The following is a 452,577-nucleotide window of genomic DNA, read 5'->3' on the forward strand; positions in this document are numbered from 1 at the left end:
GCGCGCAGCGTGGCGTTGAACTCGGCGGGCTTCTGTTTCATCATCCAGTGCCCCGCGTCCAGCCCCTTCACCTCGCAGCCCGGTGTGGTCGCCAGCTGCGCCAGCCAGCGCGCGGAATGGAACATGAAGGGCTTGCGCTTGCCGAAGAAGAACAGCGTGGGCAGCTTCGGGCCGAGCAGCTTGTCGACCCGCGCCACGCCGCGCAGTCCGCCGAACGAGCCGAACCACTGCATCGCATACGGGTAGTTCATCTGCCAGCCGATGTGTTCGGGCGGCGTGCGGCAGCCGATCTGGCGAGCCATCCAGCGGGTCATGCGATTTGCCAGACCGGGCGCCAGCAGGCCGAGCTTCCAGGCCACGGCCAGCCAGAGCTGGTAGCCCGCGATCATCAGCTTCTCTTTGGCCGTGAGTGACTTGAGGTAGGCCCCGGTGTTGGTGTCGCCGATGTCGGCGCCGACCACACGCGCGACCCGGTGCAGGTGGCGCGCCGCGTACTCGTAGCCGAAGAAACAACCCCAGTCGTGCAGCAGCAGCGTCACCGGCTCGTCCGGGCTCACCGCGTCCACCACCGAAGCGATCAACGTGCACATCTCATTCACCGACACCGGGCGCGCCGGCTTTGACAGGTCATACCCCGGCAGCGCAAAACGCACGCAGCGGTGGCTGTCGCGCAAGGCCGCCACCGTGTCGTCCCACAGCGCGGGTGAATCGGGCCAGCCGTGCAGCATCACCACGGTCGGGCCGCTGCCTTCAACGACAACCTCAAGGCCCTGCACGTTCAGCGGTGTTGGCATCAATCCGTCTCCTGTTTTTTGAGGTGTGCACGATGGTAGCCTGAGGGCCGCGCCGGGCGGTCGCGCCCGCGTCATCGGCGATACTGCCGGCCCATGCACCGCACCATCTTCACCACCCCGGTCGTCAACACTGTGCTGCGCGGACTGTCGGTGGCCTTTCTGCGGCTCACGGGCTGGACCATCGAAGGCGCGCTGCCGAAGGGCGCAGACAAAAGTGTGTTCATCGCTGCGCCACACACCAGCAACTGGGACCTGCCCTACACGCTGATGGTCGCTTTCGCGCTGCGCCTCAATCCGTACTGGATGGGCAAACAGAGCATTTTCAAGCCGCCGTTTCGCGGCCTCATGATGTGGCTGGGCGGCATCCCGGTGAACCGCGAACAGTCCACCAACCTCGTCGCCGCCTCCAGCCAGGCCCTCATCGACGCCGACGGCCCGCTGCAACTCATCGTGCCGCCCGAAGGCACGCGCAGCAAGGCCCGTTACTGGAAAACCGGTTTCTACTACATCGCCCTCGGCGCCCGGGTACCGATCGTCATGGCCTACATGGACTACGCGACCAAACGCAGCGGCCTGGGACCGGTGTTTCAACCCACCGGCGACATCGACGCCGACATGGCCGTCGTCAAGGCGTTTTACAAACCATTCAAGGGCCGCAACCCAGATCAGTTCGAACAGGCAGACTGAACAGACCGTACTGCGTGTAACATGCCCAGCATCTCGTTGCACGCGCCGGGCGCGTGCGGGACCCAAACTGCCTACGCTTTCAGCGTGCCCAAACGATCGCCCTCCGCCAGCGACACCCTGTACGCCCTGTCCAGCAGCCTGATGGACAGCCTGCGTGGCAGCGTGCATGCCGTGCTGGGCGTGGAGAAGGTGGTGCACGACCATGCGGCTGTCGCCCGCATCCGCGAGGCCATGATGGCCATCCACGGGGAGGCCGGCCTCGAACACAACCCCCACCTGCACCGGCAGATCGCGTCCACGCAGGACGCCGAAGGCCTCTGGTACGCGCGCGCCGAGCTCTATGCCGACCTCTGCCAGCTGCATGACGAGACCCATGCCGTGCGCTGCCTGGAATCGCTGCTGCCGCTGTTTCAGGGCAGCCTGCCCAGCAGCCTGCTCAAGACCCGGACACCCGGCGCGGGGGCGCGCGGGCCGTCACTCGCCGGGCAGTGGCTTCCACGCCGCAGGAAGCCCTGAGCCCCGGAGGCTCCATCCCGGCACAATGGTTCGCCGTGGCCCTGCGGGTGCTCCTGGAACCTGGATTCAGGACGTGGCGCCAAAGGCCTCGTGGAAGCTCACCGTGCCCTGCGGCAAGGCGCCGGTGAACGGCAGCACCATGAAGTATTCCGGTGGGATGCCGGGGTACACCAGCTGCGGCTCCTGGCGAAAACCGAAACGCCGGTAGTAGCCCGGGTCGCCCACCAGCATGATGCCCGCCGCGCCCTGATCGCGCAGCGCCTGCAACGCGGCCTGCATCAGCGCCGAACCGATGCCTTTTCCCTGGTGTTCAGGCGAGACCGAAATCGGCCCCAGCCCATGCCAGCCCGGCGTGCCGTCGGCCACCACCACCGGCGAGGTGGCCACATGCCCCACCAGCGCACCACCCTGCGCCACCACCAGCGACACACTCATCGCCCCGGCGCGGCGCAGCGCGTTGACGATGAAAGCCTCGGTGTGGCTGGTGTGGGGCGCGTTCAGGAAAGCGGCGGTGGTGAGGGTTGCGATGGCGTCTGCATCGGCGGGGGCTTCGGGACGGATCATGGTGTAGAGCCGGTCACGGTGCTGGGGTTGTGGGCATGGAAGAAGTTGGAGTCAACAGATCAAACCGCTGCGCCCAACCGCCCCACCCCCTCTTCAATCTTTTCCACCCCCACCGTCGCAAACGAGAGGCGCAGGGTCGCGTGGTCGGGGTTCGTGGCGTAGAACGGTGCGCCGGGCACGAAGGCCACGCCCTTTTCGATCGCGCGTTTGGCCAGCTCACCGCCGTCGGCCACCTTGCCGCCCGCGCCCGTGAGGCGGGCCCAGACGAACAGGCCGCCTTGCGGCTGCACGAACTCGATGGCGTCGCCCAGCTCGCGGCGCAGCGCGTTGCCCATGGTCATCGCACGTTCAGCGTACACGGCGCGCACCTTGGCGAGCGTGGCGGGCATGCGGCCGGCTTTGAGGTATTGCGCGGCGGTGGCCTGGGCGAAGGTGCTGGTGTGGGCGTCGCTGAACTGTTTGCACATGGTCGCCTTGGCCAGCAGCTCGGCCGGGCCGACCATCCAGCCCACGCGCAGGCCTGGGCTCAGCACCTTGCTGAGCGAACCGCAGTGCACCAGCAGCTCACGGCTGCCGGGCACGCTGGCGCTCAGCGCGAGCAGGCTGGGTGGCGGAGCATCGCCGAAGTAGAGGTCACCGTAGGGGTCGTCCTCCACGATCAGCGTGTTGTGTTTCACCGCCATCTCCAGCACCTTCTTGCGGCGCTCCAGGCTGAGCATGGCGCCGCTGGGGTTGCCGAAGGTGGGGATGAGGTAGACGAACTTGGGCTTGTGTTCTTCGATCAGCTTTTCCAGCTCATCGGTCTTCACACCGTTGCCGTCCACCGGCGCGCTGATCAGCTCGGCGCCGTAGAGGCGGAAGCACTGGATGGTGGCGAGGAAGGTCGGGCCTTCGACGATGACCTTGTCGCCGGGCGACACGAGCGTCTTGCCCAGCAGGTCCAGCGCCTGCTGGCTGCCGGTGGTGACGATGAGGTCGTTGGCGCTCACGCCCTGGTTGCCCTTGCTGGTCATGAACGCGGCGAGCTGTTCGCGCAGCGGGTTGTAGCCCTCTGTGGCGCCGTATTGCAGGGCGCCGCCGGGTTCTTCGGTCAGCGCGGCGTTCACGGCCTCGCGAATGCCGTCCACGTCGAACATGGCGCTGTCGGGGAAACCACCGGCAAAACTGATGATGCCGGGCTTGCCGAGCAGCTTGAAGAGTTCGCGGATGGCAGAGGTTTCAACGTTGTTGAGGCGGTCGGCAAATGGCAGGGTCATGAACAGATCTCCAGGGTCACACAGTGCGTGTGATCTTAGGCGATGCAGACCCATCGCCCTGCCAAAGGACTCGGGCGCACATGGCATGCCGGGCCAAGGGTTCTCCCTGATGTTGGCGGCTGTGCCCGATGCCAGCTCGGGTACCGATCTCCATAGAATGCATAAACTTGTTAACAGGAATATTTGAATGCGCAAATATCTGAAACCACTGGTTCTTTGCATTTCATTGCTGACGGGCGTTGAAACAGCGTGGTCGCGGGACCTCGTCCTGGCCATCAGCGAAGGTTCCTCAGGCGGCACGGATCACGCGCGCGTGATCGCCAAATACCAGGGGCTGGCCGATGCGATTGGCCAGAGCATCGACCAGAAGGTGAACGTGGTCTTCATCCGGGAGTTCCCGGCGCTCGAGGAGGGGCTCCAGAACAACCGCTTCGACCTGGCGATCGCGCGCCCGAGCGACTACCCGGCGCGTGGCATGCGCGACCACGGCTACCAGTACGTGGCGTCGGCCCGCCCCGACGGGCAGTGCCTGCTCATCGTGCCGAAGGACTCGCCCTACCAGACGCTGGCCGACATCAAGGGCAAGCGCATCGTGCTGCCCGGAGCGGCGTCCTACATGGCGAAGTTCTGCAGCGCCGAGCTGCGTGACCGGGGCATCGACCTGACCAAAGAGCGCGTCGAAAGGGTGCGCGAACAAGGGGCGGTGCCGTTCTACCTGAAAAACAAGTTCGGGGATGTGGGGGGTGTGGCCTCGTACTCGGGCGTGGCCAACTCCCTGGACAAGACCGGACATCGCGTCTTGCACACCAGTGTGTCGCAGCCCTACTTTCCCCTGATTGCGCACAAGGCATTCAGCGCCGCGCAGATCGCGGCCATGCAGTCGGCGCTGCGCGCGCTGCCCGACACCGAACCCGGCCGCGACGTGCTCAAGAGCGTCGGCATCCAGGGCTTTGACACCAGCACCGAGAAGCGCCTGCGCAACCTGCTGACCTGGCTCGAGCGCTGACGGCACCCATCGCCCGCGAGGAGCCACCTGATCACGCCGCCAGGTCCGTGCAGGCAAGTGGTCCATGGCATGCCGAAGGACCTGACAAAGACGCGCGACTGAGGCCAGGCCCAAGGCCTCGTCCGCGGACCGCCCCGCTACACTGCGCGGCATGAAGCCCGCCGCCATCGAAGCCTTCTTCGCCACCCTCCACGCCGCCAACCCGCACCCGGTCACCGAGCTGGAGTACACCAGCGTGTTCGAGCTGCTGACGGCCGTGCTGCTCTCGGCACAGGCCACCGACGTGGGCGTGAACAAGGCGACGCGCAAGCTGTTCCCGGTGGCGAACACGCCGCAGAAAATCCTGGCGCTGGGGCTCGAAGGGCTGGAGGGTTACATCAAGACCATCGGCCTGTACCACAGCAAGGCCAAGCACCTGATGCAGACCTGCCAGATGCTGGTGGAGCGCCACGGTGGCGAGGTGCCGCGCACGCGAGAGGCCCTGGAAGCCCTGCCCGGCGTGGGCCGCAAGACGGCCAACGTGGTGCTCAACGTGGCCTTCGGCCAACCCACCATGGCGGTGGACACCCACATCTTCCGCGTCAGCAACCGCACCGGGCTGGCCCCGGGCAAGACGCCGCTGGCGGTGGAGCAGCAGCTGCTGAAACGCGTGCCACCCGCCTACGCGGTGGACTCGCACCACTGGCTGATCTTGCTGGGGCGCTACGTGTGCATGGCGCGCAAGCCGATGTGCCACCAGTGCGCGGTGTCGGCGTATTGCGATTTCAAGCCGAAGACGACAGGCTAAGGCTGCATCCAGGACCGTACCAGCGGCAGGCCCATGGCGATCACGGTGGCGGCGTGCAGCAGCAGCCCCACCAGCGCCCCCACCAGCGTGCCGTTGATGCGGATGAACTGCAGGTCGCGGCCGATGTGCTCTTCCAGCACGCGGCTCATGTCGTGCGCGTCCCAGGCTTCCACCCGCTGTGCCACGAAGCCGACGATATTGTCGCGGCTGCCTTCCAGCGCGCGCAGCAGCACCTGTTGCGCCTGGGTGTTGAGCCAGCCGCGCAGCGTGGCGTCGGCCAGCAGCTGGCGGCCGGCGGTCTGCACCACGCTGGCGTAGCGCTCGGCCAAAGCGTTGTCGGGTTGCTGCGCCTCGTTGCCCAGGCGCTGCATCACCTCGTGCCACCAGGCTTCGATGGGCTGGTTCCATTGCGGCTGGTCCAGCCAGGCGTCGCGCCAGGTGGCCACGCGGGCCTGCCAGTCCGGGTCGCTCTGCAGGCGCTGGATGGACTGCGCCATCCAGCCGTCAAAACGGTGGCGCAGCTCGTGCTGCGGGTTGGCCGCCACGTCGGCCAGGGTGTGGGTGAGCGCTGCCACCAGCTTGCGCGTGGCCAGGCGCGCGGCCATCTGGTCGAGGCCCACGTACTTGAGTTGTTTGAGTTCACCCGCGATGCGCTCGGTGAGCTGCTCTTGCACGCCCTCTTGCTCGGCCCAGTGCGCCATCTGCTGCAACAGGCCGTTGAGCCACTGCTGGTGGTGGCCGTGCGCCGTGAGCGCGGCCAGCGCCTGCCCACCGAGCGTGGCCACGTCCACCTGACGCAGCAGGCGCTGCGCGAGTTGCGCCACCCACTGGCGCACGAGGGTCTGGTCCAGCGCGTTCAGCAAGGCCGGCGTGGCCTGCTGCAACCACCGGCCCGCGCGGGCGGCCGACTCGGGCTGCGCCAGCCAGCGACCCAGTTCCTGCCCCAGATCCCAGCGCGCGAGCATGGGGCGCACGTGTTCGGCGGTGAGGAAGTGCGTGCCCAGAAAACGCGCGAGCTGCGCGCCCAGCCGGTCCTTGTTGGCCACGATGATGGCGGTGTGAGGGATCGGCAGGCCCAGCGGGTGGCGGAACAGCGCCACCACGGCAAACCAGTCGGCCAGCGCGCCGACCACCGCCGCGCCGGCCGCCGCCGCCACATAGCCCCAGGCGGGGTGCTGAGGAGTGAGCAGCGTGGCCACGATGTACACCGCCGCCGCAAGCAGCAGCAAGCCGAGCGCCAGCGCCTTCATGCGGGCCAGGCTGGCGCGGGGGTTTGACAAAGGAGCGTCCATGGGCACAGTGTGCCCTGATCAGAGGTCCATGCAGCAGCGGCCGCCCGGCTCGGGCGCTTCGCGCGGCCACTGCGCCACGTTGGTGATCGGTCCGCGCCCGTGCTCAGCCACGAACTGCATCGCGCGGATCACCCCCGCGTGGGTGACCCACACCGCTTCGCTGGCCCCGCTCTCGCGAAGGCCTTGCAGCGCGTCGGCCACGCGCTCAATCACCTGCTGCGTGCTCTCGGCGCCGCCGAAGCGGTGGTGGGCGAAGTCGGCCATCCAGGTGTCGAAGGCGGCGCGGGGCACGGCGTCCCAGCGCTGCAGCTCCCAGTGGCCGAAGTCCATTTCGTTCAGGCGGATGTCGGTGAGCGGCCCACGCAGATCGGGGCGCAGCGCCCGCAGTGCGTGGGCCAGCTGCTGCGCGCGGCCCAGGCCCGACACCCAGACGGGCAGCCCCTGCGGCAGCAGCGCAGCGGCGGCTTCGGCAGCGGCCTGCGTGAGCGCAGCGTCCGCCGGCACGTCGCTGGCGCCGTAACAGAGCCCGGCGTCGAGCGTGACGCGGGCGTGGCGCAGCAGCCAGAGTTTCACGGCGCGACCGCGGGCAATGAAAAGGCGAGCGCCAGGTAGAACAGCAGCTCACACACCTGCTGCGTGGCGCCCAGGCCATCGCCGGTGAAGCCCTGCAGGCGGCGGCGCAGCAGGCGCCACATCCAGGCCAGGCCGATCAGCGCGCCCAGCACGGCCTGTGCCCAGCGCACGGTGGGCAGCAGGTACAGGACCAGCGCCATCGCCAGCCCCCACCAGACCAGCCCCACCACGAGGCCGCCGATACCGATGCTCTCGGCCAAGGGCTTCGATTTGGACAAAGGCGTGTCGCCCACGTGGGGCAGCGTGTGGATGATGAACAGCGGCATGAGCCGCGAGGTCACATGACCGGCCAGCAGCGCCAGCGCCGCCACCGCCGCGCCACCGCTCTGCGCGATCAGCGCCAGCAGCGCGACCTTGCCCAGCAGCGCCAGCACCAGCGCGACCGCGCCGTAGGAGCCGATGCGCGAGTCTTTCATGATCTCCAGCGCGCGCTCCCGGCTCACCGCGCCGCCCAGGCCGTCGGCCGTGTCGGCCAGGCCGTCTTCGTGGAACGCCCCGGTCAGCATCACGCTGAACACGGTGCTGAGCAGCGCCGCAACCCAGGGCGCTGCCGGCTGCGCAGGCAGAAACCACCACACGGCCGCGAACACCGCCGCCGTGAGACCGCCGACAACCCAGCCGACGCCGGGAAAGTGCGCGGCGCTGGCGCGCAGCATGGCCGGGCTGAAGCCGACCCAGGCCGCCAGCCGGCCGGTGACCGGGATGCGGGTGAAGAACTGGAGGGCGATGAAAAAGTGCCGAAGGGGCATGAACACCCCCCTGCGCCGCTGCGCGTCTTCCCCCCCGGGGGACGCAGCCTGTGGCCCGGCGGAGCCGGTTCCCCGGCTGCCTGGCTCGAAGTCACCGCTGTCCACGGCCTTGACCTCAGACCGGGGCAGCGCCGACAACCGGCGCCTCATCCTGCCGCGACACCCCCGCCGCCTCAAAACTCGCCATCTCGCGCAGGATCGCGCAGGCGCTCACCAGCAGCGGCCAGGCCATCGCCGCGCCCGAGCCCTCGCCCAGGCGCAGGCCCAGGTCGAGCAGCGGCTCGGCGCGCAGGTGCGCGAGCATGAGCGCGTGGCCGCGTTCGCCCGAGCGGTGCGCGAACACGCAGCGCTGCAACACAGCGGGCTGCAAGGCTGCAGCCACCAGCACGGCCGAGCTGGCGATGAAACCGTCCACCACGATCACGCGGCGCTCGCTCGCGGCCTGCAGCACCGCGCCCACCATGGTGGCGATCTCGAAACCGCCGAACGCCGCCAGCGCAGCCAGGGGGTCACGCGCCTCGGCGTGGCGATCCAGCACCTCGCGCAGGATGCCGATCTTGCGTTGCACGGCACCGGCATCGAGCCCGGTGCCGGCGCCGGTGCAGTCGGCCACGGCCAGGCCGGCCAGACGCGACAACAGCATGGACGCGGCCGAGGTGTTGCCGATGCCCATCTCGCCGAGCAAGAGCGCATTGCCCGGCAGCGCCTTCACCAGCGCGGCGCCGTGGGCCAGCGCGGTGTCGCGCTGCGCGGTGCTCATGGCCGGGCCTTCGAGCGCGTCCGCCGTGCCGGGCGCGACCTTGTGGATGACCAGCCCTTTGCGCGGCGCAAAGTCATGGCGCACGCCACAGTCCACCACCGTGAGGCCGATGCCGTGCTGGCGCGCGAGCACGCTCACCGCCGCGCCGCCGGCGAGGAAGTTCTCGACCATCTGCCAGGTCACGTCGCTCGGGTAGGCCGAGACGCCGCGCACGGCCAGGCCGTGGTCGCCGGCAAACACGACCAGCTGCGGCTCGTTCAGCTCGGGCGCTTCGCTGCCGAGGATCAGGCCGATGCGCTGCGCCAGTGCCTCGATGCGACCCAGCGAGCCCTGCGGCTTGGTCTTGTTGTCCAGCAGGTGTTGCAGGCGCGCGGCCAGCGCGGGCTGGGCGATGTCCTGGAGGGTGGGGATGGCAAAGCTCATGGGTCACTCCGGTTGGATGAGGGATGGCAGCACGCCGGGTTCGACGTGCTGTTCGATGAAATCGGCGAGGCCGTCGAACACGCTGTCGAGCGTGGGCGCACTGGCGCCGAACAGCGCGTGCAGCACGCGCGGGTCTTCAAACAGGCCGTGCAGGTAAACGCCGAGCACGTTGCCGGCGGCGTTCTGCCAGCCCAGGCCGTCGGGCAGCACGGCGCGCGCCACGTCGCCTTTGGCGGCCATGGCGGGGTGCTGGGCGGTTTGCCCATGGTGGATCTCGTAGCCGGCGGCTTTCACTGAAGAGAGCGCCGCCCAGAGGCCTGCCAGCGCGGTGAAACGCGTCTGCGTGTGACGCACGGTTTTCTGTGGGTCGAACGCGGTCACCAGCGGCAGCAGGCCCAGGCCGGGCGCGTTGCCATCAATCCCATGCGTGTCGATCAGCGCCTCGCCCAACATCTGCAGTCCGCCGCAGATGCCCAGCACCGCCCCGCCCGACGCCGCGTGTTCGGCCACGGCCCGGTCCAACCCCTGCGTGCGCAGCCAGGCGAGGTCGGCCACGGTCGCCTTGGAGCCGGGCAGCACGATCCAGTCGGCGCCCGCGCAGTCGGCGGGGCTGCGCGCCCAGACCAGGCGCACACCGGGCACGTTCTTCAAGGGCTGGAACTCGTCGAGGTTGCTGATGCGCGGGTAGGCGATGACGGCGATCGTTGTCTGCACCGCGCCGGAAGCGAGCGTGCGGTCATCGAAAACCCCATCCTCCTCGGGCAGGCCGTGCTGCCACCACATCGGCAGCGTCGCCACGGTGGGCACGCCGGTCAGCTCCTGCAGCATCTGCGGGCCGGGCGCGAGCAGCGTGGCGTCGCCCCGGAACTTGTTGAGCACGAAGCCGCGAATCAGCGCCTGCTCGTCGGCCGGCAGCAGCGCCCAGGTGCCGTAGAGGTGGGCGAAGGCGCCGCCGCGGTCGATGTCGGTCACCAGCAGGCAACGCGCCTGCGCATGGCGCGCGATGCGCATGTTGACGATGTCGCTGGCGTGCAGGTTGATCTCGGCCGGCGAGCCCGCGCCCTCGATCACAACCACGTCGTTCTCGGCGCGCAGCGCGTCCAGCGCTGCCGTGATCGCCGGCCAGACCTTCTCGCTGCGGCCGCGCCAGGGCATGGTGGAAAGTTCTTCACTCACCTGCCCCATCAGCACCACCTGGCTGCGCGTATCGGCCTCGGGTTTGAGCAGCAACGGGTTCATGCGCACGTCGGGTTGTGCGTTGGCGGCGAGCGCCTGGAAATACTGCGCACTGCCGATCTCGCCACCGGGCAAGCGATCTTCCGCAGGGCCGCCCCAAGGAAGATCAGCCCCCTCGGGGGGCAGCGACCCGCGTGAGCGGCGGAGCGTGGGGGCAACCACCCGGGCGTTGTTGCTCATGTTCTGCGCCTTGAACGGCACGACCTTGAGGCCCTGGCGCGCGTAGTGGCGGCACAGCGCCGTGGTCAGCCAGCTCTTGCCGGCGCCGCTGGTGGTGCCGAGCACCATCACACACACCGCAGTCATGGGGAGGTCTCCTTCGTGGTTTCCAGCAGCGCGGTGTGCAGCGCCTGCCGGGCCGCTGGTGGCAACACGCCCAGGCGCCAGTGGCCGGGCAGACCGAGCGAGGTGGTGTCGCGCAGCTTGATGCCTCGTGCGCGCAGGGCCTCGACGTTCAGCGGCTGCGGCGCGCGGGCGCAAAGGTAGTTGGCTTCGCTGGGCAGGCACTGCCAGCCCGAATCTTGCAGCATCGCCCGTTGAGCGGTCTTCCACTCGGCCAGTTGCACGCGGCTTTGCGCCAGCCAGCGCTGCGCATCGGCCTGCACCCAGGCCGTGAGCATCGCGACCGCGTGGGCGCCCAGCGGCCACGAGGGTGCCATCTGCGCCAGTGTCTGCGCCATGGCAAGACCCCGCAGCGGCGCGATGGCGTAGGCGCCGCGCACCCCCGTCAACCCCAGCGCCTTGTTGGGCGACCAGAGTTGCCACACGCGGTCCAGCGCCTCGGCGCCCAGGCTGCCGTGCCCGCTCAGGCGCAGCGGCTCATAGGCCCGGTCGAGCACCACCACAGCGCCCTGCTCCGCCACGGCGTTCGCCATGGGCTCGGCGGTGCCCAGCGGGCTGGCGGGCTCGCACAGCCAGAGCAGGTCGGCTTGGGCGGGATCGTTCACCCGCTGCAGGCCCCATGCCTTCGCAGCGTGTGCGTAGTCGCCGTAGGACAGCGCGGGCAGCCACACCCGCCGCCCGCCCGAGCGCGCCACGGCGGCCGTGATGCGCGCGATGAACTCGCTGGCGCTGCCCGCGACCACGATGCGCTCGACCGCCACACCGTGGAACGCGGCGAGCGCGGCGCGCAGGGCGGTGTAACCGGGGTCGGGGTAGTGCTGCGCGTCGGCCCCCGCCACGGCGGCCAGCGCCATGGGGCACGGCCCGCAGGCGTTGGCGTTGGTGGAGAAGTCCCAGCGAGGCACGCCCAGGGCATCGGGGCCGCCGTGAATGCCGCTCATGCGAACGCCCTCCCTGCGGCGAAAAGGGTCACCACACCGGCCAGCAGCGCGAGCACGCCCACCACCCGGCCCGCCAGTCGCAGGGCGCGCGCGGTGTCGGCCGCCTGCGGGCTGCGGCCGGCCGGGTGCAGGGTGTACACGCCGGGTTTGGCCAGGCTCACGTCGAGCGCCAGCGCCATGGCCGCCATGGGCCAGCCGCTGTTGGGCGAGGGGGTGAGGCCGGCCTGCGAAGGCAGTTGCTTCAAGTTGCTGGCGGCGCCCAGCCCGCCGAGCAGCGCGGCCGTGAGGCGCGCCGGCAACCACGACAGCACGTCGTCGGCCCGCGCGGCCCACTTGCCGGCCCAGGTCCAGTCGCGGCCCTGGCGCTCGCCCCGGTAGCCCCACATGGCGTCGGCCGTGTTGGCGAAGCGGTAGAGCGCGGCGCCCGGCAGGCCGGCCACGGCGAACCAGAACAGCGGCGCGACCACCGAGTCGTTGAGGTTTTCCGCCAGGGTCTCGATGGCGCTCTCGCGCACCTGCGCCGCATCGAGCGCGTTCACGTCGCGGCTCACCAGCCAGGCCAGGCGTTCGCGTCCGGCCGGCAACGAATCAGCCAATGCAGCCTCCACGGCTCGCACCTCATCGCGCAACATGCGCCAGGCCAGCAGCGGCTTGAGCAACACGCCCAGCACCAGCGCCTGCAGCCACCCCGGCGTTGCGCCCAGCGCGCGGGCCAGCGCCCAGCCGGCCAGCGCCACCAGCGCGGCCCCCAGCAGCCAGGCCAGCGCGCCGCGCGCGAACACGCGCCAGCGATCCGCCGTCGGCGTGGGCACCGGTGTGGCGATGCGCTCACCGGCCCAGCCGAGGTAACGTCCCATCCCCACCACCGGGTGCCAGCGCGCCGCCGGCTCGCCCCACAGGCGGTCCACGCCCAGCGCCACCAGCACCGCGAGGGCGCCGATGGCCTCCGGCGACAGCGCCTGCGGGTCGGTCATGGCGCGGCGCCCTGCAGCGCGGCGGCGTCGGCCCGGGCCAGCCGCCCGGCCGCGGCCGAGCGCAGCGCCGCCAGGAGCTGGTCCACGTCGTCGGCCTGGTGCGCGGCCGACAAGGCGATGCGCAAACGGGCCGTGCCCTCGGGCACGGTGGGCGGGCGGATGGCGGGCACCCACAGGCCCTGTTCGCGCAGACGCTTCATCACGTCCAGCGCGGCGGCGTTGTCGCCGATCACCAGCGGCTGGATCGCGGTGTCCGAGGGCATCAGTGCCCAGCCGGCGGCGTCCACCGCCGCGTCGGCGCCGGGCGCGAGACCCGCGCGAAGCTGCGCGATCAGCGCGCTCAGGTGCTGGCGCCGGCGCTCGCCCTCGGCGCCCAGCACACAGCGCAGCCCGGCGCGCACGGCCTCGGCCAGCAGGGCCGGCGCGGCGGTGGCGTAGGTGTAGCTGCGCGTCTTCTGCAGCAGCCACTCCACCAGCCGCTCGGGCCCGGCCACGAAGGCGCCCGCCACGCCCAGGGCCTTGCCCAGCGTGGCCATGTAGAGCACGCGCGGCGAAGCGCCTGCGCCGGTGAGGCCGGCGGCGGCCAGCGCGCCCCGGCCCTGCGGCCCCAGCACGCCGAAGCCGTGCGCGTCGTCGAGCAGCAGCAAGGCATCGTGCCGCTCGCAGAGTGCGTGCAGGCCGGTGATGTCGGCCACGTCGCCGTCCATGCTGAACACCGCGTCGCTGATCACCAGCTTGCGGCGCGCCGGGCTGGCGGCCAGCAGCGCGTCGAGCCGGGCCAGGTCGCCGTGGGGGAAGCGGTGCACCGTGGCCTTGGACAGGCGCGCGCCGTCGATCAGGCAGGCGTGGTTCAGCGCGTCGGAGAACAGCGCGTCGCCCTCGCCCACCAGCGCCGGCACGATGCTCGCGTTGGTGGCGTAGCCGGCGTAGAAATACAGCGCGCGCGGCAGGCCCACGGCCTCGGCCAGCTCGCGCTCCAGCGCCGCGTTGGCCACGCTGTGGCCGCTGACCATGGGAGAGGCCCCTGACCCCACGCCGTAGCGGTCCACCGCGGCGTGCACCGCCTGGCGCAGCAGCGGGTCTTGCGCCAGACCCAGGTAGTCGTTGCTGCAGAAGGCCAGCAGCGACACGCCGTCCACGCTCAGGCGGGCGCCAGGCTCGGGCGTCACCGCGCGGCGCACGCGGCGCAGCGACTGCGCGTCCAGCGCAGCCAGGCGGTCGTCAAATTCATTCAGCCAGCTCATGGCCATCCTTTCAACGCCATGTTTCAGGCAGTTCCAGTTGCACAGCGCGCGCGTCCGGCACCGGCTGCCAAGGCACCACGCCCAGCAGCGGCGCACCCAGGCGCTGGCGCAGCGTGTGAATGTTTTCGTCCCGGCAGGCCATGGCCGGGTCGACGGTGTTGGCCACCCAGCCGGCCAGCTGCAGGCCGTCGGCGCGGATGGCTTCGGCGGTCAGCAGCGCGTGGTTCAGGCAGCCCAGGCGCAGGCCCACCACCATCACCACCGGCAGGGCCAGCGCCACCGCCAGGTCGGCCAGGGTCTCGTCTTCGTTGAGCGGCACGCGCCAGCCGCCCGAGCCCTCGACCAGCACCACGTCGGCCAGGCCGCGCAACCCGCGGTGCGCCGCCACCAGCTCGGCCACGCCCACGCGCCGGCCCGCGCGCGCGGCGGCCAGGTGGGGCGACAGCGGCTCGGGCAGCGCCACCGGGTTGTCCAGCGCGGGCGGCACGGCCACGGTGGACGCGGCGCGCAGCGCCAGCACGTCTTCCGCCACCCACGCGCCGCCCTGTTGCACCAGGCCGGCCGCCACCGGCTTCATGCCGACCACGCGGGCGTGGTGGCGTGCCAGCGTGTGCAGCAGCGCGGCACTCACCAGGGTCTTGCCCACGCCGGTGTCGGTGCCGGTGACGAAGCAGCCGTCAAACGCCATCGGGCACCCCACTCACCGGCACCGGGCCGGTTTCTTCGGCCAGCGTGGCTTCGAGCGCGGCCAGTGCGCCCCGGGCCAGCAACTCGCCCTCGGCCTCGTCGATCACATAGGGCGGCATGGCGTAGAGCGTGTGGCCGATGGGGCGCAGCAGCAGCCCCTGCTCCAGCGCGTGGCGGGCGTAGCGGCGGCCGAAGTCGGGCAGGCTGCTGGTCACGTCCCACGCGAAGACCATGCCCTGGCGTCGCGCGTGGCGCACACGCGTGTGGTTGGAGATCGGCGCGAACTGCGCGGCCAGCCGCTCGCTGGTGCCCAGGTTCTGGCGCAGCGCGTCGGTCTGCTCAAACAGGTCCAGCGTGGCCAGCGCGGCGCGGCAGGCCAGCGGGTTGCCGGTGTAGCTGTGCGAGTGCAGGAAGCCGCGCGCCACCTGATCGTCGTAGAACGCGGCGTACACCGCGTCGGTGGTGAGCACCACCGACAGCGGCAGCGTGCCACCGGTCAGGCCTTTGGAGAGGCAGAGAAAGTCGGGTCGGATGCCCGCCTGCTGATGCGCGAACAGCGTGCCGGTGCGGCCGAAGCCGACAGCGATCTCGTCGAGCACCAGGTGCACCTGGTGCAGGTCGCAAAGCTCGCGCGCGCGCTGCAGGTACACGGGGTCGTGCATGGCCATGCCGGCGGCGCACTGGATCAGCGGCTCGATGATCACCGCGGCGGTTTCGTGAGCGTGCGCGGCCAGCCAGTCGCCCAGGGCGGCGGCGGCCCGCTCGGCCACGTCGGCCGGGGTTTCGCCGGGCGCGGCCTGCCGCGCGTCAGGGCTGGGCACGGTGGCGGCCAGGCGCACCAGCGGCGCGTAGGCTTCGCGGAACAGCGCGATGTCGGTCACGGCCAGCGCGCCCACGGTCTCGCCGTGGTAGCCCCCGGCCACGCCGACGAACCGGCATTTTTCCGCCTTGCCCGCGTTGCGCCAGTGGTGGGCACTCATCTTCAGCGCGATCTCGGTGGCGCTGGCGCCGTCGCTGCCATAGAAAGCATGGCCCAGGCCGGTGAGCGCGGCCAGGCGCTCGGACAGCTCGACCACCGGCCCGTGGGTGAAGCCGGCCAGCATCACGTGGTCCAGCGTGTGCAGCTGGTGAATGAGCGCGGCGCGGATCGCCGGGTGGTTGTGGCCGAACAGGTTGACCCACCAGGAGCTGATCGCGTCGAGGTAGCGCCGGCCTTCGTGGTCGTGCAGCCACACGCCCTCGGCCCGCGCCACGGGAATCAGCGGCAGAGCCACACCCTCGGGCGCGTGCAGCTTCATCTGGGTGCAGGGGTGCCACACGGCGGCCAGGCTGCGCTGGCGCCAGGCGGCGTTGGCCGACACGGGCTGCGTCAAAGCTCGGCGCCCAGGGGCAGGATGACCGGGTCGCCGGCCTGCGGACCGGCGGGCTCACTGCGAGTCTCGACGATGCGGTTGGCGGCGTCGGGAAACACCAGCTTGGGGATCACCTCGTCGAGCTTGTCTTCGTGCACCATGCCGAAGGCCGCGATGATCACCAGGTCGCCCACGCTGGCGCGCCGGGCGGCCGAGCCATTGAGCGAGATGATGCCGCTGCCGCGTGGCGACTTGATGGCGTAGGTGATGAACCGTTCGCCGTTGTTGACGTTCCAGATGTGCACCTGTTCGTTGGGGCGGATGTTGCTCGCCTCCAGCAGGTCTTCGTCGATGCCGCAGGAGCCTTCGTAGTGCAGCTCGCAGTGGGTGACGGTGGCGCGGTGGATTTTGGATTTCAGCAGGGTGCGGAACATGAGGAATCTCCTTGAACTGAGGGGGTCTCGGCCATCGACCAGGGATGTCAGGCGTGCGCGCGCGTGGTGTGCATGCCCACGCGGGTCAGCAGGTCCTGGTCGGCCTCCACGTCGGGGTTGCCGGTCACCAGCAGCTTGTCGCCGTAGAAGATGGAGTTGGCCCCGGCCAGGAAGCACAGCACCTGGGTCGATTCGCCCATCTGCCGGCGCCCCGCCGACAGGCGCACCTTGGCTTTGGGCATGGTGATGCGGGCCACGGCGACCGTGCGCACGAACTCCAGCGGGTCGAGGTCGGGCTCGTCGGCCAGCGGCGTGCCCGGCACCTTGACCAGGTGGTTGATCGGCACCGACTCGGGGTACGGCGCCAGGTTGGCCAGCTGCGCGATCAGGCCGGCGCGCCCGGTGCGGGACTCGCCCATGCCCACGATGCCGCCGCTGCAGACATGGATGCCGGCCCCGCGCACGTGGCCCAGGGTGTCCAGGCGGTCCTGGTAGTCGCGCGTGGTGATGATGTCGCCGTACAGCTCGGGCGCGGTGTCCAGGTTGTGGTTGTAGTAGTCCAGGCCCGCGCCCTTGAGGCGTTGCGCCTGGTCACCCGTGAGCATGCCCAGGGTGCAGCAGGCCTCCAGGCCCTCGTCCTTGATCACGCGCACCAGCTCTTCCACCTTCTCCAGGTCGCGGTCGTTGGGCGCCCGCCAGGCCGCGCCCATGCAGAAGCGCGAGGCGCCGGCCGCCTTGGCGCCGAGCACGGCTTCGCGCACGGCCTCGGGCGTCATCATCTTGGTGGCTTCCACGCCGGTCTCGTGGTGCACCGACTGTGGGCAGTAACCGCAGTCTTCCGGGCAGCCACCGGTCTTGATCGACAGCAGCGTGGCCAGCTCCATCTCGGTGGGGTCGTGGTGCTCGCGGTGCACGGTCTGGGCGCGGTGCATCAGCTCGGGCAACGGCAGGCCCAGCAGGGCCTGCACCTCGGCCACCGACCAGGCCTGCTGGTGGGCCTCAACCGACGGCGCCGCGGCTTTGCGCGGGGCGTGGAAATGCAGGGTCTGCTCGGTGGAAGGCAGCAGGGTGGTGTCGGTCGTCATCGTGGTCTCCTCAAAGTTCAAGCAGCGGTGGGGTCACCCCGTCACCGATTCGCGGGTGCCCAGGGGCTGGCCCCAGGCGTTTTCAAACAGGATATTGTCCAATGCGCAGCGCTGGGCCCAGCGCTGCCGCTGGAGCAGGGGTTCTTCGTCGAACCGGTGCACCGGCCCGATGCACAACACGGCCACGGGCTCGGCCCCGTCGGGCATGCCCAGCAGCGCCGCCACGGCCACCGGGTCGAACAGCGAGACCCAGCCCATGCCCAGCCCTTCGGCGCGCGCGGCCAGCCAGAGGTTCTGGATGGCGCAGGCGGTCGAGGCAAGGTCCATCTGCGGCAGGGTCCGGCGGCCAAACACATGGCGCTCGCGCCCCTCGGCCAGCGCCACCACCCAGACCTCGGCCGCGTCCATCAGGCCCTCGACCTTCAGGCGCATGAATTCGCCACCCCGCTCGCCCAGCGCCTGCGCGGTCAACACGCGCTCCTGCTCCACCAGCGCCTGCAGCCCGCTGCGCAGCGCGGGCGAGGCCACGCGCAGGAAGCGCCAGGGCTGCATGAAGCCCACGCTGGGCGCGTGGTGCGCGGCGGTGAGCAGGCGGCGCATCCGCTCGGGCGCGACCGTTCCGCCGGCGAAGTGGCGCATGTCGCGGCGCTCGAAGATGGCGCGGTACACGGCATCGCGCTCGGCCGGGGAGAAAGCCTGGTCGGGGGTGGTCGCCTGGGTCACGTCATGCCACCTGGATCGTCATGGGGCTTCTCCAACGGTAACCACGGTGGGCGGCAGGCGGCACAGGATGCCGTTGCGCAACAGCGGTGGGCGCGCATCGCGGGCGAGGTTGCCATCGGGCGCCCGGTGGTGCATCACGGCGCAGTCGAGCAGCTGCCGGGCAACGCCCTCGGCGGGTGCGAGGTCGCCGAACTGGTAGCTGTGTTTGCCCGGTGCCTGGAAGGCCACGGTGCAGGCGCGCGAGCAGCCGGCGGTGCAGGCCACGCCACGCACGCGCACGGCCGCCCATTCGGGCTGCTCGCCGAAGGCCTGTTCGGCCTGCACCGCTTCGAACAGGAGGTCGCCAGGGGCACGCTGGTCGCGCGGGACCCCGGCGGGGCGGCAGGTGGTGCAGATGATGAGTTCGGTCATGGGTTCAGGTGGTGTGGGCATCGGGTGTCAGGGGGTTCCTGGCTGGCGCAGCTCCGCGCCCCAGGCCGTGGCCCAGGCCGGGCAGCGCCCCAGGGGGCGAACAGGGTCGTCGAAGTTGACGATCACGATGTGGTCGGCCGCCGAGGGAGCGTCCGGCTGCTCCAGGCTGCGTCCGTCGGTGAGCAGCCACAGCAGGCGGCGCCCGCCACCGTGACGCCGCCGGTGGGCCAGGAGTTCGGTCTGCACCTGGCGCAGCCCGGCCCGCAGCGGCGTGCCACCGCCTCCGCCCAGCGGCTGGATGCGCCCCAGCGCCGAGCGCCGCGCCGGTGTGGGCGACAGCAGGCTTTGCACCCCTTGCCCACCGAACAGCACCAGACCCACCTGGTCGCCGGCGCGTGCCGCGTCGTCGATGAGGTGCGCCGCAAACCCCTTGGCGCGCGCCAGCCGGCCGCCGTGCCGCATCGAGCCGGAATTGTCCAGCGCGATCAGGTGCAGGGTCGGCACCTCGGCGGGCCGCCGCACCCACCGCAGGTGGTCTCGGTGCAACGCGGCGGGGCCTTTGTGGACCAGGGTGCGGCACCAGTCGATGCGGCCCGCCGCCGCGGTGCTGGCCAGCGCACCGGTCTGCGCCAGTTGCGGCTTGGCACCGGGGTTCGTGGATGACCACCGCCGCAGGCCAGGCACCGTGGGTGCGCGGCCTGCGGGGTGGTTCAGGCTTTTTTTTCGACAGGCCCTCCGGTCCCGCGAACACGCTCCAGGCCTTCGGGCTGCGGGGGCAAGGCCCCCCAGTCGCCTTCGGCGCCCGACGGTGAATGGTCCGGCGCCGACCCGGCGCCGGGGGCGGATGCGGGGTCGGCCGCCGTGCGCGGGGGCGTGGGGCGCTGCGGGGCCGACGCCGAACGCCGGTGGCCCAGGGCCAGCTCGGCCAGGGCGTCGACGTCCGCGAGCGTCACCTGGCGCCGTCCCGCCAGCACGGCGCGGGCACGCGCGGCCTTGAGCAGCACCAGGTCCCCTCGCACACCGTCCACCCCGGCGCGCAGGGCCAGCGCGGTGGCGTGCGCCAGCACCGCGTCGCTCCAGTCCACCGCGGGCAGGGCCTCGCGCGCAGCGACCACCTGCGCCACCAGCGCGGCCTGTTCGGTGGCCGCGCGCCGCAGCAGGGCTTGTGGATCCAGGTCAAAGTCCAGGCGCGCACGGACGATGGACTGGCGCAGCCCGTGATCGGCGGGGTTCTCCAGCACCACCGACAGCCCGAACCGGTCGAGCAGCTGGGGGCGCAGCTCGCCCTCTTCCGGGTTCATGGTGCCGATCAACACGAAACGCGCCGGATGCTGGCGCGAGACACCGTCGCGCTCGACGGTGTTGACGCCGCTGGCCGCCGCGTCGAGCAGGGCATCGACCAGCGCGTCGGGCAGCAGGTTGACTTCGTCCACGTACAGCACACCGCCGTGGGCACGGGCCAGCAGCCCCGGGGCCAGCCGCACGCGGCCGTCGCGCAGCACGTCCTCCAGGTTGAGCGTGCCCACGAGCTGCTCCACGCTGGCGGCCAGCGGCAGGCTGACAAACGGTGCACCGGGCAGCAGGGCCGCCAGGGCGCGGGCCGCGGTCGATTTGGCCGTGCCCCGCGGACCACTGATGAGCACTCCGCCCATGCCAGGGTCCACCGCCGCCAGCAGCAGCGCCTGGCGCAGCTCGGCGTGGCCGATCAGGGCCGCAAAGGGATAGACCGCAGGGCTGGCGGTCTGCAGCTCGGGGAGTGTGGTGTCGGTGGTGTTCATGTCGTGGGTCCTTCGCCCTGGGTTTCCAGGCGGTGCTCCAGCGCCAGCAGGGTCTGCTCGATGCGCTCCCGGTGCTCGCGCGGGTCTTGCCACAGGCCACGCTGCATGGCTTCGAGCAGGCGCTCACCGATGCTGCGCAGGGCCTGCGGGTTGTGTTGTTCCAGAAAGGCGCGGTTGGCGCTGTCGTGCACATACGCGTCGGCGACCAGCGCGTACTGGTGGTCGCCCACCAGGCCGGTGGTGGCGTCAAAGCCGAACAGGAAGTCCACCGTCGCCGCCATCTCGAAGGCGCCCTTGTAGCCGTGGCGCTGCACGCCCGCGATCCACTTGGGGTTGACCACGCGGGCGCGCACCACACGCGCCAGCTCTTCGCCCAGGCTGCGGATGTGGGGCACGCCAGGGGTGCTGAAGTCGCCGTGGTAGAGCGCGGCAGCCTGACCGCTGAGGTGCTGCACCGCGGCGGCCATGCCGCCCTGGAACTGGTAGTAGTCGCCCGAGTCGAGGATGTCGTGTTCGCGGTTGTCCTGGTTCTGCAGCACCACATCGAGGTCGCCCACGCAGCGCTCGAAACTCGCGCGCGCGGCCGCCCCGTGTTCGTCCTGGCCATAGGCGAAGGCGCCCGCGCGCAGGTAGGCCTGGGCGATGTCGTCCGCGCCTTCCCAGCGCCCGCTGTTGATCACGTCCATCACGCCGGCGCCGTAACCGCCCGGGCGCGGCCCGAACACGCGCCAGCTGGCCTGCCGCAGCGAGGCCGCTTCGGACAGCCCCTGGGCGCGCGCCTCGGCCGCCTCGCGCCCCACGCGACCCCGCACCGGGTTGACGTCGTCGGGCTCGTCCTCCGGGGCGATGGCCGCCACCGCCTTGACCGCCGTGTCGAACAGGTCGATCAGGTTCGGGAAGGCGTCGCGGAAGAAGCCCGAGATGCGCAGGGTCACGTCCACCCGTGGGCGGTGGCGCATCGCCATGGGCAGCACCTCGATGTCCACCACGCGCCCGCTGCCCGGCGCCCACTTGGGCCGCACGCCCAGCAGGGCCATGGCCTGCGCAACGTCCTCACCGCCGGTGCGCATGGTGCTGGTGCCCCAGACCGACAAGCCGATGGAGGCGGGGAAGGTGCCGTGGTCCTGCAGGTGGCGCTCGATCAAACGCTCGGCCGCCAGCGCGCCCATGGCGTACGCGGTGGGCGTGGGCACGGCGCGCGTGTCCACCGCGTAAAAATTGCGCCCGGTCGGCAGCACGTCGGGCCGCCCGCGCGAAGGCGCGCCGCTCGGTCCGGGTGGCACGAACCGGCCTCGCAGGCCGCGCAGCAGCTGGGTCATTTCCTGCTCGCCGCAGGCGTCGAGCCGGGGCGCGAGCCGCTCGTGCACCTCGTCCAGCACCGGCGCGGTGAGCGGCCACCGGGCGCGGTCCAGGCGCTCGCCGCCGTCCAACAGGCGGGTGGCCAGCCGCTCCAGCCGGTCGCGGGTGTGGCCTGCGTGGCGCCAGGCCTCATCACCCAGCACCGCCAATGCCGCGGGACGCGGACCGGTCCAGGGCTGGTTCCAGTCGGGGTCGAGCGGGTCGAAACCGTCCAGCCCCAAGTCGTGGGCCATGGCCTGCAGCAGGCTGGCCTGCCCCTGCCCTTTGCCGCGCGGGAACCGGGCCAGCGCCAGCAGGGTGTCGCTACGTTGGCGACCTTCGGGCGAGCGGCCGAACACGTGCAGGCCGTCGCGGATCTGCGATTCCTTGATCTCGCACAGGTAGGCGTCCAGCCGCGCCAGCAGGCGCTGGCGCGCGGCCTCATCGGCCGGCGCCTCGAAGCCCAGGTCGGCGTGCAGGCCATTGGCAATCACATGGTCCAGGATGGATTGGCGCAGTTTCGTGGCGCGGCGCGGATCCAGCGAAATGGCCTCGCAGTACTCGTCCATCTGCCGCTCCAGCACCTGCAGCGGCCCATAGGTTTCGGCCCGCGTCAGCGGCGGCATCAGGTGGTCGATGATCACCGCCTGCGTGCGCCGCTTGGCCTGGCTGCCCTCGCCGGGATCGTTGACGATGAAGGGGTACAGGTGGGGCAGCGGCCCGAGGATCGCGTCGGGCCAGCACCCGGCGCCCAGCGCCACGCTCTTGCCCGGCAGCCACTCCAGGTTGCCGTGTTTGCCCACGTGCACCAGGGCGTCGGCGCGCCAGACGCGGCGCAGCCAGAAGTAGAAGGCCAGGTAATTGTGCGGCGGCACCAGGTCGGCGTCGTGGTAGGTGGCCACCAGGTCCAGGTCGCGCCCGCGCGCCGGCTGCAGGCCCACGAACACCCGGCCCACGCGCAGCCCGGGCACCATGAAGCGGCCGCTGCGCAGCATCGGGTCCTGATCAGGCGTCCCCCACAGGGCATTCACCTCGGCCTGCCGCTCCGGCGCGAGCGCGCCAAAGTCGACCAGATAGTCGGCCATGGACAGGCTCTGGCCCACCGGTCGGTGGTCGTTGGCGTCCAGCTTGTGGGTCACGCCCTCGATCAGGCGCGCCATCAGCGCGTCGCCGTGCGCCGGCAGTTCGCCCGTGGCGCAACCCTCGGCCTGCAGCGCCCGCAGGATGCCCACCACCGAGGCCGGCGTGTCCAGACCCACGCCGTTGCCCAGGCGGGCGTCGTCGTTGGGGTAGTTGGCCAGCACCAGCGCCAGCCGCAGATCGGCCGGCGGGGTGCGGCGCAAGGCGCACCAGCGCCGGGCCAGCTCGGCGACGAAAGCGACGCGGTCCGCTTCCGGCTGGTAGCGCACCACATCCACCTGCGAGCGCTCGCAGCGCCAGGCCACACCCTTGAAGCTGATGGCCCGGGTGCCGATGCGGCCGTCCACCTCGGGCAGCACCACCTGCATGGCCAGGTCGCGCGGCTGCAGGCCATGCGGGTCGGCCTGCCACTGCTCGCGCGCGCAGCCGGCGGTGATCAGCTGCAGCACCGGCGCATCGCCCGCCAGCAGCGGCGCGTCCACCCCGTCGGCACCGTCATCGCCCATGGCACCCACGGCAAAGCTGGTGGCGTTGAGCACCACGTCGACCGCGTGCTCGGCGGCCAGGGCCTGCACGGTGGCCAGTGAAGCGGGCGACTTGAGCGAATCCAGCGCCAGGGCCAGCGGGTTCACGCCTGCCGCGTGCAGCGCCGCCATCTGCGCATCGAACCCCGCCGTGTTGCCCGACTGCGCGTGGGCCCGGTAAAACAGCAGCAGCGCCACCGGGGCCTGCGCCAGCCAGGGCAGTGGCCGGGCCGGCCGGTAGCGAACCACCGGGGGCATGGGCTGCGGTGGCGCCGGCAGGGCTCCCAGCCCCAGGGCCCGGTGCGCGATCAGGTCAAAGAAGGTCCGCGCGTTGTCGCGACCGCCTTCGCGCAGGCATTGCCAGAGACAACGGCTGTCCGCCACCGCCGCCGTGCCGCGCAACAGCAGCTGCGGGTCTTCCTGCTGCTCGCCAGAAAACAGGGCCAGCCACTGACCCTGCCGGCGCGCCAGCGAGGTCGCCTGCTCCACCACATACGCCCAGTCGGCCGGCGACCCGAGGTGGTCGATCACGACCACCCGCGCGTGGCGCAACACGTCGTCCACGTACATGTCCATCGACGCCGGCTGGCGCAGCCACATCAGGTTGGCCAGGCGCACGGTCGGGAAGTCGGGCGGCAGCGCCGCCACCGCGTCGGCCAGCAGCGACAGCGTGGTGTCGGCCACGGTGAGCACCACGATGTCGCCCGGCGTCTGCGACACGCGCACCACGCCCTGGCCACCGTCTTCCACATGGCCGCCGGGTCGGGTCGAGAGCAGGTGCATGCATGGCTCCGTGAACGGGTGATCAGGCCAGCGCGGCCTGGAGCTCGGCCCGCAGGCCGGCGGCGTCGAGGTGGTCGCCGATCAGCACCAGGCGGGTCGCGCGCGGCTCGTCGGCGCGCCAGGCGCGGTCGAAGTGGCTGTCAAAGCGCTGGCCCACGCCCTGCACCACCAGGCGCATGGCGGCACCGGGCAGCGCCACAAAGCCCTTGACGCGGTAGATTTGATGGCGCTGCACCAGCGCCTTCAGCGCCGCGATCAGCCTGGCGCGGTCGGTCACGTCCAGCCCCATCGACACCGAGTCGAAGGCGTCGTGGTCATGGTCTTCTTCCTCGTCGTGGTGGGTCTTGCGATCGTCGATCACGTCTTCCACCGCGCGCTGCAGGCCCAGCAGCACGTCCAGCGGCACGTCGCCGTGCGACGCGCGCACCAGCTTCACACCCGCAGGTGCCTCGGCGCGCACGGTGGCTTCCACGGCATCGAGCGCCGCCGGGTCCATGCCATCGACCTTGTGCACGATGACCAGATCGGCCGTGGCCAGCTGGTCCTCGAACAACTCGTGCAATGGGGACTCGTGGTCGAGGTTGTCGTCGGCGCGGCGCTGGGCGTCCACCGCCACCGGGTCGTCCGCAAAATCACCGGCCGCCACCGCGGGCGCGTCCACCACGGTGACCACCGCGTCCACGGTGAAGGCGTTGCGCAGCGCGGGCCACTGAAACGCCTGCACCAGCGGCTTTGGGAGCGCCAGGCCCGAGGTCTCGATGACGAGGTGGTCGATCTGGTCGCGGCGGGCGGCGAGCTGTTCCATCACGGGCGCAAACTCTTCCTGCACGGTGCAGCACAGGCAGCCGTTGGCCAGCTCGAACAGCTGGCCGTTGTCGTCGCCGTTCTCATCGCAGCCGATGCCGCACCCGCGCAGCAGCTCGCCGTCAATGCCCAGCTCGCCAAATTCATTGACGATGACCGCGATGCGACGACCCTGGGCGTTGGTGAGCAGCTTGCGCAGCAGCGTGGTTTTGCCACTGCCGAGAAAGCCGGTGACGATGGTGGCGGGAATTTTCTGGAGATTCATGATCGGTCGGTTAAAGGATTGGGGCCACGGTGGGCGAAGGGCGTGGCGACGGGCTCAGTCCTCGATCCCGCGCTGCGCCGGCACACCGGCGTTGAAGTGGTGTTTGATCAGCGTCATCTCGGTCACCGTGTCGGCCAGTTCGACCAGCTCGGCCGGCGCGTTGCGGCCGGTCAGCACCACGGTCACCGATGCGGGGCGCTCGCGCAGGCAGGTCAGCACCGTGTCCAGCGAGATCCAGCCGTAGCGCAGCGGATACATGATTTCGTCGAGCACCACCATGAAGTGCTCGCCGGCGCGGATGGTGGCGTCGGCCTTGGCCCAGCCGGCCTGCGCCAGTTCGGCCGAATGGTCGAGGTCGCGGCTTTTCCAGCTGAAGCCGTCGCCCAGCCCCTCGATGGGAATGCCCAGCTGCTCAAACAGCCGGTGCTCGCCGAACCGGGCCGTCGGCACCTTCATGAACTGGTAGACCTTGACCTTCTTGCCCCGCCCGTGGGCGCGCAGCGCCAGGCCGAAGGCGGCCGTGCTCTTGCCCTTGCCGTGGCCGGTGTGGACCATCACCAGCCCACGGCGCTCGCCCTGGGGTTTGGGGGTGTCGCGGAGGACCGGGGGTGTTTCAATGTGCATGGTGTGATCCGTTGACGTTCGCTCGCTTGAGCAGGTAGGTGTCCATGATCCAGCCGTGTCGGGCCCGCGCCTGTTCCCGCTCGCGCAGGATCTGCGGCCCCACATCGGCCAGGCGGCCGCTGATGCACAGCTGGTCCGGCATGCCCAGGAAGGCGCCCCACCAGATGTGCAGGCCCTGAGGGTCCAGGGTCTGGAAGGCGCATTGCCCGTCCAGCATCACCGCCACGGTGTCGGCGCTGTCGGGCCAGCCGCGCTCGCGCAGCTGCCGCCCGGTGGTGATGAGCACCGGCGCGTTGATGTCGTTGAGCGGGATGGCGTGTGCCGCCGTGAGGGCCTGCAGCGCGGTGATGCCCGGCACCACGGTCGTGGTCAGTTCGGTGTGGGTGGCCAGCCGCCGGGCGATGCGCAAGGTGCTGTCGTACAGCGACGGGTCGCCCCAGACCAGCAGGGCCACGCGGCCGCCCTCGGGCAGGTGCTGCTCGATGGTGGCCAGCCAGATGGCCGCCGTCGCGTCGTGCCAGCGGTCGACCGCACCCCGGTAGTCGGCCTCGGCGCCCTCGCGCACCGGCATGTCGAAGGTGGCGACCAGCGCTTCGCCGTGGGTGATCAGCTCGCGGCACAGCTGCAGGCGCAGGTCGGCCAAATCGGCCTTGTCTTCACCTTTGAGCGGGACCAGGACCAGCTGCGCCCGGTTGAGCACCGCGACTCCCTGGCGGGTGATGTGGTCGGGGTGGCCGGTGCCGATGCCGATCAGGCTCAGTTCAATCTTCATTCGGCACCTGCGGGAAAGCGGGGCTCGGCGCCGAGCGGGCGGTAGCGGCGGTCGTGGTCGGCCGCGTAGAGGCGGCTGTGGCCGAAGTCCTGCGCGCCGAGGTTGCGCCCGACAAGGATGAGCGCGGTGCGGTCGATGCCTTCGCCGATGGCCGCCTCGATGGCCGACAGACTGGCCCGCACCACGCGTTCATCGGGCCAGCTGGCGCGCCAGACCACGGCCACCGGGCAGTCGGCCCCGTAATGGGGCAACAGGTCTTGCACCACCTGGGGCAGCACATGGACAGACAGATGGATCGCCAGCGTGGCGCCGGTGCGCGCGAACTGCGCCAGGGCCTCGCCTTCGGGCACGGGCGATGCGCGCCCGCTGGTGCGCGTGAGCACCACCGACTGGCTCATGCCGGGCAGCGTCAGCTCGCAGCCCAGTGTGGCGGCCGCCGCCGCGAACGACGGCACCCCCGGCGTGACCGTGAAGGGGATGCCCGCTTCGCGCAAGGCGCGCAGCTGTTCGCCCATGGCCGACCACACCGACAGGTCGCCGGAATGCAGGCGCGCCACGTCCTGTCCCTGGTCGTGTGCGGAGCGCAGCGCCTGCACGATCTGCTCCAGCGACAAGGGCGCGGTGTTGACGATGCGCGCGCCCGGCGGACAGTGCGCCAGCACGCCCTCGGGCACCAGCGAACCGGCGTACAGACACACCGGGCTGGCGGCGATCAGGTCGCGTCCGCGCAAGGTGAGCAGGTCGGGGGCACCGGGGCCGGCGCCGATGAAATGGACGGTCATGTGACAGGAGGTTCAGAAAGGTTCAGGGCGATGGCGGCGGTGGCGCTGCCGTCGGCGCTGATGTGGCGGGATGCGGCGAGCACGGCGCCCTGCCCCGCGGCCGCCAGGGCGGCGGCTTCGGCCAGGCTGTGTGATCCATAGCGCGCGGGCACGCGGTCGCGGGGCGGCAGGTCTTGCGCCGCCAGCAGCGCCAGCGGCACGGCGTGCACCGGCAAGCCCTGTTCGGCCGCCAGTTGCACGAAGGCGGGGTGGTGGCACTTGTCTTCGGCGGTGGCCAGGGCCCGGAGCACCACGGGCGCCCGCTGCCCGCGTTCGGCCGCGCGCACCGCCTGCGCCAGCACCTGCTGCAGCGCCTGGCACGTGGTCTGCCCGCGAAAGCCCAGTCCGGCAACCATGGTCGTCACAGCACCACGCTCCACTGCACCACCGGGCGCGCCGGCTGCCAACCCCGCATGCGGCCCAGCGGCTGCGCCTGTGCAAGGGCCACCTGCAGGAGTTCGCCGCCGTGGCGGGCATGCAGTTGCAGCAGCAAGGCCTCGGTGTCCAGCGTCACGCTGTTGACCACCAGGCGCACACCCGGCCCCACCGCGGCGGTGATGGCGTCAAAGAGACCGCCGTCAAACCCGCCCCCGACGAACACCGCGTCGGGCGCGGGCAGCGCGGCCAGGCAGTCCCGGGAAGCCCCGGTGCGCACGCTCAGCCGGTGCGACACACCAAACCGTTCGGCGTTCTGCCGGATGTGGTCCGCGCGGCCGGTCCGCTGCTCCACGGCATGCGCGCAGCCCCCCGCCAGACACCATTCCACCGCAATGGAGCCGGAACCCGCGCCCAGATCCCACAGGCATTCACCCGGGCGCGGTGCCAGGGCGCGCAGGGTCAGCGCCCGGATCGGCGACTTGGTGATCTGCCCGTCGTGGACAAACAGCTCGTCGGGCAGCCCGCTGGTGGCGGGCAGGCCCGGCGGTCCGCTGTGCAGATCCAGGGCCAGCGCCAGCGGGGCCTGCAGATCGGGCAGGTCCGGCGTCGCCAGCCGGAACGGACGCACGCGCTCACGCGGGCCGCCCAGCCGCTCCAGCGCCCAGCCGCTCGCGGCCCCGAAACCGTGACCGCTGACCAAGGCCGCCAGCGCCTGCAGGGCCTCGCCGTCGCGCACCAGACAGATCAGCCGCTGACCGCGCCGCAGCCAGGGGCGGACGGCCCCCAGCGGTGTGGCGTGCAGCCCCAGACACTGAACACCCTCCAGCCGCCAGCCCAGGGTGGCGGCGGCACGGGAGAAGGTCGAGGGCGCGGGGTCCGCCGTCCATTCCCCGGGTTGCAGGTGCTGGCAGAGGCGGCCGCCGGCGCCGAACCAGAAAGGGTCTCCCGACGCAAGCACCACCACCGGCTGACCGCGCAGCGCCAGCACCGGCTGAAGGTCGAACGGCACGTCCCAGGCCGTGCCGCGCTCGGCCACCTGCGCCAGCGCCAGGTGGCGCGGTGCGCCGAAGATGTGGCGGGCGCTGGCCAGCACGGCGCGGCTAACATCGTTCAGTCCTGCCAACCCGTCCTCTCCCACGCCAATGATCGACAACCAGGGCTCAGCCATGATGCGTGTCCTCCTGCTGGGTGGCACCACCGAGGCCAGCCGGCTGGCGCAGGCCCTGGCCGGTGCCGGCGTGCAAGCCGTGTTTTCCTACGCCGGCCGCACCGATGCCCCGCTCGCGCAACCCCTGCCCACTCGGGTGGGCGGCTTTGGCGGTGTCGAAGGCCTGCGCGACCACCTGCGGGCCGAGGCCATCACCCATGTGATCGACGCCACCCACCCCTTTGCCGCCCAGATGAGCCGGCATGCGGTGCAGGCCTGTGGCGAGCTGGCGCTGCCCCTGCTGGCGCTGGAGCGCCCGGCCTGGCAGGCCCAGACCGGTGACCGCTGGCAGCACGTCCCCGATCTGGCGGCCGCCGTGGCGGCACTGCCGGCCAGCCCGGCGCGGGTGTTCCTGGCGATTGGCCGGCAGCATGTGCAGCCTTTCCTTGAAGACACCCAACACTGGTACCTGCTGCGCCTGGTGGACCCTGGCTTCGAGCTGCCCGAGGAACGGGGCGCCGTGGTGATCGACCGCGGCCCGTTCACGCTGGACAACGACCTGGCCCTGATGCAGCGGCACCGCATCACCCACGTGGTGGCCAAGAACGCGGGCGGGCTTGGCGCGGCAGCCAAACTGGCGGCGGCCCGCGCACTGGGCTGCCCGGTCATCCTGATCGACCGGCCGAGCCTGCCCCACCGTCCCACCGTGGGCACGGTGCAGCAGGCCTTGGCATGGCTGGGCGTGGCGGCCGTTCATGAGGCTGAGCGCGGGGTGTAGACGAAACGCCCCACGCAGCGCGTGGTGGAACTGCCCACGATGACCAGGGTGCGCATGTCGGCCATCTCGGGCCGCGCATCGCACAGGGGCACGCACAGCAACTGCTCCTGCGGCGTGCTCACGGACCGGGCGAAGATCACCCAGCGCGTGGGTTCGCAGGTCTCGCGCAGCACCGCCAGCACCTGCTCGAAGGTGTGGGGCCGGCTGGCGGAGCGGGGGTTGTAGAAGGCCATGGCCATGTCGGCGCCCGCCGCCGCCCGCACGCGCCGGTCGATCAGCGACCAGGGCTTGAGGTTGTCGCTGAGGTTGATGACGCAGAAGTCGTGCCCCAGGGGCGCACCGGCCCGCGCGGCCGCGGCCAGCATGGCGGTGATGCCGGGCAGCACCCGCACGTCCAGCGCCTGCCAGTCGTCCCGCCCCTCCATGGCCTCGAACACGGCGGCGGCCATGGCGAACACCCCCGGGTCGCCCGAGGACACCACCACCACGCGCTCGCCTTGGGCGGCCAGCGCCAGCGCGGCGCGGGCCCGGTCCAGCTCTTCGCGGTTGTCGGACGGGTGCAAGCGCAGCCCGGGTCGGGCCACCACGCGGGCCACGTACGGGAGGTAGCCCAGCACATCGGTCGCCTCGGCCAGCGCCTGGCTGACGGCGGGCGTGACCATGGCGTCGTCGCCCGGCCCCAGGCCGGCAATGCAGAGCCAGCCGCTCACGGGACGATCCTCCGTGCTGCGCACTGCGGGGCTGAGCGCCTTCGGAGCGGCCGGGCGGCGCTCACGGGCGTACCTTCGCCCTGCGGGCTGCGGTGCGAGCTGGCTTGGGAATGGCTCGGCGCTGCGCTCATTCGGCCACCTCCGGCCGCCGGCCCTGACCGTGCACCAGCACGATGGCGAAATACGGGCACACCTCGTCGGGCGTGTCGGCCAAGCGGCCGATCTGCTGCTGAGGCATGGTGCCGTGCTGCACCAGCCAGGCCTGGTCCAGCCGGCCCGCCCGCGCCAGCGCGCGCCGCACCCGCGGCAGGTTGCGGCCGGTCTTCATGACGGCGATGGCGTCGGCCGTCTGCATGCGCTCGACCAAGGTGTCTTCGGGCAGCGTGCCCATGAGCACCGTCATCACGTCATCGCCCCAGGTCATGGGTTGGCCGGTGGCCGACCAGCAACCCACCATGCCGGGGATGCCCGGCACCACCTCCACCTCGGCCCGCCCTTGCAGCCGGGTGTAGAGGTGCATGAAGGAGCCATAGAAAAACGGGTCGCCCTCGCACAGCACCACGATGTCCTGCTGACAGGCCAGGCCGGCCAGTCGCGCCGCCCAATCGTCGTAGAAGCGGGCCAGGCAGTGAATGTAGGCCGGGCTGTCGAACGGCAGCTCGGTGGTGACCGGGTACTCCATGGCGTGCTCCGTCACACCGGGCGCCAGCAGCGTTTCCACCATCTTTCGGGCCTGGCCGGGTCGGCCCTTCTTGCGGAAGAAGGCCACGTGCTGCGCGGAGCGCACCAGCCGATCCGCGCGCACGCTCATCAGGTCGGGATCGCCGGGCCCGAGGCCGGCACAGATGATGCGGCCCATCAGATCTCCCGCTCGCTGGCCAGCGCATTGATGGCGGCCACCGTGATGGCCGAGCCGCCCAGGCGGCCGTGCACCACCAGCGCGGGGGCCGCGTTCGAGGCCATCAGGGCCGTCTTCGACTCGGCCGCCCCCACGAAGCCCACCGGGCAGCCGATGATCGCGGCCGGTCGCGGGCAGTCCGGGTCCTGCAGCATGTTGAGCAGGTGGAACAGCGCCGTCGGGGCATTGCCGATGGCCACCACCGCACCGGCCAGGTGCGGGCGCCAGAGTTCCAGCGCGGCGGCGCTGCGGGTGGTTTCCAGCTGCTGCGCCAGCGCGGGGACCCGCGGGTCTTGAAGCGTGCACACCACCGGGTTGTCCGATGGCAGGCGTTGGCGGGTGATGCCCTCGCTGACCATGCGGGCGTCGCACAGGATGGGTGCGCCGTCCCGCAAGGCCTGGCGCGTGGCTTGCGCCATCCCCGGCGTGAACGCCACGTGCTGCTCCAGGCCCACCAGGCCGGCGGCATGGATCATGCGGACCACGGCCAGCTCTTCGACCGCCGAGAAACGGCTGAGGGTGGCCTCGCGCCGGATGATCGCGAAAGATTGGCGGTAGATGGCGTCGCCATCCCGTTCATACACGTGCAGCATGGGCCGTTTCTTGTTGCAGGAGTTGTTCGAGCGCTGGCAGGTCCAGCCCGTGGTGGTCCGGCGCGCCGGCTGCGGTGCCGAACCGGATGAAGTCGAAGCCACGCCGGGTGGCCACGATGGTGGTGGCCGCTGTCGGGTGGGCGCAGCCTTTGGAACAGCCCGAGACATGCAGCAGCTGCCCGGGGCCCACCGCTGATGCCAGCGCCAGCGCCAGATCCCTGGTGGGCGCCCACGCCTGCTCACAGCCCGGTGCGCCCGTGCAGGCAGCCACCCGCAGGCGGGCATCGAGGGGATCGGTGATGAGCTCGGCGCCCTCGGGCAAACGCGCCGCCCCCTCGACCAGCAGGCTGCGCCAGGGGGTCAGCCGCAAGGCACCGCACGCGCCCAGCGCCGCCAGGGTGCTGGCCCGCACAAGACCAAAGGCGAGGCTCACGATCGGACCTGGCGCCTGGGGTCCGGGTCCCGGCGCGGGCACGGCGTGAGCGGGCACCGGCGTCTGCCGCCACTCGGCCGGCAGCGCGCAACGGCCCAGCAGGGCGGCCATGCGACCACGGCCCTCGGGCGCTCCGCCAGCGCCCAGAAACCACCGTGCGAGGTCCAGGGCGCGCCGGGGCGCCGCCTGCGGCGCGACGACCACGCCCGAGTCGGCCCCGTCGGCATAGACCAGCACGCCATCGGCGTGGCGTTCCAGCCGGATGTCGGCGTGAGCCTCGCGCAGGCACGGCGCAGCGCCGGTGTCCACCGCAAAGCCGAACTTGGTCGGCAGAACGGGTGCGTCCCGGCCTGCCAGCCACTCACCCAGCCGCAAAGCCAGACCGTGTGTCACGTCGCCCTCTGTCCACAAGGGCTGGACCTGCACATTGCGCCGCGCCTCACTCGCAGCGTCTTCGTCGAGCAGGCCCAGACCACGCAAGCCGTCGAGCAGGGGCGCATGGCACGCCGCACCGACACCACGCAACTGCAGGTTGGCCCGGTTGGTCAGTTCCAGCCACGGGCTGGCATGGCGCTGGGCCAGCGCCGCGATGCCCTGCGCCTGCGCCATGCTCAGCCGCCCGGCGGGCGGGCGGATGCGCACCACCAGGCCATCGCTGGCCGCCATGGGCCGCAGGGCGCCCGGGCACCAGCCCTTGACCTGGGCAAGGGGTTCCCCAACGCGTGGTGTGGATTCGGTCATGGGTCTGGCCGTCCGGCTTCACGCCGGCTGAAAGTGCGGGCTCAGCCGCACCGTCTCACCGATGATGAGCAAGCCCGGCTGGGGGCCGTAGGCCGGGGCCGATGCCACCAGCCGGCGAAGGCTGCAAGCCAGCACCGTCTGCGAAGGACGGGTGCCGTCGCGCACGATGGCCGCCGGGGTGTCGGGCGACAGGCCATGCGCGATCAGCTGCTGGGCAATGTGCGGCAGGCGCTGGATGCCCATGTAGAACACCCGCGTCTGCCCCGGGCGGGCCAGCGCACGCCAGTCGTGTGAGGCCTCGTCGTCGGCGAGGTGCCCCGGCAGGAACACGCAGCTGCCCGCCAGATCCCGGTGGGTCAGCGGTATGCCGGCGGCCGCCGAACACCCGCTGGCGGCGGTGACGCCAGGCACCACCTCGAACGCGATGCCGGCGGCCTGCAGGGCTTGAACCTCTTCCCCGCCCCTTCCGAAGACGTAGGGGTCTCCGCCCTTGAGCCGCACGACACGCCGCCCTGCCCTGGCGTGCTGCACCAACAGGTCGTGAATGCCTTCCTGCGGCACGGCGTGTTCGCCCAGCGCCTTGCCCACATACACGCGCAGGGCCGCCGCCGGGATCCGCTCCAGCACCTCGGCAGAAATCAGCCGGTCGTGCACCACCACCTCGGCCGCCTGCAGCCGATCCAGCGCGCGCAGGGTCATCAGATCCACCGGCCCGGGGCCGGCGCCCACGATCGACACCCGGCCGGTGTTTTGCGGTTCAACCAAGCTCCACCCCTTCGCAGACCGCCCCGCTCCATCCGCACGCCATCGCCGCCATGAACGCCCCCATCAGGCCGCGGTGTAGAGACGGGGCTGGACCACCGGCGAACCCTTGAGACGCTGCAGTTGTTTGGCCAAGGCCAGCACGGCCAGGTCCACCAGCGGCTCCAGCAACACGACGGTCATGTAGGCCGCGCCAAACGTGCCGATGCTCGACAGGTTCTCGGCACCCATGCCCTGGCCGTAGATGGCCCAGAAACCGACCCAGACCACGATGCCGCCCTGGTAGGCCACCGACAGCTTCAGTGCCTGCGCGTAGCGGATGTCGACATAGGCCGTGTCGGGCGCGATCACGCGACGGGCCAGCGCCTGGATGGCGAACAGGGGCAGCAGCAGCGTGGTGACGTTCATGCCGTATTGCGGCAGGTCGTCGGGCGCGAAAAACAGGCTCTGGATGGCCAGACCCACCACCAGACCGATGGCCGTCGGCGCGGCGCCGAACACCAGCAGCAAGGTGCTGCCCAGGATCAGATGCACCTCGGACACGCCCACCGGGTGCGTGGGCAGCAACTCAAAGAACGCGAACACCAGCGCAGCGGCCATCACCGAGCGCGCCAGGAGGGCTGTCACACCTTCCGTGCGAACCATGTCCCAGGCCAGTTTGGCCGAACAGCCGAGGGCGGCGGTCGCCGTGGCATAGCTCAGGAAAATCTTGGTGCTGTCCACCAGTCCGGGTTCGATGTGCATGTTGCGGCTCCTTGGGTTGTGGGCGTTGTTCCCAACGCGGTTGAAAAAATCAGTCGGTCGCTCGGGCGCGGGGCAAAGCCACCCACTGCCCTTGCAGGGCGTGGACTTCGATGCGGTGGTCGAACACGGCTTCGAGCGCCCGATGGGTCGCGGGCTCGGCGCAGCGGCCCTGGTGGGTGATGCGGCCCTGGGCCATCACGACCAGTTCGTCGGCGTGCAGGGCCATGGCCACTTCGTGCAACACGCTCACCACCGTCTTGCCCTGCGCCACCAGCGCCTGCACCAGGTCCAGCCAGTCGGCTTGGTGCGGTGGGTCGAGGTTGGCCAGGGGCTCGTCCATCAGCAGCACCTCGGCCTCCACGGCGAGGGCGCGCGCGAGCAGCACGCGCTGGCGCTCGCCGCCCGAGAGCTGGCCGAGCGAGCGGGCGCGCCAGTCCCAGGCCTGCGTGGCCTGGAGCGCACGCTCCACCGCCGCGTGGTCGGCGGCACTGGGCGCACTCAGCCAGGCCTGGTGCGGCAGGCGGCCGAGCATGGCCACGTCCCACACCGTGAGGTCGTCGCCGCTGGACTCGTTCTGGCCCAGCCAGGCCATCTGCTGCGCCCGCTGGCGGCTGGGCCAGTCGGCCAGCGGCCGCCCCAGCAACGCCACCTCGCCGCTGTGCGGCAGCAGACCGGCCAGCGCCTTGAGCAAGGTGGATTTGCCCGCGCCGTTGGGGCCGACGATGCTGGTCCAGCACGCACCGGGCAGCGCCAGGGTGATGTTGTGCAGGATCTGTGTGTCGCCCAGTCGCGCGCTCAGGTCGCGCGCTTCGATGGCGATGGCGTTCACGGGTGCCTTCACAGCCCGGCCCCCCGCGACACGCGCGTGTTGCGCTGCATCAGCCACAGCAGGTAGCCGCCGCCGAGCACCGCGGTGAGCACGCCCACCGGCAGCTCCTGCGGCGCGATCAGCCAGCGCGCCAGCGTGTCGGCCGCCATCAGCAGCACACCGCCCATGCAGCTGGCCAGCAGCATCAGGCGGCCGCTGGTGGTCTTGACCAGCGAGCGCACCAGGTGCGGCGCGGCCAAGCCCACGAAGGCGATCAGGCCCGTCTGCGCCACGGCGGTGCCGGTGGCCAGCGCGAGCACGGCCACCAGCGCCGCGCGCATGGGGCCCAGCGGCAGGCCGAGGCTGCGCGCGGTGGCGTCGCCGAGGCTCAGGCCGTCGAGCACGCGCGCCAGCAGCCAGGCCGCCAGCGCGCACAGCGCCCACACGGTCATCATCAACACGCAGGCGGTCCAGCCCACGAAGCTGGTCGAGCCGAGCATGAAGGCCTGCATGGCCTGCAGCGATTCGGGCGAAAACAGCAGCACCAGGTGCGTCATCGCCCCCAGCACCACACCCACCACCACACCGGCCAGCAGCAGGCGCAGCGTGTGTTGCACGCCACGCGAGAGCAGCAGCGTGAGCAGCACCGCCAGCACCGCACCGCCAAAGGCTGCGCCGGTCAGGCCCAGGCGCACCCAGGCGCTGCTGGAAAACACGCTCACGGCCACGCCGCCGTTCATCATGGACGCGCCCAACATGCCCGCACCGCCCCCCATGGCCGCGAGCGCCAGGGCCACACCGAGCGAGGCACCCGAGGCACTGCCGAGCAGGAACGGGTCGGCCAGCGGGTTGCGAAACAGGCCCTGCGCCACCGCGCCGGCCAGGCCCAGCAGCGCGCCAGCTCCCCAGGCGCCCAGCGTGCGCGGCAGGCGGATCTCCCACACGATCTGCTGCGCCATCGCGGTGGCCGACGGGTCGGCTTGCGGGTTCAGCAGCGGGCCGATCAGGTTCTCGAAACCCGCGCTGCCCACGCACACGCCGAGCGCGGTCAGGCCCAGCGCGGCAAGCAACATGCCCCCCACCAGCCAGGACGCGCGGCGGGTCGAAGGACCACCATGCTCCGCCGCCGCGCGGGTCGCTGCCCCCCGAGGGGGCTGATCCGGCTTGGGGCGGCCCTGCACCGGATCGTTCAAGGACGCGCCCCCGGCTTCTTCGCGCCAGGCGCCTTCTCGGCCAGGCAACCCGCCATCAGGCGCGCGCCCTCGGCCATGCGCGGACCGGGCCGCACCAGCGCGTCGGAAGCGTCGACGGGAAACACACACAGGTGCTGCCCGCGCATGGCGCGCATGGACATCCAGCCCGGGCGCTGCGCCATGCCGTCCAGGCTGCGCTGGCCGACCATGATCAGGTCGGGGTTGGCGCGCACGATGTACTCGGGGTTGAGCTTGGGGAACGGCCCGAGCGAGGCGGGCACGATGTTCTTCGCGCCCAGGCGCGTCAGCGTCTCGCCGATGAAGGAACTTTCACCCGCAGCGTAGGGGCCGGGGTTGACCTCGAAATACACCCGTGTACCGCGCACACCGGCGGGCAGCGACTGCGCGGCGGCCATCACGGCGGCGTCGATGGCGCGCCAGATCTTCTGCGCGTCGGGCACCTCCAGCAGCTGGCCGATCTTGAGCAGCACGCGCTGCACGTCGGCGTGCGTCTTGGGCTCCAGCGCCACCACCTTGATGCCCAGTGCGCGCAGGCGCTCGCCCGCGCGGGACGACGTCGCCATGAGCACCACGTCGGGTCGCAGCGCGACGATGGCCTCGATGTTCGGGTCCAGCCCGCCGCCCACCTGCGGCAAGGCCTTCACACTCGCGGGCCAGTTGGTGTAGCGGTCCACGCCCACCAGGCGCTGGCACTGCCCCAGCTCGCACACCGTTTCGGCCAGCGAGGGCAGCAGGCTCACGATGCGCTGCGGCGAGCGCTCGAAGTTGACCACCACGCCGTGGTCGTCGGTGATCTGCAGCGCGGCGCGGGCCGGCAGGGCCAGCAGCGTCAGTGCCACCAGCGTCACCGCGGTCAGGATGTTGCGCATCGGATTCATGTCGGGTCTTTCAAGGTCAGCGGCAGGCCCGCGGTCATGAGGGTGACGCGCTCGCACGCGGCGGCCACGTTTTGGTTCAGGCGGCCCAGCGCGTCCACGAACTGGCGCACCTCGTGCCCCAGGGGGATCACGCCCAGGCCGATCTCGTTGCCCACCAGCACCACCGGACCGGGCGCGGCGGCGATGGCCTCACACAGCGCGTGGCCCGCAGCGACCACGGCGGGTTCGTCGAGGGCCTCGCCGGGCAGCGCGGGCATCAGCAGGTTGGTGAGCCAGAGGGTGAGGCAGTCCACCACGATCAGGGTGCCGTTGTCGCTGTGCTGGCGCAGGGTCTGGGCCAGCGCCACCGGCTCTTCCACCGTGACCATGCCCGGCACCCGCTCGGCGCGGTCCCGCTGGTGGCGCGCGATGCGTTCGCGCATCTCGCCGTCCCAGGCCTGGCCCGTGGCGATCAGCACGGCGCGGTGATCGGGCGAACGCTCCAGCCACTGGCGCGCCAGCACCTCGGCGCGGCGCGACTTGCCACTGCGCTGACCACCGAGGATGAATTCGCTGCGGGCCCGATCAGCCATGCCGGTTCATCCACGTGGTGACGATGCTGTGCATCTGCGCCACGCCGTCGGTCAGCGCAGCCGGGCCGGGCTGGAGGATGTCGGCCGACTTGATCTCGAACAGCTGGCCGTTCTTCACCGCAGGCACGTCCTGCCATCCCGCGCGCGCCGCCACCTTCTCGGGACGGAACTTCTTGCCACACCAGGAGCCGATCACGATGTCGGGGTTGCGGCGCACGATCTCGGCGGGGTCGGCAATGATGCGGTCCTTGCCCAGCGACTGCACCGCCAGCTCGGGGAACACGTCGTCGCCGCCCGCGATGCCCAGCAGCTCCGACACCCAGCGGATGCCGCTGATGTGCGGCTCGTCCCACTCTTCAAAAAACACGCGCGGGCGGCGCTTGCCCGCCGCCACCAGCGCGCTCACCTCGGCTCGGATGGCCGCCAACCGCAGGCGCATGACGTCGATGCGCGCCAGGCCCTCTTCAGCACAACCCACCATCGCCGCCACCTGGAACAGCATTGAAAAAATCTGATCCACGCTGCGCTGGTTGAACACCGTCACCTGCACACCGGCGCGGATCAGCTGCGCTGCGATGTCGGCCTGCAGGTCGGAAAACCCAAACACGCAGTCGGGCTGCAGCGCGAGGATCTTGTCGATCTTGGCGTTGAGGAACGCGCTCACCTTGGGCTTCTCGTCGCGCGCGCGGCGCGGGCGCACGGTGTAGCCGCTGATGCCGACGATGCGGTGCGCCTGCCCCAGCAGGTAGAGCCATTCGGTGGTCTCCTCGGTCAGGCAGACGATGCGCTGCGGTCCCAGGTGCGGTGTGCTCACAAAATCTCCTCAAGGAACAGCGAGGCGGCCGCCTCGGGGTTGGAAGCAAACCAGGCGTGGAAATAGCTGGCGCGCACCGACCCCTGCACGTAGATGGCCTCGCCTCGCCCGCCCGCGCGCTGCGCCTCGGTCCGGAACCGCGGTGGCAGCGGCGACTCGGTGGTCGAGTAGTGAAAGGTGTGCCCGCGCAGCTCCCCCTGCGCCGTGTCCCAGCGTTGCGGCCCGAGCGCGGCCAGGCGCTTCTGCATGGCCACGCGGCCGGGCAGCAGGCCCCACATCGGATGCTCGTCGCCGTCGGCGGTGGTCAGGGTGTCGAACAGCGGCATCATGCCGCCGCACTCGGCCCAGACGGGCCGGCCGTCTGCGATGTGTTCGGCCAGGGATTCGCGGCAGCGCGCGCCCTTCGCCAGCGTGGCCGCGTGCAACTCCGGGTAGCCGCCCGGCAGCCACACGGCGTCGCACGTGGGCACCGGCTCGTCGGCCAGTGGCGAGAAAAACACCAGCTCGGCGCCGAGCGCGCGCAGGCTGTCGAGGTTGGCCGGGTAGGTGAAGCAGAAGGCCGCATCGCGCGCCACCGCCACCGTGCGCCCCGCCAGCCGGGGGGCGGGCAGCGCGGGCGACACCGCGTCGAACCGCACCGCCCAGCGCTGCCAGCCCGCGTCGTCGAGCTGCCCCAGCGGCGTCTGCGCCAGCGCGTCGGCCACGGCGTCGAGCCGCTCCATGGCGTCGAGCAGTTCGGACGCCACCGTCAAGCCGAGGTGCCGCTCGGGCAGCGTGAAGCCCGCGTCGCGCTTCAAGGCGCCGAGCCAGCCGGCGTCGATGCCCATCGCATCGCCGTCGGCCATCGCCGGGCGCAGCGAGCGCTGCAGCATCTGCGCGTGCCCCTCGCTGGCGACCCGGTTGGCCAGCACGCCCGCCCACGGCAGGCCGTCCTGGTAGTGGCGCAGCCCGTGCGCCAGCGCGCCGAAGGTGCCCGCCATCGCCGAGGCGTCGATCACGGCGAGCACGGGCAGCCCGAAGCGCCGCGCGAGGTCGGCCGCGCTGGGCTCGCCATCGAACAGGCCCATGACCCCTTCGATCAGGATCAGGTCGCTCGACGACGCGGCCTCAAACAGGCGCGCGCGGATGTCGGTCTCGCCGTTGAGCCAGAGGTCGAGGTTGTGCACGGGGTGGCCGCTGGCGAGCGTGTGCCAGTGCGGGTCCAGAAAATCCGGACCGCACTTGAACACCCGCACCCGGCGGCCTTGTCGCGTGTGCAGCCGTGCGAGCGCCGCCGTCACGGTGGTCTTGCCCTGGCCCGAGGCCGGGGCGGCGATCAGCAGCGCCGGACAGGTGCGTGCCGTGTCCATGGTGATCGGCATGCGCTGTGGCTCAGCGTGGTGACCAGTTGAGTCCGACGTACAAGGTGCGGCCAGCGGTGGCGTAACCCAGCACCGACTCGTAGGCCTTGTCGGTCAGGTTGTCGATGCGGGCCTGCAGTGTCCAGCTGGGCGTGAGCGCGGTGCTGGCCGTCAGGTTCAGCAGGCTGTGGGCCGGCAGGCGCATCGTGTTGGCCGCATCGTCGAAGCGCGAGCCCAGGTGCTGCAGCTCGCCACCCAAGGTCCAGCCGGCCAGCTGGGTGTCGGCGGTCAGGGTGGCCTGGGTTTGCGCACGGCGCGCGAGGCGCAGACCGGTCTCCTGGTCCTTGGGGCGCATCAGGTCGAGTGAAGCCCCGAGGTTGACCGCACCCGCTCGCGTGCCGCCGCTGAGCGTGACACCGCTGTAGCGCGCCCGGCCCGTGTTGCCGTAACAACCCGCGTATTCGCCCACGCCATTGGCGCAGCTGCCGGGCCCGCTCACGTAGTCGATCAGGTTCTTCACATCGTTGCGGTACAGCGTGAACCCAGCGCGGTCGTGACCCGCCTGGTAGCGCAGGCCAGCCTCAAAGTTGCGGGCCGTCTCGGCCTTCAGATCGGGTGTGCCGTAGAAGCTGAAGCGCTGGAACAGGGTGGGCACGCGGAACGCGGTGCCGGCCGACAGGGTGGCTCGCCACGCGGGCGAGAACGCCAGCGCGTAGGCGACGCCCCCGGTGGACTCGCCCCCGAACTCGCTGTCGTCGTCGTGTCGGGCGTTGAGCTGCAGCGTGTGCGCACCATGTCGCAGCGTGTAGCCCAGCGCGAGCGCGTTCTGGTCGCGGGCGGTTTGTTCGGGGATGGTGCTGCCGTTCGTGAGGTGGTCTTCACGGCGTTCCAGATCGGCGCTCAGGGTGGCCGTGCCCATGCGCCACTCGTTGCGCAACAGGTAGGTGTCGATGCGCGTGTTGGTGAGGTAAGGCGACGGCGTGGTTTGATAACGGTCGATGCCGCGTGTCACACCCACCCGGGTCTTCCAGGTGTCGCTCCAGGCGGCCGACCAGTTGAGCCCCAGGGTGCGGAGGTCTTGCTGGTTCTGGTCGTCCTGGCCGGGCAGGTAGCCGTCGTAACCCGCCTTCTGCTCGCTGTCGAGCAGCGTCGCGTCCAGCTCGTGGCCGGGCGCGAGCTTCCAGCCCAGCCGGCCAGAGACCGCCTGTCCGCGGTAGCCGTCGCGGTCCGGGTTGCCCGTGGGCTGTGAGTTGAAACCATCGCTGCGTTCACCCGACAGGCCCAGCGCATAACTCACCGCGCCCTGCCCGCCGCGCAGCGACACGCTCATGTCGCGCGTGTTGTGCGTGCCCACGCCCACGTGGACCGAGGGGAAAAAACCCGCCTCACCCTGGCGGGTGAAGATCTGGACCACCCCGGCCAGAGCGTCCGATCCGTAGATCGCCGCCGCCGGGCCGCGCAACACCTCGATGCGCTCGACCTGTGCCAGCGGGATCGCGTTCCAGCTGGCACCTCCGGTGGACTGAGAATCCACGCGGACCCCATCGACGAACACGGCGGTGAAGCGCGTCTCGGCACCGCGCAGGTACACGCTGGTGGTCGAAGCAGGACCCCCATTGCGGGTCACGGTGATGCCCGGCACGCGCGACAGCACATCGGCCAGTCCATTGGCACCGCTGCGCTCGATCTGCTCGCGGTCCACGATGGACACATCGGCCACCACATCGGTCACGGGAACCTGTGAACGGGTCGCCGTGACCACGGTTTCGGGCAGGGTGGCTGGCGCCTGGGCGAAGGCGGGGAATGCAGCGGCGCAGGCCAACGGGAGCACGGCCAGGCGCACGGAAATAGCACGGGTTTTCATGAAAGATCACAAGCTGATGTGCCCTCGCCGTCTTCCCCGACAGCGCATGGGCGTCACGACGGCGGGTCCCGCGAAGGACGCACCATCACCTTGTTGGCCGGTATCCGGGCTGACAGAACAACCTTCATCGCCTTCCCAGTGAACCGGTCTGAACCGATTCACCAGTGGCTGCGGGATGAAAGCGGAGACGACTGAAAGGCTTCAGAGGTCCCGTCTGCTTACCGTTGCGGGGGCAGCGCAGGTTAGGTCGGTTCGTGTGAACGTTCCCTCCTGCTTCCCGTTGAACTGCGGCATGTGAACCACACCGCGAGCACCAACGGGGTGGATTGTAAGCCCGGGCTTCTTGCGGGAACCCTACAATGAGAAATCTACACTTTGTCACCATGGCCGATCCCAAGCACCTTGATCTGATCGCCGAGCGCGTCGAGCGCCTGCTGCTGCGCCATGAAGAACTGCAGCGCACCAACGCCCTGTTGCTAGACCAGGTGGCCAGCCTCAAGAACGAGCGCGACTCGCTCAGATCACGACTCAACGCGGCACGCGCACGCATCGACGCCCTGCTCGATCGCCTTCCCGCCGACGCCGACTTCATGCCCAAGGACACCGAATGAACAAGCCCGCGTCCAAGCAGATCGAAGTCCAGATCATGGGTCAGAGTTACCTGTTGGCCTGCCCCCCGGGCGGCGAGTCGTCCCTGCTGGATGCCGTGGAGCGGGTCGACACGGCGATGTGCCGCATCCGCGACGCAGGCAAAGTCAAGGCCAGGGACCGCATCGCCGTGCTGGCCTCGCTGAACCTCGCGTTCGAACTCTCACAGAAGGAAGCCCAGAGCTTCTCGGCATCGTCCTTCGCACAGTCGGAACCGGCCCCCTTGCACGAGCAAGGTTTGCCCTCCAGCAGCGAGCCGGTCGATCCCGCATCGCAGGCCCGCATGGACGACCTGATCCGACGACTCGATCAGTCGCTGGGCCACGACGGCCAGTTGCTCTGAACAGACCGAGGTTTCACGCGCATTTTTTGCGCTGACTTCCGGCACAACGCGCTGGCAGCGCCTACAATTTGAACCGTCTGCAGTGCGCGCCGGGCTTTATATTTCCTTGAACCAATGCTCCATGAGCACGGGCTAGGTACATTGCCTGATGGGTGTGAGCATCTCGCGTCAGATGAACCCGAAGTCACGCTGCCCTGGCCCACCTGAACCCCGGTTCAGGATGACGGTCCGGTGGCACTGCAGACACCTTATTCCGATCTCCCCCCTGCGCCGCTTCGCGTCTTCCCCCCTCTCCTGCGGGAAGGGGGACGCAGCCTGTGGCCCGGCCAAGCCGGTTCCACGGCTGCCCTTGCAGGGAGACACCTTCTCCGGACAAGCCCTTGGTATGACCCTCGAACCCCTGCTGATCATCGAGCTGGCCATGTTGGGTCTTGCCACCGGCTTCCTCGCCGGCCTGCTGGGCATCGGTGGCGGCATGATCATGGTGCCTTTCATCAGCGCCATCCTCGGCCAGCGTGGCGTGGAGCCTGGCCTGGCGGTCAAGATGGCGATCGCCACCTCGATGGCCACCATCATCTTCACTTCCATCTCCAGCGTGCGCGCCCACCACAAGCGTGGCGCCGTGCGATGGGACATCGTCAAGCGCCTGGCGCCGGGCATCGTGCTGGGCGCGGGCATCGCCAGCCTGGGGGTGTTTGCGGTGTTGAAAGGAGGCTCGCTGGCGCTGCTGTTCGCGGCGTTCGTGAGCTTCTCCGCCACGCAAATGCTGCTCGACAAAAAGCCCCAGGCCTCACGCACCTTGCCAGGCTCCGCTGGCCAGCTCGGCGCCGGCACCGCCATCGGGTTTCTGTCCGGACTGGTCGGCGCGGGCGGTGGGTTCGTGAGCGTGCCCTTCATGACCTGGTGCAACGTCGCCATCCACAACGCCGTGGCCACCAGCGCAGCGCTGGGCTTTCCCATCGCGCTGGCCAACGCGATCGGCTACGTGATCTCGGGCCAGAGCGTGGCCGACCTACCCGCCGGTTCCCTGGGCTACGTGTTCCTGCCGGCCCTTCTGGTGATCGCCATCGCCAGCGTGCTCATGGCGCCTCTGGGCGTGAAAGCGGCCCACGCACTGCCGGTCAAATCGCTCAAACGCGTGTTCGCCGGCATCCTGTACGTGTTGGCGGCCTACATGCTCTACAAGGGCCTGTCCGCCTGATCAAGCCGCCACGTGCAACGGCCGGTCTGCGATCACGGTGCCGTCTTCATCGGCATAGAGCCAATCGCCCGGGCGCACCCAGACGCCCTGTATGCGCACCACCAGTTCGCGCAACCCTTGCTGGCGCCGCTCGGTCGGCAGTGGCATGAGCCCCAGCGCGCGGATGCCGGTCTGGCACACCGCCAGTTCGGCCGCGTCGCGAACACAGCCATCGATCAGCACGCCGGCCCAACCGTTGTGGGCCGCAGCGGCCCCGAGGGTGCCGCCGAGAAGTGCTCGACGCAATGAAGCGCCACCGTCGACCACCAGCACCCGCCCTTCACCAGGCCCCTCCACCGCGGCCTTGACCAGGCTGTTGTCGTCCAGGCATTGCACCGTGACCACCGGCCCTGCAAACCGCTTCAAACCACCGAAGTCGCGAAACAATGGCGGCAGCACGCGGAACGCGCCGGTGGCATCGCTTTTGTGGACATCGCACAGGTCACAGGTTGAAAAATCAGGCATCGGATTCATGGTGAAAAGCAGGTCTGCGAAGGGTTGATTCAAGAGACAAATTGGAGCATGGGCACCCGCTCTGACAACAGGCTTGCAGCGCGCAGGCGACCGACTGTTGTTTTCGGGGCCAAAAACCGCGCTTTCCCCTATGAAAACCAGCAAAAAAACCTACAACCCACCTTGGAATGGTGATGCAAGTCCATTAGCATCCGTGACACCAGTGAGAAAGCGCGTTTTCCGCTGGTGAATATTCCACTTCTAGAAGGAAACACCATCATGGCAACTGCAAAAAAAGCTCCCGCTAAAAAAGCGGCTCCGGCCAAGAAGGCCGCCGCAGCACCGGCCAAAAAAGCCGCCGCTCCCGTGAAGAAGGCCGCTCCGGCCAAGAAGGCAGCCGCTCCGGCCAAAAAGGCAGCACCGGCCAAGAAAGCCGCCGCTCCCGCCAAGAAGGCAGCCCCAGCCAAGAAAGCCGCTCCTGCCAAGAAGCGCACCCCCAACGCCGCTTTCATGAAAGCCATGACGCCCAGCGCCGCGCTGGCCGCCATCGTCGGTGCTTCGCCGCTGCCGCGCACCGAAGTGACCAAGAAGGTCTGGGAATACATCAAGAAGAACAAGCTGCAAGACGCCGTCAACCGTCGCATGATCAACGCCGATGCCAAGCTGAAGGAAATCTTCAAGAAGGCCCAGGCTTCGATGTTCGAAATGACCAAGATGATCAACGAACACCTGAAGTGATCTCTTGATCCGAACGGGCGCCTGCGGCGCTCTTTCAGCGAAGAGCCGGCAATCCCGGCTCTTTTTTTTGGCCATCTCCCGCTGCACCAGGCAACAGCAATTGTGAGAAACTGAATCAGCACTTCCCCCATCCGAGGTATGACAAGCCAGCCGCCCCCCAGCACCATGCTCTCCCACGGCAATACGGCACCGTCCCCAGAGGTACCGCCGCTGCCGCTGATGCAGAACAAGGTGGTGCTGGTGATGGACCTGGTGGAATCCGTGAGGCTGATGGCATCGAACGAGGCGTCCGTGGTGTTCCACTGGCACAGCTTCCTTCAGCACGCCCGCGACGAGGTGCTGCCCCGCCACGGCGGACGCCTGGTCAAGAGCCTGGGCGACGGCATCCTGGTCGAATTCGACGAGGTCGCCCCGGCGGCCAAAGCCACCCTCAGGCTCCATCGGTTCTTCGACGAATACAACCGCAGGCGAGACGACGACAGCAAGCTGTGGCTGCGGGCCGGTCTGAACGCCACACACCTCTATGTCGACGACCACGACGTGTTTGGCCATGGGGTCAACCTGGCGGCCCGCGTGGCCGGTCTTGCGGGCCCGGGCGAAACGGTCATTACCGCGAACGTGCACGACGCACTGGTCGATGGCGTCGATGGCGACATGGAGGACATGGGCGAGTGTTATCTCAAGCACTGGCCAGAACCGGTGCGAACCTGGACACTCTCGCCGCCCTCCGGAACCGGCGTGTTCCTCAAACCCGCAGCCCCGGCCAGGCCCGACGACTTCAGGGCCACCATCGCTGTCCTGCCTTTCGTCTCGCGGGGCAATGTCGCCGAACACTTCGTCATTGGCGAGTTGCTGGCCGATGGTGTCATCGTGCAGCTTTCGCGCAGCCAGCACCTGCGCGTGATTTCACGGCTGTCGACTTCGGTGCTCAGAGGACGGGAAGACGCGAACCAGACCGCCAGCCGGCAACTCGACGCCCACTTCGTGCTGTCGGGCAGCTACGTCGCGATGGGGGACCGCGTGCTGGTGACCGCAGAGTTGAGCGACACGCGAAGCAACGAGGTGGTCTGGGCCGACCGGCTCACCGGCGACGTGATGGACGTGGTTCAGCAGGAGAGCGAGCTGATCAACGCCTTGGCGTCCACCTGCGCCGACCAGCTGTTGCACTCGGAGGTGCAGCGCACCCTGACCCAGGCCCTTCCCCGGCTGGACAGCAGCGCCCTGATGCTGGGCGCCATCAATCTCATGCACCGCTCCACCCGCCGGGATCTGGAGCGCAGTCAGCAACTGCTGGAGACTCTGGTGGACCGCCACAAGCGCTCCGTTGCTCCATGGACGTGGCTGGCCAAGTGGCACATCATGCAGGTGGTACAGGGCATGGCACTGGACCCTCAGGACTCGTTCCAGCGCGCGATCGATATTGCTGATCGAGCGCTGGACATGGTGCCTGACAGTGCTATGGCGCTCGCGGTCAAGGGGCACGCCATGTGCCATCTTGGCAAGGACGTCGATGGATCGAACCATCTTTTGCTGGAGGCCACGCACGCGAATCCCAACGACCCGATGGCCTGGCTCTACCGGAGCGTCTGGTCCACCATGTGGGGCACCCCCCAGGAATCGGTCACACAGGCTGAAAACGCGCTGCGACTGTCGCCGCTTGATCCGCAGAAGTATTACTTTGAAATGATGCTGGCCAGCTGCCACCTCTCCACCAGCGACTTGAACCAGGCCATCCACTACAGCCGGTCCTCGCTCAACAAGAACCGGTATCACCTGCCCAATCTGAGGATCCTGCTGACCGCCCAGTTCGAGTCCGGACAGACTGCGGAAGCGAAAGAAACGTTTGCTCTGCTTCGATCACAGCAACCGGACCTGACGTTGTCACAGTACCTGTCTTCAGGAAGCCTCAGTCCGCTGCGGCAGCGCACTGCACGTGTTCTTGAGTCGCTGGGACTTCCCAGAACCTGAATCCAACCAACGAGGAGATGCCATGAGTGCAGGAGTCAGCGCCGGTGTGAGTGCGGGAGTGAGTGCAGGAGTCAGCGCAGGTGTGAGTGCCGGCGTGAGCGCAGGTGTCAGTGCCGGAGTCTCCGGGGCCAGCTTGTTCTCTGCCGATGCCCTGACCATCAGTCGATCTGCGATCGCAGGTCCGTTCGGCGGTGCCGTGCTGCACCCATCCACCCCCGGCTTCAACCAGGATCAGAACCTGCGCCTCTGGGCCGACGGTCCGCGGATAACCACCTGCTTCGAGGAACTGGTCGAGGGACTTTCCGTCTCCGCATCGGCGAGCACCAAACAGGCGGATCTGAAGTTCGCCAACCTCGGCGCGACCACGATCAAGAACCGGACACTGGTGCAACTGCAAGGCCCGTCAAAGAACCTTCTCAAGCAGCAGCTGGATCTGGTCGCGGCCTACGCGGATCTGCGCGGAGACCGGGCCGCCGAGGTGCTGGACCAGCTGACCGCCCCGGTCGGCTACTGGTCGGCGGTGCTGGGGCTGACGGCCCACCGCCACAAGAAAACGCTCCAGCTGATCGAGATCGCGCTGGGCCTGTGCGTGCATGTCGAGATGCGGCTCAAGCACATCTTTGCGACCCTGCGGCCGGTCGAGCTGTCCCCGCAGATCCAGCCCATGATCCCCACGCCGGGACACGGCAGCTGGCCCAGCGGCCATTCCACCGAAGCGTTTGCGGTGGCCACCCTGCTGGAAGCTATCATGGACCAGGCCCGCCCTGGCAAGAACGACGGTCAGAACAGCCGCACGCAGCTGCAGCGCCTGGCGGCGCGCATCGCGGTCAACCGCACGGTGGCCGGATTGCACTACCCGGTGGACAGCGCGGTCGGTCGCCTGCTGGGCACCAGCCTCGGCGAGTTCTTTGTGGCCCGCGCCACCAGCGGCAGCGTCCGGCTGCGTGGCTTCGACAGCGACAAGTTTGTCGAGGCGGATGGCGCCCCCAAGGACTTCAAGCTCAGCGACCCCTTGGATGCGGGCGCCTACAGCGTGGGCGGCCCCGCGATGCCCCTGCCCCAGGCCGACACCTTGGGCTGGCTGTGGCAGGAGGCCCTGAAGGAGTGGTCATGAGCGGCGTTGCCCAGCCCTGGCTGCCGCTGCCCAAAGGCGAGGTCACCGGCACGGACTGGTCCTTGACGGGCAGCATCGAGGGCGCCGACCCCTACCTCGCCTGGGCGGAAGCCGATCGGTTTGAAGGCTATCGGCTGGGCGAAGGCCCGGCGGCCCAGCCGAAGTGGCTGCCGATCGTCATCGAACTCCACCCCGGTTTCGGCATTCAGGACCTGCTGCAAGCTTCTCATGTGAAGTGGTTGCAGGTGCCCAAGGCCTACCTGCTGCTGCCCGGTCTCCGCTTCTGCACGGCACGCGCGCGAAAGGGCTTTTTCAAGGAGATGCGCAAGCGCTCGGACCTGGCTGGCATCGTCCGGCGCTATGAGCTCGGCCTGCCCGTGGAGGAGCACACGGGACCACTGACAGACCCAGCTTTGCCCGGTGACGCCGCGCCCCCATGTCCGGAGCCCGTCGGAGGCAAGGTGATCGGCATCATCGACGGCGGCCTGGCCATGGCCAACACCGCCTTTCTGAAACCCGACGGACAGCCGCGGGTGCGCCACTTCTGGCGCCAGGACGAATTCGACGGTCCGCACGGACCGGGCCTCGGCCGCCGCCTGCGCAGCCGCCTGGACCCGCGACGCGCCGGCCCGACGCCGCCGGTGATGGGCTACGGCCATGAACTGACGGCCGCCGACATCCGCGCCGCCATGGACCGGTTCACGCTGAACGGCTCGGTCGACGAGGACGACCTGTACGAATACCTGCAGTGCTGGGACCTGAAGCACCCGGTCAACCACGGGACGGTGGTGGCGAGTCTGGCCGCCGGCCCATGGCTGGCCACCGCCCGCATGAGCAGTGCGGCGCACACCCCGGACATGACACCGGCCGACGACGAGGCCAGCCGCGCACCCTTGATCGCGGTGCAGCTGGACTGGTCCAACGTCATCGACACCTCGGGTGGAGCGATGAACGTCAGTGTGCTGGACGCCCTGATGTACATCCTGAACCGGGTGACCGACGACGCGAGACTCTTCGTCAACATCAGCTGGGGCACGCTGGCCGGCCCCCACGACGGCACCTCGGTGCTGGAAGCGGCCATCGATCATCTGATCGCCCTGTGCACGCCTGAGCGGCTACAGGTCTTCATCCCGGCTGGTAACGGCTACCAGGACCGCACCCATGTGAATCAGACGCTGCTGCCGGGGGGTGAGCCCGCCGAACTGCATTGGCACATCCAGCCCGACGACCGGACCCAGAGTTTTCTCGAGTTGTGGCTCGGCGACCCCGACCTGCCCGAAGAAGCGCTGCAGGACATCAGCATCGAGGTCACTCTTCCAGGCGGGCTGGTGCTCGGGCCGATGGCGGTCGGCCATGCAGGTTGCTGGCCTTCGTCCGCGGCTCCGCAGCTGGCGCTGGTGTTTCCGAGAAAGACCGCGCTGGGGCGGCACGGCACCTGCGCCCTGCTCGCTCTGTGCCCGACGGCCTCGCACCACCCCGAAGACCGACTGGCTCCGGCTGGCGTCTGGCGGGTGAAGGTCCGCAACGGCGGGTTCAACCCTGTCGTGCTGGATGCCTACGTGGAACGGGACGATGTGGCACAGGGCACCTACACAGGCGCCCGCCAGTCCTCCATGCTGGACCTGTGCTACGACACCAGCGGGAACATCGACAGCTTCATCGACCACCCGGACAACCCGACGCCGATCCGGCGCAGCGGCGTGTTCAACAGCATCGGGACCGGACAAAGCACGGACTCGGTCGGCGGCGTCCGCTTCGCCTCCAGTGCGTTCGACCCGGCAGCACGCTACAGCCCCAGGCTGCCCGATCCGGACTCGACCCGTTTGCCCCAGCGGTATGGCGTCAAGAAGGTCCCTGATCAGCTGGCCGTCAGCGACGAGAGCACGGCACTGTGGGGGGTGCTGGGTGCCGGCAGCCGGAGCGGTGGCGCCGTTCGGATGTATGGCACCAGTTGCGCCTCTCCCCAGATCGCCAGGAAGCGCTTCTGACGCTCACCAGCGCGCCGGCAAGGCCTTGAGCAGCCAGATCCAGCGCTCTCGCACGGCAATGTAGCCGCCCGTTTCCAGGTCTTTGAGCAGGCGTGAGACCATTTCGCGCGAACACGCCAGGTGCTGCGCCAGTTCCTGGTGGGTCATCCGTTCACCGAGTCGGCGCTCGCCAGACGCTTCGGGTTCCTGGGCCAGCTGGTTGAGCAGGCGCGCCAGGCGCCCATAGACATCGATGAGGGCCACGTTGCCGGCGCTCTGGGTCGCCAGCCGCGCCCTGCGGATCAACCGGGCCATGAGCTCCAGCGCGAACTCGGGATGCTGTGCGATGTAGTTCAGCAGCACGGCGCGGGAGATCACGGAACAAGTCGTTGCGTCGACCGCCTCGACGTTGGCCGATCGCGGGCCGCCATCGAGTGACATCTCACCCACATATTCCAACGGACCGTAGAAGCCCAGGGTCAGCTCCTTGCCATTTCCATCCCCGAGAAAAGCGCGCAGACGGCCTTGCAGGACGATGTAGATCGTGTCGCCGGATTCGCCTTCCTGGATCAGCAGGGCTCCGCTGCGGTAGCGCCGCTGCACGCCCAGTGCTGCCAGTGCCTTGATGTGAGGTGATGGCGCGTCATTGGCAGGAAGGAACGGGGAGGCGGGCATCCAGGCTCATGGTTGTGCAAAATCCATGGCATTGTGAAGCATCGGTGAGATCACGCGCAAGGCGGGCACCACGGGCGGCAGGCTGTGCACGCGCTGCATCATGTTGCGAATGCTGCTGCAGCCTGTCTTTTCGCGCAGCGCCTTGATCTGGCTGCGCACGGTCGATTCGGCCACGCCGTGTTCGCGCGCGATGTCGGGTATGGACAGGCCGCGGCACAGGGCGATGAGCACCGACTCTTCGCTGGGGCTCAGGTTCTGGGCACGCGCGTACATGCGCAGCGCGAGGTTCTCGCACGCGTTCTGGCGCGAGAGCAACACCAGCACCGACGGTGCATCGAACTCCAGCGGGTGGCTCAAGGGAACAAAGGCCATGGACAGCTCCTGTTCGCCTTGCTTGAGCAGCACCAGCCGCCGCTGACCCCGCAGGGCCTGCTCCAGGGCCACCTGGATCTTGGCCGTCAGATCGGTGCTGCGCCCCAGCAAGGCGCGGGCATGGGTCATGATGAGCCGGCCCGTGGCCATCTCGTGCCGGGCGAGGTGGTTCGCGTGGCGGATGCGGCCCTGGGCGTCGATCACGAGCAAGCCGTAATCCACTTCGTCGAGCACGCGCAACAACAAGGCCTGTCCCAAGCCTTCGTTGCGTGTCGGTGGTTCCGTGTGAAAAAAGAGGTCACTGGCGCTGCGTTGGGTGGTGGCTTGCATGGTGCTTTCCTCTGTGTTTGGGATGAGGAAAGCTTAGGGACAGGGGCCTGTTACAACCCGTGTGCCATTGCCCGATGGCCTGTGATGTATTCACACATCACGTTGCCAAAAACCAACAGATCAAACCCTGTCAGCGGGATTTGTTCCGGATCGCAGACAGCGTGCCACGCGTCGTGATGACCTCGGGATCGAGCGTCACCTCGATCACCGTGCCGGTGGGCGCCGCCAGCGCACGCAACAAGGCGGGTTCAAACTCGGCGGTGAGGGTGATGCGCTCGGCCGCGTAGCCGTAGGCCCGGGCCAGCGCGCAGAAGTCGGGGTTGCACAGGTCCGACCCGCTCACGTGGGCCGGGTACTCGCGCTCCTGGTGCATGCGGATGGTGCCGTAGGTGCCGTTGTTGAGCAGCAGCACGATGCTCTTGGCGCCATGTTGCGTGGCGGTGGCCAGCTCCTGACCGTTCATGAGGAAGTCGCCGTCGCCCGCGATGGTGAAGGCGGTGCGCCCGGTGAGGATGGCCGCGCCAATGCCGGCCGGAACACCGTAACCCATGGCGCCATTGGTGGGTGCGAGCTGGGTCTTGTGGCCTTTGAGCAGACCGGTGTAGCGGTAGAAGCGGTGCAGCCAGCTGGCGAAATTGCCCGCGCCGTTGGTGAGCACGGCATCGGCCGGCAGGTGGCGCTGCAGCGTGTGGATGATGGCCGGCATGTCGATGCTGCCGGGCAGCACGATGCCACCGTTGGCCACGTCCACGTTGGCCTCGTAATCGGCGTGGCAGGCCTGTGTCCACTGGCCCCAGACCACGCCCGGTGGCGCGGTCAACACCTCCAGGCTGCGCGCTGCCGCGTTCATGGTGGCGTTGATCGCCAGCGTGGCCTGGTAGACACGGTTCAGCTCTTCGGCGCTGGCGTGGATGTGCACCAGCTTCTGTATTGGCACAGGCGCTTCGATCAGCGTGTAGCCACCGGTGGTGGCCTCGCCCAGGCGTGGACCGATGGCGATCAGCAGATCGCTCTCGCGCACCCGCGCGGCCAGCGCCGGGTTGATGCCGAGCCCGATGTCGCCCGCGTAGTTCGGGTGGTGGTTGTCGAAACAGTCCTGGAAGCGGAAGGCGTTGGCCACGGGCAGCTGCCAGTTTTCAGCGAAGCGCTGCAAGGCGGCGGCCGACTGTGGCGTCCAGCCACCACCGCCAGCGATCACCAGCGGGCGCTGGGCCTGCAGCAACAGTTCACGCAGCGTGCGCAACGCACCCGGGTCGCTCCAGGCCTGAACCGGCTCCACGCGCGGTAGCGGCTCGATGTCCACCGTCTGCGTGAGCATGTCTTCGGGCAGCACCAGCACCACCGGGCCCGGTCGGCCGTTCATGGCGGTGGCGAACGCGCGGGCCACGTATTCGGGAATGCGTCGCGCATCGTCAATGCGCTCCACGCGCTTGGCCAGGCCCTTGGTCGTGGGGCCAAAGAAGCTCAGGTAGTCCACCTCCTGGAAGGCTTCGCGGTCGCGCGCGTCGCTGGCCACATCGCCCACGAACAGCACCATGGGCGTCGAGTCCTGGAAGGCAGTGTGCAGGCCGATGGAGGCGTTGGTCGCGCCTGGCCCCCGGGTCACGAAACAGATGCCGGGGCGGCCGGTCAGCTTGCCCTGCGCTTCGGCCATGAAGGCCGCTCCACCCTCCTGCCGGTTGGTCACGAAACGGATGCGGTCGGCGTGGGCATGAAAGCCGTCGAGCACGGCAAGGTAACTTTCACCCGGCACTCCGAAGGCGTGGGTGACGCCTTGGGCGATCAGGCATTCAACGAGCAGGTGGCCGGCGAGTTTTTGTGTCATGCCGGCATTGTGCCGCGCGAGCGAAATCAAGCCGTCCTGCGGCCGACACCGATGGCCGCATACACCGAGATGAACAGCGTCACCGCGGCGCCGGTCAGCGTGAGTGCATACCAGCCACGGTCCATGAAGCCGCCGAAGATCATGGGCGACACGGCGAAGCCCACGTCCAGACCCGAGTACACCGTGCCATACACACGGCCGGTGGCGCCCTTGGGCGTGGCTTTCTTGATCATCATGTCGCGGCTGGGGCCGCCCACGCCCACGGCGAAACCGGTGGCGGCGAGTGCCACCATCGTGCCGGTGGCGCCCAGCCAGCCGGTCGCGCAAACCAGCAGCAGCGCCGCGCCGACCGACATGGAGCCAGCCACCACGCGGTCGCTTTGCTTGGTGTACGCCGCCACAAAGCCGCCCACCAGCATGCCGAAGGCGCCACACAGCATGTAGGCGCTGATGGTGAAAGTGGCTGCTTCAACGCTGACACCATGCACCGCCTTCAGGATCGACGGCGCAAAGCTCTGCACCACGGCCAGCGTCATGGTGGAGAGCAAAAAGAACGAGAAGCACCACCACACCACGGGCAACTTCATGAACGCGAGATCCGAGCCCCGGGGCGCATCCGCATGGCGCACATGCACCTCGGTGCGCAGTTTGTCGCGCTGCCAGAACAGCAGCGCCAGCACGCCCACATACAGCAGCGCGGCGGCGTGGTAGGCGGTGCGCCAGTCGGTCAGCGCGGTGATGCCGACCAGAAACGCCGGTGCCAGCGCCCATCCGAGGTTGCCGGTGAGTCCGTGCGCGCTGAAGGCGTGGCCCAGGCGCGGCGCCGACACGCGCTGGTTCAGGATGGTGAAGTCGGCCGGGTGGAACGGCGCGTTGCCCAGACCGGCCAGCGCCGCCACCAGCACCAGGCCCATGTATCCGGTGACCATGGAAGCGACCAGCGACGCAAGCAGGAAACAGGTGATGGCGGCAAACAGCACCGGGCGCGCGCCAATGCGGTCCACCACGAAACCCGCCATGGCCTGGCCCGAGCCCGAGATCACGAAGAAGATCGTCATCAGCAGACCGACATCGGAATAGCTCAATCCGAAGTCGCGCATGAAGATCGGGAACAAGGGCGCGAGCAGCAGGTGCGAGAAATGCGAGGTGCCGTGCGCCAGACCCACCAGGCCGATGACGGCGGCGTCCTGCTGGAGCGGAACGGGGTTGACGGGAACGGCGGTGCTGAGGGTGGCGGTGTTCATGAGACTCATGTTAGGGTGGGCGGGAGAAGGCTGTTTGCGATAAAAAGACAAGTCCTGTCGAATTTCCGCCAAACCACTCTGCCCCACCCATGAAAGCACGCCGCCCGATACAGGCCGTCCCGGTCGGGGACACCGACCCCTTCGAGCCCACCCCCGCCCGGCCGGTGCGTTGCCGGGCGCGCGCCATGGGGCACGACACCCAGTTCGAGCCCCACCATCACCCCTGGGGGCAACTCGCCTGTTGCGCCAGTGGCCTGCTGCAGGTCACGGTGTCCACGCCAGGGAACCCGACCGCCAACACGCCCGCTTTTGAGACCACCACCATCGTGCCGCCGTCGCGTGCGGTCTGGATTCCGCCGGGGGCGCGGCACGCGGTCACCATGCTCGAAGCCTCGCAGCTGCACACCCTCTACATCGACGCGTCAGTGGTGCGGGTGGATTGGCGCGCTTCACGGGTGCTGGTGGTCTCGCCGCTGCTGCGCGAACTGGTGCGCGGCATGGACCAGCCGCACCACGCCCAGCAAATCGCCCAGCAGCAGGCGCTGGCCACGCTGGTGCTGGCCGAAATGGCGCACGCGCCCACGCAGCCGCTGGGAGTGCCCATGCCCGACCCGCAACACGGAGACCGCCGGCTGCGCGCGCTGTGCGAGGCCGTGATGAACGCGCCCGCCCAACATGCCACGCTGGCCGCCTGGGCGGCGCACAGTGGTGCGAGCGAGCGCACCCTGGCCCGGCTGTTCCGCGACGAACTGGGCATGGGCTTCCAGCGCTGGCGTCAGCAGGTGGTGCTGGCCCACGCCTTGCCGATGCTGGCGCGTGGCACGCCTGTCAGCCAGGTGGCCGCGGCCAGCGGCTACGCGAGCGACAGCGCCTTCACCGCGATGTTCAGGGCCGCGCTGGGCCAGCCGCCGACGCGCTTCGGTCCGGGGCGCACACCGTCGGCTGGATCCGACGGGCCACAAGGCGGATAGCAAGCTCCAGACCCGCGGTATCGGTTGACAGGCTCGCGAATCAGGTCCCGCACGTGCGTGAGGTGCGGCAAGACGGGTTGCGCAAATGGGTGCTGTCGAGCTGGGCGGGCTTCATGTCGGTGCCTGGGTGGGCGCGAGCGTGAGCAAGTGCCTGTTCGCGGCGCACAGTGCCCACCCATCGGGTGCAGAAGGACCGTCACAGCCCCGTCACAACCGGCCCGTATCTTGCTAACCAGTTGTCACACGCTCAGGGGTATTCACATGGTCAGCATCGAACGGTTCGCCAAAACACCCAAAGCCTGGGATGCGCTCGCGCGTCCTGGCCAGATCGGGCGGCAGGCCCACAGCCTGCTGTTGATGGCCAACGGACGGCGCAGCGAAAGGGAGCTCTCCATGTTGCTGGGGGGCGATGTGTCCGAGCTGGCCCACGGACTGCAGCAGCAGGGCTACCTGCAACCGATTCCGCTCGTGATGTACAGCGACGTGGACCCGACCCTCAACAGCTGACGCAGCGGCCACTCAAAGCCAGCGCTTGAGCAACCCCATCACCTGGTCGAAGCGCTGGCCGTAAGGCGGGTAGAACAGGCTGCCCATCGCGAAGCGCGACTGCACCAGCACCGGCTTCTGCTGCGTGAAGCGCAGGAAACCGGTTTCACCGTGGTACGCGCCCCAGCCGCTTTCGCCCACGCCGCCAAATGGCAGGTTCTCGTGGGCAATGTGCAGCAGCGTGTCGTTCACCGTGACGCCGCCGCTCACCGTGTGCTGCAACACGCGGTCGCGCGCGGCGGTGTCGCTGCCAAACCAGTACAGCGCCAGCGGGCGGGGCCCCGCGTTGATCGAGGCAATGGCGTCGTCCAGGCGGTCGTAGGGCAGCACGGGCAGGATGGGGCCGAATATCTCTTCGGTCATCAGGCGCTGCCCGGGCTGGGCGTTGAACACCAGGGCCGGGTTCATCTGGCGGCTGCTGGCCGCTGACGGGGAGGCGCCCGTCTGGATGTCCACCACGCGGGCACCCTGCGCCTGCGCTTCAGCCAGCAACGATTGAAGGCGTGCGTGGTGCCGGTCGCTGACGATGCTGGCGTAGTCGGGGTTGCCGGCCAGGGTGGGAAACAGCCGCGCCACGGCCGTGGCAAAGGCCTGTTCGAACTCGGCCTCGCGACCGCGCGGCAGCAGCACGTAGTCGGGCGCGATGCAGGTCTGACCGGCGTTGAGCAGTTTGCCGTGCGCGATCTTGAGGGCGGCGCTGGTGATGTCGCACGAGGCGTCGATGATGCAGGGCGACTTGCCACCCAGTTCCAGCGTGGTCGGCGTGAGGTTGGCGGCGGCGGCGGCGGCCACCTTGCGGCCCACGCCGGTCGAGCCGGTGAAGAACAGGTGGTCGAACGGCAGGCTCGCGAACTCATGCGCCACGTCCGCCCCACCCTGCACCACACACAGCTCGTCGGCCGCATAGGCCTCGTGCAGCACCGTGGCCAGCAAGGCCGAGGTGTGGGGGGTGAGCTCGCTGGGTTTGATCATCACGCGGTTGCCCGCCGCCAACGCGGTGGCGGCTGGGCCCAGCGTGAGCTGCAGCGGATAGTTCCATGGACCGATGACGCCGACCACCCCCAGCGGCTGGCGCTGGATGTGGCCGCTGGCCGGCTGCAGATAGACAGGGGTGCGCACGCGCCGGGTTTTCATCCACGACGCGAGGTGTTTCTCCAGGTCGCCGAGCAGGGCGCGCAGCACGAAGAAGTCGGCCACTTCGGTGAGCCGCGTGGAGCGGACACCAAAGTCGGCCTGTACGGCATCGGCCAGCGCCAGGCCGTGCGTGTCGATCAAGGCCCGCATGCGGTGGAGGCGGTCGCGGCGCAGGCCGATGGGCACCTCGATCTGGGCGCGGCTGGCCTGAAACTGCGCGTCAAAGAGGGCCCGCAAGGGAATGTCTGGAGGAGACAAGGTCATCGTTCCATCATATGCCGCGCCAGATCAAAACACCGCTCCTCTGATCAGTTCAGCACCGCTTCCGCGTGACGCCCCCCATGGTTCGCCTTCGGGGCCTGTTTCAGGAGGGCATTCATGGCCCCATCCACCACCGCACGCGTTTCGACCAGGCGCATCCAGCGCTTGTCCACCAGCTTTTCGCAACTGCGCAAGGTCATGGAATGAGCCCGTCCACCGTGGCTCGTGAACATGAACAAGGTGGCGCGGCGGCTGACCCAGATCAGTTCGGCCCGGATCCACTCTCCGCGCGAGTACAGGTCCACCAGGCTGCCGACGCTCAACTGAGCGATCAGCCCGGCCGCGGGCACCCCGGCGCCCTCGAGAGACGCTTCTCCTGTGGCCCCTTCGACCATGGCGTCGGCAAGGGGTGCCGCTGGCTCCTCCAGCGAGCGTTCATCTTGGGCGTCTTGCAGGGTGTCTTCAAAGCCCGCACGGGCCAACTCCTGCGGCGCGAGCCAGGGCTGCTGTGCAGCTTCCGGGCGCATGCCTTTGCCCACGACGCGCTTCACCGGCGTGGCGTCCTCTTCCAGGGCGTCGAGCGGCGTCAGCCCGGATTGCACGGTGTCGCTTCGGGCGCGCGCGCGCCGCAGGTTGAGCAGCGGTTTGTGCAGCCGGATGAGGGCATCGAAGAAACTCTGCGTTTCTTCGGCCGGTTTGCCCAGCATGTCCAGCCCTGAGTGCAGCGTGCGCAGCAACCCCGGCAGGGCATCAAACACCTCTTTGGGCTGCCGCAGGATTTCAGGCCGGACGCTCCACAACAAGGTGCCCACTGCCGCGCGGTAGCCTTTCGGGTCGGGCCCGGCCTCGGGTTCGCGCAGCTCAGCGGAGGCGATCACCAGGGGCCAGGTGACGTACAGAAAGTCCAGCACGGCCTCGGGCACGTTGAACACATCGGGGCGCAGGCTGATTTCCCATGCCACCTGGTCGGCCAGCTCCTGGCGGGCCTGGGCAAACTGCAGGGCTTGCAGCTGGGCATCACGAGCGGCTTGGGCCGACGCGTCGCCCTCGTGCCAGCGTTCACGCAGACGCTCCAGCGCATCGGCGAACGGCTGCTCATCGTCGGTCTGCAGCTCGTTGAGCTGATTGAAGGCCTCTCGCACCGGCTCCGCGAACGCCGCAAAGTCGTCAGCGAACTCGTCGTTGAAGCGGAAACTGCGCTGCGCCACCTGCTCCACCAGGCTCCGCGCCGGGTGGTCAGGCTCGCCAAAATACCGCGGCTGCGCCAGCGCCAGGCGCAACAATGCCGGCTCCAGCCCCACCACCGCCTCACGCACCGGGGCCAGCAACAGGGGGTCGTGTGCCACCTGATTGACCAGTTTGCGAACCAGGTCCAGCCCGAGGGCCTGGGACACATTCTTGGCCCGCTGCTTGAGCTCGAGGAACACACGCTTGCGCACATGCGCCTGGCCGTACTCGCCCCACCGGTCAGCGCGCAGCGGGGACTCGACGGACACATCGCGAGCCGGTCGGTCCACCGCAGGCAGGTTGCGGTACCGCGCCTGTTCGCGCTGGATGACCGTGTCGTCCGGCACGGAGCTCCCCGCAGAGGCACTGACCTGGCGCAGCTCCTGGTCGACCTGGTCGTAAAAACCTTGATCCAGCGGGCCCCCAAACGAGGCCTTGGGATCGCTCAGAAAGGCCTGAAAGACTGAGCTTCCGATGCGTGACTGCGATCGGCCGAGGGCTTTCATGCCGCCCTCCGCGTCCAGGCCGTGCCCGCCGGTACCTTCCGCACCATCAGCGTTTCGGCCTCCACCGGCGTGAGGCGCTTCGACAGGCGCGAAGCCGGAAGACGATGCCTGCCGACCGGCTTCGGGATCGTCCACGAGCCGGATGCGGTAGCTGGCTTCCTGCACGTTGGCCCGCTGCAGCATCAGGGCGACCTGCTCGTACAGCTGCCCGAGTTCACGGCCAAGCGGGTGGGCGATGTGACTCAGCCACAGCGATCGCACCGCCACGTCGGATTCGATCTCGGCCATGAGCTCACGCAGCTCGCGAACGAACACCGAGGGCCTGAGCGGGTTTTTCTCCACCCGCACCGAATCCAGCCCGATCAGCGAACTCATGCGCGCATCCAGCACCGGCAGGGACTGCTCCACCAGGGGCAGCAGGTTCTGCAGGAGGCGGACCGCTTCCAGAGACTCGGTCACGGCCTGATCGTCGACGAGCCTCAACATGGACGAGTCGGACAACCCGGCCAGCTGCGTGATGCCGCCTTCGCCGTCGCCCGCCTTGAAGGCCTCACGCAATCGGCGAGGGTAGGTACGGATCAGCACCGCCCGGCTCTGAGCCAGGCTCCAGGCCGCCTGGGTCAACAGCTGTCGCTGCTGACCACTTTCGCTCGCATTTTCAGAGCTTTGCAGAGACGCCGTGGCGGCGTCAATGCAGCGCTTCAGGATCTCAGGTGCGCAACGCTCTGCCTCCAGGGTGCATTTGTCGAGCAGGGTGACATGTTGCGGCTTCATCGGAGCGTCTGTTCGAGCGGAGATTCAGACAAATTGGCAGCTTACTTCCCGCCAGCGTCCAGTGCAAATCGAACCGCAGCAAGCCCTTGAACGTGGCTGACCTGCACCGGATCGAAGAGTGAAATACCGCACACTCTACCAAAGCCGCTCGCTGACGCCGCAGGGGCTCTGGTCCGGACCACGGCGTGCCCGGACCAGAGGCCTCAGTCGGCGGCCAGCGCCGGCTTGAACTCGAACACCCCGGGGTTGCGAACCGGGTCCACATCCACCGGGATCACCGACTTCGGCGGGTACTTGCCTTCCAGCAGCAGCTTCGAGAGCGGGTTCTCGATGCGCTGCTGGATCGCGCGCTTCAGGGGTCGGGCACCGAACACCGGGTCGAAGCCGACCTTGGCCAGCTCCTCCAGGGCCGCCGGCGCCACTTCCAGACGCAGGTCCATCTTCTGCAGTCGCGCCTGCAGCGCTTTCAGCTGGATCGCCGCGATGGACGCGATGTGCTGTGCGTCGAGCGCGTGGAACACCACGGTCTCGTCGATGCGGTTCAGGAACTCGGGCCGAAAGTGGTCCTTGAGCTCGCCCCACACGGCTTCCTTGATGTCGTCGTAGGGCTGCCCCACCATGGCCTGGATCAGGTGCGAGCCGATGTTGCTCGTCATCACGATCACGGTGTTCTTGAAGTCCACGGTGCGGCCCTGGCCGTCGGTCAGGCGGCCGTCGTCCAGCACCTGCAGCAGCACGTTGAACACGTCCGGGTGGGCCTTCTCCACCTCATCGAGCAGCAGCACGCTGTAGGGCTTGCGTCGCACGGCTTCTGTCAGGTAGCCGCCCTCCTCGTATCCCACGTAACCGGGGGGTGCACCGATCAGGCGGGCCACGGAGTGTTTCTCCATGAACTCGCTCATGTCGATGCGGATCAGGTGCTCCTCGCTGTCGAACAGGAAGCCCGCGAGGGCTTTGCACAGCTCGGTCTTGCCCACGCCGGTGGGGCCGAGGAACAGGAAGGAACCGGTCGGGCGGTTCGGGTCCGACAGGCCCGAACGCGAGCGGCGGATGGCGTTGGCCACCGCACTGATCGCCTCGTCCTGCCCCACCACGCGGGTGTGCAGCTTGTCTTCCATCACCAGCAGCTTGTCGCGCTCGCCCTGCATCAGCTTGGCCACCGGGATGCCGGTGGCGCGTGCCACCACTTCGGCAATCTCTTCGGCGCCGACCTGGGTGCGCAGCAGCTGCGGGCCCACACCCGCACCGCCCTTGGCCTTGCCGGACTCTTTTTCCTGGGCTTCCTTGAGCTGCTTTTCCAGATCGGGCAGCTTGCCGTACTGCAGCTCGGCCACCTTGGCGAGATCGCCCTTGCGGGTCAGGCTTTCGATCTGCTGGCGCAGCTTGTCGATCTCTTCACGCACCTGGGCGCTGCCCTGGGCTGTGGCCTTTTCGGACTTCCAGATCTCGTCGAGATCGGCGATCTCTTTCTGCAGCCGCGTGATCTCGTCTTCGATCAGGGTCAGCCGCTTCTGCGAGGCTTCGTCTTTTTCTTTCTTGACGGCTTCGCGCTCGATCTGCAGCTGGATCAGCCGGCGGTCGAGCTTGTCCATCACCTCGGGCTTGGAGTCGAGTTCGATCTTGATCTTGGCCGCGGCCTCGTCGATCAGGTCGATCGCCTTGTCGGGCAGGAAGCGGTCGGTGATGTAGCGGTGGCTCAGCTCGGCTGCGGCCACGATGGCCGGGTCGGTGATGTCCACGCCGTGGTGCACCTGGTAGCGCTCCTTCAGGCCGCGCAGGATGGCGATGGTCGCCTCCACCGTCGGCTCGCCGACCAGGATTTTCTGGAAGCGGCGCTCCAGCGCGGCGTCTTTCTCGATGTACTTGCGGTACTCGTCCAGCGTGGTCGCGCCCACGCAGTGCAGCTCGCCGCGCGCGAGCGCCGGCTTGAGCATGTTGCCCGCGTCCATCGCGCCTTCGGCCTTGCCCGCGCCCACCATGGTGTGCAACTCGTCGATGAAGACGATGGTCTGGCCTTCGTCCTTGGCCAGTTCGTTCAGCACGGTTTTCAGGCGCTCTTCAAATTCGCCTCGGAACTTGGCGCCCGCCAGCAGCGCGGCCATGTCCAGGCTCAGCACCCGCTTGCCCTTGAGCGAATCCGGCACCTCGCCGGCCACGATGCGCTGCGCCAGGCCTTCAACAATGGCGGTTTTGCCCACGCCGGGTTCGCCGATCAGCACCGGGTTGTTCTTGGTGCGGCGCTGCAGCACCTGGATGGCACGTCTGATTTCATCGTCGCGACCGATCACCGGGTCCAGCTTGCCCAGGCGGGCGCGCTCGGTCAGGTCCATGGTGTATTTCTTCAGCGCCTCGCGCTGTCCCTCGGCCTCGGGGCTGTCCATCTTCTGGCCCCCGCGCACGGCCGTGATCGCGGTTTCCAGGCTCTTGCGGGTCAGGCCGTTTTCGTTGGCCATGCGGCCGAGTTCACCCTTCTGGTCGGCCACCGCCAGCAGGAACAGCTCGCTGGCGATGAACTCGTCACCGCGCTTGATAGCTTCCTTTTCGGTCGCCTGCAGCATCTTGGCCAGATCGGGACCGACCTGCACCTGATCCTGCCCCTGCACCTCGGGCAGGCGCTTGACAGCCGCCTCGGCCGCCTTGGCCAGGCCTTGCACGTTCACGCCGGCGCGCTGCAGCAGCGACTGCGGCCCGTCGGTCTGGCGCAGCATGGCCAGCAACACGTGGGCCGGGTCGATGTAGGCGTGGTCGGCGCCCAGCGCGAGCGTCTGGGCTTCGCCCAAGGCTTCTTGAAATTTGGTGGTGAGTTTGTCGAGTCGCATGAAAAGGCACTCCGCAAAAAGTTGATTGGAGTGCATCTGGCGCTGAACGCGCGGTTTTCAAGGCGCTTTGACGTGGCGTTTGACCTGCGTCAACCGCAGGTGCGGACTCCGCCCTGCGCCTGCCACCGCGCAAGACCCCTTTTACGTGGGCGCCCGCCAGTAGGCGTAGGTCCAGGCGGTGAGCATGCCGGCCCGCCGGTACAGGGCGAGTGCCGGCGCGTTGGCGCCATCGACCTGCAGGAAGGCTCGGGCAATGCCCCGGCGCTGTGCGTCCAGCGCCATCGCGCGGATCAACCGACCCGCCAGCCCACGCCCGCGCTGGCTGGAGGCGGTGCGCAGCCCATGCATGCTCAGCCAGCCGTCGGCGAAACAGGCGGCGCCGCAGGCCAGGGTCTGCCCGCCTTCACGCAGGCTGGCGTACAGCGTGCCCTCGGCACGCGACAGGGCGCGCGAGCGGCTGGCACCGTCCACAGGGTCCAGCCCTTCCCCCAGAAACATCGCCATCCAGGCCGCGTCGGGGCGCTGGTCCAGCGACACGCCCTCGGTGTCACCGGCCAGGTTCAGCAGACCGTCCACCGTGCCGGTCTGGGTCAGCGTCGGCTGCTTGCGCTGGAAATCCCGCGCCGCCAGCGCCGGCCACCAGGGATCGAACGAGGGCAGGTCCGGCAGGCGAAACACCGGTCGCAGACCAGCGCTCCGGTAGCGCTGCGCAATTTCGTCGATCAAGGCGGGATCGTGGAACCCATGGTGCAACGGCACCGCGCTGTGGGCACGGCCGACCGTGCCGTGGTCCATGGGCAGCAGCCAACCGTCGATGGCTTCGATCCGCTCAGGCGCCACCGCCGTCAGCGTGGCGCGCTCGATGGAGGCGATGTCGGCGGGGCTCAAGGTCTTGACCGTCATCGGCAAAGCCTCAGACGTTCTGGCTTTGGATGCCCCATTTGGCGAGCGCCGCATCGTCACTGACGCGTGCGTCCACCCAGCGAGCGCCGTCCTGCGTCTGCTCCTTCTTCCAGAATGGCGCCTGGGTCTTGAGGTAGTCCATCAGGAACTCGCAGGCCTGGAAACTTTCGCCCCGGTGCGCCGAGGTCACGGCGACCAGCACGATCTGGTCCAGCGGCTGCAACAAGCCCACGCGGTGGATCACCCGCGCGCCGAAGATGTCGAAGCGTTTGAAGGCCTCGTCGATCATGGCTTCGATGCTCTTCTCCGTCATGCCCGGGTAGTGCTCCAGCTCCATGGTGCTGACGCTCTGTCCGTCGTTGCGGTCTCGCACGGTGCCCACGAAGGAGCAGATGGCGCCAACCCCCTTCTCGTCCGCGCGCAGCCTGGCGACTTCTGCGGACAGGTCGAAGTCTTCGGTCTGGATGCTGACGCGGGCGTTCATGTTCAGCCTCCGGTCACGGGGGGGAAAAAGGCCACCTCGGCGCCCTCGACCAGCGCCGCCGATTCGTCGGCCATGGTCTGGTTCAGCGACACGCGCACCGCACGCCCGCGCGCCAGGGCGTCGGCGTGGGCGCCACCCCGGGCGATGAGCTCGTCGCGCAGCGCGGTCAGCGTCGTGGCCCCCGTGTCCAGTGATTCACTGCCGGTCCCGATGGCCTCGCGGATGGAGGCGAAATAACGCAGGTTGACTTTCATGCGAGCAGGTCCGCGAAAGAGAGGAAGGCCACGGGGTCACCGTGGGCAATGGTGCTGCCGGCCGGGTTGTCCACCAAACCGTCGCCCCAGACCGCCGAGGTCAGCACGCCCGAGCTCTGGTTGGGAAACAGGTCCAGGCCACCGGCGGCGTTGCGGCGCACGCGCAGGAATTCACGGCGCTTATCGGCGCGCGGCAGGTCGAAGTGGGCGGGCAGCGTCACCGGCTGCAGAACCGGCACTTCGGCCCCCTGCAGCCGCAGCAAGAAGGGACGCACCAGCAACAGGAAGGTGACGAAACTGGACACCGGGTTGCCCGGTAGACCGATGAAATGGCAGGGCTGCGCCGCATCAGCACCAGCCCCCGCATCGCGCCGCACCGTGCCATACGCAAACGGCTTGCCCGGCTTCATGGCGATCTGCCACAGGTCCAGGCTGCCGAGCTGCTGCACGGCGGGTTTGATGTGGTCCTCTTCACCCACCGACACGCCACCGCTGGTGAGGATCAGGTCGTGGTGGTCGGCAGCGGTCTTGAGGGCGGCGAGCGTCAGATCGCGCTGGTCCGGAACGATGCCCAGGTCGCTCACCTCACAGCCCAGCCGCTGCAGCAGCGCGCGCAGAAAGAACCGGTTCGAGTTGTAGATGGCACCGGGTTTCATCGCCTCCGGCGCCACCTCACCCGGCATCACAAGTTCGTCACCGGTGGAAAACAAGGCAACACGCGGCCGCGCCATCACGTTCAGGTGCGCCATGCCGATGCCCGCGGCCAGGCCCAGGCTGGCGGGAGACAGCCGGGTGCCACGGGGCAGCACCACAGCGCCACGCGTCACGTCTTCACCCGCGCGACGCACCCACTGACCGGGCGCAGGCACGACGTCGATGTGCACCGCGTGCAAGTCGCCACCCACCTCGCGCGTGTCCTCCTGCATCACCACTGCGTCGGCACCTGCCGGCAAGGGCGCGCCGGTGAAGATGCGCGCGCAGGTGCCCGGCTGCAGCGGCTGGGCCGCATGACCGGCGGCGATGCGCTGGCTGACATTCAGCACCACCCCTTTTTCGGTCACGTCGGCCACACGCACGGCGTAACCGTCCATCGACGAGTTGTCCTGCGGCGGCACGTGCATCGCAGACACCAGGTCGCTGGCGAGCACGCGTCGGTCGGCCTCGAAGGTGGCCACGGACTCCGTGCGCGACAGCGGCGTCACGCGGTCGAGCACACCGTTCAGCGCGTCGTCCAGCGACATCAAAGGAGCACGTTGGGGATGGGGTGCAGCGGTCATGGACAGTGGTGAGAGGTGCTGCGCAACAGCGTGGTCAGAGATAGGCGTCGGGGTTGTAGTCGAAACGATCTCCATTGTCGACCAGCCAGGTGGCCAGGGCGTCGGCATCGTTCAAATCCAGCACCGGCCGCTGGGTCGCTTCGGGCAGCTGTCCCGGGCTGTCGGTGGCGATGGCCACGACAAACGGGTCGTCAGGGTAGCGGGCGGGCTTGGCACTGGCCGCGCGCCAGACCTCGATTTTCTGCAGGTCGCTGTCCTTGAAACCTTCCACCAGCACCCAGTCCACGCCGGCGTACAGCTCGGCCAGCAGGTGGTGCACGCTCAGCTCGCGATCGCGCTCGAACTCGCGCATCAGCACCAGCCGTTTCGCCGAAGCGACCACCACCTCGAAGGCGCCGGCCTCCCGGTGGCGCCAGGTGTCTTTCCCCGGATGGTCGATATCGAACTGGTGGTGAGCGTGTTTGACCACCGACACACGAAGGCCGCGCAACTTGAACGCCGGGATCAGCTGCTCGACCAGCGTGGTCTTGCCGGAGCCCGAAAAACCGGCGAAGCCGACGACCTTCATCTGCGAACGTTGCCGGTGCTCACACCGGGCAATGGTCAACGATGTAGCGCTTGACCGCGACCGTGTCGGCCTGCATCACCCGCACCCGCTTGGGCAGGGCTTCGATGCCATCGAACTGGGCGGGCCGGTACGGGTCGCGCCCCAGCGCTTCGCGGATGGTGTCGGCGAACTTGATGGGCAGCGCCGTTTCCAGCACGACCATCGTCTCGCCCGGGCGGCGCAGCTCGCGCGCCACCTTCACCCCGTCGGCGGTGTGGGTGTCGATCATCACGCCGAAACGTTCGAAGGTGTCCTTGATCGTCGCGAGGCGGTGGGCGTGCATGCTCTTGCCGCTGGCAAAACCGAAATGCGTGGCGGCGTGCGCAAACAGCGGGTCTGTACCGAGGTCGAAGCGGCCGTGCAGGCGCAACTCGTCGTCGAACAGACTCTTCGTGCGCGCACCGTCGCGACCCAGCAGGTCGAACACAAACCGCTCGAAGTTGCTGGCCTTGGAGATGTCCATCGACGGGCTGGAGGTCTCGTAGGTGTCCGAACTGCCACGCACCCGGTAGGTACCGGTGCGAAAGAATTCGTCGAGCACGTCGTTTTCGTTGGTGGCCGCCACCAGGCGCTCGATCGGCAGGCCCATCTGACGGGCCACGTGACCTGCGCAGATGTTGCCGAAGTTGCCGCTGGGCACGGTGAAGCTCACCTTCTGCTCGTCGTCCGTGGTCGCCTGGAAATAGCCGGCGAAGTAATAGACCACCTGCGCCAGCAGGCGCGCCCAGTTGATCGAGTTGACGGTACCGATCTTGTACTTGCGCTTGAAGTCCAGATCGTTGCTGACGTTCTTGACGATGTCCTGGCAGTCGTCAAACACGCCTTCGATCGCGATGTTGTGGATGTTCTGATCCATCAGGCTGAACATCTGCGCCTGCTGAAACGGACTCATCCGGCCGTGCGGGCTCAGCATGAAGACACGCACCCCCTTCTTGCCACGCATGGCGTACTCGGCCGCGCTGCCGGTGTCGCCCGACGTCGCACCCAGGATGTTGAGCGCTTCACCGCGACGCGCCAGTTCGTACTCGAACAGGTGGCCCAGCAACTGCATGGCCATGTCCTTGAAGGCCAGAGTCGGGCCGTTGGACAGGGCTTCGAGGTAGAAGCCATCTTCGAGCTGCTTCAGCGGCACGATGGCCGCTGTGCCATACACCGCTTCGGTGTAAGCCTTCTCACACAGCGCCTTCAGATCGGCGGCGGGAATGTCATCGATGTAGAGCGACAGCACCTCAAACGCCAGCGCGGCATAACCGCCGGGTGCGCCGCCGTTGAACACCGCGCGCCAGCGCGCCAGCGTGGCCGCATCCACCTGCGGATAGCGCTCGGGCAGGTACAACCCGCCGTCGGGCGCCAGGCCTTCGAGCAGGATTTCGCAGAAGTGCTTGCGGTCCGGATGGCCACGGGTGGAGAGGTACAGCATCTCAGTTCAGTTCTTCTTTTCGAATCCGCGTGATGGGCGCGAGCACGCTGGGCAACGCCTGCATCTGCGCCAGCACATCGTTCATGGTGCCCTCGCGGGTGTCGTGCGTAAGGATGATCAGGTCGGTGGACGTCGCGCCCTCGCCGCCCACTTCGTCGGCCTCGCGCTGCAGCACCGCGTCGATGCTGATCCCGGCGTTCGCCAGCAGACCCGTCACCTGGGCCAGCACGCCGGCCTCGTCGGCCACGCGCAGGCGCAGGTAGTAGCTGGTCACCACCTCGCTCATGGGCAGCACGCTCAGGTCGCTCATGGCATCGGGCTGGAAGGCCAGGTGCGGCACGCGGTGCAGCGGATCGGCGGTGTGCAGGCGGGTGATGTCCACCAGATCGGCGATCACGGCCGAGGCGGTGGGCTCGCTGCCCGCGCCCTTGCCGTAGTACAGCGTGGTGCCCACGGCGTCGCCCTGCACCACCACGGCGTTCATCGCGCCTTCGACGTTGGCGATCAGGCGCTTGGATGGCACCAGGCTCGGGTGCACACGCAGTTCAATGCCCTGGGCTGTGCGCTTGGTGATGCCCAGCAGCTTGATGCGGTAACCCAGCTGTTCAGCGTATTTGATGTCGGCCGCACCCAGCTTGGTGATGCCCTCGACGTAGGCCTTGTCGAACTGCACCGGGATACCGAAGGCGATGGCGCTCATCAGCGTCGCCTTGTGGGCCGCATCCACACCTTCGATGTCGAAGGTCGGGTCGGCTTCGGCGTAGCCCAAGCGCTGCGCTTCTTTCAGCACAACATCGAAATCCAGTCCCTTGTCGCGCATCTCGGACAGGATGAAGTTGGTGGTGCCGTTGATGATGCCGGCGATCCACTGGATGCTGTTGGCCGTCAGGCCTTCGCGCAGGGCCTTGATGATGGGAATGCCACCGGCCACGGCCGCTTCGAACGCCACCATCACACCCTTGGCCGAAGCCGCCGCAAAGATCTCGGTCCCGTGCACGGCCAGCAAGGCTTTGTTGGCGGTGACCACGTGCTTACCGGCCGCGATGGCTTCCAGCACCAGTGCCTTGGCGATGCCGTAGCCGCCGATCAGCTCGATCACGATGTCGATCTCGGGGTTGGCGATCACGGCGCGCGCGTCGTTCACCACCTTCACGTCCGGACCGACGACGCTCTGGGCACGCGCCACGTCAAGGTCGGCCACCATCGTGATTTCAATGCCACGGCCTGCGCGGCGCTTGATCTCCTCCTGGTTGCGCTGCAACACGTTGAACGTGCCGCTGCCCACGGTGCCTATGCCCAGAAGGCCTACTTGGATCGGTTTCATGCTTTGTCTCATTCGCTCAAAAACAGAGGGGATACACACCCACCCCGGGGAAATACGATGCTATCGGCCTGTCGCCACGCCATTGATGACGTTGGCGCCGGCCTTTGATGACGGCGTCAGGTGCCGTGCCGTTTGCGCCAGCCGTCCAGGAACTTCGCCAGACGCCCGATCGCCTCGCGCAAATCGTCCTCGTGCGGCAAGAACACGATACGGAAATGTTGTTGGTCGGGGTAGTTGAACCCCGTCCCCTGCACCAGCATCACGCGTGTGGCGCGCAACACTTCCATGAAGAACTGCCGGTCGTCCGGAATCGGGTACATCACCGGGTCCAGACGGGGAAACATGTACAGCGCCGCCTTCGGCTTGACGCAGCTGACCCCGGGAATGGCCGTGATCAGTTCGTAGGCCAGATCGCGCTGACGGCGCAAACGCCCGCCTTCTTTGACCAGATCGTGGATGCTCTGGTAGCCACCCAGGGCCGTCTGAATGGCCCACTGCCCCGGCACATTGGAGCCGAGCTTGATGTTGGCCAGCATGTTCAGGCCTTCGATGTAATCCTTGGCACAGGTCTTGTCGCCCGAAATCACCATCCAGCCGGCGCGGTATCCGCAGGCCCGATAGGCCTTGGACAGCGAATTGAAGGTCAGGGTCACCACGTCGGTGGACAGGCTCGCCAGCGCGGTGTGCTTCACATCGTCGTACAGAACCTTGTCGTACACCTCGTCGGCAAGCAGCAGCAACCCGTGTTCCCGCGCGATCTGCACCAGGGCGAGCAGCAACTCATCGCTGTACAAGGCGCCTGTGGGGTTGTTGGGGTTGATCACCACCAGGCCTTTGGTGCGTGGCGTGATCTTGCGGCGGATATCGTCCAGGTTCGGCATCCAGCCGTTGGCTTCATCGCAGAGGTAGTGGACCGGCTTGCCGCCGGACAGGCTCGCAGAAGCGGTCCACAGCGGGTAGTCGGGCGCGGGCACCAGCAGCTCGTCGCCATCGTCCAGCAGGGCGTTGGTTGCCATGCTGATCAGGTCGCTGGCACCGTTGCCGAGGTAGATGTCGTCCAGTGTCACACCCACCACGCCCTGCTGCTGGCTGTAGTGCATCACCGCCTTGCGCGCTGCAAAAATGCCCTTGCTGTCAGAGTAGCCAGAGGACTCCGGCAGGTTGCGGATCATGTCCTGCTGGATCTCTTCCGGTGCGTCAAAACCAAAGGGCGCCAGATTGCCGATGTTCAGCTTGATGATCTTCTGGCCTTCGTCTTCCATCTGCTTGGCCGCCTCCACGATCGGGCCTCGCACGTCATAGAGCACATTGGCGAGCTTGGCGGATTTCTGGATGGTTTTCAAATTCCCTCCGTGGGAGTCAGGCGGACACATGGGGATCAGGGACATCACCTTCGGGCGCTATATTACGTAGGCCCGCAAGGGAAAACCTGCAATTTGACCACAGTTCGACAGCGCTTCCGTCGCCAGCGTGGCCCTTGCACCGCACACCGCCACCCCATGAAACTGCACGCCGACAAACCCGATGCCCTCTCGGTCACCGCCTATGGTGATGGATGGATTGCCGTGAACGGGCAGCGCCACACAGGCAGCCTGATCCTGAACGCATCCGGCACACTGAGCGCCTGGGGCGTGAACCGTTTCGAGACGCTGTCGGCCGTGGACTTCGACAACTTGGTCGCCGATGGCGCCCCGCCACCAGAACTGGTGCTGTTTGGAAGCGGACGGAGACTGCGTTTTGTCCACCCCGCGTTGGTCCAGGGCCTGATGGACCGCCGCATCGGTGTCGAGACCATGGACACTGCCGCCGCATGCCGGACCTACAACATCCTGGCGGGCGAAGGCCGGCGGGTGATTGCGGCGCTTTTGATCGAGGCCGGAGAGCTCACCTGAATCCTGCGGCTCTGACGGCATCAGAAAAAGGCTTTCCAGGAACGCCGGACCAAGACTGCCGTTCAGGGTAAAATACCCGATTGTTTTCCTCCCAGCCGCCCGAGAGCAGCCGTTGTCCAGGGAGTCGTGGACAGCAGGAAAACCAACGCATCTCCACCAACCTACGTCAGGGGTCCACGCAGCATGGCAGTCGTTGTCAACAAACCCATTCCCGAATTTGAGTCCCTGGCCACCGGCGGCATCAAGGTCAGCAACCAGACCCACCTGGGTCAGACGGTGGTGCTGTACTTTTACCCGAAGGACAACACGCCCGGCTGCACCACCGAAGCCATGCAGTTCCGTGACAAGTACAAGGACTTCGTCAAGGCGGGCGCCCATGTGTTTGGTGTGTCCAGAGACAACATGAAGTCGCATGACGACTTCAAGACCAAACTCGAGCTTCCTTTTGAGCTCATCGCTGACACCGAAGAGAAGATGTGCCACATGTTTGGCGTGGTCAAGAACAAGATCATGTACGGCAAAAAGGTCAAGGGCATCGAGCGAAGCACCTTCCTGATCGGCGCTGATGGCGTGCTCAAGCAGGAGTGGCGCGGCCTGAAGGTCCCCGGCCATGTGGAAGAGGTCCTCAAAGCGGTCAAGGCCCTCAAAAAGGCCGCCTGACACAGCCATCGACCCGAAGACGCCGGGAACGGTCGGGTTCAGTCAGTCGTGCATAATGAATTCATGACCCAGGGAAGCGTCTCTGCTCCAATCCCCTCCCCCATCCCCTGCAGCCCGCAAAGCCGCCCGGTTCCCCCGGCGGCTTTTTCTTTTTCTGCCTTGCGCTGACCCAACAAGCCCCCATGCCATTGCCACCCGCCCCCTCCAAACGTGCAGCCCTTCTGGCGCCCGATGCCTACAGCCTGAAATCCAGCGAGGACCCCCACGAAGGGGCCTCCAGCATACTGCCAGCCCCACCCCAGGCCCTGCAGGTCGCAGCATCAGCGCCGGCGGCCTCGGTGCACCCGATCATCATGCCCAACAAACCGCCTTCTCGCTCTCGCAAGACGGAAACAATCCCACAGGTCAAACGCGCCGCGGTGGCAGCCCCTCAGCCTGAGACCGCCCGCGTCGAACGTGCTGTGCAGCAACCTCCCCTGCCAGCACCCGTGGCAGCTGCGTTGACGCCCCATGGGAGCGCACGTCGCCGCGGTGGCAAGGCTCCCCACCATGGTGCAACGCGCCTGTTCGTGCTCGACACCAACGTGCTGCTGCACGACCCCATGAGCTTGTTCCGCTTTGAGGAACACGACATCTACCTTCCGATGATCGTGCTCGAAGAGCTCGATGGGCACAAGAAAGGCATGACCGAAGTCGCTCGCAATGGACGCCAAACCAGTCGGACACTGGACGCGCTCGCCGCGCAGCAAGGCAGCGACATGGCCAAAGGGCTCAAGCTTTCTGCCACGGGGCACCAGACCGCGCGGGGTTTGCTCTTTTTCCAGACCGAGCCGCTGAACGCCGAACTGCCCAGCAGCCTGCCACAGGGTAAGGCGGACAACCAGATTCTTGGCGTGGTGCATGCACTGCGCGACAAACATCCACAGCGCGAAGTCATTCTGGTGTCCAAGGACATCAATATGCGGGTCAAGGCCCGGGCCCTGGGGTTGGCCGCCGAGGACTACCAGAACGACAAGACACTCGAAGACGGCGAGCTGCTGTATGCCGGTGCACTGGCGCTGCCGCAAGATTTCTGGACCCGCCAGAGCAAGACCATCGAGAGCTGGCAAAGCGGCAGCCACACGTTTTACCGCGTCAGTGGGCCGGCGGTGGGGCACTTCTACATCAACCAGTTTGTCTATTTTGAAGCACCTGGCGAACCATCGCTGTACGCCCGCGTGACGGAAATCCGCGACAAGACCGCCGTGCTCAAAACCCTCAAGGACTTCACGCACCTGAAAAACGCCGTGTGGGGTGTGACCAGCCGCAACCGCGAACAGAACTTCGCGCTCAACCTGCTGATGGACCCCGAGGTCGACTTCGTGACACTGGCTGGCACGGCCGGCACCGGCAAGACACTCATGGCCCTGGCCAGTGGCCTGACCCAAGTGCTCGACGACCGGCGCTACACCGAAATCATCATGACCCGTGCCACCGTCAGCGTGGGCGAAGACATCGGCTTCCTGCCTGGCACCGAAGAAGAAAAGATGGGCCCCTGGATGGGCGCGCTCGACGACAACCTGGAGTTCCTGGCCAAGGGCGATGGCGGGAACGCGGGTGATTGGGGTCGTGCAGCCACCAATGAGTTGATCCGCAGCCGCATCAAGGTCAAGAGCATGAACTTCATGCGCGGGCGCACCTTCATGAACAAGTACGTCATCATTGACGAAGCACAGAACCTGACGCCCAAGCAGATGAAGACGCTGATCACCCGGGCAGGCCCGGGCACCAAGATCATCTGCATGGGCAACCTGGCGCAAATCGATACGCCGTACCTGACCGAAGGCTCTTCTGGCCTGACCTACGCGGTGGACCGCTTCAAGGGCTGGCCGCACGGTGGCCACATCACACTCGCGCGCGGCGAGCGTTCGAGGCTGGCCGACTATGCCAGTGAAGTCCTCTGATCCAGCGTCACCCAACCACAAAGAAAAACCCGGCATGGCCGGGTTTTTCTTTGTGTGGTCGATGACTCAAAAGTCACCACCACCCGCGAGGCTTTCAAAACGGGTGAGCGTGTTCAGGAAGGTCAGCTTGACCACGCCCGTCGGGCCGTTTCGCTGCTTGCCAATGATGATCTCCGCCACGCCGGGCTCCTTGGTCGTTTCGCGGTTGTAGTACTCATCCCGGTAGATGAACATGATGATGTCCGCGTCCTGTTCGATGGCGCCGGACTCGCGCAGGTCACTCATCATGGGGCGCTTGTCGGTGCGCTGTTCCACCGAGCGGTTGAGCTGCGAGAGAGCAATCACCGGGCATTGCAGTTCCTTGGCCAGCATCTTCAGGCCCCGGGAGATTTCTCCCAGCTCGGTGGCGCGGTTGTCGCCCCCAGCCGCCCCAGAGCCGCTCATGAGCTGCAGGTAGTCCACCACGATCAGGCCCAGCTTGCCGCACTGCCGCGCGAGACGCCGTGCGTTGGCACGCAGTTCGCTTGGGGTCAGACCCGGGGTTTCGTCGATATGCAACGACACATTGCGCAGCTTCTCGATGGCTTCGGTCAGGCGCGGCCACTCGTCGTCGGTGAGCTTGCCGGTGCGCAGGTGGCCCTGGTTGATGCGCCCGATGGAGCCAACGATACGCACCGCGAGCTGCGAAGCCCCCATTTCCATGGAGAACACCGCCACCGGCAGTCCCTCGTTGAGCGCCACATGCTCCGCGATGTTGATCGCAAACGCCGTCTTGCCCATCGAAGGGCGCGCCGCCAGCACCACCAGGTCGCCAGCTTGCAGGCCGGAGGTCATTCGGTCGAGGTCGATGAAGCCGGTGGGCACACCCGTCACATCCATCGGGTTGTCGGCCATCTCCTGCACACGGTCCAGCAGATCGACCACCAGGGTGTCCATCCCCTGGAAGCCCTCCTTCATGCGCGAGCCCTCTTCGCCAATCTTGAAGATCTTCTGCTCCGCCTCGTCGAGGATCTTGGCCACCTGCCTGCCTTGCGGGTTGAAGGCCGCTGTGGCGATCTCGTCGCTGGCCGCCACCAGCTTGCGCAGAATGGCGCGCTCGCGAACGATCTCGGCATAACGGCGGATGTTGGCAGCGCTGGGCACGTACTGCGCCAGCGAGTTCAGGTAGGCCAGGCCCCCGGCCTCTTCGGCCTTGCCCAGGTTCTGCAGGTGCTCAAACACCGTCACGACGTCGGCCGGCTTGCTGGCGTTGACCAATGCAGCGATGGCCGAATAGGTCAGGCGGTGTTCGTAGCGGTAGAAGTCGGAATCGTTGACCAGATCGGCCACCCGGTCCCAAGCCTGGTTGTCGAGCAGCAGGCCACCCAGCACACTCGACTCGGCCTCGATGGAGTGCGGCGGCACCCTCAACTGGGCGACCTGCTGGTCGGCCCCGAAACCGCCATCGTCCAGGGCGGTGTCGAAAGAAGAGAGAGCGTTGGAAAAAACGGCTGACATGGCGTTCCTGTTGAATCGACGATGGTACGCCGCACCCTCGCGGATGTCATGGGACAAGCCTGTGGACAACCCGTGCACAGGCTGGGGAACGAAGAGGATAACTGCGCCCCGGAAAACAAAAGGCCGCTGACCCGAGGGCAGCGGCCTTGTGGCCAACCGGCGGAAGAACCGCCGATCCGGCGGGACTCAGGCGGTTTCGCCGAGCACCGAAACACTCACGTCGATGGTGACGTCGGTGTGCAGGTTCACGCTCACGGTGTAATCGCCCACGTTCTTCAACGGGCCGTTGGGCATGCGAACTTGCGACTTGGCCACAGCAAAGCCTTGCTTGTTCAGCTCTTCGGACACATCGTGGTTGGTCACGGAGCCAAACAGGCGGCCGTCCACACCGGCTTTTTGTGACAGCTTGAGGGCCACCGCAGCCAGCTTTTCACCCAGGGCTTGAGCCTCGGCGAGTTTGGCTGCAGCGACTTTTTCCAGTTCCGCACGGCGCGCTTCAAATTCAGCGATGGCCGTTTGCGTCGCACGACGGGCGCGGCCAGCGGGGATCAGGAAGTTGCGTGCGTAGCCGTCTTTGACCTTGACCACGTCGCCCAGAGCGCCGAGGTTGACAACTTTGTCGAGAAGAATGATTTGCATGTCAGTTTCCCTTTCAGACGCGGTGCTGGTCGCTGTACGGCAGCATGGCCAGGAAACGCGACCGCTTGATGGCGGTGTTGACCTGGCGCTGGTAGAACGCGCGGGTGCCCGTCAGGCGAGCGGGAATGATCTTGCCGTTTTCGGCGATGAAGTCACGCAGGACGTCCACGTCCTTGTAGTCGACTTCTTCGACATTGGCCACGGTGAAGCGGCAGAAGCGCTTGCGCTTGAACAGCAGCGATTGGGTGTTGCGCTTGGGGCGCTTGTCTTTGTTGAAACGTTTCGGTGCAGCCATGATGGGCCTTTCCTATGTTTTGCTGAAATCTTGAATATGGAACACGACACCTTTGCCGTTGCGTGCATTCGCCAGGAAACCGTGAAAGCTGGAAACTGATTCGAGCCCTTGTCGGGACAACGTTTCAGCCATGGCACCAAAGGCCACGGCCCTCAGTTGCAGCTTCACCGTTCGCGGGGTGTCCATTTCAGTGACCGTGGACTCGTGCTCCAGCACAAGGTTCACAGCGGGTATGCCTGCCGGGGTGTAGCGCAGGCTTTGAACCTGAACCACCGCGGCCAACAATTGAAATTGGTTACCTGCTGGCGATGTCACACCCCGGGTCAGGCTTCTGCGCGCTGCTCGCGGGGTTCCCGCGGTTCACGGTGCTCGCGCTGCTCCGGCTGGGCCAGTTTGCGGGCCTCTTCGCGCTCGACCGACTTCATCATGCTTGAAGGACCGGTTTCGGCTTTCTTCTTCAGCACGGTCAGGTGGCGCAGCACGGCGTCGTTGAACTTGAAGGCGTGCTCCAGCTCAGCCATCACAGCCTGATCGGCTTCGATGTTGACACACAGGTAGTGGGCTTTGGACAGCTTGTTGATCTGGTAGGCCAGTTGACGGCGACCCCAGTCTTCAACGCGGTGGATCTTGCCGTTGCCGGTGGTGATCATGCCTTTGTAACGCTCCAGCATGGCTGGAACCTGTTCGCTTTGATCCGGGTGGATCAGCAAAACGATCTCGTAATGACGCATGGACTCTCCTTGTGGATTGAAAAGCTGCCCCCAGCGTCAACAGGGGTGCAGCAAGGCGAAGCCCATGATTCTAGCAAAAAAATGCCGGTCCGTCGATTGACAGACCGGCACGCTGCTGACTGGCTGGGGTGCGGGGCATCAGCCCCGCACCCCTACTGTCTCAGGACATCTTCAGGCTGGGATAGCGCACATGCTCCACCAGCTCCTGGACCTTGCGACTGGGCGCTGGTGTCACCATGCTGACCAGGATGATCACCAGGAAGCCCAGCGGCACGCCAAACACACCCGCAGAAATCGGCAGGATGCCGAACCACAGCTCAATCGGTGAGGTGACACCGAAGATCCCGCGCAGCCAAGGCTGGGTGGTCACCATGTAATAGAAGGTGATGCCCAGGCCTGCGACCATGCCCAGCGACGCGGCAATGCCTGTCGCCCGCTTCCAGAAGATGCCAAGCACCAGCGCCGGGAAGAAGGCTGCGGCGGCGAACGAGAACGCCGCCGACACCAGGAACAGGATGTCCGCCGGTTTCTGCGCCGCCACATAGGCAGCCATCAATGCCACGACCAGCAGCAGCATTTTGGAGATGGTCACTCGGCGCGCCGTGGAGGCGTTGGGGTCGATCATCTTGTAGTACAGGTCGTGAGACAGCGCGTTGGCGATCGTCAGCAGCAGCCCGTCGGCGGTGGACAGCGCAGCGGCCAGACCGCCAGCGGCCACCAGACCCGAGATCACGTACGGCAGGCCACCGATTTCGGCCGTGGCCAGCACGATGATGTCGCCACCAATGGACATTTCGTTCAACTGGAGGATGTTGTCCTTGTTGACGTCCACCACCGACAGCAGGCTCGGATCGACCTTGTTCCACGCGGCCACCCACTGTGGCAACTGGTCGAATGGCGTGCCGATCAACACATGGAACACCTCGTATTTCACCAGCACCGCCAGAGCGGGTGCCGTGAAGTACAGCAGGAAGATGAAGAACAGCGACCAGGTCACCGACTGGCGAGCCTCTTTCACGCTGGGCACCGTGTAGTAGCGCATCAGGATGTGCGGCAGCGCGGCCGTGCCGATCATCAGGCAGAAGATCAGCGCCAGGAAGTTCAGACGCGACTCGTTATAGGTCTTCTGCGCCTTTTCGTCACCGTTCGGATCGCCTGTGAACTGATCCGCGTGAGCCGGCATGCCGTTGAGCGGCTTGGCCTTGGTCTCAGCTGCGGTCTTGGCGGCCGACCAGGCTTTCTTGGCGGCGGCCTCGTCCTTGGGAACGGCTGCCAGCGCTTTCTCTGCCGCGGCCACGTCGGCCGATGGTGCATTGGCCGCACGCAATTCGGCCAGCTTGGCTTCGGCCGCGGCCTTGTCGGCGGCCAGCGCCACGGTCGGGTCCTTCAGCTTCGCATCCAGATCGGCGGCGCGCTTCTTGTAGATTTCGCGCACCTCCAGCTCTTTGGGATCGTTGGCCAGCAGCTTCTCCTTGGCCGTGACCTTCTCCAGCTGGTAGCCGTAGATTGCCTGCGGCACGGGCACGCTGGTCTGTTTCACCGACAGCCAGACCACCGGAATCATGTAGGCCACGATCAGGATGATGTATTGCGCCACCTGCGTCCAGGTCACCGCCCGCATGCCGCCCAGAAAGGAGCACACCAGAATGCCACCCAGCCCCAGAAAAATGCCCAACTCGAACGCCACACCGGTCAAGCGCGAAGTGATCAGGCCCACGCCATAGATCTGCGCGACCACGTAGGTGAACGAGCACAGGATGGCCGCGACGATGCCGATGAAGCGCGGCAGGTTGCCTCCATAGCGTTCACCCAGGAAGTCGGGGATGGTGAACTGGCCGAACTTGCGCAGGTAGGGCGCCAGGAACAGCGCCACCAGGCAGTAGCCACCGGTCCAGCCCATGATGAAGGCCAGGCCGCTGTAGCCCGTCAGGTAGAGGGTACCGGCCATGCCGATGAAGGACGCCGCCGACATCCAGTCCGCCCCCGTGGCCATACCGTTGTACATGGCGGGCACTCGGCGCCCTGCCACGTAGTACTCCGCCGCGTCGGTGGTCCGGCTCATGATGCCGATGCCGGCATACAGGCCGATGGTGGCCAGGAGGAAGATGAAGCCGATCCACTCGCGTGAGAGGCCGAGTTGCTCCAGGATGGCCAGGGTCACCACGAAGACGAAAAAGCCCCCCGTGTACCACTTGTAGACCTTGTTGAGCTGCTGCTTGAAGGCCTTGTTGGACCCGCCGCCAGCGCCCGCTGTTTCGAACATGCCTGCCATGGTGTTACTCCTCGGTCTCTTCGACACCGTGTTCGATGTCGAGTTTGTTCATGTACCAAGCGTAGTACCCGATGATCAGGCAATACACCACCAGCGACCCTTGGGCCCCCATCCAGAAGCTGAAAGGCCAACCGAAAAAGTTGAAACTGAGGTCTCTCGCGAAAAAGCTCACAACAAAGGTCACCACGAACCAGATTGCAAGCAATACGGCGGTGATGTTGAGGTTTTTCCGCCAATACCGGCGGTGGTTATCTGTCAATTCCATCTGATCGACTCCATCAATGACGCCCTTTCGGGCAGATCGCGAACACCACCCGTCTCCTCAGGTGGTCTGCAGACGGTCCGCGTTGTTCGGCGACCAGCCTGTGACTGGCCACCACTTCTGGGGCGCCACAGCGCGAATGCGAGGTACTCCATCCGGCCAGAGCCGGGTGGAGCGGTCAGGTCAGGGCGGCGCCCAGTCCTGTCTCGCGCTCAAGTTGTGCCGCCACCTTCGGCTCGAACTTTCGGAGGTGGCGAATGATCTTCGCCGCCTCGTCGGGCTCTTGCCGATCCACATGAACCCGGGCCAGCTGGTACCAGCCGTAGGGACTCATGGGTTGCAGTTCGGTGTTCTTGCGCAGCGCCACGATGGCTTCGTCGAAGTGACGCTGACGGATCAGACTGAGGCCCAACCCATACCAGGCGCGGTCCAGATCGGGTTCGATCTCGGTGGCGCGGCGAAACGCGGCCTCGGCCTGTTCGAGGCGGCCTTCTTCTTCGCACAGATAACCCAGGTTGTACCAACCCGAAGCCTGGGCCGGCTGGGCCTTCACCAGCTGCTCCAGGGTCAGGATGGCCGCTGGCTTGTCGCCCAGGTTGGTCAGCAACTGGGCCCTGGTCGCGAGGGCATAGGGCTCCAGCGGTTGATCGGCCAGCAACTGATCGACACGGGCCAGGGCCTGGCGCTGCTGCCCGGCCAACAGCAGCAAGCGCACCTGCCAGCGCACGAACCAGGCGTCGATGGACGTGATCATTGACACAGTTGCACCCCGATCTTCAGGCAATGGGATATCTTGGCTGCGGTCGCCAGGATCCAGACGAAACCCAGAATCAAAAACGCCACCAGAGGATGGTGGCGTTCGAGCACAAAGCGCGGCGAGACCCAACGGGCCAGCACGACGAAGGGCCTGCCGATCTGCTGCAGGAGTTGATAGAACAGGTTTTTGTCCTTCTTCTGTCCCGCCAGCAAGCCCAGCACCCACTGTCCAAACAGCGCCAGCAGGGCGATTTCGGCAATCAATTTGACGGAGGCAATGAGTGTCAACATGTAAGGTTTGGGTAAACGTGCGCCCATTCTTGGCCCTCGACTTACCGAACACTTACAGATCAACCCAATGCCCGCCACCCCTAGGTCAAACACCGAGAGGGTTTACCCGCAAAGGCTGCCGCCCCCGGGGTGTAGCATCAAAAACACCTCACTCCAACTGGCCCGGTTCATCCATGAACGAAGACGCAGGCAATGCCCGCTCATTGCACGAAGCCCTCTCCCGTCACCGCATCCTCGGGCTGCTGCCGGCCGGTATCCAGGACGCCCTGGCGCGTGCACTGCCCGAGTTGAGCGCGGCCGCAGGTGAGCTCATCGCCGACGGCGACCGGCTCAAGACCCATCTTTACTGGTTGATCGAAGGCACCGTTCAGCTGCAAAACCCCGATGGCGAGGCCGTGCTGAGTCTTCGGCCGGGAGAACTGTTTGGCCTGGCACAGGGCGAGTCCCTCTTGGTCAGCGCCGCCCAGGCGGAAACGGCCTGCCGCTACACCCGGCTCGACGCCCTGACCGCTGAAGCCCTGCGCAAGGAAGTGCCGGCGCTGGCCTACTTTCTGGCCAGCCCCGATCTGAGCGCTCACACGTCCAGCCTGCCAGCGACCCGCCGTGATGCGAACGGCGACCCGGCGCTCAACCTCATGACCACGCCCGTGAGCGCGCTGATCAAACGACCGCCTGTCACACTCTCCCCACACACCAGCATCCGCGACGCCGCGCAGGTGATGAGCGAGCAGCGCGTGTCTTCGGTGCTGATCGTGGAGCAAGACCTGCTGTTTGGCCTGATCACCGACCGCGACCTGCGCAACCGGGTGATTGCCATGGGGATGGACACCGCGCGACCGATTGCGGACATCGCCACGCTGGCGCCGATGAGCGTCGATGTGAAGAACCCGGCCTTCGACGCGCTGCTGCTCATGGCACGCCACAACATCCACCACGTGCCGGTGCTGAACGGCCAGCGCATCGCCGGCATGATCACCGCCACCGACCTGACCGAACAACACAGCACTTCGGCGGTCTATCTGGCAGGTGATGTCTACAAACAGACCACGGTCGAAGGCCTGCAGACCGTCGCGGCCAAGGTCAAGCGCCTGCAACAAGGCCTCGCCGCCGCCGAAGCCTCGGCCTACAACACCGGCCACATCGTCACCGCCATCACCGACGCCATCACCACGCGCTTGCTGCAACTGGGCGAGGCACAACTGGGCCCGGCACCGGTGGACTACGTCTGGGTGGCCGCCGGCTCCCAGGCGCGCAACGAGCAAACCGCCAGGTCCGACCAGGACAACTGCCTGGTGCTGGACGACGCCTACGACGAGGCGCAGCACGGCGCGTACTTCAAGGCCCTGGCGCGCTTCGTGTGCGACGGCCTGGACGCCTGCGGCTACGTGTACTGCCCTGGCGAGATGATGGCCCTGACCGACCAGTGGCGCCAACCGCGCCGGCGCTGGCTGACCTCCTTCACCGAATGGACCAGCCAGCCCGACCCGACCGCGCTTATGCTGACCTGCGTGTTCTTCGACATGCGTGCGGTCCACGGCAACGTCGGGCTGCTGGATGGTCTGCGGCGCAGCGTGTTACAGCAAACCCGGGGCAACACGATTTTCCTGGCGCACATGGTCGGCAACGCCCTGCTCCGCCAACCGCCGCTGGGCATGTTCAAAGGCATCTCCACCATCCGAAGCGGCGAGCACAAAGGCACCATCGATCTCAAGCACCACGGCGTGGTGCCCATCGTGGACCTGGCCCGGGTATACGCACTGGCCCTGGGCGACAACGAGATCAACACCCACGACCGGCTGACCGCTGCGGCCGCCAGCGGCGGGCTCAACGAGAAGAACGCCCGGGACCTGCAGGACGCGCTGGAGTTTCTGGCCTTCCTGCGTATCCAGCACCAGGCGCGCCAGATGGCGGCCGGTCAACCACCCGACAACCACATCAACCCGGACGACCTGTCCAACTTCGAGCGCCACCAGCTCAAAGACGCGTTCGTGGTGGTGCAGACGATGCAAAGCGTGATGGGCCAGCGGTATCGGATGTGAGGAGGTAAACCACCCCCGCCGCGCTTCGCGCGACCCCCTTGTATGTTTCGTTCTGTGTTTATTGAAGAGTGAACCTTGGCGGTTGGTGCGCCAAACCTGCAACCCCCTGGAGCCCCGAGTTCGTCCTTGAGCACCTGGTCAACGCACCAATCTCTTTTCATCCAACCATGTAACCCGAACAGTTGCCAATCATGACGATGCATCCGCAAGGTGGGGTAGTGAACCGCGAGCAAAAGCCCAATGTTGGTATTGACGTGTCCAAGCAGCATCTCGATGTCTGCCTGGGCTCTGAACACCAACGAGTGGCCAATGACGCAGGTGGATGGGAAGTGTTGACGCGCCAGTTCAAAGAAGCCGGCGTGGACCTGATCGTGATCGAGGCCACCGCAGGGTACGAGCGCGATCTGGTGTGGACGCTACAAAACGCTGGCCTGTCGGTGGCGCGCGTGAACCCACGCCAGAGCCACGACTTTGCCAAGTCAATGGGCGAGCTGTCCAAGACCGACAAGGTCGATGCGCGCATGCTGCGCGACTTTGCCGACGTGCTCGCACGCCACAAAGACCGCGCCAAGTACATCACCCCACTGATGGACGCACAGCGCCTGGAGCTGGCGCAGCTGATGACGCGCAGGCGCCAACTCATGGACATGAGCGTGGCTGAAGGTCATCGGCTGGAGCATGCCAAAGGGCGCGCGGTGCGCAGCATCAAGACGGTGCTGAAGACGCTGGACAAACAGCTTGAGGTGATCGATGCGGACATTGATTCGCACCTGGATCAACACTTCAAGAGTCAGCGAAGCTTGCTCGACAGCGTCAAGGGTGTGGGGCCGGTAACGATCCTGACCTTGACGGCGGCGTTGCCCGAGTTGGGGCAGTTGGGGCGGCGCCAGATCGCCAAGCTGGTGGGGGTGGCCCCGCTGGCCAACGACTCAGGGCAGCGCGCCGGCAAGCGCCGGATCTGGGGCGGGCGCAGTGAAGTGCGGGCCGTGGTCTACATGGCGACCATGAGCGCTGTGCGCTTTAACCCACCGATCAAGGCCTTCTACGACCGTTTGCTGGAAGCAGGCAAACCCAAGAAGGTGACCATTGTTGCTTGCATGCGCAAGCTCCTGACCATCCTCAACGCCATGCTCAGAGATCAATCTTCATGGAGCTCGCTCAAGCATGAACTTTCCCTTCAACAATCCACTTGACTTTGAACACAGTTGCTCAAGGGGGCGATGCGAGTGGCCCGGCAAAGCCGGTTCCACCGCATCCTGGCTGGGGCCGCGCGCCGGAGATGTCGTAGGTTGAGCGAGGGGGCGCCCATCCCAGGGCACCGCGGAACCGGCTTTGCCGGGCCGCCAGTACCGCCCCCTGGGGGGTGACGCGAAGCGGCGCGGGGGGTCAATACTTTATTCTGGCGTAGTACGTTTTCTGCGCCGCTTCGCGCGCCTGTCCCAGCGTGTGGATGCCTTTTTCGGCCAGCAGCGGGATCAGTTTCAGGAACACCTCGGCCGTGACCATGGCGTCGCCCAAGGCCGTGTGGCGGCCGACGATGGTCACGTTGAAGCGCTCGGCGATGGCCTCCAGCCGGTGCGAGTCCTGGTTCGGGTGGATCACGGCCGACAGCAGCAAGGTGTCCAGCACCGGGTGGTCAAAAACCACCCCCGCCTGCGACTCCTTGAGTTGCAGGAAGCGCATGTCGAACGCCGCGTTGTGGGCCACCAGCACCGTGTCCTGCGCGAATGCATGAAAGGCCGGCAGCACCTGGTCGATGGTGGGTTGGCCCATCACCATGTCGGGCCGTATGCCGTGGATCGGTATCGACGCGGCGGGAATCAGGCGCTGCGGATTCACCAACTGCTCGAAACACTCCTGGCGCAGCAGCTTGTGGTTGACGATGCGCGCCGCGCCGATCTGGATGATCTCGTCGCCCTGCCCCGGGTTCAGCCCGGTCGTTTCGGTGTCGAACACGGTGTAGACCAGATCGGTGAGCGGGCGGTCGTCCAGCGTGCGCGTTTGTTCGGTGGTCTTGAAAAGGTCGAAATCGTAGTACTCGGGCCGGCTGTCGTTCTTCGACAGCGGCGTGGCATCCACCGGCTCCTGCGGATTGGCCAGCGGCAGCAGGAAGCGGAAAAAGGCCTGGTGGCGCTGGCGCTCGCGCTCGAACCAGAAGGCCCCGTTGTGGCGCTCGACCACGTCGCGCACCGTCAGGCGCACCGTCTCGCTGCCGACCTTCATCGGGTCCATTTCCCAGCTCATCACGGTCTCCGTGCTCATCGCCTGGCCGCTCCAGATCAGGTCCAGCCAGGCCTTGCCCGGGCTGCCCACGGCCGGCTGCAAACGCAACTGGACAAAGCGCACCTCGAACTCGTCGGCCAGGCGACCCGTGAGAGACACCAGGGCCTGCAGCAGCGAGAAGCTCTCGACCTTGAGCCACAGCGCCCCGTCCAGCTCCGCGGCAGAGGCAGGCAGTGTGGTGACGGTTTCGATCCGCTTCTGCGCCGCGGTCACGAGGTCGGTGCCCAGCATGTCTTCCAGCGGCCAGCGCGTTTTCAGGCTGTCGGTCGAACCCGCTTCGAGCGCGCCGATGCGACGGCTCAGGGCCGTGGTCTCGTCCCGGATCACGCCCAGGAAGCGCTCGCGCATGGGGGCGTCGAGATCGGGGTAGTCGAGCATGTCCAGCGCCGCCTGCATGCTGGCCAGCGCCGCGCGGCTGCGCTCGGTGAGCGTGTGCAGCACCTGGTCTTTGGCGGACTCGGCCTCGAAGTCGCGCGTGATGTTGTCGAGCATGAGCACAAAGCCGGTCAGGTCGAGCGAAGGCTCGTCAGAACCGGCCACCGGCGGAGGGCGCACCGGCGCCATCTGCACCCGCAGCAGCTGCCCCGCCGGTGTGGTGGTGACGAACTGCGCCGACGGCTGGCCGGCTCCGCGCAGCATGCGTTGCTGGATGTTCTCCAGCGCATGCGTCACCAGCTTGCGGTCGAACACGCTGTAGATCGAGCGTCCCAGCCCCATCAGTTCGGCCCCACCGGCCACGCCCGGTGCCTGCGACAAAGCGCGGAACTGCAAGCGGGCGCGCTGGTTGTAGAGAATGATGCGTCCGTCCAGGTTGCACACCACCACGCTCTGCGTGAGCTCGGCCATGAGCGCAGCGAGCCGGCTTCGTTCCTGCTCGATGTCCCGTGCCGCGATCTGCACCTTGGCGTCCATCTCGGTTCGCAACTCTTCGCGCTGGGCCACCAACTGGTTGAACAGCCCCGCAAGCACCTTGGTTTCCAGGTTGCCTTTGGGCGGCAGCTCGCGCACCACGTCGGTCCGCAGCAACACCTGTGCCTCTTCAGCCAACTGCACCGAAGGCGTGATCCAGTGATCGAACCAGCGCTTGAGACCATAGGCAATGGCCGCCATGCCGGCGGCCCAGGTGAGAACGACCAGCATCAGTCGGTCGCCCAGCAGCCCCCACACGGTCTGGCGTGCATCGTCCTCCAGGGTCAAGCCCAGCAAGCCGATCGTGAGCATCAGCCAGACCATGGACATCAGGGCCGCCGCCCCCAGCAGCCACCAGAGGCGGCGATCGGTGGTCTTCTGTCCTGCCATGATCAGGCTTCCAGCAGTTCGCGCACCTTCTGCACCAGCTCTTTGGTGGAGAAGGGTTTGGTCATGTAGGCGTTGGCGCCCAGCGCCAGGCCCTTGGCCACGTCGGTGTCGCGTCCCTTGGCGGTGAGCATGACGATCAGGGTATCGCGCACCAGGTCGTTCGAACGCACCTCATAACAGACGTCAAAACCGGTCTTGATCGGCATCATCACATCCAGCAGCACCAGCGAAGGGCGCTCGCGCACGATGGCGTCCACGGCCTCCTGTCCGTCACGCGCCAGCACCACCTCGTAGCCCTCACGCTTCATCAGAAACTCCAGCGAGATCAGGATGTTGGGCTCGTCGTCTGCGATCAGGATTTTGGTGCTCATGTCTCTGTGCTCCTCTGGTTGTCTTGTTCGGGCAGCGCGTCCAGCGCGCGGTGCGGCAGCGAAAAACCGAAGCAGGCCCCCTGCCCCGGCTCGGACCGCAGCCACATGCGACCGCCGAAATGCGCCACGATCTGGCGGCTGATCGGCAGACCCAGGCCGGTGCCGCCCGGCCGGTAGTGCGCATCACCCGCCACCTGCTGGAACTTCTCGAACACCATGGCCTGCTGGTCCTCTGGAATGCCCGGCCCGTTGTCCTGGACCTCCACCTCCACCGAAGGGCCCGCATCGCGCAGGCGCACCAGCACCTGCCCGCCTTCGCGCGGCGCGTACTTCAGGGCGTTGGACAGCAGGTTGAGCACCACCTGGGTGATGCGGTCCGCGTCGGCACCCACCAGCCCCACGCTCGGCGGCAGGTCCAGCACCAAGGCCACCCCGTGCTCCCGGTACATCTCGCCCATGCTGCCCGCCGCCTGCTCCAGCACCTCGCGCAGGTCCACCGCTTCTTCGTTCCACTCGGCGTGCCCGGCCTCGATCTTGGCCATGTCCAGCACCTGGTTCACCAGGCGGCTCAGTCGCTCGGCCTCGGCAACGATGATGCCGAGAAACTGCTGCCGCTGCGGCAAGTCCATGTTGTCATCGTCACGCATCAACTCCGACAGCGCCCTGATCGAAGTCAAGGGCGTGCGCAGTTCGTGGGTCACCGAGGACATGAAGTCGTCCTTGAGCCGGTCCAGGCTCTGCAGTTGCTGGTTGGCCTCGCGCAGCTCGGCCGTGGCGCGCTCCAGCGAACGTGACTTGTCCTCCAGCGCGTGCGAGTAAGCGCGCAACTGAGAGGCTTCGTCCAGGATGCGCATCACGTCGTCCAGATCAAGTTTCTCTTCTTCGGCCACCGAGGCCACCATCACGCGCGCCGAGGCGCTGCCGATGGCGCCCGCGAGCTGGGTCTCGACGAACTGCACCAGGCGCGCGTCGGCCGGTATGTGCGCGATGCCCGCCACCCCCAGCGTCTGGGCGTACCCCGCAAACAGCTGCTGCGCGCGCCCCACGCCCAGAAAGCGTCCCACCAGCGACTGCAGTTCGGGCACCTTGGCCCGCCCCTGCCAGAACACCGGGCGGGAGCCCTCGGTGCGATGAAAGACGTCCACGAACAGCAGCGCCTGGCTGGTCTCGGCCGCCGACGGCACGCGCCAGAGCGAAACGCCGACATAGGCGCCGATGTTGACCAGCAGGCTCCAGAACAGCGAGTGCGTCAGGTTGTCCAGGCCCGACAGGCCCAGGAAGGACTCGGGCTTGAGCCAGACCCAGCCGAAGAGACCGTGCTGGAGAAAGCCGTCGGCCAGCCATCCCGACTTGGCGAGCGACGGCAGCATCAGCGTGTAGGCCCAGAACCCGAATCCCAGCAACAGCCCGGCCAGCGCGCCGCGCCGCGTGCCGCCTTTCCAGTACATGCCGCCCAACATGGCCGGCGCGAACTGGGCCACGGCGGCAAAACTGATGAGGCCGATGCTCACCAGCGCGTAGGCCTCACCTGCGAGGTGGAAATAGAGGTAGCCCAGCAGCAGGATGAGCAGGATCGCCAGCCGGCGGATGAACAGCAGCACACCGGTGAGGTCACCGCTGGCGCGCGCGCCCAGGCGGTGGCTGCGCAGCAAAAGCGGCATGACCAGGTCATTGCAGACCATGGTGGAGACCGCGATCGCTTCGACGATCACCATGCCCGTCGCGGCCGACAGCCCGCCCACAAAGCCCAGCAACGCCAGACCCTGTTGTCCCTGGGACAGCGGCAACGACAGCACAAAAGTTTCGGGGTCCATGCGCCCCACGCCGAAATGCAGCAGCCCCCCGACAGCGATGGGCAGCACGAAGAGGTTGATCAGCAGCAGGTACAGCGGAAAGACCCACACGGCTCGCTTCAGGTGCCGCTCATCCACGTTCTCCACCACCATCACCTGGAACTGCCGGGGCAGAAAAATGACCGACAACATGGCCAGCAAGGTCAGGCCCGCCCATTGCGCGTAAGCGAAGGGCTGCCCCTGACCGAACCGCAACAGGCGGTTCACGGCTTCGACGGCCTGTGCCTGGTCGAACAGGTCACCCGGACCGTCAAACAAGCCAAAGACGACAAACACACCCACGGCCAGAAAGGCCAGCAACTTGACGATGGATTCGAAGGCGATGGCGGCGACCATGCCCTCGTGGCGCTCGGTGCTGTCCAGGTGCCGCGCGCCAAAGACCATGGTGAAACCCGCCAGCGCCAGCGCCACGTACAGCGTGCTGTCGCTCCACCATTGGGTGGGCTGCGCCGCAGTCTGGCCCAGCGGCGAGGTCAGCACCGCGTAACCGCTGGCGATGGCCTTGAGCTGCAACGCGATGTAGGGAACGATGCCCACCACGGTGATCAGCGTCACCAGGCCCGCGAGGGTCGGGCTCTTGCCGTAGCGGCTGGCGATGAAGTCGGCGATCGAAGTGATGCGGTAGGTCTTGGCGATGCGGATCATCTTGCGAACCACCATCCAGGCCAGCACCATGGCCAGCATCGGCCCGAGGTAGATCGGCAAGAACCACACCCCCGTGTTCGCGGCGCGCCCCACGCTGCCGAAATAGGTCCAAGCGGTGCAATACACCGCCATCGACAGCGCGTACACCCAGGCATTGCCAATGACCGAGCGCCCCTGCGCGGCCCGCCGGTCGCCCCAGTAGGCCACCGCAAACAGCAGCAGCAGGTAGGCAAACGAAGCGCCGATGACCAGCGGGGCCGACAACATGGCAGGGTGTCAGTCCGCGCCGTCGGGCGCGGACGTTTCAGGCGAGCGCTCAACGACCCAGGCCAGCGCCGCGATCAGCAGCGCCCAGATCAGGAACAAGGCGGCGGGAAACAGCGGCACGCCGAGCACGCGGGCGTCGTGGTCCCAGAGCGCCAGCAGCGGAAAGTTGAACAACAACAGGCCGGCCACAAACAGGGCCACCAGGCGTTGGGCGTCCAGACCTTGGAACATGGGTGTCTCCTCTTTCGGGAGCGCCATCGTGGTGGCGCCTTTGAGACCGATTGTGCGCCAGGCACTGACCACGGCCTTACGCCGTCGCGCACAAAAAAGGCGACAGGGCTGTCGCCCGGCCGCCTTAATGAGAAGGGTCCTGCGCGCTTACTTCGCGGTGGAAGCCAGCAACTGCCAGGTGTCTGCCACCGAGTCCGGGTTCAGTGAGATCGAGCTGATGCCCTCGTCGCGCAGCCACTGTGCAAAGTCCGGGTGGTCGCTGGGGCCCTGGCCGCAGATACCGACGTACTTGCCCTGGGCCTTGCAGGCGCCGATGGCCATTTTCAGCAGTGCCTTCACGGCCGGGTCGCGCTCGTCAAAGTCCTTGGCCAGCAGCTCCAGGCCGGAATCGCGGTCCAGGCCCAGGGTGAGCTGGGTCAGGTCGTTGGAGCCGATGGAGAAGCCGTCAAAGAACTCAAGGAACTCGTTCGCCAGCACCGCGTTGCTCGGGATCTCGCACATCATGATGACCTTGAGCTCGTTCTCGCCGCGCTTCAGGCCCTTCTCGGCCAGCAGCTCGGTCACGCGCTGCGCCTGGCCCAGCGTGCGCACGAAGGGCACCATCACCTGCACGTTGGTCAGACCCATGTCTTCGCGCACGCGCTTCAAGGCCTCGCACTCCATGGCAAAAGCTTCGCGGAAGTCTTCGCTGATGTAGCGCGCCGCACCGCGGAAGCCCAACATAGGGTTCTCTTCATCGGGTTCGTAGCGGCTGCCACCGACCAGCTTGCGGTACTCGTTGGACTTGAAGTCCGACAGGCGAACGATCACCGGCTTGGGCCAGAAGGCCGCAGCGATGGTCGCCACACCTTCGGCCACCTTGTCCACATAGAAAGCGCGCGGCGAGGCGTGGCCACGGGCCACCGACTCCACAGCCTTCTTCAGATCGGCGTCGATCGCGGGGTAGTCCAGGATCGCCTTGGGGTGCACGCCGATGTTGTTGTTGATGATGAATTCCAGGCGCGCCAGGCCGACGCCGCCGTTGGGAATCTGCGCGAAGTCGAACGCCAGCTGGGGGTTGCCCACGTTCATCATGATCTTCACGTCCACCTCGGGCATGGCGCCGCGCTTCACTTCGGTGATCTCGGTTTCGAGCAGGCCGTCGTAGATGTGGCCGGTGTCACCCTCGGCGCAGCTGACCGTGACCAGCGTGCCGTCCTTCAGGTGGTCGGTAGCGTTGCCGCAGCCCACCACGGCAGGAATGCCCAGCTCGCGCGCGATGATGGCGGCGTGGCAGGTGCGGCCACCGCGGTTGGTGACGATGGCGCTGGCGCGCTTCATCACCGGTTCCCAGTTCGGGTCGGTCATGTCGGTCACCAGCACGTCGCCGGGCTGCACCTTGTCCATCTCGCTGATGTTGTGCACCAGGCGCACCGGGCCGGTGCCGACCTTCTGGCCGATGGCGCGGCCCGAGGCCAGCACGGCGCCCTTGCCCTTGAGCTTGTAGCGCACCTCGGTCTTGCCGGCGGCCTGGCTCTTCACCGTTTCAGGCCGGGCCTGCAGGATGTAGAGCTGGCCGTCGGTGCCGTCCTTGCCCCACTCGATGTCCATCGGGCGGCCGTAGTGCTGCTCGATCACCAGCGCGTAGTGCGCCAGTTGCTCGACGTCGGCATCGGTCAGGCTGTAGCGGTTGCGCTGCTCGACCGGCACGTCCACCGTCTTCACCAGCTTGCCCTTGAGCGCGCTGTCACCGGCCTTTTCTTCGGCCGTGGTGAACGTCATCTGGATCAGCTTGGAGCCCAGGTTCCGGCGAATCAGCGCGCGCTTGCCGGCCTTGAGCATGGGCTTGTGCACGTAGAACTCGTCGGGGTTCACGGCGCCCTGCACCACCGTCTCGCCCAGGCCGTAGCTGGAGGTGATGAAGACCACGTCTTCAAAGCCGGACTCGGTGTCGATGGTGAACATCACGCCGGCCGCGCCGGTGTCGGAGCGCACCATGCGCTGCACGCCGGCCGACAGGGCCACGTCGGCGTGGGCGAAGCCCTTGTGCACGCGGTAGCTGATGGCGCGGTCGTTGTACAGCGAGGCAAACACCTCTTTCATCTTGTGCAGCACTTCGTCGATGCCGTGCACGTTGAGGAAGGTCTCCTGCTGGCCGGCGAACGAAGCGTCCGGCAGGTCTTCGGCGGTGGCCGAGGACCGCACGGCAAAGGTGGCTTTGTCGTTGTCACCCACCAGCGTGACGAACGCCTCGCGGATGGCTTTTTCGAGGTCGGCCGGGAACGGCTGGTTTTCCACCATGGCCCGGATCGCGGCACCGGCCTCGGCCAGGGCGCGCACGTCTTCGGTGTCCAGCGCGTCCAGGCGGGCATTGATGCGCTCGGTCAGGCCGTCGTACTGGAGAAACTCGCGGAAGGCGTGCGCCGTGGTGGCGAAGCCGGTGGGCACCTTCACGCCGCTGGGCAATTGCGAAATCATCTCGCCGAGGCTGGCGTTCTTGCCGCCGACGGCTTCGACGTCGCTCATTCGCAGTTTTTCGAAGGGGACGACCAGATCGGTCGCGCCAAACAGGTTGGACATGGGAAGACTCCTAAGGTTAAAAAACCGGGAATGCCATGCGCCAGCGGGTGACCTGTGGTTCTGTTGTGGGTCGTGCACCGGGCAAGGGGCAACAATCTGGGCGACGGGGAACCAGGATAATGGTTACCAACCGAGTACATGATTGTAGGGGGCCGACCCGCGCCAGGCACGCCGGCAGAAGCCCGAAGCCTGAATTCAGCTGACGGCTTCCCTGAAATTTTTTCCAAACCTCCGCGCCCGTCCACCATGCCCAACCGCACCGTTTTCTTCATCTCCGACGGCACCGGCATCACCGCCGAGACCTTTGGCAACGCCATCCTGGCGCAGTTCGAGACCGAGGTGCGGCGGGTGCGCCTGCCGTTTCTGGACAGTGTGGACAAGGCCCACCAGGCGGTTCGCCAGATCAACCACACGGCCGAGGTCGAGGGCCGACGCCCGCTGGTCTTCGCCACCGTGGTCAACATGGAGGTGCTGGCGGTGGTGAAGGCGCACTGCACCGGCATGATGCTCGACATGTTCGGCACCTTCGTGGAGCCGCTGGAAGACGAGCTGGGCATCAAGTCCAACCACCGCGTCGGGCGCTTCTCGGACGCGTCCAAGAGCAAGGAATACAACGACCGCATCGAGGCGATCAACTTTTCGCTCATGCACGACGACGGACAGAGCCACAGCGATCTGGCGGGCTCGGACGTGATCCTGGTCGGTGTGAGCCGCAGCGGCAAGACCCCCACCTCGCTCTACCTAGCCATGCAGCACGGCCTGAAGGCGTCGAACTACCCGCTGATCCCGGAAGACTTTGACCGCCGCAAGCTGCCCCCGGCCCTGGTGCCGCACCGCAAGAAGATCTTCGGCCTCACGATCGCACCGGAACGCCTGAGCGAGATCCGCAACGAACGCCGCCCCAACTCGCGCTACGCGAGCCTGGAGAATTGCCGCGCGGAGGTGAACGAGGCCGAAGCCATGATGCGTCGCGAGGGCATCCGCTGGCTGTCCACCACCACCAAGTCGATCGAAGAAATCGCCACCACCATCCTGCAGGAAATCCGGCCGGAGCGGCTGGCGTACTGAGCGCTCATTCGGGGCGGGTCTGATGCATTCAGACATTACGCACGTCTGACAAAACGCACGATCACACCCTAGGGAAAGTCCCCCCTCCGCAAGGAAGCGCGTGCACGTTTGGGTAAGTGCACCGTAAGTGGTGAGTCCTACTCTGCCTTCTGTTCAAACCCACAGAAGGAGACGGTATGGAAAATGATCTGGTTCAACGGATTGCAAGCAATCCGAAATACCAGGAGCTCAAGGCCAAGCGATCCAGCTTTGGCTGGTGGCTGACGCTGGCGATGATGGTCGTGTATTACGGCTTTATCCTGCTCGTGGCCTTCAACAAAGAGTTCCTCTCTCAGAAAATCGGCACCGGCGTAATGACCATGGGCATTCCCATCGGCTTCGGCGTCATCGTGTTCACCATCGTGATCACGGCCATCTACGTCAAGCGCGCCAACACCGAGTTTGACGAGCTGTCCAATGCAGTGACCAAGGCGGTGATGAAATGAACCTCTTCAACAACCACACACGCCGCGTCCTGACGCTGCTCGCGCTGTTTGGCGTCTCATTTGCGGCCTGGTCGGCCGGCGCCGACCTCGGGCAGGCTGAAAAGCAGGCCACCAACTGGACGGCCATCACGATGTTTGCCCTGTTTGTGGTGGGCACGCTGTTCATCACCAAGTGGGCCGCGGCCAAGACGAAGAGCGCCTCCGACTTCTACACCGCGGGCGGTGGCATCACCGGCTTCCAGAACGGCCTGGCGATTGCGGGTGACTACATGTCGGCCGCCTCGTTCCTCGGTATTTCCGCGGCCGTGATGGCCAGCGGTTTTGACGGCCTGATCTACTCCATCGGCTTCCTGGTCGGCTGGCCGGTGATCACCTTCCTGATGGCCGAGCGCCTGCGCAACCTGGGCAAGTTCACCTTCGCCGACGTGGCCGCGTTCCGCTTCAACCAGACACCGGTTCGCATCTTTGCGGCCTCCGGCACGCTGGTCGTGGTGGCCTTCTACCTGATCGCCCAGATGGTCGGTGCCGGTCAGCTGATCAAGCTGCTCTTCGGTCTCGAGTACTACATCGCCGTGATCATCGTGGGCGCGCTGATGATGGTCTATGTGCTGTTCGGTGGCATGACGGCCACCACCTGGGTGCAGATCATCAAGGCCTGCCTGTTGCTGGGTGGCGCTTCCTTCATGGCCTTCATGGTGCTGTGGCACTTCGGCTTCAGCCCCGAAGCGATGTTCGCCAAGGCCGTGGAAATCAAGGCCGCCCTCGCCGGCCCCGCCAAGACCGCGGCACTGGCCGCGGCTGAAGCGGCGAGCGCCACGGCAACGACGCCGGAAGCTGCCGCCAAAGCCGCCACGGATCTGGCCACGGCCACCGCCATGGACCCCGAAAAGATCGGTTTCTCGATCATGGGCCCGGGCAACTTCGTGAAAGACCCCATCTCTGCCATCAGCTTCGGCATGGCACTGATGTTCGGCACCGCCGGCCTGCCCCACATCCTGATGCGCTTCTTCACCGTGCCCAGCGCCAAGGAAGCACGCAAGTCGGTGATGTGGGCCACAGGCTGGATCGGCTACTTCTACCTGCTGACGTTCATCATCGGCTTCGGTGCCATCACCTTCGTGCTGACCAACCCGCAGTTCCTGGACGCCAAGGGCGCCCTGCTGGGAGGCAACAACATGGCGGCGGTGCACCTGGCCAACGCCGTCGGCGGCAACGTGTTCCTGGGCTTCATCTCGGCCGTGGCATTCGCGACCATCCTCGCGGTGGTGGCGGGCCTGACGCTGTCCGGTGCCTCGGCCGTGTCGCACGACATCTACGCCACGGTGATCAAGAAGGGCAAGGCCGACAGCGCATCCGAACTGCGTGTGTCGAAGATCACCACGATCTGCCTCGGCATCGTGGCCGTGGTGCTGGGCATTGCCTTCGAGAAGCAGAACATCGCCTTCATGGTGTCGCTGGCCTTCGCGATCGCCGCCTCGGCGAACTTCCCGGTGCTGTTCATGAGCGTGCTGTGGAAAGACTGCACGACCAAGGGCGCCGTGATCGGTGGCTTCCTGGGCCTGATCTCGTCGGTGGCGCTGACCATCGTGTCGCCCTCGGTGTGGGAAGCCACGCTGGGCAACCCCAAAGGCTCGGCCTGGTTCCCCTACACCTCGCCGGCCCTGTTCTCCATGACCATCGGCTTCGTGGGCATCTGGCTGTTCTCCATGCTGGACCGCAGCGAGCGGGCCAAGATCGATCGCGCCGGCTTCCTGGCCCAGCAGGTTCGCTCGGAGACCGGCATCGGCGCTTCCGGTGCCTCGGGTCACTGACCTCCTGAGCAGCGGACCTGGTCCGCCAGAAAGCACAAAGCCGCTGGGTCGCCCCAGCGGCTTTTTTCATGCCTTCGGCCGAACGATCAGGCGGCCACGGCTTCGGCCGGCACCGGCTGGCGGATCAGGTGGTCGAAGGCGCTGAGCGCGGCCTTGGCGCCCTCGCCGGCAGCGATCACGATCTGTTTGTACGGCACGGTGGTGCAGTCACCCGCAGCGAACACGCCCGCCACATTGGTGTGGCCCTTGGCGTCCACCACGATCTCGCCGAAGCGGCTGAGCTCCACCGTACCCTTGAGGAACTCGGTGTTGGGCACCAGGCCGATCTGCACGAACACGCCTTCCAGCGGCACCAGGTGCTCTTCGTTGGTCGCGCGGTCCTTGTATTTCAGGCCGTTGACCTTGCCGTCGGCGCCGGTGATCTCGGTGGTCTGCGCGTTCACGTGGATCGTCACGTTGGGCAGGCTTTTCAGCTTGCTCACCAGCACGGCGTCGGCTTTGAGCTGGTCGGCGAACTCGACCAGGGTCACATGCTGCACGATGCCGGCCAGGTCGATGGCAGCTTCCACACCCGAGTTGCCACCGCCGATGACCGCCGTGCGCTTACCCTTGAACAGCGGGCCATCGCAATGCGGGCAATAGGCCACGCCCTTGTTCTTGTATTCCTGCTCGCCGGGCACGTTGACGTTGCGCCAGCGAGCGCCGGTGGAGAGGATCACGCTGCGTGCCTGCAGCACGCCGCCATTGGCCATCTGCACAGCCACCAGGCCGCCCGGCTCTTCAGCGGGGATGATCCTGTCGGCGCGCTGCAGGTTCATGATGTCCACCTCGTAGTGGCGCACCTGGGCTTCGAGCGCGGCGGCGAACTTGGGGCCGTCGGTCTCCAGCACCGAGATGTAGTTTTCGATCGCCATGGTGTCGTTGACCTGGCCACCGAAACGCTCGGCCGCCACACCCACGCGGATGCCCTTGCGGGCCGCATACACGGCGGCCGCAGCACCGGCCGGGCCACCGCCGACGATCAACACATCAAACGGATCCTTGGCATTGAGTTTGGCGGCTTCGCGGTCGCCCGAATGGGTGTCCAGCTTGGCGACGATTTCCTCAACCGTCATGCGGCCAGAGCCGAACACCTTGCCGTTCAGGAACACCATGGGCACGGCCATGATGCCGCGCTCGGTCACTTCCTGCTGGAAAGCGCCGCCCTCGATCACCACGGTCTTGACCTTGGGATTGAAGATCGCCATCAAGGAGAGCGCCTGCACCACGTCCGGACAGTTGTGGCAGGTCAGGGACATGTAGACCTCGAAGCTGAAGTCACCCTGAGCACCTGGATCAAGCGCCTTGATCGACTCGATCACGTCGGCCTCGACCTTGGGCGGGTGGCCGCCGGTCCACAACAGCGCGAGCACCAGCGAAGTGAACTCGTGGCCCAGCGGCAGACCAGCAAAGCGCACGCCCTGGGTTTCACCGTCACGGGCCACCACGAACGAAGGCTTGCGCGCATCGTCGCCCGACGTGTCCAGCGTGACCTTATCCGACAACGAAACGATGTCGTCCAGCAGACCACGCATCTCGGTGCCGGTGTCGCTGTCGTCCAGCGAAGCGATCAACCGGATCGGTTGGCGCAGCATGCCCAAATACTGCTGGAGCTGGGATTTCAAAGTGGCGTCAAGCATGGCGGACTCCTGAAGAAAAGAAAAAAGCTGGATGTGCGGAACCAATGCCGCTGGTGCATGAGCCACCGCTCGTGACGGAAGCCCATGAGGCAGCGGTACTGCCAGAAGAGAAAGGGAGACAACCGCAACCTCGGAGGATCGCGCTGCAGTTCACCCAGAACGCGGCGGAACTGGCTTTGCCAGGCCGCTCGCGTTGTCCCCCTGGGGGGAAGACGCGCCGCAAGGCGCGGCGCAGGGGGGTTTAGATCTTCCCGACGAGTTCCAGCGAAGGAGCGATCGTCTTCGCGCCTTCGTTCCACTTGGCCGGGCACACCTGGCCGGGGTTGGCGGCGGTGTACTGGGCGGCCTTCAGCTTGCGCAGGGTTTCCTTGACGTCGCGGGCGATTTCGTTGGAGTGGATCTCGGCGGTCTTGATGATGCCGTCGGGATTGATCACGAACGTGCCGCGCAAGGCCAGGCCTTCTTCGGGGATGTGCACGCCAAACGCGTTGGTCAGGGTGTGGGTCGGGTCGCCGACCAGGGGGAACTTGGCCTTGCCCACGGCAGGGCTGGTTTCGTGCCACACCTTGTGCGAGAAGTGCGTGTCGGTCGTGACGATGTAGACCTCGGCGCCGGCCTTCTGGAACTCGGCGTAGTTGTCGGCAGCGTCTTCCACTTCGGTCGGACAGTTGAAGGTGAAGGCGGCCGGCATGAAGATCAGGACCGACCACTTGCCCTTCAGGCTTTCGTCGGAGACTTCGATGAACTTGCCGTTGTGGAAGGCCTGGGTCTTGAAGGGCTGGACTGCAGTGTTGATCAGGGACATGGTGTTTCCTTGGTTGAGGTGGGGGAGACGGTCATCGGAAGCTGAAAAACTACTCGATGGGGCGAATCATAGATCACAGCTATCAATTGCTCGAATTGATAGTCCTTATGAAGCCGATAGCTTTTGTTGCTCTGCAGCATGGCGACGGCAGTTGCACCCACCCGACGTGACCAGGGGCACCGGGGCACACCCTGTTGGTCGGCTGCTACAAAAAAGCAGGAATGAGGTTTCTCTGGCGTTAATTTATTGCGAATCGTTCGTGTTTGCAATAGCATGAATATTCCAGCCAGCCACAGCGCCGCGCGTTGAAGCCAGCCGACAACCCGATCACCCGATGCTTCAATGTCCCAACGCCCCAAAACCCCGCGCAACGGCAGCACCCTCCCCTCCTCCACCGCACCGAGCGTGATGCTCCCCCTGGGTGCCATGCTGCTCGCCGGCTCCTTCAACGCCCTCGCCCAGACCGCGCCGAGCAGCCCCGAGACCACCCTGCCCACCGTCGTGGTGCGTGAACAGGCCATGGCCCCCGAAGGCAAAGACGCCCTTCAGGCCACCGAGACCACCATCGGCAAGGGCAAGCAGCAGCTGCGCGACATCCCGCAATCGGTGACCGTGGTGACCGAAAAGCTGATCGACGACCGCAACCTCGACACCCTGAAGGAAGCCCTCAAGAACACCGCCGGCATCACCTTCCTCGCGGCCGAAGGCGGCGAGGAAGACATCCGCCTGCGCGGCTTCGCGCTGCAGGCCACCGGCGACCTGTTCATCGACGGCATGCGCGACCCCGCGATCTACGACCGCGACACCTTCAACCTCGACCGCATGGAAGTGCTGCGCGGCTCGGCCTCGATGCTGTTCGGCCGTGGCTCCACCGGCGGCGCCGTCAATCAGGTCAGCAAGCTGCCGCGCCTGATCGACGAACACCAGGTCGATCTGACCCTGGGCAACCACAAGTACGTGCGCGCCACCGGTGACTTCAACATCAAGACCGGCGAGAGCGCCGCGCTGCGCCTGAACGCCATGGCCACCAAAGCCGACAACAACGGCAGCGGCTCCAGCCTGGACAAGAAGGGCATGGCGGTGGCCTACCGCCACGGCATCGGCGAACAGGACGAAGTCCTCGCCAGCCTCTACCACCTCGACAACAACAACGGCATCAACTACGGCATGCCGTTCATCGCACCCACCCGTGGCGCGACCAACCGCGTGCTGCTGCCGCTGGAACCCGACGCCTACTACGGCGCCGCCAGCGACCACAACAAAAGCAGCGGCACCATCGCCACGCTGGGTCACACCCACCGCTTCAGCCGCGACAGCGAGCTCAAGACGCAGGTGCGTGTGGGCCAGTTCGAGCGCGACCAGCGCTCGGGCGCCATCCGCCTGTGCACGCAGAACACCAACGCCGAAACCGGCGTGGTCACCAACCCGCAGTGCCCCACCGCCGTCAACCTGGGCAATTTCGGCGCCAACACGGTGCTGACCCGCGGCAACCACCTGAAGATTCAGGACATGGACAACGTCCATGCCCAGACCGACTTCAACACCAAGTTCGAAGGCCTGGGCTTCAAGCACGAGCTGATCGCAGGTGCCGACGTGTCGCGCGAGAAGCGCACCGTGTACGCGGCGCGCTCCGCCGCGCAAGGCGGTGTGACCATCACCAAGCCGACCACCACGGTGGGCACACCCGACGACGGCGCCTGGGTGGATGAATCCACCCGCGTGCTGCGCGTCAACAACCAGTACGTGGCACAAGGTGTTGGCGCCTATGTGCAAGACACGGTGCAGGTGGCGCCCCAGTGGAAGCTGGTGGGCGGCCTGCGCTACGACCACCTGACCGGTGACTACGACAGCTTCGGCCTGCCCAACAACGCCCCCGGCCCGGTGACCGCCGAGAGCTACCGCATGAAGGTCTCTGAAATGAGTCAGCGAGTGGGCGTGCTGTTCCAGCCCACGGCGCTGCACTCTTTCCACGCCTCGGCCGGCACCTCGTTCAACACCTCGGGTGACGCCTACTCGCTGGGCGCGTCCAACGTGGACACGCCGCCCGAGAAGAGCATCAACATGGAAATCGGTGCCAAGCTCGACTCGGCCGACAAGCGCTTCACCACGCGCCTGGCCGTGTTCCGCTCCACCAAGCTCAACGAACGCAACACCGACCCCGACCTGCCCGTCGTCACGCTCAGCGGCCGCCGCCACGTGGCCGGCTTCGAGACCGACATCTCCGGCCGCCTCACGCCCCAGTGGGAAGTGTTTGGCTCCTACATGTGGATCCCGGTGGCCCGCGTGGACAACGCGGCGCCCTGCCCCACCACGGGTGCCTGCACCCAGAGCACGCCGGGTGAACGTGTGGGCGACCGCCCTTCGCTCACGCCCGAGCACAGCGGCACGGTGTGGACCACCTACCAGCTCACGCCGAAGCTGCGCGTGGGCGCGGGCCTGAACTTCCGCAGCCAGCAGAAACCCACGCGTGTCGAGTGGAACGTGCCGTCCTACGTCACGGGTGACCTGATGGCCGAATACAAGTTCGACTTCGACCGCCTGACGCTCAAGGCCAACCTGAGCAACGTCACCAACAAGCTCTACGCCGACCAGCTCTACCCCGCGCACTACATCCCCGGTGCCGGCCGCATGCTGCAGGTGACCGCCAGCCTGAAGTTCTGACCCCGCCTCTCCGAGCGTCTCCAAACGCCGCCCCGAGCCCCCGGCCCGGGGCGGCTTTCTGACTGAAAGGGGTGCCCAACACACCCCGTCCACCCACGATGCTGATCACCCTGCCCGACATCCTCTCGCCAGACGACCTGGTCCGCGCCCGCCAGCTCTTGCTGGAGGCACCCTGGACCGACGGCCGTGACAGTGCCGGCCCGCAGGCCCGGACCGTCAAGAACAACCAGCAACTGCCGCACGACAGCCCGGCCGCACAGACCATCCGCGCGTTGGTGCTGAACGGCCTGAACCGCTCGCCGATGTTCCTCAGCGCCGCCCTGCCGCTGCGCATCTTCACGCCGCGCGTCAACCGCTACGGTGGCGAGGCCAACACCTACGGTTACCACATCGACAACGCCATCCGGCTCAAAGCCACCGGCGCCGGCGCCACCGAGCACGTGCGCACCGACGTGTCGTGCACCGTGTTCCTGAACGATCCCGACGAGTACGAAGGCGGCGAGCTGACCGTCAGCGACACCTACGGCACGCGCGGCGTCAAGCTGCCCGCCGGCCACGCCGTGCTCTACCCCGGCACCAGCCTGCACCAGGTGACGCCGGTCACGCGCGGGCACCGCGTCGCCTGCTTTTTGTGGGTGCAGAGCATGGTGCGCAGCGACGAACAGCGCCGGCTGCTCCACGAACTCGACATGAACATCCTGGCCCTGCGCCAGCAACACGGCGAAACCGACGAGACCACAGGACTCACCGGGACGTACCACAACCTGCTGCGCATGTGGGCCGAGGTGTGAAGGACCCCCACGCTCCACCGCTGCTCGGGTCGCTGCCCCCCGAGGGGGCTGGGCCCACCTTGGGGCGGCCCGGCGGCTGGCCCGATGTCCCCCACGCTCCGCCGCTGCGCGGGTCGTTGCCCCCCGAGGGGGCTGATCCGGCTGGGGGCGGCCCGGCGCCGGCTCGGCTGAACGGCAAACCCCCCTCGCCCCGCACCACCCTGCCCGAAGGCCTGGTCAGTCTGGCCGACCATGCAACGCTGGCGCACACGGCGTTGAGCCCCGAAGCCGACGCCTATTTCAACGGCGGCGCGGCCGACGAGACCACGCTGCGCGAGAACGTCGCGGCCTGGCAGCGCCTGCGCTTGCACCCGCGCGTGCTGCGCCCGCTGGCGGGCGGCCACACGCGGGTGCAACTGCTGGGGCGCACACTGGCCCACCCGGTCCTGATCGCCCCCATGGCCTACCAGCGCCTGGCGCACCCCCACGGCGAAATGGCCACGGCCTTGGCTGCGGCCGTGCTCGGCGCCGGGTTCGTGCTCAGCACCCAGGCCAGCGTGCCGCTGGAAGACGTGGCCCACACTGTGCTGGGCGAAGCGGAGCGGGGCCCGCTGTGGTTCCAGCTCTACCTTCAACCCGACCGCGCCTTCACACGGGACCTGGTGCACCGCGCCGAAGCCGCCGGCTACGAGGCACTGGTGCTCACCGTGGACGCCCCGGTGAACGGCGCGCGGGACCGCGAACGCCGTGCAGGTTTTGCGCTGCCGTCCGGGATCACCGCGATCAACCTGCAGGGCCTGCGCCCGCCCAAACCCCAGACCCTGCGGCCCGGTCAAAGCCCCTTGTTCGAAGACCTGCTCACCCACGCGCCCACCTGGGACGACGTGGCCTGGCTGCGCTCCGTCACGCGCCTGCCGCTGCTGCTCAAGGGCGTCACCCACCCGGCCGACGCGCGCCTCGCCGTGCAGACCGGGGCGCACGGTCTGATCGTCTCCAACCACGGCGGGCGCACGCTCGACACCATGCCCGCGACCGCCGAGCTGCTGCCGGCGGTGATGCAAGCGGTCGGTGGCGAGGTGCCGGTGCTGGTGGATGGCGGCATCCGGCGCGGCACCGACGTGCTCAAGGCCATGGCGCTTGGCGCAGCGGCCGTGCTGGTGGGCCGCCCCGTCATTCACGGGCTGGCCAACGCCGGCGCCACGGGGGTGGCCCACGTCATCCGCCTGCTGCGCGACGAGCTGGAGATCGCGATGGCACTCTGCGGTTGCCAGACCCTGGCCGAGGCGGCCATGTCCCTCGGGCGGCCAGCCGACAGGCACTGACACCACCAGATCTCGATGATTTTTCGGTCTTTTGAATTGAATGAGATCAATTCTCATTTATACTTTCGACATGCTTTCATTCACCGATCCCAAGGACGCCTCCATGACCAGCAGCGTGTTCATCCTCGGCGGAAGCCTGATCCTGATCCTCGCCGCCGTGTGGTGGGTCCTCCGAGCCTGAGTGCTGCGGCTCCCCATCGACCTACACTATGAACCCCGCCAGCGCCAGCCTTGCGCTCCCCCTCACCGGAGCCTCAGAAGCTTCATCCCCGACACCCCGCATGGACCGCCGCCTGTTCATCGTGATCGCCGTGGTCGGCTTTCACGTCCTGGGCCTGTGGGCCCTGCAAACCGGCCTGCTGCGCCGGGCGGTCGAGCTCGTGGTGCCGGTGGAGGTGCTGGCCGAACTGATCGAGTTGCCCCAGCCCCAGGTGACGCCGGCCCCGCCACCACCGCAGCCTCAGCGAAAACCCGTCCAGAAGCCGGTCTTGCCCCCCCAGCCGGTGCCCAAGCAGGCCCCGCAGCCGATCGCCATTGCCGACCCGGCGCCCTCCGCCTTGGCCCCCACCGGCACCACCGAACCCCAGCCACCGGCACCGCCCATGCTCGCGCCGGTCGTGGTGGCGGAACCTGCTCCACCGGCACCGCCCAAGATCGAGTTGCCATCGAGCAGCGCCGACTACCTCAACAACGCGCCACCGCCCTACCCGCCGCTGTCCAAACGACTGGGTGAACAAGGCAAGGTGATCGTGCGGGCCTTCATCGAAGTGAACGGCACCGCCAGCAAGGCAGAGATCCGCACCTCCAGCGGCTTCGAGCGGCTGGACGCCACGGCGTTGCAGACCGTTTTGAAATGGCGCTACCTGCCCGGCAAACGCGCAGGAACCCCTGAAGCGATGTGGTTCAACATTCCGATCAATTTCGTTCTTGAATAACGCGCCCTGCGCACCGTCCCCAACACCGATTTCACTGGAGTTTTCACCGTCATGGAACCGCAAAACGTCTCATCTGGCCTGGCCCACGTCTGGACCCAGGGCGACGCCGTCACCCGCACCGTCGCCATCGTCCTGCTCGCCATGTCGCTCGCCACCTGGATCATCATTCTCTGGAAAGCGCTCGACCAGCGCGCCCAGCGGCAGCAGGCCAAGGCGTGCGAAGGCTTCTGGCACAGCGCCGACTTCGCCGAAGGCATCGACAAGCTGGGCAAGGACGATGGCAATCCCTTCCGCGCCTTGGCGCTCGAAGGCCGCGAAGCCACCCGCCACATCCTGCACAAGGACGGTCAGGCCCGCCCGCAGCTGCACGACAGCTTGGACATGAGCGACTGGGTCGAGCGCTCGCTGCGCAACAGCCTGGACGACTTCACGGCCCGCGCCCAGAGCGGCCTCACGGTGCTGGCCTCCATCGCCTCGACCGCGCCGTTCGTGGGCCTGTTCGGCACCGTATGGGGCATTTACCACGCGCTGCTGGGCATCGGCGCCGCCGGCCAGGTGAGCATCGACCAGGTGGCCGGTCCGATCGGCGAGGCTTTGATCATGACGGCGCTCGGCCTGCTGGTCGCCATCCCCGCCGTGCTGGGCTACAACGCCCTGGTGCGCGGCAACAAAGGCATCACCCACCGCCTCAACCGTTTCGGCAACGACCTGCACGCCTACTTCGTGACCGGCGCCCGCGTCACCGTGGGTGGTGACGCGAAGGTGCTGCCGATGAAGAAGGCCTGACCCTTTCAGGACATCACCATGGCCATCGGAACCCAGGACGACAGCGACCAGATGCTCAGCGAGATCAACATGATCCCGTTCATCGACGTCATGCTGGTGCTGCTCATCATCTTCATCATCACCGTGCCGGTCATCAAGCACGCCGTCAACATCGACCTGCCCCGCGCCAGCAACGAGAAGGTGCTGGACAAGCCGGAAAACGTGCGCTTGTCGGTGGATGCCGACGGCGTCTACTACTGGAACGAAGCGCGGGTGGAAGACGCTGATTTCGAGCAACGCCTCGCCAGCGCCGCGGCACAGAATCCGCAGCCGGAACTGCACATTCGCGGCGACAAGGCCGTGCGCTACGAGCGCGTGGCGCTGGCCATGGCCGCCGCGCAGCGCGCCGGCGTGCGCAAGATCGGCTTCATCACCGAACCGGTGGCGCCTTGAATCCCGCTGTGTGGAACCGGCCCAGGAGGATCGACAGATGATCAACGCCACACCCAAGGAACCTGTGCCCGATACGGGCCAGGCCCAAGCCGCAGAGGGGCCCGCCGAATGCGAAAACCCGTCGCCTATTCTGCTCACCAGCCACGAGGTGCTGCGTGGCCAGAAGGCGGTGGCCATCACCCACAACGGCGCGCTCTACCGGCTGCAGACCACGCGCCAGGGCAAACTCATCCTCACCAAATAAGGCTCCCCGCGCACGCCGGTGGCCATCGACAGGAACCAACTTCTTTCATCGTGGGGCGACCCGGGGAAAGCCATCTCCCCGAGCGTCGTTTTTTGGCCAGCCAAGGGACCGCAGGTCCTGGTAGCCAGTCATTTTTTACAACCCGATGGCCGCGATGCCTGCTTTGGCGATCTGTGCGTCTTCGCTGGACTTCACACCGCTCACGCCCACCGCACCGATGCACTGACCGTCCTTGATGATGGGCACGCCACCTTCGAGCATGCCCTGGATCGCAGGGGCGCTCAGGAACGACATGCGCCCCTGGTTGATCACATCTTCATAGACTTTGCTCTCACGGCGGCCCAGGGCGGCCGTGTGGGCCTTCGCGGGCGCGATGTGCGACGAGATGCCCGCCGCACCGTCCAGGCGTTGCAGCCACAACAGGTGACCGCCATCGTCAACGATGGCGATGGTCACCGCCCAGCTGTTTTTCAGCGCTTCGGCTTCGGCCGCGGCGGCGATGAGTTTGACGTCGGCGATCTCGAGAACGGCTTTGGTTTTCATGTGCGTGTCCAGAATAAGTGGGGAATCGGCCCCGGTGAAAGCGCGGGCGCACCGGCGCCGCAACAGGAGCGCAACCATAACCGATGCATTGCTCCCACCCGGGTCACAACAGCCCTTACCCCGACCCGGCCTTCCCGCAGCAAGCCAATTCCAAGCCGCCTACAATGCCCCACGGATCACACCGATCGCAAGGAGAAAATTCAATGAACGACCAACTGCAACCTTCTGGCCGCTTCGGCAGCGCCACCGGCAATGCGGCCCTGCAACGCAACAAGGTGCTGCGCAACACCTATGGTTTGCTGGCGCTGTCCATGCTGCCCACCGTGCTGGGCGCCTGGGTCGGCGTGGCCACGGGCATCACCGCCGGTTTGACGGGCTTCCTCGGGCTGATCGTGTTCCTGGGCGGCGCCTTCGGCTTCATGTTCGCCATCGAGAAAACCAAGCACTCGGCGGCCGGTGTGCCCGTGCTGCTGGCCTTCACCTTCTTCATGGGCCTGATGCTCTCGCGCATGCTGGCCTCGGTGCTGGGCTTCAGCAACGGATCGAGCCTGATCATGACCGCCTTCGGCGGCACGGCGGGCGTGTTCTTCGTCATGGCCAACCTCTCGACCGTGATCAAGCGCGACCTCTCGGGCATGAGCAAATGGCTGTTCGTCGGCGCCATGGCCATCATGATCGGTGCCATCATCAACGTCTTCGTGGGCAGCACGATCGGCATGGCCGTGATCGCCACCATGGCCATCCTCGTGTTCAGTGCCTACCTGCTGTACGACCTGAAGAACATCATCGACGGCGGCGAAACCAACTACATCTCCGCCACGCTGGCCGTGTACCTGGACCTGTTCAACATCTTCCAGAGCCTGCTGGCCCTGCTGGGCATCTTCGGCGGCGAGCGGGATTGATCCGGATCTGAGCCGGCTCACCTCCACAAAGGGACCTTCGGGTCCCTTTTTTCATGCCCGCACCGGTGGTGCACGGCCTTCCCGCGAATCAGCCATCAAGTTCCAGGATGTGGCGCCGAAAAGAAGGGCAACCCCGTTCAAACACCATGCGACACCCAGCCTTCACCCTCAGCTTCTGCGCTGCCGCCAGCCTGCTGGCTGGCTGCGACATTCTGGGCATCGAGACTGCCCCCCAGATTGCTGCCCGGAAAGAAGCCGAAGGCATGGCCATCGGCAGCGCCTGCCGCCATGCGATCCGCAGCGTCGAGGACTGCTTCCGCAGCAACCCCAAGGCCGGCAAGGCATCGGTGTTCGCCGGCTGGAAAGACATGGACCAGTACATGCGCGACAACCAGATCGTCGGCATGCCCTCCGACATCCCGCCCGAAGAAGCCGAGTCAGTCCCTGAAGTCGACGCGTCGGAAGGCCAGGGAACCGGACAGCCCGCCAAGGCCCGCAAATCCTGAGCGCCGAGGCGTTCTCAGCGACCCGTTTTTTCGAGCTCGAACACCGCCATGCTTTCCACGTGCGCGGTGTGCGGGAACATGTTCACCACCCCCGCCGTCGTGCACCGGTAACCCGCCTGGTGCACCAGCAAGCCCGCATCGCGTGCGAGCGTGGCCGGGTTGCAGCTCACGTAGACGATGCGCTTCGGCGGCGTCCAGCTGCCACGCAACTCGGGCTGCAGGTGCAGGTCGGCCAGGGTCTTGGCCAGTGCAAACGCCCCTTCACGCGGTGGGTCCACCAACCATTTGTCGGCCACCCCATCGGCCACCAGCAACTCGGGGGTCATCTCGAACAGGTTGCGGGCGGCAAACTGCGTGGGCGCCAGGGGCTGCGCCCTGCCCTGCTGGTTGAGCCCCAGGTTCTCGCGCGAGCGCGCCACCAGTGTCTCGCTGCCCTCGATGCCCAGCACCTCGCGCGCCATCGTGGCGATGGGCAGGGTGAAGTTGCCCAGACCACAGAACCAGTCGATCACGCGCTCGTGCTGTTGCGCGTCCAGCAGGCGCAGTGCGCGCGAGACCAGCACCCGGTTGATGTGCGGATTGACCTGGGTGAAGTCGGTCGGTTTGAACGGCATGGTGATGCCGAACTCGGGCAGGCTATAGGACAGCTGCGGCACGTCGGCATCGAGCAGCTTCACCGTGTCCGGTCCCTTGGCCTGGAGCCACCACTGCACGCCGTGTTCGGCGGCAAAGGCCCGCAGACGGGCCTGGTCACCGTCTGACAGCGGTTCCAGGTGGCGCAGCACCAGCGCGGTCACCTCGTCGCCGCAGGCGAGTTCAATCTGCGGACAGGTCTCGCGCGCGTCCATGCCGAAGATCAGGTCGCGCAGCGGCATCATCATCGCGTTCACGTGCGGTGGCAGCACGTGACAGACCTTCATGTCGGCCACATAGCGGCTCTTGCGCTCGTGAAAGCCGATCAGCACCACGCCCTTCTTGTGCACATGGCGCACCGACAGGCGCGCCCGGTAACGGTAGCCCCAGGCCGGTCCTTCGATCGGGCGCAGCAGCATCTCGGCCTTGACCTTGCCCAGGTGCCAGAGGTTGTCCTCCAGCACGCGCTGTTTGACCGCCACCTGCGCCGCCTCATGCAGGTGCTGCATCTTGCAGCCACCGCACGAGCCTTCGTGCAGCCCGAAGTTCGGGCAACCGGGTCGCACCCGCTGCGACGATTCACGGTGGATCGCCGTGACCACGCCGGCCTCCCAGTTGTTTTTCTTGCGGTGCACATTGACGCTGACCACCTCAAAAGGCAGTGCCCCGTCGATGAACACCACCTTGCCGTCGGGTCGGCGGGCAATGCCCTGGGCATCGATGTCAAGGGATTCCACCGCCAGCCAGCCGTCGGGCAAGGCGGCATGGGGAGCGTGGGGCGCGTCGTCACGCGCGTTGGTCAGAAGGCTGTTGTCGTGGGCTTGGGGCGATGTCATGCCCCGATTGTCTCAGGACACAAGCGTGGGCCTGACCCGGGTTGCCAAAGAGGCAGACACCGGCCACTTGCGCTGAGCGAAGCGCCTGCGCCCAAAACGCGGCGGAACCGGCTTTGCCGGGCCGCATCGCGTTGCCCTCTTGGGGGTGACGCCAAAGGCGGCGCGGGGGTGGGATCGAATCAGCCCCAGGCCTTCAGGTACTCGTCCCAGTGGCTCTCGGTCGGCGCCAGGTTGCCCAGCGTCTCTTTCACGTAAGCGATTTCCTGTTCGTACTCGGCCTCTGTGAGACCACCACGCATCTTCTGGAAACGGCAATACACGAGGTAGGTGTTCATCACGTCGGTTTCGCAGTAACGGCGGATGTCGTCGGTCTGACCGGCCAGGTACTGCGCGTACACCTGCGAGCCGTCCATGCCCAGCTTGCCCGGGAAGCCGCAGAGCTTGGCCATGGCGTCCAGCGGCGCGTTGTTCTTGGGGCTGTACATCGCCAGCAGGTCCATCAGGTCGAGATGGCGCATGTGGTACCGGCTGATGTAGTTGTTCCACTTGTATTCGCGGTCGTCCTCACCCATGTCCCAGTACTTGCTGGCCTCCACGCCGTGGCGCAAGCCCCGGTAGTGCAACACCGGCAGGTCGAACCCGCTGCCGTTCCAGCTCACCAGCTGCGGCTGGTGTTTTTCGATGCTGTTGAAAAAGGTCTGAACCACCTTGCCTTCGCTGGCGCCGTCCCGGTCCACGAAGGAGTGGATCCGCAGGCCCTCGGCGTTGCGGAACACCACGCTGATGACCAGGATGCGCTGCAGGTGCAGTGGCATGAAATCGCTCTGGCCTTTGTCCTTGCGCTCGGACAGCCAGGCCTCATGGACCTGCTCATCGGTGCTGCCGTCGGGTGCCCCACGGAGGGCCCGCAAGCCTTCCACGTCGGGGATCGACTCGATGTCGAAGACGAGGACCGGCCAGGCCATGCGCTGGCCCGGATCAGCGCTTGGGCAGGTGGGCCAGCGGATCGACCGGCTTGCCCTGGCGCCGCACCTCGAAGTGCAGCTTCACGCGGTCCGAGTCGCTGCTGCCCATTTCGGCGATGCGCTGGCCTTGCTTGACCGTCTGGTCTTCGCGCACCAGCAGCGCCTGATTGTGGGCGTAGGCGGTGAGGTAGGTGTTGTTGTGCTTGAGGATGATCAGGTTGCCGTAGCCGCGCAGGCCGGCACCGGCATACACCACGCGGCCGTCTGCGGCGGCCAGCACCGGGTCGCCGACCTTGCCCGCGATCGAGACGCCTTTGTTTTTGCTCTCGTCGAAGTTGGACACGACGGTGCCTTGCGCTGGCCACACGAAGCTGACCTCGTCCGCACCCGCCACAGGTTCAGGTGCCGTGGCGGGCGCGACGAGGGTCGGGGCCCCTGCCACGGGAGCACCCGGTGTCGCCGGGACGGGGGGCGTGGCACCCGCCACCGGCGGCGTCAGCGGACGGGCAACCACACCTGGCGCGGTCACGGGGGCCGAGGTCACCGCAGCAGAATTGGGTGCCGCCGGGTTGGCGGCCGGCGGCGCCACCCGCAGCACCTGCCCGACTTCGATCAGGTTGGGGTTTGTAAGGTTGTTCCAAGCCTGCACATCGCGCGGTGCCTGACCCGCTTCCAGCGCGATCCGGTACAGGGTGTCACCCGGCCGCACGGTGTAGTAGCCGGGTTTACCGGCGTTCTCGGCGCCTGGCAAGGGCTTGATTTCGGCGCCGGCGCGGGTTCGGTCTTCGACCGGCGCGGGCTGGTTCAGCTTTCTCGTGGAGCACCCCGCCGTCAACAGAAGCCCGCCCATCACCGCCCAGAGGGCCACACCGCGCCAACGCGCTCGTCCGGCACCGTCGGGCGCCATCATCAAATTCCGCTTGTTCATCACTGGTTCCCACCTGATTGTCAGACCCGGTCTGATCCCGGGTGCTGGCTGTCCAAAGCCCGCTGCCGCACAGGGCAGAAGGAGCTTCACGCAATGCCCGATTTTAGAGGCACGAACAGCACCGGCTCCAGCACCGAGCGAACACATCCCTGAGCGGTCTTGTCGATCACGACGAGATGCTGCTGGCCATCTGCCGTCACGGCCGGCGCCACCAGCCGGCCACCCACCGCCAGCTGGTCGATCCAGGCTTGTGGCACATCGTTCCCTCCCGCCGCAGCCACGATGCCGGCGTACGGCGCGCCCTGGGGATAGCCCAGCATGCCATCGCCAAACAGCAGGTGCAGGTTCGCCACGCGGAAAGCCCGCAGGTTGTCCCGGGCCTTGTCGTGCAGGCCCCGAAGCCGCTCCATGCTGTACACCTCCCTGGCCAAGTGGCTCAACACCGCCGCCTGGTAGCCGCAACCGGTGCCGATGTCGAGCACACGGCCCAGCTTCTCTTCGCGCCCCTGGCACAGCAACTCCAGCATGCGCGCCACCACGCTCGGCTTGGAAATGGTCTGCCCCAGACCAATGGGCAGGCTCGTGTCTTCATAGGCCTGGTTGGCCAGCGCGGTGTCCACGAAACGGTGCCGCTCCACGGCCTGCATCGCCGCCAGCACCCCCGCGTGCACGATGCCCTGCCCCTGCAGCTTGCGCACCATCGCGGTCCGCACGGCGACCGAATCCATGCCCACGCCCACTGGAGCGGTGTGGCCGGCGGCCCGGGTACCCGGAGCAGGCGCCGCCGTCACGGGGCGCAACGCCGCCAAGGCACCCGGCTTGTGGACCGGCGGTGCAGGGGCTGTGTCCAGGCGCGCCGGAAACGCGGGGCGCGGCCGGGGCGTGGCCGCAGCGGTGGACAGCTTGCCGATGGGCGGCAGAGTGCGTTTCAACGTGCGCCCCCACCCATGGCGGCGGCCGTGGGCGCCCAGTACGGCAGCGTATCGTGGTCCGTCAGGTCGACCTTCAGCGGCGTGATGCTGGCAAACCCCTGGGCGGTGGCATGGAAATCGGTGCCCTCAGCGTCGTCCTTGGCCGGGCCGGCGCTGCCGATCCAGTACATGGTGTCGCCGCGCGGGCTGGTCTGGGTGATCACCTGCTCGGCCGCGTGCCGGCGCCCCAGGCGCGCCACTTTGAAGCCCTTGAGCTCGCTGGCCGGCCGGCAAGGAATGTTCACATTCAGCAGCCAGGGTGCGCTGCGGTGTGCCGCGTCGGGCAGCGAGGGCATAAGCTGCTGCACCAGCTCCGCCGCCTTTTGTGCGGCCACGTCCAGGTGCGCCCAGCCGCGCTCGGTCTGAGAAAACGCGATGGCCGGGATGCCGAAGAGGTAGCCCTCCATGGCCGCGCCCACGGTGCCGGAGTAAATGGTGTCGTCCCCCATGTTGGCGCCGTTGTTGATGCCCGAGACCACCAGGTCGGGCCGGTAGCCCAGCAAACCGGTGAGCGCGATGTGCACACAGTCGGCGGGCGTGCCGTTCACATAGCGAAACCCGTTGGCGGCCGTGTGCACGTACAGCGGCGAATGCAGGGTCAATGCGTTGGACTTGGCGCTGTTGTTGTGCTCGGGGGCCACCACCTCCACCTCGGCCAGACCCTTCAGGGCTTCGTACAGGGCCACGATGCCCGGCGCCTGGAAGCCATCGTCGTTGGAGATGAGGATTTTCATGAGCAGGATTCTAGGCGCCCTGCCGCGCTTTCACCGCCGCGCGCCCCGGGTCGCGCGAGGGACAAAACCACGCCCGGCCGCCCACCCGGCAGGCCCGTGCGTGCCTATCATGGCCCCTCTGAAAACACCAACCGGAGACCACCCGATGCATGCCTGGCTTTGTGAAAACCCCGTGGGCGTGGATGCCCTGAGCTGGAAAGAGCTGCCCACGCCCACCCCCGGACCGGGGCAGGTGCTGCTTCAAATCCAGGCGGCCAGCCTCAACTTTCCCGACCTGCTCATCGTGCAGAACAAGTACCAGATGAAGCCGCCACTGCCGTTCGTGCCGGGTTCGGAATACGCGGGCGTGGTGAGCGCCGTGGGCGACGGCGTGAAGCACCTGCAGGTGGGTCAGAGCGTGGCGTGCCTGAGCGGCACCGGTGGTTTCGGCACCCACACGCTGGCCCCGGCTGCGCTGTGCATGCCGCTCCCGCCGGGGTTTCCGCCGGTCGACGCGGCCGCCTTCATCATGATCTACGCCACCTCGTGGCACGCCCTGATGGACCGCGCCGCGCTCAAGGCCGGCGAAACCGTGCTGGTCCTGGGCGCGGCCGGTGGCGTGGGCACGGCCGCCATCCAGCTCGCCAAGGCGGCGGGTGCGCGCGTGATCGCCGCCGCCTCCAGCGAGGACAAGTGCGCCCTGTGCCGGCAGCTGGGCGCGGACGAGGTCATCAACTACAGCGTGCACAAGCCACAGACCACGCTGCGCGACGAGATCAAGCGGCTGACCGACGGCAAGGGCCCCGATGTGATCTACGACCCGGTGGGCGGCGACTTCGCCGAACCGGCCTTCCGTTCCATCGCCTGGCGCGGGCGCTACCTGGTCGTGGGCTTTGCCAGCGGCCCCATCCCCAGCCTGCCACTGAACCTGGCGCTGCTCAAAGGCGCGAGCATCGTGGGGGTGTTCTGGGGCGATTTCGCCAAACGCGAGCCGCAGGCGAATGCGCAGATGATGCAGACCCTTGCCGCCATGTACATGAAGGGCCAGATCAAGCCGGTGATCGACCAGACCCTGCCCATGAGCGAGCTGCCCAGGGCCTACGCCATCATGGGTTCGCGCTCGGTCAAGGGCAAATTGGTGATGGTGAACTGAAATCGCGACCAGAAACGACAAAGCCCGGTGAAAACCGGGCTTTGTGTGTGATTCATTTGGGGTGGCTGATGGGGGACCATCGGCCATCTACGAACCCCAGTGTTTTCGCGGCTTTCCGGCCGGTGCGACACGGGTCTGGGATACAGATTGTGTGACAAGCGCGCACGCAATACAGCATCAATCTCAGTGCGCCTGTTGTGTTTTCACAACGCTCGACAGGCCGCTACGCATCATGTGCGTCCCAGGCGCGCCTATCAGTCGCAGCCGTTCGCGCGTTGAAGTTGAACTCTGTCCGCGCCATCGTGAGCGCGTCGGTGGTCAAAGAGGCAACCGGAACGCGCCAAAGCGCTGGAGGCCGAGGTGGCTTCAAATGAAGCAAGTGGGAGGGAGCTCCACGCCTCGCAACAACAGGGGCACCAAAAGCCAAGCCCAAAATACCTTAAACCGGCCTGAAGAGAGTCTTGACCGAAATCTTGGCCTGCAGTGAGGCCAAGAGTTGCGCGAGTTCAATGCGCGCCTCAGCCTGTAGACCAAGGGATGCGGCAATACCGTCAGCATCGGTGCTGACTCGCGCACTCATCGCAAGGCGCAGCTCCCCCAATTCGCCGTTCGGTCTAAAACTATACGCGTGCAAGTGCATCGAGTCCCCCAGCATCGCTGGGTTCTTAAGGTGGTCGAACCTAAACTCCCGCGACATGTACGCGAGAAGCTTGTCCTGAACTATCAGTACGAGCTTCTTGTTAATGTGCTCGAACGTCTGAACCTTGTGGTGCATCTGGACCAAGATGGTTTTCGCGGTCATCTTCCAGTTCATGCCGAAGGGCTTAGTGGAGTTCTCGGCTTCGTCTGCACGCGGTAGTCCCAACTCTCGCAGTAGGCGCTGTCGCTCGGGCCATACAGTGCCCGTTGTGTCGAGCGTCTGGAGCTCAATCCCGACGAAGTCCTTCACTACACCGTCCCGAGCCGACACCAGAAAATAATCCACGCTGCCACCGGGCACCGACACCTCGGACACCACGTGCAGCTCGTTCCCGGGCTCGTGATTCGTCAGCAAGTGAAGGCAGTCCGTAAAAATCTGGCCCCGGTCAATGAGTCGTGTGGGGCAGATGAGTACCGCTTCAGGAGGTGCTGCGCCGTAGAGGACTGTGCATGAACCAATTGACACGCCAGGGTCCGACTTTCGCACCTTGTAGCAGCGCTTCTTCAGGAACGGGCACTGTTGTTCCGCAACGACTTGCTGCCAGTCAACCACCTTGCTGGTCGCGGCGTGGCCAAAGAGTTCTACGACCTTGCTCATAGAAGCGCGTCGCAGCGGTTGCGCGCGAGTTCAAGGTAGCTCGTCGAAATGTCGATGCCGACTGATTTCCGTCCCAAGCTCCGCGCGGCGTACAGGGTGGTACCTGTTCCACAGAACGGGTCCAGCGCAATGCCGCCAACAGGGCAAGTCGCAAGGAGTGGGCGCCGACAAAGGTCTACGGGGTACGGCGCGAAGTGAGTTGAGCGTCCCTGCGTATCCTCAGGAATGATGTCCCACACGTCGCCGGGCTTACTGCCGTTCGGGTGGTACTTCAAAAAGTAGAACCCTTTGTCTCGCAATTCCTTCGCGCGACCGGAAAGCTTCTCGCTGTCGGAGTGCGTGGTCCTCTGTTGACCACGAATAACCATTCTGAAGTCGGAAAGCTTGCCGGCTGCCACGTCCCCGAGAATTTTTTCTAAGCCGTCGAGGGCATTGCGCTTCTCGTCGAGCGAGAGGCCCGTAGAGAGTTCGAGTTGCCGCTTGTACCTGACTCCAGATACACCGGTCGCAGACACGACCGCGCCATTCACAATCTGAGCTTCGCGGGGCTTGGAGCGAATGGCATCCGCATCGTAAAAATAACCTTTGGGCTGCTTGACGAAGTGGAACAGAGGTTCATGGACGTTCGCCAGCCTGTCCTTACTGTTGTCCATGCCGCCCTTAAGCTTGTTCCAGATGACGCTGTTTCGCAGCGTCCACCCTTGAGAGTCGGTCAGTGCGAAAGCTACCCGCCAAGGAACACCGACAAGACCTTTGCCAGCATAACTATCGCCCAAGTTCAACCAGAAAGACCCCGTCGGCTTCAAAACACGCTTCACCTCCGCGCAAATGGCAACGAGGTTCTGCACATACTCCCGGTAGTCCAACTCCAAACCAATCCCGCCGTTCTCATATTCCCGCTTGCCCCAATACGGAGGGGAGGTCATGACGAAGTCGACTGAGTCGGCAGGAAGGTCCTTAAGCACCTGGAGTGCATCCCCGGCGAGAAGTAGGGGTTGCGTCGAGTCCGCTGCGGAATATGCCGAAAACGCCTTGCCGAACCCGCCAGAGGCAATGCCGGTTGGTTTGGGCTTCGTCTCGAACTTGACGGGAGATTTCAGTGGCTGCATGAGTTGATGATACCGGCAGGTCTCATTTAGACCGGCTTGGCTTGCACTGGCAGCTGACCAAGCTGGACTTTTTGGGGCTACTCATCGGCGTTTATGCCTGCGCAAGGTGGCTTGAACAAGAAGCCCCCGAGGTTGACTAGGGTCCTCTTCAGGTCCAGGTTCATCCAGCGGTTCGCATTCTTGGTCTTTTCGGAAGCGGCCCTCCCCGGGCAGCCATTCCCCACAAACTTACCGTGCAACAGGTGTGTTTCACGGTCCACCGTGGCCGAGTGCGATGGCCGCGCGACGCAAACAGCGCGTGCCTATACGGCTTATCCATCAACCTTTTGGAGAAGCCCAAATGAAGCCTTCCATCCTGCCCAGGCAGGCCCTGAGTACGACACACACCCCTGCAATCTGCGATAGCGGGTCTCAAACGTCGAAAACCCGCGCCAATACTGGCTTTGCGCGGTCCACAACCCCAAATGAAGCGGTCCACATTTGTGGCCTCCTAGCCAGCTCACCCAGTGTTGGCGCGGCGTTGGGCATGGGGAGCCAGCTGTGAGCGAGCGCAGCCGATTCATCAAAGTGCGCGTGAGCGAAAACGAGCACAAAACGCTGCGCCAGCGGGCCGATGCCCAGGGCGTGACCATCTCCGAGCATGTACGCGCCACCGTGACGGCGGTGCACCAATCGCTGGACGTGGCCGCCGAGTTGGCGGCGCTACGCAGCCAGGTTGGACAGACGCCAGCGCCAGCGCCGATGCAGGGCGACGGCGCTGGCGCCGACCAACGAGAGATGCTGCTGTTACTGCGCGAACTGGCAGCGGCACGGGACGCGCAAATTCTGGCGCGCGTGCGGGCGCAGCTTGCGCCGCGCGTCGGCAACCCTCAGCAGCGCGGAGGTGTGGCATGAAGACGCACGACGCATTCCTGCGCCACCTGCTCGGCGCGGTTGACCGCGCGGTGGTCTGGACGGTGCTCGCTGTGGTGTTGTCCGCCGTGATGTGGACCGCCGCTTGGGAGCGCGGCCTGGGCCTGCCTGCCCTGGACGGCTGGCGTGTGCTCGGCCTTGCCCTACTCGGGCGGGAGACCGACCGCACGGCGATGACCCTGCTTGTGCTGTGCGCTCTCGTCGGCGCCATGAGCGCCACCTTGGTGGGCGGCTGGTTGTTCCGCCGCTGGCAGCGCCGGGCAGAACTCGACGTGATGCGGCTGCGGGGTTCCCGTTGGGAAGGCGACCGATGATGCAAGCGGCCTGGGAGCGCTGCTGCTCATGGCGAGCAAAAGCGAGCAACTCTGCGCCCATGTCCGGTGCCGGACATCGGCTCCTGACGCTCGGTGGCCAGCCCTGGCCCACCGAGCAGGAAACCCTGCACCTGCTTGCGGCCGGCACCACCGGCGCTGGCAAAAGCACGCTCATCGAGGAACTGCTCGATGGCATCCGGGCACGCGGTGACCGCGCCATCGTCTGCGACCCGAATGGCGGCTACCTGCGCCACTTCGCACAGGACGGCGACCGGCTTCTGAACCCGTTCGACGCCCGCAGCGAGGGCTGGACCGTGTTCAGCGAGCTGCGCGCCGACTTCGACGCCGACCGCCTGGCTGCCAGCGTTGTCCCGGCCGGGCATGGCGAGTCCGCTCCTTGGCACCACTACGCGCAAGTCCTGCTCGCGGAAGTGCTGCGAGCGCTGGTGCGCAGCGGTGAGACGAGCACCGACCGTCTGCTGCACTGGTGCACCAGCGCACCGGCGCGCGAGCTGGGCGCACTGCTGGCGGGCACCCCGGCGGCAGGGCTCTTTGATGAAGGGGCAGATAAGGCGCTGGCCAGCACGCGCTTTGTGCTGACCGCGCATCTGTCGCCGCACCGCTTCGTCAAACCGGGCAGCTTCAGCCTGCGGAACTGGCTGGAGCAAGAAGGCGGAAGCCTTTTCATGACCTGGCGCGCGGACATGCAAGCGGCATTGGCGCCGCTGCTGGCGAGCTGGGTCGACATCGTGACCAATGCCGTGCTAACGCTGCCGCCCGACCCCAGGCGGCGCGTGTGGCTGGTCCTCGACGAGCTGGCCGCGCTGGGCAAGTTGAACGGACTGGAGGCCGGGCTGACGCTGGGCCGCAAGCATGGCCTGGCAGTGGTCGCTGGATTGCAGAGCACGGCGCAGCTCGACCGGCTCTATGGAAGGGAGTCGGCGACGGTGTTGCGGGCCTGCTTTCGCAACCTCGTCGTGCTGGCCATCGCCAAAAGCGACCCAGCCACCGCCGATGAACTGTCACGCGCCCTCGGCGAGCGCGAGGTGTTGCGGCACGAGCTGAGCCGCAGCAACGGGGCGAGCGGGCTCGGCGAGTCGCAAAGCCTGCGGCATGCCCAGGAGCGGCTGGTGATGGCCAGCGAAATCGCCGGCCTGCCGAACCTCGCTGGATATCTGGCGCTTGCCGGGGATGAGCCTGTGCGCCGGCTGCGCCTGACGCCGCAATCTCGCGAGGACGTGACCGAGGCTTTCGTAGCGGAGGACACATGCTGACGCTCGCCAAAGTCGTTTCCGCCGAGTCCGCCGCCAGCTACTACGAGGGCAGCGACGACTACTACAGCGAGGACGGGCGCGCGCCCTCGGCCTGGTGGGGCGCGGGTGCCGAAGCCTTGGGACTGCGCGGGGAGGTGGACAGCGATGACTTCCGCACACTGCTCGATGGCCGACTGCCGGACGGCCAGCAGATGCATCGCGGCGGCGAAGGGCGCACCGCTGGCCTGGACCTGACCTTCAGCGCCCCCAAATCCTTGAGCATGCAGGCCCGAATCGGCGGTTCCACGGAACTGCTCGAAGCGCATCGGCAGGCCGTCACCCACGCGCTGCAGTACGTGCAAGCCGAACTTGCCGCGTATCGCAGCACGCAGGATGGAGAGACGGTCTCGTTGCCTAGCCGGAATGTGGTCGCCGCCCGGTTCGACCACGACCTGAGCCGCGAGCTCGACCCACAGGTTCATACGCATTGCGTGTTGCTGAATCTGACGCAGCGGCCGGACGGCCAATGGCGAGCACTCGACGCACACGCCCTGTATGAGCAGCAGAAGCTGCTCGGAGTCCTGTATCGCGCCGAGTTGGCCATGCAGGTGCAGGAACTGGGTTATCGCATTCACCGCACGCATCAGGACGGCCGATTCGAGTTGGCGCACATCACGCGCGAACAGGTCGAGGCCTTCAGCACGCGCAGCCGTGCCATCGACGCCGCGCTGGCAGCGAAGGGCGAGAGCCGCGCAACCGCCTCAGCTGAGATGCGCGAAATCGCCGGCCTGAGCACGCGGCGGGCCAAGGACGCCAGCATTCGGCGCGACTGCCTGAGCGAGGCGTGGAGCGAAAAGGCGGCCGCCCTCGGCGTGAACTGGAAGCCGGACTTGCAGCTCGCAGGGGCGCGCGAAGGAGCAGAGGCCGGAGTGCGCACCCGCGAGTCAGTGGACTTTGCCGTGGCGCACCTGACCGAGCGCAGCGCCATCGTCAGCCGCTTGGCCATCGTGCAGGAAGCGCTGGCGCACGGCACCGGCAGCCTTGGATTGGACGACGTGCAAGCCGACATCGAGTGCCGGCTCGGGGGCGGGGAGCTACTGGCGTCGGCCGACGGGCAACGACTCACGACCCCGGGCGCGCAGGCGATGGAGCAGGAGCTGCTGGGCATCGAGCGGCGCGGCAGGGAGGTGCTGGCGACGGCCATCTGGGAGCCGCAACAGGGACGGCTCTTCGACGCGCCCGGCGCGGGCGAGACCTCGGCACCGTCGCTCGGCGCGCACCTGACGGACGGCCAGCGGCGGGGGGCAGAATTGGTGTTGGCTACCCGCAATCGCATCGTGGGCGTGCAAGGCCTCGCAGGCACCGGCAAGACCGCGATGCTGCGCACGGTCTCCGAGAACCTGGGGGAGAACTTCAAGGCCATCGGCCTGGCACCCTCTGCGGCGGCCGCGCGAGAGCTATCAGCCGCCGGCTTCGAGGCCATGACCATCGCGGGCTTTATTGCCAGCGGACGACGCCTGGATGACCGGACGGTGGTCGTCGTGGACGAAGCCGGCATGGTGAGCCTGCGGGACATGCATGTGCTGCTGTCCGCTGTCGACGAAGCCGGTGCCCGCGCGGTGCTGGTCGGTGACACTGGCCAGCTCAAGGCGGTCGAAGCCGGCGCGCCATTCCGCCAGCTCCAGGAGCAAGGGATGGCCACGGCGTGTATGACCGACATCCTCCGTCAGCAAAACGAGAAGCTGCGGGGCGCCGTGGTGGACGCGGCGGAGGGCAAGGTTGAGGAATCGCTGAAGAAGCTATCCGCGACTGTTGCCGAAGTGCCGCACGCAACAGAGCGCTACGAGCGCATCGCCAGGGATTACGCATCGCGCCTGCCCGAGGAACGTTTGCAGACCCTGGCCGTTGCCGGCACGAACCGCGCGCGGCAGGCCATCAACGAGCGCGTGCGCCAGCGACTCGGGCTTGCCGGCACCGGCGTCGCCTTGACTGTGCTGGAGGGCCGCGACTTGACGCGAGCGCAGGTGCAAAGCTCGTTGAGCTATTCGCCCGGCGACATCGTCGAGGCACTTCGGCACTACGACAGCATCGGGCTGCGGCGAGGCGACATGGCGGAGGTCGTAGAGACGGCGCCGGGCTGCATCACGCTGCGCCGCGAAGACGGCCAGACGGTGCAGTGGCGCCCGACCGCGATGCCTCATGTGACCGTGCATCGTGCGGAGCAGCGCGAGGTCGCAGTCGGCGACCGCATCCGCTTCACGGCGAACGACTACGGGCTGGGCGTCGTGAATGGCCAAATCAGCACCATCGAGGCCATCGACCTTGCGGCGGGCGAACTGAAGGTCAATGTGGGTCCAGAGCGCTCGCTGACCCTGGACATGAACCGGCCACTGCAGGTGGACCATGCCTACTGCACGACGGTGCATGCCGCCCAAGGCCAGACCTGCGACCGGGTGTTAGTGGACGCCGACGTGCGCGGGGCCATGGCAAATCAAAGCCTGTATTACGTCGCTATTAGCCGTGCCCGCCACAGCGTGACGCTTTACACCGACGACAAGGAGCTTTTGCCTCGGGCGATGTCGCGGCTGGACATCAAGCAGGCGGCGCTCGACCTGCATCGGCCATCGAGCCGAGGGATGTCGATATGAAACGGGGCGCCATTGCGCGCCCCGTTCTTCTCCCTGTCAGTCCTCCTCGACCTTCAAACTCACCGAGCCCCGCCCCGGCTCCCAGGGCTGCGCCGGAATGGACGTGAACTTAACGCGTGAGAAGTGATTGGCCAGGCGATTGAACGGCAGGTCGGAACCGTAGCCATCCGTCACCCTTCCGTCGCCCGTGGTGTGCCCCAGCACGCGCTGCAGGTACTTGGAGGGGACGCCCGCCGCTTCCAACATGTCCTTCATGCAGTGGCGGAACGAATACAGCACCTTGCGCTTGTCGGTGATGCCGAGCGCTCGTTTGTATCGACCGAAGAACTTCGAAAACGACCCCGACAGCTTGCCGTGGAAGTCCTTCTTCAGCGTTGGAAAAAGCACTGTCGCCTTGCGAGCGCGCAGCCATTCGACGTAGCGCAGCAGTCCGAGGTCGATGAGTTGCTGGACCATCGGCACGCGCCGGATGGAAACCGCGTTTTTGAGGGTGCGGCGGTGGGATTCAGGCACCTCGTCGTCATCGAACAGGTCGAGGTCGTCGTCGCAGGGGCGGTCGACGATGTTCAAGAACCAACCCAGCTTCGGGTCGTTCACGAGGTCGCTCAGCGCCAGACCCGCCAGTTCCTCGGGCCGGGCGCCGGTGTAGTACATCAGTACCGGAATCCAGTAGCTGGCCTCGCCGGCCTGCCCCCTGGAGCGCTTGTGTTGGGTGAAGACCTCGGAGCCGAAAAGGGTCTGCAGGTCGATTGCATCAAACGGCAGCCGGCGCTTCTTGCGCTTCTTGGCGCCACTCTCCTTGACGCCGAGCGTGCCTGCCGCCGGGTTAACGCGCAGAACATGCTTTCCGACCGCAATCTTGTAGATGCCCCGGATTTTGGTCAGACGCTCGTTGAGGGTAAGCACTTCGAGGCGAGGCCGCATGTCTTCCACGAAGGCGGTCATCAACTCGGGCGTTACGTCGCCCGGCATCTGCACGCCTTGGGTCGCGGTAAAGCGACGCAGGTCGCGCCACGCGGTTTGTGAAGCGAGTGTCGTGGGCGTCGGGCGGTTGTCGACGTAGTCGCGCCAGGTCGCAAAAACCTTGTCCCATGTCGGCAGGTCTGGGTCCACCGCAACGCGCTCTGGCGCGATGACGTGAAGCGGATGCGCGGCCGTTGGCGCGACCTTGTCCGTGTCGACGATGTCTCCACGCTGCCGGGTGAGTTGATGGTCGAGCGTTTCGACGACGGTGCGCAAGAAGGCGTAGCTAATGCGCTTGGTCTCTTTCTCGTCGGGATTGAAGTCGAGCCCGCAGAGGAAGAGGAAGCCGTGCAGCGCTGGGAAGATATTCAGGCTCTTGCCCTGCGCCAGCATGCGCCCGAGTTCGGCACGCTGCGTGGTGAGCTGTTCGCCAAGCTCGTCGAACTCGACGTCGTCGAGCCCGGCCTGGCGACGACTGTCGTCGTTCTGCAGCACTTGGCGCACCCAGAACTTGGCGACCGCCTGCAGCTCCTCGTCATCGAACTTGGAAATGCGCTTGGCAGCCAGGGAGGCCCTGCTCAACTCCAGTTCCTGGCGCTTATGCCGGAATTCGATGTCGATGCGCGTGTTCTCGGCTCGTGCCAGTTCCTTGGCTGCGCCACGGTCTGACGTGCCGAGGCTGCGGACAACGTGCTCTTGATGGGAGGGGTACGCCGCACGGATGGCGGCGGGGATGCGGCGACGCACATACAGGTTGCCGTACTTGCCGCGCGCATAAACGTTTTCGGAAACTACTCTCAAGGTCTGCTCCACAAAGGGTTGTGTGACAGACCGTGTAGCAACCGGCCGTTTAGCCTAAAGCAACAAGGCCTTGATTCCTATAGAAATCAAGGCCTTGCGCAAACTACTGGAATTCTTTGGGGTGGCTGATGGGGCTCGAACCCACGACAACAGGAATCACAAGCTTGGGCCACATTCAAGCATCGATGCGACCCGCAGCATGAATTGCGGGAATTTTCGCGGTATCGAGACTCAAGCGCGAATGCGCCCTCTAGCGAGGCCCTTCCCACAGAAAAGTGAGCATTCGTCACTTCTGACCGATGTCGTCCTTTTCGAAAAGATCTCTATACACTGTACTTTGAGTACATCCAAGGGATCGAGGCTGGGCGTGCCTACAACTCAAGCGTGTATTGTGAGCCCCCGCTTGATTACCGCTGGTTTGTCGCCAAGGCGCTTCTTGTTTCCCTGGGAAATTTCTCTACTTCCGGGTGTCTCAGGGTTTCAAGGAGACTTCAGAGGGAGCAGGTGTACGAGGCGGCAAGGTTGACATCACCCGACCCTTTGTACCTAGGAAAGGCCGGATACAAGCAGAGAGGCCTCGTGCGACCTGGAACGCCCGCAACGTCGGTAACCGTCTGCACACCTGGATCGGTGCCGCGCTCGACCCAATTCTCGAGTGCTGTCAGCTGATCCCAAGACACCTGGAACGAGGTGCCTGTCCCGTGGCCGAAGCCCGGAGCCTCGTAGTAGCGAATGAAAGCGTCCACCGCAGCAGCGCCAAGTCGCGCTTGCTGGCCCTGGTAATAAAGCTGCGTCACCCGCGGACTTATGAGCAGGTCTTCGGTGCCGTGCATCAGAAGCACTTTGCCGCCACGCGCTGCGAACCCCGATAGGTCTCGGTCCCCAATATCGAGCGCCGACTGGGCGCTGAATCTGGCGGCGTATGCGCCGGGATCAGTAGCGTTGATCGTCAAGTAGTTGTAGTTCGCGTCGCCCGTCACTGCGTGGCGAACGAAGCCATCCGCGAAGCCAGCGCCGCGGGACATCGCCGACGTAGCAGGATAGCCAGGAGCGGCGTTACCGATGGCGCGCGCAGCGATGCCCGAGTTGAACAGCGACGCCTCGTTTGCTCCACTGTCAGAGAAGAACGCGTTCCAGCCGGGAAAGCTGGTTTCGCCACTTGCGAGAGGGAAGGCGAAGTCCAACCGAGAGTTCATCGTGACGAAGGCGCCAATTTGCACATCCGAGAGACAGGTATCCCCGGTGTCAGTTCCGCCGGAACAGCGCACGGCCACCCCTGCCAACGACGCCGTCATGGGGTCGAACCGTGCATTGCACAGCTGCACGTAGCTGATCACCCCATCCGCCACACCGTCGAGACCATCACACGCCTCAAGCGCGGCACGTCGAAGCACGCCTCGCTTGGCGTAGTTTGGAAATGCGCCCGGGGCCGCGAACGCTTGCGATGCCCGGATGAACGCGAGGATGTGTGAAACCACCGGTCTCGCGGGGTACAGCGAGACAACGCCGTCCCAATCGGTTGGCCAGCGTCCCGCAACGGTCAGGGCCTCTTTCCCGCCCGTCGAGCTGCCGAGAAAGTACGCCCGAGACGCCTTGGCGCCGTAGGTCGCCTCGATCAGCACAGCGGCTGCGTCTCGCGTCTTCTTAAGCGCGTCGCCCTGCCAATTCCGATAGGCCTCCTGATTCACGGCGAAGGCGCCTTGATCCGGCAGCGTCTCGTTTTGGTGTCCCGAATCGCTTCCAAAGACGGCATAGCCGCGGGACAGAGGCGTCGAGATCGCTCTACTGGTCGCCCCAAGATTGCCAGTGACCGACGGAATCGTTCCGTTGTAGCCACCGCCACCGAGCGTCACTGTTTTCGAGTTCCATGTCGTCGGCAGCGCCATCTGGAAACGGATGTCCCACGCCGTTGGGTCAACCGGTTTGATAGCCGCTGTGACAAGGCAATGCTCGACCACGGCGCTGGATCCTGCTCCACTGGCGGCTACGAGTGTCGCTGCTGTGACCGTCGCTCCTTGAGTCGGGAGCCCGATTGCAGAGGCGGGAACCCTCACCGTTGTGAGCTGCGCGCAGGCCGATCTGGCTGGTGCAACGGGCGTGTTGCTGGCACAGGCAGCGAGGACCAATGAAATGGCAAACACGAAGGGAATTCGAAACTCCAAAGTCATCGACATAGCAAGTCTCCTATAGGTCAACGTGCGCCGCTACCCGACGCGTTCTTTCGTTCGTTTAACGGTCGGCTGACCCAAACCAATTCAGTTCGTCGGTGCAGCCTCCTTTTCGTATTTAAGGAAGGACGATAGGCAGAGATCAGGGCTTGATAGCGCCAGACCAAGGTATGGCTTCGACCTAGGGAGCTCCCAAAATTCTCATTCCCGTATCAAGCGGTCCTTGTACCCTTCAGCGCAGCACTCACTCGCCAGCTAGCACTCCCTCCCCCTTCTACTCCGATCAGGGTTTCGTGCGGCCGTCGACACGATGAAGGCGCTCGTGCCCCACTTACCAGCGCACATGTCGGTGACTTCTATGACGATAGCCACCAAGCTATTTTTGCTGCAGGCGACGAACTGCTTGACGACATCGATCTGCCAAGCAGCGGTATCCTTGCGGGGCAGGGCCCTCAGGCAGGAGACACCGCAGCCGGCCCGCGGCTCGGCCAGACAGAAGGTACCGTACATGCGCCCTTCAAACCATCACGCCGCCGAATCTTGCTCTCCTGGAGACGTCCATGTAAGACCTTCCATAGCAGCATGGAATGTTCTTCAGAAACGGCACCGACTACTTCGCACGAACGCGCATCTTGTGAGTGGCAAGGGATTCCCGCAGCTTGTTCTTCAGCATCTTTCCAGTCGCACCCAGTGGAATCTGATCGACAAAAACCACCTCGTCCGGAATTGACCACTTCGCGATCTTCCCCTCAAAAAACTGCAGGAGCTCGTCCTCCCGCAGATCCATTTGCGGCTTCCTGATCACAACCAGCAAAGGCCGCTCAGCCCACTTGAGATCTGGCATGGCAATGCAAGCCGCCATGGCAACGCCAGGATGCCCGACGGCAATGTTTTCCACCTCGATCGAGCTGATCCACTCACCGCCGCTCTTGATCAGGTCTTTGGTCCGGTCAGTGATCTGCATGTAGCCATCGGCATCGATCGTCGCCACGTCTCCGGTCGGAAACCAGCCATCGACCAGCGTCGCCGTCTCGTCGGAGAGGAAGTAGCTGCTGACGACCCAGTTACCCCGGACCATCAATTCACCGGGCGTCTTACCGTCCCAAGCAATTTCATTGCCATCATCGCCCAGTACCTTGATATCGACGCCGAACATGGCGCGTCCCTGCTTGGCCTGCAGCGCCAGTGTTTTTTCCGGATCCTGACCCGTATGTTTGTCCTTGAGAACGCCCATCGTCACAAGCGGGCTTGTCTCGGTCATGCCCCAGCCGTGCATCACCTGCACGCCGTATTCCTGCTGGAAAGTTCGGATCATCGAGGGTGGGCAAGCCGAGCCGCCAATCCCAGTGCGGCGCAAGGTGGTAAATCGTTTGCCGTTCTCGCGCATGTAGGTCAGCAAGCCTTGCCAGATCGTCGGCACGCCGGCAGCGAGTGTCACGCCTTCCGCCTCGAAGAGCGTGTACAGGCTTTGACCATCCAGGTTGGGGCCGGGCAACACGAGTTTGGCCCCGACCATGCAAGCCACGTAGGGCAGGCCCCAGGCGTTCACGTGGAACATGGGCACGACCGGCAGGATGGTGTCCGTGGCCGAGCAGTTCATCCCATCCGGCAGCGCGACCGCGAAACTGTGCAGGATGGTCGAACGATGGCTGTAGAGGACGCCTTTCGGGTTGCCGGTCGTTCCCGAGGTGTAGCAAAGGCCGGAAGCCGAGTTCTCGTCGAGGCCCGGCCACGCATACACACTGCTGGCGTTCTCCAGCAAGTCCTCGTAGCACAGCAGGTTGGATATCTTGCTGTCCTGCGGCATATGCTGCCGCTCCGTCATGAGCACGAACGCCTTGACAGTCTTCAGGCGGTCCGCGATGGCTTCCACCAACGGCAGGAAGGTCGTGTCGAAGAACAGCACTTCGTCCTGCGCATGGTCGGCAATCCAGACGACCTGGTCCGGATGCAGGCGCGGGTTGAGCGTATGCACGACGGCGCCGTGGCCGCTGACCGCGTAGTACAACTCCATGTGGCGATAGCCGTTCCAAGCCAGCGTACCGACCCGGCTGCCTTGCTGGATGCCCAGGCCTTGAAGCACGTTTGCCAACCGCCTGCAGCGCGCGGCCAGGTCGGCGTAGGTATACCGGAAGACACCACCCTCCGTTCTTCTCGAGACGATCTCGGCATCGCGGTGATGCCGCTCCGCATGCTGGAGCAAGGAGGAGATAAGCAGCGGTTGCTGCATCATGTTGCCGTACACGGGACTTCCTTTCGAACGTCGATCACACTCGCTCATACAAGGTGACCACGCAGGCGCCACCTATGCCCAGGTTGTGCTGCAGGGCCAGGCGGGCATCAGGCACCTGCCTGGCGGCCGCCGTGCCGCGCAGTTGCTGGACCAGCTCCGTGCACTGGGCCAGCCCGGTGGCGCCCAGCGGATGCCCCTTGGAGAGCAGGCCGCCCGATGGGTTGGTCACGACCTTACCGCCATAGGTGTTGTCGCCATCGCAGACAAACTGCTCGGCCCCGCCCTGGGCGCACAGGCCCAGTGCCTCGTAGCTGATCAGCTCGTTGTGCGCGAAGCAGTCGTGCAGCTCGACCACATCCAGGTCTTGCGGACCCACGCCAGCCTGCTGGTAGACCTTCTGCGCCGCAGCCTTGGCCATGCTGAAGCCCACCACCTCGCGCATGTCGCCGGCGCCGAAAGTCTGCGGGCCGTCGGTGGTCATGGCCTGCGCACGAATGCGGACCGCCCGGTTCAGGCCGTGCTTCTGCGCGAAGGCTTCGCTGCACAGCACCACCGCCGCTGCGCCACAAGTGGGCGGGCAGGCCATTAGCCGAGTCATCACGCCCGGCCACATCACCGGAGCGGCGAGGACCTCTTCCTCACTCACAACGGTGCGAAAAAGTGCTAGCGGGTTGTTGGCCGCATGCCGACTGGCCTTCGCCCGGATCTTCGCGAAAGTCGAGAGCTGCGTTCCGTACTGCCGCATGTGCGCCAGCCCGGCGCCGCCGAAATAGCGCAGAGCCAAAGGAATTTCACCCTCGCCCACCAGGACGTCAGTGGCTTCGTCGAAGCGGTCAAACGGGCTGGGCCGGTCCGTGAACACGGAACCCAGCGCACCGGAGCTCATGTGCTCGAACCCAAGCGCGAGCACACAGTCCGCGGCGCCGGTCGCCACCGCCTGCCGGGCGAGAAAGAGCGCGGTCGAGCCGGTGGCGCAGTTGTTGTTCACATTGATGATGGGGATGCCAGTCATGCCGACTTCGTAGAGACAGCACTGACCAGCGGCGGAGTCGCCGTAGACGTAGCCGACGTAGGCTTGTTCTATCAGCTCATAGCCAATGCCTGCATCAGCGAGGGCCAGCGACACCGCCTGTTGCGCCATCTTGGGATAGGGTTCGTGCTTGCCGGGTTTGACGAACGGCACCATGCCGACGCCCGTGACAAAGACCTGATTGACCATTGGGGTCTTCCTGTAAATGGGGAGGAGTGGGAATGACGGGTCTGCGCTCAGGCCTTGAGCAACTCGCGTGCGATCACGTTGCGCTGGATCTCGCTGGTGCCTTCGTAGATCTGCAGCACCTTGGCGTCCCGGAACAGTTTCTCGACGGGGTACTCGGTGGAATAGCCCATGCCGCCAAAGATCTGCACGGCCTCGCTGGCCGCCCACATGGCCGAATCCGCCGCACTTGCCTTGGCCATCGACGCTTCAATCGTGTTCTTGCGGCCCTTGTCGACGAGCCATGCAGACTGGTAGGTAAGCAATCGGGCGGACTCAAGCCTCATCCGCATTTCGGCGAGCTTGTGGGCGACGGCCTGATGGTCGATGAGCCGTTTGCCCATGCTCTTGCGCTCCGTCGCATAGCGCTGCGCCTCTTCAAGGCAGCGCTCGATGAGCCCAACCCCGAATGCGGCCACCATGGGACGCGAACGGTCAAACACGGCCATGGCCAGCGCGAAGCCCGCGCCCTCTTCGCCCAGGCGATGATCGTCCGGCACAAACACCTGGTCGAAGAAGACCTCGCAGGTCGGCGCAGCGCGCTGACCCAGCTTTCCCAGCGGCGCACCGACCGACAGGCCCTTGCTGTCGCGCGGAACGATAAAGGCCGTCATGCCGCGGTGCCCTGCTTCCAGGTCGGTCTTTGCGAACACAGTGAAATATTCAGCCAGGTTCGCGTTGGATATCCAGATCTTGCTTCCGTGCAGTACGTAGCCGCCGGGCTTGCGGTCTGCGCGCATGCGGATACCCGATACGTCTGACCCGGCCGCCGGCTCGGTCAGCGCAAAGCTCGCCAGTGCGCCCTTTGCGACTCTCGCAAGATATTCGCGGCGCTGGGCATCCGTCCCTGCAATTGCGATCGGCTCCGTCGCGAGCGCGTTGATGCACAGGGTGCTCCCGATGCCCAGGCACCCCCTGCAGAAGGCCTCCGTCACAAGCACCAGTTCAACCGTACCCAGTCCCGGGCCTCCTGCGTACTCAGGCAAGTTGACGCCCAGCAGCCCAAGTGCCAGGGCTCTTTCATGGACCTCCATCGGAAATGACTTGTCCTGGTCGGCTTGGGCCGCACGAGGTGCAATCTCGCGGTCAGAGAACTGGCCAGCGAGTTCCCTGATCTGGCGCTGATCGGGCGTCAGGTCGAAGTCCATGCTTTACCTTTGCGCGGCGAGCGCGCGGCCGGCATCCTCGACGGTGGATTTGATGTTATCCAGCACGCTGGCACCGTCGCAGGCAATGGTGGCGCCTGAGATATAGCCCGCGTAGGGCGATGCGAGGAACAAGGCGAGGTTGGCGATGTCGTCTGGCTCGCCCAAGCGCTGGAGCGGCACGGTCGCAATGATGCCCCGTTCGATCTCCTCGCCTGTCCCCATCATCTTGCGCACGCCTTCAGTGCCAGCAATGGGACCCGGCGAGATACCATTTACACGCACACCCGCCGCACCCCATTCGAGCGCAAGGACGCGTGTGAGCTGGTCCACACCGGCCTTTGCCGCGCACACATGGGCCTGCCAGCGCATGGGCAGCACCGACTGCGGCGCACTGATGTTGATGACGCTCGCACCTGGCTTGCGCAGGTAGGCGCTGGCCTGGCGCAGGACATGGAAGGTACCCACCAGGTCGATGTCGACGACCACCTTGAAGCCGTTCGAGGACATCTCGTTGACCTCGCAAAGAAAATTGCCAGCGGCGCCGGAGACCAGCACATCAACCGGACCGTACTGCTCTACTGCTGATGCGAATACTCGCCCGACGGCGTCGAAGTCGCGCACGTCGGCCACATGCCCGTTCACCTGCCCGCCGTGCTTCCCGAGCTGCTCGACGGCAGCAGAGACGTTTTCCGGTTTGCGGCTCACCACCGTGACAGTGGCGCCGCGCGAGGCGAAAGCATCGGCGATGCCGAAGTTGATTCCCGTGGTGCCGCCGAATATCACCGCGTGGCGGTCTTTGAAGTCCAGATTGATTCGCATAATTAGGTTCGTTTTCAGTAAGGTTGAAGATAGGCGCTCGGGGAAAAATCGGGGCCTGACTAAAGTCTGGGCTTTACTTATGGAAGACCCTGACGGCTCGCCTCAAGTCCACGCAATGCCATGGCCATGCCGAGAGCGCCCACATCGGCGGCATCGCCCGCAACAGCATTGCCATGCTGCGCACGGGCGGCAATCCCTTCGAAAAGGACGGCCCACCGCATCAATGCAAAGGCCCAATGAAACGGCGTGGCTTCAGCGGTGCGACCAGCAGCCCGGTAGTAGTGCGAGAGGTACTCCTGCTCCGATGGAATGCCCAGGCCGGCCAGGTCGAGCCCACGGATACCTCCATACTCAAAAGGCAGAGTGCGCCACGCGACGGTGTTGAACGCAATGTCGGCCAGCGGATGTCCGAGGGTCGAGAGCTCCCAGTCGAGCACGGCAACCACCCGCGGCTCGCTAGGGTGGAACATCAGGTTCCCAAGCCTGAAATCACCATGCACCAGGGCCGTTTCGTCATCTGTTGGCAGGTTCGATTGCAACCAGGCCAGCAGCTCGTCTATGGCCGGGTTGTCGCGCGTCCTGGAAAGCGCCCATTGCTGGTTCCAGCGGCGCAGCTGGCGCTCGAAGAAGGTGCCTTCCTTTCCGTAGCCAGCGAGCCCGAGCTCGTCCCAATTGAGGCCATGGAGTACGGCCAGCTTCTCCGCCATCTCGAGATAGATCGCCCGGCGTTGCGTGGCCGACATGCCGGGCAGGGAGTTGTCCGCAAAGATGCGCCCCTCCATCCGCTCCATCACGTAGAAGGGTGTGCCGATCACTTCGCTTGCCGGCTCGAAAAGCAGGGTAACCGGCACCGGCAACCGACTGCAGGCGAGCGCCTTCATCACGCGGTACTCACGGTCGACCGCGTGCGCGGAAGGCAGGACATTGCCTGCCGGCTTCTTGCGCAGGACCATGCGCCGGTTGTCGTAGCTGAGGAAGAAGGTAGGATTGGACTGCCCCCCTCCAATGCGTTCCAGTTCCATCGTGCCTGTCAGGCCGGGTATCGCCCGGCGCATGAATGCGTCGAGCCGGGAGGGATCAAACTCCATCCTTGCCCTCCTTGTACTGCGGCGTATTAACGGAATCCGCTACCGAAAACCGGTGCCCGCTTCTGAGCGAATGAGGTGACGCCCTCTCTCGCGTCAGCACTGCGGCTGGCCTCGCCCATGTAGCGGTGCTCCAGCTCAAGATGCTCCTGCAGCGTGCGATGCGACGCGCCGTCGACCAGCACCTTGATCCGGGCGAACGACCCGGTGGCTCCCTTGGCAAGTGCGGTGACCAATGCCCTGGCGCCTGCATCGAGTTCTGCGTCGGGCAACACCTGCGACACAATTCCGAACTGAAGGCAATGGCGCGCCGACAGCGGTTCGTTCGTGAAGAAGATCTCCTTGGCCCTCGCCTCACCGGCCCGTCTCGCAAGCAGCCAGGACGATCCTGCATCCGGAGTGAGGCCGATGGCCGAATAGCCGCCTCGCAGCTTCATCGACTCGGCCGCCAGTACCAGGTCGGCACACAAAGCCAGTCCGATTCCTGCCCCGGCCACCGGTCCGTTGAGGGCGCTGACCACGGGCACTGGCAAGGTGGCCAGCCGGTGAATCATGCGATGCACGGCAGGGATGCTCCCGTCTATCCGGCTGCCGAGGTCATCGATGGATTCAACAAACTCGCGGATGTCGCCCCCAGCGCAGAAGTGGCGGCCCCTTGCCTGTAGCAGCACCGCGCGAAGGCCCACGTCCCCGGTCAGCGAGTCGACAGCCGCGTCCAGCGCCAAAGCCATCTCGCCGTCGAGCGCATTGGCCCGGTCTGGGCGGTTGAGCGTTAGGACGGCGATGCCATTGCGACGGTCAAGCAGCACTGCGGGACACATTGGAATGGAAACGTCCCGATCAGTCATGACCGTTCAGCCGCTTCTGAATCTTGCGCAGCAAGCCAACCACGCCGCCTGGCATCGCAAACATGATGACGATCAGCAGAACACCATAGATTGCCCACGGCGCTGACTTCGAGACCTTCTCCGCAAACGCCGGCACGAACATGATGAACACCGCGCCGAAGAGTGCGCCCCAGAGTGTTCCAATGCCGCCGATCACGATGCCCACGAGCAGCGAGATCGACAGGAAGAGCGTGAACGAGTCGGGTGACACGAACTGCACCGCAATGGCCGACAGTGCTCCGCCAACGCCGGTGTAGGCGGCCGAAACCCCGAAAGTCATCGACTTGTAATGCCTGTTGTCCACCCCCATCGCCTCTGCGGCCAGAGCATGGTCGCGGATGGCCCGAATCGCGCGTCCGGTCCCGCTTTGCAGCAGGTTGTGTGCGATGACGAACATGAAAACAGTGACGGACAGCGCAAAGATATACAGCCATTGGTCGGGAGTGAGCGGCAATCCGAAAGGTGCGTCTGGCTTCGTGAGGACGATGCCCTGCACGCCGCCGGTCCAGGGCTCCAGGTACTTGTATTTGAGCAATTGCGGCATGGCGACGCCGAGCGCGAAGGTCGCCAGGGCCAGGTACAGGCCTTCGAGCTTGAGCGCCGGGCGCCCGAACAAGTAGCCAATGGCCAAGCAAACGGCCGCGGCCGCCGGCACGGTGGTCCAGTAGGGCGCGCCCCCGTGATCCATCAGGATCGCGGTGGTGTAGGCGCCAATGGCGAAAAAAGCGCCGTGGCCCAGCGAGATCTGGCCGTTGTAGCCAGTCAGCACGTTCAGCCCAACCAGCGCAATCGCATAAGACAGCACCATCGTGGCCTGGAACAGCTGGAAGCCCTTGGCCACAAAGGTGAGGCCGATGGCAAGCAGGGCGAGAACGGTTAGCGTCCCGATCCAGGCCGGAGAAAAGGAGCTTTTGTTCATACGCGTGTCACGACAGTGCGGCCCAACAGTCCGGCTGGACGCACGATCAGAACGCCAACGATGATGACAAGCGCGACCGAGAGCTTGAGCTCGGTCCCAACGACATAAGTGCCAATGAGGTTTTCAAGCACGCCGACGACGAAGCCACCGATCACGGCACCAAGGGGGCTGTCGATACCACCGATAAGCGCACCTGCGAACGCGTAGATCAGCACGCCGGTCATCATGTGCGGGTCCAGGAAGATGACCGGCGCCACCATCATCCCGGCAACGGCGCCGATCGCTCCGGCCAGTCCCCAGCCCAGCATCAGCATGCGGCCGACGTTGACACCCACCAGCCGGGAAGACGCGGCGTTCTGCGCCGCTGCCCTCATCATCAGCCCGAGCGGCGTGAAACGAAAGAACGAAAACAGCAACGCCACGACAACCAGGGTGACTGCAATGGCCCCGACTTTGTGGGCGGACATCATGGGGCTTCCATACCAGGCATCAGAAGGGAATGGACTCGGGAACTCCTTGATGGTGTATCCGAAAAGCCAGCCCGCCAGACTGTGGAAGATCACCAGCAAGCCGATGAATATCACCACCACCGAGAGCGCCGGCTTGTCATGCATGGGTCGGATGACCGCGATCTCCACGACAGCTGCCAGCACAAACGACAGAACAACGGTGGCGACGAATGCAGCCCAGTAGGGCAAGCCGGCCTGGATCAGCGTCCAGGCGATGAAGGTCGAGAACATCGCCATCTCGCCTTGTGCGAAATTGATGTGATGCGTGGCCTGGTAGATCATGACCAGCGCCAACGCCATGCTGGCGTAGATTCCGCCGGTGGCCAGGCCAGCCAGCAGCTGCTGCAGAAACGTGCTCATGTATGGGTTCTTTCCCGGCTCATTCGCCGAGGTACGCGCGGCGCACCGCGTCGTCGCGCCGGATTTCATGGGATGGTCCGGACATCACGATGCGGCCGGTCTCCATCAGGTAGGCGCTGTCGGCCAGGTCGAGGGCGAGCTTGGCGTTTTGCTCGACCAGCAGGATGGAGACGTGCTGCTCTTGGTTAATGCGCCGCATGATCGCGAAGATGTCCTTGACGATCAGTGGCGCCAGCCCAAAGGAGGGTTCGTCGAGCAGCAGAAGTCTGGGCCTGCCCATGAGCGCGCGGCCGATGGCAAGCATCTGCTGTTCCCCTCCCGACAGCGTGCCTGCCTGTTGGCCACGACGCTCCCTCAAACGCGGGAAGTAACCGTAGATTCGCTCCATGTCGTCCAGGGCACCCTCGCGGCCGATGCGGGCACACGCGCCCAGTCGCAGGTTCTCCTCTGCGCTCAGTCCCAGGAAGGTGCCGCGCCCGTCGGGAACATGGCCTACACCGAGCCGGGCGATCTGTTCGGTCGGACGGCCGTCGATGCGCTGGCCCGCCAGCGTGATCGTGCCTTCGGTGGCAACCATCATCTGGCACAGGGAGCGCAAGGTAGTGGTCTTGCCCGCGCCGTTGGCACCCAGCAGCGCAACGACCTTGCCGTCGTCGATGTCCAGGTCGATGCCCTGCAAAACGCGCGTGGGCCCATACGCCGCGCGCAGCCCGCGTACTTCAAGAATATGGCTCACGCCTGCTCCTCCCCGTCAGCGCCGAGGTATGCGCGGATGACTTCAGGATGCGAACGCACCTGCGCCGGGGCGCCCTCGGCGATCTTCTTGCCGAAATTCAGTGCCACGACCTTGTCGGAGACGCCCATCACCAGGCCCATGTGGTGCTCCACCAGCAGCACGGTGACACGGAGCCTGTCGCGGATGTCCCGAATCAGCAGGCCCAGGCTCTCAAGCTCTTCGTGATTGAGTCCGGCCGCCGGCTCATCCAGCAGCAGGAGCTTGGGCTCAGCCGCCAGTGCGCGCGCGAGTTCAACGCGTTTCTGCGTTCCGAAAGGCAGATCTGCCACTGCCCGGTCTGCGACGCCACGAAGATCCAGGAAATCGATCAGGGCGTCCGCCCGCGCATGCGCCTCCTTCTCGACGCGTGCCGCACCCGGAAGGCGGAATGCGTTCCACAGGAAGCCTGCGTGATGCCGGCTGTGGCAGCCCACCAGTGCGTTTTCCCGCACCGTCATCGTGCGAAACAGCGCCAGGTTCTGGAAGGTACGGCCAATACCAATGCCCGCCATCCGGTAGCGCGGCATGACAGACAGCGGGTGTCCGTCAAAATCGATCCGGCCCGTGTGGCAGTCGTATAGGCGTGAGAGACAATTGAACAGCGTGCTCTTGCCGGCGCCATTCGGGCCGATCAGCCCGCATATCTGCCCGCTCTGCACATCGAATGACACCCCATCCAATGCCACGATGCCGCCGAAACGTACAGAGATCCCATCGATTCTCAGCAGAGGGGTATCTGCGGGCCCGTTGTCATGCCTCATGCTTGTTCTTTTGTACTTCGTTTGAAAGGCCTTTTTCGGCGAAATGCTCCTGGATCACGGCCATGGCAAGGTTGTTGTCGTCCTTGCAGCCAAACTCGCCCGGCAGCGCAAATCGCAGGTGATCGGCCGTGTCGGACATGCGACAAACCTGGCCCTGCAGGTCTTCACATTCATGACGTGGCAGGCCGCCCCGCTCATAGTCGGTGCTCGCCCACTCACGGCGATGATCGAAGAAGCGCTCGTTGTCTTCGCGCGCCTGTAGCGGCTTGATGTCCGATTCGATGAACCGGTCAAGCTCGCACAGGTGCGCGGCCAGTTCCGGAGGCAGATTGAAATCCATCGCACTTCGCTGTTGTCAGATTGAAAAACTGTCCGCCTCAGCAAAATTTACTTTGCAGTCCTGACCGCTTCGTACTTCGTTCCGTTGAACTGGATCAGGTGCAGGTCCTTGATGGGGTATCCGTCCGTCGGGCTTGTCTGGACCTTGGTACCGGGGTACAACATGGGCATGGTCATGTTCAGGTTCAGCGCCTGCTTCATCAGGTTTTCCCGGGTGAGCTGGTCCCCCGCCTGCTTGAGCGTCTGAACAAGCGCCTGGGCGTAGCAGTAGCCGATCACGTTGAGTGAATCGGTCGGGTCACCCTCAGGGTAGTACCTCTTCAGGAGGGCGGCGTACTCCTGGTATTCCTTCGTGGCTTGCGTGGTGACGTCTGCCGGCTCGCGAATCCAGGTGATGCTATAGGCTCCCTTGGATGCGTCCACGCCGGCAGGCTTGAGAACGGAGCTGATGGATGCCGAAACACTCGCGACATAACGGTTCGGGTTCCAGCCAATCTCCGCGGCTTTCTTGATGGCCATGGCGGCGAACTTCGGCGTGGCAAAGATCATCAGCGAATCTGCACCGGATGCCTTCATCGCAATCAACTGACTATCGATGGTGGGATCCGTCGTTTCGTAAGTCTGCTGCGAGACGATTGCCGACTTCGCCTTGTCCCCCAACGCCGTCATCAATCCCTTGAGGTAGTCCTTGCCGAGGTCATCGTTCTGCATCAAGACCGCGATCTTGGGACTTGCCTTGGCTTGGAGGGCATGCGCCGCGAAGGTCTGAGACTCGGCCTGGTAGGTGGGCTGCAGGCCGATGGTCCAGGGAAATTCCTTGATATCGCCCCAGCGGGTCGCGCCAGACCCCACAAACAGCTGCGGGACTTTCTTGCCGTTGAGGTACTTCTGGATGGCCGAATTGGTCGGTGTCCCCAGCGGAAGGAAGATGGCAAGCACCTCTTCCTGCTCGACCAGCCTGCGGACCTGCTCAAGCGATTTTGCAGGGTTGTAGGCATCGTCGGCCGAGGAGAACTTGATCTTGCGACCGTTCACCCCGCCCTCCGCGTTGATCTTGTCGAAATAGGCCGCTGCCGCTTTCCCGACCGTCGCATAGGCCGAAGCCGGACCCGAGTACGGCATGATGTTGCCGATCTTGATCTCGGTGTCCGAGGCGCCGGGGTCGTATTTTTTCTGGGCCCACGCAGCGCTGGGAAGGGTAGCAACGGCGGCGAGGGCGAACACCATGGTTCTGCGTTGGAAGCGGTGTGTCATGATCAATGTGCTATGGATGGTGGTGAGGATTGGTCTGTACGGCGTGAGCTTTGGGCGTTCAAGCGACTTGGCGCTCCATGCCGGTCCAGTAAGGTGCACGAAGCGCCTTCTTGTCGACTTTTCCAAGCGCGGTTAGGGGAAGTGCTTCTCTCACCTCGATGCGCTTGGGCGCGTGTTGCGCTCCTTTCCTGTCGCGGACCATGCGCGTCAGGCGCTCGACGTCAATCGTGGCTCCGGCGCGGGCGACCACGATCGCCATCACCGCTTCACCCCATTTTTCATCGGGCACACCAATGACAGCGGCTTGAGCGACAGAAGGGTCGGTCGTGAGCACATCCTCGACTTCACGCGGGTACACGTTGAATCCGCCGCTGATGACCATGTCTTTTTTCCGGTCTACGATGAACAGGTAGCCATTGGCATCGGCCCGTGCGATGTCGGTGGTATGAAGCCAGCCGTCCACGATGGCATCGCGGGTCAGATCCTCACGCTGCCAGTAGGACTCCATCGCCTGAGGCGCGCGGACGCAGATCTCGCCGGGCTCTCCCGGCAGCACAGGCTGACCTTTGTCGTCGAGCAGGCAGACCTCGGTGGCCGTGATCGGGACGCCACAGGAAGCGAACAGCTCCGGCCGCTTCGGGTCGTGATCTGCCTTTCGCAGCACGCTGACCGGGTAGCACTCGGTCTGGCCGTACAGCTGCGAGAACACGGGGCCGATGCGCTGCAGCGCTTCCGTCAACCGGGTGGGGGACATGGGCGCCGCACCGTAGATCAGCAGTTCCAGCGAACTCAAGTCCGTGCGATCCAATTCGGGGCGATCGAGCAGCGCATACACCATGGTGGGCACCAGCAAGCTCATGTTGATCTTCTCGCGCTGCACCGTGACCAGGAACTCACCCGGATCGAACCGCGGCATCAGCTGGACCGTCCCCCCGCGCAGCAGGACAGGGGCCACCTTGGTGCCGCCCACGTGACTGATCGGGGCAGCAGCAAGGTAACGGGGAACGGCGGGCAACTCGAAGTCGCCCAGGATGGCCCGCCACATGGCGGCGTGTGCATGCTGGCGGCGCATCGCCCCCTTGGATTTGCCCGTCGTTCCGCCCGTGTAGTTGAGCGTGGCAATGCTGTCTGGGCGCGAGAAGTCCCGCGCTGTCACGGCACCTGCATTGGCCGCCAGAAAAAGCAGGTCGCGGCCGAAGCTACCCGGGCCCAGGGACCAGACCGTCGTGTTCGGGCCGCACCCGGCGGCAAGCTCGCCGCCGCGCTCAGCGAATCCTTCTGCGTCGACCACAAGGTGCTGCGCGCCGGCATCAGCCAGTTGGTCCAGTTGCTCCTGCAGTCCGGACAAGGGGTGGAGCCAAGTGACCGCGCTGCCCATCGCCTGGACGGCCGCTTCCACGCACCACGCCTGCGCCCGGTTCCCACTGAGGATGGCGACCCGCGACGGAAGATCGGGTTCCAGCGCAAAGGAAACCTGCAGCCGGCCGATCAGGTCCAAGGCGCCCGCATAGGTGAGCGACCCGCCGCGCCACGAGAACGCCGTTCGTTCAGGGTAGCGGCGCAGGGCGCGGAAAACGAGGGCTGAAGCGGTCGGTCCACTCCAAGTAAACGCGGTCATGTCTGTCTCCTTCTTTAGGGGTAATGTAGGAGCCGTGGCCAGACAGCGAGCCCACCTAAAGTCGGGTCTGGCGTCATGGAGAACCCGAAGTTCCTGCTCCCATACGCAGAGCCCTGTCTAGGGCAAACACGCATCGGATGCCATACTTTGGTTGGGGCACTGCGCCGTGCGTGTCAGCACAATTTACTGTCTTAACCCTCCTCAGGCTTGACACTTTGCAACTGCCGACCGCACCGTTCCCTCCCAACGATGACGAGCCACCACGCGACGTGGCCGTGTCACGCGGCAAGCTGGCTCCGCCCCAACTGGCGTTTGAAGCAGTCTTGCCCAGCGCAGCGGAGATCCTGTTGCGCAACGTGATGCTGACCCGGCTGGTCACGGTCTGCGCTCCGCCCGGCTACGGCAAGACGGTGATACTGCGGCGCCTACATCAGACCATGCAGGATCGAGGCCAGCGCTGCCTGTGGATCACCCTGGATGACCGTGACGTCTCGGTCAGCGCCATCCTCGACCTCACCCAGGCCGCCATGGTCGCAGCGGGTAGCGCTGCTTTTACGTCAGATTTGCCGGTCGACGAACCGCAGCGGGCCATCGAGCGCCTGCTCTACCTGCTGGAGCGGCTTGCGGGGCCGACAACATTGTTTGTGGACAACCTCAGCTTCTGCACCGATCCGTTGTTGGAGTCGCTGCTGGAGCGGCTCGTCTTCGCCGGCCCGCCGCAATTGCGGCTGGTCCTGTCCGGAATTGACCACCTGGCCATCGATGCGACGCGTGCACGTATGGAACTGGGTGCGGTCGAACTCCATGCCGCTCACATGGCCTTCGACCGAGAGAACGTCCAGCAGGTGTTGCGAATGGCCGGCGTGGCGCACGACGTGGCCACCGTCGCCCGCGTGCAGGAGCTGACGGAAGGCTGGCCGGCTGCTGTCCGGCTTCTGCAGATTCTGATGGCCGAATCAGGCGATGCAGCTTCAGTGCTCGCGCGCTTTGGCGGCACTGACCGTGAGATGGCGGACGTCCTCACGCGCCGCGTGCTGGCCGGCTTTGATGTGGAGCGTGCCACTTTCATGGTGGAGATCGCGCCGCTGCGGGAGTTCAGTGCCGAACTGGCAGCGCATGTGACGGGCCGGCCCGAAGCGGCAGCATGGATCCGCGACCTGGTGGACCGCAACCTGCTCGTCTTTCCACTCGACCGGAGCCACAACTGGCTTCGCATGCATACACTGCTGCGCCAGTACCTGATGGACGAGGGCCGCCGTCGCCTGCCGCGCGAACGCCGCCACGAGATACTGGAACGCGCGGCCCACTGGTACGAGGAACAGGGCGACGACGTGGCTGCACTCGAGGCAGCGCTTGAAGCGCCGTCACCGATTCTTGCCGCGCGAATGCTGGACCGGGTGGCACGGCCAGTGGCCGGCCGGCAAGGTCGCCTCACGCTCTACATCCGCTGGGTAGAACAACTGCTCGCGTGCGGCGTGACCTTGTCGCTTGAAGCGCATACTTGGTATGTTTGGTCGCTCTGCTTTACCCTGCAGTACGAACGCGCGCATCGCGCCATGGATGCGCTTGGTCATCGGCTTGCCGAGCTCGATCCACTGGGGCAATTGAAGAGCATTCACGCACGCCTTGGTCTGCTTCGTACCGTGGTAGCAATCTACCTGGACATGATGGACACGGTGCGCAAGGAAGCGCAACGCTGGTTGCAGGACAGCGCGCACCGCGATCCCATGGGCATCGTCACCGTGGCCTCGGCGGCTTCGACAGCCGAACTCTCCCTGGAGGACATCCCTGCGGCGCGCCGCTACATGCAGCAGTGCCGCACAGCCTTGGCACGAAGTTCCGTCAAACCGGGAAACTATGGTCACGCGTGGGCGCTGACCGTGGGCGCGTGCATCGAGTTGGTTGACGGCGAACCGGTGGAAGCCGACAAAATCCTCACGCAACTGCGCGCCGCTGTCGCGGCCGCGCTCGGCGAGGATACCGGCATCGTAGCCACCATTGATTTCGTGCACGCTCGTGCACTGCTGGATCGCGGGCAAACGGAAATCGCGCACATCAAGGCCATGGCCGGGCTGGCGCGAGCCTCGGAGCACGGGCTCACGGAAACCTTAGTTCAGGGACTATCTGCCTGCGTGGCACTGTGGGACGGTAGCGACGATCACGTGTTCGGTCCCCACGCTCTTGAAGCGGTGGCACGCAGTTACCCGCCACGTGCACAGCGGGCACTGTCGATACTGCAAATTCAGAGGTTGCTCGACCTGGGTCGCGTCGGCGACGCGCAAACGCTTGCCCGCCGACAACTGCTGGATTTGAAGGTGCGGCCCGGTTCCGTGTCGTCAGCGCAGGAACGCCTGCTGACGCTGCGAATGCTGGCCTCCACTGGAGGCAACCGCCAGACACTCCTACAAGAGATCAATCGATTACTGCGATCAGAAACCACTTCGGCCAGGGAGGCGGTCGAACTGCACCTGCTTGCGGCGGAACTGCACGTACAGGCAGACCAGCAGCGGCTTGCACTTCGAGCGCTGAATCTTGCCATCGCCAGGGCAGCCCGTCGCCGCTTGCTGCACCCGTTTCTGGAGCGCCACGCCACAGTGGCACGGATCCTGGCCGGCCTGTCGGACAAGGCACTGAGCCTCACCCAGCCCGACGAGATCGCCCTGCTCGCCCAATGGAGGGAGCGAACCGCGCCGGATTCAACGCAGGATCGGCCAGTGGCGACCATTGTGGCAGGGCCACCGGTGGAAGCGCCGACGACACGGGAGCTCCAGATGCTCGAACTGCTGGCCCAGGGGTTGAGCAACCAGCAAATTGCGGACCGCATGACGCTGTCACTGCCCACCGTCAAATGGCACCTCACCAATCTGTACGGCAAGCTGCGGGTTAAAAGCCGAGCGACCGCACTGGTGCGGGCGCGGGCCTTGCAGTTGCTTGCGCCTTGACTATTTGAGGAACCTTCCGCTCGCCCAGACTTGCCTTGCCCCGACGTCTCGTCTGCAACGCTTCCTTGCGATCCGTCACCTTGGCTGGGGTTACCTCAATGGCATGGGGCAGTCCCTGGGTGTCCACGGCAATGCGGCCCTTGATACCCGAGACTTTCTTTCCCGCGTCATAGCCCTTGCTGCCGGCCGCATCTGTGTTCTTCACGCTCCGCGCGTCCACGATCAATAGCGTCGGCTGTGCGTTGCACCCCAGTTTCTCGCGGACCGCGCCAACCTGTTTTTTAAGCCCTCTCCAGCACGCTGATGCCTTGCAGGTCGGGCTCACTCTATTTGGCAAAGTACGAATGCACCGTGCGCCATTTGGGAAAATCGCTTGGCAGCATCCTCCACTGGCAGCCACTTCGCGATAGATACAGCACCGAGCAGAACACCTCGTACACATCCACCTTCGTGGGCTTTGTGCGTCGGCGAACGCTCTGCCGCAAAGGCAGAACTTCCTCAAACTTCTCTCGGCTGATGTCGCTGGCATATTTCCTTTCTCACACAGGTATTTTCAGGCTACGCCGAGAGATCGTGAACAGGCTCTAAGCAAGGAGTGGACATCACCGACTCCGTTCAACGCCTGAGAGCAATTGCTGCCACTTGGCATCGGCCGCCGCCATCGCCTTCGCCTTCACATGTCCGTAACCACGGATGTCTTCGGGCACGCGAGCCACAGCCAGCACCGTTTCCGGGTCCATGCCGCCCAACCGCTCCAGCAGCTTCTCGACAATGCTTCGGTACCGCACGATGAGCGCGCGCTCTCCGCGTCTTTCTGCGCTGTGTCCAAATGGATCCAGGCGCGATCCGCGCAACCACTTGAGGGAGGCCAGTGCACGCAAGGCAGGTCGCATCCAGGAACCGTAGGCCTGTTTGACCGGCAGACCGTGCGCATCGCGCCGGCCCAGCACGGGGGGTGCCATGTGAAACGTGATGCGTCCCTGCCCCTCGAACTGCTCGGCCAGGCGCTTTTCAAAGGCCCCATCGGTGAACAGTCGGGCCACTTCGTACTCGTCCTTGTACGCCATCAGCTTGAACAGGTTGACCGCCACGGCGCGCGCCAGTTGGTCACCCCCCACGGTGCTGGACTCAAGCTCGCGCACACGCTCCACGAAGCGGGTGTATTCAAGGGCGTAGCGCGGGTTCTGGTAAGCGGTCAGGAACTCGGCACGGTGCGCCACCAGCGCTTTCAGCGTGTCTGGCCGCTGCAGCACGATGGCCTGCTCGGGGGCGGCCATGCGCTGGACGACGGCGAGATCGACAGCGGCCCGGCGACCCCACATGAACGCTTCCTGGTTTGCCTTCACCGCCACGCCGTTGATCTCGATGGCCCGGAGCAGCGACGCCGACGACAGCGGCACCAGCCCTTTCTGGAAAGCAAACCCCAGCATGAAGAGGTTGGTGGCGATCGCGTCACCCAGCAGCGCCGTGGCGAGCTGGGTGGCGCCGAGAAACACCGCCCCATCGCCCGTGCTGTCCTTGATCAGGGTTTTTAAAGCATCCGCAGGGTACTGCCAGTCGCGTTGTTGGGCGAAGTGGCCCGTGGGTTGTTCGTGGGTGTTGATCACGGCAACGGTCCTGCCAGGTTGCATACGGCCGATGGCGTCTGGCGCTGCGGCGGTCAACATGTCGCAGCCCAGGATCAGGTCGGCCTCGCCAGTGGGGATGCGTTGAGCCAGCAGCAACGACGGCGCCATCGCCAGCCGCACGTGTGAGGTCACTGAGCCGTTTTTCTGGGACATGCCGGTCATGTCCAGCACCGACACGCCCTTGCCCTCCAGGTGGGCGGCCATGCCGATCAGCGCGCCCACGGTCATCACCCCTGTGCCACCGATGCCCGTGATCAGGATGTTGTGCAGGCCCTCAAGCCGCTTCTGCACTGGTTCCGCGGGCAAGGGCAGCCCGGCTGTGGCAACGCCCTGCTCCACCACCTTGGGCCTGCGCGGTTGAACGCCCTCCACCGTGACGAAACTCGGGCAAAAACCCTTGATGCAAGACAGGTCGGCATTGCAGGACGACTGATCGACCGTGCGCTTCAAGCCCAGCTGCGTGGACAGCGGCTGCAGCGACGTGCAGTTGGACGCCACCCCACAGTCCCCGCAGCCTTCGCACACCAGCTCGTTGATCACCACCCGGCTGGCGGCCTGGGGAAACTCGCCTTTCTTGCGCCGACGGCGTTTTTCGGCAGCGCAGACCTGGTCGTAGACCAGCACCGACACACCTTCAAACTCACGCAACTCCTGTTGTACCGCGTCCATGTCGTCGCGGTGGCTGACCGTGAACCGCAGCAGTGCGTGGTCGGCCGGAAACAGGGCGCGGTCCGCCCAGCGCGAGGGTTCCTCGGCCACCAGCGCGATGCGCCTCACCCCCTCTGCGGCCAGTTGCTGGACGATGCGCGGTACCGTCAGCGGCCCGTCCACCGGCTGGCCACCGGTCATGGCGACGGCGTCGTTGTAGAGGATCTTGTAGGTGATGTTCACGCCCGCAGCCACCGCAGCACGCACCGCCAGCGAGCCCGAGTGGAAGTAGGTGCCGTCGCCGAGGTTGGCAAACACGTGCGACCGTCTGGAGAACCAGGCCTGGCCGAGCCAGGGCGCACCCTCGCCCCCCATCTGGGTGGTGGTCTTGTTGTGTTCGGGGAAGATGGCCGTGGCCATCACGTGGCAGCCGATGCCAGCCAGCGCGAGACTGCCCTCCGGCACGCGGGTGGAGGTGTTGTGTGGGCAGCCCGAGCAGTACCACGCGGGTCGGGTGGGTGTGGCCACGGCCTGTCGCAGGATGGTGTCTTTGGCGTCCAGCAGGGCCAGGCGGTCGCGGATCGCTTCGCTCTGGTGAAAGCGGCCGATACGCTGCGCAATCACCCGGGCAATCTGCGCCACCGAGAGGTCGGTCGTGGCGGGCAGCAGCCAGCGCCCGCGCGGATGCACCCACTCCCCCTGCTCGTCGAACTTGCCGATGACGCGCGGTCGCACATCGTCGCGCCAGTTGTACAGGTGCTCCTTGAGCTGGTACTCGACGATCTGGCGCTTTTCTTCCACGACCAGGATTTCCTCCAGCCCGTCGGCGAACTCGCGGATCGAATCGGGCTCCAGCGGCCAGGGCATGGCCACCTTGAACAGGCGCAGCCCGAGCTGGGCGCCGCGTGCTTCGTCAATGCCCAACTCCTCCAGCGCTTCGAGCACATCGCGGTAGGACTTGCCCGAGGCCACAATGCCCAGCCGCGCGTTCGGCGCGTCTCGCGTGACGTGGTTGAGCCGGTTGGCGCGGGCGTAGGCGATGGCGGCGTAGATCTTGTAGTCCTGCATGAGCGCTTCCTGCTTGCGCGCCTGGACGCCCAGCGTGTCGGTGGACAGCCGGGCGTGCAGTCCGCCGTCGGGCGCCACAAAATCTTCGGGAAACACACAGGGCTGCAGGTGATCGCCGACCTCAATGGAGCCGGACGACTCCACCGTGTCGGCCAAGGCCTTGAAACCCACCGGAAGACCGGAAAAGCGCGACATCGCAAAGCCGTGCAACCCCAGCTCCAGGTAGTCCTCCACACCCTGCGGGTAGAGCATGGGAATCATGGAGGCGGCAAACAGGTGATCGCTCTGGTTGGGCAGTGTGGAAGAGTAAGCGCCGTGGTCGTCGCCCGCCACCAGCAGCACGCCACCGTGGCGCGAGGTGCCCGCGTGGGCCATGTGCTTGAACACATCGCCGCAGCGGTCCACACCGGGCGCCTTCCCGTACCACATGGCAAACACGCCGTCACGCTCGCTCCCTCCTGTCAGGTCCAACTGCTGGGTGCCCCAGACGGCCGTGGCAGCCAGCTCTTCGTTGAGCCCTGGCAAGAACTTGACGCCGTGTTGCTTCAGGTGCTTTTCGGCCGACCAGAGCGCCTCGTCCAGGCCGCCCAGCGGTGACCCTCGGTAGCCCGACACAAAGCCCGCGGTGTTCAGGCCTTGTGCAGCATCACGCTGCCGCTGCACGAGCATGAGGCGCACCAGGGCCTGCACACCGCTCAGATAGATGCGACCTGTGGTCGCGGTGTATTTGTCATCGAGTGACACGTTTTTCATGAAGCGGCTCCGGTAGGACGCGTGAAGGCTGGAGCGGTCGGGGGTGGTGATCGCTCAGCCCGGGGGCGCTGCGCGGCGGATGGCCGTGCTGCGCGAACAGGAACTTGGTGGACGAAGAACGCGGTGTCAGCGGGTGGTTGCGGCCTCCTGCGGGTACCAGCGCTGGTCACTCAGCATCAATTCTTGGTGGCCCCGGCCGGCAGGGATCATGGGGTAGCAGTTTTCCTGCTGCACGACACGCACGTCGAGAAAAAACGGACCTGAAAAGGCCAGGCATTCGGCCAGCGCGTCCGCGAGCTCATTCGGCGCATCCACACGCCGCGCGCCCCAGCCGAAGGCCCTGGCCAGCGCCACAAAATCCGGCAGTGCCGCGTTCCAGCTGTGGCTGAGCCGGTTGCCGTGGATCAACTGCTGCCACTGGCGCACCATGCCCATGTGGGTGTTGTTGCAGAGCACCACCTTGACCGGTGTAGCGTGCTGCACCGCCGTGGACAGCTCCTGGATGTTCATGAGAATCGATGCGTCGCCGCTCACGCACACCACGGTTTTTTCGGGGTGCGCGATCTGCGCACCGATGGCCGCCGGCAGGCCGTAGCCCATGGTGCCCGCGCCGCCCGAGGTCAACCATCGCCTCGGCTTCTCGAAGCGCAGGTGTTGCGCGGCCCACATCTGGTGCTGGCCCACGTCGGTGGAGACGATGGCGTCGCGGTCGGCCAGTTGCCGTTGCAACGCCTGCATCAGGTGCTGCGGCAGGATGGCGTCGCTGCGCGGCGTGAAGCCCAGGCTGTCGAAACCGCGCCATCCGGCGATGCGCTGCCACCAGGCGTCCAGCCGCTGCGCAGCAGGCGCTTTCGTGGGCAGCGCGGCCAGCAAGGCCCCGAGCACGGCGCCGCAGTCACCGTGCAGCGCCACCTCGACATTCACCACCTTGTTGATGTTTTTGGCATCGATGTCGATGTGGATCTTCCTGGCATGGGGCGCAAAGTCAGCGAGCTTGCTTGTCACGCGGTCGTCGAATCGGGCACCGACACAGATGATCAGGTCGGCGTGGTGCATGGCCTGGTTGGCCTCCAGCGTGCCGTGCATGCCGAGCATACCCAGGAAGCGCGGGTCCGACGCCGGGAAGGCGCCCAGGCCCATCAGGGTCAGTGTGGTGGGCAGGTGCCATTGGCGGGCCAGCTGTGTGAACGCTTCGCAGGCCGCCGTCCCCGCGTTGATCAGACCCCCGCCGCCGTACAGCACCGGCTGGCGCGCGGCACCGATCAGCTCGACCGCGCGCCGGAGCGACGCCCCGGAAGGCAGCGGAAGCGCCGCTGCCGGTCCGTCTTCACCCACCGTGTTCGCGGCATCGACGCGCTGAAGTTGCACGTCCTTGGGCACGTCCAGCAACACCGGTCCCGGCTTGCCAGACGCGGCGATGTACAGGGCCTTGCGGACCACGGCCACCGCCTCGCGCGCATCGCGCAGCTGGTGGTTCCACTTGGTCACCGGACGCGACATGCCGATGGCATCGCTCTCCTGGAAGGCCTGCGTCCCAATCACCCCCGTGGCCACCTGACCGCTGATGCACAACACCGGGATGGCGTCGCTGTGCGCATCCAGCAGGCCGGTGATGGTGTTGCTGACACCGGGCCCCGAGGTGACCAGCACCACCCCCACCCGGCCGGTGCAACGCGCATAGCCCTCGGCCGCGTGCACGGCGGCCTGCTCGTGCCGCACCAGCACATGGCGCAGGGCGGGCCGCTGGTACAGCGCGTCGTACAGCGGCAGCGCCGCACCGCCGGGGTAGCCGAAGACGGTGTCGATGCCACACGCCAGCAGGGTGTCGAGCAGCAGCTCGGCACCGTTGCGAGCCGGTTCGACCTCGGTCGGGGGGTCTTCGGAAAGGTGTTCAGTGGCGCGTGTTTTCATGCGTATATTTTTCTGCGAAACTGCCAGAATGTTTTCCATTTATGGGGCGTGTTTCGGTGGCAAAGGCAAAAATCAATCTTCTAAATCCTGATTCAGACGAAGAATCACCGGTCAGCTTTGATCGCTTCGACATGGCCATCCTGCGGGAACTGCTGGCCGACTCGCGCAAGACGCTGCAGGACATCGGCGCTGCGGTGCACCTCTCGCCCACCACTTGCTGGAGCCGCATCAAGCGACTCGAAGCCGAAGGCGTGATCAAGCGCTACACCGCCGACCTCAACCGCGCCAAGCTCGGCTGGCAAGACACGGTCATCGTGCAACTCACTCTGGACAGCCATACCGACGAAGCGCTCTACGCGTTCGGCAAGACGCTGGCCACCATCCCCGAGGTGATGGAGGCCTACCTGATCTCGGGCGACTACGACTACTACATCCGCATCGCGGTGAAAAACACGCGGGACTACGAGCGGCTGTTGCGCGAAAAGCTCTACAAGATCCCCGGGATCCGCCACAGCAAGTCGAGCTTCGTGCTGCGCGTGCTCAAGGACGAGCGCATGCCGCTGTGAAGCCGGCCGAGCGGTCAAGCCCGCGCAGCAGCGGCAGCAGCAGGTCGAGCACCGGGCAGGCGGTGCCCGCCGCCCTCGCAAACGCCTGCACCTGACCCAGAATCGGTTCGATCTCCATGCCGCGCCCGAGCACGGTGTCTTGCAGCATGGATGGGCGGATGACCGGTGCGGCCCGGCCATCCACTGCTGCGCCCAGCCGGGGCGCCGACTTAGCCACCGCGATGCGGTCAGACAGATCGGCGCCGTGGGCCGCCGCCACCGCAGCCACTTCATCGATCACGGCTTCGTACATGCCCAACAGCGCAGGCTCGAACGCGAGCTGGTTCACGGGCAGCCGCGTCAGCGCGCACAGGGCATTCATGGGTGCGTTGCGCAACAGCTTGGCCCACACCTCGGTGCGGATGTCGGGCCCCGCCTCGGCGTTCAGCCCTGCCCCACACAGCAGGCCGGTGATGACGCGCAAGCGCTGCGACAGCCCACCGCCGGGTTCACCGAGCACCCAGCGGTTGTTGGCGGTATGCTGCACCACGCCGGGTCGCAGCACCTCGTTGGCCGAATAAACCACACCGCCCAGCGCGCGCTGGGGTCTGACAGCGTTCCACAGCGCGCCGGTCGGGTCCAGCAAGGGCAAAGGCTCTCCGGGTACCGCTGGCCCCCGGTGGTGCCACCACCACGGGATCCCGTTGTTGAGAAACACGGCGGTGCCCGCAGGCCCAAGCAGCGCGGCCATGTCCTGCGCGGCAGCGGGCTGCGAATGCGCCTTCAAGGTGACGAACACCACGTCTTGTGGAGGCAGGGCCTGGGCGCGGTCGGTGACAAGCGCGGGCCGCACCACCAGGGTTTCCTCCGGCGTGACCAAGGTGATGCCGCCGGCGGCGATGGCCCGGAGCTGCTCGCCCCGTGCCACCACAGACACCTCGTGCTGCCCCGATGCCAGCAGACGGGCAGCGAGGTAACCGCCGACCGCGCCGGCGCCGAAAACGCAGAGCCTCATGGCCTCAGTCGTCGAAAGCCGCGTCGATCTCCTGCACCTGCATGCCTGCGTAAATCGCGGCAGCACCACTCAGCTCCCACACCGCAGCGCCCGCGCGAACCTTCTCTGCCGCCTCGTCCTCCTTGCGCATCTTGGCCAGGGCCGCGGTGACCACCTGGTCCGCGTCGTCGCGGGGGATGCAGATCACGGCATCGCCATCGGCCACGATGAGATCACCGGGCCTCACCTCGACACCCTCACAGACCACCGGCGCGTTGACGAAACCGTGCCCGCACTTGTCGGGGTGGATGGGCCAGATGTGGGTGGACCACACCGGGAAGCCGAGCGCGCGGACCTGGTCCACGTCGCGCACGCAGCCCTGCACCACCACACCGGCCAGGCCCTTTTGCAAAGCGTAGCGGGTGGCAAGATCGCCCCACTGCGCACCAGACAGCTCGGCCTGGCAAACCACCACCAGCACATCGCCGGGCTGGGCCAGGTACAGCGCGCGATGCATCATGAGGTTGTCACCGGGCCAGCAGAACGCAGTGACCGCCGGGCCGGCGATCTTGGGCTGCCCCTCCCGGATCGGACGCAGGCGCGCGCCGAGCAAGGCGCTCCGACCCCGCGTGCCCATGGACTCGTGGATGTCGGCGACGGTCACGTCACGCGCCTTTGCCACAACTTCAGCCGTAACCCGACGTACCTTGAGATACACCTGTGAAGTGCTCATGTTTGCGTTCTCCTGCTTCAAGCGTGGGGGACGCAGTAATCGGTGGCCGCCAGGCGGAAGGTGGTGCGCTTCATCAGGCGCGGCTGGTCCAGCTTCATCGGGTCTCGCCGGTGCATCGTGCAGCCGTTGTCCCACATCATCAGATCGCCGTTGTGCACCTTGTGCCGGTACGCCAGCGACGGGTGCCCCCCCGCCTCGAACAGGATCGGCAGCACCCGCGCGCTCTCTTCTTCCGACAGCCCCTCGATCCCGATCAGCGTGGTCGGGTCCGCGTACAGCGCCTTGCGCCCGGTGTGCGGGTGCCTCAGCACCAGCGGGTGCGTCGCATCCGGCAGGCTCAGCATCGCGTTGGCCTTGGCCTTGTCCTGCAGCTCCAGCGTGTTGAGCAGCGCGTAGCGCTTGGCGTAGCGGCAGGTGCCGTTGCGCCCTTCGATCAGTTGCTGGATGTCTTGAGGCAGCCGTTCCCAGGCACCGTACTGGTCGGCCCAGTAGATGTCCCCGCCGTCGCGCGGCACCTCCGTGCCGTACAGGATGGCGCCGGTGGCCGGGCGCACCTGGAAGGTCTGGTCGGAGTGCCAGTCCACGTCCTCTCCACCCGCGAAGCCACCCACGAAGCGCCCGTCCGAGTACTTCAATGTGCTGAAGTAGATGATCTGCTCGTGGTACGGCGACTGGATGTCTTTGCGCCCGGAGGTCTCGCACTTGCCGAAGTGCTCGGTGAAGCGCACCAGCTCGGCCTCGTCCAGCGCCTGGCGCCGGAAGATCATCACCGGTGACTTCTGCCAGATCGCCTTGAGTTCGGCGATGGCCGCCGGATCGTCCACGATGTCCTGGATGGCCACGTGCACCTGCACGGCAAAGTCGGAATGCAGCGGGCTGGTCTGAATGGATTTCATCTTCGTTGTCTCCTGTGTCGTTGGGTCTTGATGTCCACCCGCGAGTCAGTCGGGCTTCATGTGGGCAGCCTGGATCACCTGGGCGTAGTTGCGCCGCTCTTCTCGCAACCAGGCAACTTGTAGAGGTTGGACGCTGAATCGTCGTTCAGGGTGTCAGCGCGCGATTGGACCTCGGGCCAGAGGTAACTCGCATCCAGATCATTGAAGTTGCGGCAACCGATCTGCGCCATCACCATGTCCACCTCGTTGCGCACGATCTGAAGCACGCGGGCCACGCCAGCCTGCGCGCCGGCGGCCACGCCGTACAGCGTCGGTCGACCGAAGATCACGGAGTGCGCACCCAGGCAACGCGCCATCACCACGTCCGAGCCTCGGCGCACGCCGCTGTCGAGGATGAGGGTCACCCGCTCCCCCACCGCGTGCCGGATCAGAGGCAGCACCTCCAGCGGCGAAGGTGCGGCGTCAAGCTGGCGCCCGCCGTGGTTGGACACCACCAGGCCGTTGACGCCCAGGCCAACCGCCTCGCGTGCGTCGTCTGGGTGCATCAGGCCCTTGATCACCAGCGGCCCCTTCCACACATCGCGGATGCGGCGGATGTGTTCCCAGTTCACCATTGGCGCCGGCGTCAAGGTGCCGTACATGTCGGCCACCTGGCTCGCGCTGGCACTGTCCGGGGCATAGGGCATCCAGTTGCGCATCATCGGAATACCGCCAGTGCGCAGGTAACGCAGCACCCAGGCCGGGTGGCCCATGGCATTGAGCACCACCGCGGGCGTCATGCGCAGGGGCCTCGAAAAACCGTTGCGTCGGTTGCGCTCCCGATTGGAGTTCACCGGCACGTCCACCGAGATCACCAACACACCCACCTGCGACCGGATGGCCCGCTGCACCAGGTCTTCGTTGATCTGCTCGTTGCTCGTGCAGTACATCTGAAACCAGACGTGCTCGGGCGCCACCCGCATGCCGTCTTCGAGCGAAGCGTTGGCGGCGCTGGACAACAGGAAGGGCACGTTGGCATCGCGCGCGGCGGCGGCCAGCATCAGATCGGCGTCGGGCCGCCACAGACCGGCCAGGCCCGTGGGCGAGATGCCCATGGGGCTGTTGTAGCGGCGACCGAACAGCTCGACCGACTGGTCGCGCTGGCTCACGTCGCGCAAATAGCGCGGCAACAGCCGGTATTGCCCGAAAGCCTCGCGGTTGCGCTGCAGGCAGCGCTCGTCGTCGGCGCCGCCATCTATGAAGTCGAAGGCGATGCGCGGCAACTTGCGCCGGGCCAGCAGGCGCATGTCTTCGAGGTTGACAGCAGATTGGATGTTCATGGCGCGGCGTTTTGTCTCTCTGCCGCCACCATAAGCGCGCACCTCGCTGGCGCGAAGTGCCTGCGCGTCGGTCGTTTCACATATTGAACTTGTGCACGGCCCACTGTCGAACGTACGGCCTGGACACTGGGCGCACGCGCGCCACCGCTTCAGAGGTTGAAGGTCGCGGCCTCGGTCGATAGCTTGCCCGCAACGGCCTGCAATTCGTCGCGCAACAAGGCCAGGCGATCTTCGCCATACAGCTCGGCCGTACCCATCAGGCACAGCGCGGCGAAGGCTTCACCGCGACCGTCGCGCACCGGCACCGAAAACGCGTGCAGGCCCGGCACCACGTCGCCGAGATTGACACCAAATCCGTGACGGTCCGATCGCTCGCGCATTTTCTGCAGCGCTTCCAGCCGCCCGGCACCACGGCGCGCGACCTCCTGGGCAACGTTGTCCAACAGCACCTCACGCACCTCACGCTCGGGCAATGTCTGCAGGATCGCGACACCGCCCACCGACGTGAACAGGGGCCGGCGGGTGCCCGGGTGCACCATCAGGCCCGAAAGCGGCAAGCTGCCCGCACGCACGCTGCAGACGTATTCGTTCCCACTGCGCAGCAACAACAAGGAAATGCCCGCCATGCGTCGGGCAAACGCCTGCACCGCCACCTCGGCCTTGAGATGAAACTGGGTGCGCTCGGGCAGCGCCAGACCCAGTTCGTACATCAAGGGGCCCGGCAGGTAGTGCCGATCGCTAGCGCGCTGCTCGACCAGGCGCTCGTCCACCATGCAGGCCAGCATGCGGTGCACCGTGGCCTTGTCCTGGTGGCATGCGGCGGCAAGGTCGGAGAGGCGCCAGCCGAACTCCGGCCGCGCGGCGATCATGCGCATGAGCTTGATGCCCCGTCCCAGGCTCTGTGTACCGGCGCGATCGGAGCCGGAGGCCGGTTGCTCCAGCGCAAGAAGTGCAAGGTTCATGGTGCTGGCATTGTCTTACCGGCACCTACCGAGCGCCATACAGGTTTGCACCAAGGCCGCGCGGTGTTCGCTGCGTCAGCGCACCACGTGCGAGTGCATCGGCCGTCCGGCCACCGGCACGCGTGTGGCGAACACGCAGCCGCTACGCGACTCCAGCATGTACAGCGTGCGGCCGTCGCTGCCGCCATAGGCGCAATTGGTGGTGTAGATCCCCTCGGGCGAGTCGATGCGGTACAGCGGCTCGCCACGCGGGCTGAACAGCCACACCGCACCGAACCCGACGTGGCACACGGCAAGGCCGCCTTGTTCGTCCAGCGCGATGCCGTCCGGCCCACCGCCGCCAGACATCTGGATGTACACACCGACCTTGGTGGCGGTGCCGTCGGCCATCAGCGGCACGCGCCAGATGGCGTTGTCGCGCGTGGCTGCCAGGTAAATCGCGGTCTCGTCCAGGTTCATCACCAGCCCGTTGGGACTGGGAATGCCCTGCAGCACCACGTCGAGTTGCCCCGACGGGCGCAGGCGGAACAGTCGGCCGCTTGGGTCGTGCAGGCCAGTCTGGCCCTGGTCGGTGAAGTAGAGGTCGCCGTTGGAGGCAAAGAACAGGTCGTTGCAGCCCTTGAACCGTTCCAGCCGGGCTCGCTCAAGGTGGGGTTCGATACGGCCGGTGCGGGGGTCAAGCACCATGATGCCGTGGCGGTAGTCGGCAATGAAAGCGCTGCCGTCGGGGTGAAACTTCAGCCCATTGGGTTCGCCGTCGTACTCCGCCGCCAGTTCGACGCCGCCTTGTGGATCGATGCGGAAGATGCGCCCCCAGGGGATGTCCACGACCCACAAGTTGCCGTCTCGGTCGAATGAGGGCCCCTCCAGAAACACCGGCGCCGCGGCGCCGTGCAGCTGGGTGCGGGCCCATTCGCTTTCACGGGTGTGGGAGCGGAAGCGCTCGGGGATGCGGGTGAACACCTCGGCCTTCAGTCTTTCGGGGGGAGCAAACATGGGACGCCTTCCGGGTGAGTAGTCAGCCGCCAGACACCTGGCTGGGCAGCCAGAGCGCCAGCTCAGGCCAGACCACCAGCATCAGCAACAAGAGGAACATCAGCAGGTGAAACGGTACCGTGCCCATCACCACGTCGGACAGATTCCCGCGTGAGATGCTCTGGATCACAAACAGGTTGATGCCAATCGGCGGTGTGATCTGGCCCATCTCGATGAACAGCACCACGATGATGCCGAACCAGACCGGATCAATTCCATAGTTGTGCAGCAGCGGGTAGAGCAGCGGAACGGTGATGACAATCATGCCCAGGCTCTCGACCAGCGCCCCCAGAACCGTGAACAGGATCAACAGCGCCACGAAGAACTCAAACTTGTTAAGTTTCATTCCGATGATGAAACTGGTGACCTCTTCACCCACGCCCGCATAGCTCATGGCGTAAGAAAAGATGAAAGCTGCATAGGTGATGAACAGGATGTTGCTCACCGCCAGGGTCGAGCGCTTCAGGCACGCCTTGAACTCGTGCCATGGCAGTTCGCCAAACAGCTTCGCAATCAGCAAGGCAAAGATGCAACCCGCCGCAGCGGCCTCGGTCGGGGTGGCAATGCCGGTGTAGATGGCACCCATGATGCCGACGATCAGCAACATGAAAGGCACAACATCGATCAGCGCACGCAGCACGACCTGCCGAGACAGCGCACCCTCCTCACGCGGGGCGATACCAGGGCGCAGCACTGCTGCCACGGCGATGTACGCCATGAACAACAAGGTCAGCACGATGCCCGGCACGATGCCTGCCATGAACAGCTTGGCGACCGAGGTTTCGGTGAAGGTGGCGTACACGATCATCGCGATCGATGGCGGGATCAGGATGCCCAGCGTGCCACCGGCCGCGAGAGAACCAGTCGACAGACGGGCGTCGTAGCCACGCGCATGTAACTGCGGCAACGCCACTTTTCCGATGGCCGCCGCCGTGGCGATGCTCGATCCGCTGACCGCTGCAAAAACAGCACACCCCGCCACATTGGTCTGCAACAGACCGCCCGGCACCTTGCGCACCAATTGCGACAGTCCGCCGTACACCCGCAGGCCCAGGCCACTGCCTTGCAGAATTTCTGCCATCAGCACAAACAGCGGAATCGAGGTCAGTGTGTAGGCGTCCATGCTGCCCCAGCTGGTCAGGCCCAGGCCATGCAAGGCGCCGATGCCGCCCTGCAGGTAGAGATAAACCAGGCCTGGCAGCAAGATGGCGAACGGCACCGCCATGCCCACCCCCAGCAGGCCGATGAACAACACGAAGATGAAAACAATCTGGTATTCGCCAAACATCACACGTCCTTGTTGCCGGAGACCGCGCGCAGGCGCCTCCAGTCTGCTGCCACGGTGCGCAGCAGCGCCCAGGTGAGCACCAGCGCACCGACCGGCATCGCCAGGCGCGGCACCCACAGCGGCGTCATCAGACTGGTGGCCGCCACGTCTTCCGATTTCCAGGTGATCCATTCGAAACGCGCGAACTCGCCGAACAGCACCAGGGCAACCCCCAGGGCCGCCAGATCGAAACCCAGCCGCAGCCGGGCGCGCCCGGCCGGCGACAGCCGGTTCTCGACAAAGTGCACCCGGTGGTAGGCGTGCATCAACTGCCCCGATCCCAGCGAGAGAAAGGCGATGGCCACCAGGGCGTAGCCACCGACTTCGTTGCTGAACTGGATCGACCAGCCGAACGCGCTACGAACCAGCATCTCGGCACCCATCATCACCACCAGACCGACCACGATCCACTGGCTGATCCAGCGGCACACGGTGGCCGCAAGGCCTTCATCCGGGCTGAAGGCGTCTGCGTCGGCGCTGTCAAAGTCCAGGTTTTCGAAGGCCTCGACACGGGAGGGGGCCCCCATTTCAGCGCCCCACGGCGGTGCGCACCTTCTGCAAGGCCTCGGCGGCGGCCGGGCGCTTCTCGCCCCACTCCTTCCAGTACGGTGCGATGCGGCGCTCGGCATCGGCCAGTTCGGCCTTGCTGGGTTCGGTGATGACCATGCCTCCCTCAGCCAACTTCTTGGTGAGCTCCTGGTCCTCTGCGGCCATGGCCGCAGAGATCTTGGCCGTGTGTTCGGTCACCAGGGCTTGCACTTTGGTGCGTGTATCGGGCGAGAGTTTGTCCCAGGCATCCTTGTTCACCAGGATCAGCGAATCCACGAAGCTCACGTTGAGGCGGTAGCTGTACTTCAGCAGGTCGCGCCAGACGTAGCCGTAGCCCGAGCTGGCGGTCAACGCGCCATCAATGACGCCGCGGTCAATGCCTGCAGCCACCTCAGAGGTGCCCAGAGTCACGGGAATGCCCCCCAACACCTTGATGAACTCGGCCTGCTCGGGCGAGATCACGCGGATCTTCTGCCCGGCAATGTCGGCCAGCGAGGTGAGCTTCCTCTTCGACCACATCACGTTCTCAGGAAAGATGTAGCGTCCGAGCAGCACGATGTTGCGTTTGTTGAACTCCGCCCGCAGGTAGGTGGACTCGATGTCCCAGGCCTTTTCGAATTCACTGCGCGCCGGCAGAAACATGGGCAGCCGCACGATGCCACCCACGGGCACACTGCCGACAAAAAATGCGTCATCGCCCATCTGCACCACATTGTCGCCCACAGCCTGCGTGATGTTGGTCGCGGCGATGGGCAAGGTGCCCCCCAGGTTCAGGCGGACGGCGAGCTGGCCCTGCGTTTCCTTCTGGACCGCCTCCAGCATGGCATTGAGCCCCTTCACCGAGGTGACCGTGGCCACGGCGTTGTAGGTGTAGGCGCGCCAGTTGTCAGCGGCGGCGGCTGGTCCTGCTGCCATCAGCGCCGTCGCCAGCAAGCAGGCGGCGCTGACGCGCCGGGTGATTCGTGTGCTCAATGCCATGTCTGTCTCCTGGTTGGTAAATCCCTCCCCGGTGCAAGCCGAGGACAGGTGGCGCTACGTTAGCCCCCCGTCACCCGCACAGGGATGCCCATGCCCATTTCAGTTTCACATATTGAACTTTTCAGAAGCTGTGCCTGCATTGTTTCAACCGTTGAAAACTTCGGTCTGCGCCAGCGCCTGGGCGGCACGCGCTGGGACAAACTGGCACCCGTTCCGACAGCTTACCAACGACCATGAAACGAGACGCCGTCCGATCCCTCAAACGCGATCTGCGCAAGGGCTTGCACTCGGGTGCGAGCGATGCTGCTCGCACCCGCACCCAGGAGTCCGCACTGATGCTGCTGACCCGCAGCATCGCCTTCGGCCATGGCCGGCTGGCCTTGCTGCGGCTGGATCTGGCGGTGGCGGCGGGCGCGCTGGTGGCACACGAACAATGGGCGTATTGCTCGCGCGTCGCATTGGCCAGCCAGGACATCAAGCTTCAGGATCTGTACCGGTTGGCGGCCGTGAGGGCCTCGCAACAACGACACCTGCCCACGGCATGAGGGCGTTTCGCCAGACTTGCCGTCCTACCCTGACGGCGGTCGTCATTGGGGCGAGATCACCTTGCCCGGATTCATCAGGCCCAGCGGATCGAGCGCCTGCTTGACCGCCTGCATTAGCGCGAGTTCAAGCTCACTTTTGTAGCGGGCATTTTCGTCGCGGCGCAGTTGCCCCAGGCCGTGTTCTGCGCTGATCGAACCTTGAAAGGCGACGACCTGGTCGTGGACCAGCCGGTTGATTTCGGGCTGCCGCTCGGCAAACGCCGCCGCATCACTGCCCGGCGGCGCGAGCACGTTGAAGTGCAGGTTGCCGTCCCCCAGGTGCCCGAACCAGGCGACCCGGGCGCCCGGCGCGGCGCGGGCCACCAAGGCCTCGGCGTCGCCCACGAACGTGGCTACGTGAGACGCCGGCAGTGAAATGTCGTGTTTGATGTGCGGCCCATCCAGCCCCTGTGCCTCCGAGATGTGTTCACGCAGCGCCCACAACTGCCGGGACTGAGACAGCGACTCGGCCACCACCCCGTCCACCACCGTGCCCACGTCCATGGCAAGACCCAGCACCCGCTCCAGGGCATCCCGGGCACCGGCTTCGCCATGGTGATCCGACACCTCCAGCAGCACAGCAAGAGGATGATTCGTGGCGAACGGCCAGCGCAGAGCGGGAAAGTGCCTCGCCAGCAAGGGCACGCAGGCGTTCGATATGACCTCGAACGCCGTGAGTGCCGGGCCCAGCGCCAGGCGCGCCTGGGTCAGCAGCGTCACCGCGTCGGTCAGCGACGGCAGCGCCATCATCGCGGTCAGCGTGGCCCTGGGCGGCGCGAACAGCTTGAGTGCCGCCGCCGTGATCACGCCCAGCGAGCCTTCCGAACCAATGTAGAGCTGCTTCAGGTCGTAGCCAGTGTTGTCCTTGCGCAAGGCGCGCAAGCCATTCCAGACCTGTCCATCCGGCGTCACCACTTCGAGGCCCAGGGTCAGCTCGCGCATGTTGCCGTAGCGCAGCACCGCCGTTCCACCCGCGTTGGTGGCCAGGTTGCCACCCACCGTGCAGCTGCCCTGCGCGGCCAGCGACAGCGGAAACAGGCGCCCTGCCCCGCGCGCGGCATCCTGCAGCGCCTGCAGCGTCACCCCGGCCTCCACCACCACGGTGTCGTTGGCTGCGTCGATGTGGCGGATGCGGTTCAGGCGGCACAGGTTCAGCACGAGCTGCTGCCCGTAGGCGTCGGGCGTGGCACCACCCGACAGACCGGTGTTGCCACCCTGCGGCACCACGGCGACACCCCGGTCATGGGCGAGCGCCATCACGGCCGCCACCTCGGCGGTGCTACCGGGCCGCACCACCGCCCTGGCCCGTCCAAGGTACTTGCGGCGCCAGTCCGTGTTGTAGGCCGCCATATCGTCGGGCAGCGTCAGCACATGGGCGTCGCCCACCAGCGCACGCAGCGCCGCTACCAGATCCGTCATACTGTGTGTCCAGGCGAAGAGAGTGTCACTTGACCAGTGCCAGAGCGAAGGTCGGCACATAGGTGACGACCGCCAGCACCACCAGCATCATCAGCACAAAGGGCGTGATGGCCCGCGCCACAGGCCAGAGCTTGACCCCGCTGATGGCCATGCCCACAAAAAGGCAATACCCTATGGGTGGCGCCGCCATGCCGATGGCCACGTTGGTGACCATCATGGCGCCGAAGTGGATCGGATCAACGCCGAACTGGTTGGCGATGCTGATCAGCATCGGCCCCAGGATGACCATGATCGCGATCTCGTCCATCACGGCGGCGAGAAGGAAGAAGCCGATGTTCAGCGCCAGCAGCATCATCCATTTCTCATGGACATGCTGCGCCAGCCAGCTGGCCAGCTGGTTGGCCAGCTGCTCCTGCGCGACCAGAAAGCCAAAGCCGCTGGAGACCACGATGATGGCCATCACGATGGCACTGATGGCCATGGCACGAGACACCACCTGTGGCAGCTGGCTCCAACTCAACCGGCGCTCGATCACAACACCGACAAACAGCGCGTAAAGGCAGGCGACGACCGCAGCTTCCGTCGGCGTGAAGGCCCCGCCGTAGATCCCCCCCAGCACCACCACCGGCGCGAGCAACGCCCACATACCCTCGCGCAAGGCCGCCACCGCCTCCGGCCAGGTCGCCCGTGGCTCCCTGGGTTGCGGACTGCGCAGCGCATGGGCCACGACAATGACCGCCATGCCCAGCGCCATCAGCAGGCCGGGCAGCACACCCGAGAGAAACAGCTTCGCGATCGACTGTTCCGCGATCACCCCCCAGATCACGAATGCGATGGAAGGCGGGATCAGCGGCGCCAGCACACCCGCGCTCACCACGAGCGCGGTGGCGTAGGCCCGGCTGTACCCGCGCTCGGTCATGGCCGGGATCATCACGGCACCGATGGCCGCCGTGGTGGCCGGCGCCGAACCGCTGACGGCCGCAAAGATGAGCGCGGCCACGATCACCACCAGACCCAGGCCCCCGGGCAGGTGGCGCACGAAGACCTCGGCCACCCGCACCAGGCGTTGCGACAAACCGCCCGCGCTCATGAGCTCACCCGCCAGCATGAAGAAGGGAATGGCCAACAGCGTGAAGCTCTGCGTGCCCGCCACGATGGTCTGGGGCAGCAGCATGGGCTCGATGCCCACGGTGAGCAGGACCGCGATCACGCTGAGGGCGATCGCAAACGCGAAGGGCACCCCGAGCAGCACCAGGCCGGTGAAGCCCGCTGTGAGAATCCAGGCGGTGATGGACATGGTTCAGTTGGTGGGAGTTGTTGAAGCGTCCGGCCTGGCGCCAGGCCCCAGCAGGGCATGTTCGAGGGCAAACACCGCGACGAGCACGCCGCACACCGGTGCAGCGGCGTAGAGACCGGTCAGGGGGTAACCGATGGCGGCCGAGGTGAACCCCGTTGAATCCGCCACGTAGCGCACCCCCGACCAGGCGGTGAACACCCCGGTGAACGCGATGGCCAGCGAGACCAGCCGTTCCATGCCCGTTCGCAGCGGTTCGGGCAGGCGGTCCACCAGCAGATCCATGCGAACATGGATGGCGTCGCGCACGCCGGCCGCAATCGCCAGCAGCGTGCCCCAGGTGAAGCAGGCCAGCGCCAGCTCTTCGGTCCAGCTGGCGGCATGCCCGAACACGTAGCGCATCACCACCTGCAGCGACAGCGACACGAGCATGACCCCTGTGAGACCCAGCACGGCCCAGCGAACCAGGCGCAACAGATGATCACAGGTGCCGTGCACAAAGGGCGCCAGTGCAGTGCCCTGCTTCATGAACAGCGCCATTCACTTCACCTGTTCAAGGGCCATGGTCATCAGGTCGGCGCCGATGCCTGGCTTGAATTTTTCGTACATCGGTGCCACCGCCTTGCGGAAGGCAGCCGGGTCGGAAACCGTGTTGACCTTCATGCCCTTGCTCTGCAACACACCAACCATCTGGAGACCATGCTCAAAGTTGGCCTTGCGCTGCTCGGCCACGGCCACCCTGGCGGCATCGGTCACGGCCTTGCGCTGCTCCGCCGACAGCTTGCCCAGGGTGCGGTTGCCAATCAGCAGTTCCAGGGCCGTGTAGGTGTGGTTGGTCTGTGAGAGGTACTTGGTCACCTCGTAGACCTTCAGCGAGTCGATGAAGGCCAGCGGCAGCTCAAGACCATCCACCATGCCCTGCTGTACGGCGGTGTAGGTCTCGCCCCAGGCCATGGGCACGGCAGAGCCACCGAGCGAGGTGAACATGTCGATGAACACCGGGTTCTGCATGACGCGGTACTTGACCCCGATCACGTCGGCCGGCGTCTGAACGGGCTTCTTGTTGTTGATCATGTGGCGAAAGCCGGCTTCCATGTAGCCGAGCACGGTGATGCCCTTGGCCTCCAGGCGCTTGGACAGCTCTTTGCCCACGTTGCCGTCCAGCACGGTGCGGGCCTGGACCTCACTGGCGTACAGGAAAGGCAGATCGTTGAGCTGGAACCCGGGTTCCATCTGCGCCACCACCGCGTTGGTGATGATGGCGGCGTCCACGGTGCCGAAGCGCATGCCCTCCATCATGGGCTTCTCGTCCCCGAGTTGCCGGTTGGGAAACAGCTGCACCTCGATCGTGCCTTTGCTCGATGCTTCAAGCGCCGTCTTGAAGGCGCGCGCACCGATGGCCGACGGGTCCTGCGGTCCATCCGCCGTGGCCCAGCCCAGCTTGATGACGGTTTTGGCCGGTTGAGCAAGGGCCGTGGGCACAGCAAGAACCATGGCCAAAGTGGCCAGACAAACGGACATGAAAGTTTTGCGGAAGGTCACCATTGTCTCCTTGTGTTGAAGGGAAAAAGCTCATCACCCTTGTGAGGGTTCTTGCCAGTACAGGTGCGTGGGGTTGTGCACCAGCACCGTTTCGCGCACACGGTCGTCCGGCAGCCAGTCGGGCACCAGCGACACCAGTTGCTCATCGTCCGGCACCGCATGCGGGCTGGAAGGGTGGGGCCAGTCCGTTCCCCACAGCAGGCGCTGTGGGTTGGTCCTGACGTACCGTTCGGCGAGACGCCGCACGTCGGCATCGGCATGGCATTGCGGCGACACACGGTAGGGGGCCGACAGTTTGACCCATGCCGTCCCCTCGGCCAGCTGTGCGAGCAGGTTGGCAAAGCCCGCGCTCTGGCCAATGGCTGCTGCCGCGTGGTGCCCCATGTGGTCCACAACCACAGTCACGCCCATGGCCTGCACCTGCGCGACCAGGTCGGGCTGCTGCACCACATCGACCAGCAGCTGGACATGCCAGCCGAACGGCCTGACCTTGGCCACGATCCCCTCCACCGTCTGCATGTCTGGTGGGGCGGAGAACATGGTGGTGATGCGGGTGCCACGCGCGCCCAGGCGGTGCCAGCGCTCGATGTCGGCCTCGGGCGTGGTGGGCGCCACGACCGCAATACCCCGCATGTGCCCCTCGTGTTGCCGCAGGATGTCTTCGAAGCTCTGGTGATCGGCGCCGAACACGGTCGGGTGGATCAGAACGCTGCGCTCAATGCCGAAGCGCTCACACAAGGTCAGGTAGCTCGACAAGGTCGCGTCGGGCGGCGTGTAATGCCGCTGCGGCGCATAGGGGTAGCGCGCAGCATCGAAAACATGAAAATGGCAGTCGCACGCACCCGCAGGCAGTCGAAACGCCGCTGGGCGCGCTGTCGGCGCGGAAGCCAGGTGCGCGGCGCTCATGCCACGATCGCCTTCAACAGCTCCGGGCTGGGCGTCAGTTCGCCGCGCTCGATTCGCTGAATGGTTTCGTTCACGCGCTGGTGCAGCGTGACGTCGATGCCGACCTCGCCACCACGTCGTGCCACCAGGCCATTGATGTCATTGGTCTCGGTGCGGCGGCCCTTGCCGATGTCCTGCCCCATCGAGGGGCGTTGCGCATCGCTGCGCGAGTTGGCCACGGCCATGATCATCTCGGTGATGGCGTCGAACGCGGTCGGGTCGTCGTCGGAGCGCGCCAGCAGGTCGAGGTCCAGCCCGCCCACGGGCTCCAGCGCCAGACCGAGCGCCCGCCCGACGCGGATGCAGGAGCTGCCCAGCCGGATGCTGAGGTTCCTCGCCACGTCGTTGTTGTCGCGTTGTTTGCCGGTGAGACCGGTCAGTGCGCACACACCGTTGCGCATGGCGTTGATGGTGAGCTTGGACCAGCGCTCGCCCCAGAGGTTGTGGGTCACCTTGCAGGTGTCGCCGTGCGCGAGCAAGCCACCGATCAACTCGGCCCTCGGCGTCACCCGTCCATGCACTTCGCCGATGCGCATGCCCGGCTTCTTCTCGTCGCCCAGCGGTGAATTGCGCACGATGTGGCCCGGTGCCACCAGCTCGGCGGCCAGCGCGCTGACGGAGCAGCCCAGGGTGCGGCCCCAACCCGCCACGCTGGCGATGGCGTCTTCGTTGATGCCGTTCTGCAGCGAGACCAGGCAGCCGTTGGACGCCAGGTAAGGCAATACGAGCTGCGTCGCCCACAGCGTGTCGTACGACTTCACTGCGATGAAGGCCACGTCGATGGGCCGCTCCCGCACCAGCTGGTGCATGTCGCCGATGTGCAGCGCACGCACCGGTGTGTCCACCGAGCCCGCGCCGTTCATGCCGCTCACTGAAATGCCCTGACGGCGCAGGGTCTCCACATGCTCGGGCCATGCGTCCACCAGGACCGTGTCCACGCCCGCCTTGGAAAGATGCGCCCCCACATAGCCGCCCACCGCGCCGGCTCCCACAATGCATACCCGTGTCATGTCCTGGCTCCTGTGTGGTCAATGCCCTGCCTCAAGCGTGAGGAGTGCAGTAATCGGTGGCCGCCAGGCGGAAGGTGGTGCGCTTCATCAGGCGCGGCTGGTCCAGCTTCATCGGGTCTCGCCGGTGCATCGTGCAGCCGTTGTCCCACATCATCAGATCGCCGTTGTGCACCTTGTGCCGGTACGCCAGCGATGGGTGCCCCCCCGCCGCGAACAGGATCGGCAGCACCCGCGCGCTCTCTTCTTCCGACAGCCCCTCGATCCCGATCAGCGTGGTCGGGTCCGCGTACAGCGCCTTGCGCCCGGTGTGCGGGTGCCTCAGCACCAGCGGGTGCGTCGCATCCGGCAGGCTCAGCATCGCGTTGGCCCTGGCCTTGTCCTGCAGCTCCAGCGTGTTGAGCAGCGCGTAGCGCTTGGCGTAGCGGCAGGTGCCGTTGCGCCCTTCGATCAGTTGCTGGATGTCTTGAGGCAGCCGTTCCCAGGCACCGTACTGGTCGGCCCAGTAGATGTCCCCGCCGTCGCGCGGCACCTCCGTGCCGTACAGGATGGCGCCGGTGGCCGGGCGCACCTGGAAGGTCTGGTCGGAGTGCCAGTCCACGTCCTCTCCACCCGCGAAGCCACCCACGAAGCGCCCGTCCGAATATTTCAATGTGCTGAAGTAGATGATCTGGTCGTGGTACGGCGACTGGATGTCTTTGCGCCCGGAGGTCTCGCACTTGCCGAAGTGCTCGGTGAAGCGCACCAGCTCGGCCTCGTCCAGCGCCTGGCGCCGGAAGATCATCACCGGTGACTTCTGCCAGATGGCCTTGAGTTCGGCGATGGCTGCCGGATCGTCCACGATGTCCTGGATGGCCACGTGCACCTGCACGGCAAAGTCGGAATGCAGCGGGCTGGTCTGGATCTGGGTCTGTATCATGTTCGTTGTCTCCTGTGTGCGGTGTGGTCTGTGCTGTGTGGGGCGCCACTCAATCGGGTTTCATGTGCGCGCTCTGGATCACCTGGGCGTAGTTGCGCCGCTCTTCGCGCAGCCAGGCGGTGAGTTCGGTGGGGTTGAGCGCCGGGGCGCGTTCGAAGCCCAGGTCTCCCAGGGCTTTCTGGGTCTCGGGCAGGTCCAGGATCTTGCGCATCTCTGTGGCCAGCTTGAGCTGGATCTCGGCGGGCACGCCCTTGGGCACCATGAGCGCGTTCCACGCGGCGATGGTGAAGTTGGGCAGGCCTTGTTCGCTGGCGGTCTTCACCCCGGGCATCGAGGCCATGGGTGTGGTCGTGGTCACCGCGAGCACCTTGACCTTGCCCAGTTGGGTGCGGGTGGCCGCCACGGTGTCGATGAGCACCGGCACGTGGCCACCCAGTGTGGCGGTCATGGCATCGGCCGAGCCTTTGAAGCGGATGCCAAAGAGCGGCACGTCGCGCTGCTTGAGCATCTCCAGCACCAGTTGCCCGGTGACGCTGGGGATGGCCGCGTCCACCGTGCCGGGCTTGCTCCTGGCCAGTGCGATGAGTTCGGTGAGGGAGTTGACGGGCGCACCGGCGCTGGCCGAGATGGCGAAGGGGATCAGGGCGGTGAGCGCGATGGCGTCGAAGTCTTTGTCGGCGTCAAACCCGGGGTTGGGGAACAGCGCGGGGTTCATGGCGTGGGTGCCGGAGGCGCCCATGACCAGGGTGTAGCCGTCGGGGGTGGCTCGCGCGGCGGCTGCGGTGCCGATGTTGCCGGAGGCGCCTGGGCGGTTGTCCACGACGAAGCCCTGGCCGAGCGCGCGTGAGAGCTTCTCGGCGAAGTAGCGTGTGGCAATGTCCGTGCTCTGTCCCGCTGGGTACGCCACGATGATCTTCACCGCCCGGTTCGGCCAGTCAGCGTGGCTTTGCGCCTGCGCAAAGCCCAGCGTTGGGAACAGCGCCACCACCGCAAGGCCACGTGTCCAAGTTTTCCATTGATTCATCATGTTGTTGTCTCCTGGTTCAAATTAAAGTGACTGAAAACTGGCGAAAGCCGCCAGCACCGCGTCCACCTGCTGCGCCATCGGGGCACGCAGCAACTGGGCATCCAGTTCGTTGACCGCTTCGCTCAGGCGGCGCTCGATGAGTCGGCGCAAGCGGTAACGGCTGCGGCTGTCCAGCAGCGAGGTGTGACGGTCCGCCTGGACCAGCCACTGCTGGTGCCGGTCGATGGTGTCGGACAGCGCCGCCACCGAATCGGGCTGGCGGGCCGAAGCCAGCAGCACCGGCGGGCGCCAGCGGTCTGCGGCGACCCGTGACACCGCCGCGATGCGCTGGATGTCGGCCGCCATGCGCTGTGCGCCAGACAGGTCGGATTTGTTGACCACAAAGATGTCGGCCATCTCCATGATTCCGGCCTTCATTGCCTGCACCACGTCGCCGCTGTCGGGCAGCAGCACCAGCACCAGGGTGTCCACCTGCACGCGCGCCGCGTACTCGGCCTGGCCCACGCCCACGGTTTCGAGCAGCACCTCGTCGAAGCCGTGTTGATCCATCAGGTCCAGCATCTCGGGCAGGTTGTCCGACAGGCCGTCGGACGTGGATCGCGAACCGATGGACCGGATGTAGAGATCGCCGCTGCCTTGCAGCTCGTCCATGCGGATGCGGTCACCGAGGATCGCGCCGCCCGAGCGGGGACTGCTGGGGTCAATGGCCAGCACGCCGATGCGGCGCTCGCTGTCCAGATGCGTTGCCCGGTGCATCGCCAGGAGGCCCGCCAGCGTGCTCTTGCCGGCACCGGGCGCACCGGTCAGCCCGATGCGACGCGCAAGCTGGGCCGGCGCCTGCGACGGGCTGCGGTGCAGCAGGTCGGTGGCGCAGGCATTGGCCAACGTGGTCAGTGCCCGGCCGAGTGTGTGGCGGTCCAGCGGTGGGCGTGTCACGCGCGGACTCCACCCAACACGTCGGCGTGGTGCTGGTCCAGCAACGGCGGCAGGCCGTAGCTGGGCACATGGCCGTTGAATTTCAGCGGGCTGGCCACGGCACGTAGAGGATGGCTGCCATCACCGAGCGCCACCACCATCTGGCGCGAGCGCGCCAGATCGCTGTCCAGCGCCTGCACCAGCGTGCCGATTTCCGACGCCACCACGCCGAGCGGCACCAGGCGGCGCACCCACTCGGCGGCCGGTGCCTGCATCAGGACCTCGCCGATCGCCGCCAGCACGCGGCTGCGGTTCTCGCGCCGGCTGGCCATGGTGGCGAACACCGGGTCGGTGATCCAGCCAGTCTGGCCGACCTCGTTGCAGAAAGTCCGCCAGAACTTGTCGTGCGTGATGAACAGCGTGAGCCAGCCGTCGGCGGTGGGGAATATCTGGGCCGGCACCATGTAGGGGTGCGACGAATTGGCCAGGCGCTCCACCACCTCGCCCGTGTTGAGCGCAGCGCCGGCCAGGTAGTTCAGCTGCGACAGCATCACGTCGTACATGGCCACATCGACCTGCCCACCCTTGCCCTCCACCAGCTTGGCCAGCAGCCCCATGGCAGCCACGATGCCGGCGGAATTGTCCACCGCCGAATAGCCCGCCTTGGTGGGTGGCGACGTGGGCTCGCCGGTGAGCGACATCACGCCGGTGATCGCCTGGATCACGTAGTCGTAGGCAGGGCTCTCGGCATAGGGGCCTTCCAGGCCGTAGCCGGTGAGCGCAACGCAAACAAGGGACGGGTTGCAGGTGCGCAGCGCGTCGTAGGTCAGCCCCAGTTTCTTGATGGCCGAGGGCCGCAGGTTGGTCACCAGCGCATGGGCACTCGCGGCAATGCTTTCCAGCTCGGCGCGGCCGGCCGGTGAGGCCAGGTCCAGCACCACGCTTTTCTTGTTGCGGTTGAGGCTGGTGAAGTAAGCGTTGTGGGGACCGATGAAATGCGGGCTCACCTTGCGCGCGATGTCGCCCTCGGGGGGTTCGATTTTGATCACCTCGGCACCCATGTCGGCCAGCAGCAGGCCGCAATAGGGGCCGGCCAGCATGTGGCCGACCTCGATGATGCGCACACCGGCGAGCGGGCCGCTCATGAGAAGCTCGCCGCCAGTTTCGCCACCACGGTGCCCAGTGGCATATCGGCGGTGAAAACGGCCGCCACGCCCAGTTCGTGCAGGAAGGCCTGGTCTTCGGCCGGGATGGTGCCGCCGACAAACACCTTCACGTCATGGGCCTTGGCGTCGCGCAAGGCGGCGATCACGTCACCCACCAGCTCCTTGTGGCTGCCCGACAGGATGCTCAGGCCCACGGCGTCGACGCCCTCGTCCACCGCCACCTGGGCAATCTGGGCGGGGCTGCGGCGCAGACCGGTGTAGATCACCTCGGCGCCGGCGTCGCGCAGCGTGAGCGCCACGATCTTGGCGCCGATGTCGTGGCCGTCGAGGCCGGGCTTGCCAATCAGGATGCGGCGGCCCGCGAGCGGACGCGCTTCTTTGATTTGTGTCATAGGTTCACCGGCTCCTTGAATTCGCCCCATTCCTTTTTCAGACAGGCCACCATCTCGCCCACGGTGGCGTAGGCGTGGCAACAGTCCACGAGGTAGGGCATGACGTTTTCGCTGTCATTGGCCGCAGCCTGGGACAGGCGGGTCAGCGCGGCATCGACGGCGCTTTGGCTGCGGGTGTCGAGCACGCGCTGAAACTTGTCGAGCGCGCGCTGTGCGATGGTGGAATCGAGCTTGAAGACCTCGCCCACCTTGATTTCTTCGTCGGTCTTGCGAAAGTGGTTCTGCCCGACGATGACGTGGTGCCCGCTGTCGGTGTCGAGCTTGCGCTCCAGCCCGCGCTCGGCCAGACGCATCTGGATCCAGCCGTCTTCGATGGCCTTCTCGACACCTCCGTAGGTATCGATTTCACCCATCACCTTGAGGATCATCTCTTCCATGCGGTCGGTGTGCTGCTCCAGAAAGTAGCTGCCGCCCAGCGGGTCCACGGTGCGGGCAATGCCGCTCTCGAAGGCGATCATCTGCTGGGTGCGAACCGCCAGCTCGGCCGAAAACTCGGTCGGAATCTGGAAGGCTTCGTCAAACGCGCAGGTAAAGATCGACTGGGCGCCGCCGAACACCGCCGCCATGGTTTCCACCGCCACCCGCACCACGTTGTTGTAGGGCTGAGGCGCGACCAGCGATGAGCCGCCGCACACCACACCGAAGCGCAGGTGCTGGGCCTTGGGGTCCTTCACGCCATAGCGCTCCTTCATGAAGCGGGCCCACAGCCGCCGCCCGGCCCGGAACTTCGCGATCTCCTCGAAGAAGTCCATGTGCACATAGAAGAAAAATGACAGGCGTTTGGCAAACTTCTCCACGTCACCTCCGCGCGCCTGGAGCTCGTCCACATAGGCCAACCCGTTGGCCAGCGTGTAGGCCATCTCCTCGGCGGCGGTGGCACCAGCGTCGCGCACGTGCGCCCCGGCGATGCTGATGGGGTTGAAGCGCGGCGTGACCTCGTTCGAGTAAAGGATGGAGTCGGCGATCAGCCGCATGGAGGGCCGCACAGGAAAGATCCAGGTGCCCCGCGCCACGTACTCCTTGAGGATGTCGTTCTGGATCGTGCCGGTGAGTTTGCTGCGCGGCACACCCTGCTTGTCGGCCACCGCCAGGTACATGGCGTAGATGATGGCGGCGGTGCCGTTGATGGTGAACGAGGTCGAGATCTTCGACAGGTCGAGGTCCTTGAACAGGATCTCGGCTTCGCTCAGGTTGGACAGCGAAACTCCGACCTTGCCGATCTCAGGGCGGGCCATGGGGTGGGTCGGGTCATAGCCGCACTGGGTGGGCAAATCGAGCGCGACCGACAGGCCGGTCTGGCCCTGGTCCAGCAAAAACTTGTAGCGCTCGTTGGATTCTTCGGCGGTGCCAAAGCCCGAGTACTGGCGAATCGTCCACAGGCGGCCCTGGTAGCCATCGGGGAAGATGCCCCGGGTGAACGGGTACTCGCCGGGGTTGCCGATGCGCTCGGCTTGCACGGCGCTGGCGTCCACGCTGGGCGGCACCGGAATGCCGCTGCGGTTGACCGGGCTGAGCACCGGCTCGGCCAGGGGAACAGCGAGTTTCTGGTCTCTCATGTTCATCACGCGCCTTTGGAAAGAAGCTTTTCGGAAGCCGACCAGTGGTCGTCGTGCAACCAGGTCTGGGTCAGGTGCTGCTGTTCGACACGGCGGTGCTGCTGCCAGCCCTGGCCCTGCCTGGAGGCGATGGCTTGCGCCTTGATGCCGCGCAGCACCTGCGCCGGGCAGGCGTCGAGGGGTTTCGTGAAGGCCGCGATGTCGGCGCCGCTGGGCCCGTCGGCGATGACCGCATCGGCAAGGCCCCAGGCCAGCGCCTGCTCGGCGCCCACCAGTTCGCAGCGACTCATCATTCGCATGGCGCGCGCCGGGCCGACCAACCGGAACAGGTCGGGGCCGCCGCCCCAAGCCGAGGTGATGGCCAGCTTGGCCTGGATGTAGCCGATGCGCGCATGGCCGGCCTGCAGGCGCATGTCGCAGGCCAGCGCAAGTTCCGCGCCGCCGCCGATGGCGTCACCGTTCAGGTAGGCCAGCACCGGCACCGGGCAATGGCGGACGGCATCCAGGGCGGCGCAGGCGTCGTCCATCATGGCCACCACGGCGGGTTCGTCGCGCACGTTGGCCAAGTCCCGCAGATCGCCACCGGCGGCGAAGTAGCGGTCGCCGGCGCCGGTCACGACGATGTAGCGGACGTCGGCACGCTGACCGGCCTCCCGGACGGCGGTGGCCAGGTCGGCCAGCACCGGGCGGGCCAGTGCGTTGTGTTTGTGGGCGCGGTCCACGGTCACCCAGACCGCGCCATAAGGATGCTCGATGACGCGCACCTGAGTGTCGGTTGTTTCTGTGGTTTGGGTTGGCATGGGGCGCATGTTAGGTTTGCAACTGTTCTTGTGGAAGAATATAAATTCGACATTTCGAACAAACTTCCACCTCAAAGGAGAAAACCTTGGATTTCGAACAACTTGTTCAACCAGCTGAACACACCAAGGCTGATGGATCTGCTGTACCTGGCCCTTCCGGTGGCGTGGCGGTCACTGCTGTGGGTCGGGTGCTGGACATCTTTGAGGCCTTCCAGAAGGTGCAGAAACCCATGTCACTGACCGATCTGGCCGACATCACCGGCATTCCCAAGAGCAGCTGCCATGCGATCGTTGCCACGCTCACGGCGCGCGGCCACCTGTACTCGCTCAGCCGCCCCCGAGCGCTCTACCCCACCCGGCGCTTCTTCGACATCGCCAGCGAAATCCACCACCACGACCCGTTTGTCGAGCACGTGATGCCCTTGCTGGAGCGGCTGCGCGACACCTCGCGGGAGACCGTGATCCTGGGCAAACGCCAGGGCGACGCGGTGATCTACCTGCAGGTGGTCGAGAGCCCGCATTCGATCCGCTACTCGTCCAAACCAGGCGAGTTCAAACCACTGCATTCCAGCTCCATTGGCAAGGCTTTGCTGGGCAGCCTCAAGGAATCCGAGCTGCGAACACAGATGGCCGAGCGCCCACTGCCCGCCGTGACGGCCGCGACCATCACCGACAACGACCTGCTCATCAACGACATCCTGGAGAGCCGGCGGCGCGGCTACTTCGTCACCCGGGGCGAAAACGTGCCGGATGTGTGGGCCGTGTCGGCCTTCCTCAACGTGCATTCCGAGACACTGGCCGTGGCGATCGCCGGGCCAAGGCACCGCATGGAAAACAACGTGGTGGAATGCGCGCAACTGTTGCTGGCGACCTGCAGCTTCATTTCCCGGCAATGGGCCCGGGCATGAGTGCCGCTCCGGAATGGGCAACAGGCGCTCTGCCCGCCGCTGCGCAGGAACTGCTGGCACGGTCGCGCACCACAACGACACCTTGCGGCGACGGTGTCATGGTGTGGCGCTGCTGGGGCGAGGGCCAACCGGTGGTGCTGCTGCACGGCGGCAGCGGCAGCTGGACGCACTGGGTCCGAAACATCCCGGCGCTGCTGTTGGCCGGCCGCCAGGTCTGGGCGCCCGACCTGCCCGGGTTCGGAGACTCAGCGTCCCCTCACGGTGGGTTCGATGCAGACGCGGTGTTGCCCCCGCTGGCGCTCGGACTGGGCGAGGTGCTGGGGCCAGGACCCCACGAGATCGTGGCGTTTTCCTTCGGGTCACTCGTGGCCACGCTGCTCGCAGCAGAACAACCCGGTCTGGTTTCCCGCCTGCTGCTCGTGGGATTGCCGGTGCTACCGCTGGCCCACGGGCGTGGCATTCCACTGCCCTCGATGCGCACAACCTTCTCTCCCGAAGTACGCGCCGCAGCACACCGCGCCAACCTCGCGGCGATCATGATCCATGAACCAGCGCAGATCAACGACGACACCATCGCCCTTCAAATGACCAATGCCGCGCGCGACCGCATGCGCTCCCGCAGGCTCGTGACCACCGACGCATGCGCCACCACCGTGCGCGCACTTCAGTGTGATTTCGAGTGCATCTGGGGCGAGCAGGATGTGCTGTGCCGAGATCGATGGGCCGAGGTCCGTGCGGCTTGCAACGACAACACCTTGTGCGCGCGCCAGACATTGATCCCGGACTGCGGGCACTGGGTGCAGTATGAGAATGCCGATGCCTTCAACCACTTGCTGACCACCTGGGCCGGTCGCTGAATCACGCGCCAGTCAAGAGCCACACTGGACGATCCCAGGCAGGATTCGCCAGCAGTTGTCATTGAAGCCATTGAACCCGTCAAAGCTACGGGCCAAGGTGGGCGAGTGCTCATGACCATTTCTGCCTCGACTGCGCGTTTTCAAGTCGATGGAGATGTGACGGCCTCTTTGTTTCCAGCCTGTCCGCGGAGCCTGAACTTCCGAATCTTTCCGCTCGCGGTCTTCAGCACCTCGACGAAAACTACCCTGCACGGACATGTGTAGTGGACCAGGCGCTCGCGGCAGAAGGACTCCATCCCACCTCGCGGCGCCGCCCGACATAGGGAGTCACCCATTCTTTCGAGTAGTACTGATACAGCTGACCTGTTGACCTGAAGAACGCCTCAACCAGCCAGCGATTCAGCAGCATTCTCATGCTGCATGACGTCCACCCAACGTGCGTTGACCAGTTGGGCCATCCGCTCAGGCACTACCCTGACACCTGCATTGCTTGCGCCAGCGGCGGGAAGCACTTCGCTGAAGCGCCGCAGCGAGACATCGCAATACACATCCAGTTGACTTGCAAGCCCGAAGGGCCCGATGCCTCCTATGGGGTGGCCCGTTACCTTTTCCACCTCGCTCGCCGCCAGGAAGCGGGCCTTTGCCCCAAACTGATCTTTGTACTTTCTGTTATCGAGTCGAGCATCGCCTCGGGCGACGAGCAAGATCACTTGCTCGCCTACGCACAGAGACAACGTCTTGGCAATCTGTCCTGGAGCGACACCGAACGCCGTGGCCGCCATCGCGACGGTAGCGCCACTTGTTTCCACTTCAATGATTGAAAGATCCGGGGCGTGCTCGGCAATAAACTGTTTGACGGAGTCGAGGCTCATGATGAAAGTTGAAAATGAAGACCATGAATGGTCGTTGGACAGACACTTTGGCGAGTGCGGCACCCACGCTCCATGTGGGGCACTTTGCGCTCTCAGTGTTGCGCCTCGCAGCCCCGGCGTACATTGGCTGAAACGCCATATTGTTGGCCGTTTCCGACATTCGATGTACCACGCCGCTGATTTCGGGCAAACAGAAGAGGACACCGGTCTGATTGCTGGGATAGATATGCCTGGGAACTGCTATTGAGCAGACGGGTACCCAGGCCCTACCAAGCGTGCTGTTCGTCGTTTTGGAACGAACCGTCCTTAACTGACGCGACGTAGGCTACAAAGGCGACATCGACGGCCGACGCATCGCTTATGAGGTTTTCGCCACGAACTTCGCCTCCGGCTGTTCCTCGACGCTTCAGCGAGACAGGCTCACTCCTCGATCGCACCACCAATCGAGCGCAGATGTTGCCGGAACGTCACGCCCGCGTCTGCCTTTCGAGCAGCCAGAAACTCATCGAAGCGGGCCTGCTGTCTGAAGGTAGTACCAAGATGCATACGCGCTGCTTGACTGCGCTCAGTGTCCCGAATCGTGGTTGCCAGTTCGGCCACCTCTTGGGCGTGGCTCAGGGGGACAAAGATCACGCCATCATCATCACCAAGCACGAAGTCGTCGGTGGTGATTGAATGCTGACCGCAGCTGGCAGCTGAGAGTGCGGCCGCCTCCTGTGGTTCCAGACGCTGTGGCCCAGCGGGCAAAGTACCCAGACTGAAGATCGGCAGCCGAATGGTTCGCAGTTCAGCCGAGTCGCGATGCAAACCCCAGATGACAATGCCGCGCAAGCCCGCACGCGCCGTTTCCAGCGTCACCAGGTCGCCAACACAGGCTTCATCCAAGCGCCCCTCGTTGTCGACCACCAACACGTCTCCAGGCGCAGATCGATCGATGGCTTCGAGAAAGACGTCGACACTGCCATAGTGCCGCGAAGGGCGTGCACGGCCAACAACATGCGTACCGCTCCAGAGTGGTCGCATTCCCGCCGGAGCACAGCGAACCGCGATTCCCAGGCGCATGCAGGCATCCGCGACGTGGGGCGTTGTGAGGTCCAGGTAGGTGCGTTGAAGCTTTACGGTGTCCATGTCATTTCTCCTCGGATGAATCAAGTTCTGTGGGGCTGCGAAGGTCCCGCAGCAGATGATTGTTTCGGTTTGTCATGGCGATCGAATATCGCCATCCGCGACCGACCCGGGTGGGACGCAAGGCAGCCAGCGGCTCCGTCGGAGAGTCAAAGACCGTTAGTTCCGCCTCCCCTGTCCAGACGGGGCTTGCCTGCACGTTCTCGGCTTGCAGGCGGACCAGTTCGTACACCGCTGGCTGATCGTGCTGCCCCTCGAACAGCGAGGGGAAGTGTCGAAGGGCCACGATAGGCCGGCTTCCGAATGTGACCGCCGAGTTGTCTGCAAGGCCGGAGAGCTTCACGTGACCTTCCGCGAGACGCCGGTCTTTGAGTGCCACCGTCCCTGCAAAGATCGCACCGGGCTCCAACTTGGGAGACGCGATCGAGGGTACGCCCATCGATCGCGTGATCCACACCGAGCCGATCTTCTTCGGGTAGCCTAGAGCCCAGCCACGAGCCAGCGAGGTATCTTGATCGACCACGATATAGGGGCAGTACTGCATCAACTTCCCCTCGTACTGAACGCTCGCCAGCACGATGCACTCGCGGTACTGCGCCCGGATGGGATCAAGCAGCTCACCGCCCGTGTCCGTGCAGGCTTGCCAGTCGACGAAAGAGACCGTCATCAGGCCGCGTTCGTCAGGGTGGAGACTCAGACCAGGCGGCAGCAGCGCCTCAATGGCTGAGGGCTCCGCCCAGCACTCGACCGTGACGAAGTCGGCCGCGTAATGCCACGGTGGATTAGGGGCGATGCTGGCTCTTCCGTCATGGGAAAAAGGCCCCATGAAGCCCTGAGCGGCAGCGAAATGTGTCATATAGAACTCAGTTAAAAAAAATGAGCGAACATCCCGGCGCTTGCGTAGCGTCCGGGTATGGGCAGAATTGGTTGAATGTTGGGTGCATGCCGTCAGTTCCCCATGACCACGCCCTCGCGGCGCGGATCGGCACCACCGAAATAGCCGCCCGGCACACGTTGGATGGCCTGCAGACCACTGGTCATGTTCATCTCCCGGACCTCGTGGCCCCGAACCTTGAGTGACTCGACGGTGGCTGCCGGGAAGCGTTTTTCTTCGAGCAGCGTGGGACCGTTGGCCGATCCGAAGTTGGGCAGGTTGATGGCTTGCTGCGCGTTCAGGCCCCAGTGCAGAGTGCCCCACAAGGTCTTTGCCGTGTAGTGAATGATCAACGCGCCGCCGGGGCTGCCGCCGCTCATGACCAATTGGCCGGTGGTTTTGTCGAATACCAGTGTGGGTGACATGGACGAGCGCGGGCGCTTGCCCGGTTGCACGCGGTTGGCGATAGCGTTGCCCTGGGTGTCACGCGGTGCGAAGCTGAAGTCGGTCAATTCGTTGTTGAGCAGGAAGCCCTTGACCATCTGCCGCGCGCCGAAGACGTCCTCGATGGTGGTGGTCATGGCCACGGCACGTCCCTGGGCATCGACGATGCTGATGTGGCTGGTGCCGTACTCTGGCTGATCGGGCATGGGGGCGAAGCTGGTCCGCGTGCCTCCCGGGTGGCCGGGCTGGGCAACCTTCATGGACTGGTTGCCAATAAGCCGCGCGCGATGGGCCAGGTAGTCTGGCGACAGCAGGCTCATCCACGAGCCAGCAGGCGGGGCCACGAAATCGGGATCGGCCACGTACTGTGCGCGGTCGGCGAACGCCAGCCTGGCGGCTTCGGTGTAGAAGTGAAGCCAATCGGCGGTGGGCAGGCCGTCTTGCCCCAGGGGAAGCGCGGCACCCGCTGTGTTCTGCAGGACGCCCAGCATCTGGCCGATGGCGATGGCGCCCGAACTGGGCGGTGGGAATCCGCACAGCCGGTACACCTTCTGCGGCGGCACGGCGTGGTCGTGGCACAGCGGTTCGCGCTTGCGCGACTGGTAGCCGGACAGGTCGGCCAGGGTCATCCGGCCGGGGTTGGACGGATGGGAGCGTACCTTGTCCACGATAGCCTGGGCCACAGGGCCTTCGAGCAGCGCCTTGGAACCCCCTGCCGCGATGTCCCGAAGCACCTGGGCCAACTCTGGGTTCTTCAGGACATGCCCCACGGGCCAGGGCTGGCCGCTGGCGTCGTAGAAGTAGGCGGCTGCAACTGGGTCTTTCTTGAGGTGCTGTTCAGCCGCGAGCAGCGTGTTCAGCCGGGCGCTGACCTTGAAGCCTTGTTCGGCCAAGGTGATGGCGGGCTGGAAAAGCCTGGCCCAGGGCAGCTTGCCGTGCTGCTGGTGGGCCAGTTCCAACATGCGCACGGTGCCAGGCACACCCACCGAGCGCCCCCCCACGACGCCTTCAATGAAAGCCATGGGCTTTCCGTCTGGTTTGAGGAATAGGTTCTCATCGGCAGCAGCAGGGGCGGTCTCGCGGCCGTCGTAGGCCTCGACCAACTTGCCATCGAAATGCATGAGAAACGCACCACCGCCAATGCCGCTGGACTGTGGTTCCACCAGCGTGAGAACCATTTGCACGGCGATGGCCGCGTCCACGGCACTGCCACCGACCTTGAGGACCTGGAAACCAGCGTCGGTGGCCAGTGGATTGGCCGCCGCGACGGCAAACTTAGCTGTTTGCCAGCCGGGTTTCTCGGTGTAGCCGGACGAGCCTTCAGGCTGCGTGGGCACGGTGTAGTTGAGCGCAGGCGCTGTGGTGCCGCAGCCAGCCAGCACGACGGCCGCGAGCAAAGCGCTCAGTTTTACCTTGGAAATTCGCATAGTGGTCCGTTCTTGTTTATGCCAGCCGATCCAGCCAGCCATGGGTGTCAGGGGCACGCCCCAATTGAATGTCTGTCAGCGCGGATTTCAGTCGCTCGGTGATGGGACCGGGGCCACCGTCACCGATGATGAAGCGATGTTTGCGTCCCTTGACTTCTCCAATTGGCGCGACCACTGCTGCCGTGCCGCAAGCGAAAGACTCCAGCAGTCGGCCGCTCTTGGCATCGTCTTGCCACTGGTCAATGGCGTAAGGCTCTTCACGAACAACCAGTCCCATGTCGCGGGCCAATGTGATCAGCGATTCGCGGGTGATGCCTGCCAGGATCGTGCCGCTCAACGGAGGCGTCTGGATCGATCCATCAGCGAACACGAAGAAGACATTCATCCCGCCGAGTTCTTCGATCCAGCGGCGCTCCACAGCGTCAAGGAAAATCACCTGGTCACATTGCTCGCGGATTGCTTCGGCCTGCGCCGCTAGACTGGCCGCATAGTTGCCGCCGCATTTGGCGTCACCCGTTCCACCGAGCGCGGCGCGCGTGAAGTTGTCCGACACCCAAAGCGTCACTGCGGCAGCTCCACGTCTGAAATATGGCCCAACCGGCGATGCCACGACGCAGTAGAGATAGTCGGCCGACGCTCTGACCCCGAGAACGGATTCGGTTGCGATCATGAACGGCCGCAGGTACAGCGCGAAGCCTTGAGTAGAAGGAATCCAAGCGTTGTCCACACGCACCAGTGCACGCACCGATTCAATGAACATCTCCTCGGGCAACGGCGGCATGGCGAGACGGGCGGCTGAACGGCGAAAACGGCGCGCATTCGCCTCGGGACGGAACAGCCCCGTTCCACCTCCATCCAGGCGATAGGCTTTCATGCCTTCGTAGATCTCTTGCGCGTAATGGAACACCAGTGCTGCCGGGTCGAGGCTCAATGCCTGGCGAGGGCCGATCTTTGCGTCATACCAGCCTTGATTCTTAGAGTATTTGATGGTGGCCATGTGATCGGTGAAAACCTGGCCAAAACCTGGTGCTTGAAGCAGCGCCTCCCTCTGATCCTTACCCACCGGACATAGATGGCTCTCCACAGGAAAGCGCAGCGATGAACTTGACGTCACTCCTCAACTCCTTGATTCAGGGCGCACCACAATGGCAAGCACAAAAGCAATATTAGACCAATCTTCATAGAATATTGTTGCGTTTGTGCCTTTTGTACATAATATTTAGGCATAATGTGCTTCATTAATTTATTTTTATGAAAGTTAATGCCATGCAAAACGACACCATCAAAAATCTAGACGCAATTGACCGTCGAATACTTCAGGCTCTTCAAGAAGACGGGCGGATCCAGAACGTGGACCTAGCGGAGAAGGTGGGGCTATCGCCGTCTCCGTGCTTACGTCGCGTCAAGATCCTTGAGGAATGCGGCGCCATCGAGCGGTACGTCGCACTGTTGAACCCGTCAAAACTCGGCATCGGATTGACTGTCTTTGTCCGCATCTGGCTAACAAGCCAGGATGCGCGAACCATCGATGGATTTACGACTGAGGTTCAGCGGTTCCCCGAGATCGTTGAATGCCATCTCATGGCGGGCGACTGTGACTTCTTGCTTCGCGTTGTTGCGGCTGACCTCGATGCCTACAGACGCTTCCAGGGTGAGCACCTGACGCGCATAAAAGGAGTTCAAAGTGTCAAGACCGAGATCCCCATGCAAAAGATCAAGCTGACGTCTCAACTCCCACTCTGAACAGAATTTCGCCGCCATGAACAGCGCGCCGATTGCCGAGCCGGCCGCCCCCGTTTCAGCAGTGCTTCAGCAATCCCGCTCAGAAAAAGGACACTGCCCGCATCTCAAGCCTCTCCCGCAAGGGCGCAAGCTTGTGGTGATGCAGGTACGAGAACCGCGACACGAGGTCAAAGAACCACAGAGTCTGTTCCATGTCGAGCCCCATTGAAAGCAGTTGAGAAACCTATGTCATCGCCGATTTTTGGGGTGAATCGTGCGCGGGCGTGGATCGACTGGACTGCCGCTGGATGGATTGCGACGCGTACCAAGCTGCCCGCCGCTGTTCAGCGTCACGGACGCAGAACAGCAAACCTTGCCGCAGCCTCCTGCAACTGCTCCATCGAGTTTGCCGTCGAGAATCGAACGAACCTCGCCGACTCGGCCGTGCCGAAATCTCGTCCGGGTGAGATCGCGACGTGGGCTCTCTTCATGGCCTCGAACGCGAAATCCCAGCTGTTCGAAACATTCCAGGCATCGAACCACGACGAGCAATCCGCCCATGCGTAGAACGCGCCATCGGGCACCACCGGAACCTTGAACCCGATCTTCTCCAGCGCCGGGATGAACCAGTCGCGGCGCGCCCTGAACTGCGCGCGGCGGCGCTCGTACTCAGCGATGCTGTCAGGCTCGAAGCAAGCCAGCGCGGCGTGCTGGGCGACGGTACTGGGGCAAAGGAAGAAGTTCTGCGCGAGACGCTCGATCACCGGGATCAGAGGTTCTGGAGCCACCACCCAGCCCAGGCGCCACCCGGTCATGCAGAAGTACTTTGAGAAGCTGTTGATGCTGATCACGTTCTCGTCAATGGCCAGGCCGGTTTGACCGAAAGCGTCGTCGTGGCTCAGCCCGAGGTAGATCTCATCGAGCAACGTGACGCCTCCCTTGGCCTGGACACAGGCGTGGATGCGGCGCAGTTCGTCCGGATGGATGGACGTTCCCGTGGGGTTGGACGGCGAAGCGAGAAGCACTCCACGCGTCTTGTCACCCCAGTGCGCTTCTACCTTCTCCGCACTCAGTTGGTATCGCTCGGCTGCCGTGGTGGGCACCATGACAGGCTGGCCTTCGGCGGCGATCACGAAATGCCGATTGCACGGATAGCTCGGGTCGGGCATCAGGACTTCATCGCCGGCCTCGATCAAGGCTTGGCAAACGAGTTGCAGCGCGGCCGAAGCGCCCGCGGTCACCGCGATCCGGCGTGCCGGGACATTCACGCCGAAGCACTGCCTGTACCAGTCGCTGATGCGCTCGCGCAAAGACTCTAGTCCGATAGCCGGTGTGTACTGCGTCGTGCCATTCCGCACAGCGCGCACGGCAGCCTCCTGAACCAGAGGCGGCGCAGTGAAGTCCGGCTCGCCAATCGTCAGGTAGACCATGGGCTTGTCGCCATGAGCGACCTCACGCGCCAACTGCGAGGCTGCCTTGGCCACCTCCATCACGTAAAAAGGCTCGATGCGCTCAGCGCGCTTGGAAATTCTCATGATTCGACCCCGATCAAAAAGCTCTGGAAGAGGATTGAGGCTCTGTGCAGCGCCTCCAACCCTCGAATTTTTCAACGCCCGCCGTAGGAGTAGAAGCCCTGGCCAGTCTTGCGTCCCAGGCGGCCGGCATCCACCATTTCCTTGAGCAGGGGCGCCGGCCGGTACTTCGGATCGCCGAATCCTTCATGGAACACCTGCATCACAGCCAGCATCGTGTCCAGGCCGATCAGGTCACTCAACGCCAAAGGCCCGATCGGATGATTGCAGCCGAGCTTCATGCCGACGTCGATCTCCTCGGCACTGGCGAGCCCTTCCTGCAAGACGTAGATGGCCTCGTTGATCATCGGGCAGAGAATGCGGTTCACCACAAACCCGGGACTGTTTTTGACCGTGATCGGACTTTTCCCGATTGTCCGGGCGAAAGCAGAGGCCTGTTCATGCGCTTGGTCGGAGGTTTGCAACCCGCGGATCAACTCCAGCAGTTCCATCATGGGAACCGGGTTAAAGAAGTGCATGCCGATGCAACGGCTCGGTCGATCCAGGACAGCGGCCAACTGCGTGATGGAGATGGATGAGGTGTTGGTCGCAATCACCGCATCGTCACTGACCACAGCTTCGATGTCGCGCAGGATGCGCAGCTTGATGTCGAGCTTCTCTGTGGCCGCCTCTATCACCAGGCTGGCACCGCGCAGATCCGGGTAGGAGACCGTCGGACGGATCCTGGCAAGCACAAGATCCTTGTCCTCGGCACGCAGCTTTTCCTTCTTTACCAACCGCTCCAGACTGGCAGTGATTGCTGAAATACCTCGCCCGAGCGCCTCTTGGGAGACGTCGAGCATCGTGACATCGAGTCCGGCAAGTGCGCACACCTGTGCAATGCCGTGGCCCATGGTTCCGGCGCCGATCACGCCAACGTGCTGTCTGCTCATGATGAATTCCGAGGAATAAGAACCATCAGTGTCCGGTGGCTTGCTCTTGAAAGCCATTGGCAAATATGACACATTCAATGCCGTATTCGCCACACACACTGTGACTCCAGAAATTCGCGACTCGGTGATGGAGCTCGATCCGTTTCAACTTCAACACCATAGATTGCGCGCGCACTTGCAGCCGTATGTAGGGCGCCTGCCGCATGCGCCATGTGCACCGGCGTATGCACATCCCATGCGCCCTGCAGCAGTTGCGTGGGACGCGGATCATCGGCCCGCGGATTGGGGGCCGAGGCCACGGTGGCGATTGCCATCCAGTTGTGCGTCCATTTGCCGAACAGGCGTTGCCGGTTTTCGGTGGGCACGCTGCTTGTCTCTCGGGAACGGACACGTCACGCCAGGTCGGCCAGCGGGTGCGGTGAGGGGATGAAGGACTGCATGTAGATCGGCGTGACCTCGGCGAGCGTGGCAGGCTTCCAGCGCGGGTTGCGATCCTTGTCGATTATCAAGGCGCGTATGCCCTCGGCGAAGTCGCCGAAGCGCGCGCATGCCACAGACACGTGGTACTCCAGACGCAAGACGTCGGCCAGCGACAGGTGCAACACACGCTGCCACAGCGCGAACGACAGTGCCGCCGAGGTCGGTGAGCCGCGCATGAAGGTTTCGGCGCCCTTGGCCAGCCAGGGGTCCTCGTGTCCCGCCAGCCTCTGCAGTCGCCCGGCGATGTCGGCCAGACTGTCATGGCCAATGGTCTGGTCGATCAAGTCGTAGTGCTGGCGCAGCTTCGACTGCGCCTCGCCCTCGCACAATGCATGCTCGCGCAGCAAGTGGCTGAGCCGGGCAGCATTCTGCTCGCCCTCATCGAGCCAGTGGCCGGCGGCAATGGCAGCCAGCACCGCGCCGTGCTGCTCATGCGGCAGCACGAAATCTGCCAGGCCCACGAACCGCGCATCGGTACCGTTGAACGAGGCCCCGGTGAGCGCCAGGAACAGGCCAATCTTGCCAGGCGCGCGCCGCAGGAACCAGCTGCCGCCAACGTCCGGGTACAGCCCGATGGAAATCTCTGGCATGGCCAGCCGCGTGCTCGGCGTGACCACGCGGTGCGAGGCGCCAGCCAGCAGCCCGATGCCACCGCCCATCACGATGCCGTTCCCCCAGCACAGGATCGGCTTTGGGTAGGTGTGGATCTGGTAGTCGAGCCGGTACTCGCGCTCGAAGAAGGAAGCGGCTTGGCTCGGCACCTCATCCGTCGGCGTACTGCGCATTGAGGCGTAGAGCTGCTGCAGGTCGCCGCCTGCGCAGAAAGCACGATCGCCCTCGGCGTCTAACACTACCAAGGCGATACGCGGATCGTTCCCCCACTGCGTCAGCTGCGGCACCAACCGATCGATCATGTCGAGCGACAGCGCGTTCAAGGTGCCTGGCGAACTCAGCGTGGCACGGCCAAAACGCCGCCCGCACCCAGTGGGGATTTCCTCGAAGCGGACGCTCATGCATTGCTCCATTGCGGTGCGCGCTTGGCAAGGAAGGCACTGACACCTTCTCGCTGGTCTTGAGTGTCGAAGAGATCCACGAATGCCTCGCGCTCCGCCACCAGAGTGGCAGTCGGCGACTGCGTGCGTGCACCATGGATCAGTTGCTTGCAAGCCGCGACACTGGTTGGGCTTTGTCGTTCCACTGACTTGGCCAACGCCAGTGCGCGCTCAAGCACTTGGCCACGCGGTACCACCTCCTGCACCAATCCAATGCGCAGCGCAGTGTCGGCATTGACACGCTCACCACACAAGATCAGGCGCTTGGCCCAAGCCTCGCCAATCTGCCAAGAAAGCCACTGCGATCCGCCTGCGCAGGGCAGCAGGCCGACTGCCGCCTCGGGGAGTGCCATCTGAGCATGCTCCTCGGCAATGCGCAGGTCGCAGGCCAGCGCACATTCCAGTCCGCCCCCCATCGCGAAACCATTGATGGCAGCCACGCTCAGCCCCCGAAACCCCGCAAGCGCCTCAAAGGCCTCGCCGAAGCGGCGTGCCATCGCACGCGCTATCGCCTTGTCCCCGTCGGCGAAAACCTTGAGGTCTGCACCAGCCGAAAAGAACTTCTCTCCCGCGCCGGTGAGCACGAGGCTGTAGATCTCGCGGTCGGCATTCAAGTCAGCCACGAGCCGGGTCAGTGCTGCGAGGCTTTCCAGCGTCCAGGTATGGGCGGGAGGGTTATCGAGAGTGACCAGTGCGATGTGATCGCGCTTTTCGAGCTTGAGTCCAGGGTAGTCAGCCATTTCCATGTCCTTTCCTTACGATTTCTGTTGCAGCGCCGTGCGTCAGCGTTGCGTTTGCAGCATCTTGATCACGCTGGAGAAGTCTTCCCCTCCATGCCCCGCGATGCTGTGCGCCGCATAGATCGCGCGCGCCAAGCCGCCCAGCGGGGTGCTGGCCTTGGTGGCCATGGCGTTTTCCTGCGCCAGGCCCAGGTCCTTGAGCATGAGGTCGGTGCCGAAGCCACCTGCGTAGCCCTTGCTGGCCGGGGCGTTCTCGTGCACACCGGGGAAGGGGTTGTACTTTTCGAGCGCCCAGTTGCCGCCTGAGCTGCGGCGCATGATTTCGCTCAGCACCTTGGGGTCCAGGCCGTTGGCCACGCCAAGAGCGATGGCCTCGCTGGTGCCCGCCATGAGGATGCCCAGCAGCATGTTGTTGCAGATCTTGGCAGTCTGGCCTGCGCCCACGCTGCCGGCGTGGAAGATGTTGGCGCCCATCTTTTCGAGCAGGGGACGGGAGCGCTCTAGGTTGACATCACTGCTCCCCACCATGAAGGTAAGGGTGCCCGCGATGGCGCCGCCGGTGCCACCCGAGACGGGCGCGTCGATGAAAGCTATGCCCGCGGCCTCGGCGGCCTTGGCCACCCTCTGGCTGGTGGCGGCGGCGATCGTGGAGCTGTCGATCACCAGCGCACCCTTGGCGATGGAGGCCAGCAGTCCGGGGCCATTGCCGCTGCCCAGGAACAAGCCCTCCACATGCTGGCTGGCGGGCAACATGGTCACGATGGCTTCGGCCTCCTGCACGGCGTCCTGCGCGCTGGTAGCCACGGCCACGCCTTCGGCCTGCACCTTGGCGCAGGCTTCCATATTCAAATCGAACGCAGTGACGGCGTGGCCGGCCTTGTGCAGGTTCACGGCCATGGGGCCACCCATGTTGCCTAGGCCGATGAAGGCGACTTTCATGTGTATCTCCTGGGAATGCTGGAATGGGGTCAATGCGGGGAATTCAAGATCTAGCGAATCACGTCCGGCGCGTCGCCTTCGAGCATGCGCCTGCCGATGATCACTCGCATGATCTCGTTCGTGCCTTCAAGGATCTGGTGCACGCGCGCGTCGCGCATCAGGCGCTCCAGCGGGTATTCGCGGATGTAGCCGTAGCCGCCGTGCAGCTGCAGCGCCTCGTTCACCACGGTGAAGCCCGCGTCTGTGGCGAAGCGCTTGGCCATGGCGCAGTAGATGCTGGCGTTCGGGTCGCCCGCGTCGAGCTTGCTCGCGGCCAGGCGCACCATCTGCCGCGCGGCGACGAGTTCGGTCACCATGTCGGCTAGCTTGAACTGCAGTGCCTGAAAGCTCGCGATGGGCTTGCCGAACTGCTTGCGGTCCTGCATGTACTGCTGCGCCTGCGCGAGCCCGCCCTGGGCCGCGCCCACCGAGCAGGTGGCGATGTTGATGCGCCCGCCGTCCAGGCCCTTCATGGCGATCTTGAAGCCATCGCCCTCGCGGCCCAGCAGGTGGTCGGCCGGGATGCGCACGTTATCGAAGCTGATGGTGCGCGTGGGCTGGCTGTTCCAGCCCATCTTCTCTTCCTTCTTGCCATAGCTGACGCCCTCCGCATCGGCCGGCACTGCAAAGGCGCTGATTCCGCTCGCGCCTGAGTTGGCATCACCCGTGCGGGCCATGAGCACCAGCACGTCGGTGCTGCCCGCGCCGCTGATGAAGGCCTTGGTGCCATTGATCACGTATTCGTTGCCGGACAGTTCGGCCCGGGTTTTGAGCGAGGCGGCGTCAGAGCCCGCGCCGGGCTCGGTCAGGCAGTAGCTGGCGAGCTTTTGTCCACTGGTCAGGGCTTCGCCCCACTCGGCACGCACCCCGTCAGCACCCCAAGTGCCCAGCATCCAGGTGGCCATGTTGTGGATGGTGATGAAGGCCGTGGTGCTGGGATCAACCGCAGCCATTTCCTCGAAGACCATCGTGGCGTCGAGCCTGGGCAGTTGAAGGCCACCGATGCTCTCGGGCGCATAAAGGCCACAGAAACCCAGTCCGCCGGCTTTGGCGATCGCCTCGCGGGGAAATTGGTGCTTGCTATCCCACTCTGCTGCATAAGGTTCCAACTCGGCTTGAGCAAATGCGCGCGCCGTGTCGGCGAAGGCGCTTTGCTCCTCGGTCAGTTCAAAGTCCATGTACGACGGTCTCCTCGCGTTTGCCTCTTCTCAGATAGCTGCCAACCCTCACTGACAAGGTGCTGGCGGCCACGCATTACTTCAGGCTGATGGTGGTGTTGACGCCGTGGCTCGTGGTGCTGTCGTCGAACCATCGCTCCGTCACCGTCTTGGTCTGGGTGTAGAACAGCACGACTTGCTTACCGTAGGGCCCGAGGTCTCCGAGCTTGGAGGCGCGCGAACCGGTGAACGAGAACAGCGGGACAGGCACAGGGATCGGCACGTTGATGCCGACCTGGCCCACATCGATCTCTTCCTGGAACTTGCGCGCCGCGGCGCCCGACTGCGTGAACAGGGCCGTGCCGTTACCGTTGGGGTTGCTGTTGATGAATTCGATAGCTTCGTCGATGTCAGCGGCGGGCACCAGAGCCAGTACCGGGCCAAAGATTTCCTGGTCGTAGATGGCCATGCCGGGCTTCACGTTCGAGAAAATCGTCGGGCCCACGAAGTTGCCCTTTTCATAGCCGGGCACCACAGGCTTGCGGCCGTCCAGCTCCAGCGTGGCGCCATCCGCAATGCCGCGTTCGATCAGGCCTTCCACACGCGAGAGCGCCGCGCAAGACACCAGCGGGCCCACGTCCGTGCCCTTTTCGGTACCGCCGTTCACCTTGAGCGTCTTGGCCTTGGCCACCAGCTCGGGAATCCACTTTTGCGCCTCGCCCACCAGCACCACCACGGGCAGGGCCATGCAGCGCTGGCCGGCCGCGCCAAATGCGGCACCGGCAATGGCGTTGAGCGACTGTTCCTTGTTCGCGTCGGGCAGGATGATGGCGTGGTTCTTGGCACCCATCATGCATTGCGCACGCTTGCCGGCCAGGGTGGCACGGTTGTACACATGGGTGCCCACCTTGGTGGAACCCACGAAGGAGACTGCCTTGATGTCCTTGTGGTCGCAGATCGCGTTGACGGCCATTTCGCCGCCGTGGATCACGTTGAGCACACCGGGTGGAATGCCGGCTTCGAGCGCCAGTTCGACCAGGCGCATGGTCACCATGGGGTCCTGCTCGGAGGGCTTGAGCACGAAGGTGTTGCCCGTGGCAATCGCCATGGGGAACATCCACAGCGGGATCATGGCCGGGAAGTTGAAGGGGGTGATGCCTGCGCACACACCCAGCGGCTGCAGCAGGGTGTAGGTATCGACGCCGCCGGCCACGTTGTTGGCCAGCTCACCCAGCTGCAGATTGCCGATGCTGGCGGCGTGTTCCACCACTTCCAGGCCACGGAACACGTCGCCTTCGGCATCCGGCAGGGTCTTGCCTTGTTCTGCCGTGAGGATGGCGGCCAGCTCGGCCATGTTTTCGCGGATGAGCTGCTGGTACTTGAGGAAGATGCGGGCGCGCGTGCCGATGGGCGTCTTCTTCCAGGTCTTGAACGCTTCCTTGGCCGAGGCCACGGCGGCGTCGATTTCTTCAGCGGTGGCAAACGGCACGCGGGCCAATACCTCTTGGGTGGCCGGGTTGACCACGTCGCGCCACTCGGTGGTCTTGGATTCGACGAACTGGCCGCCGATCAGCAGCTTGACGGTGGGGATTGGATTAGGCACAAGGGTTCCTTTACATGATTCGACATCGAACTCGATGCCTGGATTTCAGAGAGTTCCCGCTGCGGCACGACGCCGCATGCGAGAAGTGACACAAGGTCAAACACGTTCGAAGATGGCGGCGATGCCCTGCCCTCCACCGATGCACAGCGTCACCAGCGCATAACGTCCACCAGTGCGGTGCAATTCAGCGATCGCCTTCGTCGTGATGATTGCGCCCGTCGCGCCGACGGGGTGACCCAGAGAGATGCCGGAGCCGTTCGGATTCACCTTGTCCGGATCAAAGCCAAGCTCCTGAATCACCGCGCAGGCCTGTGCCGCGAACGCCTCGTTCGACTCGATCACATCCAGGTCCTGGACTTTCAGGCCCGTGCGCGCCAGCACTTTGCGCGTAGCCGGGATGGGGCCGATACCCATATAGGCAGGCTCCACACCCGCGTGCGCATAGCCCACCAAGCGGGCCAGCGGCTTGAGGCCCAGCGCGTTCACACGTCCGCCCTCCGCCAGCACCACGGCACCCGCGCCATCGTTGATACCCGACGCATTGCCAGCAGTGACCAGACCATTCTTCTTGAAGGCGGGCTTCATCGCGGAAAGGGATTCGAGCGTCGTGTCACCCCGCACGTGCTCGTCGGTATCGAACAGCACCACGCCCTTGCGGGTCTTCACCTCCACCGGAACGATCTGTTCCTTAAAGCGGCCAGTCGCGATGGCCGCGGCCGCGCGTTGCTGGCTGAGAACCGCCAGTTCATCCTGCTGCTTGCGCGAGATCTTGAAGCGCTCCGCCACGTTCTCCGCGGTAATGCCCATGTGGATCTTGTCCCAGGGGTCATGCAGGATGCCGAGCATGTAGTCAACCAGCGTCGCATCACCCATGCGGGCCCCATAGCGCGCCGAAGTGTCGATGTATGGTCCGCGGCTCATCGACTCCGAGCCCCCTCCGATGGCGATCTCGCAGTCGCCCTGCGCAATGGCCTGCGCCGCCGAGACAATGGCCTGAAGCCCAGAGCCGCACAGGCGATTGACGTTGAATGCCGGGGTCTCTACCGGTATTCCCGCATCGATGGCGGCGATGCGGCTGAGGTACGCATCCTTCGGATCGGTGGGGATCACATTCCCGATGACGACATGCCCGATGGCGTCGGGCGCAACGCCGCTGCGTTCCAACGCGGCCTTGACCGCAGTGGTTGCCAACTGAGTGTTTGGCACATCCTTCAGCGCACCGCCAAAGGTGCCGATGGCTGTACGAGCGGTGGCGACAACAAAGATTTCGCGAGCATTCATGAAGGGCCTGTGAGAAGCTGAAGAAATGGTCGGATTGCGTCGATGCATGAAGACGGAATGGCACCCGATGGCAAGTACTTTAGAAACTTCAGCCTCTGTCGGATAGTGGCTAAATTGACTGTTTCTATGCGTATTCCGTCAATCCGGAATCGCAAGGATGCGCGCCAGCATCCGCTTCTGGAGTCCAGAAAGAGCAAGAGCGCCTTGCACCCCTCCCAGGCGCTCAGGTCGAGAGATATCTCAGGCGCGACTCACGCAGACGCCGCGTCATTGAGACGTAGTTCTTCTTTCATCATCTCCCGCATCACGAACTTCTGGATCTTTCCGGTGACCGTCATCGGAAAGCTCTCAACGAATCGGATGTATCGAGGGATCTTGTAGTGGGCAATCTGCCCTTTGCAAAACGCCCGCAACTCATCTTCACTGAGAGTGGCACCGTCGCGAAGGACAACCCATGCGCACAGTTCCTCGCCGTATTTCTGGTCCGGCACGCCAATCACCTGCACGTCCTGGATGGCGGAATGGCGATAGAGAAACTCTTCGACCTCCCGCGGGTAGACGTTCTCGCCGCCTCGAATCACCAGATCCTTGATGCGGCCCGCGATGTTGACGTAGCCGTCCTCATCAATCGTGGCGAGATCCCCTGAGTGCATCCAGCCTTCTGCATCGATGGCCTCGGCGGTCTTCGCTGCGTCCTCCCAATATCCGCGCATCACGGAATAACCGCGAGTGCAAAGCTCGCCCACGGCCCCCACAGGAAGAATCTCCCCGGACTCCGGAGATATGACTTTCAACTCCAGGTGAGGCAGCACGTTCCCGATGGTGGAAACACGTTTCTCCAAGGGGGTGTCCGTGGTGCTTTGGCAGCTTGCCGGACTGGTTTCGGTCATGCCGTAAGCGATCGTCACCTCGCCCATGTGCATCTCGCTCACGACACGCTTCATCACTTCAATGGGACATGGCGAGCCGGCCATCACCCCTGTGCGTAGCGTCGAGAGGTCAAACTCCTTGAAGCGCGGGTGGTCGAGTTCGGCAATGAACATGGTTGGCACACCATGAAGCGCCGTGCACCGCTCGTCTTGCACCGCCCGCAGCACCGACACGGGCTCGAACGCTTCGTTCGGGTACACGATGGTCGCGCCATGCGTCAGAGCGGCAAGGTTGCCGACCACCATTCCGAAGCAGTGGTACAGCGGCACCGGGATGCAAAGACGGTCGTCTGGGGACAGCCGCATGGCTTCGCCAATGAAGAACCCGTTATTCAGCACGTTGCGATGGGTCAGGGTCGCGCCCTTGGGAGAACCCGTGGTACCGCTCGTGAACTGAATGTTGATGGCATCGGTGTTCCGCAATCGCGCCCCGAGGGAGTGGACGGCCTGATCGGCCGGGTCGCCCATCGCAAGCAGATCCCAGAAGCGCATGAAACCGGGAACCGTATCGCTTCCAATCTGGACGACGGTTTTTAGCGACGGCAGTCTGGCGGACTCAAGGCGTCCAGGAACCGCATGGCTCACTTCATGTGCGATGCACCGGATCATCTCCAGATAGTCGGTCGTCTTGAAGGTTGGCATCATGATCAACGCCTTGCATTCGACCTTGTTCAGCGCGTACTCCAGCTCAGCCACCCGATACGCCGGATTGATGTTGACGAGGATGACCCCGGCTTTGGCTGTTGCGAACTGGGAGACGAGCCATTCGACGTTGTTGTGCGACCAGATCCCGATCCTGTCACCGGGCTCCAGTCCCATTCGAAGCAAAGCGCTCGCCATCCGGTTGACTTCGCGCTGCAACTCGAGATAGGTGTACCGGATGCCTTGGTGACACGAGACCACCGCTTCCTTGTCGGGGAACCTTCCGACTATCTCGTCGAAGAAGGCGCCGATCGTCTGCTCGATCAGTGGCTTGTCCGTCGCTCCACGCGAATAGCTCGTCTCTAACTTGGTCATCGATTCAGTCTCCAATAGTTCATTCACCCAAGCCCCGCGCGCCTGGAAGCTGTGCGTAGCGCCAACGTCACTCGCCTCAACGAATGGATGCCTTCGTGTGACAGCGCCTGGCCGCCTTTCTCAAGAGAACGGCAATGCTCTGGTGAACCACGTTTCACCCGCTCGATATCAATAGCTCACCAACGGTTCATGAAGCACGTGCAGAGGCTGCAACGCCCCCCTTCGCATCCGCCCCGTGGACAGACGCGGCGCGGTGGTGGTCGATCAAAGCCACCGCGACGACGCCGACGGCTCCCGCCAAGGCAATCGCGATGAAGTTCTGCTCCAGGGGCAATTGCATGGACATCAGCATGCCGATACCGATCGGTGCCGCAATCCCGCCAGCACGCCCCACGCCCGAAGCAAATCCCACTCCAGTGGAGCGGACAGCAGCCGGATAGAACTGAGCGGCGTAGGCATAGACCAGAATCCCGGTGCCCAGCGTGGAAGCGCCGACAACAGCGATAACCAGGGCCAACGGCTGCACGCCATAACCCAGCAGCGTCAACGAAACCACGGATGCGGCGAAGAAGGTGCACAGGACCCACTTGATGTTCAGCTTGTCGCCAAGCCAGCCACCGAGCACAGCCCCAACGATGGCACCGCCGTTGTAGATCAGCAGGAAGTTCAGCGCGGAGCCAACGCTGTGGCCTGCCATGGCCATCAGTTTGACGAGCCACGTACTCAGCGCATACATCATGAACAACGCAGTGAAGAAGGCTGCCGAGAACATGACCGTACTGAAGCCGCGCCCGTTCTGAAACAACTTGCCAACGGGCGCGCCATCAGCTTTGCCATCCACTGGCATCTGAAAACGCGCATCGGCAGGAAGAAAGTGGCCCGGCGCGATGCGGGCCACGATCTGTCGAAGGCTTGCATTGTCATTGCGCTTCATCAAGAAGGACATCGACTCAGGCATGTACTTCAGAATGAATGGAATCAGAATGACCGGTGCACCTGCCGCGAAGAACACCGACTGCCACCCGTAGATCTCCAGGAACTGCTTGCCAATCAGCGTGGCAAGCACACTCCCCACCGCATAGCCGCACAGCATCGCAGTCGCCAGCACCCCTCGCAGCTTCTTGGGTGCGTACTCGGTCATATGCGCAGTCGTGCAAGGCAATGCGCCACCAATGCCGAGCCCCGCAATGAAGCGCAAGACGCTGAAAGTGACGGGATCGCTCGCCAGGGCGGCAGCCGCAGTGAAGGCGCTGAAAAGAAATACCGAGATCGAAAGCGCCCAGCGACGGCCAATCTTGTCGGCAAGCATGCCCAGGCCCATTGCGCCAAACATCATGCCGAACAGCGCCGAACTCGTCATGAACCCGGCCGTTGTCGGGTCAACGTTCATGTCTTTCATGATGGCCGGGAGCGCGATTCCCGCAACGGCCAGGTCGTAGCCGTCGGCGACGATGATCACGCCACACAAGAAGAGAACAACAAAGTGGAAGCCGTTGAATCTGGCTTCGTCTACAAGCTTTTGAATGTCTATGTGATGCATACGGTCCACTCCATCGCAAGTTGAAACGCTGTCAATGGTCTTGACACAGAGATCTGTTCTGAAAACCATGGCAAAGTGACCTCCTCCCTCAGTGAAGGGGCGGAGGTAAAACGGTCTGCCAGATGAGATGCGCGTTGAAGGTACGACGCGCATTGCGCGTCGCTCTATTTGCGCTTGTGCATGATCTCGAGCCGACGGCGATCCTGGGCCTGCCGGTTGCCGGGGTCGCTCATGCCATTCGGCAGCAAGGCATCGAGAGCAACGGTGCGCTCGTCGATCTGCTTGTTCGTCGCATCCTGAAGCGCCTTCTTGGACATCGAATAGGCGACGTTGCAGTCGGGAGTGATGCAGCGCGCATAGCGAATGGCCGTGGACAACAGCTGGTCCGGCTCCACCACTTCATGAAAGAACCCCAGTCGCTCGGCCTCTTCCAGACCATACAGTTCGCCCCGCAAGGTGGTCAGCGCACCCACCTTGTCGCCCAAGGCGTACTTGATGATCTCCACGTAGGCGGCAGGCATGGGAATGCCGATGGGGACTTCGTTGAGCCCGAACTTCGCGCTCTTGCGGGCCGCGACGCGGAAATCACAATCCAGGGCAGTGATCAGGCCACCCGCAATGGCATGGCCGTTGATGGCCGCCACCGTGGGCCGGGGGTACCGGAAGATGCGCAGATTGGTTTCGCGGTAGGCCTTGTACCAGTCGCGGATCTTGTCGAGGCTGCCGCTTCCGAAGATCTCGAAGCTGTACTGGAAATCGATACCCGCCGAGAACGCATCGCCCTGTCCCGTCAGGACGACGGGCAGCTCGCTGAACTCGTGTTCGAGGCGATCGAATGCTGCGTGCAGGTCAGCGAAGAACTGGTCGTTCTGGACGTTGACCTTGTTGGTGTTCATGCGCACGACGGCGCATTCATCAATGACTTCGATATCCCATGCCATGTGGCGTCTCCTTTTGTTGAAAAATCGAAATAGCGGTCGGTAGATTCACTTTTCCAGCTTGAACGCGTGACGCGCATTACCCGCGAGGAACCGTTGGAGCACATCATCTCCGAGCTCCAGCGCCTGGATATCCTTCAGGCATTCGGCGGGGGTCAGCATGGGGTAGTTGGTGCCGAACACCACCTTGTGCTTTCCGGGACCGCGCATGTAGGCCACCAGCTCCGGGGGAAAACGGGAAGCCTTGTAGGCCGAGGTGTCGACGTAGACATTCGGGTGTTTCATCATGAGCGAGATCATCTCGTTCACCCAGGGGAAGCCGATGTGCCCGCCGACGATGCGCAGTTCTGGAAACTCGTGCGCGACGTTGTCCAGGTAGGGGATTGGCCGCCCAGGCTCCGAAGGCCGCATCGGGCCGGCATGGCCCACCTGCAGGCAGAACGTGATGTCGAGCTCGACGCATTCGGCATAGAGGGGGTAGTACCTGCGGTCGTCGGGAGGGAGCCCCCACAGCCAGGGCAGGACCCGCAGGCCCTTGAAGCCGAACTCCTTCACACATCGGCGCAGTTCCCTCACCGCGTCCATTGGCCTGTTGATGTCGACGGACGCAACGCCGACCACATATCCGCCGTGCGCCTTGACCGCGGCGGCCACTTCGTCGTTCGTGATCATCGGCCCCGCGGGCCCCCACCACGCGCTCGCGATCGTCCGCGAGACACCTTGCTCGCGGAATGTCTTGAGCGCCTCGTCGTGCGAGATGTCCGGGTTGTCCTGCGCCAACGTCCGCCAAGCCGTCGGCCATCGACGCAAAGAATCGAACATAGGGTCCAGCAAGTACGCCTTGTTCGGAAGCTGCATCCATACATCGATGATTTCGGTCATCTCACTGCTCTTGAGTCAGGTTGATGAAGTCTGCGCCGCCTTGGGCCGGAACTGGTCGTCGAAATCATCCAGGCTGGGCATGGGCAGTACCGGCCGGCTGTCGATGTTCTCCACGGCGTGGAAAAGCTTCATGAGCATGCCGGTACGCTCCGTGTTGTCCACGTAGGGGACGTGGTACGCAAAGAACGGCTCATGGACGGAATAGCCTACATACCCCAACGTGCCTTGCAGGAGGTGCTTGAGCATGTCCTTCAGTTCACCATGGATCGAGTCGGGGCCAAACATGTAGTCCCGCCCACCCAGAGACGCTACGACCATCGCGCGTTTGCCGCGCATGCCGCCTTGGTCGTAAACCCGCGTTCCACCGTAAAAGACACCGGACAGGAACACCCGGTCGATCCAACCCTTGAGTTGAGCCGGTACCGAGTACCAGAAGATGGGGAATACCAGCACGAGCAGATCAGCATTGCGCACGGCCTCGACCTCGGTGGCAATCTGCGGGTCGATGGTCTGGTTTTGCCAGGCATGACGCTGCTCCAGTGGATAGACCAGATAGTCCTCGCGTGACCTGTCACCAAAATCATCTGCACCGGCCACAGCATTGAAGTTGATAGCCTGCAGATCGGTCACGCTCGTCTGCCAGCCATCTTTCTCCAAGGCCTCCTTGGTCATGTCGCGCATGGCTGCGACGAACGAGTTCGGTTCGGGGTGCGCGTAAACGATGTGTGCGCGTTTCATTGCGTGCTCTCCATTGTCTTTCGACGGCGGCCGACGGCCGCGTTGATTTCGATCACCTCTTCGTCAATGCGTTGGTGATACTCGCTGCTGGGATGCAGCCAGTCCTTGATGCGACGAAGAATCGTGGGATCCTTCGAAGCGAGAAGCTTTGCACGCTCCCAGCCTCGTGCATGAATCTCCGCCGCGGGCGAGACCTCTGCGACAAGTCCCCACTCGCATGCCTCGGCGCCCGTGAACTTCTCGCCGCCAAGGAGCAGGCGCTTGGCCCGCGGCAGGCCAACGGCCCGCTGCAACAGCAGCGTGCTGGCCGCCTCAGGACAAATGCCCAGGTCGATGAAGGGAAGCCGCAAGGCCGCGTCGGCACTCGTCACCACCCAGTCGGCATGCAGCAGCCAAGTCACGCCGATCCCGGTGGCGGAGCCATGCACCGCGATCACGACAGGTTTCCTCACGTCGGCGATGGCGTGCAGGAAGGTCGGCACGGCATCCTGCGGCTGCTGAGGCCATTCGTCGAAAGCCTTCAAGTCATGCCCGGCGCAGAACACATCGCCCGCACCCGTCACCAGAATGCAGCGCACGTCGTCTCTTTCGTCGGCGGCGTTCAGGGCCTCGGCGATCGCCGCGAACATGGGCATGGTGAGCGCGTTGCGTTTTTCAGGCCGGGCTATGCAGAGATGCCATACCCCGTCCTGCACACTGCACTGGATGGATTCGGTACTTTCCGTACTCACGACGAGGCTCCTTGCAAACGGTGTCCGTGGGTCATCGGCGGAATGTCCTTGCCGGTAATCTCGCCCAGCAAGGCACGCTGGCGTTCACGCGCCTCCTCGATGGCTTTCAATTTCACGTGCCCGAACCCACGGATCTGCTCAGGAATGCGTGCCAGCTCCAGACACTGCTTCGGCTGGGCTGCGATGAAAGGCAGCGTCGCCTGGATACCCTGCATGTATTCCTCGATCAACGCGCGCTCCGTCCTGCGCTCATGCGTGTATCCGAACGGATCGAACAGCGTGCCCCGCAGGAACTTCAGCTTCGCAAGGACTGTGAACGCCGACGCCATCCAGCCGCCGTACAGCCGCTTGCGCGGCAAGCCGTCCGAGCCGCGCCGGGCGAAGAGTGGCGGCGCCAGGGAGAACCCCACTTTGTATTCGCCATCGAACTGGCTTTCGATCAGCTTGCGCAGTTCCGCAGACGAATGCAGGCGCGCCACCTCGTACTCGTCCTTGTAGGCCATCAGCTTGAAGAGATTCCTGGCGACAGCCTGTTCGTAGCCGCCGGGCTTAGCGGCACCGGACGAGCGTACCGTCCGCAGAAAGTCTTCGTACTGTTGCGCATAGCTGCTGCCCTGATAGGCCACCAGCCGGTCGAGGCGTTCTTGCACCAGTTGCGGCACGTCTTCCTTGCCGGCCCTGGGAATCCACTGCACCACCGCAGCGGGCTTCGCCACCAGCCGCTCTGGCGACGCCACGTACTGCCGGCCGATCTTGAACGCGCGCAAGTTGGCATCCACCGCCTGCCCGTTCAGCTCGATCGCGCGGCGCAGCGCATCGTGCGACAGCGGCACCTGCCCAGCCTGCCAGGCCGCACCCAGCAAGATCATGTTGGCATAGACGCTATCTCCGCAGTAGCGCACCGCGATGTCATGGGCCGGGATCTTGGCCAGGCTTTTCTCTGCGCACGCCTGCTCGATGGTGGTCCACAGCGCATCGTTCGGCATGCTGAAGTCGCGGTTGCGCTGGAAGTCGGAGGTAGGCGATACATTGGTGTTCACCATGGCGCGGCAGTTGGACTTCAGCCGGCTGATGGAATCCGGATGCGCGCTCACCACCAGATCGCCCCCGATGAGCGCATCGGCAGCGGCGTCCGGTATGCGTGGCGCATGGACGTCGTCGGCCGTTGCCGCGATTCGCACATGGCTCCACACCGCGCCGCCCTTCTGGGCCAGGCCGGCCATGTCCATCACGGAGCAATGCAGGCCCTGCAGGTGCGCCGCCATGCCCAGGATGTTGCCAATCGTCAGCACGCCCGTGCCGCCGATGCCGTTGACCAGCACGGCGTAGCTGGTGTCCAGCACGGGCAGTTGGGGATGGGCCGGCTCGGGCCAGGCTGCCGGATCGCCTTCGGAGCCGGCACCGGAGCCGACCGGCTTCTTGCGCAAGGCCCCGCCCTCCACAGCCACGAAGCTGGGGCAAAAGCCGTCGGCGCAGGAGTAGTCCTTGTTGCAGGAGGACTGGTTGATCTGGCGCTTGCGGCCCAGCGGCGTCTCGAGCGGCTCGATGGAGACGCAGTTGCTCTTGACGGTGCAGTCGCCGCAGCCTTCGCACACTTCCGGATTGATGACGTAGCGGACCGGAGGATCCGAGTATTTGTTGCGCTTGCGCCTGCGGCGCCTTTCGGCGGCGCAGGTCTGGTCGTAGACCAAGGCGGTCACGAAGGGCAATTCGCGCAGTTCGCGCTGGACGGCGTCCAGGTCGCGCCGGTGATGGAAGGTCGTGCCAGGCGCAAACGCTGTTTCGTGCCCCTTGTATTTCTCGATGTCGTCACTGACGACCACGACGCGTGCCACGCCTTCGGCATGCAGCAGTTGCGTCAGCATCGGTGCGGTGAGCGGTCCGTCGTGCGGCTGCCCGCCCGTCAGCGCCGTAGCATCGTTGAACAGGACCTTGAACGTCATCGGCGTCTTGGCCGCCACGGCCTGACGGATGGAGAGCGAGCCCGAATGGAAGAACGTGCCATCGCCCATGTTGGCGAACATGTGCGGCCGCTTGGAGAAGCGGCTTTGCCCCACCCACGGAGCACCCTCGCCACCCATGTGCGTGTAGCTCTCGGTACGGCGATCCATCCAGTTGGCCATGTAGTGGCAGCCGATCCCGGCCGTGGCGCGCGACCCCACCGGCACCTTGGTAGAGCTGTTGTGCGGGCAGCCGGAACAGAAGTACGGCGTGCGCATGAGGGGTGCCAGGAGCTTTCCCTTTTCTGGCGTGGAGGGGAGCGCCTGGCATGCGTCCATGCCTGCGGCATGCAGCCGCGCCTGCAACGCCGCCGCGATGTCCACGGGCCCGAGTTCGGCATCTCCGCGCAAGAGGCGCTGTCCATGCGGAATCTCGAATTCCGCGCATTGGAGGCCGCCACTGGACTTGCCCACGACCTGGGGCGCTTTCTCGCCGCTGGCGGCAAGCGGGTAGAGGATGTCCTTGACCTGCTGCTCGATCAGCGCCCTCTTCTCTTCGACCACGAAGATCTCGTCGAGGCCCTGCGCAAACTCGCGGATGATCTGCGGCTCCAGGGGCCAGACCATGCCGAGCTTCAAAAGGGCAATGCCCCTCGCGGCCAGATCCTGCTCGCCGATGCCGAGCAGCCTGAGTGCTTCGCGCACGTCGTTGTAGGGCTTGCCGCCCGCAATGATGCCGATGCGGGAACCTTCGCTCTTGGCCACGATGCGGTTCAACCCGTTGGCACGGCAGTAGGACAGCGCCAGGGGCAGCTTGGTGCGCACGATCCGCGGCTCCTGCGTCGCCCACACGTCGGGCCAGCGGATGTGGACGTCTTCCGTCGCCTTGAAATCCTCGGGCGGCCGGCATTCGACCCGGAACGGATCAACGTCCGCGATCGATGTGGTCTCGACGATATCCCCCACGCACTTGAGCCCCACCCACAGGCCCGACGCGCGGCTCATTGCCCAGCCATGAATCCCGTAGTCGAGGTATTCCTGCACGGTGCTCGGGTACAGAATGGGGATGAACGACGCAACCAGCAACTGTTCGCTCTGGTGCGCGAACGAGGATGACTTGGCCGTGTGGTCGTCGGCGGCCAGCACGAGCGCGCCGCCATGCGGTGAAGTTCCAGCCGCATTGGCATGCTTGAGGGCGTCCGCGCTTCTGTCGACGCCAGGCCCCTTGCCGTACCACATGGCGAACACACCATCGACTGTGGCCTCCTCCGGGTGCTGCATCAACTGCTGGGTTCCCCAGCAGGCGGTCGCTGCCAAGTCTTCGTTGAGGCCCGGGATGAACTCGATCTGCTTTTCCTTGAGGAGCTTCTGGATGCCCCAGAGCACCTGGTCCAGACCCGACAGCGGCGACCCGCGGTAGCCACTGACGAATCCGGCGGTATTCAACCCTGCCGCGCGGTCTCGCGCACTCTGGTTGAGCAGCAGCCTGACCAGCGCCTGCGAACCGCTGATGTAGGCAGGACCACGGTCCAGCTGGTAGCGGTCCTCGAGTTTCGCAGGACGCAGCAATGCTCCCGGCAGCGGCGTGACCTCAGACATGCCGCACCCCCGCATGTTGGACACAGGCGGCAAAAACATCACTGAAATATGTCTCGCGCGAGGCAGCTGCACGCGGTGAAAGACTCATGGGGAACTCCTTGTATTTGTTGCTCGGTCGGGATGCCACCCCTCTATTAGCCGACACGCAGCCCTGTTCGTACATTGGCGAAATTGACTTTGTTTATGCCAAATTCGCCATCACACATCAAGATGCAAACAGTGGAGGCACTCAGAACGAAAGTCCAAAAACGAAATATGCGATGCTGGCCACGACTGCCATCGCGATGGCGGGAACGGCCACCAACGCATACCCACGATAAAAATCCAGCGCTTGGCTGGCGGGGACGACAGCGAATCCGTGGCAACTTCCCACTATGGCGATTCGGTCGCAGCAGTCACAAGCGGGATAGGGTTCTCCGTCGACGACCTGGCGAGAGTTCGCCTTCATCTGGGGCTGCAAGGCTTGATCGCAGCTGGGAACGTCGCTGCACAATGACTCAAGGGGTATGTCGCTCATCTCCGTGCTCCTTTTTTTGTAGTCACTGGTCTAGTGACCAGCAGGGCTCATTAGGCGGATTTCCACGCCTTGGTGTAAATTGTCATAATTGACATGTTCTATGCCGTTTACGACCAATGCCACGTGCCGCCATCCTCACCTTCGACGGCTGCTACGCCTCCAGCGTGGCAGGATTTGCCGACATCCTTCAGATCGCGAATTCGCATCTAAGGCTCGAACAAGCGCCGGCGTCGGCTCTATTCGAGTGGCGTTTCGTGTCGCCGTCGGGCGAAGCGGCGATTGCCAGCAATGGCCTGCCTCTGCAAACCCACAAGTTGGGGCCGCGAGAACGGTATGACTTGGTGTTTGTTCCCAGCTTTCACTATGGTGGGCACCGACAGTTCGACCAGTTCCTCGACCGGCAGACCGATGCCTGTGCTTGGCTGACGGCGCAATGGCGCGCAGGATCGTGGGTCGCCGCAAACTGCACGGGTACCTTCATCCTGGCCCAGACAGGCTTACTCGATGAGCGCGTTGCAACGACCACATGGTGGCTTGAACGGCAGTTCAGGGAGAAGTTTCCACGTGTCGACCTGCAACTGCGTCCTGTGATCACCGAGATTGACCGCCTGATGTGCGCGGGCGCGTCAGCGTCGTATCTGATTCAGACCATTCGTGTCATTGAGCGCTTCTCGGGGCCGGTCATTGCGTCGCAGTGCGCGAAGGCCATGCTGATTGACGTGAGTCAAACCAGCCAGATTCCCTATCTTCCATTGCTCGCCCAAAAGAACCACTCCGACGCGCTGGTGCATCGAGCCCAGCGCTGGCTCCAGGGCAACATGACCAAGGATCTGAGGATCACCGAGCTCGCCGATACGCTCGCGGTCAGCGACAGAACCCTCATCCGGCGCTTCCGCAGCGTGCTGGATCAAACGCCGCTGGCCTATCTCCAAGATCTTCGACTAGAAGCTGCGCGCGCGTTGCTCGAGACCAGTTCGCACAGCGTCGAAGAAGTGGCGAGCCAGGTCGGATACAGCGACACCAGTTCCTTTTCCAGACTCTTCCGTCAACGCATCGGGATGAGTCCGGGGGCCTACCGCGGCCGCTTCCAGATGGACTCCACGCTCTAAGGAAGGTCTTATATGGGTGTCTCCAGAAGAGCAAGATTCGGCGGCGTGAAGGTCTGAAGGGTTTGCAGTCTTAGTTCGGCCTGTCGGTGCAGGGTGTTCGTCATGCTGGCCCTGATGGCATTCGCGGGTGAGGCTCCTGTCTGCACATCGGGCTGGATGCCCTGCTTCCTTATCGGATTGCCCCCACCCCGGTTCGACCTGTTGACCCATCACATCGCTTCCTGCGTGCTCTCCTTCAAAACGGTTTCTTGGCGTTTGGTATGTTCAGTTCATCGTGGTGGTCTCAGGCTGCGGCGAGGTCAACTGGATTCCATCTGACCTGGTCAAAGGCTTTGCCTTTGACCAGGACTGCCCAGGCTGTTCGGGCCAGCTTGTTGGCCAGCGCCGCGACCACCACGCTGTATGGGCGGCGCAGTAACAGCCTCTCGATCCAGCCGCTGCGCTGGCTCCTGGCAATGACTGCGCGGGCGCCGTGCATCAACATGGTCATCACATAAGGGTCGCCGCGTTTGGAGATCCCTAACTGCCGAGTCTTCCCGCCGGTGCCAGTCTGTCGGGGCGTCAGTCCCAACCAGGCGGCAAACTGCCTGCCTGACTCAAAGCTGGACAGGTCTGTCGCGGTAGACACCAAGGCTGTCGCCGTCAACGGGCCGATACCCGGTATGGCTTGCAGTGCCTGCATGTGCTGGTTCTGCTTGACCATCGAGGCCAGCCGTTTGTCCAGTTGGTCGATATCGACCTGCAGGCTGTCGATGCGACGAAGTTGATCCTGAACGCTGGCGACCACCACCTCAGGCAGTCGAGCTCGCTCCTGCGCCTTGGCCAGTTCATCCTGAATGCGCTTGAGCAACACACGATGTCCTTCCGGCAGCACGATGCCGAACTCGTAGAGCAAGCCACGCAATGCGTTGGTTTGCATGATCCGCACCTTCATGAGCTGAGCGCGCAAGCGGTGTAGGGTCAGACAGGCTTGCTGCTGCTCGTTCTTGACTGGCACGGCCTTGATGTGAGGTTGCTGGGCCGCTACCCAGATGGCCTGTGCATCACGTGCATCGGTCTTGTCGCGCAGGACAAAGGGACGGACATGCTTGGCGGGCAGCAGCTTCACTTCATGCCCCAACGCCTGCATCGTTCTGGCCCAGTGGTGCGCGCCGCCACAGGCTTCCAACGCGACGAGCGAGCTCTGACGATTGGCAAAGAAGGTAGTCACCCGGTCACGCCTGAGTTTGTGCCGCGTGACTTCACCGGTCTCGGCATCCACGACGTGGAGCTGGAACACGTTCTTGGCAATATCCATTCCGATGACTGGCAGCGTTGCGGTAGATTGCATGGTGGGGCCTCCGGTTCTCAGTGGTTGCGACGAACTTCCACTTAGGCACCTTGACGCCGTTACCGCGAGGCCCCACCCTGTATCGGGCTATGGGCCTACGCCATCACGGCGGTGCAGGTGGAGACGTCCATGCCATCTGCACACTTGTCGGCTGAGCACGCAAGCCGAATACACGTGTGCAGACCGTTGATCGTCAAAAAAACTTGCAAAAGGCGTCGGGGCCATACATCGATAAAGTGAATACGCTGCATGGTCTCGACAGCAAACCGCGGGCGCCCACCCCTGGCGCCGGGCGCCGGGACACGCAGTGCGATTAGCTAACCCGGCTCGGCCCAAGGCAACACCAGGCTCATCTCGTCCAGGAACTCGTGCTTGCGCGTTCTCTTGGACTTGCGCTCGAATCCGCTCTCGCTCAGGCTCATTTACTTCATGCCTTCACGGTCTCATATCGCGCGATCAGCGCCGGCTTGTGCAGACCTTACCTAGAGGACTTTGCGCAGAGGCGGCCGCGTCAACCGAGAAAGCGCCGCGCGCAGCCGTTCGTTGGCGGGTGTGGCGTCGGGTGCTGACGAGCCCAGTGCGGCTTCGACGCTGCCGATGTGCTCAAGCATGCGCTGGCGAGCCAGTTCTAGCTGGCCTTTCTCGAGTGCGGCCACGATGCCCGCATGTTCGGCGCAGGACTGTCCAGCATCATGTTTGGATTGGTACAACGACGCGGCCAAGGTGGTGCGCGCGGTCAGGTCACGCAGGACATCGCACAGAAGTCGGTGGCCCAGGCATTCGGCCAAGCAGACATGGAAATCGGCCAGCAGGAAGGCCCGGGTTGCGGCATCGGCCTCTTCGATGGCCTGTTCTTCCTGGGCGATATGCTGGCGCAACCGGCGCAGCACAGACTGCAGCGGCCGTCCGGCCTCGCGCAGGATGCCGGTCTCGATGATGCGCCGGGCCGAAAAGGCATCGCGCGCCTCCTCGATGGAAGGCTCCACGACATACCAGCCTTTGCGGGTACGCACCTCCACAAAGCCCCGTGCCTGCAACTGCATCAGCGCTTCGCGGACCAGAGTGCGGCTGACACCGAACAGTTCAGCCAATTCCTGCTCGCCCAAGCGCTCTCCGGGAGCGAGTTTTTGCGCGAGGATGGACTCGACGACCTGTTGGGCGATCTGGACTTGGTTGGAGCTCATGTACGCTGACGAGTGTAGCCACCTGCCCGCTCAGGACCCGGCACGTTTAAAGAAGCTCGAAGGCAGCGTCGTCTTGAACCAGACCATGGCGCTGATAGTCTGCGCCTGTGACTCACCAGCCTACTGCAGGAGACGGTCCGCGCTCTGCACCGGAACCAGTTCAAGCTTGACCTTCATGCCGATGGCGGGCATGTGCGCAATGGTGATGTCGTATCCCTCGGTGTTGCCGTTCTTGATGAAAGCACAAGGCGGAAACTCCTTGGGCTCCACCACTCGAAGCAGGCGCTGGGTCATGATCTGATCCAGCGCGTCGCCCGCTCTAGAGGGCACAGGCTGCGCCAACAGGGTCTTTGTATACAGCAAGCCGAGGCCCACCACCGTGCCTGAGATGAGCCGGCGGTGGCAAGGACTTGGGATGGTCATGATGGACTTTCGGCCGGGATACGTCAGGCCTTGGCAGGCACGGGGCTCACGTCGATATCCATGTCGTCGTCAATCGGGGGCACAAAGCGGTCATCGAGCACCGCATGGGCTCGCTCGCGGTCAATGTCGCCTTCCCAGGCTGCAACTGCCACCGTTGCAACACAGTTGCCGATCAGGTTGCCCACGGCGCGGGCGATGCCCATGAACCAATCCACCGACAGCACCAGCACCAGACCGATGGCCGGGATCGCGGGAATCGCCTGCAGCGTAGCGGCCAGAACCACGATGGCCGAACCCGGCACGCCATGCGCGCCTTTGGAGGTGACCAGCGAGATGGCCAGGATGGTCAGCAGGTCGGTCATCGAAATGGGTGTGTTGGTAGCCTGGGCAATGAAGACGGCCGCCAGCGTGATGTAGATCGAAAACGCATCGAGGTTGAAGGAGTAGCCGGTGGGAATGACCAAGCCGACAGTGGAGTCGCGAATACCCATGCGCTTGAGCTTGGCCATGACTTGCGGCAGCACGCTGTCCGACGAGGTGGTTGCGAACACCACCATGAGTTCTTCACGCAGGTACTTCAACAGTTTGAAGAGACTGAAACCGGAAAACCGCATGATGCTGCCCAGCACCACGGAGACAAAGATGATCACCGCGGCATAGAACAGCACGACCAGCATGCCCAGTTGCTTGAGTGACCCGATACCGTACTTGCCGACGGTGAAGGCTATGGCGCCCAACACGCCCAGCGGTGCCAGCTTGATGATGATGCCCATGGTCTTGAAGAGCACGTGCGCCAGCTCGTCAATCAGACCGACCACCTTCTGGCCCTTGTTGCCCAGCATGGCCAGCGCGCAGCCGAACAGCACCGAGAACAGCAGCACTTGCAGCACGTCGCCATTGACGAAAGCACTTACCGCAGTGTTGGGGATCAGCTTCATCAAAAACTCCACCGTGCCGCCGCCGGTGAGCTTGCCGGCGTTTTCGGCGTAGGCGCTCATGGCCTTGGCGTCCAGCAGTTTGGGATCCACATTCATGCCAACACCGGGCTGGAACACGAAAGCCAGTACCAGTCCAATCACCAGCGCGATAGTGGTGACCACCTCAAAGTAGATCAGCGCCTTGACCCCGACGCGGCCAACCCGCTTGAGATCGCCGGCGCCTGCGATGCCGTGAACGACCACGCAAAAGACGATCAGGGGAATCAGCATCTTGATTAGCTTGATGAAGCCGTCGCCCAAGGGCTTGAGCTTGACGGCAGACTCCGGCCACAGGAAGCCGACGATCACGCCGATGACAAGGGCCAGTACAACCTGGCCAAACAGGGAGCGGAAAAACTTGGGCATGGAAGTCTCCGGTAGTAGCAATAATTGTTGGCAGCGAGTTTGCTTGCACGCAAATCTTGCATACAAGAAATGTAGACAAACTTGAAAACTGCTGTCACAGGGTTATCCCGATGTGCCACCCAAGACTGTTTTCAAGGTGGCGCGCGTGATCGCTGTGCGCACCCGGTGGATCGGCCCGGAAGCGCACGCCGACAACCTGATCCAGTCGCGGCTGGATTTCCTGGAGGCAAAAGACCGGCGATTGCAGCGCACCGTTTCCACGCCGACAGTAAGCAATTGGATGGACGCCCCACCCGCGCCGGCACCAACGTGAATACCAAGGGACGTCCCACTTTCGGGTAACGGCATCGAGTGCCAAGATTGACGTTGCTTGGAAGTGAATCTGCACCTTTGAACGGAGCAGTCCCTTGAGCAAGATTGCACGTGTCGTCGTTGATTTGGCCAAGAATCATATTCAGAGGCATACCGTGGATGAGACCGGCAAGGTGGTAAGCACCCGGGCGCTCAAACGCGAAAGGTTCATAGCTTGGTGCGTCATGTTTGAAGTCCCCTTTAAAACATGAACCACCCGGAAGTAGAGAATTCCCCCAGGGCGTCTATGTGCGGATGTCTGAAGCGACCAACTGATCAAGAGTGGAGTTGTCGTCGCAATGACAACATGCTTCTTTTGCCATCCCTAGACTGCAGTGAAGTCAATCAAGACGAGCAGCTTTCAAGGAGAAACGACATGGCATGGGACATCGAAGTCATTCAAGAGTGCGCCGTGGTGCACATGAACACCAACAAGGTGAACGTTCAGAACGACCAGTTCTTCAGCGATCTGCACGGTGCTTTTGATCGACTGGAGAAGGAGTTCAGTGAACTGCCGGTGGTGCTGACGGGTCAAGGCAATGCGTTCTCCGCGGGGATCGACTTCCAGTACAGCTTCGAAATCTTCGGCAGCGGCGACCCGGACAAGATTCGAGATTGGTACCGGACCTACCGCGAGACCAACCTGCGCATCTTCACCTACCCCCGCCCCACCGTCGCAGCGGTGAACGGCCATGCCATCGCCGGTGGACTCATCACGGCGCTGGACTGCGACTTCCGGGTGGCGGCCCGAAAGACAGCCAAGTTCGGCCTCAACGAAGTGCCCATTGGCATCCCGATGCCGGCTGCCTACGTGGAGATCATCAAGTACGCCCTGGGGGATCAGGTCGGCGCATTGACCACGCTGCGCGGCAAGCTCTACGACTTCGATGAGGCCGAAAAATTGGGCTTCTTCCACCAGGTCGTGACAGAGGATCAGCTCATCGACACCGCCATCGGCTACGCACGCTGCATCACACCCGATTGCAACACCGCCTACGCAATGTCCAAGAAGGCATTGAAGGACGGGGTCATGCGTCAGATTCAGGAACGAACTGTGGCGCTGGATGCCCAGTTGCCCGCAGGCATGAGCGACGAAGGCAATCGCCATGCACAGGACCGTCGCCGCCAAGAAATCATGCACAAACGCTGATCACAACCATGATTGACCTCTACAGCTGGTCTGCGCCCAATGGCCACAAGGTACACATCCTGATTGAAGAGCTGGGTATTCCTTACCGGATCGTCCCGATCAACATCACGACCGGTGCGCAGCACGAGGACACCTACCGGGCCATCAACCCGAACGGAAAAATTCCGGCCATCGTCGATCACGCCCCGCTGGGTGGTGGACCGTGCCACACGGTGTTTGAGACCGGCGCGATCCTGTTGTATCTCGCGGAGAAAGAAAAGCGGTTCTTGCCAGAAGACATGCGAGAGCGCAGCGACGTGATGCAGTGGCTGTTCTGGCAAGTCGGCGGCCTGGGCCCCATGATGGGACAGGCTCAACACTTCTTCCGGTATGCCTCCGAACAGGTGCCCTACGGCATCGCCCGGTACCAGAAGGAAACCCGGCGCCTGCTCAAGGTCATGGATGACAGGCTGCAGCACCACGAATACCTGGGCGGTGCGTACTCCATTGCCGACATGGCCTGCTTTCCCTGGATCAGGATCCACAAGTTGACCGGTATCGATCTGGACGAATTTCCCAACATCCAGGCCTGGTACAGCCGGATTCGCGCCCGGCCTGCGCTGGACCGTGCCCTCAACCTTCTGCGTGAGCAATGGGTGGACGTTTCGAAATCCGATGAGGCCAAGCGCAACCTGTTTCAGAAGGGGTAACCGGAGATGCCCGAGCCAAGCGACCGCACCGTTGATGTCTTCATCGACCTGCGCAGCCCCTACTCCTACCTGGCCATCCAGCCAGCCCGCGATCTGGAAAAATCAAGCGGTATTCAGCTCGATTGGTGGCCATTCATCACCGACTTTCAGTCGGCCTATGGCGGGGAGATCGAAGAACGCAGCCCCAGGGATGTGGCGAAGCTGAAGTACCTCTACATGGACTGTCGGCGCCTGGCCAAGGCACAAGGCCTCACCATTCGAGCCACCACCAAGCTGTGGGACGCAACCCTGGCGAGCCAAGCCATGCTGTTTGCCAAAACACAGCATCGACTGTGGGAGTTTTGCGACCCGTTGCTGGCCGCTTTCTGGCGCAGGGAGTTTGATCTTGAGTCACCCGAGCAGCTGACAACGGCGCTGGTGACAGCGGGATTGCGTGCGGACGACTGGGCGGCATACCAAGAGAGCCGTGCCGCCAGCGACCTGGAAACGGCATTGACTCGCGCAGAGCAGCTGGGTGTGTTTGGTGCCCCTACCTTCGTGTGGCAAGGCGAACTGTTCTGGGGTGGTGACCGGCTGCCATTGCTCAAAGCCGCACTGGCGTCGAGTGTTCAGCTGGACTCGAACCCCGCCTGACCCTCGGTCAGGACATACACGCGCAACCTTTGTACGTCGACAAACAGCATGCCTTTGTTGGCCTCGATGCTGACGAGTCCCCGGCGTTTGAACTCCCCCAGCGCCACGTTGACCCGCTGCCGTGACAGCCCACAGATCAATGACAGTTCGTGCTGTGAAACTGCCAATGCCTGAAAACCCTCGTGCCGGTCCTTGGCCACCATCAGCAACCCGCGCGCCACACGCACTTCGGGCTTGAGCAACCTGGACGCCACCAGCATGGTCACGAAGGCCCCCATTCGGGCATTCATGATCTCCGTCAGGTAGTGGTTGAACGGAATCGACGCGTGGCGCAGTGTGTCGAACGTCTGCACCGGAATGCAGCAGATGTGTGCAGTGGTGAGCGCGCGCAAGTCGTAGCGCCGCATTTCCTTTTTGAGCAGGGATCCGTCGCCGCCCCATTCGCCTTCCCGCAGGCAATAGAGAGTGGTCTCCGAACCGTCAGAGCCCACCACGTACATCTGCAGATACCCCTGAAGCAACCCGTACCAGTAAGTGCTGGGCATGCCCTCACGGGCGATGTAGTCACCGGGCTCTGCGTGCTGCTCTGTTGCGGTTTCCAGGGTCAGCGATTGAAGATCTGCAGGCAAGGCACGGAACCACGCCCACCCATCCAGAAACTGGACGATGCTGTCGCTCACTTTTGCACTCATGCTGTTCACTCAAGGCCCATCTCGAATCAATGTTAGTGAACATCTTCACCGGCGGATAGGGGCGCGTCGCCACGAGGAGACGCTTACACAACCAATGAACCGGAGGTGTGGTCTCCAAGGCCGAAGTGTTCCGGCACCGTCCAACCGATCGCCCGCCATGACTTGACCACCCGCTGCCGGCGCGCCTCCCGCCCGAGTGAGAGCAGCGGCAGGTCCCGGTGCCACCGCGCCAACTTGTTCGGGGAACTGCGTCCCCACAAAAATTCGGACTCGTGAATGACTTCGCCCGCTCCTGAAAGAACGCCAGCCGTCAGAACATGCGTCTCAGCGAGGTGCGGGTCCAGCGTTGAGCATCCGTGAAGGCCTGCGATGGCTGCGACGCACTGTTGCGCCCAGGTGGTGGGCCATGATGCCAACCGTCCTTCGCCCAACAGGTAGGCCAGGGTGCAGCCCGTCACGAAGATATCTTCTCTGAGTCTGAAGGGCTTGGCATAGTCTGAATAGCCGTCGCCGGGAAGAACGTGAGAAGACGGAATCCCGACATCGCCAAACGTGACTTCAACGTGGGTCAGCTCCGGAACCGGTCCTTGATGTTGTCGACGCGCCAAGGCAATGCCAGGGGTGTGAAGCGGGACTCGAACGCAGGCCAGGCTGCCGGGGCCTTTGGCCAATCCAGCCGCGCTACGCGCCAGGACGAACAGTTGCAGTTCTTCAGGTCCGTCAAGGGTCCACCCTTTTTTTCCATGAAGCGACAGAGCGCCGTTGGCGTTGGAGACTACCGTTTCGATGTCCGTGATCTTCCGACCTGACTCGTTGACGCAAAAGGCGCTCACCACGCCATGGCGGGCCTGGGCCGGAAACGTGGTCTGAATGGCGCCCTGGTAGCCACTGAAAAAAGCCCAAGCGAGGCGGTCAGCTCGAACCGCCGCAGCGGCGGCTGCCACGAAGGGGCCGTGTACAGCCAGCGCGATCTGCTTTTCGCGCCATGACGGCAGCCACGTCGCGAGGTCCTCACATTCGAACGGCTGCTGATCTGCGGTCAAAAGGTGTTCAAGAAGAACGTTCAACGACATCGGCGGTCCTTGGCTGAAGGTTTTTGGCTGGCCTGGCAATCTGCTGGGGTGCCCCGGAAAAGCGTGCCTCTTGATTGTTTCCGCCACGGCCGCACTGGCTTGTCATTGCGACGACAAGGCGATGGGAGTCGACCGGCGCACGCCGATCAAATGGGCAGCGCCGATGTCGACTTAATTTTTTGCATCGGGATCTCGGTCTTGACACTCTGGGCACCCGCGATCCTCGTCAGGTGCTCGCCTTGAAACCTTCTGTAGGCATCGAGGTCGGCCGCAACAACACGCAGCAGGAAATCGCAGTCACCAGCCATGAGATGGCACTCAACGACTTCAGCGAACCGTTGAACCTCGGCCGTGAACCCGTCAATGGTTTTGGCGTCCTGACTCTTGAGCCATATCCGCACGAAGACGGTGAGCCCGATGCCCAACTTCGCCGGACTCAGCTGCGCTGCATAACGCTCGATCACACCCGACTCTTCGAGAAGTTTGACCCGCCGCAAGCACGGTGAGGGCGAAAGGCCCACCCGCTCAGCCAAGTCCACGTTCTGAATGCGCCCCTCCTCCTGGAGGACCCGAAGAATTTTTCGGTCAATGGCATCGAGAGGTTTTGGAGCGTCTGTATTCATGCTGCGAAAGATGGATTTTCAAATTGGCACAGCGATTCAAGCATGGAAATTTTGCGAGCACATGATGCTAACCATGGATACATATGAGGCTAAAAACGCAACCAAATTTCCGCTGATTAGCGATAAATTTCATCACAGAAGCAACCGCAAGTGGTGTGAAGGCTGACCACTTGTCCAGGCGCTCGCTCAATCAGCCGCCGGCTTTCACCACAGCAGGCCAGCGCCAGTCGCAGCAGGGGCCATGAGCTGCAGTGTTGATGGATCACACGGTCTTCAGACAAAGAACAGGAACCAGAGATGACACGATTCGCCACCGCCCAGGGCTTCATGGGCCCCTTCTCGCGAGACGGTGCTGCCAGCATTGCCCCAACACCCCCTTGGCACTACTCGGCAGACTTCTCCACCATCGAATGCTGGGTGGATCCCGCCGCCGTCGAGGCGTTGCTCCCGCCAGGGCTCAGCCTTCACCCCGATGAGCCCGGACTCACCACGGTTTCTTTTGTCGACTGGCAGGCGTGCACGGATACGGGCGGCGAGCTGCTCGATCCCATCCGTGCTCAGTATCGGGAATGCATCGTGCTGGTCAGCGTGCAGTACGAAGGCCAACTGATGCAGTACTGCCCCTACATCGTGGTTGACCAGGACACCTCGCTGGCACGTGGATGGGCGCTGGGCTACCCAAAGAAGATGGGCTCGGTGTGGGTGACCCGATCCATGGGGGTGAAGTCCATCGCTTCACCGGGCATCGAAGCCGGTGCATCGTTCGCCGGCACGGTGACCGTCAAGGACCGACGGATTGCCGAGGGCCACGTGACGCTGACTCGGCCTGCAGACGGTCCTGCAGCGACCTTTGGCCGCCGTCCCATCGTGGCGCTGCGCCACTTTCCGTCGATGTTCGAGGGTCAACTCGATCAACCGGCGGTGTACGAGCTCGTCCGGTTGCAGGCCGAGAATGTACAGGCGGGCCCTGTGTGGGAGGGAACGGCATCGCTCAACATTTTCGACAACCCCATTGAACCTCTCAGTACGCTGCGTCCGACCCGCATCGGCCGCGGCTGGCGTTACTCCCTCGCCATGACCAACCGATCAAACCACTTGCTTCGTGACTTGCGCGAAGCCACCCAAAACTGAATCCATCAAGGAGACACCACCATGGACGCCGTTCGCCTTCAAAGAACCTATCTCGATCTCACAACCCCGCACGTGGCGGACGCCTGTCTGCGGCTGGGCATACCGGTCAGGTGCGCGCCCATGGAAATGCGGCCCGTCTGGAGAGGCAGTCATATGGTGGGCCGGGTGTGCCCTGCACGGCACTACGGCAGCGTGGACGTCTTCCTGGAGGCGATCAAACGCTCATCCCCTGGGGATGTCATGGTCGTTGACAACGGCGGGCGAACGGACGAAGCGTGCGTCGGTGACCTTGTGACGCTGGAGACGGCCCAAGCTGGCCTGCGTGGCATCGTGATCTGGGGCCTGCACCGCGACACCAAGGAGCTTGAAACCATTCGTCTGCCCGTGTTCAGCCTGGGCACCCTGCCGACCGGCCCCCAGCGACTGGACACACAAGAAGCACAGGCGCTCACGTCCGCCATCTGCGGCACCCATACCGTCAATGCTGATGACTTCGTGCTGGGCGACGACGACGGTCTCATCTTCATTCCGCTGGATCGGGCAACCGATGTTGCGGAACTCGCTGCCAGCATCCGCGACACCGAACGCTACCAAGCCGCCCGCATGCAACAAGGCACGACCTTCAGGGCACAAGCCCGATTCGATGAGTTTCTTGCTGGCCGGGAGGCCGATCCTGAACTGACGTTCCGCCAGCATCTGCGCTCGATCGGTGGGGCGATTGAAGAGTGATGAGCTCCGACCTCGACAACATGCCTGCGGTCAGCCGGGTGCACGCCGGAGCGCCTTAAACCTGTGAAGCAGCCCCTTGGTCGAGCACAGGCAGGACGCCGGACAGACGCTCCATCCAGCCAAGTCCCGCTTCAGTGCCTTGTGCGGGCAGGTATTCACAACCGAACCAGCCGTCATAGTCCACTGAACGCAGGGCTTGAAACGTGGCCGCAAAGTCGATGATTCCCGTGTAGGGCTCGTGGCGACCGGGGTGATCTCCCAGCTGCACATGGGCAATGTGCTTACCCAGTACGTGAACCACAGATACCGGGTCTCCGGTCAACTGGGCCGCATGAAATGTGTCAAACACCAAGCCCAGCCCAGGCAACTCCTTGATCAGTTTGTCGACATACTGGTAGTCCGAGAGTACATATCCAGGAATCGACACCTCGCTGATGACCTCAATGGCCACACCCAAGCCATGGCGCCGAGCCACGTGCTGGCTCAACCATAGGTTCTCCAGATAGGTGGCCATCACGCGCGGGTCGTCCAAGTCCACACCCACACCCGCCATGGGGTTGATCAAGTGGCTTCCCAGTCGCTGGGCGTGTGCCACGGCCTGGTCCAGCCCATCGCGGAACTCCGACTGGCGCCCGGGCAAAGCGGCCAGCCCCCGTTCTTGTTTGTGCGCCTGCCCCTGAGGCAACACCACGATGGGCCAATGCAGGTTCAGCTCGACGCCCAGTTGGCTGAGTTCATCCAGGTCTTCCTGGTAGAGGCTGGGCCACTCAATGCCCGAGAAGCCAGCCGCTGCCGCCCGGCGAATGCGCTCAAGGGGCTGGTGCTCGGTGAACAGGAATCCAATGTGTGCGCTGAGTTTCATGGGATGGCAGACAGAGCCCTGGCCAGTCTGTGCAGCTGCACGGTTGTCAGAACCCAAAGACCTGCGAGGGAGTGGTGACCATGAGGCGATGCCAGTCCTGCGCAGACCCTATACGGGCCTGGGTCAGAGCCAGCGTGTGAGCATCGTCTTCGTAGCGGAAGGGTTCAATGTCTTCCGGCTTGTGGCCCACATCCCGTGCATGACCACTCGTGTGTGGCCAGTTGCTGCCCCACAGCAGTTGCTTTGGGCCCGCCGCAACCAGGGTGCGCACCACCGGGGCCAGGTCACTGTAGTCGGGAGTCTGCGCCGACACCTGGTAAGGAGCGGACAGCTTCAAATACACGTTGGGCGTGAAGTCGAGCAGCCTGGCCAACGACAGGATGTCAACCGGATTGTCGTTGGGTTTGAGCAGCGCAAAGTGGTCCAAGACGATCTTGCGCTTCAGCCGTGCAAGTTCGGGCGCGATGTCCAGGATGTCCTTTAGATGGGCAAAAAGCTCGATGCTCCAGTCCAGCGACCCGAGTTGCTCGTTCAGTGTTTGCAGCTGTAGAACGAGTGCATCGGGATCGTTGGATCGACCGGACTCTTGCACCACCCAGTTGATTCTCACAGCCCGCACGCCGGCATCGTGCATGGCCTCCAACTGGCCGAGTGTGACGGATCGATCGAGCACCACCGACCCCCGAGCTTGCGCCCCAGCCTGGTTCAGCATGGTCAGCGCATCCAGCAAGCAAGCGTTGTTGGTGCCGTAGACGCTGGGTTGCACACACACCACGCGACCACAACCAATGCGTTCGAGGTGTCGCAACAGGTCGGCGCCGGTCGCGGCCCCCGGCGTGTAGGCGCGGTGCGACACGTAAGGAAACCGCCAGGGGTCGAACACATGAACGTGCGTATCGGTTTGCTCGGACATGTGCTGTTGGTCTCTCAACGTGCAAGATGGTGTGCGCTTCTCAAACGGGTCACTCGGCCTGAATGTTGGCCTTCTTGATGACCTCGGTCCAGGTCTTGACCTCCTGCGCCAGGAAGCTGTTGAACGCATCGCGCGATGCCAGGATCGGCGTGGCGCCCAGCTGATCAAATCGCGCGCGCAATTCGGGTGTGCCCATGGCCTTGATGGTTTCCTTGTGTAGGCGGTCCAAGATGTCCTTGGGTGTCTGCGCCGGCGCTGCCAGACCCACCCAGTGGGTCATCTCGTATTTTGGGAAACCCGCTTCGGCAAAGGTCGGCACGTTAGGGAGCTTGGGCGATCGTTTCTCGCCCGTTACCGCCAATGCGGTCACCCGGCCACCGGTCACCTGCGGACCGGCCGTGGTCACGCTGTCCAGCAGCATGTTGATCTCCCCGCCCGCCAGCGCCTGCATGGCAGGACCGCCGCCCCGATAGGGCACGTGCTGGAACTGGGCACCGGTGCTCACTTCCAGCAGTGACGTCGCCAGGTGCGGCGTGCTGGCGACCCCGCCGCTGCCGTAGTTCAATGCATTGGGCTTGCTCTTGCCGGCATTCACCAGTTCCTGTAGCGACTTGTAGGGAGAACCGGGTGGCACCATCATCACCAGAGGGGATTCCGCCACTTTCGCAATGCCGGTGATGTCCTTGAGCGTGTCGTATTTGAGGCGGGCGCCATAGAGCGCGGGCGCGGTCACGAACGGGGCACTGGGGAACAGCAGCGTGTAGCCGTCCGCCGGCGACCTGGCAACCAGTTCGGAACCGATGGTGCCACCCGCACCGGGCTTGTTGTCCACGATGACGGGCTGTCCCAGCTGAGCTTGGAGGCGCTCGGCCAGGATGCGGGCCATCACGTCGTTGGGGCCGCCAGCGGCGAAGGCCACCACGATTTTGATCGGGCGACTCGGGTAGCCCGACTGGGCATAAGCGCTACCGGAGATGACCGCAGCGACGGCCAGTCCGATAACGGCCGCACGGCGCGCTGGTGTGAAGGGGGTGTTTGAACGCTGCATGTCTTGTCTCCTAGCAAGTGAACACGGTTGAAAGTACCCGTGGGACGACGTCCCCACGGATTGATTTTATTGTATTCATGTATTATTTGATGCAATCATAGTGTTTGCTCCATCAGTAAAAACCACATCACACTGAGCGATTTAGGCAAAACCTAGAGTGGATAGACTGAAGGTTCAGAGCATTTTCAGAAGTTTTGGCATGAACCCATATTGCATTATATTTGCTTCAAATGCAAAATCATGTCATGAACAAGACAATCCCTGCCGACATGTCCAGCACCACCATGACGGTGCATGGCGTTTCCTACCGCCACGTGAACCTGTCAGCCCTGCTGGGCCCCCCCCTGACACGACTGCCCCATGTGCTGCGCGTGCTGCTTGAAAACGTGGTGCGCACCACCCAGGGCGCCGAGCGACAAGTTCACGTGTCCGACCTGCTCCAGTGGCTGGATCACGCCAGCAGCGAAGCCGAGATCCCGTTCCAGCCAGGCCGTGTGCTGATGCACGACACCACCAGCACCCCTGCGCTGGTGGACATCGCCGGCATGCGGGATGCATTGGCCGAAGCCGGCGTGGACCCGGCGGTGCTGAGTCCCACCCTGCCGGTGGATGTTTCGGTCGACCATTCGCTGGCGGTCGAGGTCTATGGCCGACCCGATGCGATCACGCTGAACATGCAGCACGAAATCCGCCGCAACCGTGAGCGCTACCGCTTCCTGCGCTGGGCCTCGAAGGCACTGGACGGCGTACGCATCAACCCGCCCGGCACGGGCATCATGCACACCATCAACCTGGAACAGTTGGCCACCGTCAGCTGCGTCGAACAACGCGACGGCCAGGCCTGGCTGATCCCCGACGTGATGCTGGGCACCGACAGCCACACCCCGATGGTCAACGGCTTGGGGGTGCTGGGCTGGGGCGTCGGCGGACTGGAAGCGCAGACCGTCATGTTCGGCATGCCCACCATGTTGCGCATCCCGGACGTGGTGGGCGTGCGATTGGTGGGCCGGTTGGCAGCACCTGCACAGGCCACCGACCTGGCCCTGACCGTGACCCAGCGCTTGCGTGCGCTGGATGTGACCGGCGAGTTTGTCGAGTTCTACGGGCCTGGTGTGTCTACCCTCTCGGCCAACGAGCGGGCGGTGGTGGCCAACATGGCTCCGGAATATGGCGCCACCACCGGCTACTTTCCGGTGGACGAAGCCACCCTGAGCTATCTGGCGGCCACTGGCCGGAGCCCGGCACACATCGAGCTGGTGCGCGCCCACCAGCAAGCGTCCGGACTGTGGTTCGACCCACTCGCCACCCCCGTCTATTCCAAAACCATCGAAATCGACCTGGGCCAGATTGGTGTGCACATCGCGGGTCCGACCCGGCCGCAGGACCTGCTGTCGTTGCAGGACGCGGGCCGGGCGCTGGACGCGGTCGGCTTTCAACCCAAAGCAACGTGCGAGGACATGCCACTGCATCCCGTGGGCATTGCCGCCATCTCCAGTTGCACCAACACCAGCGATCCAAGGCTGTTGATTGCCGCCGGTCTGTTGGCCCGCAAGGCCAGGGCCAAGGGTCTGACGGTGCCGTACTGGGTCAAGACCTCGCTGGCACCCGGATCGCCCGCGGCGGCCAGCTACCTGCAGCGTGCCGGCCTGACCGACGACCTTGCAGCACTGGGCTTCAACATCGTGGGTTATGGATGCAGCACCTGCATCGGCAACCCCGGACCGCTGACCGAGCCGATCCGCCTGGCGCAGGAGCGGGGCGAGGTGAAGGCGCTGGCCATTGTCTCGGGCAACCGCAATTTCCCGGGCCGCGTTCACCCCGATATCGAACTGAGCTTCATCATGTCGCCGCTGCTGGTGGTGGCGTTCGCCATCGCCGGCGACGCCCGCCGCAATCTGCGCGATGAGCCGCTGCAGACCGGAGCGGACGGTCACCCAGTCCACCTGGCCGACATCTGGCCCACGGCTGATGAGATCGACGAAACCTTGCGCCTGTCTCAAGCCCCGGCAGACTACGCGGCCGACTTTGCCAGGGCCAGCGCCAACCCGCTCTGGCACGCCATCGAGGCGCCGGACGCGCCACGATATCCCTGGGACGAGGCGTCCACCGCGTTGCGACGCCCCCCTTTCGCGTCGCTCCAGGAAGGCTCGCAACTGGGCACCTACCGCGCCTTCCCTCTGCTGGTGCTGGGTGATGACATCACCACCGACCACATCTCTCCCGCCAGCGCGATACCGCCCGACAGCCTGGTCGCCGACTTTCTGGTCGAGCGTGGCGACGACCGGCGCGACCTCAACGTGTTCGCGTCCAGGCGGGGCAACTGGGAAGTGATGCTGCGCGCAGCCTTTCACAACAAGAACCTGCGCAACCTGCTGGCGCCCGGCGCTCCGGTGGCGCACACGCTGCACATTCCCACGGGCGAGACACTGCCCCTGTGGGAGGCGTCGGCAAGGTACAAGGCCGCAGGGCAATCTGTCGTCATCGTCGCGGGTGAACGCTACGGCATGGGGTCTTCGCGCGACTGGGCTGCCAAGGGTCAGCGGCTGCTGGGCGTGCGCGCCGTGCTGGCGGTCGGCTTCGAGCGCATCCACCGCTCCAACCTCATCGGCATGGGCATCCTGCCGGTGCGCATGACCCACGGCGTATCGCCGAGCAGCCTGAACATCCAGCCCGGCGACGAGATCGAGGTGGTCGCAGATGCCGCAGCACTTAGCCCACGCTGCGACATCGAAGTGCGCCTGCGCCGTCGAGACGGCAACTCGACATCCATTCCGGCCAAGGCCGCCGTTGAAACGCAGCTCGAAGTCGAGCTGCTGCAAAAGGGTGGCGTGATTCCCGCCATCCTCGAAAAGACCATCGCACAGCACCTTCACAGAGATCTCCCATGAGCACCGTATCGGACGCCCTGAAGAAAACCCTTGCACCCACCGGTCGCCTGCGCGCGTCCATCAACCTGGGCAACCCGGTGCTGGTGCACCGCAACCCCACCACGGGCGAACCCGAAGGTGTCTCTGTCTCGCTAGCGCAAGCTTTCGCTCAGCATCTGGACCTGCCCCTGGACATGGTGGTTTTCGACACGGCCGGCAAGTCTGTCGATGCGGTCACCCGGGAAGAGGCTGACTTCGGCTTCTTCGCCATCGATCCGATCCGCGGTCAGGGCATCCACTTCACTGCGCCCTACGTCCTCATCGAGGGTGCGTACCTGGTGCGCGAAGGCTCGACCTTCACCTGCAACGACGATGTGGATCAGGAAGGCGTGCTCGTCACGGTGGGCAAGGGCAGCGCTTACGACCTGTTCCTGACGCGCGAACTGCACCGGGCACACATCGTGCGCGCGCCTTCGTCGCCCACGGTGGTGGACGTGTTCATGGAACAGGCGCTGGATGTGGCCGCCGGCGTGCGCCAGCAACTTGAAGCCGACCTGCAGCGTTTTGAAGGTCTGCGTATCCTGCCCGGCCGCTTCATGGTGATCGAACAGGCCATGGGGCTGCCCCGTGGGCGTGGAGAAGACGCCGCCCGCTGCCTGTTTGATTTCCTGGAAAGCGCCAAGGCTTCAGGTCTCGTGGCCAGGGAACTGGCCCGCTTTGGTATCCAGGGTGCGTCAGTGGCTCCCGCTGCGAAGGCCTGAACCATGTGGGCTTACATCGGCTCCAGAACCACCCGCGAGCGCAACGCTCGCGGCGAAGGCATCAGCATCTTCCACGTCAACGAATCCACCGGAGATCTGACCCCCACGGACGTCGTAGGCGGCCTGCTGAACCCATCTTTCCAAGCCTACAGCGACCGCCATCAGGTGTTGTACTCCATCCATGGCGACAGTCAGGAAGTCAGCGCTTTCCGAGTTCACACAGAAACGGGTGCGCTCACCTTTCTCAATCAGGTGTCCTGCGAAGGACGCAACCCGGTGCATCTGGCGCTGGATCCCAGCCATCAGCGGCTGGTGGTCTCCAACCACCTGACCAGTGCCATGGCCGTATTGAGCATCATGGACGACGGTCGGCTGGGTCAGGTGACACAGCTCGTTCCGCTGGTAGGCGAACCCGGCCCGCACCGGAAGGAACAGCCCTTCTCCAAGCCGCATTTCAACCCGTTCGATCTTTCGGGACGCTTTGTGGTCGTGCCGGACAAGGGGCTGGACAAGGTCTTCGTGTTCCAATTTGAGAACGGCCAGCTGGTGCCCGCGCACAACCCGTTTGTTTCCAGTCGCGAGATGGCCGGTCCGCGCCATGTGGTGTTCCATCCGAACGGGTCATGGCTGTACTGCGTCAACGAACTGGACTCCACTGTGACTGCCTACCGCTTCGACACTGGCAGCGGTGAGCTGACACCGTTTCAGGTGTTGTCGTCGCTCAACGAGCGTTTCACAGGCAACAGCCGAGCCTCTGAAATCGAGGCCCACCCCAGCGGGCGCTGGCTGTATGCCTCCAACCGCGGCGAAGACAGTTTGGCCGTATTTGAGATCGATCAGGCCAGCGGCGACCTGCGCCTGGTGCAAACCGTACCGACCCTGGGTCGCACGCCCCGCTTTTTTGCCTTGCACCCGTCCGGCCGCTGGCTCTACGTGCTCAACGAAGACTCGGACACCATCGTGCGCTTCCGGGTAGATGAGCGCTCAGGCTTGCTGGCACCCGTGGGCGAACCTCTTCATTGCGCCAGCCCCGTGTGCATGAGCTTCGTGGGTTTGAGTCACTAAACGGAATGCGACTGCACGACCATCCGCGGGTCAAACCTGCCCGGTCTCGCTGGGGAGGTTCATCGCCAATGAGTCCAGCAGCATGTCAGCGGTGGACAGGTTGGTGGCGCAGGGTACGTTGTGCACGTCGCAAGCCCTCACCAGGGCATTGATGTCCGGTTCGTGCGGTTGAGGCGTCATCGGATCCCGCAGGAACACCAGGGCCTGGACGTGCCCCGCCACCAGCTTTGCGCCGATCTGCTGGTCCCCGCCCAGCGGTCCGCTGAGCACACACTCCACCTCCAGGTCGAGCTCTCGGGACCGCGGGTCAAACCTGCCCGGTCTCGCTGGGGAGGTTCATCGCCAATGAGTCCAGCAGCATGTCAGCGGTGGACAGGTTGGTGGCGCAGGGTACGTTGTGCACGTCGCAAGCCCTCACCAGGGCATTGATGTCCGGTTCGTGCGGTTGAGGCGTCATCGGATCCCGCAGGAACACCAGGGCCTGGACGTGCCCCGCCACCAGCTTTGCGCCGATCTGCTGGTCCCCGCCCAGCGGTCCGCTGAGCACACACTCCACCTCCAGGTCGAGCTCTCGGGACGTCGGCCTCCGGTGGTCCCGGTGGCCACCAACGCACATTGACGCAACAGAGACAGGTGCTTGCCCGCCAGGGCCAGCATGTCGTCCTTCTTCCGGTCGTGGGCGATCAGGGCAAGTCTCATCTGTACAAAAGATTTATTGAGCTTATATTGTACGAAAATTGTCTTTGATACACAAATGCAGCAATTCACCCCGTCCATCCGCCAATGCCACGCATGCCTGCGTGCCATGATTACGGTGGGTTTGTCCATAATCGTTTGTCAGTCCCAACAAGCACACCCAACGCCATGAACACGCCCAGAGTCGCCAAAATAACCAGCGCGATGCCGCACCCTCCCAGCGGCATCGCCAACTCGGTGGCGGCCGGCATCCTGGAATACATCCGCAAGCTGGACCTGCCTGCCGGTCAGCGCCTGAGAGAACAGGCGCTTGCCGACGAACTGGGCGTGTCGCGCTCACCCATCCGCAAGGCCCTGCAGTACCTGGAGTCGGCCGGGGTGGTCGCCTCCAGTCCCAACCGGGGTTTCTTCCTCAAGCAGAGGGCTGCCGATTTGATGCGCCTGGACATGCCGGCGGACGATGAGTCGGACGAGGCTTTGTACATGCGCGTGGCCGAAGAGCGCCTGAGCGGCGTACTCCCCGAAGAGGTCACCGAGGTCGATCTCATGGAGCGCTACGAATTGTCCCGACTGCAGGTGCAGCGCGTCCTCAACCGCATGGGACGCGAAGGACTTGCCGAACGCAAGCCGGGTCGTGGTTGGGTGTTCCTCCCCTTCCTCAGCACCGATACCGCCTACCGCGAGGGCTACCGCTTCCGCATGATCATCGAGCCGGCAGCATTGCTGGAGCCCAGCTTCCGGATCGACAAGGCCGCGTTCGACCGGATACGCCGTGACCAGCGGGCCATGCTCGACGGCGGCATTGAGAAATGGCCTCGCGGTGAGTTGTTCCGCGCAGGTGCCCAGTTCCACGAAACCCTGGTCGCTGCGTCGAACAACAGCTTCCTTCTTGAGTCCATCCGCAACGTCAACCAATTGCGGCGCCTGGTCGAGTACCGGGTGAACGTGGACCGGAGCCGCCTGTACCGACAGTGTGAAGAACATCTGATGCTGCTGGACCTGATCGAAGGAGGTGATCGGGTCGAGGCCTCCTACAAGCTGCGCCAGCACCTGGACGTCGCGCGCAGTATCAAACTGCATGACGCGGACGAGGCCGCCGATGGCAAGCCATCATCTGCGCCGGTGGAAGTCAACGTCTAGCCAAATGGATCTACGAGTTTGTACTAATAGTTGACAAAGTACAAAATCACTTTATACTCCTGGGTCAACTGGTGGCGCGGTGCCGCCTTTTCTCATGGAGACATAGATGAAGATTCTTGTGCTGCCCGGTGATGGCATTGGTCCTGAAATCGTTGCTGCTTCCCTCAAGGTCTTGACGGCCGCGAGCCAGAAGTTCGACCTCGATCTGAGCTTTGATCACGACGACGTGGGCTTCACCAGCCTGGAAAAACACGGCACGACGCTGCGCGACGAAACGCTGGCCAAGGCCCGTACCTACGACGGCATCATCCTGGGCACGCAGTCGCACGCCGACTACCCGGCCCCCGAGAAGGGTGGTCGCAACGTCTCGGCTGGCTTCCGCATTGGCCTGGACCTGTATGCCAACGTGCGCCCTGCCCGCACCCGCCCCTTCCTGGAGTCGAACATGCGTCCGGGCAAGACCATGGATCTGGTCATCATGCGTGAGGCCACCGAGGGCTTCTACCCGGACCGCAACATGACCCGCGGCTGGGCCGAGCTGATGCCCAGTCCCGACATGGCCCTTTCCTTCCGCAAGATCACCCGCCACTGCAGCGAGCGCATCGCGCGCCGTGCCTTTGAACTGGCGATGAAGCGCAACAAGAAGGTCACCGCCATCCACAAGGCCAACAGCTTCCACATGACCGACGGTCTGTTCATGGAATGCGTGCGCGACGTGGCCAAGGAATTCCCCGAAGTCACCCTCAACGACCTGCTGGTGGATGCCTCCACCGCCCACCTGGTGCGCAACCCGGAGCGCTTTGACGTGCTGGTGGCGACCAACTTCTACGGTGACATCATTTCCGATCTGGCCAGCGAACTCTCCGGCAGTCTGGGCCTGGCTGGCTCCATGATGGCCAGCGACACCCACTGCTGCGCGCAGGCTCAGCACGGCTCGGCACCCGACATCCAAGGCCAGGACAAGGCCAACCCGGTGTCGATGATTCTGTCCTGCGCGATGCTGCTGCAGTGGCTTGGCGAGAAGCGCGGCGTGCCCGCACTGGAAGCCGCCGCCATGGCGATGGACGTGGCCGTGGACAAGGTGCTGGAAAACCCCGCATCGCGCACGCCAGACCTGGGCGGTTCGACCGGTTGCCAGGCTTTTGCCGACAAGGTGGCCCAGGCCCTCCTGAACGCTTAAGCCGACGAGGTCCATCATGTACCTCGGATGCATCGCAGACGATTTCACCGGGGCGACCGACCTGGCCAACAACCTGGTCCGGTCGGGCATGCGGGTGGTCCAGACCATCGGCATCCCGACTGAGCCACCGCCCGCCGATGCGGACGCGGTGGTGATCGCCCTCAAGACCCGGACCATCGTGCCTGACGCGGCGGTCGCGGAATCGCTCCAGGCCGGACGCTGGCTGCGTGCCAACGGTGCGCGTCAGGTCTACTTCAAGGTGTGCTCGACCTTCGATTCCACCGACGAGGGCAACATCGGACCGGTGACCGAAGCGCTGATGGACGAACTGGGTGCGAACTTCGTGCCCGTCTGCCCGGCTTTCCCCGAGAACCAGCGCACCATCTTCAATGGCTACCTGTTCGTGGGCAACGGCCTGCTGAGCGAGAGCAGCATGCGCAACCACCCGCTGACGCCCATGCACGACCCGAATCTGGTGCGAGTCATGCAGCGTCAATGCAAGCGACAGGTTGGCCTCATCGACCACCGCACGGTCCACGCAGGCTCGGGCGCGGTCAAAGAGCGTATCGACCTGCTCAGGCAATCGGGCACCGAACTGGCCATCGTGGATGCCACGTCAGACGAGGACCTGCTCATCATGGGCCGCGCCTTCGCAGGCGTGCAGCTACTGGTTGCGGGCTCTGGTGTGGCACTTGGCCTACCGCAGAACTTCGGCATCGCACCCAGTTCGCAGTCGTCTCAGCTGCCAGCTGCGCGCGGCCACAAAGCGATCGTGTCAGGCAGCTGCTCGGTGGCGAGCAACGAGCAAGTGGCGACTTTCAAAGCCAGGGGCTACGCCTCATTCGCCATTCACCCGCTGCGCGCGGCCAAAGGCGAAGACCTCGTGGGTGCGTGCCTCGAATGGGCCAAGTCCCGACTTGGGAACGAACCCATCTTGATCTACGCGACAGCGGAACCTCAGGCCGTAAAAGAAACGCAGGCCATTCTGGGGGTGCAGGCCGCAGGAGAACTCACGGAGCACATCCTCTCCTCTATCGCAGCAGGGCTGGTGGCGCAAGGGGTGGGCCAACTCGTGGTGGCCGGAGGAGAAACCTCGGGCGCCTGCGTCAAGGCCCTGGGCGTTACCAGCATGCGCATCGGCCCGCAGATCGACCCAGGAGTGCCCTGGTGCCATACCGGAGAAAACACGGCCGCACCGCAAGGGCTGCACATCGCGCTGAAGTCCGGCAACTTTGGCACGTCGGATTTCTTCACCAAGGCGTTCGGGGTGCTGGCATGAGTGCAGGCCAGGAGGTGTTGCTGTGAACGAAGCCGAACTTCGCTCCGAGATCTGCCGTATCGGCAAAAGCCTGTTCGACAGGGGTTACGTACACGCAACGGCGGGCAACATCAGCGCCCGCCTGGCGGACGGCTTTCTCATCACACCCACCGACGCCTGCCTCGGATTCCTGGAACCGGAAGCACTGGCCAAAGTGGCACTCGATGGAACACAGCTCAGTGGCCAGAGGGCCAGCAAGACGCTGGTGCTTCATCGGAGCATTTACGCGGCCGATGCCGAGGCGATGTCGGTCATCCACACACACTCGACCCACCTGGTGGGCACCAGCCTGACAAGTGCATGGACCTCCGACGAGCTGCTTCCCCCCATCACGCCGTACTTCGTGATGAAGGTCGGCCATGTGCCACTGATCCCGTACCACCGCCCGGGCGACCCTGCGGTGGGCGAACTGGTGGTTCAGGCCATTGCCAGGCATGGGGCGGCCGGGCGTCGGATTCGGGCCGTGATGCTGGATCGGCTCGGCCCGAATGTTTGGCACAGCTCGCCAGCCGCTGCCATGGCCACGCTGGAAGAGCTGGAAGAAACCGCCCGGCTCTGGTTGCAGGCCAGCCCCAAGCCAGCCCCCCTGAGCGAAGACGCTATTGACGAACTCAGGGAACATTTCGGGGCCAGCTGGTAAGGCCGCAGACGGATCACACCGCAAACAAGTCAAGACAGGCCAAGGGCGCCTGATTCCCTGATCGCTTCAAGCGCAGGCCACGCAGAGGGCCGCATTCACCCCGACGGATCCACCGAAGAGGAGACAAACATGATGAACTCAGCGCGCGCGCGCAGTTTTTTGGCCGGCCTGCTGTGGACCCTATCGGGCGCCGCATTCGCAGCCGACGCATTCCCGACCAGAGCACTCACGCTCGTCGTCCCCTACTCGGAAGGTGGCAGCTCGGACACCCGTGCCAGGCAGGTCGCCCGACACATGTCGACCCACCTGGGACAGCCCGTGCAGGTTGTGAACCATGCCGGTGATGGCGGGAATAAGGGTACCGATCTCATTGCGAAAGCTCGGCCCGATGGATACACCTTCGGGCTCGGCAACTTGGCCCCGATGACCGTGAACCGGCATCTCAATCCTGCCCTTCCCTTCAATCCCAAAACGGACCTGCGGGCCATCGGCATGATCGAGCGTGGCCCCTTGGTGTTGATGGTCAGCGCCGACGCCGACTTCGCCACCGCCCAGGCAATGTTGGACAAGGCGAAGAACGGCACCGGCCGACTGCGTTATGCCTCGGCAGGCGTCGGAGGCTCCTTTCACCTGGCGGTCGAGCTGCTGGAGCAGCAAGTGGGGTTTACTGCACAACATGTGCCTTTTGACGGTGGCGGCAAGGCGACTGAGGCCCTGTTTCAAAAGAAGGTGGATTTCAAGTTCGACGGCGTGCCGTCCGCCGTTGCCTTGCTGTCAGAGACTCCCCCCAAGGTCAGGGCACTGGCAGTGGCCAGCCGTCGCCGGTCACCGGTATTGCCTGGCGTACCGACGTTTCGAGAACTGGGCATCGATGGCATGGAAGTATCGAACTGGCTCGGATTGGTGGCGCCTTCAGGCACCCCCGATGTCGTCATCGAACGGCTGAACCAAGCACTGCTTTTCTCTCTTTCCCAGTCCGATGTAGGTTCGACCATCACCCGCAATGGGAACGAATTGGGCGCCGGACCGCCGATGTACTTCGACGCCTTCATGTCGGCAGAGTCGTACCGATGGGGCCGACTGATCCGCGAAAAGAAGATCTCTCCGTAACCCCCGCCCCCCTTCAGTTGCCCATGCATGACCGCAGACGACGACAGGACCTCAACTCCACCGAATAAGACAAGCCTATTTATGTTTTAAGAAAGTACTAGGAACAATTTTCTCGGTGTTTTCCATGAGATAACATCCTTGCAATGTGTTTTATCATTGCTTGAGACTATTCGAACAGATGACTTCGCACATGCGCAACGCGTCCAGCAGGCTCTGCACGACTGTCCAAGACCGGTCCACACCGGAGACCCCCATCCATCCAACGTTCAGAGGTATATGAAATGAAAATTTGGACCAGGCGCTACCTGATTTCTGCCATTCCGGCACTGCTTGTTTCGACGGGCGCTCTTGCCCAAGACTGGGCTCCAAACAAGCAAGTCACCATCGTCGCGCCGGCCGGCGCAGGTGGGGGCCTGGACATGGTGGCGCGCACCATGGCGAAGGTGTTTGACGCCAAGAAGATCGTGACCCAACCCATCACGGTAGAAAACAAACCCGGTGGCGGACAGGTCACGGGCACGGTGGAGTTCGCCACCAAGGAAGCGCGCAACGATCACAAGCTGATGATCGCGTCCACCCCGTTCATCCTCAACCACATCAAGCGCGACGGCAACAGCCCCATTGGCCCGGACCAGATCCATCCCCTGGCCATGCTTCAGGTCGACTACGGAGTGATCGCTGTGCGCGCTGACTCCAAGTTCAAGAACCTCAAGGAACTGGTGGATGCGGTCAAGGCAAACCCGGCCAACGTGCAGTTTTTGGGCGGCGGGGCACCCGGCACCTGGGACCACTTGAACACCATCCTGGTGGTGCGCAAGGCCGGTGTCGACACCAAGGCCTTCAAGTACAACTCGTACAACAACGGTGGTGAGGCTCTGACGGCGCTGCTCGGAGGTCACGGTGAAGCCATGACCTCCGATGTGTCCTCCATCAAACAGTACGTGCAAGCCGGCAAAGTCCGTGTGCTGGGCGTTTCCTCTGCCGCACGACTGACCGAAGACGACGTGATGAAGAGCGTGCCCACCTACAAGGAACAAGGCTTCGACGTCACCACCGCCAACTGGCGTGGTGTGTTCGTCGGCAAGGACGTCTCGCCCGCAGCGAAGGCTTACTGGGGCAAGAAGGTGGCCGAACTGGTGGCCACGCCGGAATGGAAAGAGGAGCTCAAAAAGCAAGGCGTCCTCAATGAGTACAAGGACGCCAAAGGGTTCTATGCCCACCTGAAGGAGGAGCTGGGCGACTACACCGACAGCTACAAAGAACTCGGTATGGCCAAGTAAGGCGGCCTGAACTTCTAAAAATCTGTGTTTGACAAGCCCCAGCGCTGGACGGCGCCGGGGCTGTCATGTGTTTCTGGCGCCGATGGCGCATGAAGTTTGAGGATCCAGTCCATGTTCGATCGAATATTCAACCTGATTCTTGTGGCCCTGGGTGTCGCGCTTTACTGGCATTCAGGCACCATGACCACCGACTTGACCAGTGGAAACATCGGTCCGGAAATCCTTCCCAGGGTGCTTGCCATCGCATTGATCATCACGGCCAGTCTGAACCTGGCCACGATCATGCGCAAACAACCGGCTGGCCGCATAAACGGGGGAAATGAAGATAGTGACGACCGCAGTGCGTACACCAAGTTTCTGATCCTCGTTGGCCTGCTGGTGGCCTATTCCCTGCTGCTGGAGCAGTTGGGCTACGTCATTTCCACCTTCCTGTTCCTGCTGGCCGCTATCCAGACGATGGAGCGCGGCCGCCTGCTCAAGTCTGCGGTCATCTCAGCTGCGTTTGCTGGCGGCGTCTACCTGCTGTACGTCAAGGTAGCTCTGGGCTCTCTGCCCCCCCTGCCGTTTCTTGAATAACCCCTCATAAGGCTCGTTGTGGAAGCTCTTCAATACCTGTCGCAAGGTCTGGGGGTTGCATTGCAACCCATCAACCTGCTGTTTGCATTCATCGGTTGCCTGCTGGGCACCTTGGTCGGCGTCTTGCCTGGCATCGGCCCCATCAGTGGTGTGGCGCTGCTCATTCCGGTTACCGCCTCCATCACCAGCGGCATGCCGGCAGCCGATGCCGCCACCAGCTCCATCATCCTGCTCGCTGGCGTGTACTACGGCGCCATGTATGGCGGCTCGACCACGGCCATCCTGATCAACACCCCGGGCGAGAACTCCTCAGTGTGCACCACCCTGGACGGTTACCAGATGGCCAAGCAGGGGCGCGCCGGGGTTGCCTTGGCCATCTGCGCCATTGCATCGTTTGTGGCCGGCCTGATCGCCTGTATCGGGCTGATTTTCCTGGCCCTACCCCTGGCCGAGTTGTCGCTGAAATTCGGCCCAGCCGCCCAGTTCTCGCTGATGATTCTGGGTCTCTGTGCGCTGAGCAGTCTGGCTGCCAAGTCACAGCTCAAAGCCTTTGTCATGACACTGTGCGGGCTGATCCTGTCCACCGTGGGCGTGGACCCGATTTCGGGTGTCGCCCGCATGACTTTCGGATACACCGAGTTGTACAGTGGCATCGAGTTCCTGACGCTGGCGGTAGGCATGTTTGCTCTGGGTGAGGTCTTCAAAACCATCATCACGCGTGACTACGCATCTGGCGAACCGATCCAGGTGGGCAGCCTCCTGCCCAGCGTGCAGGACTTGAAGGACAGCACCCCCTCCATCCTGCGCGGTTCGCTGCTTGGCTTCTTCCAAGGTCTCATCCCCGGCAGTGGCGCCACGCTGTGCTCGTTCATGGCCTACACAGTGGAAAAGAAACTGAGCAAGAACGGCAAGAACTTCGGCAAAGGCGCCATCGAAGGGGTGGCCGCCCCCGAGGCCGCCAACAACGCGGCAGCAGGCGGCGCCATGATCCCGTTGCTGACCCTGGGCATTCCCGGCACCGGCACCACCGCCGTGCTGATGGGGGCGCTGATCATGTTCAACATCACCCCCGGACCTCTGCTGTTCCAGGAACATCCGCAAGTGGCCTGGGGCCTGATCGCCAGCATGCTGGTGGGCAACGTGATGCTGCTGGTGCTCAACCTGCCCCTGGTCAAGGTGTTTGCCAAGGTCATCGAGACACCTCCCACCTACCTGATCCCAGGCATCCTGGCCATCTCGGTCTTTGGTGTGTACGCGGTGCAGGTCAGCATTTTCAACTTGTTGCTGATGATCGCCAGCGGCGTCGCGGCCTACTTCCTGGCCAAGAACGACTACCCGATCGCTCCGCTGGTGCTGGCGCTGATTCTGGGCCCCCTGATCGAGAACAACCTGCGTCGGGGCATGAACCTGTACAACGGCGACTGGTTCCAGTTCCTCTCGGATCCTGCGTCGATTGTGTTCCTCACGATCGCTGTGCTCTGGGTGGGCATTCCGCAGGTCATGAAGCTTCGCGGCAAGACCGTTCTGGTTGAGGACGCATGAGCGACAAGGAAACGGCGCCTCGCGTGGTTCTCGTCCACGCGGTCCCGGTGGCCATGGCACCAGTGGAAGCGGCGTTCAAGCGCCTGTGGCCGCAGGTCCGTCGCAGCAATCTGCTCGACGATGGCCTGCCGGCCGATCTGGAGCGCGCGGGGCGGCTGACTCCCGAGCTGCATGAGCGCATTGCGCGCTTGGTGGATCATGCCGTGGGCATTGGAGCCCAGGGCGTGTTGTTTACCTGCTCGGCGTTTGGTGATGCCATTGCGGCCGCTGCGGCACGAGCACCCATCCCGGTGCTCAAGCCGGACCAGGCCATGTTCGACGAGGCCCTGCAAGCAGGACGCCGCATAGGCATGCTTGCCACGTTTGCGCCAGCCGTGCCCAACATGGAGAGGGACTTTCGCGCAGCGGCAAAGCTCCGCGGCATCGACGTGGACATCGAGTCGGTTTGCGTGCCGGAGGCCATGAATGCCGCGCGGGCGGGCGATACCGTTCGGCACAACCAGCTGCTTGTCGAAGCGACCTCTCGACTGGCTCATTGCGACGCGGTGATGCTGGCACAATTTTCCACGTCTGTAGCACTCGATGACGTGCAGTCGGTGCTGGCCTGCCCAGTGCTCAGCTCTCCCGATGCGGCTGTGGCCCTTCTGAAAAAGCAACTCGGCTGACGCACCAGCAACAAGACCATCCGGGCGGAAATAGATGGAAACTGGAATGCAATTGACAGAAAAACGCCCCGCATCGCGTTCGCAGATGTTTCTGGCCTTCAGCATTTTGTCCATGCAGGGCTTTGGCGGGGTCATGGCCATCGCCCGCCGTGAACTGGTGGAGAAGCGAGGCTGGTTGACGCCGGAACGCTTCCTGGCCGACTGGGCGGTGGCGCACGTGCTGCCCGGCCCCAATGTGGTCAACCTGTCTGTGATGGTGGGCGACCGGTTCTTTGGCTGGACCGGTGCCGTCGTGGCGGTGGCCGGCCTGTTCACTTTTCCTCTGCTTCTGGTCCTGCTGCTGGCCGTGGGCTTTGAGTCCTACGGCTCAATAACCGCTGTCCAGGGTGCCCTCAAAGGCATCGCCGCCGTGGTCACTGCGTTGATCGCCAGCACAGCGGCCAAGATGCTGCCCTCCATGCGTGCGCATCCAGGCGGGCGGCTTTTCTGCCTGTTCTGCGGCATCGTCACGCTGGCACTGGTGCTGGTGCTGCGATGGCCCCTGCCCTGGATCCTGGGCTCCGTGGGTCTGACCGCCTGGGCCTGGACCTATTACCGGCTTGGGGCCCACCCGAAGCCAGGCGCACGATGACCAACGTCCCAGCTTTCGCCTGGAGCGACCTGCCCAGCCTGTGCCTGAACTTCGCCACGCTGTCCCTCATCTCCGTCGGCGGTGGCATGGCCGTGGTGCCTGACATGCACCGATTCCTGGTGCTTGAAAGCCGCTGGCTCACAGCGTCGCAGTTCAGCGACTCCGTGGCCCTGGCGCAGGTTGCGCCGGGCCCCAACATCCTGTTCGTGGCCCTGATGGGCTGGTACGCGTCGTCGCTTTCGCTGGGTGTCTGGGCCGCGCCGCTGGTGGCAACGCTGTGCCTGCTGTGCATGGTGGGCCCCAGCTCTGTACTGGCCTTGTACGCCTCGCGCTGGATGGAGCGGCACCATGAGGTGCGCAGCGTCAAAGCCTTCCACAACGGCCTTGCGCCGGTGGTGGTGGCCCTGCTGTTTTCGTCGGCGGTGTACGTCTACCCCTCCAAGACCATGACCTTGCACGATCTGGCGCTGGCGGTGTTGTGCCTGACGGCGTTCGTGCTGCTGCTCAAAACCCGCATGAACCTGATGCTGCTGTTGGTCGCCGGTGCCACCGCTGGTGCGCTGGGGCTGGTTTAAGCGCCCCGTAGCGGCGCGCTCCGCCGCGGGATCGACCTTTCGGCCTGCCGTGGCTGGGGCGTCACCTCCGGCCCAAGCAAGGCGCGGATTTTTTCCAGATTTCTGATGGTGGCGTTCAGGTGCTCGCTCATCGCGGCCGATGCGTCCATTAGCCGCTCTGCTTCAATCAGATCCAGGATATCCAGGTGCTGCTGGCAGTGCGCCGCGTACCGCACACGGTCCTTCATCGACCGGTACGACAACAGGCGCCGCAGGCGGTGGACCCGACGTACAGCGTCGATGAAAAACGCGTTTCCTGAAGCCTGCACCAAGGCCTCGTGAAACAGCACGCCCCGGTCGTGCAACTCCTCGGGCGTGGCGGTTTCGATGCCACCGTTCAGCAGTCGCCGCTCGGTGGCACGCAGGCGTGCGATCACCTGGGGATCCAGGTGGTAGCCAGGCTCCAGCAAGGCGGCAGGCTCCAGCGCCAGACGCAGCCGGTAGGACTTCAGCAGACTGCCGGGGGTGGTCAGGATGGCACTGAAGTCCCAGCCGTAGCCAGGGCGTTTCTGCATCCACCCTTCATCGGCAATCCGGTGCAGCAGGGTGTGCAGCTGACCGCCTGAGAGGCTGTACCTCGACCTCAGGTCAGCTTCGGTCACCTCGTCGGGCAAGACCCCATTGAGGCGGTCTTCCGCCAGCTGAAAGTACGCCGCGCTCAAGGAGTCGGTCTGCGAGACCTGGAACTCCGTCGCCAGCAACCTGGCGACCCGATCCAACGACGCGGCGAGAAAGAAGCCGCGGTTCGGCTCATGAACCACCACACCCTTTTCTTGCAGCCTGACCAACGCCTGGCTGACCGGGGTGCGCGACACCTTCAGGCGTCCGGCCAATGCGGCCGCCGTCAGGTGAGCCCCCTCGGCCAGCCCCTGATCAAGAACAGCTTCCAGTATCTGGCGCGCGAGCATGTTCATCCTTCATTCGATTGGGAACCGCGGCAGTCGAAGACCAGGCATTGCACCAGAGTAATTCCCGCAACAAAACACGCAAAACCAAGGACATGGGATGAGTGATGGAACGCAAAAAAATTCATAGCTGATACAGACCAAGCATAGGCAGGACCACGGGTTTTCCACATCAGCATTTTGTATTTAATGACTCTAAAATGCAACTTTCAACCCAACAGAAGCACCTACGATGAAGCTCCTATCGCATCCGCTCGCTCGCGCCCTCGGACTCGCACTGGGCATCGCCGCCCTCAGCCCTGCACAAGCGCAGGACTACCCATCCCGCAACGTGACCATCGTCGTGCCCTTCGGCGCAGGTGGCGGCGTGGACATCACCGCCCGCCTGCTGGCCGAGAAGCTGCGCACCACGCTGGGTGGCACGGTCATTGTGGAAAACAAGGCCGGCGGCAGCGGCATGATCGGCGCGCAGGCCGTGACCAAAGCCGCGCCGGACGGCCACACGCTGCTGCTGGGATCGGCCGGTGAAACCGCCATCAACCCCTTCGTCTACAAGGGCCGCATGCAGTACGACCCGACCAAGGATCTGGTGCCAGTCACGCTGGTGGTGCGCGTGCCCAACGTGCTGGTGGTGGCCAACAAGCTGCCGGTGAAGAACACCGAAGAACTGATCGCGCACGCCAAGAAGAACCCGGGCAAGCTGTCCTACTCCACCAGCGGCGTGGGCAACCCGCAACACCTCAACGGCGAACTGCTCGAAGAGCTGGGTGGTGTCTTCATGGTTCACATTCCCTACCGTGGCGCCGCAGCCCAGCTGGTGGACGTGACCTCCGGTCTGGTGGACATGACCTTCGTGAGCTACACGGCGGCCAAGTCCTTCATCCAGGCTGGCAAGGTAAAGCCGATCGCGGTGACCTCACCCACCCGTGCGTCGTTCGCACCCGAGCTGCCCGCCCTGGCCGAGCACAAGCCACTGGCCAAGTACGCCCTGGAAAATTGGTTCGGCCTCTTCGCCCCCGCCGGCACGCCGGACGCCGTGGTTCAGAAGCTCAACGCCGCTGTGACCGCCGCGCTGAAGGACCCCGAGCTGGCCAAGAAGCTGCGTGAACAGGGTGGCGAACCTGCCCCCATGAGCCCGCAGCAATTCAAGGACTTCATCAAGAAGGAGTCCGTTCAGTTCGAACGCATCGTCACCTCCGCCAAGATCACGGCGGAGTGACAAGCCCGGGACCGGGGTGGCTTGGTCGAGCACCTCGGTCGGTTGGAGAACTTCGTTCCCTGAAGCCGAGAAGTGGAAGCCCCGATCAATGCTTCTCGACCGGGATGGGAAAAGCCGCCAGGCCCGCGTACCGGGCCTGAGTGCCCAACTCGTTTTCGATCTGCAGCAGACGGTTGTATTTCGCGACCCGCTCCGAACGGCAAAGCGATCCCGTCTTGATCTGCGTGGCCGCGGTCGCCACAGCCAGGTCGGCGATGGTGACGTCCTCCGTCTCCCCCGAACGGTGGGACACCACCGAAGAGAAGCCGGCAGCGCTGGCCATGTCGATGGCGGCCAGCGTTTCGGTCAGGGTACCGATCTGGTTGGGCTTGATGAGGATCGAGTTGGCCACGCCTTGCTGGATGCCCCGCTCCAAGATGGCGGTGTTGGTCACGAACAGGTCGTCGCCCACCAGTTGCACCTTCTTCCCCAGTCGAGCCGTCAGCAGGGCCCAGCCCGTCCAGTCATCCTCGGCCAGGCCGTCCTCGATCGACACAATCGGGTACTGCCGCACCCAGCTCTCCAGAAAATCGACAAACTGCTCCGAGGTGTACGACTTCTGCTCCGCGGCGAGCGCGTAAACCCCTTTGCTGTAGAACTCCGAACTGGCGACATCCAGACCCAGGAAAACATCCAGCCCAACGCGAAGACCGGTGGTCTCGATGGCGCTCAGGATGGCCTCGATGGCCGCCACGTTGGAGGGCAGGTCAGGCGCAAAGCCGCCTTCATCGCCCACCGCGGTAGAGAGGCCCTTCTTTTTCAGAATGGCTTTGAGCGCATGAAAAATCTCGACGCCCTGGCGCAGCGCTTCCTTGAAAGACGGGGCAGTGGCTGGCAGCACCATGAACTCTTGAACGTCCACGTTGTTGTCGGCGTGGGCACCGCCGTTCAGGATGTTCATCATCGGCACGGGCAGCACGAAGTCCTGTGCAGTCGGGGCCAATGAACGGTACAGCGGCAATTTTTGATCGGCAGCTCTCGCTTTGGCCACCGCCAGAGAAACCGCCAGGATGGCGTTGGCACCCAGCCGGGACTTGTTCGGCGTGCCATCCAGCTCGATCATGGCTTGGTCAATGCCCGCTTGGTCGGTGGCGTCCTTGCCCACGATGGCTTTTGCGATTTCGCCGTTGACGTTGTGCACAGCACCCAGAACGCCTTTGCCCAGGTAGCGAGAAGCGTCCTTGTCCCTGAGCTCAACCGCCTCCCTCGACCCGGTGGAAGCGCCTGAGGGGGACGCCGCAAACCCCGTGACGCCACTGCTGAGTTCGACCTGCGCACCCACGGTGGGGTTGCCACGGGAGTCGATTTGTTCAATGGCGGTGACGCGTTTGATGATGGACATGGTTCAAGCCTTTGCGATGTGAAGATAGTTGGTGGATCCCACCGTTCCAAAAGAAGTACCGGCGGCGACCGCCACCAGATCACCCACGGCAGCCAGCCCCACCTGCCTGGCGAGTTGGCACGCGTTGTCGACGATGTCGGGCACCTGCTCAAGGGACTTCGCAGAGTGCACGGAGCGAACGCCCCATGCGAGGCACAGCCGACGGGCCACACCCAGGTCCGGCGTCACGCTGAGGATGGGCGCGTTCGGCCGTTCACGCGATGCCCTGACACTGGAGGCACCCGAGCGGGTGTAGGTGACGACGCTGGCCAGTGGCAATTCGTCGGCAGCGACCCGAAGGGCGCGACACACCACGTCCGAGACGCTTCTGCCGCTTTCATGTCCCGCCAGCACACGGCCAGACTTGGCAGCGGGGTCCAACTCCACCTCGTTGATGATGCTGTTCATCATCGACACCGCCTCCACGGGATAGGCACCCGATGCAGACTCGGCAGACAGCATCACGGCGTCAGCCCCGTCGTACACGGCAGTGGCCACATCAGACGCCTCAGCCCTGGTGGGGACGGGCGCCTCGATCATCGATTCCAGCATCTGGGTGGCCACGATGACGGGGCGTCCCTGTTCTCGGCAGACCCGGATGATTTCTTTCTGTATGCGGGGCACCCGCTGGGCTGGCAGCTCGACACCCAGGTCGCCGCGCGCCACCATGATGGCGTCTGACAAGGCAACGATCTGGTCGAGCGATTCCAGCGCGGAAGGCTTCTCGATCTTTGCCAGCACCCCCGCGCGTCCCTGAACCAGCGAGCGCAGTTCGGCCATGTCTTCAGGGCGTTGCACAAAGGACAGTGCCACCCAGTCGACCCCCATATCCAGCCCCACCTGCAGGTCCAGCCGATCCTTCTCGGTCAGCGCAGACAGTGGCAGCACCACCTGTGGGACGTTCACCCCTTTGCGATCGGACACCACGCCCCCCGCCACCACCGTGGTCTGGGCATGCTCGTCACTGCAATCCACAACCCGGAGCCGGACCTTGCCGTCGTTGATCAGCAGATCCGTCCCGGGAACCAGGGCCTTGAAGATCTCCGGGTGGGGCATCTGGACCCCGTTCTGGTCACCGATCACCGGCGCCAGGGAGAGGCGAAAACCGTCCCCGGCTTTCAGCGTGACAGGACCCGCTTGAAACACCCCGATCCGAAGTTTGGGACCTTGCAGATCCTGGAGCACGCCGATGGGCCGACCGACCCGGCGCTCGACAGCTCGAATGCGAGCCATGCGAAGCGCGTGCTGTTCATGGGTGCCATGGCTGAAGTTCAGGCGGAAGACATCGGCGCCAGCGTTCAGCAATGCCTCGATGGAGGCCTCGCTGTCGCTGGAAGGCCCCAGGGTGGCCACGATCTTGGCGCGTCTCATGTTGGGCAAAAGCCTCTCCTTAAAAGATGTAGTCGGTGCTGATAAAGGTCGAAGTGCGCTCTCGCAGGATGGTGTCGAGCAGACCCTTGTTCTGGGGGGTGGACTTGGTTGCCACCATGGACCGGATGGAGAAGGCTCGCAAGGCATCGGTGACGGACAGCGTGCCTTCGGCAGAGTCTTTGCGTCCGCCGAACGGGAAGACATCGGGACCGCGTTGGCACTGCGTGTTCAGATTCACCCGGCACACCTGATTGACCAACGGGTCCACCAGCTTGCCGACCTGCACCGGGTCTTGCCCAAAGATGCTGACCTGCTGCCCGTGGTCGGACGTGATGACGTACTCGATGGCTTCGTCCAGATGATCGAACGGCGTGACGGGCACCAATGGCCCGAACTGCTCCTCCCGGTACAGCTTCATGTCTTGCGTGACCGGATAGACCACGGCGGGGAGGAACAAAGTCCCCGCGTACTGGCCGCCGTTCTCGTTGAGCACCTTCGCCCCGAGTCGCTTGGCTTCCTCGAGCGCCTCGGTCATGTACGCGGTTCTGTGGGGACCGGGCAGTGGCGTGATCTGCACACCCGGCTCCCACGGCATCCCCACCTTCAGCGCCGCAACGGCCTGGCTCAGTCGGGTGGTGAATGCATCCGCCACGTTACGGTGTACCAACAGCATCTTCAGTGCCGTGCAGCGCTGGCCGTTGAACGACAAGGCACCCTGTACACACTCGCGGACCGCGACGTCCAGATCGGCATCGGGCAAGACGATCGCTGCGTTCTTGGCGTCCAGCCCCAGAACGGCACGCAAGCGGTGGGACTTCGGATGTTGCTTCTTGAGGTGATCGGCCACTTTGCTCGAACCGATCAATGCCAGCACACTGATCTTTCCCGTCGACAGCATGTGCGGCACCACCAACTGCCCTGGTGCGTAGATGGTGTTCACGACACCGGGCGGAAACGCCGTCCTGAATGCTTCAAGAAGCGGCTGAAAGAGCAACGTTCCGTACTGCGGCGGCTTCAACACCACCGTGTTGCCCATCAACAGCGCAGGAATGAGCGTGCAGAAGGTTTCGTTCAGCGGGTAGTTGTACGGTCCCATGCACAACACCACACCCAGAGGCGTGCGCCGGATCTGGCCGATCGTTCCCTCGACATGGGTGAACCTGGAGTTGGCGTTGTCTTGGTCCTTCAAGGCGGATAGCGTGGCCTCGATGTACTCCACCGTCCGATCAAACTCCTTGTAAGAGTCCTGAAGGCTCTTACCGATCTCCCACATCAGCAACTGCACGATCTCTTCGCGCTTGGCGAGCATCTGGTTGACGAAGTCCTGCATGCAGGCGATTCGCCGGGCGACCGACATCGTGGGCCACAACCCGAGACCTCGATCAAATGCGTTGGAAGCAGCCTCCAGGACCGCATCTGCCTGCTCAATCCCCATCTCCGGGTAGCTACCCAGCTCAACCTGACGCAGCGTGCCATCGGCTTCCCGCACACAGACGGGCGACAACACCTTCCTGGAGGCACCAGTCCATTCGGCCAAGGCTCCGTTCACCAGGTAGCTGGTCTGGTGGATGGTCTCAGGGGCACGGACGCTGGCGGGCATGTCCCCGGCCGCGGGGAACCGGCTCACGATCTCATTTGCGCTCATTGCTTCGACTCCAGTAGAACCCGGTGAACAAGTGAGCCAACGGATCTTTCAGCCAGCACCAGGGTGCTGGCCAGCAAAATCTGGCCGCCTCACTTTGTATTAGTTACTTCCATGGTACATTTTTATTCAGGGTTGAACGGTTCCAAAGTTACAAGCTGGTTTCCAAAGATGGGACGACCTGCACCAGGTGCTCTGCCTTGCGCTGTTGAATGGCCTGCCCGGTGAGCAGCGAGGCCGTGTGATAGCTCGCAAGGAATTCGCGCGACACGGGCGCTGGTAGCAGCTGTTTTGGTTTTTTCGGGGTTGGCCGCATCTGTGACTCGTCAGAGCGATCCTGGAGCCCGCTCTAGGCCGTAATTGGGGCCTTCTGCGACCGCCAAAGGGCCTATGCGCCCAACAACTGCATCGCTTTCTTGGCCCGCTCGAAGCCCAGGATGCTCAGAACGCGTTTGTAGTTGTATGCCAAGACGCTCAAGCTCATCTCGATTGCCACGTTCTGGATGCCTCGGTGTTGACGCCGACCGAAAACTGACCATCTGAAGGCGGGAGTGCCGCTTCAAAATTGACCAGGGTGTATCACGCGACTGCTGAATTTTTTGGCAGGAGCAAACGAGGTGATCACCATGGACATGATTGGCAAGGTCAGGCGCATGAAGATGCGCGATGGGGTCTCGATCAGCGAGATCTCGAGGAAGACGGGTTTGGCCAGGAACACCGTCAAGAAGTGGCTGAAGGCGCCGGCGGCGATGGAGCCGCGGTATGAGCGGGCACAGAAGGTGGGCAAGCTCTCGGCGTTCGAGGCGACGCTGGTGGCGGCGCTCAAGACGGATGCCCACCGAGCTCGGGATCAGCGGCGCACGGCGCGTGCGCTGTTTGTGCAGATCCAGGCCCAAGGCTACCGGGGCGGCTACAGCGCGGTGACGGACTTCATCCGGGCGTGGCGACAGGACTCGGGCAAGGACACCACGAAGGCGTTTGTGCCGCTGAGCTTCGAGCTGGGCGAGGCGTTCCAGTTTGACTGGAGCGAAGAAGGCATCGTGGTGGGCGGGGTGTACCACCAGGCGCAGGTGGCGCACCTGAAGCTGTGCGCCTCGCGCGCGTTCTGGCTGGTGGCGTACCCCAGCCAGGGGCACGAGATGCTGTTTGACGCGCACACGAGGTCGTTTGCGGCGCTCGGCGGCGTGGCTCGCCGGGGCATCTACGACAACATGAAGACGGCGGTGGACAAGGTCAAGAAGGGCAAGGGCCGGGTGGTCAATGCCCGGTTTGCGGCCATGTGCAGCCACTACCTGTTCGATGCGGACTTCTGCAACGTGGCCTCGGGCTGGGAGAAAGGGGTGGTGGAGAAGAACGTGCAGGACAGCCGGCGACGGGTGTGGCTGGAAGCGCGAGAGCGCAAGTTCACCAGCTTTGCCGAACTCAACGCGTGGCTGGCCGAACGCTGCAAGGCGGTGTGGGCGGACACGCCGCACCCGCAGCACCGGGAGCTGAGCATCGCCGAGGTGCTGCAGCTCGAGCGCGAGCACCTCATGGGCATGCCAGCGCCGTTTGACGGCTACGTGGAGCGCCCTGCGCGGGTCAGCAGCACCTGCCTGGTAACGGTGGCGCGCAACCGCTACTCGGTGCCCTGCGAGTGGGCCGGGCACATGGTGAGCACGCGGCTGTATCCCGGCCGCGTGGACGTGGTCGCTGGGGACGCGCTGGTGGCCAGCCACGAGCGGGTGCTCAACCGGGGGCAGACGGTGTTCGACTGGCAGCACTACATCGAGCTGGTGCAGCGCAAGCCCGGGGCACTGAGGAACGGCGCACCGTTTGCCGATATGCCCCGGCCGCTGGCGCAACTGCGTCATGCCCTGATGCGCCACACCGGTGGTGACCGGGTGCTCTCGGAGGTGCTGGCCCTGGTGCCTACGGCAGGGCTGGACACGCTGCTGGTGGCGGTGGAACTGGTGCTCGAACACGCCACGCCCAGCGGACACATCAGCGTGGAGCACGTGCGCAACGTGCTGGCGCGCCTGAGTGATCCGCAGCGTCCGCCACCGGCGGACACGGCCCTGGCGCTGCGCGAGGCGCCACGTGCCGACACCCACCGCTACGACCGGCTGCGCGCCGCCGACGCCCAGGAGGCTGGCCATGCGAACTGAGATTGCCAGCGAACTCAAGAGCTTGCGGCTGTACGGCATGGCCAGCGCCTGGGATGATCTGCTGGGGCAAGGGGAGACGGCGGCGCTGCAGAGTGCACGCTGGCTGCTGGAGCACCTGCTGCAGGCCGAAGGGGTGGACCGGGCGATGCGTTCGGTGTCCTACCAGATGAAGGCGGCACGATTCCCCATGCACCGGGATCTGGCCGGCTTCGACTTCGAGGCCTCGGCGGTGGAGCGGGTGCTGGTCAGTCAGCTGGCCAGCCTCGCGTTCACCGACCAAGCCCACAACGTGGTGCTGATCGGTGGCCCTGGCACGGGCAAGACGCACCTGGCCAGCGCGCTGGGCATTGCGGCCATCACCCAGCACGGCAAACGGGTGCGCTTCTACTCCACGGTCGATCTGGTCAATGCGCTGGAGCAGGAGAAAGCCCAGGGGCGTGCGGGGCGCATCGCTGCCAGCCTGCTGCATGTGGACCTGCTCATCCTCGATGAGTTGGGCTATCTGCCGTTCAGCCAGGCCGGCGGGGCGCTGCTGTTCCACCTGCTCAGCCGGCTGTACGAGCACACCAGCGTGATGATCACGACCAACCTGGCGTTTGCCGAGTGGTCCAGCGTGTTCGGCGACGCGAAGATGACCACGGCCCTGCTTGACAGGCTGACACACCACTGCCACATCGTAGAGACGGGCAACGAGTCCTACCGGTTCCGCCACAGCTCAGCGCAGGTCAAGGCCAAGGGCAAAGCACGTGAGCAGGCACGAGACAAAGGCAAGTCGGCTCTCCAGGCCACTACGCCCGAGCCATTCTGAATTACCTGGCCGCCAGCAGGCTGCTGCGGGCTACGCCCTTCGCAGCTGGCTTGCGGCCATGCACAACGCAGCAAGAAGGAGATTCAAGAAGCAGCGATGACCGTATAGTTATCCACAACCGGGCATCAAAAAACCCGGTGCAGGCCCCTGGTCAAAATTCAATCGGCACGCCTGGTCAGATTTGAATCGGCGCCAACATGCCTCGGGTCAGGAAGTGCGTCCATCCCATCCAGTGCTTGAGGTTGTCGAAGACATGTTCGACGGTGCTCTTGCGCACCGTCATGGCGTTGGGCATCCGGTCCAGCCGTTGCTGGACCTTGTCCATGACTTCCTCATGCTCCCATCGCCTGATGCGTCGGTACTCGCTCGTTGTGCATTGAGCCTTCATCGGACAGACAGGGCAGGCACTGGACCAATAGATGCTGATCTGAAGCCCACTCTCTTCTCGACCAAAGCGGTGGATCGCCCGCTGCCCCGCCGGGCATTGGTATTCGTCGGCGCCAGCGATGTAGATGAAGTGGGAAGACGTAGTTCGATGACCGCTTACGCTCAGATAACGTAGGCACGCAAGTTTCCGATGCGCTTGGTCGTTCACTGACGCACAGGCAGCTCAGAAGACCCAACGCAACCGCCCCATCACCACTCAGGGCACGACCGTCCTGGCCAACGCCCCCTGGGGCCTGTGAAGATCAGATACTGATCCTCTGCGCTTCAGCTCCAATCTGGTCTAAAGCACCTTGCAGACGACCCGGGACAAGACCACAATGTGTTTTCACTGGATACCTTGAGAGGAATCTTTCATGAGGACTGCCGATTTTCGCAGGATATGGAACGACAGCATTCGCATGTTTTTTGCGCCGCTCGTCGGTGCGGTGTCAGGCGCGGTGAGGGAGTTCCAGCGAGTGCACCGCGAGGTCGATCTCAATCGCCATTGATCGATTGATCAGAAAACGGACTGACGCCACCCACGCCATTCCACAGCGCAACCCACGCCGCAAAGAGTCCCCAAGGGCTCCGCGCCAGACCGAGCACGGTCAGGTCGAGTGCGAGTACGACGTTCGTGCCTATGAGGACCGGCCGGCCTCCTCAGCAACGACTAGCCTTGTCAGCGTACCGGTCGCTGAGCGCCCAGGACATAGGGAATGCCATAGAGGATGGCCTTGAATGGCACGAGCGACGAGCGGCAGGGGCGAACGGCTTCAGGAGGCGTTCCACGACCTCCCCAGCCAACGGCAACCGTCGAACGGTGGCGCTTGCCAGCCGGTCAGATCCAGGAGCTTTGCCACCGAAGGGTCCCCGTGGTGTTGCCAAGGCGGGAACAGCCGCACATGGCCGTAGTCGACGACGTTGGTGCCGACGGTTGAGGCCGCTTCGAGGACCAAGAACGGGATACCGCGCTCGATGAGCCTGGCAGCAGCGGCCAGACCGACAGGGCAGCGAGCTGTCGAAGTGGACGAAGTGAGCGCGGTCGGATTCACGGTGTCAGGACACGATCAACGCAGCTGGGTCCCCGATCCGCCAATTTGACATTGACCGCCTGTGTTCTATGTTGTTTGCATGAACTCAAGCTTCAAAACACTGCTGATCACCGTCACCTGGACGGGCTTCACGCTACTGTGGATCAACCACAGTCGCAATCCTCTCGACCGCATCCTGAACGGCTCAGGCACCAAGGACCGGATCCTGCAGATGTGCTCCTCCAGCAAGGACTGCTCGTCCGTGAGGTTCGACCGCCTCTCCAGCTTTTTCTACCCACTGCAGCCTGTGCATTGCACGATTCATGTTCGAGGCACCGGCACAGCGGTCGCTGATGTTGAGCGCATCCTTGACCGGTCGATCAATGGCTACGAGCGCAAATTTTTCACCGTCACCGCTGATCGTGGCGCTTCGAAACCCAAGGGGGGTGCGGCATGACGCTGAGCGATCTTCAACAACGGCACGCCCAGCAGATGGGTCTCCGAATCGCGCGACTGGCGCTGCTCTTGGGTGCTGTCTACGTCGGCCTCCAGTTTTCGGGCTGGGTGGATTCACTGGGGTACGTGGCCTACACCGTGTTCCTGGGCATCCTGCCCACCATGATGCTGCTGATGACCGCCCGGTACTGGGCAGGCTTTTTCGTCGCCATGGTGGCCCGCACCGATGCGGCCTACTGGAAGGTGGTTCGCGCCATGGAACACCTGATGACGGTCGGCGTGGTCGTGATGGGGTTCTTCCTGGGCTATGCCTACCGGGTCACCACGTTCCAGAAGTCCTCATTGCTCTGGATGCTGATGCCAGTTCTCACGCTGCTATTTTTCCTGTCGATCGCCCGAGCGGTGCAGGAGTCGGCCATATACGGGCCGCGCGGCGTGGTCCTTGGCCGAGGCCTTTTGGCCTCTCCTCGTACCCAGCAGGGAGACACAGCAGGGCTGGAAGATGCTGCCCCCGTATTCCCCTCTTCCTACCCAATGATCGGTCTGGACGGGCTCGCAGGGATGGCGGAGCTCAAAGCGCAGCTTCGCACCACCATCACGCCCTTTTCGGCCTACCGCACGAAGGCCGGCCCCATCGCTGACCGCAACGGTATCCTGCTGTACGGCCCCCCAGGCAACGGCAAGACGGTGTTCGCACAGGCCATCGCCGGCGAGCTGGGTTTGCGCTTCATGAAGCTGGCTGTCTCCGACCTCGTGACCAAGTGGGTCAACGGCACCCCGGAGATCCTCAAAGAGCTTTTCGCACAGGCCCAGAAGGAACCGACTCTCCTCTTCTTCGACGAGTTCGACGCCATCGCGACCAGCCGCGGCGGCGACCGCAACGTGCACCACGAGGACAAGAAGGCCGTCAACGCGCTGCTGGCCCTGATCGACGAAGCCCGCAAGCACCGGACCGTTCTCATTGCGGCCACGAACTACCCGGACAACCTGGATGCTGCCATCGTGCGCGACGGTCGTTTCGACTTCCGGATCGAGATCCCCTACCCCGATGCAGCCGCGCGAACCGCCATCATCCGTGGGCTGTGCGCCAAGCACCAGATCACGGCCGAGCAGGAGGTCATCGAGAAGGTGGCAGCACTCTGGGAGCGCCGCTCGGTCGCATTCATCGAAAGCACGATCAAGCGTCTGCGCGATAACGGGCACGGTGTTCGCGGGACGAGCACCTCGCTGGTCGACTTCAAGCTGGCCGCGCGTGAGGCCAGCCGGCGCACCAGCGCAATCCCCAGGGAGGGGGCCAAGGTCAGCGAGCTGGTGCTCCCCTCTTCGGTTCAGGTCGAGGTGGCATCCCTCCTCCATCGTCTGCGCAACTGGGAGACCATCGCTGAGCGGGGTGGAGAGACGCCATCCGGAGTACTGCTGTACGGCCCCCCTGGGACCGGCAAGACCCAACTCGTGCGAGCGCTGGCCCGCGAGCTGGGTGACTGGCACGTCTTTGAGGTCAACACCAACGACGTGCTGCGCGACCCACGCAAGTTCAGAACCCTGGTCGATCAGGCTGCGGACCATCGCCCTGCGTTCGTGTTCTTGGACGAGGCAGATGAACTGCTGCGCGACCGGTCCATGTCGCACACGCCCGGCGCGACCAACGAGATCCTCAAATCCATGGACGGCCTCATGGGAAGGGTACCGGAGCTGGTGTTCGTGGCCGCCACCAACAGCCCCGAGGCCCTCGACGCGGCAGCCGTCCGTGGTGGACGCTTCGCAGAGAAGATCCTGCTCCCCCTGCTCAGCGGCGACGACCTGACGGTATTTCTGGTGGCTGAGTTCGACAGGCGCAAGAACGTTCGTTTTTCCGACACTGTGACACCCAACTCGCTGGCGGAGTTGTTCGTCTCGATCGCGCCAGCGGACGCCCTGTCCATACTGCGGAAGGCGGTCAACTACACCCTATCGTCTGACCAAGGGCGCCCCGTGGATATCAGCGACGTGGAGCGGGCATGGAAGTCCGTCTGTCCTCAAGATGAACGCCCCTGCGTCGAACAATCACCGGACAAATTTGTCCGCAAAGTTGCGGTGGACCCCAAGTGGCACGACCCGGACCTCGACTACTCACAAAAATCTGACGAAAAACACCGGCACTGTACTTAAACAAATTCGTTTTAACCACGAGGCTGTACCTTCACCTCGTAGCCCCCTGTCCTCACGGTTCCAGGGTTGGACTGGCGTGCCGAAGCACTCTCCAATTCCAGCAGGACATATCGCTGCCCGCGCGCATGCGTACCCCTCCGTGAGGAGGGTTGGGAGACGCATGGCTCCCTCATTGTTTGCCAGGTGGCGTTACCCACCCGATCAACACGTTCTCAGACGTGTCTACCCATTCTCACGACCGATATCCCTCTATCAAGAAGGCTGTCTCGGGCGCCCAGTGCAACCTGGCAGGGCTCCTGATGCTCGTTGTTGTTACTGGCGACAACCACAGTCAAAACACCGACTTTCCCACTGTCAGTATTCCATTCTGTAGGCTCTCAGCCACTTAGTTTTTCTCGCAAGTCGTTGATTTCAAATACGTTTCCACAGCGTTTTTGACACTCTGTATGGATCTATTCTTGAAATCTGTGTGGCTGAGGTAGTCCTGCGAAGCCGCGATGGCTCCAAAAAAAGGCCGGCGTGGGAGCCGGACGCGAGAACTCAGCCTGTTGACCATGGTGGTCATTCAGATCCTCCCGCAGAAAGCGGCGTTGGTGATCTGTGCCCTCGAGGGCGTGCGCGAAGTCTAGCAAGGTTTTGGCGTCCACGGATTGCCCGAATGCTCTGGTTTCGCAGCGAGCATTCGTTTCAAAAACGCTATGTGGCTTTGGGAGACTCGTTTTCGGAATCAGCGCCGAAACCCTGCACTCCAGCACGAAAGTCGGCAACCCAAAACGAAACCAAGCACACCAATGCCGCTTCAAGGCTATCAACTCCGAAACCCTGCACTGGCTAACGAAAGTCAGCACTCCAGCACGAAAGTCTGCATTTTTTGGACAGCCAAGTGAAACTTCGAATCACCTTTGTCAAAGATGAAATTGGGCTCCAACCTGTCTTTTTGAGATTGGCATGCCTTCCAGATGAGGGCGATCGCGCCCGGGCCGTCCGCGCTGCGCTGCGCTATCGATGCTCCATGAGACGGCGAGCATGCCTAGGTGGTTTCTCTCCCTTCCTGAAACCACAGGCGCGCTCCCCAGATCGTTCACCGTGCGAGTTGTACTGCTCGGCTCGGACCCATCACTGCGTCCCGTGATTGAGCAGCTGGCGCGCATGCCAGATGTCGAGCGGGCCAGCTGGATCAAAACCTGATGGCCCGAAGTCTTGGTCGCGGGCCCAGCGGTTTAGACCCTCATCCCGCCGCTATCCCAATCGAGTCCGTGAACAGGCTTTCTTCCTACGCCCCATCTCCTACGGTGGAGTCTCAGAGTGGGGACACCGCCCCTTCGGACATTCCAGCCACCAGCGACGCGGCCAGGACAAAGCTCTTCAAGAACGCACTGAAGGCCTTCGACCTCGATCTTCTACAGAACTCTCCTACCTAACTCCAAAAGGACACAATTTTCATGAAAGCGCGTACCGTCATTGCCATCGATATTGGCTACGGCAACACCAAGGTCGTCTGGAGCCACAGCCTGGACAAGCAGGGGCGCTCCCGTTGGGGCGAGATCTGCTTTCGGTCGATCACGCCCAACGTGGTGGTCAACGAAGAGTCGGCAGGCCTCGCCAGTCAACCGGATCGCATCCTGATCGAGCACAACGGTCAGGCCTACTACGCCGGCCCAGCGGCCACCATGGGCGTCGAGGCCCGCTTCCTCGATCCGAACTACATCGAGACCGACCAGCACGAGGTTCTCCTGCGAACGAGCATCCACCTGGCGATGCGCGAGCTCGGGCACTTCACCAACACCATCGACCTGATGGTTGTTGGCCTGCCCGTGAGCGGCTTCACCAACCGCGGTCGCAGGCTGCACGAGATCGCCATGCAGGCGCGACCCATCCCCGTACCCAAACACCTGGTGCACACCACTTCTGGTGCATCAAGCATCGAGGTCAAGGCGTTGCAATGCCTTGTGCTGCCCCAGCCCTTCGGTGGACTGAGGGCCGCTGGTCAGAATGCATCTCCAGATGACCCCATCTACCAACCCGGGAAGCTCACCATGCTGATCGATCCGGGGTATCGAACGCTGGACTGGTTCGTCAGCAACGGTATGTCCCCTGAACTGAAGCTGAGCGGGTCTTTCGACGGCGGGGTCTCCAACATCCTTCGTACCGTCAGCCAACAGGTCGGGTTCGACCACGGGACCGGCAGCCTTGAATTCGATCAGGTTGAAGAAGGTCTGAGCACCGGAAAGATCAACCTCGGATTCAAGGTGATCGACATGGCGCCCTATCAGAAGCTGGCCGTCGACGCGGCCAAGCGCGAGATTGCAGCGTTCCTGGGTCGTATCGACATGAACAAGGCACGGCTCAGTCGAGTGTTGCTGGCGGGTGGTGGTGCGAAGCTCTATGAGAAAGCTCTGCAGGATCGCTTGCCCGGCTACACGATTGAATGCATGTCCGACAGCGTGATGTCCAATGCGCGCGGTTACTGGCTTGCGGGTTGCGATCAGCTGGCCTCAACTTGACTCCGTGGCTTTTTGCATCAAGATGGATTCGACTCTTCCATGAACACACTTCAATCTCAAAGGGAAACCGAACATGACCATGCAACATCACAAGACCGAAACGGAACGCCTGATCGAGGACCCCCAGATGGCGAGTCTGGTCAAGCAACCTCTGACGGTACGGAGCATCCTTCTCACCTCTCTGATCCAGGCAGTGATCGGGGCGGTACTGGTCAACACGGTGGACTTCAGCGGGGACTTCCGCTGGCTGGCTCGCCTTGGCCTCATGCTGATGTTCTTTGGAGTGGCCGGGACCCTGATGTACAGCGCGGATCTGATGAAGATGGAACGCCGAAATCGGGACCTGAGCGAGGCGCGGCAGCAAGACAAGCGTTGACTTTATGAATCAGTGGCTATTGTGGGTGAGCTCAGAAACGGATCATTTGCGAAAAGGGGTCTGCGATACGCTCCATTCGCACGTCCACGAACGTATCACCCCGGCAAACTGGTCTCTCATGACCACCCGCCCCGACCTCAGTGACGAGGAAGTCGATGCCATCTGCAGCGGCCTCACCCAGAACTTAGCCAAGTGCCGCTATTTGCGCAGCCTGGGGTTACGCGTCGAGCGGCGACCGAACGGGCGTCCATTGGTTGCACGAACAGAATGGGAACGTCGCCTCGTCAGCTATTACACCGAGCCACTCGCTGGCCGCAACACTCCGAAATGGAAAGTGGCGGCATGAGTTCAGTTGAATAGGAGCAACCCAGCATGCCACGCCCCAGAGATCGACGCAGCACAGAGGGCCTGCTGCCGCGCATGGAGGCGCGGCCATGGAACGACGGAAAGACCGTCACCTATCGCTTCCACCCGGTCGCCGGAAAGCCGATGAATCTTGGCACCGACAAAATCGCTGCGATCCGCAAGGTCCTTGACCTGAACGGCCAAGGCGACAGCTACGGAACCCTGCGATGGGTGTGGGAGCAATACCAGAAGGCGCCTCGGTGGCTTAAGCTGGCCGATGCCTCCCGCACTGACTACGCCTCGGCCTGGAAGCAGATCGATGCGGTGCTGGGTCATCTGCAGATCTCTGCAATCGACTCGACCACCGTCGCTAGGTACGTGCACGTTGAGCGGGTCAAATCGCCCCGGCGGGCCGACATCGAAAAGTCTCTGATGTCCCGTTTGTTCGGCCACGGGATCAAGCTGGGTGTGTGCACCGTCAACGCCACAATCGGCGTGGAACCACATGGGAGCGAGCCACGCGACAAGGCTCCCGACACAAAGGTGCTGGCCAAGTTCTTGGAATGGCTGCAGCGCCAGACACCACAACGCCAGATCATTGGGATGATGGCTGAATACGCCAGCCTGGCCGGCAACCGCCGCGTGGAGTTCCTGGACCTGTCATGGCCCCAGATCGACGAAGCAGCCAAGGTGGTGCGGACGAAGCGTGCCAAACAGCGCGGTAAGAAGCGCGGCGAGGTGATCGAACTGGTGGCAATCACGCCGACACTCCAGGCGCTGATTGACCGCCTGAAGGTGGTTCGGGCCGCTCGCGGGGTTGACTGCCTCTATGTGTTCCCGTCGCGAGGAAACAACGCATACACCGACCGAGGGTTCAAAACACTGTGGCAGCGGTGCGTTCTCAAGGCCATCGAGGACAAGGTGATGACGGCAGAGGACCGATTCACCTTCCACGACCTGCGCGCCCACTACACCACGGAACACAAGGCTGAGCATGGCCTGCTTCCAGATCTGCACGCCAACCCCGCTACAACGGCGCGGGTGTATGACCGCACGAAGGTGGTCAGGCGGCAGGCACTGTGACCGTACCCTTTGTCAGACCAACTGTTTCTCTTGTCATGCTCTCATTCTTGTCCTGAATACGCCCCGGACCGCAGAAGGAAACCTTCAGCACCCTATTGGGCCAGTCCTTCCAAGCATGCCTGGTGGCGTGAAGGTACTTCGCAAGATAGGTGTGCTTGTATGTGGAAACCCAAGAACAAACTCCTTGGCTCTCGGGCCCTCTTTCGAGGCCAAGCTCGTCGGGGCACTGATCAATCCAAACTGAATCAACCAACTTAGCGTTTTTCAGTTGATCCCCTGTTGTGCTGTTTCATCGCGCACACCTAAACAGGATATTCCCACGGTGGGAATTTTCTATGGACTAGAAACGACGAAGCCCGGTCGAAACCGGGCTAAGTACTTGATCTATATGGGGTGGCTGATGGGGCTCGAACCCACGACAACAGGAATCACAATCCTGGACTCTACCAACTGAGCTACAGCCACCGCAAGCCTCGCATTATAGCGCGAAGCTTTCGACATTCGAACGCGATCTGCTTCAAAGTGCAGGCTCGGGCACCAAAATCTTGACCTTGAAGCGTTCCTTGAGCAGCTCGTAGTGGGCCAGGGTCTCGGCCGCAGTCCACCACTGGGCGTACTGCTGCACCTCCTGGTTTTGCGCGGCAGGGGCGGCGCGGGGTAACAGCTTCTCCACTTTCACGATGGCATAACCCTGTTGGCCAAGATCCACGCCGGCCCAGGCAGGCAGTTGTTTGGCATCGGCGCTCAGCGCCGCCTTGAGCACCGGCGCGGCCAGACCCTGCGGGTTGTCGCGGCTCACGACCACAGACGCCGGGAGGGCCGTGGCATCAGAACCGGCCCGCAAGGCCGCCAGCTTCTTGACACCCTCTTCCTTCGCAAGCTGGGCCGCACGCTGGGCCACCAGGCGTGCACGCACGCTGTCGCGGACCTCGGCCAGAGGCAGCGTGCGCGCAGGCGTGTGTTGAACCACACGCGCCGCCGTGAGCTGACCGGAAGCGGTTTCGATGGCTTCGGTGTTGCGCTTGTTCTGCACCGACTCGGGCGCGAACAGCGCCGCCAGCAAGCGTTCATTGGCCAGCACGCCGCTGCCCTGCACCGGCTCGCGCGTCAGGCCCTTGGCAGTGCGCAGTTCCAGCTTGAGGCTGTCGGCCGCCGGCTTGAGACTGTCGGCCTGCTCGTAGACCAGGTTACCGAAGTTGTCGGCGTTTTCAGCGAACAGCTTCTGTCCTTGCTGCTTTTTCAGATCGGCTTCGATCTGGGGCCGCATCTCTTCAAAGCTGCGCTGTTTGGGTGCCTTGATATCGGTGAGCTGGATGATGTGAAAACCGAAATCGGTTTCGACCACATCGGAGATTGCGCCTTTGGCCATCGCGAAAACCACGTCTTCAAAAGGCTTCACCATCGCACCGCGACCAAAGAACTCCAGATCACCGCCCTTGTTGGCAGAGCCGGGGTCCTGCGATTCGGCTTTGGCCACGGCGGCAAAGGTCTCGGGCGCCTTGCGCAGCTGTTCCAGCAGGGCCTGCGCCTTGGCGCGGATCTTCTCTCGCTCAGCAGCCGGTGCGCTCTTCGGTGCGTTCAACAGGATGTGGCTCGCGCGGCGCTCTTCGTCGCCCGACAACAGCGCCATGTTTTCCTTGTAATAGGCCCGCAGTGCATCTTCGTTGAGCGTGACGCTCTGCGCCAGTCCGGCCGCGTCCAGCACCAGGTACTCCACGTCGATCAGCTCCGGCGCCTGGAACAAGGCCTGGTTGTCTTTGTAGAACTGCTCGATCTCCGCGTCGGTGGGCACGACCTTGGCAGCATGGTCGCTGGCGGCCAAGGGCAGCACCCGAACCTCGCGGCGTTCGAAGAACGCATTGAGGGACACCTGGGCCAGCGCTGGTGGAGCGAAGCCGGAGGATTGCACACCGCCCGTGACCTGCCGCACCGAGAGATCGGAGCGCACGCGGGCCTCGAAGCCTTCCGGCGTCAGGCCTTGACGGGCGACCAGCTGCCGGTAACCCTCCACGTCCAGCGAGCCGTCGGGCTTGCGCAGCGCGGCGATGCTGGGGTCTTCCTGCAGCGCCCGAGCCAGGCGCTGGTCGCTCGTGAAGAGGTGGTCTTTCTGGGCCGCCACCGCCAGCACGCGGTCGCGAACCAGGCGTTCCAGGGATGCATAGCGAGCGCCATCGCTGTCCAGCAGCTTGGCATCGATGTTGGGCATGGATTCGCGGAGCCGCTGCGCCTCGACCTTGTGGGCCTGGTCCCACTCGGCCTTGCTGATGTCCTGACCATCCACCGTGGCCACCGTTTCGCCGCTCTGGTTGCCGTCAGTGAAGCCCTGAATGCCGAACAGCACGAAGGACGGGATGATCAAGATCAGCAGGAAGCCCATCAGGTACTTCTTGTGATTGCGGATGGAATCGAACATGCCTGGAATCCTGCAAATCAAACGAACGCCGACACCGGAGTGTCGACAACAAAAAAGGCGAACCCGAGTTCGCCTTCTTGATGGTGGTGGGTGCTGACGGGGTCGAACCGCCGACCTACGCCTTGTAAGGGCGCCGCTCTACCGACTGAGCTAAGCACCCCACCGGAAAACTTCAGACACGCTTCAGTTCAGCGCATCTTTCAGGGCCTTGCCCGGACGGAACTTCGGCACCTTGGCGGCCTTGATTTTAATCTCTTCGCCGGTGCGGGGGTTGCGACCCTTGCGAGCCGGGCGCTTGGTCACGGCAAAAGAACCAAAACCCACCAGCGACACGGTGCCGCCTTTTTTGAGCGTGGTGCGAATGGCGGTGATGGTGGAATCCAGCGCACGGGTGGCGGCGGCCTTGGAAATGTCGGCGTGCTTGGCGATGTGCTCGACGAGTTCTGTTTTGTTCACAAATAGCCCCTCTTAAAGTGGTGAAAAGTCCGTTCAAACAAGCCTCCAGCCTCGGGATGCTCGCATCCCGGGCAAAAAGCCTGATGTTTCTGGTTGGATCGTGAGACGCATTGGTCGGTGCTCGCCGCCACATGCGCATCTTCATTAGACCCACCGGCCTGCACCCCTGTCAATACGGCGGTCTCGGCTTTGCTCAACGATGGCCAGAAGGGCGAGATTCTATGCGGATTCCACACCACCTCCCCTGCGCCAATGTGACTGGAGCCACCTGCCGTCACCGCCTCGTGAGGTTCAACCGAGCAGGGCACCGGCGATGGCCAGGCCGACATCGGAGGTACCGGCGGTGCCACCCAGATCGCGGGTGCGGGGTGCACCGCTGCCAGGTTGCAGCGTCGCCTCGATCGCCCGCATCACCGCGTCGTGTGCATCGCGGTAGCCCAGGTGATCCAGCATCATCGCGCCGCACCAGATCTGCCCGATCGGGTTGGCGATCCCCTGGCCGGCAATGTCCGGCGCGGAGCCGTGCACCGGCTCGAACAGCGAGGGGTGTTTGCGGTCGGGGTTGAGGTTGGCGCTGGGCGCGATGCCGATGGTGCCGGTGCAGGCCGGCCCCAGGTCGGACAGGATGTCGCCAAACAGGTTGCTGCCCACCACCACGTCGAAGAAGTCGGGGCGCTGCACGAAGTGTGCAGTGAGGATGTCGATGTGGAACTTGTCCACCGTCACGTCCGGGTACTGTTTCGCCATCTCGGCCACGCGCTCGTCCCAGTAGGGCATGGTGATTGCGATGCCGTTGCTCTTGGTGGCGCTGGTCAGGTGTTTCTTGGGCCGCGAGCGCGCCACCTCGAACGCGTAGCGCAGCACACGGTCCACGCCGATGCGCGACATCACTGTTTCCTGCACCACGATCTCGCGTTCGGTGCCGGCGTACATGCGCCCGCCGATGCTGGAATATTCACCTTCGGTGTTCTCGCGCACGATCACCATGTCGATCTCGCCGGGCTGGCGCGGGCTGCCGTCGCGTCGCACCACCGGTGCGGTCACGCCGGGCATGAGCTTGGCAGGACGGATATTGACGTACTGGTCGAACTCGCGGCGGAACATCAGCAGCGAACCCCAGAGCGACACATGGTCGGGCACCTTGTCAGGCCAGCCCACGGCACCAAAGTAGATCGCATCGTGTCCGCCGATCTGCTCCTTCCAGTTGTCGGGCAGCATCTGGCCGTGCTTCTCGAAATAGTCGCAGCTCGAAAAGTCGAAGTGGTCGAACTGCAGCGGGATGTTGAACTTCGAGGCCGCGGCCTCCATCACGCGGATGCCCTCGGGCATGACCTCGGTGCCGATGCCGTCGCCGGCGATGACCGCGATGCGGTGGGTGGTGCTCATGGGATGCTCCTCTGGATCAAGGGGTGAAAAAAGTGAGGGCCTCGGCGATCACCCGCTCGGGCAACTCTTCAGCGATGTAGTGGCCACACGGCAGTGCCTGGCCCGACACATGGTCGGCGCGTTCGCGCCACAGCGACAGCACATCGAAGCAACGCCCCACCGCGCCGTGTTGGCCCCAGAGCACGCGCAGCGGCTGCATCAGGCGGTGGCCAGCGGCCACATCGGCTCGGTCGTGGGCCAGATCGATGCCCGCGCTGGCGCGGTAGTCCTCGCAGATCGACGTGGCGGTGCCGGGCAGCCCGGCACAGCGCTGGTATTCGGCGAGCGCAGCCGGATCGAACGGCGCCAGACCCGCGTGGCGGCTGCCCATCACGCTGCGCACGTAGCGCTCCGGGTCGGAAGCGATCAGGGCTTCGGGCAACGGCGGCGGCTGGATCAGGAAGAACCAGTGCCAGTAGGCGCGTGCGAAGTCGTCGGAGGTCTGTGCGTACATGGCCAGCGTGGGCGCGATGTCGAGCAGCATCAGCCGCTGCACCGCCTGCGGGTGGTCGGCCGCCAGCCGGTGCGCCACGCGGGCACCACGGTCGTGGGCCAGCACGCCGAAACGGTCGTAGCCGTGCTGCGCCATCACGGCCAGCGCGTCCAACGCCATCTCGCGCTTGCTGTGCGCGGTGTGCGCCGCATCAGGTTCAGGGCGGGACGAGTCGCCGTAACCCCGCAGGTCCATCAGCACCACGGTGAAGTGCTCGGCCAATGCGGGCGCCACCCGGTGCCACATGGCCTGGGTCTGCGGATGGCCATGCAACAGCAGCAGCGGCGCCCCTTCACCAGCGATGCGGGTGTGCAGGTGCACGCCCTCGCGGATCACGGAGTGGATCTGAAAGCCGTTGAACATGGGCGCAAGCTTAGCCCTCATTAAGGCAATAATCTGTCAATTGATTGATTCCAAAAGGGAAACAATTGGACCGTCCCGATCTTGAACTCGTCCTGGCCGTGCGACAGCACGGCAGCCTGGTGATGGCCGCGCGGTCGCTGCGCGTGGCGCCGTCGGCCGTGACCAAACGACTGGCCGCGCTGGAGGCCCGGCTGGGCCTGCGCCTGTTCCAGCGCACGACCCGCCGCGTCAGTCCCACGGCCGAGGGCGAGACGATGTGCGAGCGCGCCAGCGAGCTGCTGCACGGGTTTGATGCACTGGAAGCCGAGCTGCGCGAGCGCCAGACCGAACCGGCCGGCCCGATCCGCCTGGCCGCCACCTTCGGCTTCGGCCGCTTGTGGCTGGGGCCGGCATTGGCGGATTTCCAGGCGAGGCACCCGGCGGTGGACATCCAGTTGCAGCTGACCGAACAGCTGCCCGATCTGGTGGTGGATGGGTGGGATGGCGCCATCTGGCTCTGGAACGCGCCGGCCCATCGCGCCAGCGAATGGGTCTCGCGCCGGCTCGCGTCCAACCAGCGCGTGCTGGTGGCCGCGCCCGCCTACCTGAAAGCCCACGGCGAACCGCGTTCGCTGCCCGATCTGGCGGCCCACACCTGCCTGGTGGTGCGCGAAAACGGCGGCGGACCGGGCCAGCGTTTTGACCACTGGCGGCTGCAACGTGAGGGCGAATCCGAGGTTCGGCACACGCCGGTGCGCGGACCGCTCTCCAGCAACTCGGGCGAGATGGTGCGCGACTGGTGCCTGGCCGGTCACGGCATCATGCTGCGCAGCCTGTGGGACATCGCGCCGCAGCTGGAGAGCGGCGCGCTGGTGCGGGTGCTGCGCGAATACGCGATGCCCGACGCCGACATCCACTGGCTGGCGCCCTACCGCGCCCAGGTGCCGCGCCGCATCCGCCTGCTGGTGGATTTTCTGGTCGCGCGCTTCGAGGACGAACCGTGGCGAAAGCGGGGCCCGGGTCGGGTCAGCGCGCCGGCCGCACCACCAGGCTCACGCCGAAAGCGGTGAGCGCGGTGCCGGCGATCGTCACCGCCGTGATCGGCTCGGCAAACAGCAGCCAGGCGATCAGCGCGGTGCTCGGCGGCACGAGGTACATCAGGCTCGTCACCGAGGCTGCCGCGCCGCGCTGGATCAGCATGTACAGCAGCGAACTGCCGCCCAGCGTGAGCCCCAGCACCGACCAGGCCATGGCGCCCACCAGCTCGGCGTTGAGCGCAGCGTTTGCCGAACTCCATTGCATGGACTCGGACTCCATCAAGGCCAGCGGCAGCGTGACCAGCAGCGCGGCGGCCAGCTGCACCGTGTTGGCGCTGCGCACGTCGCAGGGCAACACAAAACGCTTCTGGTAGAGCGTGCCGACGGTGATGGCCAACAGGGCCATCACGGCGAACGACAGGTTGATCCAGTTGGCCTGATCACCCGGGCCGCCCGCGCCGAACTTGCGCGAGACCACCAGCACCAGGCCGGCAAATCCCAGCAACAGGCCGAGCCATTGGCGGCGCGACACGTGCTGCCCGCCCACGCTGGTGAGCCAGATGGCGGTGAGCACGGGCTGGATACCGACGATCAGAGACGACAGGCCCGACCCCATGCCCGCCTTCACCGCAGCCCAGACGCCGCCGAGGTAACCCGCGTGCATCAGCACGCCGGTGACGGCGAGGTGCAGCGCCTGGCGCCGGTCGCTCGGCCACTTCACACCGGCGACCACGATCCAGGGCAGGAAACAGAGGATGGACAGCGCGTAACGCACCGCCAGAAACTTCATGGGCGGCGCGTGCGGCATGCCGTAGCGCGCGACGATGAAGCCCGTGCTCCAGATCAGCACGAACACCCAGGGCATGGCGCGCAGCCACGCATTGTCTTGAGGCGCCGGCGTCATCAGCGCGAGCGGGCGCGGATCTCGGGCAGCGCCTTCTGCAGGTAATACACCATGGACCAGACGGTCAGCACCGCGGAGATCCAGATCAGCCAGGTGCCCCACAGGTGCGTGTCGATCACACCGAGCAGCGTGCCGTTGAACAGCAGAAAGGGAATCGCGGTCATCTGCACCGCCGTCTTCAGCTTGCCCACCATGTGCACCGCCACGCTCTTGGTGGCACCGATGATGGCCATCCACTCGCGCAGCGAGGAAATGGCGATCTCGCGGCCGATGATGATCAGGGCCACGAACACGTCGGCCCGTTCCAGGTGCACCAGCACCAGCAGACAGGCACAGACCAGGAACTTGTCGGCCACGGGGTCCAGAAAAGCGCCGAAGGCCGAGGTCTGGTTGAGTTTGCGCGCGAGGTAGCCGTCGGCCCAGTCGGTGGCGGCGAACACCACGAACAGCACGGTGGCGATCAGGTTCTGCTCTTTGGCGCTCATGCCTTCCAGATAGAACACCCCGATGATCAGCGGGATGGCGACGATGCGCGCCCAGGTCAGCAAGGTGGGAAGGTTGAAGAACATGGCGTGATTATGGGGGAGCGGTGTACAGCCACCAGGGCGCCGCGAAACCGGCGTGGCCGGGCCGCCAGTGCCGCCCCCTCGGGGAGTGACGCCGCAGGCGGCCCGGGGGGGTCAATGCAATGCCCGGTAGATCGCATCGGCCAGCTCGGCCGAGATGCCGTCCACCGTGCACAGATCTTCCACGCTGGCCGAGGCCACGCCGCGCACACCACCAAAACGCTGCAGCAGACGCGCCCGCTTTTTGGGACCAACGCCCGGAATGTCTTCGAGCTTGCTGCCGCCCGTGCGCACCTTGGCACGCTGCGCACGCATGCCGGTGATGGCGAAGCGGTGCGCCTCGTCGCGGATCTGCGCCACCAGCATCAGCGCCGCCGAGTCGTGGCCCAAGTAGACCTTTTCTCGGCCGTCGGCAAACACCAGCTCTTCCAGGCCCACCTTGCGGCCCTCGCCTTTCTCCACACCGACGATCAGCGCCAGGTCCAGCCCGAGTTGCTGGAACACCTCGCGCGCCATGCTCACCTGCCCCTTGCCGCCGTCCACCAGCACCAGGTCGGGCATGCGTGGCCCGGTGGGCAAGCCCGAGGTGGCATCGGTGGCGCCTTCGGCAGCGGGCTCTGATGCATCCGCCGGTTCGGCGGGCGCAACGGCCTCCTCCGATTCAGCGCGCAAGGCCTCGGCGATCTTGCCGTATCGGCGCAGCAGCACCTGGCGCATCGCGGCGTAGTCGTCGCCGCCGGTGATGCCTTCGATGTTGTAGCGGCGGTACTGCGCGTTCTGCATCTTGTGGCCTTCGAAGACCACGCAGGACGCCTGTGTCGATTCGCCCGCCGTGTGCGAGATGTCGAAACACTCGATGCGCAGCTCGTCCAGGCTGTCGTCGGACAGGCCCAGCGCCTCGGCCAGCGCGCGGGTGCGCGCCTGCTGCGAGCCTTCTTCCGACAGCAGCCGTGCCAAGGCGATGTCGGCGTTCTTCTGCGCCATCTCCAGCCAGATGCGGCGGTGTTCGCGCGGCTGGTGCACCGCGTTGACCTTCGCCCCCAGCTGCTCGGTCAGGGCGTCCAGCAGCGGCTTGCCCACCGCATGGCTGGTCACCAGGGTGTGCGGCATGGCCGTGCCCAGGTAGTGTTGTGCGATGAAGGCTTCGAGCACCTGCACCGCCACGCGCTCGGCCGGGTCGCCGACCGCCGTGCCCTCCTCGGACAGCAGGTTCTGAATTTGCGTCGCGTCCTCCACGTGCGCCGGGAAATACGGCCGGTCGCCCAGGTGGCGGCCGCCGCGGATCATGGCCAGGTTCACGCAGGCACGGCCTCCCAGCACCTTGACAGCGAGCACGTCCACGTCCTTGTCGGACACGTTGTCCATCGCCTGCTGGTGCAGCACGCGGGAAAGCGCGCTCATCTGGTTGCGGATCTCGGCCGCCTGCTCGAATTCGAGCTTCTCGGCGTGCGCCATCATGCGCGCCTCCAGCGTGTCGAGCACGGCCTGGGTCTCGCCACGCAGGAAGCGCTCGGCGTCGGCCACGTCCTGCGCGTAGGCCTCGCTGTCGATCAGGTCCACGCAGGGGCCGGTGCAGCGCTTGATCTGGTACAGCAGGCAGGGCCGCGTGCGGTTGGTGAACACCGTGTCTTCGCAGGTGCGCAATCGGAACACCTTTTGCAACAGGGTGATGGTTTCCTTCACCGCCCAGGCGCTGGGGTAGGGGCCGTAGTAGCTGTGGCGCCGGTCCACCACGCCGCGGTAGTAGGCCATGCGCGGAAACGCCAGCGAAGGCACCGGTCGCACCCCGGCGGTGCGGAAGGTCTCGCGCGTGCCGGTGATCTTGAGGTAGGGGTAGCTTTTGTCGTCGCGGAACAGGATGTTGAACTTGGGGTTCAACGTCTTGATCAGGTTGTTTTCCAGCAGCAGCGCCTCGGCCTCGGAGCGCACCACCGTGGTCTCCATGCGCACGATCTTGCCCACCATGTGGCCGATGCGCGTGCCGTCGTGGTTTTTCTGGAAATAGCTGCTGACGCGCTTCTTCAGGTTGCGCGCCTTGCCGACGTAGAGCAGCTGACCTTGCGCGTCGAAATAGCGGTAGACCCCGGGCAACCCCGGCAGGGCCGCGACTTCGCTGAGCAGTTGTTCGGAATGCGGGGCTTCGGGTGCGGGGCTGGACATGGGCGGTATTGTGAACGGCCCGTCACCCGCCTTCGGCACGTGGGGAATGCGGCAAGATCGCGAACATGCCCGCCGCCGCCTCACGCCCCGACCCCATTCCCCACCTGACCTGGGACGTGTTCTGCCACGTCGTCGACAACCTGGGCGACATCGGCGTCTGCTGGCGCTTCTGCGCCGACCTCGCCGCGCGCGGGCAGACGGTGCGCTTGTGGGTCGACGAACCGGGTGACCTGGGCTGGATGGTGCCCGGTGCGCTCGAAGGCCATGTGGTGGGCGTGCAAGTACTGCACTGGACCGCGCCGCTGGCGCCGGGCCTGCTGGCGAACCTCCCGTTGTCCGACGTCTGGATCGAAACCTTCGGCTGCCACCCGCCGCCCGAAGCGCTGGAGCACCGGGCCAACGCCATCGCGGCCGGAGGACGGGAGCCCGTCTGGGTCAACCTGGAATACATGAGCGCCGAGTCCTACGTGGAACGCTCGCACCGCCTGCCCTCGCTGGTGTCTTTCGGGCCGATGCGCGGCGTGGGCAAGTGGTTTTTCTACCCCGGCTTCACACCCGCCACCGGTGGGCTGCTGAGGGAAAACGACCTGGCTGCCCGGCAAAGCGCTTTCGACAGCAACGCGTGGCTGGCGTCGCGCGGCCTGCCCCACACCGACCGATCGCGCGCCAGCCTCTTCTGCTACGAGCCCGCCGCCCTGCCCGCTGTGCTGCAGCAGTCGGGTGACGCTGCCTGCGACTGGCTGGTCACCGCCGGCCGCGCGGGCGACGCCGTGGCCAACGCCCTGGCCCAGGGGTTGGACACCGGCCTCGCCGCCCTGCACCGCCTGCCGCGCCTGACCCAGCGCGACTACGACCACCTGCTGTGGAGTTGCGACCTCAATTTCGTGCGCGGCGAAGACTCGCTGGTGCGCGCGCTCTGGGCGGGCAAGCCCTTCGTCTGGCACATCTACCCGCAGCACGACAACGCCCACCACGCCAAGCTCGACGCTTTCCTGGACTGGCTGCAAGCGCCGGCCTCGCTGCGAGAGATGCACCACGCCTGGAACGGCATGGCCTCTCCGGCCAAGGTGTGGCCCGGATGGGCCGTGGTTGGCGACTGGACCGACTGCGTGATGGCCGCGCGGGCGCGCCTGCTGACCCAGCCGTCATTGAGCGAACAGCTGCTCGAATTCGTGCTGGAAAAGCGATAAAATCGAAGGCTTTTCAGAAAACCGGTGTGGCCTCTGGCTTTTTCCCGGTTCCAGCCAGCCGTCTGCCTCGCCGCGCAGATCGCAGCTCTCAAGACCCTCCCGCAGGCCGCAAGCGCCCTGCCGGAACCCGCGGCCCAACTGTTGGAATCCCTATGAAAATCGCCCAAGAACTGCGCGCCGGCAACGTGATCATGCATGGCAAGGACCCGATGATCGTCCTGAAGACCGAGTACGCCCGTGGCGGCCGCGGTGCTGCCACCGTGCGCCTGAAGCTCAAGGCCTTGCTGAACAACATGGCGACCGAAGTGGTCTGCCGGGCCGACGACAAGATGGACCAGATCATCCTGGACAAGAAGGAGTGCACCTACTCCTACTTCGCCGATCCCATGTACGTCTGCATGGACAGCGAATACAACCAGTACGAAGTCGAAGCCGAAAACATGGGCGACGCCCTGAACTACCTCGAAGACGGCATGACCGTTGAAGTGGTGTTCTATGACGGCAAGGCCATTTCGGTCGAACTGCCGACCAGCGTCGAGCGCGTGATCACCTGGACCGAACCCGCCGTCAAGGGCGACACGTCCGGCAAGGTGCTCAAGCCCGCCAAGATCGCCACCGGCTTTGAAGTCGCCGTGCCGCTGTTCGTGGCCCAGGACGACAAGATCGAGATCGACACCCGCACCGGCGAATACCGCAAGCGGGTCTGATTCAGACCTTGTGTTGAAAAGGCTCCTTCGGGAGCCTTTTGCATTTTCACGCTACCCTAGGTGCCCCGTATGGAATTGCTGTCCCGCATCGCCGACGTCATCATCCCGGTCTTCCTGATCGTCGCGGTCGGCTACGGCTACGCGCGGCGCAAGGTGCCGGACATGGCGGTGTTCAACCGCATCGCGCTGGATGTGCTGGCGCCGGTGCTGGTGTATTCGGCGCTGGCGTCCAGGGACTTCCGCATCACCGAACACCTGCCGCTGCTGATCGGTGGCACGGTGCTGATCCTGGGCGGGGGCCTGCTGGCCTGGCCGGTGGCGAAGCTGTTCGGCGCGCAGCCACGCACCCTCGTGCCCGTGGTCATGTTCAACAACTGCGGCAACATGGGCCTGCCGCTCGCCCTGCTGGCCTTTGGCCCGGCGCACTTCGGCGCAGCCGTGGCGCTGTTCTCGGTCAGCAACCTGTTTCACTTCTCGATCGGGGCGCGCATCACCAGCGCCTCGGCGCGCACCCGCGACCTGCTCACCAGCCCGCTGATGATCGGCACCGCGCTGGGCTTCTTCAGCGCACTCACCGAGGTGCGCCCGCCCGATGTGATGCTCGCCGGCTTCAAGCTGCTGGGCGACGCGCTGCTGCCCATGATGCTGTTTGCACTGGGCGTTCGGCTGACCGCGCTGAACCGTTCGGGCCTGGCCCTCGGACTGCTCGGCGCGCTGGCGCGGCCGCTCATCGGCCTGGCCATTGCGATCCCGCTGGCCTGGGCCCTCGGTCTCGAAGGCGCGGCGCGCGGCCAGCTGCTGCTTTTCGCCGCCTTGCCACCCGCCGTGATGCAGTTCATGCTGGCCGACCGCTACCACCAGGAGCCCGACAAGGTGGGTGCGATGATCATGCTGGGCAACGCGCTGGCCGTGGTCTTCGTGCCGCTGGCCCTGGCTATGGGCCTGTGATGCACCCCTTCATTTTTTGCCACTGAAAGTACCCGATGGAAGCCACCCAAGACCTGAGCGAACGGCGCATTGCAGACGCCTGGGCCGACCTGCAGGCCCACGCCAACAACGGCAACCCCCTGGCGGCCGATGCCTACCGCATGGCCTTTGCCGACCCCGAGTTCCTGCTGCGCCGAGAGACGCGCGGCATCCGCTTCCAGCTGGAGATGCTCAAGCCCGATCTCGCCCAGCAGGCGCTGGGCATCGAGAACACCGTCGTGGTGTTCGGCAGCGCCCGCTTCCGGGAGGCGCCCGAGGCGCAGGCCGCGCTCGAACAGGCCCAGGCCGGTGGCGACGCGGAGACCATCCGCAAGGCCGAGGCGATTCTGCGGAACGCGCACTACTACGACGATGCCCGCGCCTTCGGCCGCCTGGTGGCCCGCTACAGCGCCAGCTGCCCGAAGGAAGACCAGATGTTCATCTGCACCGGGGGCGGCCCCGGCATCATGGAAGCGGCCAACCGCGGCGCACACGACGAAGGCGCGCTCAACGTCGGGTTGAACATTTCTCTGCCCTTCGAGCAGTCGGGCAACCGGTTCATCACCCCGCAGCTGAGCTTCAAGTTCCACTACTTCGCGCTGCGCAAGATGCATTTCATGATGCGCGCGAAAGCCCTGGTGGCCTTCCCCGGTGGCTTTGGCACGCTGGACGAGCTGTTCGAGGTGATCACCCTCGTGCAGTGCAAGAAGGCCAAGCCGGTGCCCATCGTACTGTTCGGTTCGGCCTACTGGAAGCGCCTGATCGACCTGGATCTGCTGGTGGAAGAAGGCACGATCTCGCCCGACGACCTGAAGCTCTTCATCTTCGTGGACGAGCCTCAGGCCGCCTGGGACCAGATCCTGCGCTTCTACAGTTTGGGGACTTGACCACCCCCCCCGCCGCGCTTCGCGCGTCCCCCCTTGAAGGGGGGCGCACCCTGGGACCGGCGGAGCCGGATCCTTGGGTGCACTGGGCAAGACACTTCGCTCCGGACGAGCCGGACAGTGCTTCAAAGAAGCGCTCAGTAGCTCACTTACTCCGTCCAGCCGCCCCCAAGCGCCTTGTACAAGGCCACCTGGCTCTGCTGCTGGGCCAGTTTCGTCTGCGCCAGCGCCTGCTGGGTGGCGAACAGCGAGCGTTGGGCATCCAGCACATCCAGGTAACTCGACACCCCGTTGCGGTAACGCAGGTCGGCGAGGCGGAAGCGCTCGGCTTCGGCCGTGGCCTGGGTCTGCTGGGCGATGAGTTGTTCGCCCAGCGTGGCGCGACCGGCCAGTGCATCGGCGACCTCACGGAACGCGGTCTGGATGGCCTTCTCGTACTGCGCCACGGCCACGTCGCGCGACACCTTGGCCACCGTCAGGTTGGCCTGGTTGCGGCCCGCGTCAAAGATCGGCAACAGCGCCTGGGGCGCCAGCGAGAAACCCCAGGAGCCGCTTTCAAACAGGCCCGAGAGCTGGTTGCTCACCGTGCCCACGCTCGCGGTGAGCGAGATGCGCGGGAAGAAGGCGGCGCGCGCCGCGCCGATGTTGGCGTTGGCGGCGATCAGCGCCTGTTCGGCCTGCCGGATGTCCGCGCGGCGGTTGAGCAGGTCGGAGGGCAAGCCTTCGGGCACATCGCTCAGCTGTGCCTGGGTGGTCGCGCCGGGCCCGAAGGGCAGCAGGTGCGCTGGCAGGGTCTGGCCCACCAGCAGGGTCAGCGCGTTCAGATCGAGCGACTTCGCCCGTTGCTGCTGGGCCAGCGTGCTGCGCGCGGCGGCGGCCAGCGATTCGGCCTGGCGCAGGTCGAGCGCCGAGTTGGCGCCGTTGTCGAAGCGCAGCTTGGTCAGGCGCAGCGAGTCCTCGCGGGTGGCGAGCGTGCTTTGCGTGAGGCTCAGCAGTTCCTCATCGGCCTGCAGGCTCAGCCAGGTGCTGGCCACCGCCGCGACCAGGCTGGTTTGCGCCGCCCGGCGCGCCTCTTCGCTGGCCAGGAACTGGGCCAGCGCGGCGTCTTTCAGGCTCGCCACCCGACCAAAGAAGTCCAGCTCCCAGCTGGCCATCGCCAGACCCGCCGTGTAGGTGCTGCTCATGCCGCCATCGGCCGTGGGCTGGCGGTTGCCGGAGGCGGCCAGGTTCAGCGTGGGCAGCTGGTCGGCGCGGCGGATCTGGTACTGCGCGCGCACCTGCTCGATGTTGAGCGTGGCCACGCGCAAGTCGCGGTTGTTCTGCAGCGACAGCGCGATCAGCTCGCGCAGGCGGGCGTCCTGAACGAAGCCCGACCAACTGACCAGCTCGGCACCCGCCGGTGCGTTGGCGGCCTGGCCGGGGAACACCGCCGCCACCGGCGCAGCGGGGCGCTCGTGGGTGGGGATGAAGGAACAGCCGGTCAGCACCAGCACCGCCAGGGCCATCGCGCTGCGGCGAAAGGTCAAAGAAGAAGTCATGTCAATGTCTCCAGCGCGTTTCGTGAAACACGCCATGCAACGAAAGAAGAGGTGCCGCCCCGCACACGCCGCAGAACCGGCTCTGCCGGGCTGCGGGTGTGCTCCCCCCGGGGGGAGACGCGAAGCGGCGCAGGAGGGACGTGTTCACCTCAATGCACCCCATGGTGCGCGGCCTGTTCGGCATCGTGATGACGCTGGCGCTCGCTGCCCTTGAAGAAGCTGCGGACGACGACGAAGAAGATCGGCACGAACACCACCGCCAGCACCGTGCCGGTCAGCATGCCACCGATCACGCCGGTGCCGATGGCGCGCTGGCTGGCCGAGCCGGCGCCCGAGGCCAGGAACAGCGGCAGCACCCCCAGCGTGAACGCCAGAGAGGTCATGACGATGGGGCGGAAGCGCAGGTGGGCGGCGGCCAGCGCCGCTTCGATCACACCCTTGCCCTGCGCCTGCAGGTCTTTCGCGAACTCGATGATCAGGATCGCGTTCTTCGCCGAGAGGCCGATGATCGTGATCAGGCCGACCTGGAAGTACACGTCGTTCGAGTAGCCGCGCAACAGCGTGGCCAGCAGCACACCGAGCACGCCCAGCGGCACCACCAGCACCACCGCCAGCGGGATGGACCAGCTCTCGTACAACGCTGCCAGCGCGAGGAACACCGCCAGGATCGCGAAGCCGTAGAGGATCATGGCCTGCGAGCCGGCGAGCTTTTCTTCGCGCGACTGGCCGGTCCACTCGAAGCCGAAGCCCTGTGGCAGCTTGGCCGCCAGCGCCTCCATCTCGGCCATGGCCTCGCCGGTGCTCACGCCCGGCGCGGCGCTGCCGCTGATGCGCATGGCGGAATAACCGTTGTAGCGCACGGTCTGCATCGGACCCGAGACCCACTTCGTGGTGGCAAAGGCCGACATCGGCACCGCCTGGCCCTTGCTGTTGAGCACGGTGATGCGCAACACGTCTTCGGGCTGCATGCGCGCCGTGGCGTCCGCCTGCACCACCACGCGCTGCAGGCGCCCGGCGTTGGGGAAGTCGTTCACGTAGCTGGACCCCAGCGCGGTGCCGATGGCGGCGCTGACGCTGTCAAAACCCACGCCCAGCGCGTTGGCGCGGTCGCGGTCGATGTCGATCTGCAGCTGGGGCGCGTCTTCCAGGCCGTCGGGGCGGACCTGCGTGAGCAGTTTGCTCTGCGAGGCCATGCCCAGCATCTGGTTGCGCGCCGCGAGCAGCGCGTCGCGGCCCTGGCCGGCGCGGTCCTGCAGGCGGAAGCTGAAGCCCGAGGAGGCGCCCAGCTCGGGAATCGGCGGCGGGCTGAGCGGGAAGACGAACGCATCGCGGATGCCGGAGAACGCCCCGAAGGCCCGCCCCGCCAACGACTGCGCGTCGCTGCCCGGCGCGGTGCGCTCGGACCAGTCTTTCAGCGTCACGAAAGCGAGCGCCGCGTTCTGGCCCTGGCCCGAAAAGCTGAAGCCCAGCACGCCGACCATGCCCTCGACCTCCGGTTGCTGGAGCATGAAGCCTTCGACCTGCTTCATCACTTCCAGCGTGCGCTCTTGCGTGGCACCCGGCGGCAGCTGCACGTTCACCAGCAGGTTGCCCTGGTCCTCGTTGGGCAGGAAGGACGTGGGCAGGCGCTGGTAGATCACCGCCGCCGCCGCGACGATGGCCGCGTAGATGATCAGCGTGCGGCCAGCGCGCGGCAGCAGCTTGCCCACACCGCCTTCGTAGCCCTTGGCCGTGCGCGCGAAGCCACGGTTGAACCAGCCGAAGAACCCGGTCTTGGCGTGGGCGTGGCCCGCCTCCACCGGCTTGAGCAGCGTGGCGCACAGCGCGGGCGTGAGCGACAGCGCCATGAAGGCGGAGAAGGCGATGGACATGCCCATCACCGCCGCGAACTGGCGGTAGATGTTGCCCACCGAACCGCTGAAGAAGGCCAGCGGCACGAACACCGAGATGAGCACCACGGTCACGCCGATGATGGCGCCCGAGATCTGGCCCATTGCCTTGCGCGTGGCCTCCAGCGGCGGCAGGCCCTCCTCGCTCATGATGCGTTCGACGTTCTCCACCACCACGATGGCGTCGTCCACCACGATGCCGATCACCAGCACCATGCCGAACATGGTCAGCACGTTGATCGAAAAGCCCAGGGCCATCAGACCGCCGAACGTGCCCAGCAAGGCCACCGGCACCACCAGGGTCGGGATCAGTGTGTAGCGCCAGTTCTGCAGGAACAGGAACATCACCAGGAACACCAGCGCCACCGCCTCGGCCAGCGTCTTGGCCACCTCCTGGATGGAGATCTTCACGAACTTGGAGCTGTCGTAAGGGATGTTCCAGGTCATGCCCTTGGGGAAGAACTTCTCCAGCTCCGCCATCTTGGTGCGCACGGCCTCGGCCGTGGCCAGCGCGTTGCCACTGGGAGCGAGCTGCACGCCGATGCCGGTGGACGGCTTGCCGTTCAGGCGCGCCGACGTGGCGTAGGCCTGGGCACCGAGTTCGATGCGCGCCACGTCCTTCAGGCGCACGGTCGCACCGTCGCTGCTGGCGCGCAGCACGATGTTCCCGAATTGCTCGACGCTGGCGAGCTGGCCATTGACCACCACGGTCGCCGCGATGCTCTGACCCGCCACGTTGGGCAGCGCGCCGATCTCACCGGCTGAGACCTGCGCGTTCTGGGCGCGGATCGCGTTGCTCACGTCGGCCGCACTGAGGTTGAAACCCAGCAGCTTGGCCGGGTCGATCCAGATGCGCATGGCGCGTTCGGTGCCGAACAGCTGGGCCTGGCCCACGCCCGGCAGGCGCTGGATTTCCGGCACCACGCTGCGCGCGGCGTAGTCGCCCAGCGCCACCGGGTCCAGTGCCGGGTCGTCGCTGGACAGGATGGCGAACAGCAGGAAGTTGCTGTTGGCCTTGTCCACGCGCACGCCCTGCTGCGTCACCGCCGACGGCAGGCGCGGTGTGGCGCGCGAGAGCCGGTTCTGCACATCCACCTGGGCCAGGGCCGGGTTGGTGCCGGCCTCGAAGCTCAGCGTGATGCTGCCGGTGCCGTTGGCCTGCGCCACGGCTTCCATGTAGATCAGGCCAGGCGCGCCGTTCATTTCCTGCTCGATGACCGAGAGCACGCTGTCTTCCAGCGTCTTGGCCGAGGCGCCGGGGTAGGTGGCGTTGATGACGATGGACGGGGGCGCCACCGGCGGGTACTGCGCGATGGGCAGCTGCGTGATGGACACCGCGCCCAGCACCATGATGAAGAGCGCGATCACCCACGCGAAGATGGGGCGCTCGATGAAAAACTTTGCCATGCCGGCTGCTCCTTACTTGGCCGCTGCCGGAGCGGGGGCTGCTGCGGGCTTGGTTTCAGCGGCTGGCGGTGTGCCTGCCGCTGGAGCACCCGCGGGTGCGGCAGGCGCCGCTGCGGGCGCTGCGCCCGGCGGCGTCCATGGCACCGCTTTCACCGGCGTGCCGGGCGGCATCATCTGCAGCTTCTGGAAGCCGTCCACCATCACCTGCTCGCCGGCTTTCAGGCCGTCCATGACGACCCACTGGCCGCCTTGCTGGCCGCCGACCTTCACCTTGCGCTGCTCGATCTTGCCGTCCGCACCCACCACCGACACCGTGTCGCCCTGGGCCGAGCGGGTCACCGCCTGCTGCGGCAGCTGGATCGCGTCGCTGGCGGTCGCCTGTTCCAGGCGCACGCGCACGTACAGGCCCGGCAGCAGCGCACCGCCGGGGTTGGGCACCTCGGCGCGCAGCGTCACCTGGCCGGTGGTGGCGTCCACCGTCAGATCGGAAAACAGCAGCTTGCCGGGCTTGGCATACTCGCTGCCGTCGTCCAGCACCACGCGCACGGCGGCCGCACCGTTGCCCGCGCCCTTGAGCTGACCGGCTTCCATCGCGCGCTTGAGGCGCATGGCTTCCGTGGCCGACTGGGTGAAGTTCACGTAGAGCGGGTCCACCTGCTGGATCACGGCGAGCGCCGTGGCCTCGCCCTGTCCCACCAGCGCACCCTCGGTCACCAGCGCGCGGCCGATGCGGCCCGAGATCGGCGCGGTCACGCTCGCGTAATTGAGGTTGATGCCCGCCGTGCGCACGGCGGCACGGGCCGCCGCGACGTCGGCTTCGGCGGATTTCTGTGCCGCCACGGCGGTGGTGAACTCCTGCTGGCTGATGGCGTTTTCGGCCACCAGCGGCTTGTAGCGGTCGGCGACCGCCTTGGTGTTGGCCAGGTTGGCTTCGGCACGGGCCAGCGAGGCCTGCGCGCTCTGCAGCGTGGCCTGGTACGGGGCGGCATCGATGCGGAACAGCGCCTGACCGGCTTTCACGTCGCTGCCCTCGCGGAACAGCTGCTGCTGCACGATGCCCGCCGCGCGTGCCCGCACCTGCGCCACGCGCGAGGCCTCCAGGCGGCCAGGCAACTCGGTCTGCAGGCCCACGTCACCCGGGGTGACCGTCACCACGCCCACTTCCGGTGCCGGCATGCCCCCGCCCGGTGCACCACCAGCCGCCGCCGGGGCGTCGGCCTGGCCACAGGCCGCCAGGGCCGCCAACAGCGGCAGCAGCACCAGGGCCTGGCGCAGGCGCACGGTGGTCATGGACGACGCCGTCGGGCGCCGCGAGAAAGATGGGGTGGTTGCGGGCATGAATAACCTCTTGGGCGACAGGTGATGTATGGAACGACGGAGAATCAGGACAGGTATCGGGGAGTGCAAGGCGCGTGCCAAGACCTTCAAAAGGGACGCAGTATACATACACACACGAATGTATGTATATTCGCGGGGTCTCTTCTTTTGTGAGCACACCACATGGTCCGCCGCACCAAGGCCGATGCCGAAGCCACCCGCCACTCGCTCCTGGACGCAGCCGAACAGCTGTTTCAGGCGCGTGGCGTTTCGCGCACCTCGCTCAACGACATCGCCACCGCCGCCGGCACCACGCGCGGCGCGATCTACTGGCACTTCAAGGACAAGGCCGACCTGTTCAACGCGATGATGGAACGTGTCACCCTGCCGCTGGAAGAGTCCATGGCCTGCGCCGGTGCCAACGCCCGCGTGTCCGACGATCCGCTGCACATTCTGCGCGATTCGCTCAAGGAAGCGCTGCACAAGACCGCCACCGACGAGCAGACGCGCCGCGTGTTCGAGATCGCGACGCACCAGGTGGAATACAACGACGAGATGCACGCGGTGCGCGAACGCCATCTGCAGGTGCGCAACGACTGTGTGAAGCAGACCGCGCAGGTGCTGCAGGCGGCGGCACACAAACAGGGCCTGAAACTCGCCATGCCCTTCTCTTCCGCTGCGCTGGGCATGCACGTCATCGCTGACGGCTTGATCCAGAACTGGCTGCTCGAGCCCGGCGCCTTCGACCTGCAGAAAGCGGGCCGGCAAACCATCGACACCTACCTCAGTGGCCTGGGCTTTGCATTGAAACCGGGCCACCCTTCACCCCCAAAACCGGTCCAGAGCGCCTGAACCCCGGCGAGTCGGCCGCTTGCGCCAAAACAGGGCCTGCTCGCACAGTGCCTTTGCCGATCGGCTGAGTTCAGTCGGGGGACCGCTCGGGCACCGCGTCGACCGGCGCCGGCGCGCGCGATGGCAGCTTCAGGTGCAGGGCTGCCTGCGCCAGCAGGTTCGCGGACACCGGTGCGGTCACGAACACGAACAGCGTGATGAGCAACTCGGCGATGCCCGGACGGCCCTGCGCGGCAGCCACCAGCATCGACGCGATCAGCACCCCGCCCACGCCCAGCGTGGACGCCTTGGTCGGTGCATGCAGGCGCATGTAGAAGTCGGGCAGGCGCACCAGGCCGATGGCGCCCACCAGCAGAAAGAACGCCGCGATCACGATCACGGCGGCAGCGGTCCATTCGATCAAGGGGTTCATGTGCGGTGGTCCCTTCGGCTCATTCCACCACGTCGCCGCGGCTGAGGTAGCGGGCCAGCGCCACGGTGGAGGCAAAACCCAGCATCGCCACCAGCAGCGCACCTTCGAACAGCAGTGCCGTGTTCCAGCGGATGCCCAACAGCACGATGAGCGCCACCGCGTTCATGTAGAGCGTGTCCAGTGCGAGCACGCGATCGGTGGCGCTCGGTCCGCGCAGCAGCCGCACCGCGCACAGCAGCACAGCCAGCGTCACCGCAGCGATACCGATGTTCAGCGCCATGTCGAGCACATTCATGTGAGGCTCCCGGGGTCAAGGTGGAAGACGCGCAGCAGCGGCGCCTCGTAGCGATTTTTCATCTCGGTGGCCATCGCGGCAGCGTCTTCGCAGACGAGGGCATGGACCAGGATCACCCTCTTCTCCTCGTCAATCACCGCCGACACGGTGCCGGGCGTGGTGGTGATGATGCTCGCGAACAAGGCGTTGACGCGGTGATGGTCGCTGGCCAGCGGCACGGGAATCCAGCCCGGCTGCATGCGATCAAGGGGCCCCAGCACCAGCCTCGCCACCACCACGTTGGACACCACAATGTCCCACAGCACCACGGCCATGAGACGCAAGGCCGTCGGCCAATGCACGGCGCTGGCCTGCGTCAGGAACGGGCTCAGCAGGCGCGGCACGACCAGGCCGATCAGCAGCGCCGAGAGCAGGTGCACCGGCTCCAGGCTGTGCGACAACGCCAGCCAGCTCAAGCCCAGCAGCACAGAGAGCACCGGGTGGGCGAACCAGCCGCGGGCCGGGTAACGTTTGCTGCGGGGCGCCGTGCGGGATGCGTCGGATGTCATGGCAGGACCTTGGCTGGCGCCGGCGCGGCGGCGGGCTGAAGGGGGGATGTGGAGCGGGTGCCGTCGTAGGGCCGCGTGGTGCGCGCCCCGGCCCCGCCTTGCGAGCCCAGCACCGCCTCGGCGTAGGCGGCGGTGTCGGCCAGTTGCGCGGCGGCCGCGTCGGTGTAGCGTTTGACCGGCGAAGCCAGCAACGCCAGCGCCACCGTGATCGCCATGAAGGCCCAGGCTGCCGACAGCAGTTTGACGCTGGCACCGGACTCCGCGACGGATGCGCCCTCGTCCGGCTGGACGTGCCAGAACACGATCACCCCGGCGCGTGCCAGACCCACCATGCTGAAGAAGCCCACGGTCAGCACCACACCCCAGACCCAGGCCTGCGCCGCCAGACCGGAAGCACTCTGCAGGATCATGAGCTTGCCCAGAAAACCCGGCAACGGCGGCAGCCCCGCCGCTGACGCGGCGCCGAACAGCATCATCATGCCCAGCAGCACCGGCTCGCGCAGCGCCGCCGCTGGGCGCAGCCTGTCGCCCGCCTCGCCGCGCTGCGCGGCCATCAGCTCCACCAACAGGAACAGGCCCGCGATCACGATGGTGCTGTGCAGCGTGTAGTAGAGCGCGGCAGACAGGGTCTCGGGCGTGAACAGACCCACGCCGGCCAGGATGGTGCCCACGGAAGAGACCGTGAGGTAGGCCACCATGCGGCCCATGCTGTGCGCGGCGAGCGCACCAAATGCACCCAGCACGCTGGTGGTCAGCGCCAGTGGCAGCAACCAGGCCTGCGCGGCCAGGCTGGCTTCACCCGCCTCGACACCGAAGATGCCCCAGTGCGTGCGGATGATGCTGTAGACCCCCACCTTCGTCATGATGGCGAACAGCGCCGCCACCGGCGCACTCGCCGAGGCGTAGGTGCCGGGCAGCCAGAAATACAGCGGCACCAGCGCTGCCTTCAGGCCAAACACCACCAGCAGGATCAGCGCGGCCGCACGCGCGATCAGCGCCGATTCGCCGGTGAGCTGGGCCACGCGCAGGGCCAGGTCGGCCATGTTCAGCGTGCCGGTCACGGCGTAGACCATCGCCAGCCCGATCAGGAACAGGCCCGACCCGGCAAGGTTCAGCACCACGTAGTGCATCCCCATGCGCAGGCGTTCGCGGCCCAGCCCGTGCAGCAGCAGCACATAGGAAGCGATCAGCAGCACCTCGAAGAACACGAACAGGTTGAACAGGTCACCGGTCAGGAAGGCGCCGCTCAGGCCCATCAGCTGAAAGTGGAAGATCGCATGGAAATGCCGCCCACGCACGTCCCATCCGCCCGTGGCGTACCAGAGCACGGGCGCAGCCACCAGGTAGGTCAGCAACACCATCAGGGCAGAGAGTCGATCGAGCACCAGCACGATGCCGAACGGCGCCGACCACTCTCCCAGCTGGTACACCAACAGCTCGCCGCCGGCCGCGCGCCACACCAGACCAGCCGCCATCACCGCGCCGAGCACCACCGACGCCAGGCTCAGCCGGCGACGCCAGCGCACCCGGGCGCTGTCGTGCCCGCCGCCCTGCTCGGCCATGCCACCCAGATCGCCCAGATCGCCCAGCAGAAGCAGGCCCATCGCGGTGAACGAAGGCAACAGCACCGAGAGCAGCGGAGCGTGCTGCAGCCAGAAAGCCAGGACCGACTCCATCATGGCTGGCGCTCCCCGTGGTGGGTGGCTTCGGCCGCAGGCGAGCGCCCCGTGGCGCGTGCGGGCTCACGGCCGTCGACGTGGTCGCTGTCACTTTCATGGCGGTTGCGCAGCGCCAGTTCGATCACGAAACCGGTGGTCGCAAAGCCGATCACGATGGCCGTGAGCACCAGGGCCTGCGGCAGCGGATCGGCCACCGGCCCCTCGCCCACCAGGATGGGTTGCGCGTTGGACCACAGGCGGCCCATCACGAAGATGAACACGTTGACCGCGTAACCAAACAGGGACAAGCCCAGCACCACCGGGAACGTGCGCCCGCGCAGCATCAGGTAGATGCCGCAGGCGGTGACAAAGCCGATGCCCGTGGCCAGCAAGAATTCCATGCTCATGAATGGCCTCCGGCCGAAGCGGGTGAGTGGGCCGGGCCTTCCCGGCTCACCGAGCCCAGCACCGAGATGGTCAGCAGCGTCGCGCCCACCACCGTGAGATAGACCCCCAGGTCGAACAGCGCGGCCGAGGCCAGCGGCAGCTCACCCAGCAGCGGCACGTGCGGGTGCCCGTGGGCGCTGGTGAGGAAGGGCCGGCTCCACAGGAAAGCGCCCGCGCCGGTCAGGCCGGCGATGGACAGGCCAGCGCCGATCCAACGCACGAAGCGGCGGCCCACCTGCGCACGCAGCATGGCCTCTGCTTTGGCCTGGCCCAGCGACATGAACTGCAGCACCAGCGCCACCGCCGTGATCAGGCCGGCAATGAAGCCACCGCCCGGCAGGTTGTGGCCGCGCATGAAGATGTAAAGCGTGAACACCAGCGCCAGCGGCAGCACCACCGACGCCGCCACGCGCAGCAGCAGCGGCTGGGTGGCGAAGGTCCAGGCCAGCCCTTGCGGATCGGTCAGCGGCCGGCGCGTGCGCATGCCGTCCATCAGCGCGAGCACGCCGATGGCCGCGATGCCCAGCACCGTGATCTCACCGAAGGTGTCGTAGCCGCGGAAGTCGACCAGGATCACGTTGACCACGTTGGTGCCACCGCCTACCGGCAGCGATTTCTCCAGGAAATACCAGGCGATGGAATCGTGGTTGCGCGTGAGCAGCACCCAGGCCACCCAGGCCACGCCGGCGCCGCCAGCGAGCGCCAGGCCGCCATCGCGCGCACGGCGCAGCGCCGACGACTCGCGCGGCGAGTGTTGCGGCAGCAGCGCCAGACCCATGAGCAGCAGCACGGTGGACACCACCTCCACCGACAGTTGCGTCAGCGCCAGGTCGGGCGCTGAGAGGCTCACGAAGGTGAGCGAGGTCACCAGCCCCACCACGCCCACCAGCACCACGGACTGGAACCGCTGGTGGTGCGTGAACGCAATGGCGACGCAGGCCGCGATCAGCAGCAGCCAGACCGCGATGGCCAGCGGCGAGGCGGGCAGCGGTTCACGCGTCCCCGCACCGATGCCCTGCCCCACCAGCTGCGTCGCCGCCACCACCACGGCCGCCCCGATCAACCAGACCAGGTAGCGCTGCAGCGAGCCGGTTTCCAGGCGGTCAGAGACGCGGCCGGCGAGCCCGAACAGGCCGTCGATCACCGCATCGAAGATCTGGCGCCCGGTGGCCGGGCCGAACCAGGCCTCGGACTGAATGCGGTGCAGGCGCTGGCCGCGCACCAGCAGCAGGTACAGGCCGACACCGGCAGCCAGCGCGATCGCGCTCATCAGCAGCGGCAGGTTGAAACCGTGCCAGATCGCCAGGTGGTACTCGGGCAGCGGCTGGCCCACCAGCGCCGTGGCCGCCACGTGCACCAGTGGCCCGAAGGTGATGGCCGGCAGCAGGCCCACCCCGATGCACATCGTCACCAGCAGCATGGCCGGCAACTTCATACCCAGGGGAGGCTCGTGCGGGTGCGTGTTGGGCACGTCCCCCAGCTCGCCGTTGAAATACGTGTCGTGCACGAAACGCAGCGAATAAGCCACGCTGAACACGCCCGCCAGCGTCACCAGCGCCGGCACCACCCAGGCCCAGACACCCGAGGTGCCCACCACCGCCTCGGTGAAAAACATCTCCTTGGACAGGAAGCCGTTGGTCAGCGGCACACCCGCCATGGACGCGGCCGCCACCATGGACAACGTGGCCGTCCAGGGCATGAACTTCCAGAGGCCACCGAGCTGGCGCATGTCGCGCGAATGCGTCTCGTGGTCCACGATGCCGGCGATCATGAACAGCGAGGCCTTGAAGGTCGCGTGGTTCAACACATGGAAGACGGCGGCCACCGCAGCAAGCGGCGAGCCCAGCCCGATCAGGAACACGATCAGTCCCAGGTGGCTCACGGTGGAGTACGCGAGCAGGCCCTTGAGGTCGTGTTTGAAGAGCGCGATGAAGGCTGCGAACAGCACCGTGATCAGTCCCGCGCCGGTCACGAGCACCTCAAACCAGCCCGAGCCGGCGAGCACCGGGTGCATGCGCATCAGCAGGAACACACCGGCCTTCACCATGGTGGCCGAATGCAGGTAGGCCGACACCGGCGTCGGCGCGGCCATGGCGTCGGGCAGCCAGAAGTGGAACGGGAACTGCGCGCTCTTGGTGAAGGCGCCGAGCAGGATCAGCAGCAACGCGGGCACGAAGCGAGGGTCGGCCTGAATGGCCGTCACGTTCGCCACCATGGCACTGAGCTCATGGGTGCCCGCGATCTGCCCCAGCAAGACGAAGCCACCCAGCATGGCCAGACCACCCCCGCCGGTGACCGCCAGCGCCTGGCGCGCACCGGCGCGCGCATCGGCCCGGTGGCTCCAGAAACCGATCAGCAGGAACGACGAGATGCTGGTCAGCTCCCAGAACACCACCAGCAGCAGCAGGTTGTCCGACAGCGCCACACCCAGCATCGCCGCCATGAACAGCATCATCTCGCTGTAGAACTTGCCGGGCGAATCCTTGGGGCTCAGGTAGAAGTGCGCGTAGAGCACGATGAGCAGGCCGATGAACAGGATCAGGCCCGCAAAGAGCAGCGACAGGCCGTCGAGCCGGAACGTGAGGTTCAGCCCGATCTCCGGCACCCAGGCCCAGGCATTGCGCACCGTCTCGCCTGCCATCACCCCCGGCGCCTGGCTCAGCAGCAGTCCCAGACTGGAGGCCGTGACCGCACCAGCGGCCAGCGCCGTCGCCAGACGGGACCGGGGTCCGAGCCAGAAAGTGGCCGCGGTGCCCGCGAGCAGCGGGAGCAAGACGATCAGCAGGAGCACGGTGAGGGTTCCATGGTGGTGTCAAGGCTGATCCATGGATCAACCGGCATTCAAAGAACGATACCGACCGCCGCGGTCGAGTTCCCGGGACGGCGCTGAAGCATGCCCCCGGACCGGGTGGCACGCCAGAGGATCAGTGAGCCGGAGGCCCCGCCTCGCGAGGCAACAACCAGGCCAGACGGCAGCCCAAGCCTACCATCCCGCCCACGATCCAGAACACACCCGCCACGCCGAGCAGCGTGCCGACCGAACCAAACAGCATCGGCATCACCACGCTCGACCCATTGATCGCCATCGCGCGCAGGCCGAGCGCTTCGCCGTGGCGGTGTCGCGGCGTGATCTGGTGCAGCGTGCTCATGATCATGGGCTGCACCGACCCCAGCGCCACACCAAGCAGCACCGACAGCCCGCCCATGGCCCAGGCGCTGTGGGCGAGCGGATAGACAGCGAACAGCAGCGCCGTGCTCAGCATCGCCGAGCCGATCACCACCGGCTCGCGCAGGTGCGCGGCCAGCCAGGGCATGACCAGCCGCACGGCGGTGGCGGCCAGCGCGAACGCGCCGAGGATGGCGCCGATCACCGTGGCGCTCAGCTGGCGTTCATGACCGATCACCGGCACCAGGAAGGTGTGCACGTCCCAGCACGAAGACAACAGCCAGTTGATCAGCATGAGCCGGCGGAACCCGGTCTCGCGCAGCAGGTTCCACGACGAGCCGCTGGTGTTGCGCTCCTCGGGCGCCACCGGCGCCTGCTCCACCACGCGGCGCACCCAGAACCAGGCCAGCGACGGCAGCAGCGCCAGCAGCAGATAGGCCGCGCGAAAACCCGAGGCATCGATCAGCACGCCCGCCGCGAGTGGGCCGATGAAGTTGGAGATCGACGGACCGATGGACATCCAGCTGAACACCTGCTTGAGCTCGGTGGCGTTGTTCGCCAGCCGGCCCACATGGCGCTGCAGCGCGATCATGGCCAGCCCGGTGGCACCCCCGCAGGTCAGCGCGGTGACGCACAACACGCCAAACACCGGGAAGGCCACGGCCAGCGCGGCCCCCGCAGTGGCCGCGCCCACCGCCAGCCGCACCGGTTTCTTCAGGCCACGGCGGTCGGCGTAGCGGCCGGCGGGCAAAGCGAGGAACACCTGGGCCAGCGCGAACAGCGCCAGCAGCATGCCCACCGCGACCGGGCTGTGGCCCTCGCGCAGCGCCATCAGCGGCGCGGCCATGCGAAAGCCGGTCATGCAGGCGTGCAGGCTGATCTGCGCAGCGATCAGCCGCGCCAGGCCGGCTTTCAGGGGTGCGCTCAAGTGTCTCCGTCGTCGCCGGGGTCCAGCGGCAGCAGCGCGCTGGCCTTGTCTTGCGGCAGCGCCTCGACCGTCTTGAGCGCGCGGGTCATGGCGCGGCTGCGCGTCTCGGCGCTGTCGAGGGTGTTGAGCACGGTCTGGGTCTGGTTCTTCACCTTGGCGAGCACGTCTCCGAACTTGGTGAATTCGGTCTTGACCGCGCCCAGCACCTGCCAGACCTCGCTGCTGCGTTTCTCCAGCGCCAGCGTGCGAAAGCCCATCTGCAGCGAGTTGAGCATGGCCATGAGCGTGGTCGGCCCGGCGAGCGTGACGCGGTATTCGCGCTGCAGCACCTCCATCAGCCCCGGTCGGCGCAGCACCTCGGCGTACAGGCCTTCGGTGGGCAGGAACAGGATCGCGAAGTCGGTGGTGTGCGGCGGCTCCAGGTACTTGTCGGCCATGCTTTTGGCTTCGAGCTTGATGCGCTGCTCCAGCCCGCGCGCGGCGATCTCGGCGCCTTCGGCGTCGGCGCGCTGCTGCGCATCGAGCAGGCGCTCGTAGTCTTCGTTGGGAAACTTCGCGTCGATGGGCAGCCAGCACGGGGCGCCGTCGTCGCCGCGACCGGGCAGCCGAACAGCGAAGTCCACGGCGTTGCGGCTGCCGGGCCGGGTGGTGACCTGGGTCGCGTACTGGTCGGGGGCGAACACCTGTTCGAGCAGCGCGCCGAGCTGTGCCTCGCCGAACATGCCGCGCGTCTTCACGTTGCTCAACAGGTGCTTCAAGTCGCCCACGCCCTGCGCCAGCGTCTGCATCTCGCCCAGGCCTTTGTGCACCTGCTCCAGCCGGTCGGCCACCTGCTTGAAGCTCTCGCCCAGGCGCGCCTGCAGCGTGCTCTGCAGCTTCTCGTCCACCGTCGCGCGCATCTCGTCGAGCTTGGCGGCGTTGCTCTGCTGCAGCTGGGCCAGCTGGCCGTCCAGTGTGGTGCGGATCTCGGCCAGTCGGCGCGCATTGCCCTCGCTCATGTCCTGCAGCTGGCGCGTGAGCGTGTCGCTCAGCGTGCCGCGCAATTGCACCAATTGCTGCGCAAAGGCGTCGATCTGCGCGTTCTGCGTGCGCGTGGCCTCGGCCGCCTGCTGGCCCATGCCCAGGCTGATGGCCTGCAGCTGCTGGGTCAGCGTGTCGCCCAGCGTGCCGCGCAATTGCAGCAACTGCTGGGCAAACGCGTCGAGCTGGGTGTTCTGCGTGCGCGTGGCTTCGGCGTCCTGCCGCGTCAGCGTGTCCTGGAAGGTCGCCAGCGTCTGCTGGATCTCCTGCCGGCCGGCGCGCGAGCTGTCGCTGATCTCGCGGCGCAGCTCGCTCTCCGCCCGCTCGATGCGCTGCGTGGCCTGCTGGCCCTGCGCCTGCAGTGTGGCCAGCAGTTGCTGTCGCTGTGCGGCTTCGTCGGCGTTGGCCGGCGGGCGGCGCAACAGCAGCCAGAGCACCAGCAAGGCGTTGAGCACGCCCAGCGCGAGCACGGTCCAGGTGAGCAAGTCGTCGGTCATTCGGGCATCGTACCGTTCATCAAACAAAGAAGAGCCAGGTCATGATGGCAAACAGCGGCACCAGGATGCCGACCGACCAGGCCATGTAGCCGAAGAAGCTGGGCATCTTGACGCCGCGGTCTTCGGCGATGGCCTTGACCATCAGGTTGGGTGCGTTGCCGATGTAGCTGTTGGCGCCCATGAACACCGCACCGGCCGAAATCGCCACCAGCGTGGGGGCCAGCGTGGTCATGAGCACGGCCGGGTCGCCGCCGGCGGTGTTGAAGAACACCAGGTATGTTGGCGCGTTGTCCAGGAAGGAGCTGAGCACGCCCGTGGCCCAGAAGTACATGGCCGGGTTCGGCGAACCGTCGGGGTTGGTCACGGCGCGCACCACGGCGCCAAACGGGCCGTCCACGCCGGCCTTGAGCATGGCGATCACGGGGATGATGGTCAGGAAGATGCCCGCGAACAGCTTGGCCACCTCCTGCATCGGTGCCCAGGAAAACTGGTTGTCGGCGTGCACGCCCGACGGCGTCAGCTGCAGCGAGGCCACCGTCACCGCGATCAGGCCCAGGTCGCGCAGCAGGCCGGGCAGGCCGACCTCGGTGCCGGCGATGTTGAACGACACATCGGACTTCCACAGCCCGCTCATCAGCACCAGCGCCACCACCACGGCCAGCAGCACGAAGTTGATGCCGCCGTCGAAACCGAAGGCCCGGTCGTCGGGCGTCGGGTCTTTCGGCAGGATCTCTTCCTTGCGGTGGTAGTACCACCAGTCGATGCCGTAGAACAAGGCCAGCAGCGCAGCCAGCAGGAACGCCGTCTCGGGCAGGATGTGGATCAGCGTCCAGGAAAACTCCACGCCTTTCAGGAAACCCAGGAACAGCGGGGGGTCGCCCAGCGGCGTGAGCGAACCGCCGGCGTTGGAGACGATGAAGATGAAGAACACCACCACGTGCACCACGTGCTTGCGGTGGTCGTTGGCGCGGATCAGCGGGCGGATCAGCAACATCGATGCGCCGGTGGTGCCCATGAAGCTGGCCAGCACCGCACCCACCGCCAGGATCGCCGTGTTCAGCCCCGGGCTGCCGTGCAGGTTGCCGCGGATGAAGATGCCGCCGGCCACGGTGTAGAGCGCGGTGAGCAGGATGATGAAAGGGATGTACTCGGCCAGCATCGCGTGCGCAATGCCCGCGCCCGCGGCCGACGCGCCGAACACCGCGGCAAACGGCAGCAGGAACGCCAGCGCCCAGGCCGCCGACACCTTGCCGAAGTGGTGGTGCCAGAAGATCGGCGCCACCAGCGGCACCAGCGCGATCGACAACAGGATGCCGGCAAACGGCACGCCCCAGAGCACGGACAGCTGGCTGCCGTCCATGTCGGCGGCCTGAGCGAGCAAGGGCAGCAGGCCGGCGGCCAGGGCGGCCAGGCGCGCCACAGCGCGCGGGGAAAGGGTCTTCATCGTGGTGTCTCCAGCGGGCGACTCGGCCGGTCGCCTGGTTCATGGGGAGCCGGGGCAGGCCTGAAGGGCCGGGCACCGGATCGCGAAACAAAGCCCCCGATTATTCCAGCAGTGCGCTGAAGAACCGCTGACGACCACCCCGACCCACCCCCGCCGATAGAATGGCCCGCACCCCTTGCACCTCCCTGGTCGCGGTGCCCCTTCCCCAGCCTTCAGGAGCCATTCATGAGCGTTTACGACAAGCTGTCCCAACTGGGCATCGCCCTGCCCCCCGTGGCCATTCCCGCCGCCGCCTACGTGCCCTTCGTGCAGACCGGCAATCTGATCTTCCTCAGCGGCCACATTGCGAAAAAGGACGGCAAACCCTGGGTCGGCCAGCTCGGCCTGACCATGACCACCGAAGAAGGCAAGGCCGCCGCCCGCGCCATCGCCATCGACCTCATGGGCACCCTCGCCGCCGCCTGCCTGGCCGGTGGCAAGACGCTCGACGACGTCAAACGCATCGTCAAGGTCATGAGCTTGGTCAACAGCTCCGGCACCTACACCGAGCAGCACCTCGTCACCAACGGTTGCAGCGAGCTGCTGGGCGAGGTGTTCGGCCCCCAGGCCGGCGCCCACGCGCGCAGCGCATTCGGTGTGGCGCAGATCCCGATGGGCGCCTGCGTCGAAATCGAGCTGATCGCGGAACTGGGGTAACCCAGCAACCAACTTCAGGGAGTGAGTGAGGACATGCCCATGCAGCCCGTTCCGCTCGACAAGGCCAGCCGCCTGCTCAACCACGGTCCCACCGTGCTGGTGGGCAGCGCGCACGGTGGCCGCGTGAATCTCATGGCCGCCGCCTGGGCCATGCCACTGGACTTCGTACCTCCCAAAGTGGCGGTCGTCATCGACAAAGCCACGCTCACCCGAGAGCTGGTGGACACCTCGGGCGTGCTCAGCGTGTGCGTGCCCTGCGTGGCCCAGGCCGACCTCACCCGTGCCGTTGGCGGCGAGAGCGGCAAAGACCACCCCGACAAACTGCAGCGGAGCGGTGTGTCGTTCGAACCGGGACCGTTGACCGGTTGCCCGCTGGTCCATGGCGCGATCGCCTGGATGGAGTGCCGCATCCTGCCCGCCACCGCGCACGTGGCGGGTCCTCATGACCTGATCCTGGCCGAGGTGCTCAGCGCCTGGGCGGACGACCGGGTGTTTTCGAACGGGCGCTGGCATTTCGAGAAGGGCCCCGACGGGCTGCGCAGCCTGCACCATGTGGCGGGCGGCTTCTTCTACGCCACGGGGGCCCCCGTGGCCCCCCTCACCGACGAACTGGCATGAGCACGGACATCGAACACCGCACCACGGTGGCCACCCCGCCCGCCCGCATCTTTCACCTCTACGCCGACGTGGCGAACTGGCACCGCTGGGACCCGGACACCCGGGTCGCGACGCTGAACGGCCCCTTTGCCGCCGGTTCACGCGGCACGCTGACGCCCAGCAAGGGAAACACCGTCCCCATGGTGGTGACCTTCGCCGATCCGGATCGGGGGTTCACCGTCGAGTCGCGGATTCCCCTGCTGCTGCGCATGGTGTTCGAACACGAGCTGATCGCGCGCGGGCCCTCGCAGACCGAGGTGGTGCACCGGGTCACCCTCACAGGGCCGCTGTCCTGGCTGATCGGTCCGGCGTTGAAACGCCAGCTGGACGCCGGTCTGCCGGTGACGCTGGCGCGGCTCAAGCGGATGGCAGAAACCGGATCGCCAGACGCACCCGTCTGACCCACTGTTGTGTGTCCCATGCCCCTCTCGATCCGCCCCATGCAAGCCGCCGACCTGTCCGCCGTTGGCGGGCTGTTCGACCAGTACCGCCGGTTCTACGAACAGGCGCCGGACCCCGGCCTGGCGCAGCGTTTCATGGCGGAGCGCTTCGAGCGTGGCGAATCGGTGGTGCTGGTGGCGCAGGCGTCCGGTGGCGAGCTGGTGGGCTTTTGCCAGATGTACCCGTCGTTCTGCTCGGTGGAGGCCGCGCCGATCTACACGCTGTACGACCTGTTTGTGTCGCCGCAAGCGCGTGAAGGGGGTGCCGGGCGGCAGCTGTTGCTGGCGGCCGAGGCACGGGCCGCCGCCGACGGCATGGTGCGCATGGACCTGACCACGGCCCGCACCAATTTGAGGGCGCAGTCGCTCTATGCGTCGCTCGGCTGGGTGCGGGACGGTGTGTTTCTGGCCTACAACCGGCGCGTGAACCAGCCATCCGTCACGGAATGAAGTTGGGCCAAAACAAAAAGAGGCTCCCGAAGGAGCCTCTTTTTGTTTTGGCAGGAGCCGTTCGCTCCCGGGTCGATCAGACCTTGGTGGCCTTCTTGACCAGATCGGTGGTCTGCTTCGAAGCGGCGGTGAAGTTGGCCTGGGCGGTGGCCGAGGCTTTCTTGATCGTGGCCTGGGCGGTTTCCACGGCCTTCTGGCCCTGGGTCAGCGCGCTCTGGAAAGCGGCCACAGCGGCTTCAGAACCGGCGGGTGCGTTCTTGACCAGCTGGTCCACGGACACGCCGATCGCCTTCTGTGCGTCGGCCATGCCGGCTTCGAGCTGCTTGACGAAATCGGCGCTGCCTTCGGTGGCGATGCTCTGCACGTGCTGGAAGTAGGCAGCCGATTTTTCAGCCAGGGGCTGGAAGAAGCTGGTCTGCAGGGTCATGAATTCCTGGGGGGTCTTCACAGACAGCACGGCCTGGGCATAGCTGAACGACTCGCCCAGAGCGGCCTTGGAGGCAGCCATGTTGAGATCGACCAGCTTTTCCACGCCCACGTAGGCCTTCTTGGCGGAACCTTCGAGGGCTTCCAGGTTGGCTTTGTTGGCGGCGATGATTTGTTCAGCGGGGTTGTTCATTTCAGTTTCCTTGAAGAGGGTTGACACACAGGGGCCGCCGGTGAACATGGTTCGGTTTCCCGATTTATGTTGCAGTGCAGCATGGGTGTGATTCTACGGGTAATCCCGAGGATGGCAAGTGTTTTTGCTGCACTGCAGCATTTTTAGAGGCGCACACCCAACCCGGCCGCTTCACCCCCGCGCCGCCAGGTCGTGGCTCAATGCCCGGCGACCTTGGAGAACAGGTTGATCACCATGACACCGGCCATGATCAGGGCGATGCCGATGAGCGCGGGCGCATCGAGCCGCTGCCCGAAAGCGAACCACCCGATCAGCGAGATCAGGACGATGCCCACGCCCGACCAGATGGCGTAGGCGATGCCGGTGGGGATGGTGGCCAGAGTCAGCGACAGGAAGTAGAAGGCGACGCCGTAGCCCGAGACGGTCACCACACTGGGCCAGAAGCGCGTGAACCCGGCGGACGTTTTGAGGAAGCTGGTGGCGATGACTTCGGCCACGATGGCCACGCCGAGGTGAAGGTAGGCGATGTTCATGGGCTGGACTCTACCCACCCGACCGGCCTGGGCCAAGCGGCAGTGAACATGGCCCGTGGCCGACGCAAGGCCTTTGATGGACCGCGTCCAGCAGTTGTGCGCACTGTGGGCTGCTGCAGGGTGGCCGACAGGGCACTATGCTGTCGCCGATGCCGCCGCGGGCCCATGCCCGCATCGCGGCCCATTTGTGAAACACCTCACCCAGCCCTGAAGGAGGCACCATGTCCGAGCAACCCACCCGCATCACCATCGAAGTCCGCCCGCGGTGCAGCATCGCCCGCGCCTGGGCTGCCTACACGGACCCCGGGTCGATCACACAATGGAACTTCGCTGCGCCGGAATGGCACTGCCCGCGCGCGGAAAACGACCTGCGCGTCGGCGGCGTGCTGCGCACTCGCATGGAGGCGCGCGACGGCTCGATGGGTTTCGACTTCGAGGGCACGTACACCGAGGTGGTGCCGCAGCAGCGACTGGTCTACGCGCTGGGCCCGGACCGCGAGGTGGTGGCGACCTTCCGCGACACGGGGGACGGGCACACCGAGGTGACCGTGAGCTTCACACCGGAAAACACCCACCCGGTGGAGTTCCAGAAAGCCGGCTGGCAGGCGATCCTGAACAACTACCGGGCGCACGCCGAGAGCGCGGCCTGACCCGTTGCGTCGGCCAGGGACTGGGCCCGATCCCGAACGACAGCGTCAGAACCAGGTGGTGACGGCATCCACCACGCGGTAGGCATCGTCCACCACCGGCATCCAGCGCCACTTGTCGAAGGTCGTACAGGGGTGTGAAATGCCGCAGGCCACGGTTTCGCCGAGTTGCGGCCACTCGGTCTGGGGCGCCGCCGGGTCGTGCCGCAGGTAGGCGTGCTGGTCGTTGAGGGCGTCGATGCGCCAGTGGGCGGGCACGGCCCTCGGTGCGTCACCCTTCGCGTCAGAGCGCCAGATAGGCAAGGGCAGATCGAGGTCGTGCGACACGTCGCGCCGGCCCATGCTGAGCAGGGCCAGGCCAGGCTCGGGGCAGCTCTGCACGCAGGCCAGCACCTCCAGCGCGGGCTTCAGGGTTTCACGAAGGCTCAGCCGTTCACCCACGCAGCAGAGGTAACGCTGGTAGCGCTGGTGGTCGTGCGTGAGGTAACAGCCCGAGCGCAGCACGCCGCGCACCGGGCGGCCCAGGTGGGGCGTCAAGCGCTCGGCCACCAGATCGAAGATGGCAGAGCCGCCGGCGCTGAGGATGACTTCTTCGTGGGTGAACCAGCCCTGGGCGATGGCTTCGCGCGCGATCGCGTCCACACGGTCCATCAGGGCTTGCACAGTGGCGCGGTCTTTGGCGTGGTCGCAGCTGGCGGTGGTGCCTTCGTAACATTCGATGCCAACGAGTTGCAGCGCCGGGCTGGCAGCGATGCGCTGGGCGATCTGCCGCGCTTCACCCGCCGTTCGGCAGCCGGTGCGCTGTCCAGCGATGCCCAGCTCCAGCAGCACCTCGAAGCGGCCGTTGAAGCCGCTCGCCGTGGCCCAGGCTTCGATCAGGTCCACCTGCCCCACCGAGTCCACCAGGAACAGCGAGCGCAACGCGGGACGTTCGGCGTGCAGCAGCGCCAGCGCGTCCAGCTCGGCGGGCTGGACCACCTGGTTGGCGATCAGCAGCACGGGCACGCCGTGGCGTGCGCCCACGACCGCCTGGAACACGGTCGCGAAGCTGATGCCCCACGCGTCCGCCTCCAGCTGCATGGCCCACAGCTCGGGCGACATGCTGGTCTTGCCGTGGGGCGCGAGCTCGATGCCGCGCTGCGCGCAGAAGTCCCGCATCCAGTGCAGGTTGTGCTGCAGCGCGCTGTGTTTGAGCACGGCCAGCGGCAGGGCCAGGTCACCGCGCAGCAGTTGCCAGCCTTGCTGGGGAATCTGCTCGCGCGTGAGCGGCGCGCCAGCGATGGGAAAGCCTTTGAGGTGGGGACCAAAGACCTGGGGCGGGGCCATGGCGGTTCAGCGGCGGTTCTTGCGCGCCTGCGCGCGACGCACCTGCCGGCTTTGTTGTGCCAGTGCGCGCTCGGCCTCAGCGGCCTGCTTCGCGTCGCGGCGGGCCTGGAGCCGTTTGCCGATGAGGCGGCCCACGAAAAAGGTCAGCACGAAGCTGGCCAGCACCACGAACAGGCCGATCCCATCCATGTTCATCACTCCACCCGCGTCACGCGGTTCGGCTTGAAGCCGAGATCGGCCGCTTTGCCTTTGCGGCCGCGCGCGGCGCGGGCGTTGTTGAGGCTGCGGATCTCCAGTGTCTCGTCGCGCTCCTTGCCACCGCGACCGATGCCTTCGATCTTGATGCTGCGCGTGTAGGCGGCCGCGCCGGCCAGCGTGTCCTTGGCTTCGAGGTCGATCAGCATCAGGCCGCGACCGCCCTTCTCCATGGCCTTGAGTTCGGTGATCTCAAACGTGAGGATGCGGCCACCGGTGGAGGCGCAGGCCACGTGCGTGGCGGCCAGCAGCGGCTGGCTGCCCGAGGTGTTCGCCACGTGGGACGGCGCGCAGATCGTCTCACCGTCGCCCACGCTGATGAAGGCCTTGCCGGCCTTCTGGCGCGAGACCAGGCTTTCCGCGGTGGCCAGGAAACCATAGCCGCCGGTGCTGGCGAGCAGAAGGGTTGCATGGACCGGGCCGGCGAAGTAGTGCAGTGGCTGCGTGCCGCTTTCCAGCTCGATCAGCGTGGTGATGGGCTGGCCGTCGCCGCGCGCGCCGGGCAGGCTGGCGACCGGCACCGAGTACACGCGGCCGTTGCTGCCGAAGACGATGAACAGGTCCACCGTGCGGCACTCAAAGGTGCCGTAGAGGCCGTCACCCGCCTTGAAGGCGAAGCTGCCGGCTTCGTGGCCGTGGCCGGTGCGCGCGCGCACCCAGCCCTTGCTGGAGATGACGACCGTGACCGGTTCGTCCACCACCTTGATTTCGGCCACGGCCTTTTTCTCGGTCTGGATCAGCGTGCGCCGCGGGTCGGCGAAGGTCTTGGCGTCGGCCTCGATCTCTTTGACCATCAGGCGCTTCAGGCTGGCCGGGTTGCCCAGGATGTCTTCCAGCTTGCCCTGCTCTTCGCGCAGGTCTTTGAGCTCCTGCTGAATCTTGATGGCTTCGAGCCGGGCCAGCTGGCGCAGGCGGATTTCAAGAATGTCTTCGGCCTGCCGGTCGCTGAGCCTGAAGGCTTCGATCAGCGCAGGCTTGGGCTCGTCGCTGTGGCGGATGATGCGGATCACCTCGTCGATGTTTAGCAGCACCAGCTGCCGGCCTTCGAGGATGTGGATGCGGTCGAGCACCTTGTTCAGGCGGTGCTGCGTGCGGCGGATGATGGTGGACTGGCGGAACGCGATCCACTCTTCCAGCATCAGCCGCAGGCTCTTCTGCGTCGGCCGGCCGTCGAGGCCGATCATGGTCAGGTTGATCGGCGCCGAACTTTCCAGGCTGGTGTGGGCCAGCAGCGCGGTGATGAGTTCGCTCTGCTCGATGCGGCTGCTCTTGGGCTCGAACACGAGCCGAACCGGCGCGTCCTTGCTGGATTCGTCGCGCACCACGTCCAGCACCATCAGCATGCTGGCTTTGAGCTGGGTCTGGTCCTGGCTCAGCGCTTTCTTGCCGGCCTTGACCTTGGGGTTGGTGATCTCTTCGATCTCTTCCAGCACGCGCTGGCTGCTCACGCCCGGCGGCAGCTCGTTGACCACCAGCTGCCACTGGCCACGGGCCAGGTCTTCGATCTTCCAGCGCGCACGCACCTTGAGGCTTCCGCGGCCCGTGCGGTAGGCGTCGGCGATGTCGCCCACCGGGCTGATGATCTGGCCGCCACCGGGGTAGTCCGGACCAGGGATCAGGGTGAACAGCTCGTCGTCAGTGAGCTGGGGGTTCTTCACGAGCGCCACGCAGGCGTCGGCCACCTCGCGCAGGTTGTGGCTGGGGATTTCGGTGGCCAGGCCCACGGCGATGCCCGAGGCGCCGTTGAGCAGGTTGAACGGCAGGCGCGCGGGCAGCTGCTTGGGCTCTTCGAACGAGCCATCGTAGGTGGGGATGAAATCCACCGTGCCCTGATCGATTTCGTCGAGCAGCAGGCCGGTGATCTTGGCCAGGCGCGCTTCGGTGTAGCGCATGGCGGCAGCGCCGTCGCCGTCGCGGCTGCCGAAGTTGCCCTGGCCATCGATCAGCGGGTAGCGCTGGCTGAAGTCCTGCGCCATGCGCACGAGCGCGTCGTAGGCCGCGCTGTCGCCGTGCGGGTGGTACTTGCCCAGCACATCGCCCACCACGCGCGCGCTCTTGACCGGCTTGGCCGCGGTGTTGCCGGAAAAGCCCAGACCCATGCGGTCCATGGCGTAGAGGATGCGGCGCTGCACCGGCTTCTGGCCGTCGCACACATCGGGCAGGGCACGGCCCTTGACGACGGAGAGCGCGTATTCGAGGTAGGCGCGCTGGGCGTAGGTGGCAAGGTTGTCTTCGCCGGGCTCAACGGGTTCGGCCGGCGCCAGGTCGGGGGTCAGGATGTCCATGGGGATTCGGTGTGGATCAGATCAGAGCGAGGCCACGGGCAGGCTGCCGCGTCGGGGCTGCATTGCAGCGGGTGACACGGTTGTCCGCCCCTCGCTCACCGCGCGGGGCGGCAGCAGGTTCTGGTGAAGTTGGGTGACCTTGCGCACGTAGTCGCGGGTCTCGGGATAGTTGGGCACCTTGCGGCCGGCGCGCAGCACGGCGCCCTCGCCCGCGTTGTAAGCCGCGATGGCCAGCTCCAGTTCGCCGTTGAAGTACTTCAGCAGCCAGGCCAGATAGCGGGCACCGGCCTGCACGTTGGTGCGCGGATCGGTCAGGCGCTCTTCCAGTGTCTGGTCGGCTTTGGAGCGCACGCCGAAGCGCTGCGCCGTGTCGGGCATGAGCTGCATCAGACCGACGGCGCCCTTGGGGCTGACCGCGCGGGTGTTGAAGCCGGACTCGGTGGCGATCACGGCCTGCAGCAGCTCGAACTCCAGCCCATGGGCATGGGCCGCTTCGCGGATGTGGTGGCGAACGGCCTTGAAATCGGGGGACACGTCGAAGCGTGCGCCGACGCCGGGCGGCGCATTGACCGCGCTGGGCGCCTGACCGCTGGGCGACACGGCCTGTGCCTTGGCACCCCGGTAGAACAGCTCATAGCGGCGATCGACCTGGTGGTCGGCGAAGTGCGTCACCCCTTTGCGATCCACGTAGCCCCAGATCTCGGCGCGAGCGGGCACGGCCGCGAGCAGCAGCCCGGCCACGGCCGACGCGACGAGCAGGCGAAACACGCGGCGCATCACACGTCCACCTCCACCGAGTCACCGTGCAGCTCCATGAGCTCGCGGCGGGAGGCCGCCTCGCCTTTTCCCATGAGCTTGGTGATCAGCGCCTCTGTTGCCGCAAAATCCATCGCGCCCAGCGTCACCTGCATCAGACGGCGGGTGTCGGGGTTGAGCGTGGTGTCCCAGAGCTGCTCGGCGTTCATCTCGCCCAAGCCCTTGAAGCGGCTGATCGGGCACTTCTCGCGCGCCACGCCGTCTTTTTCGGCCTTGTCGAGGATGGCCTGCAGCTCGCCATCGTCCAGCGCGTACTGCTTGAGCGCCGGCTTCTTGCCGCGCGCGGGCACGTCCACCCGGAACAGCGGCGGGCGCGCGACGTACACGTGGCCGGCTTCGATCAGTTTGGGGAAGTGGCGGAAGAACAGCGTGAGCAGCAGCACCTGGATGTGCGAGCCGTCCACGTCGGCATCGGACAAGATGCAGACCTTGCCGTAGCGCAGGCCGCTCATGTCGGGCGTGTCGAGCGGGCCATGTGGATCGACACCGATGGCGACCGAGATGTCGTGGATTTCGGTGTTGGCGAACAGGCGGTCGCGCTCCACCTCCCAGGTGTTGAGCACCTTGCCGCGCAGCGGCAACACGGCCTGGCATTCCTTGTCGCGGCCCATCTTGGCACTGCCACCGGCCGAGTCGCCCTCGACCAGGAACACCTCGTTGTGGGCCAGGTCGCGGCTCTCGCAATCGGTCAGCTTGCCCGGCAACACGGCCACGCCGGAACCCTTGCGCTTCTCCACCTTCTGGCCGGCCTTCTGGCGCGTCTGCGCGGCCTTGATGGCGAGTTCGGCGAGCTTCTTGCCGTAGTCCACGTGCTGGTTGAGCCAGAGTTCGAGCGCCGGGCGCACGAAACCGCCGACCAGGCGCACCGCGTCGCGCGAGTTCAGCCGCTCCTTGATCTGGCCCTGGAACTGGGGGTCCAGCACCTTGGCGCTCAGCACGTAGCTGGCACGGGCGAACACGTCTTCGGGAAGCAGCTTCACGCCCTTGGGCAGCAGCGCGTGCATCTCGATGAAGGCCTTGACCGCCTGGAACAGGCCGTCGCGCAGGCCGCTGTCGTGCGTGCCGCCGGCGCTGGTGGGGATCAGGTTCACGTAGCTCTCGCGCACCGGCTGGCCGTCTTCGGTAAAGGCGACGCACCACGAGGCGCCTTCGCCGTCGGCGAAGTTGTCGTCCTTGGCGTCGGCAAAACCTTCGCCTTCGAACAGCGGGATCACCGGGTCGCCGCTCAGCGTCTGCTGCAGGTAGTCGCGCAGGCCGGCCTTGTAGAGCCAGACCTGGGTGTCCTTGGTTTTTTCGTTCACCAGCGTGACCTGCACGCCCGGCATCAGCACCGCCTTGCTGCGCAGCAGGTGCGTCAGCTCGGCCATGGGCAGCGCGGCGGATTCGAAGTACTTGCCGTCGGGCCAGGCGCGCACGGTGGTGCCCTGCTTGCGGTCGCCCTCGCCCTTGGGCGCGATCACCAGTTGCTCGATCACGTCACCGGCTGAAAACGCCAGCCTGGCCACCTGGCCTTCGCGGTAGCTGATCACTTCCAGCCGGGTCGAGAGTGCGTTGGTCACGCTCACGCCCACGCCGTGCAGGCCGCCCGAGAAGCTGTAGGCGCCGCCCGAGCCCTTGTCGAACTTGCCGCCTGCGTGCAGGCGGGTGAACACCAGCTCGACCACCGGAGCTTTCTCTTCAGGATGCAGGCCGAACGGGATGCCGCGGCCGTCGTCTTCCACGCTCACCGAGTGGTCGGTGTGCAGCGTGACCTTGATCTTCTTGCCGTGGCCGGCCAGGGCCTCGTCGGCCGCGTTGTCCAGCACTTCCTGGATGATGTGCAGCGGGTTGTCGGTCCGGGTGTACATGCCCGGGCGCTGCTTGACCGGCTCCAGTCCCTTGAGGACGCGGATCGAGCCTTCGGAATATTCGTTGGGAGATTGGGATGCCATGGGGGCGGATTGTAAGCATCCTTGCACAAACCACTGGATGCAAATACAGATCAACCACATCTCGCGCGCCTGCCGATGCCCACAGCGCATCAATCGCGGTCCGAAATTTCAAGGCGGCATCGCCCCCGGTGACAGCGTCACGCGGCCAACTTCGCTAAAGTCGCTGGATGTCCTCCCCACCCCCTGCCCTCACCGCGCCCCGCCTGTCCGCCCTGCAGGTGCTGGCCTGCGGCGCCGCCATCGTCACCCTTTCCATGGGCGTGCGCCACGGGTTCGGTCTCTGGCTGCAGCCGATCACCCAGGACCAGGGCTGGACGCGCGAGAACTTCGCGTTCGCGCTGGCGATCCAGAACCTCTCATGGGGCCTGTTCGGCATCTTCGCCGGCATGGCGGCCGACCGCTTTGGCGCGTTCCGCGTGCTGCTGGTGGGCGCGCTGCTCTACGCGCTGGGCCTGACCGGCATGGCACTCTCTCCCACCCCGCTCACGTTCGCGCTCACCGCGGGCGTGCTGATCGGGGCGGCGCAGGCGGGCACCACCTACGCCGTGATCTACGGCGTGATCGGGCGGCAGATCCCCGCAGAGAAACGTTCCTGGGCCATGGGCGTGGCGGCGGCGGCGGGTTCGTTCGGCCAGTTCCTGATGGTGCCGGTCGAAGGCTGGCTCATCAGCGCCTTCGGCTGGCAGGAGGCGCTGCTGATCCTCGGCGGCGCGGTGTTGCTGATCATGCCGCTGGCGTTGTTCCTGCGCGAACCGGGCTTTGTGGGCGGCGCGGCACCACCCCGGGAACAAACCATTCTTCAGGCCGCGCGAGAAGCCTTCAGATACCGCAGCTTCCAGTTGCTGATGGCGGGCTATTTCGTCTGTGGCTTCCAGGTGGTGTTCATCGGTGTGCACATGCCGAGCTACCTGAAGGACCACGGCCTCTCGCCCCAGGTGGCGAGCTACGCGCTGGCGCTCATCGGCCTGTTCAACGTGCTGGGCACCTACGCCGCCGGCGTGCTGGGCCAGCGTTTCCCCAAGCGCCACATCCTGTCGTTCATCTATCTGGCCCGCGCTGTGGCGATCAGCGCCTTCCTGATCGCGCCGCTCTCGCCGGCCAGCGTTTACGTGTTCGCGGCCGTCATGGGCGTGCTCTGGCTGTCCACCATTCCGCCGACCAACGCGGTGGTGGCGCAGATCTTCGGCGTGGCGCACCTGTCCATGCTGGGCGGCTTCGTGTTCTTCAGCCACCAGATCGGCAGCTTCCTGGGCGTGTGGCTGGGTGGCTACCTGTACGACCGGACCGGCAGCTACGACATCGTCTGGTACCTCTCGATCGCGCTGGGCGTGTTCGCCGCACTGATCAACCTGCCGGTGCGCGAGTCGCCCATCACCCGCGGGCCGCAGCGCGTGTCAGGGGTCGCCGCGTGAGGCCGGTGGCCGTCCGGGCGCTGACGTGGGTCGGGGTGGTCCTCGCGCTGCTGGGCACACTCTCGCTCTACAACCGCCCGGATTTCCTGGTGAACCTCGCCGACCAGCTCTGGAGCTGTTTCTGATGCACGGCACGGAAGCACCGTCGCCCTGGGTCCGGCGCTGGGCGCACCTGGTGCCGGCCGGCGGTTCGGTGCTGGACGTGGCCTGCGGTCATGGGCGCCACCTGCGCTGGTTCGCCGCGCACGGCCACAAGGTCACGGGCGTGGACCGCTCGGCCGAGGCCATTGCCTCCATCGCAGGACTTGGCCGAGCGGTCGAAGCCGACATCGAGAACGGACCATGGCCTTTTGAAGGTGAACGGTTCGATGCCGTGGTGGTGACCAACTACCTCTGGCGTCCGCTGTTGCCCACCCTCGTCGCCAGCGTGGTCGACGGTGGCGTGCTGATCTGCGAGACCTTCGCCGCCGGCAATGAAACCGTGGGCAAGCCCTCTCGACCCGACTTCCTGTTACAAAACGGCGAATTGCTGCGGGCCTGTGCCGACCTGCACATCGTGGCCTATGAGGACGGCTTCTGCAACGCCCCTGAGCGCTTCGTCCAGCGCATCGCGGCGGTGCGAAAACGCCCGTCCGCCGGCGCCCTGCCCCAGCGCTTTGCACTGGATGCCGCTGGGTAGAATGCGGGATTCGCGCGCGAGCCGCCCGGGTCCTTTTTTCCTTCGGTGCCTCGACACGGCGCCCCCTGTACCGAGACAGAGAACATGAAACCCATCACCGGCAGCATCGTTGCCCTCGTCACCCCGTTCCTCCCCGATGGCAGCGTGGACTACCCCACCCTGCGCAAGCTGATCGACTGGCACATCGCCGAAGGCACCGACTGCATCGGCGTGGTCGGCACCACGGGCGAGTCCCCCACGGTGTCGGTGGAAGAGCATTGCGAGATCATCCGCGTGTCGGTGGAGCAAGCGGCCAAGCGCGTGCCCATCATGGCCGGCTGCGGCGCCAATTCGACCGCCGAAGCCATCGAGCTCGCCAGGTTTGCCCGACAGGTCGGCGCCGACTGCCAGCTGCAGGTCGTGCCCTACTACAACAAGCCCACGCAAGAAGGCCAGTACCAGCACTTCAAGGCCATCGCCGAAGCCACCGGCGACCTGCCCGTGGTGCTCTACAACGTGCCCGGCCGCAGCGTGGCCGACATGTCGGTGGAGACCGCGCTGCGCCTGGCCACCGTGCCCGGCATCGTCGGCATCAAGGAAGCCACCGGCAACATCGAACGCGCGCAGTGGCTGATCCGCGAAGCACCCGAGGGCTTTGCCATCTACTCCGGTGACGACCCGACCGCGGTGGCGCTCATGCTGTGTGGCGGTCAGGGCAACATCAGCGTGACCGCCAACATAGCGCCGCGACTGATGCACGAACTCTGCGTGGCGGCTCTTTCCGGCGACGTCCGCCAGGCGATGGACATCCAGTTCCGCCTGATGCCGGTGCACAAGAATCTGTTCGTCGAAGCCAATCCGATACCGCTGAAATGGGCCATGGCCCGCATGGGCCTGTGCGCCGAGACCATGCGCCTGCCGCTCACACCCATGACCCGTTCGCTGGAACCCCTGGTCGAGGCCGCGCTCAAAAGCAGCGGCCTGATCAACTGAGCTGCGGCCCTTTCCTTCTGAAGACACCGAGCCCCCTATGCACACCCCAACCCGCCCCATGTCATCTTCTTCCAACAGCCTTCGGCGTGCGCCTCGGGCCCGCCTCGGGGTGGTGACCCTGGCCGCCGTGCTGGCCACGGGCTGCTCCGTGCTGCAGGAGGACAAAATCGACTACAAGAGTGCGCGCCAGGGCAACACGCTCGACGTGCCACCCGATCTGACCCAGCTCAGCCGTGACGCACGTTACCAGGTGCCCGGCTCGGTGGTGACGGCGAGCGGCTACCAGACCGCGCAGCCCGCCGTAGCCACTGGCGCCAGCGACACGGCCGTCAGCAAGGTGGGCGACGTGCGCATCGAGCGGGCCGGCAATCTGCGCTGGCTCGTCATCGACCGCCCTGCCGACAAGGTCTGGGCACCTGTCAAGGACTTCTGGCAGGAAAACGGATTCGTGCTCACCCTGAGTCAGGAGAACCTGGGCGTGATGGAAACCGACTGGGCCGAGAACCGCGCCAAGCTGCCGCAGGACGTGATCCGCTCCACCCTTGGCAAGGTCTTTGACAGCCTGTACTCGACCGGTGAGCGCGACAAGTTCCGCACCCGGCTGGAGCGCAACGCCGCCGGTGGCACCGAGGTGTACATCAGCCACCGAGGCATGATCGAGGTCTACACCGATGCCAGAAAGGACCAGACGGTCTGGCAGCCCCGTCCCGCCGATGTGGAGCTGGAAACCGAATTCCTGCGTCGCCTGATGATCAAGCTGGGCGTGGATGAAGCCCAGGCCAAGGCCGTGGTGGCAGCAGCCCCCACGCAAACGACCTCCCGCGTGACCACCGTCAACAACTTGCCCGTCCTGCAACTGGAAGACGACTTCGACCGAGCCTGGCGTCGCGTCGGGCTGTCGCTCGACCGCACCGGATTCACCGTGGAAGACCGTGACCGCACCCAGGGCATGTACTTCGTTCGCTACGTGCCCCTGGCCACCACCGATGGAACCAAGCCCGGCTTTTTCGGTCGCTTGTTCGGCAGCAGCGAGCCACAGGCCAAACCGGCGCAATACCGCATCGCTGTGCGCAGCAGTGGCACGACCACCACCGTGTCGGTGCTCAATGCACAAGGACAACCCGACGGTTCGGCCGACGCGCAGCGCATCGTGCAACTGCTGGCCAACGACATCAAATAGACGACAAAGGGCGGCCACACGCTCTGGCCGTCCCGCTTGAATCAGCGGTTTGCGTTGAGACAAAAAAAAGCCGCAGTGTGAACAGCGGCTTTTTTCATGCTCGGGCCGAAGCCCGACACCCGAATTACTGGGCAGGCTTGGCAGCGGCCTTGGCGGCTTCGGCAGCCTTGTCAGCGGCTTCCTTGGCTGCGTCGGTGGCGGTGGCAGCGGCGTCCTGGGCGGCACCGGCAGCATCTTTGGCAGCACCGGCGGCGGCGTCAGCAGCACCAGCGGCGACGGCACCGGCAGCGGCACCAGCGGCAGCACCGGCGTCGGCGGCAGCGGCGCCAGCATCCTTGGCGGCGTCGGCAGCGGCACCAGCAGCATCCTTGGCCGCTTCAACGGCAGCAGCAGGGGCAGCAACAGGCGCTTCTTCTTTCTTGCCGCAGGCGGTCAGGGCGATGGCGGCGAGCAGGGAGGCGAGCAGGACGGTCTTTTTCATGGTGATTCCTCAGGATGGATGAACAAAGTGATCTTGAATCAACCATAAAAAAACCCGAATCTTTGATCCGGGCTTGGTTGACCCTGCTGCGCGAGCGCTGGTAGACACTCTGCAGACTGGGAAGAGATGATACCTTTCAATCAACCATCCGTATTTACCCTTGTCCACTTTTTCTTTTGTTGACAAAGACTGTTGCAAAAAAACAATCCGTCACCCTTTGGTCACAGTCCCAGAGTCGTTGCCGCAAACGACGGGCTGCCCTGCTGCCAGCAAGCCTGCAATCGCTCGTGCAACTGCGTTCGGCGCTCGGATTCGGTGCTGGCCACCACGGTGCAACGATCGATGTCGAGACGCTCCATGGTCCAGCCCGGCGACCAGATCGCACTGGGGACGTCAACACCCGACAACGCGCGGCAGGCATGGGCCTCGACCAGATGGGCCCAGGTGGTCCGCCACTGCACCAGACGGGGATGCTCTTCGCGCAGACGACCGAAATCCCGGGCCATGAACCGGATGTGCCGACCCCGACCGGCCCAGGCCTGAAGCGACTCCACCACGGCACGCTCGCCCAAAGGCCAATCGGCGAAATCAGGGTCGCTGAGCACGATGTGCGCCCACCGCTCTCGCGCGGCACAGGCCAGGGCCTGGCGCACCAGATCGACAAACGCCTGGCGACCTTGCAAGCGCCCTACGGGCAGCGCAACCGGTTCATTCGCACCTTGTTCGGGTTCCATCGCTTCGGTCCTTTCGATTCAGGCCTCGGATTGGGGGTGCAGCCACCCCGCCTCAAACCAGTCCTGCAGCAGCGCGCTGGCGCCTTCGCTTGCGCGCTGAACCCGTGCCAGGCCCAGTCGCCGCTGGTCAGCCAGCGTGCGCATCAGGCGTGCATCCGCCCCACCCGCACGGAAGCTTTCGCCGTTGATGAAGATATGGCGGTCGTCGTACATCATGCGGGTGCGCCGGTCCAGCACCACGGCCGATGGCGACCACTCGGTCAGTGGTTCGTCAAACCAGACCCGGGGCTTGGGCTCGGTCATCACCTCGCCCAGCGCACAGGCCAGCGACGCGCGATCGGCCAGCAATCGCTGCAGCCCGTCGGCGGCGAAGGCTTCCAGAGAGACGGGCATGGCTGCCGGGGTTGCAGTGGCCGGCTGGTCGGGATCGCGATACAGCGTGGCGTCATCCCATTCTTCGGCCATGCGCTGCAAAAGTTCACCCGCCAGTCCCCCGCGCTGCGGTACACGAAATCCGGCCGAGTACGTCATGCAGTGATCGCCCACCGCGATACCGTCGTGCGCCCAGCGCGGCGGCAGATACAGCATGTCGCCCGGGTTGAGCAGGTGCTCTTCCTCGGGCTCAAAGTGGCTGAGAATTTTCAGCGGAACCCCTGGCTCCAGTGACAGGTCTTTCTGCCGGCCGATGCGCCAGAGGCGCTGACCGCTCGCCTGGAGCAGGAAAACATCGTAGCTGTCGAAGTGCGGGCCCACGCCCCCGCCGTCGCTGGCCCAGGAGATCATCAGGTCATCGAGCCGTGCGTCCGGCACAAAACGAAAGCGCTGAAGCAGCTCATGAGCCGCGTTCAGATGCAGGTCCACGCCCTGCACGAGCAGCGACCAGCGGGGTTGCTTCAGCGGAGGAAAGGCCCGCGAACCGAACGGCCCGTGTTTGAGCGCCCAGCCTTTGGGTTTGTGCACGATCAGCCGCGACTCCACCGCCTCGTCCGCGGCCATCTCGAACAACTGCTGGCGGCTCAGCAGTGGCTCAAACCCCGGAAAGGCATTGCGGATCAGCAGGGGTTTTTTTTGCCAGTGGCGGCGCATGAACTGCGCCTGCGTCAGTCCCCCAAGCATCTGGCTGGGTTGGTCGACGGGAGAGGTGGCGGCGCTGGAAAGGGTGGCTTGTGTCATGGGACAATTGTCCGATGAAAATCACCGAACAATGCGTCGTGGCACTGACCTGGGCGCTCAAAGACACCCTGGGCGAAGAACTGGACACGCTGGATGAACCGGTCGAGTTCCTGGTGGGCGGCAGTGACCTGCTGGCCAGCCTGGAAAGGGCTCTGCAAGGGTACGAGGCTGGGGACACCCTGGAACTGCAGATCGAACCCCAGGACGCCTTTGGCGACTACGACGATCGCCTGCTCTTTCTGGAGCCGCGCCACCTGTTCCCGGAGAACATCGAAGAAGGCATGGGTTTCGAAGGCCTGCCCGAGGGCTGCAGTGCCAGCGCGCCGCGCGATCGCCTCTATTTCGTGAGCGACATCTACCCGGACCACGTGGTCATGGACGGCAACCACCCGCTGGCTGGCATCGCCCTGCGCATCAAACTCAAGGTGCACGCGGTGCGCGAAGCCACCGTCAGTGAAATCGGCAAGGGCTCGCTGGGCACCGGATTCTTCAGCATGCAGGTTGATGGGGACGACGGCGCTGGTGACCCCAGTGTGGCTTCGCCCACCCTGCACTGACGTCTGACTGACTCCTCGTCAGAAAGAACAAAGGCTGCGAATGCAGCCTTTGTCTTTTGGGAATGACGGGTGAATGGCGGTTCAGCCTCGCCCCGTGGAGCCGTACCCGCCCGCCCCGCGCTCGCTGGCCGCAACGAACTCGTCCACCACATTGAAGCGCGCCTGCACCACCGGCACGATCACCATTTGCGCTATGCGCTCCATGGGCTCGATGGTGAAGGCCACATCACTGCGATTCCAGGCGCTCACCATGAGCTGGCCCTGGTAGTCGCTGTCGATCAGGCCCACCAAGTTGCCGAGCACGATGCCATGTTTGTGGCCCAGTCCCGAGCGCGGCAGGATCATGGCGGCGTAGCCCGGGTCGGCCAGGTGGATGGCCAGACCCGTGGGCACCAATTGCCAGGCGTTGGGCGCCAGCGTCAGCGGAGCGTCCAGGCAGGCGCGCAGGTCCAGGCCGGCGCTGCCGCTGGTGGCGTATGCGGGAAGCTGGCCAGCCATGCGCGGGTCCAGCACTTTCACGTCAATCTGCATCTATTCGGCTTTCTTGACCGCTTCTTCCAGCGCTTTGGCCGGATCGGCTTCTTCTTCGTTCTCGGGCGCCGGCATGCCGTCCTGGGACTCACCTTCGGGCGCGGCTGCACCCTCGGCCGACGGATCGGCTTCTTCCTGTTGCAGGTCCTGCATGTTGTTGAGCATGTCGGTCACCGAAGCGTCGTCCACCACCGTGGCTTTCTCGAGGCTGCCGGTCACCAAGCCCGGGTTGAGCACGACCACGGCCACCATGATGAGCTGCAGGATGATGAAGGCAATCGAGCCTTTGTAGATCTGCGCGGTGGTCACCGCCGGAATGCGCTGCTTGGTCACGTGATCGGTGTAATCGTTGCGGGCTGCCACGCTGCGCAGGTAGAACAACGCAAAACCGAACGGCGGGGTGAGGAACGAGGTCTGCAGGTTCATGGCGATGATGATGCCGAACCAGATCAGGTCGATGCCCATCTTCTCGGCCACGGGTGCCAGCAGCGGGATCACGATGAACGCGATCTCGAAGAAGTCGATGAACATGCCGAGGATGAACACCAGGATGTTCACCACGATCAGGAAGCCCATCTGACCGCCCGGCAGCTTGGCAAACAGGTGCTCCACCCAGAAGTGGCCGTCGGCGGCGTTGAAGGTGAAGCTGAACGCCGTGGAACCGATCAGGATGAACAGCACGAAGATCGCCAATTTGGTGGTGTTCTCCAGCGCTTGCGTCAGCAGAGGCCAGCTCAACCGCTTGCGCGAGCCGGCCATGATCAGCGCACCGAGCGCACCCATGGCGCCGCCTTCGGTGGGGGTGGCAATGCCCAGGAAGATGGTGCCCAACACCAGGAAAATCAGCACCAGCGGCGGGATCAGCACAAAGGTCACCTGCCCGGCCAGCCGCGACAGCAGGCCCAGTTTGAACAAGCTGTTGACGATGGCCAGCGCCAGCGCCAGGAACGACGCCACGGTGAGCGACATGATGACGATTTCATCGCCTGGCGCATCCATTTCCCGTCCGATCATCGGGTTGATGATGGACTGGTGCACCTGCGACCAGGCGTAGCCAGCGGCGGCGCAGATCAGCAGCAAGACCAGCAGCGAGCGGTGGCCACTGCTGCCGTTGGGTTCGTTGTACACGCGTGCCTCAGCGGGCAGTGCAGGCACCCAGGCGGGCTTGACAATCGCCACGCCGGCGATGAACAGCAGGTACAGGCCCACCAGCATCAGACCGGGCAACAAACCACCCGAGTACATGTCACCGACCGAACGGCCGAGCTGGTCGGCCAGCACGATCAGCACCAGCGACGGCGGAATGGCCTGCGCCAGCGTGCCAGAGGCGGTGATGGTGCCGGTGGCGATGGTGCGGTTGTAGCCATAGCGCAGCATGATGGGCAGCGAAATCAGGCCCATGGAAATCACGGCAGCGGCAACCACGCCCGTGGTGGCGGCCAGCAGCGCGCCGACCAGGATCACGGCCACGGCCAGCCCGCCGCGCACCGGGCCAAACACCTGGGCCACGGTGGCCAGCAGGTCTTCGGCCATGCGGCTGCGCTCCAGGATGATGCCCATCAGCGTGAAGAACGGAATGGCCAGCAGCGTGTCGTTCTGCATGATGCCGAACACGCGCAGCGGCAGCGCCTGGAACAGGTTGGAGGGGAAAAGCCCGATCTCCATGCCGATGAAACCGAAGAACAGGCCGGTGGCCGAGAGGGCGAACGCCACCGGAAAACCCGACAGCAGGAACACCAGCAGGCCACCGAACATCAGCGGCACAAAATTGGCGGTGAGGAATTCGACCATGATCAGTTCGCTCCCTTGAGTTGTTGTTCTTGTTTGAGGCGTTCCTGCTCTTCTTCTTCCAGCAGCTGCTGGGCCAGAAGTTCTTCGTCGCTCGGACCTTCATGGGCCAGCACGTCGGGGCCGTTGCCCGTCAAAAAAGCGAAGCGCTTGATCAGCTCACTGATGCCTTGCGCAGCCAGCAAAGTGAAGCCCAGCGGGATCAGGCCATACACGGGCCAACGGATCAGACCGCCCGAGTTGGACGACATTTCACCTGTGGTCCAGGCGCGCTCGAACAGCGGGAAACCCAGCGTACCCACGACGTAGCACAGGGGGAACAGGAACACCAGAATGCCGAACACGTCCACCCAGTTGCGCCCCCGGGCGCTGAACTTGCTTGAGATGAAGTCGATGCGCACGTGGGCGTTGCGCAGGAACGCGAAACCCGCGCCCAGCATGAACACCGCCGCAAACAGGTACCACTGGATTTCCAGCAGACCGTTGGAACTGACGTTGAAAATTTTGCGCACGATGGCGTTGCCGGCGCTGATGAGGGTGGCGGCCAGGATCAGCCACATCGCCAGCTTGCCGATCAGCTCGCTGACAGCGTCAATCAGACGCGAAACACTTAGCAAGAACTTCATGGAATACCCCGCACACAAGTGCATGTTCAGCGACAGGCCGGTCTGTCGTCTGCTGGAAACCCCTGTCGGTCCGCATGACGGCACGGCGAAGGGATGTGCGACCACCAGGACGCACACAGTGTGCCCGAGTGAAAAGCCCCGCCGTGGCGGGGCTTTTCACCGGACACCGGAGGCGAATTACAGCTTGGCCGATTGCATGTAGCGGTCGAACTGCGCTTCGGTGAAACGGAACCAGAGATTCTGGTCCTTGCGGAAGGCCGCGTAGTCGCTGTACACCTTTTTCCACTTCGGATTGGTGTCGTTGAGTTCGGCGTAAAGCGACATGGACTGCTTGAAGGCCTCGTCCATCACAGCCTTGGGGAACGGCAGCACCTTCACGCCAGCGGCGACCAGCTGTTTGAGCGCTGCTGGGTTCCGGCCGTCGTACTTGGCCTGCATGTCCACGTGGGCGTGAGAAGCAGCGGCCTCAACAATGGCCTGGTACTCCTTGGGCAAGGCGTTGAAGGCCTTGTTGTTGACATACAGCGTGAGCTGCGGACCACCTTCCCACCAGCCGGGGTAGTAGTAGTTCTTGGCAACCTTGTTGAAGCCGAGCTTCTGGTCGTCGTACGGGCCGATCCACTCGGTGGCGTCGATGGTGCCTTTTTCCAGCGCCTGGTAGATCTCGCCACCAGGGATGTTCTGCGGCACACCACCCATGCGGGTGAACACCTTGCCAGCGAAACCACCAATGCGCATTTTCATGCCTTTGAGGTCGGCCACGCCCTTGATTTCCTTGCGATACCAGCCGCCCATCTGGGCCCCGGTGTTGCCCATGGGGAAGTTGACGATGTTGTAAGCGCCATAGAACTCGCGCATCAGCTTCAAGCCGTTGCCTTCGTACATCCAGGCCGTCATCTGGCGGCTGTTGAGGCCGAAAGGAATGGCGCAGTCCAGGGCAAAGGTGTCGTCCTTGCCGAAGAAGTAGTAAGGCGCGGTGTGGGCGCACTCCACGGTGCCTTCCTGCACGCCATCGACCACGCCGAACGCGGGCATGAGCTCGCCACCGGCGTGAACCGAGATGGTGAACTTGCCACCCGTCATTTCATTGACCTTCTTGGCGAACTCTTCAGCACCACCGTAGATGGTGTCCAGCGCCTTGGGGAAGCTGGAGGCGAGACGCCAGCGAATGGCGGCCTGCGCATGAACGGCGGGTGCAGCTCCTGCGGCCAGCACGCCGGCAATGCCTGCGTGCTTGATAAGGGAACGACGATCCATATTGAATGACTCCGTGGTTGGTATTTCACTCCCGCCCACAGGGGGTCGGGGACTTGCACAGTCCGCGCCATTGTAGGAACGCGCCCCCCCCCACCGGTGGGGGTTTTCCCTCGAAAAACCGGCTTCCGCCCCCGGTTGTTCAGGCTTCTGCAAGCTTGCGGGGCCCAACAGGGTGTCCGATCAAATCGGCTTCAACGATCGCGTGAAAAGACATCACATCCGCCCACCGGACCGGCACGGGCCGTGTCAGGCCGCGGCCTTGAGCCCGGTTCCGATGAGATCGGCAAAGCGCGCACGGATCGAACGTTCGATGCCGGCCGCGTCCAGACCCTCTGCCGCCATCAGGCGTGCGGGGTCGCCGTGTTCGGTGAACACGTCCGACAGGCCCAGCTGGAGCACGGGCATGTTGATCCCCTCTGCCTGCAAGGCTTCGAGCACGGCACTGCCGGCCCCGCCCATCACACAGCCCTCCTCCACCGTCACCAGCGCCTGGTGGTTGCGAGCCATCTCGCGCAACAGGTCCAGATCCAGCGGTTTGGCCCAGCGCATGTTGGCCACGCTGGCATCCAGCGTTTCCGCCACGGAGAGCGCGGGGTGCAGCAGCGTACCGAACGCCAGGATCGCCAGGCCGCGCCCCCGGCGGCGAACCTCGCCTTTTCCATAGGGAAGCCCGTCCAGACTGGCCGGAACGGCAACGCCCACACCCGAGCCACGCGGGTAACGCACGGCCACGGGATGGTTCTGGGCGTGGGCCGTGGACAGCAGCTGGCGTGTCTCGGCCTCATCGGATGGGCAGGCGATGGCCATGTTGGGGATGCAACGCAGGTAGGCGATGTCATACGCGCCCGCGTGGGTGGCGCCGTCGGCTCCCACCAGCCCGGCGCGGTCGAGCGCAAACACCATCGGCAGGTTCTGCAACGCCACGTCATGGATCAGCTGGTCATAGGCCCGTTGCAGGAAGGTGGAGTAGATCGCCACCACCGGCTTCATGCCCTCGCACGCCAGGCCGGCTGCGAACGTGACAGCGTGCTGTTCGGCAATGCCGACATCGAAATAACGCCCGGGAAACCGCTGGTGAAACTCCACCATGCCCGAACCCTCCCGCATGGCCGGCGTGATGCCCACGAGCAGCGGATCGGCCGCGGCCATGTCGCACAACCACTGGCCAAAGACCTGGGTGAAGGTCGGCTTGGGCGCAGTGGCGGGTTTCACCAGGCCCACCGCCGGGTCGAACTTGCCCGGGCCGTGGTAGGCCACCGGATCGGCCTCGGCCAGCTTGTAGCCTTGGCCCTTCTTGGTCACCACGTGCAGGAACTGCGGCCCGCTGTTGTGGTCCAGCAGATGGCGGATGTTCTCCAGTGTGGGGATCAGCGAATCAAGGTCGTGGCCGTCGATGGGGCCCACGTAGTTGAACCCGAACTTCTCGAACAGCGTGGCGGGCACCACCATGCCCTTGGCGTGTTCTTCGAGGCGCTTGGCCAGCTCGAACAGCGGCGGTGCGCCCTTGAGCACCGATTTGCCCACGTTCTTGGCCGCGGCGTAGAACTGGCCGCTCATGAGCTGCGCGAGGTAACGGTTGAGCGCACCGACCGGCGGCGAGATCGACATGTCGTTGTCGTTGAGGACCACGAGGAGCCGCCCCTCGGCCACGCCCGCGTTGTTCAGCGCCTCGAAGGCCATGCCGGCGGTCATGGCGCCGTCGCCGATGATGGCCACCGAGTGGCGGCTCTCGCCCTTGATCTTCGCGGCCATGGCCATGCCCAGCGCCGCCGAAATGCTGGTGGACGAATGGGCGGTGCCGAAGGTGTCGTACTCGCTTTCGTCGCGGCGTGGGAAGCCGCTGATGCCGCCGAGCTGACGCAACGAGCCCATGCGGTCGCGACGCCCGGTCAGGATCTTGTGCGGGTAGGTCTGGTGGCCCACGTCCCAGACCAGACGGTCTTCAGGCGTGTTGAACACATAGTGCAGCGCCACCGTCAGCTCCACGGTGCCGAGGTTGGAACTCAGGTGGCCACCGGTGCGCGACACGCTCTGGAGCACGTGGTCGCGCAACTCGTCCGCCAAGGGACGCAGCTGCGTGCGTGAGAGCCGGCGAAGGTCGGCTGGCGAATCGATGGAGGCCAACAGGTTGCTCATGGCGATCGGGGTGGTCATTGCGGCGGGTTGCGGGTTCAGCTGGTGCGGCGGCCAACCCAGTCGGCCAGGGCGTGAAGGGTGTCGGTGTGGGCCAGGCCACTGCGGTTCAGGGCCGCGTGCGCCTGGTCGAGCAACGCGTCGGCGTAGGCCTGGGCATTTTGCAGCCCCATCAGAGACACAAACGTGGGCTTGTCGTTGGCGGCGTCTTTGCCCGCCGTCTTGCCCAGGGTGGTGGAGTCGGTGGTGACGTCGAGGATGTCGTCCACCACCTGGAACGCCAGCCCGAGACTGGCGCCGTAAGCCGACAGCTCACGGGTCACGCCAGCCTGCACCTGGGCGGTGGCCGCGCCCATCATCACGCTGGCCTGCAACAAGGCACCAGTCTTGAGCCGGTGCATGGCTTCCAGCGCGGCCTGGTCCAGCGACAGCCCCACGCTGGCCAGATCCACCGCCTGGCCACCGGCCATGCCGGTCGCGCCGGCCGCCAGGGCCAGCTGGCGGCACAGCGCGGCCGACAGGGCGGGCGGCATCGAACCGTCGTCGGGCACCAGCAACTCAAACGCCAGCGCCTGAAGGGCGTCGCCGGCCAGCAGGGCCTGGGCCTCGCCAAACCGCACATGCACCGTGGGCTTGCCACGGCGCAACACGTCGTTGTCCATGCAGGGCATGTCGTCGTGCACCAGCGAGTAGGCGTGGATGAGCTCGACCGCACAGGCCGCGCGCAACGCGGCGGCGCCATCCCCTTGCACCGCTTCGCCAGCGGCCAGCACCAGCAGCGGCCGCAAACGCTTGCCACCATCGAGCACGGCGTAGCGCATGGCCAGCCCCAGGCCAGCGGGTACGTCGGCGGCGACCCACGACGACAGCGCCTGCTCCACGCGGTCCTGCTGGGCGGAACGCCAGACCACGAATCCGCTCATGCCGCGTCCCAGGGTTTGGCTTCGCCGTTTTCGAGCACCTTGATCTGGTTTTCCACGGCATCCAGCCGGGCACGGCAAAAAGCGAGCAACTCGGCGCCCCGCTGGTAGCGGGTCAGCAACTGGTCCAGGGGCAGCTGCCCGGCATCGAGCTGCGCCACCAGTTGCTCCAGCTCCTCCAGAGCGGCCTCGTAACTGGCGGCCGCCTCGGTGATCGCGGCCGGCCGGTTGGTGGCACGGGTGGTTTTGGCAGTGGGGGAAGTGGTCATGCAAAAGGTGGGAAGGGGCCACGGGGGCGGCCCGTCAAACCGCCGCGACACAGCTGCGGCGTCGCCGGATTTTATCCCTCGTGTTCATGCCCCGCCGCACCGGCGCGCCCGACCACCCCCCCGGGGTACAATCCGCGCTCTTTTTTCCTCACTCAACTGACGGGCCTCCAACGCCCGGAGGGACGCAGCACTTCCACCCTTCCCGCGCCGATCGTTCACTCGCTACGCGCTTCACCCTGCCCCTTCATAGGGGGAGTCTTTAGGTCAAGACCTTCATGTCTGATTTGAGTCTTCAACTCCAGCAGGCCGAAAGCCAACTTCCGGTTTCCAGCTATTTCGACGAGGCGCTGTTCCAGCAGGAACTGGCAACGATCTTCCAGCGCGGACCCCGCTACGTGGGGCACGCCAACGCCGTGCCCGAGCTCGGCGACTATTACGCCCTCCCCCACGAAGGCGAAGGCCGGGCACTCGTGCGCACGGCCCGAGGCGTGGAGCTGGTGTCCAACGTCTGCCGCCACCGCCAGGCCGTCATCCTGAAGGGCCGCGGCAACCTGAACAGGACCCAGAGCGGGCACTCGGGCGGTCACATCGTCTGCCCGCTGCACCGCTGGACCTACAGCGGTGGCCAGAACGGCAACAACCCCATTGGCTCTCTGCTCGGCGCGCCGCATTTCGCCCAAGACCCCTGCCTCGATCTGAAGCGCTACCCGCTGCGCGAGTGGAACGGCCTGCTGTTCGAGGACAACGGCCGCGACATCGAGACCGACCTCGCCGGCATGGGCCCGCGCGCCGCGCTGAGCTTCGATGGCATGGTGCTCGACCACGTCGAGCTGCACACCTGCAACTACAACTGGAAGACGTTCATCGAGGTCTATCTGGAGGACTACCACGTGGTGCCGTTCCACCCAGGTCTGGGCGGCTTCGTCACCTGCGACGACCTGCGATGGGAATTCAAGCCCGAGTATTCGGTGCAGACCGTGGGCGCACAGAACCTGCTGGGCAAGGCCGGCAGCCCGGTCTACCAGCGCTGGCACCAGCAGCTGATGCAGTACCGCCAAGGCGCCGCGCCGGAGCACGGCGCGATCTGGCTCACCTACTACCCGCACATCATGGTGGAGTGGTACCCGCACGTGCTCACCGTCTCCACGCTGCACCCGATCAGTGTCAACCAGACGCTGAACCGGGTGGAGTTCTTCTACCCCGAGGACATCGCCGTCTTCGAGCGCGAGTTCGTCGAAGCCCAGCGCGCGGCCTACATGGAAACCTGCATCGAGGACGACGAGATCGGAGAGCGCATGGACGCCGGGCGCAAAGCCCTGCTCGCGCGCGGCGACAACGAGGTCGGCCCGTATCAGAGCCCGATGGAAGACGGCATGCAGCACTTCCACGAGTGGTATCGCGGCAGGATGCGAACGGCGTGATCATCCGCGCGCATTCGCCCCAGGCCACCGCGGAACGGGCTTTGCCCGGCCGCCAGTGGCGCCCCCTGGGGGGTGACGCCGCAGGCGGCGTGGGAGGATAGGCATGGCCTGGATGTTGCTCGCCTCGCTGTTCTTCGCGAGCATGGGGGTCTGCATCAAGTTTGCCTCGGTGCATTTCAACAGCTTCGAGATCGTCGCCTACCGGGGCATGGTGGGCGTGATCTTCCTGTATGGATTCACCCGCGCGCGTGGCGTTTCGCTGCGCACCACGGTACCGATGATGCACGTCTGGCGCAGCCTGGTCGGCACCATTTCGCTGACCGCCTGGTTCTACGCCATCGCCGTGCTGCCCCTGGCCACGGCCATGACGCTCAACTACATGAGCAGCGTCTGGATCGCCACTTTCCTGCTCGGCGGCGCGCTGCTGACGCAGGGCCGGGATGCCCCGTTGCGGCAGCAGGGCCCGCTGTTCATGGCCGTGCTGGCGGGCTTTGCCGGCGTGGCCATGATGCTCCGGCCGAGCCTGAACCCGGATCAGGTGCTGGGCGCGCTGGTCGGGCTGCTGTCGGGCATCTTCGCGGCCTTTGCCTACCTGCAGGTGACCGCGCTCAGCCGCGCGGGCGAACCCGAAAGCCGCACGGTGTTTTATTTTTCCATCGGCGCGGTGCTGGCGGGTTTGCTGGGCATGGTGTTTGTCGGCGCCACGCCATGGACCTGGCCGGCCGCGCTGTGGCTGCTGCCCATCGGGCTGCTGGCGCTGGGCGGCCAGTTGTGCATGACGCGCGCCTATTCGCGCGGTGCGACCCTGGTGGTGGCCAACCTGCAGTACTCGGGCATCGTGTTCGCGGGCATCTACAGCCTGCTCATCTTCGGCGACCAGCTGCCGCTGATGGGCTGGCTCGGCATGGCGCTCATCATCGTGAGCGGCATCACCGCCACGGTGTTGCGCGCCCGCGCAATCCCCAACTCTCCCGCTGAGGACCACTGAATCCGGAGGCCCTTGCGGGCTGGCCGGAGGTGTAGTCATTTGGTGGGATCGCCACCTCAGCCAGACTGGCTGAGAATGCCATCATGTACAGCACCCTCATTTCCGCGAGCGACCTCCAGCAGCTGATGACCAGCGACCAGCCTTGGCTGGTGATGGACTGCAGCTTCGACCTCATGAACCCCGACTCGGGCCGGCAGCAGTTCGAGGCACAGCACATCCCGGGCGCCGTGTACGTCCACCTCGACGACCACCTGAGCGACAAGACCGGCCCCGACCGCGCCAGCGGTGGCCGCCACCCCCTGCCCTCGCGCGAGACCTTCGCGGCCCGGCTCCGGGCGCTGGGCCTGCGCAACGGCCAGCAGGCCGTGGTCATGGAGCGGCAGGGCGCCAGCCAATGTGGCCGCCTGTGGTGGATGCTCAAGTGGTGCGGGCACGAAGCGGTGGCGGTGCTCGACGGCGGTCTGGCCGCGTGGCAGGCCGCCGGGGGGGCGCTGGCCAGCGGGCCCTCGCCTGCCACCGCGGCCCCGCAGCATTTTGAGTTGAAGCCCCCTCTGGTGAACGTGCTCGGTGCACAAGACCTCGCCCGGCGACTGGGGCACCCCGATCTCACCGTGATCGACGCCCGCGCGGCGGCCCGGTTTCGCGGCGAGGTGGAACCACTGGACCCGGTGGCTGGCCACATTCCGGGGGCACTCAACCGGCCGTTCATCGACAACATGGCCCCCGACGGCCGCTTCAAACCCGCCGCGGAGCTGCGCGCCGAGTTTGAACGCCTGCTGGCGGGCCGCGATCCGGCGACCGTGGTGCACCAATGCGGCAGCGGCGTGAGCGCCATCCCCAACCTCTTGGCCATGGAGATCGCGGGCCTGGGCCGGAGCGCGCTGTTTCCAGGCAGCTGGAGCGAGTGGTGCAACACGCCGGGCCTGCCCTGCGCACGGGATCAAGTTTTGGCCGTTTGAGCCGAAAAGTGAGAGGTTCCGCGATGGTATTTCTTCTGCTGCCAGCGCCCTCACCCCCTGCTGACACACCGCGTTCCACGTGACCACCCCCAAGCCGCCCACCACCGCCCACTCCGAGGCCAACCACATCAGGGCGACGCTTCAGGCCATCGCCCTGCTCATCGGCGTGACGGCCACCGTGCTCATGCCGCTGGTGTACCTGACCGGCAACAGCGTGCTGGAGACGATTGTCACGGCCACGATCGCCGGCATCGGCTGGGGCAGCCTGTGGCTGCTGCGCCGTGGCTGCACCACCACCACCCAGACATCGCTGTTCATGGTGTTCGGTGTGATGACGGCCGCGAGCCTGGAGATCCTGGTCTTTGGTTCGGTGCGGGCCGGCGGTGGCTTTGTGATCGTCGCGGCGGTGGCGGGCGCCGGCGTTTTTCTCGGACGAAGGGCGCTCATCGGCTCGGTGGTGTATGGCATCACGTCACTGGGCCTGATCACGCTCGCCGAGCAGCGCGGTCTGCTGGTCACCCCCAATTTCAATGTCGGCACCAAGGTGTGGGTCACCCACTCCGCCGTGCTGGTGGTGGTGGCGGTGCTGGTGTTCTACAGCCGCTCCCGCGCGCGAGCCGCCTACCAGCAGCAGGCCGATGAGCTGGCGTTGCGCAAACGCACCGAGCAGGAGCGCGATCGCAGCATGGAGCGCTTTGGCCGCATCTTCCGCACCAGTCCCAGCCCCATGGTGGCCCAGTCGGCCCGCAACGGCGTGATCCTGGATGTCAACCCCGCGTTTGAACGCTGCTACGGCTACACCAGCGCCCAGGTGCTGGGGCACGATGACAGCATGCTCTGGGCCGAGCCCGGACAGCGTGCGGTGTTTCTCCAGCAACTGATCGAACACCGGAAAATCCAGCATTTCGACTGCATCGGCCTGCGCTCGGACGGGAGCACGTTCAACGCCTCCGTGTCCAGCGAAATGGGCAACGATCCGCAAGACAAGCTGATCATCACCACCATCGCTGACGTCAGCGCCCAGATCGCCTCGCTGGAGCGGCTGCGGCGGTCGGAGGAACGCTTTTCCAAAGCCTTCAACTTCAGCCCGCTGAACATGACGATCACCCGCATGTCAGACGGCTCCTTTGTGGAGGTGAACCGCACGGAAGACCGCGTGCAGGGCTACCAGACCGCCGATCTGCGCGGCAAGACCACCCTGGACGTGGGAGCCTGGCTCGACGCGCGCGAACGGGACGCCTTTGTCGCCCGCCTGAGGCGGGAGGGCCGGGTCAACGGCCACGACATCCGCATGCGCCACAGGGACGGCACCATCGTCGACACGCGCCTGTGGGCGGTCGCCATCGACATCGACGGCGAAGAATGCATCCTGTCCTGCACCGTCAACATCTCCGAAGAAAAGCGCCGGGAAGCGCTGTTGCTGGGCGTGGCCCGGGGCATGACCGCCGAAACCGGCAAGGCCTTCTTTGGCGCACTCACACGCCACATGGCCCTGGCCATGGGCGCCGACGTGGTGGTCATGGGCGAGCTGCGCGCGGACCAGCGCGTGCACACGCTCTCGGTCTGGAAGGACGGGGCACCCAGCGACAACTTCGTTTACGAAGCCGACGGCTCGCCCTGCAGCCAGACGTTGGCACAAGCTTCGCTGTGTGTGCACGAGAACGGACTGTCACAACGCTTTCCAGGTGAAGCGCCGCTCGTGGGCGTGCGGGCCGAGGCCTATGTCGGGCAGTCGCTGCGCGACGAAGATGGAATGCCGATCGGCGTGCTCAAAGCCTTGTGGCGCCAGCCCATCGCCCTGACCACCGAAATGCAGGCGCTGATGTCGATCTTTGCCAGCCGCGCCACGGCCGAACTGGTCCGGTTGCAGCGGGATCGCGAAATCAACCACCTCAACGCGACCCTGGAGCAACGGGTGAGCCTGCGAACCGCCGAGCTGCAGAAGCTCAACGCCGAGCTCGATTCGTTTGCCTACTCGGTGTCCCACGACCTGAAGTCGCCCCTGCGCGCGATCGACGGGTTCACCCGCCTGCTGGGCGAGCAGCTGGAGGGTCGGTTGCAACCCGACGAGGAACAGCTGTTCGAACGGGTGCTGGCCTCCACCCAGCGCATGAGCACGCTGATCGCCGACCTGCTGGCGCTGGCCCGCGTCAGCCAGGGCAAGATGGAACTGGTGCACACCGACCTCAGCGCCATGGCCGAACAGGTGTTGACGGGCGAGCGGGCCCGACAGCCGGACCGGCCGCTGCGCTGGCACATCGAGCCGGGGCTGCTCAGCCCGTGTGACGCCCGGCTGGCCCGCATCGCCCTGGAGAACCTGCTGGGCAATGCCGTGAAGTACACCCGCGACCAGCCAGACCCCCTGATCGAGGTGGGTCGGGTGCCCGGCACCCCGGGTGAATTCTTCGTGCGCGACAACGGCGTGGGCTTCAACATGGCCTACGCCGACAAGCTGTTCAAACCCTTCCAGCGGCTGCACATGCCCAGCGAATTCGAGGGCACCGGCATTGGCCTGGCCACGGTGCGACGCATCGTCGAACGGCACGGGGGCAGCATCAGTGGCGCCGCCCAGGTGGGTCAGGGGGCCGAATTCCGTTTCTCGCTGGAACGCCCATGCGTTCAGGCCGTCCAGATCGAAGCCGCCGCATGAACTGGAACCTGGCCGACGAAGACCCGGTGGCGCCGGGCCAACCGCTGACCCTGCAGCTCTACCAGGAGCGCTCCCTGCTGGCCCTGCTGGTGGGCATCGGTGTGACGGCACCGGTCGTGACCGGCGGCGTGTACCTGCGGGACGGGGCCGCGCCCCTGATGATGGTCGGCGGCGCGCTGACGGTCGTGGCCTGGTTGCTGCTGCTGGCGTTCCAGCTGGGACACCGCCAGCGTGTGGCCGGCCCCCTGATCTACACGCTGCTCATCGGTTCCGCGGCCGCGATCGCGGCACACGGCACCGTGCGCAGCATGGCCTCGCTGGTGATGCTGGCGGCCGTCGTGGGTGCGGGCACCTTCCTGCCACGGCGCGCCATGATCACCAGCGCGGGGCTCGCGGTGGTCTTGCTGGCGGTGCTGAACTACCTGGAAAACGCTGGCCACCTGCCGCAGCCCCAGACCAAGACCGGCTGGGCCGTCTGGCTCATGCAGACCATGGTGCTCATCAGCCTGGTCATCTCGGTGAACCTGGGACGCCGGCGCCTGCTGGAGGCCTTTCAGGCACAGCACCGGGCGCTCACGCTGGCCAGACAGGTGGAGGCCGAACTCCGGGCCAGCGAGGCACGGGTGCGGGTGCTCTTTCGCAACAATCCGGTGGCCAGTCTGGTGCATTCGGTCGAGAAGCAGGCCATCACCGACGCCAACGACGCATTTCTCGACCTGTTTGGGTATTCGCGGGACGAACTGATCGGCCAGGACGTGCCGGGTCTCTGGGCCGACACCGACGAACTGCTGGCGTTTCAAACCAGGCTTCGCCTGCTCCGGCGGATCAGCGGCCTGCAGGCGACCGGTCGCCGCAAGGACGGTTCGCCCTTCGATGCCATGGTGTACGCCGAGGTGGTGCAACACGGCGACGAGCACCTGGTGATGACCATGGTGATCGACATCAGCACGGAAAAGGCCTCTCGTCGCGAACTGGAACAGTCACGCGAGCGCTTCACCAAGGCCTTCAACTGCAGCCCGCTGGGCATGACCATCACCACCCTGTCCGACGGCCGCTTCGTCGAGGTCAACCCGGCCAACGAGCGCGTGCTCGGCTACACCCAGGACGAGTTCGCGGGCAAGACCGCGACGGAAGTCGGTGTCTGGCTGTCCGACGCCGACCGCCAGGCCTACCTGAACACCCTGCAGCGCAACGGGCGCCTGGTGGCCTTTGAGACCCGCATGCGCACCCGGTCGGGCGCAGCGGCGGACGTGCGGATCTGGTCCGAGTTGATCGACATCGCCGGCGAGGCCTGCGCGTTGTCATTCACCCTCAACGTGGCCGAAGAGAAGCAGCGCGAAGCCATGCTGATGAACGTGGCCGAGGGCGTGTCCGCGGAGACCGGCGAGGCCTTCTTCCGCTCGCTCGCGGATCACCTGGCCCGTGCCATCGGCGCCGACGGTGTGTTGATCGGCGAAGTGGTGGAGCACCAGCAACTCGACACCTTGTCGGTGCTGTGGCAGGGCGCCCAGGCCCCCCACCGGCGCCACCCCCTCGCCCGGACGGTCTTCATCGAGACCATGGAGCACACCGGCCTGTTCCTGTGCCCGAAGGACACGGACCCGCCCCTGCGCCTGCTGCCGCCCTTCGAGGGCGCCGGGGTGCAGGCTTTCGCCGGGGCGGCGCTGCGCGACGCCGACGGCTCGGCCATCGGCCTGCTGTCGGCGGTCTGGCGCCAACCGATGGAACTGACCCGCAACGAACGCGCCCTGTTTTCCATCTTTGTCAGCCGCTGCAACGCCGAGCTGGTGAGGCTGCGGCGCGACCGAGAGATCGAGAAACTGCAAGCCTCCCTGGAGCAGCGCGTGCGGCAACGCACCTCGCAGCTGGAGTACCTCAACCGCGAGCTGGACTCCTTCGCCTACACGGTGTCCCACGACCTGAAGTCACCGCTGCGCTCGATCGACGGCTTCAGCCACCTGCTGCGCGAGCAGCTGCACGACCGCCTCACCGACGACGACCGCACGCTGTTTGAACGGGTGGACACCGCGGTGCTGCGCATGAACCGGCTCATCACCGACCTGCTGGCCCTGGCCCGGGTGAGCCAGGGCACCTTGCAGCGCATGAACACCAACCTCAGCGAGCTGGCGCAGGACGTGATGCGTTCGGAGCTGCACCGGGACCCGACCCGCAACGTCCGGGTGACCGTCGCCGGTGGCCTGGTCGCCAATTGCGACCCCCGGCTGGCCCACATCGTGCTGGAGAACCTGATCGGCAACGCCTGGAAATACACGGCCAACGCCGATGACGCGCGCATTGAATTCGGCCAGGCCGACAGCGCGCCGGGGGCGCCCCCGGTGTTTTTCGTGCAGGACAACGGCGCGGGCTTCGACATGGGCCGGTCCGAGCGCCTGTTCAAGGCCTTCAACCGGCTGCACGCCAGCAGCGAATTCGAGGGCTCGGGCATCGGCCTGGCGACGGTGCGCCGCATCCTGGAGCGCCACGGTGGACACATCCGCGGCGAAGGCGCCGTGGGTCAGGGCGCGCGCTTCGAGTTCTCGTTCGGCAGCGACGCCCTGCCCTGAGCGTCAATGCCCGTGGGCCATGCTGCTCACCAGGGTCACCAGGCCAATGCCCACCAGCAGCCAGCCGATCTGTGCGGCCGTCTCGCGCAGGCCCAGCCGCTTCTGCAGCTGCGGGATCAGGTCGGCCAGCGCCACGTAGACAAAGCTGCTGGACGCCGCCACCAGGAAGTACGGCAGAAAGTCCTCCAGCTGGGCGACCAGCAGGTAACCCACCGTCCCGCCCAGCGCCGTCACCGTGCCCGCGAGCGAGACCTTGACCAGCGCGGCCCGGTGCGTGCCCGAGGTCTGGCGCAGCACCACGAGATCGCCCATGTGGTGCGGCACCTCGTGCGCCAGCACCGCCAGCGCGGTGACCACACCCAGGCGCATGTCGGCGACGAAGGCCGACGCGATCAGGATGCCGTCGCCAAAGGCGTGCACGCTGTCGCCTGCGAGCACCGCCCAGCCGCCCGAGCGGTGACCGTGATGGTCCGCGCCGTGTGCGTGACCTGCGTGCGCGGCATGGCCGTGGTCATGACCATGGTCGTGCGGGTGGGCGCTGCCGTGCGACTCGGCGTGGTGGTGTTCATGGCCGTGGTGCCACAGCTCGGCCTTGTCGAGCAGGAAAAAGAACACCAGCCCCGCCAGCAACATGGCAAACAGCTCCTGCGCGCTGGCCTGGCTCTCGAACGCCTCGGGCAGCAGGTGCATGAAAGCCGTGGCCAGCAAGGCACCGGCCGCGAGGCTCAGCATGTGCTGGGTGAAACGCGCCAGCATGGCAAAACTCAGCAGCGCGGCCAGCCAGACGCTGCCCACGCCGGCTGCCACGGTTCCGATCAGGATCGCCAACAGGATCATTCTTGTTCCAAGGTACTCGTCAGGGGGCACCCTTGCCAGGTGCCCTGCGCCCGCTCAAAGGGCAGAAAAAAAGGCCGCTTGCGCGGCCTTGGGGTGACGTCGGGAGCGGCTGTCAGGCCACGCCGTGCTGTTTGAACCAGGCCGTGGCCCGCTTCCAGCCGTCTTCGGCCGGCTCCTTGCGGAAGCTCGGCCGGTAGTCGGCGTGAAACGCGTGCGGGGCGTCCGGGTACACCACAAAGCTCGATGCCTTGGCCGCCGCGTTGCCGCCAGCCAAAACGCCTTTCATCTTATCAATCGTGTCAAGGGGGATGCCGGTGTCGGCTGCGCCGTACAGGCCCAGCACCGGCCCGTTCAGGCTCGCGGCCACGTCCACGGGGTGTTTGGGGTTCAGCTCGCTGGCCTGGCCCACGAGGCGGCCGTACCAGGCCACGCCGGCCTTCACGCTGGGGTTGTGCGCGGCGTAGAGCCAGACCTGGCGGCCGCCCCAGCAGAAGCCCGTCACCCCCAGCTTGCTGGTGTCGCCGCCGTTGGCCGCCGCCCATTTCACCGTGGCGTCCAGGTCGGCCATCACCTGCGCGTCGGGCACCTTGGCGATCACTTCAGACATCAGCTTGGCCACCTCGCCGAAGCTCTGAGCGTCGCCCTGGCGCACGAACAGCTCGGGCGCGATCGCCAGGTAACCCGCCTTGGCGAAGCGGCGCGCCGTGTCGGCGATGTACTCGTGCACACCAAAAATCTCCGACAGCACCAGCACCACGGGCAGCCCGGTCTTGCCGGCGGGCGCCGCGCGGTAGGCCGGCATCTTGAAACCGTTCACGTCGATGCTCACCTCGCCCGCGGTCAGTCCGTCGGTCGGTGTCTTGATGGCCGTCTGCGCCATCACGGGCAGGGCCGCGGCGGCGTAGCCCACGCCCAGGGCGGCCTTGAGGGCCGTGCGGCGGGAGGGCTGGCTGTTCGCATCACGGGCGTCGAGCAACGCCTGGCTGTCGGTGATCAGATCGGTATTGAACAAGGGGTTCTCCTGGGTTGGGATGGGACGACGAAGCCGTCGGGGACGGCATGGTCTGGATCACGGTTCAGGCCAATTGGTTCGCCAACACAGGAAGATTTTGTCTGGCGATCGGCAGTGGCACCAGCGCTCAGTGCGCCTGATCCCAGTTCGCCCCCACCCCCACCTCGGCCAGCAGCGGCACCTTGAGTTCGGCCACGCTGGCCATCAGGCGCGGGATCTCGGTCTTGAGCCAGTCCACCTCGCCTTCAGGCACCTCGAACACCAGTTCGTCGTGCACCTGCATGATCATCCGGGTGCCCCTGCCCTGGGCGTCCAGCGCCTTCTGCACCGCGACCATGGCCAGCTTGATGAGGTCGGCCGCCGTGCCCTGCATGGGCGCATTGATGGCCTGGCGTTCCAGCGCCGCCTGCTTCGCGCCCTTGGCGTTCTGGATGTCCGGCAGCACCAGCTTGCGGCCGAACACGGTTTCGACGTACCCGTTCTGTTTGGCCAGGGCGCGGGTGTCGTCCATGTACTGCTTGACGCCCGAGAAACGCGCGAAGTAGCGGTCGATGTAGGTCTTGGCCGCCGCGTTCTCGATGCCCAGCGACTTGGCCAGGCCAAAGGTGCCCATGCCGTAGATGAGGCCGAAGTTGATGGTCTTGGCGTAGCGGCGCTGTTCGCTGCTGACCTCGGCGGGCGTGATGCCGAACACCTCGGCGGCGGTGGCACGGTGCACGTCGATGCCTTCGTGGAAGGCCTTGAGCAGCGCGGCGTCGCCGCTGATGTGGGCCATGATGCGCAGCTCGATCTGCGAGTAGTCGGCGCTGGCGATCACGCTGCCGGCGGGCGCCACGAAGGCCTCGCGCACCTTGCGGCCTTCGGCCGTGCGGATCGGGATGTTCTGCAGGTTGGGGTCGTTGCTGGACAGACGCCCGGTCACCGCCACGGCCTGCGCGTAGTGGGTGTGCACACGCCCGGTGCGCGGGTTCGCCAGCTGGGCGAGCTTGTCGGTGTAGGTGCCCTTGAGCTTGGCGAGGCTGCGGTGCTCCAGGATCTTGGCGGGCAGCGGGTAGTCCTCAGCGAGTTTTTCCAGCACCTCTTCGTCGGTGCTGCGCGCGCCGGTGGCGGTCTTCTTGATGACGGGCAGGCCGAGCTTGTCGAAGAAGATTTCGCCGAGCTGCTTCGGACTGCTCAGGTTGAAGGGCTGGCCGGCGATCTCGTAGGCCTCCTGCTCCAGCGCGTGGATGCGCTGGCCCAGCTCGTGGCTCTGCCTGGCGAGCGTGGGCGCGTCGATCAGGACGCCGTTGCGTTCGATGCGGTAGAGGGTTTCGCTGCTGGCGATTTCGAGCTCGTAGATGAACCGCAGCTTGGCGTCGGCTTCGAGCTGGGGCCACAGGGCGCGGTGCACGTCGAGCGTCTGGTCGCTGTCTTCACACGAATATTCGGCCGCCTTGGCCACGTCCACCTGCGCGAACGGGATCTGGTGCGCGCCCTTGCCGCAAAGGTCTTCGTAGCTGATGCCGCTGCGGCCCAGGTGGCGTTCGGCCAGGCTGCTCAAACCATGGGGTTTGTGCACTTCGAGCACGTAGCTCTGCAGCATGGTGTCGTGCACATAACCCTGCACCTCGATGCCGTGGTTGGCGAACACGTGGCGGTCGTACTTGATGTGCTGGCCGAGCTTGTGCTTCGCCGGGTTCTCCAGCCAGGGCTTGAGCTTGACGAGCACCTCGTCCAGCGGCAGCTGCTCGGGCGCGTCGGGGCCGGCGTGCATCAGCGGGATGTAGGCGGCTTCGCCGGGTGTCACGCTGAAGCTGATGCCCACAATCTGCGCCACCATTTCGTCGAGCGAGGTGGTTTCGGTGTCCACGGCCACGAGCTCGGCGGCTTCTACCTTGGCCAGCCAGGTGTTGAAAGCTTCCCAGGTGAGGATGGTGTCGTAGGCGAGACCGCTGGTGCGCGGCTCGGCGCGCACTTCACCTGCAGGGTCGGCGGGCTCCGAAAACAGGTCGTGGGTGGGCGTGCCCTTCCCCCCGGCCTTCTCCCCCGCGGGGCGAGGGGGTGCAGACGGGGCCTCGCCGCCGCCCAGCGCCTTGGCCAGGCCCTTGAAGCCGTAGGTTTCGTAGAAGGCCCTGAGCGGTTCGGTCTGGGGCTGGCCGATGCGGATGGCCTCCAGCGAGGGCATGTCGGGCACCCAGCCATTGAGGTCGCAGTCGGTTTTGATGGTCAGCAGCTGGCGGCCGGTGGGCAGCCAGTCCAGTGCCTTGCGCAGCTTCTCACCCACGGCGCCCTTGATCTGGTCGGCCTGCGCGATCAGCGCGTCCACCGAGCCGTATTCCTGCAGCAGCTTCACGGCGGTCTTGGGGCCCACGCCCTGCACGCCAGGCACGTTGTCCACCTGGTCGCCCACGAGCATCTGGTAGTCCAGCATCAGGCGGGCGGGCACGCCGAACTCGGCCTCCACCCCGGCCAGGTCGCGCACCTTGCCGCTCATGGTGTCGATGATGGTGATGTGCTCATTGACCAGCTGGGCCAGATCCTTGTCGCCGCTGGAGATGATGACATTGATGCCCTGCCGGGCCGCCGTCACGGCCAGGGTGCCGATCACGTCGTCGGCCTCCACGCCCGGCACGTCGAGCACGGGCCAGCCCATGCAGCGGACCACCTCGTGGATCGGCGCGATCTGGCTGCGCAGGTCGTCGGGCATGGGGCTGCGCTGGGCCTTGTATTCGGGGTAGATCTCATCGCGAAAGGTGCCGCCTTTGGCGTCGAACACGCAGGCGCCGTAGGCAAAAGGGTGGTCCTTCAGCAGCTTCTGCATCATGTTGATCATGATGCGGATGGCGCCGGTCTTTTGCACCGTGCCGTCGGGCAAGGTGGTGCTCATGGCGTCGCCGCCGGCGAAGAAGGCGCGGTAGAGGTAGCTGGAGCCGTCAACCAGCAACAGGCTCGGGGTGGGCGTTTTTTGATCGGACATGGCGTGATTGTGGGGGAATCCACACGCCGGGCGCCGCCCGCCACCGGCGGCCCGTGCCTACAATGGGCGGATGCGCCCACAGACCCCCTCCCTGCTTCGCCCGCTGCTGCTGACCCTCGCTCTGGGCGCCGCCCTGCCCGCGCTGGCGCAGACCGCGCCCGCTGCCCCCGCTCCCGCCGAATCGGCCCCGCTGCCCGCCGGGCAGGAGAAGGCGATCGAGCGCATCACCCACGAGGACGCGCTCTCGCGCATCGATGAGGTGCGGGTCGGCGGCCAGACACGCAGCATCGCCGTGCAGCCCAAGAACGGCGCACCGGCCTACGAGGTGGCACCGCTGCCCGCGGCAGACACCGCCACCGAAGGCCAGGGTGGCAGCAGCGGACGCAGCCGCTGGCGCGTTCTGAGTTTCTGATTTCTCCTCCCTCATGGCCGTTTACACCGAAGTCCCGACGGACGAAGCCGCCGCGTTGATGCGCGCCCTCAACCTGGGTGAACTCACCGCGCTGCGCGGCATCCAGGGCGGCATTGAAAACACCAACTATTTCGCCACCACCGAGTTGGATGGCGTCGCAACGGAGCACGTGCTGACGGTGTTCGAGCGCCTGAGCTTCGAGCAGTTGCCCTACTACCTGCGGCTGATGAAGCACCTCGCGGGCAAAGGCATTCCGGTGCCGGAGCCAGCGGCCAACGCGCGGGGCGAGCTGGTGCACACCGTGCAGGGCAAACCCGCCGCCGTGGTCGCCAAGCTGCCTGGCCGCAGCGAGCTGGCCCCCGGCATCGAGCACTGCCGGGCCGTGGGTGACATGCTTGCGCGCATGCACCTGGCCGGCCGCGATTTCGAGCTGCACCAGCCCAACCTGCGTGGCCTCGGATGGTGGAACCAGACCGTGCCCGTGGTGTTGCCGCACCTGAACGAGAGCCAGGCCACGCTGATCGCCAGCGAGCTGGCCTACCAGAACCACGTGGCCGCGAGCCCCGCGTACAAGGCGCTGCCCAGCGGCCCGGTGCACGCCGACCTGTTCCGCGACAACGTGATGTTCGAGGGCGAGGCCCTCTGCGGCTTCTTCGACTTCTACTTCGCCGGCAACGACAGCTTCCTGTTCGATCTGGCGGTCACCCTCAACGACTGGTGCATCCACCACGGCCTCGAGAGCGACGACGGACGGCACGACGAGGCCCGCGCGCAGGCCATGCTGGGGGCGTACCAGGCGGTGCGCCCTCTGAGCGCGGCCGAGCGCAGCCTGCTGCCGGCGATGCTGCGCGCCGGCGCCCTGCGCTTCTGGCTGTCGCGCCTGTGGGACTGGCACCTGCCGCGCGAGGCCTCGATGCTGAAGCCCCACGACCCGACGCACTTCGAGCATGTGCTGCGCGAGCGCGTGCGCCAGGCGCGCACGCTGTCCGTGGCGCTGGTGGAAGACGGCGGCGTGCCCGCCTGATCCCCATGAAACTGCATTCCGTTCCCGCCGCCACCGGCCTGCAATGGGTCAGGCTCGGCATGCGCACCTTCCTGCGCCAGCCCCTGGCCATGTCGGGGCTGTTTTTCCTGTTCATGGTCGCGATCTCGCTGCTGGCGCTGCTGCCATTCATCGGCACCGCGCTCTCGGCCCTGCTCACCCCGGCGGCCAACCTGGGCCTGATGGCCGCCAGCAGGGAAGCCGCCGACGGCCGCTTTCCGATGCCTTCGACGCTGGTCACCGCCTTCCGTGCCGGCCCTGAGAAGACCCGCGGCATGCTCGTGCTCGGCGGGCTCTATGGCCTGGCCCTGCTGGTGGTGCTGGGTCTGGCGGCCCTGCTGGACACCAGCGCCCCGGTGGCGGCCGACGCCGCGGAGATGACCGCCGAGGCCATGGTGCAGGCGACACTGGCCAGCCCGTCGCTGTGGGTGGCGATGGTGGTGATGGTGCCGCTGCAGATGCTGTTCTGGCACGCCCCCGCCCTGCTGCACTGGCATGGCGTGCCACCGGTCAAGAGCCTGTTTTTCAGCGCCATGGCCTGCTGGGCCAACAAGGGCGCGCTGCTGGTGTTCATGCTCGGCTGGATGGGCGTGTTCATGCTGCTCGGCCTGGTGATCTCCGTCGTGGGCGCGCTGCTGGGCGGCGCGCAGGTGCTCACCATCATCCTGTACCCGGCGGTGTTGTTCATGGCGTCGATGTTCTTCACCTCGATCTACTTCACCTTCCGCGACAGCTTCCACACCGCCACCGACCCGGACGGCACCCCACCACCCACGGACGAAGGAGCCCCCTCATGACCACCCACCACCTGCAGGGTCGATCGGACAACGAAGTGCTCTGGTTTCAGCGCCGTGAGACGCTGTCGGCGGCGGCGGCCTGGGTGGCCATGGGCGGCATGCCGGCGGCACTGGCACAGCAGCGCAGCAACGTGGTCGACTTCGTCGGCGACGTCCTGCTCAACGGTCAGCGCATGTCGTCGAACCAGACGGTGCAGAGCGGCGACGAGATCCTCACGGGCCCCGGCTCGCGGCTGATTTTCGTGATCGGCAACTCGGCGTTTCATGTGCGCCAGAACTCGCGCCTGTCGGTGTCGCGGGGGCGCACCCTGAACACCGTGAGCCTGCTGCGCCTGCTGACCGGCGCGGTGGTGAGCGTGTTTGGTCGCGGCGGCAACCGGCTCATCTCCACGCCCACCCTCACCGCCGGCATCCGGGGCACCGGGGTGTACACCGAGGTCATGCCCGACCTGCGCACCTACTTCTGCAACTGCTACGGCACGGTGGAACTGGAAACGCGGGGAGAACAGCTGGTGTCCACCTCAAACTACCACCAGTCGTACTGGGGCGAGGTGCAACCCGACCAGGGCGGTCGCGTCATCACCCCCGCCGGCGCGATCAACCACACCGACGAAGAGCTGGAGTTCCTGGCCGGCCTCATCAACCAGCGCACCGCCTGGCAGATCGCGGGCCGGAGGGGCGTGAAAGACGGCCGCGGCCACATGGACAGCGCGCCCGGCGTGCTTCACCCGGCTGCCGTGCCGAAGTCCGACGCTCGCTGAAGCGGCGCGCCCGGGGCGGGGCCCCGGCAGGCTGACGCCCTCCGGACCAGCGACACGCGGTCATTGACCCCCTGGGTCACATGACTGTCACCACCGGCTGCCAGCATGGGGCCATTCACTTCAACAGGAGGGGATGGCCATGAACCTGCTTTCGATGAACAAACCACGCCTGCTGCTCTGCTCGGGCATCGTCACCTTGTTGGCCGCCTGTGGCGGTGGCGAAGTGACCGACGTGCTGCTGCCCAAGCACCAAGACCCGACGTTTCCCGCCGTGCAGCTGACCCTGGCCCACGTGAACGACCACCATTCCCAGCTGGACCCCTTCCCCAACACAGAGCTGTTGATCGGGGGCGTGCCGACGCGGGTGGAACTGGGTGGTTTTCCGCGCGTGACCAGCGCGTTCGGTGCCTACAAGGCCAAAGACAACGTGATCAAGCTGCACGCGGGCGATGCGATCACCGGCTCGTTGTACTACACGCTCTTCAAGGGCGAGGCCGACGCGGCGCTGATGAACACCGTCTGCTTCGACGCCTTCGCACTGGGCAACCACGAATTCGATGACGGCGACACCGGGCTCAAGGTCTTCCTGGACCACCTGCGCAACGGCAGCTGCAAGACCCCGGTGCTGGCGGCCAACGTGAAGCCGCAGCTGGGCACGCCGCTGGCCATGACGAAGCCCAACGAGTACATCCAGCCGTACACGCTCAAGTCGATCAAGGGTGTGAAGGTGGCCATCATCGGCATCGACATCAAAGGCAAGACGACCAACTCGTCGCGCCCCCTGGCGACCACGGTGTTTGAAGACGAAACGATAGCCGCCCAGCGAACCATCGATGCCCTGAAAAAGCAGGGGCTGCGCCATTTCGTGCTGCTGACCCACCAGGGGTATGAGGCCGACAAGGTGATGGCCGGCAAGCTGACCGATGTGGACGCCATCATCGGCGGCGATTCCCACAGCCTGCTGGGCGACTTCAGCGCGCACGGCCTGACCAGCTCGGGCAGCTACCCCACGCAGATGCGCAACAAGGACGGTCAGCTGGTCTGCATCGGCCAGGCCTGGGAATACAGCAAGGCCATCGGCGAACTCCACCTGAACTTCAACCCCAAGGGTGAGGTGAAAAGCTGTTCCGGGCAGGCCTCGCTGCTGATCGGCTCGACGTTCCAGCGCCAGGACAGCGCCGGCAACTGGGTGGCCGTGGATCAAACCACGCGCACCCAACTGCTGACCCAGCTCAGGACCTCGCCGCTGAAGGTGACCGAGCCCGATGTGGCAGCCACGGCGGTGCTGTCGGGCTTTGCCGACCAGGTGGCCGCCAGGAAGGCCGAGGTCATTGGAAGCGCCACCGAAGCGCTGTGCCTGGTGCGCGTCCCGGGTGAGAGCACCAACCGCTCGGGCGGCGTGGCGGGCTGCGAAGCGGCCAACACCCTGGCCCGGGGCAGCGACGCGGCGCAGGTGGTGGCCGAGGCCTTCCTCGCCGGAAGCCTGGCCGCCGACATCGCGATCCAGAACGCGGGCGGCGTGCGCATCGCCGTGCCGGCGGGGCCGTTGAGCATGAACACCGCTTTCACCCTGCTGCCGTTCACCAACGTGCTGGTCGAACTGCCCATGACGGGGCAGCAGGTTAGGGACGTGCTGGAGGACGCCGTGGCCAACCACCTGGACGCCGGCCAGTCGTCGGGCTCGCACCCGTATGCGGCCGCGCTGCGCTGGCGCCTGGACATGAGCCAGCCCAGGGGCTCACGCTTCAGCCAGCTGGAGGTGCGCAACCGCGCGACCGGGGTCTGGTCTGCGATCGACCCGGCGCGCACCTACACCGTGGCCACCAACGACTTCATTGCCAGTGGCAAGGACGGCTACACCACCTTCGGCACCGTGTACGCCACCGGCAACTACGTCAACAACTTCCTGCTCTACACACAGACCTTTGTGGACTACGTGAAGGCCAACGCCAGCATCGGTCGCCCGGCGGCGGCGAACTACTCGCACCAGTCGGTGACCACGGCGGCGGGTGTGGCCCTGCCCTGAAGCGGCAAGCAAAAAAAGCCACCCTCCAGAAAGCGGGTGGCTGGTTCAAATGCCGCTGGGGTGGGGTTCAGAAAGCGGGCAGCGCCCTCACCCGTGGCGCGTGCGCGGCGTGCCGCGCCATGACCTCCATGAACACGGCCTCCACCTGGGCGGCGATCTGTTGCCAGTCCAGCTGCACCACCTGCCCACGCGCCTGGGCGCGGGCCATGGCGATGCGCTCGGGGTGCTCGGCCAGCTCGCGGGCGCAGGCCACGTAGGCCTGCGCGTCGCCCACAGGCGCCAGCCAGCCCGAGTGGTGGTGCACCAGCCACTCGGAGGCCGCAGCGGTGTCGAAGGCGAGCACCGGCAGGCCGCTGGAGAGCGCCTCCAGCGTCACGTTGCCAAAGGTCTCGGTCAGGCTCGGAAACAGGCACAGGTCGGCCGAGGCGTAGAACAGCGCCAGCTCGTCCTGGCCGCGCTGCCCCGCGAACGTGGCCTGCGGACACCGCTGGCGCAGCGCCTCGCGCGCGGGGCCATCGCCCACGAACACCAGCTTCACCGAGGGGTGCTTCGCGCGCATGGCATCGAAGGCCCGGATGGCGACATCGAGGTTCTTTTCGGGCGCCAGGCGCCCCACCACCAGCGCCACCAGGCTGGCGTCATCGGCGCCCCAGCTGGCGCGCAGCGCGGCGCTGCGCAGGTCCGGGCGAAACATCTGCGTGTCCACCCCCCGGGCGACCACCCGCGTGTTCTCAAAGCCGCCGCTGATCAGCTCGGCGCACAGCGCGCGCGTGGGCACCATGGTGCATTGCGTGAGGTTGTGGAACTTGCGCAGGTAGGCCACGATGGGCTTCTTCAGCCAGCCCAGGCCGTAGTGCGCGCTGTAGCTGTGGAAATTGGTGCGGAAGTCGGAGGTCACGGGCAGGCGCAGGTGGCGCGCGGCCTGCAACGCCGACCAGCCCAGCGGCCCTTCGGTGGCGATGTGCACCAGGTCCGGCCGCTGCAAGGCCCATGCCGCGATCAGCGCCTTCTTGCCCGGCAGGCCCAGCTTCAACTGCGGGTAGCGGGGGATCGGCATGCCGCGCATCAGCACCTCTTCGAAACCGGCGTGCTCCGCCCCGCGTTCGCTCACGGTCTGGCGAGGGCGCACCAGCTGCACCTGGTGGTTGCGTTCGCACTGCCCCTGCACCAGCCGCGCCAGCGTGAGCGCCACGCCGTTGACCTCGGGCGGCCAGGTTTCCGTGACCACGGCGAGACGCAGCGAGGGCCGGGACGCGGGAAATTCCTGCATCAGGATGTTCTGTGAGGCGACGGCTTCCATGCACCCATGATCGCCACGCGACACAACAGTTTGATGACAGGCCCGCACCGCGTGTCGTATGGATGCGATCACCATGACAGCGAGGTGGTGTCACAGGCCTTTCATCGGTGATTCACATCATGGGTGGCCCTGGTCCTTTGACCCGGCCCTTCAAACCACCGGAGACCCCAGTGAGCGAATTCTTCAAGCAACTCGAGATCCAGCGTTGGGACGATCACCGCTACTACCACCACAGCCGCGTCAACCAGGCCCTGCACTTCGTCAGCGCGCTCAGCTTTCTGGTGGCCTATGGCTGGCTGTTCGTTGACCCCGCCATCGCCGCGCTGATCGCCTGGCTGGTCTCCATGACGACGCGCCAGTCGGGCCATTTCTTCTTTGAGCCCAAGGGCTACGACCACGTCAACCAGGCCAGCCACGAACACAAAGAAGAGATCAAAGTGGGCTACAACCTGCAGCGCAAGGTGGTGCTGATGGCCCTGTGGGTGGCGGCCCCCCTGGCCTTGCTGGTGCAACCCGATCTGATGGGCCTGGTGGAGCCGCACGAGACCACCATGGGCTACCTGCGCCAGGTCGGCATGGCGTGGCTGGCGCTGGGGGTGGGCGGCTTGCTGTTCCGCACAGTGCACCTGTTTTTCATCAAGGACGTGCAGACCGGCCTGGTGTGGATGACCAAGATCCTGACGGACCCTTTCCACGACATCAAGCTGTACCACAAGGCCCCGCTGCACCTGCTGCGCGGCGAGTGGATCGACCCGGCCTACCACGGCCAGCGCGGCTGAACCGGCACCGCTCGCGACCGCCCGCCTTGAACTCAGCGCCCCAGCAGAGCGCCGAGCACCTCGCGCAGGATGCCGCGCCGGATGTCCTTGTTGCTCTGCCCGCCGCCTTGGCTCCACCAGCCCTGCGACTGCATGTCGCGGCCAGCGAGCACGAAGCGTTGCAGCACCTGCTCGAAGTCTTCGTCGCTGAAATTCAGGCTGAAGATCAGGCGCCCCGTGCCCACCCAACTCAGCGCCAGACCGTGCCAGCGCAGGTAGTACTGCAACAGCCAGTTGTAGCGCGAGGGCTCGGTGTAGCCGATGGTCCAGATGCTGTGCAGGTGGGTCGCGCGCATGGGCAGGCCCTCGGCGGCCATGGTTTGATTGAAGCGCAGCGCGCGCGCGTCCCAGCGCGCTTCCTGCCCGTCGTAGATGGCCTGCACCTCGGGCGAGTCCAGGCGGCGCAGGAACGCGTTCATGCCGCCCATCACATAAGGGTGGGCGTTGAAGGTGCCGCGCGCGAAACACACATCGGCCGGGCGCTCGGGGCGGTAGCGCTGCATCAGCTCGTGGCGCCCGCAGACCACGCCCACCGGGTAACCGCCGGCCAGCGTTTTGCCGTAGGTGACCATGTCGGCCTTCACGCCGAAATATTCCTGGGCGCCGCCCGGGGCGAGCCGGAAGCCGAGGAACACCTCGTCGAAGATCAGCACGATGCCGCGCTCGGTGCAGACCTCGCGCAGGCGCTGCAGCCAGGCCGTGTACGCAGCCTTGTCGTAACCGGCCTGACGGCTGCTGTCGACCAGCGCCGAGTCGGCCGGGGCGTTGCGGTTGGGGTGCAGGGCCTGCAGCGGGTTCACCAGCACGCAGGCAATGTCTTTGCGCGTGCGCAAGACCTGCAGGCTGCGTTCGCTCAGGTCGGCCAGGGTGTGGGTCTCGCGCGGGGGCAGCGGGTTGCCCGGGCCGGGTTGCACGTCTTCCCACCAGCCGTGGTAGGCGCCACAGAAGCGCACCAGGTGTTGGCGCCGCGTGTGGTAACGCGCCAGGCGCACGGCCTGCATCACCGCCTCGGTGCCCGACATGTGGAACGAGACCTCGTCCAGCCCCGAGATCGCACGCAGCCGCGCGATGTTGTCGGCCACGCAGGGGTGGTAGGCGCCGAGCACCGGCCCGAGATCCTGCGCCATCGCCGCGCCCTCGGCCATGGTGGCCTTGTAGAAGTCCACGCCGAACACATTCACGCCGTAGGAGCCCGTCAGGTCGATGAAGCGGTTGCCGTCGAGGTCGGTCAGGCTCACGCCCTCGGCCGACTGCACGAAGGCGCCCACCTTCAAGCGCTCGCTCACGATGGGGCTGAACTGGAAAGGCACGCGGTATTTGCCGGTGAACTGCAGATCGGCCAGGCCCTCGCGCGCCTGTGCGGTGAGCGCAAGGGTCTTGGCGTAGCGCTGGGCGAAGCCGGCGCACAGCGTCTCGAACGCCGCGCGCCGCAGCTGCGCGACCTCATCGGACACCCCGTCGCAACTGAAAAACCGTTCCTCGTCGTAGGCGTAGCCCGGCAGCAGCCGCGCCAGCCGCTTGGCCAAACGCGAATGGCCGGCGAGCGAGCGGTGCTTGGCGCGCGAGAGGTCGAGGCGGCGCTTGAGCGCGGGCAGACCCAGCGCGAGCGCAGCGGCCGGGAGGGCGTATTCGATGAAGGGCATGGCGATGACTGCTCCGTGACTGCAATTCCGCGTTTCTATTTCACCCCCATGACACCCGTATGAACCTGAGAGCAGCCGCTCAGCGCCTGGTGCTGAACGAAGACCTGAATTTCCTGCTGACCAACCGCGTGCCGCGCATCGCGCTCACGCGCTTCATGGGCTGGTGGAGCCGCATCCGCCACCCCTGGGTGCGTGACGCATCCATGGCGGTCTGGAAAACCTTCTCCGACCTGGACCTGAGCGAGGCCAAAAAGACGCATTTCGACAGCCTGCACGACTGCTTCACCCGAGAACTCAAACCCGGCCTGCGCCCTCTCGACGGCCGGCCCGGTGTGCTGACCAGCCCGAGCGACGGCATCGTGGGCGCTTGCGGCCGCATCGAGGCCTTGCAGTACGGCACGGACGCCCAACTGTTCCAGGCCAAGGGCTTCCCCTACCGGTTGCTCGACCTGCTGGGCGACAACGCGCCCGGGCGCGAACTGGCGCGGCAGCTGCAGGGCGGCAGCTACGTGACACTGCGCCTCACCTCCGGCATGTACCACCGCTTTCACGCGCCCTGTGACGCCACGCTCGAACACGTCACCTACATCAGCGGCGACACCTGGAACGTCAACCCGATCGCGCTCCAGCGCGTGGAGCGGCTGTTCTGCCGCAACGAACGCGCCGTGTTGCGGCTGCGCCGGGCGGATGGCGGCCTGCTGGTGCTGGTGCCCGTGGCGGCCATCCTGGTGGCCAGCATGCGCCTGCGCGCGCTCGACGTGCCGCTCAACCTGCGCTACCGCGGCCCCCACCAGCTGCCCTGCTCGGCCCGCTACCGGCAGGGCGAGGAACTCGGCTGGTTCGAACACGGCTCCACCATCCTGGTGCTGGCACCGCCGGGCCTGGCGCTGGACCCCTCGCTGCAGAGCGGCCACCGCATCCGCATGGGCGAAGCGCTGCTGCACACCGCCGCCCACCCAACCACCGACACACCATGACAACGGTCCAGCTGATCTATTTCAACGCCGGTGGCGGCCACCGCGCCTCGGCGCTCGCGCTGCAGGCCGTGCTGCGCGAACAGGGCCGTCCCTGGGACGTGCGCCTGGTCAACCTGTTCGAGGTGCTCGACCCCACTGGCCGCTTCCAGCGCATCACCGGCAAGGCCCCGGAGGACTGGTACAACCAGCGCCTCGCGCGCGGCTGGACCCTGGGCATGGCGCAGGAGCTCAAGCTGCTGCAAAGCCTGATCCGCGTGGCGCACCCCGCCCTGCTGCGGCGCCTGCGGCGGCACTGGTTGACCACGAGGCCCGACCTGGTGGTCTCGCTGATCCCCAACTTCAACCGCGCGCTCTGCGAGAGCCTCGATGCGGCCCTGCCGGGCGTGCCTTATGTGACGGTGCTGACCGATCTCGCCGACTTCCCGCCCCATTTCTGGATCGAGCGCCACCCCTTGCAACACCTGGTCTGCGGCACGCCCCGGGCGGTCGAGCAGGCACGGGCGCACGGCCACGACGCGCAGCACGTGCACGCCACCTCGGGCATGGTCCTGCGCCCCGAGTTCTACCGACCCTCCCACCTCAACCGGGCCGACGAACAGCGCCGCCTGGGCCTGGACCCGGGGCGCCCGACCGGTCTGGTGCTGTTCGGTGGCCACGGCTCGAAAGCCATGCTGGGCATCGCCGAGCGGCTGATCGACACGCAGCTGATCCTGGTCTGCGGCCACAACCAGAAGCTCGCCGACGCCTTGCGCGCGCTGCCCCAGGGGGCGCCGCGCCTCGTGGTGGGGTTCAGTGTGGACATCCCGCGCTACATGCAGCTCGCGGACTTCCTGATCGGCAAGCCCGGGCCGGGCAGTGTGAGCGAGGCGGTGCAGCAGCGGCTGCCGGTGATCGTGGTGAACAACGCCTGGACCATGCCGCAGGAGCGCTACAACGCGCAGTGGATCGTGGAGAACCGGGTCGGCCTGGTGCTGCGCAGCTTCCGCTTGATCGACCGGGGCGTGGCGCAGCTGCTGGGCGACCTCGACACCTACCGCGCCAGCGTGCGCCAGATCCACAACCAAGCACTGTATGAAATCCCGGAGATCCTGGCCGGCCTGTTGCAAGGCGGGGCGCCCGAGCGCCCCGCCACCTCGATCTCAGATCAGCATTTCAGGAGCCCAGCACCACTCGCCACGTAAGAAGCAGTGCAGCCCAGGGGCACCGCCGGGCCGGCTTCGCCGGACGGCCAGTGCCGCCCCCCTTGAGGGGGGTGACGCGAAGCGGCGCAGGGGGTGCTTCCCTTCAACGCAGTCCGGCGCAGTTGGCGTAGAAGGTGGTGGTGGCGGGCCAGTCGGAGAACACGCCCATCACGCCCACGTCCTTGGCCAGCACGTCCAGCACACGCAGCATCTCGCCTTCACTGGTGAGCGCCGAGTCCACCGTCTGGTAGTAGAAGCCGTTGTTGCCGTCGGCCAGGATGCCGGCGCGCTCCAGCGACCAGGTGATGAGGCCCAGCCCGGCCGCCTTGGCGTCGCGGGCGGCCTGCGAGGGCACGATCTTGCCCGCAGCGTCGGTGGCCATCAGCGCGAACAGCGGCGGCGCCCAGATGTTGATGCCCATCGACTTGTAGCCCGCCAGCTCGCTGTAGCCGGGCAGGTCGGCCACGGTGTTGGCGTCGTCCAGGTAGACCGCCTGCTTGCCGAACGCGGCTTCATTGCGCACCCAGTACACCACGTCGTTGATGTTGAACGACTGCGGGAACACGTGGCGCGGCGGCACGCCGGCGCGCTTGTACTCGTCGATCATCTTCTGCGCGTAGGCGTCCTGCGTGAAGCCGTCGAACGGCATGGTCACGCTCGCGCTCTTCAGCTCGGGCGTCATCTTCACGCCCAGCCGCTTGAACAGCTCGATGCTCTCGGCGTGGGTCATCAGCGTGCCGCTGCTCGGGCCCGAGTACAGGTCGGTGCGGAAGTTGGCCGTGCCGCCCAGGTACTCGGCGGGGGTGCGGGCGGCGTTGTTGGACGCGTCCATCTTGCCGCGCAGGGTCTTGAACTCGGCCAGCGTGATGTCGCTGGTGCGGCACTCGGCGGTGGCCGGTGTGACCACCTTGCCGGTGGCGTCGAGTGTGGCGGGCACGAAGGGCTTGGTGCACTTGGCCGCCAGCGGCGTGACCAGGATGTTGGTGGTGGTGTGCAGGTCGTTCTGCGCGTGGCGGCAGACCAGCTCCTTGTCCTTGGTGAAGGTCACGTCGCACTCGACGATGCCCGCGCCCATGCGCGCCGCCGCGGTGTAGGACTCCACGGTGTGCTCGGGGAACTGCAGGGCCGCGCCGCGGTGGCCGATGGACCAGTCGCGGGGGGTGAAATGGCCACGCTGTGCACACTGCTTCAGCTGGTTCTTGAGCGGGCTGTCGGCCATGTCGTCCACCAGGAAGAACGGGCGTGGTCCGAGCTGGACATGGGAGGGCCGGTCGGCGTGGCGGCCATGTTTGTCGCCCTGTGGGGCGGCCATGGCGGAGCCACAGACGAACCCGAGCAACAGCAAACCAAGGAGGGGAAGTCGCATGAGGTACCTCAGGAAAGATGGGATGAGAAGGCCGGTGCGCCACGCGGGGCGGGGCTGCTTCATCCTAAGAACGCTGTGTGGCAATGGCGTGGCAGTTTCGGGCGCTGTCGCATTGGCGTGGCCCCGTTGCCGGGTCACACACCGTTCACATTGTCGTCACATGACCGGGGTCTGTGTCCGATATGCTGCCGACACAGGGCGGCAGCCCGGAGGGATCAGCCCCCTGGTCTGCCCGATGGTCGCCTCACATCAAAGACCCGGTGGTGCGGCCGCTGCAGGCGCGAGCGCTGCAGGGCCAGGAACTCCACCAGGCCGGTGGCCCATCCGCAGGCCATCACACCGAGGTGCACCCACCGGTGGGTCTCCTGGCGCTTTTCGCGCCGCTGCAACGGGCTCTGGACGAACATGCGATACCTTGGAAAATGGGGAGTGAACAACACGCTAGTGGCCCCCTGTGACAACAACGTGACGATCACCCCATGAACGCCCACCACCGACCCCTCCCCGAGCTGCAGGCGCTCGAGCAGCTGATCGAACAGGGCGGCGCCCACCTGCAGGCCCGCGAGGTCCGGCGCGTGGGTGTGCCCGGGGGGCCGTCGTTTCCCATCCACGCCATCACCCTGGGCAACCCCGACCCCGGCCTGCCCGCCGTGGGCTACTTCGGGGGTGTGCACGGGCTGGAGCGCATCGGGGCCGAAGTGGTCATCGCCTTTCTGCAGAACATCGTCACCCGCCTGCGCTGGGACACCACGCTGCAACGCCAGCTCGAACGGATGCGCCTGGTGTTCATGCCCATCGTCAACCCCGGCGGCATGTGGGCCGCCACCCGTGCCAACCCACGCGGGGTGGACCTGATGCGCAACGCGCCGGTGGATTCGCTGGAGAAGGTGCCGCACCTGATGGGCGGGCAGCGCCTGAGCGCGGGCCTGCCGTGGTACCGGGGGCGGCTCGGGGACCCGCTGGAGGTGGAGGCCGAGGCCTTGTGCGAGGTGGTGCGCAGCGAGCTGCTGGGCCGCCCGTTCAGCCTGGCGCTCGACTGCCACTCGGGCTTTGGCGTCAGCGACCGCCTGTGGTTCCCGTTCGCCCACACCCGGGCGCCCATTCAGCACCTGGCCGAGCTGCACGCGCTGAAAGACATCTTCGTCCAGGCCCACAGCCAGCACCCTTACATCATCGAGCCGCAGAGCGCGCAGTACCTGACGCACGGCGACCTGTGGGACCACCTGTACCAGCTGGCCTGCGCGGAGCATCCGGCGACCACCTTTCTGCCGCTGACGCTGGAGATGGGCTCGTGGCTGTGGATCAAGAAGAACCCGCGCCAGCTGTTCTCGCGCAAGGGCATCTTCAACCCGCTGATCAACCACCGCCAGCAGCGCGTGCTGCGCCGCCACCAGGCGCTGCTGGACTTTCTCTCGCGGGCCGCGGGCAGCCACGCCCTCTGGGCGCCGACCGCGGAGCAGCGTCCGCAGCGCCATGCCGACGCGCTGGCCGACTGGTATTGAGCGCCCGGGAGACACACACCATGAGCACCTGGATCCTCCTCCGAGGCCTGACGCGCGAAGCGGCGCACTGGGGCCGCTTCACCGCCGAATTCAAACTGGCCCTGCCCCACGCCCGGCTTCACACCCTGGACCTGCCGGGCAATGGCGCACACCACCGCCAGACCAGCCCGCTGTCGGTGGCCGGCATGGTGGCCGCGTGCCGCGACGAACGCGCCCGCCGTGGCATTCAGACCCCGGTGTACCTGCTCGCCATGTCGCTCGGCGCCATGGTGGCGGCCGAATGGGCACGCGTGGCGCCCGACGAACTGGCTGGCTGCGTGCTGATCAACACCAGCATGCGGCCGTTCAGCCCCCTGCCCCAACGGCTACGGCCCGGCAACCACCCGGCCCTGCTGCGCCTGACCCTCGGCCGGGGCACGGCCGAAGCCATCGAACAGACGGTGCTGCAGCTCACCAGCAACCAGCCGGATCAGCTGCAGGAGGTGATTCCAGACTGGGCGGCCGTGCGCCGCCACCGCCCGGTGAGCGCCGGCAACGCCGTGCGCCAGCTGCTCGCCGCAGCCCGCTACCGGGCGCCGCGGCAGGCCCCCGGCGTTCCCCTGCTGCTGCTGTCCAGCGAACACGACCAGCTGGTGGACAGCCGCTGCTCGCAGGCCATCGCCGACGCGTGGCACTGCCCGCTGGTGACCCACCCGGCCGCGGGCCACGACCTTCCGCTGGACGATCCGCGCTGGGTGGCGGACCAGGTGCGGCGGTGGCTGTCTGGCCTGCCCGGGGCCTGACTCACAGCACCTTCTTGCGCAGCACGGCGCTGAGCCGTTCGACCAGCACCACCAGCGCGAAGATCGCCAGGATGATGGTGGCGGCCTCGTCGTAGTTGAACAGGTCCATCGCCACCTTCAGCTCGATGCCGATGCCACCCGCCCCCACCAGCCCGAGCACCACCGACGAGCGCGTGGCCTTCTCCAGGCTGAACAGCGAGGTGTTGATGAACGAGGGCATGGCGGCGGGAAACACCGAACACACGATCAGCGACAACCGGCCCGTGCCCATGGCCGAGAGCGCCTCTTGCGGCCCGCGGTCCACCTCTTCCATGGCCTCGGCGAAGAAGCGGCCACAGAAGCCGATCTTGTCGATGACGATGGCCAGCGTGCCGGCGAACGGCCCCAGGCCCACCGACACCACGAAGAGCAGCGCCCACACCAGGTCGGGCACGGTGCGGAAGAAGGCGATCAGGTGGCGCGCCGCGTGGTGAACCAGCGGATGGGGCGAGAGGTGCGGCGTGGCCAGCACGGCGATGGGCACGCTCAGCAACACCCCGACCACCGTGCCCACGAAGGCCATCTGGAAGGTTTCCAGCAGCGCCCAGCCCACGGCTTCGAGCCGCGCGGTGGACGGCGGCAGCATCTCGCCGGCCAGGCGCGCCATCTGCGGAATGCCGCCCCAGAGGTCACCGAGCGAGACGCCGGTCTTGTTGACCGACCAGGCGAAGAAGCCGAGCACGATCAGCCAGAGCATGAAGCTGGTCGCGCTGGTGCGCTCGAAGCGCTCGGGCATGGTGCGCGAGGCGGGCACCTGGGAGGGGCTATGCATACAAGGACCTCAGTTCGGTCGCGTTCACCTCGTGGCTGAGCGCGTCCAGCACGATGCGGCCGCGCTGCAGGGCGATCACGCGGTCGGCGTATTTCACGGCATGCACCAGGTCGTGCGAGGTGAAGACCATGGTCAGGCCTTGATCTTTCACCAGCCCGGAAAACAGCGCCATCACCTCGTCGCCGGCCACCGGGTCGAGGCTGGCCGCCGGCTCGTCGGCCACGATGAGACGTGGCCGCTGCATCAGGGCGCGCGCCACCGCCACCCGCTGCGACTGCCCGCCCGAGAGCTTGTCGGCCCGGCGCAGCGCGATGTGCGCGAGCCCCACGCGGTCCAGGCAGGCCAGGGCCTCGCTGCGCAGCGCCGCCGGCGCCAGCCCCTGAAACCAGGCCCGCGCCAGCGGGGTGCGCGGCGAGGCACCGTGCAGCACGTTGGAGAGTGCCGAGAGCCGAGGCACCAGGTTGTGCTTCTGGAACACGAAGCCCACCTGCGCACGCAGGCGCCGCAGGGCCGTGGCGTCGAGCCCCGCCAGCGGCGTGCCGAACAGCCGCACCTCGCCGCCGTCGGGCGGGATCAGGTGCATGCAGCAGCGCAGCAGCGTGGACTTTCCGGCGCCGTTGGCACCGATCAGCGCCACCCGCTGGCCGGCCTTCACCTGGAAAGCCACGCCATCGAGCACCGGCACGGTGGCATCAAATCGTTTGGTCAGGCCGCGCACCCAGAGGTCGGCGGGCGGAGCGCTGGTCTCAACGGTCTCGGCCTCGGACAACACCCCGCCGCCCACGAGCGTGGCGGCGGGCGACAACGTGTTCAACATGGTGATGAAGCTGTTGGTGAAGCGGCTGGGGGATCAATCGCCCACGAAGGCGGCGTACTGCGGCTGGCCGATGGTGGTGTACATCTTGCGCACGTAGTTGTAGTCGGCATCGGCGATGCTGGGGATGAACTTCATGCCCTGGAACTTCTGGTTTTCGTCCGGTCCCATCAGCACGGCGGCGATGAGCGCTTCGGAGTTGTCGCTGAAGACCTTTTTCATCTGGCCGACCACGGCGTCGGGCACGTGGGTGCCGGCGAGCAGCACGTCGTTGGGCAGGTCGCGGCCGCGCGCGATCACCTTGAAGACCACGTCAGGGTGCTTCTTGGACAGGCCGGGCAGGTCGGTGCGGTTGATGCCGATGGCGGCCACGTCGCCGCGCTTCATGGCCTCGACCGCCACGTTGCGGTTGATGTGCAGGATCTGCACGTCCTGCCCGGGCTTGAGGCCCAGGTCGGCCAGCACCTGCACAGGAGACAGGTGGCGCGAGGTGGAACCCACGTCACCGAGCGCGACCTTCTTGCCCTTGAGGTCTTCCACCCCGTCGATGCCCGAGCCCACCAGCGTGACCACCGAGCCGTAATACTCGGGGCGGCTGAAGCCCACCACCAGCTTGGCGCCGGTGCGCTTCTTGAACACCACGTACTCGGCCGGGCCAGTCAGCACCAGGTCGATCTTCTTCGCGTTGAGCGCTTCCACCGCGGCGGTGCGGTTGGGCACGGGGAACAGCTCGACCTTCATGCCCGATTTGTCCGAGAGGATCTTCTGGAAGCCGGCGTATTCGCGCTGCAGGTTTTCCAGCCCCACGATGTCGGTGACGGCGAGGCGCAGCGTTTGCGCCTGAACCGAGAAGGCCGTGGCGGTGAGGCCGATCACCGTGGCGGCGGTGGCGAGGTGTTTGGTCCAGTTCATGAGGCAGCTCCAAGTGGTTTAGACAACTTCGAGAGCGTGATCTCGCAGGGTGACAAAGTTGTGTAGACGACATGAATATTTCATGACTTGCATGACGCCGCTTTTTCGTCGTGCCGCTGTCACACAAATGGGGCACGCTGGACAGCTTTTCGAACACGGGGACACCCAACATGAGCACACTGGAGCGCTTTGCAATCACGGGCGGCAGCGCCCTTCTGCCCTCGGGTTTTCAGGATGACGTGGTCATCACGGTGGACCAAGGCGTCATCGTGGAGATCGGCAGCGAGGTCAACGGCGCACCCGTGATGGACGCCCGCGGCCTGCGGGTGATGCCCGGCATCATCGACCTGCACGGCGACGCCTTCGAGCGCCAGATCATGCCGCGCCCGGGCGTGCATTTCGACCTGCAGCTGGCCCTCGCCGAGACCGACCGGCAGCTGGTGGCCAACGGCATTTCCACCGCTTTCCACGGCGTGACCTTTTCATGGGAACCCGGCCTGCGCAGCCGTGACACGCTGGTGCGTCTGATGGCTGCGATGGACGCCGCAGCAGACCACCTCTCGTGTGATGCGCGCCTGCACCTGCGCCACGAAACCTACAACCTGGACGGCGAGGACGAGGTGCTGGGCTGGCTGGCCGAGGGACGCATCGACCTGCTCGCCTTCAACGACCACACGCCCGACATCCTGCGCAAGCTCGGGCACCCGAAAGATGCCATGACGGTGCTGCAGCGCACCGGTCTGTCGGCCGAGGCCTTGCAGGCGCTGGCCGGGCGTGTGGCCGCGCGGCACGACGAGGTCTCCGCCTCCATCAGACGCCTGGCCGCCGCCGCGCTGGCCAACGGGGTGCCCATGGCCTCGCACGACGACCCTTCGCCCGAGGTTCGTTCGTGGTACCAGTCCATCGGCGTCACGGTGTCCGAATTTCCCAAGACCCGCGAGACGGCGGCGCTGGCCCGCGTGTACGGCAACCCGGTGGTGTTTGGCGCGCCCAACGTGGTGCGCGGCGGCAGCCACCTGAACAACGCGGTGTCGGCCTCGGTGATGGCGCGTGCAGGCCTGTGCACCGTGCTCACCTCCGACTACTACTACCCGGCCATGTTGCCGGCGGCGTTCCGTTTGAGCGAAGACGGTGTCTGCGATCTGCCCACCGCCTGGGCCATGATTTCCAGCAACGCCGCCGATGCCGCCGGTCTGTCTGACCGAGGCCGCCTGGCCGTGGGCCTGCGGGCCGACATCGTGCTGGTGCGCACACCGGCCGGTCGGCCACCCAGCGTGGCGGCGCATGTGATCGGTGGTCACCTGGCGTTTGCGGCCAAGGGGGCACCACGTCTTCATGCGCCTTCAACGGCCGTTGCCCTGGACGCGCTCTGACTTTTTGATGGAAGACCTTTTGCAGGCCAAGTCCGAGAGGCAGCACCTCGCGGGCTGCGGCAGGCGCTGCCCGGCGGGGGCTCATCCGGGGTGGTCGGCTGCACCGACTTCGCTGTGTCCGCGCTTCTGGGGCCGGCGCGGCCAAACTCGCTGCGTTCGCTGTCGCTCTCTGCGCTCAGACAGTGGCCGCGAGTCAGACAACGATGCGCGCACTTGCGCGCCCGGCCCCAGAAGCGCGGACACAGCCACCCCGGAAAATCGCCCTCGCCGGGCAGCGCCTGCCGCAGCATGAAGCGATTGGGTATTCCACCGGTCGCGCGCCAACACCTTTTCGGCCAAGGCGTGTGCGCTCAGGGCGCAGCGCGCCTTGTGAGGCGCCGAGAAGCGCAGTGGTTGTGGCCGCGCGCGCAGCGCGCTTCGTCATCTGACTCGTCGCCATTGTTTGAGCGGAGAGAGCGAAGCGAACGCAGCGAGTTTGGCGACGGGCCACGGCCGCGAGCATCGCAGGGCAGTCGGTGCGCAGCGCCGACCGCCGAGCTCAAGCGCTGCGGCCTGAGCGCACACGCCTTGGCACGCGAGGTCTCACCGAACCACCGAGCCGCTGCGCTGCAGCCACACCAGCGCAGCCAGGCCGACCAGGCCAACGCCCGTCGACACCCAGAGGGCGCCGCCCCCGAACTGGTCAATCGCCAGACCAAAGACCAGCGGCGCAAAGGCCTGCGCCACCCGCGCCGGCACCATGAGCAAACCCTGGCGTGCCCCATACCCCTTCGGCCCGAAGATCACCAACGGCAGCGTGCCCTTGGCGATGGTGAGGATGCCGTTGCCCGCGCCGTGCAAGACCGTGAACAGCAGCGCCGCCGGGCCACCCACCACCATCAGCAGCACGGCGCCCACCGGGTGCGCGGCCGTCGCCATCTGGGCCGACAGCAAGGGGTGCACCTTGCGCAAGAAGCCGAACTCCAGCAGCCGGGCCGCCACCTGGGCCGGCCCCACCAGGGCCGCCAGAGCCAGCGCTGCCGCCAGCGTCAGCCCGTGGGACTGCAGCAGGCGCGGCAGGTGGGCCGCCATGGCGGTGCTGGTGAACCAGGTGACGGCGAAGACCAGCGACAGCAGGACGGTGGGCCAGAACGTGGCGCCCGGCGCCACCGCCGGCGCTGGCGCTGGCGCGGCGGTGGGTGACACCACCGCCGCCACCGGGCTCACGCCGGGCGCTGCCGCGCTGCGCGGCAACGAAGCGTTGAGCGGCAGGCCGAGCAGCAGGTGCAGGCCCGCCCAGCACAGGCAGGCGCCGCGCCAGCCGAGCTCGTGCTCCAGCCAGGCGGTGAGCGGCCAACCCACCGTGCTGGCAAAACCGGCGATCAGGGTGATGCCGGTGATGGAGCTGCGCGCGTCGTGGCCGTAAAGGCGCACCAGCGTGGCGAATGCAGCGTCGTACAGACCCGCCGCCATCGCCACGCCGATCAGGCCCCAGGCCAGAAACAGCAGCACCGGCCCCTGCGCCAGCGCCAGCGCCGCCAGCCCCGCCGCGAACAGCAGGTTGGTGCCGATCAGCACCGGGCGCCCCCCGTGGTGGTCGATCAACTGCCCCGCCCAGCGACCGAACACCGCTGAGACGATGAGCGCAAACGAAAAGGCGGCAAATACCGTCGTCACGGACACGCCCAGGTCCGTGGCCATCGCCGTGGCCATCATGGCCGGCAGGTAGTAAGACGAGGCCCAGGCCAGGGTCTGCGCGGTGCCCAGGCGGGCGACCACCGAAGTGCGGTGCGAGATCAGCATGGTGGAGACTTTAAGCCGGCCTGATGCGAACGCGCGGCCAAAGCCCGAGACGCTCCGGAGCGGAATGCCTCACCTCAGGATGCGGAGGAACCGGCTTTGCCGGGCCTCTCGCATCGCCCCCTTGAGGGGGTCGCGCGCAGCGCGGCAGGGGTGGGCCATCAAATCAGGACTTTTCGGATTCGCGAAGAGATCACGTCGATCACGCTCACCGTGACGATGATCATCAGCATCACGGCGCAGGTCTCGGCGTACTGGAAGCCGCGGATGATTTCCCACAGCACGACGCCGATGCCGCCCGCGCCCACCATGCCCACCACCGAAGCCGAACGCACGTTGGATTCGAAGCGGTACAGCATGTAGGAAATCCACAGCGGCATGACCTGCGGGATCACGCCGTAGACGATCTCGTGCAGCGCGCTCGCGCCGGTTGAGCGGATGCCTTCCACCGGCTGCGGATCGATGGCCTCCACCGCTTCCGAGAACAGCTTGGCCAGCACGCCCGCGGTGTGGATCCACAGCGCCAGCACACCGGCGAACGGCCCGAGGCCGACGGCGACCACGAACAGCATGGCGAACACCATTTCGTTGATGGCGCGGAACGCGTCCATCAGGCGGCGCACCGGCTGGTGCACCCACCAGGGCGTGATGTTGCTGGAGGCCAGCAGGCCCAGCGGGATGGCGGTGAGCACGGCCAGCGCCGTGCCCCAGAGCGCGATCTGCAGCGTGACGATGATCTCGCTCAGGTAAAGCTTCCACTGCGAAAAATCGGGCGGGAAGAAATCGGCCGCGTAGGTGGCCATGTTGCCCGAGTCACGGATCAGGTCGAGCGGGCGCATGTCGGCGCCCTTCCACGAGCCCGCCAGCAACAACAAGAGCGCGGCCCACGACAGGTACCAGGTCAGGCTGCGTTTCGGGGCGGGAACCACGGCCGGTGTCAGGCGGTGGACATTGAGCGTGGTGGACATCGTGGTGGAGTTGGAATGAATTTTTTGGAGCACACTTCAGACAAAGACCGTCGGTGGCGGCACGCCACGGACGGTCTTTGATCTGGTGGCAGGACGGTCAGTTCAGCGCGGCCAGCAGCTTGTCGATCTCGGCCAGCTTGGCCAGCTTGTCGGATTCGCTCAGCGCCGTGTCGGACTCGATCTTGTTGCGCTTGCCGAACAGGTCCAGCTGGCGGATCGGCAGCAACTGGGCGTTGGACGATGGCTTGAAGCCCGAGAGCTTGGAGATCTTCACCAGCACCTCTTTTTCACGCGGGTCGGTCTTGCCGTAGGTGAACAGGAAGTTCTTGATCTTGGCCTTGGTGGCCTCGGGCAGGTCTTTGCGCATGACCAGTGGGTCGAGGGCGATCAGGGGCGAGGTCCAGATCACGCGGATGTCCTTGCGCTTCTCGGGGAACTTCTGCGCGATCTTGTCGAGGTTCTCGCTGTTGTTGGTGGCGATGTCGACCTGCTGGTTGGCCACGGCCAGGGCGTTGGTTTCGTGGTTGGCGGAACGCACGATCTTGAAGTGCGTGCGCGGGTCGACCTTGTTCTTGGCGAACACGTAGAAGCTGGGCACCACGAAGCCGGAGGTGGAGTTCGGGTCGCCGTTGCCGAAGCTGTAGCTCTTGCCGTTCTTGAGCACGTCGTCGAGCGACTTGATCGGGCTGTCCTTGTGCACGATGAGGTGCGAGTAGTAGCCGTCGGTGCCGTCGGCGTTGACCATCTGGGCGAACACCTCGCCGCTGGCGCGGTCCACGGCTTCGATGGCCGACTTGTTGCCGTACCAGGCCACGTGCACCTTGTTGAAGCGCATGGCTTCGATCACGCCGGCGTAGTCGGGCGCGAAGAAGGCGTTGACCTTGAAGCCGGTCTGCTTGGCCATGTCGTCGAGCAGCGGCTGCCAGTCGGCCTTGAGGTTCTGCGACGACTCGGTCGAGATGATGCCGAAGTTGATGTCCTGCGCGAAGGCGCCGGTGAGGGTGAGGCCGAGCGCGAGGCCGGCCAGGGTTTTCTTGAGCATGAATGACTCCGTCAGGAAGGGTGGGGAACGGGGAAAGGTGGGAGGAGAACTTGGGAATGAACGCGGCGCTCAGGCCGCTTGCGCCAGCGGTGTCGGCCAGTGGCGCTCGGGCACCGGGGTCAAGGGAATCGGAGCGTGGGCTTGTGGCGCGCCCATCAGCATTTCGTCGGCCTGCATGCCGTAGAGCTCGCGCAACAGGGCCGGGGTGAGCGTCGAGGCGGCACCGTCAAACACCACCTGGCCCTGGTGCAGCGCGATCACGCGCGGGCAGTACTTCAGGGCCATGTCCACCTGGTGCAGCGACACCACCACGGTGGAGCCGTCTTCGCGGTTGATGCGGGTCAGGATTTCCATGACCTTGCGCGAGGATTCGGGGTCGAGCGAGGCGATGGGCTCGTCGGCCAGCACCACCTTCGCGCCCTGCACCAGCGTGCGCGCGATGGCCGCGCGCTGCTGCTGGCCGCCCGAGAGCGTGGACGCGCGCTGGGCGTGGCATTCGGCGATGCCCACGCGGGCCAGCGCTTCGATGGCCATCGCCCGCTCCTGGGCGTTGAACCAGCGGGTCAGGCTGCGCCACAGAGGCATCTGGTGCAGGCGACCGACCAGCACGTTGGCCATCACCGGCAGGCGGTCCACCAGGTTGAACTGCTGGAACACAAACCCGATCTGCGAGCGCACCTTGCGGATGTCGCGGTGCACACGGCCACCCTGCTGCACACACTGGCCGTCGATCTCGATCAGCGAACCTTCGCCCGCATCGGCCACCACCAGGCCCGCCACATGGCGCAGCAGCGTGGACTTGCCGGAGCCGGAAGCGCCGATCAACGCCACCATCTCGCCCCGCTGGATCTCCAGATTGATGTCGCGCAGGGCGTGTTTGCCGTTGGCGAAATGTTTGTTCAGCTGGTGAATGCGCAGGGCGGTTGTCATGGGTGGGCTCCAAAGTCGTCTAGACACGCTGAGTGTGGTTTTGGCCTGTGACAGTCGTTTGACGATTCACAGAAGATTGCAAGTCAGAGCACCCGTTGCCCTTCTCTCCAGACCGCGCGCACCACGCCGTGGCGCACGCCGTTGGGCATGTTCACCACGCGCACCTGCACCAGGTCGGCGCGCAGGCCGGGCTCAATGGCACCTCTGTCATCCAGACCAGTGGCGCGGGCTGGGTTGCGGCTGACGATGGCCACGGCCTCAGGCAGGCTCAGGATCTCGTCGGCCACCAGCCGCAACACGGCGCTGAGCAGGCTGCCCGGCACGTAGTCGCTGGAGAGGATGTCGAGCAGGCCATGGCGCGCCAGGTCGGCCGCGGCCACGTTGCCCGAATGCGAGCCGCCGCGCACCACGTTGGGACCGCCCATCACCGTGAGCAGACCGCGCTCGCGAGCGGCCTGGGCGGCGGCCAGTGTGGTCGGGAACTCGGACATGCTGGCGCCTTCGGCATGCGCCTGCTCCACATGGGCGACGGTGGTGTCGTCGTGGCTGGCTAGCGCGATGCCGTGTTCGCGGCAGTAGTCCACGAAGTAGTCGCGATGCGGCTCGGCGTACTGGGCCTGCAGGCGCTCGGCGTGCGCCACCTGGTGCTCGAACTTTTCCTGGCTCCAGCCCTTCTTGCCGGTGTAGTAGATGCGGGCGTGTTCGATGTTTTCCCACTGGCGCTGGCCCGGCGTGTGGTCCATCAGCGAGATCAGCGACAGGCGCTGATGGCCGTGGAAGGGCTGGAACAGGTCGATGGTGTTGTGCGCCGGCAGCTCGCAGCGCACGTGCAGGTGGTGGTCGGCGCGCAGCACGTTCTCGGCCGTGCAAGCGTCCAGCGTCTGCAGCACCGTGTTCCAGGCCGTGCCGCGCAGGCTTTCGTGGTCGGCATCGCCCACGCCCAACGCGTCAAAGACGGTGGTGATGCCGGCGGCGGCGATCTCGGCGTCGTGCGCCAGCAGCGCCGGCATCTCGGCCCACTGCACCTTGGGGCGCGGCATCAGGTGGCGCTCGAAGTTGTCGGTGTGCACCTCGATGAAGCCGGGCATGAGGTAGTCGCCTTCCAGATCGATGGCCTGCGGCAGCGAACTGTTGCTGGACCCGAATCCGGCAATGCGACCGGCCTCCACCGACAGGCTGCCGGTCTGCACCTCGTCGGGCAACACCATGCGAGCGTTCTTGTACACGATGGGCGGGCTCACTGAGTGATTCATGCGGCGCTCCTGAAATCACCGACGTTGATGCGCCGCGTGGCCACGGCGTCGCCCACATGGGCGTCGTGAAAGATGCCGACCAGCGCGGCGCCGCGCGCGGCGGCTTCCTGGATCAGCTCGATCACGGTGCGGGTGTTGGCCGCGTCGAGCGAGGCGGTGGGCTCGTCCAGCAGCATCAGCGGGCGCGGCTTGATCATGTTGCGTGCGATGTTCACGCGCTGCTGCTCGCCGCCGGAAAACGTGGCCGGTGGCAAGGCCCACAGGCGCTCAGGGATGCGCAGCCGGGTGAGCCAGGCGCGCGCCTGTTCGCGCGCGGCCTCCAGCGCCGCCGGGTCGTCGCCGCTGTCTTCCACCAGCGCTTCGGCCACCACGTCCAGCGCCGACACGCGGGGAATCACGCGCAGGAACTGGCTCACGTAGCCGATGCTTTCGCGGCGCAGCCGCACCAGCTCGCGCGGTGAGGCCTCGGTCACCTCCACCGGCTCGCTGCCCGGGGGCGCCACGGTGATGCGGCCTTCGGTGGCGCGGTAGTTGGCGTAGATGAGCTTGAGCAGCGTGCTCTTGCCCATGCCGGAAGGGCCGTCGAGCACCAGGCATTCGCCGGGGCGCACCTCCAGATCGACGTTGTGCAGCACCGAGAGTTCGGCGCCGTTCTGGTGGTGCAGGGTGAAGCGCTTGGCCACCCCTTTCATCTGAAGCAGGGGTGGGTTCATGGTTGCAGTACCGAAGAGACGAGGAGCTGGGTGTAGGGGTGCTGGGGGTCGTCGAGCACCTGGTCGGTGAGGCCCGCTTCGACCACGCGGCCGCGCTGCATCACCATCATGCGGTGGGCCAGCAGGCGGGCCACGGCCAGGTCATGCGTGACGATGATCGCGGCGAGGTGCATCTGGCGCGTGAGCTGGCGCATCAGGTCGAGCAGGCGGGCCTGCACCGACACGTCCAGCCCCGAGGTGGGCTCGTCCATGAAGATCAGGCGCGGCTGCGTGACCAGGTTGCGCGCGATCTGCAGGCGCTGGCGCATGCCGCCGGAGAAAGTGCGCGGTGCGTCGTCGATGCGGATCGGGTCGATCTCGACACGCTGCAGCCACTCCTCGGCGGTGCAGCGCAGCCGCCCGTAGTGGCGCTCGCCCAGGCCCATCAGGCGCTCGCCCACGTTGGCGCCGGCCGAGACGTCCATGCGCAGGCCATCGGCCGCGTTCTGGTGCACGAAGCCCCAGTCGGTGCGCGCCAGCAGGCGTTGCTGCGCCTGCGACATGCCGTGCACGTCCTGCAGCAGGCCGTCGCGGCCCAGGAACTCGACGCTGCCGGCGTCGGGCGTGGTGCGCGCGGCGATGGCGTTGAGCAGGGTGGTCTTGCCCGAGCCGGACTCGCCCACCACGGCCAGCACCTCGCCCGGCCAGAGATCGAAGGACGCTTCGTGCAGCGCGACATGGTCGCCGTAGCGCTTGGCCACGCCGCGCACGCGCAGCAAAGGGGTGGAAGAAGACAAAGGGGTGTTCATTTCAAGTCTCGATCACAAAACTCAGACCATGGCGCTGGAAGCCCAGCGACTCGTAGAAGGCGTGTGCGGCCTGGCGTTTGGCGTTCGATGACAGGGCCAGCTTGTAGCAACCGGCGGTGCGCGCCTGTTCGATGGCGTGCGCCATGAGTTGGCGACCGATGCCCTGGCCCTGGCGGTCGGGAGCGACGACCACGTCTTCGGCGATGGCAGACGGCGCACCGTTGTGCGCCAGGTTGTGCATCACCAGCAGGGCGTAGGTGGCGATCACGGTGTCGGGAAACGACGGCTCGCAGGCGACGAAGAGCCGGTAGCTGGGGTAGCGCGCAAACTGCTGGAACACCTCGCGCGCCTGTGCCAGGGTGAGCACGGCGTCGTTGTCCAGCCCCGATTGCCCGTACAGCGCCAGCACGCCGGGCAGATCGGCTTCGGTGGCTTCGCGGATCAGCAGGCTCATGACGGGTCCCCCTCAGCCGGCTGGCGCGACTGGCAATAGTCCGAGTCCGAGCACACGTGCATGCGCGCGCCAGCGTCGTCGGTGATCACCTCGTCGAGGAAAGAATCGGTGGCGCCGCACAGGGCGCAGGCGGCGTCCCAGCGCTGCACCTCGAACGGGTGGTCCTCGAAGCCCAGGCTCTCCACCGACGTGTACGGCGGCACGGCGTAGATGCGCTTCTCGCGCCCGGCGCCAAAGAGCTGCAGGGCGGGGTTCATGTGCATCTTGGGGTTGTCGAACTTCGGGATCGGCGACGGCGCCATCACGTAGCGGCCGTTGACCAGTACGGGGTAGTCGTAGGTGGTGGCGATGTGGCCGTAGCGCGCGATGTCTTCGTAGAGCTTCACGTGCATGAGGCCGTATTCGGCCAGGCCGTGCAGGGTGCGGGTCTCGGTCTCTCGCGGCTCCAGGCGCTGCATGGGTTCGGGCACCGGCACCTGGTAGACCAGCACCTGGCCTTCAACCAGCGGGATCTCTGGGATGCGGTGGCGCGTCTGGATCAGCGTCGCATCCACGGTGCGCGTGGTGGTGGCCACGCCGGTGGTGCGCTGGAAGAAGCGCCGGATGTTGACCGCGTTGACGGTGTCGTCCGAGCCCTGATCGATGACCTTCAGGGTGTCGTCCGGCCCGATCACCGAGGCGGTGACCTGGATGCCGCCGGTACCCCAGCCGTAGGGCAGCGGCATCTCGCGCGAGCCGAACGGCACCTGGTAGCCGGGAATGGCCACGGCCTTCAGGATGGCGCGGCGGATCATGCGCTTGGTGCGCTCGTCGAGGTAGGCGAAGTTGACCTCGGCGGCGCGTTCGACGGCCGGCTCGGGCAGGCGCTCCAGCGCTACGGCTTCATAGGGTGCGTTCATGCGGCGGCCTCTTCGTTGGGGGTGGTGGCGTTTTCGACCTGTGTGGCGGCCACGGCGCGCATCTTGCGCACCAGCTCCAGCTCGGCCTGGAAGTCCACGTAGTGCGGCAGCTTCAGGTGCTGCACAAAGCCCGAGGCCTCCAGGCTGTCGCTGTGCGAGAGCACGAACTCGGGCATCTGGGCCGGCGACAACACCGCCTCGCCGAGTTCGTCGGCACGCAGCGCGCGGTCCACCAGGCTCATGGCCATGGCCTTGCGTTCGCTGTGGCCAAAGGCCAGGCCGTAGCCGCGCGTGAACTGCGGCGGCTCGGTCTTGCTGCCCGCGAACTGGTTGACCATCTCGCACTCGGTCAGCTCCATGTCACCGATGGAAATGGCAAAGCCCAGCTCTTCGGGAACGATCTCGACCGCCACCTGCCCGAGGCGGATTTCGCCGACGAAGGGGTGCGAGTTCGCATAACCACGCTGGGTCGAATAGGCCATGGCGAGCAGAAAGCCCTCATCGCCGCGCGCGAGGTTCTGCAGCCGCGTGGCGCGGTCGGCGGGAAAGCGCAGGGGTTCGCGCGTCAGGTCCACCGGTGCCGGGTCGCCCGGCGGCACCGGGCGGGTTTCGATCAGGCCTTCCTGGTTGAGCAGGTCCACCACGCGCGGCGTGGCCTCGGGCTGGGCGCTGGCCGCAGCGACCGCGTCGCCCGACACCACCGGGGCACCGCTGGCCAGCAGGCTGAAATCGAGCAGGCGCTGTGTGTAGTCGTAGGTGGGGCCGAGCACCTGGCCACCGGGCAGGTCCTTGAAGGTGGCCGAGATGCGGCGCTCCAGCGCCATGCGCGCGGTGTCCAGCGCGCAGGTGGTGCCCAGGCGCGGCAGCGTGGCGCGGTAGGCGCGCAGCAGGAAGATGGCCTCGATCAGATCGCCCGAGGCCTGCTTGATGGCCAGCGCGGCGAGCTCGGGGTCGTACACCGAACCTTCGGTCATGACGCGGTCGACCGCCAGCTTGAGCTGCTCGCGGATCTGCGCCACGCCCAGCTCGGGCTGGGCCGGGTCGCCACGGCGCTGGTCGGCCAGCAGGCGGTAGCTGTTGAGGATGGCGGTTTCTCCGCCCTTGACGGCAACGTACATGCTCAGGCCTCCAGAGCGGAGTGGGTGTGGATGCGCGTGGTGCGCGGCAGGCCCACGAGCTGGTCGTGGGTGGCGAGGAACAGGTCGACACCGCGCGGGAAGCCGCCGTGGTTGAGCGCCCATTGCGCGGCAAAGTCACCGGGCAGGCCGGTCACGCCGAGCAGCGCCTGGTCGCGGATGCCGGGGCCGCTGAGCGTCCAGCACTGCGCTTCTGCATCGACACCGGCGGACAGGGAACCCACATCGACCACGCAGGTGGCCGACTGGTCGGGGCATTGATCGCTGCCCTGGCGCAGGCTCTGCAGCGCGGGCAGCGCATCGCCAGCGCCCACCCAGACGAACTGGGCCTGCGCGGCGTGCTCCACCAGCTGGCAACCGGTGTGAAAGCGCAGCCACATCGCGGCGTCGCTGTCGCGCAGCGAGGGCGACAGCCAGAGGCCACAGTCGGCGTCGAGCATGGCGAGCAGGAACACCGCCGCGGCGGCGTTGCCGTGGCGGGGCAGCTCGGCGTCGTGCTCCACAGGGATGCAGCGGCCGGGGTGCGACAGGGCCTGCAGGGCCGAGCGGAACACCGCCTGGCTGCCGAAGGCCTCGTGGGAAAAACCGGCCCCCACCGAAGACAGATCGTGAGACATCAAGCGCCCTCCTCTTCGTCGTCGGCACCGCCCGACTCGCGCGCCACGGTGAAGAACTCCACCTTGGTGCTCTGCACACGCTGCTGGCGTTGCACCTGCTGATGCGCCAGGTGTTCGCGCACCGGCTGCAGCAGTTGCGCATCGAGAACGGCCTGCTGCGACGGGTCCTGCAACAGGGCATCGGCCAGCGCCGCGAGCTGTGCGTGGCGGTGCGAGCGGCCCATCACATAGGCCACGCCCACCGGCGCCTGCGGGGTGGTGCCGGGCAGGCGCAGCGCACAGCGGGTCACGGTGACTTCACCGAGGTTGAAGCGCTCGCCAGTGCCGCCCGCGCGGCCCTGCACCATCATCAGGCCGGTTTCGGGAGCGCGCAACCAGCGCGGTGCAGCCGAGCTGTGGGGCGCGAGCGCAGCTTCGAGCACCGGCATCGGTGCGCGTGCCAGCAGCGCCATCCAGTCGGGCCGGGTCAGCGGAGATTTCGGCCGGTTGGGCGCCGAACTGTCAAATGCATGAAACATGTCCGTGGTACCTTGTAAGACGTCTAGACAAATTGAATCCAGGCCCCGAGCGTAGGCCCGCCGAATGTCCCTTTCATGACAAAACTCCTGACCTTTCCAACGTCCCCCCCGGACACCCCCCGCGAAAACCAGAGCTTCTGGGCACGCATCGCCAACGAAATCTCCGAGGCCATTGCGCGCGGCGTTTACGAGCCCGGCCAGCGCCTGCCCTCGGAGCATGTGCTCGCCGAGCAGTACGGCGTCAACCGCCACACCGTGCGGCGCTCGCTGGCCAGCCTGTGCCAGAAGGGCCTGGTGCGCATCACGCAGGGCAGCGGCACCTACGTCGAAGACTTCGCGGTCGACCTGATCATTGGCAAGCGCACGCGCCACCGGCAGAACATGGCGCAGGCCGGTCTGCAGGGGCGCTTCGAGGTGCAGGACGCTCAGCGCACCCGCGCCACCGCCGCGATGGCGCAGGCCCTGCAGCTGCCCGCGCGCAGCACGGTGCTGCGCCTGCAGGTGCTGGGCGTGGGCGCCGGCCAGCCGCTGCACGTGAGCGACCGCGTGTTCCCGTTGCCGCGCTTCGAGCGGCTGGAGGCGGTGTTGCGCGAGACCGGCTCCATCACCGACGCCTTCACCGCCCACGGCGTGACGGACTACACCCGCAAAGAGAGCCGCATCACGGCACAGCTGCCGAGTCCGGAAGTGGCGGCCTTGCTCAAGCAGCCGGTCAACCGACCGGTGCTGTTCGTCACCAGCGTGAACGTCGACGGCGCGGGCGTGCCGATCGAATTCGCCAGCACCTGGTTCGCGGGCGACCGCGTCAAGCTCACGGTGACCCACGATGACCGTTGACTTCAGCAACGCCCACCGCTTCGCGGTCTACTTCTCGCCACCGCCCGGCTCCGCCTGGTGGGAAGCGGGCAGCCGCTGGCTGGGCCGCGACGCGGCCACCGGCACCCCGCTGGCACAACCCCGCTTCGACGGCCTCGCGCCCGAACCCCAACAGCGACTCACCGCCGACCCCCGGCGCTACGGCTGGCACGCCACGCTGAAAGCACCGTTTGTGCTGAGCGAGGGCGTGGGCCTGGACGACCTGCGCGAGGCGCTGCGGGCGCTGGCCGCTTCCTTCACCGCCTTTGACATGCCGGCCCTGCGGGTGCGAAAGCTGGGCGGGTTCCTGGCGCTGTGCCCCGAAGGCAACAAGGACGCCATCAACGCGGTGGCCAGCGCCTGCGTGACCCAGCTGGCCAAGCTGGCGGCGCCCCTGTCGTCCGACGAACTCGAACGACGCCGTCGCAAGGGAAACCTGTCCACCCAGGAAGACGCGCTGCTGGTGCGCTGGGGCTACCCCTACGTGCTGGAGCGCTACCGCTGCCACCTCTCGCTCACGGGCCACCTGCAAGGTGTTGACGAGACAACGGTGCAGCGCCTGGAGCAGGCGGCACAGACCTGGTTCGAAGCGCTGCCGCCCTGCCCCTTCGATGGACTGTCGCTGTTCGCGGAGCCCACCCAGGGCGCCGATTTCGTGTTCGTCGAGCGCTGGGATTTTCACAAATGAGCCGTCGCCTCGTGTACGTGGTCGGGCCCTCGGGCGCCGGCAAAGACAGCGTGCTGGGCTGGGTGCGTCACCACCTGACTCCCGTGCCGGCCATCCACTGGGCGCGGCGCACCATCACCCGCGCGGCGCGCCCGGGCGACGAGGTGCACGAGGCGGTGGACGAGCTGCAATTCCTGGCCTTGCGCGAACGGGGGGCCTTCGCGCTCAACTGGCAGGCCAACGGGCTTCACTACGGCATTCGCCACTGTGAAACCGCGCCGCTCGATCACGGCCACTGGGTGCTCGTTAACGGCTCCCGCGGTCACCTGGACACCACCCGTTCGCGCTTTCCGGGGGTGGCCGTGGTGCACATCTCCGCCAGCCCCGACACCCTGCGCCAGCGCCTGCTGGCGCGCGGCCGGGAAGGCCCGGCGGAGGTCGAGGCGCGCATCCACCGCACGCAGGCACTGCCGCCGACCCACGCCATCGAGATCCTGAACGACGGTGCGCTGGACGACGCGGGCCGCCAGCTTCTCAGCCACCTTCAGAACCTGCCCGGATGGCCTCAATGAGTTTCACCCACATCGCATCGTTCAACGTCGGCGAAGCCAGGCAGCTCGGCCTGGCGCCCAGCATCGCCCCCACGGCCGTCATCCAGGACTGCCGTTTCGGCCGCTACACCGAGGTCGGCGACCACGCGCGCCTGACCGACAGCGTGCTCGACGACTACTCGTACCTGGAGCGGGGCTGCGACATCATGTCGACCGACATCGGCAAGTTCAGCAACATCGCGGCCATGGTGCGCATCAACCCGGGCTTCCACCCCATGGAGCGCCCCACGCTGCACCACTTCACCTACCGCCGCGCCAGGTACGGCCTGGCGCCGGAAGACGATGCGAGCTTCTTCGAGTGGCGCCGCCGCCAGCGCGTGGGCATCGGTCACGACACCTGGATCGGCCACGGTGTGGTGATCATGCCGGGCGTGACCATCGGCAACGGGGCCGTGATCGGCAGCAACTCGGTGGTCACCAAAGACGTGCCGGCCTACGCCATCGCGGCAGGCGCTCCGGCGAAGGTCCTGCGCCAGCGCTTCACAAGATCCATTGCCAGCGCCATCGAGTCCACCGCCTGGTGGGACTGGGACCACGACACGCTGGCCGAGCGCATGGACGACTTCTGCGACCTGCGGCGCTTCCTGTCCCGGTACGCCGCATGACCCCGGAGCCGAACAGCCTGCACACAGGCCCGACCCGGTTGAAGGTGGTCACGTTCAACACCTGGAAGTGCGACGGAGACTACCCCCGGCGCCTGGAGACGATGTGCGAGCAGATGCAGGCCCTGGACGCCGATGTGTTCGCGCTGCAGGAATGTTTCGCCACGCTCGACGGCAGCACCGACACCGCCCGAACCCTGGCACAGCACCTGGGCATGCACCTGCACACCGCCCCGGCCCGCCGCAAGCCGCGCTGGTTTCAAGGCGGGTGGGTGGACAGCTTCTCGTCGCTGGCCGTGCTGACGCGCTCGCCCATCCGTTCCGGCGACCGGGTCGAGCTGCCTTCATCGGTGGCCGATGGGGGCCGGGTGGCCCAGATCTGCTCGCTGGAGGTGGCGGGTCGGTCGGTGCTGCTGGTCCATGCCCACCTGTCGCACCTGGAGGGCGGCGGTGCGTTGCGCGCCGAACAGTTGCGCGCCCTGCTGGGCCGCCCGGTGTGGATGCCACGGCACGACATCGCCCTGATCTGCGGCGACTTCAACGCCTCCATGGACTCGCCTGAACTGGCCCGGTTTCTGGAGCCTCCCTGGGGCCTGGTCGATGCGCACGAGCAGGCCGGCGCGGGCGCCAAGGTGACGTACCACACGCCCGAAGGACAGGGCCTGAACCTGGACCAGGTTCTCTGCATGCCCAGCTGCTCCCAGGCACCGGTGGTCTGTGTGGGCGCGTCGGTGGTGCTGAACGCACCCGCGCAGCCTTCGGGTGTGTTCCCCAGCGATCACGCGGGCGTGAGCGTCACCTTCAGCGTGGGCTGAGCCTCACCACGGACCGTGCCCGGCTGCCCCGCCCGCATGCCGGCCCATCGCCCGTGAGCAGCGCCTGCAACGGGCTCTCATCCGACCTCCCTGAAGGCCCTTCAGCGGCAGGTCTCTTCACGCCTCCGTCACATTTCTGTCATCAAAACCCCTGCCCTGGCCGGTATGCTGTGCGCCATGGGTAAACCATTAGGTCTTTGGTTTAACCAACCATTTACAAACCGTTGAGAGAGAGCGAGTTCACATGAGAGCCCTGAAAAAAGCCCGAAAGCTGATCGAAAACAAGTCCGGAAAACCGGCCGCCGACACCTTGTCGCGCCTGGTGCTCGCCCTGGAATCCGAGGTCCCGTTCCTGCTGTCGGATCTGTACAGCCTGGACTACGACGATTTCAACCTGGCCATGGAGGTCATGGCCGAGTGGCGGCTCGACCGCTACTACACCAGCAAGGCCGTGTTGCTGGACCTGTCCATGCAGGAGACCCTCCAGAAAGCCCAGCCCGGCGCCGAAGCCCCCAAGGCGGCGGTCGCGAAAGCCGACTGACCTGCCGCCTCCACCGCGCCCAGCGGCGCGTGCCCCACCACCCCTGCCCCGCGTCCGCCGGCAGGGGTTTTTTTTCGCCCAACACACCGCGACGGCGTGTTGAAGGGCGCGACTTCACGGTGGTGACACATGGGAACCGTAGGCTGCTCGGTTTGTTCCCAGCCTCCCACCCTTCTCATGCACACCCTTCGTCTCTGCACCTTGACCGCGGCCCTCGCGGCTTCCCTTGCTTTCTCCTCGCTGGCGCGCTCGGCGCAGCCGGTCCCACCCGTCGGCGCGTTTGCCATGGTCCACCACCTGGCGGTGGACGGCGTGGCCGAGATCGTGGCGGCCACGCCCGACGGCATGACGCTGGTCTACACCAGCGCCGACGCCGGGGTGCTGGGGCTGATCGACATCACACGCCCTGAACAACCGGTGCTGCTGCCGCGCGTGGACGTGCAGCGCATGGGCGTGGGCGAGCCCACGTCGGTCGCCATCAGCCCGGACGGCCGCTACGCCGTGGCGGCGGTGCGCATGGGTGACGACGTGAGCAACGCGCGCCGTGGGTTCCTGCGCGTGTACGACATCCGCAACCCGCGCGCGGTGCAACACGTCAAGGACATCACCGTGGGCGTGGGCCCCGATTCGCTGGCCCTGGTGGGCCAGGGCCGCACGCTGCGCGCCGTGGTGGCGATCGAAGACGAAGAAACCGACGCCAAAGGCGACGCCACGCTCGACGGCCAGCGCCCGGGCCGCATCGACGTGGTGGGCCTGCAAGACCTCTACGGTGGCGCCAGCACCGGCGTGCAGTCCATCGAACTGGTGAAGGCCCTGCAGGCCACGGCAGGCGTGGTCTACCCCAACGACCCGCAGCCGGAGTTTGTGTCTGTCGACGCGCGCGCTCAAAAGGCGGTGGTGTCGCTGCAGGAGAACAATGCGGTGGCGATCCTGGATCTGAGCCACCCGGCGCGAGCCAGGCTGGAACGCGTGTTCTCCATGGGCAACGTGGTCCGCAGCGGCAACGCCGATCTGAAAAAAGACAAGGAGGTGCTGTTCAAGGACAGCTTCACGGCCCGCCGCGAAGCCGACGCGGTGGCGTGGGTCGCGCCCGGTGTGTTTGCCACCGCCAACGAGGGCGACGGCAAGAAGGACAAAGAGGGCGTGCTGCCCGGTGCGCGCGGTTTCACGCTCATGAACACCCGCGGCGAGGTCGTCCATGAAACCGGCGAGCGCACCGAGCTCAACGCGCTGTTGCACGGCCATTACCCCGACGGGCGCTCGGCGGCCAAGGGTGTGGAGATCGAAGGCGTGGCGGCGGGCACGTTCGGTGGCAAGCCCTACCTGTTCGCGGGTTCTGAGCGCGGTGCTTTCGTCGAAGTGCACCGCGTCGAAGCCCCGAAACAGCCGCATTTCGTTCAGCTGCTGCCGACCGGCCTGTCGCCCGAGGGCCTGATCACGGTCACGAAGCGGCGCGACGGCCAGCAGCTGCTGATCACGGCCAACGAGGGCGACGGCTCGCTCAACCTCTACCGCTTTCACGCGCAGGGCGCACCCGCCGCGAGCGAGCCGCAACTGGTGGCGAAGGACGCCAGCATGCCGTGGGGCGCCCTCTCGGGCCTGACCACCGACGGCACGCACCTGTACGCCGTGCCCGACAACGCCTTTGGCCAGTCGCGCATCTTCCGGATCGACCCTTCGCCAGTGCCTCAGGGCCGCATGGTGATCGATCAGGTCACCATGCTCACCTCCACCGACGGCCAGGCATTGAAGGTGGACCCGGAAGGCATCGCCAAGGTGGCCGACGGTTTCTGGATCGCCTCGGAGGGCGCGACGGTCGAGGGCAACGAGCTGATCAAGGTGAACGCCTCGGGCGTGGTGCAGCAGCGCGTGAAGCTGCCCGCCAGCGTGCAGGCCCGGTTCGCCAGCCCCAAGACCGGCACGGGCTTCGAGGGCGTGACCGCGAGCGCCGACGGGCAGACGCTGTACATCGCCATTCAACGGGGCTTCGATGTCAAGCGGCCGCAGGCCGCGATCCTCAAGCTGCACCTGCCCACCGACACCTGGACCACCGCCCTCTACCCGCTGGACCGGCACAGCAAAGACCCGCAGCAGTTCTGGATGGGGCTCTCTGAAATCCAGCTCACCGACGACGGGCGCCTGCTGCTGCTCGAACGCGACAAGGGCGGCGGTGAAGGCCAGGCGATCAACGCCGAGGTCAAGCGGATTTACAGCGTGAAGGCCGCCGACGTCACGGAAGGCGCGACGCTGCAGAAGACCCTGGTGCGCGACCTGCGGAAAGACTTCAACTACCTGCAGGAAAAGGCCGAGGGCATGGTGGTGTTCAAGGGCGATCTGTGGGTGGTGAACGACAACGACGGCGCCGGCTGGACACGCTGGGTCAATGCCGGGAGGCCTTGATACTGCTTGTTGTTGCAATGCAACATTCATGGCAAAGAAATGAGAGTGTCACAGAGCTTTTGCGGTCGCCCGATGAAATACACCCACCTGCTTGCCCAAGGCAGCGGGTGTGGGGAGCGGCGGGGTTTCGCCGCCTCCACATTCACCCAACTTCTGGACAACATCCCATGAAAAAATCCCTCATCGCTCTGGCCGTGCTGGCCGCCTCGGGCGCCGCCATGGCGCAATCGTCTGTCACCGTCTACGGTCGTGTGGACCTGTCGGTGGGCAGCCTCAAGGAACTCGACAAGGGCAGCCAGACCAAGCTGTTCAACGGCGGCGACGGCGGTCTGACGACCTCGCGCCTGGGCTTTCGCGGCACCGAAGACCTCGGTGGCGGCCTGAAGGCCGGCTTCAAGCTGGAGCACCGCCTCGACGCCGACACCGGCACCTCGCAGGACCCGATGTGGAAGGGCGAGTCCACCGTCAGCCTGTCGGGTGGCTTCGGTGAAGTGAAGCTCGGCCGCAGCTCCACCATCTATGACGAAGTGCGTGGCCTGGCCTACAGCAGCAACGTGTTCGACTCGGCCTTCACGCCCGCCGCCAACGGCGTCTGGGGCTCGGGCGGCGACTACAGCAGCCGCTTCAACAACAAGATCACCTACGCCCTCCCCTCGATGGGCGGTGTCTACGGCGGCATCGAATACGCGCTGGACGAAGACGCCACCGTCGACGCCAACATGGTGGGTGCCAAGGTCGGCTACAAGAACGGCCCGCTGAACGTGGCTTTGGGCCTGCAGCAGGAAAAGGGCAAGGAAAACGACTACCTGATGTTCGCCGGTTCGTACGACCTGGGCATGATGAGCCTCTCCGGTGGCTACAACACGCGCAAGGGCAATGACGCCAAGGGCGACGACAACGAACTGACCGTGGGCGTCAACGTGCCCCTGGGCAATGTCAATCTGTCGGTCGGCTACGCCACCAGCAAAACCGAAATCGGTGGCTCCACCGCCGGCAAGTCATCGGGCTTCGGCGTCGGCGCAACCTACGCCCTGTCCAAGCGCACCAAGCTGTACGGCGGCCTGCGTTCGCACAACGTGAAAAACGGTTCGGGCACCAAGACGGCCGACACCCGCCTGTTCGCCCTGGGCCTGCGCCACGACTTCTGATCGTTTTCTCCGGGTCTTGCGCGGGTAGCCAACGCGGCAATCAGAGTCTGCGCAAGTTTTTTCAGCCACCGGCGCTTCGGCGCCGGTGGTTTTTTTCATGGGCCGTCAGTCGTCCACCGGCGTGAGCTTGGCCACCGACAGCGCCAGCCACTTCACGCCATGGCGCGAAAAGCTCACCTGCGCGCGCGCATCGGCGCCCGCACCTTCCAGCGCCAGCACCTTGCCTTCGCCGAACTTGTTGTGGAACACCTTCATGCCGGCCTTGAGGTCGGTGCCGCGGTCGGGCTCGGGGTTGCTCTTGCCCCCCAGGCCTTTGGGGTCGCTGCCCGAGGCCCAGCCGGGTGACCATGCCGGCTGCAGCACGGCGGGCGCCCCCGCACCCCGCGTGCCGTAGCCACCCCGGTTGCCCTGCCAGCCACCGCCACCGCCCGCTCCAGCTGCGCTCGGGTTCCAGGCCGGCTGCTGCGGCGTGAGCCACTTCAGGCAGGCCTCGGGCAGTTCCTCGAAGAAGCGGCTCTTCATGTTGTAGCGCGTCTGGCCGTGCAGCATGCGCGTCTGCGAATGGCTGAGGTACAGGCGTTTGCGCGCCCGCGTGATCGCCACGTACATCAGGCGGCGTTCTTCTTCCAGTCCGTCGCGGTCGCTCATCGAGTTCTCGTGCGGAAACAGGCCCTCCTCCATGCCAGTGATGAACACGCAGTCGAACTCCAGGCCCTTGGCGGCGTGCACCGTCATGAGCTGCACCGCGTCCTGCCCGGCCTGGGCCTGGTTGTCGCCCGATTCGAGCGCGGCGTGCGTGAGGAAGGCCGCGAGCGGGCTCATGGTTTCGCCGGTGTCGGCGTCGGGGGCGAGCGGCTCGTCCACCACGGGCAGCGTCGGGTCGATGCCCTGGCTGGCCGGGCTCTGCGTCAGTGGCGAACCGTCCACCGTGCGCGCCACCGCGTCACGGCCGAAGCCCTCAATGCCCACAAAGCTCTTGGCCGCGCTGACCAGTTCTTCCAGGTTCTCCACCCGGTCCTGCCCTTCGCGTTCGGCGCGGTAGTGCTCCACCAGGCCGCTGTGGTCCAGCACCAGCTCGATGATCTCGGAGAGTGTCATGCCCACCGAGCGCTCGCGCAGCACATCGAGCTTGGCCACGAAGCCGCCGATGGCCGCGCCGGCGCGGCCGGTGACAGCGCTCACTGCGTCGTGCAGCGAACAGCCCGAGGTGCGCGCGACGTCCTGCAGCTGCTCGATGCTGCGCGCCCCGATGCCGCGTGGCGGGAAGTTCACCACGCGCAGGAAACTGGTGTCGTCGTTGGCGTTTTCCAGCAGGCGCAAATAGGCCAGCGCGTGCTTGATTTCGGCGCGCTCGAAGAAGCGCAGTCCGCCGTACACGCGGTAAGGCATGCCGGCGTTGAACAGCGCGGTTTCGACCACGCGGCTCTGCGCGTTGCTGCGGTAAAGCACGGCCATCTCGCTCTTCGGAATGTCTTCGCGCGCGAGCTGCTTCATCTCGTCCACCATCCACTGCGCCTCGGCGAAATCGCTCACCGCCTCGTACACGCGCACTGGCTCGCCAGCGCCTGCGTCGGTGCGCAGGTTCTTGCCCAGGCGGTGGCTGTTGTGGCTGATGAGCTGGTTGGCCGAGTCGAGGATGTTGCTGACGCTGCGGTAGTTCTGCTCCAGCTTGATCTGGTGCTTCACGCGGAACTCGCGCACGAAGTCGGTCATGTTGCCCACGCGCGCGCCGCGGAAGGCGTAGATGCTCTGGTCGTCGTCGCCCACGGCAAACACCGCATTGCCGGAGGGCGTGAGCCCCTCGATAGGCGGTGCGGAAAACATCTTGATCCACGCGTATTGCAGGCGGTTGGTGTCCTGGAACTCGTCGATCAGGATGTGTTTGAAGCGGCGCTGGTAGTGCTCGCGCACCGGGTCGTTGTCGCGCAGAACTTCGTATGAACGCAGCATGAGTTCACCGAAATCCACCACACCTTCGCGCTGGCACTGTTCTTCGTAGAGCGCGTACAGCTCCACCTTCTTGCGCGTCTCTTCGTCGCGCGCGACCACGTCGCCCGGGCGCTGGCCGTCTTCTTTGCAGCCGCTGATGAAATACTGAATCTGTTTGGGCGGATAACGCTCGTCGTCCACGTTGAACTGCTTGCACAGGCGCTTGATGGCCGAGAGCTGGTCTTGCGTATCGAGGATCTGGAAGGTCTGCGGCAGGTTGGCCAGCTTGTGGTGCGCGCGCAGGAAGCGGTTGCACAGGCCGTGGAAGGTGCCGATCCACATGCCGCGCACGTTGACCGGCAACATGCTGGACAGCCGCGTCATCATCTCCTTGGCGGCCTTGTTGGTGAAGGTCACGGCCAGCACACCGCCGGGCGTGACCTGCCCGGTCTGCAGCAGCCAGGCGATGCGGGTGGTGAGCACACGGGTCTTGCCCGAGCCGGCGCCGGCCAGGATGAGCGCGTGTTCGGCGGGGAGGGTGACGGCGGCGCCCTGTTCGGCATTGAGGCCCGCAAGCAGCGGGGACGGGGCAACGGATTCTTCAAACAACATGCTTCGATTGTAGGAAGCCGGGGCACCGCGCCGGGTCTATATGTCCCTGCGTATGAACGCTATAAGCCCGCCATCCGATGGCCGCCCTGTGCCGCGCCGGCCGTAGCGCCTAGAATCAACCACCGGGCCCAAGATTCTTGCGCCCGGTTTCTTTTTGGCCGGATGGATTCCCGCCCGACAGAAGACCGGACCCAAGCCAAGCGCTCTCCCTGTTCATTCACAACAGTTTTCTGGAGCCTGGTTTTATGGAGATATTCGACTACGACAACATCCTGCTGCTGCCGCGCAAATGCCGCGTGGAAAGCCGCTCGGAATGCGACGCTGGCGTGGAGCTGGGCGGGCGCAAATTCCGCCTGCCGGTGGTGCCGGCCAACATGAAGACCGTGGTGGATGAAAAGATCTGCCTCTGGATGGCGCAGAGCGGCTACTTCTACGTGATGCACCGCTTCGACCTGGACAACGTGCAGTTCGTGCGCGACATGCACGCCGCGGGCGTCTACGCCTCGATCTCGCTGGGCGTGAAGGCGCCCGACCGCGCCACGGTGGACAGCCTCGCCGCCGAGGGCCTGGTGCCCGAGTACATCACCATCGACATCGCGCACGGCCACGCCGACAGCGTGCGCGACATGATCGGCTACATCAAGGCGCGGCTCCCGAGCAGCTTCGTGATCGCCGGCAACGTGGCCACGCCCGAGGCGGTGATCGACCTGGAGAACTGGGGCGCGGACGCCACCAAGGTGGGGGTGGGCCCGGGCAAGGTCTGCATCACCAAGCTCAAGACCGGCTTCGGCACCGGCGGCTGGCAGCTCTCGGCGCTCAAGTGGTGCGCGCGCGTGGCGACCAAACCCATCATTGCCGACGGCGGCATCCGCAGCCACGGCGACATCGCCAAGAGCGTGCGTTTCGGCGCCTCGATGGTCATGATTGGCTCGCTGTTCGCCGGGCACGAAGAGTCGCCGGGCAAGACGGTCGAGGTGGACGGCGAGCTGTACAAGGAGTACTACGGTTCGGCCAGCGACTTCAACAAGGGCGAGTACAAACACGTCGAAGGCAAGCGCATCCTGGAGCCCATCAAAGGCAAGCTGGCGAACACGCTGATCGAGATGGAGCAGGACGTGCAAAGCTCGATCAGCTACGCGGGCGGCACGAAACTGTTCGACCTGAAGAAGGTGAATTACGTGGTGCTCGGTGGCGAGAACGCGGGCGAACACCTGTTCATGTAGGCCCACCCCCGCGCCGCGCCCAGGGGCGCGTCACCCCCTCAAGGGGGCGGCACTGGCCGTCCGGCAAAGCCGGCCCGGCGGTGCCCTGAGGCGGACTCCCCCTCCGGCGCGAGATGTCTTGTTCGAGGATGCGGTGGAACCGGCTTCGCCGGGCCACTCGCATCGCCCCCTGGAGGGGGTCGCGCGCAGCGCGGCGGGGGTGGTCCTGTCCAGCGGGTGGGAATCAGTCCAAAAGCTGCATCGCGAGATCGTTGAGCCGGTGGCCCGGTTGCACCAGAGCTTCGAGCACGCTGAAGTGGTTCAGGCCCGGCAGGGTTTCGCAGATGGGCACCAGGGCCTCGCCCCAGGTTTCGCGGATCAGGCGGTTCTGGCGCAGGAACTCGCTGCTTTCGTCACCGCCCGCCACGCTCAGCAACACGCCCCGCTCGTCCTCCTGCGGCACGCGCGGCAAATAGGCCGGGCTGGCCATGCGCACCTGTTCCGGTGTCAGGCGCAAGGCGTCGCTCAGAAACGGGGTGTGGCGCAGCGGTTCCAGATCGAACACGCCCGAAATCGACAGCGCGTTGTTCACGAGATCGAGCGGCAGGTCGCTCGCGTAGCGGTCCCACTCGCAGGCCAGCAGCATCGCCGCGAGGTGGCCGCCAGCCGAATGGCCGACCAGCGAAATGCGGCGCGGATCACCGCCGTGCACCGCGATGTGGCGATAGACCCAGGCCAGCGCCTTGACCATCTGCAGGGTGATCTGGGGAATCGTCACCGCCGGACACAGCGCGTAGTTGGGCACCACGACACAGGCGCCCTTGTTCACGAAGGCCGGGGCCAGGAAGCTGTGGTCCGCCTTGTCCAGGCTGCGCCAGTAGCCCCCGTGGATGAACACCAGCACGGGGGCCAGCGGCTCGCCAGCCTTCTGGCGCGGGTGGAAGAGGTCCAGCGTCTCCCCCGGCTCGTGTCCGTAGGCCACGTCCAGCAAGCCCCCCAGCTCGGCCCTGGCTTGACTCGACCCGGTGGCCCAGCGCTCGAAGTGCTGGGCATGCTCGGGCACGAGGGCGCGGTTGTTGTACTGGCTGTCGAGCCAGGCGGGGTCGGTGTGTTGGGCGTCGTTCATGGGCGGCATTGTCCCGCAGCGCAGTGAAACACCCTGTCACTCACATCGTGAGAAGTTCGTGTATTCTGTATACGGAGTACAGAATACACACACATGACCGCCCAACTCCTGCAACTCGAAACCGCGCCCGACCTGGTGGATCAGGTCTACCGCGCCTTGCTCGACGCCATCAGCGAAGGCTCGCTGGCGCCCGGGCAACGGATCACGCAGGAAGAGCTGGCCGAGCGCCTTGCGGTGTCGCGCCAGCCGGTGATGCAGGCGCTGCGCCTGCTCAAGCGCGACGGTTTCGTTCACGACGCGCCGCTGGCCGGCGCACCCAACGGCCGCAGCCGCGGCCTGCAGGTCGCGCCGCTGGACGCGGGCTGGATCGCCCAGGTCTACGAGGTGCGCGGCGCGCTCGACGTGCTGGCCACGCGCCTGGCCGCCGCCCGCCGCATCCACATCGACCCGGCCCTGATCACGCGGGGCCGCGAGGCGGTGGGCCGGGGCGACATCAAGGCCATGATCGACGCCGACCTCGCCTTCCACCGAGCCCTCTATCAGGGGTCGGCCAACCCGCTGATCGAGCAGAGCGCGCTGCTGCACTGGCACCACATCCGCCGCGCCATGGGCGAGGCCCTGCGCCACCATTCGCTGCGCGGCCCGGTCTGGGACGAACACGAGGCCATTGCCGCCGCCGTGGCCCAGGGCGACGGCGAGCGCGCCGAGGCCCTGATGCGGGAACACAGCGGCCAGGCCAGCGCCTACCTGGGCGCCCACATGGACACCCGCCCCACCGGCGCCACACCCCATCACTCCGTGGTTCGTTGAACCACTTCATGCGGTTTCCGGGCGCTGCCCGGAAACCGCATTTTTTATCCCTTCCCACCGATCCCGCGCGCACCCTGCGCCTACACTTTTCCCATGACCCACGCTTCCCCCACCCCGCTTTCCATCGCCGTGCTCGGCATCGGCATGATGGGTTTTCCGATGGCCCGCCGCCTGTGCGAAGCCGGCCACCGCGTCTTTGCCTGGAATCGCTCCCGCCCCAAAGCGGATCGCCTGCAGCCCTTCGGCGCCGAGGTGTCCGACACCCCGGCGCAGGCCGTGGCCCTGGCCGACATCGTGATCTGCCTGCTCGAGGACGGCAGCATCGTCGAGAGCGTGCTGTTCGAGCAGGGCACGACCGGCGGCCTGCGCCCGGGCACGCTGGTGATCGACATGTCGTCCATCCAGCCGCGCCAGGCGCGCGACCACGCTGCCCGGCTCGCCGCCATTGGCGTGAGCCACCTGGACGCCCCGGTGTCGGGTGGCACGGTGGGCGCCGAAGCGGGCACGCTGGCCATCATGGCCGGCGGCAAACCCGCCGACTTCGAGCGCGCGCTGCCCGTGTTCGAGCACCTCGGCCGCGCCACCCATGTGGGCCCCCACGGCGCGGGCCAGTTGGCCAAGCTCGCCAACCAGATGATCGTGGGCATCACCATCGGCGCCGTGGCCGAGGCCCTGCTGCTGTGCGAAAAAGGCGGCGCCGACATGGGCAAGGTCAAGCAGGCCATCAGCGGCGGTTTCGCCGACAGCCGCATCCTGCAGGTGCACGGCCAGCGCATGATCGAGCGCGACTTCGCCAAGCGCGGGGCCGTGGCCGTGCAGCTCAAGGACATGCGCAACGCGCTCACCACCGCCAGCGAGATCGGCTTCGAGGCGCCCATCACCGCCCTGTTCGAACAGCTGTTCGCCCAGGCCGCCGACCACGGCCTGGCCGATCTGGACCACTCGGCCCTGTTCATGGAGCTGGCCAGCCGCAACGGCATGCGATAGAGAACTGGGGGGCAGAAACCCTCCTTTTCCGGCGCACCCCGTTCGGGGGTGTGCCGAGAATGGACGGGGTATGCAAATCAGCCCCCAAGGAACCCGCAGCGTGAACCCCTCCACCCTCATCGGCATGGTGGCCAGCGTCGCGCTGATGGCCGTCATCCTGCTGTTTGCATCCGACAACCCGTGGAATTTCATCGACGCCCCCAGCATCGCCATCGTGCTCGGCGGCACGCTCGCGGCCACCTTCCTGAGCTACCCGCTGAGCGAGGTGCTGCGCGTGTTCCACCTGGTGGGCCAGGTCATGCGCGAAGACCGGCTGGACACCAAGAACGACATCGAGGAGCTGGTGGGTCTCTCGCGGCTGTGGATCCAGGGCGATCTGCAGGCGGTGGAAAAATCGCTGGCCCTGGTGACCAACCCTTTCCTGCGCACCGGCGTGCAGCTGGTGATCGACCGCACGCCCGAAGAAGAAATCATCGACCTGCTGCAGTGGCGCATCGCCCATCTGCGCCAGCGCGAGGCGGCCGAGGCGCAGCTCTTTCGGGTCATGGCCAGCTACGCGCCCGCCTTCGGCATGCTGGGCACCCTGCTCGGCCTGATCAACCTGATGGACCTCGTGGGCGACGGCGACATGACGGCCATCGGCTCGCAACTGGCCATCGCCCTCGTCACCACCTTCTACGGCGTGCTGCTCGCCAACCTGGTGTTCAAGCCCATCGCGGTCAAACTGGAGCGCCGCACCGAGCAGCGGCTGGTGCTCATGAACATGGTGCTCGAAGGCATTTCGATGATGTGTGTGGGCCGCAGCCCGGCGCTGATGCGCGAAACCCTCAAGGCCTTTGTCGCGCAGTTCGATGACGAGATTTTTGATGGACAAACCCAAACCGCTCGCCGCTGACACCATGCCAGCCACCGTCCACCCCGTCCCGACCCCCACGCGCACGCCCAGGGTCTCCACCAGCGTCGGCCGCTACCGCCGCTGGCACGTGGACACCCGCGCCGAACCCGAAGAAGAAGGCTGGTTGATCACCTACCTGGACGTGATCACCCTGATCCTCGTGCTCATGGTCGTGATGCTGGCCATGTCCGGCCCCAAGGACAGCAAGAAGCCGATCGACACCGCCCCGGCACCGGCCGCCGCCGAACCGGAAGCCGCCGCAGCAACAGCGCCCACGGTGGCGAACATCGTGCCGCCTGTGCCACTGCCGGTTCCGGTACCCGCAGTGGTGCCGCCACCCGAAGCGCCCGCCCCTCCGGCCCCCAAAACGCTCAACGGATTCCCGCTCGATCAGCTGGGCAACGACATCGTGGTGACCATGGAAGACGACGCGGTGCGGTTCCGCATCAGCAGCGAAATCCTGTTCGACTCCGGCGCCGCAGCGCTCACCGGCGCGGGTTATCCGGTGCTCGACCGCCTGATTCCCCTGCTCAATGCCGACCCCGATCTGCGCCTGGTGGTCGAAGGCCACACCGACAGCATGCCGATCAGCAGCGAGCGCTTTCCCTCCAACTGGGAGCTCTCCACCGCCCGAGCCGCCAGCGTGGCCCGCTACCTGATCGAGCGCGGTGTCGCACCTCAGCGGCTTGAGGCCTCGGGCTTTGCCGACACCCGCCCGCTCGCCGCGCGCGACAACCCGGTGGACCGCGTGCACAACCGCCGCGTGGAACTCACGATGGAGCGTTCGCCCAAAGACAAGGTCACCGCCCGCTGAAAGAATGCCCCGCAAGCGGGGTGGCTTTGCTAACATCGCGCTGGATCGTGGGGACGTAGCTCAGCTGGGAGAGCGTCGCGTTCGCAATGCGAAGGTCGGGAGTTCGATCCTCCTCGTCTCCACCACCGCCCACCGGGCACCCCGACATCGCCCCGGAACACTCAAAAGCCCCCTGGAATCAACGCCTTGGGGCTTTTTTCTTGCCCGAGGGGCCCCGGGCGGTCCCATGTCGTCCAGCGTTTCACGCGAAGTCTCCGAGGGATTTCCCTGATTCAGATAGTCCTATAGAGGACTATATTCCCCTCCATGAACACACCTCTCCGCCTGGTCGAGCCGACCGAACCCGGCCTCAGCCGCTACGCCTCGCTGGCACACGCCTTGCGCGCCCGCGTGGTGGCGGGCGAGTGGTCGCCCGGCTCCGCCCTGCCCGCCGAAAGCCAGCTGGCCAAGGAACACGGCGTGGCCCTGGGCACCATGCGCCGCGCGCTGGAACTGCTGGTGGAACAGGGCTTCATCGAGCGCATCCACGGTCGCGGCACCTTCGTGCGCCAGGGGCTGGCGGGCGCGTCCATGCTGCGCTTCTTCCGCTTCGACAGCGGCACGGGCGAGGTGCCGGCTTCGCGCATCCTGCAGCGCAGCCGGGTGAACGCGCCGGCCGCGGTGTCGCGGGCGCTGGGCATCGGCACCGGAGAACCGGTGCTGCGACTGCACCGCCTGCGCCTCATGGGCGACCAGCCGCGCCTGTTCGAAGAACTCTGGCTGCCGCTGGACCTGTTCGCGCCGCTGGCCGACGACGACCTGGCCACCTGGGACGACCTGCTCTACCCCATGTTCGCGCGCAAGCTGCAGGTGCACATCCACCGCGCGCTGGACGACATCGGCTTCGGCCAGCTCAGCGCCGCGCAGGCCCGCCACCTGGGCCTGCCCGCCGGCCATCCCTGTGCGCAGGTGCAGCGCTCGGCCTACGACCTCTCGGGCCGCTGCGTCGAGCTGCGCACCACGCGCGGCGACGCCCACGCCTTCCACTACACCGTCAACATCACCTGAAGGAACCCCCATGGTCCACCCGAACACGCACGCCCAAGGCTGGATGCCCTCTCGCCGCCACCTGATCGCCTCGGCCAGCGCCGCTCTGGCCGCGCCCTGGATCGGCGCCCACGCACAGGGCAAGATCGCCGGCGGCAAGCCGATCACGCTGATCGTGTCCTACCCGCCCGGCGGCGGCGCCGACCTCATGGCCCGCACCATCGCTCCGAAGCTCGAAGCCGCGCTGGGCCAGACCGTGGTGGTGGAGAACAAGGCCGGCGCCAGCGGCCAGCTCGCGGCGGGCCACGTGGCCCGTTCCGCCGCCGACGGCAGTGTGCTGCTGCTCGACGCGTCCTCGTTCGCCGTGAATCCGTCGCTGTTCCCCAAGCTGCCCTACGACAGCGCCACCGCGTTCACGCCGCTGGCCGTGCTCGCCACCTTCCCGAACGTGCTGGTGTGCACGCCGAGTTTCGAGGCGAAGGACGTGAAGGACGTGATCCGCCTGGCCAAGGCCAAACCGCTGAACTACGCCTCGTCCGGCAACGGCTCGGCCCAGCACCTGGCCGGCGCCCTGTTCGAGCAACGCGCCGGTGTGGACCTCACCCATGTGGCCTACCGCGGCGGCGGCCCGGCCATGAACGACGTGATGGGTGGCCAGGTACCGCTGTTCTTCGCCAACGTCGCGTCCTCGCTGGGCCACATCAAGGCCGGCAAGCTGCGCCCGCTGGCGGTGACGAGTGCGCTGCGTGCCCGCTCACTGCCGGACGTGCCGACCATGGCCGAGGCCGGCGTCAGCGGTTACGAGGTGCTGGAGTGGAACCCCATCCTGGCCCCCGCCGGCCTGCCGGCCGATGCGAAGGCCGCTCTGGTGGCCGGCATCCGCAAGGCGCTGGAGGACGCCGAGGTGCTGGGCCGCATCCGCCAGCTTGGCGGCGACGTGTTCGCCGACGCCAGCCAGCAAAGCGCCGGCAAGTTCATCGCGGCCCAGCAGGCCCTGTGGGCCAAGGTGATCAAGGAACGCAACATCACCACCGGATGAGCCTGCGCACAAACCCCATACCAACGGGCTGGGACTGCCATGTGCACGTGTTCGACCCCGCGCACCCGGCGCAGGCCGGCCACTACCGGCCGGTGCTGCGCGACCTGCCGGAGATCGAGCACACCGCCGCGCCGCTGGGCCTGGGCCACCTCGTGCTGGTGCAACCCAGCGTCTACGGCACCGACAACGGCCTGATCCTGCGCGCGCTGGCCCGCGAGCCGGGCCGCCACCGGGGCATCGCGGTGGTGGACACGGCCGTGACCGACGCCGAACTCGACACCATGCACAGCCTGGGCATGCGCGGCGTGCGCTTCAACCTCGTGTCCCCGGTGGGCAACGGCCCCGAGGCCTTTCGCGCCCTCGCGCCCCGGTTGAAGGCGCGTGGCTGGCACGTGCAGTGGTATGCGAAGGCCGACCAGCTCGCCGCCATCGCGGAGTTGCACGAAGGCAGCGGCCTGACCGCCGTGCTCGACCACCTCGCCGGCCTGCACGCGGGCATCGGCGCCGACGATGCCGCCTGGGCCGCCCTGCAGCGCCTGGCCGACCTGGGCGCCTGGGTCAAGCTCTCGGGCTGGTACCGGCTGCAGGCCAGCGCACCCTACGACACGCTGCACGCCCACATCCAGCGCGTGGCGCAGACGATGGGCGAACGCCTGGTCTGGGGCTCCGACTGGCCGCACACCGCCTTTCCACCCGAAGCCCTGCCGCCTTACGCCAGTGTCTGGCAACCGGTGGTGCAGGTGCTCGGCGAGTCCCGCGCCGCCGCCGTTCGCGAGGCCGGCGCCTTGCTCTACGCCTGAACATCGGACAGACTCGCGCCATGCGCATCCTGCTCGCCGAAGACGAAACCGAACTGGGCACCTGGCTCGTCAAGGCGCTGGGCCAGAATCACTTCCATGTCGACTGGGTGAACGACGGCCGGCTGGTGCGCCGCAGCCTGAAGGCCACCAAGTACGACGCGCTCATCCTCGACCTGGGTCTGCCCGGCCTGGGCGGGCACGACGTGCTGTCCGACCTGCGCGAGGCCGATGAGCGCCTGCCGGTGCTCATCCTCACCGCGCGCGATTCGCTGATGGAGCGCGTGAACTGCCTGCACGGCGGGGCCGACGACTTCCTGGCCAAACCCTTCGACGTGGCCGAACTCGAAGCTCGGCTGGTCGCGCTGATCCGCCGCTCGCGCGGGCAAGAGCACCCGCGCTTTGCCTGCGGGCCGCTGAGCTACGACAGCGCGTCCAAACAGTTCCGCCTGATGCACGAGGTGCTCAGCCTCACGCCGCGCGAACACGCGGTGCTGCGCGCGCTGATCCAGCACCCGGGCGAGCCGCTGTCCAAGCGCGAGCTGCTGGAGCGCGTGTTCTCCGACGAGCAGGACGTGAACCCCGAGGCCATCGAGGTGCTGGTGCACCGCCTGCGCAAGCGGCTGGAGGCATCGCCCGTTCGCATCGCCACGCTGCGCGGCCTGGGCTACCAGCTGGAAAGCACCGCGTGACACCGCTGTCGTGGTCGCGCGCGAGCATCCGCCGTTTCCTGCTGGTGCTGCTGCTGCCGGGCCTGGGCGCCGTGTTCGCGGGCGAGCTCTGGCTGGCCTGGCGCACCGCCAGCGAAGCGGCCGACGCGGCCTACGACCGCTCGCTGCTGGGCGCGGTGAAGTCCATCGATTCGAGCATTTCCACCGCCAGCGGCGGCATCGGCGTGGAGCTGCCCTACCGCATGCTCGAGTTCTTCGAGCTGACCGCGCAGGGCCAGGTGTTCTACCGCGTCGCCACGGAAGACGGGCTGGTGGAAATCGGCAGCGCCAACCTGCCCGCGCCGCCCTCGCCGCTGCAGACCGGCCAGCCACAGTTCCACGAAGGCGCCTATGTGGGCCAGGCGGTGCGCGTGGGCAGCTACGCGCGCGAGCTGAACCCGCCGCTGGCCGGGCAGGCCGGACCGCAGCGCGTGGTGATCCAGGTGGCCGAGACGCTGGAGGCGCGCAATCACTTCCGGCGTTCGCTGGTGCTGCAGTCGCTGGCGCGCGACGTGCTGCTGATGGTCGCGGCCAGCGCGCTGCTGGCGCTGGCGATTGCCTGGGCCATGCGCCCGCTGGACCGGCTGCGCCAGGAGGTGGACGCGCGCGACCCGCAGGACATGACGCCGGTGGACGACACCGGCGCGCCCGCCGAGGTGCGGCCGCTGGTGCAGGCCATCAACCACCACATTCATCGCCACCGCGAGCAGACCGAGGCGCGCCGCCGCTTCATCGACGACGCCTCGCACCAGCTGCGCACGCCGCTGACCACGCTGGCCACGCAGGTGGCCTACGCGCAGCGCGAGGCCGACCCGGCGGCGCAGCGCGAGGTGCTGGACAACATCCGCGCACAGCTGGACGAAACCATCCGGCAGACCAACCAGATGCTCTCGCTGGCGCGGGCCGACAGCGCTCCACCGCAGCGCCAGGCCTTCGACGCGGTGGCCCTGGCCGAAGCGCTGGTGCGCCAGTGGTGGGGGCCGGCGCGCGAACAGGGCGTGGACCTGGGCCTGGACGCGCCCGACGGCCCCGTGCCGCTGCAAGGCGAGCCCGACCTGCTGCGCGAGGCCCTGGCCAACCTGCTGCACAACGCCATCCGCCATGGCGGCGCGGGTGCCCACGTGACGCTGGTCGTGCGCGGCGAAGCGGATGGCGCGGTGCAGCTGGCGGTGGTGGACAACGGCCCCGGCCTGCCACCCGAGGAACTGGCGCGCGCCGGAGAACGCTTCTTCAGGGGCGGCGGTGGCGCCCTGCCCGGCTCCGGCCTGGGCCTGGCCATCGTGCGCACCGTGGCGCAGCGGCATGGTGGCGAGATGTGGGTGGGCGCGGGGCCGGAGGGTCGTGGGCTGGCCGTCACGCTCACGCTGCCGGCGCCGCCGACATCCGAGGCCATCTCGGGTTAACCCGCAGTTTTTGGGCGTTTGTCTGAAAGCGCGCTGAAAGTGCCCGTTTTCTACAGTCCCCTCATCGCAGCACATCCCGCTGCGAGGCTTCCACCCCATCGAGGAGACACCTTCATGAGCATCGCTTCCAAGTTCATCGCCGCCGCCGTCTCGGCCGTCGCCCTGACCGCCACCGCCAACCCGCTGGACAAGACCGAGTGCATCGCCCCCGCCAAGCCCGGCGGTGGTTTCGACCTCACCTGCAAGCTGGTGCAGAGCGCGCTGCAGGAGGGCAAGTTCATCGCCGACCCGATGCGCGTGACGTACATGCCCGGTGGCATCGGCGCCGTGGCCTACAACACCGTGATCGCGCAGAAGCCCGACGCGGCCAACGCCATCGTCGCGTTCTCCGGCGGCTCACTGCTCAACCTCGCGCAGGGCAAGTTCGGCCGCTACACCGAGAACGACGTGCGCTGGCTCGCCGCCATCGGCACCGACTACGGGGCCGTGGTGGTGGCCGAGAACTCGCCCTTCAAATCGCTCAAGGACGTGATGGCCGCGATGAAGGCCGACCCGACCAAGGTGGTGCTGGGCGCCGGCGGCACCGTGGGCAGCCAGGACTGGATGAAGGCGGCGCTCACCGCACGCTCCGGCGGCGTGAACCCCAAGACCATGCGCTACGTGGCCTTCGAAGGCGGCGGCGAGGCGCTGACCGCGCTGCAGGGCGGCCACATCCACGTCTTCACCGGCGACGCGGCCGAGGCCCAGCAGCAGATCAAGGCCGGTGCCAAGGTGCGCATCCTGGCGGTGATGAACGACAAGCGCCTCACCGGCGACATGGCGAACATCCCCACCGCCACGGAACAGGGGTACGACGTGGACTGGCCCATCGTGCGTGGCTTCTACCTCGGCCCCAAGGTGAACGACGCCGACTACAAGGTCTGGGCCGACACCTTCAGCAAGCTGATGGCCACCCCCGCCTACGACAAGCTGCGCAGCGAGCGCGGCCTGTTCCCGATGGCGATGACCGGCGCGCCGCTGGACGCCTACGTCAAGAAGCAGGTGGCCGGCTACCGCAAGCTGGCCGAAGAGTTCGGCCTGAACGTCGTGCCCGCCAAGTAAACCCCCGCAGGGCCGCAACGGTCCTGCTTCGCGGCGCCACCCCACGCGGTGGCCCGCCCTTTTCTCCCTTTTCACCGGAGTCCCCCCATGAGTGACCGCGTCCTCGGCGCGGTGTGTGTAGTCGCGTCCGCCGCCATGGCCTGGGCCGCGCAAGACTACGCCGCCGCCATCTCCTACGAACCCGTCGGCCCGCGCGCGTTTCCGCTGCTGCTGGCCGTCGGCCTGGGCCTGTCTGGCCTGTGGCTGGTGCTGCGCCCCACAGGCGGGGCCGAGTCCTTTCGCGGCGTGCCCTGGAAGGCCACTGCGCTGTGCGCGGCCGCCGTGCTGGCCTACGCGCTGCTGTTCCAGTGGCTGGGCTTTGCGCTGGCCACGGCGCTGATGGCACTGCCGGTGGGCATGGCGTTCGGCGGCAGCTGGAAACAGTCGCTCACCGGTGGCGCCGCGCTGGGCCTGGTGCTGTTCCTGCTGTTCGACAAGGTGCTGGACGTGGTGCTGCCCACCGGGCCGCTGTCTGCCGCTCTCGGAGGGAGCTGACATGGACACCCTGCAACACCTGATCCTGGGCTTTGGCGTGGCGCTGACCCCGACCAACCTGCTGATTGCCGCGATGGGCTGCTTCATCGGCACCATCGTCGGCCTGCTGCCCGGACTGGGGCCGATCAACGGCGTGGCCATCCTGATGCCGCTGGCCTTCGCCATGAAGCTGCCGCCCGAGACCTCGCTGATCCTGCTGGCAGCCGTGTACATCGGCTGCGAGTACGGCGGGCGCATCTCATCGATCCTGCTCAATGTGCCGGGCGACGCGGGCGCCATCATGACCGCGCTGGACGGCTACCCCATGGCGCGCCAGGGCCTGGGTGGGGTGGCGCTGTCGATCTCCGCCTGGAGCTCGTTCGTGGGTTCGCTGGTCGCCACCATCGGCATCGTGGTGATGGCGCCGCTGCTCGCCAGCTGGGCGCTGTCCTTCGGGCCAGCCGAGTACTTCGCGCTCATGTGTTTCGCCTTCGCTTGCATCGCCGGCCTCATGGGCGACGCGCCGGTCAAGGCCGGGCTGGCCGCGATCATCGGCCTGTCGATGTCGTGCGTCGGGCTCGACTCCAACTCGGGCGTCTACCGTTTCACCGGTGGCGACATTCACCTCTCCGACGGCATCCAGTTCGTGGTCGTCGTCATCGGCGTGTTTTCCATCAGCGAGCTGTTGCTGATGCTGCAAGAGCACCACAGCAGCGCCGGCCTGGTGACGAAGACCGGACGCATGCTCTTCAACTGGAAGGAGCTCAAGGCCACCTGGTGGGGCACGCTGCGCTCCAGCGTGGTGGGCTTCGGCGTGGGCGTGCTGCCCGGTGCGGGCGCCACCATCGCCAGCGCCATGACGTATTCGATGGAGAAGAGCCTGACCGACACCGAAGGCACGTTCGGCAAAGGCGACATCCGGGGTGTGGCCGCGCCCGAAGCGGCCAACAACTCGGCCGCCACCGGCTCCTTCGTGCCCATGCTCACGCTGGGCGTGCCCGGCTCGGGCACCACGGCGGTGATGGTGGGCGCGCTCTCGCTCTACAACATCACACCCGGCCCGGCGCTGTTCACCCAGCAGCCCGATCTGGTGTGGGGCCTGATCGCCTCGCTGTTCCTGGCCAACGTCATCCTGCTGGTGATGAACATCCCGCTGGTGGGCGTGTTCACCAAGGTGCTGAGCGTGCCCAACTGGCTGCTGGTGCCCGGCATCGTGGCGGTCAGCAGCGTGGGCGTGTACGCGGTGCACGCCACCACGTTCGACCTGGTGCTGATGACGGCCCTCGGCTTCGCGGCCTACCTGCTGCGCAAGCAGGGCATCCCGATGGCGCCGCTGATCCTGGGCTTTGTGCTCGGCGACATGATGGAACAGAACCTGCGCCGCGCGCTGTCGATCAGCAATGGCGACGCGGGCATCCTGGTCGGGAGCCCGATTTCGGTCGGCCTGTGGGTGGCCGCGGCGCTGATGCTGGTGGTGCCGCTGGGGATGCGGATGCTGTCCAGGCGCCACCATGCGGAGGCAGCGGCGACCTGATCCTCAACGCCGCTCCGGGGAACGGTTCACGCGCAACCAGGGGACCAGGTGTCATTCAACACCCAAGCCCCTCTTCATCAGCCGGGCGGTGGTGGAAGGAGATTCGTGCATGAGCCAGTGCCCCGCACCGCCCACCACCCGTTGCCTGCGCGGGGCGCCATCCGGTGCCACACCATCGGTCATGTCGTGGGGCACGGCGGTGACATCGTGCTCGGCCCAGAGCGTCAGGACCTCCCCGGGGTAGCGGCCCAGCGCCGGAGCCAGCGCCGCCGAGCGGGAGAACGGCTTGCTGCGGAAGCGGGTGTTCAGGCAACCGTGCCACTGGATCTCCCTCGCCAGCGCATCCACGGCGGCCTCGCTGTGCAGCATTTGCGCGAGCAGGTTGTGCCGCATGCGATTCGCCCATTGAACTGGATCATGGTCAGGGTCCAGATGTCGCCAGGGCATGGGTGAGACGGTCTGCCGGCGCGGCCCACCATGCCCCGCAGGACCGATCAGCACCAGTCGCTGCACATGCTCACGCTGTGCGGCCAGCTGGGCGCTGACGAGACCTCCGAAAGAAAACCCGCCCAGAAGGATGGGCGCGTGGGCCCCCAGCAGCGCATCCAGGCTTTGCCGCAACTGGGCGACAAGCTCGGTGAGCCCCCCGGTGGGCGCGAGCGTGGTCTCACCGTAGCCGGGCATGTCGGGCATCCACAGGCTGAAGCTGGAAGAGAGCTCGGGGATCACCCGGGCCCAGTGCAGCCAGCTGCCGTGGCCGCCATGCAGCAGCACCAGGGGTGGGCCACTCCCCACCCGGCGCCAGACCATGTGGTGTCCGAGGATCGGCTGGGCGATGCGCTCACACACCGACTCCAGTGCGGCGATCTGCGCGCAGGCGGTCGCCCTGCACGGACCACATCCCTCCATGCTCAATCCGCCTTGATGGACTGGACCTGGATCACCTTCTTCCACTTGGCGATGTCGGCGCGGTAGAGAGCGTCGGCGGTGGCCGGCGCGTCCAGCGTCAGCGTCAGGCCTTCGGCGCGGATGCGTTTGCGAAACTCTTCGCTGTCGGCCGCGCGCTGGATCGACTGGTACAGCTGCTGCACCAGCGGTGCGGGTGTGCCGCCAGCCACGAAGATGCCGTACCAGACCGGCGCGGCGTAGCCGCTCAGCCCAGCCTCGGCAAAGGTGGGCACGTCGGGCAGCAGGGCCGAACGGTTTGCGCTGGTGACGGCCAGCGCGCGCAGCTTGCCGTTGGCCAGGTAAGGCGCGACGCTGGGCAAGGTGCCGAAGGCCACGTCGATCTGCCCGCCCATGAGGTCGGTCATGGCCGGAGTGGCGCCCCGGTAGGGCACGTGGATCACGAACACCTTGGCGGTGGTCTTGAGCAACTCGGCGGCCAGGTGGGTGGAGGTGCCATTGCCGGCCGAACCGTAGGTGAAGCGACCGGGCTTGGCACGCGCCTGCGCCAGAAAGTCCGAGGCCGACCGGATCGGGCTGTCGGGCCGCACCACCGCCACGTTGGGCGCATGGCCGAGCACGGTGACGGCCGCCAGCCCGGTCTCGGCCGGGTAAGGCAACCTGGGGTTCAGGCCCGGCACGATGGCCACCGCGCTGGTGTTGAGCAGCAGCGTGAGGCCATCGGGCGCGCTCTTGGACACGAAGTCGTTGCCCACCACGGTGCCGGCACCGGCCTTGTTGTCCACGATGACCGATTGCCCCCACATCTTCGACAGGCTGTCGGCGAGGGCACGCGCCATGGTGTCGGTGCCGCCACCGGCGGGAAACGGCACCACCAGGCGCACCGGCTTGGCAGGGAAGGCACCGGCGGTCTGGGCCAGGGCGGGCACCGACGCACAGGCCAGGCCCGCGGCCAGGATCAGTTCGCGGCGCCGAATGAATGCGGGCTGTGAAGGTGGGTTCATGGGAGTCGTTGAGTTCAAGACAGAGAGCGCAAGACGCTCAGGAAATCACGCCCAGGACACGCAGGGCTTCGATGTCGGCAGACGGGTAGCCCAAAGCGGACAGCAGGTCGTGGTTCTGCGCGCCCACGGCTTGCGGCGGCGATGTGACCTGCACCGGGCTGCGCGAGAGCTGGAAGCCGGACACCGGAACGGTCAGGCCCGCCAGCGCACCGGCGTCGCCCGCGAACCGGTGCAGCACCTTGCGCCCGCGCACGTGTTCGTCCGCCAGCATGGCTTCCATGCGCTGCACCCGCGACACCGGCACGCGGTGTTCCCGCAGCAGCGGCTCCCAATGGTCAACCGATTCGGTGGCAAAGATCTCGGTCAGGGTTTTGGCCTCCTCGGCGTAACCCTTGATCCGGTCCCGGTTGTTGTGCTTGACCAGATCGGAGCGCCCCAGCGCTTCCCAAAGCCGCCGCTGCTGCCGCAGATTGGAGGCCGACACCATCAGCGGCGCGTCGCTCGCCTGGTAACAGCCGATGGTGGCGAAGGGGTAGCGGTTGCCCTTCTGCTCCGGGTGCGCCCCGTTCCAGAGGTAACCGGTCAGGTGCGAACTGGCGAGGATCATCGCCACGTCACACATCGCCACCTCGACGAACTGGCCCAGGCCATCGTCCTGACTGCGCTGCAGCAGCGCCGCGAGGATGGCCATGGCGGCGGTGGTGCCGGTGGCGTAGTCCACCACCGGTGCACCGCATTTCACGGGCGCCGTGCCCGGCTCGCCGGTCATGGCCATCATCCCGGAGTAGGCCTGCACCACGCCGTCGTAGGCGGTCAGCTCGCGCTTGGGGCCGGTGCTGCCGAAGGCCGAGATGGAGCAGTAGACCAGCCGCGGGTTGATGGCCGACAGGTCCGCATAACCCAGGCCCAGCGCATCGAAGGCACCGGAGCGGTAGTTCTCGATCAGCACATCGGCGGTCAACACCAGTTGCCGCAGCACCTGGCGCCCAGCCTCGGTCTTGAGGTTGAGCGCCAGGGCCTTTTTGTTCGACGCCTGCGACAGAAACGCCGTGCCCATGCCGGCGTCGTTGAGCGCGGCGTCCGAGCCCTGGTAGCGGGCCTGGTCGGGCTCGTCGGGTGACTCGATCTTGATGACCTCGGCGCCCATCACCGCCAGCTGGTAGCCCGCGAACGGGCCGGCCAGCACATGGGTCAGGTCCAGAACGCGGATATTTTGAAGAACAGGTTTCATTTCAGCTTTCCACGGCACCGGAGCGCCAGCCGCACCGCATGAAACAGCGCCACCCAGGGGCACCGAGGAACCGGCTTCGCCGGGCCTCTGGTGCCGTCCTCCTCCCGCCGAAGGCGAGAGAGGGGGAAGACGCGAAGCGGCGCAGGGGGTGGTTTCACTTATTCAGCACATCGGCCTTGACGATCTTGGACCAGCGAACGATTTCGGCACGCACGAAGGCGTCGAACTCGGCCGGCGTGCCGGTCTGCACGACCATGCCCTCGCTCACCACCTTGGACTTGAAGATCTCGCTGCTGGCGGCCTTGCGCGTGGCGGCGTTGAGCTTGTCGATCACCGCCGCGGGCGTGCCGGCCGGCGCGTAGAAGCCGTACCAGCCTTCGGTGGCGTAACCGGGCACACCGGCCTCGGACACGGTCGGCACGCTGGGATACGCCGTGGAGCGCTCGGCCGAGGTGACGGCCAGTGCGCGCAGCTTGCCGCTGTCGATGAAGCTGCCCACCGAGCCGGAGGTGGCAAAGATCATGTCGGTCTGACCGCCCAGCAGGTCGGTGAGCGCCGGGCCCGACCCCTTGTAGGCCACGTGCTTGATCTGGACCTTGGCCATGTCGGCGAACAGCGCACCGGCCAGGTGGGACGAGGTGCCGTTGCCGGGCGACGCGTAGGTCAGCTTGTCCGGATCGGCCTTCGCGGCGGCGATGACATCCTTGAGCGACTTGAACGGGCTGTCAGCACGCACCACCAGCACGTTGGGTGAGCGCACGATCATGGACACCGGCGCGAAGTCCTTCTCGGTCGAGTAGGGCATCTTCGGCATCAGGCTGGGGTTGACCGCGTGCGCGATCGACGAGACCACCAGCGTGTAGCCATCGGGCGCACTCTTGGCCACCAGGTCGGTGCCGATGAGGGTGCTGGCGCCCGGCTTGTTGTCCACCACGACGGGTTGCCCCAGTTCCTTGGCCATCTCCACCGCCAGCGTGCGGGCGATCAGGTCCGTGCCACCGGCGGGAGCGAACGGCACCACCAGCTTGATGGGCTTGTCGGGGAAAGCGTGGGCGCTGGACAGGCCCACGATCAATGCGACGGTGATGCCTGTCGCGGCCTTGGCAAAGGCCTTGAGGCCCTGGGTGAAAGATGGTTGCATGGAGGTCTCCGGTGTTTGTGGAAGGCGAGGTGTTTCAGGCTCCCTTGGGTCCGTCGAACACGAACCGTGGAGGCTGTGAGAACTCTAGGGCGCAAGCCACACCAGCACATCACGTCAATTCCATTCAGTGGAAATTGAAGCGAAAACCACATAAGGTTTTCCATGGCCGGGACAGGAGAATCTTCTCCTCAACCCCCGGGGGGAGCGGGCTCTTATTCCCGACCGAAAGCCGGGTCCACCCGGGCGTCCAGAAACTGCCGCAGCGCTCGGTTGAACTGCGAGGGCTGTTCAATGCAGGTCATGTGGGCGGCGTCCGACACCACCGCCAGCACCGAGTCGGGCAGCGCCCGGTGGATGGTCAGCGCCGACGCCAGGGGCGTCCCGATGTCGTGCTCGCCCACGATCACCAACACCGGGCAGGCAATCTCGTGCAGGCGGGACGTGGTGTTCACGCCCGAGATGGCCGCGCAGCAGCCGGCCCACCCGTCGACCGACGTGCCGCCAATCGCCTGTGCCACCGCCGCCACCTGCTCGGGCTGCTGCTCGCGGTAGGCCTGCGTGAACCAGCGACCGATGGCCGGCTGCACCAGCGGTGCCATGCCCTGTTCCCGCGCCACCCGGATGCGCTCGTCCCAAACGGACTGCGGCGTGGCATGGTGTTCGCTGGTGGTGTCGGCCAGCACCAGGGCCTGCGTGAGCGAGGGGTGCTTGAGCGCGAACGTCTGCCCGATCATGCCGCCCATGGAGAACCCCACCCAGACAGCGCTCTGAATGCCGACGTGCTTCATCAGCGCGGCGGCGTCGTCGGCCAGCTGGTCCAGCGTGTAGGGCCCTGCGGTCGCTTCGCTGCGACCGTGTCCGCGCGTGTCGTAGCGCAGCACACGGTAGCGCCCCGTGAGCGCAGGCATCTGCAGGTCCCACATGGCAATGTCGCAGCCCAGCGAGTGGGACATCACCAGCCAGGGACCGCTGTCTCCGTCAATGGCGTACTCGACCTCGATGCCGTTGAGGGTGGTTCGCATGGCCGCGGGCTCCTCAGTTCGGCTGGATGTTCGCCGCTTTGGCGATGCGCGCGTACTTGGCGATCTCGGACTCGATCAGCGCCCGGAACTGTGCTGGCGAGGCCGTGGACTGCGTCACGCCCATGGCCATCAGCTGCTTCTGCACATCGGGCACGCGCAGGACCGCCGTCATGTCCTTGTGCAGCTGATCCACCACCGGTGCGGGCGTCTTGGCCGACACCAGCAGGCCGTACCAGAACTTCCATTCGTAGCCCGCGATGCCCGCCTCTGCGACGGTGGGCACGTCGGGCAGGTCGGGAAGGCGCTTGTCGCCGGTCACGGCGAGTGCGCGAACCCGGCCCTCGTTCACCAGCTTGATCGCCGAGACATAGGGCGCCACGTGAAAGTGCACCCGACCCGCAATGGTTTCGGTCATGGCCTCACCGACCCCCTTGAACGGAATGTTCAACACGTCGATGCCCGCCTGCATGCAGAACAAGGCCGCCGCGAAGTGCGAGCTGCTGCCCACGCCCGCCGACGAGTAGTTCAACGCGCCGGGCTGGGCCTTCGCCTGTGCAACGAGATCGGCGAGGTCTTTGGCCTTCAGGTCCTTGGGCGCCACGATCAGCGCGGGACCGTCGCCAATCAGGGTGACCGGCGTGAAATCACGCAGCGTGTCGTAGGGCATCTTCTTGAAGATGGCGGGCGCCGTGGCGTGCGCGGGTGACACGCTCAGGATGGTCGTGCCGTCCGCCGGCGCGTTCAACACCGCCTGGGCCGCCAGCGTGCCGCCGGCCCCCAGCTTGTTCTCGACAAGGGCCGGAATGCCCCAGCGTTCCGAAATGCGGGCCGCCATGGCACGGGCCGCCGCATCCGGCACACCGCCCGCACCAAAACCGACGACGAACTTGTAGAGCGGCAGTGCAGGCTTTGAGGGTTCGGCCGCCTGAGCCCAGGCGCCCAGGCTGGTGGGGAGTGTGCTGGCGGCCGCGGCCTGAAGCAGCCAGCGGCGGGTGTGGGTGGTGGTCATGGTGTGGTCTCCTGGCTGGTGAAATCCGCCTCTCGGTGCGCGCAAGCGCTCGCTCAAGGCGCGATGAGGCGCTCCGTTTCCGGATCGAAGAGGCAGACGGCAGAAACATCCACCGCCACATGCAGACGCTCCCCCGCCGCACGCACCCGCTTGGGGGACAGGCGAATCGCCACGCGGCTGCCGTTGATCTCGGTGAAGCCGAAGGTGTCCGCTCCGGTGGGTTCGATCATGTCGAACACGACCTCCAGCGAAGCGGTGTGACCAGGCTGCACATCGTGGAGGTGTTCAGGCCGCAGCCCGAGCACCACCTGGCGCCCGTTCCAGCTGGGGTCCCGGACGGCGCCCAGCACGACCTTCGCGTGACCCTGTGCGTTGCGCAGGTCGGCCACCCAGCGGCCGTCTTCGATCTGCAGCGTCACAGGCAGAAAGTTCATCGTGGGCGAGCCCATGAACCCGGCCACATACAGGTTGGCGGGCCGGTCGTAGATGTCTTCCGGTGTACCCAGCTGCTGCACCCGACCGTCCTTCATCACCGCGATGCGGTCGCCGAGCGTCATGGCCTCGATCTGATCGTGGGTCACGTAAACCACCGTGCTCTTCAGGCGCTGGTGCAGGGACTTGATCTCGGCCCGCATCTCCACGCGCAACTTGGCGTCCAGGTTGGACAGCGGTTCGTCAAACAGAAAGACCTTGGGGTCGCGCGCCAGCGCACGGCCCATCGCCACCCGCTGCCGCTGCCCGCCAGACAACTGCGCCGGCCGGCGGTCCAGCAGCTGATCGATCTGCAAGGTCTTGGCCACACGCGCCACCACGGCGTCGCGCTCGGGCTTGGGCACCTTGCGCATCTCCATCGCAAAAGCGATGTTCTCGCCCACGGTCATGCTGGGGTACAGCGCGTAGCTCTGAAACACCATCGCGATGTCCCGGTCCTTCGGGCTGACGTCGTTCACGACCCGGTCACCGATGGAGATGTCTCCCTCGCTGACCGTGTCCAGCCCGGCGATCATCGACAGCAGCGTGCTCTTGCCGCAGCCCGACGGGCCGACGAGGATGAGGAACTCGCCGTCGGCGACCTCGATATCGATACCGTGCAGCACGGTGGTGCTGCCGAAGTGTTTGCGCACGTTGCGAATGCTGACACTGGCCATGGTCTATGACTCCTCGTTTTTGAAAGTTCAGCCTTTGACGGCGCCAGCGGTCAGCCCGCGCACGAAGTACTTGCCGGCCAGGATGTAGAGCACCAGGGTGGGCGCGCCGGCGATCACGGCAGCGGCCATGTAGGTGTTGTAGCGGGGCACGTCTTCCTGCACGTTGGTCAGGTTGTTCAGGCCCACCGTGACCAGCTGCTGATCGCTGGGCGCCAGCACCAGCGCGAAGATGAAGTCGTTCCAGATGGCGGTGAACTGCATGATCCCGACCACCACCAGGATGGGTTTCGCGGTAGGCAGGACCACCCGCCAGAAGATCACCCACAGGCCCGCCCCGTCGATGCGCGCAGCTTTGATCAGCTCGCCCGGAAAGCCCACGAAGTAGTTGCGGAAATAGAGCGCCACCGGCACGCTGTAGAGCGTGTGCACGAGCACCAGACCGACCAGCGAGTGCGACAGGTTCAGCTGCGAAAACACCACCGACAGCGGAAACACGAACAGCGCCGCCGGCATGAAGATGCCGAACATCAGGAGGAACAGCACCTGGTCCACCCCGCGAAAGCGCCACTTAGCCAGCACGTAGCCGTTGAAGCAACCCCAGAGCGTGGAGATGACCGTGGCGGGCACCACCACCAGCAGCGAGTCGATGAAATAGCGGGAGAGCCCGCCACACGTCGATGCGCCCGTGCAAGCGGTGCTCCAGGCCTCAACCCAGGGCTCCAGCGTCCACTGCGATGGCAGGCCGAGCACGTTGCCGGCCTGAAGGTCGGCCAGCGGTTTGAAGGCATTGACCAGCGCAAACCACGCCGGCAGTGCAAAGAACAGCACGGACAGCAGCAGGCTGCCGTACACGAGCCAGCGGCCCAGGCCACGGCGTTCACCGGGCAAACGTTCACGCATGCGAATCTCCCAGAGGAAAGAGGTCGAGGTCCATGGGGTTCAGTCGTGGCGGTGCTTCTTCAGCTCGCCCAGGATGTAAGGCACGGCAACCATCGCGCAGGTCATCAAAAGCACCATGGCGGATGCGGCACCCAGGCCCATCTGGTCGCGGCGGAAGAAGCGGTCGAACACGTAGAAGGCCGGCAGCACGCTGCTTTGCCCGGGTCCACCCTGGGTGAGCACCACGACCAGGTCGAAGGTGCGCAGCGCGGCGGGCAAGAGGATCAGCGCGGCGCTGAAGATGGTGGGCCTCAGCGTCGGCAGAAGCACGCGCAGGTAGATGCGCGGTTTGCTGGCGCCATCGATCATGGCGGCCTTGATCACCGAGTCGTCGATGCTGCGAAGCCCCGCGATGAACATCGACATCACGAAACCCGTGCTGGCCCAGACCGCCACGATGACGAGTGCGTAGATGGACATCCTGGGCTGCACGATCCAGTCGAACACGGCCCCCTCAAAGCCCGCGCCGATCAGCCACTTCTCGATGCCAGTGTCGGGGGTCAGCAGCCAGCGCCAGATGGTGCCGGCCACGATCCAGCTCAAGGCCAACGGATACAGAACAGCGGTTCGGATGCCGTTTTCAAAGCGCACCTTCTGATCCAGCAGCATGGCCAGCAGGCAGCCCAGGATCAGCGGCAGACCCACCACCAACGGCAGGTACCTGGCCAGGTTCCACAGGGAGCGCCACCAGCTGTCATCGGCAAACAGGCGGATGTACTGCTCCCAGCCCACCCAGTTCCAGGTGACCACGCCCTCGGAGTCTGTGAACGACACCGCGCCCACCCAGATCGTGAGTCCGTAGAAGAACACCAGGCTCACCACGAGGGCGGGCGACACGGCCAGTTGGGGCAGCCACTTGTCCAGAAGGAGTCGTGAAGAGGCGCTCATGTTGCGACGGTGTTGGGTTGATCGATCGCGCTCAACGATTGGCCTTGGCCGCGTTGGCGAAGCTCACAGCCGCCTGCTGCGGTGTGATGCTGTCGTCGTTCCAGAAAGACAGCACCACGTCGCGCCACGCGCCGATGCGTGCGGGCGACTGGAACAGGTTGGGCGTGGCGACCGCCGTGCCGTCCTTGCCACCGGCCACGAGGTCGGCGTGGCTCTGTTTGGCGCAGTCGTCGAACTTCGAGACGTCGGCATCGGTCCGCACCGGCACGGAGCCTTTGGCCAGACTGAAGGCCACCTGGGCGTCCTTGTCCATGAAGACCTGCGCCAGATCGGCCTGGGCCTTGGCGTTCTGTGCGACCTTGAAGAACAGGAAGGCGTCGGACGTGAACACATGTCCCCGGCCACTGCCGGGCACCGTGGCGCAGAGGTAGTCAGCGCCCTGGCGCTTGCCGGCCACGGTGAACTCGCCCTTGGCCCAGTCACCCATCACCTGCGCAAAGGCGCGGCCCTGAATCACCATCTGGGTGGCTTCGTTCCACTTTCGGGTCGAGGCACTGCGGTCCACATAGCCACGCAGACGGCGCATCACCTCAAAGGCCTTGACCATGCCTGGCCCCTTGAGCTGCGCATCGTCCCCCTCATAGAAGGCCTTGCGGTACTCATCGGGCTTGTGGGTCGTGAAGGCCACCTGCATGAAGGTGAAGTTGACCCAGATGTCTTCCCCCATCGCCAGTGGCTGTATGCCCGCCGCCTTGGCCTTGTCGGCCATGGCAAAAAACTCATCCCAGGTCTTGGGCGCGGCCGTGGCGCCGATCTTCTTCATCGCCTCGGTGCTGATCCACATCACGTTCTGGCGGTGAACGTTGACGGGCACCGCCACGTAGCTCTTGGTCCCCAGCCGCGCATAGCGGCGCACCGGCTCGGGCAGCACCTCGTCCCACTTGCCTAACGCGGCCACGGCATCGAGGTTGGCCACGATGTCGGGGTTGGCCGCATAGCTGCGCACGGCCCCATTGATTTGCGCCGCGGTCGGTGGATCGCCCTTGGCCACGCGCGTCTTGAGCAGAATGCGCTGGCTGTCACCCCCGCCCACCGCCAGGTCGTCCCACTCCAGACCGCGCCGGGCAGCCGCTTCCTTGAACTTCGCGACCGCCGCCGTTTCGCTGGCGCTGGTCCACCAGTGGATGACCTCCACCTTTTCTGCGGCCCACAGGGGTGTGGTGGCCAACACGGTCAGCGCGCACGCGGCCCAACGGGTGGCGCGCGGTGTCGGCTGGATCTGGAACGGGAATGTCATGTCAATGTCTCCTTGGAATGGTGAGGCTCAGGTTCAGAAAATGCAGGGCTTGCACAGCGGGAAGTGACCCGCGGTGCGGGGGTCAGACGAGGTCGATCTCGAGAAACACGACCGGGACCGACCCCTGGTTCTGCAAGGCGTGCGGCTTCATGAAAGTCGCGTAGGACTCACCGGCGCGGACCGTCACGGGCTGGTCTTCGCCTTCGAGGTATTCGGTCATCACGCCTTGCAGCACAAAGGCCACGGCGGGGCGGCTGGCATGCGAATGCATGGGCAGAAAGCCGCCGGGCTGAATGGTGACCTCGCGCATGCGCAGGCGGCGCCCTTCTCGCATGTTGAATCCGGCCGGCAATTCGACAGCGGTCAGTACCTTGCCGTTGATGCCCACACGCTCGGTCGGCAACGGGTGCGTGGACACGCCACACTCCGTCAAACCGGCGGAACCGGTCGCCGTTTTCTGTGCTTGATGGGTTGCATTCATGGTTGGCACCTGACCCAGTTTGGGCGAGGTTTTCTGCGTTGTTGCACTGAGAAAAAAGTCTATTTGGGACGCTTCCAGCGGTCCAATACCGTGTGGATTGAACTGTGATCGCAAGAGCGAATAAGCCGCCCAGCGAGGACCCCGGCCTGCGGCCGGTCGACCCCTCACAGGTCCGCAGCGGCATCCAGTCCCGCTGCGGCCAGCACGGGAACGGCGGCGCGTGATCGCAGGTGCCGGACAAAGCCCAAGGCCTGCTCCGCTTGCGCGCTCGACACGAGCACCCCCGCAGACACTGCGGTCCGGTGCTGGACGGCCTCTGGCATTGCGCCCACCAACCGGATACCGGGCATGGGCAGCAGCTCGCAGATCTGCTGAAAGCCCAGCTCGGCATCTCCACGCGCCACCACAGCGGCCACCGGCTCTTGCGCGAACCGCTGACAGCGGCCCAACACGTCGGACTCGATGCCCAGACGCTGCAACAGTTGACCGGCCACGTACTCGCCGCTGCCGGCCTGCGAGAGCGCCACCGACCGAGCCCGCAGCAGCACAAGCCTCAGCGCGTCCACCGTGCCGATATCGGGCACAGGCTGCCCCTGTTGCACACAAAGGCCAATGCCGGAGCGCAGCACCTCGACACTGGTCTCTGCCAGGACCAGGCCGGTGCGTGATCGTTCTTCGAGCAGCCGTGTCGGCAGCAGCGCCACGTCGGCCACCTCGCCGCGATCCAGTCGCGCCGTGATGGCGCGCTCGCTGCTGCCGGTCGCCGGTCCGTAGCCCATCTCCACGGCCGGTCCACCCGCATCGGTGAAGCGCTTGGCCAGCGCGTCCAGCGCGTGCGAGAAGGCTTGCGGCGCCAGCACCCGCAGCACAGGCCGGGCGGTCACTTCAGCCCTTCCAGCAGTGCCGCCAGGCCTTCAGGGTCGTCGATCATCGGGTCGTGGCCGCAGCCGTCCATCACCGCAGTGCGCCAGCCGGCATCGGCCTGACAGCGGGCGAGTGCCGCGTCGAAGACCGGCTGCGGGAACAAGGGCGTGCGCACGTACAGCTTGTGTGGCACACGCTCGCGGGCCCCACTCAGTCGCACCGGGTCCATGGAAACGCCCAGCGGCTGCGGCGTGATGTGGGCGTCGACCCAGGCCGCGTCTTCGGGGCGCTGGATGCGCAGGGCGGTGCTGGTCGGTCCGGGCCTGGAGACGTCCCCCTGGGCATTGGCCGCTTCCAGCTGGGCCTTCTGCTGTTCGTTCAGCAGGTCGTGGCCGCGCTGCCCATTTTCAGGCAGGAACGCATCCACATACGCGAGGGCGGAAACACGTGTCTCCAGTTGCTCGACCGCGCCACTGACCACCCAGCCACCGTAGGAGTGGGCCACCAGCGTCGCGTCTTCGATGTCCTCCCAGCGGAAGAGGTTCACCACATCCTGGATGTGGGTCTGCAACGTGATGTCGCCGCTCATCAGGTGTGAACGCTCGGCGAGCCCGGTGAGCGTGGGCGTGTGCACGCGATGACCATGGGCACGCAGCAGGTCGGCCAGGCGGCGCCATGCCCAGGCACCATGGCCTGCGCCATGAACGAGCACGAAGGTTCGGGGTTGGGATGTGGATGTCATGTTGGGTGTTGGCTTCTTGAAAATCGCTGGACTGGCTGCGGGGTGGTGGCATCACTCCAGCGTGATGCGCGACTCCCTGGCAATCACCGCCCACTCCCGTCGCTGCGCGGCCAGGGCAGCACCGAAGTCCTCTTCGAACTCGGGCTCGAGCCCCAGCTTTCGAATGCCCTCCAGCACGGCGGGCAATTTGCCGACCTCTCGCAGCGCCGATTGCAGGCGGGAAACCACCGCTGGCGGCGTGGCCGCAGGCGCCAGCAGCCCATACCAGTTGACCGACGGCACATCAAGCACCCCGCTTTCCTTGAGCGTGGGAACGTCGGGCATGTCGGCCATGCGCGAGGGGCTGGTCACGGCCAGCGCTCGCAGCTGGTTTTTCTGTATCAACGGCAGCAGAACGGCCTTGTTGGTGACGGTCATCGCCAGGTGCCCACCCAGCGTGTCCTGGATCGCCAGTGCGGCCCCTTTGTAGGGAACAAAAGTCATGTCGGCACCCGTGCGCAGCTTGAACAGCTCGATCACGAAATGCGGACCGATACCCGGCGCCGAGCCCGCATTCACCTTGCCTGGATGGCTCTTGCTGTACTGCACGAACTCGGCCACGTTTTTCACCGGCAGGCCCGGGTGAATCGCCAGCACCATGGCGTCGGTGGCGATGGCGCCCACGGGAACAAAGTCCTTCACCGGGTCGTAGTCCAGCCCCTTGAAGACGGCCGGGATCACCACGTTGAGGTTGGTGCCACCGATCATGATCGTGTACCCATCGGGTGGCGCAGCGGTCACCGCTTTGGACCCGATGCGTCCACCCGCACCGCCGATGTTGGTCACGATGACCGAGGTCTTCAGTCGTTCGGCCAGGTGAGGCGCAATCAGTCGCGCCGCGATGTCGTTGGGCCCCCCGGGGACGAACGGAACAATGAGCTTGATCGGCCTGGAGGGATAGCTCGACTCGGACTGGGCGAAAGCCAAACCCGATGCGCACACCACCACAGCCAGCAGGGCCCGCGCAGTCCATCGGCGAGTGACGGACCCCAGTGACCCGTGTTGTTCAGCATTCAAGTTCATCGTCATTCCTCGGTTGGGAGCACCAACTTTAGGAGGCTGACGATGCCCAGTCCAATACCGATGAGAAACGACAGATATCTCGCGACCGGATAACGCAAACCTGTCTTCGCCCTCCTCTTCGCCTTGAGCAGATGGCCGTCCGCTTATTCGCGGACGCAATCAGAGATGGATGCCAACGGTATTGGACGGCTCCAGAGCGCAAACCTAAATTCCGGCCCCGGCATCCCTCAACACCGAACACCGGAGATTCACTTGAAACACACCCACCTCACCATCGCCATGGCAGGCCTGCTGACCGCGGCCAGCGCATCTGCACAAAGCCATGTCACTGTCTTCGGCGTTGCCGACGCGGCGATCCGCCACACCAGCAACGGCTCTGAGTCCGGCAGCAGCCTGGCCAGCGGTGGCATGGCAGGCAGCCGGTTCGGCGTTCGGGTGGAAGAAGACCTGGGCGGTGGTTTGAAAGCGGGCGGATGGATCGAGGGCACAGTGAACCTCGACAACGGCACCGCCAACGCCACCCGCCTCTGGAACCGCCGCACCACCGTCAGCCTGTCCGGCCCGATGGGCGAGGTCGTCCTGGGCCGTTCCTTGACACCGGGCTACACCGCCTTCGGTGAGTACGACACCTTTGGCACCAGCGGGATCGCTGATCAGGGCAAGTTCCACTCGACAGCGTTCGGCAGCGGCATCGAAGGCACCGGTCTCTGGGCCCGCGCCGACAACTCGGTGGCCTACAACACGCCCAAGACACTGGGTGGTTTCTACGCCAACGCCATGTGGGCTGCGGACGAAGGCGTTCCCGCAACGGGTTTCAGAGGCGTCCGCCTCGGCTACGCAGCCGGACCGCTGAACATCTCTGGCGCCTACAGCGTGATCGACGCCACCGCGGGCGACCACAAGCGCACCTCGCTGGCCGGCCGCTACGACTTGGGCGTCGTCAAGCTCTTCGGCAGCCTGGTGGTCAACGAGTACCTTGAGGCCAAGCGCACCGTCACACAGCTGGGCGTCCATGTGCCGGTCGGGTCGGCTGGCACGGTGCGCGCGAACATCACCCGCGCCGACGCCTCCGGCCAGCAGGGTGCGGCCTCGATCAGCGGCGACGATGCCACGCAGGTGGCTCTGGGCTATGTGCACGCGCTGTCCAAACGCACCAGCCTGTACGGCACCTACGCCCGCATCACCAACAAGGGCGCTGCCAAGTTCGCCGTGGGCACGCCTCCGGCCGCCGTGGTCGGGCAGGCCTCCCGCGGCATCGAGTTCGGTCTGAGCCACCGCTTCTGATCAGCGCCCCTCGCCTAGGTCTGACCACCATGCAAGCGCATCTGCAGGCCCGACATGTCCCGTGGCTGGACCTGGCGGGCCTGCGGTTCAAGGACCACAACCGCAACGGCCAGCTCGACTCCTATGAGGACTGGCGGCGGCCCGCCAGCGAGCGCGCGAGCGACCTCGTCGCTCGCATGAGCCTGGCCGAGAAGGGGGGCGCCATGATGCACGCCAACCCGCCGTCCTCGGCCTCGTCGACGCTGCCCGGCGCCGGCGTGGCCTGGGCGTTCCCCGCGGTGTCCGAGATGGTGCTCGGGCGCCACATCACGGCGTTTCTGAACCGGTTGAACACCGGGGTGCGCGAGATGGCTGCACAGCACAACCAGCTCCAGGCCATCGCCGAAACGGGCCGGCTGGGCATCCCGGCGCTGCTGTCGTCCGACCCTCGCAACCAGTTCGCCGCATCGCAGGGGGTCAGCGTGGCGGCGGGCGCCTTCACGCAGTGGCCGGACCCCGCCGGTCTGGCGGCCATTGGCGATGAAGATCTGGTGCGAAGCCATGCCGCGAGCGTGCGGCAGGAGTACCGCGCGGTGGGCATCCGGATGGCGCTCTCGCCAATGGCCGATCTCGCGGTCCATCCGCGCTGGCACCGCGGCAGTGGCTGCTTCGGCAACGAGCCCCAACTGGCCGCGCGCCTGGTGCGGGCCTATGTAGAAGGCATGCAGGCGGGTGACCGTGGTCTGTCGCCGGAGAGCGTGGTGTCGGTGGTCAAGCACTGGGTGGGCTACGGCGCCACACAGGTCGATGGCTTCGATGCCCACAACCACTACGGCCGGCACATGGGCGCCAGCAGTGCCGACATCGAATCGCACATCGTGCCATTCACCGGCGCCTTTGCCGCCGCCGTGGGGGCCGTGATGCCGGCCTACAGCTTGCCGCCCGCGGGCCTGACCGTGCAAGGGACCCAGGGTGAGATCGAACGCGTGGGCGTGGGCTTCAACCGGCAACTGCTGACCGACGTCCTGCGCCATCGGTTTGGCTTCGCCGGTGTGGTGATGTCCGATTGGCACATCACCGACGATGCCAGCCGCGCCTGCATCGAAGGAGCGCCACCCGGGAGCCTGCCGGGTCCGCAAGACATTGCCATGCCCTGGGGGGTGGAAGATCTGCCCAGGAGCGAGCGTTTCGCCAAGGCGGTGCTGGCCGGTGTGGACCAGTTTGGCGGTGCGCAGGATCCGGGCGGGATCATCGACGCGGTCCAGCGGGGACTGCTGCCCATGGCGACACTGGATCAAGCGGTGCACCGCATCATGACCCAACGGTTTGCGCTGGGCTTGTTCGAGGACCCCTACGTCGACGAGGACGCGGCCGAGTCCCTGGTGGGCCAGGATGCCGCGCAGGCGATGGCGCTGGAAGCGCAACGGCGCTCGCTGGTCCTGCTGAAAAACCACAGGGCCACGCTGCCGCTGCGCGGCAGGACGACGCTGTACCTGCACCAGATCGATGCCGAGCTGGCCCGGCGGTACGGGTTGGAGGTGGCAGAACGGCCCGAAGACGCCGACCTCGCCATCATCGGACTGACCACGCCCCATGAGGTGCTGCACCCGCAACATTTCTTCGGGCGCCGCTACCGCGAAGGTGACACGGGCTTTGCCGAAGATGACCCCACGGTCCGGACGTTTCGCCAGATCGCCGCCTGTGTGCCGACCGTGGTGTCGATCTACCTGGAGCGACCCGCCGACCTGGCCCGCATCGCGCCCTGGGCCACGGCCATCGTGGCGCACTTCGGTCTGCGCCCGGAGGCGTTGTTCGATGTGCTGACGGGTCGTCATGCGCCGACGGGCCGTTTGCCCTTTGATCTGCCTTGGAGCGGTGAACGGCCATCACCCACCGAGCTCACCACGCACCGTGGTCAGGGCCTGAGCTACGGTTGAATCACGGCAGTTCGACGCACGGACTCAGTTCGAGCTGCCCATGGTCGGTACCAGATCGGGCAGCACGACATCGACCACCTCCTGCAACAGCGGCGACGTGATGTCGGGTCGCCACACCGCGTCGATCTGGATCACGCCCGCCTCGGGTGGCAGGGCGAAGACGCACAGACCCTTGCCTGCCGCGCTGGCATAGGACGCCGGCACCACGCAGATGCCGAGCCCCTGCCGCACCATCTGGAACATGCTCATCGGGTGTCGCGCCACGTGCACCAGTCGCGGGCTGAAACCCGCATTCATGCAGGCCGCCACCAGCGAGTCGAACAGCGCCGAACGGTGCTCGCGCGAAAAAGTGACCATGGGTTCCTCTGCCAGATCGAGCAGGCCCAGCGCGCTGCGCCCGGCCAAGGCATGGCCTTCGGGCAGGACCACGGCCAGTCCTTCGATGTGCACCGGCCGGCGCGCCAGTGCCTTGGCCACCACGCGGGCATGCACGAACCCCAGGTCGATGCGGTCCTGTGTCAGGGCGCGCACCTGGTCTTCCGAACCCATGTCGGTCAACACCACCTGAGCCTGCGCACCGCGCTCGCGCACACCCGCCAGGAACGCAGGCAACACGCGGTCGATCGCCGAGGTGGCCATGCCCACCCGCAGCGTGCCGGTTCGCCCCTGCCCTGAAAGACGGGCCCGCTGGAGCGCGACCTGCGCCTGGTCCAGCAGCGCGCGGCTGTCGTGGAGGAAGGTGCGCCCGGCCGCCGTGAGCTTGACCTCGCGTCGGTTGCGCTCCAGCAGCACGATGCCGAGCTCGTCTTCCAGCATCTTGATCTGGTGCGACAAAGGCGGCTGGCTCATGTGCAGGCGCAGCGCGGCGCGGCTGAAATTCAACTCCTCAGCGACGGTCACGAAATAGCGGAGTTGACGCAGATCCATGGTGGCTCAGCCTTTCAAAGTTGGCCGGACGGGCCGGTGATGCGCCGCGGTGTCATCAGACCCGTTCCAGCACCACCGCGATGCCCTGCCCCACCCCGATGCACATGGTGCACAGCGCGTAGCGGCCACCGCCGCGGTGCAGCTGGTTGATGGCGGTGGTGGCCAGGCGGGCGCCACTCGCGCCCAGCGGGTGGCCCAGGGCGATGGCGCCGCCGTTGGGGTTCACACGCACATCGTCGTCGGCCAGGCCCAGGTCGCGCAACACGGCCAGGCCTTGCGCGGCAAAGGCCTCGTTGAGTTCGATCACGTCCATCTGCGCCAGCGTCAGGCCGGTGAGCGCCAGCACCTTGCGCGTGGCCGGTGCGGGACCCATGCCCATGATGCGCGGCGGCACACCGGCGGTGGCCATGCCGACCACACGGGCGCGCGGCGTGAGGCCGTGGCGGGCGGCGGCGGCTTCGCTGGCCAGCAGCAGCGCGGCGGCGCCGTCGTTCACACCCGAGGCGTTGCCGGCGGTCACGCTGCCCTCGGGCCGCACCACACCTTTCAGCTTGGCGAGCGCTTCCAGCGTGGTGGCGCGCGGGTGTTCGTCGCGGTTCACCACCAGGGCATCGCCCTTCTTCTGCGGCACATGCACCGGCACGATCTCGGCGTCGAACACGCCGGCCTGCTGCGCCGCCAGGGCCTTGGTCTGCGAGTCCAGCGCCATGCGGTCCTGGTCAGCGCGCGAGATGTTGAACTCGGTCGCCACGTTTTCAGCCGTCTCGGGCATGCTGTCCACGCCGTATTGCGCCTTCATCAACTTGTTGACGAAGCGCCAGCCGATGGTGGTGTCTTCCACGCTGTTGGCACGCGAAAACGCGCTGGTCGCCTTGGGCATCACGAACGGTGCGCGGCTCATGCTCTCCACCCCGCCGGCGATCATCAGCTCGGCCTCGCCGCTCTTGATGGCGCGCGCCGCCGTGCCCAGCGCGTCCAGGCCCGAGCCGCAGAGGCGGTTCACCGTGGAGCCGGGCAGCGAGACGGGCATACCCGCCAGCAGCGCGCTCATGCGCGCCACGTTGCGGTTGTCTTCGCCGGCCTGGTTGGCGCAGCCGTAGATCACGTCGGCCACCGCTTCCCAGTCCAGTTGCGGGTGGCGTTCCAGCAAGGCCCGCAAAGGGATCGCACCCAGGTCGTCGGCACGCACGCTGGAGAGGGCACCGCCGTAGCGGCCGAAGGGGGTGCGCACAGCGTCGCAGATGAAAGCGTGGGTCATGGTTTCTTTCTTCAGTTGTCTACAGCGACGGAGCGCCAATCACACCGCACGAAGCAACGCCACCCAGGGGCACCGAGGAACCGGCTTTGCCGGGCCTCTGGTGCCGTCCCCCTCCCGCCGAAGGCGAGAGAGGGGGAAGACGCGAAGCGGCGCAGGGGGCGTTTCATTTCAAGGAAGTTCGGCGCTCTGGTGCAGTTGCCAGATGCGGTCGAGCAGCGCGCGGGCATCGGCTTCGCCGATCACCGGCGTGGCCAGCTCCATCAGCTTGCCCTCCAGGTCGGCGTCGGACAGCGGCAGTTCGGGGTCGCCCTTGCGGTCGGGTTGCAGCAGCGTCAGGGTTCGACCGTCGCGCAGGGTGATGGTCACACGCGCACCGCGCCGGCCCGGGAACGCCGCGTCCACGGCGGGGTCGAGCGTCTTGTGGATGCGCTGCATCAGCGCACGCGTGGCCGGGTCGTTCAGGCGATCTGGTTCAAACGCCGAGAGGCGCACGCTGCCGTGCACCAGCGCGGTGGCCACCATGTAGTGCAGGCTGAAGCGCGCCTGGTCGGCGTTCTGCGGGTCCACATGGGGGGCGATGTCGAGCGTGGGCTGGTAGACGCCGAGCGCCACGTGTTGTATGTCGGCGTGGGTGAAGCCGTGTTGCTGCTGCAAGGCCAGCACGCCGTCGATGGCCGCAAAGGTGTGGCCGCAACCGATGTGGTTCTTGAAGGTCAGGCGGGTGATGTGGAAGTCGGCTCCGAGGGTGGCGCCCACGGCGGACCAGTCGGGCCCTTCGCTCATGGCATGGCCCAGCCCGGATTCGCCCTCCAGCACATCGAGCGAGCTGCGCATGCCGACCGCGGCCAGTTGCGCCGCCAGCACACCCGCCTCGGCCGCGCGCCCGGCGTGCAGCGGTTTGGCCATGGCTTCCAGGCGGAAGGCCTGTTGCAGACCGGCGGTGAAGGTGGCGGCGATGGCCAGTGCGTGGGCAAAGGCGGCCTCGTCCAGCTTCAGCAGGCTCGCCGCGGCGGCGGCAGCGCCAAAGCTGCCCATGGTGCCGGTGTTGTGCCAGTACCTGTAGTGCGGGCGGCCCATCACCACGCCGATGCGGGTGGAGACTTCATAGCCCAGCACCACGGCGCGCAGGAACTCGGGGCCGCTGGCGCCCGTGGACTGGGCCACGGCCAGGGCCGCTGCGATGGTGGCCGCACCGGGGTGGTACATCGCATCGCGAAAGCTGTCGTCCACCTCGGCGGCGTGTGCGGCCGTGCCCTGGATCAGGGCGGCCGCGCGCGTGGTGGCTGACCGCCCCTGCACCAGGTGCGATGCACCGCGGTCCAGGTCGTCGGCCATGGTCTGCATCAGCACCTGCACCGCCGGGGTGTCGAGGCCCGGGTAGATCGAGGCGTACCAGTCGATCACCGCGCGCTGGGCGTGGTGCGCCACCTCGGCGGGCAGGGGTGCCTGGGCAAAGCCCGTGGCAAAGCGCGCGAATGTTTCAACGGCGTGCATCTTCAGTTCTCCGTCGTGAGCAGGTGGCGCAGGTCGCCGGCCACAAAGCCCGGCCCGCAGAGCCCGGCCAGCCAAGGCATGTCGTCCTGCAGCGCGGCAGCACCGCGTTCGCGGGCCCAGAACACCGGGCCGCCTTCCCAGCGCGGGAAGCCGTAGCCGTTCACTAGCACCACGTCCACGTCGGTGGCGCGTTCGGCCACGCCTTCGGCCAGCAGCAGCGCGGCCTCGTTGACGATGGCGAGCAGCGCACGGCGCACGATCTCTTCGTCGCTCAGGCTGCGCGGGGTCACGCCTCTTTCGGCACGGCACAACGCGATGAGTTCATGCACGGCCTCGTCCACCTGCGGACCCTTGCTGCCTTCGGGGTAGCCGTAGTAGCCCGCACCGGTCTTGCGGCCCAGGCGGCCCGCTTCGCAGAGGCGGTCGGGGATGTGCACGTAGCGGGCCAGCGGGTCGCGCGTGGCGGCCTGGGCCTGGCGCATGCGCCAGGCGATGTCCAGCCCCGACAGGTCGGCCACCGCAAACGGCCCCATGGCAAAACCGAAGGCCTGCAGCGCGGCGTCCACCTGTTCGGGCCAGGCGCCCTCTTCGACCATGAACTCGCACTGGCGGCGGTAGGCCGCGTACAGCCGGTTGCCGATGAAGCCGAAGGCGTTGCCGGTCAGCACCGGCAGCTTCTTCAGCCGTTTGCCCAGCGCGAGGCCGGTGGCCAGCGCACCGGGCGCAGAGGCCTGTCCGCGCACCACTTCCATCAGCTTCATGACGTTCGCGGGGCTGAAGAAGTGCAGACCGATCACGTCGTGCGGTCGCGAAGTGGCCGCCGCAATGGCGTCCAGATCCAGGTACGAGGTGTTGGAAGCCAGCACCGCACCCGGACGCGCCACGGCGTCGATGCGCTGGAACACCTGCTGCTTCACACCCAGCTCTTCGAACACGGCCTCGATGATCAGGTCGGCGCCGGCCAGTTCGGCCCAGTCCAGGCTGGTCTGAAGCCGGGCTTCAACCGCTGCGGCCCCACTGGCGCTGAGCTTGCCGCCCTGCACCCGCGAGGCGTAGTGCGCGTGGATGCGTTGTGCGCCACGTTCCAAGGCGGCAGCATCCCGTTCCAGCAGCAGCACCCGGTAGCCCGCGTCCAGCACCGCGATGGCGATGCCCGAACCCATGGTGCCCGCGCCGATCACGGCCACGAGCTCCACGGCGCGTGGAACGGCGCCGTCCAGTGAAGGGTGCTTGCCGCTGTCGCGTTCGGCAAAGAACTGGTGCCGCAGCGCGAAGGCCTCGCGCGAGACACGCAGTTGCTGGAACACGGCGCGCTCGTTGGCCAGGCCGTCGTCGATGCCCACACGGGCCGTGGCGGTGATGGCATCAATGGCCGCCTGCACCGCGGGTCGGCGCTTGCCGGCCTTGAGTGCTGCGCTGCTGGCTTCATCCACGTCCGCGCTCTGGGCCGTGGGCACCGCCCGTTCGCGCACCCGCTGCTTCTTTCCTTTGAGCTGCCTGGCGTGCGCCACCGCAGCGCTGCGCAGATCGTCGGTGGCGATCTGGTCCACCAGGCCCGCCTCCAGCGCCGCCGCAGCGGGCACCCGTTCACCCGAACAGATCAAACGGATCGCGCGCGGAATGCCGACGATGCGCGGCAGCCGCTGCGTGCCGCCCGCGCCGGGGATGATGCCCAGCGTCACCTCGGGCAGACCGACCACGGTGCCCGGCGCGGCGACGCGCGCATCGCAGCCGAGCGCCAGCTCGAAGCCACCGCCCAGCGCGGCGCCGTGCAGCGCCGCCACCACGGGTTTCCCGCAGGCCTCGATGGCGGCGATCACCGAGGGAAGTTGCGGCTCGGTCAGCGGCTGGCCGAACTCGCGCAGGTCAGACCCGGCGATGAAGGTGCTGCCGGCGCCGATGAGCACCGCGCCTTCGAGCGTGTCGTCGCTGCGCAGGGTCTCGATGGCGGCCATCAAACCCTGCCGCACGGCGGCCGAGCCGGCGTTGATGGGCGGGTTGTGAATCACGATGACGGCGATCTCGCCATCCCGTTCCAGGTGCACGCGTGGCGTCATGAAGGCTCCCTCAGGCCAGCACGACCACGCCGTCGGCGGCGCTCACGCCCTGGCCTTGTGCGCGCACGAACACCGGGTTGATCTCGGCTTCCACCAGTCGGTCCCCCAGTTGCGCCGCCATGCGGGAGAAGGCCACGATGGCATCCACCAGCGCGTCCACGTCGGCCTTGGGCCGGCCGCGGAAGCCGTCGAGCAGCGGCCAGGTCTTGAGGTCTTTCGCCATCGAGAGCGCATCGGCGCGGCTCAGCGCGTGGAGGCCCTGCGCGTCCTGCGTCAGCAGGCGCATGGTGGTGTCCTTGAACAGTTCGGCCGTCACGCCCCCCATGCCCAGCAGCACGGCCGTGCCCAGCGCATCTCGGTGCATGCCCAGGATCAGCTCGGTGCCACCGCCCACCATCTCCTGCACGAGGAAGCGGTCGGGGCGCACGCCGGCTTTGGCGTGCACGTCGGCGGTCATGCTGATCAGGCGTTCACCCACGGTCTCGGGCGTGAGGCCGATGGCCACACCACCGACGTCGCTCTTGTGCGTGATCTGCGACGAGAGGATCTTGAGCACCACGCGGCCACCCAGCTCGCGCGCGGCAGCTTCAGCCTCGGCCGGGGTGGTGACGACGCGCTCGGCGGCACAGGGCACCTGAAAACGAGCGAACAGCTGCTTGGCCTGTGCCTCGTCCAGCGATCCCGAAGGCAGCTCACCCGTGTCGACGGCGCTGCCCGCATCCGTGTCCTCGACCGGTGCGACGAAACTGCTCACCTTGTACATGGCGGCCAGCGCCGCGGTGCAGCTCTCGGCCGCGGCAAAAGCGGGCACGCCGTGGCGCGTGAGCAAGGCGCCCACCTCGGGCGCGTGCGGGCTCACATAGGCCATCACGGGCTTGTCCGAATCGGGCAGGCAGTCGCGGATGGCGTTGGCCATCAGCTCGGGCATGGCCAGGCTGGACGAACCCACGATGATCACCAGCGCGTCGTAAGTCGGGCTGGCCAGCAGGGCACGGATCGCGCCGCGCAGCAGGTCAGGCCGCAGGCCGGCGAGGGTCACGTCGATCGGGTTGCGGTCCAGCACGGCTTCGCTGCCGGTCTGCAGCGCGCGCAGCGCCTCGGCCGTGGCGGCATCCGGCGCCGGGGTCTCGAAACCGGCCACGCCCAGGTCGTCGGACACCAGCGTGCCGGCGCCGCCGGTGCTGGTGAGAATCGCCACGCGCTGGCCGCGCATGTGGCGGCCTGTCGCCAGGGCCACGGGGATGTCCAGCAGGTCGTTGAAGGTATGCGCGCGGATCACGCCCACCTGCTTGAACAGCGCGTCGTACATGCGGTCGGCGCCCGCCATGGCACCGGTGTGCGACACGGCGGCCTGGGCGCCCGCTTCCGAGCGGCCGATCTTGAAGGCCACCACCGGCTTGCCCTTGCTCGCCGCCTTGAGGCAGGCGGCCCGGAACTTGGCGGGGTCGCGCACGGTTTCGACGTACAGCGCGATCACCTGCGTGGCCGGATCGTCCGCCAGGTGGTCGATGAAGTCAGCCAGCTCCAGGTCCACCTCATTGCTGGTCGAAATCAGCTTGGACAGGCCGATGCCGCGCGCGGCGGCCCGCGACAGCAGCGAGCCCAGGATGCCGCCGCTTTGCGACACCACGCCGATGCCGCCCACCGGAAATTCATCCATCTCCAGCGCTCCGGTGGCCGAGAGCACGATGGCGTCGGTCAGGTTCACCAGGCCGATGGTGTTGGGCCCCAGGATGCGCATGGACCCGGCCGCTTCCACCAGTTGCTTCTGGCGGCGCGCGCCGTCTTCGCCGGTCTCGGTGTAGCCACTGGCCAGCACGATGGCCGCCGCGCAACCGCGCGCCGAGAGTTCCTTCACCGCGAGGTGGGCCCGCTCAGCGCCCAGCAGCACGATGGCGACATCGGGCGTTTCCGGCAACGAAGCGATGTCGGCGTAACACGGCAGGTCGCCGATGCGGTCGGCCTTGGGGTTCACCGGCAGGATGCGACCGGCAAAGCCGTGCTTCTGCAGGTAGGCCACCGGGCGTCCAGCGGTTTTGCCCGGGTCGGCCGAAGCACCGATGATGGCCACGCTGCGCGGCTGCAGAAGACGGGAGATCGCGTTGATGGGGGCGTCCATGGTCTTCACTCCTTGCCGGCGGTCTTGGCCAGAAACGCTTCCACCGAAGCGCGGTGCTCGCTGCTGGTGTAGCAGATGCCCTGCGCCTGGCTGCCCTGCGCGAACACGTCGTGCGAGGTCAGCTCGAAGCTCTGGTTGAGGATGGTCTTGGTCAGCGCGATGGCCGTGCTCGACGCCTGGCTCAGCTCGGCGGCCCAGGCCTGCGCGTCGGCCAGCAGCGTGTCCGCGCTGGTCTTGCGGTCCACGATGCCCAGCGCCAGCGCTTCATCCACCTTGACCTGGCGGCCTGTGAAGATGAGTTCCTTGGCCTTGGCCAGGCCCACGCGGCGCGGCAGGAAGTACATGCCGCCGCCATCCGGGATGATGCCGCGCAGCACATACGACCAGGCGAAGCTCGCCCACTCGCTGGCGATGATGAAGTCGCAGGCCAGCGCCGTGTCGGCGCCCAGGCCCGAGGCCACGCCGTTCACGGCGGCGATCACCGGCTTGGGGCAGGTGTGCAGCAGCGATTGCGTGTGGTGCACGCGCTGCTGGCGGTGCCAGCCGTTGAAGCCCACTTCGCCCGCCGGGGCGTTCATGCGCTTCTGCATCCCGCTGATGTCGCCACCAGCGCAGAAGCCCTTGCCGGCGCCGGTCAGCACCAGGGCGCGGATCGCCTTGTCGGCGGTCACCGATTCGAGCGCGTGGATGAATTCCGAGCGCATGCCGTCGCTCATGGCATTGCGTTTGTCGGGGCGATTGAGGGTGAGTGTGGCGATGTCGCTGCTCACCGTCAGTTCGATCAGGTGGTGGTCCATGGTGTTGTTCGATCGCTCGATGTTTCGTCGCTCATTCGGCCCGGATGTTGTTTTCCTTGACGATCTTTCTCCAGCGCGCCTCCTCGGCCTTCACATAGCGGTCGAACTCGGCGGGATCCGAAGCGGTGACCACCAGGCCTTCGTGCTCCACCTTCTTCACGAATTCAGGGCTTTGCGCCGCCTTCTTGACGGCGGTGTTGAGCTTGGCGATCACGGGGGCCGGTGTGCCGGCCGGCACAAAGAATCCGTACCAGCTTTCAACCGAGTAGCCGGGCACGGTGGCAGCGACCGTGGGGACACCCTTGAACGCGGGCGATGGCTCGGGTGTCGTCACCGCAATGGCCCGCAGCTTGCCTTGGTCGACCATGCTGGACACCGCTGCAGCCGTGCCAAAGAACAGGTCCACCTGGCCACCCAGAAGGTCGGTCATGGCCGGGCCTGCGCCGCGGTAGGGAACGTGAAGCAGCTCGACCTTGGTCAGGTTGGTGAACATCTCACCCGCCAGGTGAGCCGAGGTGCCGTTGCCCTGCGATGCGTAGGTCAGCTTCTTGCCGGCCTTCACGGCATCCAGGATGTCTTTCACGGATTTGTACGGGCTCTCGGTACGGACCACCAGCACGTTCGGGCCCTTGCCGATCAGGCTCACGGGGGCGAACGCGGTCTCGTTGTTGTAGGGCAGTTTCGTCAGCAGGCTCGGGTTCACCGCGTGCGCCAGCGTGGCGATCACCAGCGTGTAGCCGTCGGGTGGGCTCTTGGCGACGAGGTCGGTGCCGATCACGGTGCCAGCGCCGGGCTTGTTCTCCACGATCACCGTCTGGCCCAGTTCTTTGGACATGCCCTGACCCAGGGTGCGTGCGATCAAATCGGTTCCGCCGGCAGCGGCAAACGGCACGACGATGCGCACGGTCCTATCGGGGTATTCGGCATGGGCGACGCCTGCGATGGCAGCCAGACTCAGACACAGGCCGCTGGCGAGTCCGCGCAGGGAAGTGGGAAGTGATTTCATGGGATGTCTCCTTGAGGATGGTTTCAGGCACGGCCTCGTGAGAGGCGCCGCATCGGCCTTGTTGACCGAACCCGAAGCTTAGGGACTCAGGCTTGTTTTGAGACCCACTCAGTTCCACTCAGTGGAATTTAGAATGCGTCAAAAATGGCAGAGACGGTTGAAAACATGAGGGGAAACCCTTGCAAGGCACACCATGAACCCACTTGAAGAGAACCCCGGCCGCTCGGCCTCCAACCGCTCGCTGCTGCGCGGCGCCGACATCCTGCGCGCCTTTCGGCCGGGGTCGGATCTGCTGGGCAATGGTGAGATCGCGGAGCGGACCGGCCTGTCCAACTCCACGGTGAGCCGCCTCACGCAGACGCTCGTGGCCGCCGGCCTGCTGCAACAAGACCGCGCCCGTCGCGCCTACCGGCTCGCGCCGCTGGTGCTCAGCCTGGGACACGCCATGCGCTCGGGCTCGCAGGTGCTGGCCATCGCCGCGCCTCGCATGCGCGCACTGGCGGAGCGCGAACGCATCAACGTCGGACTTGCCTACCCCGATCGCGACGAGATGGTCTACCTGGAGTCGATCCGCTACAACCGCCGCGTCGCGCTGCGCAACGTGGTGTCGGGCCAGCGCGTTCCCATGGAACTCACCTCGCTGGGTCGCGCATACCTGGCGACGGCACCGGTGGAACGCTACCGGCTGCTGGAGCCCATCTTCAAACGGCGCAACGGCCGGCACTGGCCAGAGGTCAAACAGGCCATCGAGGCGTCGATGGACAGCATGAGGTCCAAGGGCTATTGCTGGGCCAGCTGGCAACCGGAGGTGGTCGCACTGGCCACGGCCTTCCCGACCGCCGAGGGCATTTGTGTCATCAATGTCAGCGTGTCCACGCAAGAAGGGGTCGATCGATGGGTCGCGGCGCTGGCCCCCAAGCTGATGCGCCTGAAGGAAGACATCTGTTCGGAGTTGCTGCGGCTCCCCGAACCCTAGGGTTGCCCGGACTGGGTGGCCGGAAGGCTTCCTGATGGTTCAGCGCGGCTCATCCGTGTTGCTGCAGGTTCTCCCTGACCCGTCGCAACAGCCCCATGAGCTGCTGGACTTCGCGCTCGCTCATGCCGTGCGTGGCCACCGCCGCCAGCACGGTCTGGCGCTGTTGCATGACCTTGTGCAGGGCCTGCGCCTCTTTCGACAACGACAGGCGCCACACGCGGCGGTCGGCTTCGTCGGGCACCGCCAGCAACAGGCCCTTGTCCTTCAACCCGCCGATCAGCCGGGCGACCTGGCCCCGGTCGCGCCCCGCATGGGTGGCGAGGTCGCTCTGCGTGGCGCCGGGATGCCGGGCAAAGTAGCCCAGCGCCTTGCCCTCCATCGGGCTCAGGTCCCGGGGCTGGTCCGTTTCGCCACGCAGCAGTTTCGAACGGAAAGCATGCACCACCGCGTGCATGGCCTCCAGCACATCGCCGTCGGGCGAGATACCCACTTTGCTGACATTGTCATCAATTTTGGTCATGATTGATGACATTATCAATCAAATCACTCCATCCATCCATGTCCATCACATCCCCCGTCCGCCGCGTTGAGCGGGTCCGCCACGAACTCGTCCGGCGCGACGTTCAGGTCGCTCGCGTTGAAACGATCAGCCCCCGGTTCCTTGCGGTGACGTTCTCTGGCGCCACGCTCGACGGTTTCACTTCGCTCTCGTTCGACGACCACCTCAAATTCATGTTCGAAGGCCCTTCGGGCGAGGTGCATCGGCGCGACTACACCCCCCGGCACTTCGACGCTGCACAACGCGAACTGACCATCGAATTCGCCCTCCACGCCGGTGGCCTGGCCAGCGACTGGGCCCGCCAGGCCCAGCCCGGCATGCCGGCCACCATCGGCGGTCCACGCGGCTCCATGATCATCCCCACCGATTTCGACTGGCACCTCCTGGTGGGCGACGCCACCGCCCTGCCCGCCATTCACCGCCGGCTGGAAGAGCTGTCCCCGGGCGCCCGCGTGCAGGTGATCGCCCACGCGCCCACCCCCGAAGACCAGCGCGTCATGGCCACGCGGGCCGATGCGCAGGTGCGCTGGGTGCCGTCGACCGACGATCTGGTGAGCGCTGTTCGCGAGCTGGATCTGCCCGCCGGCGAAGGCTTCGTCTGGTGCGCGGGCGAGGCGGCGGTCATGGCCCGGATGCGCGACGTGTTGGCCACCGACAAGGGCCATCCGCGCGAAGCCATGCGCGTGGCGGCTTACTGGAAGGTGGGTGCCGAGGGGCACCACGAAAACCTGGAGTGAGCGGTTTTTGACACCCGCCGCGGTCAGCGCAGCATGAGGTCGATGCGTCGCTGCAGACGCGCCACCTCGTCCGCCGCACCCGCCGCCTGGGCGCGCTGCTGCTGGACCTTGAGCCAAGCCAGCAAGGGCCGGCGCCAGCCGCGCGCCGACGCGGTGTCCACCGCCGCCTGCACCGTGGCCGGCGTGGCCGCACCGCGTCTCAACAGCACGCCGGCCGCCACCAGCCGCGCCAGCGGGTCTTCGATGGCCGAGACATCCGTCTGGCCAGCCGAGATGAGGCTGCGGTGGGCCGACGGCAACAAGGCCGCATCGGCAGCCTGCGCGTTGCCCGCCAGGTAGCGAGCGTAGGCCTGCTCGGCGGGCGCCGCATCGGCAGCCAGCGCATCGAAACCGTTGCACGCCTCCAGCTCCAGCGCCGCCACCCGCGTGGCGCAGCGCAGCAGCTCCAGCCGCGCCAGCAGGTCGGGCCGCGCGGTGCGCGCCACCTCGGCCCGCGCCCGAGCAAACTCCGCCGCCTCGATCCGGCTGTCGCCACTGAGCCAGGCCTCGGTGGCCCGCTCCGAACTGCCCTTGGCGTTCATCTGCCAGTCGGGCACCTGCGTGCTGGAACAAGCCGCCAGGGTCAGACCGATCAGCGCAGGAAAACAACGCGCGACGAATGAAGAAGCAGCCCAACCAGAAACACCGTGGAAGCGGCTTCGCCTGGCCACTGGTGTTGCCCCCTGGAGGGGGGATGCGGTTAAGCGAATTCCCGCTTTCGGCGGCAATTCGGGGCGCAGCGAGCAAGCAACGGGGGTGTTTCTTGTCATGGAAGCTGTATCTCCGTCTCGCGCTTGAACGGCCACTTGCGGTTGAGGTCGTTGATCAACGCCTCCACCTTGCGCAGGCTCGCGTCCACCTCGGCACGCAGGCCGGCCAGGTCGGTCGTGGCCTCGCGGGTGTTGGCGGTGATGGCCTGCGCGTCGATCAGCAGCTGGTCGACCTTCTGCAGGCTGCCTCGCGCATCGGTCAGCAGGCCGTTGAGCTGCTGCACGGTGGTGCGTGCGTCGGCCACCAGCCCGGTCTCGCCGCCCGTGCCGCCAGGGCCGCTGCCCTGGCCAAACACCTGTTTGTCGGCGTTGGCCACCAGCGAGTCCAGCCGCTTGACCAGCCCGTCGGTGCGCGCGAGCACGGCGTTGGCATTGCTCAGGGTGACCGTGAGCTGCTTCGCATCGTCGTCGTTGCCCATGAGCAGGCCCATCGCGCCCTGCGGTCCCTTGAGGCGCTCGGTGGCGATCTGCACGTTGGCCAGCGACTGCTGCAACGGTGCATCGGCCTTGGTCATGTTGTTGAGGTTGTCCAGCAGGTCGCGCACCTGGGCCACCAGCTTCGGGATCTCGGCCGCCGCGTCGCCGCGCAAGACTTGCCGCACCGCCCCGTCCTCCAGCGGCGGGTCGGTCAGGATGCCGCTGTAGGCACGGATCTTGGTGCCGCCCACCAGGGCTTTCTCCATGGTGAAAATGCTGGAGCTGCGCAGCCACTTGGCGTCCTTGGTCGGCACGTCCACCAGGATGCGCACGTTGCCGTCCTCGGCCAGCTCCAGCTGCGCCACCCTGCCGATGGCAAAGCCGGCGAAGGTCATGTCCATGCCTGCCACCACGCCCTCGGAGTCATCGGACATCAACACCAGCCGCTGCGTGCGCTCGAAGGCGCCGCGCGCGTACATCACGTACAGCGCAGAACCCACCACCAGGATCAGCAGCAGGAGCAGCAGCAGCGCGGCCTTGACCTCCAGGTTCTTCACCGGCGGCAAGGGATCGAGAACGGGGCCGTTGGGTGGCGTGGGTGTGGGCATGGGCGGAACCGGAAGGTGAATCAATAGTAGTTGCCCATCAAGGACACCACCTCCAGCAGCAGGATCACCGAGAGCAGGCGCGCGAACTCGGTGATGTCGCTGCGGCGCGTGTAGCCACCCTGGGCGTCGCGCTGGGCACTGGCGGCCATGGGCACGAAGGCCACGGCGAGGCTGAAGAACACGGTCTTGAGGGCAAAGATCAGCGTGACCGCGGGCGAGAACACGCTGCCCACGCTGCGGTTGTAGTCGGCCAGCGCCCAGGGCGAGAAGCCGTACACGTTCAGGTAGGTCAGGACCAGCGCGATGAAACAGCTCAGCGCGGCCAGCAGCAGCACCGAGAACACACCGGCCAGCGCGCGCGGCAGCATGTCCACCCGCAGCAGCAGCTGGCGCGGACGGCGTACCCCGCTTCGGTGTTCGTCGGCGAGCAGGCGGCGGATGCGCTGCGACTCGGGCATGGTGTAGCGCACCGCGACAAACATCGCCGCGTACAGCGGGATCAGCTCCAGCACCAGCGTGCGCACCAGCAGCTCCAGCGCGTACTGCGAGAGGCCGTAGCTCAGCGCCGTGGCCACCACGATGCGGATCAGCACCAGGCTCACCAGCGCCGAGAGCACCAGGAACCAGGTCAGCAAGGGCGCGCTGGCGCGGTAGAGGTGCGCGATGATCGCCTGGCGTTCCTCGGGCTCGTCGTAGCTCGACGGCGAGAGCGACAACACCACGATCTCGGCGCCAATCAGCAGCACCTGCCACCAGGCGCCCCAGGCGGACAACACGCGCCGTCCCGAGCGCAGCAGCGTGTCGTGCATGGAAGCAAGCAGGTTCATGCGGCGGATCATAGCGGCGCGACCCGTGGGCGTCATGCAGGTGACAGCTGGCCCCCCGCAGCTGGTGAAAACGCCCATGGCTGCGCGTGCGGTTTGTGGATTCAATGCTTTTCAACGTGCCCGCATCGGCGGGCGCCGCTGCAAAAGGAGCCTCCATGACCCATTCCATTTCTCCGGCCGTGCGCCGCCAGACCATCGCCGACGCCCTGCACCGCACCGCCGTTCGCCTGCCGACGAAGGCCGCCATCGTCTGCGGCGCCACTCAGTGGACCTACGCAGAGTTCAATGCCCTGGTCTCGCGGCTGGCGGCAGGCCTGAACCAGATCGGCGTGGGCGAAGGCGACAAGGTGGCCGTGCTGGCGCGCAATTCACATGGCTTTGCGGCGCTGCGCTTCGCGCTGGCGCGCCGGGGGGCAGTGCTGGTGCCGATCAACTTCATGCTCAAGGCCGACGAGGTCGCCTACATCCTGCGCCACGCGGGTGCCCGCACGCTCGCCACCGACAGCGGCCTCGCTGGCCTGGCCCGCGAGGCTTCGGCGCTGGAAACGGCGGTCCAGCAATTCATCTGGCTGCCCAGCGAAGACCCCAGCGAGCCCGTCGCCGGCATGCACCGGTTCGACGACCTCGCCGCCTGCACCGAGGCCCTGCCCGAGGTCGCACTCGGCAGCCACGACCTGGCCCAGATCGTCTACACCAGCGGCACCGAATCCACGCCGAAGGGCGCGATGCTCACGCACGACGCTGTGCTCTGGCAGTACGTGAGCTGCGTGATCAACGCCGAAATCGCCGAGACCGACCGCGCCCTGCACGCCCTGCCGCTGTACCACTGCGCTCAGCTCGACGTGTTCTTCGGCCCGGCCATCTACATCGGCAGCAGCAACGTCATCACCAGCAAGCCCACGCCCGACAACCTGCTCGCCCTGCTGGAGCAGCACCGGATCACCAGCTTCTTCGCCCCGCCCACCGTGTGGATCGCCTTGCTGCGCTCGCCGCTGTTCGACGCCGGGAAGCTGAAGCACCTGGCCAAGGGCTACTACGGCGCGTCCATCATGCCGGTGGAGGTGCTGAAGGAACTGGCCGCGCGCCTGCCGGTTGTGCGGCTGTGGAACCTGTACGGTCAGACCGAGATCGCGCCGCTCGCCACCATGCTCGGGCCAGAGGACCAGCTGCGCAAACCCGGCTCGTGTGGCAAGGCGGTCATCAACGTGGAAACGCGCGTGGTCAACGACACGATGCAGGACGTGGCCGTGGGCGAAGTCGGTGAGATCGTGCACCGCTCGCCGCACCTGATGCTGGGCTACTTCAACGACCCCGAACGCACGGCGGTCAGCTTCGATGGTGACTGGTTCCACAGCGGCGACCTGGCCGTGATCGATGACGAAGGCTTCATCACCGTGGTGGACCGCAAGAAAGACATGATCAAGACCGGCGGCGAAAACGTGGCCAGCCGCGAGGTGGAAGAAATGATCTACCGCCTGCCCGCCGTGAGCGAGGTGGCCGTGATCGGCCTGCCCGACCCGAAGTGGGTCGAAGCGGTGACGGCGGTGATCGTGGTCAAGGCCGGGCAATCGCTGACCGAGGCCGAGGTGCTGGCGCACTGCAATGCACACATGGCCACGTTCAAGTGCCCGAAACGCGTGGTGTTCACCGCGTCCCTGCCGAAGAACCCCAGCGGCAAGCTGCTGAAACGGGAACTGCGATCGCGGTATCAGCCATGAAAGACCGACACCGCGTCGCTTAACCGATTCGCAAGGAGCGCCTCACAGTGGCCAGACGTAAAACCCAATGCCTTCGTATTGATACAGATGAGACAACGAAGACTGGATATAGGCCACTTCAGAAGAAGAGTAAGAGTAAAAATGTGAGCCGGTTGGCTTGTACATGAATCGATGCAATGGAATGGTGCCCACGCCAGGAGCGGAAGGGCTTCTGGCATACCAAGCGACCCCTTCAAGCGTGAAGTATGGAATGTTATTGACCGTGTTTACCTCTGTCGGATCAAGGGAGTAGAAATAGGCACCATTGTTCCTATTTCTAAATCGATAGACAGGCAACAATCCAGGCTCAGAAGCCGACCTAACCGAAAACACAGATCGCTCATACTGATAAGACGGAAGAGCACCCAATATATAGTCGCGCTCAGACGAACCACGAGTGAACAAATGAATGCCCGTGATTAAATTGTAGAATCTAAAAACAGTTCCATCAGCAAATGTAGGCGGCACCAAAGCAGTGTACGCATTGAGCAAGCCCGCACCGCACTGCGGGCATGACGCAGGAAACGGCTTTGAACCCAATTTGAGCCGCGCAGCTACCTGATTGGGCGTCAATGCAGGGTTTTGAGCGAGCAGCAGCGCAGCGACACCCGCAACGTGAGGCGCCGCCATGGATGTGCCGTAATAATTGGCATAGGTCGGTCCTGCAGGTGAAGTGGTTCCACTGTTGATCGTGGAATAAACATTGCTGCCAGGGGCAGCCAACCCGACGTGAGGGCCGAAATTGGAATAGTTGGCAATGCCTCCCGAGGAAGTCGTCGCAGCGACAGCAATGACACCCTCACAATTGGCGGGCTGCGCATTCACGGTGCTGACGCTGTCATTGCCGGCTGAAACAACGACAGTCGCCCCCCGGCTGCGCGCGCTGTTGATCGCTGCCTGGAGTGTATTGGAACAGGCACCCCCGCCACCCAGTGACATGTTGATCACTGAAGCCGCATGGGTGTTGGCAGGAACACCCGCCACGCTGCCGCCGGCCGCCCAGACAATGCCATCAGCGATGTCCGAAAAAAATCCCCCGCATTTCCCCAGCACACGTACGGGAACCACTTTGGCACCAAAAGCAACTCCAGCACCGCCTGTGGAGTTGTTGGTCACCGCCGCAATGGTCCCTGCAACGTGGGAGCCATGCCAGCTGGAAGCCTCTTCAGAGCAACCTTCAAAAAATCCGCCGTACGTTAACCCCAAAGAATCGGCGTAGGTCACCCAGTCACCAGGATCCGACGGATCATTGTCGCGACCCGTTCCATCATTTCCCACCCTTGAATCGGAAACAAAATCATAACCACCGACCCTGTTGGCATCAAGATCAGGATGACTGGTGATGCCGGTGTCCAGCACCGCAACCCGCACACCAGAACCCTGGCTGATATCCCAGGCAGCGGGCAGATTGACCCCCCCAACCCCGGTCCCATAGTGCCATTGGGAAGATTGATAACCAGGGTCATTCGGTACAAACTGACGGCGCATCCAGGCATCGGGCTCAACATACTCCACCGCCGGGTCTTTGGCGATTTCCTGAATCAACTCATTGAGTCGATTGCCGGAAAGCGGAGCACTCTGCTTCAGCAGATAGGCACCCGTGGCCAACGGCTTGTCGAAGTACAAGGTAATGCCAAATTTGTTGGCCGACGCGCTGGCGTTGCCGAACCCCAAGCCCGCAGCATTTTGTCCTGCATGCTGCAGAGTCAGTTGTTGACCACTCAACTGTCCCGTTTTGTACTTGATGATGATGCCACCCTGTTTGAACGGTCCGGATTGGACAGAACGGTCAACCTTGGGTTGCGCATCTTTGCCTCCTGCATAAGCCCCCTGAGCCAAAAACACCGCAGATGTCAATGCAAGAATATGTGACAGGATTTGCTTCTTCTTCATAAATTCCCCACTCCCCATACCCCCAAATCAGAGATATGGTCCATGATTAAACAATGCGCATAAGACTTGAAGAGTCATTTGCATGATCGAAAGAAGCCAGCTCATGCGATGCATGTACGCAAGCCAACTATCAGCATTTAGTTTACTTTTTGTTTCATACCCGGTCAAGACGAGCGACAACGTGCGTTGCAGAAAACCCTCGCCTGTGTGTCTCTAAGTACAGGGGGCCATGAACACGGCGGCCGGGATCATTCTGAGTGGCCTTCAGTGCTCAGGCTGGCCAGTGAAGTGTCTGCAGACCCCTCCCCCCACACCACCCGTCACACCTTCGTGCGCTGCTCAAGTGCCCAGGCCACGTGTTCGCGCACCACCATGCTCGGGTGGTGCGCTCGCGCCAACAAGGCCGTCTCGGTTGCAGGATCCATGGTGTCCCGCAGCGCATTCCCCATCGCCACCGCGATGTTCCTCAACCACCGCTCGTGCCCGATGCGCCGGATCGGGCTGCCTTCGGTGCGGCGCAAAAACTCGTCTTCGGTCCACGCAAACAATTCGACCAGCGTCGCACCCGTGAGCCCGTCGCGCGGGTCGAAGTCAGCGAGCGGGGAACGCTGCGCGAACTTGTTCCAGGGGCAGATCAGCTGGCAGTCGTCGCAGCCATAGATGCGGTTGCCGATCAGCGGGCGCAGGTCTTCGGGAATCGGCCCGGCGTGTTCGATGGTGAGGTAAGAGATGCAACGGCGTGCGTCCAGCCGCTGCGGGCCGAGGATGGCCTGCGTGGGGCAGATCTGAATGCAGGCACTGCAGGCGCCGCAGTGGTCGGTCACGGGTGCGCTGGCCGGCAGGGCGATGTCCACGTAGATCTCGCCCAGGAAAAACATCGAGCCGCCTTCTCGGTTCAACACCAGGGTGTGTTTGCCGCGCCAGCCCTGGCCGCTGCGCCGGGCCAGCTCGGCTTCGAGCACGGGCGCGGAGTCGGTGAACACGCGGTGGCCCCGCGGGCCGATGGCGGCCTCGATGCGTTCAGCCAGTTTTTGCAGGCGGTTGCGCAGCACCTTGTGGTAGTCCCGGCCCCGCGCGTAGAGCGAGACGATGGCCTCGCCGGGCCGTTGCAGGCGCTGCAGTTCGAGTGCCTGCCAGTCCTCCGGCGTGTGTTGCGGCAGGTAGTCCAGCCGGGCCGTGATGACGCTCACGGTGCCCGGCACCAGCTCGGCCGGCCGAGCGCGCTTCATGCCGTGGCGGACCATGTAGTCCATCTCACCGTGAAATCCGGCCGCGAGCCAGGCGCTCAGGCCGGGCTCGGCGGCAGAAAGATCGATGCCGGCCACGCCGATTTGGGACAATGCGAGCTCCTGGCCCCAGGCCTGTATCTGAGTCACCAGTTGAGCAGCATCGAAATCGGACGTCATGTGCCGCCCATTGTAGAAACGCCCGCGCCGGCAGCGCCGTCGCTGTGGCGTGGCCGCTGGGCCAGCGAGGCGGACACACAGGCCTTTGCCGCGCGGCTGGCCGCATGCCCGGCCATCCACAACGCCACGCTCACGCTGCAAGGCGACCTGGGCGCGGGCAAGACCACCTTCGTTCGCCACCTGTTGCGCGCCCTGGGCGTGCGCGGCCGCATCAAGAGCCCGACCTACGCCGTGGTCGAGCCGCACAGCGCGGTGGACGGCCCGCTGTCACCGACAGGCGCGCCGCTGGCCATCTGGCACTTCGACTTCTACCGTTTCACTGATCCCCGCGAGTGGGAAGACGCGGGCTTTCGCGAACTTTTTGCGAGCCCGGGTCTCAAGCTGGTGGAGTGGCCCGAACGGGCGACGGGCCTGATGCCCGCGATCGACGCTGAAATCCACATCGAACCCGACGACATGATGCCCACATCCACCGACGACGACACCGACGGCCCACGCATCCTGCGCGTCACGGCCCACACCCCCATCGGCCGGCAACTGCTGGCGGCGCTCCAGGCATGAGCCAACCCATCGGCCGCCGCGAGGTGTTGCGCGCAGGCACGCTGGTGATGCTGCTGGGCACGCCCCACCTCGCGCAGGCCGGTCGTGTGATCGCCGTGCGCATCTGGCCCGCCCAGGACTACACGCGCGTGACCATCGAGTCCGACGCGGCGCTCAAGGCCCACAAGACCACAGTGATCGACCCGCCGCAACTGACCGTCGAGATCGAGGGCATCGACCTGCTCGACGGCATGCGCGAGCTGGTGGCCAAGCTGCGCTCGGACGACCCGAACATCGCGGGCATGCGGGTCACACCCGTGGGACCCAATCTCGCCCGGCTGACCATCGACCTGAAGAAGCCGATCAAGCCTCAGGTGTTCAACCTGCCACCGGTCGCGGCCTACCAGCACCGGCTGGTGTTCGACCTGTTCCCCGAGCAGGAGGTGGACCCGCTGGACGCGCTGATCCGCGAGCGCTTTCTGGAGGTGGACGAGGCCAGCGCGCGGGCCGCGAAGCTGCTGGGCATTGAGCTCGACCAGGCGCAGGCACCGGCCGACCCGCTGGGTGAGCTGATCGCGGGCCGCAACAAGCCCCGGCCCGCCGCCAAGCCGACCGAGGCCCCCACCACCCCCAGGCCGGCGCCGGTGAAGAAGACCGAACGACTGATCATCGTGGCGCTCGACCCCGGCCATGGCGGTGAAGACCCGGGCGCCATCGGCCCCGGCGGCACCAAAGAGAAAGACGTGGTGCTGAAGGTCGCGCACCGCCTGCGCGAGCGCATCAACGCCACGCGCGTCAACGGCAACCCGATGCGCGCCTACCTGACGCGCGACGCCGATTTTTTTGTTCCGCTGGGCGTCCGCGTGCAAAAGGCGCAGCGCGTGCGCGCCGACCTGTTCATCAGCCTCCACGCCGACGCGTTCATGACGCCGCGGCCCCAGGGCGCGAGCATCTTTGCGCTCAGCACCAAGGGCGCGAGCAGCGCGGCGGCGCGCTGGATGGCCAACAAGGAAAACGCCGCCGACCTGGTGGGGGGCCTCAACGTGAAGAACAGGGACGCGACCCTGCAGCGCGCCTTGCTGGACATGAGCACCACCGCACAGATCAAGGACAGCCTCAAGCTCGGCAGCGCCATGCTTGGCGAGGTGGGCCGGGTCGGCAAGCTGCACAAGCCCCACGTCGAACAGGCCGGTTTCGCGGTGCTGAAGGCACCCGACATCCCCAGCGTGCTGGTCGAGACCGCCTTCATCAGCAACCCGGATGAAGAAGTGCGGCTCAACAGCGAGAGCTACCAGGCCAATCTGGCCGATGCCCTGATGAAGGGCATCGTGAAGTACTTCAGCGCCAACCCGCCGTTGGCGCGCACCCGACCCTTGTAAGGCCAGCGCGGCCGCGCTGGCGCCCGGCTCAAGCCTTGGCAGCGGCGTCGGCTTTGGCGTCGCGGTGCGCCTTCCAGCCACCCCAGAGCGCAATCAGCCCCGGCACGAAAATCAGCGCCCAGATGATCTTGGAGAGGTTGGCCCGCACCCAGGGCAGGTTGCCGAAGAAGTAGCCGGCGGACGTGAGGCCGATCACCCAGATCACCGCGCCCACCACGTTGAACATCGTGAACTTGCTGCGGGTCATGTCGGCCACACCGGCCACGAAGGGCGCGAAGGTGCGGATGAAGGGCATGAAACGCGCCAGGATGATGGTCACGCCACCGTAGCGCTCGTAGAAGTTGTGGGCCTGGTTGAAGGCGTTCTTGTTGAAGAACCGGGAGTTCTCCCACTGAAACACCTTCGGGCCGAAGTAGCGGCCGATGGTGTAGTTGGTCTGGTCGCCCAGGATCGCGGCGGCGAGCATCAGGCCCGCCGCGAGCGACCAGTCGATCAGGCCCGCGCCACAGAGCGCCCCCACGATGAAGAGCAGCGAGTCGCCCGGCAGGAAGGGCATGACCACCAGCCCGGTCTCCACAAAGATGATCAGGAACAGCAAGGCATAGACCCATGCGCCGTAGGTTTGCACGAAGACCTGCAGGTGTTTGTCCACGTGCAGCACGAAGTCGATCAGGGTCAGAACTATTTCCATGGGGGGAGATTATCCAGTGGCAACGTGAAGGCCCAGCGGCCCCGGCGCCTACAATTTCTCCGGTGAATGCCCCCCTCCCCCTCCCGACCCGCCGCCCGATCCTCGAACTCCCCGACGAACTGATCAGCCAGATCGCGGCCGGCGAGGTGGTCGAACGGCCGGCCTCCGTGGTGCGCGAGCTGCTGGACAACGCGCTGGACGCGGGTGCCACGCAGATCACCGTGCGGCTGCAGGCCGGCGGCGTGCGCCTCATCAGCGTGGAAGACAACGGCGGCGGCATCCTGCGCGCCGAGCTGCCGACCGCGCTCAAGCGCCACGCCACCAGCAAGATCGCCAGCCTCTCCGACCTCGAATCGGTGGGCACCATGGGTTTTCGGGGCGAGGCGCTGGCCGCCATCTGCTCCATCGCCGAGGTTTCCATCCTGACCCGCGTGGACGCGGCCGGCGAGCCCCACGGCTGGCTGCTCGACGGCCGCAGCGGCGAGCTGCAGCCCACGGCGCGCGGCCCTGGCACCACGGTCGAGGTGCGCGAGCTCTTTTTCGCCACGCCCGCACGGCGCAAGTTCCTGAAGACCGACGCCACCGAGCTGGCCCACTGCATCGAGGCCGTGCGCCGCCACGCGCTGGCCCGGCCCGAGGTGGGTTTCGCCATCTGGCACGACGGCAAGCTGGCCGCGCAGTGGCGCGCGGTGCCCGGCGGCGGCATCGATGCGCTGCGCCAGCGCCTGGCCGATGTGCTCGGCGAAGACTTCATCGAGCAGGCGGTGGCGGTGAACTGGCCTTTGGCCATCCCCACTGATACCGGTGACCAGCCGCAGCGCCTGCGCGTCTGGGGCTTTGCCGGCGTGCCCGACGCGGCGCGCTCGCGCGGCGACTGGCAGTTCGCCTACGTCAACGGCCGCTACGTGCGCGACAAGGTGATCACCCACGCCGGGCGCAGCGCCTACGAAGACGTGCTGCACGGCCACAAACAACCGGTGTACGCGCTGTATGTGAGCCTGGACCCAACCCGGGTGGACGTGAACGTGCACCCGACCAAGATCGAGGTGCGCTTCCGCGACAGCCGCGAGGTGCACCAGGCCGTGCGCCACGCGGTGGAATCGGCGCTGGCGGTGCCACGCGCGGCCGCCGCCGCGGCGGCACAGGGGGCGCTGGTGCCCGGCGAAGCCTCCCCCGACCACATGCCGCAGGCTGGAGTGCCCACCTGGACAGCGCCCGACCGCCTGCCCTCCACGCTGGGCGCCGCGCAGAATCCGCTGCCGTTCCAGCGCTACACACCACCCGACACCGTCGGCCAGCGCGTGAGCGACCTCGGGGCCTTGTGGGGCGCCAGCACCGAAAGGACCTCGACCGACCCGGCCCGAACGGCGGAATGGGCGGACTCCCCGGAGGCCATGCCAGCGAACCTCCTGCCCGTTCGGGCCGCGCCCGCGGACGCCGCTTCCGCTGCCCCCCCCCTGCCCGCCGGCGACTGGCCGCTGGGCCGCGCCATCGCGCAGCTGCAGGGTGTCTACATCCTGGCCGAAAACGCCCAGGGCCTGGTGGTGGTGGACATGCACGCCGCCCACGAGCGCATCGTCTACGAGCGGCTCAAGCAGCAGATGGACAACGAGCAACTCGCCAGCCAGCCGCTGCTGATCCCCGCCACGTTCGCCGCCACGCCCGCCGAGGTCGCCACCGCCGAAGACAGCGGCGTGGTGCTCGCCATGCTCGGCCTGGAGATCGTGCCGTTTTCGCCCAAGACCCTGGCGGTGCGCGCCGTGCCGACCACGCTGGCGCAGGGCGACCCGGTGGAGCTGGCGCGCAGCGTGCTCGCCGAGCTGAGCCAGCACGACGCCAGCACCGTGGTGCAGCGCGCCCGCAACGAGCTGCTGGCCACCATGGCCTGCCACGGCGCGGTGCGCGCCAACCGCCGCCTGACGCTGGAGGAGATGAACGCCCTGCTGCGCCAGATGGAAGTGACGGAGCGCTCCGACCAATGCAACCACGGCCGCCCGACCTGGCGCCAGGTGAGCATGCGCGAGCTGGACGCGCTGTTCCTGCGCGGGCGCTGAGCCCCCGGGTTCGCACCAATTCAGGGCCAACCCATCAACCCCCGTCACAAGGACGCACCACAAGAAAACACGTCACACCAATTGCGCGCCTTTTGGGATGCGAAATACCGTTTTCGCATAATGTCATGCACTTTTTTGGAGCATGACACGCATGAAGTACGCATCGGTTCACGGTTTTCTTTCCCACGTCGAGGCCCGCAACCCGGGCCAGCCCGAGTTCCTGCAGGCCGTCACCGAGGTGATGGAAAGCCTCTGGCCTTTCATTGCCGCCCACCCGAAATACGCCGAGCAGGGCCTGCTGGACCGCCTCATCGAACCGGAGCGCATCGTCATGTTCCGCGTGTCCTGGGTGGACGACCACGGTCAGGTGCAGGTCAACCGCGGCTACCGCATCCAGCACAGCATGGCCATCGGCCCCTACAAGGGCGGCCTGCGTTTCCACCCCTCGGTGACGCTTTCGGTACTGAAATTCCTGGCCTTCGAGCAGACCTTCAAGAACGCCCTGACCACCCTGCCCATGGGCGGCGGCAAGGGCGGTTCGGACTTCGACCCCAAGGGCAAGAGTCCGGCCGAGGTCATGCGCTTCTGCCAGGCCTTCGTGCTGGAACTGTTCCGCCACGTGGGTCCGGACACCGACATACCGGCGGGTGACATCGGCGTCGGTGGCCGCGAGGTCGGCTACATGGCGGGCATGTACAAAAAGCTGTCCAACCACGCCGGCAGCGTGTTCACCGGCAAGGGCCTGTCTTTCGGCGGCTCGCTGGTCCGCCCCGAGGCCACCGGCTACGGCACGGTGTACTTCGCCGACGAGATGCTCAAGACCCGCGGCAAGTCCTTCCAGGGCCTGCGCGTCTCGGTGTCGGGATCGGGCAACGTGGCGCAGTACGCGGTCGAGAAAGCCATGGCGCTGGGCGCCAAGGTCCTCACCGTGTCCGACTCCAGCGGCACCGTCATCGACGAAGCCGGCTTCACACCCGAGAAGCTGGCCATCCTGATGGACGTGAAGAACCACCACCACGGCCGTGTGAGCGACTACGCCGCGCGCACCGGTGTGCGGTTCGAAGCCGGTGTGCGCCCCTGGCAGGTGCCGGTGGACGTGGCCCTGCCCTGCGCGACCCAGAACGAACTGGACGCGAACGACGCACGCACGCTGATCCAGAACGGCGTGCTCTGCGTGGCCGAAGGCGCCAACATGCCCTCGACCATCGACGCGGCCAAGGCCTTCGAGGCCGCGGGCGTGCTGTACGCACCGGGCAAGGCATCCAACGCCGGCGGCGTGGCCACCTCGGGCCTGGAGATGAGCCAGAACGCCATGCGCCTGTCCTGGACGCGCGAGGAGGTGGACGCCCGCCTGCTGCAGATCATGCAGGGCATCCACGCCGCCTGCGTCAAACACGGCCGGGGCACCGACGGTCGCGTGAGCTACATCGACGGCGCCAACATCGCCGGCTTCGTCAAGGTGGCCGACGCCATGCTGGCCCAGGGCGTGACCTGACCGGCTGGCGCCAAGGCGCGCCGGCCGCCCGACGGCCTGGACGGCGGGTGAACTTTTCCGGGGCCGGCAGCATCATCTCCAGTCATGAAACGCCTGATCGCCCTCACCCTGTTGATCGCCGCCGTGCTCGCCGGCTGTGCCAACCTCGACGAACGCCAGCGCGGCTGGATCTTCCAGCCCTCGGACCGCAGCTGGTGGCGTGGCGAAGAAGCCGCCGCCGGCATGCAGGACGTGTGGATCGACTTCGCGTCGGAAGAGCGCGGTCAGCCGGCGAAGCTGCACGGCCTGTGGGCCGAGCACGAGGACTTCCAGCGCAAGACGGACGCGCCGGTGCTGCTCTACCTGCACGGTGCGCGCTTCAACGTGGTCGGCTCGGCCTTCCGCGCGCGGCGCATGCAGGAGCTCGGGTTTTCGGTGCTGGCGGTGGACTACCGGGGTTTCGGCAAAAGCACGAACGAGCTGCCCTCCGAGACCCTGGCCTATGAGGATGCGCGGGCGGCCTGGGACTGGCTGGCGCAGAAATACCCCGACCGGCCGCGCTACATCTTCGGCCACTCGCTGGGCGGGGCCATCGCCATCGACCTGGCCTCGCGCGTCAACGACGAGACTGGCACCCTGGTGGAAGGCACTTTCACCTCGATCCCGGACGTGGTCAGCTCCTACAAATGGGGCTGGCTGCCGGTGGGGCCGCTGATCACGCAGCGCTTCGAGGCGGTCAAGCGCGTGCCGCAGGTGGGCGCGCCGCTGCTGGTGGTGCACGGCAGCGAAGACCGCACCATCGCGCCCGAGCTGGGGCGCCGGCTGTACGAGGCGGCCACGGGCAAGAAGGCGTTCGTGCTGGTGGAAGGCGGCTCGCACCACAACACCAACGCCATGGGCCAGCCGCAGTACCGCGTGGCGCTGGCCGAACTGTTCGGGTTGAACTGAGTCACCCCCGCGCCGCCTTCGGCGTCCCCCCTGAGGGGGGCAACGCGGTGCGGCCCGGCAAAGCCGGTTCCGCCGCGTTCTGGACGCATGCAAGTCACGCCGGTCAGACATGGGCCATCTGCTACCCTCGACCGGATGTCCGTTTCCGCCGCTTCTGCCTCGCCCTCGCGCATGTCGCCCGGTCTGATCGTGCTCGTGCTCTCCCTGCTGCTCGGTCTGCAGCCGGTCACCACCGACCTCTACCTGCCCGCCCTGCCCGCCATCACGCAGGGCTTCGGCGCCACCATGCCGCAGGCCCAGCTGACCCTGACCGCGCTCTTGCTGGCCTTCGGCCTGTCGCAAATGGTCTGGGGCCCGCTGTCCGACCGCTTTGGCCGACGGCCGGTGCTGCTGGGCGGCACGCTGCTGTATGTGCTCGCGTCGGTGGGCAGCACCTTCGCCACCACCATGGACCAGCTCATCGTCTGGCGCACCCTGCAGGGCGTGGCCATGGGCGCGGGCGTGATGTGCGCCCGTGCCGTGGTGCGCGACCTGTACGCCCCCACCGAGGGCGCACGCATCATGTCCAAGGGCCTGACCGGGCTGGGCGTGATCGCCTGCGCCAGTGCGCCGGTGGGCGGCCTGCTGGCCGAGCTCGCGGGCTGGCGCGTGGCGCTGATGGCGCTCGCGGTGTTCGGCGCCGCCACCCTGGCCGTGCTGGCCTGGCGCTTCGAAGAAACCCTGGCACAGAAGAACCCGCGCGCGCTGGAGCCGCTCACGCTGCTGCGCACCTGGGCGCAGATCGTGCGCCACCCCACCTTCTGGGCCTTCACCCTGCTCTCGGCCACGTCCTACGGCGGCCTGTTCACCTTCCTCGCGGCCTCGTCTTTCGTCTTCACCGGCGTGCTCGGCCTCTCGAAAACCGCCTACGGCCTGGCCATGTTCTCGATGTCGCTGTCCTACATCGTCGGCACCTTCGCCTGCCGCCGCCTGCTGCCCTGGCTGGGCGTGCGCAAGACGGTGGCGCTCGCCGGCGCCTGCACGCTCACCGCCGGAACCACGATGGGCCTGCTGGCCCTGTTCGGCGTGCAGAGCGTGGCCGCCATCATGGGGCCGGTCTACCTGTTCATGCTCGGCCACGGCGTGCACCAGCCCTGTGGCCAGAGCGGCGCCGTCGGCCCGTTTCCGCAGGCCGCGGGCGCGGCCTCGGCGGTCAGCGGCTTCCTGATGATGGTGCTGGCCTTCTTCATGGGCGGCTGGCTCGGCAAGAGCCTGGCCGCCAGCCCGGTCAGCGTGCTGCCGCTGACCAACGGCATGTGGTTCTGGAGCGTGCTGATCGCGCTCACCGCGTGGACGCTGGTGCAGCGCTTTGGCGAGATCAAGGCGCCGCCACAACGCCTCAACCCCGAGGCTCCCAATGCTGGCTGAGCGTCCGCGTTGCCTGGCCATCGCCGGACCTACCGCCAGCGGCAAGAGCGCTGCGGCGCTGGCCATCGCCGAGCGTTGGCCGGTCGAGATCATCAGCGTCGACTCGGCGCTGGTCTACCGGGGCATGGACATCGGCACCGCCAAACCCACGGCGGACGAACTGGCCCGGGTGCCGCACCACCTGATCAACATCACCGACCCGCTGCAGGCCTACAGCGCCGCCGAGTTCGTGCGCGACGCCACCCGGCTCATCGACGAGATCGGCGCACGGGGCCGCACGCCGCTGCTCGTGGGCGGCACCATGCTGTATTTCAAGGCGCTGATGCAGGGCATGGACGACATGCCACGCGCCGACGCCGCCGTGCGCGCGGCCATCGAGACACGCGCGAAAGAAAAGGGCTGGCCCGCGATGCACGCCGAACTCGCCCGCGTCGACCCCACCACCGCCGCGCGCCTGGCGGCCAACGACAGTCAGCGCATCCAGCGCGCGCTGGAGGTGTTCGAGGTGTCGGGCCAGCCCATCTCCGCGCTCCAGACCGGCGGGCGCAAAGACCACAACCCGGTGCCGCCCGGCGCCTTCCTGAGCCTGGAGCCGACCGACCGCGCCTGGCTGCATGCGCGGATTGCACAGCGTTTCGACGCCATGCTGGAGACAGGCTTCCTGGACGAGGTGCGGGCGCTGCGCGCGCGCGGCGACCTGCAACCGGACCTGCCGTCGATGCGCTGCGTGGGTTACCGGCAGGCCTGGGAGGCGCTGGACGCCGTGGGAGACGCGCCGCTCACGGCGGCCCAGCTCGTCGAACTGCGCGACCGCGGCATCTTCGCCACCCGCCAGCTCGCCAAACGCCAGCTCACCTGGCTGCGCTCGATGCCGCAGCGGCGCGTGATTGCCTGCGATGCGCCCGATGCGCTGGCGCAGGTGATGGCCGCGGTCACGCTGGGTTGATCACTCGGATCAGGGGTGCACCCTGACCAGCCGGATGTAACCGGGCTGGAAGCGAGACACCTTCCTCACATCGGCCGAGGGTATCCCTGTCGGCACCCCCTCAAACGAGGCTTGGTAGCCAGTACGGCCCGCCTTCTGCAGCACCGAATCAAAGAGCGTGCGCCAATGAACAGACATCGACCAGAATGGCAATGCACCCGGCGAGAAGCCATTCATCGGGAACGCCGCGAGGTCCATCTGCACTTTCGACGTGTCCGGATCACGACGGTAGAGTGATTCAAGTTCCTTGATACCAGGCAGGCGCCAGCCTGGCAATGCAGCCGTCCGTGACAGGGCGTCGTAAAGGTTCAGCGACAGGGGTTGTCCGACACAGGTGGTGCCCGTCCAGCTCTGGCCTTCAGCACAACGGCGCCACTGGAGCTTGCTCCAGTTGTCCACCAGCACATTGTTTGCCGCATCCCCGCCATAAGGAATCGTCAAAGCCGTATACCGTGAGGCGCTGGGAGCCACAGGCCCGCGCACCAGCATCAGATTGAGGTGATTGCTGTTGTTACTCGTACCCACCTGGGCTGCTTCCTCCACAGCCCTGAAGCCATAGTCCACAAAATTCCCTGCTGCATACGGGTTGTTGACCGAATACCCGCTTGGAGACGCGCTCACCGTCACCACACCGTCCACGCTGTGCCTCAGCACGTCGCCCGAAGCGTAGGTCACGTCGTAGTCCCATGTGGCTGAGTCGGCAGAAATGTATGTGCCAAGGGTGTAGGAGCCGGGAACCAGAATTCCTTCACCCTCGAAGTTCACCACGTTGACCAGCTCGGACGCGGTCGGAATGCGCCAATCGGAGAAGCCACACAACCCGATGGTGTTGAGGTACTCGACGTAGGCGTGGCTGTTTGCGTCCAAGTCGAGCTCAGCCTGGGTCGGAGTCCTGGGAACATGAATCCAAGTGAAGCCAGACGGACCAAAGTCGGCAGACAGGACAACCACCTGCGGTCGGTCGGTCCGGTCGATGTGCAGGAACCGCCGAGTTGAGTTTCGCGGGCCACTGTCCGCCTTGACCTCCCATACCAGACCAGTGGCCTTGTCGACCCTGCAATCCGTCTCCGGCTGGCCTGGCAACTGAACAAAACGGTTGATGCCACTGGAGCCCTCCCGGTTGCCCTCCACATGACTGCTTGGCGGCATCTGCGCTGCCGTTTCACAGCTCTCAGTGTCTCCACCAGGGCACAAACGGCTCACAGCGTTGCTGGAGGTAATCGGCGAAACAGGCAACGCTGCGCCACTGGTGCGAACGTAGTACCCAATGCCTTCGTACTCCATGTGAGGCGCCGTCGCGATCACATTCAGGCGCTCATCTTCGCTCGCCGTGTAGAAATGCGTCCCCGCCGCGTTGTTGAAGAACCGGTGCATGGGCGTCCAACCGGGACCTGCAAAGGTTGTGGCGAACCAGGCAATGCCCTCGTAGTTGAAGTATTCCCAAAAATAGGTTCGCACATATTCCCTCTCCTCCGGGTCGATGGTGTAGAAGTGGGTTCCGGTGTAGATGCTGTAGAACCGATAGACCGGACTGAGCGGAACATCGGAGGCAGTGAGCGCAAAGAAGGCTTGCCCTTCGTAGCGGAACTGGGGCAGGTTCCGCTCGATGGAGGCCTTTTCCTCCGCAGACATGGTGTAGAAGTGCGACCCGGTGCGGATGTTCAGGAAGCGGTGAACCGAGGCCGGTGTGCCGCCATAGGCTTGGGCCACCGGTTGAAAAGCCTTGGCACCCGCGTACCGCTGGCGGTCCCCCATGAGGGCGTCGGGCTGGCCAGCGAATCGGCCATTGAACCGCTTGGCCAGCCGCTGCTTCATCAAGGCCAGGTCCGCACCTTCGACTGGAGTGCCGTACGAAGGGGACTCCAGTCCTGCCGCCTTGCCGCTTGTCAGATCGGGGGCAGCAGCGACGGACACATTCGTCGCGCCGCGTTCCGACGGGGCTTCTTGGGATGGGTTGCCTGTGCCGCCGCCACAGGCGACAAGGACGCTGACAAGCAACAGGCCAGTCAGTGATCGAAAAAATTTCATGCGCTCTCCCTGATCAATGTCACCCGGGGCTGGGCCCCAGAATGTATTCATTTGTATCACACCCATCTGACGGGCCGTTCAAATCCGTCACGGACAATCCCTGCATGAGTCTCACTCTCCAGAACCTTGGAAAGCGCTACGGCACCACGCCCGTGTTCTCCTGCGTCTCCCTCACCGTGGCACCCGGCGAGTTCGTCGCCATCGTCGGTGAATCGGGCGTGGGCAAGTCCAGCCTGCTCAACTGCATGGCCGCGCTCGACGACTGGAGCGAGGGCACGATCACCCACGATGGCGTGGACCTCGGCACGCTGGGCGAGGTTCAGCGCGCGCACTGGCGGCGCGAGAAGCTGGGCTTCGTGTTCCAGGCTTTTCATGTGTTGCCTCACCTGGACGTGGCCCAAAACATCGGTCTGCCCCTGCTGTTGCTCGCCCAGCCTGACACCGCGCGTGTGAATGAGATGCTGGCGGCGGTGGGCCTTGAGGGGCTCGGAGAACGTCTGCCGGCCCAGCTGTCCGGCGGTCAGCTGCAGCGCGTGGCGATTGCGCGCGCGCTGGTGCATCGCCCCCGCCTGCTGCTCGCCGACGAACCGACGGGCAACCTGGACCCGACCACCGCGCGCCAGGTGATGGACGTGCTGGAGCGGCAAGCCAAAGACAGCGGCGCGGCTCTGATCCTGGTGACGCACTCGGAAGCCGCAGCAGCGCGGGCGCAGCGCGTGTTGCACCTCACAGCGCAGGGCCTGCAAGAACCCCGGCAAATAGGAACCCAGGCGGAGCGAGGTGCCTGACACCCAGGATGCGGTGGAACCGGCTCCGCCGGGCCACTCGCATCGCCCCCTTGAGGGGGACGCGCGCAGCGCGGCAGGGGTGGGTCAAGTCTTAAGGAAAACGTCGCGGTCGGGTGCGAAGCAGGCGTGCAGCGGCAGCAGCGCGCCGCCCAGCGCACGCGCGTCCGAGCCGATGCTGCCGAGTTCCAGGCGCGGCAGGCCCTGCAGGCCTTCGAGGTTGTAGGCCTTGAGCGCTTCGCCGGTGCGCGCCCAGAGGTCGCGCAGCAGGTCCGGCGCCACCACACCATCGATCACCACCGCCTCGACATCAAGGAAGGCGGTGCCCGCCACGATGCAGTGCGCCAGCGCCAGCGCGGCACGGTCGATCCACTCGCGGGTGTAAGGCAACCACGGCGCCTGCATGGCGCGCGCGTCATAGGCCGCCATGGGGTCGAGCGCGTGTTCACGGAACCGCTGCTCGAGGTCCCACAACGAGGCCTGGCTGATCAGCTGCGGCGGCAGCTCCTTCACACCCGGCACCGCCACCTGCAAGGGCAACGAAGCCACGGCGCCGGCGTTGCCGTTGACGCCGCGGTGCAGGTGGGAGTTGATCACCAGCCCGCCGCCCACGAAGGTGTCCATGAAGAGGTAGAGAAAACTGTGCAGCTCGCGGCCACGGCCCTGCAGCAGTTCGGCCACGCAGGCGGCCGAGGTGTCCTTGGCGTAGCTCACCGGCAGGTCGGTCAGGGCCTGCACCTCGGTGGCCAGGTCGATCTGGCTCCAGTCGTGGGCCTGCGCCTCCGTCAGGCCCAGCATGCGGTGCCAGCCGCCCAGCTGGAACGGTGCGGCCACGCCCACGCCCACCACGCGGCTGCGCAGAGGGCCGAGGCCATCGAGCAGGCGGTTGAGGTTGGCTTCAATCGCCGGCAGCAGCGACGCGGCGTCGGGAAACGGGTAGTCCAGCACCAGGCGCTGGCGCACGCGGCCCAGAAAATCGACCAGCAACCAGTCGGCGCTGCGCCGACCGATCTTGATGCCCACCGCAAAAGCACCGTCGGGGTTCAGCCCGACGGGCACCGAAGGCTGCCCCACGCGGCCGCGCACCGGCGCCTCGCGGGTGAGCAGCTGGTCTTCGTCCAGCCGGGCGGTGATGAGGCCGATGGTCTGCGCCGTGAGACCGGTCAGGCGCGCGAGCTCGGCCTTGGGCTGGCTGCCGTGCACACGCAGGGCCTGCAGCACCACGCGCTCGTTGAACTGGCGCATGCCCACCTGGTTGGAACCACGCTGGCGCAGGCGCGGCGCGCCGGTGGCATCCGTCAACGGTTCGGGGGCGTCCACGGAGGGGATGTCGAGCGGGTCATTCACGGTGCCCAAGTTTGACACGTTCGCCCCTTCCGTCAGGCCCGCAGCGGCTGGCCCAGCACGCCTTTGCGCAGGATGAAGTTGCCCCAGGGTTCCAGCTCGCCGGTGACGACGATGGCGTAGGCCTTCTTCACGCGCTCGTAGAACGCGTAGCGCTCCACGGCCTCCACCCGCTCGGGCGGTAGGCCGGCGTTGGCCAGCAGGGCCACGGCTTCGCGCTGCAGGGCCGAGCGGTAGCCTTCCGGCGTGCCGCTCACCTGCATGTAGGCGACCGGATGGCTCACGTCGTCGGCCAGCGGCAACAGGCTGACCACCGCCTGCAGCGTGCGCAGCATGCCCACGCCGGGCAGGCGCAACACCGGCTTGCCCGCGCCCAGGCTCATGGCGGTGAAGTTGGCGTCGGCCAGCACCACGGCGTCGTCGTGGCCCATTTCGGCGAGCAGTTTGAGCATGTCGGGACTGAGCAGGGGATCAATGCCTTTGAGCATCTGTGTCTTTCAAGCAAGGACCTCGGCCGGCAGCTGATCGACCGTCATCGCGCCCGTCATCACCGCCACCGTGTCGCTCATGCTGATCTTCTTCGGGTTGACCACCGCAGCGCGCTTGCCCAGGCGGGCGATGTGGATGCGGTCGGCGATCTCGAAGACGTGCGGCATGTTGTGCGAGATCAGGATCACGGGCAGGCCCTTGTCGCGCACGCGGCGGATCAGCTCCAGCACCATGTTGCCCTCCTTCACACCCAGCGCGGCGGTCGGCTCGTCCATGATCACCACGTGCTGAGCAAACGCTGCGGCACGGGCCACGGCCACACACTGGCGCTGCCCGCCCGAGAGCGTTTCCACCGCCTGCGTCATGGAGCGGATGCCAACCTTGAGGTCGTTCATGCGCGCGATGCTCTCTTCCAGCATCTTCTTCTTGTCGATCATCTGCAGCACGCTGCCCAGGAAGCCGGGGCGGCGGATTTCGCGGCCGAGGAACAGGTTCTCGGCGATCGTCATGGCCGGGGCCACGGCAAGGTCCTGGTACACGGTTTCGATGCCGGCGCGGCGCGCGTCGATCGGGCTCTTGAACTGGATCTTCTGGCCGTCCAGGAAGATCTCGCCCTCGTCGGGGATGGTGGCGCCCGAGAGGCACTTGATCAGGCTGGACTTGCCGGCGCCGTTGTCGCCGATCACGGCCATGATTTCGCCGGCGCGCAGCTCGAAGTCGGCACCGTCGAGGGCGGTGACCTGGCCGTAGCGTTTGGTCAGGCCCGTGGCCTTCATGACCAGAGGAGCGTTGGTATCGATGGTCATTTCAACGCACTCCTTTGCGGGACATCTGGTCGGTCAAAACGGCGAGGATGACGAGCACACCGGTCACCAGGATCTGGTACACGGACGACACGCCCATGAGCGTCAGGCCGTTGCGGAACACGCCCACGATCAGGGCGCCCACCAGGGTGCCGAGGATGATGCCGCGGCCGCCGAACAGGCTGGTGCCGCCCAGCACCACGGCGGTGATGGCGTCGAGGTTTTCGGTCTGTCCGGCGTTCGGGTCACCAGCGCCGATACGGGCCACCGAGAGCAACGAGGCCAGGCCATAGAACACGCCGGCCAGCGCGTACACGCCCAGCAGCACTTTGTCGGTGGAGATGCCGGTGAGGCGTGTGGCTTCGGGGCTGTTGCCCACGGCGTAGATGTGGCGGCCCGGCGCGGTCTCGCGCAGGAACAGCCAGGTGATCAGGTAGAGCGCGAGCATCAGCACCACGCCGTAGAGGATGTTGGTCTGGCCGATGCGAAACGAGTTGCCGAGCCAGGTCATGCCTTCGGACACGTCGGTGATGGTCTGCGAGCCCGAGTACAGCTGGGTGATGGCGAACGCGATGTTCAGCGTGCCCAGCGTGACGATGAAGGGCGGCAGCTTGGCCTTGGTGACCAGCAGGCCGTTGACCACACCGAACAGCGTGGTGGCGGCGATGCCCAGCATGATGGCCACCGGCGCGGAGAGCCCGAAGTCGGCGCCCATCTTGGTCATGACGATGGAGCCCAGCGCCATGATCATGCCGCACGACAGATCGATGCCGGCGGTCAGGATGATCAGTGTCTGGCCGATGGCGATGGTGCCCACCACCATCACCTGCTGAAGAATCAGCGAGAAGTTCTGCAGCGACAGAAAGCGGTCGCTCTGCGATGCGAAGAACAGGCAGGCACCGAGCAGGGCAATGAAAGGCCCGAGGGTGCCCATGGGCGGAAGTTTGGCTTTGATGGCATTCATGGCGGTGGCCCGTCCAATCAGATGAAAAGAGGTTGCAGCACAGGCGAAGCAACCGGCTACAAGCGGAGGCCCGTCTGACGCAGGCCTTCAGTCAAGCGAGTCAGGAGCGAAAAGCGCCAAGCGAAGCGAGGCGCTCCCGGTCCAGGGGCAGCAAGGGTCCGGCTCCGCCGGCCCAAGCTGCCGTCCCCCCTCCAAGCCGAAGGCGCCAGAGAGGGGGGAAGCCGCAAAGCGGCGCAGGGGGGAGTCCCTTATTTATTACCCCAGCACAGGTCCGTGCCGGTCTTCACGTCCTTGCTGTCCACGCCCTTCACCGCCTTGGCAGCGATCAGGGTCACGCCGGTGTCGACATAGCCGCTGACCTTCTTGCCGGTCTTGGCGTATTCCACGCCAGCGGCCACACCCATGGAAGCCATCTTCAGCGGGTACTGCTGGCTGGTCGCGGTGATCACGCCGGCGCCCACGTCCTTGATGCCGGCGCAGCCGCCGTCCACCGACACGATGACCACGTCTTTTTCCTTGCCGGCGGCCTTCAGCGCCTTGTAGGCACCGGCGGCGGCGGGTTCGTTGATCGTGTAGACCAGGTTGATGCCGGGGTTCTTCTGCAGGCAGTTTTCCATGCCGGTCTGGCCCTTGGCCGCGTCACCGAAGCTGTCGGCCATGCAGGCCACGCCGGCCTTGGCGCCGCCCAGGTCGTTGCTCTTGGCATCCGGTGCGGTCAGGCCAAAACCCTTCAGGAAACCGTTGTGGCGCTGGGCGCCCACCGGGTGGCCGGGGAACAGGTCGAGCGTGGCGATGACCGGCTTCTTGCCGGCCATGGCGACCTTGGCGTACTCGCCGATCAGCACGCCGGCCTTGTAGTTGTCGGTGGCGAACAGGGCGTCCACGGCGGTGGCCGGGTCGGTCGGGCTGTCGAGGGCGATGACCATCACGCCCTGGGCTTGCGCCTTCTTGATGGCGGGAATGATGGCCTTGGCGTCACTGGGGGTGATCAGGATGGTCTTCGCGCCGGCAGCGATCATGTTTTCCATCGCGGTCACCTGGCCGGCGTTGTCGCCGTCGGTCTTGCCGGCGGCGGCGATCAGCTTGGCACCCAGCTTCTTGGCTTCGGCGTCGGCGCCTTCCTTCATCTTGACGAAGAAGGGGTTGGACTCGGTCTTGGTGATCAGGCCGATCACGGGCTGGGCCTGGGCGGCGGCGGCGCCCACGGCCAGGGTCAGGGCGGTGAACACGAAGGTGGAAGCGATTTTTTTCACAGGTGTCTCCTCAGGAGGATGGATGAAGGACCGACGGATGGATGTTTCTCGTTGCTCTGCAGTCAGGGCCTTCGGGTTTTCACGAAGATGGCTGCGGAGTGGCTGAACTATAGTTCGAACACCTTTAATAAATCAACTGGATTTAGTTATGGTTTTCCCTAAGACCCACACCCCTGTTCAAGTCGCCACCGCCGGCGAGGCCCTGATCGACATGATCACCGAGGCCGACGACCGCCTGCGCCCCTGCGCCGGCGGCGCCGTCTACAACCTCACCCGCGCGCTCGGGCTGCAGGGCGTGGGCACGCTCTACCTCAATCCGCTTTCCCGCGACCGCTTCGGCCGCCTGATGGCCGAGGCCATCGCCGAGGCCGGCGTGACCCTGGCGCGCCCAACCCCGGTGCACCAGCCCACCTCGCTGGCGCTGGTGAGCCTGGACGCCGAAGGCAAGGCCAGCTACAGCTTCTACCGCGAGGGCGTGGCCGACCGCGACGTCAACGCCGTCGACATGAGCGTGCAGTGCGCCGCGCAGCCGCAGCTCTCGGTGATCGCCACCGGCTGCCTGGCGCTGGTGGCCGAAGACAGCGACAAGTACCTGCCCTGGCTCAAGGCGCAACGCGCCGCCGGCAAGCTGGTGGTGGTGGACGCCAACCTGCGCCCGGCCATCGTGCCCGACATGGCGGCCTACCAGGCCAGCGTGATGGCCGCGCTCGGCGAGGCACACATCGTCAAGGTGAGCGACGACGACCTCGCCACGCTGGGCTTCACAGACCCCGACCCGCTGGTCGCGGCCCGCGAGCTGATGGCGAAAACACCGGCCCGCTGGCTGGCCCTCACCCTGGGCGCCAAGGGCGCGGTGATCCTGAACCGCGACGGCAGCGGCTGGCACGGTGCCGAATCGGTGCCGGTCACCGTGGCCGACACCGTGGGCGCGGGCGACAGCTTCCTGGCCGGCATGCTGGTCGCGCTGCTGCAGCGCCCGGCGATGCAGGCCGCGCGCAACGCCAGCGAGCTGTCGCTCGACGCCGCCGACGTGATGCACATCCTCGGCCACGCCATCGCCAGCGCCAGCCTGTGCGTGATGGAAACCGGCTGCGTGCCGCCCAGCCTGGCCCAGGCGCAGGCCCGCGTGGCCAGCGCCCGGCCGGTGTTCCGGGCGATCTGAGAAGGGGTGCCGTGTCCTTGCACGGTGCTTGCATGAAGGCGATGTGAATTCGAAACCCGCGTGTAACTTGATTACACTATCATCGCGAAAACAACGTAACTTTATTAGACCCATGGCCACATCCAGCTCCAACCCAACCCCGGCGGCCCCGCTCGATCTGGTGATCTTCGGTGGCGTGGGCGACCTCTCGGTCCGCAAGCTGCTGCCGGCGCTCTACATGGCGCACCTGCACAACAACCTGCCCGAGCAGACCCGCATTCACACCCTGGGCCGCCAGAGCTGGGACCGCGCCGCTTTCCTGAACTTCATCCAGGAAAAGGTGCGCGGCTTCATCGGCGAGAAGGCCTACACCGACGAGGCCTGGGCCACCTTCGTGCGCCGCCTGACCTATGTCTGTGTCGACGCCACCGAAGCCGCCAGCTACCTGGGCCTCAAAGCCGAGATGCAGCCCGGCTCCGACCGCGTGTACTACCTCGCCACGGCGCCCAGCCTGTTTGTGGACATCTGCGCGAACCTGTCCGGCGCGGGCCTGATCGACGAACGCGCCCGGGTCGTGCTCGAAAAGCCCCTGGGCCACGACCTGGCCTCGGCGCAGCAGATCAACAACGACGTGGCCCGGTACTTCGAAGAACACCAGATCTTCCGCATCGACCACTACCTCGGCAAGGAAACGGTGCAGAACCTGATGGTGCTGCGCTTTGGCAACAGCATCTTCGAGCCGCTCTGGCGCAGCCCGCAGATCAAGAGCATCCAGATCACCGTGGCCGAGAGTGTGGGCGTGGGCAGCCGTGCCGGTTTCTACGACGGCACCGGCGCCATGCGCGACATGGTGCAGAACCACCTGCTGCAGCTGCTGTGCATCGTGGCCATGGAGCCACCGGTCTCGCTCGACCCGGACGCCGTGCGCGACGAAAAGCTCAAGGTGCTGCGCTCGCTGAGACCCATGACGGTGGCCGACGTGGCGCGCGACACGGTGCGCGGCCAGTACAGCGCCGGCGCCTCGGGCGGTGAAGCCGCTGCGGGTTACCTGCAAGAAGAGAACATCCCCGAAGACAGCGGCACCGAGACCTTTGTGGCTCTCAAGGCCCACATCAACAACTGGCGCTGGGCCAACGTGCCGATCTTCCTGCGCACCGGCAAGCGCATGGCGGCTCGCCAGTCCGAAATCGTCATCGAGTTCGCCGAACTGCCCTTCACCATCTTCAACGACTCGGCGCACAAGTCGGTCAACCGTTTGCTGATCCGCCTGCAGCCCGAAGAACACATCCAGCTGCAGATGATGGCCAAGGAACCCGGCAGCGGCATGAAGCTGCGCCCGGTGAGTCTGAACCTGGACCTCGAATCGGCCTTCACCGGTCGCCGCGCCGAGGCCTACGAACGCCTGCTGATCGACGTCATCAAGGGCCGCCTGACGCACTTCATGCGCCGCGACGAACTCGAAGCCGCCTGGGCCTGGGTCGAGCCCATCATCAACGGCTGGGAACAACTCAACGAAAAACCCAAGGCCTACACGGCGGGCAGCTGGGGGCCGGCGGCGTCTTCGGCGCTGATGGCGCGCGAAGGCTCCTCCTGGGTAGAGGAATCCTGATGCAGGTGACCGAACACCCCGGCGCCACACCCGCTGCCATCGCAGCGCACATCGCCAGCACCCTGCGCTCCGCCATCGCCGCGCGCGGCCAGGCGAGCCTGGCGGTCTCGGGCGGCAAGTCGCCCATCCCCATGTTCGATGCGCTGCGCGAGCAGGACCTGGACTGGTCCCAGGTGACCGTGGTGCTGGTGGACGAGCGCGTGGTCCCGCGTGACCACGCCGACAGCAACACCGCCCTGGTCGCCCGCCACCTGCTGCAGGGCAAAGCCGCCGCAGCCCGCTTCCTGCTGTTCTTCCGCGAACTCGCGCCGACGTTCAACGCCGAGGTGCTGGACGCGCTGGTGATCGACGCCAGCGAGCGCATCGCCGCCCTGCCCTGGCCGCTGGACGTCGCCGTGCTCGGCATGGGCGAAGACGCCCACACCGCCTCGCTGTTTCCTGGCGCGCCCGGCTATGCCCGCGCCATCGCCACCGATCAACGCCTGGCCTGGGTGGTGCCCGACACCGCGCCGCACGCCCGCCTGACGTTCACCCTCAGCGCCCTGCTCGCCGCTCGCGAGCTGGTGCTCTCCATCGCCGGCGGGAGCAAACTCGCCGTCTACCGCAAGGCCGCAGAAAAGGCCGACGAATCGCTCCCCATTTCCCTGGTCCTCAACCAATCCAGCACACCCATCGGCGTCTGGATCGCCTGAACGGAACACCACATGACCACGCCCCTGCACCCCGCCATCGAACGCGTCACGAAACGCATCACCGAACGCAGCGCCGACACGCGCGGCGCCTACCTCGCCAGCACGGCCGCACAGCGCAAGAACGGCACGCAGCGCGGTGGCATGGGCTGCGCCAACATGGCGCACACGACGGCCGCCCTGCCCGCGAGCGACAAGCTGAAAATCCATGCTGAGCGCGCACCGCACGTGGGCGTGATCACCGCCTACAACGACATGCTCTCGGCCCACCAGCCCTACGAGCACTACCCCGAGCTGATCCGCAGCCACGCGCGCACGCTGGGTGCCACGGCGCAGGTGGCGGGTGGTGTACCGGCGATGTGCGACGGCGTCACGCAAGGCGCGGCCGGCATGGAGCTGTCCCTCTTCTCGCGCGACGTGATCGCACTGGCGACCGCCGTGGGCCTGTCGCACAACGTGTTCGACGCCGCGCTCATGCTCGGCATCTGCGACAAGATCGTGCCCGGCCTGTTCATCGGTTCGGTGCAGTTCGGCCACCTCAGCACCGTGTTCGTGCCCGCCGGCCCCATGACCAGCGGCCTCTCCAACGACGCCAAGGCCAAGGTGCGCCAGCAGTACGCGCAGGGCCTGGTCGGCCGCGACGCGCTACTGGAGAGCGAGGCCCAGGCCTACCACTCGCCCGGCACCTGCACCTTTTACGGCACCGCCAACAGCAACCAGATGCTCATGGAGATCATGGGTCTGCACCTGCCGGGGTCGTCGTTCGTGAACCCCGGCACCGAGCTGCGCGGGCTGCTGAGCAAGGCCGCGCTGGAGCGCGCGCTGGCCAACACCGGCAAGACCGGCGAGCCCGCCATCTGCATGGCCGACATCGTGAGCGAAAAGACCATCGTCAACGGCATCATCGGCCTGCTCGCCACCGGCGGCTCCACCAACCACACCATCCACCTCGTGGCCATGGCGCGCGCCGCCGGCGTGCTGATCGACTGGGACGACTTCGCCGAACTCTCGGCCGTGGTGCCGTTGCTGGCCCGTGTCTACCCCAACGGCAGCGCCGACGTGAACCACTTCCACGCGGCCGGCGGCATGGGCTTCCTCATGCAGGAACTGCTGAGCAACGGCCTGCTGCACGGCGACGTGACCACCGTCATGGGCCAGGGCCTGGGCGCCTACGCGAACGAGCCCTGCCTGCAGGACGGCCAGCTCGCCTGGCGCCCCGTGCCCACGGTGAGCGGCGACACCGCCGTGCTGCGCACCGTGGCCGAGCCCTTCAGCGCCGACGGTGGCCTGCGCCTGCTGCAGGGCAACCTCGGCCGCAGCGTGGTCAAGGTTTCGGCCGTGAAGCCCGAGCACCGCGTGGTGCGCGCGCAGGCCGTGGTGGTGAGCGACCAGGCCGACCTGCTGGCCTTGTTCAACGCCGGCAAGATCAACAAGGACCTGATCGCCGTCGTGCGTTACCAGGGCCCACGCGCCAACGGCATGCCCGAGCTGCACAAGCTCACGCCGCCGCTGGCCGTGCTGCAGGACAAAGGCTTCAAGGTCGCGCTCGTCACCGACGGCCGCATGAGCGGCGCCTCGGGCAAGGTGCCCGCCGCCATCCACCTCAGCCCCGAAGCGCTCGCCGACGGCCCGATTGCCCGCGTGATGGACGGCGACTGGATCACGCTCGACTGCGAGCGCGGCGTGCTGGAGCTGGAGGTGGACGCCGCCACGCTGGCCGCGCGCAGCGCGGTGCTGCCCGATCTGACCCACAACGAACACGGCACCGGCCGCGAACTGTTTGGTCTGTTCCGCGCCCATGCCAGCACCGCCGAATCCGGCGCGTCGCCTCTGTTCACTTGACCCCCCGCGCCGCCTGCGGCGTCACCCCCCAGGGGGCATCAGCAGCGGCCCGGCAAAGCCGGTTCCTCGCTGATCCCGACAGGCTCCCCCGTTTTCCTTTTGCACGAAAGGCTGCCATGACCACCACCTGCTTCTCCCGCCCCGCTTTCACCTCCCGCGTCGTGCCGGTCATCGTGCTCACCGACCCGGCCCACGCCGTGCCGCTGGCCCACGCCCTGCTCGAAGGCGGCATCGACGTGATGGAGATCACCCTGCGCTCCGACGCCGCACTCGCGTCCATCGAAGCCGTGGCCAAGGCCGTGCCGCAGATGCACCTGGGTGCCGGCACGGTGACCCGCTTGGCCGAGGTGCAGCGCGTGATCGACGCCGGCGCCACCTTCGCGCTCTCGCCCGGCGCCACCGACGCGCTGGTCGAAGCCGTGAAGGCCGCGAAGCTGCCCTTCATCCCCGGCGTGATGACACCCGGCGAAGTCATGCACCGCCGCGAACAGGGCTTCTCGCTCATGAAGCTGTTCCCCGCGCAGCAGGCCGGCAGCCTGGGCATGCTCAAGGCGCTGGGCGCTCCCATCCCGGACGTGTTGTTCTGCCCCACCGGCGGCGTGAGCCCCGAGAACCTGAAAGACTTTTTGAAGCTGCCCAACGTGGCCATGGCCGGTGGCAGCTGGCTCACGCCGGCGGATGCATTGAAGGCAGGCGACTGGGCGAAGATCACCCGCCTGGCCCGCGAAGCCACGGCGCTGGCGGCCAGCTGATCCCCCCGCGCCGCTTCGGATCACCCCCCGGGGCGATGCCAGCGGCCCGGCGAAGCCGGATCCGAGGCATCCTGGCCTGGCCCGCGACCGCACGGTTCTGGGCTCATGACACACTCTGAACCTCCGGAAGGACGTCACATGTCGAACACCCACGTTTCCCCCACCACCCTCCCCGCCTGGCAGCAACTCGCCACCCTCGCCGCCTTGCCGCAACCGCACCTGCGCGAGCGCCTGGCCCAGCCGGGCCGCGATGCGATGCAGGCCACCGCCGACGGCACCGGCATCCGAGTCGACTTCACGCGCCAGGCCTTTGACGGAGCGATCTGGTCAACCCTGATGTCGCTGGCGAAAGAAGCCAGCGTCGAAGCCCAGCGCGACGCCATGTTCAACGGCCAGGTCATCAACACCAGCGAACAACGCGCGGTGCTGCACACGGCCCTGCGCGGCACACCCGGCGCCACCGGCGGCGATGCGCCCTGGGGCAACGACATCCAGCAACTCGTGCAGGCCGAACTGAACCGCGTCTGCGCCTTCGCCGACCGCGTGCGCGCGGGTGAGGTCAAAGGCAGCACCGGCCTCGCCATCACCGACGTGGTGAACATCGGCATCGGCGGCTCCGACCTCGGCCCGCGCATGGCGGCCGACGCGCTGGCCCCGCTGTGCAGCGACGGCCCCAACGGAAAGATTGGCGGCGTGCGCGTGCACTTCGTCAGCAACCCCGACGCCTGGGCCCTGCACAGCACGCTGCGCGGCCTGAACCCGCTCTCCACGCTGATCATCGTGGCCAGCAAGACCTTCACCACGCAGGAAACCATGACCAACGCCGCCTCCGCGCGGCGCTGGCTGCAGGACGCCGGCATCGAAGGCGCTGCGCAGAGCCCGCACCTGGTCGCCATCACCGCCGCGCCGCAGAAGTCCGGTGCCGCTGGCTATCCGGCAGAGCACACCTTCACCTTCTGGGACTGGGTCGGTGGCCGTTACTCCATCTGGTCCGCGCTCGGCCTGCCGCTCGCGATCGCCGTTGGCTCGAAAGCCTTCCGCGAATTCCTCGCCGGCGGCCAGGCCATGGACGCGCACTTCCGCTCGGCCCCGCTGGACCAGAACCTGCCCGTGATCCTGGCCATGAGCGGCGTGTGGAACCGCAACTTCCTGCACTGCCCGACCCAACTGCTCTCGACCTACCCCAGCCGCCTGGTTCGCTTCGCACCCTTCGTGCAGCAGATGGACATGGAAAGCAATGGCAAGCGCATCCGCAAGGACGGCCAGCCTTGCGACACACACACCGGCCCCATCGTCTGGGGCGGCCTCGGCATCGACGGCCAGCACGCCTACTTCCAGCTGCTGCACCAGGGCACGCACCGCGTGCCGGTGGAATTTGTCGGGGTCGAAACCGAAGACACGCCCCTGCCGCTGGCTGCCGAACACCACCGCGTGGTCAACCTCAACCTGCGCGCGCAGGCCCAAGCCCTGGCCGTTGGCCGCGACGAAGCGGCCACCCTGCAGGCCCTCATGGCCGAAGGCCTGAGCGCCGAGCAGGCCGAGGTGTTCGTGAGCCAGCGCAGCTTCAAGGGCGACGTGCCCAGCAGCACCGTCTGGCTCGACGCGCTCACCCCGCACCGCCTGGGCGCGCTGATCGCGCTGTACGAACACAAGGTGTTTGTGCAAGCCGCCATCTGGGGCATCAACGCCTACGATCAGTGGGGCGTGGAGCTGGGCAAAACCATGGCGAAGCAAATGGAAACCCCCCGCGGTGCTTCGCACCTCCCCCCTGCCGGGGGCAACGCCTGAGGCCCGGCAAAGCCGGTTCCTCGGCGTTCCTGGCCCAAATGCACCTTCTCCGACCATGCGCATCGCCCTCATCGCCCACGACAAGAAGAAAGACGCCATCGTGGCCCTGGCCAGCGAGTTCGCGGCCCTGCTGCGGCAACACACGCTCATGGCCACCGGCACCACCGGCGGGCGCCTTCAATCTGATGCGGGCTTGACGGTGGAGCGCCTGCTCAGCGGCCCGTTCGGCGGTGACCTGCAGATCGGCGCACGCCTCTCCGTGGGCGAGGTGGACATCGTGATCTTCCTGCGCGACCCCATGACCGCCCAGCCGCACGAACCCGACATCAGCGCGCTGCTGCGGGCGTGCGATGTGCACAACGTGCCGTGCGCGACGAACCTGGCGACGGCGCGGCTGCTGCTGGACGACTTGGCGCGGCGCTGAAGGCGCCGTGGCTTGATTGGAGCGCCCGCTCCGTCAAGTTCCTCAACGAACAGCGTGAGGTCTTCTGCTTCGCGGCCAGGTGAACGGCGGTTTCCCGAAGAAACAGTGTGTTGTCTTTGCGCGCCGATCAGGGATGCCACGTCGCCGAAGCGCCGGGTGGCAGCTGGGACGTGGGCCGGCGCGCGCCCGCGATGGCGTATGACAACTCGTTGGCCGCCGTCATCACGGTCTGCGCCAGCTCCAGCAGACGCGCCTCCGGCAGGCGCGCCGTCGGCCCCGAAATGCACACCGAACCCAGCAGCCGCCAGTGCAGCCCGAACACCGGCGCCGACACGCTGGACACCTCGGCCTCGCGCTCGCCCATGGACAGGTGAAAACCGCGCCGCCGGATCGACTCGTAGGGCTCGCCCGGTTCGCCGGAAAACGCCAGGATCACCCGGCCCGGCGCGCCCAGCTCCAGCGGCAGGCCGATGCCCACGCGCACGTGGTGGCGGATGGTCTGCGGTCCGTCCACCCGCGCCAGGCACTGGCGCTGCTGGCCTTCGCGCACGTAGAACGAGGCGCTTTCGCCGGTCTGCACGGTGAGCGCGCGCAGCACCGGCTCCACCACCTCGTGCACGTCGAACACCGCCTGGTAACACGCGCCCAGCCAGCCCGCGGCTCGGCCCAGCCGCCAGCTGCCGTCCTCCTTCTGCACCAGGTAGTTGTCGGCCGCGAGCGTGCGGGCCAGGCGCAGCGTGGTGGTCTTGTGCATGCCGGTGCGCCGGCTCATCTCGGCCAGGGTGAGCTGCGGGTCGTCCATGCCGAAGCTCTCCAGCACGCGCAGCGCCCGCGTCACGGCGGTCACGCTGCCGGTGCTGGCTTCGCTCTCCGCCCCTTCGCTCTCCGCCGCTTCGGGGGCCGCCGATGGGGATGTGGCGGGCTTTCCAGGTGGTTTCATGCATCGGCCTTCGTTTCGACTGTCGAAACTGCATTGTATTGAATGAAACACGCTCGTACAGTCCGCCCCAGCCGCAAACACACAGCGCAGCGGCCTTCTGACCAGCGCTGACACATGGAGACAAACATGACCTCTTTGAACCTTTCCCGCCGCCACGCCCTTGCCGCTGCCAGCCTGCTGCTGGCCACCGGCGCCGCCTTCGCCCAGGCCTACCCCGCCAAACCCATCAAGGTGATCGTGCCCTTCCCGGCGGGCGGCGGCACCGACCTGATCGCCCGCGAGGTGACCAACAAGATCCAGACCACCAAGGGCTGGACCTTCGTGATCGAGAACCGCCCGGGCACCGGCGGCAACATCGGCATCGACGTGGTGGCCAAGTCGCCGGCCGACGGCTACACCATCGCCCTGGGCCAGACCAGCAACCTGGCGATCAACCCGACGCTGTACGCGAAGATGCCGTACGACTCGATCAAGGACCTGGCGCCCGTCGGCCTGGTGGCCAGCGCGCCGCTGGTCATGGTGGTCGGCGAAACCTCGCCCTTCAAGACGCTGGCCGAGGTGGTGGCGGCCAGCAAGGCCAAGCCCGGTTCGCTGAACATGGCCTACGCCGGCAACGGCACCGTGGCGCACCTCGCCAGCGTGCTGTTCCAGAAGTCGGCCAGCGTCGACTTCACCCATGTGCCCTACAAGGGCGCCGCCCAGGCGTCCACCGACGTGGTCAGCGGCCGCGTGGAGCTGTACCTGTCTTCGGTGCCAACCCTGATCGGTCACATCAAGAACGGCAAGATGCGCCCGCTGGCCGTGACCTCGCAGAAGCGCGTCGACGACCTGCCCCAGGTGCCCACCATTGCGGAGGCGGGGGTCAAGGACTTTGAAGCCGTCACCTGGTTCGGCTTCGTGGCCCCGACCGGCACGCCCAAGGACATCGTCACCCTGCTCAACGCCGAGATCAACAAGGCGCTGCAGTCCGCCGACGTGAAAAAGAAGCTGAGCGACCAGGGCGCCGACGTGCTGGGCGGCACGCCTGAAGCCTTTGCCAGTCTGATCAAGAGCGACCTCGCTCGCTGGGCCCCGATCGTCAAGGCCTCGGGCGCTATTTTGGAGTGACACCCCCTGCGCCGCTGACGCGGCTTCCCCCTCTCTGGCGCGCCTGCGGCGCTGGGAGGGGGACGCGCCCTGTGGCCCGGCAGAGCCGGTTCCACGGGTGCCCTGGACCCAGGCACTTCGCTCGCCACCGGTCGCGCGCCGGCCTGATGGACCACCCATATCCCTTTCTTGAACTGAGAGCCCACAAATGTCCCAGCCCGACATCGTCAAAGACTTCCCGCGTGTCGCGCCCGATCTGGTCGCGCAGGCGGCCCGGTACCAGCCGGCGATTTTTTCCGACATCAACGGCCGCCGTGGCGCGCTGCACGGACGCATCACAGCCCTGCGCCCGCGCATGAAGGTGGCCGGCCCGGCCTTCACCGTGGAGGTGCGCCCCGGCGACAACCTCATGATCCACGCCGCGATGGCGCTGGCGAAACCCGGCGACGTGCTGGTGATCGACGGCAAGGGTGACCAGACCTCCGCCCTCATGGGCACCATCATGATGACGGCCTGCCGCCAGCTCGGCCTGGCCGGCGTGGTGGTGGATGGCGCGGTGCGCGACAGCCTGGAGATCGACGAGATGGACTACCCGGTTTTCTCGGTCGGCACCAACCCCAACGGCCCGACCAAGAACAACGGCGGCCGCATCGGCCACCCCATCAGCATCGGCGGCGTGACGGTGCATCCGGGCGACTTCATCATCGGCGACGGTGATGGCGTGGTGGTGGTCGAGCGCGAGGTGCTGGCCGATTTGCTGCCGCTGGCCGAACACAAGGTGAACGCCGAGGCCAAACGCATCGCGCAGATCAAAGGTGGCAACACCTCCGCCTCGTGGCTGAGCGCCTCGCTGGTGGCGGCCGGTGTGCTCAAGCAAGGTGAGACGCTGTGAGCCCCCGCACCGCAGCCCGAAGGACTGAGGCTTCCTCATGAGCTCGAAGCCCGTCATCCTCGTCACCGGCGCCGACCTCGCGCCGCAGGCGCTGGCCCTGCTTGAAGACCACGAGGTGGTCTACACCGGCAAGACGCCGACGCAGGCCGACATCGTGGCCATGGCGCGCGCGCACAACCCGGTGGGCATCATCGTGCGATACAGCGGCGTGAACGCCGAAACCATGAACGCCGCGCCCGCGCTGCGCGTGATCTCCAAACACGGCAGCGGCACCGACACCATCGACAAAACCGCCGCCGCCGAACGTGGCATCGCCGTCACCGCCGCCGTGGGCGCCAACGCCGCCGCCGTGGCCGAGCAGGCCCTGGCCTTGCTGCTGGCCTGCGCCAAGTCGGTCGTGCAGCTGAACCAGCGCATGCACGACGGCCACTGGGACAAGGCCACGCACAAAGGCCTGGAGCTGGGCGGCCGCACGGTCGGCCTGGTCGGCCTGGGTGCCATCGGCCTGCGTTTTGCCAAGATGGCCGACGCCATGGGCATGCGCGTGATCGGCTTCGACCCGTTTGCGAAGAACCTGCCCGAGCACGTCACGGCAGTGGACCTGGACACGCTCTGGCGCGAGGCCGACGCGATCTCGCTGCACTGCCCGCTGACGCCCGAGAACAAGGGCCTGATCAACGCGCAGACGCTCGCCCGCTGCAAGCCGGGCGTGATCGTGGTGAACACCGCGCGCGGCGGCCTGATCGACGAGCCGGCGCTGCTGGCGGCCGTGTTGTCGGGCCAGGTGCGCATGGCGGGGCTGGACAGCTTCTGCATCGAGCCCATGAGCCACCCGCACATCTTTCACGGGCAGCCCGGTTTCATCCTCAGCCCGCACATCGGTGGCGTCACCAGCGATGCCTATGTGAACATGGGCTTGGCCGCGGTGAAGAACACGCTGGCCGTGCTGGCTGCCACCGGAGTCACCACCGCCCGGGGCGCAACACCCAGCGCTGCAAGGGTCTGAACGGCCTGGCCATGGTCCGTTTGCCCTTTGAAGTTTTTGACGAACACCTTGTGGTCGGGCTTTGCAACGACGTGGTGCATCAGCAATCCGTGAACGGTGCACCGCCTGCCGCACGGGCAAGTTTCGCGGCCTCCGTGACCAGGCGAACGGCGGTCTCCTGGCGCAGGGGCGTGTCTTCTTTCAGCTCCAGCGTGGCCATCTGGAACTTCCCGCCGGGCCTCAGGCGGGGCTCGATGTGCCGCAGGCGCTGCCCCTCCCAGAAACCAAACAGCACGCGATGGGGTTCCGCCCGGATGAGCAGCACCGGGCCATCGGCGAAGTAGACGAGGTGCCCCCACTTCAGCCGCTCTTCGAGTTCCGGCGCGGCGTGGCGAACCACCGAGCGCAAGGCCTGCACATAGCGCTGTGGCCAGCCGCTCAGACAGGCGATGTACCCGTCGGGATCTTTCGCCGAAGTCAGGACCATCTTCATGTTCTCGCCCTCCGTCGAACCTGGATGCCTGTCCGCCCCGGCAGGTGTCACACCGCCGCGTAAGCCCCCGTGCCACCCGGCCACGCCGTCAGCACCTCGTACCCCTCGGGCGTGACGGCCACCATGTGTTCCCACTGGGCAGACAGCGAGCGGTCTTTGGTGACCACGGTCCAGCCGTCGGGCAGTTGCCGCGTGTCGCGTTTGCCGGCATTGAGCATGGGCTCGATGGTGAACACCATGCCCGCCTCCAGTTTGAGCCCTTGCCCCCGCTGCCCGAAGTGCAGCACCTGCGGTTCGTCGTGGTAGATCTGGCCGATGCCGTGCCCGCAGTACTCGCGCACCACGCTGAAATGCGCCTGCTGCGCGACCGACTGGATGGCGTGGCCCACGTCGCCCAGGGTCGCTCCCGGCCTGACCTGCCGGATGCCCGCGAGCAAGGCTTCGTAGGTCGTTTCCACCAGGCGGCGAGCCAGGGTGCTGGGTTCACCGACGAAGAACATGCGGCTGGTGTCGCCGAACCAGCCGTCCATGTTGACGGCCACGTCGATGTTGACGATGTCGCCCTTCTTCAGGATCTTGTCGGGCGAGGGGATGCCATGGCAGACCACCTGGTTGACGGAGGTGAGGATGGTCTTGGGGTAGCCGTGGTAGCCCAGGTTGGCGGGGATCGCGCCCTGCACCTTCACGATGTGGTCGTGGCAGAGGCGGTCGAGCGCTTCGGTGCTCACCCCCGGCACCACGTGGGGCTCGATCATGGCCAGCACCTCGGCGGCCAGCTGGGCGGCCCGCCGCGACCGGTCGAGTTCTTCGGCGGATTTGATGGGAACGGCGCGCGCCATCAGTGTTTGCCCGCCGGGCGTGCGCGGGGCCTTTCGGGGACGGTGGTGGCCGTGGCCGCTGCCGTGATGTCCAGTCCCCCCGTGAGTTCGGCGCGGATCAGCAGCTGGCAGATGTCGCGGTAGTCCAGCTCCGGGTGCATCTCGGTCAGCATGCCGACCCGCATCCAGTGTTCGGCCTGGGCGTTGATCGACCGGCTGAGGGCGTTGCCTGCCACCCGAAGGTTTTCGTGCATCAGGTCTGAAATTTTGACGATACCCATGGATCACCTATATATGAAACGTATGCGAATTATAGTTGCTTCATATGGTCCGACGCGTGCCTGGTGCCTGGTCCATGACCGGGCACCGCCGGGGGACAAACGAGAACCTGGGCACAGCGCAAGGCAAGGCGTCCTACAATGCGGTCATGGCCTTCCTCCCAACCATCACTGCCCACACGGCAGCTTGCTTGCCCCTCGCGGCGGGTGACGCTGTGGCCGGTCGCAAGCTGATGGGCTCGGCGGGACTGCGCCAGCCGGCCGCACATTCCTGAGCCCGGCGATACCCCTTCCTCCCTTTTGCGCAATCCAACCATCGCCGGGCCCCAGCCCAGCGCGATCGCGGGCGTCGCCTTGTTCCGGCGGGCCTGCACCAGTTGGAGTGCACCATGCACAAGAACCATGCGGGTGAGCGGCTGCTCACCGAGATCGATTTCGCTCGCCTGAGCAACCTGCGCGGCGCACAGCTCCCGCCCGAACTGCTCGACACGCTCGAATCCCTGGACCTCGTTCCTTCGCGCGAGATCCCCCCCGACATCATCACGATGTACTCACAGGTCATCGTCGAAGACCTCGAGTCCAAGAAGCGCCAGAAGCTCACGCTGTGTTACCCCGCTGACGCCGAGCCGCACCAGGGCTTCATCTCCGTGCTGTCCCCCGTGGGGGCGAGCCTGCTCGGCCAGCGCGAGGGGGCGATCGCCCGCTGGCGCACGCCCAACGGGGAGGCCTGCGCGGCCAGGATTCTCACGCTGCTGTTCCAGCCCGAAGCCAGCGGCGACTACACCACCTAGCCGCCCCGTCGCCATCGATCACACCCCGCAGACCTTGCGCTGCGGGAAGGCCCTCGTTCGTCCAGGATTTCCCATGCACATCGACTCCATTCTTGCCGTCTCCGACTTCACGGCGCTGTCCGCGCACGCGCTGGAGCGCGCTGCCCTGCTGGCCCGACAACACCAGGCCCCTCTGCGTCTGGTCCATTTCGCCGAGGGCCCGACCACCCGTCTCGCCCATCCCCTGGCACGGCTGGCACAACGCGCGCGCCAGCTGGCCCGGCGCCACGAGATCGAGGTGCACGCCCTTGAAGCCTCGGCGTCGCTGGACGAGGTGCTGGCCGAGGCCGGTGCCTCGTCCCTGCTGGTGATGGGGCCGTTGTCGCGGCGCAGCTGGAGGCGCTTTCACCTCGGCACCACGCTCGACCAGGCCGTGCACGGCAGCCGGTGTCCGTTGCTGGTGGTCAGGCGGGCCGCGCTGCGGCCCTACGCGCAGGTGCTCGTGGCCGTCGACCTGTCGCCACGATCAACGCCCCTGATTCACTTTGCCCGCCAGCTTTCAGCGCCCGCCGGGCCGAAGCTGTTTCACGCGATCGACACGATCGAAGACGCCAGGCTGCGTTCGGTCAACGCATCGCCCGACGTGATCTGGGCCAACCGGTCGGCCTCGCGCCAGCAGGCCCGAGACCGCCTCACGCAGCTCATCGACGGGTTGGCCGCTCCCCTGCCAGCGCCACAGGGCCACCCGCTGGCGTTCGACGTCGGCCATGGTGATCCGGCCCACGCCACCGCGCTGCACCAGCAAGCCACTCGGGCCGAACTGGTCGTGGTGGGCCAGAGCCGCCGTTCCCCGCTGTCGCGGTTTCTCTCCGGCAGCGTGGCACAGCACCTGGCCAAATGCTCGAACGGCGACGTGCTGATTGCACCGCTCGATAGTCTGGGCGTGCTCACCCCTGCAAATGCCAGCTGCTGAGGACACCATGGACCTCACCAAACATTTCATCAAGACCAAACAGCCGTGTGCGGACGGGTTTCGCTGGTTCCTGCGCCACCATCAGGAGGGCAGCAACTACCAGGAATTGCTGGACGCCCTCGTCAACGCCGGCCGCGTCAACGACGCCTGCTGGCTGCTCGCGCAGTTCGGCCCCACCAACGAGACGCTGACCGTCGACCATCTCTCGGCCACCGCCATCGTGTTCGCGGGTTCGCTGCGGGTGCGCGGCAACCTCGATGTCGATTCGGTCGTGCACGCAGGACAGCGCATCGAGGTGGGCGGGAGCATTTTTGCCGGCGAAGCACTGGTGTCGGGCGACGACATTCGCTGCGAGGGCGGCATTCGCAGCAACGGCCGGCTGGCGTCCGGCGGCGGCCTCAAGGCCGGCTGGGGTGTCGAGACTGCGGGCGACCTCAGCGTCAAGGGCGACCTGCGGGCCGCCTGGGATGTGCGGTGCGGCGGTCGCCTGAGCCTGAGTGGCCAGGCCCTGGTGGGCCGCGACCTGATCGTGCAGGGCGCTGTCGCCTGCGAGAAGGGCCTGGTGGCGGGAGGCAGTCTGGTGGCCGCTGGCAGCGTCCACGCCAGCGAAGGCCTCTCGGCCGGCGCGGACATCGAGGGCGGCATGCACCTGGAGGCCGGTTGGGGGATCAAGGCGGGGGGTGCCATCCAGGCGCGCGGCGCGATCCGATCCGGCGAAAGCCTCAGTGCGTTCGGGACCATTCGGGCGGGCGCAGGGTACGGCGTCTTTGCGGGCCTGAATGTGCAGGTGGAGGACTGGGACACCAGTGCCCGGGTGTGTGCCAGCGAGAAGCCCGAAGGGCTGATGAGCGGCTGGTGGGCGGGGGTTCGCGATGTTTGAACCCTGGCTGTGGGCCATGCTGTCGTGGCCCTTGTTCGCCCACCGGCACGCGCTTCTCGCCCGCATTCCCCCGTGGACGCAAGCGCCGCGCCCTTCTGAGCGGCGGCAGGTCATGGAGTTGCGCGTGGATGTGCAGTGGGGTTCGTCGGAAGTGGAGGATGAGCTGGCCTCGCTGCATGCGCGCCTGGCGCGCTCAGGCGTCCTGAACCACAGCAACAAGGTCACCCAGGCGCAGTTCCCGGATTTGATCTTTCATCACCGCGAGGCCGATGGCGAGCACTACATCTACGTGGAGGACGTGGCGCGCGGCCGTCTGGCTGGCTACACCGTCTTCAACCGCCTGATCGAGGTGAATCGCCGGCTGGATCGCGTTGTCCGGGCACCGCATTCCAAGTACGCCCACGGGTACCAGCGGCGTGGCATTGCCAGCGCTGTGTACGAATGGGCACTCGATCAGGGGTTCTGCCTGATCAGCGGTGCGCGCCAGTCCCCGGGGGCCCACGCGCTGTGGCGATCACTGGCGCAGCGGCATCGCCTCGAATACATCGAAATCCGCGACAAGAACATCGGCTTCCTGGCATCGCCCGTCGATCAGGCGACGCGCGACAGCCTCCAGACCCGCATGTTGCTGCTCGGAACGGACTGGGATGTCGACCGATGGCGGCAGACCGCTTCGCCGGCGGGCGGATCCTTGCGCGCTGCCATGTTGGCAGCCGATCCTGCGCAAATCTGAACCCACCCTCGGCGGGGTCGGTGTCGTTCAGCGGCGCCGCTGGAGTGGCCCTGGCAAGGCATCGCCGGCCTGGCGCCGGCGGAACAGGGCGGCGCGCGCCAGCACGATCGTCGTGACCGGGGCCGAGATCGACAACACGATGATGATCAGCCAGACGTGCAGGCTCAGGCCCGCCCCGCGCGTGCTGAAGTGCACGATGGAGGCCAGGGTGACGATCCATGCACCGAGCGTGGAGGCCAGGGCCGGTGCGTGCATGCGCAGAAAAAAGTCGGGCAGCCTCCACAGGCCGAGCGCTGCCACCAGGACCACGACGCCACTGCACACCAGCAGGGCAGCCACCAGGATGTCGGCGAGGGCGGGCATGGTCAGACCACCTCCCCGCGCAGCAGGAACTTGGCCATGGCGACCGAACCGACGAAACCGAACAGCACCATCACCAGGGCGCCTTCGAAGTACATCTCGCTGTCGTACCGGATGGCCAGCACCAGCAAGACCAGCATGCCCACCACGTACACGAAATCCATCGCCAGCACGCGGTCCTGCGCGGAGGGGCCGATGAACAGGCGCATCACGCCGATGGCCATGGCGACGGCGTAAAGAACCAGGGTGGTGGTGATGGCGATCGACAACATGGGACTCATTCGAAAATCTCCTTCAGCGGTTGTTCGTAGTCGGACTTGAAGTGCGCGATGAAGGCCACCCCGTCGTCGAGATCGAACACATGGATCAGCAGGGCGCTGCGGTCGGGCGCGAGCTCCGTCCAGACCGTGCCCGGGATGACGGCCGTGATCATCGCCAGCGCCGCCAGGCCGTGCACGTCGTGCAGATCCAGCGGCACGACCACGAACGTCCCGCGCGGCGGATGCGCCCCCGCGCGCACCACGCTGGCGGCCACCTGCAGCGCCGACCGCAGCACGTCGCGGCCGACGCGCAGGATCAGACGCAGCAGCACGCTCCAGCGCCGCAAGGGCCCCGGGCGCGGGCGCAGGGGCGCCATCAGCAGCGGCATCACCACCGCGACCACGACGCCCAGCAGCACCTGGCCGACGCTGAAGCTGCGGGTCAGCAGCAGCCAGCCGCCGAACAGGCCCAGCGACAGCCAGGGCGATGGCAGCAGGCGCTTCATGGCGCACCTCCCGTCACGCGCGGCACCGGCTGCGCACCCATCACCGCGTCGATGTAGAGGGCGGGCGCGTGCAGCGCCTCGGCGGCGGCGCGGGTGTAGGTGAGCCCGGCTTCGGCCTGCAGCACCATCGCCAGCGACGCGGCCAGCAGACCCGCGATCGGCAAGGTCTCGATCACGCGCAGGCGCGGTGGCGGGCGGTCCTGCGTGGTCCAGAAGTGGCGCATGCCCACCCGCATCAGCGACATCGCGCCAAACAGCCCCGAGAGGATCAGCAGCACGAACAGCGTCCAGGCCGCCGGCGTTTGCAGGCCGAGCAGCGCAGTGAGCATGGCCAGCTTGGCCACAAACCCGGACAGTGGCGGCAATCCGGCCGTCACCAGCGCGCAGACCGTGAAGGTGAGACCGAGAAAGGCCAGCGCCGCCGGGATCGCGCGACCGATGAGCGCCTCTTCATCGTCGTCGAGGTTGGTGCCCGGTGGCGGCTCGGCGTCGAAGAAGGCCGGCAAGGCGTGGTTGCCGTCGTCGACCTGCTGAGGGCCGACCTCGACCTGGCGCGAGCGCTCCAGCAGTTCCACCAGCAGGAACATCGCGCAGCCCGCCAGCGTGGAACTGGCCAGGTAGAACAGCGCGCCGCCGCTGAGCATCGGGGCGTCGAAACCGATCGTCGCCACCAGCGTGCCCGACGAGGCGATGACGCTGTAGGCGGCCAGGCGCGCCAGTTGCTGCGAGGCCAGCATGCCGACGGCACCATAGGCCAGCGTGACCAGCCCGCCCCACACCAGGACGTCGCCGCCGAAGCCCGCCGAGGCGCCGGCATCTGCCGGAAAACACAGCGTCCACAGGCGCAGCACGGCGTACACGCCGACCTTCGTCAGGATGGCGAACACGGCCGCGGCCGGCGCACTGGCCGCGGCATACGCCGGTGGCAGCCAGAAGTTCAGCGGCCACAGCCCGGCCTTGGCGAGGAAGGCAATGGCCAGGATGGCCGCCCCGGCATGCAGCAGGCCGCGGTCGGCGGCCGGCACCGCCGGCAGCTTCTGTGCGATGTCGGCCATGTTCAGCGTGCCAGCCACGCCGTAGAGCACCGCCACGCCGATCAGGAACAGCAGCGAGGCGACCAGGTTGATGGCGATGTAGTGCAGCCCGGCGCGCACGCGCGAGCTGCCGCCGCCGTGCAGCAGCAGGCCGTAGCTGGCGGCCAGCAGCACCTCGAAGAAGACGAACAGGTTGAACAGGTCGGCCGTCAGGAAGGCACCGTACAGCCCCATCAGCTGCAGCTGGAACAGCACGTGGAAGTACACCCCGGCGTGTTGCCAGCGCGCCAGCGCGTACAGCAGCGAGGCCAGACCCACGCAACCCGTCAGCACCATCATCAGGGCCGACAGCCGGTCCGCGACCAGCACGATGCCGAAGGGCACGGACCAGTTGCCCGGCAGGTAGATGCCGAAGGCCGCCGGCGCACCGTGCCGGGCCACGCCCAGCAGCAAGCTCACGGCGATCGCCAGCCCGAGGGTGGTGGACAGCACGTTGACCACCGCTTTCAGGCCGCGCCGGCCCTCGCCCAGCAGGAGCATCAGCGCCGCCGTGGCCAGCGGCAGCAGGATGGGCGTGACGAGCAGGTGGTTGAAGTCCACGGTCACAGGCGCTCCTCCTGGCCGTCCACATGGTCGCCACCGGACAGGCCGCGCAACGCGAGCAGCACGACGAGGAACAGCGCCGTCGTGGCGAAACCGATGACGATGGCCGTCAGCACCAGCGACTGCGGCAGCGGGTCGCTGTAGTTGACGAGGTCGGCCACCACACCGGACCTGACGATGGGTTCGCGGTCGACGGCCAGGCTGCCGACACTGAAGATGAACAGGTTGACCGCATAGGACAGCAGCGTCAGGCCGATCAGCACCTGGAAGGTCCGGGGTCGCAAGATCAACCACACGCCCGCACTGGCCATCACGCCGATCGCGATCGAAATCACGGCTTCCATCCGGTGTCCTTTCTTTCATCCAAGGCCATGCCCTTGCGGCGGCGCGCGCGCAGGGACTGGTGGGCGATGGCGGTCAGCAGCAGCAGGGTCGAACCCACGACGACCGCGAACACGCCGAGGTCGAACAGGGCCGCCGTGGGCAGGTGCACCTCGCCGACCAGCGGCCAGCTCACGTGCGCGGTGTGGGTGGTCAGGAAGGGGTGCCCGAGCGCCAGGGAGCCCAGCCCGGTGACCAGCGCGATCAGCAGGCCGGCAGCGATCCAGCGCGTGGGCAGCAGGTGCATCCGCGCCTCGACCCAGCGCGTGCCGCTGACCATGTATTGCGCGATGAAGGCGATCGCCACCACCAGGCCGGCGACGAATCCGCCGCCGGGTTCGTTGTGGCCGCGCATGAACAGGTGGAAGGCGAACAGCCCGGCCACCGGCAGCAGCAGCCGCACCAGCACCGCCGGCACCTCCAGGTAAGGCGGCAGGTGATGGTCGCCGTCCCCGTCGCGATCGATCAGGTCGATGCCCGCGGCGTCCACGTGCACCTGTTGCTGCTCGGTCGGCTCGACCGTCTCGCGCGCCGGGCGGAAGCGCCGTAGCAGCGCGAAAACCGTCAGGCCGACGATGCCCAGCACGGTGATCTCGCCCAGCGTGTCGAAGGCCCGGAAGTCGACCAGCATCACGTTGACCACGTTCGTGCCCCCGCCTTCGGGCAGCGCCTTCTCGATGAAGAAGGGCGAGATCGACTGCGGCGCCTGGCGTGTCAGCAGCGCATACGACAGCGCCGACAGGCCGACGCCGATCAGCACCGCGAGCACCAGATCGCGGCGACGGCGCCACCAGGCGCGCGAGGCCGTGCGCGGGTCGTCCACCTCCCGTCGCTTGGGCAGCCAGCGCAGGCCGAGCAGGAACAGCACGAGCGTGACGACCTCGACGGCCAGCTGCGTGAGCGCGAGGTCCGGCGCGGAGAACCACGCAAACGTGATGCACATCGCGAGGCCGACGACGCTGAGCATGGTCAGCGCGGCCAGCCGGTGGAATTTGGCCTGGTTGGCCGCACCGATCGCGCATGCACCCGCGATCAGCCACAGCAGCACGAACTCGGGGGTGGCCGGCACGCGCGCGCGGTCACCCCAGGTCAGCGGCACGATCAGCGCCGAGCCCAGACCGGCGAGGCCGGCGATCAGCAACATGGCAAACAGTTGCGGCTGCAGATGGCGGGTGCCGAGCCAGCGGGTCAGGTGCCTTGCCGCATCCGAGGCGCGGGCCAGCCCGTTCTCGAACAGGCGTTTGCCGTCCAGCCGCTGCAGCAACGGTGCCCCGCGCTGGCGGCGCTGCCGGAAGCGGCTGGCGAACCGCAGGTACACGAGCAGACCGCCGACGGTGGCCACCAGGCTCATCAGCAGCGGGGTGTTGAAGCCGTGCCAGACCGCGAGGCTGTAGGCGGGCAGCGTGCCGCCGACCACCGGTTGGGCGGCCAGTGCCAGCACCGGGCCGATGGACCAGGCCGGCAGCGTGCCGACGACCACGCAGGCCAGCACGAGCAACTCCACCGGCACGCGCATCCAGTGCGCCGGCTCGTGCGGCTTGCGCGGCAGGTCGCGCGGTGCCGGGCCGAAAAACACGCCGTGTGCGAAGCGCAGCGAATACACCACCGCGAACACACCGGCCAGGGTGGCCAGTGCCGGCAGGCCGTGCTCGATGAGCGGGCTGGCGCTCACGAACACGGTTTCGGCAAAGAACATTTCCTTGGACAGGAAACCGTTGAGCAGCGGCACGCCGGCCATGGCCGCACAGGCCACGATGGCCAGCGTGCCGGTGACGGGCATGCTGCGCGACAGACCCTGGAGACGGCGCATGTCGCGCGTGCCGCTCTCGTGGTCGATGATGCCCACCGACATGAACAGCGAAGCCTTGAAGGTCGCGTGGTTCATCATGTGGAACACCGCGGCCACCGCGGCCAGCGGGCTGTTCAGCCCCAGCAGCAGCGTGATCAGGCCCAGGTGGCTGATCGTCGAGTACGCCAGCAGGCCCTTCAGGTCGTTCTGGAACATGGCCACGTAGCTGCCCAGCAGCAGCGTGACCAGGCCCGCGCCGCCCACGATCCAGAACCATTCGTCGGTGCCGGAGAGCACGGGCCACAAGCGTGCCAGCAGGAACACGCCGGCCTTGACCATCGTGGCCGAGTGCAGGTAGGCCGACACCGGTGTGGGCGCGGCCATCGCGTGCGGCAGCCAGAAGTGGAACGGGAACTGCGCGCTCTTGGTCAGCGCGCCCAGCAGCACCAGACCAAGCGCCATCGGGTACAGCGGATGGGCACGCACGAGGTCGCCGGCCTGCAGCACCACGTCGAGCTCGTGGCTGCCCACGATGTGCCCCAGCACCAGCACACCGGCCAGCAACGCCAGCCCGCCCGTGGCGGTGACGGTGAAGGCCATGCGGGCACCGCGGCGGGCGTCCTTGCGGTGGGTCCAGTAGCCGATCAGCAGGAACGAGAACACACTGGTCAGCTCCCAGAACACGACCAGCTGCACCAGGTTGCCCGAGACGACGACGCCGAGCATGGCGCCCATGAAGCCCAGCAGCAGCGAATAGAAACGCGCGGCCGGGTCGTCGCTCGACAGGTAGTAGCGCGCGTAGACAATGACCAGCAGGCCCATGCCGCTGACCAGCATCGCGAACATCCACGCGAAGCCGTCCAGGCGGACGACGACATCGATGCCCAGGCTGGGGAGCCAGGTCAGGCGCTCCGACACCACGGTGCCGGCGCTCACGTCCGGGTACAGCCAGGCCACCTGCACGGAAATCACCAGAGCGACGGCCGCGGCCCAGAGCGATCCGATGTTGCGCGCACTGGTGGGCAACAGCGCAGCGACAAGGCTTCCGATGAAAGGCAGGGACAGCAGCAGGAGCAGTGACATGGCGGGGAGTCTACTTTCGGATCACGCGCAAGCGCGCGTGGGCGGACCAGCCCGGCGCATCTGCCCTTCGTGGGGCCTTTCGACGGCGTGCATCAGGACCAGCGAGGCCTGGGGCGCGATCGGTTGCGCCAGGTCGATGGCGTGGCGACGGCCCTCCCCGCACCACGGGTTCCGGTCACCAGCAGACCCGCATCGCGAAGGCGCGGAAAAACCGGTCGCGACGAGGATGGTGGACAGAGGACTCATGAAGCGGCCGCCAGGCGAGTCTGTGCACCGTGGCGGCCAACATGTTCTATCTGCCCCTTCCGGTGACGCAGGGCTCGCTCTTTGGGGGCGGCCGGCGACAACGGGTCGAAGGACGGCGGCTCACCCTGTGCGTGACACCGTCACCGGCGTCCATCGGGTATCGACAGCGTTCTCGCCACCGAACCATCCACCCCCACCAGGTCCAAGCTCAAGCCATGCGCCGGCCCCTCGCCTGGCTGCAGCGTGAGTCCCGACGCGGCGGCCAGCGACACCAGCGCGGCGCAGGGCGCCACGCCCGCCGCCAGCCGCAGCACCACCTCCCGGACCTCGCCCCACCCCGCGTCCCGCTGCAGGCGCCCCCGGCGCTCCGCAGGCCAGTCGCGCGGCGCCTCCCGGCCCGGCGAGACGAAGAGCATGGGTTGCATCGGGTCGTCGCTGCCGATGGCGACCGGGATGCTCATGCCAGGCGGCAGGTAGGGCGGCCGGTAGTCCCAGACGGGCACGCCCGCGCCCGCCAGATCGCCGCGGACCGCGATGCCGAACGGGCAGGTGCCCAGCGTGCGCCACTGGCTGCGCTCCCACAGGCGGGTGCGCGCGATGGGCGCGCTGCGGGCTTCGGCTTCGCTGGTGAGCCAGAGCAGCTCAAGGTAGAGGTTGTCGAAGGCAAAACACACGTTGGCGGTGCCCTGCCCCGGGTGCGCGCGGCGGTAGGTTTCCACGAGGCCGAGGCGCCGCAGGGCGTCGATCTCGGGCCCGTCGGGCTCGATGAACACGAAGAGGTGATCGATCTCCAGGCGGTGTGTGGTCACGGGCAGCCTTCTCCTTCCGCCGGCGCGATGCTCAGCCAGGGCCAGCGTTGCTGGTAGCTGCGCGCCTTGTCGCGGAACATGGCGGGCTGGGCCAAGCGCGGGTTCATGCGCAGCACGCCGCGCTGCAGTTCGTCCAGCCCGTGGGGCGCGTACAGCGCGCGGGTGCGCACGTCGATGCCCACGCAGGTGCAGGCCACGAGGTAGCGGTCGATGCCGTCGGTGGTGCGGGTGAGCTGGGGGTAGTCGGCCTGAAAGCGGTCGCGGTACCAGAGGTGGACCCGCGCCTGGTTCTTCACCTCGACCTTCACGCCCAGGTCGGCGGTGAGCGCCTGCACGGCCTGGATCACCCGGTCCTCGGCTTCCCACGAGAGGTCGTCGCCGTCGAAGTAAAAAACATCGTGGTCGTTCACGCTCCAGCCGGGCGCCCTGCCCGCCTGCCGGTTCCACACGGCCTGAAACAGGCAGCCGGCGGTCAGGCGGCACTGCGGCAGGCCCAGGCCGCCCAGCCGCTGAAGCAGCTCGGCGTTGACCGGGTTGGTCAGTGCCAGGGCGACGAAGGACGCTTCGTTCAGCCTCTCGACCGGGTGCGCGGCGGGGTGGTCTGGGTGCATCGGTCGGGCGGCAGACAGGGTGGACAGGGGCGGCGCTTTCACGCGCGCGCGGGGCGGACTTCGGTGGTGGCGGACCGCACAAACCGCCCCTGCGCCGCCGCGTGGTCCCAGCGCTCGATGAGGCAGCCCCCGGCAGCCGGGTCCCAGCGCAGCAGGTTCACCGACTGGGGCACCCCCGGGCGCACCCGCGAGGACACGGCCGTGCCCGCCTGCACGGCCCACAGGGGCCGCGCCAGGCCCTCGATCGGCGCGATGTACGGCAGGTGGATGTGGCCACCCAGCACCAGGTCGGCCCCGGCGCTGGCCCAGCGCTGCAGCGCCTCGCGGTGGCCCCGCAGCCGGTGCACGGCGTCTTCGGCGCGCACCACCGCCACCGGCTGGTGCACCACCACCACGCGCAGCTGCTCGGCGCCCGCGCCCTCCAGCTCGCGGGCCACGCGCTCAATCTGCGGGAGCGACACTTCGCCGTGTTTGTGGCGCCAGGCGCGGGTGGTGTTGACGCCCACCACCAGCAGCCCGGCCGAGCGGTGCACCGGTTCGAGCTCGGCGCCGAAGGCGGCGGCGTAGCGGGCATGGGGCGCGCTCATCCGGGCCCAGAGATCGAACAGCGGAATGTCGTGGTTGCCCGGGATGGCCAGCACCGGCGCGCCCAGCCGGTCCACGAAGGCGCGGGCGGCACTGAACTGCACCGCCCGCGCGCGCTGGGTGATGTCGCCCGACAGCACCACCAGCGCGGGGCGCTGCTCCGCCGCCAGCTGCACCAGCGCTTCGACCACGGCCGGGACCTCGGTGCCGAAGTGCGTGTCCGAGATGTGCAGGACCACGCTCACCGGATCGTCTCCTGAACTTGGGATTGACCCACGGGGATCGCGGTGTCAGCGGGCCCCGGTTTCATGAGGTACAGCGGCTGCTCCAGCACCCGGAAATCGAGCGGTGCCTGCATGCGCGTGACCTCGCCGTCAAAGGCCACCTTCACCCCCCGACGGCGGCCGGTGAAACCGGGGCGCACCACCAGGTGCCGGAAGTCGAAACGCTCCACACTCTCGGCCTCTCCGAGGTTGCCCATGGCGCCGTGCAGCATGAGGCGCAGCATCGCCAGCGTGCCAATGGGCTTGAGCATCACGGCGGTGATGCGCTCGCCGAGTGCCGCTTCGGGCGCGGCGCTGTGCGCCGCTGATGGCGGGGCCACACCGAGCTGCTCCAGCTGCAGCCGGTTGTTGCCGACGAACAGGGTCAGCGCGCGCACGTCGCGCACCCCACTGCTGCGCTCGATGTGCAGATTCAGTTGCCGCTGCGCGCGCAGCAGCGTGACGGCCCCCGCCCACAGCGCGACCCAGCGGCTGCGACCGAAGCGGGCCTTGAAGGCCTCGCGGTCTTCGAGCAGATCGGGGTACAGCCCCAGGCTGGCGTTGACCAGGAACACGCGGTGA

417 protein-coding genes, 3 tRNA genes, 1 other RNA gene, 5 pseudogenes and 1 riboswitch (2 of these 427 cut by a window edge) are annotated in these 452,577 nt (G+C 66.0%); of the genes and pseudogenes, 156 read left to right on the forward strand and 270 right to left on the reverse strand.

Annotated features, from left to right (window positions below):
• Positions 1 to 794, reverse strand: partial view of an alpha/beta fold hydrolase gene (locus tag IM738_RS09905; protein WP_236965696.1) — the 5' portion only. It extends 55 nt beyond the left edge of the window; the window shows 794 of its 849 coding nt (coding positions 1-794); its start codon is at positions 792 to 794; its stop codon lies off the left edge, out of view.
• A gap of 93 nt (positions 795 to 887) precedes the next feature.
• Between IM738_RS09905 and IM738_RS09910 the strand changes: the two genes are divergently transcribed.
• Positions 888 to 1,481, forward strand: a complete 594-nt coding sequence (locus IM738_RS09910; RefSeq protein ID WP_236965697.1) for a lysophospholipid acyltransferase family protein — start codon at positions 888 to 890, stop codon at positions 1,479 to 1,481.
• Positions 1,482 to 1,565: 84 nt separating this feature from the next.
• Positions 1,566 to 1,997 (forward strand): hypothetical protein, encoded by a 432-nt coding sequence (locus tag IM738_RS09915; RefSeq protein ID WP_236965698.1) that lies wholly within the window; start codon positions 1,566 to 1,568, stop codon positions 1,995 to 1,997.
• Positions 1,998 to 2,063: 66 nt separating this feature from the next.
• On the opposite strand, the gene IM738_RS09920 is transcribed toward IM738_RS09915, so the two are convergent.
• On the reverse strand, positions 2,064 to 2,561 hold the full coding sequence (locus IM738_RS09920) for a GNAT family N-acetyltransferase (RefSeq protein WP_236965699.1): 498 nt from the start codon (positions 2,559 to 2,561) through the stop codon (positions 2,064 to 2,066).
• A gap of 59 nt (positions 2,562 to 2,620) precedes the next feature.
• Positions 2,621 to 3,811, reverse strand: coding sequence for an aminotransferase-like domain-containing protein (locus IM738_RS09925; protein ID WP_236966285.1), 1,191 nt, complete (start codon positions 3,809 to 3,811; stop codon positions 2,621 to 2,623).
• A 193-nt stretch (positions 3,812 to 4,004) separates the two neighbouring features.
• Between IM738_RS09925 and IM738_RS09930 the strand changes: the two genes are divergently transcribed.
• Both IM738_RS09930 and nth read left to right on the forward strand, forming a co-directional pair.
• A complete protein-coding gene (locus IM738_RS09930; RefSeq protein WP_236965700.1) occupies positions 4,005 to 4,823 on the forward strand; it encodes a phosphate/phosphite/phosphonate ABC transporter substrate-binding protein in 819 nt (272 codons plus the stop codon).
• A gap of 151 nt (positions 4,824 to 4,974) precedes the next feature.
• Entirely contained in the window at positions 4,975 to 5,610 is a 636-nt protein-coding gene (nth, locus tag IM738_RS09935) for an endonuclease III (protein WP_236965701.1), read from the forward strand.
• On the opposite strand, the gene IM738_RS09940 is transcribed toward nth, so the two are convergent.
• From IM738_RS09940 to cbiT, 23 genes are all read right to left on the reverse strand, one after another.
• Positions 5,607 to 6,902, reverse strand: coding sequence for a DUF445 domain-containing protein (locus IM738_RS09940; RefSeq protein WP_236965702.1), 1,296 nt, complete (start codon positions 6,900 to 6,902; stop codon positions 5,607 to 5,609). The two genes, nth and IM738_RS09940, sit on opposite strands and share 4 nt — an antisense overlap.
• Before the next feature lie 18 nt (positions 6,903 to 6,920).
• A complete protein-coding gene (locus IM738_RS09945; RefSeq protein WP_236965703.1) occupies positions 6,921 to 7,475 on the reverse strand; it encodes a histidine phosphatase family protein in 555 nt (184 codons plus the stop codon).
• Positions 7,472 to 8,284, reverse strand: coding sequence for an adenosylcobinamide-GDP ribazoletransferase (locus tag IM738_RS09950; RefSeq protein WP_236965704.1), 813 nt, complete (start codon positions 8,282 to 8,284; stop codon positions 7,472 to 7,474). Before IM738_RS09950 ends, IM738_RS09945 begins: the two co-directional genes overlap by 4 nt.
• Before the next feature lie 115 nt (positions 8,285 to 8,399).
• On the reverse strand, positions 8,400 to 9,467 hold the full coding sequence (gene cobT, locus IM738_RS09955) for a nicotinate-nucleotide--dimethylbenzimidazole phosphoribosyltransferase (RefSeq protein ID WP_236965705.1): 1,068 nt from the start codon (positions 9,465 to 9,467) through the stop codon (positions 8,400 to 8,402).
• Between the two features lie 3 nt (positions 9,468 to 9,470).
• Positions 9,471 to 11,009, reverse strand: a complete 1,539-nt coding sequence (locus IM738_RS09960; protein ID WP_236965706.1) for a cobyric acid synthase — start codon at positions 11,007 to 11,009, stop codon at positions 9,471 to 9,473.
• Positions 11,006 to 11,986, reverse strand: a complete 981-nt coding sequence (locus IM738_RS09965) for an aminotransferase class I/II-fold pyridoxal phosphate-dependent enzyme (RefSeq protein WP_236965707.1) — start codon at positions 11,984 to 11,986, stop codon at positions 11,006 to 11,008. Before IM738_RS09965 ends, IM738_RS09960 begins: the two co-directional genes overlap by 4 nt.
• A complete protein-coding gene (cbiB, locus tag IM738_RS09970) occupies positions 11,983 to 12,960 on the reverse strand; it encodes an adenosylcobinamide-phosphate synthase CbiB (protein WP_236965708.1) in 978 nt (325 codons plus the stop codon). Before cbiB ends, IM738_RS09965 begins: the two co-directional genes overlap by 4 nt.
• A complete protein-coding gene (gene bioF / locus IM738_RS09975; RefSeq protein ID WP_236965709.1) occupies positions 12,957 to 14,210 on the reverse strand; it encodes an 8-amino-7-oxononanoate synthase in 1,254 nt (417 codons plus the stop codon). The genes cbiB and bioF overlap by 4 nt, the downstream gene beginning before the upstream one ends.
• Before the next feature lie 4 nt (positions 14,211 to 14,214).
• On the reverse strand, positions 14,215 to 14,892 hold the full coding sequence (gene bioD / locus IM738_RS09980) for a dethiobiotin synthase (RefSeq protein WP_236965710.1): 678 nt from the start codon (positions 14,890 to 14,892) through the stop codon (positions 14,215 to 14,217).
• Entirely contained in the window at positions 14,882 to 16,252 is a 1,371-nt protein-coding gene (gene bioA / locus IM738_RS09985) for an adenosylmethionine--8-amino-7-oxononanoate transaminase (RefSeq protein ID WP_272907846.1), read from the reverse strand. Before bioA ends, bioD begins: the two co-directional genes overlap by 11 nt.
• An 8-nt stretch (positions 16,253 to 16,260) precedes the next feature.
• Positions 16,261 to 16,677, reverse strand: coding sequence for an aspartate 1-decarboxylase (gene panD / locus IM738_RS09990; protein WP_236965711.1), 417 nt, complete (start codon positions 16,675 to 16,677; stop codon positions 16,261 to 16,263).
• A 47-nt stretch (positions 16,678 to 16,724) separates the two neighbouring features.
• Positions 16,725 to 17,762, reverse strand: coding sequence for a biotin synthase BioB (gene bioB / locus IM738_RS09995; RefSeq protein ID WP_236965712.1), 1,038 nt, complete (start codon positions 17,760 to 17,762; stop codon positions 16,725 to 16,727).
• Positions 17,763 to 17,795: 33 nt separating this feature from the next.
• Entirely contained in the window at positions 17,796 to 18,485 is a 690-nt protein-coding gene (bluB, locus tag IM738_RS10000; RefSeq protein WP_236965713.1) for a 5,6-dimethylbenzimidazole synthase, read from the reverse strand.
• An 18-nt stretch (positions 18,486 to 18,503) separates the two neighbouring features.
• Entirely contained in the window at positions 18,504 to 18,896 is a 393-nt protein-coding gene (locus tag IM738_RS10005) for a DUF1636 domain-containing protein (RefSeq protein WP_236965714.1), read from the reverse strand.
• Positions 18,897 to 18,923: 27 nt separating this feature from the next.
• Positions 18,924 to 19,580, reverse strand: a complete 657-nt coding sequence (locus IM738_RS10010; RefSeq protein ID WP_236965715.1) for a vWA domain-containing protein — start codon at positions 19,578 to 19,580, stop codon at positions 18,924 to 18,926.
• 26 nt (positions 19,581 to 19,606) lie between these two features.
• The gene (locus IM738_RS10015) at positions 19,607 to 20,674 is read right to left on the reverse strand and encodes an ATP-binding protein (RefSeq protein ID WP_236965716.1); all 1,068 of its coding nucleotides are present in this window, start codon (positions 20,672 to 20,674) and stop codon (positions 19,607 to 19,609) included.
• Entirely contained in the window at positions 20,671 to 24,459 is a 3,789-nt protein-coding gene (gene cobN, locus IM738_RS10020) for a cobaltochelatase subunit CobN (RefSeq protein WP_236965717.1), read from the reverse strand. Before cobN ends, IM738_RS10015 begins: the two co-directional genes overlap by 4 nt.
• A 22-nt stretch (positions 24,460 to 24,481) precedes the next feature.
• Positions 24,482 to 25,528 (reverse strand): cobalamin biosynthesis protein CobW, encoded by a 1,047-nt coding sequence (gene cobW / locus IM738_RS10025; protein ID WP_236965718.1) that lies wholly within the window; start codon positions 25,526 to 25,528, stop codon positions 24,482 to 24,484.
• A 54-nt stretch (positions 25,529 to 25,582) separates the two neighbouring features.
• Positions 25,583 to 26,152: a cob(I)yrinic acid a,c-diamide adenosyltransferase gene (gene cobO / locus IM738_RS10030; RefSeq protein ID WP_236965719.1), complete on the reverse strand. Its 570-nt coding sequence runs from the start codon at positions 26,150 to 26,152 to the stop codon at positions 25,583 to 25,585.
• On the reverse strand, positions 26,142 to 26,924 hold the full coding sequence (gene cobF / locus IM738_RS10035) for a precorrin-6A synthase (deacetylating) (protein WP_236965720.1): 783 nt from the start codon (positions 26,922 to 26,924) through the stop codon (positions 26,142 to 26,144). The genes cobO and cobF overlap by 11 nt, the downstream gene beginning before the upstream one ends.
• Positions 26,921 to 27,706 (reverse strand): precorrin-4 C(11)-methyltransferase, encoded by a 786-nt coding sequence (gene cobM, locus IM738_RS10040; RefSeq protein WP_236965721.1) that lies wholly within the window; start codon positions 27,704 to 27,706, stop codon positions 26,921 to 26,923. The genes cobF and cobM overlap by 4 nt, the downstream gene beginning before the upstream one ends.
• On the reverse strand, positions 27,703 to 28,101 hold the full coding sequence (locus tag IM738_RS10045) for a cobalamin biosynthesis protein (RefSeq protein WP_236966287.1): 399 nt from the start codon (positions 28,099 to 28,101) through the stop codon (positions 27,703 to 27,705). Before IM738_RS10045 ends, cobM begins: the two co-directional genes overlap by 4 nt.
• 5 nt (positions 28,102 to 28,106) lie before the next feature.
• Positions 28,107 to 29,291: a precorrin-6Y C5,15-methyltransferase (decarboxylating) subunit CbiT gene (cbiT, locus tag IM738_RS10050; RefSeq protein ID WP_236965722.1), complete on the reverse strand. Its 1,185-nt coding sequence runs from the start codon at positions 29,289 to 29,291 to the stop codon at positions 28,107 to 28,109.
• On the opposite strand from cbiT, the gene IM738_RS10055 reads away from it, so the two are divergent.
• Entirely contained in the window at positions 29,290 to 30,048 is a 759-nt protein-coding gene (locus IM738_RS10055; protein ID WP_236965723.1) for a cobalt-precorrin-6A reductase, read from the forward strand. The two genes, cbiT and IM738_RS10055, sit on opposite strands and share 2 nt — an antisense overlap.
• Here IM738_RS10055 and cobJ read toward each other — a convergent pair.
• From cobJ to IM738_RS10120, 13 genes are all read right to left on the reverse strand, one after another.
• Positions 30,024 to 30,758 carry a precorrin-3B C(17)-methyltransferase gene (gene cobJ / locus IM738_RS10060; protein WP_236965724.1) on the reverse strand — a complete coding sequence of 245 codons (735 nt, stop codon included), beginning with the start codon at positions 30,756 to 30,758 and terminating at the stop codon, positions 30,024 to 30,026. The two genes, IM738_RS10055 and cobJ, sit on opposite strands and share 25 nt — an antisense overlap.
• A 127-nt stretch (positions 30,759 to 30,885) precedes the next feature.
• Positions 30,886 to 31,617 (reverse strand): precorrin-2 C(20)-methyltransferase, encoded by a 732-nt coding sequence (gene cobI, locus IM738_RS10065; protein ID WP_236965725.1) that lies wholly within the window; start codon positions 31,615 to 31,617, stop codon positions 30,886 to 30,888.
• Positions 31,617 to 32,249 (reverse strand): precorrin-8X methylmutase, encoded by a 633-nt coding sequence (locus tag IM738_RS10070; RefSeq protein ID WP_236965726.1) that lies wholly within the window; start codon positions 32,247 to 32,249, stop codon positions 31,617 to 31,619. The genes cobI and IM738_RS10070 overlap by 1 nt, the downstream gene beginning before the upstream one ends.
• Positions 32,233 to 33,423, reverse strand: coding sequence for a precorrin-3B synthase (gene cobG, locus IM738_RS10075; protein WP_236965727.1), 1,191 nt, complete (start codon positions 33,421 to 33,423; stop codon positions 32,233 to 32,235). Before cobG ends, IM738_RS10070 begins: the two co-directional genes overlap by 17 nt.
• An 18-nt stretch (positions 33,424 to 33,441) precedes the next feature.
• A complete protein-coding gene (gene cobA, locus IM738_RS10080; RefSeq protein WP_236965728.1) occupies positions 33,442 to 34,188 on the reverse strand; it encodes a uroporphyrinogen-III C-methyltransferase in 747 nt (248 codons plus the stop codon).
• Between the two features lie 63 nt (positions 34,189 to 34,251).
• Positions 34,252 to 34,929, reverse strand: coding sequence for an energy-coupling factor ABC transporter permease (locus IM738_RS10085; protein WP_236965729.1), 678 nt, complete (start codon positions 34,927 to 34,929; stop codon positions 34,252 to 34,254).
• A 49-nt stretch (positions 34,930 to 34,978) separates the two neighbouring features.
• Positions 34,979 to 35,758, reverse strand: a complete 780-nt coding sequence (locus IM738_RS10090; protein WP_236965730.1) for an ABC transporter ATP-binding protein — start codon at positions 35,756 to 35,758, stop codon at positions 34,979 to 34,981.
• An 8-nt stretch (positions 35,759 to 35,766) separates the two neighbouring features.
• Positions 35,767 to 36,810: a FecCD family ABC transporter permease gene (locus IM738_RS10095; protein ID WP_236965731.1), complete on the reverse strand. Its 1,044-nt coding sequence runs from the start codon at positions 36,808 to 36,810 to the stop codon at positions 35,767 to 35,769.
• Between the two features lie 116 nt (positions 36,811 to 36,926).
• Positions 36,927 to 37,829 carry an ABC transporter substrate-binding protein gene (locus IM738_RS10100; RefSeq protein ID WP_442908504.1) on the reverse strand — a complete coding sequence of 301 codons (903 nt, stop codon included), beginning with the start codon at positions 37,827 to 37,829 and terminating at the stop codon, positions 36,927 to 36,929.
• A complete protein-coding gene (locus IM738_RS10105) occupies positions 37,826 to 38,401 on the reverse strand; it encodes a bifunctional adenosylcobinamide kinase/adenosylcobinamide-phosphate guanylyltransferase (RefSeq protein ID WP_236965732.1) in 576 nt (191 codons plus the stop codon). The genes IM738_RS10100 and IM738_RS10105 overlap by 4 nt, the downstream gene beginning before the upstream one ends.
• Positions 38,394 to 39,215 (reverse strand): cobalamin-binding protein, encoded by an 822-nt coding sequence (locus IM738_RS10110; RefSeq protein ID WP_236965733.1) that lies wholly within the window; start codon positions 39,213 to 39,215, stop codon positions 38,394 to 38,396. The genes IM738_RS10105 and IM738_RS10110 overlap by 8 nt, the downstream gene beginning before the upstream one ends.
• On the reverse strand, positions 39,212 to 40,576 hold the full coding sequence (locus IM738_RS10115; RefSeq protein WP_236965734.1) for a cobyrinate a,c-diamide synthase: 1,365 nt from the start codon (positions 40,574 to 40,576) through the stop codon (positions 39,212 to 39,214). The genes IM738_RS10110 and IM738_RS10115 overlap by 4 nt, the downstream gene beginning before the upstream one ends.
• 10 nt (positions 40,577 to 40,586) lie before the next feature.
• Positions 40,587 to 42,419, reverse strand: coding sequence for a TonB-dependent receptor domain-containing protein (locus IM738_RS10120; RefSeq protein ID WP_236965735.1), 1,833 nt, complete (start codon positions 42,417 to 42,419; stop codon positions 40,587 to 40,589).
• A 78-nt stretch (positions 42,420 to 42,497) separates the two neighbouring features.
• A riboswitch (cobalamin riboswitch) is annotated at positions 42,498 to 42,752 on the reverse strand.
• A gap of 50 nt (positions 42,753 to 42,802) precedes the next feature.
• Between IM738_RS10120 and IM738_RS10125 the strand changes: the two genes are divergently transcribed.
• From IM738_RS10125 to IM738_RS10140, 4 genes are all read left to right on the forward strand, one after another.
• A complete protein-coding gene (locus IM738_RS10125) occupies positions 42,803 to 43,030 on the forward strand; it encodes a DUF904 domain-containing protein (protein ID WP_236965736.1) in 228 nt (75 codons plus the stop codon).
• Complete coding sequence (locus IM738_RS10130) at positions 43,027 to 43,410, forward strand: cell division protein ZapA (RefSeq protein ID WP_236965737.1); 384 nt, start codon at positions 43,027 to 43,029, stop codon at positions 43,408 to 43,410. Before IM738_RS10125 ends, IM738_RS10130 begins: the two co-directional genes overlap by 4 nt.
• Positions 43,411 to 43,481: 71 nt before the next feature.
• Positions 43,482 to 43,660, forward strand: a non-coding RNA gene (gene ssrS, locus IM738_RS10135) — 6S RNA.
• A 135-nt stretch (positions 43,661 to 43,795) separates the two neighbouring features.
• Positions 43,796 to 44,611 carry a sulfite exporter TauE/SafE family protein gene (locus IM738_RS10140; RefSeq protein WP_236965738.1) on the forward strand — a complete coding sequence of 272 codons (816 nt, stop codon included), beginning with the start codon at positions 43,796 to 43,798 and terminating at the stop codon, positions 44,609 to 44,611.
• On the opposite strand, the gene rraA is transcribed toward IM738_RS10140, so the two are convergent.
• Entirely contained in the window at positions 44,612 to 45,115 is a 504-nt protein-coding gene (rraA, locus tag IM738_RS10145) for a ribonuclease E activity regulator RraA (protein ID WP_236965739.1), read from the reverse strand.
• Between the two features lie 267 nt (positions 45,116 to 45,382).
• Between rraA and IM738_RS10150 the strand changes: the two genes are divergently transcribed.
• From IM738_RS10150 to IM738_RS10165, 4 genes are all read left to right on the forward strand, one after another.
• The gene (locus tag IM738_RS10150) at positions 45,383 to 45,841 is read left to right on the forward strand and encodes an SWIB/MDM2 domain-containing protein (protein ID WP_236965740.1); all 459 of its coding nucleotides are present in this window, start codon (positions 45,383 to 45,385) and stop codon (positions 45,839 to 45,841) included.
• A 243-nt stretch (positions 45,842 to 46,084) separates the two neighbouring features.
• A complete protein-coding gene (locus tag IM738_RS10155) occupies positions 46,085 to 47,809 on the forward strand; it encodes an adenylate/guanylate cyclase domain-containing protein (protein ID WP_236965741.1) in 1,725 nt (574 codons plus the stop codon).
• 133 nt (positions 47,810 to 47,942) lie between these two features.
• On the forward strand, positions 47,943 to 48,923 hold the full coding sequence (locus IM738_RS10160) for a phosphatase PAP2 family protein (RefSeq protein WP_236965742.1): 981 nt from the start codon (positions 47,943 to 47,945) through the stop codon (positions 48,921 to 48,923).
• Positions 48,920 to 50,911 carry a hypothetical protein gene (locus IM738_RS10165; RefSeq protein ID WP_236965743.1) on the forward strand — a complete coding sequence of 664 codons (1,992 nt, stop codon included), beginning with the start codon at positions 48,920 to 48,922 and terminating at the stop codon, positions 50,909 to 50,911. Before IM738_RS10160 ends, IM738_RS10165 begins: the two co-directional genes overlap by 4 nt.
• Positions 50,912 to 50,914: 3 nt before the next feature.
• Here IM738_RS10165 and IM738_RS10170 read toward each other — a convergent pair whose 3' ends face one another.
• The 4 genes from IM738_RS10170 to IM738_RS10185 form a co-directional block, all read right to left on the reverse strand.
• Entirely contained in the window at positions 50,915 to 51,565 is a 651-nt protein-coding gene (locus IM738_RS10170; protein ID WP_236965744.1) for a Crp/Fnr family transcriptional regulator, read from the reverse strand.
• Between the two features lie 6 nt (positions 51,566 to 51,571).
• A complete protein-coding gene (locus IM738_RS10175; RefSeq protein WP_236965745.1) occupies positions 51,572 to 52,267 on the reverse strand; it encodes a helix-turn-helix transcriptional regulator in 696 nt (231 codons plus the stop codon).
• Positions 52,268 to 52,397: 130 nt separating this feature from the next.
• Positions 52,398 to 54,092, reverse strand: coding sequence for a thiamine pyrophosphate-binding protein (locus IM738_RS10180; RefSeq protein ID WP_236965746.1), 1,695 nt, complete (start codon positions 54,090 to 54,092; stop codon positions 52,398 to 52,400).
• Between the two features lie 26 nt (positions 54,093 to 54,118).
• Positions 54,119 to 55,336 carry an MFS transporter gene (locus IM738_RS10185; RefSeq protein ID WP_236965747.1) on the reverse strand — a complete coding sequence of 406 codons (1,218 nt, stop codon included), beginning with the start codon at positions 55,334 to 55,336 and terminating at the stop codon, positions 54,119 to 54,121.
• 89 nt (positions 55,337 to 55,425) lie between these two features.
• Here IM738_RS10185 and IM738_RS10190 point away from each other — a divergent pair, with 89 nt between their 5' ends.
• On the forward strand, positions 55,426 to 56,307 hold the full coding sequence (locus IM738_RS10190) for an AraC family transcriptional regulator (RefSeq protein ID WP_236965748.1): 882 nt from the start codon (positions 55,426 to 55,428) through the stop codon (positions 56,305 to 56,307).
• Positions 56,308 to 56,568: 261 nt separating this feature from the next.
• A complete protein-coding gene (locus tag IM738_RS10195) occupies positions 56,569 to 56,814 on the forward strand; it encodes a hypothetical protein (RefSeq protein WP_236965749.1) in 246 nt (81 codons plus the stop codon).
• 12 nt (positions 56,815 to 56,826) lie between these two features.
• Here the strand turns inward: IM738_RS10195 and IM738_RS10200 are convergent, their stop codons facing one another.
• The 11 genes from IM738_RS10200 to IM738_RS10250 form a co-directional block, all read right to left on the reverse strand.
• A complete protein-coding gene (locus tag IM738_RS10200) occupies positions 56,827 to 58,245 on the reverse strand; it encodes a coniferyl aldehyde dehydrogenase (RefSeq protein ID WP_236966289.1) in 1,419 nt (472 codons plus the stop codon).
• Positions 58,246 to 58,295: 50 nt separating this feature from the next.
• Positions 58,296 to 60,755, reverse strand: a complete 2,460-nt coding sequence (locus tag IM738_RS10205; RefSeq protein ID WP_236965750.1) for a DUF1631 family protein — start codon at positions 60,753 to 60,755, stop codon at positions 58,296 to 58,298.
• Between the two features lie 203 nt (positions 60,756 to 60,958).
• Positions 60,959 to 63,574 (reverse strand): ATP-dependent chaperone ClpB, encoded by a 2,616-nt coding sequence (gene clpB / locus IM738_RS10210; RefSeq protein WP_236965751.1) that lies wholly within the window; start codon positions 63,572 to 63,574, stop codon positions 60,959 to 60,961.
• Positions 63,575 to 63,715: 141 nt separating this feature from the next.
• The gene (locus tag IM738_RS10215; RefSeq protein ID WP_236965752.1) at positions 63,716 to 64,477 is read right to left on the reverse strand and encodes a GNAT family N-acetyltransferase; all 762 of its coding nucleotides are present in this window, start codon (positions 64,475 to 64,477) and stop codon (positions 63,716 to 63,718) included.
• A 10-nt stretch (positions 64,478 to 64,487) separates the two neighbouring features.
• Positions 64,488 to 64,961: a molybdenum cofactor biosynthesis protein MoaE gene (locus tag IM738_RS10220; RefSeq protein WP_236965753.1), complete on the reverse strand. Its 474-nt coding sequence runs from the start codon at positions 64,959 to 64,961 to the stop codon at positions 64,488 to 64,490.
• Positions 64,962 to 64,963: 2 nt separating this feature from the next.
• Complete coding sequence (moaD, locus tag IM738_RS10225; protein WP_236965754.1) at positions 64,964 to 65,215, reverse strand: molybdopterin converting factor subunit 1; 252 nt, start codon at positions 65,213 to 65,215, stop codon at positions 64,964 to 64,966.
• Positions 65,212 to 66,492: a molybdopterin molybdotransferase MoeA gene (locus IM738_RS10230; RefSeq protein ID WP_236965755.1), complete on the reverse strand. Its 1,281-nt coding sequence runs from the start codon at positions 66,490 to 66,492 to the stop codon at positions 65,212 to 65,214. Before IM738_RS10230 ends, moaD begins: the two co-directional genes overlap by 4 nt.
• Before the next feature lie 34 nt (positions 66,493 to 66,526).
• A complete protein-coding gene (gene mobB / locus IM738_RS10235) occupies positions 66,527 to 67,093 on the reverse strand; it encodes a molybdopterin-guanine dinucleotide biosynthesis protein B (RefSeq protein WP_336886563.1) in 567 nt (188 codons plus the stop codon).
• The gene (gene thrC / locus IM738_RS10240) at positions 67,080 to 68,519 is read right to left on the reverse strand and encodes a threonine synthase (protein ID WP_236965757.1); all 1,440 of its coding nucleotides are present in this window, start codon (positions 68,517 to 68,519) and stop codon (positions 67,080 to 67,082) included. The genes mobB and thrC overlap by 14 nt, the downstream gene beginning before the upstream one ends.
• 1 nt (position 68,520) lies before the next feature.
• Complete coding sequence (locus IM738_RS10245; protein ID WP_236965758.1) at positions 68,521 to 69,843, reverse strand: homoserine dehydrogenase; 1,323 nt, start codon at positions 69,841 to 69,843, stop codon at positions 68,521 to 68,523.
• 116 nt (positions 69,844 to 69,959) lie between these two features.
• On the reverse strand, positions 69,960 to 71,186 hold the full coding sequence (locus IM738_RS10250; protein ID WP_236965759.1) for a pyridoxal phosphate-dependent aminotransferase: 1,227 nt from the start codon (positions 71,184 to 71,186) through the stop codon (positions 69,960 to 69,962).
• Positions 71,187 to 71,342: 156 nt separating this feature from the next.
• Between IM738_RS10250 and IM738_RS10255 the strand changes: the two genes are divergently transcribed.
• The 3 genes from IM738_RS10255 to IM738_RS10265 all read left to right on the forward strand — a co-directional run bounded on the left by IM738_RS10255 (position 71,343) and on the right by IM738_RS10265 (position 74,338).
• Positions 71,343 to 71,735: an Mth938-like domain-containing protein gene (locus tag IM738_RS10255; protein WP_236965760.1), complete on the forward strand. Its 393-nt coding sequence runs from the start codon at positions 71,343 to 71,345 to the stop codon at positions 71,733 to 71,735.
• Positions 71,736 to 71,918: 183 nt separating this feature from the next.
• Positions 71,919 to 72,395 carry a peroxiredoxin gene (locus IM738_RS10260; RefSeq protein WP_236965761.1) on the forward strand — a complete coding sequence of 159 codons (477 nt, stop codon included), beginning with the start codon at positions 71,919 to 71,921 and terminating at the stop codon, positions 72,393 to 72,395.
• Positions 72,396 to 72,577: 182 nt separating this feature from the next.
• Positions 72,578 to 74,338, forward strand: a complete 1,761-nt coding sequence (locus IM738_RS10265; protein ID WP_236965762.1) for a PhoH family protein — start codon at positions 72,578 to 72,580, stop codon at positions 74,336 to 74,338.
• Between the two features lie 66 nt (positions 74,339 to 74,404).
• On the opposite strand, the gene dnaB is transcribed toward IM738_RS10265, so the two are convergent.
• The 9 genes from dnaB to IM738_RS10310 all read right to left on the reverse strand — a co-directional run bounded on the left by dnaB (position 74,405) and on the right by IM738_RS10310 (position 81,081).
• Positions 74,405 to 75,835, reverse strand: a complete 1,431-nt coding sequence (dnaB, locus tag IM738_RS10270; protein WP_236965763.1) for a replicative DNA helicase — start codon at positions 75,833 to 75,835, stop codon at positions 74,405 to 74,407.
• Positions 75,836 to 76,021: 186 nt separating this feature from the next.
• On the reverse strand, positions 76,022 to 76,474 hold the full coding sequence (gene rplI / locus IM738_RS10275) for a 50S ribosomal protein L9 (RefSeq protein ID WP_236965764.1): 453 nt from the start codon (positions 76,472 to 76,474) through the stop codon (positions 76,022 to 76,024).
• Between the two features lie 13 nt (positions 76,475 to 76,487).
• Positions 76,488 to 76,769 (reverse strand): 30S ribosomal protein S18, encoded by a 282-nt coding sequence (rpsR, locus tag IM738_RS10280; protein ID WP_077330375.1) that lies wholly within the window; start codon positions 76,767 to 76,769, stop codon positions 76,488 to 76,490.
• A 12-nt stretch (positions 76,770 to 76,781) separates the two neighbouring features.
• Positions 76,782 to 77,084, reverse strand: coding sequence for a primosomal replication protein N (gene priB, locus IM738_RS10285; RefSeq protein WP_236965765.1), 303 nt, complete (start codon positions 77,082 to 77,084; stop codon positions 76,782 to 76,784).
• An 8-nt stretch (positions 77,085 to 77,092) separates the two neighbouring features.
• A complete protein-coding gene (gene rpsF / locus IM738_RS10290) occupies positions 77,093 to 77,500 on the reverse strand; it encodes a 30S ribosomal protein S6 (RefSeq protein WP_236965766.1) in 408 nt (135 codons plus the stop codon).
• A gap of 160 nt (positions 77,501 to 77,660) precedes the next feature.
• Positions 77,661 to 79,772: a sodium:solute symporter family protein gene (locus IM738_RS10295; protein WP_236965767.1), complete on the reverse strand. Its 2,112-nt coding sequence runs from the start codon at positions 79,770 to 79,772 to the stop codon at positions 77,661 to 77,663.
• A 4-nt stretch (positions 79,773 to 79,776) separates the two neighbouring features.
• Positions 79,777 to 80,037, reverse strand: coding sequence for a DUF4212 domain-containing protein (locus tag IM738_RS10300; RefSeq protein ID WP_236965768.1), 261 nt, complete (start codon positions 80,035 to 80,037; stop codon positions 79,777 to 79,779).
• 175 nt (positions 80,038 to 80,212) lie between these two features.
• Complete coding sequence (locus IM738_RS10305; protein ID WP_236965769.1) at positions 80,213 to 80,788, reverse strand: tetratricopeptide repeat protein; 576 nt, start codon at positions 80,786 to 80,788, stop codon at positions 80,213 to 80,215.
• Positions 80,785 to 81,081, reverse strand: coding sequence for a hypothetical protein (locus IM738_RS10310; protein WP_236965770.1), 297 nt, complete (start codon positions 81,079 to 81,081; stop codon positions 80,785 to 80,787). The genes IM738_RS10305 and IM738_RS10310 overlap by 4 nt, the downstream gene beginning before the upstream one ends.
• 173 nt (positions 81,082 to 81,254) lie before the next feature.
• Here IM738_RS10310 and IM738_RS10315 point away from each other — a divergent pair, with 173 nt between their 5' ends.
• Together IM738_RS10315 and IM738_RS10320 are read left to right on the forward strand one after the other, a co-directional pair.
• A complete protein-coding gene (locus tag IM738_RS10315) occupies positions 81,255 to 83,120 on the forward strand; it encodes a putative nucleotidyltransferase substrate binding domain-containing protein (protein WP_236965771.1) in 1,866 nt (621 codons plus the stop codon).
• A 197-nt stretch (positions 83,121 to 83,317) separates the two neighbouring features.
• The gene (locus IM738_RS10320) at positions 83,318 to 84,313 is read left to right on the forward strand and encodes an IS110 family transposase (protein WP_236966290.1); all 996 of its coding nucleotides are present in this window, start codon (positions 83,318 to 83,320) and stop codon (positions 84,311 to 84,313) included.
• Between the two features lie 193 nt (positions 84,314 to 84,506).
• Here the strand turns inward: IM738_RS10320 and IM738_RS10325 are convergent, their stop codons facing one another.
• From IM738_RS10325 to ppsA, 5 genes are all read right to left on the reverse strand, one after another.
• Positions 84,507 to 86,702: a 3'-5' exonuclease gene (locus IM738_RS10325; RefSeq protein ID WP_236965772.1), complete on the reverse strand. Its 2,196-nt coding sequence runs from the start codon at positions 86,700 to 86,702 to the stop codon at positions 84,507 to 84,509.
• Between the two features lie 2 nt (positions 86,703 to 86,704).
• Positions 86,705 to 87,073 (reverse strand): response regulator transcription factor, encoded by a 369-nt coding sequence (locus IM738_RS10330; protein WP_236965773.1) that lies wholly within the window; start codon positions 87,071 to 87,073, stop codon positions 86,705 to 86,707.
• The gene (locus tag IM738_RS10335; RefSeq protein ID WP_236965774.1) at positions 87,070 to 89,838 is read right to left on the reverse strand and encodes a sensor histidine kinase; all 2,769 of its coding nucleotides are present in this window, start codon (positions 89,836 to 89,838) and stop codon (positions 87,070 to 87,072) included. The genes IM738_RS10330 and IM738_RS10335 overlap by 4 nt, the downstream gene beginning before the upstream one ends.
• A gap of 9 nt (positions 89,839 to 89,847) precedes the next feature.
• Positions 89,848 to 90,069 carry a hypothetical protein gene (locus IM738_RS10340; RefSeq protein ID WP_236965775.1) on the reverse strand — a complete coding sequence of 74 codons (222 nt, stop codon included), beginning with the start codon at positions 90,067 to 90,069 and terminating at the stop codon, positions 89,848 to 89,850.
• 147 nt (positions 90,070 to 90,216) lie between these two features.
• Positions 90,217 to 92,628 (reverse strand): phosphoenolpyruvate synthase, encoded by a 2,412-nt coding sequence (ppsA, locus tag IM738_RS10345; RefSeq protein ID WP_236965776.1) that lies wholly within the window; start codon positions 92,626 to 92,628, stop codon positions 90,217 to 90,219.
• Positions 92,629 to 92,874: 246 nt separating this feature from the next.
• On the opposite strand from ppsA, the gene ppsR reads away from it, so the two are divergent.
• The 3 genes from ppsR (at position 92,875) to IM738_RS10360 (ending at position 95,992) form a co-directional block, all read left to right on the forward strand.
• Positions 92,875 to 93,696, forward strand: coding sequence for a posphoenolpyruvate synthetase regulatory kinase/phosphorylase PpsR (ppsR, locus tag IM738_RS10350; protein WP_236965777.1), 822 nt, complete (start codon positions 92,875 to 92,877; stop codon positions 93,694 to 93,696).
• A gap of 176 nt (positions 93,697 to 93,872) precedes the next feature.
• Positions 93,873 to 94,181, forward strand: a complete 309-nt coding sequence (locus IM738_RS10355) for a DUF485 domain-containing protein (protein ID WP_236965778.1) — start codon at positions 93,873 to 93,875, stop codon at positions 94,179 to 94,181.
• Positions 94,178 to 95,992: a cation acetate symporter gene (locus IM738_RS10360; RefSeq protein ID WP_236965779.1), complete on the forward strand. Its 1,815-nt coding sequence runs from the start codon at positions 94,178 to 94,180 to the stop codon at positions 95,990 to 95,992. Before IM738_RS10355 ends, IM738_RS10360 begins: the two co-directional genes overlap by 4 nt.
• 86 nt (positions 95,993 to 96,078) lie before the next feature.
• On the opposite strand, the gene ahpF is transcribed toward IM738_RS10360, so the two are convergent.
• The 3 genes from ahpF to IM738_RS10375 all read right to left on the reverse strand — a co-directional run bounded on the left by ahpF (position 96,079) and on the right by IM738_RS10375 (position 98,856).
• Positions 96,079 to 97,671: an alkyl hydroperoxide reductase subunit F gene (ahpF, locus tag IM738_RS10365; protein WP_236965780.1), complete on the reverse strand. Its 1,593-nt coding sequence runs from the start codon at positions 97,669 to 97,671 to the stop codon at positions 96,079 to 96,081.
• 241 nt (positions 97,672 to 97,912) lie between these two features.
• On the reverse strand, positions 97,913 to 98,476 hold the full coding sequence (ahpC, locus tag IM738_RS10370; protein WP_236965781.1) for an alkyl hydroperoxide reductase subunit C: 564 nt from the start codon (positions 98,474 to 98,476) through the stop codon (positions 97,913 to 97,915).
• Complete coding sequence (locus IM738_RS10375) at positions 98,467 to 98,856, reverse strand: hypothetical protein (RefSeq protein WP_236965782.1); 390 nt, start codon at positions 98,854 to 98,856, stop codon at positions 98,467 to 98,469. Before IM738_RS10375 ends, ahpC begins: the two co-directional genes overlap by 10 nt.
• A gap of 28 nt (positions 98,857 to 98,884) precedes the next feature.
• Between IM738_RS10375 and IM738_RS10380 the strand changes: the two genes are divergently transcribed.
• The 7 genes from IM738_RS10380 to hemP all read left to right on the forward strand — a co-directional run bounded on the left by IM738_RS10380 (position 98,885) and on the right by hemP (position 105,626).
• Positions 98,885 to 101,137, forward strand: coding sequence for a TonB-dependent receptor (locus tag IM738_RS10380; protein WP_236966291.1), 2,253 nt, complete (start codon positions 98,885 to 98,887; stop codon positions 101,135 to 101,137).
• A gap of 98 nt (positions 101,138 to 101,235) precedes the next feature.
• Entirely contained in the window at positions 101,236 to 101,928 is a 693-nt protein-coding gene (locus IM738_RS10385) for a Fe2+-dependent dioxygenase (RefSeq protein WP_236965783.1), read from the forward strand.
• 167 nt (positions 101,929 to 102,095) lie between these two features.
• On the forward strand, positions 102,096 to 103,229 hold the full coding sequence (locus tag IM738_RS10390) for an alpha-hydroxy acid oxidase (RefSeq protein WP_236966292.1): 1,134 nt from the start codon (positions 102,096 to 102,098) through the stop codon (positions 103,227 to 103,229).
• A gap of 281 nt (positions 103,230 to 103,510) precedes the next feature.
• Positions 103,511 to 104,164: an energy transducer TonB gene (locus IM738_RS10395; RefSeq protein ID WP_236965784.1), complete on the forward strand. Its 654-nt coding sequence runs from the start codon at positions 103,511 to 103,513 to the stop codon at positions 104,162 to 104,164.
• Between the two features lie 51 nt (positions 104,165 to 104,215).
• Positions 104,216 to 104,950 (forward strand): MotA/TolQ/ExbB proton channel family protein, encoded by a 735-nt coding sequence (locus IM738_RS10400; RefSeq protein WP_236965785.1) that lies wholly within the window; start codon positions 104,216 to 104,218, stop codon positions 104,948 to 104,950.
• A gap of 18 nt (positions 104,951 to 104,968) precedes the next feature.
• Entirely contained in the window at positions 104,969 to 105,382 is a 414-nt protein-coding gene (locus IM738_RS10405; RefSeq protein ID WP_236965787.1) for an ExbD/TolR family protein, read from the forward strand.
• Between the two features lie 37 nt (positions 105,383 to 105,419).
• On the forward strand, positions 105,420 to 105,626 hold the full coding sequence (gene hemP, locus IM738_RS10410; RefSeq protein WP_236965788.1) for a hemin uptake protein HemP: 207 nt from the start codon (positions 105,420 to 105,422) through the stop codon (positions 105,624 to 105,626).
• Between the two features lie 135 nt (positions 105,627 to 105,761).
• Here hemP and IM738_RS10415 read toward each other — a convergent pair whose 3' ends face one another.
• Positions 105,762 to 106,169 carry a GlcG/HbpS family heme-binding protein gene (locus IM738_RS10415; protein WP_236965790.1) on the reverse strand — a complete coding sequence of 136 codons (408 nt, stop codon included), beginning with the start codon at positions 106,167 to 106,169 and terminating at the stop codon, positions 105,762 to 105,764.
• A 203-nt stretch (positions 106,170 to 106,372) separates the two neighbouring features.
• Between IM738_RS10415 and IM738_RS10420 the strand changes: the two genes are divergently transcribed.
• A complete protein-coding gene (locus IM738_RS10420; protein WP_236965792.1) occupies positions 106,373 to 107,071 on the forward strand; it encodes a Bax inhibitor-1 family protein in 699 nt (232 codons plus the stop codon).
• A 146-nt stretch (positions 107,072 to 107,217) separates the two neighbouring features.
• On the forward strand, positions 107,218 to 107,577 hold the full coding sequence (locus tag IM738_RS10425; RefSeq protein ID WP_236965793.1) for a hypothetical protein: 360 nt from the start codon (positions 107,218 to 107,220) through the stop codon (positions 107,575 to 107,577).
• Positions 107,578 to 107,591: 14 nt separating this feature from the next.
• On the opposite strand, the gene rlmD is transcribed toward IM738_RS10425, so the two are convergent.
• From rlmD to surE, 5 genes are all read right to left on the reverse strand, one after another.
• Positions 107,592 to 109,046 carry a 23S rRNA (uracil(1939)-C(5))-methyltransferase RlmD gene (gene rlmD / locus IM738_RS10430; protein ID WP_236965794.1) on the reverse strand — a complete coding sequence of 485 codons (1,455 nt, stop codon included), beginning with the start codon at positions 109,044 to 109,046 and terminating at the stop codon, positions 107,592 to 107,594.
• Between the two features lie 179 nt (positions 109,047 to 109,225).
• On the reverse strand, positions 109,226 to 110,011 hold the full coding sequence (locus IM738_RS10435) for a 3'-5' exonuclease (RefSeq protein WP_236965795.1): 786 nt from the start codon (positions 110,009 to 110,011) through the stop codon (positions 109,226 to 109,228).
• A 13-nt stretch (positions 110,012 to 110,024) separates the two neighbouring features.
• Positions 110,025 to 110,939, reverse strand: a complete 915-nt coding sequence (locus tag IM738_RS10440) for a peptidoglycan DD-metalloendopeptidase family protein (RefSeq protein ID WP_442908505.1) — start codon at positions 110,937 to 110,939, stop codon at positions 110,025 to 110,027.
• Between the two features lie 86 nt (positions 110,940 to 111,025).
• Positions 111,026 to 111,871, reverse strand: coding sequence for a protein-L-isoaspartate(D-aspartate) O-methyltransferase (locus IM738_RS10445; protein WP_442908506.1), 846 nt, complete (start codon positions 111,869 to 111,871; stop codon positions 111,026 to 111,028).
• Positions 111,868 to 112,644, reverse strand: a complete 777-nt coding sequence (gene surE / locus IM738_RS10450) for a 5'/3'-nucleotidase SurE (protein WP_236965796.1) — start codon at positions 112,642 to 112,644, stop codon at positions 111,868 to 111,870. The genes IM738_RS10445 and surE overlap by 4 nt, the downstream gene beginning before the upstream one ends.
• A gap of 145 nt (positions 112,645 to 112,789) precedes the next feature.
• On the opposite strand from surE, the gene IM738_RS10455 reads away from it, so the two are divergent.
• Positions 112,790 to 113,776: an NADPH:quinone oxidoreductase family protein gene (locus IM738_RS10455; RefSeq protein WP_236965797.1), complete on the forward strand. Its 987-nt coding sequence runs from the start codon at positions 112,790 to 112,792 to the stop codon at positions 113,774 to 113,776.
• Between the two features lie 439 nt (positions 113,777 to 114,215).
• On the opposite strand, the gene IM738_RS10460 is transcribed toward IM738_RS10455, so the two are convergent.
• Entirely contained in the window at positions 114,216 to 115,073 is an 858-nt protein-coding gene (locus IM738_RS10460) for a NotI family restriction endonuclease (RefSeq protein WP_236965798.1), read from the reverse strand.
• Positions 115,070 to 116,182: a DNA-methyltransferase gene (locus IM738_RS10465; protein WP_236965799.1), complete on the reverse strand. Its 1,113-nt coding sequence runs from the start codon at positions 116,180 to 116,182 to the stop codon at positions 115,070 to 115,072. Before IM738_RS10465 ends, IM738_RS10460 begins: the two co-directional genes overlap by 4 nt.
• 540 nt (positions 116,183 to 116,722) lie before the next feature.
• On the opposite strand from IM738_RS10465, the gene IM738_RS10470 reads away from it, so the two are divergent.
• Genes IM738_RS10470 through mobF form a run of 4 tightly spaced genes read left to right on the forward strand, consistent with a single transcriptional unit; the run spans position 116,723 to position 121,309 of the window.
• Positions 116,723 to 117,076, forward strand: a complete 354-nt coding sequence (locus IM738_RS10470; RefSeq protein ID WP_236965800.1) for a plasmid mobilization protein — start codon at positions 116,723 to 116,725, stop codon at positions 117,074 to 117,076.
• Entirely contained in the window at positions 117,073 to 117,408 is a 336-nt protein-coding gene (locus IM738_RS10475; protein WP_236965801.1) for a hypothetical protein, read from the forward strand. Before IM738_RS10470 ends, IM738_RS10475 begins: the two co-directional genes overlap by 4 nt.
• A gap of 59 nt (positions 117,409 to 117,467) precedes the next feature.
• Entirely contained in the window at positions 117,468 to 118,682 is a 1,215-nt protein-coding gene (locus IM738_RS10480) for a type IV secretion system DNA-binding domain-containing protein (RefSeq protein WP_236965802.1), read from the forward strand.
• Entirely contained in the window at positions 118,676 to 121,309 is a 2,634-nt protein-coding gene (mobF, locus tag IM738_RS10485; protein ID WP_236965804.1) for a MobF family relaxase, read from the forward strand. Before IM738_RS10480 ends, mobF begins: the two co-directional genes overlap by 7 nt.
• Positions 121,310 to 121,345: 36 nt before the next feature.
• Here mobF and IM738_RS10490 read toward each other — a convergent pair whose 3' ends face one another.
• The 15 genes from IM738_RS10490 to IM738_RS10560 all read right to left on the reverse strand — a co-directional run bounded on the left by IM738_RS10490 (position 121,346) and on the right by IM738_RS10560 (position 139,203).
• Positions 121,346 to 123,085, reverse strand: coding sequence for a site-specific integrase (locus IM738_RS10490; RefSeq protein ID WP_236965805.1), 1,740 nt, complete (start codon positions 123,083 to 123,085; stop codon positions 121,346 to 121,348).
• A 479-nt stretch (positions 123,086 to 123,564) separates the two neighbouring features.
• Positions 123,565 to 125,247, reverse strand: coding sequence for a tannase/feruloyl esterase family alpha/beta hydrolase (locus IM738_RS10495; protein WP_236965806.1), 1,683 nt, complete (start codon positions 125,245 to 125,247; stop codon positions 123,565 to 123,567).
• 604 nt (positions 125,248 to 125,851) lie between these two features.
• The gene (locus IM738_RS10500) at positions 125,852 to 127,486 is read right to left on the reverse strand and encodes a 3-(methylthio)propionyl-CoA ligase (RefSeq protein ID WP_236965807.1); all 1,635 of its coding nucleotides are present in this window, start codon (positions 127,484 to 127,486) and stop codon (positions 125,852 to 125,854) included.
• A 22-nt stretch (positions 127,487 to 127,508) separates the two neighbouring features.
• Positions 127,509 to 128,693, reverse strand: coding sequence for a lipid-transfer protein (locus tag IM738_RS10505; protein ID WP_236965808.1), 1,185 nt, complete (start codon positions 128,691 to 128,693; stop codon positions 127,509 to 127,511).
• A gap of 47 nt (positions 128,694 to 128,740) precedes the next feature.
• Positions 128,741 to 129,877: an acyl-CoA dehydrogenase family protein gene (locus IM738_RS10510; protein ID WP_236965809.1), complete on the reverse strand. Its 1,137-nt coding sequence runs from the start codon at positions 129,875 to 129,877 to the stop codon at positions 128,741 to 128,743.
• A 3-nt stretch (positions 129,878 to 129,880) separates the two neighbouring features.
• The gene (locus tag IM738_RS10515) at positions 129,881 to 130,696 is read right to left on the reverse strand and encodes an SDR family oxidoreductase (protein ID WP_236965810.1); all 816 of its coding nucleotides are present in this window, start codon (positions 130,694 to 130,696) and stop codon (positions 129,881 to 129,883) included.
• A 77-nt stretch (positions 130,697 to 130,773) separates the two neighbouring features.
• Entirely contained in the window at positions 130,774 to 131,784 is a 1,011-nt protein-coding gene (locus IM738_RS10520) for a phosphotransferase family protein (protein ID WP_236965811.1), read from the reverse strand.
• A 26-nt stretch (positions 131,785 to 131,810) separates the two neighbouring features.
• Entirely contained in the window at positions 131,811 to 132,629 is an 819-nt protein-coding gene (locus tag IM738_RS10525) for an enoyl-CoA hydratase/isomerase family protein (RefSeq protein WP_236965812.1), read from the reverse strand.
• Positions 132,622 to 133,587, reverse strand: a complete 966-nt coding sequence (locus IM738_RS10530; RefSeq protein ID WP_236965813.1) for a branched-chain amino acid ABC transporter permease — start codon at positions 133,585 to 133,587, stop codon at positions 132,622 to 132,624. The genes IM738_RS10525 and IM738_RS10530 overlap by 8 nt, the downstream gene beginning before the upstream one ends.
• The gene (locus IM738_RS10535; protein ID WP_236965814.1) at positions 133,584 to 134,456 is read right to left on the reverse strand and encodes a branched-chain amino acid ABC transporter permease; all 873 of its coding nucleotides are present in this window, start codon (positions 134,454 to 134,456) and stop codon (positions 133,584 to 133,586) included. Before IM738_RS10535 ends, IM738_RS10530 begins: the two co-directional genes overlap by 4 nt.
• Positions 134,457 to 134,475: 19 nt before the next feature.
• Entirely contained in the window at positions 134,476 to 135,192 is a 717-nt protein-coding gene (locus IM738_RS10540; RefSeq protein WP_236965815.1) for an ABC transporter ATP-binding protein, read from the reverse strand.
• Complete coding sequence (locus IM738_RS10545) at positions 135,189 to 135,992, reverse strand: ABC transporter ATP-binding protein (protein WP_236965816.1); 804 nt, start codon at positions 135,990 to 135,992, stop codon at positions 135,189 to 135,191. Before IM738_RS10545 ends, IM738_RS10540 begins: the two co-directional genes overlap by 4 nt.
• Positions 135,982 to 136,332: a hypothetical protein gene (locus IM738_RS10550; protein WP_236965817.1), complete on the reverse strand. Its 351-nt coding sequence runs from the start codon at positions 136,330 to 136,332 to the stop codon at positions 135,982 to 135,984. The genes IM738_RS10545 and IM738_RS10550 overlap by 11 nt, the downstream gene beginning before the upstream one ends.
• A gap of 47 nt (positions 136,333 to 136,379) precedes the next feature.
• The gene (locus tag IM738_RS10555) at positions 136,380 to 137,558 is read right to left on the reverse strand and encodes an ABC transporter substrate-binding protein (protein WP_236965818.1); all 1,179 of its coding nucleotides are present in this window, start codon (positions 137,556 to 137,558) and stop codon (positions 136,380 to 136,382) included.
• Positions 137,559 to 137,643: 85 nt separating this feature from the next.
• Positions 137,644 to 139,203 (reverse strand): AMP-binding protein, encoded by a 1,560-nt coding sequence (locus IM738_RS10560; protein WP_236965819.1) that lies wholly within the window; start codon positions 139,201 to 139,203, stop codon positions 137,644 to 137,646.
• A gap of 215 nt (positions 139,204 to 139,418) precedes the next feature.
• Here IM738_RS10560 and IM738_RS25920 point away from each other — a divergent pair, with 215 nt between their 5' ends.
• The gene (locus tag IM738_RS25920) at positions 139,419 to 142,145 is read left to right on the forward strand and encodes a LuxR C-terminal-related transcriptional regulator (protein ID WP_272907848.1); all 2,727 of its coding nucleotides are present in this window, start codon (positions 139,419 to 139,421) and stop codon (positions 142,143 to 142,145) included.
• 25 nt (positions 142,146 to 142,170) lie between these two features.
• Here the strand turns inward: IM738_RS25920 and IM738_RS10570 are convergent.
• The 3 genes and pseudogenes from IM738_RS10570 to ilvB form a co-directional block, all read right to left on the reverse strand.
• A pseudogene (locus IM738_RS10570) lies at positions 142,171 to 142,663 on the reverse strand (IS5 family transposase); the annotation flags it as partial.
• Between the two features lie 84 nt (positions 142,664 to 142,747).
• A complete protein-coding gene (locus tag IM738_RS10575) occupies positions 142,748 to 146,242 on the reverse strand; it encodes an indolepyruvate ferredoxin oxidoreductase family protein (RefSeq protein WP_236965820.1) in 3,495 nt (1,164 codons plus the stop codon).
• 126 nt (positions 146,243 to 146,368) lie between these two features.
• Positions 146,369 to 148,153 carry a biosynthetic-type acetolactate synthase large subunit gene (ilvB, locus tag IM738_RS10580; RefSeq protein WP_236965821.1) on the reverse strand — a complete coding sequence of 595 codons (1,785 nt, stop codon included), beginning with the start codon at positions 148,151 to 148,153 and terminating at the stop codon, positions 146,369 to 146,371.
• A gap of 131 nt (positions 148,154 to 148,284) precedes the next feature.
• Between ilvB and IM738_RS10585 the strand changes: the two genes are divergently transcribed.
• Positions 148,285 to 148,719 (forward strand): Lrp/AsnC family transcriptional regulator, encoded by a 435-nt coding sequence (locus tag IM738_RS10585; protein ID WP_236965822.1) that lies wholly within the window; start codon positions 148,285 to 148,287, stop codon positions 148,717 to 148,719.
• On the opposite strand, the gene IM738_RS10590 is transcribed toward IM738_RS10585, so the two are convergent.
• From IM738_RS10590 to dctP, 9 genes are all read right to left on the reverse strand, one after another.
• Positions 148,694 to 149,713 (reverse strand): ketopantoate reductase family protein, encoded by a 1,020-nt coding sequence (locus IM738_RS10590; protein WP_236965823.1) that lies wholly within the window; start codon positions 149,711 to 149,713, stop codon positions 148,694 to 148,696. The two genes, IM738_RS10585 and IM738_RS10590, sit on opposite strands and share 26 nt — an antisense overlap.
• Positions 149,714 to 149,717: 4 nt before the next feature.
• Positions 149,718 to 150,356, reverse strand: a complete 639-nt coding sequence (locus IM738_RS10595; RefSeq protein WP_226493180.1) for an RraA family protein — start codon at positions 150,354 to 150,356, stop codon at positions 149,718 to 149,720.
• An 86-nt stretch (positions 150,357 to 150,442) separates the two neighbouring features.
• Positions 150,443 to 151,321: a TauD/TfdA dioxygenase family protein gene (locus tag IM738_RS10600; protein ID WP_236965824.1), complete on the reverse strand. Its 879-nt coding sequence runs from the start codon at positions 151,319 to 151,321 to the stop codon at positions 150,443 to 150,445.
• Positions 151,322 to 151,395: 74 nt separating this feature from the next.
• Positions 151,396 to 152,640 (reverse strand): alpha-hydroxy acid oxidase, encoded by a 1,245-nt coding sequence (locus tag IM738_RS10605; protein ID WP_236965825.1) that lies wholly within the window; start codon positions 152,638 to 152,640, stop codon positions 151,396 to 151,398.
• Positions 152,641 to 152,789: 149 nt separating this feature from the next.
• Positions 152,790 to 153,602 carry an IclR family transcriptional regulator gene (locus tag IM738_RS10610; RefSeq protein WP_226493183.1) on the reverse strand — a complete coding sequence of 271 codons (813 nt, stop codon included), beginning with the start codon at positions 153,600 to 153,602 and terminating at the stop codon, positions 152,790 to 152,792.
• Positions 153,603 to 153,677: 75 nt separating this feature from the next.
• Positions 153,678 to 154,598, reverse strand: a complete 921-nt coding sequence (locus tag IM738_RS10615; protein ID WP_236965826.1) for an SMP-30/gluconolactonase/LRE family protein — start codon at positions 154,596 to 154,598, stop codon at positions 153,678 to 153,680.
• A 22-nt stretch (positions 154,599 to 154,620) separates the two neighbouring features.
• Entirely contained in the window at positions 154,621 to 155,925 is a 1,305-nt protein-coding gene (locus IM738_RS10620; protein ID WP_236965827.1) for a TRAP transporter large permease, read from the reverse strand.
• Entirely contained in the window at positions 155,925 to 156,491 is a 567-nt protein-coding gene (locus tag IM738_RS10625) for a TRAP transporter small permease (protein WP_236965828.1), read from the reverse strand. Before IM738_RS10625 ends, IM738_RS10620 begins: the two co-directional genes overlap by 1 nt.
• Before the next feature lies 1 nt (position 156,492).
• The gene (dctP, locus tag IM738_RS10630; protein WP_236965829.1) at positions 156,493 to 157,491 is read right to left on the reverse strand and encodes a TRAP transporter substrate-binding protein DctP; all 999 of its coding nucleotides are present in this window, start codon (positions 157,489 to 157,491) and stop codon (positions 156,493 to 156,495) included.
• 233 nt (positions 157,492 to 157,724) lie between these two features.
• Between dctP and IM738_RS10635 the strand changes: the two genes are divergently transcribed.
• Complete coding sequence (locus IM738_RS10635; protein ID WP_226493188.1) at positions 157,725 to 158,036, forward strand: hypothetical protein; 312 nt, start codon at positions 157,725 to 157,727, stop codon at positions 158,034 to 158,036.
• A 42-nt stretch (positions 158,037 to 158,078) separates the two neighbouring features.
• On the opposite strand, the gene IM738_RS10640 is transcribed toward IM738_RS10635, so the two are convergent.
• From IM738_RS10640 to IM738_RS10700, 13 genes are all read right to left on the reverse strand, one after another.
• Complete coding sequence (locus IM738_RS10640) at positions 158,079 to 159,494, reverse strand: FAD-binding oxidoreductase (RefSeq protein ID WP_236965830.1); 1,416 nt, start codon at positions 159,492 to 159,494, stop codon at positions 158,079 to 158,081.
• A gap of 25 nt (positions 159,495 to 159,519) precedes the next feature.
• On the reverse strand, positions 159,520 to 160,791 hold the full coding sequence (locus tag IM738_RS10645) for a TRAP transporter large permease (RefSeq protein ID WP_226493190.1): 1,272 nt from the start codon (positions 160,789 to 160,791) through the stop codon (positions 159,520 to 159,522).
• A gap of 3 nt (positions 160,792 to 160,794) precedes the next feature.
• Positions 160,795 to 161,328, reverse strand: coding sequence for a TRAP transporter small permease (locus IM738_RS10650; protein WP_226493191.1), 534 nt, complete (start codon positions 161,326 to 161,328; stop codon positions 160,795 to 160,797).
• On the reverse strand, positions 161,329 to 162,282 hold the full coding sequence (locus tag IM738_RS10655) for a TRAP transporter substrate-binding protein (RefSeq protein ID WP_236965831.1): 954 nt from the start codon (positions 162,280 to 162,282) through the stop codon (positions 161,329 to 161,331). It lies immediately after the preceding gene.
• A gap of 81 nt (positions 162,283 to 162,363) precedes the next feature.
• Positions 162,364 to 163,236 carry an amidohydrolase family protein gene (locus tag IM738_RS10660; protein ID WP_236965832.1) on the reverse strand — a complete coding sequence of 291 codons (873 nt, stop codon included), beginning with the start codon at positions 163,234 to 163,236 and terminating at the stop codon, positions 162,364 to 162,366.
• Positions 163,233 to 164,285 carry a ketopantoate reductase family protein gene (locus IM738_RS10665; RefSeq protein WP_236965833.1) on the reverse strand — a complete coding sequence of 351 codons (1,053 nt, stop codon included), beginning with the start codon at positions 164,283 to 164,285 and terminating at the stop codon, positions 163,233 to 163,235. Before IM738_RS10665 ends, IM738_RS10660 begins: the two co-directional genes overlap by 4 nt.
• Before the next feature lie 31 nt (positions 164,286 to 164,316).
• Positions 164,317 to 165,201: a TauD/TfdA dioxygenase family protein gene (locus tag IM738_RS10670; protein ID WP_236965834.1), complete on the reverse strand. Its 885-nt coding sequence runs from the start codon at positions 165,199 to 165,201 to the stop codon at positions 164,317 to 164,319.
• A gap of 49 nt (positions 165,202 to 165,250) precedes the next feature.
• Positions 165,251 to 166,225: a Bug family tripartite tricarboxylate transporter substrate binding protein gene (locus tag IM738_RS10675; protein ID WP_236965835.1), complete on the reverse strand. Its 975-nt coding sequence runs from the start codon at positions 166,223 to 166,225 to the stop codon at positions 165,251 to 165,253.
• A 24-nt stretch (positions 166,226 to 166,249) separates the two neighbouring features.
• On the reverse strand, positions 166,250 to 167,164 hold the full coding sequence (locus tag IM738_RS10680; protein ID WP_236965836.1) for an ArgK/MeaB family GTPase: 915 nt from the start codon (positions 167,162 to 167,164) through the stop codon (positions 166,250 to 166,252).
• Positions 167,161 to 168,288 (reverse strand): CaiB/BaiF CoA transferase family protein, encoded by a 1,128-nt coding sequence (locus tag IM738_RS10685; RefSeq protein WP_236965837.1) that lies wholly within the window; start codon positions 168,286 to 168,288, stop codon positions 167,161 to 167,163. The genes IM738_RS10680 and IM738_RS10685 overlap by 4 nt, the downstream gene beginning before the upstream one ends.
• Positions 168,285 to 168,701, reverse strand: coding sequence for a cobalamin B12-binding domain-containing protein (locus IM738_RS10690; protein ID WP_236965838.1), 417 nt, complete (start codon positions 168,699 to 168,701; stop codon positions 168,285 to 168,287). The genes IM738_RS10685 and IM738_RS10690 overlap by 4 nt, the downstream gene beginning before the upstream one ends.
• Positions 168,698 to 170,323 (reverse strand): acyl-CoA mutase large subunit family protein, encoded by a 1,626-nt coding sequence (locus IM738_RS10695; protein WP_236965839.1) that lies wholly within the window; start codon positions 170,321 to 170,323, stop codon positions 168,698 to 168,700. The genes IM738_RS10690 and IM738_RS10695 overlap by 4 nt, the downstream gene beginning before the upstream one ends.
• Positions 170,323 to 171,117, reverse strand: a complete 795-nt coding sequence (locus IM738_RS10700; protein WP_236965840.1) for an enoyl-CoA hydratase/isomerase family protein — start codon at positions 171,115 to 171,117, stop codon at positions 170,323 to 170,325. The genes IM738_RS10695 and IM738_RS10700 overlap by 1 nt, the downstream gene beginning before the upstream one ends.
• Before the next feature lie 188 nt (positions 171,118 to 171,305).
• On the opposite strand from IM738_RS10700, the gene IM738_RS10705 reads away from it, so the two are divergent.
• Positions 171,306 to 172,025, forward strand: a complete 720-nt coding sequence (locus tag IM738_RS10705) for an IclR family transcriptional regulator (protein ID WP_272907870.1) — start codon at positions 171,306 to 171,308, stop codon at positions 172,023 to 172,025.
• Positions 172,022 to 172,882: an alpha/beta fold hydrolase gene (locus IM738_RS10710; RefSeq protein ID WP_236965842.1), complete on the forward strand. Its 861-nt coding sequence runs from the start codon at positions 172,022 to 172,024 to the stop codon at positions 172,880 to 172,882. Before IM738_RS10705 ends, IM738_RS10710 begins: the two co-directional genes overlap by 4 nt.
• A gap of 383 nt (positions 172,883 to 173,265) precedes the next feature.
• On the opposite strand, the gene IM738_RS10715 is transcribed toward IM738_RS10710, so the two are convergent.
• The 5 genes from IM738_RS10715 to IM738_RS10735 all read right to left on the reverse strand — a co-directional run bounded on the left by IM738_RS10715 (position 173,266) and on the right by IM738_RS10735 (position 178,720).
• Positions 173,266 to 173,754, reverse strand: a complete 489-nt coding sequence (locus IM738_RS10715) for a YbaK/EbsC family protein (protein WP_236965843.1) — start codon at positions 173,752 to 173,754, stop codon at positions 173,266 to 173,268.
• A 420-nt stretch (positions 173,755 to 174,174) separates the two neighbouring features.
• A complete protein-coding gene (locus tag IM738_RS10720) occupies positions 174,175 to 174,882 on the reverse strand; it encodes an RraA family protein (protein ID WP_236965844.1) in 708 nt (235 codons plus the stop codon).
• A gap of 1 nt (position 174,883) precedes the next feature.
• Entirely contained in the window at positions 174,884 to 175,735 is an 852-nt protein-coding gene (locus IM738_RS10725; RefSeq protein ID WP_226493206.1) for an acetoacetate decarboxylase family protein, read from the reverse strand.
• Between the two features lie 92 nt (positions 175,736 to 175,827).
• Positions 175,828 to 177,624 (reverse strand): gamma-glutamyltransferase family protein, encoded by a 1,797-nt coding sequence (locus IM738_RS10730; RefSeq protein WP_236965845.1) that lies wholly within the window; start codon positions 177,622 to 177,624, stop codon positions 175,828 to 175,830.
• 16 nt (positions 177,625 to 177,640) lie between these two features.
• Entirely contained in the window at positions 177,641 to 178,720 is a 1,080-nt protein-coding gene (locus IM738_RS10735; RefSeq protein WP_236966295.1) for a branched-chain amino acid aminotransferase, read from the reverse strand.
• 170 nt (positions 178,721 to 178,890) lie between these two features.
• On the opposite strand from IM738_RS10735, the gene IM738_RS10740 reads away from it, so the two are divergent.
• Positions 178,891 to 179,367: an Lrp/AsnC family transcriptional regulator gene (locus IM738_RS10740; RefSeq protein ID WP_236965846.1), complete on the forward strand. Its 477-nt coding sequence runs from the start codon at positions 178,891 to 178,893 to the stop codon at positions 179,365 to 179,367.
• A 329-nt stretch (positions 179,368 to 179,696) separates the two neighbouring features.
• Here IM738_RS10740 and IM738_RS10745 read toward each other — a convergent pair whose 3' ends face one another.
• From IM738_RS10745 to IM738_RS10825, 17 genes are all read right to left on the reverse strand, one after another.
• Complete coding sequence (locus tag IM738_RS10745) at positions 179,697 to 180,881, reverse strand: pyridoxal phosphate-dependent aminotransferase (RefSeq protein ID WP_236965847.1); 1,185 nt, start codon at positions 180,879 to 180,881, stop codon at positions 179,697 to 179,699.
• A gap of 71 nt (positions 180,882 to 180,952) precedes the next feature.
• Positions 180,953 to 181,810: a 3-hydroxybutyryl-CoA dehydrogenase gene (locus tag IM738_RS10750; RefSeq protein WP_236965848.1), complete on the reverse strand. Its 858-nt coding sequence runs from the start codon at positions 181,808 to 181,810 to the stop codon at positions 180,953 to 180,955.
• Between the two features lie 74 nt (positions 181,811 to 181,884).
• A complete protein-coding gene (locus tag IM738_RS10755) occupies positions 181,885 to 182,175 on the reverse strand; it encodes a hypothetical protein (RefSeq protein ID WP_236965849.1) in 291 nt (96 codons plus the stop codon).
• 27 nt (positions 182,176 to 182,202) lie between these two features.
• Positions 182,203 to 183,303: an enoyl-CoA hydratase/isomerase family protein gene (locus IM738_RS10760; RefSeq protein WP_236965850.1), complete on the reverse strand. Its 1,101-nt coding sequence runs from the start codon at positions 183,301 to 183,303 to the stop codon at positions 182,203 to 182,205.
• Entirely contained in the window at positions 183,300 to 184,082 is a 783-nt protein-coding gene (locus tag IM738_RS10765) for an enoyl-CoA hydratase (protein WP_226494742.1), read from the reverse strand. Before IM738_RS10765 ends, IM738_RS10760 begins: the two co-directional genes overlap by 4 nt.
• Positions 184,083 to 184,124: 42 nt before the next feature.
• The gene (gene mmsB, locus IM738_RS10770) at positions 184,125 to 185,021 is read right to left on the reverse strand and encodes a 3-hydroxyisobutyrate dehydrogenase (protein ID WP_236965851.1); all 897 of its coding nucleotides are present in this window, start codon (positions 185,019 to 185,021) and stop codon (positions 184,125 to 184,127) included.
• 50 nt (positions 185,022 to 185,071) lie between these two features.
• Positions 185,072 to 186,238 (reverse strand): acyl-CoA dehydrogenase family protein, encoded by a 1,167-nt coding sequence (locus IM738_RS10775; protein WP_236965852.1) that lies wholly within the window; start codon positions 186,236 to 186,238, stop codon positions 185,072 to 185,074.
• Positions 186,239 to 186,314: 76 nt separating this feature from the next.
• Positions 186,315 to 187,820 (reverse strand): CoA-acylating methylmalonate-semialdehyde dehydrogenase, encoded by a 1,506-nt coding sequence (locus IM738_RS10780; RefSeq protein WP_236965853.1) that lies wholly within the window; start codon positions 187,818 to 187,820, stop codon positions 186,315 to 186,317.
• A 96-nt stretch (positions 187,821 to 187,916) separates the two neighbouring features.
• Complete coding sequence (locus IM738_RS10785) at positions 187,917 to 189,101, reverse strand: acetyl-CoA C-acyltransferase family protein (RefSeq protein WP_236965855.1); 1,185 nt, start codon at positions 189,099 to 189,101, stop codon at positions 187,917 to 187,919.
• A gap of 251 nt (positions 189,102 to 189,352) precedes the next feature.
• Complete coding sequence (locus IM738_RS10790) at positions 189,353 to 191,047, reverse strand: AMP-binding protein (RefSeq protein ID WP_236965857.1); 1,695 nt, start codon at positions 191,045 to 191,047, stop codon at positions 189,353 to 189,355.
• A 187-nt stretch (positions 191,048 to 191,234) separates the two neighbouring features.
• On the reverse strand, positions 191,235 to 192,587 hold the full coding sequence (locus tag IM738_RS10795) for an MFS transporter (RefSeq protein WP_236965858.1): 1,353 nt from the start codon (positions 192,585 to 192,587) through the stop codon (positions 191,235 to 191,237).
• A gap of 164 nt (positions 192,588 to 192,751) precedes the next feature.
• Complete coding sequence (locus IM738_RS10800; protein ID WP_236965860.1) at positions 192,752 to 193,528, reverse strand: enoyl-CoA hydratase/isomerase family protein; 777 nt, start codon at positions 193,526 to 193,528, stop codon at positions 192,752 to 192,754.
• Between the two features lie 45 nt (positions 193,529 to 193,573).
• Complete coding sequence (locus IM738_RS10805; RefSeq protein WP_236965861.1) at positions 193,574 to 194,407, reverse strand: amidohydrolase family protein; 834 nt, start codon at positions 194,405 to 194,407, stop codon at positions 193,574 to 193,576.
• 15 nt (positions 194,408 to 194,422) lie between these two features.
• Complete coding sequence (locus IM738_RS10810; protein ID WP_236965863.1) at positions 194,423 to 195,145, reverse strand: NAD(P)H-dependent oxidoreductase; 723 nt, start codon at positions 195,143 to 195,145, stop codon at positions 194,423 to 194,425.
• Positions 195,142 to 195,876, reverse strand: coding sequence for an enoyl-CoA hydratase-related protein (locus IM738_RS10815; RefSeq protein WP_236965864.1), 735 nt, complete (start codon positions 195,874 to 195,876; stop codon positions 195,142 to 195,144). Before IM738_RS10815 ends, IM738_RS10810 begins: the two co-directional genes overlap by 4 nt.
• Complete coding sequence (locus IM738_RS10820) at positions 195,873 to 199,415, reverse strand: indolepyruvate ferredoxin oxidoreductase family protein (protein ID WP_236965866.1); 3,543 nt, start codon at positions 199,413 to 199,415, stop codon at positions 195,873 to 195,875. The genes IM738_RS10815 and IM738_RS10820 overlap by 4 nt, the downstream gene beginning before the upstream one ends.
• A gap of 229 nt (positions 199,416 to 199,644) precedes the next feature.
• Positions 199,645 to 199,932, reverse strand: a complete 288-nt coding sequence (locus IM738_RS10825) for a hypothetical protein (protein ID WP_236965867.1) — start codon at positions 199,930 to 199,932, stop codon at positions 199,645 to 199,647.
• Positions 199,933 to 200,048: 116 nt separating this feature from the next.
• Between IM738_RS10825 and IM738_RS10830 the strand changes: the two genes are divergently transcribed.
• The gene (locus IM738_RS10830) at positions 200,049 to 201,041 is read left to right on the forward strand and encodes a GlxA family transcriptional regulator (protein ID WP_236965869.1); all 993 of its coding nucleotides are present in this window, start codon (positions 200,049 to 200,051) and stop codon (positions 201,039 to 201,041) included.
• Positions 201,042 to 201,324: 283 nt separating this feature from the next.
• On the opposite strand, the gene IM738_RS10835 is transcribed toward IM738_RS10830, so the two are convergent.
• The 5 genes and pseudogenes from IM738_RS10835 to IM738_RS10855 all read right to left on the reverse strand — a co-directional run bounded on the left by IM738_RS10835 (position 201,325) and on the right by IM738_RS10855 (position 205,321).
• Positions 201,325 to 202,371, reverse strand: coding sequence for an IS110 family transposase (locus IM738_RS10835; protein ID WP_236965870.1), 1,047 nt, complete (start codon positions 202,369 to 202,371; stop codon positions 201,325 to 201,327).
• 221 nt (positions 202,372 to 202,592) lie between these two features.
• Positions 202,593 to 202,793 (reverse strand): annotated as a pseudogene (locus tag IM738_RS10840) (IS5/IS1182 family transposase); the annotation flags it as partial.
• Between the two features lie 60 nt (positions 202,794 to 202,853).
• On the reverse strand, positions 202,854 to 203,555 hold the full coding sequence (locus IM738_RS10845; protein ID WP_236965872.1) for a GntR family transcriptional regulator: 702 nt from the start codon (positions 203,553 to 203,555) through the stop codon (positions 202,854 to 202,856).
• 120 nt (positions 203,556 to 203,675) lie between these two features.
• Entirely contained in the window at positions 203,676 to 203,978 is a 303-nt protein-coding gene (locus tag IM738_RS10850; protein ID WP_236965873.1) for a hypothetical protein, read from the reverse strand.
• A gap of 23 nt (positions 203,979 to 204,001) precedes the next feature.
• Positions 204,002 to 205,321 (reverse strand): C4-dicarboxylate transporter DctA, encoded by a 1,320-nt coding sequence (locus IM738_RS10855; RefSeq protein WP_236965875.1) that lies wholly within the window; start codon positions 205,319 to 205,321, stop codon positions 204,002 to 204,004.
• Between the two features lie 145 nt (positions 205,322 to 205,466).
• Between IM738_RS10855 and IM738_RS10860 the strand changes: the two genes are divergently transcribed.
• The 4 genes from IM738_RS10860 (at position 205,467) to IM738_RS10875 (ending at position 208,144) form a co-directional block, all read left to right on the forward strand.
• Positions 205,467 to 205,634 carry a hypothetical protein gene (locus IM738_RS10860; RefSeq protein WP_236965877.1) on the forward strand — a complete coding sequence of 56 codons (168 nt, stop codon included), beginning with the start codon at positions 205,467 to 205,469 and terminating at the stop codon, positions 205,632 to 205,634.
• Between the two features lie 414 nt (positions 205,635 to 206,048).
• Positions 206,049 to 206,822: an enoyl-CoA hydratase/isomerase family protein gene (locus tag IM738_RS10865; protein ID WP_236965878.1), complete on the forward strand. Its 774-nt coding sequence runs from the start codon at positions 206,049 to 206,051 to the stop codon at positions 206,820 to 206,822.
• Between the two features lie 8 nt (positions 206,823 to 206,830).
• On the forward strand, positions 206,831 to 207,511 hold the full coding sequence (locus IM738_RS10870; RefSeq protein WP_226493230.1) for a glutathione S-transferase family protein: 681 nt from the start codon (positions 206,831 to 206,833) through the stop codon (positions 207,509 to 207,511).
• Positions 207,512 to 207,517: 6 nt separating this feature from the next.
• Positions 207,518 to 208,144, forward strand: a complete 627-nt coding sequence (locus IM738_RS10875; protein ID WP_236965880.1) for a 2-hydroxychromene-2-carboxylate isomerase — start codon at positions 207,518 to 207,520, stop codon at positions 208,142 to 208,144.
• Here IM738_RS10875 and IM738_RS10880 read toward each other — a convergent pair.
• From IM738_RS10880 to IM738_RS10890, 3 genes are all read right to left on the reverse strand, one after another.
• Entirely contained in the window at positions 208,120 to 208,836 is a 717-nt protein-coding gene (locus IM738_RS10880; protein ID WP_236965881.1) for a Crp/Fnr family transcriptional regulator, read from the reverse strand. The genes IM738_RS10875 and IM738_RS10880 overlap by 25 nt on opposite strands.
• An 83-nt stretch (positions 208,837 to 208,919) precedes the next feature.
• The gene (locus IM738_RS10885; RefSeq protein ID WP_236965882.1) at positions 208,920 to 209,909 is read right to left on the reverse strand and encodes a hypothetical protein; all 990 of its coding nucleotides are present in this window, start codon (positions 209,907 to 209,909) and stop codon (positions 208,920 to 208,922) included.
• 146 nt (positions 209,910 to 210,055) lie between these two features.
• Positions 210,056 to 210,532, reverse strand: coding sequence for an Lrp/AsnC family transcriptional regulator (locus IM738_RS10890; RefSeq protein ID WP_236965883.1), 477 nt, complete (start codon positions 210,530 to 210,532; stop codon positions 210,056 to 210,058).
• A 297-nt stretch (positions 210,533 to 210,829) separates the two neighbouring features.
• On the opposite strand from IM738_RS10890, the gene IM738_RS10895 reads away from it, so the two are divergent.
• Complete coding sequence (locus IM738_RS10895; protein WP_236965884.1) at positions 210,830 to 211,663, forward strand: acetoacetate decarboxylase family protein; 834 nt, start codon at positions 210,830 to 210,832, stop codon at positions 211,661 to 211,663.
• Positions 211,664 to 211,684: 21 nt separating this feature from the next.
• Entirely contained in the window at positions 211,685 to 212,392 is a 708-nt protein-coding gene (locus IM738_RS10900; protein WP_236965885.1) for an RraA family protein, read from the forward strand.
• 55 nt (positions 212,393 to 212,447) lie between these two features.
• Here IM738_RS10900 and IM738_RS10905 read toward each other — a convergent pair whose 3' ends face one another.
• From IM738_RS10905 to IM738_RS10915, 3 genes are read right to left on the reverse strand one after another with little or no spacing between them, the layout of a single operon-like run.
• Positions 212,448 to 213,254 (reverse strand): hydroxypyruvate isomerase family protein, encoded by an 807-nt coding sequence (locus IM738_RS10905; RefSeq protein WP_236965886.1) that lies wholly within the window; start codon positions 213,252 to 213,254, stop codon positions 212,448 to 212,450.
• A 46-nt stretch (positions 213,255 to 213,300) separates the two neighbouring features.
• Positions 213,301 to 214,167 carry an amidohydrolase family protein gene (locus IM738_RS10910; protein ID WP_236965887.1) on the reverse strand — a complete coding sequence of 289 codons (867 nt, stop codon included), beginning with the start codon at positions 214,165 to 214,167 and terminating at the stop codon, positions 213,301 to 213,303.
• 49 nt (positions 214,168 to 214,216) lie between these two features.
• The gene (locus tag IM738_RS10915; RefSeq protein WP_236965888.1) at positions 214,217 to 215,215 is read right to left on the reverse strand and encodes a Bug family tripartite tricarboxylate transporter substrate binding protein; all 999 of its coding nucleotides are present in this window, start codon (positions 215,213 to 215,215) and stop codon (positions 214,217 to 214,219) included.
• 245 nt (positions 215,216 to 215,460) lie between these two features.
• Between IM738_RS10915 and acnA the strand changes: the two genes are divergently transcribed.
• Genes acnA through IM738_RS10930 form a run of 3 tightly spaced genes read left to right on the forward strand, consistent with a single transcriptional unit; the run spans position 215,461 to position 219,908 of the window.
• Entirely contained in the window at positions 215,461 to 218,103 is a 2,643-nt protein-coding gene (gene acnA, locus IM738_RS10920; RefSeq protein WP_442908507.1) for an aconitate hydratase AcnA, read from the forward strand.
• Complete coding sequence (locus IM738_RS10925) at positions 218,100 to 218,843, forward strand: ABC transporter substrate-binding protein (RefSeq protein ID WP_236965889.1); 744 nt, start codon at positions 218,100 to 218,102, stop codon at positions 218,841 to 218,843. Before acnA ends, IM738_RS10925 begins: the two co-directional genes overlap by 4 nt.
• Before the next feature lie 3 nt (positions 218,844 to 218,846).
• The gene (locus IM738_RS10930) at positions 218,847 to 219,908 is read left to right on the forward strand and encodes a lactonase family protein (protein ID WP_236965890.1); all 1,062 of its coding nucleotides are present in this window, start codon (positions 218,847 to 218,849) and stop codon (positions 219,906 to 219,908) included.
• A 30-nt stretch (positions 219,909 to 219,938) separates the two neighbouring features.
• On the opposite strand, the pseudogene IM738_RS10935 reads toward IM738_RS10930, so the two are convergent.
• Both IM738_RS10935 and IM738_RS10940 read right to left on the reverse strand, forming a co-directional pair.
• A pseudogene (locus IM738_RS10935) lies at positions 219,939 to 220,202 on the reverse strand (methylglyoxal synthase); the annotation flags it as partial.
• A gap of 13 nt (positions 220,203 to 220,215) precedes the next feature.
• Positions 220,216 to 220,607 (reverse strand): annotated as a pseudogene (locus IM738_RS10940) (methylglyoxal synthase).
• A 165-nt stretch (positions 220,608 to 220,772) separates the two neighbouring features.
• On the opposite strand from IM738_RS10940, the gene IM738_RS10945 reads away from it, so the two are divergent.
• The 11 genes from IM738_RS10945 to IM738_RS10995 all read left to right on the forward strand — a co-directional run bounded on the left by IM738_RS10945 (position 220,773) and on the right by IM738_RS10995 (position 231,261).
• Positions 220,773 to 221,744, forward strand: a complete 972-nt coding sequence (locus IM738_RS10945) for a GntR family transcriptional regulator (RefSeq protein WP_236965891.1) — start codon at positions 220,773 to 220,775, stop codon at positions 221,742 to 221,744.
• A 106-nt stretch (positions 221,745 to 221,850) separates the two neighbouring features.
• Complete coding sequence (locus tag IM738_RS10950) at positions 221,851 to 222,924, forward strand: isocitrate/isopropylmalate dehydrogenase family protein (protein ID WP_236965892.1); 1,074 nt, start codon at positions 221,851 to 221,853, stop codon at positions 222,922 to 222,924.
• Between the two features lie 16 nt (positions 222,925 to 222,940).
• Positions 222,941 to 224,203 (forward strand): 3-oxo-tetronate kinase, encoded by a 1,263-nt coding sequence (gene otnK / locus IM738_RS10955; RefSeq protein WP_236965893.1) that lies wholly within the window; start codon positions 222,941 to 222,943, stop codon positions 224,201 to 224,203.
• Positions 224,204 to 224,225: 22 nt separating this feature from the next.
• Positions 224,226 to 224,882 (forward strand): class II aldolase/adducin family protein, encoded by a 657-nt coding sequence (locus IM738_RS10960; RefSeq protein ID WP_236965894.1) that lies wholly within the window; start codon positions 224,226 to 224,228, stop codon positions 224,880 to 224,882.
• A 129-nt stretch (positions 224,883 to 225,011) separates the two neighbouring features.
• On the forward strand, positions 225,012 to 225,992 hold the full coding sequence (locus tag IM738_RS10965) for a Bug family tripartite tricarboxylate transporter substrate binding protein (protein ID WP_236965895.1): 981 nt from the start codon (positions 225,012 to 225,014) through the stop codon (positions 225,990 to 225,992).
• A 281-nt stretch (positions 225,993 to 226,273) separates the two neighbouring features.
• Positions 226,274 to 227,272 carry a Bug family tripartite tricarboxylate transporter substrate binding protein gene (locus tag IM738_RS10970; protein ID WP_236965896.1) on the forward strand — a complete coding sequence of 333 codons (999 nt, stop codon included), beginning with the start codon at positions 226,274 to 226,276 and terminating at the stop codon, positions 227,270 to 227,272.
• Between the two features lie 111 nt (positions 227,273 to 227,383).
• Positions 227,384 to 227,848 carry a tripartite tricarboxylate transporter TctB family protein gene (locus IM738_RS10975; protein WP_236965897.1) on the forward strand — a complete coding sequence of 155 codons (465 nt, stop codon included), beginning with the start codon at positions 227,384 to 227,386 and terminating at the stop codon, positions 227,846 to 227,848.
• A gap of 60 nt (positions 227,849 to 227,908) precedes the next feature.
• The gene (locus tag IM738_RS10980; RefSeq protein ID WP_236965898.1) at positions 227,909 to 229,390 is read left to right on the forward strand and encodes a tripartite tricarboxylate transporter permease; all 1,482 of its coding nucleotides are present in this window, start codon (positions 227,909 to 227,911) and stop codon (positions 229,388 to 229,390) included.
• Positions 229,387 to 230,055 carry an aspartate/glutamate racemase family protein gene (locus IM738_RS10985; protein ID WP_236965899.1) on the forward strand — a complete coding sequence of 223 codons (669 nt, stop codon included), beginning with the start codon at positions 229,387 to 229,389 and terminating at the stop codon, positions 230,053 to 230,055. Before IM738_RS10980 ends, IM738_RS10985 begins: the two co-directional genes overlap by 4 nt.
• A 46-nt stretch (positions 230,056 to 230,101) precedes the next feature.
• Positions 230,102 to 230,686, forward strand: coding sequence for a chromate transporter (locus IM738_RS10990; RefSeq protein WP_236965900.1), 585 nt, complete (start codon positions 230,102 to 230,104; stop codon positions 230,684 to 230,686).
• A complete protein-coding gene (locus IM738_RS10995; RefSeq protein WP_236965901.1) occupies positions 230,683 to 231,261 on the forward strand; it encodes a chromate transporter in 579 nt (192 codons plus the stop codon). The genes IM738_RS10990 and IM738_RS10995 overlap by 4 nt, the downstream gene beginning before the upstream one ends.
• On the opposite strand, the gene IM738_RS11000 is transcribed toward IM738_RS10995, so the two are convergent.
• Positions 231,258 to 232,214: a GntR family transcriptional regulator gene (locus IM738_RS11000; protein ID WP_236965902.1), complete on the reverse strand. Its 957-nt coding sequence runs from the start codon at positions 232,212 to 232,214 to the stop codon at positions 231,258 to 231,260. The genes IM738_RS10995 and IM738_RS11000 overlap by 4 nt on opposite strands.
• 223 nt (positions 232,215 to 232,437) lie before the next feature.
• On the opposite strand from IM738_RS11000, the gene IM738_RS11005 reads away from it, so the two are divergent.
• Entirely contained in the window at positions 232,438 to 233,424 is a 987-nt protein-coding gene (locus IM738_RS11005) for a Bug family tripartite tricarboxylate transporter substrate binding protein (protein ID WP_236965903.1), read from the forward strand.
• A gap of 85 nt (positions 233,425 to 233,509) precedes the next feature.
• Here IM738_RS11005 and eno read toward each other — a convergent pair whose 3' ends face one another.
• Genes eno through IM738_RS11020 form a run of 3 tightly spaced genes read right to left on the reverse strand, consistent with a single transcriptional unit; the run spans position 233,510 to position 237,860 of the window.
• Positions 233,510 to 234,805: a phosphopyruvate hydratase gene (gene eno / locus IM738_RS11010; protein ID WP_236965904.1), complete on the reverse strand. Its 1,296-nt coding sequence runs from the start codon at positions 234,803 to 234,805 to the stop codon at positions 233,510 to 233,512.
• A gap of 3 nt (positions 234,806 to 234,808) precedes the next feature.
• A complete protein-coding gene (gene pyk, locus IM738_RS11015) occupies positions 234,809 to 236,224 on the reverse strand; it encodes a pyruvate kinase (protein WP_236965905.1) in 1,416 nt (471 codons plus the stop codon).
• 10 nt (positions 236,225 to 236,234) lie between these two features.
• Complete coding sequence (locus IM738_RS11020; protein ID WP_236965906.1) at positions 236,235 to 237,860, reverse strand: NADP-dependent glyceraldehyde-3-phosphate dehydrogenase; 1,626 nt, start codon at positions 237,858 to 237,860, stop codon at positions 236,235 to 236,237.
• A 623-nt stretch (positions 237,861 to 238,483) separates the two neighbouring features.
• Here IM738_RS11020 and istA point away from each other — a divergent pair.
• Together istA and istB are read left to right on the forward strand one after the other, a co-directional pair.
• Positions 238,484 to 240,004 carry an IS21 family transposase gene (istA, locus tag IM738_RS11025; protein WP_236965907.1) on the forward strand — a complete coding sequence of 507 codons (1,521 nt, stop codon included), beginning with the start codon at positions 238,484 to 238,486 and terminating at the stop codon, positions 240,002 to 240,004.
• Positions 239,994 to 240,812, forward strand: a complete 819-nt coding sequence (gene istB, locus IM738_RS11030; protein ID WP_015586025.1) for an IS21-like element helper ATPase IstB — start codon at positions 239,994 to 239,996, stop codon at positions 240,810 to 240,812. The genes istA and istB overlap by 11 nt, the downstream gene beginning before the upstream one ends.
• Positions 240,813 to 241,014: 202 nt before the next feature.
• Here istB and IM738_RS11035 read toward each other — a convergent pair.
• Positions 241,015 to 241,341: pseudogene (locus IM738_RS11035) on the reverse strand (transposase); the annotation flags it as partial.
• Between the two features lie 271 nt (positions 241,342 to 241,612).
• Between IM738_RS11035 and IM738_RS25925 the strand changes: the two are divergent.
• The 7 genes from IM738_RS25925 (at position 241,613) to IM738_RS11065 (ending at position 249,181) form a co-directional block, all read left to right on the forward strand.
• Positions 241,613 to 241,747 carry a hypothetical protein gene (locus IM738_RS25925; protein WP_272907854.1) on the forward strand — a complete coding sequence of 45 codons (135 nt, stop codon included), beginning with the start codon at positions 241,613 to 241,615 and terminating at the stop codon, positions 241,745 to 241,747.
• Positions 241,748 to 242,369: 622 nt separating this feature from the next.
• On the forward strand, positions 242,370 to 242,726 hold the full coding sequence (locus IM738_RS11040; RefSeq protein WP_236965908.1) for a hypothetical protein: 357 nt from the start codon (positions 242,370 to 242,372) through the stop codon (positions 242,724 to 242,726).
• Entirely contained in the window at positions 242,723 to 244,873 is a 2,151-nt protein-coding gene (locus tag IM738_RS11045; protein WP_236965909.1) for an AAA family ATPase, read from the forward strand. The genes IM738_RS11040 and IM738_RS11045 overlap by 4 nt, the downstream gene beginning before the upstream one ends.
• A 1,442-nt stretch (positions 244,874 to 246,315) precedes the next feature.
• On the forward strand, positions 246,316 to 247,377 hold the full coding sequence (locus tag IM738_RS11050) for a ParM/StbA family protein (protein WP_236965910.1): 1,062 nt from the start codon (positions 246,316 to 246,318) through the stop codon (positions 247,375 to 247,377).
• A gap of 73 nt (positions 247,378 to 247,450) precedes the next feature.
• Positions 247,451 to 247,753: a hypothetical protein gene (locus tag IM738_RS11055; RefSeq protein ID WP_236965911.1), complete on the forward strand. Its 303-nt coding sequence runs from the start codon at positions 247,451 to 247,453 to the stop codon at positions 247,751 to 247,753.
• A gap of 118 nt (positions 247,754 to 247,871) precedes the next feature.
• Complete coding sequence (locus tag IM738_RS11060) at positions 247,872 to 248,099, forward strand: DUF4224 domain-containing protein (RefSeq protein WP_236965912.1); 228 nt, start codon at positions 247,872 to 247,874, stop codon at positions 248,097 to 248,099.
• A gap of 26 nt (positions 248,100 to 248,125) precedes the next feature.
• Complete coding sequence (locus IM738_RS11065) at positions 248,126 to 249,181, forward strand: tyrosine-type recombinase/integrase (protein WP_236965913.1); 1,056 nt, start codon at positions 248,126 to 248,128, stop codon at positions 249,179 to 249,181.
• Between the two features lie 389 nt (positions 249,182 to 249,570).
• Here the strand turns inward: IM738_RS11065 and IM738_RS11070 are convergent.
• The 6 genes from IM738_RS11070 to IM738_RS11095 all read right to left on the reverse strand — a co-directional run bounded on the left by IM738_RS11070 (position 249,571) and on the right by IM738_RS11095 (position 254,331).
• Positions 249,571 to 249,646 (reverse strand) — tRNA-His (locus IM738_RS11070).
• A gap of 52 nt (positions 249,647 to 249,698) precedes the next feature.
• Entirely contained in the window at positions 249,699 to 251,594 is a 1,896-nt protein-coding gene (locus IM738_RS11075; protein ID WP_236965914.1) for a SurA N-terminal domain-containing protein, read from the reverse strand.
• A gap of 84 nt (positions 251,595 to 251,678) precedes the next feature.
• Positions 251,679 to 251,754 (reverse strand) — tRNA-Val (locus IM738_RS11080).
• Between the two features lie 23 nt (positions 251,755 to 251,777).
• Positions 251,778 to 252,050, reverse strand: a complete 273-nt coding sequence (locus tag IM738_RS11085; RefSeq protein ID WP_077330314.1) for an HU family DNA-binding protein — start codon at positions 252,048 to 252,050, stop codon at positions 251,778 to 251,780.
• A gap of 291 nt (positions 252,051 to 252,341) precedes the next feature.
• Positions 252,342 to 253,436 (reverse strand): tartrate dehydrogenase, encoded by a 1,095-nt coding sequence (locus IM738_RS11090; RefSeq protein WP_236965915.1) that lies wholly within the window; start codon positions 253,434 to 253,436, stop codon positions 252,342 to 252,344.
• A gap of 16 nt (positions 253,437 to 253,452) precedes the next feature.
• Complete coding sequence (locus IM738_RS11095; RefSeq protein WP_236965916.1) at positions 253,453 to 254,331, reverse strand: alpha/beta fold hydrolase; 879 nt, start codon at positions 254,329 to 254,331, stop codon at positions 253,453 to 253,455.
• Between the two features lie 65 nt (positions 254,332 to 254,396).
• On the opposite strand from IM738_RS11095, the gene IM738_RS11100 reads away from it, so the two are divergent.
• Positions 254,397 to 255,380 (forward strand): LysR family transcriptional regulator, encoded by a 984-nt coding sequence (locus IM738_RS11100; RefSeq protein ID WP_236965917.1) that lies wholly within the window; start codon positions 254,397 to 254,399, stop codon positions 255,378 to 255,380.
• Here the strand turns inward: IM738_RS11100 and IM738_RS11105 are convergent.
• From IM738_RS11105 to uvrC, 3 genes are all read right to left on the reverse strand, one after another.
• The gene (locus IM738_RS11105) at positions 255,337 to 256,251 is read right to left on the reverse strand and encodes a DMT family transporter (protein WP_236965918.1); all 915 of its coding nucleotides are present in this window, start codon (positions 256,249 to 256,251) and stop codon (positions 255,337 to 255,339) included. The genes IM738_RS11100 and IM738_RS11105 overlap by 44 nt on opposite strands.
• Positions 256,251 to 256,820 carry a CDP-diacylglycerol--glycerol-3-phosphate 3-phosphatidyltransferase gene (pgsA, locus tag IM738_RS11110; protein WP_236965919.1) on the reverse strand — a complete coding sequence of 190 codons (570 nt, stop codon included), beginning with the start codon at positions 256,818 to 256,820 and terminating at the stop codon, positions 256,251 to 256,253. The genes IM738_RS11105 and pgsA overlap by 1 nt, the downstream gene beginning before the upstream one ends.
• 111 nt (positions 256,821 to 256,931) lie before the next feature.
• Entirely contained in the window at positions 256,932 to 258,977 is a 2,046-nt protein-coding gene (gene uvrC / locus IM738_RS11115) for an excinuclease ABC subunit UvrC (protein WP_236965920.1), read from the reverse strand.
• Between the two features lie 65 nt (positions 258,978 to 259,042).
• On the opposite strand from uvrC, the gene earP reads away from it, so the two are divergent.
• The 4 genes from earP (at position 259,043) to IM738_RS11135 (ending at position 262,727) form a co-directional block, all read left to right on the forward strand.
• Entirely contained in the window at positions 259,043 to 260,167 is a 1,125-nt protein-coding gene (gene earP / locus IM738_RS11120; protein WP_236965921.1) for an elongation factor P maturation arginine rhamnosyltransferase EarP, read from the forward strand.
• 152 nt (positions 260,168 to 260,319) lie between these two features.
• Positions 260,320 to 260,874, forward strand: a complete 555-nt coding sequence (gene efp, locus IM738_RS11125; RefSeq protein ID WP_077330302.1) for an elongation factor P — start codon at positions 260,320 to 260,322, stop codon at positions 260,872 to 260,874.
• A 69-nt stretch (positions 260,875 to 260,943) separates the two neighbouring features.
• A complete protein-coding gene (locus IM738_RS11130) occupies positions 260,944 to 261,822 on the forward strand; it encodes an AEC family transporter (RefSeq protein WP_236965922.1) in 879 nt (292 codons plus the stop codon).
• 35 nt (positions 261,823 to 261,857) lie between these two features.
• Entirely contained in the window at positions 261,858 to 262,727 is an 870-nt protein-coding gene (locus tag IM738_RS11135) for a TIGR00730 family Rossman fold protein (RefSeq protein WP_236965923.1), read from the forward strand.
• 146 nt (positions 262,728 to 262,873) lie between these two features.
• Here the strand turns inward: IM738_RS11135 and IM738_RS11140 are convergent, their stop codons facing one another.
• From IM738_RS11140 to IM738_RS11150, 3 genes are all read right to left on the reverse strand, one after another.
• Positions 262,874 to 264,262: an efflux transporter outer membrane subunit gene (locus IM738_RS11140; protein WP_236965924.1), complete on the reverse strand. Its 1,389-nt coding sequence runs from the start codon at positions 264,260 to 264,262 to the stop codon at positions 262,874 to 262,876.
• A 149-nt stretch (positions 264,263 to 264,411) separates the two neighbouring features.
• Positions 264,412 to 267,558: an efflux RND transporter permease subunit gene (locus IM738_RS11145; RefSeq protein ID WP_236965925.1), complete on the reverse strand. Its 3,147-nt coding sequence runs from the start codon at positions 267,556 to 267,558 to the stop codon at positions 264,412 to 264,414.
• A gap of 12 nt (positions 267,559 to 267,570) precedes the next feature.
• On the reverse strand, positions 267,571 to 268,896 hold the full coding sequence (locus tag IM738_RS11150; protein ID WP_442908508.1) for an efflux RND transporter periplasmic adaptor subunit: 1,326 nt from the start codon (positions 268,894 to 268,896) through the stop codon (positions 267,571 to 267,573).
• Between the two features lie 162 nt (positions 268,897 to 269,058).
• Between IM738_RS11150 and IM738_RS11155 the strand changes: the two genes are divergently transcribed.
• Positions 269,059 to 269,727 (forward strand): TetR family transcriptional regulator, encoded by a 669-nt coding sequence (locus tag IM738_RS11155; RefSeq protein ID WP_236965926.1) that lies wholly within the window; start codon positions 269,059 to 269,061, stop codon positions 269,725 to 269,727.
• Positions 269,728 to 269,797: 70 nt separating this feature from the next.
• On the opposite strand, the gene IM738_RS11160 is transcribed toward IM738_RS11155, so the two are convergent.
• The 9 genes from IM738_RS11160 to IM738_RS11200 all read right to left on the reverse strand — a co-directional run bounded on the left by IM738_RS11160 (position 269,798) and on the right by IM738_RS11200 (position 280,142).
• Positions 269,798 to 270,139: a Na+/H+ antiporter subunit G gene (locus IM738_RS11160; protein WP_236965927.1), complete on the reverse strand. Its 342-nt coding sequence runs from the start codon at positions 270,137 to 270,139 to the stop codon at positions 269,798 to 269,800.
• A gap of 19 nt (positions 270,140 to 270,158) precedes the next feature.
• Positions 270,159 to 270,434, reverse strand: a complete 276-nt coding sequence (locus IM738_RS11165; protein ID WP_236965928.1) for a K+/H+ antiporter subunit F — start codon at positions 270,432 to 270,434, stop codon at positions 270,159 to 270,161.
• Positions 270,431 to 270,982: a Na+/H+ antiporter subunit E gene (locus tag IM738_RS11170; protein WP_236965929.1), complete on the reverse strand. Its 552-nt coding sequence runs from the start codon at positions 270,980 to 270,982 to the stop codon at positions 270,431 to 270,433. Before IM738_RS11170 ends, IM738_RS11165 begins: the two co-directional genes overlap by 4 nt.
• Positions 270,979 to 272,661 (reverse strand): monovalent cation/H+ antiporter subunit D, encoded by a 1,683-nt coding sequence (locus tag IM738_RS11175; protein ID WP_236965930.1) that lies wholly within the window; start codon positions 272,659 to 272,661, stop codon positions 270,979 to 270,981. The genes IM738_RS11170 and IM738_RS11175 overlap by 4 nt, the downstream gene beginning before the upstream one ends.
• The gene (locus IM738_RS11180) at positions 272,658 to 273,041 is read right to left on the reverse strand and encodes a Na+/H+ antiporter subunit C (RefSeq protein WP_236966298.1); all 384 of its coding nucleotides are present in this window, start codon (positions 273,039 to 273,041) and stop codon (positions 272,658 to 272,660) included. Before IM738_RS11180 ends, IM738_RS11175 begins: the two co-directional genes overlap by 4 nt.
• Before the next feature lie 2 nt (positions 273,042 to 273,043).
• Entirely contained in the window at positions 273,044 to 275,878 is a 2,835-nt protein-coding gene (locus IM738_RS11185; RefSeq protein ID WP_236965931.1) for a monovalent cation/H+ antiporter subunit A, read from the reverse strand.
• Between the two features lie 133 nt (positions 275,879 to 276,011).
• Positions 276,012 to 277,169, reverse strand: a complete 1,158-nt coding sequence (locus IM738_RS11190; protein WP_236966299.1) for an MFS transporter — start codon at positions 277,167 to 277,169, stop codon at positions 276,012 to 276,014.
• 8 nt (positions 277,170 to 277,177) lie between these two features.
• Positions 277,178 to 278,698, reverse strand: a complete 1,521-nt coding sequence (gene rmuC / locus IM738_RS11195) for a DNA recombination protein RmuC (RefSeq protein ID WP_236965932.1) — start codon at positions 278,696 to 278,698, stop codon at positions 277,178 to 277,180.
• A 19-nt stretch (positions 278,699 to 278,717) separates the two neighbouring features.
• Positions 278,718 to 280,142 carry a sodium:proton antiporter gene (locus tag IM738_RS11200; protein WP_236965933.1) on the reverse strand — a complete coding sequence of 475 codons (1,425 nt, stop codon included), beginning with the start codon at positions 280,140 to 280,142 and terminating at the stop codon, positions 278,718 to 278,720.
• 225 nt (positions 280,143 to 280,367) lie between these two features.
• On the opposite strand from IM738_RS11200, the gene IM738_RS11205 reads away from it, so the two are divergent.
• Genes IM738_RS11205 through IM738_RS11220 form a run of 4 tightly spaced genes read left to right on the forward strand, consistent with a single transcriptional unit; the run spans position 280,368 to position 282,385 of the window.
• A complete protein-coding gene (locus IM738_RS11205) occupies positions 280,368 to 280,838 on the forward strand; it encodes a RidA family protein (protein ID WP_236965934.1) in 471 nt (156 codons plus the stop codon).
• A 33-nt stretch (positions 280,839 to 280,871) separates the two neighbouring features.
• Positions 280,872 to 281,456, forward strand: a complete 585-nt coding sequence (locus tag IM738_RS11210; RefSeq protein WP_442908509.1) for a flavin reductase family protein — start codon at positions 280,872 to 280,874, stop codon at positions 281,454 to 281,456.
• A complete protein-coding gene (locus IM738_RS11215; RefSeq protein ID WP_236965936.1) occupies positions 281,453 to 281,896 on the forward strand; it encodes an SRPBCC family protein in 444 nt (147 codons plus the stop codon). The genes IM738_RS11210 and IM738_RS11215 overlap by 4 nt, the downstream gene beginning before the upstream one ends.
• A gap of 18 nt (positions 281,897 to 281,914) precedes the next feature.
• Complete coding sequence (locus IM738_RS11220; protein ID WP_236965937.1) at positions 281,915 to 282,385, forward strand: GNAT family N-acetyltransferase; 471 nt, start codon at positions 281,915 to 281,917, stop codon at positions 282,383 to 282,385.
• Positions 282,386 to 282,461: 76 nt separating this feature from the next.
• On the opposite strand, the gene IM738_RS11225 is transcribed toward IM738_RS11220, so the two are convergent.
• Both IM738_RS11225 and IM738_RS11230 read right to left on the reverse strand, forming a co-directional pair.
• Positions 282,462 to 283,004, reverse strand: a complete 543-nt coding sequence (locus tag IM738_RS11225; protein WP_236965938.1) for a phasin family protein — start codon at positions 283,002 to 283,004, stop codon at positions 282,462 to 282,464.
• A gap of 197 nt (positions 283,005 to 283,201) precedes the next feature.
• Positions 283,202 to 283,537 carry an SMR family transporter gene (locus IM738_RS11230; RefSeq protein WP_236965939.1) on the reverse strand — a complete coding sequence of 112 codons (336 nt, stop codon included), beginning with the start codon at positions 283,535 to 283,537 and terminating at the stop codon, positions 283,202 to 283,204.
• 221 nt (positions 283,538 to 283,758) lie between these two features.
• Here IM738_RS11230 and IM738_RS11235 point away from each other — a divergent pair, with 221 nt between their 5' ends.
• A complete protein-coding gene (locus IM738_RS11235) occupies positions 283,759 to 284,187 on the forward strand; it encodes an SRPBCC domain-containing protein (RefSeq protein WP_236965940.1) in 429 nt (142 codons plus the stop codon).
• 45 nt (positions 284,188 to 284,232) lie between these two features.
• Here the strand turns inward: IM738_RS11235 and IM738_RS11240 are convergent, their stop codons facing one another.
• Genes IM738_RS11240 through IM738_RS11260 form a run of 5 tightly spaced genes read right to left on the reverse strand, consistent with a single transcriptional unit; the run spans position 284,233 to position 290,797 of the window.
• Positions 284,233 to 285,510, reverse strand: coding sequence for an alanine racemase (locus IM738_RS11240; RefSeq protein WP_236965941.1), 1,278 nt, complete (start codon positions 285,508 to 285,510; stop codon positions 284,233 to 284,235).
• A 6-nt stretch (positions 285,511 to 285,516) separates the two neighbouring features.
• A complete protein-coding gene (locus IM738_RS11245; RefSeq protein ID WP_236965942.1) occupies positions 285,517 to 285,699 on the reverse strand; it encodes a hypothetical protein in 183 nt (60 codons plus the stop codon).
• Positions 285,700 to 285,704: 5 nt separating this feature from the next.
• The gene (parC, locus tag IM738_RS11250; protein ID WP_236965943.1) at positions 285,705 to 288,050 is read right to left on the reverse strand and encodes a DNA topoisomerase IV subunit A; all 2,346 of its coding nucleotides are present in this window, start codon (positions 288,048 to 288,050) and stop codon (positions 285,705 to 285,707) included.
• Between the two features lie 21 nt (positions 288,051 to 288,071).
• On the reverse strand, positions 288,072 to 288,827 hold the full coding sequence (locus IM738_RS11255) for a lytic transglycosylase domain-containing protein (protein ID WP_236965944.1): 756 nt from the start codon (positions 288,825 to 288,827) through the stop codon (positions 288,072 to 288,074).
• Positions 288,827 to 290,797 (reverse strand): DNA topoisomerase IV subunit B, encoded by a 1,971-nt coding sequence (locus IM738_RS11260; RefSeq protein WP_236965945.1) that lies wholly within the window; start codon positions 290,795 to 290,797, stop codon positions 288,827 to 288,829. Before IM738_RS11260 ends, IM738_RS11255 begins: the two co-directional genes overlap by 1 nt.
• A 167-nt stretch (positions 290,798 to 290,964) precedes the next feature.
• Between IM738_RS11260 and IM738_RS11265 the strand changes: the two genes are divergently transcribed.
• The 5 genes from IM738_RS11265 to bamC all read left to right on the forward strand — a co-directional run bounded on the left by IM738_RS11265 (position 290,965) and on the right by bamC (position 295,040).
• Complete coding sequence (locus tag IM738_RS11265) at positions 290,965 to 292,209, forward strand: MFS transporter (RefSeq protein WP_236965946.1); 1,245 nt, start codon at positions 290,965 to 290,967, stop codon at positions 292,207 to 292,209.
• A complete protein-coding gene (locus tag IM738_RS25930; protein WP_272907858.1) occupies positions 292,206 to 292,334 on the forward strand; it encodes a hypothetical protein in 129 nt (42 codons plus the stop codon). Before IM738_RS11265 ends, IM738_RS25930 begins: the two co-directional genes overlap by 4 nt.
• Positions 292,334 to 292,888, forward strand: a complete 555-nt coding sequence (locus IM738_RS11270; RefSeq protein WP_236965947.1) for a class I SAM-dependent methyltransferase — start codon at positions 292,334 to 292,336, stop codon at positions 292,886 to 292,888. Before IM738_RS25930 ends, IM738_RS11270 begins: the two co-directional genes overlap by 1 nt.
• Before the next feature lie 84 nt (positions 292,889 to 292,972).
• Positions 292,973 to 293,860, forward strand: a complete 888-nt coding sequence (gene dapA, locus IM738_RS11275) for a 4-hydroxy-tetrahydrodipicolinate synthase (RefSeq protein WP_236965948.1) — start codon at positions 292,973 to 292,975, stop codon at positions 293,858 to 293,860.
• Positions 293,861 to 293,918: 58 nt separating this feature from the next.
• Entirely contained in the window at positions 293,919 to 295,040 is a 1,122-nt protein-coding gene (gene bamC / locus IM738_RS11280) for an outer membrane protein assembly factor BamC (RefSeq protein WP_236965949.1), read from the forward strand.
• A gap of 124 nt (positions 295,041 to 295,164) precedes the next feature.
• Here the strand turns inward: bamC and IM738_RS11285 are convergent, their stop codons facing one another.
• The 3 genes from IM738_RS11285 to IM738_RS11295 form a co-directional block, all read right to left on the reverse strand.
• Entirely contained in the window at positions 295,165 to 295,521 is a 357-nt protein-coding gene (locus IM738_RS11285; protein WP_236965950.1) for a hypothetical protein, read from the reverse strand.
• Positions 295,522 to 295,742: 221 nt separating this feature from the next.
• Positions 295,743 to 296,255, reverse strand: a complete 513-nt coding sequence (locus tag IM738_RS11290) for a hypothetical protein (RefSeq protein WP_236965951.1) — start codon at positions 296,253 to 296,255, stop codon at positions 295,743 to 295,745.
• 18 nt (positions 296,256 to 296,273) lie between these two features.
• Positions 296,274 to 297,428 carry a JmjC domain-containing protein gene (locus IM738_RS11295; RefSeq protein WP_236965952.1) on the reverse strand — a complete coding sequence of 385 codons (1,155 nt, stop codon included), beginning with the start codon at positions 297,426 to 297,428 and terminating at the stop codon, positions 296,274 to 296,276.
• 14 nt (positions 297,429 to 297,442) lie between these two features.
• Between IM738_RS11295 and IM738_RS11300 the strand changes: the two genes are divergently transcribed.
• Positions 297,443 to 297,985: an FKBP-type peptidyl-prolyl cis-trans isomerase gene (locus IM738_RS11300; protein ID WP_236965953.1), complete on the forward strand. Its 543-nt coding sequence runs from the start codon at positions 297,443 to 297,445 to the stop codon at positions 297,983 to 297,985.
• 81 nt (positions 297,986 to 298,066) lie between these two features.
• On the opposite strand, the gene dut is transcribed toward IM738_RS11300, so the two are convergent.
• The 7 genes from dut to xseB all read right to left on the reverse strand — a co-directional run bounded on the left by dut (position 298,067) and on the right by xseB (position 305,509).
• Positions 298,067 to 298,516, reverse strand: coding sequence for a dUTP diphosphatase (gene dut / locus IM738_RS11305; protein ID WP_236965954.1), 450 nt, complete (start codon positions 298,514 to 298,516; stop codon positions 298,067 to 298,069).
• Positions 298,517 to 300,307 carry a TRAP transporter large permease gene (locus tag IM738_RS11310; RefSeq protein ID WP_236965955.1) on the reverse strand — a complete coding sequence of 597 codons (1,791 nt, stop codon included), beginning with the start codon at positions 300,305 to 300,307 and terminating at the stop codon, positions 298,517 to 298,519.
• Positions 300,308 to 300,309: 2 nt separating this feature from the next.
• The gene (locus IM738_RS11315; RefSeq protein WP_236965956.1) at positions 300,310 to 300,930 is read right to left on the reverse strand and encodes a TRAP transporter small permease subunit; all 621 of its coding nucleotides are present in this window, start codon (positions 300,928 to 300,930) and stop codon (positions 300,310 to 300,312) included.
• A gap of 177 nt (positions 300,931 to 301,107) precedes the next feature.
• Positions 301,108 to 302,187 carry a TRAP transporter substrate-binding protein gene (locus IM738_RS11320; protein ID WP_236965957.1) on the reverse strand — a complete coding sequence of 360 codons (1,080 nt, stop codon included), beginning with the start codon at positions 302,185 to 302,187 and terminating at the stop codon, positions 301,108 to 301,110.
• 246 nt (positions 302,188 to 302,433) lie between these two features.
• Positions 302,434 to 304,323, reverse strand: a complete 1,890-nt coding sequence (gene dxs, locus IM738_RS11325) for a 1-deoxy-D-xylulose-5-phosphate synthase (RefSeq protein ID WP_236966300.1) — start codon at positions 304,321 to 304,323, stop codon at positions 302,434 to 302,436.
• Between the two features lie 35 nt (positions 304,324 to 304,358).
• Positions 304,359 to 305,243 carry a polyprenyl synthetase family protein gene (locus tag IM738_RS11330; protein WP_236965958.1) on the reverse strand — a complete coding sequence of 295 codons (885 nt, stop codon included), beginning with the start codon at positions 305,241 to 305,243 and terminating at the stop codon, positions 304,359 to 304,361.
• Positions 305,240 to 305,509 (reverse strand): exodeoxyribonuclease VII small subunit, encoded by a 270-nt coding sequence (xseB, locus tag IM738_RS11335; protein WP_236965959.1) that lies wholly within the window; start codon positions 305,507 to 305,509, stop codon positions 305,240 to 305,242. The genes IM738_RS11330 and xseB overlap by 4 nt, the downstream gene beginning before the upstream one ends.
• A 275-nt stretch (positions 305,510 to 305,784) precedes the next feature.
• On the opposite strand from xseB, the gene IM738_RS11340 reads away from it, so the two are divergent.
• The 5 genes from IM738_RS11340 to IM738_RS11360 all read left to right on the forward strand — a co-directional run bounded on the left by IM738_RS11340 (position 305,785) and on the right by IM738_RS11360 (position 314,091).
• On the forward strand, positions 305,785 to 306,930 hold the full coding sequence (locus tag IM738_RS11340) for an aromatic ring-hydroxylating oxygenase subunit alpha (protein WP_236965960.1): 1,146 nt from the start codon (positions 305,785 to 305,787) through the stop codon (positions 306,928 to 306,930).
• Between the two features lie 97 nt (positions 306,931 to 307,027).
• Positions 307,028 to 307,918, forward strand: a complete 891-nt coding sequence (locus IM738_RS11345; protein WP_236966301.1) for a DMT family transporter — start codon at positions 307,028 to 307,030, stop codon at positions 307,916 to 307,918.
• Between the two features lie 83 nt (positions 307,919 to 308,001).
• Positions 308,002 to 308,877, forward strand: a complete 876-nt coding sequence (locus tag IM738_RS11350) for a sulfurtransferase (protein ID WP_236965961.1) — start codon at positions 308,002 to 308,004, stop codon at positions 308,875 to 308,877.
• A 79-nt stretch (positions 308,878 to 308,956) separates the two neighbouring features.
• On the forward strand, positions 308,957 to 311,527 hold the full coding sequence (locus IM738_RS11355) for a PAS domain S-box protein (protein WP_236965962.1): 2,571 nt from the start codon (positions 308,957 to 308,959) through the stop codon (positions 311,525 to 311,527).
• Positions 311,524 to 314,091, forward strand: a complete 2,568-nt coding sequence (locus IM738_RS11360) for a PAS domain S-box protein (protein ID WP_236965963.1) — start codon at positions 311,524 to 311,526, stop codon at positions 314,089 to 314,091. Before IM738_RS11355 ends, IM738_RS11360 begins: the two co-directional genes overlap by 4 nt.
• Before the next feature lie 3 nt (positions 314,092 to 314,094).
• Here the strand turns inward: IM738_RS11360 and IM738_RS11365 are convergent, their stop codons facing one another.
• The 3 genes from IM738_RS11365 to polA all read right to left on the reverse strand — a co-directional run bounded on the left by IM738_RS11365 (position 314,095) and on the right by polA (position 318,896).
• Entirely contained in the window at positions 314,095 to 314,928 is an 834-nt protein-coding gene (locus IM738_RS11365) for a ZIP family metal transporter (RefSeq protein ID WP_236965964.1), read from the reverse strand.
• A gap of 112 nt (positions 314,929 to 315,040) precedes the next feature.
• A complete protein-coding gene (locus tag IM738_RS11370) occupies positions 315,041 to 315,940 on the reverse strand; it encodes a dienelactone hydrolase family protein (RefSeq protein ID WP_236965965.1) in 900 nt (299 codons plus the stop codon).
• Positions 315,941 to 316,067: 127 nt separating this feature from the next.
• A complete protein-coding gene (gene polA, locus IM738_RS11375; RefSeq protein WP_236965966.1) occupies positions 316,068 to 318,896 on the reverse strand; it encodes a DNA polymerase I in 2,829 nt (942 codons plus the stop codon).
• Between the two features lie 70 nt (positions 318,897 to 318,966).
• Here polA and IM738_RS11380 point away from each other — a divergent pair, with 70 nt between their 5' ends.
• The 5 genes from IM738_RS11380 to IM738_RS11400 all read left to right on the forward strand — a co-directional run bounded on the left by IM738_RS11380 (position 318,967) and on the right by IM738_RS11400 (position 323,934).
• Positions 318,967 to 319,308 carry a hypothetical protein gene (locus IM738_RS11380; protein ID WP_236965967.1) on the forward strand — a complete coding sequence of 114 codons (342 nt, stop codon included), beginning with the start codon at positions 318,967 to 318,969 and terminating at the stop codon, positions 319,306 to 319,308.
• A 13-nt stretch (positions 319,309 to 319,321) separates the two neighbouring features.
• Positions 319,322 to 320,332 (forward strand): homoserine kinase, encoded by a 1,011-nt coding sequence (locus IM738_RS11385; protein WP_236965968.1) that lies wholly within the window; start codon positions 319,322 to 319,324, stop codon positions 320,330 to 320,332.
• Between the two features lie 5 nt (positions 320,333 to 320,337).
• Complete coding sequence (locus IM738_RS11390; RefSeq protein ID WP_236965969.1) at positions 320,338 to 321,147, forward strand: BPSS1780 family membrane protein; 810 nt, start codon at positions 320,338 to 320,340, stop codon at positions 321,145 to 321,147.
• Entirely contained in the window at positions 321,144 to 321,908 is a 765-nt protein-coding gene (locus IM738_RS11395) for a FecR family protein (protein WP_236965970.1), read from the forward strand. Before IM738_RS11390 ends, IM738_RS11395 begins: the two co-directional genes overlap by 4 nt.
• A 139-nt stretch (positions 321,909 to 322,047) precedes the next feature.
• On the forward strand, positions 322,048 to 323,934 hold the full coding sequence (locus IM738_RS11400) for a 5'-nucleotidase C-terminal domain-containing protein (protein ID WP_236965971.1): 1,887 nt from the start codon (positions 322,048 to 322,050) through the stop codon (positions 323,932 to 323,934).
• A gap of 67 nt (positions 323,935 to 324,001) precedes the next feature.
• Here IM738_RS11400 and IM738_RS11405 read toward each other — a convergent pair whose 3' ends face one another.
• Positions 324,002 to 325,234, reverse strand: coding sequence for a glycosyltransferase family 4 protein (locus IM738_RS11405; protein ID WP_236965972.1), 1,233 nt, complete (start codon positions 325,232 to 325,234; stop codon positions 324,002 to 324,004).
• A 170-nt stretch (positions 325,235 to 325,404) separates the two neighbouring features.
• Between IM738_RS11405 and IM738_RS11410 the strand changes: the two genes are divergently transcribed.
• Complete coding sequence (locus IM738_RS11410; RefSeq protein WP_236965973.1) at positions 325,405 to 326,013, forward strand: hypothetical protein; 609 nt, start codon at positions 325,405 to 325,407, stop codon at positions 326,011 to 326,013.
• A 32-nt stretch (positions 326,014 to 326,045) separates the two neighbouring features.
• Here IM738_RS11410 and IM738_RS11415 read toward each other — a convergent pair whose 3' ends face one another.
• Complete coding sequence (locus IM738_RS11415) at positions 326,046 to 327,695, reverse strand: aminotransferase class III-fold pyridoxal phosphate-dependent enzyme (RefSeq protein ID WP_236965974.1); 1,650 nt, start codon at positions 327,693 to 327,695, stop codon at positions 326,046 to 326,048.
• A gap of 59 nt (positions 327,696 to 327,754) precedes the next feature.
• Between IM738_RS11415 and asd the strand changes: the two genes are divergently transcribed.
• Both asd and IM738_RS11425 read left to right on the forward strand, forming a co-directional pair.
• Positions 327,755 to 328,672, forward strand: coding sequence for an archaetidylserine decarboxylase (asd, locus tag IM738_RS11420; protein WP_236965975.1), 918 nt, complete (start codon positions 327,755 to 327,757; stop codon positions 328,670 to 328,672).
• A complete protein-coding gene (locus IM738_RS11425; protein WP_236965976.1) occupies positions 328,669 to 329,853 on the forward strand; it encodes a glycosyltransferase in 1,185 nt (394 codons plus the stop codon). The genes asd and IM738_RS11425 overlap by 4 nt, the downstream gene beginning before the upstream one ends.
• Positions 329,854 to 329,956: 103 nt before the next feature.
• On the opposite strand, the gene IM738_RS11430 is transcribed toward IM738_RS11425, so the two are convergent.
• Both IM738_RS11430 and IM738_RS11435 read right to left on the reverse strand, forming a co-directional pair.
• Complete coding sequence (locus IM738_RS11430; protein WP_236965977.1) at positions 329,957 to 331,219, reverse strand: glycerophosphodiester phosphodiesterase family protein; 1,263 nt, start codon at positions 331,217 to 331,219, stop codon at positions 329,957 to 329,959.
• Positions 331,220 to 331,434: 215 nt separating this feature from the next.
• Positions 331,435 to 331,626 carry a hypothetical protein gene (locus IM738_RS11435; RefSeq protein ID WP_236965978.1) on the reverse strand — a complete coding sequence of 64 codons (192 nt, stop codon included), beginning with the start codon at positions 331,624 to 331,626 and terminating at the stop codon, positions 331,435 to 331,437.
• A gap of 72 nt (positions 331,627 to 331,698) precedes the next feature.
• Between IM738_RS11435 and IM738_RS11440 the strand changes: the two genes are divergently transcribed.
• Together IM738_RS11440 and IM738_RS11445 are read left to right on the forward strand one after the other, a co-directional pair.
• Entirely contained in the window at positions 331,699 to 332,721 is a 1,023-nt protein-coding gene (locus IM738_RS11440) for a M14 family zinc carboxypeptidase (protein ID WP_236965979.1), read from the forward strand.
• 20 nt (positions 332,722 to 332,741) lie between these two features.
• Positions 332,742 to 333,503 carry an alpha/beta fold hydrolase gene (locus IM738_RS11445; RefSeq protein ID WP_236965980.1) on the forward strand — a complete coding sequence of 254 codons (762 nt, stop codon included), beginning with the start codon at positions 332,742 to 332,744 and terminating at the stop codon, positions 333,501 to 333,503.
• A 1-nt stretch (position 333,504) separates the two neighbouring features.
• On the opposite strand, the gene phnE (IM738_RS11450) is transcribed toward IM738_RS11445, so the two are convergent.
• Genes phnE (IM738_RS11450) through IM738_RS11460 form a run of 3 tightly spaced genes read right to left on the reverse strand, consistent with a single transcriptional unit; the run spans position 333,505 to position 336,040 of the window.
• On the reverse strand, positions 333,505 to 334,314 hold the full coding sequence (gene phnE, locus IM738_RS11450) for a phosphonate ABC transporter, permease protein PhnE (protein WP_236965981.1): 810 nt from the start codon (positions 334,312 to 334,314) through the stop codon (positions 333,505 to 333,507).
• Positions 334,307 to 335,131 (reverse strand): phosphonate ABC transporter ATP-binding protein, encoded by an 825-nt coding sequence (locus IM738_RS11455; protein WP_236965982.1) that lies wholly within the window; start codon positions 335,129 to 335,131, stop codon positions 334,307 to 334,309. The genes phnE (IM738_RS11450) and IM738_RS11455 overlap by 8 nt, the downstream gene beginning before the upstream one ends.
• 33 nt (positions 335,132 to 335,164) lie before the next feature.
• Positions 335,165 to 336,040 (reverse strand): PhnD/SsuA/transferrin family substrate-binding protein, encoded by an 876-nt coding sequence (locus IM738_RS11460; protein WP_236965983.1) that lies wholly within the window; start codon positions 336,038 to 336,040, stop codon positions 335,165 to 335,167.
• Positions 336,041 to 336,210: 170 nt separating this feature from the next.
• On the opposite strand from IM738_RS11460, the gene IM738_RS11465 reads away from it, so the two are divergent.
• Complete coding sequence (locus tag IM738_RS11465) at positions 336,211 to 337,413, forward strand: alpha-D-ribose 1-methylphosphonate 5-triphosphate diphosphatase (RefSeq protein WP_236965984.1); 1,203 nt, start codon at positions 336,211 to 336,213, stop codon at positions 337,411 to 337,413.
• Between the two features lie 582 nt (positions 337,414 to 337,995).
• Here the strand turns inward: IM738_RS11465 and IM738_RS11470 are convergent.
• The 12 genes from IM738_RS11470 to phnG form a co-directional block, all read right to left on the reverse strand.
• Complete coding sequence (locus tag IM738_RS11470) at positions 337,996 to 339,195, reverse strand: MFS transporter (RefSeq protein ID WP_236965985.1); 1,200 nt, start codon at positions 339,193 to 339,195, stop codon at positions 337,996 to 337,998.
• Between the two features lie 158 nt (positions 339,196 to 339,353).
• Positions 339,354 to 340,160 carry a phosphonate ABC transporter, permease protein PhnE gene (gene phnE, locus IM738_RS11475; RefSeq protein ID WP_068166732.1) on the reverse strand — a complete coding sequence of 269 codons (807 nt, stop codon included), beginning with the start codon at positions 340,158 to 340,160 and terminating at the stop codon, positions 339,354 to 339,356.
• A gap of 97 nt (positions 340,161 to 340,257) precedes the next feature.
• Positions 340,258 to 341,202 carry a phosphonate ABC transporter substrate-binding protein gene (phnD, locus tag IM738_RS11480; protein ID WP_236965986.1) on the reverse strand — a complete coding sequence of 315 codons (945 nt, stop codon included), beginning with the start codon at positions 341,200 to 341,202 and terminating at the stop codon, positions 340,258 to 340,260.
• 69 nt (positions 341,203 to 341,271) lie between these two features.
• Positions 341,272 to 342,132, reverse strand: coding sequence for a phosphonate ABC transporter ATP-binding protein (gene phnC / locus IM738_RS11485; protein WP_236965987.1), 861 nt, complete (start codon positions 342,130 to 342,132; stop codon positions 341,272 to 341,274).
• Between the two features lie 83 nt (positions 342,133 to 342,215).
• Positions 342,216 to 343,385 (reverse strand): alpha-D-ribose 1-methylphosphonate 5-triphosphate diphosphatase, encoded by a 1,170-nt coding sequence (locus IM738_RS11490; protein WP_236965988.1) that lies wholly within the window; start codon positions 343,383 to 343,385, stop codon positions 342,216 to 342,218.
• Positions 343,382 to 344,098 (reverse strand): phosphonate C-P lyase system protein PhnL, encoded by a 717-nt coding sequence (gene phnL, locus IM738_RS11495; protein WP_236965989.1) that lies wholly within the window; start codon positions 344,096 to 344,098, stop codon positions 343,382 to 343,384. The genes IM738_RS11490 and phnL overlap by 4 nt, the downstream gene beginning before the upstream one ends.
• A complete protein-coding gene (phnK, locus tag IM738_RS11500) occupies positions 344,095 to 344,886 on the reverse strand; it encodes a phosphonate C-P lyase system protein PhnK (RefSeq protein WP_236965990.1) in 792 nt (263 codons plus the stop codon). Before phnK ends, phnL begins: the two co-directional genes overlap by 4 nt.
• A 1-nt stretch (position 344,887) precedes the next feature.
• Positions 344,888 to 345,340 carry a GNAT family N-acetyltransferase gene (locus IM738_RS11505; RefSeq protein ID WP_236965991.1) on the reverse strand — a complete coding sequence of 151 codons (453 nt, stop codon included), beginning with the start codon at positions 345,338 to 345,340 and terminating at the stop codon, positions 344,888 to 344,890.
• Positions 345,337 to 346,239: an alpha-D-ribose 1-methylphosphonate 5-phosphate C-P-lyase PhnJ gene (locus tag IM738_RS11510; RefSeq protein WP_272907859.1), complete on the reverse strand. Its 903-nt coding sequence runs from the start codon at positions 346,237 to 346,239 to the stop codon at positions 345,337 to 345,339. The genes IM738_RS11505 and IM738_RS11510 overlap by 4 nt, the downstream gene beginning before the upstream one ends.
• A complete protein-coding gene (locus IM738_RS11515; protein WP_236965992.1) occupies positions 346,236 to 347,357 on the reverse strand; it encodes a carbon-phosphorus lyase complex subunit PhnI in 1,122 nt (373 codons plus the stop codon). Before IM738_RS11515 ends, IM738_RS11510 begins: the two co-directional genes overlap by 4 nt.
• Before the next feature lie 2 nt (positions 347,358 to 347,359).
• A complete protein-coding gene (gene phnH, locus IM738_RS11520; protein WP_442908510.1) occupies positions 347,360 to 347,992 on the reverse strand; it encodes a phosphonate C-P lyase system protein PhnH in 633 nt (210 codons plus the stop codon).
• Positions 347,992 to 348,510, reverse strand: a complete 519-nt coding sequence (gene phnG, locus IM738_RS11525) for a phosphonate C-P lyase system protein PhnG (RefSeq protein WP_236965994.1) — start codon at positions 348,508 to 348,510, stop codon at positions 347,992 to 347,994. The genes phnH and phnG overlap by 1 nt, the downstream gene beginning before the upstream one ends.
• Before the next feature lie 75 nt (positions 348,511 to 348,585).
• Between phnG and phnF the strand changes: the two genes are divergently transcribed.
• The 8 genes from phnF (at position 348,586) to IM738_RS11565 (ending at position 356,149) form a co-directional block, all read left to right on the forward strand.
• Positions 348,586 to 349,347 carry a phosphonate metabolism transcriptional regulator PhnF gene (gene phnF, locus IM738_RS11530; RefSeq protein ID WP_236965995.1) on the forward strand — a complete coding sequence of 254 codons (762 nt, stop codon included), beginning with the start codon at positions 348,586 to 348,588 and terminating at the stop codon, positions 349,345 to 349,347.
• The gene (locus tag IM738_RS11535) at positions 349,337 to 350,053 is read left to right on the forward strand and encodes a DUF1045 domain-containing protein (RefSeq protein WP_236965996.1); all 717 of its coding nucleotides are present in this window, start codon (positions 349,337 to 349,339) and stop codon (positions 350,051 to 350,053) included. Before phnF ends, IM738_RS11535 begins: the two co-directional genes overlap by 11 nt.
• Positions 350,050 to 350,604 (forward strand): phosphonate metabolism protein/1,5-bisphosphokinase (PRPP-forming) PhnN, encoded by a 555-nt coding sequence (phnN, locus tag IM738_RS11540; RefSeq protein WP_236965997.1) that lies wholly within the window; start codon positions 350,050 to 350,052, stop codon positions 350,602 to 350,604. The genes IM738_RS11535 and phnN overlap by 4 nt, the downstream gene beginning before the upstream one ends.
• On the forward strand, positions 350,601 to 351,248 hold the full coding sequence (locus tag IM738_RS11545) for a DapH/DapD/GlmU-related protein (RefSeq protein ID WP_236965998.1): 648 nt from the start codon (positions 350,601 to 350,603) through the stop codon (positions 351,246 to 351,248). Before phnN ends, IM738_RS11545 begins: the two co-directional genes overlap by 4 nt.
• Entirely contained in the window at positions 351,245 to 352,060 is an 816-nt protein-coding gene (locus IM738_RS11550; RefSeq protein WP_236965999.1) for an endonuclease/exonuclease/phosphatase family protein, read from the forward strand. Before IM738_RS11545 ends, IM738_RS11550 begins: the two co-directional genes overlap by 4 nt.
• A gap of 244 nt (positions 352,061 to 352,304) precedes the next feature.
• Entirely contained in the window at positions 352,305 to 352,601 is a 297-nt protein-coding gene (locus tag IM738_RS11555; protein ID WP_236966000.1) for a hypothetical protein, read from the forward strand.
• A 177-nt stretch (positions 352,602 to 352,778) separates the two neighbouring features.
• Positions 352,779 to 355,001, forward strand: a complete 2,223-nt coding sequence (locus tag IM738_RS11560) for an esterase-like activity of phytase family protein (RefSeq protein ID WP_236966001.1) — start codon at positions 352,779 to 352,781, stop codon at positions 354,999 to 355,001.
• 167 nt (positions 355,002 to 355,168) lie between these two features.
• Complete coding sequence (locus IM738_RS11565) at positions 355,169 to 356,149, forward strand: porin (RefSeq protein WP_236966002.1); 981 nt, start codon at positions 355,169 to 355,171, stop codon at positions 356,147 to 356,149.
• 105 nt (positions 356,150 to 356,254) lie between these two features.
• On the opposite strand, the gene IM738_RS11570 is transcribed toward IM738_RS11565, so the two are convergent.
• The gene (locus IM738_RS11570) at positions 356,255 to 358,690 is read right to left on the reverse strand and encodes a UvrD-helicase domain-containing protein (protein ID WP_236966003.1); all 2,436 of its coding nucleotides are present in this window, start codon (positions 358,688 to 358,690) and stop codon (positions 356,255 to 356,257) included.
• A gap of 245 nt (positions 358,691 to 358,935) precedes the next feature.
• On the opposite strand from IM738_RS11570, the gene IM738_RS11575 reads away from it, so the two are divergent.
• Entirely contained in the window at positions 358,936 to 359,913 is a 978-nt protein-coding gene (locus tag IM738_RS11575) for a GMP reductase (RefSeq protein ID WP_236966004.1), read from the forward strand.
• A 223-nt stretch (positions 359,914 to 360,136) separates the two neighbouring features.
• Here the strand turns inward: IM738_RS11575 and IM738_RS11580 are convergent, their stop codons facing one another.
• Positions 360,137 to 361,018: an alpha/beta hydrolase gene (locus IM738_RS11580; protein ID WP_236966005.1), complete on the reverse strand. Its 882-nt coding sequence runs from the start codon at positions 361,016 to 361,018 to the stop codon at positions 360,137 to 360,139.
• A gap of 93 nt (positions 361,019 to 361,111) precedes the next feature.
• Between IM738_RS11580 and IM738_RS11585 the strand changes: the two genes are divergently transcribed.
• From IM738_RS11585 to IM738_RS11645, 13 genes are all read left to right on the forward strand, one after another.
• Entirely contained in the window at positions 361,112 to 361,828 is a 717-nt protein-coding gene (locus tag IM738_RS11585) for a GntR family transcriptional regulator (protein WP_236966006.1), read from the forward strand.
• A gap of 93 nt (positions 361,829 to 361,921) precedes the next feature.
• Entirely contained in the window at positions 361,922 to 362,815 is an 894-nt protein-coding gene (locus tag IM738_RS11590; RefSeq protein ID WP_236966007.1) for an NAD(P)-dependent oxidoreductase, read from the forward strand.
• A 100-nt stretch (positions 362,816 to 362,915) separates the two neighbouring features.
• On the forward strand, positions 362,916 to 363,710 hold the full coding sequence (locus IM738_RS11595; protein ID WP_236966008.1) for a motility protein A: 795 nt from the start codon (positions 362,916 to 362,918) through the stop codon (positions 363,708 to 363,710).
• Positions 363,682 to 364,524 carry an OmpA/MotB family protein gene (locus tag IM738_RS11600; protein ID WP_236966009.1) on the forward strand — a complete coding sequence of 281 codons (843 nt, stop codon included), beginning with the start codon at positions 363,682 to 363,684 and terminating at the stop codon, positions 364,522 to 364,524. The genes IM738_RS11595 and IM738_RS11600 overlap by 29 nt, the downstream gene beginning before the upstream one ends.
• A 49-nt stretch (positions 364,525 to 364,573) precedes the next feature.
• Positions 364,574 to 364,649: transfer RNA gene (locus IM738_RS11605), tRNA-Ala, on the forward strand.
• Positions 364,650 to 364,830: 181 nt separating this feature from the next.
• Positions 364,831 to 365,571 carry a GntR family transcriptional regulator gene (locus tag IM738_RS11610; protein WP_236966010.1) on the forward strand — a complete coding sequence of 247 codons (741 nt, stop codon included), beginning with the start codon at positions 364,831 to 364,833 and terminating at the stop codon, positions 365,569 to 365,571.
• Positions 365,572 to 365,581: 10 nt separating this feature from the next.
• Positions 365,582 to 366,589 carry a tripartite tricarboxylate transporter substrate binding protein gene (locus IM738_RS11615; RefSeq protein ID WP_236966011.1) on the forward strand — a complete coding sequence of 336 codons (1,008 nt, stop codon included), beginning with the start codon at positions 365,582 to 365,584 and terminating at the stop codon, positions 366,587 to 366,589.
• Entirely contained in the window at positions 366,586 to 367,389 is an 804-nt protein-coding gene (locus tag IM738_RS11620) for an amidohydrolase family protein (RefSeq protein ID WP_236966012.1), read from the forward strand. Before IM738_RS11615 ends, IM738_RS11620 begins: the two co-directional genes overlap by 4 nt.
• A gap of 20 nt (positions 367,390 to 367,409) precedes the next feature.
• The gene (locus IM738_RS11625) at positions 367,410 to 368,078 is read left to right on the forward strand and encodes a response regulator (RefSeq protein ID WP_236966013.1); all 669 of its coding nucleotides are present in this window, start codon (positions 367,410 to 367,412) and stop codon (positions 368,076 to 368,078) included.
• Entirely contained in the window at positions 368,075 to 369,499 is a 1,425-nt protein-coding gene (locus IM738_RS11630; protein WP_236966014.1) for a sensor histidine kinase, read from the forward strand. Before IM738_RS11625 ends, IM738_RS11630 begins: the two co-directional genes overlap by 4 nt.
• Positions 369,500 to 369,613: 114 nt before the next feature.
• Positions 369,614 to 370,600, forward strand: a complete 987-nt coding sequence (locus IM738_RS11635) for a Bug family tripartite tricarboxylate transporter substrate binding protein (protein ID WP_236966015.1) — start codon at positions 369,614 to 369,616, stop codon at positions 370,598 to 370,600.
• An 87-nt stretch (positions 370,601 to 370,687) separates the two neighbouring features.
• Positions 370,688 to 371,134 (forward strand): tripartite tricarboxylate transporter TctB family protein, encoded by a 447-nt coding sequence (locus IM738_RS11640; RefSeq protein ID WP_236966016.1) that lies wholly within the window; start codon positions 370,688 to 370,690, stop codon positions 371,132 to 371,134.
• A 1-nt stretch (position 371,135) separates the two neighbouring features.
• Positions 371,136 to 372,647: a tripartite tricarboxylate transporter permease gene (locus tag IM738_RS11645; RefSeq protein ID WP_236966017.1), complete on the forward strand. Its 1,512-nt coding sequence runs from the start codon at positions 371,136 to 371,138 to the stop codon at positions 372,645 to 372,647.
• Between the two features lie 51 nt (positions 372,648 to 372,698).
• Here IM738_RS11645 and IM738_RS11650 read toward each other — a convergent pair whose 3' ends face one another.
• The 14 genes from IM738_RS11650 to IM738_RS11715 all read right to left on the reverse strand — a co-directional run bounded on the left by IM738_RS11650 (position 372,699) and on the right by IM738_RS11715 (position 386,381).
• On the reverse strand, positions 372,699 to 373,556 hold the full coding sequence (locus IM738_RS11650; RefSeq protein ID WP_236966303.1) for an alpha/beta fold hydrolase: 858 nt from the start codon (positions 373,554 to 373,556) through the stop codon (positions 372,699 to 372,701).
• A 2-nt stretch (positions 373,557 to 373,558) separates the two neighbouring features.
• Entirely contained in the window at positions 373,559 to 374,557 is a 999-nt protein-coding gene (locus IM738_RS11655) for a tripartite tricarboxylate transporter substrate binding protein (protein WP_236966018.1), read from the reverse strand.
• Positions 374,558 to 374,594: 37 nt separating this feature from the next.
• Entirely contained in the window at positions 374,595 to 375,788 is a 1,194-nt protein-coding gene (locus IM738_RS11660) for a CaiB/BaiF CoA transferase family protein (protein ID WP_236966019.1), read from the reverse strand.
• Positions 375,789 to 375,942: 154 nt separating this feature from the next.
• Positions 375,943 to 376,929 carry a tripartite tricarboxylate transporter substrate binding protein gene (locus IM738_RS11665; RefSeq protein ID WP_236966020.1) on the reverse strand — a complete coding sequence of 329 codons (987 nt, stop codon included), beginning with the start codon at positions 376,927 to 376,929 and terminating at the stop codon, positions 375,943 to 375,945.
• A 212-nt stretch (positions 376,930 to 377,141) separates the two neighbouring features.
• On the reverse strand, positions 377,142 to 377,951 hold the full coding sequence (pcaD, locus tag IM738_RS11670; protein ID WP_236966021.1) for a 3-oxoadipate enol-lactonase: 810 nt from the start codon (positions 377,949 to 377,951) through the stop codon (positions 377,142 to 377,144).
• Between the two features lie 13 nt (positions 377,952 to 377,964).
• Positions 377,965 to 378,960: a Bug family tripartite tricarboxylate transporter substrate binding protein gene (locus tag IM738_RS11675; RefSeq protein WP_236966022.1), complete on the reverse strand. Its 996-nt coding sequence runs from the start codon at positions 378,958 to 378,960 to the stop codon at positions 377,965 to 377,967.
• Positions 378,961 to 379,013: 53 nt separating this feature from the next.
• The gene (locus tag IM738_RS11680) at positions 379,014 to 380,108 is read right to left on the reverse strand and encodes an ABC transporter ATP-binding protein (protein ID WP_236966023.1); all 1,095 of its coding nucleotides are present in this window, start codon (positions 380,106 to 380,108) and stop codon (positions 379,014 to 379,016) included.
• 27 nt (positions 380,109 to 380,135) lie between these two features.
• The gene (locus IM738_RS11685) at positions 380,136 to 381,008 is read right to left on the reverse strand and encodes a carbohydrate ABC transporter permease (RefSeq protein ID WP_236966024.1); all 873 of its coding nucleotides are present in this window, start codon (positions 381,006 to 381,008) and stop codon (positions 380,136 to 380,138) included.
• 39 nt (positions 381,009 to 381,047) lie between these two features.
• Entirely contained in the window at positions 381,048 to 381,935 is an 888-nt protein-coding gene (locus tag IM738_RS11690) for a carbohydrate ABC transporter permease (RefSeq protein WP_236966025.1), read from the reverse strand.
• Positions 381,936 to 381,966: 31 nt separating this feature from the next.
• Positions 381,967 to 383,232: an ABC transporter substrate-binding protein gene (locus IM738_RS11695; protein WP_236966026.1), complete on the reverse strand. Its 1,266-nt coding sequence runs from the start codon at positions 383,230 to 383,232 to the stop codon at positions 381,967 to 381,969.
• Positions 383,233 to 383,314: 82 nt separating this feature from the next.
• The gene (locus IM738_RS11700; RefSeq protein WP_236966027.1) at positions 383,315 to 383,650 is read right to left on the reverse strand and encodes a cupin domain-containing protein; all 336 of its coding nucleotides are present in this window, start codon (positions 383,648 to 383,650) and stop codon (positions 383,315 to 383,317) included.
• A 227-nt stretch (positions 383,651 to 383,877) separates the two neighbouring features.
• The gene (locus IM738_RS11705) at positions 383,878 to 384,597 is read right to left on the reverse strand and encodes a substrate-binding domain-containing protein (protein WP_236966028.1); all 720 of its coding nucleotides are present in this window, start codon (positions 384,595 to 384,597) and stop codon (positions 383,878 to 383,880) included.
• The gene (locus IM738_RS11710; RefSeq protein WP_236966029.1) at positions 384,594 to 385,319 is read right to left on the reverse strand and encodes an alpha/beta fold hydrolase; all 726 of its coding nucleotides are present in this window, start codon (positions 385,317 to 385,319) and stop codon (positions 384,594 to 384,596) included. The genes IM738_RS11705 and IM738_RS11710 overlap by 4 nt, the downstream gene beginning before the upstream one ends.
• 51 nt (positions 385,320 to 385,370) lie before the next feature.
• Entirely contained in the window at positions 385,371 to 386,381 is a 1,011-nt protein-coding gene (locus IM738_RS11715) for a Bug family tripartite tricarboxylate transporter substrate binding protein (RefSeq protein ID WP_236966030.1), read from the reverse strand.
• Positions 386,382 to 386,633: 252 nt separating this feature from the next.
• Between IM738_RS11715 and IM738_RS11720 the strand changes: the two genes are divergently transcribed.
• Both IM738_RS11720 and IM738_RS11725 read left to right on the forward strand, forming a co-directional pair.
• Positions 386,634 to 387,665 carry a porin gene (locus IM738_RS11720; RefSeq protein ID WP_236966031.1) on the forward strand — a complete coding sequence of 344 codons (1,032 nt, stop codon included), beginning with the start codon at positions 386,634 to 386,636 and terminating at the stop codon, positions 387,663 to 387,665.
• 29 nt (positions 387,666 to 387,694) lie between these two features.
• Complete coding sequence (locus tag IM738_RS11725) at positions 387,695 to 389,581, forward strand: glycoside hydrolase family 3 protein (RefSeq protein WP_236966032.1); 1,887 nt, start codon at positions 387,695 to 387,697, stop codon at positions 389,579 to 389,581.
• 24 nt (positions 389,582 to 389,605) lie between these two features.
• On the opposite strand, the gene IM738_RS11730 is transcribed toward IM738_RS11725, so the two are convergent.
• The 7 genes from IM738_RS11730 to IM738_RS11760 form a co-directional block, all read right to left on the reverse strand.
• Positions 389,606 to 390,508, reverse strand: coding sequence for a LysR substrate-binding domain-containing protein (locus tag IM738_RS11730; protein ID WP_236966033.1), 903 nt, complete (start codon positions 390,506 to 390,508; stop codon positions 389,606 to 389,608).
• Positions 390,509 to 390,563: 55 nt separating this feature from the next.
• On the reverse strand, positions 390,564 to 391,766 hold the full coding sequence (gene pcaF / locus IM738_RS11735) for a 3-oxoadipyl-CoA thiolase (RefSeq protein ID WP_236966034.1): 1,203 nt from the start codon (positions 391,764 to 391,766) through the stop codon (positions 390,564 to 390,566).
• Between the two features lie 168 nt (positions 391,767 to 391,934).
• Positions 391,935 to 393,260, reverse strand: coding sequence for an MmgE/PrpD family protein (locus tag IM738_RS11740; RefSeq protein ID WP_236966035.1), 1,326 nt, complete (start codon positions 393,258 to 393,260; stop codon positions 391,935 to 391,937).
• Positions 393,261 to 393,262: 2 nt separating this feature from the next.
• A complete protein-coding gene (locus IM738_RS11745) occupies positions 393,263 to 395,317 on the reverse strand; it encodes a 3-hydroxyacyl-CoA dehydrogenase NAD-binding domain-containing protein (RefSeq protein WP_236966036.1) in 2,055 nt (684 codons plus the stop codon).
• Positions 395,318 to 395,327: 10 nt separating this feature from the next.
• Positions 395,328 to 397,436, reverse strand: a complete 2,109-nt coding sequence (locus tag IM738_RS11750) for an acetate--CoA ligase family protein (protein ID WP_236966037.1) — start codon at positions 397,434 to 397,436, stop codon at positions 395,328 to 395,330.
• A 5-nt stretch (positions 397,437 to 397,441) separates the two neighbouring features.
• The gene (locus IM738_RS11755) at positions 397,442 to 398,233 is read right to left on the reverse strand and encodes an enoyl-CoA hydratase/isomerase family protein (RefSeq protein WP_236966038.1); all 792 of its coding nucleotides are present in this window, start codon (positions 398,231 to 398,233) and stop codon (positions 397,442 to 397,444) included.
• Positions 398,234 to 398,264: 31 nt separating this feature from the next.
• A complete protein-coding gene (locus IM738_RS11760; RefSeq protein WP_236966039.1) occupies positions 398,265 to 399,239 on the reverse strand; it encodes a tripartite tricarboxylate transporter substrate binding protein in 975 nt (324 codons plus the stop codon).
• Positions 399,240 to 399,432: 193 nt separating this feature from the next.
• Between IM738_RS11760 and IM738_RS11765 the strand changes: the two genes are divergently transcribed.
• Complete coding sequence (locus IM738_RS11765) at positions 399,433 to 400,215, forward strand: IclR family transcriptional regulator (protein WP_236966040.1); 783 nt, start codon at positions 399,433 to 399,435, stop codon at positions 400,213 to 400,215.
• A 49-nt stretch (positions 400,216 to 400,264) separates the two neighbouring features.
• Here the strand turns inward: IM738_RS11765 and IM738_RS11770 are convergent, their stop codons facing one another.
• A complete protein-coding gene (locus tag IM738_RS11770) occupies positions 400,265 to 400,735 on the reverse strand; it encodes a MarR family winged helix-turn-helix transcriptional regulator (protein ID WP_236966041.1) in 471 nt (156 codons plus the stop codon).
• 38 nt (positions 400,736 to 400,773) lie between these two features.
• Here IM738_RS11770 and IM738_RS11775 point away from each other — a divergent pair, with 38 nt between their 5' ends.
• Entirely contained in the window at positions 400,774 to 401,511 is a 738-nt protein-coding gene (locus tag IM738_RS11775) for a siderophore-interacting protein (RefSeq protein ID WP_236966042.1), read from the forward strand.
• 23 nt (positions 401,512 to 401,534) lie between these two features.
• Here the strand turns inward: IM738_RS11775 and IM738_RS11780 are convergent, their stop codons facing one another.
• From IM738_RS11780 to IM738_RS11790, 3 genes are all read right to left on the reverse strand, one after another.
• Positions 401,535 to 402,107: a hypothetical protein gene (locus IM738_RS11780; protein ID WP_236966043.1), complete on the reverse strand. Its 573-nt coding sequence runs from the start codon at positions 402,105 to 402,107 to the stop codon at positions 401,535 to 401,537.
• Between the two features lie 209 nt (positions 402,108 to 402,316).
• Positions 402,317 to 403,345: an MlaD family protein gene (locus IM738_RS11785; RefSeq protein ID WP_236966044.1), complete on the reverse strand. Its 1,029-nt coding sequence runs from the start codon at positions 403,343 to 403,345 to the stop codon at positions 402,317 to 402,319.
• A 20-nt stretch (positions 403,346 to 403,365) separates the two neighbouring features.
• A complete protein-coding gene (locus tag IM738_RS11790) occupies positions 403,366 to 404,172 on the reverse strand; it encodes an MlaE family ABC transporter permease (RefSeq protein ID WP_236966045.1) in 807 nt (268 codons plus the stop codon).
• 155 nt (positions 404,173 to 404,327) lie between these two features.
• On the opposite strand from IM738_RS11790, the gene IM738_RS11795 reads away from it, so the two are divergent.
• Positions 404,328 to 405,890 (forward strand): acyl-CoA synthetase, encoded by a 1,563-nt coding sequence (locus IM738_RS11795; protein WP_236966046.1) that lies wholly within the window; start codon positions 404,328 to 404,330, stop codon positions 405,888 to 405,890.
• Between the two features lie 42 nt (positions 405,891 to 405,932).
• Here the strand turns inward: IM738_RS11795 and IM738_RS11800 are convergent, their stop codons facing one another.
• Together IM738_RS11800 and queG are read right to left on the reverse strand one after the other, a co-directional pair.
• Positions 405,933 to 407,822 carry a S8 family serine peptidase gene (locus IM738_RS11800; protein ID WP_236966047.1) on the reverse strand — a complete coding sequence of 630 codons (1,890 nt, stop codon included), beginning with the start codon at positions 407,820 to 407,822 and terminating at the stop codon, positions 405,933 to 405,935.
• Positions 407,823 to 408,142: 320 nt separating this feature from the next.
• Positions 408,143 to 409,189 (reverse strand): tRNA epoxyqueuosine(34) reductase QueG, encoded by a 1,047-nt coding sequence (gene queG, locus IM738_RS11805; protein WP_236966304.1) that lies wholly within the window; start codon positions 409,187 to 409,189, stop codon positions 408,143 to 408,145.
• Between the two features lie 21 nt (positions 409,190 to 409,210).
• Between queG and tsaE the strand changes: the two genes are divergently transcribed.
• Positions 409,211 to 409,789: a tRNA (adenosine(37)-N6)-threonylcarbamoyltransferase complex ATPase subunit type 1 TsaE gene (gene tsaE, locus IM738_RS11810; RefSeq protein ID WP_442908518.1), complete on the forward strand. Its 579-nt coding sequence runs from the start codon at positions 409,211 to 409,213 to the stop codon at positions 409,787 to 409,789.
• Positions 409,786 to 411,147, forward strand: coding sequence for an N-acetylmuramoyl-L-alanine amidase (locus IM738_RS11815; protein ID WP_236966048.1), 1,362 nt, complete (start codon positions 409,786 to 409,788; stop codon positions 411,145 to 411,147). Before tsaE ends, IM738_RS11815 begins: the two co-directional genes overlap by 4 nt.
• 28 nt (positions 411,148 to 411,175) lie before the next feature.
• Here the strand turns inward: IM738_RS11815 and IM738_RS11820 are convergent, their stop codons facing one another.
• Positions 411,176 to 411,838, reverse strand: a complete 663-nt coding sequence (locus tag IM738_RS11820) for a DedA family protein (protein WP_236966049.1) — start codon at positions 411,836 to 411,838, stop codon at positions 411,176 to 411,178.
• A 62-nt stretch (positions 411,839 to 411,900) separates the two neighbouring features.
• On the opposite strand from IM738_RS11820, the gene mutL reads away from it, so the two are divergent.
• The 5 genes from mutL (at position 411,901) to miaA (ending at position 418,667) form a co-directional block, all read left to right on the forward strand.
• Positions 411,901 to 413,892: a DNA mismatch repair endonuclease MutL gene (gene mutL / locus IM738_RS11825; protein WP_236966050.1), complete on the forward strand. Its 1,992-nt coding sequence runs from the start codon at positions 411,901 to 411,903 to the stop codon at positions 413,890 to 413,892.
• 151 nt (positions 413,893 to 414,043) lie between these two features.
• Positions 414,044 to 415,387 carry an NADP-specific glutamate dehydrogenase gene (gene gdhA, locus IM738_RS11830; protein ID WP_236966051.1) on the forward strand — a complete coding sequence of 448 codons (1,344 nt, stop codon included), beginning with the start codon at positions 414,044 to 414,046 and terminating at the stop codon, positions 415,385 to 415,387.
• An 84-nt stretch (positions 415,388 to 415,471) separates the two neighbouring features.
• On the forward strand, positions 415,472 to 416,314 hold the full coding sequence (locus IM738_RS11835; RefSeq protein ID WP_236966052.1) for an alpha/beta hydrolase: 843 nt from the start codon (positions 415,472 to 415,474) through the stop codon (positions 416,312 to 416,314).
• Between the two features lie 135 nt (positions 416,315 to 416,449).
• Entirely contained in the window at positions 416,450 to 417,721 is a 1,272-nt protein-coding gene (locus IM738_RS11840; RefSeq protein ID WP_236966053.1) for a Bcr/CflA family efflux MFS transporter, read from the forward strand.
• Complete coding sequence (miaA, locus tag IM738_RS11845; RefSeq protein WP_236966054.1) at positions 417,711 to 418,667, forward strand: tRNA (adenosine(37)-N6)-dimethylallyltransferase MiaA; 957 nt, start codon at positions 417,711 to 417,713, stop codon at positions 418,665 to 418,667. The genes IM738_RS11840 and miaA overlap by 11 nt, the downstream gene beginning before the upstream one ends.
• Positions 418,668 to 418,676: 9 nt before the next feature.
• Here the strand turns inward: miaA and IM738_RS11850 are convergent, their stop codons facing one another.
• Positions 418,677 to 420,734, reverse strand: a complete 2,058-nt coding sequence (locus tag IM738_RS11850; protein WP_236966055.1) for a DUF1566 domain-containing protein — start codon at positions 420,732 to 420,734, stop codon at positions 418,677 to 418,679.
• 104 nt (positions 420,735 to 420,838) lie between these two features.
• Between IM738_RS11850 and IM738_RS11855 the strand changes: the two genes are divergently transcribed.
• Positions 420,839 to 421,522 carry an ABC transporter ATP-binding protein gene (locus IM738_RS11855; protein WP_236966056.1) on the forward strand — a complete coding sequence of 228 codons (684 nt, stop codon included), beginning with the start codon at positions 420,839 to 420,841 and terminating at the stop codon, positions 421,520 to 421,522.
• Positions 421,523 to 421,606: 84 nt separating this feature from the next.
• Here the strand turns inward: IM738_RS11855 and IM738_RS11860 are convergent, their stop codons facing one another.
• The 5 genes from IM738_RS11860 to IM738_RS11880 all read right to left on the reverse strand — a co-directional run bounded on the left by IM738_RS11860 (position 421,607) and on the right by IM738_RS11880 (position 426,363).
• Positions 421,607 to 422,764, reverse strand: coding sequence for an ROK family transcriptional regulator (locus IM738_RS11860; protein ID WP_236966306.1), 1,158 nt, complete (start codon positions 422,762 to 422,764; stop codon positions 421,607 to 421,609).
• Positions 422,765 to 422,898: 134 nt separating this feature from the next.
• Positions 422,899 to 423,351, reverse strand: a complete 453-nt coding sequence (locus tag IM738_RS11865; RefSeq protein ID WP_236966057.1) for an RbsD/FucU family protein — start codon at positions 423,349 to 423,351, stop codon at positions 422,899 to 422,901.
• 9 nt (positions 423,352 to 423,360) lie between these two features.
• Positions 423,361 to 424,158 (reverse strand): ATP-binding cassette domain-containing protein, encoded by a 798-nt coding sequence (locus IM738_RS11870; protein ID WP_236966058.1) that lies wholly within the window; start codon positions 424,156 to 424,158, stop codon positions 423,361 to 423,363.
• A 1-nt stretch (position 424,159) separates the two neighbouring features.
• Positions 424,160 to 425,119 carry an ABC transporter permease gene (locus IM738_RS11875; RefSeq protein ID WP_236966059.1) on the reverse strand — a complete coding sequence of 320 codons (960 nt, stop codon included), beginning with the start codon at positions 425,117 to 425,119 and terminating at the stop codon, positions 424,160 to 424,162.
• Positions 425,120 to 425,367: 248 nt separating this feature from the next.
• Positions 425,368 to 426,363, reverse strand: coding sequence for a sugar ABC transporter substrate-binding protein (locus IM738_RS11880; protein ID WP_442908519.1), 996 nt, complete (start codon positions 426,361 to 426,363; stop codon positions 425,368 to 425,370).
• A gap of 157 nt (positions 426,364 to 426,520) precedes the next feature.
• Between IM738_RS11880 and IM738_RS11885 the strand changes: the two genes are divergently transcribed.
• The 7 genes from IM738_RS11885 (at position 426,521) to IM738_RS11915 (ending at position 434,617) form a co-directional block, all read left to right on the forward strand.
• A complete protein-coding gene (locus IM738_RS11885) occupies positions 426,521 to 427,534 on the forward strand; it encodes a PfkB family carbohydrate kinase (RefSeq protein WP_236966061.1) in 1,014 nt (337 codons plus the stop codon).
• Between the two features lie 112 nt (positions 427,535 to 427,646).
• A complete protein-coding gene (zwf, locus tag IM738_RS11890) occupies positions 427,647 to 429,122 on the forward strand; it encodes a glucose-6-phosphate dehydrogenase (RefSeq protein ID WP_236966062.1) in 1,476 nt (491 codons plus the stop codon).
• On the forward strand, positions 429,122 to 429,814 hold the full coding sequence (gene pgl / locus IM738_RS11895; RefSeq protein ID WP_236966063.1) for a 6-phosphogluconolactonase: 693 nt from the start codon (positions 429,122 to 429,124) through the stop codon (positions 429,812 to 429,814). The genes zwf and pgl overlap by 1 nt, the downstream gene beginning before the upstream one ends.
• A gap of 12 nt (positions 429,815 to 429,826) precedes the next feature.
• Positions 429,827 to 431,653, forward strand: coding sequence for a phosphogluconate dehydratase (edd, locus tag IM738_RS11900; RefSeq protein WP_236966064.1), 1,827 nt, complete (start codon positions 429,827 to 429,829; stop codon positions 431,651 to 431,653).
• A 116-nt stretch (positions 431,654 to 431,769) separates the two neighbouring features.
• Positions 431,770 to 432,405 carry a bifunctional 4-hydroxy-2-oxoglutarate aldolase/2-dehydro-3-deoxy-phosphogluconate aldolase gene (locus IM738_RS11905; RefSeq protein ID WP_236966065.1) on the forward strand — a complete coding sequence of 212 codons (636 nt, stop codon included), beginning with the start codon at positions 431,770 to 431,772 and terminating at the stop codon, positions 432,403 to 432,405.
• A 138-nt stretch (positions 432,406 to 432,543) separates the two neighbouring features.
• Positions 432,544 to 434,193 carry a glucose-6-phosphate isomerase gene (pgi, locus tag IM738_RS11910; protein WP_236966066.1) on the forward strand — a complete coding sequence of 550 codons (1,650 nt, stop codon included), beginning with the start codon at positions 432,544 to 432,546 and terminating at the stop codon, positions 434,191 to 434,193.
• Between the two features lie 55 nt (positions 434,194 to 434,248).
• Complete coding sequence (locus tag IM738_RS11915; RefSeq protein ID WP_236966067.1) at positions 434,249 to 434,617, forward strand: methylglyoxal synthase; 369 nt, start codon at positions 434,249 to 434,251, stop codon at positions 434,615 to 434,617.
• A gap of 127 nt (positions 434,618 to 434,744) precedes the next feature.
• Here the strand turns inward: IM738_RS11915 and IM738_RS11920 are convergent, their stop codons facing one another.
• Entirely contained in the window at positions 434,745 to 435,557 is an 813-nt protein-coding gene (locus IM738_RS11920; RefSeq protein WP_236966068.1) for an IclR family transcriptional regulator, read from the reverse strand.
• 126 nt (positions 435,558 to 435,683) lie between these two features.
• Here IM738_RS11920 and IM738_RS11925 point away from each other — a divergent pair, with 126 nt between their 5' ends.
• From IM738_RS11925 to IM738_RS11935, 3 genes are all read left to right on the forward strand, one after another.
• Complete coding sequence (locus IM738_RS11925) at positions 435,684 to 436,664, forward strand: Bug family tripartite tricarboxylate transporter substrate binding protein (RefSeq protein WP_236966069.1); 981 nt, start codon at positions 435,684 to 435,686, stop codon at positions 436,662 to 436,664.
• A gap of 187 nt (positions 436,665 to 436,851) precedes the next feature.
• Entirely contained in the window at positions 436,852 to 437,535 is a 684-nt protein-coding gene (locus IM738_RS11930) for an RraA family protein (RefSeq protein WP_236966070.1), read from the forward strand.
• 37 nt (positions 437,536 to 437,572) lie between these two features.
• Positions 437,573 to 438,541: an NAD(P)-dependent oxidoreductase gene (locus IM738_RS11935; protein ID WP_236966071.1), complete on the forward strand. Its 969-nt coding sequence runs from the start codon at positions 437,573 to 437,575 to the stop codon at positions 438,539 to 438,541.
• 79 nt (positions 438,542 to 438,620) lie between these two features.
• Here the strand turns inward: IM738_RS11935 and IM738_RS11940 are convergent, their stop codons facing one another.
• The 3 genes from IM738_RS11940 to IM738_RS11950 are packed head-to-tail and all read right to left on the reverse strand — an operon-like array spanning position 438,621 to position 440,112.
• Complete coding sequence (locus tag IM738_RS11940; protein ID WP_236966072.1) at positions 438,621 to 439,013, reverse strand: DUF1801 domain-containing protein; 393 nt, start codon at positions 439,011 to 439,013, stop codon at positions 438,621 to 438,623.
• A gap of 47 nt (positions 439,014 to 439,060) precedes the next feature.
• Entirely contained in the window at positions 439,061 to 439,852 is a 792-nt protein-coding gene (gene map / locus IM738_RS11945) for a type I methionyl aminopeptidase (protein ID WP_236966073.1), read from the reverse strand.
• Positions 439,852 to 440,112 carry a ParD-like family protein gene (locus IM738_RS11950; protein WP_236966074.1) on the reverse strand — a complete coding sequence of 87 codons (261 nt, stop codon included), beginning with the start codon at positions 440,110 to 440,112 and terminating at the stop codon, positions 439,852 to 439,854. Before IM738_RS11950 ends, map begins: the two co-directional genes overlap by 1 nt.
• 386 nt (positions 440,113 to 440,498) lie before the next feature.
• Between IM738_RS11950 and IM738_RS11955 the strand changes: the two genes are divergently transcribed.
• The 4 genes from IM738_RS11955 to IM738_RS11970 all read left to right on the forward strand — a co-directional run bounded on the left by IM738_RS11955 (position 440,499) and on the right by IM738_RS11970 (position 443,465).
• Complete coding sequence (locus IM738_RS11955; RefSeq protein WP_236966075.1) at positions 440,499 to 440,900, forward strand: GreA/GreB family elongation factor; 402 nt, start codon at positions 440,499 to 440,501, stop codon at positions 440,898 to 440,900.
• A gap of 73 nt (positions 440,901 to 440,973) precedes the next feature.
• Positions 440,974 to 441,852: a universal stress protein gene (locus IM738_RS11960; RefSeq protein WP_236966076.1), complete on the forward strand. Its 879-nt coding sequence runs from the start codon at positions 440,974 to 440,976 to the stop codon at positions 441,850 to 441,852.
• A 7-nt stretch (positions 441,853 to 441,859) separates the two neighbouring features.
• Complete coding sequence (locus IM738_RS11965; protein WP_236966077.1) at positions 441,860 to 442,732, forward strand: FapA family protein; 873 nt, start codon at positions 441,860 to 441,862, stop codon at positions 442,730 to 442,732.
• Complete coding sequence (locus IM738_RS11970) at positions 442,725 to 443,465, forward strand: N-acetyltransferase (RefSeq protein ID WP_336886562.1); 741 nt, start codon at positions 442,725 to 442,727, stop codon at positions 443,463 to 443,465. The genes IM738_RS11965 and IM738_RS11970 overlap by 8 nt, the downstream gene beginning before the upstream one ends.
• A 27-nt stretch (positions 443,466 to 443,492) precedes the next feature.
• Here the strand turns inward: IM738_RS11970 and mnhG are convergent, their stop codons facing one another.
• The 10 genes from mnhG to IM738_RS12020 form a co-directional block, all read right to left on the reverse strand.
• Complete coding sequence (mnhG, locus tag IM738_RS11975; RefSeq protein ID WP_236966078.1) at positions 443,493 to 443,828, reverse strand: monovalent cation/H(+) antiporter subunit G; 336 nt, start codon at positions 443,826 to 443,828, stop codon at positions 443,493 to 443,495.
• 2 nt (positions 443,829 to 443,830) lie between these two features.
• Positions 443,831 to 444,106, reverse strand: a complete 276-nt coding sequence (locus IM738_RS11980) for a K+/H+ antiporter subunit F (RefSeq protein WP_236966079.1) — start codon at positions 444,104 to 444,106, stop codon at positions 443,831 to 443,833.
• Positions 444,103 to 444,591: a Na+/H+ antiporter subunit E gene (locus IM738_RS11985; RefSeq protein WP_236966080.1), complete on the reverse strand. Its 489-nt coding sequence runs from the start codon at positions 444,589 to 444,591 to the stop codon at positions 444,103 to 444,105. Before IM738_RS11985 ends, IM738_RS11980 begins: the two co-directional genes overlap by 4 nt.
• The gene (locus tag IM738_RS11990) at positions 444,588 to 446,165 is read right to left on the reverse strand and encodes a monovalent cation/H+ antiporter subunit D (protein ID WP_236966308.1); all 1,578 of its coding nucleotides are present in this window, start codon (positions 446,163 to 446,165) and stop codon (positions 444,588 to 444,590) included. The genes IM738_RS11985 and IM738_RS11990 overlap by 4 nt, the downstream gene beginning before the upstream one ends.
• Positions 446,166 to 446,227: 62 nt before the next feature.
• A complete protein-coding gene (locus IM738_RS11995; RefSeq protein WP_236966081.1) occupies positions 446,228 to 446,572 on the reverse strand; it encodes a Na+/H+ antiporter subunit C in 345 nt (114 codons plus the stop codon).
• Entirely contained in the window at positions 446,560 to 449,481 is a 2,922-nt protein-coding gene (locus IM738_RS12000) for a monovalent cation/H+ antiporter subunit A (RefSeq protein ID WP_236966082.1), read from the reverse strand. Before IM738_RS12000 ends, IM738_RS11995 begins: the two co-directional genes overlap by 13 nt.
• 386 nt (positions 449,482 to 449,867) lie before the next feature.
• Complete coding sequence (locus tag IM738_RS12005; protein WP_236966083.1) at positions 449,868 to 450,536, reverse strand: VOC family protein; 669 nt, start codon at positions 450,534 to 450,536, stop codon at positions 449,868 to 449,870.
• On the reverse strand, positions 450,533 to 451,147 hold the full coding sequence (locus IM738_RS12010) for a nucleotidyltransferase family protein (RefSeq protein ID WP_236966084.1): 615 nt from the start codon (positions 451,145 to 451,147) through the stop codon (positions 450,533 to 450,535). The genes IM738_RS12005 and IM738_RS12010 overlap by 4 nt, the downstream gene beginning before the upstream one ends.
• A 38-nt stretch (positions 451,148 to 451,185) precedes the next feature.
• Positions 451,186 to 451,977 (reverse strand): metallophosphoesterase family protein, encoded by a 792-nt coding sequence (locus IM738_RS12015; protein WP_236966085.1) that lies wholly within the window; start codon positions 451,975 to 451,977, stop codon positions 451,186 to 451,188.
• On the reverse strand, positions 451,974 to 452,577 hold the 3' portion of the coding sequence (locus tag IM738_RS12020) for a diacylglycerol/lipid kinase family protein (protein WP_236966086.1). 410 nt of this gene lie beyond the right edge of the window; 604 of the gene's 1,014 nt are visible here — the last part of the coding sequence; its start codon lies off the right edge, out of view — the gene reads right to left on this strand; the stop codon is at positions 451,974 to 451,976. Before IM738_RS12020 ends, IM738_RS12015 begins: the two co-directional genes overlap by 4 nt.

Origin of the sequence: Hydrogenophaga sp. SL48 (assembly GCF_021729865.1) — a bacterium.
Taxonomy (GTDB): Bacteria; Pseudomonadota; Gammaproteobacteria; order Burkholderiales; family Burkholderiaceae_C; genus Hydrogenophaga.

Excerpts from the sequence above, each read along its gene's own strand:
- mobF (WP_236965804.1), top strand. The coding sequence starts at position 118,676 with ATGCTGACGCTCGCCAAAGTCGTTTCCGCCGAGTCCGCCGCCAGCTAC.
- IM738_RS10720 (WP_236965844.1), bottom strand. The coding sequence starts at position 174,882 with ATGGACACCGTAAAGCTTCAACGCACCTACCTGGACCTCACAACGCCC.
- IM738_RS10125 (WP_236965736.1), top strand. The coding sequence starts at position 42,803 with ATGGCCGATCCCAAGCACCTTGATCTGATCGCCGAGCGCGTCGAGCGC.
- IM738_RS11575 (WP_236966004.1), top strand. The coding sequence starts at position 358,936 with ATGGAGATATTCGACTACGACAACATCCTGCTGCTGCCGCGCAAATGC.
- bioD (WP_236965710.1), bottom strand. The coding sequence starts at position 14,892 with ATGGCGTTTGACGGCTGCTTCGTCACCGGCACCGACACCGGCGTGGGC.
- IM738_RS11925 (WP_236966069.1), top strand. The coding sequence starts at position 435,684 with ATGACCTCTTTGAACCTTTCCCGCCGCCACGCCCTTGCCGCTGCCAGC.
- IM738_RS10440 (WP_442908505.1), bottom strand. The coding sequence starts at position 110,939 with ATGAACAAGCGGAATTTGATGATGGCGCCCGACGGTGCCGGACGAGCG.
- dnaB (WP_236965763.1), bottom strand. The coding sequence starts at position 75,835 with ATGTCAGCCGTTTTTTCCAACGCTCTCTCTTCTTTCGACACCGCCCTG.
- IM738_RS10550 (WP_236965817.1), bottom strand. The coding sequence starts at position 136,332 with ATGGATTTCAATCTGCCTCCGGAACTGGCCGCGCACCTGTGCGAGCTT.
- phnH (WP_442908510.1), bottom strand. The coding sequence starts at position 347,992 with ATGTCTCACGATCTGTCTTCGGTGGGGGCCGGTTTTTCCCACGAGGCC.
- IM738_RS11680 (WP_236966023.1), bottom strand. The coding sequence starts at position 380,108 with ATGGCCAGTGTCAGCATTCGCAACGTGCGCAAACACTTCGGCAGCACC.
- IM738_RS10095 (WP_236965731.1), bottom strand. The coding sequence starts at position 36,810 with ATGTTGCTTGCCGCGCTGGGCCTGACCGCGCTCGGCGTGTGCGTGGGC.
- IM738_RS11870 (WP_236966058.1), bottom strand. The coding sequence starts at position 424,158 with ATGACCATCGATACCAACGCTCCTCTGGTCATGAAGGCCACGGGCCTG.
- IM738_RS10555 (WP_236965818.1), bottom strand. The coding sequence starts at position 137,558 with ATGGTGTTCGCCCTCGCCGCCGTTGCTACCCTTCCCAGCGCTGCGTGG.
- IM738_RS11005 (WP_236965903.1), top strand. The coding sequence starts at position 232,438 with ATGAAGCTCCTATCGCATCCGCTCGCTCGCGCCCTCGGACTCGCACTG.
- IM738_RS10070 (WP_236965726.1), bottom strand. The coding sequence starts at position 32,249 with ATGCTGCACGTGTATGAACGGGATGGCGACGCCATCTACCGCCAATCT.
- cobW (WP_236965718.1), bottom strand. The coding sequence starts at position 25,528 with ATGAATCTCCAGAAAATTCCCGCCACCATCGTCACCGGCTTTCTCGGC.
- IM738_RS11650 (WP_236966303.1), bottom strand. The coding sequence starts at position 373,556 with ATGGAGGGATGTGGTCCGTGCAGGGCGACCGCCTGCGCGCAGATCGCC.
- IM738_RS11405 (WP_236965972.1), bottom strand. The coding sequence starts at position 325,234 with ATGGAAGCCGTCGCCTCACAGAACATCCTGATGCAGGAATTTCCCGCG.
- IM738_RS10205 (WP_236965750.1), bottom strand. The coding sequence starts at position 60,755 with ATGAAGCCGCAACATGTCACCCTGCTCGACAAATGCACCCTGGAGGCA.
- IM738_RS10245 (WP_236965758.1), bottom strand. The coding sequence starts at position 69,843 with ATGAAACCGATCCAAGTAGGCCTTCTGGGCATAGGCACCGTGGGCAGC.
- nth (WP_236965701.1), top strand. The coding sequence starts at position 4,975 with ATGAAGCCCGCCGCCATCGAAGCCTTCTTCGCCACCCTCCACGCCGCC.
- IM738_RS11180 (WP_236966298.1), bottom strand. The coding sequence starts at position 273,041 with ATGGAATTCTTGCTGGCCACGGGCATCGGCTTTGTCACCGCCTGCGGC.
- IM738_RS10905 (WP_236965886.1), bottom strand. The coding sequence starts at position 213,254 with ATGAAACTCAGCGCACACATTGGATTCCTGTTCACCGAGCACCAGCCC.
- IM738_RS10835 (WP_236965870.1), bottom strand. The coding sequence starts at position 202,371 with ATGCAATCTACCGCAACGCTGCCAGTCATCGGAATGGATATTGCCAAG.
- IM738_RS11220 (WP_236965937.1), top strand. The coding sequence starts at position 281,915 with ATGCCCCTCTCGATCCGCCCCATGCAAGCCGCCGACCTGTCCGCCGTT.
- IM738_RS11675 (WP_236966022.1), bottom strand. The coding sequence starts at position 378,960 with ATGACCACCACCCACACCCGCCGCTGGCTGCTTCAGGCCGCGGCCGCC.
- IM738_RS11640 (WP_236966016.1), top strand. The coding sequence starts at position 370,688 with ATGAGTGACCGCGTCCTCGGCGCGGTGTGTGTAGTCGCGTCCGCCGCC.
- IM738_RS10685 (WP_236965837.1), bottom strand. The coding sequence starts at position 168,288 with ATGAGCGGCCCGCTCGCCGGTGTGCGCATCATCGAGGTCGGCCACATG.
- IM738_RS11295 (WP_236965952.1), bottom strand. The coding sequence starts at position 297,428 with ATGACACAAGCCACCCTTTCCAGCGCCGCCACCTCTCCCGTCGACCAA.
- rraA (WP_236965739.1), bottom strand. The coding sequence starts at position 45,115 with ATGCCTGATTTTTCAACCTGTGACCTGTGCGATGTCCACAAAAGCGAT.
- IM738_RS10950 (WP_236965892.1), top strand. The coding sequence starts at position 221,851 with ATGAAGATTCTTGTGCTGCCCGGTGATGGCATTGGTCCTGAAATCGTT.
- eno (WP_236965904.1), bottom strand. The coding sequence starts at position 234,805 with ATGTCCATCATCAAACGCGTCACCGCCATTGAACAAATCGACTCCCGT.
- IM738_RS11215 (WP_236965936.1), top strand. The coding sequence starts at position 281,453 with ATGAGCACGGACATCGAACACCGCACCACGGTGGCCACCCCGCCCGCC.
- IM738_RS11310 (WP_236965955.1), bottom strand. The coding sequence starts at position 300,307 with ATGGTCGAATTCCTCACCGCCAATTTTGTGCCGCTGATGTTCGGTGGC.
- IM738_RS10115 (WP_236965734.1), bottom strand. The coding sequence starts at position 40,576 with ATGCCGATCACCATGGACACGGCACGCACCTGTCCGGCGCTGCTGATC.
- moaD (WP_236965754.1), bottom strand. The coding sequence starts at position 65,215 with ATGAAAGTCAACCTGCGTTATTTCGCCTCCATCCGCGAGGCCATCGGG.
- IM738_RS10100 (WP_442908504.1), bottom strand. The coding sequence starts at position 37,829 with ATGAATCCGATGCGCAACATCCTGACCGCGGTGACGCTGGTGGCACTG.
- IM738_RS10520 (WP_236965811.1), bottom strand. The coding sequence starts at position 131,784 with ATGGAGTTTGATCCCTCCCGGCTCGACGCATTCATGCGCCGGGCGATA.
- IM738_RS11820 (WP_236966049.1), bottom strand. The coding sequence starts at position 411,838 with ATGGAAATAGTTCTGACCCTGATCGACTTCGTGCTGCACGTGGACAAA.
- dxs (WP_236966300.1), bottom strand. The coding sequence starts at position 304,323 with ATGAGCAACCTGTTGGCCTCCATCGATTCGCCAGCCGACCTTCGCCGG.
- IM738_RS10825 (WP_236965867.1), bottom strand. The coding sequence starts at position 199,932 with ATGAGCGACATACCCCTTGAGTCATTGTGCAGCGACGTTCCCAGCTGC.
- IM738_RS10605 (WP_236965825.1), bottom strand. The coding sequence starts at position 152,640 with ATGAACATCCAATCTGCTGTCAACCTCGAAGACATGCGCCTGCTGGCC.
- IM738_RS10315 (WP_236965771.1), top strand. The coding sequence starts at position 81,255 with ATGAACGAAGACGCAGGCAATGCCCGCTCATTGCACGAAGCCCTCTCC.
- IM738_RS10380 (WP_236966291.1), top strand. The coding sequence starts at position 98,885 with ATGCTCCCCCTGGGTGCCATGCTGCTCGCCGGCTCCTTCAACGCCCTC.
- hemP (WP_236965788.1), top strand. The coding sequence starts at position 105,420 with ATGATCAACGCCACACCCAAGGAACCTGTGCCCGATACGGGCCAGGCC.
- IM738_RS11095 (WP_236965916.1), bottom strand. The coding sequence starts at position 254,331 with ATGTTCAACGGCTTTCAGATCCACTCCGTGATCCGCGAGGGCGTGCAC.
- IM738_RS10610 (WP_226493183.1), bottom strand. The coding sequence starts at position 153,602 with ATGAACCTTGCACTTCTTGCGCTGGAGCAACCGGCCTCCGGCTCCGAT.
- IM738_RS11590 (WP_236966007.1), top strand. The coding sequence starts at position 361,922 with ATGACCCACGCTTCCCCCACCCCGCTTTCCATCGCCGTGCTCGGCATC.
- IM738_RS11330 (WP_236965958.1), bottom strand. The coding sequence starts at position 305,243 with ATGAGCGGATTCGTGGTCTGGCGTTCCGCCCAGCAGGACCGCGTGGAG.
- IM738_RS10765 (WP_226494742.1), bottom strand. The coding sequence starts at position 184,082 with ATGGCTGACTACCCTGGACTCAAGCTCGAAAAGCGCGATCACATCGCA.
- cobF (WP_236965720.1), bottom strand. The coding sequence starts at position 26,924 with ATGAAGATTGAACTGAGCCTGATCGGCATCGGCACCGGCCACCCCGAC.
- IM738_RS10925 (WP_236965889.1), top strand. The coding sequence starts at position 218,100 with ATGAGCACCGTATCGGACGCCCTGAAGAAAACCCTTGCACCCACCGGT.
- dctP (WP_236965829.1), bottom strand. The coding sequence starts at position 157,491 with ATGGCATTGAGCACACGAATCACCCGGCGCGTCAGCGCCGCCTGCTTG.
- IM738_RS10640 (WP_236965830.1), bottom strand. The coding sequence starts at position 159,494 with ATGACGGATCTGGTAGCGGCGCTGCGTGCGCTGGTGGGCGACGCCCAT.
- IM738_RS11860 (WP_236966306.1), bottom strand. The coding sequence starts at position 422,764 with ATGCGCCAGTTCAACGAGCGCGTGGTGCTGCAGGCCCTGCGTGTGCAC.
- phnC (WP_236965987.1), bottom strand. The coding sequence starts at position 342,132 with ATGACAACCGCCCTGCGCATTCACCAGCTGAACAAACATTTCGCCAAC.
- IM738_RS11725 (WP_236966032.1), top strand. The coding sequence starts at position 387,695 with ATGCAAGCGCATCTGCAGGCCCGACATGTCCCGTGGCTGGACCTGGCG.
- IM738_RS11360 (WP_236965963.1), top strand. The coding sequence starts at position 311,524 with ATGAACTGGAACCTGGCCGACGAAGACCCGGTGGCGCCGGGCCAACCG.
- IM738_RS10120 (WP_236965735.1), bottom strand. The coding sequence starts at position 42,419 with ATGAAAACCCGTGCTATTTCCGTGCGCCTGGCCGTGCTCCCGTTGGCC.
- IM738_RS09940 (WP_236965702.1), bottom strand. The coding sequence starts at position 6,902 with ATGGACGCTCCTTTGTCAAACCCCCGCGCCAGCCTGGCCCGCATGAAG.
- IM738_RS11770 (WP_236966041.1), bottom strand. The coding sequence starts at position 400,735 with ATGACCAAAATTGATGACAATGTCAGCAAAGTGGGTATCTCGCCCGAC.
- IM738_RS11055 (WP_236965911.1), top strand. The coding sequence starts at position 247,451 with ATGACCATGCAACATCACAAGACCGAAACGGAACGCCTGATCGAGGAC.
- IM738_RS10195 (WP_236965749.1), top strand. The coding sequence starts at position 56,569 with ATGGTCAGCATCGAACGGTTCGCCAAAACACCCAAAGCCTGGGATGCG.
- IM738_RS11415 (WP_236965974.1), bottom strand. The coding sequence starts at position 327,695 with ATGCCCTTCATCGAATACGCCCTCCCGGCCGCTGCGCTCGCGCTGGGT.
- IM738_RS10165 (WP_236965743.1), top strand. The coding sequence starts at position 48,920 with ATGAGCGGCGTTGCCCAGCCCTGGCTGCCGCTGCCCAAAGGCGAGGTC.
- IM738_RS10295 (WP_236965767.1), bottom strand. The coding sequence starts at position 79,772 with ATGGCAGGCATGTTCGAAACAGCGGGCGCTGGCGGCGGGTCCAACAAG.
- IM738_RS11875 (WP_236966059.1), bottom strand. The coding sequence starts at position 425,119 with ATGAATGCCATCAAAGCCAAACTTCCGCCCATGGGCACCCTCGGGCCT.
- IM738_RS11955 (WP_236966075.1), top strand. The coding sequence starts at position 440,499 with ATGCACAAGAACCATGCGGGTGAGCGGCTGCTCACCGAGATCGATTTC.
- IM738_RS10970 (WP_236965896.1), top strand. The coding sequence starts at position 226,274 with ATGAAAATTTGGACCAGGCGCTACCTGATTTCTGCCATTCCGGCACTG.
- IM738_RS10105 (WP_236965732.1), bottom strand. The coding sequence starts at position 38,401 with ATGGCTGATCGGGCCCGCAGCGAATTCATCCTCGGTGGTCAGCGCAGT.
- IM738_RS11980 (WP_236966079.1), bottom strand. The coding sequence starts at position 444,106 with ATGAGTCCCATGTTGTCGATCGCCATCACCACCACCCTGGTTCTTTAC.
- xseB (WP_236965959.1), bottom strand. The coding sequence starts at position 305,509 with ATGACCACTTCCCCCACTGCCAAAACCACCCGTGCCACCAACCGGCCG.
- IM738_RS10360 (WP_236965779.1), top strand. The coding sequence starts at position 94,178 with ATGAACCTCTTCAACAACCACACACGCCGCGTCCTGACGCTGCTCGCG.
- IM738_RS10005 (WP_236965714.1), bottom strand. The coding sequence starts at position 18,896 with ATGACCGAACTCATCATCTGCACCACCTGCCGCCCCGCCGGGGTCCCG.
- phnD (WP_236965986.1), bottom strand. The coding sequence starts at position 341,202 with ATGCTCAAGAAAACCCTGGCCGGCCTCGCGCTCGGCCTCACCCTCACC.
- IM738_RS11990 (WP_236966308.1), bottom strand. The coding sequence starts at position 446,165 with ATGCTCCTGCTGGGCGAGGGCCGGCGCGGCCTGAAAGCGGTGGTCAAC.
- IM738_RS10625 (WP_236965828.1), bottom strand. The coding sequence starts at position 156,491 with ATGGGGGCCCCCTCCCGTGTCGAGGCCTTCGAAAACCTGGACTTTGAC.
- IM738_RS10545 (WP_236965816.1), bottom strand. The coding sequence starts at position 135,992 with ATGAGGCATGACAACGGGCCCGCAGATACCCCTCTGCTGAGAATCGAT.
- IM738_RS10590 (WP_236965823.1), bottom strand. The coding sequence starts at position 149,713 with ATGAGGCTCTGCGTTTTCGGCGCCGGCGCGGTCGGCGGTTACCTCGCT.
- IM738_RS11635 (WP_236966015.1), top strand. The coding sequence starts at position 369,614 with ATGAGCATCGCTTCCAAGTTCATCGCCGCCGCCGTCTCGGCCGTCGCC.
- IM738_RS11165 (WP_236965928.1), bottom strand. The coding sequence starts at position 270,434 with ATGAATGTGCTCGACATGGCGCTGAACATCGGTATCGCTGCGGTGACG.
- IM738_RS11790 (WP_236966045.1), bottom strand. The coding sequence starts at position 404,172 with ATGAACCTGCTTGCTTCCATGCACGACACGCTGCTGCGCTCGGGACGG.
- IM738_RS10750 (WP_236965848.1), bottom strand. The coding sequence starts at position 181,810 with ATGAGCAGACAGCACGTTGGCGTGATCGGCGCCGGAACCATGGGCCAC.
- IM738_RS10900 (WP_236965885.1), top strand. The coding sequence starts at position 211,685 with ATGGACGCCGTTCGCCTTCAAAGAACCTATCTCGATCTCACAACCCCG.
- IM738_RS11235 (WP_236965940.1), top strand. The coding sequence starts at position 283,759 with ATGTCCGAGCAACCCACCCGCATCACCATCGAAGTCCGCCCGCGGTGC.
- IM738_RS11965 (WP_236966077.1), top strand. The coding sequence starts at position 441,860 with ATGGACCTCACCAAACATTTCATCAAGACCAAACAGCCGTGTGCGGAC.
- rplI (WP_236965764.1), bottom strand. The coding sequence starts at position 76,474 with ATGCAAATCATTCTTCTCGACAAAGTTGTCAACCTCGGCGCTCTGGGC.
- IM738_RS11580 (WP_236966005.1), bottom strand. The coding sequence starts at position 361,018 with ATGAACGACGCCCAACACACCGACCCCGCCTGGCTCGACAGCCAGTAC.
- IM738_RS10170 (WP_236965744.1), bottom strand. The coding sequence starts at position 51,565 with ATGCCCGCCTCCCCGTTCCTTCCTGCCAATGACGCGCCATCACCTCAC.
- mnhG (WP_236966078.1), bottom strand. The coding sequence starts at position 443,828 with ATGCCCGCCCTCGCCGACATCCTGGTGGCTGCCCTGCTGGTGTGCAGT.
- IM738_RS10395 (WP_236965784.1), top strand. The coding sequence starts at position 103,511 with ATGGACCGCCGCCTGTTCATCGTGATCGCCGTGGTCGGCTTTCACGTC.
- phnG (WP_236965994.1), bottom strand. The coding sequence starts at position 348,510 with ATGTTTCATGCATTTGACAGTTCGGCGCCCAACCGGCCGAAATCTCCG.
- IM738_RS11585 (WP_236966006.1), top strand. The coding sequence starts at position 361,112 with ATGACCGCCCAACTCCTGCAACTCGAAACCGCGCCCGACCTGGTGGAT.
- IM738_RS10045 (WP_236966287.1), bottom strand. The coding sequence starts at position 28,101 with ATGGTTGCCGGACTGGGCTTTCGCGGGCAGACCACGTGCCAGGCGCTG.
- thrC (WP_236965757.1), bottom strand. The coding sequence starts at position 68,519 with ATGCTGTACCTCTCCACCCGTGGCCATCCGGACCGCAAGCACTTCTGC.
- otnK (WP_236965893.1), top strand. The coding sequence starts at position 222,941 with ATGTACCTCGGATGCATCGCAGACGATTTCACCGGGGCGACCGACCTG.
- IM738_RS10895 (WP_236965884.1), top strand. The coding sequence starts at position 210,830 with ATGACACGATTCGCCACCGCCCAGGGCTTCATGGGCCCCTTCTCGCGA.
- IM738_RS10575 (WP_236965820.1), bottom strand. The coding sequence starts at position 146,242 with ATGAAAAACGTGTCACTCGATGACAAATACACCGCGACCACAGGTCGC.
- IM738_RS11340 (WP_236965960.1), top strand. The coding sequence starts at position 305,785 with ATGTCTGATTTGAGTCTTCAACTCCAGCAGGCCGAAAGCCAACTTCCG.
- clpB (WP_236965751.1), bottom strand. The coding sequence starts at position 63,574 with ATGCGACTCGACAAACTCACCACCAAATTTCAAGAAGCCTTGGGCGAA.
- IM738_RS11865 (WP_236966057.1), bottom strand. The coding sequence starts at position 423,351 with ATGCTCAAAGGCATTGATCCCCTGCTCAGTCCCGACATGCTCAAACTG.
- IM738_RS11315 (WP_236965956.1), bottom strand. The coding sequence starts at position 300,930 with ATGAAGTTCTTGCTAAGTGTTTCGCGTCTGATTGACGCTGTCAGCGAG.
- IM738_RS10615 (WP_236965826.1), bottom strand. The coding sequence starts at position 154,598 with ATGTTTGCTCCCCCCGAAAGACTGAAGGCCGAGGTGTTCACCCGCATC.
- IM738_RS11760 (WP_236966039.1), bottom strand. The coding sequence starts at position 399,239 with ATGAAATCACTTCCCACTTCCCTGCGCGGACTCGCCAGCGGCCTGTGT.
- IM738_RS11515 (WP_236965992.1), bottom strand. The coding sequence starts at position 347,357 with ATGTACGTTGCCGTCAAGGGCGGAGAAACCGCCATCCTCAACAGCTAC.
- IM738_RS10255 (WP_236965760.1), top strand. The coding sequence starts at position 71,343 with ATGAAACTGCACGCCGACAAACCCGATGCCCTCTCGGTCACCGCCTAT.
- bioF (WP_236965709.1), bottom strand. The coding sequence starts at position 14,210 with ATGGCCATGAGCTGGCTGAATGAATTTGACGACCGCCTGGCTGCGCTG.
- IM738_RS11385 (WP_236965968.1), top strand. The coding sequence starts at position 319,322 with ATGGCCGTTTACACCGAAGTCCCGACGGACGAAGCCGCCGCGTTGATG.
- IM738_RS11775 (WP_236966042.1), top strand. The coding sequence starts at position 400,774 with ATGTCCATCACATCCCCCGTCCGCCGCGTTGAGCGGGTCCGCCACGAA.
- efp (WP_077330302.1), top strand. The coding sequence starts at position 260,320 with ATGAAAATCGCCCAAGAACTGCGCGCCGGCAACGTGATCATGCATGGC.
- IM738_RS11555 (WP_236966000.1), top strand. The coding sequence starts at position 352,305 with ATGAGAGCCCTGAAAAAAGCCCGAAAGCTGATCGAAAACAAGTCCGGA.
- IM738_RS10340 (WP_236965775.1), bottom strand. The coding sequence starts at position 90,069 with ATGTTCCAAGGTCTGGACGCCCAACGCCTGGTGGCCCTGTTTGTGGCC.
- IM738_RS10310 (WP_236965770.1), bottom strand. The coding sequence starts at position 81,081 with ATGTTGACACTCATTGCCTCCGTCAAATTGATTGCCGAAATCGCCCTG.
- IM738_RS11210 (WP_442908509.1), top strand. The coding sequence starts at position 280,872 with ATGCCCATGCAGCCCGTTCCGCTCGACAAGGCCAGCCGCCTGCTCAAC.
- IM738_RS10460 (WP_236965798.1), bottom strand. The coding sequence starts at position 115,073 with ATGAGCAAGGTCGTAGAACTCTTTGGCCACGCCGCGACCAGCAAGGTG.
- IM738_RS10690 (WP_236965838.1), bottom strand. The coding sequence starts at position 168,701 with ATGACACAAATCAAAGAAGCGCGTCCGCTCGCGGGCCGCCGCATCCTG.
- cobI (WP_236965725.1), bottom strand. The coding sequence starts at position 31,617 with ATGGGCCGCATCATCTGTGCCGGCCTCGGGCCCGGCGATCCCGACCTG.
- IM738_RS11435 (WP_236965978.1), bottom strand. The coding sequence starts at position 331,626 with ATGTTCGTCCAGAGCCCGTTGCAGCGGCGCGAAAAGCGCCAGGAGACC.
- IM738_RS10530 (WP_236965813.1), bottom strand. The coding sequence starts at position 133,587 with ATGAACAAAAGCTCCTTTTCTCCGGCCTGGATCGGGACGCTAACCGTT.
- IM738_RS11075 (WP_236965914.1), bottom strand. The coding sequence starts at position 251,594 with ATGTTCGATTCCATCCGCAATCACAAGAAGTACCTGATGGGCTTCCTG.
- pgl (WP_236966063.1), top strand. The coding sequence starts at position 429,122 with ATGCAGGTGACCGAACACCCCGGCGCCACACCCGCTGCCATCGCAGCG.
- IM738_RS11230 (WP_236965939.1), bottom strand. The coding sequence starts at position 283,537 with ATGAACATCGCCTACCTTCACCTCGGCGTGGCCATCGTGGCCGAAGTC.
- IM738_RS11350 (WP_236965961.1), top strand. The coding sequence starts at position 308,002 with ATGTACAGCACCCTCATTTCCGCGAGCGACCTCCAGCAGCTGATGACC.
- rpsR (WP_077330375.1), bottom strand. The coding sequence starts at position 76,769 with ATGGCTGCACCGAAACGTTTCAACAAAGACAAGCGCCCCAAGCGCAAC.
- IM738_RS11160 (WP_236965927.1), bottom strand. The coding sequence starts at position 270,139 with ATGAACCCCTTGATCGAATGGACCGCTGCCGCCGTGATCGTGATCGCG.
- IM738_RS11300 (WP_236965953.1), top strand. The coding sequence starts at position 297,443 with ATGAAAATCACCGAACAATGCGTCGTGGCACTGACCTGGGCGCTCAAA.
- IM738_RS11060 (WP_236965912.1), top strand. The coding sequence starts at position 247,872 with ATGACCACCCGCCCCGACCTCAGTGACGAGGAAGTCGATGCCATCTGC.
- IM738_RS11430 (WP_236965977.1), bottom strand. The coding sequence starts at position 331,219 with ATGCGACTTCCCCTCCTTGGTTTGCTGTTGCTCGGGTTCGTCTGTGGC.
- IM738_RS11270 (WP_236965947.1), top strand. The coding sequence starts at position 292,334 with ATGCACGGCACGGAAGCACCGTCGCCCTGGGTCCGGCGCTGGGCGCAC.
- IM738_RS11245 (WP_236965942.1), bottom strand. The coding sequence starts at position 285,699 with ATGGATGGGATCGGCCTGTTCGTGGTGCTGGCCAGCTTCGTGCTGACC.
- IM738_RS11740 (WP_236966035.1), bottom strand. The coding sequence starts at position 393,260 with ATGCACGCCGTTGAAACATTCGCGCGCTTTGCCACGGGCTTTGCCCAG.
- IM738_RS11930 (WP_236966070.1), top strand. The coding sequence starts at position 436,852 with ATGTCCCAGCCCGACATCGTCAAAGACTTCCCGCGTGTCGCGCCCGAT.
- IM738_RS11615 (WP_236966011.1), top strand. The coding sequence starts at position 365,582 with ATGGTCCACCCGAACACGCACGCCCAAGGCTGGATGCCCTCTCGCCGC.
- IM738_RS10665 (WP_236965833.1), bottom strand. The coding sequence starts at position 164,285 with ATGACACGGGTATGCATTGTGGGAGCCGGCGCGGTGGGCGGCTATGTG.
- IM738_RS11960 (WP_236966076.1), top strand. The coding sequence starts at position 440,974 with ATGCACATCGACTCCATTCTTGCCGTCTCCGACTTCACGGCGCTGTCC.
- IM738_RS10795 (WP_236965858.1), bottom strand. The coding sequence starts at position 192,587 with ATGCATCACATAGACATTCAAAAGCTTGTAGACGAAGCCAGATTCAAC.
- IM738_RS11815 (WP_236966048.1), top strand. The coding sequence starts at position 409,786 with ATGAGCCAACCCATCGGCCGCCGCGAGGTGTTGCGCGCAGGCACGCTG.
- panD (WP_236965711.1), bottom strand. The coding sequence starts at position 16,677 with ATGTTCCGCACCCTGCTGAAATCCAAAATCCACCGCGCCACCGTCACC.
- IM738_RS11390 (WP_236965969.1), top strand. The coding sequence starts at position 320,338 with ATGAAACTGCATTCCGTTCCCGCCGCCACCGGCCTGCAATGGGTCAGG.
- IM738_RS10475 (WP_236965801.1), top strand. The coding sequence starts at position 117,073 with ATGAAGACGCACGACGCATTCCTGCGCCACCTGCTCGGCGCGGTTGAC.
- IM738_RS11570 (WP_236966003.1), bottom strand. The coding sequence starts at position 358,690 with ATGTTGTTTGAAGAATCCGTTGCCCCGTCCCCGCTGCTTGCGGGCCTC.
- IM738_RS10855 (WP_236965875.1), bottom strand. The coding sequence starts at position 205,321 with ATGCCCAAGTTTTTCCGCTCCCTGTTTGGCCAGGTTGTACTGGCCCTT.
- IM738_RS10425 (WP_236965793.1), top strand. The coding sequence starts at position 107,218 with ATGCGACACCCAGCCTTCACCCTCAGCTTCTGCGCTGCCGCCAGCCTG.
- phnN (WP_236965997.1), top strand. The coding sequence starts at position 350,050 with ATGAGCCGTCGCCTCGTGTACGTGGTCGGGCCCTCGGGCGCCGGCAAA.
- IM738_RS10975 (WP_236965897.1), top strand. The coding sequence starts at position 227,384 with ATGTTCGATCGAATATTCAACCTGATTCTTGTGGCCCTGGGTGTCGCG.
- IM738_RS10985 (WP_236965899.1), top strand. The coding sequence starts at position 229,387 with ATGAGCGACAAGGAAACGGCGCCTCGCGTGGTTCTCGTCCACGCGGTC.
- pgsA (WP_236965919.1), bottom strand. The coding sequence starts at position 256,820 with ATGTTCTTCAACCTTCCCACCTTGCTGACCTGGGCGCGCATCGTCGCC.
- IM738_RS09950 (WP_236965704.1), bottom strand. The coding sequence starts at position 8,284 with ATGCCCCTTCGGCACTTTTTCATCGCCCTCCAGTTCTTCACCCGCATC.
- IM738_RS11200 (WP_236965933.1), bottom strand. The coding sequence starts at position 280,142 with ATGAAGACCCTTTCCCCGCGCGCTGTGGCGCGCCTGGCCGCCCTGGCC.
- IM738_RS10695 (WP_236965839.1), bottom strand. The coding sequence starts at position 170,323 with ATGAACATGAGAGACCAGAAACTCGCTGTTCCCCTGGCCGAGCCGGTG.
- IM738_RS10150 (WP_236965740.1), top strand. The coding sequence starts at position 45,383 with ATGGCAACTGCAAAAAAAGCTCCCGCTAAAAAAGCGGCTCCGGCCAAG.
- miaA (WP_236966054.1), top strand. The coding sequence starts at position 417,711 with ATGCTGGCTGAGCGTCCGCGTTGCCTGGCCATCGCCGGACCTACCGCC.
- IM738_RS11445 (WP_236965980.1), top strand. The coding sequence starts at position 332,742 with ATGAGCACCTGGATCCTCCTCCGAGGCCTGACGCGCGAAGCGGCGCAC.
- IM738_RS11885 (WP_236966061.1), top strand. The coding sequence starts at position 426,521 with ATGGTTTTCCCTAAGACCCACACCCCTGTTCAAGTCGCCACCGCCGGC.
- IM738_RS10655 (WP_236965831.1), bottom strand. The coding sequence starts at position 162,282 with ATGGTTCTTGCTGTGCCCACGGCCCTTGCTCAACCGGCCAAAACCGTC.
- IM738_RS11745 (WP_236966036.1), bottom strand. The coding sequence starts at position 395,317 with ATGACGCCACGCGTGCACCTGGAACGGGATGGCGAGATCGCCGTCATC.
- IM738_RS11150 (WP_442908508.1), bottom strand. The coding sequence starts at position 268,896 with ATGCCCGCAACCACCCCATCTTTCTCGCGGCGCCCGACGGCGTCGTCC.
- IM738_RS11490 (WP_236965988.1), bottom strand. The coding sequence starts at position 343,385 with ATGAATCACTCAGTGAGCCCGCCCATCGTGTACAAGAACGCTCGCATG.
- edd (WP_236966064.1), top strand. The coding sequence starts at position 429,827 with ATGACCACGCCCCTGCACCCCGCCATCGAACGCGTCACGAAACGCATC.
- ppsA (WP_236965776.1), bottom strand. The coding sequence starts at position 92,628 with ATGTCCAACCTGTTTGGCGCGACCGATCTGGTCGTCCCCTTCGAAAAA.
- IM738_RS09960 (WP_236965706.1), bottom strand. The coding sequence starts at position 11,009 with ATGACTGCGGTGTGTGTGATGGTGCTCGGCACCACCAGCGGCGCCGGC.
- IM738_RS11565 (WP_236966002.1), top strand. The coding sequence starts at position 355,169 with ATGAAAAAATCCCTCATCGCTCTGGCCGTGCTGGCCGCCTCGGGCGCC.
- IM738_RS10265 (WP_236965762.1), top strand. The coding sequence starts at position 72,578 with ATGCCATTGCCACCCGCCCCCTCCAAACGTGCAGCCCTTCTGGCGCCC.
- IM738_RS10510 (WP_236965809.1), bottom strand. The coding sequence starts at position 129,877 with ATGGACTTCGACCTGACGCCCGATCAGCGCCAGATCAGGGAACTCGCT.
- IM738_RS11915 (WP_236966067.1), top strand. The coding sequence starts at position 434,249 with ATGCGCATCGCCCTCATCGCCCACGACAAGAAGAAAGACGCCATCGTG.
- IM738_RS10645 (WP_226493190.1), bottom strand. The coding sequence starts at position 160,791 with ATGTCCATCACCGCCTGGATTCTCACAGCGGGCTTCACCGGCCTGGTG.
- IM738_RS11425 (WP_236965976.1), top strand. The coding sequence starts at position 328,669 with ATGACAACGGTCCAGCTGATCTATTTCAACGCCGGTGGCGGCCACCGC.
- IM738_RS10725 (WP_226493206.1), bottom strand. The coding sequence starts at position 175,735 with ATGACACATTTCGCTGCCGCTCAGGGCTTCATGGGGCCTTTTTCCCAT.
- IM738_RS10325 (WP_236965772.1), bottom strand. The coding sequence starts at position 86,702 with ATGGCAGGACAGAAGACCACCGATCGCCGCCTCTGGTGGCTGCTGGGG.
- IM738_RS10745 (WP_236965847.1), bottom strand. The coding sequence starts at position 180,881 with ATGAGAATTTCCAAGCGCGCTGAGCGCATCGAGCCTTTTTACGTGATG.
- IM738_RS11935 (WP_236966071.1), top strand. The coding sequence starts at position 437,573 with ATGAGCTCGAAGCCCGTCATCCTCGTCACCGGCGCCGACCTCGCGCCG.
- IM738_RS10600 (WP_236965824.1), bottom strand. The coding sequence starts at position 151,321 with ATGAAATCCATTCAGACCAGCCCGCTGCATTCCGACTTTGCCGTGCAG.
- IM738_RS10420 (WP_236965792.1), top strand. The coding sequence starts at position 106,373 with ATGAACGACCAACTGCAACCTTCTGGCCGCTTCGGCAGCGCCACCGGC.
- parC (WP_236965943.1), bottom strand. The coding sequence starts at position 288,050 with ATGGACATCCTGACCCCCGACCTGGCGCCGGCCGAACCCGTTGAGCCC.
- pgi (WP_236966066.1), top strand. The coding sequence starts at position 432,544 with ATGTCGAACACCCACGTTTCCCCCACCACCCTCCCCGCCTGGCAGCAA.
- earP (WP_236965921.1), top strand. The coding sequence starts at position 259,043 with ATGCCCGCCGCCGCCTCACGCCCCGACCCCATTCCCCACCTGACCTGG.
- IM738_RS10535 (WP_236965814.1), bottom strand. The coding sequence starts at position 134,456 with ATGAGCACGTTTCTGCAGCAGCTGCTGGCTGGCCTGGCCACCGGCGGA.
- IM738_RS10670 (WP_236965834.1), bottom strand. The coding sequence starts at position 165,201 with ATGATACAGACCCAGATCCAGACCAGCCCGCTGCATTCCGACTTTGCC.
- IM738_RS11995 (WP_236966081.1), bottom strand. The coding sequence starts at position 446,572 with ATGGAAGCCGTGATTTCGATCGCGATCGGCGTGATGGCCAGTGCGGGC.
- IM738_RS10675 (WP_236965835.1), bottom strand. The coding sequence starts at position 166,225 with ATGAATCAATGGAAAACTTGGACACGTGGCCTTGCGGTGGTGGCGCTG.
- IM738_RS11400 (WP_236965971.1), top strand. The coding sequence starts at position 322,048 with ATGAACCTGCTTTCGATGAACAAACCACGCCTGCTGCTCTGCTCGGGC.
- cbiT (WP_236965722.1), bottom strand. The coding sequence starts at position 29,291 with ATGGCTGAGCCCTGGTTGTCGATCATTGGCGTGGGAGAGGACGGGTTG.
- IM738_RS10560 (WP_236965819.1), bottom strand. The coding sequence starts at position 139,203 with ATGACCGCGTTTACTTGGAGTGGACCGACCGCTTCAGCCCTCGTTTTC.
- IM738_RS11695 (WP_236966026.1), bottom strand. The coding sequence starts at position 383,232 with ATGACATTCCCGTTCCAGATCCAGCCGACACCGCGCGCCACCCGTTGG.
- IM738_RS11645 (WP_236966017.1), top strand. The coding sequence starts at position 371,136 with ATGGACACCCTGCAACACCTGATCCTGGGCTTTGGCGTGGCGCTGACC.
- IM738_RS11840 (WP_236966053.1), top strand. The coding sequence starts at position 416,450 with ATGTCCGTTTCCGCCGCTTCTGCCTCGCCCTCGCGCATGTCGCCCGGT.
- IM738_RS11465 (WP_236965984.1), top strand. The coding sequence starts at position 336,211 with ATGAGCACACTGGAGCGCTTTGCAATCACGGGCGGCAGCGCCCTTCTG.
- IM738_RS10055 (WP_236965723.1), top strand. The coding sequence starts at position 29,290 with ATGATGCGTGTCCTCCTGCTGGGTGGCACCACCGAGGCCAGCCGGCTG.
- IM738_RS11135 (WP_236965923.1), top strand. The coding sequence starts at position 261,858 with ATGGAAGCCACCCAAGACCTGAGCGAACGGCGCATTGCAGACGCCTGG.
- IM738_RS11045 (WP_236965909.1), top strand. The coding sequence starts at position 242,723 with ATGACGCTGAGCGATCTTCAACAACGGCACGCCCAGCAGATGGGTCTC.
- IM738_RS11290 (WP_236965951.1), bottom strand. The coding sequence starts at position 296,255 with ATGGAACCCGAACAAGGTGCGAATGAACCGGTTGCGCTGCCCGTAGGG.
- IM738_RS10915 (WP_236965888.1), bottom strand. The coding sequence starts at position 215,215 with ATGCAGCGTTCAAACACCCCCTTCACACCAGCGCGCCGTGCGGCCGTT.
- pcaF (WP_236966034.1), bottom strand. The coding sequence starts at position 391,766 with ATGACCCACGCTTTCATCTGCGACGCTGTGCGCACCCCCTTCGGCCGC.
- IM738_RS11535 (WP_236965996.1), top strand. The coding sequence starts at position 349,337 with ATGACCGTTGACTTCAGCAACGCCCACCGCTTCGCGGTCTACTTCTCG.
- IM738_RS12010 (WP_236966084.1), bottom strand. The coding sequence starts at position 451,147 with ATGCACCCAGACCACCCCGCCGCGCACCCGGTCGAGAGGCTGAACGAA.
- IM738_RS10800 (WP_236965860.1), bottom strand. The coding sequence starts at position 193,528 with ATGGCATGGGATATCGAAGTCATTGATGAATGCGCCGTCGTGCGCATG.
- IM738_RS10710 (WP_236965842.1), top strand. The coding sequence starts at position 172,022 with ATGAGTGCCGCTCCGGAATGGGCAACAGGCGCTCTGCCCGCCGCTGCG.
- IM738_RS11660 (WP_236966019.1), bottom strand. The coding sequence starts at position 375,788 with ATGAAACCTGTTCTTCAAAATATCCGCGTTCTGGACCTGACCCATGTG.
- zwf (WP_236966062.1), top strand. The coding sequence starts at position 427,647 with ATGGCCACATCCAGCTCCAACCCAACCCCGGCGGCCCCGCTCGATCTG.
- IM738_RS10990 (WP_236965900.1), top strand. The coding sequence starts at position 230,102 with ATGCAATTGACAGAAAAACGCCCCGCATCGCGTTCGCAGATGTTTCTG.
- IM738_RS11000 (WP_236965902.1), bottom strand. The coding sequence starts at position 232,214 with ATGAACATGCTCGCGCGCCAGATACTGGAAGCTGTTCTTGATCAGGGG.
- IM738_RS10230 (WP_236965755.1), bottom strand. The coding sequence starts at position 66,492 with ATGACCGCTGCACCCCATCCCCAACGTGCTCCTTTGATGTCGCTGGAC.
- IM738_RS11145 (WP_236965925.1), bottom strand. The coding sequence starts at position 267,558 with ATGGCAAAGTTTTTCATCGAGCGCCCCATCTTCGCGTGGGTGATCGCG.
- IM738_RS11175 (WP_236965930.1), bottom strand. The coding sequence starts at position 272,661 with ATGATGGAGTCGGTCCTGGCTTTCTGGCTGCAGCACGCTCCGCTGCTC.
- IM738_RS10220 (WP_236965753.1), bottom strand. The coding sequence starts at position 64,961 with ATGAACGCCCGCGTCAGCATCCAGACCGAAGACTTCGACCTGTCCGCA.
- IM738_RS10650 (WP_226493191.1), bottom strand. The coding sequence starts at position 161,328 with ATGGCGCTGTTCATGAAGCAGGGCACTGCACTGGCGCCCTTTGTGCAC.
- IM738_RS11690 (WP_236966025.1), bottom strand. The coding sequence starts at position 381,935 with ATGAGCGCCTCTTCACGACTCCTTCTGGACAAGTGGCTGCCCCAACTG.
- IM738_RS10455 (WP_236965797.1), top strand. The coding sequence starts at position 112,790 with ATGCATGCCTGGCTTTGTGAAAACCCCGTGGGCGTGGATGCCCTGAGC.
- IM738_RS11920 (WP_236966068.1), bottom strand. The coding sequence starts at position 435,557 with ATGAAACCACCTGGAAAGCCCGCCACATCCCCATCGGCGGCCCCCGAA.
- IM738_RS10355 (WP_236965778.1), top strand. The coding sequence starts at position 93,873 with ATGGAAAATGATCTGGTTCAACGGATTGCAAGCAATCCGAAATACCAG.
- IM738_RS10945 (WP_236965891.1), top strand. The coding sequence starts at position 220,773 with ATGAACACGCCCAGAGTCGCCAAAATAACCAGCGCGATGCCGCACCCT.
- IM738_RS10335 (WP_236965774.1), bottom strand. The coding sequence starts at position 89,838 with ATGTTGTCGGCCCCGCTGGTCATCGGCGCTTCGTTTGCCTACCTGCTG.
- IM738_RS11940 (WP_236966072.1), bottom strand. The coding sequence starts at position 439,013 with ATGAAGATGGTCCTGACTTCGGCGAAAGATCCCGACGGGTACATCGCC.
- IM738_RS10175 (WP_236965745.1), bottom strand. The coding sequence starts at position 52,267 with ATGCAAGCCACCACCCAACGCAGCGCCAGTGACCTCTTTTTTCACACG.
- IM738_RS11460 (WP_236965983.1), bottom strand. The coding sequence starts at position 336,040 with ATGAACTGGACCAAACACCTCGCCACCGCCGCCACGGTGATCGGCCTC.
- rlmD (WP_236965794.1), bottom strand. The coding sequence starts at position 109,046 with ATGACATCGCCCCAAGCCCACGACAACAGCCTTCTGACCAACGCGCGT.
- cobG (WP_236965727.1), bottom strand. The coding sequence starts at position 33,423 with ATGACCGAATCCACACCACGCGTTGGGGAACCCCTTGCCCAGGTCAAG.
- IM738_RS11855 (WP_236966056.1), top strand. The coding sequence starts at position 420,839 with ATGAGTCTCACTCTCCAGAACCTTGGAAAGCGCTACGGCACCACGCCC.
- IM738_RS10760 (WP_236965850.1), bottom strand. The coding sequence starts at position 183,303 with ATGAGCGTCCGCTTCGAGGAAATCCCCACTGGGTGCGGGCGGCGTTTT.
- IM738_RS10155 (WP_236965741.1), top strand. The coding sequence starts at position 46,085 with ATGGACCTGGTGGAATCCGTGAGGCTGATGGCATCGAACGAGGCGTCC.
- bioB (WP_236965712.1), bottom strand. The coding sequence starts at position 17,762 with ATGACGACCGACACCACCCTGCTGCCTTCCACCGAGCAGACCCTGCAT.
- IM738_RS11105 (WP_236965918.1), bottom strand. The coding sequence starts at position 256,251 with ATGACGCCGGCGCCTCAAGACAATGCGTGGCTGCGCGCCATGCCCTGG.
- IM738_RS09920 (WP_236965699.1), bottom strand. The coding sequence starts at position 2,561 with ATGATCCGTCCCGAAGCCCCCGCCGATGCAGACGCCATCGCAACCCTC.
- phnL (WP_236965989.1), bottom strand. The coding sequence starts at position 344,098 with ATGAACCCACCCCTGCTTCAGATGAAAGGGGTGGCCAAGCGCTTCACC.
- IM738_RS10260 (WP_236965761.1), top strand. The coding sequence starts at position 71,919 with ATGGCAGTCGTTGTCAACAAACCCATTCCCGAATTTGAGTCCCTGGCC.
- IM738_RS10810 (WP_236965863.1), bottom strand. The coding sequence starts at position 195,145 with ATGAAACGCGCACACATCGTTTACGCGCACCCCGAACCGAACTCGTTC.
- IM738_RS11610 (WP_236966010.1), top strand. The coding sequence starts at position 364,831 with ATGAACACACCTCTCCGCCTGGTCGAGCCGACCGAACCCGGCCTCAGC.
- IM738_RS10180 (WP_236965746.1), bottom strand. The coding sequence starts at position 54,092 with ATGACACAAAAACTCGCCGGCCACCTGCTCGTTGAATGCCTGATCGCC.
- IM738_RS10830 (WP_236965869.1), top strand. The coding sequence starts at position 200,049 with ATGCCACGTGCCGCCATCCTCACCTTCGACGGCTGCTACGCCTCCAGC.
- dapA (WP_236965948.1), top strand. The coding sequence starts at position 292,973 with ATGAAACCCATCACCGGCAGCATCGTTGCCCTCGTCACCCCGTTCCTC.
- IM738_RS11950 (WP_236966074.1), bottom strand. The coding sequence starts at position 440,112 with ATGGGTATCGTCAAAATTTCAGACCTGATGCACGAAAACCTTCGGGTG.
- IM738_RS10185 (WP_236965747.1), bottom strand. The coding sequence starts at position 55,336 with ATGAACACCGCCACCCTCAGCACCGCCGTTCCCGTCAACCCCGTTCCG.
- dut (WP_236965954.1), bottom strand. The coding sequence starts at position 298,516 with ATGCAGATTGACGTGAAAGTGCTGGACCCGCGCATGGCTGGCCAGCTT.
- IM738_RS10885 (WP_236965882.1), bottom strand. The coding sequence starts at position 209,909 with ATGTCGTTGAACGTTCTTCTTGAACACCTTTTGACCGCAGATCAGCAG.
- surE (WP_236965796.1), bottom strand. The coding sequence starts at position 112,644 with ATGAAAATCCTCATCTCCAACGACGATGGCTTCCAGGCGCCGGGCATC.
- IM738_RS11130 (WP_236965922.1), top strand. The coding sequence starts at position 260,944 with ATGGAATTGCTGTCCCGCATCGCCGACGTCATCATCCCGGTCTTCCTG.
- IM738_RS11785 (WP_236966044.1), bottom strand. The coding sequence starts at position 403,345 with ATGCCCACACCCACGCCACCCAACGGCCCCGTTCTCGATCCCTTGCCG.
- IM738_RS09930 (WP_236965700.1), top strand. The coding sequence starts at position 4,005 with ATGCGCAAATATCTGAAACCACTGGTTCTTTGCATTTCATTGCTGACG.
- IM738_RS11545 (WP_236965998.1), top strand. The coding sequence starts at position 350,601 with ATGAGTTTCACCCACATCGCATCGTTCAACGTCGGCGAAGCCAGGCAG.
- IM738_RS10190 (WP_236965748.1), top strand. The coding sequence starts at position 55,426 with ATGAAAGCACGCCGCCCGATACAGGCCGTCCCGGTCGGGGACACCGAC.
- IM738_RS10435 (WP_236965795.1), bottom strand. The coding sequence starts at position 110,011 with ATGGCCTGGCCGGTCCTCGTCTTCGACATCGAGTCGATCCCCGACGTG.
- IM738_RS11505 (WP_236965991.1), bottom strand. The coding sequence starts at position 345,340 with ATGAGCCTGCTGATCCGCGAAGCCACCGAAGCCGATCTGCCCGGCGTG.
- IM738_RS11560 (WP_236966001.1), top strand. The coding sequence starts at position 352,779 with ATGCACACCCTTCGTCTCTGCACCTTGACCGCGGCCCTCGCGGCTTCC.
- IM738_RS10620 (WP_236965827.1), bottom strand. The coding sequence starts at position 155,925 with ATGTTTGGCGAATACCAGATTGTTTTCATCTTCGTGTTGTTCATCGGC.
- IM738_RS10850 (WP_236965873.1), bottom strand. The coding sequence starts at position 203,978 with ATGACCATCCCAAGTCCTTGCCACCGCCGGCTCATCTCAGGCACGGTG.
- IM738_RS10215 (WP_236965752.1), bottom strand. The coding sequence starts at position 64,477 with ATGACGGTCAAGACCTTGAGCCCCGCCGACATCGCCTCCATCGAGCGC.
- cobO (WP_236965719.1), bottom strand. The coding sequence starts at position 26,152 with ATGCACATTGAAACACCCCCGGTCCTCCGCGACACCCCCAAACCCCAG.
- IM738_RS11265 (WP_236965946.1), top strand. The coding sequence starts at position 290,965 with ATGTCCTCCCCACCCCCTGCCCTCACCGCGCCCCGCCTGTCCGCCCTG.
- IM738_RS11710 (WP_236966029.1), bottom strand. The coding sequence starts at position 385,319 with ATGACATCCACATCCCAACCCCGAACCTTCGTGCTCGTTCATGGCGCA.
- IM738_RS11050 (WP_236965910.1), top strand. The coding sequence starts at position 246,316 with ATGAAAGCGCGTACCGTCATTGCCATCGATATTGGCTACGGCAACACC.
- IM738_RS10965 (WP_236965895.1), top strand. The coding sequence starts at position 225,012 with ATGATGAACTCAGCGCGCGCGCGCAGTTTTTTGGCCGGCCTGCTGTGG.
- cobT (WP_236965705.1), bottom strand. The coding sequence starts at position 9,467 with ATGAGCTTTGCCATCCCCACCCTCCAGGACATCGCCCAGCCCGCGCTG.
- IM738_RS11255 (WP_236965944.1), bottom strand. The coding sequence starts at position 288,827 with ATGCGCCGCGTGTTTCGCCTGCTCGTCGCGTCGGCCGTGGCCGGGCTG.
- IM738_RS11155 (WP_236965926.1), top strand. The coding sequence starts at position 269,059 with ATGGTCCGCCGCACCAAGGCCGATGCCGAAGCCACCCGCCACTCGCTC.
- IM738_RS11625 (WP_236966013.1), top strand. The coding sequence starts at position 367,410 with ATGCGCATCCTGCTCGCCGAAGACGAAACCGAACTGGGCACCTGGCTC.
- rpsF (WP_236965766.1), bottom strand. The coding sequence starts at position 77,500 with ATGCGTCATTACGAGATCGTTTTGCTGATCCACCCGGATCAAAGCGAA.
- IM738_RS10495 (WP_236965806.1), bottom strand. The coding sequence starts at position 125,247 with ATGTCGATGACTTTGGAGTTTCGAATTCCCTTCGTGTTTGCCATTTCA.
- IM738_RS10525 (WP_236965812.1), bottom strand. The coding sequence starts at position 132,629 with ATGACTGATCGGGACGTTTCCATTCCAATGTGTCCCGCAGTGCTGCTT.
- IM738_RS10660 (WP_236965832.1), bottom strand. The coding sequence starts at position 163,236 with ATGAGCGCCGCGCACCTGGCTTCCGCGCCGACAGCGCGCCCAGCGGCG.
- cbiB (WP_236965708.1), bottom strand. The coding sequence starts at position 12,960 with ATGACCGACCCGCAGGCGCTGTCGCCGGAGGCCATCGGCGCCCTCGCG.
- IM738_RS10880 (WP_236965881.1), bottom strand. The coding sequence starts at position 208,836 with ATGAGTGCAAAAGTGAGCGACAGCATCGTCCAGTTTCTGGATGGGTGG.
- IM738_RS11715 (WP_236966030.1), bottom strand. The coding sequence starts at position 386,381 with ATGAACTTGAATGCTGAACAACACGGGTCACTGGGGTCCGTCACTCGC.
- asd (WP_236965975.1), top strand. The coding sequence starts at position 327,755 with ATGAACCTGAGAGCAGCCGCTCAGCGCCTGGTGCTGAACGAAGACCTG.
- IM738_RS10465 (WP_236965799.1), bottom strand. The coding sequence starts at position 116,182 with ATGCAGCCACTGAAATCTCCCGTCAAGTTCGAGACGAAGCCCAAACCA.
- IM738_RS10635 (WP_226493188.1), top strand. The coding sequence starts at position 157,725 with ATGAAACGAGACGCCGTCCGATCCCTCAAACGCGATCTGCGCAAGGGC.
- IM738_RS11225 (WP_236965938.1), bottom strand. The coding sequence starts at position 283,004 with ATGAACAACCCCGCTGAACAAATCATCGCCGCCAACAAAGCCAACCTG.
- IM738_RS11850 (WP_236966055.1), bottom strand. The coding sequence starts at position 420,734 with ATGAAATTTTTTCGATCACTGACTGGCCTGTTGCTTGTCAGCGTCCTT.
- IM738_RS11765 (WP_236966040.1), top strand. The coding sequence starts at position 399,433 with ATGAACCCACTTGAAGAGAACCCCGGCCGCTCGGCCTCCAACCGCTCG.
- phnK (WP_236965990.1), bottom strand. The coding sequence starts at position 344,886 with ATGAACACCCCTTTGTCTTCTTCCACCCCTTTGCTGCGCGTGCGCGGC.
- IM738_RS11730 (WP_236966033.1), bottom strand. The coding sequence starts at position 390,508 with ATGGATCTGCGTCAACTCCGCTATTTCGTGACCGTCGCTGAGGAGTTG.
- IM738_RS11240 (WP_236965941.1), bottom strand. The coding sequence starts at position 285,510 with ATGGCCCCGCCCCAGGTCTTTGGTCCCCACCTCAAAGGCTTTCCCATC.
- IM738_RS11600 (WP_236966009.1), top strand. The coding sequence starts at position 363,682 with ATGGACAAACCCAAACCGCTCGCCGCTGACACCATGCCAGCCACCGTC.
- IM738_RS10330 (WP_236965773.1), bottom strand. The coding sequence starts at position 87,073 with ATGAGCACCAAAATCCTGATCGCAGACGACGAGCCCAACATCCTGATC.
- IM738_RS11750 (WP_236966037.1), bottom strand. The coding sequence starts at position 397,436 with ATGGACGCCCCCATCAACGCGATCTCCCGTCTTCTGCAGCCGCGCAGC.
- IM738_RS10785 (WP_236965855.1), bottom strand. The coding sequence starts at position 189,101 with ATGAATGCTCGCGAAATCTTTGTTGTCGCCACCGCTCGTACAGCCATC.
- IM738_RS10085 (WP_236965729.1), bottom strand. The coding sequence starts at position 34,929 with ATGCACATCGAACCCGGACTGGTGGACAGCACCAAGATTTTCCTGAGC.
- IM738_RS11620 (WP_236966012.1), top strand. The coding sequence starts at position 366,586 with ATGAGCCTGCGCACAAACCCCATACCAACGGGCTGGGACTGCCATGTG.
- map (WP_236966073.1), bottom strand. The coding sequence starts at position 439,852 with ATGGCGCGCGCCGTTCCCATCAAATCCGCCGAAGAACTCGACCGGTCG.
- IM738_RS11170 (WP_236965929.1), bottom strand. The coding sequence starts at position 270,982 with ATGACATCCGACGCATCCCGCACGGCGCCCCGCAGCAAACGTTACCCG.
- IM738_RS10875 (WP_236965880.1), top strand. The coding sequence starts at position 207,518 with ATGCCCGAGCCAAGCGACCGCACCGTTGATGTCTTCATCGACCTGCGC.
- gdhA (WP_236966051.1), top strand. The coding sequence starts at position 414,044 with ATGAAGTACGCATCGGTTCACGGTTTTCTTTCCCACGTCGAGGCCCGC.
- IM738_RS11470 (WP_236965985.1), bottom strand. The coding sequence starts at position 339,195 with ATGCTGATCTCGCACCGCACTTCGGTGGTCGCCCGCCTGGGCACCGCG.
- IM738_RS11550 (WP_236965999.1), top strand. The coding sequence starts at position 351,245 with ATGACCCCGGAGCCGAACAGCCTGCACACAGGCCCGACCCGGTTGAAG.
- IM738_RS10505 (WP_236965808.1), bottom strand. The coding sequence starts at position 128,693 with ATGGTCAATCAGGTCTTTGTCACGGGCGTCGGCATGGTGCCGTTCGTC.
- IM738_RS10130 (WP_236965737.1), top strand. The coding sequence starts at position 43,027 with ATGAACAAGCCCGCGTCCAAGCAGATCGAAGTCCAGATCATGGGTCAG.
- IM738_RS10805 (WP_236965861.1), bottom strand. The coding sequence starts at position 194,407 with ATGACCGAAATCATCGATGTATGGATGCAGCTTCCGAACAAGGCGTAC.
- IM738_RS11365 (WP_236965964.1), bottom strand. The coding sequence starts at position 314,928 with ATGATCCTGTTGGCGATCCTGATCGGAACCGTGGCAGCCGGCGTGGGC.
- IM738_RS11665 (WP_236966020.1), bottom strand. The coding sequence starts at position 376,929 with ATGCAACCATCTTTCACCCAGGGCCTCAAGGCCTTTGCCAAGGCCGCG.
- IM738_RS11905 (WP_236966065.1), top strand. The coding sequence starts at position 431,770 with ATGACCACCACCTGCTTCTCCCGCCCCGCTTTCACCTCCCGCGTCGTG.
- cobN (WP_236965717.1), bottom strand. The coding sequence starts at position 24,459 with ATGCACCTGCTCTCGACCCGACCCGGCGGCCATGTGGAAGACGGTGGC.
- ilvB (WP_236965821.1), bottom strand. The coding sequence starts at position 148,153 with ATGAAAACACGCGCCACTGAACACCTTTCCGAAGACCCCCCGACCGAG.
- IM738_RS12000 (WP_236966082.1), bottom strand. The coding sequence starts at position 449,481 with ATGTCACTGCTCCTGCTGCTGTCCCTGCCTTTCATCGGAAGCCTTGTC.
- polA (WP_236965966.1), bottom strand. The coding sequence starts at position 318,896 with ATGTCCGATCAAAAAACGCCCACCCCGAGCCTGTTGCTGGTTGACGGC.
- IM738_RS10715 (WP_236965843.1), bottom strand. The coding sequence starts at position 173,754 with ATGAGCCTCGACTCCGTCAAACAGTTTATTGCCGAGCACGCCCCGGAT.
- IM738_RS11755 (WP_236966038.1), bottom strand. The coding sequence starts at position 398,233 with ATGGACCACCACCTGATCGAACTGACGGTGAGCAGCGACATCGCCACA.
- cobM (WP_236965721.1), bottom strand. The coding sequence starts at position 27,706 with ATGACCGTCCATTTCATCGGCGCCGGCCCCGGTGCCCCCGACCTGCTC.
- IM738_RS11380 (WP_236965967.1), top strand. The coding sequence starts at position 318,967 with ATGCGCCCACAGACCCCCTCCCTGCTTCGCCCGCTGCTGCTGACCCTC.
- IM738_RS11455 (WP_236965982.1), bottom strand. The coding sequence starts at position 335,131 with ATGTTGAACACGTTGTCGCCCGCCGCCACGCTCGTGGGCGGCGGGGTG.
- IM738_RS11020 (WP_236965906.1), bottom strand. The coding sequence starts at position 237,860 with ATGAGCGCAAATGAGATCGTGAGCCGGTTCCCCGCGGCCGGGGACATG.
- IM738_RS10700 (WP_236965840.1), bottom strand. The coding sequence starts at position 171,117 with ATGCCAACCCAAACCACAGAAACAACCGACACTCAGGTGCGCGTCATC.
- ahpF (WP_236965780.1), bottom strand. The coding sequence starts at position 97,671 with ATGCTTGACGCCACTTTGAAATCCCAGCTCCAGCAGTATTTGGGCATG.
- IM738_RS10790 (WP_236965857.1), bottom strand. The coding sequence starts at position 191,047 with ATGACCAAGTTAGAGACGAGCTATTCGCGTGGAGCGACGGACAAGCCA.
- ppsR (WP_236965777.1), top strand. The coding sequence starts at position 92,875 with ATGCCCAACCGCACCGTTTTCTTCATCTCCGACGGCACCGGCATCACC.
- IM738_RS10515 (WP_236965810.1), bottom strand. The coding sequence starts at position 130,696 with ATGCGAATCAATCTGGACTTCAAAGACCGCCACGCGGTGATATTCGGC.
- IM738_RS10995 (WP_236965901.1), top strand. The coding sequence starts at position 230,683 with ATGACCAACGTCCCAGCTTTCGCCTGGAGCGACCTGCCCAGCCTGTGC.
- IM738_RS10480 (WP_236965802.1), top strand. The coding sequence starts at position 117,468 with ATGTCCGGTGCCGGACATCGGCTCCTGACGCTCGGTGGCCAGCCCTGG.
- IM738_RS10140 (WP_236965738.1), top strand. The coding sequence starts at position 43,796 with ATGACCCTCGAACCCCTGCTGATCATCGAGCTGGCCATGTTGGGTCTT.
- IM738_RS11800 (WP_236966047.1), bottom strand. The coding sequence starts at position 407,822 with ATGAAGAAGAAGCAAATCCTGTCACATATTCTTGCATTGACATCTGCG.
- istB (WP_015586025.1), top strand. The coding sequence starts at position 239,994 with ATGCGAACTGAGATTGCCAGCGAACTCAAGAGCTTGCGGCTGTACGGC.
- IM738_RS10870 (WP_226493230.1), top strand. The coding sequence starts at position 206,831 with ATGATTGACCTCTACAGCTGGTCTGCGCCCAATGGCCACAAGGTACAC.
- istA (WP_236965907.1), top strand. The coding sequence starts at position 238,484 with ATGGACATGATTGGCAAGGTCAGGCGCATGAAGATGCGCGATGGGGTC.
- bamC (WP_236965949.1), top strand. The coding sequence starts at position 293,919 with ATGTCATCTTCTTCCAACAGCCTTCGGCGTGCGCCTCGGGCCCGCCTC.
- IM738_RS25925 (WP_272907854.1), top strand. The coding sequence starts at position 241,613 with ATGAGGACTGCCGATTTTCGCAGGATATGGAACGACAGCATTCGCATG.
- IM738_RS11985 (WP_236966080.1), bottom strand. The coding sequence starts at position 444,591 with ATGAAGCGCCTGCTGCCATCGCCCTGGCTGTCGCTGGGCCTGTTCGGC.
- IM738_RS09965 (WP_236965707.1), bottom strand. The coding sequence starts at position 11,986 with ATGAGCGGCATTCACGGCGGCCCCGATGCCCTGGGCGTGCCTCGCTGG.
- phnE (WP_236965981.1), bottom strand. The coding sequence starts at position 334,314 with ATGCATAGCCCCTCCCAGGTGCCCGCCTCGCGCACCATGCCCGAGCGC.
- rmuC (WP_236965932.1), bottom strand. The coding sequence starts at position 278,698 with ATGACCGACGACTTGCTCACCTGGACCGTGCTCGCGCTGGGCGTGCTC.
- IM738_RS11320 (WP_236965957.1), bottom strand. The coding sequence starts at position 302,187 with ATGGATCGTCGTTCCCTTATCAAGCACGCAGGCATTGCCGGCGTGCTG.
- IM738_RS10415 (WP_236965790.1), bottom strand. The coding sequence starts at position 106,169 with ATGAAAACCAAAGCCGTTCTCGAGATCGCCGACGTCAAACTCATCGCC.
- IM738_RS10820 (WP_236965866.1), bottom strand. The coding sequence starts at position 199,415 with ATGTCTGAGGTCACGCCGCTGCCGGGAGCATTGCTGCGTCCTGCGAAA.
- IM738_RS11065 (WP_236965913.1), top strand. The coding sequence starts at position 248,126 with ATGCCACGCCCCAGAGATCGACGCAGCACAGAGGGCCTGCTGCCGCGC.
- IM738_RS10845 (WP_236965872.1), bottom strand. The coding sequence starts at position 203,555 with ATGAGCTCCAACCAAGTCCAGATCGCCCAACAGGTCGTCGAGTCCATC.
- IM738_RS11795 (WP_236966046.1), top strand. The coding sequence starts at position 404,328 with ATGACCCATTCCATTTCTCCGGCCGTGCGCCGCCAGACCATCGCCGAC.
- IM738_RS10400 (WP_236965785.1), top strand. The coding sequence starts at position 104,216 with ATGGAACCGCAAAACGTCTCATCTGGCCTGGCCCACGTCTGGACCCAG.
- IM738_RS11395 (WP_236965970.1), top strand. The coding sequence starts at position 321,144 with ATGACCACCCACCACCTGCAGGGTCGATCGGACAACGAAGTGCTCTGG.
- IM738_RS11090 (WP_236965915.1), bottom strand. The coding sequence starts at position 253,436 with ATGAGCACCACCCACCGCATCGCGGTCATCGCCGGCGACGGCATCGGC.
- IM738_RS11510 (WP_272907859.1), bottom strand. The coding sequence starts at position 346,239 with ATGAACGCACCCTATGAAGCCGTAGCGCTGGAGCGCCTGCCCGAGCCG.
- IM738_RS11205 (WP_236965934.1), top strand. The coding sequence starts at position 280,368 with ATGAGCGTTTACGACAAGCTGTCCCAACTGGGCATCGCCCTGCCCCCC.
- IM738_RS10300 (WP_236965768.1), bottom strand. The coding sequence starts at position 80,037 with ATGGAATTGACAGATAACCACCGCCGGTATTGGCGGAAAAACCTCAAC.
- IM738_RS10015 (WP_236965716.1), bottom strand. The coding sequence starts at position 20,674 with ATGAACACCACCGACACCACACTCCCCGAGCTGCAGACCGCCAGCCCT.
- IM738_RS10385 (WP_236965783.1), top strand. The coding sequence starts at position 101,236 with ATGCTGATCACCCTGCCCGACATCCTCTCGCCAGACGACCTGGTCCGC.
- IM738_RS11140 (WP_236965924.1), bottom strand. The coding sequence starts at position 264,262 with ATGACTTCTTCTTTGACCTTTCGCCGCAGCGCGATGGCCCTGGCGGTG.
- IM738_RS10775 (WP_236965852.1), bottom strand. The coding sequence starts at position 186,238 with ATGGACTTTGAACTGACCGAGGAGCAAAGCGCCTTCGCCGACACGGCG.
- IM738_RS10585 (WP_236965822.1), top strand. The coding sequence starts at position 148,285 with ATGGCCATCCTGCGGGAACTGCTGGCCGACTCGCGCAAGACGCTGCAG.
- IM738_RS11260 (WP_236965945.1), bottom strand. The coding sequence starts at position 290,797 with ATGGCATCCCAATCTCCCAACGAATATTCCGAAGGCTCGATCCGCGTC.
- IM738_RS10890 (WP_236965883.1), bottom strand. The coding sequence starts at position 210,532 with ATGAATACAGACGCTCCAAAACCTCTCGATGCCATTGACCGAAAAATT.
- IM738_RS10730 (WP_236965845.1), bottom strand. The coding sequence starts at position 177,624 with ATGCGAATTTCCAAGGTAAAACTGAGCGCTTTGCTCGCGGCCGTCGTG.
- IM738_RS11970 (WP_336886562.1), top strand. The coding sequence starts at position 442,725 with ATGTTTGAACCCTGGCTGTGGGCCATGCTGTCGTGGCCCTTGTTCGCC.
- ahpC (WP_236965781.1), bottom strand. The coding sequence starts at position 98,476 with ATGTCCCTGATCAACACTGCAGTCCAGCCCTTCAAGACCCAGGCCTTC.
- IM738_RS10320 (WP_236966290.1), top strand. The coding sequence starts at position 83,318 with ATGCATCCGCAAGGTGGGGTAGTGAACCGCGAGCAAAAGCCCAATGTT.
- IM738_RS11440 (WP_236965979.1), top strand. The coding sequence starts at position 331,699 with ATGAACGCCCACCACCGACCCCTCCCCGAGCTGCAGGCGCTCGAGCAG.
- IM738_RS11835 (WP_236966052.1), top strand. The coding sequence starts at position 415,472 with ATGAAACGCCTGATCGCCCTCACCCTGTTGATCGCCGCCGTGCTCGCC.
- phnE (WP_068166732.1), bottom strand. The coding sequence starts at position 340,160 with ATGTCCACCACGCTCAATGTCCACCGCCTGACACCGGCCGTGGTTCCC.
- pcaD (WP_236966021.1), bottom strand. The coding sequence starts at position 377,951 with ATGCGAACCACCCTCAACGGCATCGAGGTCGAGTACGCCATTGACGGA.
- acnA (WP_442908507.1), top strand. The coding sequence starts at position 215,461 with ATGAACAAGACAATCCCTGCCGACATGTCCAGCACCACCATGACGGTG.
- IM738_RS09910 (WP_236965697.1), top strand. The coding sequence starts at position 888 with ATGCACCGCACCATCTTCACCACCCCGGTCGTCAACACTGTGCTGCGC.
- phnF (WP_236965995.1), top strand. The coding sequence starts at position 348,586 with ATGACAAAACTCCTGACCTTTCCAACGTCCCCCCCGGACACCCCCCGC.
- IM738_RS10305 (WP_236965769.1), bottom strand. The coding sequence starts at position 80,788 with ATGATCACGTCCATCGACGCCTGGTTCGTGCGCTGGCAGGTGCGCTTG.
- IM738_RS10740 (WP_236965846.1), top strand. The coding sequence starts at position 178,891 with ATGCAAAACGACACCATCAAAAATCTAGACGCAATTGACCGTCGAATA.
- IM738_RS10405 (WP_236965787.1), top strand. The coding sequence starts at position 104,969 with ATGGCCATCGGAACCCAGGACGACAGCGACCAGATGCTCAGCGAGATC.
- IM738_RS11285 (WP_236965950.1), bottom strand. The coding sequence starts at position 295,521 with ATGAAAAAGACCGTCCTGCTCGCCTCCCTGCTCGCCGCCATCGCCCTG.
- IM738_RS10930 (WP_236965890.1), top strand. The coding sequence starts at position 218,847 with ATGTGGGCTTACATCGGCTCCAGAACCACCCGCGAGCGCAACGCTCGC.
- IM738_RS10865 (WP_236965878.1), top strand. The coding sequence starts at position 206,049 with ATGGCATGGGACATCGAAGTCATTCAAGAGTGCGCCGTGGTGCACATG.
- uvrC (WP_236965920.1), bottom strand. The coding sequence starts at position 258,977 with ATGTCCAGCCCCGCACCCGAAGCCCCGCATTCCGAACAACTGCTCAGC.
- IM738_RS11685 (WP_236966024.1), bottom strand. The coding sequence starts at position 381,008 with ATGCGTGAACGTTTGCCCGGTGAACGCCGTGGCCTGGGCCGCTGGCTC.
- mmsB (WP_236965851.1), bottom strand. The coding sequence starts at position 185,021 with ATGAAAGTCGCCTTCATCGGCCTAGGCAACATGGGTGGCCCCATGGCC.
- IM738_RS11040 (WP_236965908.1), top strand. The coding sequence starts at position 242,370 with ATGAACTCAAGCTTCAAAACACTGCTGATCACCGTCACCTGGACGGGC.
- IM738_RS10910 (WP_236965887.1), bottom strand. The coding sequence starts at position 214,167 with ATGTCCGAGCAAACCGATACGCACGTTCATGTGTTCGACCCCTGGCGG.
- IM738_RS11655 (WP_236966018.1), bottom strand. The coding sequence starts at position 374,557 with ATGAACCCACCTTCACAGCCCGCATTCATTCGGCGCCGCGAACTGATC.